This is a genomic window from Agrobacterium sp. 22-223-1 (assembly GCF_053522385.1).
In genome coordinates, this window is record NZ_JBNWCN010000001.1 from 281,972 (window position 1) to 736,444 (window position 454,473).

A 454,473-nucleotide genomic window follows, 5' to 3' on the forward strand; every position below is an offset into this window, starting at 1 on the left:
AATGCATTCGCCTCTCCAAATCCGACATGACGATCCGCACCGCCATTCTGGAAGTGCGGGCGATTTGCGGCAAAAAATCCCTGACCGATGATCTCGAAAAACGCTTCGAGTCGGAAGTCGTCACCGGCACCGGCCCGGAATTCATCGCCGCAAAGCTCGCCGAGCGCGACCAGCGCCACCGCAAGGCGGGCGACACGCGTTATCTGGTGGAGCCGAACGTCAAGGAAGGTAAGGGCGGGTTGCGCGACCTGCACACGCTGTTCTGGATCGCCAAATATTATTATCACGTCCGCGATACGGCCGATCTGGTGAAGCTCGGTGTCCTGTCGCGGCGCGAACTCAGGCTGTTCGAAAAGGCCGATGATTTTCTCTGGGCCGTTCGTTGCCAGATGCATTTCATCACCAACAAGGCCGAAGAGCGCCTTTCCTTCGACATTCAGCGCGAAATCGCCGATGCGCTGGGGTATCAGCCGCGCCCCGGCCTTTCCGCCGTCGAACGCTTCATGAAGCATTATTTCCTCGTGGCGAAGGATGTCGGCGATCTGACCCGCATCGTCTGTGCTGCACTGGAGGACCGGCAGGCGAAGGACGTGCCGGGCCTTTCCGGCGTTCTCAGCCGCTTCGCCCACCGTGTACGCAAGATTCCCGGCTCGGTGGAATTCGTTGAGGATCGCGGCCGCATCGCTCTGGCCAAGCCGGATGTCTTCAAGAACGACCCGGTCAATCTGATCCGGCTGTTCCACATAGCCGATATCAACAATCTCGAACTGCATCCCGATGCGCTGCGCGTCGTCACCCGCTCGCTCTCGCTCATCAATGACGAGCTTCGCGAAAACGAGGAGGCAAACCGGCTCTTCCTGTCAATCCTGACGTCGCGGCGCGATCCGGCGCTGACGCTGCGCCGCATGAACGAGGCCGGCGTGCTCGGCAAGTTCATTCCCGAATTCGGCAAGATCGTCGCGATGATGCAGTTCAACATGTATCATCACTATACGGTGGATGAGCATCTGATCCGCTCCGTCGGCGTTCTGTCGGAAGTGGACAAGGGAACGGCTGTCGATGCCCATCCGCTCGCCAACCAGCTGATGCCGAGCGTCGAGGAACGCGAGGCGCTCTATGTCGCCGTGCTGTTGCACGATGTGGCAAAGGGCCGGCAGGAGGATCACTCGATTGCCGGCGCGCGCGTGGCCCGCAAGCTTTGCCAGCGTTTTCGCCTCACCGGCAAGCAGACCGAAACGGTGGTCTGGCTGATCGAGCAGCATCTCTTGATGTCCATGGTCGCCCAGACGCGCGATCTGCATGACCGCAAGACCATCACCGATTTTGCCGACAAGGTGCAGTCCATGGAGCGGCTGAAGATGCTGCTCATCCTGACGGTCTGCGATATCCGCGCCGTTGGGCCGGGTGTCTGGAACGGCTGGAAGGGACAGCTGCTGCGTTCGCTTTATTACGAAACGGAACTTCTGCTGTCAGGCGGCTTCTCGGAGGTCTCCCGCAAGGAGCGCGCGCAGATCGCCCGGCAGGCGCTCTACGACGCACTCGACGACTGGGGCCAGAAGGCGCGGCGCAAATATACCAAGCTGCATTATGAGCCCTATCTGCTGACGGTAGCGCTCGAAGACCAGGTGCGCCACACCCGCTTCATCCGTGAAGCCGACAAGCAGGAAAAAGCGCTGTCGACCATGGTGCGCACCCATTCCTTCCATGCCATCACCGAAATCACCGTGCTGGCGCCGGACCATCCGCGTCTGCTGTCCATCATCACCGGCGCCTGTGCTGCCGCCGGCGCCAATATCGCCGATGCGCAAATCTTCACGACGTCCGACGGGCGGGCGCTGGATACGATCCTCATCAACCGCGAATTTCCGATCGATGAGGACGAGACGCGGCGCGGCAACAATGTCGGCAAGCTCATCGAGGAGGTTCTGTCCGGCAAGCAGCGCCTGCCGGAGATGATCGCCACGCGCACCAAAAGCCGCAAGAAGAAAAGCGCCTTCACCATTCCGCCCTCCGTCATCATTTCCAACGGGCTGTCGAACAAGTTCACCGTCATCGAAGTGGAATGCCTCGACCGGCCGGGGCTTCTGGCGGATATGACGGCTGTGATCGCCGACCTGTCGCTCGATATTCACTCCGCCCGCATCACCACCTTCGGCGAAAAGGTCATCGATACCTTCTATGTGACGGATCTCTTCGGCCAGAAGGTGACGAATGACAATCGGCAGGCCAGCATCGCCACGCGCCTGAAAGCCGTGATGAGCGAGCAGGAAGACGAATTGCGAGACCGTATGCCCAACGGCATCATCGCCCATCCAGACGTGGCGGCCCTGCCGGCCGCGCGCACGGCAAAGGCTTGAGATTATGAGCCTGATCGGCAAGTTCGCCACCGTCGGCACCGCCACGCTCGGCAGCCGCATCTTCGGCTTCCTGCGCGAAACCCTGATGGCAGCCGCCGTCGGCACCGGCCCGGTGGCGGATGCCTTCAATGCCGCTTTCCGTTTCCCCAATACCTTTCGGCGGCTGTTTGCCGAAGGTGCGTTCAACTCGGCTTTCGTGCCGCTCTTCGCCAAGGAAATCGAGGCGAACGGCATGGAAGGGGCAAGGCGCTTTTCCGAGGAAGTCTTCGGCGTCCTGTTCACCGTGCTTCTGGCTTTGACGATCCTGATGGAACTGTCGATGCCGTTCATCGTGCGCACGGTGATCGCGCCGGGCTTTCTGGAAGACCCGGTGAAATTCGACAACACCGTCCATCTCGCAACCATCATGTTTCCCTATCTCGCCTGCATGTCTCTGGCGGCAATGATGGGCGGCATGCTGAACTCGCTGCATCGTTATTTCGCAGCGGCAATTGCTCCCGTTTTCCTCAACATCATCCTCATCGGCGTGCTCGCTTTGGCATGGTGGAAGAATTACGATCCGCTTCAGGTGGGTTATGCGCTCTCCTGGGGCGTGATGGCGGCGGGCCTGGTGCAGCTTGCCATCGTCTGGATTGCCGTGCGCAATGCCGGCATGCGCATCGGTTTCCGCAGGCCGCGGCTGACGAAGAACGTGCAGCGCCTTCTGGTTCTTGCCCTGCCGGCAGCCATCACCGGCGGCATCACCCAGATCAATCTGCTGATCAACACCAATATCGCCTCTGCCGGCGAAGGCGTGATCTCCTCGCTTGCCTATGCGGACCGGATCTACCAGCTGCCGCTCGGCGTGGTCGGCATTGCGGTGGCCACCGTGCTCTTGCCGGAGCTGGCACGGGCGTTGCGCGGCGGGCATATGGTCGAGGCCGGAAGCCTGCAGAACCGCTCGGTCGAATTCGTACTGTTCCTGACATTGCCCGCTGCCGCAGCACTTCTCGTCATGGCGGAGCCTATCGTTCGTTTTCTTTATGAACGCGGCAATTTCTCGCCTTTGGCCACCGTCACCGTTGCGCAAATCCTCGGCATCTATGGTCTTGGCCTGCCGGCTTTCGTGCTGATCAAGGCCTTCATTCCGGGCTTCTTCGCCCGCGAGGATACGCGTACGCCAATGATCTTCGCAGCGATTTCCGTGGTAGTGAACGTTTCGCTGGCGCTGACGCTCTTTCCGCGTCTTGGAGGCCCGGGCATCGCCATTGCCGAAATCACCGCCGGCTGGGTCAATGCCGCCCTGCTGTTCGGCATGCTTTTATGGCGCGGTCACTGGCAGGTGGATATTCCGCTGCTCACCCGCATTCCGCGTTTGCTGCTGGCTGCGGCCTTGATGGCCGGTTTCGTGCATTATGCGCTGACCTGGCTGACTTTCGAACTGTCTTCCGCCTCGTCCATTTTCGTGCGTGCGGGCACCATCATGGCTCTCGTCTTCGCGGCCATGCTGGTCTATTTCGTGTTGGCCTTTGTTTCGGGTGGAGCCGATATCGCCATGGTCAAACGAGCCATCCGCAAGCGCGGCAAAAAGAACGTCGAAACGGAGGCGGGCTGATGTCCTTTGCCGAAAACCGCCGCATCGCGCTCGTCACGCTTGTCGTGGACGATTACGATCGGGCGAAGGCGTTTTATTGCGACATTCTCGGGTTCGAATGCCTTTCCGATCAGCCGCTTGGCGACGGCAAGCGGTGGCTGGTGGTGAAACCGCGAGGCACCGAGGGCGGCGCCCTGCTGCTTGCCGAGGCGGACGGTGAACCGCAGAGGCTTGCCATCGGCAACCAGACCGGCGGCCGTGTCGGATTTTTCCTGCATACCGATAATTTCCAGCGCGATTATGAGACGATGCTGGCTCGCGGCGTGCGCTTTCTGGAAGAACCGCGCCACGAGGTTTACGGCTCCGTTGCGGTCTTTGTAGACCCTTATGGCAATCGCTGGGATCTTCTGGAGCCGCGCGGCTGACATGCCCTGAAACCGCTTGATTGCTGGGGGCTGCGGGTGCATAAGCGCGCGTGCAATTCCAACCATGGGGCGGGGCCCTCCACAAGCCTTTTCGAGGACGACAATGAACGCATTCAAGCCGCTGGTTTTCTCGGGCGTCCAGCCGACCGGCAATCTGCATCTCGGCAATTATCTCGGCGCCATCCGCAAATTCGTGGCGCTGCAGGAAGATAACGATTGCATCTATTGCGTCGTCGACATGCATGCCATCACCGCCCAGCTCGTTCACTCGGACCTGAAGGCGCAGACCCGCTCGATTGCGGCCGCCTTCATCGCCGCGGGCATCGATCCCGTAAAACATATCGTCTTCAACCAGTCTGCCGTGCCGCAGCATGCGGAATTGGCATGGGTGTTCAACTGCGTGGCGCGCATCGGCTGGATGGAGCGCATGACGCAGTTCAAGGACAAGTCCGGTAAGAACGCCGAGCAGGTCTCGCTCGGCCTGCTGGCCTATCCGAGCCTGATGGCCGCCGACATTCTGGTCTATCGCGCCACGCACGTTCCCGTCGGTGACGACCAGAAGCAGCATCTGGAACTTGCCCGCGATATCGCCCAGAAATTCAATATCGATTTCGGCGATCATATCCGCAAGGCCGGCCTCGGCCTCGACATCACCGTGGGCGATGAGCCGGTGCATGCCTATTTCCCGATGGTGGAGCCGTTGATCGGCGGCCCGGCGCCGCGCGTGATGTCGCTCAAGGACGGCACCAAGAAAATGTCGAAGTCCGACCCTTCCGATCTGTCGCGCATCAACCTGATGGATGATGTCGACGCGATCTCGAAGAAGATCAAGAAGGCGAAGACCGACCCGGACGCGCTGCCGAGCGAAGTGGAAGGCCTGAAGGGTCGCCCCGAGGCCGAAAACCTCGTCGGCATCTATGCCGCGCTGTCCGACAGGACCAAGGCTGATGTTCTTTCCGAATTCGGCGGACAGCAGTTCTCGGCCTTCAAGCCGGCCCTCGTCGAGCTTGCCGTCAATGTTCTGGCCCCCGTCAACAACGAGATGCGCCGCCTTCTCGATGACCCGACCCATATCGACGCCATCCTCAAACAGGGCGGCGAGCGGGCGCGCACCATTGCCGAAAAGACGATGAACGAAGTGCGCGACATTATCGGCTTCCTGCGCTGACAGGTCGCTGCTGCGCGAATGCGGCGGGCGGTTTGCGCCTGCCGTGATTTGATATAATCTCCGCCCGAACCGTCGGGCGGTTTCTCGGATCACGGCGGACCTAAGGGAGTGCGGAATGGTTTCAAAACGGCTGTCGCGTCTGGAAGGGCATCGTCGCAAATTTCTCGCTGTTATCGATGACACACCGGAATGCGAAAGGGCCGTGCACTATGCCGGTCGTCGCGCCAAGAACTCCAATGGCGGACTGGTGCTGCTCTACATGATCCCGGAAGGCGATTTTCAGCAATGGCTGGGTGTCGAACAGATCATGCGGGCCGAGGCGCGTGAGGAGGCGGAAGCCACGCTTGCCAAGATCGCCCAGAAGGTGCGCGAGACCATCGGCATCGAGCCGGAAGCGGTGATCCGCGAAGGCAGCGCCACCGAGCAGATTCATGGGCTGATCGAGGAAGACCGCGATATAGCCATTCTGGTGCTCGCGGCTGGCTCGACGAAGGAAGGGCCGGGACCGCTCGTCTCCTCCATCGCCGGGCGAGGGGCGGCTTTCCCCATTCCTGTCACCGTGCTGCCGGATACATTGTCGGATGAGGAAATCGACGCTCTCTGCTGATCCGGGTCCCGGACAAGATTTAGGGGCTGACGATTTCTTGAATGTAATTATCATGTCAGGGCTTGAAGTGAAGCTTCGCCGGGCGTATTTTTTGGAAAAGTTCTAAATTGCGGGGCGTGAACGGCGACCTCGAAGGAGAAGACGATGTTCATTCAGACGGAAGCCACGCCGAACCCGACGACGCTGAAGTTCCTGCCGGGCAAAGTGGTGTTGGAAAGCGGTACGGCTGAGTTTCTCAACCCGTCGCAGGCGCAGGCTTCGCCGCTGGCGGAACGCCTCTTCACCATTCCAGGCGTGACCGGCGTTTATTTCGGTTTCGATTTCATCACCGTCACCAAGGACGGCGCGGAATGGCAGCACCTGAAGCCTGCTATTCTGGGCTCGATCATGGAGCACTTCATGTCTGGCCGCCCGATCATGGGCACGGCTGTTGCGGCCGAAGTGTCGGATGAGGAGGGCGAATTCTTCGAAGAGGGTGACGAAACCATCGTCGCCACCATCAAGGAGTTGCTGGATACCCGCGTCCGCCCCGCCGTGGCGCAGGATGGCGGCGACATCACCTTCCGCGGTTTCCGCGATGGTACCGTGTTCCTGAACATGAAGGGCGCCTGCTCGGGTTGCCCGTCCTCCACCGCCACGCTGAAGCATGGCGTTCAGAATCTGCTTCGCCATTTCGTGCCGGAAGTGCGCGAAGTCGAAGCGGTATAAAAGCGCAAGCCAGGCCACCATGATTGTTCTCGCACTCGACACCTCAGGTGTGGATTGTTCCGCCTGCGTTTATGACAGCGCCTCCGACAGGGTGCTCGGCGAGGTATGCGAAACGATTGGCAAGGGCCATGCCGAAAGGTTGATGGCGGTGATCGACGGTGCTCTGGAGCAGGCGCAACTCTCGCTCCAGAATGTCGGGCGTATCGCCGTGACCATCGGGCCGGGGTCTTTCACCGGTATCCGCGTCGGGGTCGCCGCCGCGCGCGGCTTTGCCCTGTCGCTCGGCGTCGAGGCCGTGGGCGTCACCACGCTTGAAACGCTGGCGCTTCATCATCTGCTTGCAAATCCCGGCCGGCCCGTGGCCGTCGCGCTGGATGCCAAACGCGGCGAAGCCTATCTGCAGACATTCGGTGCGGATGGATCGCCGCTGCGCGATGCCGCGCTTCTGTCTCTGGACGACGCCAAAACGGTCACGACCGGTTTCGACGGCGCCGTTATCGGTTCAGCCGCGCCGCTTTTGGCGGGGCTGGAGGCGGGTTCGGGACCGGATCACTTCCCGATTGCCTCGGTCGCGCGTGCTGCTGCGCGCAAGCCGGCTGGCCAGCCGAAACCCGCGCCGCTCTATCTGCGCGGGCCGGATGCCCGGCCACAGACCGGTTTTGCGCTGGCACGTCAGGGCGTTGCCTGATAGGGCATTCGTCAGCCTGTGCGAATGATTCCTGTGATGCCCGATTCCTGTTATGTTTGACGACTATCTGACCTGGAAGCCCTATTTCGAGATCGTGCCGATGCAGCATGAGGATTGCGCCGCGGTGGCGGAGCTGCATGCGCTGCGCTTTCCGCGCCCTTGGAACGACGGGGAGTTTTCCGGACTGCTGACGCAAGGGTCGGTTTTCGGTGCTGTCGCACGCCAGACCAACGCCTTTTTCAGCAAGCCGCTCGGCGGTTTCGTGCTGGCGCGGGAAGTGGCGGGCGAGGCGGAAATCCTGACCGTTGCCGTGGCCGACAAGTTTGCACGCGCCGGTCTCGGCTGGCGTCTGATGCAGTCGGCCATCCGCGAGGCGATGATGCGCGGCGCCGAAACCATGTTTCTTGAGGTGGATAATAATAATGCCTCTGCGCTGGGGCTTTACAGGAAGCTCGGCTTCAAAACCGTCGCGGAACGCAAGGCCTATTACACCGCAAAGGATGGAACGAAGTCGACGGCGCTTGTCATGCGCCGCGATCTTCGCTAGTTCCCTGCGACAGGCATTTTTTCGGCGAAAGCCGCAAACCGGAATTCTCAAAAGGCCAGAAGACGTGACAGACCTTTCGAAAACGCTGGAGGAGCTTTGTGCCGAACGCGGCATGCGGATGACGGATCAACGCCGTGTCATCGCCCGCGTCCTTCAGGAGTCAGCCGACCATCCCGATGTCGAGGAGCTTTACCGCCGTTCCTCCGCCGTGGATCCGCGCATCTCGATTTCCACCGTCTACAGAACGGTGAAGCTGTTCGAGGATGCCGGCATCATCGAGCGTCACGATTTTCGCGACGGCCGTTCGCGCTACGAAACCGTGCCCGAGGAACATCACGATCACCTGATCGACCTGAAGAACGGCGTGGTCATCGAATTTCATTCGGCCGAGATCGAGGCCCTTCAGGAAAAGATCGCCCGGGAACACGGCTTCAAGCTCGTGGATCACCGGCTGGAACTTTACGGCGTGCCGTTGAAGCCCGGCGAACACTGAGACGCCGGTGAGCAAGCGGGCGTTTTTCTCATGATGTGGCTGCGGACAGCCTATATTGCGGTCGTTCTCCTGATCGTCACGCTTGTCTTGCTGCCGCTTCAACTGCTGGGCCTTGCCTTCGACTGGCGGCTTCGCCGTCGCATTCCGCGTCTCTGGCATCGTATCACCTGCCATGTTCTCGGCATCCGCGTGCATGTGCACGGCGATGTGGAGCGGGCGAAACCGCTGATGCTGGCGGTCAATCACGCCTCGTGGAAGGACATTCTCGTTTTGGGCAGCATTGCTGATGTGGTGTTCATCGCCAAGACGGAAGTGCGGGACTGGCCGGTATTCGGCTGGCTCGCCCGCTTGCAGAAAAGCATCTTCGTTCAGCGTGAGCAGAAACGCAGCACCGGCGCGCAGGTGAGCGAGATCGCCAGTCGCATGGCCGATGGCGAGATCGTCGTTTTGTTTCCCGAAGGCACCACCTCGGACGGCAACCGCATGCTTGCCGTCAAATCCTCGCTGTTCGGCGCGGCCTCCACCGCCGCTGAACAGGTGCCGGGCAAGCTGGTTTATGTGCAACCGGTCGCCATCGCCTATACTAGGGTGCAGGGCATGGCCATGGGGCGTTACCATCGCGTCATCGCCGCCTGGCCGGGCAGCATCACGCTCGTGCCGCATCTGCTCGGCATCATCAGGGCCGGCGCCATCGATGTCGACGTGACATTCGGTGACAGCGTTCCGTTTCACAGCACGGATAACCGCAAGCGCCTGGCGACCGATATCGCCGCCTCCATCCGCTCCATGCTGGCCTTCAGCCTGCGCGGCGGGTGGCGGAATTAGCGAGATCGTAGCTTTTCCGGCATTTTTCTGTTTAATCTGGCCGTGAAAAACACTAGATAGCCGCCATGACCCAGGAAACGCTTGGCCTTGACGCCCCACACATGATCGCCCGCGAGGGTTCGAACAGCCGAAAGGTCTTCATCAAGACCTACGGCTGTCAGATGAACGTCTACGATTCCGTTCGCATGAGCGATGCGCTGGCGAAGGACGGTTACGTTCAGACGGAGGATATGGGCGAGGCGGATCTGGTTCTGCTGAACACCTGTCATATCCGCGAAAAGGCGGCTGAAAAGGTCTATTCGGCGCTCGGCCGCCTGCGCGATATGAAAAAATCGCGCGAAGAACAGGGCCGCGAATTCATGATCGGCGTTGCCGGCTGCGTGGCGCAGGCGGAAGGCGAGGAAATCCTTCGCCGTGCGCCCGCCGTCGATGTCGTCATCGGCCCGCAGACCTATCATCGCCTGCCGGATGCCCTGAAGCGGGTGCGCGGCGGCGAGCGTGTCATCGAAACCGAATATGCGGTTGAGGACAAGTTCGAGCACCTGCCTGTCGCCGAAAAGGCGACGCTGCGCACGCGCGGCGTAACAGCGTTTCTGACGGTGCAGGAAGGTTGCGACAAGTTCTGTACCTTCTGTGTCGTGCCCTATACGCGCGGTTCGGAAGTCTCCCGCCCCGTGCGCCAGATCGTCGATGAGGCGATGAAGCTCGTCGATGCCGGCGTGCGCGAAATCACACTGCTCGGCCAGAATGTGAATGCCTGGCAGGGCGAAGGTCCGAAGGGCGAGAAATGGGGTCTGGCCGAACTGCTTTACCGGCTGGCGGAAATTCCGGGCCTCGCCCGGCTTCGTTACACCACCAGCCATCCGCGCGACATGGACGAGCGCCTGATCGGCGCGCATCGCGATCTGCGCATCCTGATGCCCTATCTGCATCTGCCGGTGCAGTCCGGTTCGGACCGCATTCTGAAAGCGATGAACCGTCGCCATACGGGTGAGGAATATATCCAGCTTATCGAAAAAATCCGCGCCGCCCGCCCTGATATTGCCATGTCGGGAGACTTTATTGTCGGTTTCCCCGGTGAGACGGATCGCGATTTCGAAGATACGATGGCGATGGTCGAGACGGTGAAATATGCGCAGGCCTTCTCGTTCAAATATTCCACCCGCCCCGGCACGCCGGGAGCCGATCTCACCGATCAGGTTGCGGAAGAGGTGAAGGCTGAGCGATTGGAAAGATTGCAGGCCCTGTTGCTGCGGCAGCAGAAGGAATTTGCGGAATCGCTGGTCGGAAAAACCATGGATGTGCTGCTGGAAAAGCCCGGCCGCATGCCTGAGCAGTTGATAGGTCGCTCTCCATGGCTGCAATCCGTGAATCTTGATGCAAAGACTTTGAAAATCGGTGACATTGTTAATGTACGAATCACCGCAACGGGTCCAAACAGCTTGTTTGCCGAGGTGGCAGGGAGTTAGAGTGAGGAGCCGACACTGATTGGGACAGGAGCCTGACCGCTTGAACGCACACGAATTGGTATCAAATTCATCGCGCCAGCCACGCCAAGCCGCGACCGACGCCAATCACTTCGTCCTCACGTTCGAGAATAACAGGATAGCGGGAGAGCTATTCGGTCAGTTCGATCAGAACCTGAAGCTTCTGGAACAGCGCCTCAATATCGACGCGCGCCCGCGCGGCAATTCCGTTGCCATCACTGGCGATGTCGTTGCCACCAATCAGGCCCGTCGGGCGCTGGATTTCCTTTATGAACGGCTGCTCAAGGGCGGAACCGCCGAGGTTTCCGACGTGGAGGGCGCGATCCGCATGGCCATGGCCGCAGACGACCAGCTGACCTTGCCGACGATGGAGCGCAAGGCGAAGATTTCCATGGCGCAGATTTCCACCCGCAAGAAGACCATCGCTGCCCGCACACCGACGCAGGATGTCTATATGCGGGCGCTGGAACAGTCCGAACTGGTTTTTGGCGTCGGCCCCGCCGGTACCGGCAAGACCTATCTTGCCGTCGCTCATGCGGCGCAGCTTCTGGAACGTGGAGCGGTTGACCGCATCATCCTGTCGCGCCCCGCCGTCGAAGCGGGTGAGCGTCTGGGCTTCCTGCCGGGCGACATGAAGGAAAAGGTCGATCCTTATCTGCGTCCGCTTTATGACGCGCTTTATGACATGATGCCGGGCGACAAGGTGGAGCGCGCCATTCAGGCGGGCGTCATCGAAATCGCGCCGCTGGCCTTCATGCGCGGTCGCACGCTGGCCAATGCCGCCGTCATTCTGGACGAAGCCCAGAATACCACGACCATGCAGATGAAGATGTTCCTGACCCGCCTTGGCGAGAACGGCCGCATGATCGTGACCGGCGACCCGAGCCAGGTGGATTTGCCGCGCGGCGTGAAATCCGGTCTTGTCGAGGCCCTGCAAATCCTCACCGATGTCGAAGGCGTGTCCGTTGTCCGCTTCAAGGATGTCGATGTCGTACGTCATCCGATGGTGGCGCGCATCGTCCGGGCCTATGAGTCCCACACGGCCGTGCCGGATGAAAGCCTCGTGAAGGGCAGCTGACGTAAAGCAATGACAGCTCTGGATATTCAAATCAGCGTCGAGGCCGAAGGCTGGTCCTCGGAAGAGGACTTGGCTGCCTTTGCCACCAGGGTGCTGGATGCGGCGGTCGATTTCCTGAAGCGGGAAGAGGACCAACCCTTCCCGAAAATGCCGGTGGAACTGTCGCTGGTCTTCACTGACGACGAAAATATTCGCGAAATCAACGCTGAGTGGCGCGACAAGGACAAGGCAACCAATGTCCTGTCTTTCCCCGCTTTTCCGCTGGAGCCGGGCGGAATGCCAGGCCCCATGCTGGGCGATATCGTCATCGCGCGCGAGACGGTTGAACGCGAGGCCCTTGAACTTGAGAAGAGTTTCGGGGATCATCTGACCCATCTGCTCGTTCATGGGTTCCTGCATTTGTTTGGTTACGACCACATGGACGAGGAAGAAGCGGAAGAAATGGAGTCGCTTGAGACTCGCATTTTGGCGGTGCTTGGCCTATCTGATCCTTACGCGGGTCAGGAACCGCTTTAAATATTGTCTGGAGCCATGAACGAACATTCTGCACGACCTGCCAATGAGAGCAGAGAAAACGGCGAGCAGTCCTCTTCGGAGGAGGGCAGTAGTCACTTACGTCAAGACTTCACTGCAAAGCCGAGATCGACGATCTGGTCGCGTATCGCGCGGTTGCTGAAACCGTCACAGGGCGAGCGCCTGCGCGAGGATTTGACCGACGCGCTGATGGACGACACCGAAATCGGTGCGGCCTTTTCGCCCGAAGAACGGGCGATGCTGAACAATATCCTGCGTTTCCGCGAGGTTCGGGTCGAAGATATCATGATCCCGCGTGTGGATATCGACGGTCTCGATGAGAATATGACGATTGGCGATGCGCTGATCCTCTTCGAGGAAACCGGGCGTTCCCGCATGCCGGTCTATGACGAGACGCTGGATAACCCGAAGGGCATGATCCACATTCGCGATCTGCTGGCCTATGTCGCCAAGCAGGCCCGCAACAAACGCCGGGCCGGTTCGCGAAGCGTCGCTTACGGTGAGGTGAAGGCGCCGCGTTCACCGCGACCGAACTTCGACCTGGCACGTGTCGATCTGGAGCAGACGGTCGCCGCTGCCGGGTTGGTACGCAAAATTCTTTTCGCACCGCCCTCCATGCTGGCCTCCGACCTTTTGAAAACGATGCAGGCCCAGAGAACCCAGCTTGCGCTGGTGATCGATGAATATGGCGGCACCGACGGTCTCGTCAGCCATGAGGATATCGTCGAGATGGTCGTGGGTGACATCGATGACGAGCACGACAAGGACGAGGCGATGTTCTCCCGTCTTTCCGCCGATGTGCTTGTCGCGGATGCACGCGCGGAACTCACCGAACTTGCCGAGGCGATCGGGCCGGAATTCGATGTGCGGGAACATCTGGAGGAAATCGATACGCTCGGCGGTCTCATCTTCTTCGCGCTCGGCCGCATTCCGGCCAAGGGCGAGGTGGTCCGGGCCGTGCCCGGTTTCGAGTTCCAGATCCTCGATGCGGATAGCAGGCGCATCAAGGGCGTTCGTATTGTCCGGGATCACGGCTCCGAAGGTGAGGATGATCGCGCTCCGGGCGAAGCGGGCGCCAATGAGGTGATTGCGCTGCCTGCGCCGGATGTTCGCCTTATCACGCACCAGCAGAACGCCGATTAAGAAAGGGCGACGGGGTTTTTCCCCGTCGCTTCCACCTTTCGACATATCAATCCGACAGGTATGAATGCCCGTGTTCGGCGTCGAAAAGAACACATGGCGCTTCGGTCGCCACGCCTCCTGTGGACTGCGAATCTTTTTTCCTTTACGTCGGGTCTGAGGGGAAATTCCGTGGCGCGGCCTTGTCGGCTGCGGGCTTTTTCGGACGCGCATAAACGGAGATGGCATGGAGCGTCTTGCAGGCAGGGTAATGCTGGCCGGCGGCATGAGCCGCGCAGTTATGGCGATTGCCGCAGGTGCGGTCGGGGCGCTCGCTTTGCCTCCATTCGGCTTTTTCGCGGCGCTGTTTTTCTCTTTCACTCTGCTTGTCTGGCTCGTGGATGGCTGCACCGGAAAACCGGGCGGCGGCCTCTTCAGCCGCATCCTGCCGGCCTTCGGCATCGGCTGGTGTTTCGGGCTCGGTTACTTCGTAGCGGGCCTGTGGTGGCTCGGCAATGCTCTCCTGCTGGAGGCTGATGAATTCGCTTGGGCGCTGCCGCTCGCCATTCTTGGTCTTCCTGCTTTTCTGGCGTTGTTTTACGGTTTTGCGGTTGCCGCAGCCAATCTCCTCTGGTCGGAGGGCCTCGGCCGTATCGCTGCACTTGCTGCCGCGTTCGGCTTTTCGGAATGGCTGCGCAGCTTCCTGGCCACCGGCTTTCCCTGGAACGCCATCGGCTACGGCATCATGCCTATCCCGATCATGATGCAGTCGGCACATCTGCTTGGCCTTTTCAGTATAACGACGCTTGCGGTTTTCATCTTCGCCTCGCCCGCGCTGATAGGCACGAAAAAAGGCATGTGGCCGGGTCTCGCCTTGGCGGGGCTGCTGCTGGCCGGCCATTTCGGTTATGGCTTCTACCGTCTCCAGACGCCGGCGGAAGTGCCCGCAGACGCACTGACCGTTCGGATCGTGCAGCCTTCCATCGATCAGTCACGCAAGATGCTGAACGCGGACAGGGCGGAGATTTTTGGTGAGCATCTGCGGCTCTCTGCTTTGCCGCCCGGCGAAGGGAAAAAGCGCCCTGATATCATCGTCTGGCCGGAAACCTCGGTGCCGTTCATTCTGACGCAAAACCCGGATGCTCTGGCGGAAATCGCCAAAACGCTCGAGGATGGACAGGTGCTGTTCACCGGCGCCGTCAGAATGGAAGATCAGGGGGCAGGCCGCCCGCCGCGTTATTACAATTCGGTCTATGCAATCGACAGCCAGGGCGAAATCATCGGCGCGACCGACAAGGTGCATCTGACCCCCTTTGGCGAATATGTTCCCTTTGAAGGCATCCTGCGGGAATTCGGCATCGACAATGTCATCGCCCTGCCGGGGGGCTTTTCCGCCGCTTCCTCGCGCACGCCGCTCACGCTTCCTTCGGGCAAGACCTTCTATCCTCTCATCTGTTACGAGATCATTTTCCCGGGTGAGATGACGCCGGGGCTGGCCGGATCGGCCGCCATCCTGAATGTGACCAATGATGGCTGGTTCGGCGACACGCCTGGCCCCTATCAGCATTTTCTGCAGGCGAGAGTCCGGGCCGTTGAGACGGGCGTGCCGGTGATTCGCGGTGCCAATACCGGAATTTCCGCCGTCATAGACCCTTATGGCCGCATTATTGCGGGGCTCGACTACGGTCGGGTGGGAATTGTTGACGCCACTTTGAGTGGTGGGTCAAACGACGCATTTACTTACGACACACATCGGACGTATTTCTGGTTGATTTTTTCTATCTTGATGATCGTTGCGGTATTTCCCGCCTTGAGTTTCGCTCGGCGCCAGAATTGACCGGGAACCCCTGTAATTGCATAGTGAATACGTCAGTCGTAAAACAAGTTTAGACGCTGTCGAATTGCCGACTCATTTCTTCGAATAGTAATGAAGCGAGATATCAACCCTTTCCGAGTGTCAGGACCGCATGATGACCGAGAATAAGAAAAAGCCTAACCCCATCGACATTCATGTCGGAAGCCGAATTCGCCTTCGCAGAACCATGCTCGGAATGAGCCAGGAGAAGCTGGGTGAAAGTCTCGGAATTACCTTTCAGCAAATCCAGAAATATGAAAAAGGCACGAACCGCGTTGGCGCCAGTCGCCTCCAGAATATTTCCGCGATCCTCAATGTGCCCGTTTCCTTTTTTTTCGAAGATGCACCCGGCGATCAGGCTGGCGGCACACCCGGCATGGCGGAGGCGTCGAGCTCCAATTACGTGGTCGACTTTCTGTCCTCGGCTGAAGGTCTGCAGCTGAACCGCGCCTTCGTGAAGATCGCCGATCCGAAGGTTCGCCGCCGTCTCGTCGATCTCGTCAAGGCGCTCGCCGCCGAAGGTGACGCCGAGTAAGCGCAGCCCGCGCGACGCAGAAAATTTCCGGCACGGGATGCCGGGCACTCAACGGTCCGCAAGGACCGTTTTTTTGTGCCCGATTAGAAAGGAATTCTCACATAAAGATATATTTATGTGGTTGTGTCCTTGTTTTTCACGGCCGAAATGACTAACAAACTCCAAGACCGTTCTTTGAGGGGAATCCCGCATGCGTGCCAATTACCTGTTCACCAGCGAGTCCGTGGCCGAGGGTCATCCGGACAAGGTTTGTGATCGTATTTCCGATGAAATCGTGGATCTCATCTATCGTGAAGCGTCCAAGACGGGCGTTGATCCCTGGACCGTGCGCATCGCATGCGAAACGCTTGCGACGACCAACCGCGTCGTTATCGCCGGTGAGGTTCGGGTTCCCGATACGCTTCTGAAGAAGGACAAGGACGGCAAGGTCCTCAAGGACGCCGCTGGCCATCCGGTCATCAACCCCTCGAAGTTCAAGTCCGCCGCCCGCAAGGCGATCCGCGACATCGGCTACGAGCAGGATGGTTTCCACTGGAAGACCGCCAAGATCGACGTTCTCCTGCATCCGCAGTCGGCTGACATCGCGCAGGGCGTGGACAACGCCTCCGACAAGCAGGGCGACGAGGGCGCCGGCGACCAGGGTATCATGTTCGGTTACGCCTGCAAGGAAACGCCGGACCTGATGCCGGCTCCGATCTATTATTCCCACCGTATCCTGCAGCTGCTCGCCACGGCCCGTAAAAGCGGCGAAGGCGAAGCGGCCAAGCTCGGCCCCGACGCCAAGAGCCAGGTCACGGTTCGTTACGTCGACGGCAAGGCGGCGGAAGCCGTATCCATCGTTCTGTCCACGCAGCATCTCGATGCAAGCTGGGATTCGAAGAAGGTTCGCGCTGTTGTCGAGCCCTATATCCGCGAAGCTCTGGGCGACCTGAAGATCGCTGACGATTGCCAGTGGTATATCAACCCGACCGGCAAGTTCGTCATCGGCGGTCCCGATGGTGACGCCGGCCTGACGGGCCGCAAGATCATCGTCGACACCTATGGCGGCGCTGCGCCCCATGGCGGCGGTGCATTCTCCGGCAAGGACACGACCAAGGTCGACCGTTCCGCCGCCTATGCCGCCCGTTATCTCGCCAAGAACGTCGTGGCCGCCGGTCTTGCCGAGCGCTGCACGATCCAGATTTCCTACGCAATCGGCATCGCCCAGCCGCTGTCGATCTATGTCGATCTGCATGGTACCGGCAAGGTCAGCGAAGATCAGGTCGAGGCCGCGATCCGCAAGGTCATGGATCTTTCGCCGTCGGGCATTCGCCGTCATCTCGATCTCAACAAGCCGATCTACGCCAAGACGTCTTCCTACGGCCATTTCGGCCGCAAGGCCGGCCGTGACGGCTCCTTCTCTTGGGAGAAGCTCGACCTGGTGAAGCCGCTCAAGGAAGCTTTGAGCGCTTGAAGCATTTCCAGTAAAATTGCGTAGCGGTTTTACGTCCGGAAAATGCGTCAACCAGATATCGCGCTTGTTATTTGACGGCGATTGAGAGATACCGTCACCAACTTTTGTAACCCGCACAGTGCCTCATCTGGCGCTGTGCGGGTTAAGTCTATTTGTTCTTGAGAGTATGAGATGACGGAAGAACGGCGTTCGCGCGCGACGGAAGCTTTTTTTGGCAGACGCAAGGGCAAGCCCCTGCGCAATCAGCAAGTCGATACAATCGAGAACCTGCTGCCTTTGCTGAAAATCGATCTGGAAAGCGCCCCGCCGCAAAATCTCGCCGCTCTTTTCCCCGCGGATGTGCGGTCGATCCGTCTGGAGATAGGCTTTGGCGGCGGCGAGCATCTCGCCCACCGCGCGGTTGAAAACCCGGAGACGGGTTTCATCGGCGTGGAACCCTTCGTCAATTCCATGGCCAAGCTGCTCGCCGCCGTGCGCGAACGCGAGTTGATGAATATCCGCCTTTACGACGATGATGCGACGCAATTGCTGGACTGGCTGCCTGAGGGATCGATCGATCATATCGATCTTCTCTATCCTGACCCGTGGCCGAAGAAGAAGCACTGGAAGCGTCGTTTCGTTTCAGACGTCAACCTTGCCCGCTTCCATCGTGTGCTGAAACCCGGCGGAAAGTTCTGCTTCGCTTCCGATATCGATACCTACGTCAACTGGACGCTACAGCATTGCGCCCGCCATGGCGGCTTCGAATGGACGGCGACGAGTGCTGATGACTGGCGCACGCCCTACGCCAACTGGCCGGGCACGCGTTACGAGAACAAGGCGAAAAGAGAAGGCCGCAGCTCGGCCTATCTCACCTTCATTCGTCGTTGAGCGACTGATCCCTTAGAGTGCCGCATCCACTTCCGCGGCAAGCGGAATGGAAGGCTGGGCGCCGGCGCGGGTGCAGGCGAGCGAACCTGCGACGGCGGCGCGCTTCAGCGCCTTCTCGAAATCCATTCCCTGATCGAGGCTCGCGGCGAGATAACCGCAGAAGGTGTCGCCGGCACCGACCGTATCGACCGGTTCGATCTTGAGGCCGGAAGCCCGGAAAACCTTGCCGTTGCGCATGGCGATCACGCCATCGGCACCGAGTGTCACGATCAATGTTTGGCCGGTCCTGTCATGCAGGGCTTTCAGTTCGTTTTCCCGCTCAGAACCGGAAAGGCCGTTCTTTCCGATCAACAATTCGAACTCGGTTTCGTTGGCGATGACGATATCGGCAAGGCCCGCAAGGCGCGGCCCATCGGCGGTCAGTGGCGCAGTATTGATGACGGTGGTGACGCGCTTTGCCTTCGCAGCCGTCAGCGCCGCTTCGATAGCGGATGCGGGTATCTCGAACTGCAGCATCAAAATATCGCCTGCCGACATTTCCGCCAGGGCTTTCGCGGCGTCGGATGCGGAGACTTCACCATTGGCGGCGGGAATGACCGAGATCATGTTTTCCCCGCCTTCGCCGATAAGGATCACTGCCGTCCCCGTAGGGCCGGGCGTGGTCTTCACCAGTGAGAGATCGGTGCCGGCGTCGCGCAGCAATGTCAGCGCCGGCGCGGCAAAGGTGTCATCGCCCGCAGCCCCTGCCATCTTGACCGTGGCGCCCGCACGCCGTGCGGCCAGCGCCTGGTTGGCTCCCTTGCCGCCGGCGGCCGTGGAGAAGGTCTCGCCCGTCACGGTTTCACCGGGCTTTGGCAGGCGTTTGGCGGTGGCGACGAGGTCCATGTTGATGGAGCCGAAAACAGTAATCATGGAGGGCGTATCCGTATAGAATTCAAGCAAGGCGGCGACTTTGCCCGAGCGGATCACTCGTCGTCAACCACCCGCAACTTTGTCGTTCCCGCCCTGTTCTCGGCAAAGCGTCGGGCCTGCTCGATTTCCCCGTGCGAAGTCTCTTTTTCCGTCGGTGAAAAATCGAGACCCTCGATTTTCTGGCCGCGCGCCAGCACCTTGTCGGAGGAGATCAGCATCATGTCGATGTCTTTTTGAGCCAATCCGAAATGAGCCTGCAGCTTGCGCGTCCGGTCGTCCAGCCGCCGCACATCGTCCATGAGAAGTGCGACTTCACCCTGGATGAGATGTGCCTGCTCGCGCATGCGCTGATCCTTGAGCACGGACTGGATGACCTGTACCGACAGCATCAGAAGCGACGGGGAAACGATGACGACGCGGGCACGGTGGGCGCGCTGCACCAGATATTCGAAATGCTGGTGGATATCGGCGAAGATCGATTCGGACGGCACGAAGATGAAGGCCGTATCCTGCGTCTCGCCGCGGATGAGGTATTTCTCGGCCACATCGCGAATATGCACTTCCATATCGCGGCGAAACTGCTGCACGGCGGCGCGTTTGGTTTCGGGCGTCTCGTCCGCCTTGATGGCGTTCCATGCCTCCAGCGGAAACTTGGCGTCGATGACGAGCGGCGGAGCATTGTTGGGCATTTTGATGGTGCAGTCCGGCCGGTAGCCGTTCGAAAGCGTCGGCTGCAACTGGAAGGCTCCGGCCGGAAGCGCATCGGCAATCAACGTCTCCATGCGGGCCTGTCCAAAGGCGCCGCGTGTCTGCTTGTTGGAAAGGATGGCCTGAAGCCCGACTACGTCCTTCGCCAGATCCTGAATATTGCCCTGCGCGGCGTCGATGACCGCGAGGCGCTCCTGCAGGCGGCTCAGATTCTCATGCGTCGACCGGGTCTGCTCCGTCAGTGTTTCGCCAAGGCGCTGCGACATGCCGTCGAGGCGCTGGTTCAGCGTCTGGCTCATCTCGGTCTGGCGGGTGCCGAGCGTTTCCGCCATGGCGGCGATGCGGCCATGCAGTTCGGACTGTGTTTTGAGGAGGTCGGAGATTTCGCCATCCGCACCCGCTTTTTTCGCGCGGCTCGCCGTCACCAGCCAGGTGGTGACCAGACCGAAAACCAGAGCCGCGAGCAGCGCGCCGAAGCTGATGTCGACGGAGCCGGCCCGCAGCGCGGGATCGAGGAGAACGGAGAAATCTATGCTCATGATTAAATCTAGCAGGTTTCTTGTGATTCGGAAGATCAAAACAAGAACATTCCTACGGCGGAAATGAGTCGGGCGGGGCGGATGCCGGAGGCGGTTTGAACCTCGTGTTTTTTATTTCCTCCGCGCAAGAGATACGTTATGGGAAGCCATGACCATCAAACCGCTTATCATTTTGCCCGATCCCGTGCTGCGCCAGCAATCGAAGCCCATCGAAAAGGTGGATGCCGAGGTGCTGCGTCTTGCCGACGACATGCTGGAAACCATGTACGATGCGCCGGGTATCGGCCTCGCCGCCATTCAGATCGGCGTGGCGCGCCGCATGCTGGTGATCGATGTTGCGCGTGAAGGCGAGGAAAAGACCCCGATCGTTTTCATCAATCCGGAAATCCTCAAGGTGTCGGACGATGTCTCGACCTATGAGGAGGGCTGCCTCTCCATCCCCGATTATTACGCTGAGGTGGAGCGTCCCGCGTCGCTCACGGTGCAATATGTCGGCCGTGACGGCAAGCAGCAGACGGTCGAGGCGGATGGCCTGCTCGCCACCTGCCTGCAGCACGAGATCGATCACCTGAACGGCGTTCTCTTCATCGACCATATTTCGCGGCTGAAACGCGACATGGTCATCAAGAAATTCACGAAAGCGGCCCGCGCAAAGATCTGATCCGTCCTCTCTGGACCGGAATGGACGACAGGGCAGGGGGCGACGATGGCTCTTCGCATCATTTTTATGGGTACGCCGGAATTTTCCGTTCCCACCCTGCGTGCACTGGTGGAGGCCGGCCACGAGATCGTTGCGGTCTACACCCAGCCGCCGCGTCCCGGCGGCCGTCGTGGCCTCGATCTGCAGAAGTCACCGGTGCATCAGGCCGCCGAACTGCTGGGCCTGCCCGTGCTGACGCCGGTGAACTTCAAGGCAGAGGAAGACCGCCAGCAGTTCCGGGATTTCAATGCCGATGTCGCGGTCGTCGTGGCTTACGGGCTGCTGCTGCCGGAAGCGATCCTCAGCGGCACGCGCCTTGGCTGTTATAACGGTCACGCCTCGCTGCTGCCGCGCTGGCGCGGCGCTGCCCCCATCCAGCGGGCGATCATGGCCGGCGATGCCGAAACGGGCATGATGGTCATGAAAATGGAAAAGGGGCTCGATACCGGCCCCGTCGCGCTGACCGCCAAGGTCGCGATCGACGAGAACATGACCGCCGGAGAACTGCACGACAGCCTGATGCTGGCCGGCGCGCGGCTGATGCGGCAGGCTATGGACAAGCTGGAATCCGGCGACCTGCCGCTTGTCACGCAGGCGGAAGAAGGCGTTCTCTACGCCGCGAAGATCGACAAGGGCGAGACCCGCATCGATTTTTCGAGGCCGGCGCAGGACGTGCATAATCACATTCGCGGCCTTTCGCCGTTTCCCGGCGCATGGCTGGAAATGGACATCGGCGTCAAGGCGGAGCGCGTAAAGGTTCTGGCCTCTGAACTGGCAAGCGGCATGGGAGAAGCGGGCGCGGCGCTCGATGACGCCCTTACCATTGCCTGCGGCAGCGGCGCCGTGCGGCTCACCCGTCTGCAGAAGGCGGGCGGCAAGCCGATGTCGGCGGCCGATTTCGTGCGCGGCACACCGGTTCCGACCACAACGAGGCTCGGCTGATGCCACGTTTCCGCATGACCGTCGAATATGACGGCACGCCTTATTATGGCTGGCAGAGACAGGATAACGGCCCCTCGGTTCAAGGTGCGCTGGAGGCTGCGGTTCGCTCGTTGACGGGAGAGAGCGTCTCCATTCGCGGCGCCGGCCGCACCGATTCCGGCGTGCATGCCGTCGGGCAGGTCGTCCACGTCGATCTTTCCCGAGACTGGGAGCCCTACAAGCTTCGCAACGCCCTCAATGCGCATCTCGCCATGGCGGGCGAAGCCGTGGCTGTCCTCGATGCCGCCTCCGTGACCGAGGATTTCGACGCCCGGTTTTCCGCCCTTCGTCGGCACTACCTTTACCGCATCATCTGCCGCAAGGCCCGGCTGGCGCTGGAGCAAAAGCGGGCATGGTGGGTGTCGAAGGACATGGACCATGAGCGCATGCATGAAGCCGCCCAGATGCTCGTCGGCCGGCATGATTTCACGACCTTCCGCTCCGTGCATTGTCAGGCGAACAGCCCGGTGCGCACGCTCGACCGGCTGGATGTGACGCGCACCGGCGATCTCATCGAGATACGTGCGACGGCGCAGAGCTTCCTGCATAACCAGATCCGCTCTTTCGCGGGCACGCTGAAACTGGCGGGCGAAGGCACGATGACGCCGGAGGATGTGCGTGCCGCACTGGAGGCGCGGGATCGCAAGGCCTGCGGCCCGGTCGCACCGCCGGACGGTCTTTATTTCATGCAGGTCGATTATCCCGACGTCATTCCGCCGCGTCGCAGGTACCCTGAAGCCGATATGGCTGAGGACGCGGACTGACCGCTAAAACCCATACCGGTTCTCAGGCTGGGTAAACGCCGAGAAAACGTTGCAGCGCTTCCGACAGAAGCATGCCGGGCACCAGCAGCGTCATGACGATGGCCGAGACGAGCAGCGACTGGTCGCGGATGAAGAACCGCACAATTCGCGAGAAGGCGAAGACCAGCGACAGAAGCAGCGCCAGCCAGAGAATGGCGATCAGCCCCTGCAAGGGCGGCAGGAAGAATGCGATCAGGATCAGAACCGCATAGGCATAGGAAAAAGGCAGCGACAGCCAGTTCATGGTGGTGACGAGCGGCGCGAATTTTTCCCGTGCGCCGAAGGCAAACAGCAGCATGCCGATCAACAGCAGCGGCACGATCCAGCAGATGGCCTCGACCATCGCCAGACGGAAGAAGAAGATGAAGCCCGTTCCGGTGCCGGGCGGATAGCTGGCGAGGAAGGCGGCGCGCAGCCACAGCCATGAAACCAGCATGGCGGGCAGGCACCAGAGAGCAGAATAAAAGGACCGCCACATGCCGCGCTCTGAAAGGTCCAGATAGCGTGCGCCGTTATGGTCGCCGAGCAGCAGAAGCCACAGGCCCGTCAGATAGAGCCTTATTTCACTTGCCGTCGGCATGGGCGAACCAGCGTTCGATAAAGGTCTCGTAAATGCGCGTCAGCGTCTCGAGATCGGCAACCGCCACACGCTCGTCGACCATATGCATGGTCTGCCCGACGAGGCCGAATTCCACCACCGGGCAATAATCCTTGATGAAGCGCGCATCCGAGGTGCCGCCGGTGGTCGAAAGCTTGGGTTCCTTGCCCGTCACGGCCTCCACCGCGCCGGAAAGCGACGAGATGAGGGCATTGTTCCGGGTAAGAAAGACATGGGCCGGGCGGTCGGCCCAAACGATATCGTATTTCACCGGTGCACGGTCGGGGCGAAGCTCGCCTTCTGCTGCAGCGGCATCGAGGCGGCGGACGATTTCCGCGCGCAGGCTCTCCGCAGTCCACGTATCGTTGAAACGGATGTTGAAGGAGGCTGTCGCCCGTGCCGGGATTACATTGGTGGCGGCATTGCCGGTATCGACTGTCGTTACTTCCAGGTTGGAGGGCTGGAAATTGTCGGTGCCATGATCGAAGGGCGGATGCATCAGCGCGTGGGTCAGTTGCAGCAGACCGCGAATGGGATTGTCGGCGAGATGCGGATAGGCGGCATGGCCCTGCACGCCATGGACCGTGATGCGGCCGGAAAGCGATCCCCGGCGGCCGATCTTGATCATGTCGCCAAGCTGGTCGGGATTGGTCGGCTCGCCAACCACGCAGGCATCCCATGTCTCGCCCTTGGCGGCTGCCCATTCCAGCAGCTTGGAGGTGCCGTTGATCGACGGGCCTTCCTCATCGCCTGTAATCAGGAAAGAAACGGAGCCCTGCGGCTTGCCATGTTTTTCGATATGGCGGGCAATGGCGGCAACGAAACAGGCGATGCCGCCCTTCATGTCCACTGCGCCGCGACCGAACATTTCGCCGCCGGCGATTTCGGCCGCAAAGGGCGGATGGCTCCATGCGGCCTCATCGCCCACCGGAACGACATCCGTATGGCCCGCAAACATCAGATGCGGACCCTCGGTGCCGAGTCGGGCGTAAAGGTTCTCCACGTCAGGCGTTCCCGCCTCGCTCGCCACCATCCTGTCCACCTGGAAACCAAGCGGCGAAAGCAGGGTATCGAGCAGGGAAAGCGCGCCGCCTTCCGCAGGCGTCACCGAAGGGCAACGGATGAGGGCGGCGAGATTGGCAACGGGATCGGTCGTGGTCATGGCAGTCGCTTTATATCAGTCGCGCAGAAGCTCGTTGATGCCGGTCTTGGAGCGGGTCTTTTCATCGACGCGCTTGACGATGACGGCGCAATAAAGGCTCGGGCCCGGCTCGCCGTTCGGGAAAGGCTTGCCCGGCATGGTGCCGGCAACGACGACGGAATAGGGCGGCACTTCGCCATAGGTGATCTCGCCGGTGGCGCGGTCGACGATCTTGGTGGACTTGCCGATGAAGACGCCCATGCCGAGAACCGCACCTTCACGCACGATGCAGCCTTCGACGACTTCCGAACGGGCGCCGATGAAGCAATTGTCCTCGATGATCGTTGGGCCCGCCTGCAAGGGCTCCAGAACGCCGCCGATGCCGACGCCGCCGGAGAGGTGCACATTCTTGCCGATCTGCGCGCAGGAGCCGACGGTTGCCCAGGTGTCGACCATCGTGCCTTCATCGACATAGGCACCGAGATTGACGAAGGAGGGCATCAGCACCACGTTCTTGGCGACATAGGCGGAGCGGCGCACGACGGCGTTTGGCACGGCACGGAAACCGGCGGCGCGGAACTGGTTTTCGCCCCAGTTTTCGAATTTCGACGGCACCTTGTCCCACCAGGTGGATTCGCCCGGTCCGCCGGTCACGATTTCCATGTCGTTCAGGCGGAAGGAGAGAAGCACGGCCTTTTTCAGCCACTGGTTCACCTTCCAGCTTCCGTCAGCCTGCTTTTCGGCCACGCGTGCCTTGCCGCTATCGAGAAGTTGAAGAGATGTGTCCACGGCGTCGCGAACCTCGCCCTTCGTCGATACGTTCACACCATCGCGGTTGTCGAAGGCGGTTTCGATGATGGTTTCGAGGGAGGTGAGATCCGTAAGGCTCATGGAAAATTCCTTAAAGTCGCGTGGTGTTCGTGGTCACGGATGGTCCCGCGCCGCTGGAAGGCTTTGGTCATTTGATCTAAGGGAGTGTTGGAAAGGCGTCAATGTGATTTGGGTGATTTGGCGCGTCAGACGAAAGGCATGGAAATGACACGACTGAAAAACGGCAAGTTGCGGCGCAAGGACGGGGTATGGGACCCGTTGAAGCGCAGTGCCGTGGACAAGCAGCAGGCCGAGGTCGTTCAAAAAACACCGCAGTCGGATTCCCCGTCCTATCGCCTCGCCTATGTGGACATGGATTTTCTCTGCCGCGAGGAATTGCGCCCCGTCAGGCTTCAATTGGAACTGCTGAAGACGGAAATGGCGCTGACCGAGCGCGGGATCAAATCCACCGTCGTCATGTTCGGCGGCGCCCGCATTCCCGAACCCGGCGGCGAGGCCTGGGCGGCGCGCAACGAGACGCAGAAGCGCAATCTGGAGCAATCCTCGGTCTATTATGACGAGGCGCGCAAGTTCGCGCGGCTTTGCACCGACTATGCCGCGAAATCCGACCACCTCGAATATGTCGTGGTCACCGGCGGCGGTCCCGGTGTCATGGAAGCGGGCAATCGCGGCGCTGCCGATGCCGGCGGCCCGTCCATCGGCCTCAACATCGTCCTGCCGCACGAGCAGGCGCCGAACCCCTATGTGACGCCGGAGTTGAGCTTCAACTTCCACTATTTCGCCATTCGCAAGATGCATTTCCTGATGCGGGCGAAGGCGGTGGTGATCTTCCCCGGCGGTTTCGGCACGCTGGACGAATTGTTCGAGGCCTTGACGCTCATCCAGACGAAACGCATGGAGCCCATTCCGCTCATCCTGTTCGGCGAGAAATTCTGGCGATCGGTGATCAATTTCGAATTCCTGGCGGATTTCGGCACCATCGCGCCTGAAGATATGAATCTTCTGCATTTCGCCGAAACGGCCGACGATGCATGGAAAATCATCTCGGCCCACTACGAACACTGATTATGCTTGGCGCGACGAAGTAATTTTAGGGCTTAATTAGCAATCTTCTTCTAATTTTGCCCCGTCGCGCTGCAGCGCACTGTCCCCTGCGGACGGGCCTCCATGACGGAGATTTATCATCCGTTGACGTCAGCCTTTTCGGGCGGGCGATTTGATCGAGGCCAAAATGTTCAATTTCCAAGTGAAGTCGCTTGCGACCAAGCTGATCCTCGTAACCGGCTGCGCCATCACCACGGTTCTCGTTGCATCGAATTCCTTCCTCATTTCCCAGACGAGTGAGCGCGTGCACGCGCTGACCATGGATCAGGCCAATACCGAAGCGCGCGCCATCGCCAATGTCATCGCCGCCGATGTCGGTGAACTCGGCAGCGCCGCGCGCTCCATGGCCGGCGTCATCGGCCGTGCGCATCAGGCGAAATCGATGGATCGCCCCGGCATCGTCAACATCCTCAAGGCCAATGTCGAGCAGAATGCCTTTGCTTTCGGAAGCTGGTTCTGCGAGCAGCTCGGTCTCTTTGACGGGCAGAGCAAGGAGATTGCGGGCAGGCTCGATCTCGGCACCAATGAAAACGGCGCGTTTGCGCCCTATTGGTCGAAGACCCAGAAGGGCGACATCCAGTTCTCGACCTTCAAGAATGATTATGCGGCGGAATGGTATGCGCTCGCCTCCAAATCCGGCAAGGGCGCTATCACTCAGCCCTATCTCGCCGAAGGCACGGAAGTACCCACAACCATGACCTCGCTTGCCTATCCGGTCATGTCGGACGGCAAGATGATCGGCGTGGCGGGTGTGGATATCTCGCTGGCCTCGCTGTCGCAGAAGCTACAGGCGCTGCACCCTTTCGAGACCGGCCGCGTAACGCTCGTTTCGCAGGGCGGCCAGTGGCTGGTGCCGCCGACGCCCGCGCAGAATATGAAAGCCTATGACGGAGACGGTGCGAGCACCGTTCAGGCGGCAATCACCTCCGGCAAGCAGGGCCTCATCGAAAATCTCGGCCTCGATACGGACGCGCCCTATAACCGTCTGGTCTATCCCTTCGCCGTTCCGGGCCTCAACGCGACCTGGGTGGTGCTAGTGGATATTCCCCATCAGGCCCTGAACGCACCGGTTCAGGAACAGACCTACATGATGATCATCGGCGCGATCGTCATTCTCGCCGCCGTCATCACCGCGCTTTATTTCGCCGTGCGTTATTTTGTCCGCAATCCGCTCGCCTCGCTGGTTTCCGACGTCAGGACGCTGAGTGATGGGCGCTACGATGTGCCGGTCTCCGGACAGGAGCGCCGGGATGAGACGGGTGCCGTGGCTACTGCACTTGAAGGTTTCCGCGCGAAGCTTGCCGGCATCCGCGAGATGGAGGCCGAAGCCGAGGCCCAGCGTGGTCACGCGGAAACTGCGCGCCAGCGCTCGGAATCCGAGCGTACTGAAAACAGTCGCATGCAGCAGCACATTGTCGGCGTGCTGGGTGCTGGCCTCAATGCGCTTTCGCAGGGCAATCTCACCTACCGTATCGAGGACGAGTTCCCCGGCGAATATGCGAAGCTGCGCGAGGACTTCAACTCGGCGCTTGCCAGCCTCGAGGAAACGGTTTCCACGGTCAACGCAACCGTCGTCAGCATCGGTAACGGCACGGGCGAGATCACCCGCGCCGCCAGCGATCTTTCGCACCGCACGGAACAGCAGGCCGCAAGCCTGGAAGAAACCGCTGCCGCCCTCAATGAGCTGACCGCGCAGGTTAATTCCAGCGCGGAAAACGCCGCAGAGGCGGCCGGAGCCGTCAGCCATGCCTGCGACGATGCGGGCAAGTCGGGTGAGGTCGTGCAGCAGGCCGTAAACTCCATGGAAGGCATCGCGCAATCCTCGGCCGAAATCTCCCGCATCATCGGCGTTATCGACGAGATCGCCTTCCAGACCAACCTTCTGGCGCTGAATGCGGGCGTGGAAGCCGCCCGCGCCGGTGATGCCGGCAAGGGCTTTGCCGTCGTCGCACAGGAAGTCCGCGAACTGGCGCAGCGGTCTGCCACCGCCGCCAAGGAGATCAAGGGCCTCATCAACACCTCGGCCATGCAGGTGGGCGAGGGCGTCCAGCTGGTCGGCAAGGCCGGTGAGACGATGAAAAAGATCGCCGATCAGGTTCTGCAGATCAACCAGTTGATACGGCAGATTTCCGCTTCCGCCAGCGAGCAGGCAGTCGGCCTCAAGGAGATCAACTCCGCCGTCACCCAGATGGATCAGGTGACCCAGCAGAATGCGGCGATGGTGGAAGAAACTACCGCTGCGAGCGTAACACTGAACAGCGAGGCCGAAACGCTGAAGTCGCTCGTTGCCGGTTTCTCCGTTTCCGGCGGCCATTCCAGCCAGCAGTTGCGCGCCACGGCGGCGGCAATGCGCGCACCCGCCGCTCCGGCGCAGGCGTCGGGCCGCCCGACCGCGCCCCGCGCCCGTCCGAGAACCAGCGGCGCAAACGCGCTGGCGCAGGATGACTGGACGGAGTTCTGACGCGCCATTTCCGCCTCAAATAAAAAGGGCCGCTGGTATCGCCAGCGGCCCTTTTTCATGTCCGCTTCCGTCACAGACGGGCGAAACGTTCCGTCAGCAACTCGAAGAAGCCGTCGGCATCCACATTTCGCATCACGCGGGCATTGGCGGGTCGTTCGGTAACATGCCACCAGTCCACCACGGTCATGCCCATGGTGAGTTCCGAATGGACCTCGATTTCGACATTGCACTCGCGACCCTGAAACAGTTCGGGTTTGACGAGATAGGCAATGACGGTCGGATCATGCAGCGGGCCGCCGTCCGAGCCGTATTTTTCGATATCGAAACGCTCGAAGAATTCCAGCATTTCCGCCATGGCGATGGCCGGCCGCGTGCCAATGTCGCGAATGCGGCTGACCCGAGCCTTGGTTGTCAGCAACTTATGGGTGACGTCGAGCGGCATCATGACGATCGGCATGCCGGAGCGGAAGACGATATCGGCGGCCTGCGGGTCGACATAGATGTTGAATTCCGCCGCCGGCGTGATGTTGCCGCCCTCGAAGAAGCCGCCGCCCATCATCACCAGTTCTTTGACGCGGTCGGCGATTTCCGGCGCCTTCAGGAGCGCCAGCGCCACATTGGTCAGCGCCCCGAGCGTGCAGAGCGTTACGGTGCCGGCGGGTTCCCGCATCAGCGTTTCGATGATGAAATCGACCGCGTGCTGCTTTTGCGCTTCCATTGTCGGCTCATCGAGAACCGGGCCGTCGAGGCCGGTGCTGCCGTGAACGTGCTCGGCGGTGATGGGCTTGCGCACCAGCGGCTTCTCGGCGCCCTCATAGACGGGAATATCGGTGCGGCCGCACAATTCGCTGATGATGCGGATGTTGCGGCTGGTGAGCTTCAGCGGAACGTTGCCGGCGACGGCGCACAATCCGAGAATGTCGATTTCCTCCGGGCTTGCGAAGGCGAGCATGATTGCCGCTGCGTCGTCCTGGCCCGGATCGGTGTCGATAATGATTTTTCTGCGTTCTGCCATGTCTTGCCCGCCGTTGAGATGAGCGCTTTTTTCGAGCGGCGGGTGCTCACTTGTCAAGCCTCATTCCCCAGTGTCCCCTTTGCTCGTCGCCGCGTCTTGCGTATTGCGGTTGTGCTTCCCATATTGCAGGGGCCGGTGCGATTGACCGGCGAGGTTGCCGGAAGCGGGACCGCGAAACGTCGCTTGGTTGCAAGGACAAAAGAGACATGAGCCACATGACGCCATTCACCCACCCGCTTTTGCTGGGTTTTGATGCCATGGAAAAAACGCTGGAGCGCATGGCGAAGGCCAATGACGGCTATCCTCCCTATAATATCGAGCGCCTGCCGGGCAGCGGCGATGTGCCGGAACGCCTGCGCATCACCATCGCGGTTGCCGGTTTTTCGCAGGACGATCTGGATGTGACGACGGCCGATAACCAGCTCGTCATTCGCGGACGCCAGCAGGAACAGGAGAAGCGCGATTTTCTCTATCGCGGCATCGCGGCCCGCCAGTTCCAGCGGGTTTTCGTGCTTGCCGATGGCATGCAGGTCAGGGAAGCGCGCTTGCGCAACGGCCTTCTTTCCATCGATCTGGTCCGGCCGGAAATTTCAAACGTGGTGAAGAAAATTAATATTTCCGTCTCAGAGTAGAACGTGAACGCCGGAATCCGACACGAATCGCTCGGCGTGAAGAAGGAGGCTGAAATATGCTGTTGAAAGAAGCGCATGCGCGTCTCACCCAATCCCAGCTCGCCCATATCGGCGAAGGAGAAGTGGGATATATCCGCAAGATCCGCGCGGAAGACGTCAGCCGCTGTTTCCCGGAAGCGCCCGATCTCGATCCGCAATTGGACCTTTGGGCGCTGTTCGGTGCAGATGGTACGCCGATCCTCCTGACGGACAACCGGTCCAGTACGTTTTTCAAGGCTGCCGAAGACGATCTCCAGACCGTCAGCCTGCATTGAAGAAAAAAGCCCGCTTTTGAGCGGGCTTTTTCTTTAGCGGGTTAAAGGAACGGGCGGTCCGGCATGTCGTCGATGGAGATGACGCCGTCCTTGTTCTTGTCCAGCCGTTCGAACATCTTTTCGCCGGCGGCGGTGAATTCGGCCTTGCTGACCTGACCGTTCTCGTCGGTATCGGCCCAGCGGATCAGCGCGAAACCTGCGCCCTTGCCGCCATGCTTACCCCAGCCCTGATGGCCGAAACGGCCGCCATGTTCGCGCTCGGCATGTCTTTCGGCGCGCTTGCCCTCGGGGCCCTTGCCGTCTTCGGCTTTGGCGTCCTCACGCTCGGGGCGCGGATTGGCGGCGCGGAAAGCTTCCATTTTCGCCTGGCGATACTCACGCATTTCCTTCGGCGTGATCGAGCCGTCCTTGTCCTTGTCGATCTCTGTGAAGAGCGCGTCCTGACGGGCGGCGAATTCCTCCTTGGAAATCTTGCCGTCCTTGTTGCTGTCAGCCACCTTCAGCAGGTGAACGAAGGCCGCTTCCTGGCGGATCGGCATGCGCTCGCCATGGCCTTTGCCCGGAGCGGGTGGGGCGGCAAAGCTTGCCGTCGCGGCCGTGCCGATCAAAAGGGCTGCGCCAAGAGCAGACAGGGCGATTTTTCGTGTGGTCATCGTCATTACCTTTCTTTGGTGTCCCTGAAGAGAAGATAGTGACGTCCAATGCGCCTCACCACTTAAACATCCGTAAGGTGGATGAAGCTTCGGTAATGTTCGCTGCTCAGCCTGCGATGGTTTTCGTCAGGAAACCGGTCAGGTCGTCGGTGATGTAGTCGATATGCGCATCCGTGACGGCGGGGATTTCCCAGCGTTCCATGATGATGCCCTCGAGATTGGCGGGGACGAGCAGAACGGTCTTCATGCCGAGCGCTTTGGGCGCCGCGAGATTGCGGGGTAAATCCTCGAACATGGCGGCTTTTTGCGTGTCGAGTTTCGCAAGCGCCGCGAACTTCTCATAGGTCGCGCTGGCCGGTTTCGGCAGATAGCCCGCAGCGACGATATCGAAAATATCCTCGAAATGATCGAGAATGCCGAGCGCACCGGCGGCGGCCTGCGCATGTTTGACGCTGCCATTGGTAAGAATGAATTTGCGGCCCGGCAAAGCCTTGATTGCCTCGCCGAGTTCCGGATGCGGCTTCAGCGCCGAATAATCGATGGCATGGGCGCGTTCCAGAAACTCGTCCGGGCTGATGCCGTAGTGGATCATCAGGCCCTGAAGCGTCGTGCCGTGGTCATGATAATAGCGTTTCTGCAGCGCCCGGGCCTCGTCGGGATCGAGCTTCAGAAGCTCCGCCACATAGGCCGTCATGTTACGGTCGATCTGCGAAAACAGATTGATGTGATGCGGATAGAGCGTGTTGTCGAGATCGAAGACCCATTCGCTCACATGGTCGAAATCGGCGGCTTCGGGCAGGTTTTTCGGCTTTGTGTCCATGGCCTGCTTTATGCCCGTTTCGAAAGCCGAAGAAAATCGAAAAGACGACGATTGATCAGAAAATCGGGCTTGGCTGCGGCCTCCGGCCCATGATACCGCCAAGGCCATGGAACTCTGGATAGGCATCACTTTCGCAAGCGCGTTCTTGCAGAACCTGCGCTCGACCCTGCAGAAGCACCTCAAGGGCATGATGGGCACCACGGGCGCGACCTTCGTGCGCTTCGTGTTCGGCATGCCTTTCGCTCTCGCCTATCTTGCTTTCCTGCATTTCGGGCTCGGTCGCCCTCTGCCGGTGCCCAACACGTCCTTTGCCGTGTGGGCGACGGTCGGCGCCATGGCGCAGATCGCCGCCACCTTCCTGCTGGTGCACCTGTTCTCGTTCCGCAACTTCGCGGTTGGAACGGCCTATTCCCGCACAGAACCGGCGCAGGCAGCGCTGTTCGCGCTTATTTTCATCGGGGAAAGCGTCAATGGCGGCACATTGGCGGCCATCGCCATCTCGGTCGCCGGCGTCATGCTGATTTCGGTGGCACGCACGGAAGTCACGCCCGCTTCCTTCTTCACGTCGATCTTCAGCCGGACGGCGGGTATCGGCCTTGCCTCGGGGGCTTTCTTCGGCCTGTCATCGGTCGCCTACCGATCGGCGTCGCTTGCGCTTGCGCCGAGCCTTCCCGCTCCGGACGCGATGATGCAGGCGGGCTTTACCCTCGTTGTCGTCATCGTCATGCAGACGGTTTCGATGTTCCTGTGGATCGTCTGGCGCGAACGGGAAGAGTTGCGGCGCATCGCCAGGGTGTGGAAACCGTCGCTTGCGGTCGGTTTCGTGGGCGCTACGGCCTCGTTCGGCTGGTTTACGGCGATGACCCTGCAGCAGGCCGCCGTGGTGAAGGCATTGGCGCAGGTGGAGATGCTCTTCGCCTTCGCCTCGACCGTGCTTTTCTTCAAGGAGAAGATCAACCGGCTCGAACTGTCCGGCTGCCTGCTGATTGTCGTGGGTGTGCTGTCGCTGCTGGCATTCGGCTGAATGCCAGTTGTTGTGGCGGACAGGCTTGCCGTCCGCCACCTGAAGCACATCAGGGCACGATGAGCGTGCCGGCGCCTTCCGTGAAGATTTCCAGAAGCACGGAATGCGGCGTCTTGCCGTTGAGGATCACCACGCCCTGAACACCGGCCTTGATGGCGTCGATGCAGGTCTCGACCTTCGGGATCATACCGCCGGAAATCGTGCCGTCCTTGATGAGCGCACGCGCCTGCGAGACGGTGAGTTCCTTGATGAGTTCCTTGTTCTTGTCGAGAACGCCGGGAACGTCGGTGAGAAACAGCAGACGCGAGGCGTGAAGCGCACCCGCAATCGCGCCGGCGAAGGTATCGGCGTTGATATTGTAGGTGGCGCCATCGCGGCCTGGCGCGACCGGGGCGATGACCGGGATCATTTCCGACTTGGCGAGCAGGTCGAGCAGGGTGCGGTCGACTTCGGTGACTTCCCCGACAAAGCCGAGATCGAGCACACGTTCGATATTGCTGTCAGGATCGATGACGGTCTTTTTCGCCTTTTCGGCGAAGACCATGTTGCCGTCCTTGCCGCACAGGCCGATCGCCCATTCACCCGTCTGGTTGATAAGGGCGACGATTTCCTTGTTGATCGAGCCGGCCAGAACCATTTCGACGATCTCGACCGTCTTGGCGTCGGTGACGCGCAGGCCGCCCTCGAATTTCGATTCGATGCCCATCTTGGTCAGCATCGCGCCGATCTGCGGGCCGCCGCCATGTACGACGATGGGGTTAATGCCGGATTGCTTCAAAAGGGCGATGTCTTCCGCGAAAGCCTTGCCGAGCGTGGAATCCCCCATGGCGTGACCGCCATATTTCACCACGATGGTCTTGTTCTCGTATTTCTGCATGAAAGGCAGAGCCTGTGCGAGCAGCCGCGCCTGAGTTTCGCTTTCGGAAGACGTCATCTAAAAACCTCGGTCTGTGGTTGCGGCCGTTGAAAGCCTGTCACCGCTCTAAAGCAAGTCTTTGACGGATGAAATAACCTCCTGGCCTTATTGTGTCGGCAGCGGTCAAATTTCTTTTTTTTGGCTGTCCCGGCCCCGTAATGAGATTGACATAAAGGCCCAATGGGACCAGCCTTGCAGGGGAAAGGGGAGGGGTTAATTCAGGGCGATATGGGATATCGCGCGCCGCGGGAGCGATGCTGACCTGAACGACCGAGGAGCGAGAGACCACATGACGGCACCCGATCGAGACAAGCAAAGCGGTTTGCGGGATGAAGTCCTTGCGGGCGAATATGTGCTGGGTGCCCTGCCGCCGGAAAGCATGGCGGAGCTTGCCAAGCGCGTCAAACGCGACCGCCAGTTCGCGGCCATGGTCAGGCGCTGGCGGGACAATCTGGCGGAAACCGAATATCGCGAAAACGCGACCGTCGCCGCGCTGCTTGAACGGGACCCAGGCCGCTCCGGCCTGCCATTCAGGGGCCAGCCGCTACGGGGTGGCAGCATGTTCGCAGCCATGCTTTCGGAGGTCTGGCATTCCGTGCGCTTCTGGCGCCTTCTGGCGTTGACGGCGACGCTCTGGACCGCCGTTCTGCTTTTCACCATCGCCTGAGAGGTGTGTCTCTCAAAGAGAGATCGTTCTGACGATCTCGGCCCGCAGGCTATCCAGCCCGAATGATTTTTCCGAGGATGTGGCGAGAACTTCCGGATAGGCGGCGGGACGCTTGCGGATTTTCTCCAGCGTTTCGCCGATCAGCCGCGGAACGCCGGCATCTTTGATCTTGTCGGTCTTCGTCAGCACGATCTGATAGGAAACGGCCGCCTTGTCGAGCAGGGTCAGAACCTCCTCGTCGTTCTTTTTCACGCCGTGGCGGGAATCGATCAGCACGTAAACGCGCTTCAGCGTCGCACGGCCGCGCAGATAATCGAAGACGAGCTTGGTCCAGGCATCGACCTGATCCTTCGGGGCCTGCGCATAACCGTAACCGGGCATGTCGACCAGCGCCATCGGCGGCAGATCGCCCGCTTCGCCGGAATAACCATCCGGAACGAAGTAGTTCAGTTCCTGCGTGCGTCCGGGCGTATTGGACGTGCGGGCAAGCCCCTTGTGGCCCACCAGCGCATTGATGAGCGAGGACTTGCCGACATTCGAACGACCGGCGAAGGCAATCTCCGGCGGGCCTTCGGGCGGCAGGAATTTCATTGCGGGAACGCCGCGAATGAAAATCCAGGGTCGCCCGAACAGGGGCTTTTCGGTTGCCGTGCCGGTCTCACTCATTTCGATTGCACCGGCTTTCGCTTGAACAGCCCCTTGATGTTATCGAACAGCTCGATCTTGGCGCCCTGGCGCTTCATGATGACGGCCTGCTGGGTGATGGAGAGCGTATTGTTCCATGCCCAGTAGATGACCAGACCTGCCGGGAAGGAGGCCAGCATGAAGGTGAAGATCAGCGGCATCCAGTTGAAGATCATCGCCTGCGTCGGATCGGGCGGCGTCGGGTTCATGCGCATCTGCAGGAACATGGTGATGCCCATGACCAGCGGCCAGACACCGATCATCAGGAAGTGCGGCACATCATAGGGCAGAAGGCCGAAGAGGTTGAACAGCGACGTCGGATCCGGCGCGGAAAGGTCGTGAATCCAGCCGAAGAACGGCGCATGCCGCATTTCGATGGTGACGTAGATGACCTTGTAGAGCGCGAAGAAGACCGGGATCTGCAAAAGCATCGGCCAGCAGCCGGCAACAGGATTGATCTTCTCTTCCTTGTAGAGCTGCATCATTGCCTGCTGCATGGCCATGCGGTCATCGCCATGCTTGGCCTTCAACTCTTCCATCTTCGGCTGCACGCGCTTCATGTTCGCCATGGAAGCATATTGCTTGCTGGCGAGCGGGAAGAAGAGCGCCTTGACGACGATGGTGGTGAGCAGGATCGCCACACCGAAATTACCAAAATAACGGAAGAAGAAATCCATCAGTTTGAACATCGGCTTGGTGATGAAGTAGAACCAGCCCCAGTCGATCAGAAGGTCGAACTTCGGAATGGCGTAAGTCGTCTCGTAACGATCGACCAGCGGCACTTCCTTGGCGCCAGCGAAAACGAGGCTCTTCAGCTCGATCGACTGGCCGGGCTCGACCGTCAGCGGGTCGCTCTTGAAATCGGCCTGATAGCTCGGCTGATTGCCGGTGATGTGCGAATAACGGGTTTCGAACGGCGTCGTCTGCGGCGGAACGATGGCCGCGGCCCAATATTTGTCGGTGATGCCGAGCCAGCCGCCGGTCGCCTTGGCAACCGTTACCGGTGCTTCTTCGACGTCCTTGTACTTTTCTTCCGTCAGGCTGCCGTCTTTGCCCGAAACGCCGAGGAAACCTTCATGGATGACGAAGACCGGGGGAACTGCGGGCTTGTTGTTGCGCGTCACGCGGCCATAGGTGGCAAAGGAGATCGCCGCCTGTCCGGGGTTCTCCACCTTGTCGGCGACGGAGATCATGTAATGCTCGTCGATCGAAACCGTGCGGGAGAAAATCACACCCTTGGAATTGGTGTAGGTGAGGGTGACCGGAGTGGTTTCCGTCAGCTTGTCGCCGCTTGCCAGCGTCCACACGGTGGTCGGGCCGGGAACGCCGCCGACTTCCTGTGCCGCAACGTAACCGAGTTCGGTGAAGTAGCCGTCCTTGGTGTCGGAGGGCGAGAACAGCGTGATGATCGGGCTCGAGTCATCGACGGTCTCATGGTAGTCCTTGAGCCGGATGTCATCGAAGCGGGCGCCGGTCAGGTTGATCGAGCCGGCGATGGCGTTGGTCTCGATGGCGACGCGCTGGGTTCTCGCAATCGACTCTTCGCGGGTCGCCGTGGCGGCAGTCTGCGGTGAGGAGGCGGGCGGTGCGCCTTCAACGGCAGCACCTGGTGCGGCGCCCGGCGCCGGCTGCTGTTGCTGCGTCGTCTGCTGCTGCGCCTGGCGGGCCTCTTCGGCGCGGCGCTGCTGCTCGATACGCGGATTCATGTAAAGGAATTGCCAGGCGAGGACGATGACAACCGAAAGGGCTATCGCGATGAAGTAATTACGGTTCTTTTCCATCATTCTTTCCTGGAGCGGGTCTCCTGGGACCGTTTCGGTTTCGCCGTTCCTTCAATTCGCTCGTTAAGGAGAGACTGAAGTTTCGGGAAGGCCGTATCGAGCACGTCCCTGCGGGCGACAATCACATAGTCATGACCGGGCTTCATTGCGAATCCGGCAGAAAGCCTGACGGCTTCCTTGAGACGGCGGCGCATGCGATTTCGCTCGACCGCGTTGCCTTGTCTTTTCGTTACGGTAAAACCGACGCGAGGCTCGGTTTCCGGGGCTTTCCGGTCAAGCACTTCCAGAAGAAAGGTGCCTCCCCGCCGTTTTTCTCCTGCCTGAACGGCAAGGAAATCCGACCGGTTTTTAAGCCGGCCGGGCAGTTTTCCTGTCTTACTCATGTGCCCGCGACTTTCACCGGGTCACAGAGGCGGCAATTAAGCCGAAAGACGAGCGCGGCCGCGCGCACGGCGGGCTGCGAGAACCTTGCGGCCGCCGGCGGTAGCCATACGGGCGCGGAAGCCATGGCGACGCTTGCGGACAAGCTTGGACGGTTGGTAAGTACGCTTCGACATTTATTTAATACCGCGGTGTGCGGCCCTTCTTGAATTTGCAATAATTTGCAAGAGCGTTTCGTTTTTTGCACGGCTAACCCCGCCTGGGCGAGCTTTCAATGGCCGAGCGTGCGCGGCTTATAAGGGCATAGGCCGAACAAAGTCAATTGCCGAAGGGGTTTTCGCGCTTCACCTTTTGCGGAAAACGCACCGCCATCTCCTTCGCCGACTGCCGATAGAGGCCGATTCCGGCGCGCAATCGATAAAATCTGAAATTCTTTCTTAACGCAGCATTGATAAATCTTGTGACGCGAAAAGTTATGCCAGCTTCCCATTTTCATCGCGCGGCTGGTTTTTGTTGGGGGAACGAAGTTGAGAATTCGCGGTCGTATCAATCTTCTTGTCGGGCTGATGAGCCTTGTGGCCTGTACCATTGGCGGGCTGTCCATCTATGCGATCAACGAATTCCGGGTTCGGTCGCATCATTTCGAGGAAACCGCCGAGAGGGCTTACAAGGGCGAGGCACTCAACCGTCTGGTAACGGCAGTCGTCATGGAGGCACGCGGTGTCTACGCGGCAGCCGATGTGGCGGCAGCCACCCCCTTTGCCGACGGCATGGTCAAAAACCTCGATGCCATGGAAAAGCTCATTGCCAGCTGGGCGCCGCTCGTGCCGGCGGAACAGCAGGCGAGTTTCGACAAGCTTGTCGGCCGGTCCAAGGAGTTCCGCACCTTCCGTCTGGAGACCGTGCGACTGGCGAAGGAAAACGGGCCGCAGGCGGCCAGCCAGCAGGGCAATAACGAGGCGAACCGCGCCAACCGCAAGGCCTATCAGGCGGAGATCGACAGCGTCGTGAAAAACGACCTTGCCGAGCTCGAAGTCGTGAAGGCGGGAGTCGATTCTTTCAGCACCGCCATATTCTGGGTGATCGTCGCGGTGACGGTTGCAGGTGTCGGCGCGGGAGCCGCCTTCGGCCTCTACATCGGAACGCGGCAGCTCAGCGCGCCGATCCGCAGGGTTTCGCAGGTGATGAATGCCGTGGCCGATGGAAATCTCGACGCGGACGTCCCCTATCTCGGCCGCAACGACGAAATCGGCGAAATGGCTGCGGCCGTCGAGGTCTTCAAGAAAAACGGCAGCGAAGTGCGCCGCATGAATGCGCAGGAAGCCGCCATGCGCGCCAAGAGCGACGATCTGCAGGCCGGCATGGCCATCGTCGTCGACGCTGCGGCCCAGGGCGATTTCAGCCGCCGCATCAACAAGGATTATGGCGACGACAACCTCAATCGTTTCGCCGCGACGATCAATTCGCTCCTCACCGGCGTCCATAATGGCGTATCCGAGACCAGCCGCGTCATCGAAGGCCTTGCGCGGGGCGATCTGACGGAGAGAATGGATGGCGAGTTCCGCGGCGTCTTCGCTGAACTCCAGGGGAACGTCAATCAGACGCTGACGAAGCTGCGCGAGACGATGCGCGAAGTGCGCGGTAGCACGGAAGGCATCAGCGGCAACGCGAACGAATTGCGCTCGGCGGCCGACGACCTGTCTAAGCGGACCGAACAGCAGGCGGCGGCGCTGGAGGAAACCTCCGCTGCTCTGGATGAAATTACCGCCGTCGTCCGCAATTCGACCGATCGTGCGCAGGAAGCCAGCGCCATGGTTGCCGAAACGAAGCAGAAGACGGAAGAGTCCGCCAATGTCGTGCGCGATGCCGTGTCCGCCATGGATCGCATCGAGCACGCCTCGCGCGAAATCAGCCAGATCATCAACGTCATTGACGAAATCGCCTTCCAGACCAACCTGCTGGCGCTGAATGCCGGCGTGGAAGCCGCCCGTGCGGGTGAAGCGGGCAAGGGCTTTGCCGTCGTCGCTCAGGAAGTGCGAGAACTTGCGCAACGGTCCGCAACGGCTGCGAAGGACATCAAGGCGCTGATCACCAAATCCGGCGAGGAGGTCGGGCGTGGCGTATCGCTGGTGCAGAGAACCGGCGGCGCACTGAGCGAGATCGAGACCCGCGTTCTGGCAATCAACGAGCACATCCATTCGATCGCCACGGCCGCCAGGGAACAGTCCACCGGCCTGCATGAGGTGAATACCGCCATTAACCAGATGGACCAGGTAACGCAGCGCAACGCCGCCATGGTGGAGGAGACTTCGGCCGCAACCCACAAGCTGAGCAGCGAGGCCGACCATCTCGTGACGCTCGTGGCGCGCTTCAACGTCGGCGCGGAGAATGTGCAGCGCGCGCCCCGCATCGAGCAGCCCGCGAGGCCGATGACGGTCTCCGCCGGACCGGTGGCAGTCTCCGGCAGGACGCCGGCGGTGGCGTCTCCGGCCCGAAAGTTGATGAACAGCGTCAGTCGCGCGCTCAATGCCCAGCCTGCGGCAGCACCCGCGCATGGCGACTGGCAGGAGTTCTAGACGACCAGCGGTCCGCTTCAAACCGGCTTACCTTCGAACGCCGCCCTTGCCGGGCGGCGTTTGTTTTTCCGGCAATGAAAACCTTTATTTTGCAGCGCATTGGAAAAATATCCATTAGGTCCTATTATCATCGCTGCATATAAACCGAGCCGTTCCACGCAAGCAGCGGCGCGCATACAGGATCATGGCCCGGTGTTTTCTAAAGGCGTAGACAGCTTGGACCGCACGCAAGACGATCCGGTGCATTGCATGCCGGGATTGACCGCCGGTCTTTCGGGACGGCTGCTGCTGCTCACGGTCATCTTCGTGATGATCGCCGAAGTGCTGATCTTCGTGCCTTCCGTCGCCAATATGCGTCTTTCATGGTTGCGCGACCGTCTGAACACGGCTGCGGCCGCCGGCGCTGTTATCGACGGCCTGCAGGCCGAACTGCCGCGAAGCGTGCAGAACGACACGCTGATGGCAACCGGGGCGAAGCTTATCGCGCTGCGCAAGGACGGCACCTCACGCCTGCTCGCCGTGGCGGAAACGCCGCCTGGCGTCGATGAGCAATATGATCTTTCCGACGTTTCGCAGGTGGCGGCGGTGCGGGACGCCTTTTCCACCCTGCTGTTCGGCGGCAACCGCGTCATCCGGGTTTTCGATGTCGTCGGCGACAGCGACACGATCATCGAACTGGTGCTCGGCGAAAACAAGCTGCGGGCGGCAATGCTTGCCTATGCCCGCAACGTTTTCCTGATTTCCATTGTCCTGTCGCTGATCACCGCAGGCCTGATCTTCATCTCCATCAACCGCATCATGATCCGGCCCATACGCCGGCTGACGCTCGGCATGCAGAACTTCTCGGAGGATCCGGGCAATCCCGAGCGGATTTTCGTGCCCGAGCAGGGGGCCGACGAACTGGCGGTTGCGGGCCGCCACCTCGCCGACATGCAGACCGAACTGCAGAAGACCCTGCGCCAGCAGAAGAACCTCGTGGATCTCGGCCTCGCGGTCTCCAAGATCAATCACGACATGCGCAACATCCTGTCTTCCGCGCAGCTCATGTCGGACCGTCTGGTGGATGCCAAGGATCCGATGGTCAGGAGCTTCGCGCCGAAACTGCTGCGCACCATCGACCGCGCCGTGGCCTATACCGGCGAGGTGCTTGCTTATGGCCAGGCGACCGAAGGCGCACCGAAACGCAAGATGGTGCAGTTGAGCCTCTTGGTGCGGGATGTACGCGATATTCTGGCGCTCGATCCGGATAGCGGCATCGAGTTTCAGGACAGCGTGCCATCCGACCTCACGGTCGATGCGGATTCCGAGCAGCTTTTCCGGGTCATCCACAATCTCTGTCGCAATGCCGTTCAGGCCCTGCAATCGGATACCGCGAATGCCGCGCTTCGGCATCTCTCCATCTCGGCCCAGAGGGCCGGCAGCGTCGTCAGCATCGTCATCGACGACAATGGGCCGGGCATGCCGCGCAAGGCCAAGGAGAACCTGTTTTCCGCTTTCAGGGGTTCGGCCCGCTCCGGCGGCACGGGCCTCGGGCTGGTCATTGCCCGCGAACTTGTGCTTGCCCATGGCGGCACGATCGCGCTCGTCGAAAAGCCCGGTCCCGGCACGCAGTTCCGTATCGAGATCGCCGACCGCGCCGCCTCCGTACAGGCGGCCAGAACCGCCTGAAAAACCTGCTTTGCAGCCGGTTCGTGCAATCATTCTCCCCGCCCAAACGGACAGGGTATCTGGCTCGTGGAAAATGATCCTCATGGAATTTCAAATATAATCAATGAGATACATGAATTGCTGCGGAAAAATGACAATTTCGAAGCGAAATCGCTTGCATTCGGAATGAGGACGTTTTAGAGGATCGCCACGCCACCGGAAACGACCGGAACGGCACGCACCCGTAGCTCAGCTGGATAGAGCACCAGACTACGAATCTGGGGGTCAGGAGTTCGAATCTCTTCGGGTGCGCCATTTCTCTTCCCATAAAATTAAGTCCCGAGACAATCGCCGTCACGCGCGATATAGATGATATCGGCAAGTCCGTTCAGGCGGATCTTCGACGCTCCGCAGGACCGCGTGAATTCCGAACGTCCCGAATATGTGCTAAAGTCACCCCGTCATCAGATGTCCCTAGGGTGGAAGCCATGTTGGAAGCGGACAAGGTGTTTGCGGGTTCGATTCCGGAAAATTACGACCGCTATATGGTGCCGCTGATTTTTGCGCCATTCGCCGCCGATCTGGCGCGCCGGGCGGCGGCCTTGATGCCGATTGATATTCTGGAAATCGCCGCAGGCACCGGCGCCGTCACGCGCGAATTGGCCCCCCGATTATTGCCCGCGGCAAACTATGTGGTAACCGACCTCAACCAGCCGATGCTCGATTTTGCGGCGTCGCAACAGGCGCCGGATCGCCGCATAAAATGGCAGCAGGTGGATGCCCAGATGCTGCCTTTTGAAAGCGCCGTTTTCGATCTCGTCTTCTGCCAGTTCGGCGCTATGTTCTTTAATGATCGCTTGTCGGCTTATCGCGAGGCAAAGCGGGTATTGAAGCCCGGCGGACATTATTTATTCAATGTATGGGACCGCATCGAGGAAAATCACTTCGCGGATGATGTGACGAACGCCCTGGCGCGCCTGTTCCCCGATGATCCGCCGCGTTTCATGGCCCGTACCCCGCACGGTTATCATGACACGGCACTCATTCGCCGCGAGCTGGAGGCGGCCGGTTTTTCCCGCGTGACGATTGAGACGGTGACCGCGCAGAGCCGCGCCTCTTCACCGCGCATTCCGGCCGTGGCTTATTGTCAGGGAACCGTTCTTCGGACGGAAATTGAGGCGAGAGCACCGGGAGGGCTCGACACCGCGACAGATTGCGCCGCCGCCGCCATTGAAGCGCGGCATGGCGGTGGCGCGGTTGCCGCGAAAATTCAGGCGCATGTGATTCTCGCCGCCGTTTAAACCGGCGCTGCCGACCCGGTTCTCAGTCTATAAATGCGCGCGGAGAATATTTGAGCAATACCCCCTAAATATTAGTGGTTTTGGGTGGAGGCCTATACCAAAGGGTTTTCCGATAGTCCAAGATTACCGGGCTTTCGAGTGTCATCGAACTTTCCGCAAACCTTCGTCATATTGTCATACAATATAAGCATATGCGCTCCAGAAAAGGAGCGCAGAATGACGCCACAATCACTTGAACTTTCGGGCATCGGCAAAGGCTTCGGGGCTGACGATGTTCTGAAAGAGATCGATCTCTCCATCCGTCCCGGAGAGTTTTTGTCTCTCGTCGGCATGTCGGGCTGCGGCAAGTCCACGCTTCTGCGTATCATTGCGGGGCTGGAAACACCGGATCGCGGTTCGGTCTCCATCGGCGATCAGGATGTGACGGAGGTTGATCCGAGCGATCGTAATCTGGCGATGGTTTTCCAGTCCTATGCCCTTTATCCGCATATGAGCGTGCGCCAGAACATTGCCACGCCGCTCAGGATGCGGCGTCTGCCCTTTGCCGCACGCCTGCCGTTGGTCGGACGGTTTGCGGCCCCGGCGGAAACGCTGAGCCAGATCGACGCCGCCGTCGAACAGGCGGCCGAGACGCTACAGATCGCGCATCTGCTGGATCGCAAGCCGGCGCAGCTTTCCGGCGGCCAGCGTCAGCGTGTGGCGCTTGCCCGGGCGCTGGTGCGTTCGCCCGCCGCCTTCCTGATGGACGAGCCGCTCTCCAACCTCGATGCGAAGCTTCGCGCCCACATGCGTGAGGAACTGGCCGGCCTGCATCGCCGGCTGGGGGCGACCTTCATCTATGTCACCCATGACCAGATCGAAGCCATGACCATGTCCGACCGCATCGCATTGATGTCGGAAGGCCGCATTGAGCAGCTTGGTACGCCGGACGAGCTTTACCGCAGGCCCGCGACGCTGACGGTCGCGCGTTTCATCGGCACGCCATCGATCAACCTGCTGCCGGTCGAAATCGACGCGCAGGGTAAAGTCACGGCCTTTGGGCGCGATCTCGGAATCGAGGGTGTGGGCCGCGATGCCGGCCCGGCGACGCTCGGCCTTCGTGCCGAAGATTTGCGCCCGGGCGAAGAAGGTTTTGCCGTGCGCGTGGTGCGTAGCGAAACCCACGGGGCCGACCGCTTCGTGAGCTGCCGCCTGCTGAGCGACGAGACGGTCGCCATCACACTGCGTCAGGGCGCCGGCGATGCCGTGGGCGCGGATATGAATGGCGTGATGAATCTTGGCTTTGCGCCGGAACGCGCGCATCTTTTCGCGGCCGATGGCCTGCGTCGCAAGGTGACGGTGCGCGAACGGGTGCCGGCATGACGGCGGTCGATTTTTCCACGGCCGCGCGCGTGAAGGCTCGCCCGCGGCTGTCAAAGGCGGACCGGCGGATGATCTGGCGCGGCCTGATGTTCGCGGCCCCCGCAAGCCTGCTGCTTCTGGCAATCTATATCGTCCCGATGCTCGTTCTGGCCGGTTTTTCCGTCACCGATTACCAGCTCGGTTCGCTCTCCACCCGCTTTGTCGGCCTCGGAAACTTCGTCAAGGCGTTTCAGGATCCGGTCTTCCTGCGCTCTTTGGCCAATACCGCCATCTATGCGCTCATCGTCATTCCCTTCGGTGTGTTTCTGGCGCTCGGCGTGGCTTTGCTCGTTTATAACCGCAAGCGCAGCCGGGCTTTCTGGGAGGTGGCTTATTTCCTCCCCGTCACCGCAACCCTAGTTGCCATGGCAACCGTGTGGCAGTTCCTGCTGCATCCTTCGCTCGGTCCGGTGAATGCGGCGATCAAATGGCTGGGCTTCGAGCCGGTCGCCTTCCTCTCCAATCCCGTCCTCCTCATTCCCACCATGGCGCTGATGGGCGTCTGGCAGATCCTGGGTTTCAACATGGTGCTGTTCCTCGCGGGCCTCACCGCCATTTCGAAGGATCTGCACGAGGCGGCGCGGCTGGATGGGGCCAAGAACCCGATCGACCGCTTCCTGACCGTGACTTGGCCGATGCTTGGCCCGACGACCATGTTCGTGGTGGTCACCACCTCCATCTCGGCCTTCAAGGTGTTCGAGACGGTGGCTGTGCTCACCAAGGGTCGCTTCGGATCGGAAACCCTGCTGTTCGATCTCTATCTCGAAGGTTTCGAATATTCGAACACCGGTTATGCCGCCGCGCTGACGATTATCTTCCTCGCGATCGTGCTGGTCCTGTCTATCGGCCAGACGCTGCACATGGACCGGAAGGTGCATTACTGATGGCCGCACTCCGCAAATATCTCCCACATCTCGTGCTTGCCCTTGGCGCTTTCGTGATGCTCCTGCCGTTCTACTGGATGGTGTTGACCTCGATCCGCTCACCGGCAGAGATTTTCGATGTCTCGCTTTGGCCGATCCCGCAGAAATTCGACGCTGTGGATAATTATGCCCGGGCGGCGGGTCAGGTGCCGATGGCGCGTTTCATGCTCAACGGCGTCATCGTCTGCGTCGGCATTCTCGTCGTGCAGATCCTGACGTCGGTTCCGGCTGCCTATGCGCTGGCGAAGCTCCGGTTCCCGGGCCGCAAGCTGCTGCTGGGCCTCGTCATTGCGGCGCTCTGCGTTCCCATTCAGGCGCTCGCCCTCCCGCTTTTTGTCGGTCTCGCCAAGACGGAGCTTCTGAACACCTATTTCGCGATGATGATGCCGTTCTTCCTTTCGGTCTTCGCCATCTTCCTGTTCAACCAGTCCTTCCGCAGCTATCCGAATGAAATCATCGAGGCTGCCCGCATGGATGGGTTCTCGGAAATGGAGATTTGCTGGGGGCTGGTCCTTCGCGGATCGCTGCCTTCGCTCGCCGCTTTCTCGATCTTTTCGCTCGTTGCCCACTGGAACGACCTTTATTGGCCGATGATCGTGGTCTCCGACACCAATCTCGCCCCGCCGCCGCTTGGAATGATGCTCTTCGCCGATGTCGAATCCGGCGCGAATTACGGTGCGCTGATGGCGGGCGCCACACTGATTACCGCGCCGATGGTGCTGTGCTTCCTCCTCGCACGGCGGCACTTCATCGCCGGTATTACCATGACCGGCGTCAAGTGACGCCGTTCAGATTTCCTCCTCCCAACCTCTCTGGAGACTGACATGAAACTCAACCGACGCGCTGTGATGGGCGGTCTGGCTCTCGGCATGGCTTTTGCGGGCCTCGCTCAGCCGGTTCTGGCCAATGAAATCACGCTCAACGTTCTTTACAACCTGCCGGGCTTCACCAAGTTCCATCAGCCGCTGGCCGATGAATTCATGAAGAAGAACCCGGATGTGAAGATCAACTTCCTCGCTCCGGCCGCCGGTTATAATGAAGGCCAGCAGCAGGTTCTGCGTTCCGCCGTAACGGGCAATCTGCCGGATGTTTATTTCTCGGGTTACAACCTGACGGCGGAACTCGTTCACACGCTTGCACCGCGCAACCAGATCACCGATCTCGGCCCGTTCATTCAGGCTGAAGGCGGACAGGCCTTCCTCGACAAGAACTACAGCCCGAAGATGGCCGCCCTCGGCCAGATCGACGGCAAGCAGTATGGCCTGCCGGTCAACGCCTCCTCGCCGATCATCTACATCAACTCCGACCTCGTCACCAAGGCTGGCGGCGATCCGGACAAGATGCCGACGACCTTTGCGGAACTCATTGCTCTCGCAAAGAAGATCAAGGCTCTCGACCCCAAGTTCGCCGGCATGAGCTACGACATCAACGGCTGGCCGGATGACTGGTTGTGGCAGGCGCTCATCGTCGAACAGGGCGGCAAGCTCGTTGACGAGAAGGCTAAGACCGTTGGCTTCGACAACGAGATCGGCCTCAACGCCCTGAAGATGACCCGTCAGTTCGTCACCGAAGGCGGCCAGAACCTGCTCGACTGGGATCAGTCGCGCCAGCAGTTCGGTGCAGGCCTCACTGGTTTCATCTTCTCGACGCCTGCCCATGTTCAGACGATCCAGGGTCTGGTCGGCGACCGCTTCAAGCTGAAGACCGCGACCTTCCCGCTCGACAACAAGGAAAAGGGCGGCGTTCCGACCGGCGGTAACTCGGCTGTTATCCTGACCCAGGAAAAGGCCAAGCAGGACGCCGCCTGGAAGTACCTGAAGTGGATTACCGGTCCGGAAGCGCAGAACACCATCGTTCGCATCACCGGTTACCTGCCGACCAACAAGCTGGCCACCGGCCCGGACTTCCTCGCTCCCTACTATGTCGAGAACCCGAATGTGAAGACCGCTTCGCTTCAGGCTGACCGTTCTCTGCCCTGGGCCGGTTATCCGGGTGGCGATTCCGTCCGCATCTGGCGCACCCAGCGCGACATCATCGGCACCGTCATGCGCGGTGAGGTGACGCCGGAAGCCGGCCTCAAGCAGATCGTCGAGCAGACCAACGCCCTGCTGAAATAAGCAAAACCATCGAAAAGGCTGCGGGGAAATTCGTTCCCGCAGCCATTTTGCGCAGAGAGACCGACGATGAAGATCATCCAGATCACCGACACCCATCTCGTACCCCCCGGCATTGCTGTAAACGGCGTCGACCCGGAAAAGCAGCTGCGCGCGGCGGTGGCCGATATTGTCGAAAAACACGCCGACGCCGATCTTCTTGTGATGACGGGTGATCTCTGCAATTACGGCGAGCCGGAAGCCTATGAGCTGCTTCGCGATATTCTCGCGCCCGTTTCGATCCCCGTGCAGTTGATGCTCGGCAATCACGACCGCCGCCCGGAATTCGTGGCCGCCTTTCCGGAACAGCCGCGTGACGATAACGGCTACATCCAGTCATTCATCGATACCGAATTCGGTCGGCTGCTGTTTCTCGACAGCCACGAGGCCGATGTGATCGGCGGCATGTATGGTGCGGATCGTCTGGCATGGCTGGAGAGTGCGCTGGAAAGCGCGGGTGACTTGCCGGTGACGGTGTTCATTCATCACCCGCCGATGGATTGCGGCATCCGCCATTTCGAACATATCGGCATGCATGATGACGGTGCTGTCATGCGCCGTCTCGCCGCTCATCCGGCCGGTATACGTCATATCATTTTTGGCCATATCCATGTGCCGATGGCAGGCACGACCGCCGAAGGCATCGCCTACAGTTCCGGTCAGGCCTGCGCGCACCGTTTCATCACCGATATCGATGTTGTCGATCCGCTGTGGACGGGCGGCAATCCCTGCTACCGGGTCATAAGCCTGGGCGCATTCGGTCTGCGTGCCTATGATGCGGAAGTGGGGCAGGTCGTGCTCGGTCAGGCGCCTGTCTGCGAAGGCCCCTGACACCGGACGTTTCCGTGTTGCACGGAGATGACCTTCGCCTCGTCGCCTGTTGGCGGTGGTGAGGGAGAGATTTTTGACGATTGCAAGGCTGCGGTGGTGAGAAGACCCCGTGGCCTGTCGCGCCGATGCGCCACTTCTGGTTTGTTGAACGGGATGTGATGCATCGGAACCATGGTTCCGTGCGCACCCTTGATCTATGTCAGTTTCATCGATGAAACTGCACGCCATAGTCGCCGAAAGGTGGCCAGCCGAATGCGGTGCCATCGTGATGACAGATCATGGAGAATTGCATGCTTGAAAAGCGTATCCGCAACGCGTCCCTCTTGAACAGGATCGTCAGCGCCGAAGAGGCCGCCAGTCTCATTCGGGACGGCATGACGGTGGGCATGAGCGGCTTTACGCGCGCCGGCGAAGCGAAGGCGGTGCCGCTGGCGCTGGCCGAGCGCGCCAAGACGAACCCCATGAAAATCACCCTGATGACCGGCGCCTCACTCGGCAACGATCTCGATAAGACCATGGTGGAGGCGGGCATGCTGGCGCGCCGCATGCCGTTCCAGTCCGATCCGGCTTTGCGCAGGGCGATCAATGACGGCAAGGTGATGTTCATCGATCAGCACCTTTCCGAAACGGTCGAGCAATTGCGCGGCGGCCAGATCCACGGGGTCGATATCGCCATTGTCGAGGCGGTAGCGATCACGGCGGAAGGCGGCATCGTGCCCACCACTTCCGTCGGCAATTCCGCGAGCTTCGCCATTCTGGCTGACAAGGTGATCGTTGAAATCAACCTGTCGCAGCCCGAGGTGCTGGAGGGGTTGCACGACATCTTCATTCCCGCCAGGCGCCCGACCCGCATGCCCATTCCGGTTGTGGCGACGGATAGCCGTGTTGGCCTGCCGTTCATTCCGGTGCCCCCGGAAAAGATCGCCGCCATCGTGCTGAGTGATAAGAGCGACAGTTTTTCAACCGTGCTGCCGCCGGATGACGAGACGAAGGCCATTGCCGGCCATCTCACCGAGTTCCTGTTGAACGAGGTGCGTCACGGCCGCATGACCCATGAGCTCCAGCCGCTCCAGGCCGGCATCGGCACCATTGCCAATGCCGTGATGCACGGTTTCATCGATACGCCGTTTCACGATCTCAAAATGTATTCGGAGGTCCTGCAGGATTCGACTTTCGAACTGTTTGATGCGGGCAAGCTGACTTTCGCCTCCGGGTCGTCGATCACGCTGTCTTCTGCCATGAACGAGCAGGTGATGCCGCGACTGGCGGAGTATAAGAGCAGGCTTATCCTGCGGCCGCAGGAGGTCAGCAATCATCCGGAAGTCATCCGCCGCCTTGGCATTATCGGCATCAACACGGCGCTGGAATTCGATATCTACGGAAACGTCAATTCCACCCATGTCGGCGGAACGCACATGATGAACGGCATCGGCGGCTCGGGGGATTTCGCCCGCAACGCCTATATGTCCATCTTCGTCACCAAATCGATCGCCAAGGGCGGGGCCATTTCAAGCGTCGTGCCGATGGTCAGCCATGTCGATCATACCGAACATGATGTCGATATTCTCGTCACCGAAATCGGGCTTGCCGATCTGCGTGGGCTGGCGCCTCGTGAGCGCGCGGCGGTCATCATCGCGAACTGCGTGCATCCTGATTATCGCGATGCGCTGATGGACTATTACCAGCGGGCGGCGGCGCGGGGCGCACATACGCCGCATCTCATCGAAGAAGCGCTATCCTGGCATGCGGCTCTGCGCGAAAGGGGCACGATGCTGCCGCAGAAATAGGCCTGCATTTTACGAGGCGCCCCGTTGCCGGTGTGACAGCAGTGCAATTGGGTCCGTTTGGACACACCGGGGCGGAAATTGTCCGCTCCTGCGCTGTGGTTGCTGGCGCGTCTGTTCCGCCTCCGGTAGAAAATCCTCTCCCCCGGCTGCTGTCCGGCTGCCTCTGGGTTGTAGGAGAGTAAAGTGATGCCCATTCGCTTCGTGGCCATGATCGCCATTGTCGCCCTGCTCGCCGGCTGCGGGGGGCGTCCGATCGGGGTCATGACGCCGACGGGGCAGACCGTGGCGGGAACCACACCGGTCAATCTTCTGGTCGCCACCACCCGCGCGCCATCGGAAAACGCCGCCGTGCTTTTTGGCGGCGAGCGTGGAACGGGTCTGAAGGTGGATGCGGTGACGGTCTCCATTCCGCCCAATGCCAACCGCAAGGTCGGGCAGGTGCAATGGCCGAAGAAACTGCCGCCGAACCCGCTGAAGGATTTTACAACGGTGGCGGTGGAGCCCATTCGCTCCGAAGCCGAGACACGAAGCTGGATCGGCAAACATATCCAGAAGGACCGCCGCGTGCTGATCTTCGTGCATGGTTTCAATAACCGTTACGAAGAATCCGTCTATCGTTTCGCCCAGATCGTTCATGATTCCGGCACGGATGTCGTGCCGGTGGTCTTCACCTGGCCGTCGCGGGCGAGCATTTTCGACTATAATTACGACAAGGAAAGCACCAACTACTCGCGCGATGCGCTGGAAGAGATGCTGACCCGCCTTGCGAAGGACAAGTCCATCGGCGAGGTCACCGTCATGGCCCATTCCATGGGCACCTGGCTTGCGGTGGAGGCGCTGCGCCAGATGGCTATCCGCAATGGCCGGGTCGACCCGAAGATCAGCAATGTCATTCTGGCCGCACCCGATCTCGATGTCGACGTGTTCAGCCGGCAGTTCGCAAGCCTCGGCAAAACCCCGCCGAAATTCACCCTGTTCGTTTCGCAGGATGATCGCGCTCTCAGCCTGTCACGCCGTATTTCCGGCAATGTCGATCGTCTCGGCCAGATCGACCCATCCGTCGAGCCCTATCGCAGCGAGCTTGAAAAAGCCGGCATCACCGTTCTGGATTTGACCAAGCTGCAATCCGGCGACCGCCTGAATCATGGCAAGTTTGCCGAAAGCCCCGAGGTTGTCCGGCTTATCGGCGACCGCCTTATCGCCGGGCAGACGGTAACGGATTCAGATGTCGGTCTGGGTGAGGCGCTGGGTGCCGTCAGCATCGGCGCTGCGCAAACGGTTGGGACGGCGGCCAGCGTCGTGGTCAGCGCGCCGATTGCGGTCTTCGATCCGCGCACGCGTGAAAATTACGGCAGGCAGGTGGAACGGCTCGGCCGTTCCGTGGAAAATACCGTCGGATCGGTGGGCGATACCGCCGGTTCCGTGGTGGACGATCAGGCTGTTCAGTCATCGAGAGTCAATTGCGAGGCTGCCGCCAATCGAAACCGGGCAGAGTGCCGTAATCGATAGATCAAAAATCAAGAACGAGATGGTGAAACCGTAAGCGATTTTCACCATCTCGCCTTCGCAGATTTGTATACAGCTTGTATTTTTATCTATATGGTCCGGTCAGCAGCTTAACTTCCGGAGTAGACCCCCATGCGTTGGAAACGCACCCTCCAGCTTCTCGATGTTCATTGCGAAGGCGAAATCGGCCGTGTCGTCACCGGCGGCGCGCCGAAAATTCCCGGCAACACGGTGGCCGAACAGCTTCACTGGATGAATACCGATCCGCAGGGTGAGGCGCTTCGTCGCTTTCTGACACTGGAGCCGCGCGGCACGCCGATGGGGTCGGTCAATCTTCTCCTGCCACCGAAGCACCCGGATGCGCACGCCGCCTTCGTCATTCTCCAGCCGGATCAGGCGCATGCCAGCTCCGGTTCCAATTCCATCTGCGCGACGACGGCGCTTCTGGAAAGCGGCATGGTGGAAATGCAGGAGCCGGAAACCGTTATCATCCTCGAAACGGCCGCCGGTCTGGTCAAGGCCACGGCCACCTGCCGCGACGGTCGTTGCGAAAAGGTCAAGCTGACCATGGTGCCGTCCTTCGTGCATGAGCTGGATATCAGCATCGACACGCCCGAATGGGGCAGGGTGATCATGGATATCTCCTATGGCGGCATCTTTTATGCGCTGGTCGATGTCCGCCAGATCGGCCTGACGATCGAAAAGGCCAATGCGGCAAAACTGGTCTCGGCGGGCATGATCCTGAAAGATCTGGTCAACCGAGAAATGACCGTCGTTCATCCGGAAATTCCGGCCATTTCCGGTGTCGCCTATGTCATGTTCCGCGATGTGGATGCGGATGGCTCCATCCGCACCTGCACCACCATGTGGCCGGGTCGGGCGGATCGCTCGCCCTGCGGCACCGGCAATTCCGCCAATCTCGCCACGCTTTATGCGCGCGGCAGGGTGAAGGTGGGAGACGAGTATAAATCCCGCTCGATCATCGGTTCGGAATTCGATGTCGGCCTTTCCGCCGTTACCGAGGTGGCGGGCCGCCCGGCTGTCATTCCCACCATTGCCGGGCGCGGCTTCACCTTCGGACTGCATCAGGTGGGTCTCGATCCGTTCGATCCACTGGCCGATGGTTTCGCCATGACGGACGTATGGGGGCCGGAAGCGGGCAACATCTGAGGCATGCTTTAAAAAAATGACATTTACAGCCGCCGGATGGACTTTGGCGGCTGTTTTCCCGCGGCAAAAGATGCTAAGCGGGCGCCAATTCCGTCATGCTCCGAGGTATCCCGATGAAGTCGCTCACCCTGCGCCGCCCTGATGACTGGCACCTGCACCTGCGTGATGGGGCAATGCTGGAAGGGGTGATCGGGGATACGAGCCGCCATTTCGCCCGTGCCATCATCATGCCGAACCTGGTGCCGCCGGTCGTCACCACGGCCGATGCCCGCGCCTATCGCGAACGCATCGTCAAGGCAATTCCCGCGGGTGACCGTTTCGAGCCGCTGATGACCCTCTATCTGACCGAGGACACGCAGGCCGACGATGTGGAAGAGGGCAAAAAAAGCGGCCTCATCACTGCCGTAAAGCTCTATCCGGCGGGTGCGACCACCAATTCCCATGGCGGTGTGCGCGATTTCAACAAGGCCATGCCGGTTCTGGAGCGCATGGCGAAGATCGGTCTGCCGCTTTGCGTGCATGGTGAGGTGACGACGCCGGAAGTCGATATTTTCGACCGTGAGAAGGTGTTCATCGATACGGTTCTGGAGCCTCTGCGCCAGCGCCTGCCGGAACTCAAGGTGACGATGGAGCACATCACCACCCGTGACGGCGTGGACTATATCAAGTCGTCCAAAGCCAACCTCGCCGGTTCGATCACCACCCACCATCTCATCATCAACCGTAACGCCATTCTCGTTGGCGGTATCAAGCCGCATTATTATTGCCTGCCCGTCGCCAAGCGCGAAGAGCACCGGCTGGCGCTGCGGGCTGCCGCGACTTCGGGCGATGCACGCTTCTTCCTCGGCACGGATTCCGCTCCGCATGTGGACCCGCTGAAGGAATGCGCCTGCGGCTGCGCCGGCATCTATACCTCGATCAACACCATGAGCTGCCTTGCCCATGTCTTCGAGGATGAAAACGCCCTCGATAAACTGGAAGCCTTCGCATCGCTCAACGGCCCGGCCTGGTATGGTCTTGCGCCGAACGAGGAAACCGTCACGCTGGTCAAGCGCGAGGAAGCGGTGGCCTTTCCTGAAAAAATCGAGACGGGCGCCGGGCCGGTTACCGTGTTCGATCCGATGTTCCCGCTCCATTGGGATGTGAGTTGATTTTTTAGTAACCGCCGGCACTGCCGGCGGTTTTGTTATGGTCCCCAGGCATTCGCCCTTCTGTGCCGCCTGCGGATACCTGCAATGCTGAACCGAGATGTTGTGCTTTCCGAAAACCGATCCGGGTTTTCGGAGCGATAAACCAAGGCCGAAAAAGGAGAACGCCTATGAACCATTTCACATTCACTGACCGCGCCGTCGTTGCGGAACTGGTTGCGAAGATGTTGTGGGAAATCAAGGCGGTCCACTTCAATTCCGAAAGCCCCTACACCTTCGCTTCGGGCATGAAGAGCCCGGTTTACATCGATATGCGCAAGCTCATCTCCTTCCCGCGCATCCGCTCGGCGGCGATGGATTTTGCGGCGGCGGCGGTGATGCGCGAGGCCGGTTTCGAGAAGTTTGACTGTGTGGCAGGCGGCGAGACGGCGGGCATTCCCTTCGCCGCTTTCCTTGCCGAGCGCCTCGGCCTGCCGATGATCTATTGCCGCAAGAAGCCGAAAGGCCATGGCCGCAACGCCCAGATCGAAGGCCATATGCCGGAAGGCGCACGCGTTCTCGTCATCGAGGATCTGACGACGGCCGGCGGCTCGATGTTCACCTTCATCGATGCCATCCGTGCGGCGGGCGGCATTGTCGATCACGGCATCGCGCTGTTTTATTACGGCATCTTCGAAGAGGCTGAAGCGCGCTTCGCCAACGGCAATGTCAAGCTGCATTACCTGACCACCTGGCGCGATGTTCTGGCGGTTGCCCGGGCTGAAAAACTGTTCGACGAAAAGACCCTCTCCGAGGTCGAAGCCTTCCTCGATAACCCGCTGCCGTGGTCGGCAAAACGCGGTGGTGTCAGCGAATTGCCGCAATCTTAATTTCGGATGCGGCCAGCCCGGTTTTGCGGCTGGCCTTCCGATCGATCTTCGTCTAAATCGATTTAAGTCCATTTGATTTGCTGTTTTGAGGAGGACCGTAATGATCCTGTGTTGTGGTGAAGCCCTGATCGACATGCTGCCCCGGCAGACGACGCTGGGTGAGGCGGGTTTTGCCCCCTATGCAGGCGGAGCGGTCTTCAACACGGCGATTGCGCTTGGGCGTCTCGGCGTTCCATCCGCCTTCTTCACTGGTCTTTCCGATGACATGATGGGCGATATCCTGCGGGAAACCCTGCGCGCCAGCAATGTCGACTTCAGCTATTGCGCCACCCTTTCGCGGCCGACCACCATCGCCTTCGTGAAGCTGGTGGATGGCCATGCGACCTATGCCTTCTACGACGAAAACACCGCCGGCCGGATGATTACCGAGGCGGAGCTTCCGGCACTGGGCGCCGATTGCGAGGCGCTGCATTTCGGCGCGATCAGCCTCATCCCGGAGCCCTGCGGCAGCACCTATGAGGCGCTGATGACGCGCGAGCACGAAAGCCGCGTCATCTCGCTCGATCCGAATATTCGCCCCGGCTTCATCAAGGACAAGCAGTCCCACATGGCCCGCATTCGCCGCATGGCGGCCATGTCGGATATCGTGAAATTCTCGGATGAAGACCTTGCCTGGTTCGGGCTGGAAGGCGATGAGGACACGCTTGCCCGCCACTGGCTGCACCATGGTGCGAAACTGGTCGTCGTCACCCGTGGCGCCAAGGGCGCGGTGGGGTATAGCGCCAATCTGAAGGTTGAAGTGGCCTCCGAGCGGGTGGAAGTGGTCGACACTGTCGGCGCAGGCGATACCTTCGATGCCGGCATTCTCGCCTCACTGAAAATGCAGGGCCTTCTGACCAAGGCGCAGGTTGCCTCGTTGACGGAAGAGCAGATCAGGAAGGCTCTGGCGCTGGGCGCGAAAGCTGCTGCTGTGACGGTTTCGCGGGCGGGCGCGAATCCGCCCTTTGCGCATGAAATCGGTTTGTGATGAGCGCGGTTGAACCATTTTGAAAAGGTGGTTCAACACTCTTCCCGGCTTTAGAACCGTAAAAAACCGTTATTTCGATATTATGAAGCTTGTGTCCGCTGTTTTTTCACGAAACAAGCATCGCATGAGCGTTCCCAAGTCCCATCCTTTCGATTTCGACCCGACCTATGGCATGCAGCGCGAGCAGCTGCTGGCTATTACCCCGCCCGAAGCGCCGCCGGGCTTCGATGATTTCTGGAAAAAGCGCTATCGCCGCGCGCTCGCCACGGATCCCCGGCCGGTGCTGCGAAAAAGCAGGCTCAGCGACCCGCGCTGGCATGTTCTCGATATGACCTACACCTCCACCGGCGGTTTTCGCATCGGCGGGTGGCTGCTTTTACCGCGCGAAGGGCAGGTGCGTCGCGGCCTCGTTGTCGGCCATGGTTATGGTGGGCGAGGGGAACCCGATTTCGACGTACCGGTGGAAGAAACGGCCGTGCTGTTTCCCTGTTTTCGCGGGCTTTCGCTGAGCGCCTGTCCGCCGATCTCGTCCGATCCCGCCCTTCATGTTCTCTATAATATCGACAGGAAAGACGACTACATCATCGGCGGCTGCGTCGACGATCTGTGGGTTGCGGTTTCCACGCTCATCAGCCTTTATCCGTGGCTGGAAGGGCAAGTGGGCTATAGCGGCATCAGTTTCGGCGGCGGCATCGGTGCCCTGGCCATTCCTTTCGACGAGCGCCTAGACCGCGGCCATCTTGTCGTGCCGACATTCGGACACCGGCCGTTCTGGCTGACGCTGCCCACCGTCGGCAGCGCGGATTCGGTTCAGACCTACCAGAAGACCCACGCCAACCTGCTTGAGACGCTGCGCCTGTTCGATGCCGCCTGTGCCGCCACCCGCATAAAAGTGCCGATGCTGGTTGCGCCCGCGCTTTTCGACCCGGCGGTCGCGCCGCCCTGCCAGTTCGCAGTGGCCAATGCGCTGCCAAAATCAAAATTTAATGAAATATTCATCCTCGACGCCGGGCATTTCGATTACCCTGACAGCGCATCGCAAGATGCGGTCCATAAGGACAAGGTCAGACGGTTTTTCAAGGTGCCATGAAACGCGAATATCTCCGTTGGTATAGTCAAAGGCTCCATCGCGACATGGAGCTGTTAATATTCGGACATTCCGGCGCCAAGGTGCTGATGTTTCCCACCCGCGACGGGCGTTTCTTCGAATATGAGGAACTTGGTCTTGTCGGCAGTTTGGCCGACAAGCTGGAGGCGGGCCACCTTCAGCTCTATTGTATAGAGGGGCTGGCCAGAGAGACCTTCTATGCGGCCGGGCATCATCCCGCCGATCGCATTCGCCGGCATGCCGCCTTCGAAGACTATATTCTGAACGAAGTGCTGCCGCTGATGGCCGAGAAAAACCCGAATAGCGATACGATCGTGCAGGGTTGCAGTCTGGGTGCGTTTCAGGCCGCCAGCCTCGTTTTTCGCCACCCGCATCTTTTTCGCAAGCTCGTGGCCTTTTCCGGCCGTTATGACCTGACGATGAAGGTGGAATCCTTCGGCGATCTGTTCGATGGCTATTACGACGACGACATCTATTTCCACATGCCGAGCCATTTCCTGCCGGGCCTCGCCTGCCCGTGGCGGCTTGATCACCTGCGCCGCATCGACATGGTCTTCACCATCGGCGATGCCGACCCGTTTCTGGACAACAATCATCATCTGAGCCGTGTTCTGTCGGAAAAACAGGTGGGGCATCGGATGCACGTCTGGGATGGCCGCGCCCACCGGGCGGGCGCGTGGCGCAAGATGGCGGCGCTTTATATTTGAGCCGCCAAATTAAAAAAAGCCGGAGGTGTCTCCGGCTTTTTAGATGACGGTCGTAACGTCCCTCAGCTCGCCAGTCCCGCCAGCGCTTTCACCAGCCCCTGCGTCGAGCTGTCATGGCCGGCTGCACTTTCCTTGCCTTCCACGACGGGAAGCAGGCCGGTCGCCAGTTCCTTGCCAAGCTCCACGCCCCACTGGTCGAAGGAGTTGATACGGAACAGCACGCCTTCGACGAAAACGCGATGCTCGTAAAGCGCGATCAGGCGGCCAAGGGCGAACGGCGTCAGCTTGTCGTAGACGAAGGTGATGGAGGGGCGGTTGCCGGTGAAGACGCGATGCGGCGCGATGAAATCGGCAAGTTTGTCTTCCATGCCCTTGGAGGTGAGCTGGGCTTTCGCTTCGGCAAGCGTGCGGCCCTTCATCAGCGCTTCCGATTGCGCCAGGCAATTGGCGATGAGAAGCTGGTGCTGGTGGCGCAGTTCGGGCTCGAAACCGTTGGCCGCGATCATGAATTCCGCCGGAATGACGCTCGTGCCCTGGTGGATGAGCTGGTAGAAGGCGTGCTGGCCATTGGTGCCGGGCTCGCCCCAGACGACCGGGCCGGACTGGCCTTCGACGGGCGTGCCGTCGATGGTCACACCCTTGCCGTTCGACTCCATGTCGAGCTGCTGCAAATAAGCCGGGAAACGCGACAGCCGCTGATCATAGGGCAGGATCGCGCGCGTCGGATAATTCAACACGTTGCGGTTATAAAAGCCGATGAGGCCGAGCAGCATCGGCAGGTTTTCGCGGATCGGCGCTTCGCGGAAGTGCCTGTCCATGGCATGCGCACCATCCAGGAACTTGCCAAAATTATCCGGCCCGATGGCGATCATCAGCGGCAGGCCAATGGCCGACCAGATCGAGTAGCGTCCACCAACCCAGTCCCAGAAACCGAAGATGCGGTCGCTTTCGATGCCGAAGGCGGCAACCTTTTCCAGCGCGGTGGAAACGGCGGCGAAGTGATGCTTGACAGCTGCCTCACCCAGTTTCTCAGCGATGAAGCGGCGCGCGGTGGCGGCATTCGTCATGGTTTCGATGGTGGTGAAGGTCTTCGACGCGACGATGAACAGCGAGGTTTCCGGGTCGACAAGCTTCAGCGTGTCGGCGATATGAGCGCCATCGATGTTCGAGACGAAATGCGCGCGCGGGCCGTCATGGAAAGGCGCAAGCGCCAGCGTCGCCATCACGGGGCCGAGATCGGAACCGCCAATGCCGATATTGATGACGTCGGTAATCTTCTTGCCGGTCGCACCCTTCAGCGAACCGGAGCGGATCGCATCGGCAAATTTGCCCATCGCGGTGAGAACGGCGTTCACGTCAGGCATCACGTCCTTGCCATCGACGAGAACGGGCGTGTTGGAACGGTTGCGCAGCGCGGTATGCAGCACGGCGCGGTCCTCGGTGAAGTTGATGGCCTTGCCGGAGAACATCTCCTCGCGCTTGGCCTCGACGCCGCCCTCGCGGGCCAGCGTCTCGAGGAGCGTCACGATTTCTTCATTCACCGCGCATTTGGAATAGTCCATCAGCAGGTCATCGAATTTCGCGCTGAAACGGCTGAATCGTTGGTCATCGGCCGCAAACGCGGCGCGAAGATCGGTTGCGGCTGTGCTGCTCGCCGTTACTTTCAGTTTTTCGATGGTGGCCTGCATCTTGTGCTCCTCGGCTTCCGTGGAAGGATGAGGAAACTATTCTTTTTCAGGCGGCCAAATCAAGGCGACTTTGATAAAAGAAAAGGGCCGCGATAAAAGAAAAGAGCCGGTTTCCCGGCTCTCGTCATTGGCTTCGAAGCGCTCAGTTCAGATTGCGCAATTCGCGTCGCAAAATCTTGCCGACATTGGATTTCGGCAGTTCGGTGCGGAACTCGATGATTTTCGGCCGCTTGTAATTTGTCAGGTTCTTGGCGCAGAAGGCCTTGAGTTCCGCTTCCGTCAGCGACTGGTCCTTCTTGACGACGAAAAGCTTGACGGTTTCGCCGGAATGTTCGTCGGGAACGCCGATGGCGGCGCATTCCAGCACGCCCGGGTGGCTGGCGGCCACTTCCTCGACCTCGTTCGGATAGACGTTGAAACCGGAAACGAGGATCATATCCTTCTTGCGGTCGACGATCTTGGTATAACCGCGATCGTCCATGAACCCCATGTCGCCGGAGCGGAAGAAGCCGTCTGCCGTCATGGCTTTGGCGGTTTCATCCGGCCTCTGCCAGTAGCCGGCCATGACCTGCGGTCCGCGAATGCAGATCTCGCCGACTTCGCCTGTCGGCAGGCTGTTACCGTCCTCGTCGCGAATATCGATTTCGGTCGAGGAAATCGGCAGACCGATGGTGCCACTGAATTCCGTCGAATCGAGACGATTGACCGTTGCAACGGGCGATGTCTCGGAAAGACCGTAACCTTCGGCAATCGGGCAGCCGACGATCGAAAGCCAGCGCTCCGCAACGGGCCTTTGCACTGCCATGCCGCCACCGAGAACCAGAATAAGCGACGACAGATCGAGCTTGCGGAAATCCTCATTATTCATCAGCGCGTTGAAAAGCGTGTTGATGCCGGGGAAAATATGCGGCTGATAATGCGTCAGCTCCTTTACGAAGCCGGGAATGTCGCGCGGATTGGCGATGAGCAGATTATGACCGCCGAGCGCAATGCCCATCAGCGAATTCACCGTCAATGCGAAGATGTGGCAGAGCGGCAGCGCGCAGATGAAGTTGAGAACTTCCGGGCGGTCCTTTCGGCCGTTGAAGGCGGCGTCCAGCCACAGGCTGATCTGAAGCTTGTTGGCCAGAAGATTGGCATGGGTGAGAACCGCACCCTTGGATACACCGGTTGTGCCGCCGGTATATTGCAGGAAGGCGATGTCCTGCGCCGTAAGGCTGACCGGCTTCAGCGAAAATCCCTGACCTTCCTTCAGCATCGCCTTGAAGCTAATGGAACCGGGAATGGTGTAGGCGGGCACCAGTTTCTTGACCTTGCGAACCACCAGATTGACGATATGTCCCTTCAGGCCGAGGAGATCGCCCATCGCCGCGACGACCACATGCCGAACCGCGGTTTTCGGCACCGCCTGCTGGGCCACATGGGCGAAGTTTTCCAGAACAAAGATCGCCTTTGCGCCGGAATCCTTGAGCTGATGTTCCAGCTCGCGCGGTGTGTAGAGCGGATTGACATTGACCACGATCATCCCCGCCCGCAGGATCCCGTATACCGCGACGGGATTTTGCAGGATATTCGGCATCATCACGGCAACCCGGTCGCCTTTTTCCAGCCCTCTGGATTGCAGCCAGGCAGCGACCGCGCGGGTTTCAGCGTCCAGTTCCCGATAGGTCAGGGACTTTCCCATGCTGGAAAAGGCCTTGCGGTCGGCAAATTGCGCACAGCTCTTTTCGAGAAGTTCGACAAGGGAGGCATGGGCGGATGCGGGGATTTCGGAAGGTACGCCCGGCGGATAGGATGCCAGCCAGCGCTTCTCTGCGCTGACATTTTCCGGGTGTCCCAAGGACAGTTCACTCATGCTTCTCCTCCCAGAGTCTTTGTCGCGCCGCGCATTCCTTGAAACGCGTGAAGGGCGCTTTCGGCTGCCTGATGTTCACGAAGCTCCCGCATTCAGCCGGCTCAATCGGCCGGGTTGAGGGAACTCCCTGTGGCGTCACCGGATCGACCGCTCCTCTCGCTCCCCGGTGACGAATGATAGACGCGTAATCCCTTGACGTCCATCTCGTCGGCAAAGCCTATTTAACTCTAACGTAAACGTCAATATTGCTGCCGCACATCTCGCCAACTCGTGAAGGGAAAAGCATTTTGCCCGGCTTTTTTGACTTTAATCCTGATTTGAGCGATCAACATAATTCGCAAAGCAGGGCAGGATTGGAAATGGCAGGCAGGGCAGCGCTTGAACTGAAATCGGTCGGGAAGAGATTCGGCGATACGGAAGTGCTGTCCGATATCGATCTTTCCGTCGAACGCGGCGAAATCATTTGTCTGGTGGGACGCTCCGGCTGTGGAAAATCGACCTTGCTGCGCATCGTGGCGGGCGTGGAGACGCCGGACCATGGCAGCGTTTCCCTGAACGGCGCTGCCGTTGCCGGCCCCGCTGTTTTCGTCGAGCCGGAAAAGCGCAATATCGGTTTTGTCTTTCAGGATTATGCGCTGTTTCCGCATCTGACCGTCGAGCAGAATGTGATGTTCGGTCTTCGGTCTTTGCCGAAGGTGGAAGCCCGCCGCCGCGCCGCAGAGATGATCGAACATGTTCACCTGCAGGAACTGGCGAAACGTTATCCGCATACGCTTTCGGGCGGCGAGCAACAGCGTGTGGCGCTCGCCCGCGCGCTTGCCCCGCAGCCCGGCCTGCTTCTGATGGACGAACCCTTTTCCAATCTGGACAGGGGATTGCGCGACAGCGTGCGCGAGGAAACGCTCGGCCTGTTGCGGCAACTGGGCACGACGGCGATCATGGTGACGCATGATCCGGAAGAGGCGCTTTCCGCAGGCGACCGTGTGGTTCTGATGCAGCGCGGGCGCATCGTGCAGAGCGGCACGGGTTACGAAATCCACGATCATCCCAAAACCCGTTATGCCGCCGATTTTTTCTGCGCCTTCAACAAGATCGAAGGCCGGGTAAGACAGGGTCGCGTCGAAACGCCGCTCGGGCTTCTGGGCGACGCGTCCGATCTGCCTGACGGTCTCGCCGCCATTGCCTATGTTCGCCCAAATGCGATTTCGATCATCGAGGACGGTGCGGCGAAAGAAGGAATTGCCGGCGAAATATCGAGCCGTGTCTTCCTGGGGGAGATCGAGCAGCTTGGCATAGCCGTGCCCGGACTGTCGGCCGATCTGCGTGTCAGGACAATGCAGCGCACACCCGCCAGGACGACAGCGGTGCGTTTCGGTATCGATCCCAAGGGAGTGCTGATATTTACTGCAAGTTGAGTGAGCGGATTTGTATGTTTATTTCCGCTCCATTTTCAACTCTTGGTGATCGAATCCGCGCGAAAAACAGAGAAATAAAACTTGATTTGGGTCATCAGGTATGATGTCTGCTCCCTCTATATTGCCGCTATCGGAGAGGGAGACAAAACATGACGAAATTTACCAGATTTGCCCTGCTTGCCAGCACGGTTGCCTTTGCAGCCGGAACGGCCAGCGCTGCGGAACTCAACATCTACACCACCCGCGAACCGGGCCTGATCCAGCCGCTTCTGGAATCCTTCACCGCCTCGAGCGGCGTCAAGGTCAACACCGTGTTCCTGAAGGACGGTCTTGCCGAGCGCGTTCTGAGCGAGGGCGCAAGCTCGCCTGCCGACGTTCTGATGACGGTGGATGCCGGCAACCTCGTCGATCTCGCTGAAAAGGGTGTCACCCAGGCGGTCGAATCCGAAACCTTGACCAAGGCTATCCCGGCTGAACTTCGTGATGCCAAGGGCCATTGGTTCGCGCTCTCCATGCGCGCCCGCGTTCTTTATGCGGCGAAGGATGTCGATCTCGCCTCCTTCAACTATGAAGATCTGGCGGATGCGAAGTGGAAGGGCAAGGTCTGCATTCGCGCCGGCCAGCACCCCTATAACACGGCGCTCTTTGCCGACTACATCGCCCATTACGGCGCTGCGGACACCGAGAAGTGGCTTGCCGGCGTCAAGGAAAACCTGGCCCGCAAGGCAGGCGGCGGCGACCGCGATGTCGCCAAGGACATCCTCGGCGGCATTTGCGATATCGGCATCGCCAACTCCTATTATGTCGGCCTGATGCGCTCGGGCAAGGGCGGCGAGGAGCAGGTGAAGTGGGGCGACGCCATCAAGGTCGTTCTGCCGACCTTCAAGAATGGCGGCACGCAGGTCAATATCAGCGGCGCTGCCGTGGCCAAGAATGCACCGAACAAGGCGGAAGCCGTCAAGCTGCTGGAATATCTCGTCTCCGACGAAGCCCAGAAGATCTATGCTGAAGCCAACTACGAATATCCGGTCAAGCAGGGTGCGGCTCTCAACGAGATCATCGCTTCCTTCGGCACGCTGAAGATCGATAACAAGCCGCTGACGGAAATCGTCTCGCACCGCAAGCAGGCGAGCGAGCTGGTCGACAAGGTCGGTTTCGACAAGTAAAGGCCAATCAGCGATAACTTGGTGGAAGGCGTTCGCATCTGCGGGCGCCTTTCCGCGTATTTTCTGAAAGCACATGAATCCAGACGCCATCCAGCCACTGACACCTCGTGCCCGAGCCAGGTTTTCATCCTCCTTCTGGTGGCTGTGCCTCTCCGTGCTGGCGGTCTGCGGCGCTATGGTGCCGGTTCTGGCGCTTGTATCGCAGGCGTTGCAGGGTTCTGAAGGCCTGTGGGCGCATCTCGGCTCGACCGTGCTCTGGACGGCGCTTCCGGATACGGCGATCCTTCTCGCCGGGGTCGGGCTGCTGGCCGGTGTCGTCGGAACCTATGCCGCCTGGTTGGTCACCGCCTATGATTTTCCCGGCCGCAAAATATTGGAATGGGCGCTGCTGCTGCCGCTGGCCATGCCCACCTATATCGTCGCTTACGCCTATCTGGATATTCTGCATCCCATCGGACCGGTGCAGGGCGCGATCCGCTGGCTGCTCGGTTATTCCAGCCCGCGCGAATTTCGTCTGCCGGACATAAGGTCCATGACGGGCTGCATCGTCCTTCTCGGCTTCGTGCTGTTTCCCTATGTCTATATTCCCGTGCGCGCCATGTTCCTGACGCAGGCGGGCAACCTGCTGGAAGCGGCACGAACGCTCGGCGTTTCCAGACGCGCGGCCTTCTTCAAGGTGGCGGTGCCGCTGGCGCGCCCGGCGATTGCGGTCGGCATCAGCCTTGCCCTGATGGAAGCGCTGAATGATATAGGCGCATCGGAGTTTCTGGGCGTCCGCACGCTCACCGTTTCCGTCTACACCACCTGGGTCACGAAATCCGACCTGCCGGGTGCGGCGCAGATCGCGCTTTCCATGCTGTTCATCGTTGTCGCCCTCGTGGCGCTTGAGCGCTGGGCGCGGCGCAAGCAGCGTTATGCGGTTTCGGCGCAGAAAAGCAGGGAACTGGAGCCGCTGCGACTCAACGGCCTGAAGGGCTGGGCCGCTTTCGTACTCGGCGGCCTGCCGGTCCTGATCGGCTTTGTGGCGCCGGCCAGCTATCTCGTCATCGAGGCATGGAAACGGTTCCGTTTCAGCGGCCTCTCCGCCCGCTTTGCCGATGAAGCTCTGAACACCATCGTCTTTGCCGGCCTGGCGACGGTTATCACCCTGATCCTCGGCCTTGCGGTTGCCTACGCCATGCGTCTTGCACCGGGGCGTCTCTCGCTCTGGTCCTACCGGCTTTCGACGGTCGGATATGCGGCCCCCGGCACGGTCATCGCCATCGGCGTGCTGATCGCGCTTGGCGGCTTCGACCGGTTTGTCGACCAGACCATGCGTGACTGGTTCGGCATCTCTACCGGCCTCATCTTCATCGGCAGCGGTGCGGCGCTGATCTATGCCTATTCGGCGCGTTTCCTCACCATTGCGGCGGGCGGTGTGGATGCCGGCCTCAGCCGCATACCGCAATCCTTCGATCACGCCTCGCGAACGCTCGGACGATCCGCGACGCAGACATTCCGCCAGATTCATCTGCCGCTATCCAAGGCGTCGCTTGCGGCAGCGGCGCTGCTGATCTTTGTCGATTGCGTCAAGGAGCTTCCCGCCACGCTTCTGTTGAGGCCGCTGAATTTCGAAACCTTCGCTACCCATCTTTATGGCGAAGCGGCGCGCGGCACCTATGAGGAGGCGGCAATCGCAGCGCTGGCAATCGTCGTCATCGGCATGCTTCCGGTCATGCAGCTTGCAAGGATCGGCCGGCGCAAGGGCTGATATCGAAGCCCTGTCCGATAAATGACGGGCGCAAAACTGTGCGAGAGGCCAATAAGCTTCAAATCCCGCCAGAAAACGACAAGCATCCTGCCTTAATCCTGATGTAAATACTCAGCTTAATTGAGGTGCCGCGGCCTGTCGAATTTGGACATCGGCTGCGATCTGTTTCGGGGCATATCTTGAAAAATTTGCATGGGATGTTTTTGAGCCGTCTGGCTTTGGGCACGGCCGCCGTTGTTTTGCTGGCGCCAGCGATGGGCCACGCGCAGGACACGACCGTTCTGCAGCAGATTACCGTTGAAGGGCAGGGCGCGGAAAACGCGACAGGTCCGGTCCGGGGTTATGTCGCGAAGAAAAGTGCGACCGGTTCGAAAACCGAGACGGAAACCAGGGATATTCCGCAATCCGTATCGGTCGTCGGCCGCCAGGAAATGGATGACCGCGGCGCAGTGACGAAAATCGACGAGGTACTGCGTTATACCCCCGGTGTGACGGCGGAGCCCTTCGGCACCGACCCGGATACGGACTGGATTTATATTCGCGGTTTTCAGGCCACCCAGACCGGCGTGTTTCTGGATGGTCTGAACCTGTTCAGCTACGGTTTCGGCGGTTTCCAGATGGATGCCTACGGTCTGGAGCGCGTGGAAGTTCTGAAAGGCCCTGCCTCGGTGCTTTATGGCGGCGCCAATCCCGGCGGTATTGTGCAGATGGTCCGCAAGCGCACGCAGGATGAGCCGGTGCGCGAAACGGAAATCGGCATCAATAATTTCGGCAATGCCTTCTTCGGTTTCGATCTCGGCGACAAGGTCGATGGTGAAGGCGTGTGGAAATACCGCGTCACCGGCAAGGTCTCCGGCGGCGACAATTACACCGATTATTCCGAGGATTTGCGCGGCTTCATCATGCCGCAGATCACCTTCGAGCCGGACGCGCAGACAAGTGCCACGCTTTACGGTTATTTCTCGGCGCTCGATCAGGTTCATATCGGCAACGGCTTCCTGCCTTATGTCGGCACCGTGGTCGACGCGCCCTTCGGCAAGCTCGACCGCAAGGCCTTTTATGGCGAGCCGGATATCGACAATGGCCGCGTCTACCAGTCCATGGTGGGTTACGAGGTCAGCCATGAATTCGACAATGGCTGGAAGATCAGCCAGAACGCCCGCTATGGCCACCTCTACAAGCATGAGACCGGACCCTATGCCGGCGGCTGGGCCAATACAGATGCAAACGGCCAGCCGATCCTCGATGCCACCACCAACGACTATATGTTGACTCGCTTCGGTTACGATGGCGTGTCGAAAGTCGACAGTTTCGGCGTGGATAACCGGGTCGAAGGCCAGTTCGATACCGGCGCGGTCAATCACTCTCTGCTCTTCGGTCTCGACTATAAATATTACCGGCTGGACCAGGTGCAGGCCTGCTGCGGATCGAATGCAATCGGTGCGCTCAACCCGGTCTATGGCTCGACGCAGGGAACGAATTTCGTCTATGCCGACAATATCGTGACCCAGCAGCAGATCGGCATCTACGCGCAGGACCAGCTGCGCTTCGGCGATGGCTGGCTGGTCACGCTGAACGGCCGTTACGACTATGTCGACACCGAGCTGAACAATAGGCTCCCTGCGGGTCTCTCCCGCCGCTCCAATGACGATGCGCTGAGCGGCCGCGCCGGTCTCGCCTATGAATTCGACAATGGCCTGACACCCTATGTCTCGGCGGCCACTTTCTTCAATCCGCTCATCGATACGCTTGCGGATGGCACTCCCGCTTCGCCGGAAGAGGGACACCAGTTCGAGGCCGGTATCAAATATGAGCCGACCTTCTTCGACGGCAGCATCACCGCCTCCGTCTTCAAGCTGGTCAAGGACAATGCCATCGTTTCCTATACGGCCGGCGGCGTGACCACGAGCGGTCAGTTCGGGCAGGTGGAATCCACCGGCTTCGAGCTGGAGGCCAAGGCCAATCTCACCGACAACTGGAAGGCGCTCGCCTCTTATTCCTATACGGATCTGGAGATTACCCGCGACGCCAATCCTAACCTTATCGGCAAATCGCCATGGATCGTGCCTGCCCACACCGCCTCGCTGTGGCTGGACTATGCCTTTACCACAGACGCGCTGGAAGGTCTCAGCCTCGGCGGCGGCGTTAGGTATCAGGGCAAATCCTGGGCGGATGAGGCAAATACGCTGCGTGTTCCGGATGCCGCCGTCTTCGACGCTGCAATCCGCTACGAGAAGAACGACTGGACCGCATCGATCAACGTCGCCAATGTCTTCGACAAGGAATATGTGAAGAGCTGCGCCGGCGTCTCCGTCTGCGGCTGGGGCGATAGCCGCACCATCACCTTCAAGCTTTCCAAGAAGTGGTAAGGCTTGGCCGAAGGCCGGCAGTTGCGGGGAAAGCAGTTTGCCACTATAAACATGAATAGATTTATCATGTTTATAGTGGCGCCATGGCGCCCTGCGGGATCGAGAGGCCATGGCTTTCCGCGTGCGGATGGAAAATGAGATCGAGGGCTTTGCCGTCATCGGCGGCCCGCGCTCGCGGGTGTGGAACGGCATCGTCGCCGATCTCTGGGATGTGCGTTGCGCCCCGAAGGCGGGCGGCCGTTATGTCGGCAAGGATCCGCGTTTCGTTTTCCTGCTGGACATGGACGGGACGGATGACGGCCGGTTCATGATGAACCGCTGCCGCCGCGACAATTACGGTTCGTCCAAGGCGAACCGTATTTCCTTCGTGCCTGCCGATCTGGATGTGCATGCCGAACTGAGCAACGTCTCCTTCGTGCGCCACCTCGATCTGCATTTCGATGCGGGATTGCTGGGCGCGCGGCTGGTGCAGGGCTTCGATCCGCACAGCCTGCTCGATCCGCATCTGATGTTCGAGGATGAGCGCCTGCTGGCGCTGGCGCGATTGATTGCCGCCGAATGTGATAATCCCGATCCGCTGCATGACCTTTATGGCGAAAGCCTCGTGCTGGCGCTATTAACGGATTTCCTGAAAGTGAAGCGGGAGCCGGTCAAAAAACGCAGCAAGCTCGCCGCCTGGCAGTTGAGGGCGGCGACGGATTACATCCGCGAACATTGCCTGCGGTCGATCCGGCTGGAGGAACTTGCGGAACTCACCAACCTGTCGCAATCGCATTTCAGCCATGCCTTCAAGGCCTCCACCGGCGTGCCGCCCCACCAATGGCAGATGCAGGCGCGCATCGATCGCGTCAAGGAACTGATGATGCGGACCGACATGGCGCTGACCGACATCGCCATTGCCGCCGGTTTTTCGGATCAGGCGCATTTCTCTCGCGTCTTTCGCAAGATGGTCGGTGTTTCTCCCTCCGTCTGGCAGAAAATCCGCCAATAAAGACGCGTTTTCGTTCCATTCTCCTTCAAAAAAATTCCCGCCGAAGCACCTGAAACGCCGCGGAACGAATTGTCCGTCGAGGGGTTTACCAGACGTGACACAAACGAGGAAAATCAAGGAGGAAAGGCACATGATGCATCAGGAACCCCGCGCCGGACAGGACCCCTATGTCAAGGATACGCCGAGCCTGATCGCCAGCGACAAGGTGGAAGGCACGCGCGTCTACGGCGCCGACAGCAAGCATATCGGCTCGATCCAGCGCATCATTCTGGAAAAGCGCGGCGGGCGCGTGGCCTATGCGGTCTTGAGCTTTGGCGGCTTCCTCGGCATCGGTGACGACTATTATCCGCTGCCCTGGGAAAAGCTGCATTACGACGAAGAACTCGACGGCTACCGCATCGATCTCACCAAGGAAGAGATCGAAAACGCGCCGCACTTCGCCAATCTCGATGATAACGACCTGCTGAACGCCAAGGACCGCAAGGTCTACGATTATTACGGCGTCGCACCCTATTGGATGTAAGGCCAAGGAAAAGCGCTTCCGGCTGTTTGATCACCGAAAGCGTCGCAAATAAAAGAACGGCTCCTTTTCAGGAGCCGTTTTCTTTTGGGTGCGTCAATGCGGGTTTTTCTGCATCTCGGAAACCGCATCTGTGAAGCACTTTCGTGCTTCTTCGGGCGATTTACGTCCGTCAAGGGCGGCACGGCAGGCGCTTCTCGCTCTCACGAAGCTCAATCCGCGAATTTTGGGCCAGCCTTCGGTCAATAATGTCAACGCTTCGAAGGGGCCGGCGATGACACTCTTGCCATTCGCCTCGAGATTGACCTCGACAGGCTCTGTCCATCTCTCGTTCTTCATCGTGCACCTCCCAGAGCAACGCGATCCCGAAATACACCCGACAGCGAAGCAACCCATGAACGCAGTCGTGTGTCACTGCTGCTTAGGATATGCGCAAGCGATCGAATTGACAACGGGGATCAGCGGAAGCCGAAAAACGACAGGATCGCCAGAACGATGACGACGAGGCCGACGATGTAGATGATCTGGTTCATGATTTTCTCCTTGGCTGGTGTCATCACCATAACGTGAGGGAGAAGATGAGGTTCCAGCAGCCAATGAGAATTTAATCACGTACTAAAATGTTGCGGGCGTCCCATCGCCGGTGAGAGCGGATGTCACCTCCGCAGGATCACCCAGATCGCGTGGATAATGCCGGGAACATAACCGCACAGCGTCAGGAGAATATTCAGCCAGAAATGCAGGCCAAGCCCGACCTGAAGAAACACGCCGACGGGCGGAAGGATGATGGCGATCAGGATACGAATGACGTCCACGATGACAGGCTTTCCAGTTGTTTATGACCTGCCGGAGAACGTGTGGTGGGCGGTTTGGTTTCAAAGGTTCCGGTGATCGCGGGAACTGGGTGAAGACTCATCCAGCAACAGCATTGCCGACTCTCGGATTATCTCTGGTCGGTGCCTGATAATCTGCAGATGACCATCAGGCCGACGATCAATGGGAAAGACGAACTCATCGACAAGCTTCGCCTTGAGTTGCTTGCTGGCGAGGCGATAACGCACCAAAATTCTTATCAATGCCAGCAGGAAGCAGGGAGGAATCAATAGCCATAACGCCTTGATCCAGTCCGGCGATGATTGGAATGTATCCAGAAGGTCCGCCCAAAAGTTGTAATCATTCATGATCTTGCGCCATAGGTGGCAGGTGGCTCGAAATCAAATATGTATTAAAATACATGGAGAAATTTTTCGCGCAACGGCCTTGTGCCGTTCATGGAGATAAAGAAACGCTTCGGATTGGCTGTAAAGGAAAAGCGGGTTGCGCTCGGCATTTCGCAGGAAGAGCTTGCGATGCGCATCGAGGCCGATCAGGCCTATGTAAGCCGGGTTGAAGCGGGGCAGATAAATGTAACGCTCGAAACCATGCAGCAGATTGCCTCCGCTTTAAAAACGGATGCGGCAGAGTTGCTGATATTGCGGCAAATTTAGTCGAGCGGACGAAGACGATTACTTTGCCGCCAAAAAAGACGGGCAGCGACCGTAATGCAGCAATTAAAGCATCCCACATCGTCCGCCATCTCCGGCAAATTTAATGTAGTATATAGTCAACATTTTGAAAATGACAACCAAAAATGAGACTCATAGTACGTGGGCATATCGTCGTCATTCGCACTTATTGCCTTCATGGAAGATGTACGCGCGATCCTGGCCCGAAATATCAAATCGGCCCGCAAACGGCTGAATATCTCGCAGGAAGAACTTGCCTCGCGAACACAAATCGATCGAACTTATGTATCGGGTATTGAGCGGCAGGTAAGAAACCCCACCATCACCGTGGTCGCAAAATTTGCTGAAGCGCTGAACACGACGACCGCCGACTTGTTGTGCAACAACGGTGAATAAAAACCCATCATCGATCGACGTAGATCACCATTCTAAGCGGCGTAGCCGATCATTATTTGCCGCTTGCGTTCGACATCTCGTGTTTAGCTGCACGCGCAAGAAACCCGGATCGTGTTAGCCCTCTCGATTCAGCGAAGGCGTCAATCTCCTTCAGGACATCTTCCGGAAGCGTGATGTTGAGGCGAACGGATTTTTTGCTCTCTGTCCTGAGAGCGACGAGAATGGCGACGCCATCCCTGTTTTCAGGGGCAGCCATCACCGTATCGAGAGACGACGGTTCGGGAATCGCTTCCCCATCCTCGATCATCCCCTCAACATGGAGCGCCAGGGCTTCTTCCGCCATGCGGCGGGCATCGTCAAGATCGGTGCCGGCAGTCACGACACCGGGAAAATCAGGGAAGGAAACACCGTAATCGCTATCAGCGTCCTTGTGGATCAGCCCGATATAGTTACGCATTGTTTTCACCTCAATTTCAGTCCGGATTGTTTTTCAATGCTTTTGAGCGTGCCTATCGGCAAATCCCGTTTCGGATGGGGAACGGTCACACGGCCCTGTTTCGTAGGGTGTTTGAATTGAACGTGGCTACCTTTGGTGTTCACCTCGTACCAGCCGTCCGCCTTCAATACCGAAATGATATCGCCGCTCTTCATATGTGTATAAATACACATAATTATGTGAAAAGTCAACAATTGGCGGACTGCGAAAATAAACCTTTCTGCCCTCTAACGCGCGTAAAGACGGATAGAGACAAGGCTTGGCAACCCAGCGCTTTGAAATGGATTTGTTATTTGGAAATGGTGCCGCTTACGTGACTCGAACACGTGACCCCGTCATTACGAATGACGTGCTCTACCAACTGAGCTAAAGCGGCCCGATTGTGACCCGTTTGGTGCGGATCAGCTTCATGGCGGGCTGATACAGGCAATGCTGACGGATTTCAAGCCTTGAATGTGCTGGTTTTGAAATTTCCGCAAAAAGCTTTGCCTGTCCATTGTTTACCGGAGCCTTCAGCCTTTCCCGCAGATGCGCTTTTTGGCCGTTTCATATTCATTTGCCAGACGATCGACGAGCGCCGCCACCGGTTCCACCGCCTTGACGGCGCCGATGCCTTGCCCCGCGCCCCAGATGTCTTTCCAGGCCTTGGCGCCGCCGGAGACCGTTTCGAAGTCCATTTTCGAAGGATCGGCTTCGGGCAGATTGTCGGGGTCCATGCCGGAGGCGACGATCGAGCTTTTCAGGTAGTTGCCGTGTACGCCCGTGAAATAGTTCGAATAGACGATATCCTTGGCCTGCGCGTCCACAATCGCCTGCTTGTAGCCTTCGGAAGCGCGCGCTTCCTCGGTGGCGATGAAGGGGGAGCCGATATAGGCCATATCCGCGCCCATAGCCTGCGCCGCGAGAATGGAGCCGCCATTGGCGATGGCGCCGGCCAGCAGCAGCGGGCCGTCGAACCATTCGCGGATTTCCTGAACGAGGGCGAAGGGCGAAAGCGTGCCCGCATGTCCGCCGGCACCCGTCGCCACCGCGATGAGCCCATCCGCGCCCTTGCGAATGGCGGAGCGGGCATGGCGGTCGTTGATGACGTCATGCAGCACGATGCCGCCATAGGAATGCACGGCCGCATTGACCTCGGGCACCGCGCCAAGCGAAGAAATCACCACCGGCACCTTGTATTTCACGCAAAGGCCGAGGTCATGCTCCAGCCGTCGGTTGGACATGTGCACGATCTGGTTGACCGCGAAGGGCGCCGCCGGGCGCTCGGGATTGGCCCGGTTGTGAGCGTCAAGCTCCTCGGTGATCATTGCCAGCCACTCGTCGAGCTGGCTTTCGGGCCGCGCATTGAGCGCCGGGAAAGCACCGATGACGCCGGCCTTGCACTGCGCCAGCGTCAGCTGCGGATGTGAAATGATGAATAGCGGTGATGCTATGACCGGAAGACGCAGATTGTCTTTCAGCACGGACGGTAGCATGTCTCCTCCCACGAATTACGTTTACGCGCACGTAAGTCAATATCGCGTTCAGCAGCAGATTGAAAGCGAAAACAGCGTGGCATTCGCCTCTCGAATCTGCGTTCGTAGCGCCACAATGAATTGATTTTCCCCAAGGCAATCCGGTCTTTATCACAAACGATGCTTGCGGAGGGGCGGTATAGCCGTTACCGAATCGTGAACCCATGGCGCAGCGCCGCATATTTTTTGCAAAGCGCAATAGAACAAGGATCGGTCGTGAGCGGACTGGAAACGGCAATCAGAAATGCTCTGGAAAAATCGGACAGATCGAACGCCGAAGTTCGTGCACGGATTTACCAATCCTCCCGCCAGGCACTGGAAGCGGGCCTGCGCAAGCAGGGCATAGACGATCCGCAGGTTGTCTCCCAGCAGCGCCAGCGGCTTGAAGGCCTGATCCACCAGATCGAGAATGAAGAGCGCAACCGGCTTCTGGACAGGGTGGAGCAGCAATTGCGCCCGCCCGCACCGGAAAGTCCGGCGCAGGACGATCACTCGGTCGACCCCGTTTCGCAGTCGCCCCACCACGACGATATGGGTGTTGAGCCGGAGCTGCGTGGCGAAACGCGCGATGTGCGGCCGGGGGCCGCCGCTGCTCCGGAGCCGCTGAGTGCGGGACAGCGCAATGGCAAGCCGCCGAAGAGAGGTTCCCGCGCGGGCGCCTCCTCGCTTGCCTTCCGTCCGGAGGGCGCGGTTGGCCGCCGCAAGCGCCGGGGTCTTTTCGCCCGGCTTTTCATCTACGTGACGCTTCTGGCCTTTATCGGTTTCGGGGCCTGGTGGGTCTATTCCTCAGGCCTCCTGCTCTCTCCGGAGCAGCGCGATACCAGCGTGCCCAATCCGCCGGCGCAGGTGCAGGCAGAGGATTTCAACGGGACGGAGCCTGCGCCGAGCCTTTCCGCCGGCCGTGGTTTTTCCGATGACTGGGTGGAAGTCTTCAATGCGGAGCGTGGCAGTTCCGGTGTTTCGGCCGGCCCGCGCGCCAGTGTCGAAAACATCGCCACACCCGCCGGCAAGGCTATAAAGGTGACCTCGAGAAGCGTTTCGCAGGATGGCGCGGTCAGCGTCGAGGTTCCGGTGGAGGTGATGCGGGATATGGCGGGCAAGTCCTCGACCATTTCGATCACGCTGCAATCCTCCAGCGACCGGCAGACCCAGGTGTCCGTCGCCTGCGATTTCGCGACATTGGGCGATTGCTCCCGCCACCGCTTCACCGCCACGGCCGAGCGCGCGGACATGCTGCTGAACACGACATTCGAACGATCTCTCGCTCCCAATGCGCCGGGCAGGATCTTCATCAACAGCGATATCGATGGCAGCGGCCGCCCGGTCAATCTTTATTCCGTGCGCATTCTGCCGGGCCAGTAAGGGAAAACAGGCGTCTCGAATGGAGGCGCCTGTCAGCGTCTTCCGGTCCTATTTGAGAAAATCCGGCCCAGATCCCAAAATCTTGTCGTCGATTTCGCCGATTGCCTTTTTGTCCTTGCCCTCATAGTCGAGCGCAAGAAGAATGTGGCGGATGAGGTTCACCCGCGCGCGGCGCTTGTCGTTGGCGCGCACCACCGTCCAGGGGGCGGCATCGGTGTGGGTCTTTTCCAGCATTTCGTCGCGCTTCTGCGTATAGTCGTCCCATTTCGTCAGCGCGGCTATGTCCATATCCGAAAGCTTCCAGCATTTCAGCGGGCTGTGGCGGCGGTCATGGAAGCGTTCGATCTGCGTTTCGCGGCCGATGTCGAGCCAGAATTTGAAAAGATTGATGTCTTCATGGGCTAGCATCTTTTCCAGACGCGGCGTTTCCTTGAGGAAGCGCTTGTGTTCCTCCGGCGTGCAGAAACCCATGACCGGCTCTACGCCTGCGCGGTTATACCAGGAGCGGTCGAAGAGAACGAATTCGCCGGCGGTCGGAAAATGCGAGATATAGCGCTGGAAATACCATTGGCCGCGTTCGGTTTCCGTCGGTTTGGTCAGCGCCACCACGCGGGCATAGCGTGGGTTGAGATAGGCCCGGGTCGCGAAGATCGCCCCGCCCTTGCCCGCCGCATCGCGGCCCTCGAAAACCGCCATGACCCTTTTGCCGGTAGCCTGCAGCCAGAACTGCACCTTGACCAGCTCCACCTGCAGCGCCTCGAGGGCAGTGTCATAGTCTTCCCGCTTCATCTTCTTGTCGTAGGGAAAATTGCCGGCGGAAAGTTTCTTTTCCTCAACCCATTCAGGAAGAACCGGATTGTCGATGTCGAAGCTGCGCAGTTTGCCGCCAATGGTGATCTCGACCGTCCGCTTCTTCGTTTCTTCGCCCATGGGTTCCTCCAGATGTTGTTGTGTAAAGGCAACTCGCCGCCAATGAGTTCACATCCATTGCCAGAATTCAAGTGAAACAGGACCGGTTGACCGGGATGCGGCGGCGGGAGCGATTGCCGCGTTGATTTTGCGCATATACGTTGTGGAAAATGCGCGATGATGAATCTCTGTCATGAAGCTGGCCTATGAGATTTCGATGCGCTGTCAGATGAAAGTGGAAAGAGCAGGCTGAAATGGCAGTCATGGAAGGCGATGGTGGATTAAGGCGTTTGGGAAGGAAGCTCGGCCGAAACTGGTTGCCCGTTCTCATCGTCAGCATGCTCGCCATCGTGGCCGTTGCCGAGCTCAACACGCCCTATATGCCCGCCGCCCTGTGGCTTTGCGCCGTCATTGCCATCCTCGCCGCTCGGGAGGGGCCGGCGGCGGCTTCCGCAAAGGACGGGAGCCCGGTTGCGGAGGCAGATGAGCAGGAAATGCCCGGCGAAAGCGTCATTTCCGGCGTAAGGGCGGGCCTCGCGGTTCTGGATACCCCCGTTTTCATTCTCGACAGGAACGCCAGCGTGCTGTTTCAGAACGGCGCGGCGGAGCGCGCCTTCGGCCAGTTGCCCGCCGGGGCGCATATTTCCGCCCGGCTGCGCTCTCCCGGCCTCTTGGATGTCATTCGCGAAACCATCGCCACCGGCCAGCCCAATCAGGTCGAACATTCGGAGCGCTTCCCTTCCGAACGGGTCTTCATCGTTCGTATCGCCCGTGCGGATGTGGGAGAGGGGGCAGGCCCGCCATTCTACATCCTGTCGTTCCGCGACGTCTCGGAGCTTCGCCGCATCGACCGCATGCGCAGCGACTTCGTCGCCAATGCCAGCCATGAATTGCGCACACCGCTCGCCTCGCTGCGCGGTTTCATCGAAACCATGCAGGGGCCGGCGCGCAACGACCCGAAGGCGCAGGAACGTTTCCTTGCCATCATGCTGGATCAGGCAACCCGCATGAGCAGGCTGGTGGACGATCTCATGTCCCTGTCGCGGCTGGAATTGCGGGCCAACATCGCGCCCGACCAGAAGGTCGATCTCGTTCCCGTCATCGGCCATGTGCGCGATACCCTGCTGCCGCTTGCCGACGAGCTGGATGTGACCATCACGCTGCATCTGCCCGACCGGCCGGCAGAGGTGCAGGGGGACCGCGACGAGCTGGTGCAGGTGTTCCAGAACCTCGTTGAAAATGCTTGCAAATACGGCCAGGAAGGCAAGGTCGTGGATGTCTGGCTGCGGGCCGAACCCGGCAAGCCGGTGGAGGTGAGCGTCATCGACAAGGGGCCGGGCATTCCCGCCGAACATGTGCCGCGCCTGACGGAGCGTTTTTATCGTGTCAGCGTCGCCGACAGCCGCTCGAAAAAGGGCACGGGTCTCGGGCTTGCCATCGTCAAGCACATCCTCACCCGCCACCGCGCCCGCCTCATCATTAAATCGGAATTGGGCAGCGGCACGGACTTCACTGTGAGATTCTGACATAAAATATGCATCTGTTTTTAATGTCGTGGATATTTGTAAATAAAATCAATTATTTAGATTGTCACAAATCTTTCGTCAAAGTGACATAAAAGGATGGGGCTACGGTGGTTAAGAAAAGGTCGCCGAGCGCAAGCTAAGAGCGAGTGTCGCTATTGGCTGCGTCCACAACAAAGCCCACGACGGGAGAGACAAATGAACATCGTTAAATTTTCCGCAGCAGCTCTGGTGGCTTCTGTCGCCTTCGCTGGCGCCGCCGCTGCTCGCGACCAGATCCAGGTTGCCGGTTCCTCCACGGTTCTGCCCTACGCCAAGATCGTTGCCGAGACCTTTGCCGAAACCTTCCCGAACTTCAAGGCTCCGGTTGTTGAGTCCGGCGGCACGGGCGGCGGTCTGAAGGCGTTTTGCTCGGGCGTCGGCGAAGGCACCATCGACATTGCCAACGCTTCGCGCAAGATCAAGAGCGATGAACTGGCCGCCTGTAAGGCTGCTGGCGTTGCCGACGTTCAGGAAGTGAAGATCGGCTACGACGGTATCGTCTTCGCGATGGACTCGTCCAACAAGGACATCAAACTCGAGCCGAAGGACCTTTACCTCGCTCTCGCCGCTGAAATCGTCAAGGACGGCAAGCTCGTTGCCAACCCCTATAAGAAGTGGTCGGAAATCAACAAGGAACTGCCGGACGTCGCTATCGCCGCTTACATCCCGGGCTCCAAGCACGGCACGCGCGAAGTCTTCGAAGAGAAGATCATGGCTGACGGCTGCAAGGAAGCCGGCGCCACCGACGCCATCAAGAAGATCGTCACCGACGCCAAGCAGGCTGCTGCCAAGTGCGTTGCAGTCCGCAAGGACGGCGCTGCAGTCGACATCGACGGCGACTACACCGAAACGCTCGCCCGTATCGACGCCAACAAGACCGGCCTCGGCGTTTTCGGCCTCGCTTTCTATGAAAACAACGCTGACCGTCTGAAGGTCGCGACCGTTTCGGGCGTCGTTCCGTCCACCGAAACCGTTGCCAGCGGCAAGTACCCGGTTTCCCGCCCGCTGTTCTTCTACGTGAAGAAGGCTCACCTGGGCGTTATCCCGGGCCTTAAGGAATATGTCGAGTTCTTCGTTTCCGACGAGATGATCGGCCCGGATTCCCCGCTCGCCAACTACGGCCTGGTTGCTGCTCCGGACGCGGAGCGCGAAGAAATCCGCTCGAAGTTCTCGGCCGGCTCCACGATGTAATGAAGAAAGAGGGGTGCGGCTTTGCCGTGCCCCTCATTCGGCTTCGCTTGGGCCGTCGTCCGCGGTTGACAGTTCCTACTCATCGCCATCCACATGATTGTCGATGGATTACAGATGGATAGGATGTATCAACCTTGACGCTTGCCGGACTATGATACAGTCAGGCGGCAGGCATCATGGGATGGTCCAGCGGTCTCGTTTTGATGACTTTTTGATTTGCCCGATATCGCACCGTGCTCTTGAGGCACGCCGAGGGAACTCTAATGAACACATCGATCCTTTTGCTGATACTGGCGCTCATCGGCATCGGCAGCTATCTGCTCGGCAGCCGCCGTGCCGTTTCCCTGTCTGGCGGTCGCCCCTCCAGCATGCATTCCCGTGCCGGTTATCACGGTTCCTACGCGGTCGTCTGGGCGGTGCTGCCCGCGGCGTTCATTCTCTGTGCCTGGCTCATTGTCAGCCCATTGCTCGTCACCTCGGCGGTGCGCGGTAGTTTCCCCGAGGATGTCCGGGCGCAATCCGAAGCGCAGCAGAGCCTGACCTACGGTATGGTGACCTCCATCGCCCGTGGCCTCCAGCGGCTGACGCCGGAGGAAACCGCGCAGGTCGAGGCGGACACGGCTGCGGTCCGGCCGCTTCTGGCATCGAAGGGTGTTGCAATCGCCGGCGATCCCGAGCGGTTCATGGTCGATGCCGCCCACACGCTCAACAGCATGACCTCCACCAGCCGTACCGCGATGATCGCCGTCGTGCTGCTGGCCGCGCTCGGCGGCGGCGCCTATGCGCTGCGCGCGATTGCGCCGCGTTTCCGGGCGCGCAACCAGGTCGAGAAAGTCATTCTCGCGGCCCTGCTCGTCGCCTCGTCCATCGCCATCCTCACGACCATCGGCATCGTCCTTTCGATGCTGACCGAGGCGATCCAGTTCTTCACCATGGTCCCGGCGCACCAGTTCTTCTTCGGAACGGTCTGGGATCCGCGTTTTGCGGCGGCAGGCGCCACCGACTCCTCCGGCCAGTTCGGCCTGATCCCGCTGCTCGCCGGCACGCTTTATATCGGCCTGGTCGCCATGCTGGTTGCGGTTCCGGTCGGTCTCTTCTCGGCGATCTACATGGCGGAATATGCCTCGCCGCGCTTCCGCTCCATGGCAAAGCCGCTGCTTGAAGTGCTCGCCGGCATTCCCACCATCGTCTACGGCTTCTTCGCGCTCACGACGGTCGGTCCTTTCCTCAGAGACATTTCCACGCAGATCAACGGCCTGGCGACGGGCAACTACGCCAACTTCATCCAGGCGCAGAGCGTCATCACCGCCGGCTTCGTCATGGGCATCATGCTGATCCCCTATGTGTCGTCGCTGTCGGATGACATCATCACCGCCGTGCCGCGCTCGCTGCGTGACGGTTCGCTCGGCCTTGGCGCCACGCGCTCCGAGACGATCAAGAGGGTCATTATTCCGGCCGCTCTTCCGGGTATCGTCGGCGCCGTGCTGATGACGGCTTCGCGCGCCATCGGCGAAACCATGATCGTGGTTCTTGCTGCCGGTGTTGCTGCCCGCCTGCAGCTCAATCCCTTCGAGCCCATGACCACGGTGACGGTCAAGATCGTCAGCCAGCTCACCGGCGACCTTGAATTCACATCGCCGCAGACGCTGGTTGCCTTTGCACTCGGCATCACGCTTTTCGCCATCACGCTTTGCCTGAATATCTACGCGCTTTACATCGTGCGCAAATACCGGGAGCAATATGAATGACCGACATCGTTTCTCCCGCAGCCGGCGCGAGCGCCGTCAACAAGGCCACGCGCCGTGATATCGGCATCAAGCGCCGCTATGCCGCCGAACGCCGCTTCCGTGCCTACGGCATGGCAGCGATTTCCTTCGGCCTCATCTTCCTCTTCCTGCTGCTTTTCTCGGTGGTTTCCAAGGGTTACACCGCTTTCCAGCAGACGATGATCACCGTTCCGGTCGAGTTCTCCGAACAGATCATCGATCCGAAAAATGAGCGCGCCACCAATCCCACAAAGCTGATGACGGCCAATTATCCCGTCATCGCCCGAGATGCGGTCGCTAAGGTCCTTGGCGTTGCACCGACTGACCGCGCCGGTCTTCGCGCCGTCAATCTCCTGATTTCCGACAGCGTGCGCACGCAGCTTCGCGACATCGTCGTCGCCGATCCCGTCGTCATCGGCACCACGCGCACCGTCACGCTTCTGGCGTCGGGCGATGTCGACAGCGCCTTCAAGGGCCAGGTCGACCTGACGGCGGATGAGGCCAATCGCCGTATCTCGAACCAGCAGCTCGGCTGGATGAACCAGCTTGCCGAAAGCGGCCAGCTCGGCAAACATTTCAATACCGGCATCTTCGTCAACGGCGCGTCGAGCCGTCCGGAAGCGGCAGGTGTGGGTGTGGCGCTGATCGGCTCCTTCTACATGATGCTGATCGTGCTGGTGCTGTCATTGCCGATTGGCGTCGCGGCCTCCATCTATCTCGAGGAATTCGCCCCGAAGAACCGTCTGACGGATCTTATTGAGGTGAATATCAACAATCTCGCGGCCGTTCCCTCGATCGTTTACGGTCTGCTCGGCCTCTCGGTCTTCATCAACTTCATGGGCTTTCCGCGCTCGGCCTCGCTGGTCGGCGGCCTCGTCCTGACGCTGATGACCCTGCCGACGATCATCATCGCGACGCGCGCTGCCCTGAAAGCCGTGCCGCCGTCTATCCGCGCCGCCGCCCTCGGTCTCGGCGCTTCCAAGATGCAGACGATCTTCCACCATGTGCTGCCGCTCGCCATGCCCGGCATTCTGACCGGTACCATCATCGGCCTCGCCCACGCGCTGGGTGAAACGGCGCCGCTGCTCTTGATCGGCATGGTGGCATTCGTTGCGAATTATCCGACAACGCCGATGGATCCGTCCACGGCCCTGCCGGTGCAGATTTACATGTGGGCGAACGAAGCCGAGCGCGCCTTTGTCGAAAGGACATCCGGCGCTATCATCATCCTGCTTCTGTTCCTCATCGTCATGAATGTTGGCGCAATCCTGTTGCGTCGCCGCTTCGAACGGCGCTGGTAGAGGGAGCTTGAGCAATGAACATGTTGTCGGAAGCAGCAGTTGAAAAGGCGCTGGACAAGAAAATGAATGAAGTCTCATACAAGATGATCGGCAAGGACGTTTCGGTTTATTACGGCGAAAAGCGCGCGCTTTACGACGTGAACCTCAACGTTCGGGAAAATACAGTGACGGCGCTTATCGGCCCGTCCGGCTGCGGCAAATCCACCTTCCTGCGTACCCTGAACCGTATGAACGACACGATCGACGGTTGCCGGGTCACCGGCAAGATCACGCTCGACACCGACGATATCTACGATCAGGCGATTGACGTCGTGGAATTGCGCGCCCGTGTCGGCATGGTGTTCCAGAAGCCGAACCCCTTCCCGAAGTCGATCTACGAAAACATTTCCTACGGTCCGCGCATCCATGGTCTCGCCCGCAACAAGGCGGATATGGACCAGATCGTTGAGCAGAGCCTGCAGAAAGCGGGTCTCTGGAACGAGGTCAAGGATCGTCTGCACGAATCCGGCACCGGTCTTTCCGGCGGTCAGCAGCAGCGTCTGTGCATCGCACGCGCAGTTGCCGTCAGCCCGGAAGTGATCCTGATGGACGAGCCCTGCTCGGCTCTCGACCCGATTGCGACCGCAAAGGTCGAAGAATTGATCCACGAGCTGCGCACCAATTACACCATCGTCATCGTCACGCACTCCATGCAGCAGGCGGCGCGTGTTTCCCAACGCACGGCCATGTTCCATCTTGGTCATCTTGTCGAGGAAAACGAAACCGACAAGATGTTCACCAATCCGGACGACCAGCGCACGCAGGATTACATCATGGGCCGCTTCGGCTGATCCCGGCCGGCGCTTTATCGAAACCGAACAAGACTGGTGCTTCTGCCGTGCCCGCTTCCGGGTACGCGCATGCAGGCCAAGCCGGAGGACTAGACCATGACACAGACAACGACCCATTCGCACATCGTTTCCGTTTATGACGATGAATTGAAGTTTCTGACGCGCCGCATCGCCGAAATGGGCGGTCTTGCGGAGCAGATGTGCGCCGACGCCGTGCGTGCGCTCGTCAATTCCGATGCCGCGCTCGCCCAGAAGGTCATTTCCGACGATGCGATCCTCGACCACGCCGAGCGCGAGATCGGCGACAAGGCCATCGTCACCATCGCCAAACGCCAGCCGATGGCGGCAGACCTTCGCGAGATCATCGGCACCCTGCGTATTGCAGCTGACCTTGAGCGCGTCGGCGACCTTGGCAAGAACACCGCCAAGCGCGTCATCGCGGTTGCCGGCACCGGCGTGCCGCGCAAGCTCGCCCGTGGCATCGAGCACCTGTCGGAACTGGCGCTGGTACAGCTCAAGGAAGTGCTGGACGTCTATTCCACGCGTTCCGCCGAGAAGGCCAATGCCATTCGCGAGCGCGACGAGGAAATCGACGCCATGTACACGTCGCTCTTCCGTGAGCTTTTGACCTACATGATGGAAGATCCGCGCAACATCACCACCTGCACGCATCTTCTGTTCTGCGCCAAGAACATCGAGCGTATCGGCGACCACGCCACCAATATTGCCGAGACGATCTATTACATGACCACCGGCAGCCAGCCGGAAGGCGAGCGTCCGAAGGACGACAGTTCCAACACCCTCGGTTCGGTGACCGAGTAACAGACAGGCAGCGGCTTGCGGAGTTAGTATATGGTGCCCAAGATTGCAGTTGTGGAAGACGAGGAAGCGCTGAGCGTCCTGCTTCGTTACAATCTCGAGGCTGAGGGATATGATGTCGACACGATACCCCGTGGAGACGAGGCAGAAATCAGGCTGCAGGAACGTATTCCGGACCTTCTGATCCTGGATTGGATGCTTCCCGGCGTTTCCGGTATCGAACTGTGCCGTCGGCTCAGGATGCGGCCGGAAACCGAGCGCCTGCCCATCATCATGCTGACGGCGCGCGGCGAGGAAAGCGAGCGGGTTCGCGGTCTTGCCACCGGCGCCGACGATTATGTCGTCAAGCCGTTCTCGACACCGGAACTCATGGCCCGCGTCAAGGCGATGCTGCGCCGCGCCCGCCCCGAGGTTTTGTCTTCGGTGCTGAAATGCGGCGATATCGAACTGGATCGCGAGACCCATCGCGTTCACCGCAAGAGCCGCGAAGTGCGCCTCGGCCCGACGGAGTTCCGCCTGCTGGAATTCCTGATGACCTCTCCCGGCCGGGTGTTTTCCCGCTCGCAATTGCTGGATGGCGTCTGGGGTCACGATATCTATGTGGATGAGCGCACCGTCGACGTGCATGTCGGACGCCTGCGCAAGGCGCTCAATTTTTCGCATATGCAGGATGTCATCCGCACCGTGCGCGGCGCCGGATATTCAATGGAAGCCTGAGAAAACCGAAACCGATGGTTTCACTTGGGATAAACTCCCAAAAAATCAGAAGGCCCGATACCGGAATGGTGTCGGGCCTTTCGATTTTGAACCTTCCGCAAACGCGTATCCTTGTTCTTTTGAAGGTGACAGACGGTCTGCTGAAAGCCGGATTGCGCGGTGAAACCCTGACAGGAGAAAGGGCGCGGCACGTCGCCGACAAATTCAGAGCACTTGCCGCAAGGGCGCATCGCGGTTTTACATCCGGAGAATGCGCGAGAACAGGGATTGGGAGCGCCTCTTAGACAGCGTGCGCTCTATTCCGGAACCACCTTGAGTTTTGCCATAAAAAAACGGGCCCGAAGGCCCGTAGTTTTTGAGTGTCGAATGCGTGCCGCAACACTCAAGCCTTGCGACGCTCGCTTACCGGCTGGTAGGCGAGCTTTGCATGGAACTTGCAATAGGGCGAAGATTCCAGTGCTTCACAACCGCAGAAATGGAAATCATCCTTCAGCGGATCGCCGACCGGCCACTTGCAGGTGCGCTCCGTCAGTTCCGTCAGCGTCAGGCGGCGGGAAATCGGTGTAACGACATTTTTGGAGGGAACGTAATCGAGAACTTCGGCGGTCTCGATATCGATCTCCTCGTGCAGCGCGGTTGCCGCGCTCGAGCGGTTCAAGGCGCGTGCAGGTGCTGCGCTGACGCGGGTCGCGAAATTCGTCGCGCGCGGGGCAGGGGCGGCGGTGCGCTTGGGCGCGGAACGCGCCGACGTGACCGGGCCGCCGGCCTTCACGCGTCCCGGCAGGTTGAGGCGATGGACCTTGCCGATGACGGCATTGCGGCTGACACCGCCCAGCTGTGCTGCTATCTGGCTGGCGCTAAGCCCCTCGGACCACAATTTCTTGAGTTTTTCGACCCGTTCGTCTGTCCAGTTCATGCCGCTTCTCCGCTTGTCGCGTATAATGTCGGCAGAATCCTTCTCCGCCTCGCGGGCGTGCCGCGAGCGTGGTTTCTGCCTGATTTTTGGTGACTAGTTCCGCCGCAATGCAGTCTAGTAATTAGCGATTAACCTAGTGCCACGCAGACTCCGTGGCAAGAGTCGCGGGAATCATCTCGAATCGATTTTCCGGTTTTCCCCAACTTGCTGGCGAGTTGAGTCTGAAAGGCAACACCTTGGGCCTCGTCCGTCGCTACCTACTAGGGCTTGAGAAGCCCGGGAAACGCGGACTTTTGTTGACATCGGCAGGCGAAGTGACAATAGTGCCCCTGCCGCCGCGAGGCGGCATTTTTGATTTTCAGGCAAGGGATAACCCCGGAAGCCTATTGACAACCGTCTGACAGCGCATCCGCGCAAGGAGTGATACAGCCATGGCCGAAGCCGCCGCGCCATTGTTCGATACGTTTGCAAGAGCCCCCCTGCGCTTCGAGCGAGGCGAGGGCGTCTGGCTGTTCACGGAAAGCGGCGAACGATATCTGGATTTTGCAGCCGGCGTCGCGGTCAACTCGCTGGGCCACGCCCATCCGCACCTCGTGGAGGCGATCAAGACCCAGGCCGAGAAGGTCTGGCACGTCTCGAACCTTTATGAAGTGCCGGGCCAGGAAAAGCTCGCAAAGCGCCTGACGGAAGCGACATTCGCAGACAAGGTCTTCTTCACCAATTCCGGCGCGGAAGCGCTTGAATGCGCGATCAAGACCGCGCGCCGTTATCATTATTCCAAGGGGCATCCGGAAAAATTCCGTATCATCACCTTTGAAGGCGCCTTCCATGGCCGCACGCTGGCGACGATTGCTGCCGGCGGCCAGCAGAAATATCTCGAAGGTTTCGGTCCCAAGGTCGAAGGTTTCGACCAGGTGCCCTTCGGTGACGTCGATGCGCTGAAAGCCGCCATCACGGCCGAGACGGCCGCGCTTCTGATCGAGCCCATTCAGGGTGAGGGCGGCATTCGCGCACCAGCCAAGGAATTCCTGCAGCTGCTGCGGTCGCTCTGCGACGAGCATGGCATGTTGCTGATTTTCGACGAGGTCCAGACCGGCGTTGGCCGTACGGGCAAACTCTTTGCCTATGAGCAGACGGGCGTTGCACCGGATATCATGGCGGTTGCCAAGGGTATCGGCGGCGGTTTCCCGCTCGGCGCCTGCCTTGCGACGGCGGATGCCGCTTCCGGCATGACGGCGGGCGTGCACGGCACCACCTATGGCGGCAACCCGCTGGCCATGGCTGTCGGCAATGCCGTGCTCGATGTCGTCCTCTCCGAGGGCTTTCTGGAAAAGGTCCGTGATGTCGCGCTGGTCTTCCGCCAGGGCCTTGCTTCGCTGAAGGATCGTTATCCTGACGTTATCGAGGAAATCCGTGGCGAAGGCCTGCTTCTCGGCATCAAGGCCAAGGTTCCATCGGGCGAGCTGTTGCAGGCCATGCGCGCCGAGCATCTGCTGGGTGTGCCGGCGGGCGACAACGTCATCCGTCTTCTGCCGCCGCTCGTCACCACGGCGGAAGAGGCCCGCGAGGGTCTGTCACGCGTGGAAGCGGCCGCCGCTTCCCTGACAGCGAAACAGGCAAAAATCGCCTGAGGAAACAATAAAGGGCGGGCCTCTTCCCCGAGGCTCGCGAGCATGGGACAGTTTGAAATGGCTTCACCTAAACATTTTCTCGACCTGTCGGCCGTCAGCTCGCAGGACCTGCGGGCAATTCTCGACGATGCCCGCGCACGCAAGGCCGCCACCAAGGCCGGAACGGCGGAAAAGCCGCTTGCCGGCAAGATGCTGGCAATGATCTTCGAAAAGCCTTCCACCCGCACCCGCGTCTCCTTCGATGTCGGCATGCGCCAGCTCGGTGGCGAGACGCTTTTCCTCTCCGGTACGGAAATGCAGCTCGGCCGCGCCGAAACGATCGGCGACACGGCCAAGGTGCTGTCGCGTTATGTCGACGCCATCATGATCCGCACGACGGATCATTCGCGCCTGCTGGAGCTTGCCGAACACGCGACCGTGCCGGTCATCAACGCCCTGACGGATGACACGCATCCCTGCCAGATCATGGCGGATATCATGACCTTCGAGGAACATCGCGGCCCGGTCAAAGGCAAGACCATTGCCTGGACGGGTGACGGCAATAACGTCCTGCATTCCTTCGTGGAGGGTTCGGCGCGCTTCGGCTACCGCATGACGATGGCCGTGCCGATGGGCTCTGAACCGCATGACAAGTTCCTGAACTGGGCGCGCAACAATGGCGGCGAGATCATGCTGTGCCACGACGCCGACAAGGCCGTTGCGGGTGCGGACTGCGTCGTCACCGATACCTGGGTGTCCATGAACCAGGAACACAAGGCGCGCGGCCACAACATATTCCAGCCCTATCAGGTGAATGAAGCCCTGATGGCCAAGGCGGAAAAAGACGCGCTGTTCATGCATTGCCTGCCGGCCCATCGCGGTGAGGAAGTGACGGATGCCGTGATCGACGGCCCGCAATCCGTCGTCTTCGACGAGGCGGAAAACCGCCTCCACGCGCAGAAGTCCATCATCGCCTGGTGCATGGGCGTCATCTGATGAGCAATCGCCCGGCCTGACACGCGTCACGCCGGGTGCTTGAACTTGACCGCATAGATTACCATCTGTGGGACTTCGAAGAGGCTCGTCGGTTTTGCTGGCGGGCCATCATCACGATTTGCACGTTTTTCCCCGGAAGCGGTTTCTCTTCCCGGGTCTCTGTGCGACAAGCGAAAAAAGCACATTTTAAAAGCCGGACTTTTGGACGGTAGCGGCGCCACGGCTGCGCCAGGGAGTATGACATGGCAGATGTAACGGTTGAACTGGACGATCTCGATTTTGCTGGCGACGACAAGGTTGTGCCCTTTCAGGTCGAAGGTCTGGATGTGCGCGGCCGCGCCGTGCAGGTGGGTCCGCTGCTGAATGCCATTCTCGAACGGCACGACTATCCCCCGGCGGTCGCCCGCCTGCTGGCGGAAGCGACCGTTCTGACGGCGCTGATCGGCACGTCGCTCAAGTTTTCCGGCAAGCTGACTGTCCAGACCAAGGGTGACGGCCCGGTCGACCTGCTGGTTGCGGATTTCACCGCGCCGGAAAGCATGCGCGCTTATGCCCGTTTCGATGAGGAGCGGCTGGCGGAGGCAATTGCGGCCGGGGCGACGTCGCCGGAGCAATTGCTCGGCAACGGCATTCTGGCCTTCACGATCGATCAGGGGGCGGGCATGCAGCCTTATCAGGGTATCGTGCCGCTCGATGGCTCGTCGCTGGAAGACATTGCCGGGGTCTATTTCCGTCAGTCGGAACAGCTTCCCACCCGCGTGCGGCTGGGCGTTGCCGAATTCTTCGACCGTGATGGCGAAGGCAAGCCGCGTCATGGCTGGCGTGCGGGCGGCGTTATCGCGCAGTTCCTGCCGCAGGCGCCTGAGCGGCTGCGCATGCGCGACCTGCATGGCGGCGATGGCGACGAAGGCGGTCACGAGGTGCTGGAAGACGATGCCTGGACCGAGGCGGTGACGCTGCTGAACACGGTGGATACCGACGAGCTGACCGATCCGCAGGTGCCGGTGGAACGCCTTCTCTTCCGGCTTTTCCATGAGAGCGGTGTGCGCATCTATGATCCGCAGGCGGTTTTCGACCGTTGCAGCTGCTCGCGGGACAAGATCAAGGGCGTGCTGTCCGGCTTCACCGCCGAGGAGATCGAGGCAAGCGAGGAAGACGGCGCCATTGCCGTGACCTGCGAGTTCTGCTCCACCACCTATCGCTACGATGTCAGCGAATTTGAGAATGCCTGAATGAAAGCCGCGTCCTGAAGGGCGCGGCTTTTTCATTGCCGGGTGAATGTCAGTTCAGGACCCGCATCAGGCCGGGTGAATCCAGCGAAAAGGCGGGTATGGTGACGTTGAACACCTCGCCATTTTCCGTTTCCATTTCATAATGGCCGAACATCAGGCCGGAAGGTGTATCCAGCGGGCAGCCGGAAGAATATTCGTAGCTGTCGCCCGGTTTCAGATGCGGTTTCTCACCCACAACGCCCGGCCCATAGACCTCATCCACCTGTCCGTTCTGATCGGTGATATGCCAATAGCGATTGACGAGGGTAACCGGAATATCGGAATTGTTCGCGATCACGACTTTGTAGCCCCAGACGTAACGATCGTCATCCGGGTCGGATTGTTCCTCGAGATAATACGGATCGACCGTTACCTCGATATCCCTTGTCAGAGCACGATACATACGCGCCACACCTCGATATTATGCCTGCCGCCGCATCCTACACTATAGGCTCTGGCTATCGTCAAGAAAATGAATGACTTGACGGGCAGGAGGCGTCTCCTGTTGCGCTGTTTTCCACCGTTAGGGATAACGGGAAAGGTAAATATTGGTTGCCTGAAGCGGTCTTTTTGGACCATGCAGGCGAACCATGGCCCGACACGCGGTCAGGCCATGGCAATTTGCAGATTGAATTTTCAGGCCGAAACGGCCGCCAGACCCTTCGCCAGATCCTCCAGCAGATCGTCGGTATCCTCGATGCCGCAGGAAAGGCGCAGGGTGCCGCCGGAAATGCCGAGTTCGGCACGCGCCTCATCGGTGAGGTTCTTGTGCGTCGTCGTGCCGGGGTGGGTGATGAGGCTCTTGGCGTCGCCGAGATTGTTTGAAATCTTCACGATCTCAAGCGCGTTCTGCAGCTTGAAGGCCGCTTCCTTGCCGCCCTTCAGTTCGAAAGCCACAAGCGTCGAGCCGCCGGACATCTGCCGCGCGATGATATCGGCCTGCGGGTGATCGGCGCGGCCGGGATAGATGACCTTGGCGACCTTGCCACTATCGGCGAGAAAATCGGCGATTTTGCCGGCATTGGCCGTCTGCTGTTTGACGCGCAGCGGCAGGGTCTCGATGCCTTTCAGAAGCGTCCAGGCATTGAAAGGCGACATGGCCGGGCCGGTATGGCGGAAATAATCCTGCAGTTCTTCTTCGATCCACTTCTTGTCGGAAAGGATCACGCCGCCAAGGCAGCGGCCCTGGCCGTCAATATGCTTGGTGGCCGAATAAACGACGATATGGGCGCCGAGTTCGAGCGGCTTCTGGAAAAGCGGTGTGGCGAAGACGTTGTCGACCACCACCTTCGCACCGATCTGGTTAGCGAGCTTCGCCACGCCGGCAATATCGATGATTTCAAGCGTCGGATTGGTCGGGCTTTCGAGGAAGAACAGCTTGGTGTTCGGCTGGATCGCCTTTTCCCAGTTTCCGAGATCGCGACCGTCGATCAGCGTGCATTCGATGCCGTATTTCGGCGCAAGCGTTTCGACCACCCAGCGGCAGGAGCCGAAGAGGGCGCGGGCCGCAACGATATGGTCGCCGGCGCGCAGCTGGCACATGATGGCGGCGGTGACGGCGGCCATGCCGGAGGCAAGTGCGCGGGCGTCTTCAGCGCCTTCCAGCAGGCACATGCGCTTTTCGAACATGTCGTTGGTCGGGCTCGCATAGCGGGCGTAGATGAACCCATCCGTTTCACCCTTGAAGCGCGCTTCGGCGGCTTCGGAGTTTTCATAGACGAAACCCTGGGTCAGATAGATTGCTTCCGACGTTTCACCGTAAGGGGAGCGTAGCGTACCGCCGTGAACGAGCTGGGTTGCCGGGCGCCATTTATTGCTCATGTGATCACCTTCAAAACAAAAAAACCGGCCGCAAAAGCAGACCGGTTCCTAGCACCCGGTCTTTTTAGCCACTTGTTTAACGTGGCTGCAAGCCGACCGGCCAAATCACCACGGGATAAGCTTGCCATACTGCCGTTACCGGCTTGCGTCAATGCTTTCCTTTTGGTTTTGTCGCCGTAAAAAGGAATGATGACCATGACCAGAACCACGGGCATTTTGGCGGATGGCGCAATCAAGGCGCTGTTTGCGGGCGGCAAGCTGAAGAGCGAGGCCGATCTCGATGCTGATCAGGTGCAGCCCGCCAGCCTCGATCTCAGGCTCGGCTCGAAGGCCTATCGCGTCCGCGCCAGTTTCATGCCCGGCCCCGGAAACCGCGTCATCGACAAGCTCAATCGTCTCAGCCTGCACGAGATCGACCTTACCCAGGGCGCGGTGCTGGAAACCGGTTGTGTCTATATCGTTCCCTTGATGGAAAGCCTTGCGCTGCCGGCGGACATGTCGGCCTCGGCAAATCCGAAAAGCTCGACCGGCCGTCTCGATATCTTCACCCGCGTCATGACTGACAGCGCGCAGGAATTCGACAAGATACCGGCGGGTTATGCCGGCCCGCTCTATCTGGAAATCAGCCCGCGCACCTTCCCAATCGTGGTGCGACGCGGCTCGCGCCTGTCGCAGATCCGCTTCCGCATTGGCCATTCGCTGCTCAACGAAAGTGAACTGCTGAAGCTGCACGAGACGGAAACGCTGGTTGCCAGCGACACGCCCAACGTGACCGGCGGCGGCATCGCGCTCTCGATCGACCTCAAGGGTTTCGGTGAAAACGGACTGATCGGTTATCGCGGCAAACATCACACGGCGGTGGTGGATGTCGACAAGAAGGCCCAGCACGACGTTCTCGATTTCTGGGAGCCGCTCTATGCCCGCGGCCGCGCCGAACTGATCCTCGATCCGGATGAATTCTATATTCTCGTCTCGCGCGAAGCAGTCCACGTTCCGCCGCTCTATGCGGCCGAAATGACACCCTTCGATCCATTGGTGGGCGAATTCCGCGTGCACTACGCCGGCTTCTTCGATCCCGGCTTCGGCCATGCGCAGGCCGGCGGCACAGGCAGCCGCGCCGTGCTCGAAGTGCGCAGCCACGAGGTTCCCTTCATCCTCGAACACGGCCAGATCGTCGGCCGGCTGGTTTACGAGCACATGTTGCAGAAACCGGAAGGCCTCTATGGCACCGGCCTCGGCTCCAATTATCAGGCGCAGGGGCTGAAGCTCTCCAAGCACTTTCGCGCCTAATAACGACCCCGGCGGGTGCTTGACACCCGCTGCGAACTATCCGATGTCTTATGCGCGGTGCGGGTGTAGCTCAATGGTAGAGCAGCAGCTTCCCAAGCTGAATACGAGGGTTCGATTCCCTTCACCCGCTCCAGCGACCTTTCCAACAAGATCAATGACGTCCAACAAGCGCTGATTTTCCAGCGTTTTTGCCTCGCGCGCGCGTAAGGTCGTGCAACGGTATGCAGTGACATCCAGCAATTTTGTCGGTAAAAATCACGGTATTCGTCATCGTGGTGGGAAGCCGATACCGTAAAATGGCACTGACAGATATTCAGGTTAAGAACGCTAAAGCCGACAGCAAACCGCGCAAGCTGTCTGATGAGAAGGGGCTTTACCTCTACATATCGGTTGCCGGTGGCAAGTCCTGGCGCTTCGATTACGATTTTTTCGGAAAGCGAAAAACTCTTACGATTGGGGCGTACCCAACAGTGGGGCTGGCGGACGCTCGTCGATTGCGCGACGAGGCCAAGAAGAAGCTCTCTGAGGGCTTAGACCCGTCACTCGTGAAAAAACGCGATCAGCTTGCCGCCAAGGCAGCTGCTGGAAACACCTTCGGCGTCATTGCGGATGAGTTCATTGAAAAGCTGAAACGTGACAAGCGTGCAGAGCCGACTATCACGAAAAACAAATGGATGTTGAAGGATCTCGCGGCAAAGCTTGGACCTTATCCGGTCACCCAGATTACCGCGCGTGATGTCCTTGCGGTGTTGACCACTATCGAAAAGAGCGGTCGTGTGGAGAGCGCACTGGCTACTCGCGCTGCCATCGGTCGCGTGTTTAGATATGCCATCGCCACGGCAAGGGCGGAGAATGACCCGACGTCGGCACTACGGGGGGCTCTCCAGCGCCATGTACCGGTCAACCATGCCGCCTTAACGACCAAGGCTGAGATGGGCGGCCTGATGCGGGCCATCTACGGTTACGAAGGCTGGCCGTCGTTGGTAGCTGCCTTGAAAATCCAAGCCTTGTGTTTTGCCCGTCCCGGTGAGACGCGCTCGATGGAGTGGACTGAACTCGATTTTGATAAGTTAGTTTGGACCATACCTGCAGAGAAAACCAAAATGCGCAGAGAGCATCATGTGCCGCTTTCGACACAAGCAGTGGAAGTTCTCACGGAGATGAAGGAGCTGTTTGGCGAAAAGCCCTATGTCTTCCCTTCAATGATGTCCGGCAAGAAGATTCTATCCGAGAACTCCATGAATTCAGCTCTCCGGCGCATGGGGGTGGCTGAGACGGAACATACGGCACATGGCTTTCGTTCTTCCGCCAGCAGCATTTTGAACGAGTCTGGAGAGTTCAGCGTTGATGCTATTGAGGCTCAGCTTGCACATCTCGACACCCGGGCTGTTAGACGTATCTACAATCGGGCCACATATTGGGACGAGCGAGTGCGGATGATGCAATGGTGGGCAGACTTACTCCAGGAGGAATGCGTCAAAAATGCGCGCCAATAGTAGAAGGATTGCTCATATATTTAGGGCGTCGGCGAGAAATTTATGGTTTAAGTGAAGTTTTTGCCGAATTTGGAATATGTGGATTGTAGAAATGCAAGATTATATAGTTGCAATACGCCTATCTGCGGCGAAAAACCAAAGCATCTCCTCATAAAATCCGTCGAAAGATTGTTTCCACGAAGGGGTTTTTACATGCGTGGCTAACTCGGCCATTGCGAGGCCACTGTCTAAAAACTGTCGTAGGATATTAGGCCCGAAGCCACTTAAGGTTACGTCCGTGATTTCTTTCCCTTGTTCGGCGTAAGTAGATTCTATCCAGTCTCGAGTCGCTTTGCTGTATCCCTTAGAATCAAGGTCGCTTCCGCGAAATCCGCATTTTATATCGAAGTATAGCCAAATTTCACTTCTGTATTCGGCCTCCAAATTATACATTAATTTACTAAGTTTTTCGTATTCTGCATAAGATGGGCAGAGATTGTTAGCCTGAATAATCTCTGCTGGCAGATGATTTTCCACCTCGCGGCACCTTGTTACGAATATTCCGCCAACGTACGATCCAAGGTTTGCAACTTGTCTTAATCCCTTAACTGTAGCGGATTCAGGGTGAGAAGGAGCGACCTTATCACTATCCACTAAACACACTGCTATTCGTTTATTGTTCAATTCTTGATTGAAACAGTTGACTACGGTTGATCCGCCGCCGTGTCTCGTATCGAATGAAAAATGCTTCACTGGGTGTTTATTTTTCAGAATCTGAAAGATGGAACGGGCAAAATCACCGTCATTTTCAGCATTTTCAACCAGCAGAACCGCCTGTTCCAGATATCTACCTCGCAATAGCGCTCGATGGCCTATTTCATATCCTCCGCCTGTTAGAGATTGGAGCCCAGATGATCCGATTCCGACCTTTAACACGTTTTTAGCTTGCCCGAGAATAGAGGCCTTCGTAGTAAAATCTTGCTTAATGGAATTTAGATGAGCCTTATACTTCCGGCCAAGATCTAAGTTGTCACTGGCCCATCCGCAGGCATCGCGTGTAATTATCACGTAATGACTTGCAAAAATACTCGCTCTAACCAACTCTGAAAAAAGTTGTTCTACTTCTTCTATCGGTGCAGAAACAAGTTCGTCCAACGACGTCTCAAAGCTTATGATCATGATGCTTCAGTAATTAAAAAAGCCGAATGGCCAATTTTTTAGCGTGCCGTCTGGAGCGAAGGTCGCAATTCGTACTTGGTCCGGACTCTCATTGTCGTCCTCTCCAAATATCGCAATTTGCACATTCTCGGGTGGAATCACCCCTTGTGCGATAATCTCACCAAGGCGGTTTATTAGGCTTTCGCTATGTGTCTCAACGACGAATGAAACGGGAGATACGTTATCCTTCAAAGCCTCTACGAAAACGTCTGCTAGAAGCGCTTGGTGGGCAGGATGCAAGTGAAGTTCAGGCTGCTCGATTAGGAGAGTTTTGGTGTTGAAGCCATTGGGCCTTACGCGACCTCTGCCGTAGCGCTGGCTTTGCTGCATCCACCATATCTGGGTAAGCACGGGGAGTACTTGGGATACTCCATATCCCGTGTCCAATACGTTTACTGATTTTCCGCCGAACTCGAGATTTATGCTCAAGTGTCCTTCGGTTTTATGGACACTCACGCCATAGCCAAAAATTTTTTCTACCCAACTTGAAAATTTTTCCAACCTTTGAGAGGGGAGAGATGCTAAAAACATCGGCAAGTTACGGCCATCAGGCGATATTTCAGATACCTCAAGTTCCTGCTGCCGATAAAATCTTTCGCTTCTGGCGCGTGCTGGCCCGATATATTCGACAGATCGAAACAATGAAGTTAAGCTGCTGCTTAAAGCATCAAGTACGTTAAATGCATGATGTGTCCGACATAGTTCATCTATACGGAGGCGGCGTTGTGGATCCCAACCATTTAGAAGTTGTTTGTAATACTGCATAAACGTTTGCGTGTCAGTCTTGGATAACTCCTCTAGGGAATCATCCGTCAAGCTGCGTTTTTCAAGGATTCGGTTTGCTTCCGTTGAAATGCGTTGTCGGCCTACTCGCCCGTCATAATTACTGATTTCGCGCTCAATAAGACGCCTGAATATATCGCGTCTGCTCTCAGCCGTGAGCCTTCCATCCTTGCCACGCGAGAAGAAGATAAACGGGCTAAAAAGTTGTTCATCTTGGAAGTAGATGACATTATTTTCAGTTATTCCCTTAACTTCATTTCCATTCAAAAATATCTGGTGCGAAAGCTCTTGCCCTTTGAGGAAGCCTACCGATAGTGATGTTGTAATTTCTGGTAATTCAATTACGATTTTGTCGCGATACGTACCGTCTCCATCTCCGGCGACAATATAGCGTACCTTAACATTGCCGTAGTTGACCTCCTTAGTAGCAGAACGCGGATGCTTGAGTGTGAATATTTCTGGTGCTGCTGCGGATCTTGAAAATTCATCAATGCTGAAACTAAAGGTTATTTTCCGATCAAAGTCATTATCTGATACGGCGCTTCTATAGTTTCCAAAATCCACATAATCACCATACCATAGTATTGGAGCGCTTGAGTTCGTCTCAATTGATTGACGTAGCAAAGGCAAAGACCGAAGGAATGTACTTTTTCCGGCGCTGTTCCGGCCGAGAAGGATCGTCAGAGGCCGGATTTCTATCATCGGCATTGACGAAATTCTTCGCAGATTGTCCACGGAATAACTGATTTTCATAGGTCTCACGGCGTAAATACTGGAATGACAGACGTCAGTTGGCAAACTATTTCGGTTTAGATTAATTTTAGGTTGCTGTCTGCTTGAATAACATCTCACGTTGAAATTATGTGGAATTAGCTTCGTTCTTGACGTACCTGCTAGCGATCCGATAAATCTGCATACGAGAGCAATTCATAGCTCTGGCGACTTCAGATACTTTCATCCCGGCCGCCAATTTCTGCAGCACCTCTTCCCGAGCGATACGACGCTTCCCGCCCTTGTACGTATTCGATAACTTTGCGCGTTCAATCCCTTCGCGTTGGCGCTCTTTGATCAAACGCTTTTCCATTTGAGCCACCATGCCCAGCACCGTTAATATGATGTGCCCTATTTCTCCTCGCGTTGTAACGTGGGGATCGAGAATAGTTACGAATGCACCACGCTGCTGACAATCGTGAACGATGTTTAGTACATCACGGGTATCGCGCCCCAACCTGTCAAGGCGCGTCACCAACAGTTCGTCGCCTTCTCGTAAAAATTCGATAACGGTTGCGAGTTCAGTTCGGCCGTCGCGTGTACCACCAGATACTTTTTCGGAACGTACAATCTCGCAGCCTTCGCTTCGAAGACGATCAAGCTGAACCTGCAAATCCTGATCGAGCGTGCTAACGCGCGCGTAGCCTATTCGAGCCATGTGTCACCTCAAGCTTTAGGCTTGACGATAACCTGTCACAAATAGTTGATGTCAACCCAGATGTTACATCGGTGGCTGTAACCGCTAGTTCGTCACGCGGGGGTATACCCTGACGCGACCCGTCATTGTCGTATTTTGTGGACAGTCAGGTTCTCTTATCAAGCGACGGTTTGCGCCCCATTCCGGACGTTAGCATAGCAATTACACGCTCCCTAAAGCAGTCTTTCGCTTATCGGCCTTCAATGATGTTAAGGGATGGGAAATTGACTGGCAGGTTTCGGACGACGGCGGCGGGAAAGCTGCATCCCACCGAGCCAGCGAGCTTTGGGCGGCAGTGCACTTTACATCGCCACTCCTTCATTCCTGCCGCTCCTCAGGAGTGAGCATCGCGTGTATCGATGGAGGGTCAAATTAGCCCTCGTTCTTTGATATTAACGGTTTTACAGAACGGCAAATATCTGTGCGGGTTGGCTTCGAAGCTATCCCGCCCCCAAATGACCTTAATTGAAGGATTGCTAAACAGACGAGCGGGCCTCATCATCGTGACCTCGGCAGCAATTACACCGGGCGCTGCCGCCGGGGGCTTTAATGCCGCGCCCGCAATCTGAAAGGAGGACACCATGTCTTCCAGCGTCCACGCCGTCGATTTCGATCCCGGCAGCAATCGAATTCTCAACCAGATGCTTCATAAGGCCGGATATGTAACGGCGAGGATGAAACCGCTGTCAGGAGTGCTTTCAAGTCAATCGCGCACTGTGTTGCTCCGGTTCATGTCCGGAGTTATACTCCAGCGAGACGGTGGTTTTCCGTCGGGACCGGAGTCCATTTCTGCTTTCGGACGACCGTGATTCCATAGGTGAACCTAGTGTCGGGTTACGCTCCCAGCTCCGTTTCCGCAGTCTAGGCTGTGAAACGGCCTCGGAAATTACAACTAAATGCTGAGAGTATTGGTGAGAAAAAACTAAAAGTTGACAATCGCATATGAGCGACCTATATGTTGATTGTCGATATTTGCTTGCTTAGCTTTGGTTATCGCGCGTCTGGCACCGTGCCCTGAACGAGCCTTTTCTCTCAAAAATCGCTATCGCATCTGCAGCGCCGCAGGCGTTGTGGTCCTCTTATTGCTATGAAAGGGTTCATCATGACCACTGGCACAGTTAAATGGTTCAATTCCACGAAGGGCTTTGGCTTCATCCAGCCTGACAATGGCGGCACCGACGCGTTCGTGCATATCTCGGCCGTCGAGCGCGCCGGAATGCGCGAACTCATTGAAGGCCAGAAGATCGGCTACGACCTTGAGCGCGATAACAAGTCGGGCAAGATGTCGGCTTGCAACCTTCAGGCCGCTTAATCATCCCGGTATCCGCTCTCCGTTGACCACGGATGTACTGGCACTGGCGAGAGCATGATACCAGCAAGGTCAGGCAGATTGCCTGACCTTTTTTGTTGCCACGGCGGCGTTCAATCTGGAAAAGCCATGTCACAGACACACAGCAAATCCCGGCAGAAGGCGGAGATTGCCTTCGCCAATACTCAATCGCAATTCTTCGCGCGTAACAGCGCCGTCGAGGAACTCGACTCCCTCGTTCTGGCCCGCGAGGAAAAGACGAGGCGGCTTCGTGAAGCGCGACTTGTGAAAGAATTGAAGGACCGTGAGGCGACGACCGCCTCTCTTCTCACGAAACGACGGACCAAGACGGTCTGATCTGCCCAGGAAGAGTGGGGCGCGGACGGATAAAACACGACGAGGCCGCCCGCAAGGCCGAGCACGATCGGCGGTACGCCAATCGCAAGGCAAGGCGGTTATAGCAAATGGCTTGGTCACGTGAGATCATCAATCAGGCTCTGTCCGCAGTTTCTTTCAAACCGTTGCACTCCGCAACCGAAAGGGATACCTATGACAGACAGTATCGGCGAACTTCAGGCACTCAACACGGCATGGCAGATCGCAATCCAGGAAATCCTGCGGATGGTGATCCGAGACATGTATCATGCGGCCGGAGAGGAAGCCTTTCTGGCGAACATCAAGCGGATCGAAGAGGCCGCCGTCGACAGCATTTATGCAGACCTGCGGCTACGCGGGACGAATGAATGGACGGAAGCGCTTGTCAAGGATAATGCGAGTAACTTTGTAACCACGCTGCTGACATCGTTCACATATGATCGAATCTAGTGGAAGATCGGGCCGTGAGCCGCATCGCTGCTGTTTCGTATGAGCATGTTGATAAGTTCGGCTTTGCGCGCGGCAAGTCGCTGGCGAGCGTCTGCTTTCAGGAACTATATGGGAGGCTCACAGCCCTAATGTCCGGACGGACGCTATGGCGGCAAGATGGAAAACCGCGCGCGTCTTATACTCGAAGTCACGGCCACGGTGGTGCAGGAAATCGGCGGCGAGCGCACGGGTGTGCCGGATTTCGCCAGTTTCGCCTACAAATAGTATTTCCTGTAGCGATCCCCAGACGCGATACGAGTATATCATCAATCGACTTGACGTTCTCGGCATCACCTGCATTCACGTCGTTGAGGGCGCGACGGGTCGCCCGCGCGAGGTCGCACCCTTCGAATACGGATCGCTCGCCGTCGCTTCAGCAGGACATATATCGCCAATAATGGCTGTGACCTCGACCTTGCAACGCCACATCTGGCCGATGGCAAGGCAGATCTGATCGCCTTCGGACGCCCGTTCGTCGCCAATCCGAATCTCGTCGAACGACTGCAAAGCGACCCCGGCTGAGATCGGGTCACGCTGTATGGCGGCGGCGCTGCGGGTTATATCGATTATCCCGCTTCATCGGGACTTCCGGCAGTGAGCCATCAGGGGGCGTACTTCGGGGGGCTCCTGCGATATCGATCATCATCAATCCCCGATAATTCCCAAGGCTGCGTAGCCGGATGCCGCGCCATATCAAAAAATCTCTGGCCACCGTCGCCTCAAAGGACACCTGTCCGCACCCATGATCCATAGCACAGAGTGAAAACAGAGAGCATCAAGTTTTGTGATGGGGTTGATGAAATCAGGGGCGGAGTCCGCAGGCTATCTTTCGTCGGGGAAAAATCTTATGAGCTGTGTCTTCCTAAGCCTATCTCGACTCGCTGTATCAGAGGAGATGCAATATTCAATATGTGCGCGTAAATCCGCTGGCACTTCTGGTCCGCCGGCTTTCAAGAGCTTGTCGCCCATCGCGAGAAGAGTCGCCAGTTCTACACCGCATCGGGACGCAGACATAACTACTCCTCCGGCCGGACCGGATCGTATTTCTTCAAGGTCTTTGCTGGCGGTATAAAGCGTCAACAAATACCAGATCAGAAAGAAAGCGGACCAAAGCATCATGCTTCCAAGAACATATGCGCGCACAGGTGTTTCCCCGCTATCTGCCGAACCCCGGAAGACCTTGGATTGCATACCTCGGGAGTGGTCTGCGGGAGGGCACACGTTCCCGTTTCTGTACCCCGAACAGGAACAGCATTTCTCCTTTGAGTTTGGAAGGGTCGGTCATTCCATCCTGAAAAAGATCGATTATCTTGCGGGTGGCCTTGTTGAATGACCGGTCGTCATCCGAGCGCGTGTCGATTTCAAAGCCGGCATCTGACAACAGGGACAGCAACATATTCAGATCGTGAGACGAAATCGGGCCGTATTCTTGTGTGGAAGACATCGTGTCCTCCTTTCGTTGGGGCCAAGGGATTTCACCTTGAAGCGGTAACGCCCTTTAAAAAAGCTACCGAAGGAACGAGCCTGCGCGTTTTGAGGTTCATTAGCAAGGGAATTCCAATGTGCTAGAACGCAGCCGCCGCTCAATAATGACCAGCGAATGGCTGGTGAACTTCGCTGGAGCTTTCCAAAACCGTATTCGCTTGCGTCTTAAGCTATTCAGGCGCACTGTAAGGCGTCGGTAGCGATGTCACGGGCACTACTGGTTGAGGGTCGGTTACCCTAGCCCCAACGAGAGGAGGACATTATGTCTTCCCACCCCAGTTTTGCAGCCATCTCCCCCAAAGAGATGGAGATGATCCAGTCAGTTTTGAAGAGTGCGGGCTATAACGCCACATTGCTGGGCAATGACCAGCGACAATTCAACACGGCCGCGTTTCTTGTAATGAGACTGTTTCTTGCGGGAGAAACATCTGCCGATGCTCTCGCAGCACAATTGAAACGCCGTCTTGGGAATGCGGACTCACTCAATCAATCCTACCAATCACGGCCTGTCCTTGAGACCATCAGAAGTGTCCCGCGCAACACGATATACGTCCTCAGCTTTTTCAGGAAGGCCAGTGGTCGATCAATTGGGGCTAATGAATAGCCCTGGAAGAGCGAAGCCGGCGCGCTATAGGCAATCTCTTTGTTAATCCTTCTCAGGGGTCGAAATCCACTTAGTGGAGAGCGATGACGGTCAAGGATAAACGTTGCGCCGCGGTGTGAATGACGTGTCAGGAAAGAGTGTAAGGGTATGAAAGAAAGAACGACATACAAAGAAATCACCTTCGCGAATCCGTTCGTATTGGATGGATTAGTAGTACCTTTGGAAGCTGGAACATATCGTCTGGTCGTTGATGAACAGCTCATTGAAGGTCTCAGTTTTCCTTCGTATCAACCTGTCGCAACACACCTTGAGATACCTGCTATCTCCGCCCAATTAGTGAAGCGCCAGTTTTTGCAGGTGTCCGCGGAGGAAATAGAAGTGGCGCTACAAAAAGATACCGAATTGCAATGCGGCGAGTCGGACCAGTGATCAACGTTTCACAAGTTGGCCGGCGAGTGCGCTGGTCAGTTATGGGCAAGCGGTAATACAACGCCACTTGCGCTGCTTAGTTTTCTCCAGCAGAAATCTATCTCTGGCGTAGCACGGGCGAGCGCAGAACGAATAAGGATATTCCTGTGTTACGCGCCTTCAGAGGCAAGAAGCTGATAGTGGTAGAGCGGCGTCCGTCGTTGACGGCGGCGTGCCATGCGCAACTTACTGCCGCCGGAGCCACCGTTGCAGGCCCTGTTTCTTCTGTCGAGCAAGTCTTGAACCTGTTGGAAGCCGGCGATGTCGACGGGGCAATTATTGACGTCAAAGTTGACGTAGAAATGATGTTACGCGTAGCCATGCTACTGGAATCAATGGCGACGCCGTTCGTTTTCGCATCTTTCATCGATGTGAACTCGGAAGGCTACGCTTTTAGCGGTGAAAGGAAGCATCTCCGCAAGATAGCTGACGTTCTTTTTGGCTCGCCTGGACCGGCGTCAACCCTCCATTAAAGTGGTCCCCTTGAATAGATGGTGTGGTTGATGGTCCACCCACCCAGCACGTTTTTTGTCAGAGGATGGCCGGATTAAACCCAACGGGTGAAAGGACGGCGGCATGACATCCAATACTATGAGTGGGATCGATTTCGCGAAGAACGTTTTCCAAGATTCATGGAGCTTCGCTTTCCGAAGAGGTCAAGTTTCGGCGGAAGCTATCCCGGCAGCATTTCCTAGATTTGTAGCCGGGCAGGGCGTTTCGATAGTCTTAATGGAGGCTTGCGGGATGGCTCGTTACTGGTCACACGAACTGACGAAACTCGGCCATGAAGTACGGCTGATAACATCACAGTATGTGTGTCCATTCGTAAAGCGTGAGAAGAACGATGCTGTGGATCGCACTATGACCTCTATGACAAACCGGAGCCGGTCGAAAAAGCGTTGGCGAAACTGATCCCTTTCTACACGGAAAACCTCTGAGCATGGCTAAATTGCCGCCATGTTACAATGGCGGCCCCTCTGCATGCGCAAACGAGCAGCATCAAACGTCTGTTTGGAGGTCTGGTAACTGAACGACAGCTATCCGATAAATGCCTCCACCACCGGACAGTCCGCTCCCGGCCTTATTCAATACATGTTGAGATTTTAGCGCACCTGCTCAAGTGGCGGACGACAGCACGGCTTCGGAGCGTCTGCATTCGTCGCATCTTTCTCAGGTAGACATGCACGGTGGCGTGGAAATACCTGATGACCTTATCTATCCGTATCTTCCAAGCAGGCATTCAGCTGCCAAAACGCGCCTAACGCTCTGTCTAGATCGGTGGTAATGACTGTGCCCTTGTCATCGGTAATAGTAAGCGTTTTTTGACCCGATATCATCTGGTCCACAAACGCCGTTTTGAAACCGGAAAAACTGTGCCAACCGAAATAGTCGTTAAGGTCGCCTTCGGAATTGACGGGCGGTTCATTATCCACCTTCCATGAGGTTTTGACGCTTCCGTTGAAGCCACCGTTCTCGATAAAACCTTCTAGATCATGTCCGCGCGCCTTCATGAACCCGATGGTGATAGCGCCATTCTTCTTCTCCGCGTAACAGGTCTGGCCCCAATCCTCTTCGCGCCTGCTGAACTCCCAGGGTTTCGGTGTCGAAGACGCTGAAGCGTCGGTTTTGGGTGGGGCCGCGAACGGTGACGTCGCTTCGTCTTCCGATGAGAACAGTTTAGGCCCCAGCTGCTTCAATGCGACGTCGCAGTCATTCAGTCCCTCGTTCAGCGCGTAATAGTCCCGCTTATTAATGGCTGGAATAATCCAAGGCTGCTCGTTGCCTTCGAACTTAAGTGCCATTGCTGAGGGCAGTTTAGGAGAGAACGCGAAGCTTGTTGCCAGAGCAATGCCAATGGCGCCGTCTTCATCCTCAGGATAGCTAACATATAACTCCTCTGGGGAAATCACATCCAGTTCATGTGGCGCCGGGCTAAGAAAGTTTACGCCAACCTTTACCTGTGTGGTTTTACCGACCGGCAGGTTCCAGCCGGTTTTTCGAATGCGAAGGCCGCGAGCGATCTTATCAACGCCAATCAGGCGCGTTTCAATCGACAAAGACCGGCTAGGCCACGCCGTCGTGCGCAGTACGCACGCCGGTTTTGCATCAGCCCCCTCAGGCTGAGTGAGCAGCAACTCCCAAGGAGTGCCCTGAAAGTAATAGGTTTCCTCCGCAGCCGCGGCCGGGTTTAGCAACCCAGCGCCGAGCAGTCCGACAGCGGTCAGCGTCGTTAGTGTTTTAATGTGGCTCATGGCGCAACCTTCTTTCGCTTTTCTGAGCGCCACGTGAAGAATCCCATGACAGCAAGCACGAGAGCAATCACTCCCCAAACCGACATATCGCCGAAGGTACCTTGCGAAGACGCGATAATGGCCATCAAGGCCGACACGAAGAAGATGATGGCACCCACCAGCGGCAGGCCGAAGGAGAACGCGCCACCGATCACCAGCAGCACGCCTGTGAGCATGCCGACCGCGCCGGCGCTGCCGGTTGCATGATCGTTCAGCAGACCGCTTCCCGCCGTCACCGCGCAGGATTGCAGCAGCACCAATATGCCGAGGAAGAGTCCAATAATTCCAACTGCGATTTTCATAGTACCCCCAATTTGAAGCCGAGTAGGCAACCGTAAGTCGTTAACAAGAAATATGTCGTATATATTCTATGGATTAATGCCCGGCAAGATGGTCGCCATGCCGGTATGGAACATCGCGAACGCATTGGATGGAATCTCAGGAAGGTCAGGACCGCTAAGCGCGTTACGCAAGAGAATCTTGCTGTTGACGCAGGGGTAGACCGAACCACCATCAGCGGCATCGAGAGAGGCGATTTTAATGCCTCGGTCGATTTGCTCGCGCGGCTTGCCGACGCGCTCGCCATCGATATCTCCTTGTTCTTTGAAGTACCTGCTGAGGCTACCCCGCCTGAACCGCTGAAGGCGGGTCGCAAGCGGGGGCGCTGATCGCCGGTCAAGCTGAAAAGGTGCTTGACGATGAAAAGATGGAGCGCACTGGTCAGTACTCATCTGCCCGCATGACCGTGAGCACTCGGCAGGTTACATCGTCATCTGCCGGATCGGATGATCCGAATTGCAGGTCGAGATCGTAGTAGTCGATCTTCCAAAAGAACACGGCGTCTTCGAGTGTGACCGCGCCAAAATCGTGCTCGCCGTAAGGGTCGTTGTCTGGCGAGAAATCATCGAACGTCTGCACCGCCACTATGACCGCTCGCCGTTGTTCGTCGCTAAGGTTTGTGACGCCCGGTGTCAGCAGCACTCGTCCGCCGGAGAAGCTTTTTCGAAAAGCGTCGTTTTTATCGCGGATGGCTGCGACCCGAACGGCCGCATCCTCGCTGATGTTCTGTTTCAAAGCGCAGCCCATGCGATCACTTCTCGACATAGGCAGGGTGAATAAGGGCCACCTGATCGACGCGGCGGGTGAAAGGCAGCATATCGAGATAATCGCGCCACTTGAGCCGAAGTCCTGTGTCGCCCTCGATCTTGATGACGGTGGCTTCATACCAGCCCTCCAAGGGGCCCTCAGTCGCCAGCACGAGGCTACCCACGGTCAACTGATCCCAGCTTTCGGGCATATTTTTGGGCGGAACAGGGTACTCGATTTCGGGCGCGGGCTTATCCGGTACCGCACGCGGTTGCTCCAGCCGTTCGCGCTCCTCATCGGCTAGGTGGGCGGCAATCGCCTGATAAAGCTCTTGCTTCACGAACGGCACGAATGCCTTGCCGCTATCGAACAGCTTGCCCTGCGGCAACCTGCCGAGAAACGCCCTGAGTTCGTCGCCTTCCACTTTGAGCGCCACCATGCCCATCAGTTCGGCAGCCTTCTCAGCTGCGCGGGTATCGGTGGCAGGGAAGAATGACGCGTGGGGCCTGCCGTTGTCGTCACGGCCGAGGATGATGACGGGGCAGGGCAGGGTGACGGCGGGTGCGGTGGTGAGGGCGGTCGCCGTGGGTGTAGCGGTTGAAACGTTCATGATCGTAGCTCTCCAAAACAAGAAGAGGGGCCAAACGGCCCCTCGCGCCGGCAGCAGCACCGGCGTGTTATGGTATAGCATTACAATCACAGATTGTCAAACTGTATGGTTGCAACCGTCACCACGGAGGCGGTTTCGGCGTGCTGAGAACATTTCCAGCGCGACCCACGCCGAACCTGATTAACGTTCTCTAGCTGCAAAAATCACAGCCGGTAATTGAGATTGAACGCCATGCATGGTTCCATGCCGGACGCGTAGCTGATTCCTCCCCGTCGATGCCAAACTGCGATCCGAGAGGTCCATGTCGATTTCAGATACGATTTTCCGCCCCTTCGAGACGCTGATACGGCCGCTCGACATTCCCTTTCGGCCGTTGCCGTCGAAAGGCCCTGTCGCGGTGCTGCTGCATTTCATCGGGATGTTTCGCGGCGTCCTTATTGCTCTTGCCCTGTCGTCCATGGCGGTTGAGGCTATCAACCTGTCGATCATCTGGGGACTGTCCGTTATCGTTGATGGCGTGACGGCGCAGGGAGCAGACGCTTTTCTGCGCAATGAGTGGCCACTGCTGACCGTGCTTGGGCTGTTGATTTTCCCCGCGATGCCGATAGCGTCGTTTCTTCTCAACACACTCACCTCGCACACGCTTGGCATCGCGATGCCGGCGGCCATCCAGTGGCAGGGTCACAAGGCGGTGGAGCGGCAGGATCTGGCGTTTTTCCATGAGCTTTATGCGGGGCAGGTCGCCTCGCGTCTTTCGCAGGTCTCGTCAGCCGTTCAGCAGCAGATCATCAACGCGTTTCAGACCGGACCGCGTTTCCTGTTGCAAATGACAGGCTCTCTTGCGCTTCTTGCCGCCTTGTCCTGGCAGCTGGCGCTGCCGGTGTTCATCTGGATCGTGCTGAATGTGGTTCTCGCCGTCAAACTTGCCCCCGTTTTCACGGAGCGGTCACGCCGGTCGGCGAAACAAAAGAGCCTTGTCTCAGGGGCGATCACCGATCTCTACAGCAATATGCAGATGATCAAGCAATTCGCTGCGGAAGATAGCGAGGCGGGCGCGATCCGCCGTATCCTGATGAAGGCCGTGCAGACGCAGCATCGGGAACAGCGTGTCTATCGCGCGTCCGAACTGGTCGTCGTGGCGCTCAACATGGCGCTGTGGCTGGCAATTCTGTCGGTGGGATTTTCCGGTCTGGTGAAGGGCTTTATCACGGTCGGAGAATTCGTCGGCGCCGTCTATATATTGCAGCGGCTATCAGGGCACACATTTACCTTCCTGCAGATGGGCCAGCAAATATTTCAGGCGATTGGCACCATCAAGGATGCCATGCCTGTCATGACGACGCCGCCGACCATTACCGACACGGCCGGTGCGGCGGAACTCAGCGTTCCTCATGGGAACATTGATTTCGACCATATCCGTTTTGCCTACAAGTCTGGCAGACCGGTGATCGATGGTCTGTCGCTCAAGGTCCGCGCGGGAGAGAGGGTTGGGCTGGTGGGCCTGTCGGGTGCGGGAAAAACGACGTTGGTCAATCTGCTTCTGCGCTTCTACGACATTCAGGAGGGCGCCATTCGCATCGACGGTCAGGATATTCGCGAGATCACGCAGATGAGCCTGCGCCGCAATATAGGGGTGATTGCGCAGGATGTGGCGTTGCTGCACCGGTCGGTTGGCGACAATATTCGTTACGGGCGACCAGAAGCGACGCAGGAGGAGGTGGAGCAGGCGGCGAAAGTGGCGAAGGCTGATGTGTTTATTAATGATCTCGCCGATAGTGAAGGACGAAATGGGTATCTCGCTTTTGTCGGAGACCGTGGCATCAAGCTTTCCGGCGGGCAGCGACAGCGGGTCGCCATTGCGCGCGTGCTGTTGAAAGACGCGCCTATCCTGATCCTCGATGAAGCCACCTCCGCGCTTGATAGCGAGTCCGAAGCCGCCATTCAGGAAAAGCTCAATCTGGTGATGGAGGGCAAGACGGTGATCGCCATCGCGCACCGCCTGTCTACCATCGCCAGCATGGATCGGATTATAGTTCTTGACCACGGTCGCATCGTCGAAGAAGGGCGGCCGGGAGAGTTGATCGAGCGCGATGGATTGTTCGCGCGTCTCTGGAAACGTCAGATCGGGGGCTTCATTCCTGAAGACGAGTGGGTGGAGCCGTAAGTTGCAGCGGGTCGATGCTGTGGGCGGAGAAATTCGTAACGCGTGAAGAGGGTATGATGAGAACCGACTGGAATTCGATCAGAGGCATGCTGAATGCAGCTGTCGATGCCTGCGAACGCATAGAAGCGTTGCAGTATGCCGAGGCTGACCGCGAAGCCACGACCGATATCGGTGACCAGAAGGTCAGCGTTCATGATTTTCTGGTGAGCGCGTGGACATACCCGGAGAAGCTTCGCTATCAGATCATACGCGAACGCCACGACACTGGCCTCGATATGCCATACGTGCCGGAGACAGCACGCATTCTGTTGGCAATGTCCCAAGCTGCGATTGAATTGGTAAACGCGGGTGAAGTGAGCCCTGCCAAACATGATATTCAGAAAATGATCAACTGGTTTGAGGAAGATTTAGTGCGCGGGATTGAACGTGCAATCGCCACTCGTCGATAGAAAGACCGCTATCGACAGAATTGCGTAACACGCCAACGACGGGTCAGATAGCCGCCAGACTTTCCACATTGGAATGTTCCTGACCCCGCAGCTTTGCCAAGTCCTCATCCATTTCGCTGAGCCGCATCATATGTGCAGTGATCTGCAATGAAATGATGTGCCGGTCGTCAATGGAGAAACGTTCCCACCTCTTGAGATTGTCGATGACCTCAATGAGGTCGAGACGTTCTTGTTCGAGCTTCCCCAAATTCCAGATCATCGCAGCCGGGCTCCTGTCTCGACTAGCATGAAACGTGGCATGCCGGGATCGGTTCAAACCGAGAAGAATTAGCGTAAATTTTATCTAAATCGCCGTTTGGGCTTTTAGAGACGAACCGCAGGTCACCGCCGATACGCGTGTCCCTGTCCCCTGCGCCCCATAAATCTCTCTGAGATGTCGCCGTAAATAACTGTCGGCGTAAAGCCAATTAAATTTGCAAGCCAAAACGCTAGTGCGGGGAATCTCCACGCATGGCAGGTCTTGCTCCATCTGGAGACATCAATGCCGCGCTCGCGAGGGTACAGGCATATGGGGAAGCTGTACCCAAATTACCTACAGATACACACTCACACACAATCAACCTCGCAATAACCAAACGAAGGAACAAACACTATGAGTACCCAACAGATACTCGATGGCTATACGCAAATGGTTGAAGAGAGAACAGCAGGCGGTTGGGAAAGTTATATGCTCACGCTGATGTTCAATGCGCTAAGCGGCAATGAAAAAGCCAAGAAGGCCCAGATGCGTTACACGGTGGAGCAGCTTTATGTTCGCGTACTGACCCGCCTCATCAAACGGCCCTATAAGACCCCGAGTATTCAGATGCCATTCTGGCTCGCCAGTTACGACTGGCCAGTGCGGAAGCTGTCTGGCTGGTCCACATCGGACAGCGCAATCAACGACGGGATGCATATTCACGTACTGGCAATGGTGCCGCCGAATGCGCGTACCGGACGCCGAGTAACGGACCTTATCGCGAACGCACCAACTAGTTTCCTGATCGGCAAGACTGCGCCACTTTCCCGCATTCATGTCACGCCCATCGAAAAGACGCTGGCACGGGCCGCGGCATATACTCTGAAGTCAGTAGATAGAAAGAGAGCGACCCCGGAAGAGGTTATTGTTCTTCCGAAGTCGAAGCGCGAATTGACTAGTTGGCGTACGTGATTGGTGGACCGTCTGGAGGCGGTTACGCTTTCTTGTGCTTGATCGAGCGTACAAGAATGCTCGTGGCGGGGCCAATCGTGATGATCTCACATTTCATCTTGAACAGCTCGCCCTGCGGCAGACGCCTGAAGGCCTTCGCTGATTTTTTGATCAGTAAGTCCGCATGTACGATGGTCAAATCGTTCTCTGCTGCCAATGCTTTGTCTTTATCGGAAACAGGAGACCGCTCTAGGTTTTTTGCCTTCTCGGAGACAACGCCCTGATCGGTCGCGTTCGAAGAACTAGCAGGCAACGCCTGCGTTTTGGAGCGCTTATTGGACTTCTCTTCACGCGCAGTCTTGTTTTTGTTTGCGTGTTTGTCTGCCAGTGCCTTCAGGCCCTTATTATTGAGTTTGACTGCTAGGTCGTTCCCCGAAAAACCTTTTTCGACCAAAGGTCCAGCGGCGCGAAAGTAGAAGCTTGCCCTTTTTTGCGCATCCTCCCCCGGGCCCACCATGTACTTCAGAACCCACCGGACAGCGTCGTCCTGCTCGGTTTCTTTTGGCTTCCCGATGCTGTTCGGGAAACGATTGCAGAAGGCTTTCCAGAGCTCGGCGTTCTTTTCCAACTTCAAGCCAAGATCGCAAGCCGTGGCAATATCTTCGCATACCCCTAGCCTATAGCCCTTTTCCCGATTGAAGTGCCGGAATTGCAATTTCGAAACAGCACTGTTCATATCAAATACCGACAGTTCTTTCGATTTCGGATTATCCGATTTTCCCTTCAACTTAGCTGCAGGCGCTGCGCCGCGATTTTTTGAGGAAGAAGTGGACATGTTATTTGCCTCCCCGCTCGATTTCACGCAGGAGGTCATGGATATCCTCGGCTTTCCATACGGTCACCCTTGGAGAGATTTTGAGCGGTTTTGGAAATTTGCCGTTTTTGACGCCCGCCCAGAAACCTGACTTGCTGATTGGCAGCGGGCCGCTGGGGCCAACAATCTGGTTGAGGCGTACAAATCCCGTTTGCGGGAAGGTCGGCGGTACACTGCGTTCGTGCAGTTTGTCGTTTTGAAAAGGTATGTGCTTCATGTCTTTCGTCCTTTCGATCTTGAAGACGGAGAAAGATTGACGCGAAATTTATCGATTTAAAATTCTGTGCATGTCCATGGACATAGCAGCCAAAAATGGACAATATTTTTGTGTTTAGTCTTTGATTATCTTTTGAAAAATTTCATTGAAGGATGCGGCCTCTATATCGTTAAGCTTGGCAGGTGCAAAAGCGGTGGCTGGCCCGTCGCCAACGAGGCGCATCGTCTTCCGTTCGAGGTCAGTGTCGGTCATCCGTCCAAAGATGTGAGCGGCAACATAGCGAGTGCGGCGCATCCAAATGTCGAGGTAAGGCTGGTGGTTTTGATAAGAGAAGAAGCCATCTAGAATGAGTTGCAGCAACGTTTTTCGGTTTATGCGGATTGTTGAGGCCGCATACAGCAGCGCCAATGTTTGCTTGTTCTGGCTCCATCGTTGATGAAGCAACGACCGCGAGACGTATTTTTCTTTGTAAGGGAAGGAGGGGTTTTTATCTTTCAGCACATCCAACATGAGGACAGCTTTGCTGAGGCTCGGAAGAAACGGGCGGCCTCTTGCACTGGATCGATCAATAGCATGATGAAGAAAACGCATGGCGAGCACGCACGTATTTATCGATTTTTCATCCCGCTCAAATGTTATCCAGAGTAGCTCGAAAGACGGATTTTGTACGAAAGCGTGATAGCCACCCAAGCAGTCATAGATTTCGACCAAAAAGTCCATGCTTGTGAGAATGTAACGGGCCGTTATGTCTCTCTCTAAGCTCAACTCAGCGTCGCCCAATTTCCATTCGGCATCACGCATGTGATCAAGAGCTGCGTGTACCATGAGAACTTCTCGCACCCGACGCTCTCGAGGTGTAATCAGCCAGCCGCCGAAACTCGCGGCCAGAACCTCTTTGTAGCCGGGGTAATACTCACGGCTGTCGAGCAGCACCTGCAAGATTTCAGTGGCTTTGTATTTGCCGACAAGCGCAAGGACAGTTGGGCGGACGTGGTCGGTTGCTTGGTGTTCGGGAGCCCAACGCTGTTTCAGCGCGTTGAGAGCCGCGACGACATCCTGCATTTCCTTTGATTCAATCACATCTTTGATGTCGACCATGCTATCTCGCCTACTTTGATGAACGAGGAAAGCGTATCTGATTCATGGAGTTTTATGCAGTACGCGTGCGGTGTCCTGCTTTTCGACACAGCTTTAAGGGCAGCTGTTAAGATCGAACGAGCTCCAGTTCGTCCAGCAACATCCAATAAATTTACGGTATATTGCGCGGTAAAATGACTTAGATAGAGAAATTATACACAAGTTTTCAGTTGCTTATACTAGCGTTTTGATTCCCTTCACCCGCTCCAACGATGCCGCGATCCACGTGCCGGATATTGCGTCACAAGCCGAATGTGATCGGCATTGAGCTTGACGCTGAAGGGTGGGTAAATATCGAGGACCTGCTAGCAAGGCCCATATTCCCCTGATACCCGAACTTCTGCTTGAAGTTGTTGAGACCAGCGACAAGAAGCGCTTCGCCATTTCCGCGGATGGGCAATTCATCATCTGAGAGTCAACTGACGCAAAAATGGTAATAATTTAGATAATTTATTATAAAGAGAATTTCTATCCTCAAAATATTGATGTTCAAAAAATATTCGAAATAACGAAGTATTGTTCATAGTAATGAGTTTAATATTAGATTTTTTCTAGTGTATGGATCGATATTATGGTCGAGAATATTGTTTTAGGAATATTTTATATATCTGTGACGGCGTATTTTTTGGTGTCTATGACAATATCAGAAGTTCGAGATATTATGTTTTATAAAAACAACAACTGGAACTTTGAACTTGATAGTCACCCGAAATGGAAGTCGTATGAAGGGGATTCAGATAAGCAGATTTCAAACAAATCAAGAGTAATATTTTGCATGCCAACTGCGATTCTATTTTTGTCTTTGCAGATGGTTGCGATAGTTTACGCAATTATACTTAAAATATTCTTAAATTAGAATTTAAGTCTGAATTTTTACTTAGAGTTATCGGTTTGATGGCGTGATATGCGACCTTTGAAGGAGCGACGCGGCAGAACGCCGCGTTGGGCTATTTGAAGTGTAATATCTGCAAAAATCTCGGTTCGACGGACATCCGATGTCGTTCGGGTTGTGGATGGCATCACGCTTCGGAAGAAAGAGCGTTACCATAAAAGAATAGTACACAATTTAGCTTGACTACGATTAAATTGCACGTAATAGTTGATGCAGTCGTAACATAGGGGAAGTGTTATGAGTCGCAAACTTCTTTCGGAATTTCTGGGAACCTTTTGGCTCGTGTTCGGAGGATGCGGCAGTGCGGTTTTTGCCGCCGGCTTTCCTGAACTCGGTATCGGCTTCCTTGGTGTCGCTTTCGCTTTTGGTCTGACGGTTCTGACCATGGCCTATGCGGTTGGCGGCATTTCGGGCGGTCATTTCAATCCGGCCGTTTCAGTCGGCCTCACCGTTGCCGGTAAATTCCCGGCGGCGAACCTCGTGCCCTACATTGTGGCGCAGGTTCTGGGGGCGATCGTCGCGGCTGCGGCGCTTTATGTCATCTTCACCGGCAAGGCGGGAGCCGACATTGGCGGTTTTGCCGCCAATGGTTATGGTGAACATTCGCCGGGCGGATATTCTCTCGTATCGGCGCTGCTGATCGAAGTCATCCTGACGGCGTTTTTTCTGATCGTCATTCTGGGCTCAACGCATGGCAGGGTTCCTGCCGGTTTCGCGCCGATCGCCATCGGTCTTGCCCTTACCCTTATTCATCTGATTTCCATCCCGGTCACCAACACATCCGTCAATCCGGCCCGCTCCACGGGACAGGCATTGTTCGTTGGCGGATGGGCGCTGCAGCAGCTCTGGCTGTTCTGGCTCGCTCCGATCCTCGGCGGCGCCATCGGGGCCGTGATCTGGAAAATCTTCGGCGAGGAAGAGAAGGCCGGCCATGCCGGTTCGGTTCAACCTGCGCAGACATGAATAAGAGGCTTTGTTTCCTCGAATGGTCGGGGAAACGACTGAGGAGGATGACATGGATCTTGCTTCGATATTGGCCCAGATCGTCGGCGGTGCGGTAGGCGGCACGGCAGGCGGAAAGATAGTGAAGGACTCCGATCTTGGTTCGCTCGGTAATCTGATTGCCGGCGCCATCGGCGGTCTCGGCGGCGGAACCGTGCTCGGTTCGCTGCTCGGCGCGGCGGGCGATGCGGCAGCCGGCGGCGTGGATATCGGCGCTCTCGCGGGCCAGCTCGTTGGCGGCGGCGTCGGCGGTCTGATCGTGCAGATCATCGTCGGCCTGATCAAGAACAAGCTCGTTACCAAGTAGAGCGGTTCGGTCGCCTTCAGGATGAAATGACGGACCTTGCCGAAGGAGGAGCTTCGTTCGGCAAGGCGCTGGCTCCCGTTATCGATGACGGCGGTAGTGGAAAGTGTGAAGTGGCTTTGCTGGCAGCAGCAATGTGACTGAAGCCATGAGCCACTGCCGCGGCTGGTCGAAAGAAGTATCAGGACTGTTTTGGCTCTGCCGAAGATGCCGGATCATGAGGTATTTTTGGCGACCGGCGCGTGTGGCGTCTTGTTCCATGCGAAGGGTTTGGTTTTGAGTTCCACCACGGCCCGCCAGGCCGCGATGGAGAGCATCAGCCAATATGCGGGCATTGCCAGCCACCGCCTTCCGACATGCCTTCTTTCATAGGCAATCATTCTTCTGCGGCCCATCAGCACGAAGATCGTGTAGCTTCCGACGATATTCAGCACATCGATAAAAAACAGAAGACCCTGCCAGGTGAGCAGCAGGTCAGCGCCATTTTCCCGGAGGGCGATGGTCATGAATGCCAGCGAAACGAAGAGCAGGGGGTGCGCCAGCGACGACAGAAGCATACCGCCGATCAGCAGTTGAAAGACCACATAGGCAAGCCATCCCATGTCACGCGCGGTCGCAAAGGGGGCGCGAGTCATCACCAGCCAGCTTTGCAGCCAGCCCTTGTACCAGCGTGTTCGCTGGTTCAGCCACACGGGTAGCGAGGTCGGCGCATCCTCCAGCGTCTGTCGCCGGATAACGCCGCAACGATAACCCAGCCGATGCAGCCGGAGGCCGAGATCGGCATCCTCAGTTACATTATAGGGGTCCCAGGCACCGGCCTTCCGCAGCACGGCGGTCCGGAAATGATTCGAGGTGCCGCCAAGCGGCAGCGGCAGGCCGTGTGCGGCAAGGGCAGGTAACATGCAGCGGAAGAGACCGGAATATTCCAATGCGAAACAGGCACTGAGCCAGGAGGAAGAGGCATTGCTGATGATAAGCGGCGCCTGCAGGCAGGCCACCTCGTCCGGTTCGTTGCGGAAGGTGGCATAGGCTTCGCGCAATTGCTGCGGATGGGGCCGGTCCTCGGCATCATAGACCGCAACGAATGCGCCGCGCGCGCCGGAAAGTGCGTAAGTGAGGGCTTTGGGTTTCGTGCGCGGCAGGGAGGGCGGCACTCTGACGACCTCCATATGCGGGCCGGGATTCATCCGCTGGATCGCCTCGATCGTCGCGCCGTCGTCCGCCTCGCAGACAAGCTTGATGTCCAGCCGGGATTTGGGCCAGTCGAGACGTTCCAATGCGCCGATGAGCTGTCCGACGACGGCCTCTTCCCGGTAAAGCGCCACCAGAACGGTATAGACAGGTAATTCGTTTTCCTGCCGAAGAGGTAAGATGGCGTCCTTTTCCATGGGTAGATGGAAGAGCGCGAACAGCCTGAAAAGCAGGGTCAAAAGGTACAGCATCGTCAGGGTGACATGCAGATACGTAAATGCCGCTTCCGTGTAAAACAGCAGCGACAGAATGAGCAGGGTAAGGAGAACGCCGCTACAAAAACCCTGCTGGCCGTGCAGCGTGATCCTGGCGGAATGGTGCGGTGCCGTGTTGAAAAGTCGCTGTTGGGTCTCAGCCGAGCGGCGGGCCTCGCCCGCTTTCCAGATTGCGCTGCGCATGGCCTGCGGAGTTGTCACGGCAAATTCGTCGAGAAGACTCGGACGCTGATCCAGCATGCTTTTCAGCGACGCCATCCGCGCCAGTTCCGGCACGATCAGCAGCGTTGGCGTGCCGTTCAGCGGTGTCAGCCGCAGGAACCTCGGTTCGGAGAGCTGAGTGTCCAGCTTATTCAAGTCCGTCACACGATCCGGATCGATTTCCGGGAGAAACGGCAACCGCAGGAATCTGGCGAAAGCGCCGAAATAGGCATCCGTCGTGACGAGACCGCTTGCCAGCAATTCGTCCTCCAAAGTCGAGCCATTTTCCAGAGCCTGCTGTTCGAATGCCTCGATATAGGGCCTGCCAAATCCCAGCGAAGAGAGAAAGCGGGCTTGTCCGGCCTGGTCCTGTTCGGAAACGGTTGGGAGTAGATTTTCACTGACATGGGAAAATGCAATTTTTCGTGTCGCCGGCGTCGTGCGAAACGAATCTCGTGTATATTGCCTAAAATAATCCATGCATCGCCGCCGCCGTCATGGTAACGCCCCACTTCCTGTAACGGATAGTATATATGAGAATGACGAATGTAACGCGGAATATAAGTCTCGGATTTACTTTAGCTTTCGCTTTACAATTTACTGGTTTTTTTAGCGATGTACGTGCGGAAGGCCTGTCGGACGGGAACCGGATGCCGGTGCTGTTCGATGCGCAGGAGCGGTTTCCAGGCGGCGATCTTTCTTCCGTTCCCCGCATCAGATTTCTGATGTCGGTCGATTTCCCGCCCTTCAATTTTACCGATCAGGAAGGCCGGCTTGCGGGTTTCCATGTCGATCTGGTGCGTGAAATCTGCGCCCAGTTGAAGGTCGAAAGCAAATGCCAGGTGCAGGCGCTGCCGTTTGACGAGCTGGAGGCGGCTTTGGAAATGGGTGAGGGCGAAGCGGTGATTTCCGGCCTCGCCACCACCGCCGACCTGCGCAAGAGTTTTACCTTCTCGCGGCCCTATCTCTTGATGCCCGCCCGTCTTGCGGTGAACAAGGCGGCGAAATTCACCGGCTCCGGTGCCGATGCGCTTTCGGGAAAGAAGGTGGGTGTGGTTGCCGGCTCGCGGCACGAACAGATGCTGAAGGCGTTCTTCCCAAAGGCCGCGGCCGAGGGCTTCGATGGCTACGAGCCGATGTATGACGCGCTGAAGAAAGGCAAGGTGGATGCCATCTTCGCCGATGGTCTGCGCCTGCCTTTCTGGGTTTCGGGAAGCGCTTCCGAAGGCTGCTGCGCACTCTTCGGCGGTCCCTATATGTCCGACAGGTTTCTCGGTGAAGGCCTATCCATCATGACCGTCGATCCCGACAACGTGCTTGTTCCGGCTTTCGATCAGGCGCTGGCGGCCCTTTCCCGCAACGGCCGGCTGGAAGAAATCTACCGGCGTTATTTCCCTTATGGGCTCTATTAGGGAGAGCCGGCCACCAGATCGGTTCTTATGCCAGCTTCTATTTTGCTGGCGCGAAAACCTCTTCATTGCGGCGCAGGCGCAGCAGCGCGATCCATACGGCGGCGGCGATGGCGGTTTCCACCATGAAATAGCTGCCGATCGTTCCCGAAATACTGAATGACCAGGTGAAGAAGGCAACGACGACGGAGCCGATGAGGTTGCCGCTGTTCCAGATCTTCGCGCGAATATCCTGCCGCCCGGATGCGCCGAGCGCCTCGAGCGCGGTGGCGGCAACGGCCATGGGGAGAACCGCCCAGCAAAGCACGCGGGTGATGATGGGCAGTGAAACATATTCATCGCCGAACAAAAGCGGCAGGAAGGGCGCGATGATGAAAATGACGAGCGCACTGCCGGTCGCGATGAAAAGTGCGGCCTTCAGCACGTTATAGGCGCGTTCTATGGTCTTGCTGATGCCCTGCAGGGCGGCGGAAGCCGAGCCGGGATAGATCAGCCGGTTGAGGGCCTCGACGGAGAGATAGGAACTGTCGAGAATGCGCCGGGCGATGGAATAGCTGCCCAGCACCTCGGCGCTGGCAATGGCGCCGAGAACGAGAATATCGGCATTGCCGCGCACGGCCTTGAACAGGAACTGGGTGGAAAACAGGACGCCGATGCGGATTTCCTCACGCACGATGCGGAACACCGGGCTGCCGAGTCTCGCTATCGCCTTGACCGAGATCATGGCCGCAATGGTGTGGGCGGCAAGGTTCCACAGCGCCCAGGCCTCCACCGTTTCCACCTTGAAGATGAGGCAGGCGACCACCGCGGCAATAGTGCGGGCGACGGCAAACATCACTTCCAGTTTGTTGGCGGAGGCGAAGTCGGAATGGGCGATAAAGCTCTGCGTGGAAAGCGAGATGACTTTCAGGAGGACGAGGTTCGTGAACAGGATCAGGAAGGTGGTGATCAGCGTGTGCAGCAATGTTTCCGAGGTCGGGAAAAATACCGGGATCGTCACCATGCCGATGATGGTCAGCACCACGCCTGTCGCGGCGCTCAAGAGATAGCTGTGGCCGAGCATGACGGGAAACATGCTGCGATCCTGCGCGACACGGCGGATCAGCGATTCCTGCGAACCGATGCCGCAGATCTGGACGCCAAGATTGGTGACAGCCGTGATGGAGGCGTAAAGCGCGAATTGTTCGACACCGAGATGGCGGGCAAGCAGCGCGAAGGTCAGAAGCTGGGCGGCGCTGGACATGAGGAGCGCTCCGCCGGATGCCATGTAGGTCAATCCCAGTCTCACTAGATGGCCGAGCCGCGGCGTATTGAACGACACCTCATTCTCCATGTTTTCCGGCATTGCCGGGCGAATTCAAAAATGACTGCGCTGCTTTTTAAAATCTGGCGAACTGAAAAAGCCGCAACCGGCCAATAAAGTGAAAGTCCGCGACCCGAATGAATGGCAGTTTATTCTGTCTTATCCCTCTTGAGGTAAGAGAGGGTTAAAGCAATTGCATAATAATGATGATAATGACTGTTTATGGTTATTTGGACATGGCCCTGTTTCAGAAGGGTTTCGTTGTTCGTCACAAGGCAGGCCAATGATCCGACTATCCATTTTCGATGCAGGCGACCATGCCGCGTTTGGCTGATACGCAGCCCGTCTCTGCGCAAGGCAGCGCCATTTCCCTTGCCGGCAGCCGGCGCGACGCGTTTTTTTTCGTCGCCACCATGCTCTATATCTGGATTTCCGTCGCGCCTTTCGAAAATCTCGCAGCACCGCCCGTGCCGCACGCCGCCGCAAACCAGCTGACCGGCCTCGTGATCGCATTGATCCTCGGCGTTTTTGCGCTGCGCCACCGGCTGACGGGGCTTCTGCTGCGGCCGCGGCTGCCCATTCTGCTGCTGTTCTTCTGGCTGGCGATATGCTCGGTGGTTGGAACCCAGCCCGGCACGTCGCTGCAACGTTTGATCTTCACGGCGCTCCTGTGCTTCATCACCAGCGTCCTTGTCGTCATGCCGCGCGACCGGCGACAGTTCGACCGGATGATGGCCATCTTCGCCATCATTCTCTTGGCGCTGTGTTATCTGGGGGTGATATTCCTCAGCTCGCGCTCGATTCATCAGCCCTATGATCTCGATGAAAAAGCGCTGGCGGGTGACTGGCGCGGTATCTTCAATCACAAGAATGCCGCCGCGCCGGCGATGATCATTCTCTTCATGATCGGGCTTTACCTGCGCAATGCCTGGTCGACGCTGGGCGGCCTCGCCATCACGCTGCTGGCAGGGTTCTTCCTGTGGAAGACCAACGGAAAAACTGCGGCCATGCTGTTGCCCGTCACCGTGGCGCTGATCTGGATCATGGAAAGGCATGCCAACCGTACTTTGTTGATGATCGGCGGCCTTCTGGCCTTCATCAACATATCCGCGGTCGGCTCCACTTATTTTCCAAGCATACAGAATTTTGTCGAAGGCCTGGGCATCGATTCCACCTTCACCGGGCGGACGGACATATGGCGGCTATCCTTCGACACTTTCGCGCAATCGCCGATCTTCGGGCAGGGGTTCCAGGCATTCTGGACGAGCGACCGGCTTCTGTCGCAGGCCGATATTGCCGGCACCTGGGCGGTCACAGCCTTCCATGCCCATAATGGCTATATCGAAAGCCTGCTGAATGGCGGCCTGCCGGCCTTCATTCTCACTGTCATCTGGCTGGTCATCATACCCGCGAACGATTTCCGCACGGCGGTGGATAAGGGCACGGATCCGGGCCTGACCCGACTTTTTGCGAGAATCTGGGTGTATGCGTTACTTTCTTCGTGTTTAGAGAGTAATTTCTTTACCGGAACCGGGCCTATCTGGTCTTCTCTTCTAATCGCAATCTATTGTTTGAGGCATCAGGCTTACGACATACTCGAAGAGGGACAGTAATTTGCAGACAGGCCGGGGGGCTTTGTATGACGCAAAAAATCGGGACTTTTACAGACCGGATCAATAACCGGCTGGTGCGCTATTTCCCGGGACCGGCGGTGCGGATCGAAACGTCCGAACCGATCGTGTCCTTCACATTCGACGATGTGCCGGCAAGCGCCTGGACGGCGGGTGCGCGCATTCTGGAAAGCGAGGGCGTTTGCGGCACGTTTTACATCGCCGGCGTGTTTATCGACCAATACGATGAACAGCAGCAGATGATTTCCGCGAAAGGCTGCTCGGAACTGGCGGCAGCCGGCCATGAGCTTGCCTGCCATACCTTTTCCCATCGCAAACTCTCGAGCTTTTCCCGACGGGGGCTGGAGGAGGATCTCGATCGCAATGACCGCGTGCTCGGCTCATTCGATGCAAGCCGCCATGGGCGCAATTTCTCCGTTCCCTTCGGCATGGCTTCACCGGTCATGCAGCCGCTGCTGCGACGCCGGTTCAGGACGGCGCGCGGCATCATGCCAGGGATCAACCGGGGCAGTGTCGACCCGCATAATCTTGCCGCGGTCGAGTTGCGTTCGGATCAAAACTATCTCGACGCCGCCGATGGCTGGCTGGAGGATGTTCTGCAAAAAGGCGGCTGGCTCATCATCTTCACCCATGATGTTTCGCAGACGCCGAGCTTTTACGGTTGTCCGGAAGGCAGATTTCAGGGTCTCGTCCGCAGGGCGGTGTCGGGCGGTGCGAAGATCATGACGGTCGATGCCGCCGCAAGGACACTCGGTCTTTAAAGGAATATTCTCAGCGCATGTGCCCGGTCGATACCGCGGAAAACGCAGTTGCGGGTTATTGGCTGGCCCAGATGATGCGGGCGATCCATTCCACATCGGCCATGTCGAAGCTGCGGTTCGGATGTTCCGGGTTGAGCGAAAGAAGCTCGATGTTTTTCGGGCTTTGCCGCGCCAGCACCTTGGCCATCACTTCGCCGTCGCGGCTTTTCAGCACCACGCGGTCGCCGCGCCGCACCTGTGCGCCGGGCTCAACGATGAGGATGTCGCCGTCACGGTAGAGCGGCATCATGCTCTCGCCCTGCACCTCCAGCGCATAGACGCCCTGCCTGCGCTCGGGAGAGGAGGGGAATTCCACCACATCCCAGCCCTGACCCGCCGGAAAGCCGCCATCGTCGAAAAAACCGCCGGAGCCCGCCTGCGCGAAACCGAGCAGGGGAATGGCGTTGTCGGCGCCGGAAGGCTGCATGGTCTGCGCCCTGCCGAAAGCATAACCGAAAAACTGGTCGACGCTTGCCCCCGTCGCCTCCAGCACCTTGGAGACGGATTCCGTCGAAGGCCAGCGTTTGCGGCCATCCGGGCCGAAACGTTTCGATTTATTGAACGAGGTGGGATCGAGGCCGGCGCGCTTCGCCAATGCCGAAGGCGTTAGCTGGTGGCGTTCGGCAAGCGTATCGATGGCGCTCCAGATCGTCTCGTGTGACAGCATGATAGAAAGCCCGCAAGTGGAGCCGATAGCGGAAAAGCTCCTGTCGTTTACTGACCGGAATCTAGACCATATCCGGTCAGGAGTAAAGCAAGGAAAGGAATAAAATCCTTTTCTAGGCCACCATGGCCGATGTATTTATCTTGGCGAGCTGGATCACCGCCTGGGTGCGGCTGTCGACCTTGAGCTTCAGCAGGATCGCGGAGACATGCGCCTTGATGGTGGCTTCGGAAACATTGAGCTCATAGGCGATCTGCTTGTTCAGCAGCCCTTCGGCCAGCATGCCCAGAACCCGGCTTTGCTGCGGCGTCAGCGTTCTGAGCCTGCCGATGAGATCGGCCACGTCAGGATCCTGTTCCTTGTCGCCCTGGTGGCCTGCGGGTATCCAGACATCGCCTTCCAGAACCGCACGGATGCCGTCCCTGATATCGTCGATACCGGAGGATTTGGAAATGAAACCGGAAGCACCGAGTTCGATGGAGCGGCGCACGGTGGTCGCATCGTCCGTTGCCGAAACGATGACGATCGGCAGGCTGGAGAATTCCGCCCGGAGCGCCATCAGGCCTGAAAATCCGCTCACCCCCGGCATGGCGAGGTCGAGAAGCATGAGATCGGCGTCGTTGCGCGCTGCGGCTGCACTTCGGGCGGCCTCGAAATCCCCGGCTTCAATAATGCTCTGTTGCCCGTCGAGGCCGGATACGGCCTGTTTCAGGGCGCCGCGAAAAAGCGGGTGGTCATCTGCTATGATAATGACAAGTTCCGACATTCTGGCCCCCTCCCAAGGGCGTTATGCGGTTCTTTTTCTGATACTGGCTCACTCCCATTTGCCGGTGGTCGAAACACGTCCGGCTCCTCCGCCAAAGGTTGCGCCAATCGGTCCCGCATTACAAGGAAAAGCTTGTGGACAGGCGGTCTTTCAGGCTCTCCGCAATAAAAATGCCGTGGAAACTGTGGACAATCTTCGAGCTTTGCGGCAAATCCCGCTGAGTGGAAAGCCTTGGAGAGCCCTATGCAGGAAACGCCCGCGGTCATCTATAAAATCGTGCCGGAGACGTTATGGAGCGCGGCAAAGGCGAAGGGCGTCTTCGAAGGTGCGGCCATCGACCTGACCGACGGCTTCATTCATTTTTCAACGGCAAAACAGGCGGCAGAGACCGCCGCGCGGCATTTTTCCGGCCAGGTCGATCTGCTTCTGATCGCGGTCGACGGCGCGGCCCTCGGCGACAAGCTGGTTTATGAACCCTCCAGAGGCGGCGATCTTTTCCCGCATCTTTATGCGCCTCTTCCCCTGACCGCCGTGCTTTGGGAAACGCCGCTTTCGCTCGGTCACGACGGCCAGCACCAGTTCCCGGAGATTTTGTGATGAGCGGATTATTTTCCTCTATCGGCCGCAAGGGCCTGTTTCTGGTCGATCCGGAAAAGGCGCATGGCCTGTCCATTGCGGCGCTGAAAAGCGGTTTCCTGCCCACCTGCATGGTGCCGCACGATCCGCATCTGCAACAGACGGTGGCTGGCCTCGTCTTCCCCAATCCGCTCGGCATGGCGGCGGGTTACGACAAGAATGCGGAAGTGCCAGGGCCGCTTCTGAGGCTCGGTTTCGGCTTTACCGAAATCGGCACCGTCACGCCCAAGGCGCAATCCGGCAATCCCAGGCCGCGTATCTTCCGTTTGGTCGAGGATGAGGGTGTCATCAATCGCCTCGGCTTCAACAATGAAGGCCATGCGGCTGCGCTGGAACGTCTGAAGCAGACAAAGCTGCGCGGCATCGTCGGCGTCAATATCGGCGCCAACAAGGATAGCGAAGACCGCATCGCCGACTATGTGCAAGGCATCGAGGCATTTTATTCGGTCGCATCCTATTTCACCGTCAATATTTCCTCGCCCAACACGCCCGGCCTGCGCGATCTTCAGGCGCGCGAAAGCCTTGCCGCGCTTCTCGCCGCCGTGCTGGAGCGCCGGAAAGTGGAAGCCGAACGCTTCGGCAAACGCATCCCGATCTTCCTCAAGATCGCGCCCGATCTGACCGAAGAGGGGCTGGACGACGTTGCCGAAGAGGCGCTCGCCCATGATCTCGATGGCCTGATCGTTTCGAACACCACGCTTTCCCGCGAAGGTCTGAGGCCAGGCCCGCACAAGGGCGAGGCAGGCGGTCTCTCGGGCAAGCCGCTCTTCGAGCTTTCCACCACGGTTCTCGCCAAGATGCGCCGCCGCGTCGGCGGCAATCTGCCCATCATCGGCGTCGGCGGTGTGTCATCCGCAGAGACAGCTTTGGAAAAGGTGAGGGCAGGGGCCGATCTCGTGCAGCTCTATTCCTGCATGGTCTATGAAGGCCCCGGCCTGCCCTCGGCCATCGTCAAGGGCCTGTCGAAGCTGGTCGCCCGCGAGGGCGTACAGTCCATTCGCGACCTGCGCGACAGCGCGGTGGACCGCTGGGCGGATCGCAAGCTCGGCTGAGCGCACGATTTACCGAAAAGGCGCTCAAACCTCTCATCCGTCATCCTCGGCCCCGTGCCGAGGATCTAGTCACGTCGAATAAAATCAATCGGTTGCAGATTCTCGGGACAGGCCCGAGAATGACGTCGGGATGTATGTCGACGTTTGCTATTCATCGGACGACGCAGGCGTGTCTGGCAGGTATGAGGCCGCTTTCAGTCGGTGAGCACGCTCAGCATCCTGTCGGCACGGACCAACTGGTCCTCGTTCAGGCGCGAGAGCTTGGTCTGAATCTTTGAAAGAATGCGGGTCCTCTCGCTATCCGTCGTCACAACCAGCCCGACGCCGAAAAAAACGACCTCCGGCACATCCAATATTTCGGACAACTTTTCGATCGTCATGAAAGATGGCGAGGTGTTGCCGCGCTCGATCCTGCTGATCATCTCGGTCGATAGTGAAGCCTTTTCGGCAAGCTCCGCCTGCGTCAGGTGTTTCGCCTTACGCAGATTACGCAGATTTGTTCCGAATATGATTGCAAGCGACAAGCTGTACCTCCGCTATGACATTCGGAGGTGAAGCGCGCCAAAAGAAGGAAACGATGTTGCGATTGTCAAATAATTCGTAATATAAGTACGAATTATGGATTTATACGCCGTTGGTTACGAATTATGTCGGATTTCCTTCTGCTCATTTGGAAATGGCTGGCAATCGCTGCGGCGGCATCGCCAATCCTCGTTGCCATCTGCTGGACCCTGTGGGCGGCCGTGTTCCTGCCGCGATTCACTCCCCGTGCAGAAATCGAAGGGATTGCCGAGCAGGTGATGCGGGATCACCCCAATGACCCAGAAGAATGGGCGCTGATGGAAGAATATGCGGCCTGGCACCGCAGCCAGAGTTTTGAACAGGGGAAATGGCGGCTTGTCCGCAAGGCGATCAATCGGAGACTAAGGGCTGGCGACGGGCTGTCCGCTGGCTGAAGAGGCGTGTCTATATAATCCAAGCGCTGGCGGCTGTTAAAAAGGGGGGCTCAAACCTCTCCTCCGTCATCCTCGGGCTTGTCCCGAGGATCTGCAACCGATTGATTTTATTGGACGTGATTAGATCCTCGGCACAGGGCCGAGGATGACGTCGAGTGTGGAGGGAGCCGGCGGAATGGCGAAAAATATGAGTGTTTTCCGCCCAAAACCCCACCACTATCTCAGGCGCAGAGCACCATCGCCCAATAGGGCCGGTTGCGGCTGGCCGCGTCATAAGCGACCGCGACGCCGAGGCCGTTATAGGGCCCGAGCATGTTTTCGAGGTGATGTTGTGAGCCGATCCAGGCCTTCACCACCCGCTCGACGCTGTCCTGCCCGGCGGCCACGTTTTCCGCTGCCGGAAGCGGCACATTGCCGTCTTTCATGCGGATCAGGAAACTGTCGGTCAGGCCGATCAGATGCGCCATCTTCTGCGCCTTGACCATGCGGCCGGCCTGATAGGCGGCAGCACCGCTTGCCGCGCCATTGATGGCAAGCGGCGAAAGCCCCTTGGAGCGGCGCAGATCGTTGACCATGGGAAGCGCCGCCGCCGTCTCGTCGCGGGTGCCGGAGGGCATGCCCTTGTTGGTGGGCATGGAAACGCAGGCGGAAAGAACGGAGCCGGCGGAAAGCAGCACGAAGCCGCGCCGTGAAAGCGTTTGAAACGTGGAGTGGGTCATGTCAGCGGCGGTAGCTCAGGAGGCGCAGGATGATGAAAACCGGAATGACGATCGTTGCCCCGAGGATTAGATAGTCGCCGATTGCGCCCAGCGCATGGAAACCGCTGCGCCACAGGTCGACCACGAAATCGCGCGCGCCGTAGATGATGTTCCATGGCGTCAATCCGAAGATCGCCATCAGAAAGCCGACGAGCAATGAAACCACCAGCAGCTTCACCACGGTACGGGCCACCGTGTCACCCAGCATTTTGTTGACCTCACCGGCCATCAGCACGTCTCCTGTTTTGTCCTGACATATGAAGCACGACGCTTCGATGCAAGTTTCGCCGCACTATATCGCGTCAAATTCGCCAATTCCACGAGGCCGCCATGAAATAGGACTTGAGTTTTTTTATGGCTTGATAAATGACAGCCGACATCTTCTCAGGAATCTTGAATGGCCCCAAACCAGTTTTCTTCCGGTGACGTCATTGCCGACCGCCGGGCGGACTATGCCCGCATGCTGGCGGAGAGCGGTGACTTTCCCGCTGCCGCCGAACTCATGGAACAGGCGCTGGAGCTTGCGCCGCGGTGGACGGCGGGCTGGTTTCGCTTCGGGGAATATCACGAAAAAGCGGGCGAAACGGAAAAAGCCGTGGCGGCCTACGGGAAAGTCGCCGAACTGGACACCGAAGGACTGTTTGCAGCCGAGCTGAAACTCGCGGTTCTCGGCGCCGCCGAAACGCCCGAGCAACCGCCGAGCCGCTATGTGGAAGGGCTCTTCGACGATTATGCCGACCGTTTCGAAACCTCGCTTTTGGAAAAGCTGGATTACAGCGTGCCGCAAAAGCTGGCGGAACTGATCGGCAAGGCGGCGGGAAGCGGCGTGTTCGACACCATTGTCGATATTGGCTGCGGCACCGGTCTCCTTGGCGTTGAAATCCGCACCTTCGCAAACCGGCTGGAAGGTTTCGATATTTCCCAGAACATGCTGGCCAAGGCGGAGGAAAAGGGGCTTTACGATCATCTCGACCAGGCCGATCTTTCGCTGGAGCCGGAAGCCTCGGGGCTCTTCACCTCCACGCTTGCGCAGCACCGCGCCGGCCTTGTGGCCGCCGCCGATGTGATGATGTATCTCGGCAGTCTCGAAACCGTCATGCCGCTCGTTTCCGCCCTGCTTTCGCCTTCAGGCTTTTTCGCCTTTTCGGTGGAGGATGCGGGGGATGAAGACGGTTTCGTGCTTCGGGAATCCCTTCGTTACGCCCATTCGAAGAGCTATGTGACCGAGCTTCTTGAGCGGACGGGCTTTTCTCTCATCGAAATTAGCAAAACCACCATTCGCAAGGATGCCGGAAAACCCCTTTCCGGCATTCTTTTTCTTGCCCGTGCCAAAGCCTGAACATTCCGTTTCTTGCCATTTTCGCGATAGGTCAGGCTTCCTTACGTATCCATCTTGCTCAGATGTTTTTTGCAGTGCAAAATATGCCTGAAGCTGAGGAAAAAAGCGTGAGCAGAACGAGAAGCGTTTACGGCATGTGGAGTTCCGATCCGGCCAAACATGCGCCGGTCGAAGACGTGCAGGGCATCGTCACCGGTGCCATCGTCTCGGCGCTCGGCTTTTATCTTCTGAACAAGGTCGGCCTTCTGACCGGCGGCACCGCCGGCGTCGCCTTTCTCCTGCATTATGCTTTCGGCATCAGCTTCGGCCTCCTGTTCTTCCTCGTCAATCTGCCGTTTTATTACCTGTCCTTCCGCCGCCTCGGTCTTGCCTTTTCCTTCAAGACCTTCATCGCCATCGGCCTTGTTTCGGTGCTGACGGAAGTGGAAGCGCGCTGGATGGTGATCGACAGCATCAACCCGCTCTGGGCGGCGCTGCTTGGCGGTCTGCTTCTGGGTTACGGCTTGCTGGCTCTTTATCGCCACCGCGCCAGCCTTGGCGGCATCGGCATTCTCGCCATTTATATTCAGGATCGCTTCGGCATCCGCGCCGGTCTCATCCAGCTCGCCTTCGATGCCTTCGTGATGCTCTGCGCCTTCCTCGTTATCGATCCGGCGACCGTCGTTTATTCGATTGTCGGCGCCTTTGTCCTCAACATGTTTCTGGCCATCAATCACCGCTCGGACAGATATATCGTCGTGCGCTGAGCGACAGCGGTTGAAATCCGTCGCGCTTTTGCGCAATAGCTCGACAGAGGCCGGAAAATCAGGGGAACAGGCATGGTCGATACGACTGCACGCAAGCGCTTGAATATCTGGGCTTCCGCGCCCGATCGTCATTCGCTGCTGGAGGATGCTCAGGGCGTTCTGGCCGGCAGCATGCTCGTCTCGCTCGGTGTGACACTGCTTTCTGCCGCGGGCCTGCTCACCGGTGGCACCGTCGGCCTTGCCTTTCTGGCGCATTATTCCACCGGCTTCAGCTTCGGCGCGGTGTTCTTCCTCGTCAATCTGCCGTTTTATTATCTCGCCTTCCGTCGCCTCGGCCTTGCCTTCACGGTCAAGACCTTCTGCGCCATCGCCATGACGGCGCTGCTGTCGGAATATATGCCTGGTTTCTTCGCCTTTCAGAGCATCAATCCGGTTGCTGCGGCTCTCTTTGGCGGATTAACCGTCGCGGCCGGCATGCTGGCGCTGTTCCGTCATCGCACCAGTCTCGGCGGTTTTGGTATCCTCGCGCTTTATCTTCAGGATCGTTTCGGCTGGCGTGCAGGCCTCGTGCAACTCGCCTTTGATGGCATGGTGCTGGCCTGCTCGTTCTTCGTGGCCACACCTTTCGTCATCGTCTGCTCCGTCCTCGGCGCGCTGGTCATGAACCTCACGCTTGCCATCAATCACAGGAACGACCGCTACATCGCCATGTAGCGGCCGCCCATTTTGGGTTTAAGAGGTCACGCCGCCTTCGCAGCCGCATCGACCGGATGCTGCGAGCGGAAGCCGACGGCGATGCGGTTCCAGGTGTTGATCGCGCCGATGGCGACGGTGATCTTCACGATATCCTCATCGGAAAAATGCGCCTTCAGCGCCTCGAAGGCGTCATCCGGGGCGCCGGTTTTGGCAATCTTCGTCACCGCGTCCACCCAGCCGAGCAGCGCCCGTTCCTGCTGGGTATAAACGGGGGATTCCCGCCACACGCTCATCAGGTTGATCCATTGTTCGGAAAGCCCGTCATGGCGGCTCTCCTTCACATGCATGTCCACACAGAAAGCGCAGCCGTTGATGATCGAGGCACGCAGCTTGATGAGGTGAACGAAACGGCGCTCCAGCCCGCTGCCCTGAACGTAATTCTCCAGAGCCATGACGGCCTTGAAGGCTTCGGGGGATGCTTTGGCATAGTTGATACGGGTTTTCATAGGTCTCTCCATTGGTTGGGGTCTGTTTGAGGACATGCGTTATCGATCCGGAAAGCCGTGAGGCTTCCGGTATTTCGGTGATCCTGTCTTTTCGGGTCTCAGCGCGTTGCTGTTTTGCGCTCGTTCAGCTCCAGAAAGGCGCAGCCACGCGCGGCAATCCCGCCATCGTCATTGGCGGCAAGGTCGCCCAGAATGTCGGCGATGGTGGTTTTGGCGAGTTCGGCCCGATAGGCCTTCTCCGCTTTCAGCATCGCGGCATTGATGCCGCAGGGCTTGGTGAAATAACGCCCCGGCAAGGGGTTTGGCCCGCGCTGGCGGATTTCCGCGCAGCGGAAGGCAGGTTGCGGCCCTTCGACAGCCAGCACGATATCGAGCAGGGTGATCCTGTCGGTCGCCCGGGCCAGACGGTAACCTCCCTTCGGCCCCGGCACGGTGGCGACAATCCCGGCATTGGACAGCGACTGGAGATGCTTCAGCAGATAGCTGGTGGAAACGCCGTGAAATTCGGCCAGCGCCGCTGCAGACAGCACGCCGCCTTCGGAAAGCCCCGCCAGCATGCCCACGCTGTGAATGGCCTGTTCCACGCCGTCGCCGAGTTTCATCCGACTTGTCCCTGTGCGGTTTGTTTCAGTATCGTGGATAAAATTTATCCGTGATTATGCTTTCTGTCAAGCGGTCCCGTTCCGCCCTTCTTTTTTGCAGCTTTTTCACTACTTTGAAGTTGTGAAACACACCGAGTCTCCCATTTCCGGCACGCATGTCGGCGCTTTGCCCCTTCCATTCCAGAAATGGTTTGCCGAAAAGGGGTGGTCTCCGCGCGCGCATCAATTGGAGTTGATGGCGCGCGCACGCGGCGGTGAAAACATGCTGCTGATCGCGCCGACGGGCGCCGGCAAGACGCTGGGCGGCTTCATGGCCTCGCTCACCGATCTGGCGGAACGCGGCAAGGTGCCGGCAGGCTCGGGCTTCGTCGGCGTGCACACGCTCTATATCTCGCCGCTCAAGGCGCTGGCGGTGGATATCGAACGCAACCTCACCAGACCCGTCTCCGAAATGGGCCTGCCGATTTCCATCGAGACGCGCACCGGCGATACGCCGCAGGGCAAACGTCAGCGCCAGAAGGTCAAGCCGCCGGATATTCTACTGACGACGCCGGAGCAGGTCTCTCTTCTGCTCGCCAACAAGGAGGCCGAGCGCTTTTTCCGTGACCTGAAATATGTGGTGCTCGACGAGCTGCATTCGCTCGTCACCTCCAAACGCGGCCATCTGCTGGCACTGGCGCTCGCCCGTGTGCGCCGGCATGCGCCCGATGTGCGCTTCATCGGCCTTTCGGCCACGGTGGCGGAGCCGACGGATTTGCGCCGTTATCTCGCGCCGCAGGGGCAGGATGAGCCGCCCGCCGGTCTCATCACCGTCGAGGGTGGGGCAAAGCCGGATATCTCCATCCTGAGTACGGAAGAGCGCATCCCATGGTCCGGCCATTCGGCGCGTTACGCCATGAAGGATCTATATGCCGCGCTGAAGGACCATCAGACGACGCTGATCTTCGTCAACACCCGCTCGCAGGCGGAGCTGATCTTCCAGGAACTCTGGACCATCAATGACGACAATCTGCCGATTGCGCTGCATCACGGTTCGCTGGATGCCGGCCAGCGCCGCAGGGTGGAAGCGGCCATGGCGGAAAACAAATTGCGCGCCGTCGTCGCCACCTCCACGCTCGATCTCGGCATAGACTGGGGCGATGTCGACCTCGTCGTGCATGTCGGCGCGCCGAAGGGCGCAAGCCGCCTGGCCCAGCGCATCGGCCGCGCCAATCATCGTATGGACGAGCCGTCAAAGGCGATCCTCGTTCCCGCCAACCGCTTCGAGGTGATGGAGTGCCGCGCCGCACTGGATGCCAACTACATCGGCGCGCAGGACACGCCGCCGATTGCCGAGGGCGCGCTCGATGTTCTCGCCCAGCACATACTTGGCATGGCCTGCGCCGAGCCCTTCGATGCGGATGATCTCTATCGCGAAGTAACCAGCGCCTCGCCCTATGCCGACCTGCCGCGCGCCACCTTCGACCGGGTGGTGGATTTCACCGCCACCGGCGGTTACGCGCTGCGCACCTATGAGCGTTACGCCCGCATCCGCCAGATGAAGGACGGCCGCTGGCGCGTCTCCAATCCGGCGGTCGCGCAACAATATCGCCTGAACCTCGGCACCATCGTCGAGGCGGCGGAACTCAATGTCCGCATGGTCAAGCGCAATGCCAAAGGCACGGTCGGGCGCGGCGGCATGTCGCTCGGCAAGGTCGAGGAATATTTCCTCGAGCAGCTGGTGCAGGGCGATACCTTCCTCTTCGCCGGCAAGGTGCTGCGTTTCGAAGGTATACGCGAGAATGAATGCCTGGTCTCGCAGGCCTTCTCCATGGACCCGAAAATTCCCTCCTATGCTGGCGGCAAGTTCCCGCTCTCCACCTACCTAGCGGATCAGGTGCGCTCCATGCTGGCAGACCCGACGCGCTGGCATGCCCTGCCGGATCAGGTGCGCGACTGGCTGGCGATCCAGAAGGAAAAGTCGATCATTCCCAAGCGCGACGAACTGCTGGTGGAGACCTTCCCCTTCCGCAAGCGCTTCTTCATGGTCATGTATCCCTTCGAGGGGCGCTTGGCGCACCAGACGCTCGGCATGCTTTTGACGCGCCGGCTGGAGCGGGTGGGCGCAAAGCCCATGGGCTTTGTCGCCACCGATTATTCGCTTGCCATCTGGGCCATGGAAGATATCGGCAGACGGCTGAAATCCCGCCGCCTGTCGCTTGCAGACCTGCTGGACGAGGACATGCTCGGCGACGATCTGGAGGCGTGGCTGGACGAATCCTTCATGCTGAAGCGCACCTTCCGCAATTGCGCCGTCATTTCCGGGCTGATCGAACGCCGCCATCCCGGCAAGGAAAAGACTGGTCGTCAGGTCACGGTCTCCGCCGATCTTATTTATGACGTTCTTCGCAGCCATGAGCCGGATCATATCCTGATGGAAGCGACGCGGCGCGATGCCGCGGCGGGACTTTTGGACATTGGCCGTCTTGGCGATATGCTGAGGCGAATCAAGGGTCACACCACCCATTGCGCGTTGGAACATGTCTCGCCGCTCGCCGTTCCGGTCATGTTGGAAATTGGTCGCGAGACGGTGGCGGGTGAGGCGATGGACGATGTGCTGGCCGAGGCCGCCGACGAGCTGATCGCCGAGGCCATGTCCTGAAACATCTGGGCGGAATGAAGGAACAAAGGCAAAAGTGCTGAGCCGGCTGACATTGAGCGACAGGTTTTCCAATGGCTTCGAATGCCTCGGCAGCGAAACCGTCGTGAACGGCGTCGCCGCCTGGTGCGATCCTTTGGGCGGGCTTTACCTCCCGGACCTGTCGCTGCTCGTCGTTTCCGATCTGCATCTGGAAAAGGGCGCGGCTTTTGCAAGGCGCGGACGCATGCTGCCGCCTTACGACACCATCGCCACGCTTAAAATCCTCTCCTCCCTCGTCAGCCGTTACGATCCGAAGATCGTCGTCAGCCTTGGCGACAATTTCCACGACCGCGTCGGTTCCGAGCATCTGCCGCTGCCGTTGCGCGAGCTCATCCGCGACATGGCCCGTGGCCGCGAATGGATATGGATCAACGGCAATCACGATCCCGACGGAACGGTCGATCTGCCGGGCTCTTCGGTAGACGAGATGTTTTACAGCACTCTCGTCTTCCGCCACGAGCCGAAGCCGGGCGATGCCGCCGGCGAAATCGCCGGGCATCTGCATCCCTCCGCCACGGTCCGCCGCCGCGAAAAGACGGTGCGGCGGCCCTGTTTCGCCACCGACGGTTCACGTCTGTTGATGCCGGCTTTCGGTGTCATGAGCGGCGGGCTGGATTTGCGGCACAAGGCCATGCGCGGCCTGTTCGATCATGCCGCTCTCGTCGCGCATCTGATGGGGAGGGACCGCATCTATTCGGTGCGGTTTTCAAATCTTCTCGGCTGAGCGTCTCTTCCGGACGTAAAACCGCAACGCAGCTTTACTGGAAATGCCCTATTGCCGGTAGACCAGCACCGGTATCTTCGAATTCTTCAGCACCTTGGCCGTGACACTGCCGAGCAGCATCTCCACGAAGCTCCTGCGTCGGTGCGAGGCCATGGCGATGAGATCGCAGCCGCTCCTGTTGGCGGCTTCGATGATCGCCTCGTCGGGCCTTCCCGCTCGCGCCAGCAGCGCTTCGCAATTCAGCCCCATGGAAGTGGCCTGCGCCTGCGTATCCCTCAGCAGATGTTCCGCTTCCTCGCAGCGGTGGAATTCTTCTTCGGCAATGGCGGCAATGTCCTCGACATCGCTGGCAATCACGTGAAAGGGTTCCGATACCGTCACGACGGTCACCTTTGCGCCTGCCTCCTTGGCGAGAGCGAACCCTTGGTCGATTGCGATCTGCGCCAGCGGCGAGCCATCGGTGGGAATGAGAATGTGCTTGAACATGACATTTCTCCTTTTCATCCCGGTCACAACCACACATGCTCGCCTGGAGCTGCACGTATGATTGTAAGGCCTTGAATTTTACTGCAAACCGATGACGGAAGCGAATGCTATCTTTGCCGACAGGGGCGGCAGACGCTCTCTTTTGCGGGATGAAAACCAATCAGTCCTTGCGGAAGATGATGCTGGCGCCCCAGCCGGTCACGACGGCGAGCAGAACGCAGAGCGCACCATAGGCAAGCGGCGTCTGATGCGCGGCGTCGGTGATCGCCTGTTCCATGCCGGTCTTGACGACGCGTAGTTTCAGTTCGCGCTGGGCGATGAATTTGCCGCTCTTGAAGAGATAGGCGCGGGCGGTGTGCACGCCGTTCGGCACGTTGGCCGGCAGGCGCAAAGTCGCCCAGAACAGGCCGGTGCGTTCCAGCCGCACCCCGGTCGTGTCGTTGCGATAGATGCCGCTGGAAAGCTTCAGACGCCGATAGGCTTCCTGAAAATCGAAGACGTTGTCGGGCACGCCGGAAAAGACCGCGCTTTTCAGTGACAGATGGTCGACGCCAAGCCCCATGGCGCGGAGCGTTCCGGGCGAGGCGACATCGCTGATATTGCGCGTGCTGGCCATGGAATAGGATTCCGGCAGCGGCGTGAAGGTGATGGCGCTGGTATTGATCCAAATGCCCGCCACGCGTTCCTTCTTGCGCACGGTCATATAGTCGCTCGGACCCTCGAGCGTCACGACAATGTCGTATTGCCCGATGGCGAGCAGCAACTGGTCGGTATTGTTCAGCGCGCCGAAAAGCGTGAAATCCGCGCCGCGAAAATCGGAAGCAATTGGAATTTCGGTCGTCGATGCGCCGATTTCGATATTTTCCAGCAGGGATCGCTGCTGCGGGCCGGGCGGCAGGGCAAGCGGCGGCGTCTGGGCCGAAGCGGTCTGCCCGAAAGTGAGACATGAGGCCAGTGCAAGGGCGGCAAGCAGCAAATGGCGGGTCAATAACCTAACCCCCCGACGGCAACCGAAAACAGGTCTTCGGGTCGCACCACCAGCGATACGGCAAGGCGAAGCGCAACAGCGAGAACGAGAAGCGCAAGCAGGGCGCGCAGCTGTTCGCCGCGCAGTTTCTGGCCGACGCGCACGCCGTATTGCGCGCCGATGACGCCCGCCACCATCAGGATGAAGGCCAGCACCACATCGACGGAATAGTTGGTCGCCGCCTGAACCACGGTCGTATAGGCGGTTACGAAAATGATCTGGAAAAGCGAGGTGCCGACAACCACGCTGGTGGGTATGCGTAAGAGATAGATCATCGCCGGCACCATGATGAAGCCGCCGCCCACACCCATGATCGAGGTGAGGATGCCGATGCCGAAACCCAGCGTGACGATGGGAATGATGCTGAGATAGATCTTCGATTTCTTGAACCGCATTTTCAGCGGCAGGCGGTGCACCCAGTTGTGATGGCCCGGCCGGCGCAGCGTCACGGTTTCGTTGCGGGCCGCGCGGCGAAGCGCCGAAATGCTTTCCTTCAGCATCAGCCCGCCGACGGTGCCGAGCAGGATGACGTAGAGCAGCGACACGATGAGATCGAGCTGGCCGATGCTGCGCAGGAAGGAGAATATCCATACGCCGACCGTCGCCCCCACCAGGCCGCCCACAAGCAGCACGCTGCCGAGCTTGACGTCGAGCGTGCCGCGCCGGAAATGCGTGATCGAGCCTGATACGGAGGAGGCGACCACCTGGTTTGCACCCGTCGCCACGGCCACCACAGGCGGAATATTGTAGAAAATCAGAAGCGGTGTAATCAGAAAGCCGCCGCCCACGCCGAACATGCCGGAAAGAAAACCGACGGCCGCGCCCATGCCGAGAATGATGAAAATATTCACCGACAGTTCTGCGATCGGCAGATAGACAGTCACGGCTCGGACCTCGGGCAAATGGTTCCGGGCGGCAGGGCTTGTCCGGGTGAGGGGGCCGCGCCGCGATTTACACTTTCTGTCTGAAAAGACCGGGCATGCCCGGCCTTCATTCGTCATGCCCGCGAGGGCCTGACCTGTCAACATTCAACGGTAAATACGTTGATAATTTGGAAAGATAGCGGCCGTGTGTCGGCAGCCGGCCACATTCCTGCGCCGGGCTGAGCGAAAGCGGCCTAGGGGCCGCTTCGCCGGTTCTCGAATGTTTATTTGTTGCGGGCGAGAAGCGCGGTCACCAGCTCGTTGGTAATGCGGCCGTCCGGCGTCTGGCCCACGGACTTCTGGAAGTCCTTTATCGCCGTCACGGTGTTCTTGCCGAGCTTGCCGTCAGGCTGACCGGCATCGAAACCGTTCTTGTTCAGGATCGCCTGAATGTTGCGGATCGCCTTTTCCATGTCCACGGAAGCAGTTTTCACGCCTTCCTTGCCGGCCCATTCCTCGGGCGGGTTGACGCTGTTGGCATCTTCCGAAAGCGGCTTGACCTTCCAGGCGTCCACCTTGGCCTTGGCGCTCTGAAGTTGCTGCGGGTTCAAGGCTCCTGCCACTTCGTCGCGCTTCTGGGCGGCGTCGGCGTCGCCATCCCTGGCTGCGATGGCGAACCACTTGTAGGATTCCTCGATATCCTGCTTCACGCCGCTGCCGCGCGCATAGAGAATGGCGAGGTTGAACTGGCTGTCACGAACGCCGAGGTCGGAAGCCTTGATGAACCATTGTGCGGCGGCGGCGAAATCCGGCTGACCGGCCGCATCGGAAGCAAGCAGGACGGCGAGATTGTGCATGGCGCCGGCATTGCCCTGTTCCGCGGCCAGCGTGTAATAGCGCTTGGCTTCGGGAAGGTTGCGTTCGACGCCGTTCGCCTTCTCGTAGAGATTGGCGAGACGATATTGCGCGGGTGCAAGGCCGCGATCAGCGGCGAGCTTGTACCATTTTGCCGCCTCGGTGCGGTCGGCGGCAACGCCGCGGCCATCGGTGTAGCGGGCTGCGATCTCGAACAGCGCCTGCGTGTCGCCCTTGGCGGCCGCTTCGGCAAGCGATGCCGGCTCGATGCCGGCGGGAACGGCGATGGCGTCCTGGGCGGGAGCAGCCGTGGCGGCGACCTGTGCCGGAGCCGAAGGTTCGTTCTGCGCGACGGTGCCGGAATTTGCCGCATCCACGGCGGGAACGTCGGCAACCGGCGGCTCGTCAGGCAGCGGTGCGCCGCCAACGGTGCGGGGATCGATGATGTTTTCCGCCGGTGCGGTGTTTTCGATGCTGTCGGCGGATGCGGCCTGTTCCGGATCGATGGCGAGATCGGACGGAATGGTCACGGCCTTGTCGCCCGCTTCGGGAAGCGCGGAGACCGGGCCATTGTCCTGCTTCTGCTCAATGACCGGAGCCGGAGCTTCCGCGCCGCCGATCAGCGTCTTAACGAGCGGCATGGCCATCATCGCCAGAAGAATGGCGCCGATGCCGAGCAGCAGCGGGCGGCGATAGCGCGAGAGCCCCGATGCCTCGGCCTTGCGGCCCTTCTTGCCGGTATCGAGCTTCTCCGGCGATGTTTCCATGGCGGCGGCCTGCGCCGCACGACGGGCGGCGGCAATGAAATCCGTCCGTCCTTCGGCGTCTGCGGCCTTGCCGCTGGCGGCCACCTGGCTGGCGCGCACGCGCTCGAGGATTTTCTTGATATCGGGCGCACCCGAACCCGGCTCCAGAAGTTCGTTCTCCTGACCCGCCGGCAGAACGTCGATCGGATCGAGCGACGGGGCGGGCTCGACCTGCGTGCGGGCGGAGGAGGAGGCCGATACGGGTTCTTCTTCGGCTTTGACGGTCTTTGCAGTACCCGTCTTGAAACGCTTCGTCAGGCCGGCAAGCAGGCTCTTTTTTTCCGCCTTCGCGGGCTTCGCCGCAGCGGGAGGCACGATGGCATCCCCATCTTTCCCGTCGGCGTCGAGAATGGCCTGTTCTTCGGCGATATAACCCTCTTCCGGGAAGATGGCGGCCGGCATGGACACATCTTCGTGCGCGGGGGCCGACACAGGCTTCGCGACGTTGCGGGGCGCGGCCTCTTCGCGGTAGACGGGGGCATTGTCGAGGTTATCCAGCCGGCCGGCGATCTGCACCAGCGTCTCATGCAGCGCTTCGAATGTGCGGTGCGTGCGTTCTTCGGTGTTGCGGCTCAAGGCTTCGAGATTGCGCAGATCGGTCGCAAGATCGGTCAGCATGGTCATGTCGGCAAGGTTTGCGCCGGCCGAGAGATTGTTACGGGTATAGGCGTCCAGAACGGCCTCGGCCGCCTGCCGGGCTGCTTCGATGATATATTCGTCGTTGGACGCCATGTAGTCTTCGATGGCCGCCATGCGGGCATCGAGTTCAGGCGGCATGCCCGCGGCCTGCATCTGCACCGGCTGGCTGATCAGCGTCGAGAGATGGGCGATCTGGTTTTCGAGGCTTGCCAGCGCGTGGCTGTCGGCGGGCGCGGCATGGGCGGTCTCATCGAGACGGGCTGCAATATTGCCGAGCCGCTCTTCCAGACGCGAGAAGGCGCTTTCGCTGAGGCCCGATGCCGGTTGCGGCTGGCTGTAACGATAGTCGAGGTCCTCGATCCGCCGCGAGAGCAGGTCGAGCCGCTCTGCCAGACCGTCATTGACGGCGCCGTGATCCAGCGCATCGATCTTGCGGGAAATGTCGCTGAGGAAAGACGTCAGTTCCGCCTGTTGCGAGGGGCGCTGCGAACGCTCCAGAAGCAGGGAAAGCTGGTCCAGCCGCTCATGCAACTGGGCGGCGTCGCGGGCGGTGCTGAGTTCGTCGATCTTGCCGGCCAGCGCTTCAAGACGGGCGGTCAGGTCCAGCGCCGGTTCAGGTTTTGTGGCGGCAAGGCGGTTGATGTCGCCGAGCTGTTCGGCAAGGCCGTTCAGCCGGGTTTCCAGACGCTGCGCCAGCGCATTGTCCGTTGCCTGTGCATTGGCGCGCGTGCCGGTTGCGGCAATGGCGCGGCTGATTTCGTCCAGCCGCTGGTCGAGACCGGAAAACTGTTCGGTAAAGGCCGCTTCGTTCGGCTGCATGTGCTTGCCGAGCTGCTCCACGGCGCTGGCAATGGTGATCAGCTTGTCTTCGAGCACGCGCACGGCCGGATTGTTGCTCATGCCGCCGAGCTGCGTCTTGATGTCATCGAGACGATAGGCGAGCGAAACGATCTCATCCTGCAACGCGCCGGCGTCGAAACCGCGCAGCGTGTCTTCCACATTGTTCCAGCGGCTTTCGATCCGGTGCACGCTGTCTTCGCGCGCAAGCTGGTCGATCGTCAGGCGCAGGTCCTCGAATTCGTTGCGCAGCCCGTAGGCATCGGGAGATGCCAGATTGCCGAGCTGGTCGATGCTGCCGGCCAGCCGCGCGATATCGTCGCGCAGATCGCCGATGAACTGCTGGTCTTCCGCCACCGCGCGAATATTGCGGATCTCGGTGCGCAGTCCCTGCGCTTCGCGGGCAACGCCCTCGGCAATGTCGTGCTTCAGCTCATGCCGCAGATTGACGAGCGCCTGTGCGATTTCCTGCAAGGCTGCATCATTGCGCTGCGGCTCCTGATAGGGCGGGATGGAACGCGCGCGCGGTGCGGGAGCGGCTGTTGCCTGCTGCGCGTCCCTCGGCCGGTATTCCGGTGCAAGCGGGCGGGTAATCGTCCGCTCCGGACGGGCAACGGGTTCCTGCGGGCGCTGGAAGCTCGCCTCGAGGAGGCGTTGGCGCTGGCGGATTTCGTTGACGGGATCGAGCTGCGGTGGCGTGACGGCGGCGCGCGCGGCATAAGCCTCGCTTTTCGCTTCGGGCTGAGCGCTCGCGGCCCGGGGGTCGCGCGGGAACTTCTGGCTCATCAGCCCTTCGATACGGGCTTCGAGGCCTTCGATGGTGCGATTGAGCGCATCAAGAGACGATCTGTCGCTTGGCTGTTGGGTTTTCGATCGCAATCCGTTCATCTTTTCGCTCGCTTCGCTTCCGCCCGCCGTGCCCGGTTATCTGTCGCGACGTTGCCTGCCTGGACACGCCGTCGCCGCAACATGCAGCAATCCTAAAGCCGGTATTCGCCCCCGTTGAGGAAAATGCGCCGGAGTACGAAGCAGTTACCTCTGTCGGGAGAATTCACGAAACGTGGTAAAGAAGTGGTTAACTATGGTCGGAATTTTTTAACTTTTGCGGCACGCGGCAGCCCTGCGCCGGGCCGGACGTCCATTCCGCGAAAAAGGAGAAGGGATATTCCGCTGAAATTTATTTGACGTTTACGCGCACGTCAAATATTGTCATCCCATATCGGCCGGATTATCGCCGGCGCCCACGATGCGGAGGAACATCGGTAATGCCTGTTTACAAGGCCCCAGTTAAAGACACGCTTTTTATCCTGAACGACGTTCTCGGCCTGGAGCGGTATAACAACCTGCCCGGCTTCGAGGATGCAACCCCCGACATGATCGAGGCCATTACCGGTGAAGCCGCAAAGCTTGCCGAAGAGCGGCTTTTCCCGCTCAACCTTTCCGGCGACCAACAGGGTTGCAAGCGCGCCGATGACGGTTCGGTTTCTGTGCCGGATGGTTTCAAGGATGCCTATGACGCCTATTGCGAAGGCGGCTGGATCGGCCTTGCCGTTCCGCCGGAATTCGGCGGGCAGGGCCTGCCCTATACGCTGCATGCCGCCATTGGCGAATATATGTCGTCGGCCAACCTGTCGCTGATGATGTATCCCGGCCTGACGCAGGGTGCGATTGCCGCCATTCTAGTGCATGGCACGCAGGAGCAGAAGGACACCTACCTGCCGAAGATGGTGGATGGCACATGGTCCGGCACCATGAACCTCACCGAACCCCATTGTGGCACCGATCTCGGCATGCTGCGCACCAAGGCCGTGCCGCAGGCTGATGGCAGCTACAAAATTTCCGGCCAGAAGATCTTCATCTCCGCCGGCGAACATTCCATGACGAACAATATCGTCCATCTGGTGATCGCCCGCATCGAAGGCGCGCCTGAGGGCACCAAGGGTATTTCGCTCTTCATCGTACCGAAGTTCCTGGTGAAGGAAGACGGCACGCCGGGCGAGCGAAACGGCGTCACCTGCGGCGCCATCGAACACAAGATGGGCATTCACGGCAACGCCACCTGCGTCATGAACTACGATGACGCGACCGGTTATCTGCTGGGCGCTGAGAACAAGGGCCTTTCGGCCATGTTCGTGATGATGAACGAAGCCCGCCTTGGCGTTGGCCTGCAGGGTCTTTCCGTCGGTGAGATCGCCTATCAGAACGCGGTTGAATATGCCCGTGAGCGCATTCAGGGCCGCTCGCTTTCGGGTGCGAAATTCCCCGACAGGAAGGCCGATCCGATCATCGTGCATCCCGATATCCGTCGCACGCTGATGACCATCAAGGCCTATAACGAGGCCGGCCGCGCCTTCCTGCTTTGGACCGCGCTGCAATCCGACATCGCCCACCGCGCCGCCGATGAAAAGCAGCGCCAGGCGGCGGACGACCTGCTTGGCCTCGTCACGCCGATTCTGAAAGGTGTGCTGACCGATAAGGGCTTCGACCATGCGGTGATGGCGCAGCAGGTCTTCGGCGGTCACGGCTACATCGAGGAACATGGCATGAGCCAATATGTCCGCGATGCGCGTATCACCATGATCTATGAGGGCGCCAACGGCATTCAGGCGCTCGATCTGGTTGGCCGCAAGCTCGGCATGAATGGCGGCCGCGCCGTCATGGCGCTGTTCAAGGAAATCGGCGATTTCTGCGAGGAAAACCGCGCCGATGAAAAGCTGAGCCTCTACACCAAGGGCTTGAAGAAGGGCTTGAACGACCTGCAGGCCGCAACCATGTGGTTCATGCAGAACGCCATGGCGAAACCCGACAATGCCGGTGCCGGCTCGACCGACTATATGCATCTCTTCGGCATCGTGGTGCTGGGCTACATGCAGGCGCGCATGGCGAAAGCCGCCAGCGAAGCGCTTGCAGCCGGCAGCGCTTCGGACGAGGATTACCTCAAGACCAAGCTTGTCACGGCGAAGTTTTACATGGAGCGCATCATGCCGGAAACGGCGCTGCGCAAGGCCCGCATCGAAACCGGCGCGGACACCATGATGGAACTGGCTGCGGAAGCATTCTGAGAAATCTGGCGTTCATAACGCCACAGGGAGAGAGTTATGACCGACGTATTTATCTACGACCATGTCCGCACCCCGCGCGGACGCGGCAAGAAGGATGGCAGCCTGCATGAGGTGCCTTCCGTTCGCCTTGCCGCCAAGACACTGGAAGCCCTCCGCGACCGCAACGGGCTGGACACTTCTGCCGTCGACGACATCATCATGGGCTGCGTCGATCCCGTCATGGATGCCGGTGCGGTGATCCCGAAGGCCGCCGCCTTCGAGGCCGGTTATTCCAACAGGGCGCCGGGCATGCAGATCTCGCGCTTTTGCGCCTCGGGTCTCGATGCCATCAATTTCGCAGCCGGCAAGGTCAAAGCGGGGTCGGACGATATCGTCATCGCCGGCGGCGTCGAAAGCATGTCGCGCGTCGGCATGGGCATGTCCGGCGGCGCCTGGTACATGGACCCTTCGGTCAACTTCCCGGCCTTCTTCATGCCGCAGGGCGTGTCGGCCGATCTCATCGCCACGAAATACGGTTTTTCCCGTGACGATGTCGATGCCTATGCCGTCGAAAGCCAGAAGCGCGCGGCGCATGCCTGGGACAAGGGCTATTTCAACAAGTCGGTCATTCCGGTGAAGGACTCAAACGGCCTGACGATCCTCGACCGTGACGAGCATATGCGCCCCGGCACGGACATGCAGGCGCTGGCCTCGCTCAACCCATCCTTCCAGATGCCGGGTGAAATGGGTGGTTTCGAAGCCGTCGGCATCATGGCGCATCCGGAAGTGGAGCGGATCAATTACGTGCACCACGCCGGCAATTCGTCCGGCATCGTTGACGGTGCTGCGGCCGTGCTGGTTGGCTCGAAGGCGGGCGGCGAGGCGATGGGCATTAAGCCCCGCGCCCGCATCAAGGCTTTCGCCAATATCGGCTCCGATCCGGCGCTGATGCTGACCGGCCCGGTGGATGTGACCGAAAAGCTCCTGAAAAAGACCGGCATGTCGCTTGCCGATATCGATCTTTTCGAACTCAACGAAGCCTTTGCCGCGGTGGTCCTGCGTTACATGCAGGCCTTCGACATCGACCACGACCGGATGAACGTCAATGGCGGCGCCATCGCCATGGGCCATCCGCTCGGTGCAACCGGCGCGATGATCCTCGGCACGGTGCTGGATGAGCTGGAGCGGCGCGATCTGAACACCGCGCTCGTCACGCTCTGCATCGGCGCTGGCATGGGCACGGCGACGGTTATCGAGCGGGTTTAAGGCTGGTCATGAGGCGCGAGGTTTACGAGCGGCCCAAGAATGAGATCGAACAGCAGCTGGCTCGGCACAATCTGGGAAAGGATATGGCACAGGATCACAGGGCGTCCATCCGCCCCGTTTCCCCTGTCCACATCCGGCGGCTCCGGGCAGAGCGCTGGGGTTTGATCGTGTTTCTCGTTCTTGTGGTCGGTTGTATCGGCCTCGCAATCGGACTGTCGTAACCGCAGGGAAATTTGAGGGAAGAGGAATCCCAAATGAGCACTTACACCAATTTCACCATCGAGACGGACGCAGACGGCATCGCCCTCGTCACCTGGGACATGCCGGAAAAATCCATGAACGTCTTCACGTCAGAGGTGATGGACGAGCTGAACGCCATTGTTGACGCGACTGTCGCCGATAGCGCCGTCAAGGGCGTCGTTTTCACGTCAGGCAAGAGCACCTTTTCCGGCGGCGCCGATCTTTCCATGATCAAGTCGATGTTCTCCTTCTACAATGATGAGAAGACGAAGAACCCGGATCAGGCCGCTGCAAGGCTGTTCGAACTGGTTGGCCGCATGACGGGCCTGTTCCGCAAGATCGAGACCAACGGCAAGCCCTGGGTTTCCGCCATCAACGGCACCTGCATGGGCGGTGCGTTTGAGCTGTCGCTTGCCTGCCACGGCCGGGTCGCCTCCAGCGCCAAGAACCTCAAGATCGCCCTTCCGGAAGTCAAGGTCGGCATCTTCCCCGGCGCCGGCGGCACCCAGCGTGTGCCGCGCCTGACGGACGCGCAATCGGCATTGCAGATGATGACCACCGGCCAGTCGCTGACCGGCGCGCGCGCCAAGGCCATGGGTCTGGTGCATCAGGTGGTGGAGCCGGATCAGCTGGTCTCCACTGCAAAGCAGATGATCAAGGACGGCCTGAAACCGGTCGCCCCCTGGGATGAAAAGGGCTTCAAGGCCCCCGGCGGCGGTATCTGGACGCCTGCCGCAGCCCAGCTCTGGCCCGCCGCTCCGGCAATCCTGCGCCGCGAAAGCGCCGGCAACTATCCGGCCGCGCTCGCCATCCTCAAATGCGTCTATGAAGGCCTGCAATTGCCCTTCGATACGGCGCTGAAGGTGGAGCAGCGTTATTTCACCGAAATCCTTCGCTCGAAGGAAGCCTTCGGCATGATCCGCTCGCTGTTCATTTCCATGCAGGAACTGGGCAAGGGCGCGCGCCGCCCGGCCGGCCAGCCGAAGACCGAGTTCAAGAAGGTCGGCGTTGTCGGCGCGGGCTTCATGGGCGCTGCCGTCGCTTATGTCACGGCTGCCGCCGGCATCCCCGTTGTGCTGGTGGACCGCGATCAGGAAGCTGCCGACAAGGGCAAGGGCCATTGCGAGGAAAGCGTCAAGGCCGCCATCGGCAAGGGCAGGCTGACCCAGGATGAGGCCAAGGCACTGCTCGACCTCGTCACCCCGACAGCGGATTACAAGGCGCTCTCCGATGCCGATCTCGTCATCGAGGCCGTCTTCGAAGACCGCGACGTGAAGAAGGCCGTCATCGAGGCCGTGGAAGCCGTCTTGCCGCAGGGCGCGATCTTCGCCTCCAACACCTCCACTTTGCCGATCACCGGCCTTGCGAAGAACGCGAAGCGCCCGGCGGATTTCATCGGCATCCACTTCTTCTCGCCGGTCGAGAAGATGATGCTAACGGAAGTGATCCTCGGCAAGGAAACCGGCGACAAGGCGCTCGCCGTCGCGCTGGATTATGTGGCGAAGATCAAGAAGACCCCGATTGTGGTGAACGATACGCGCGGCTTCTTCGTCAATCGCTGCGTGCTGCGTTACATGGCGGAAAGCTACGACATGCTGATCGAAGGCGTGCCCGCTGCCATGATCGAAAATGCCGCGAAATTCGCTGGCATGCCGGTCGGCCCGCTGGCGCTGAATGATGAGGTGGCTATCGATCTTTCCTACAAGATCCTGAAAGCCACCGTCGCCGATCTCGGCGAAAAGGCCGTCGACCCGCGCCATATGGAGCTGGTGAAGACGCTGGTGGAAGGCGAGGGCCGTTTTGGCCGCAAGAACGCCAAGGGCTTTTACGACTATCCGCAAAAGCCCGCCAAGAAATCCCTCTGGCCCGGGCTGAAGGACCTTTATCCGCAGCAGAAGCCTGAAGCGGTGGATATGGAGGTGCTGAAACAGCGCTTCCTCGTCACCGTGGCGCTGGAAGCCGCCCGCACAGTGGAAGAAGGCATCGTCACCGATCCACGTGAGGCGGATGTCGGCTCCATCCTCGGTTTCGGTTTCGCGCCCTATACCGGCGGTGCGCTGTCCTACATCGACGGCATGGGCGTGAAGAACTTCGTGGCACTCGCCGAGAAGCTCAGCGAGACCTATGGCCCGCGCTTCAAGCCGACACCGCTGCTGAAGGATATGGCCGCCAAGGGCGAGACCTTCTACGGTCGCTTCGATCCCTATGCCAGCGCCGCCAAGGCGGCCTGAGGCTTTAAGCGAGACATTGAACAGGCCCTTCGGGGCCTGTTTTATTATGCCTGTCTCCCCGCTTTCCGTGCATCCTTTGCCCGGCTGAGGCGTTGAAAAGGCTGAGCGGGCAAAAGCGCCCGCCGCCGTAATTCAGCACGCCTCAGGAGACAGCGATGAAAGCACCACTGCGATCCCACGGTTTCGACAAGCCCTCTGACCTTGACGAGCATCTGGCCGAACTGGACGAAGAGGCCGTGGAGAAGAAGGCTGCTAAACCCGCTGCTGCCCGAAGGGCGCGTGCCGCCGCCCCGGCGGAATCATCCTTGCGCGCGGAACTGGATGATCTGCGCAAACAGCCCGAAAAAATTCGCCGCGACGTCAAACGGCTGGAAGCCGCCGCCAACACGCCGCATCATAAATCCACCAATGCCCGGCATGAGCGCGACCGCGAGAATTCGCGCCTGATGACGGTGGTGCGCTCCGTTGCCGTCACCTCGCTGGCAAGCCGCATCTTCGCCTCCTCGCCCGTCATGGCGGCGCTGGTGGCCGTTGTGCCAATCGCACTTGGCCTTGCCGCACGGCGCAATGAGGGGGCGTAAGCCGCCCCCTGCCGCGCCACCGCCCGCTGGTCCGGCGGATGCCCAGGAGCGGGTTTTCCGCCGCAATCCGGCCTTCGCCGGGCAGACTTTCCAGCCATCCACAGGCGCCGTGAAAAAACTGTCAAAAAACTTCGCGATGGCGCTTGCCATGTCCGAACAAGATGTTATAACCCCGCTCACTTTCGGGGCACCAAACAGCCCCGCCCGCCAAAAGCGGAGGTTCTTCAAGGACCTGAAGTGCCCGGATAGCTCAGTTGGTAGAGCAGCGGATTGAAAATCCGCGTGTCGGTGGTTCAAATCCGCCTCCGGGCACCATTTCTTATTCAAAATTAAACTTTTCCGCTTGCCCTTTCTTGGAATAAATTAGTTTCCAGACAAACAGCACTTTTTATATTTTATGCCGCTCCCGCAGGGGCAAGGATCGTTTCTTCCGGTTTTTTGTTTACGAATTCGTTTTGAAAGGCTCTCTATAGGTATCATGGACTTACGAGGCCATGTGGCAAGAACCTTATCCATTTCTGCGTCGGATTTCCATTTACTCTGAACGACTAATGCGCTCTTAATTTTACCAGTTCCAGGTGTCAGTAAAATTCCATACCAAGCGTCTGATTGGGTTTCGTATTTTCTCACTTGGCAATGAGTACTAAGACGTTCTCGCGCCTCATCGTCTGGCTTCGGGCTCACATGAATGGTGAACCCTGCTCTTTCCGCCTCTGCTGGAACAGACATGTCATGAACTTGGCCCCCTAGCATAGCGGACCGAACCAATTGTTCTATACCGTTATTAATATGTGTTGCCGAATTAGAACCGAACTGTAGGAGTAGCATTCCCAATCCAACGAGTTCCGGCGTCTTGCTTGCTTCGATTTCTGCTAACAAGTCGCCAATTGGCGTGTTGTTGAAGCGTGTCAGTATGCCTTTAGGGGTTCTCTCCCCGGGAACTCCCATTCTACGTGCTGACATCGCAATATCGAGCGCGCTTGTGAAATCATCTCCTAAGTTTACAATGTTGTATTGTTCTTCGAGCCAAAGATTGTGCTTAAGATGATAGCCTAGTGTCGTAATTTCTTGAGAAATTAAGAGTTGTTTATCAAATTTGGATCGTAGTGCCAGATAGTTAAGAAGGTTAAGTGGCGTATCCAGCATCTCTGTCAGAACGTCAACGAAGAATACGTCGGTAACCATCGGGGGATGGATGGTGTTATTTGTGGTTAATTTTAAGAATTGTCGCGCTTGGGCGGACAATGCTGGATAATGGTCGGAAACTGTGCATAATGGTAGTATCGTTTTTGGTTTTATTGGCAATATTATTTCTTCGCCGGAACTTACAGTAAAGCGGTACCCGTCACCAAGGATGGCTTGGGCACAAAGCAAAGCTTGATCGTACGCATCGTGAATTGCTTTCTTGAAATCATCCTTGAGTTGTAGATCGTTTCCTTTGCGCGCTTCGATTGTTAGTCGTTTTGACTTAGCTTGAACAACGATCGCACGATCACCATACAGAACAAGTACATCAGCCTCGGCAAATCTGTTTTTTCCTTTGTAGATATCAACGTTTCGAAAGACGTTTGAATGCCCAAATACATGTGTAAGTCTGTCGAATAGAAATTGTTCGGCAAACTCGCCGCGATGTTTTGAAGCTGCTGCGGAATATGATTTATCTAATAACATCCAAAAGTATGGTGCTTCGTATAGCGCTTCTAAAAGGCTATAGTGTTGCAATAGTATGAAAGAGTTTTCGGAAATTTTGAATATAGGTGCAGCATTCGTTTCATTGAAAGAACTTAGGCTGGAAAATGGGGAGTTAGCACCTTCTGTATTGAAGCAAAACGCCTTAAGTATTTGTTCTATCTTGGCAATAGCCATTCCTGTGGGAGTTTCCAATTCCTCCGCACTGAAGACGAACCCGGGTACGAAACTCCACTGCTCTGGCGGTAACTTCAATATTGTTTTGCGAAGGCGGACGATTTTCTCTAGTTGTAACTGGCCCAGCGCTCGTACAAGCTCATATGCCTCATCAATTGTAAAGCCGACGTGAGCATTGAGCCAATCGTTGTCAGCGTGGTACTTCAGTCGAGCAAGTTCTTGATACTGGAAATTATAGGCAGATTCTCCCGCGTAGAAGATTGGCTCCCGTAGCCCTTCGGCATTATCAAACGGATTAATGGGCTTTGCTTTTTCTTGATTCTTTACCATTGCCTGAAAGGCCGACAGCCAAGGCTTTTGAAGACTCATATGCATTTCATATAAAAGAGCTTCTGAAGTGTCGATGTAGTGCTGAATTGTTGCAGGTGACGGATGGTCGAGGTCAATTTTTCCCTTTGCCATGAGGCCAATTAGCGTGGAGATTTCCGTTCTTAACAATTTGTCGTGGGAATATTGGTGTTCGACATCCGCCTCGGTCACCTGATCACCGGAGAATTTTATTAAATTGTCTCGCCAGCAAAAGTAGGCGATGGCGTGGATGAACCCTGGCGATGTGCAGAGTTTTTCCAATTCTGCAAAAATTTCGGCTTCATTTCTTGCGTTTTGCGGGGTTATTTCTTTCTTGTCCATTGATAGAAGCCGCCAGCCACGTTTGAGTGAATTGGCACTAAGCTAGCACGCTTTTAAATGCAAAAGTTCCGGCAGCGATCTGTTTTCAAATAATTCCTAAAAAGTAGCCTAGCATCTTGCCTGCTTTTTGCTGGCTTGATCAATTCTTCCCATGGGTATTTGGAATATCCTCATATTATCTGCGGATAAAAGCCTCCAGCATACGTGTAACCCGCACAAGGTCATCCTCATTCATATTCGCAAGTGCCGCATTCACACGGTGAAGCAGACGACCCCTCTCGCCTTCGGGAGCAATAACAGTACCGGAGCCAAAGAACGCGATGGCGGGAAGGCCGAGGGCTTTTGCGATACTCTCGATGGTTTCAAATGAGGGCGAGGCGTCGCCCCGTTCCAGACGTCCCATCATCTCAATCGAAAGATCGGCTTTTTCCGCAAGGGTTTCCTGCGTCAGACCCAACGCTTTTCGGTGATGGCGAATATTGCTGCCGAAAATCTTTCTAAGTTCCAATCGCTACCCTCCGAACTGAAGGGACAGTCGTCTTTGCAACTGCGCGACTTAAGGCATTCCTATTGCTGAAAATAAAAAATATGTAATAATGATGCAGTATGTGGAATTTCTGTCGTGAGATTGCATATGTCCTCTATTCACGCGGAGCATCTTTCGCTCATCGCATTCGGCGTGTTCGTGCTGATCGTCTTCCTGTGGGTGAAGTGGGAAAGTTGTGGACGGTCAACGTTCATTTCCGACGCGGAAATAACAAGAATGACCGACGAGCTGGTTCAGGAACATGGCCAACGTGCCGAAGAAATAGCTTTCATCGAAGAAGACAGGTCGTGGCGATATTCCCAAAATTTCGAGCAGGGCAAATGGCGGCGGGTGCGCGCGGAGCTTCGCCGCCGTAAAGAGCCTTAGCCTAAAGATGCTCCCGATTATCCGTATTCTGCTCCGCCCGGTCCCGATAAAGCGCGGCGCGTCCCAGCAGCATCAGGGAAACCGGGGTCGTCACCGTCATGAAGATGCCGATGAAGATTTCGTGGAAGGCGAAGCGGTCGCCGGAGACGGAGAAATAGATGATCGAGGCCATGACGATGCCGCCGGTGCCCCAGCTGGTGCCGAGTGTGGGTGCGTGCAGGCGTTCATAAAAGCTGTTGAGCCTGGCAAAGCCGATGGTGCCGATCAGCGTCAGCGAGGCGCCCAGCAGCACGAAGAAGGCCACGGCAATGGCGGCCCAGAGGGGAAATTCGTGCGCCTCGCTCATTCGATCACCTCGCCGCGCATCAGGAATTTGGAAAGGGCGACGGTGGAGACGAAGCCGAGGATGGCGATCAGCAGCGATGCCTCGAAATAAATGTCGTTGCCGGTGCGCAGACCGAAGGTCAAAAGAAGCAGCATGGCGTTGACATAGAGCGTATCCACGCCCAGCACGCGGTCCTGCGCGCGCGGGCCGATGGCGATGCGATAGACCGAGATCGCCATGGCGATGGCCAGCATGAACTGCGCCAGCGAAAAGGACCAGAAAAGGATAATCGAACTCATTCGAATATCTCCATCAGCAGTTTTTCATAACGGTTCTTGATGAGGCTTATCCAGGCCGCCTCATCCACATCGTCGAGAACGTGAAGCAGCAGCGTGCCCTGGCTGGAATTATATTCGAGCCATGCGCTTCCCGGCGTCGAGGTCAGAATCGTCGCCAGAACCGCAAGCGCCATCGGGTCGCGAATATCGAGCGGCACGGCCAGGAAGCCGGATTTGCGGTCCCTCTCGCGCTTGAACAGGATGATCTTCACGACCGAGAGATTGGACCTGACAATATCGTAAAGCACGATCAGGATCAGCTGCACCAGCCTGTGCCAGTTGCGGATGCGCGGCTTGGCGGGCCTGAGCGACGCCATCGCCCAGGAGGCGACAAGCGCAACCCCGGTGCCGAGCAGCAGATGTCCCGGCGAAAAGCTGTTGATCGTCATCCAGAAGAAGATCAGCGAGATTGTCAGCAGCGGGTAGGGCAGGACACGGCTTATCATGGCTCTGCCTCCGGGTTGCTTCCCGCTCGGGGTGCGGAAATGACGCCCTGAATATAGCTTGCCGGCAGGTCGAGAATACGCGCCGTTTCCTGCATGTAACGCATCACCGGCCCCGCCTGCACGGTCATGGCGAGCGTCAGGCCGAGCAGCAGCATCACGGGGGCGATTTCTATGACGAGCACGCGTGGCACGGTGCCTTCGATGGAAGCCCAGAAGGTGCGGATGCCGGCGCGCGTCATGGAAATCAGCGAGGCGAAACCGGCAAAGACGATCAGGAAAACCAGCCACCAGGACAGTGTGGAAACGCTGTCATTGGCGCCGAGCCCGGAAGGATTGAGAATGGCGGTCAGCATCGAGAATTTGGCGATGAAGCCCGAAAGCGGTGGCAGGCCGGCCAGAAGAATGCCGCAGGCGGCAAAACAGGCGCCGAGCACCGCCATGGTGGCGGGCATGGTCACGCCGACTTCCTCTTCCTCCTCTTCCTCGTCGCCCTCGCCATAGGCCTCCATGGTCACGGCAAGAACGTTCGCGCCGGCATCCTGCCCGCGCTCGACGAGTTCGATCAGCATGAAGAAGGCGCTGATGGTGAGAGTGGAGCTGACCATGTAATAAAGCGCGCCGGCCGCAACCGTCGGATTGCCGGTGCCCATGGCGGCAAGCAGCGTTCCCGACGAGACGAGAACCGAAAAGCCGGCCAGCCGCCCCAGCGCCTGCGACGCCAGAACGCCGATGGCGCCGAAGATGATGGTGGCGATGCCGCCGACCAGCAGCGCATCATGGCCGAAACCGGCCGATTCCCCGGCCGTCTGCCCAAAAAGCAGGAAGGACAGGCGGGCGATGACATAAATCCCGACCTTGCTCATGATGGCGAAGAGCCCGCCCACCGGGGCCGATGCCGCACCATAAGCGGAAGGCAGCCAGAAATTCAGCGGCCACATGCCGGCCTTGACCAGAAAGGCGATGCCGAGGATGGCCGAGCCGGTTTCCAAGAGCATGCGCTGATCGGGGTTGAGCCCCTCGATGCGATGGGCGAGATCGCCCATGTTCAGCGTGCCGGTAACGCCATAGATGAGGCTGACGCCGATCAGGAAGAACAGGGCCGCCACGAGGTTGATGGCGATATAATGCAGCCCGGCCTTGACGCGCTGCTGGCCGGAGCCATGCAGCAACAGACCGTAGGACGCGGCCAGCATCACTTCGAAGAAAACGAAGAGGTTGAAGAGGTCCCCGGTCAGGAATGCGCCGTTGACGCCCATCAGCATCATCTGGAACAGCGAATGGAAATGCGCGCCCGACCTGTGCCACTTCGCCATCGAATAGATCAAGGACGGAATGGCAAGCAGCGCCGTCAACAGCACCATCAGGCCCGAAAGACGGTCGGCGACGAGCACGATGCCGAAGGGCGCCGGCCAGTTGCCGAGCAGATAGACGCCGCTCGACACCACGGCGGCGATCTCGGTATTGACCGTCGAGTTCACTTCGCGGAACAGCAATATGGCGACCACCAGCAACAGCACGGTCGAGGTGAGGCTGATGGCGGCTTTCGCCACGCGCTGGCGCTCGTCGAAGAACAGCAGCAGCGCGGCGGTAATCAGCGGCAAAAGAATCGGCGCGATGACGATGTGGAAGGGGAAAGACATCATTTCGACTCCCTCCCGTCCACATGGTCGGTGCCGGTGAGGCCGCGGGCGGCAAGCAGCACGACGAGGAACAATGCGGTGGTCGCAAAGCCGATGACGATGGCCGTCAGCACCAGCGCCTGCGGCACGGGGTCGGCGAGCGTCGAACTGTCGACGCCATTGACCAGCACCGGCGGCGCATTGGTCTTGATGCCGCCGACACCGAAGATGAAGAGGTTGACGGCGTAAGACAGCAGCGAAAGCCCGACGATGACCTGATAGGTGCGCGGGCGCAGCACCAGCCAAACGCCGGAGCCGGTCATGATGCCGATACCGATTGCAAGAATGAGTTCCATTACACGTCCTCCGCTTTTGCGGCTTCAGGCGTGCGAACGCGGTAGTTACGCAACGATTGGTGTGCCAGTGCTATCAGGATAAGAACGACGGAGCCGACGACCAGCGAGAAGACGCCGAGGTCGAACAGCAGGGCGGATGCCGTCGGCATTTTGCCGATATAGGGTATCTCCGTATATTGAAAATAGGAGGTCAGGAACGGGTAGCCGAAATACCAGGAGCCGATACCCGTCGCCGCCGCCATCAAAAGGCCGAAACCCATCCAGCGCAGCGGCAGGATGCGGATGCGGTCCTCCGCCCAGCGTGCGCCGCCGGCGAGATATTGCAGCAGGAAGCCGATGGCCATGGTGATGCCGGCCGCAAAGCCGCCGCCCGGCAGGTCGTGGCCGCGCATGAACAGGAAGATCGAGAAGGTGATGATGACCGGGAACATCCACTGCATCACGATCGACGGCACATAGAGATAGTCGCGAACCGTATCGCCCTTGCTGCGGTCCGGCCGTTCGGCATCGAAGGCGTTCTGCATCTGCTGCTGTTCCGGCACCCCGATGCTTTCATGGGCGGGGCGGAAACGGCGAAGCAGCGCAAAGACGGTGAGCGCCACGATGGCCAGCACCGCGATTTCGCCGAAGGTGTCGAAGCCACGGAAGTCGACGAGGATGACGTTGACGACATTGGTGCCGCCGCCTTCGGTATAGGCGCGTTCGAGGAAATAGGTCGCAATCGCGTTCGGCACCGGCAGCGTCATCACGGCATAGGCGATGACGGACATGCCGATACCGCTGCCTGCGGCGAGCAGGAAGTCGCGGGCGCGGCGAAGCTGCGCCGGCAGTTCATCGCTGCTGTCGACCTTCTCGACGCGTTTCGGCAGCCATCTGAGGCCGAGCAGGATGAGAACCGTGGTGACGATTTCCACCAGCAGCTGGGTGATCGCCAGATCCGGCGCGGAAAGCCAGACGAAGGTAAGGCAGGTGACGAGGCCAGAGACGCCGAGCATGACGAGCGCGGCGAGGCGATGATATTTCGCCTGCCAGGCCGCACCCATGGCCGCGATCATGCCGATCAGCCAGAGAATGGCGAAGATCGGATCGAAGGTCGTGACGCGCGGCAGCGACAGGGAGAATTCCGAAAGGAAGAGAGGCGAGAAACCGGCAAGAAGCGCCACGAGGATAAGAAGCCTCAGCTGCGGCTGCAGACGCCGCGTGCCGAGCGTGCTTTCCAGCCACCGCGCCCATTTCCAGGACACGGTGACGAGAATGCGCTCGAAGATGCGCTGTCCCCGCAAATGCCGGAAAACCGGCGGGCCATCGTCGCAGCGCGAGAAATAACCGCCGAGCAGGGCATAGATCGTAACCCCGCCGATAAGCGCCGCGATACTCATGATCAGCGGCAGGTTGAAACCGTGCCAGATCGACAGGCTGTAGACCGGCGTTTGCGCACCAAGTACGGAAAGCACGGCCGAATGCAGGAAGGGGCCGATGGAGAGGCTCGGAACGATGCCGACGATCAGGCAGGCGAAGACGAGGAATTCGATGGGGAAACGCATCCAGCGCGGCGGCTCGTGCGGATGTGGGTTCGGCAGATCGACGGGCTTGGGGCCGAAGAAGACCGTATGGATGAAGCGCAGCGAATAAGCGACGGCGAAGGCGCCCGACAGCGTCGCGACATAGGGCAGCGCCCGGTCCAGCAGCGAGTCTGCATGGGTTTCGACGGCCTCGGCAAAGAACATTTCCTTGGAAAGGAAGCCGTTGAACAGGGGCACCCCGGCCATGGCCGCACTCGCCGCCATGGCGAGCGTCGCGGTTGCGGGCATATAGGTATAAAGCCCGCTTAAGCGCCGCATGTCGCGCGTGCCCGTCTCATGGTCGATGATGCCGGCCGCCATGAAGAGCGAGGCCTTGAAGGTGGCGTGGTTGACCATGTGGAAAATGGCCGCCACTGCTGCAAGCGGGCTGCCGAGGCTGAGAAGCGTGGTGATGAGGCCGAGATGGCTGATGGTGGAATAGGCGAGCAGCCCCTTCAAATCCTGCTGGAACATGGCGAAATAGGCGCCGAGCAGCAGGGTTATGATGCCGGCCGCGCCCACCAGCCAGAACCATTCCGGCGTGCCCGCCAGCACCGGCCAGAAGCGCGCGAGCAGGAAAACCCCCGCCTTCACCATGGTCGCCGAATGCAGATAGGCGGAGACCGGTGTGGGCGCCGCCATGGCGTTGGGCAGCCAGAAGTGAAACGGAAACTGCGCGCTCTTGGTCAGCGCGCCGCCGAGAATGAGGATGAGCGCCGGTACATAGAGGGAATGGGCGCGGATGGCCGCACCGGCCTCGATGATCTTGTCGAGGTCATAGCTTCCCGCCATATGGCCGAGGATCAGCAGGCCCGCCAGCAGGCTGAAGCCGCCGATGCCGGTGACGGTCAGCGCCATGCGGGCGCCGTCGCGCGCACCGGCGTTCTGATGCCAGTAGCCGATCAGCAGGAACGAAAAGATGCTGGTCATTTCCCAGAAGATCGACAGCAGGATGACGTTGCCGGAGAGCACCACGCCAAGCATCGAACCCATGAAGGCGAGAAGGAAGGCGAAGAAACGGGGGATCGGGTCTTCGGCCGACATATAATAACGCGCGTAGAGCACCACCAGCAGGCCGATGCCGGTAATGAGCATCGTGAAAATCCAGGCGAATCCGTCCAGCCGCAGGGTAAAGTTCAGGCCGAGCTGGGGCAGCCATTCCACATCATACTTGAGAACCGCGCCGCCGCTGACGCTCGTATAAAGAAAAATGCTGCTGACAAGGCCGAAAAGGGCGACTCCGCCCGCAACGGAGGCGGGACCGGCGGCCGCACCCTCGCGCGGCATGAAGGCCGTCAGAAGCGCGCCAACGAAGGGCAATGCGACAATGAATGGAAGAATGGTTGCAAGTGTCATATGCGGCGGCGGTTTTCTCTCTGGAATGGGAGCCTACGGCGGGTTTCCGACGACTCCGATCCCTCAAGGTTCGCAATGAACCGAATGATGAGGACCGCCGGAATGACTAATACATAATATGCGGAGGCGCGCGTGGAACCACGCTGGCAAAGTCTCGGAAAGCTTGTGGCACGATGGCAACAGCAACGAGCGAGACGTCGGCATTATCCCTGAGGCTCGGGGCGGGTGAGGCAAACGCGTCCAGGCGAAAGCCTGAGCCGGCATCGCCGGCCCTGCAGCCGAAATCATTGCCGCTATTGCAATCCTTTTCGCGAAGAGAAAGGGAACGGCCGGGATCGACGCTCTGCAATCGTTCGAGGCGGCTGGTTTTGGAAAGGGGCTTGACGCCGGCCGGTGCCTGAAAGCCGATCATGACCAGCAGGCTCGCGACCACGAGACCGATCAGCACTTGCGGATGGCGCCTTGAACTGCGGCCTTTCTCCATCCATGGCAAGTTGGCATCTCCTTGATCGTAAAGGTCTCTTTAAAGCATCACCGTTGAGCGAATATCCTGTTGATTTGTTTTAGGGGAAGCCGGACATGCTTGTCCAGCGCGCATGCGGGAAAAACCGCCCGCGGCGTCCGATTCCTTTTCGTTTTTGCCCGTTTGCGGCAAAGTGAGGGCGGCATTGGCTAAAAGCTTTTACAAATTTTACCGTTTGACGCCGACGCCTGTGTTTCTTAACTTTCAAGCAAGGAATTAACCATAAAGATTGATGGTATTTCCACGGCGGAATGGGGTTCTCTCCCCTTCCAGGCATGACGCCGCACTGCCGTACCGGTGCCGATCCGGTATTTTCGTTTCTTGGTTCAAGAAGGTCTGGCAGGCGTCGATGCCGCATCGTCCGCGATGGGTATGTTCGTTCAAAAATCCCCTCAGGGTGCTGGCGTTCTGAACCTTGGCCAATTTGGCCGGGTTTTACCGGCCGTCATGTTGTTGGGGACGTCGGTTGGGGCAGGATTTGCCATCAGATCAAGCGCGTAGATCGGCAGGCGGAAGTCTGGCGGGACGGTTGCGTTTTGCCGGCCTCGACGAGACGCAATCCGATTTCCTGCGCAGCTATCGCAGCATGCTGGAGCCTTACGTCAAGGCCGGCCTGCGGGACGTGATGACCCGTTTCCAGTCCATGCCGGACTGTTCTCCGTCTTTCGAAAGCGAAAACCAGCTCGACCGCCTGCACGATCTGCAATCCTCGCACTGGAGCGTTCTGACCGATGCGCGTTTCGATGCGCTTTATGCCGAGCGGGTGAAGGTTCTTTCCGACAATGCCAGCCGCATGGGGCTCGATCCGCGCTGGCAGATCGCCAGCCACGCGGTGGTTCTGGAACATCTCGTCGGCGGGCTGGTGGCCGAACATGCGCCACGCTCCATCCTGCCCGGCAACCGCAAGAAAACCCGTGAACTGGCGGAAGCCGTCAAGAATGTCGTCCGTCTGGTGATGGTTGATACCGAAATCGCCGTCTCGTTGCGCTTCAACGAATTGCGTCTGCGCCATGGCCGCGAACTGGCGGAACAGCGCGACAATGACCGCTCCGAAGCGGCGAAGTTGCTGGGCACGGCATTGACGGCCTTTGCCGCAGGCGATCTGCAGGCCCGCATCGGCGGCGAAGTGCCGGAAGCCTATCGAGATGTTGCGGCTTCCTTCAACACGGCTTTGGAAACGATCGGCGCATCGCTGATCGCGGCGCAAAACAGCATCGGCGAGGCCGAGGCGCTCGGTGCGCGGTTTGCCGATATGGGCCGCTCCATGGCCGAGCGCTCCCGCCAGCAGGCCGAAGCGCTTGCCGAAACCTCCCGCGCCATCCAGACGATGATCGGGAACGTTGCTGAAAACGGCGCCCGCATATCGGCCACGGAAACGGCTGTTTCCCGCGCCCGTGAGGCGGCGGTCGAAAGCGGCAAGGCTATCGGCGAGGCGATCGACGCCATGTCTGACATCGAACAATCCGCCGAACAGATCGGCAGGATCATCGGCACGATTGACGAGATTGCTTTTCAGACCAACCTTCTCGCCCTCAATGCCGGCATCGAGGCGGCGCGCGCGGGTGAAAGCGGACGTGGTTTCGCTGTCGTCGCGCAGGAGGTCCGGGCGCTCGCCCAGCGTTCCGCCGACGCTGCAAGGGAGATCAAGAGCCTTGTCGGCACCACCAAGACGCAGGTCGAGGGCGGTGTGCGCATGGTCAACCGCACGCAGGACGCAATCGGCGGCGTCGTCCGGCAGGTCTCTGGCATCAACGACATGATCGCGGAAGTCTCCCGGCATACGGCCGAGCAGGCCGGCGAACTGCAATCGGTTGCCGCCGATATCGGCGAGCAGCAAAGGCCGGCCGGCCGGAACGCCGTCGATATCAGCGCGAGCGCTTCCGAGGCCGACGCGCTTCAAACCGTCATTCTGGAACTCGGCCGCACCATCCGCGAATTCTGCATCGCCCGTCAGGGGCAGGCGAGAGCGGCGTCCGGTGCGGACCGGCAGGACATTTCATTTATGGCCCGTGCGGATAATCGCACGGATTACGGCCAGGATTACCAACAATTCAGACGTCAGGGAGTCATGTAATGGCAGCCAGAAAAGCAGCTGAGGCGACGCTGAAACTGTCACCGGTGCTGGATCTCAACGAAGCATCGGCCCTGCACGGCAAGCTGATGACGCTGAGGGGAGCACCTTTGTCGGTAGACGCGTCCGAGGTGGAGCGTATCGGTGCGCTTTGCGCCCAGGTCCTCATGGCCGGCGCGAAATCCTGGGAAGAGGATGGCAAGCCCTTCGGTTTTGCCAGGGTGTCCGATGCATTCGACAAGACGATGAAACTGATAGGCGTCGATATTGACCATTTGCTCCCCAAGGAGATGCAAAAGTGAAGAAAAAAGTTCTTACCGTGGATGATTCCCGGACGATCAGGAACATGCTCCTGGTCACGCTCAACAATGCCGGTTTCGAAACCATTCAGGCTGAAGACGGCATCGAGGGCCTCGAAGTGCTCGAACAGAGCAACCCCGATGTTATCGTGACGGACATCAACATGCCCCGTCTCGATGGTTTCGGCTTCATCGAGGGTGTACGGCGCAACGAAAAGTATCGTGCGATCCCGATCCTCGTTCTGACGACCGAAAGCGACGCAGAGAAGAAGAACCGCGCCCGTCAGGCCGGTGCGACGGGCTGGATCGTCAAGCCGTTCGACCCTGCGAAACTCATCGATGCCATTGAACGCGTAACCGCCTGATACGGGACATTTCACGATGGATATGAACGAAATCAAGGAAATCTTTTTCCAGGAATGCGAGGAGCAGCTCGCCGAACTGGAATCGGGGCTTCTTAAATTGAATGACGGCGACCGCGATCCGGAAACCGTCAACGCCGTTTTCCGTGCCGTTCATTCCATCAAGGGTGGGGCGGGTGCCTTCGGTCTCGATGATCTCGTGGCCTTCGCCCACGTTTTTGAAACGACCCTCGACTGCGTCCGCTCCAACAAGCTGGAGCCGACACAGGATGTTCTGAAAGTCATGCTGCGCTCCGCCGACGTGCTGGCGGACCTGACCAATGCGGCAAGAGACGGCGGCAGCGTCGATGAAAGCCGCACCCGTGGCCTCGTCAAGGAACTGGAAGCGCTGGCAAACGGCGAAACCGTGCAGGTTTCCGCGCCCGTGGCAGCGCCGGCCGCCGTCAAGGCGCCGCAACCCGTTGCGCCCAAGCCAACGGATGAGAGCGGCTTCGAGCCGATCCCGTTCTCCTTCACGGACTTTGCCGACGAAACCACGCCGCTGATGGAAGCGCCGTCCTTCCAGATCACCTTCAAGCCGCATGCGTCGCTTTATTCGAAGGGCAACGAGGCAGCACTTCTCCTGCGCGATCTTTCGCGCATCGGCGATATGAGCATTAATTGCGACATGTCGGAACTGCCTTCTCTGGACAAGCTCGATCCTGAAGCATCCTATCTTTCCTGGACGGTTTCGATTGCGACCGACAAGGGCGAAGAGGGCATCCGCAGCGTCTTCGAATTTGCCGAATGGGATTGCGATCTGGAAATCGTGCCGGTTGTTTCGGATGCCGCAGACGACGTGGAAGAGCTTCCGATGATCCCGGTGCCGTTCGATCTTTCGGCCCTCGATAGCGGACCGGAAGAGCAACCCGCTGTTGAAATCGCCACGGCGGAAGCGTCCTACGTTGCCGCAGCCGTCGAAACGGCCGTCGCGACGACGCAGATCGCCCAGAGCGTCAATGCCGCCATCGAAAAGCGTGAAGCGGCAGCAGCGCCTGCCGCGGCCCAGGCGAATGCCAATGCAGCGGCCAATGCCAGCGCCGGCCAGACCATCCGCGTCGACCTCGACCGTGTCGACCGCCTGATCAACCTCGTCGGCGAACTCGTCATCAATCAGGCGATGCTGTCGCAGAGCGTCATTGAAAACGATGCGAGCGGCACGTCTGCCGTCAATATGGGCCTCGACGAGCTGCAGCAGCTGACGCGCGAAATTCAGGACAGCGTCATGGCGATCCGCGCGCAGCCGGTGAAGCCGGTGTTCCAGCGCATGTCCCGTATCGTCCGCGAAGTCGCCGATATGATCGGCAAGCAGATCCGCCTTGTCACCGAAGGCGAGAACACGGAAGTCGACAAGACGGTCATCGACAAGCTGGCCGAGCCTTTGACGCATATGATCCGCAATGCCGTCGACCACGGCATCGAAACGCCGGAAAAGCGCGAAGCGGCGGGCAAGAACCCGGAAGGCACCATCAAGCTTTCGGCCAAGCACCGTTCGGGCCGCATCCTGATCGAGCTTCAGGACGATGGCGCGGGCATCAACCGCGAGCGCGTTCGCCAGAAGGCAATCGACAACGACCTCATCGCCGCCGATGCGAACCTGACGGATGAAGAAATCGACAATCTGATCTTCGCGCCGGGCTTCTCTACCGCTGACAAGATTTCCGACATTTCCGGCCGCGGCGTCGGCATGGATGTGGTCAAACGCTCCATTCAGGCGCTGGGCGGCCGCATCAGCATCTCCTCGCGCCCCGGCCATGGCTCGACCTTCACCATGAGCCTGCCGCTGACGCTCGCCGTTCTCGACGGCATGGTGGTGACCGTTGCCGGCCAGACGCTGGTGGTTCCGCTGACGGCAATCGTCGAAACCCTGCAGCCGGAGGCGAAGAACATTCACTCCTTCGGCGCGAACCAGCGGCTGATCTCCATCCGCAACTCCTTCTGCCCGCTGGTCGATGTCGGCCGCGTGCTGAACTTCCGCCCGACCCAGGCCGATCCGGTCGAAGGTGTCGCTCTTCTGGTGGAATCGGAAGGCGGCGGCCAGCGTGCCCTGATGGTGGATGCGATTCAGGGCCAGCGTCAGGTTGTCATCAAGTCGTTGGAAGCCAACTATACCCATGTTCAGGGCATCGCCGCCGCCACTATTCTGGGTGACGGCCGTGTCGCGCTTATTCTGGATGTCGATGCCATCGTCAGCGCCTCGCGCGGACAGCCCCTGAAGCAGGAAATGTCGCTTGCGGCGACAGGTTGAAAGCGGATCGTTCATGGCAGCACTTAATTTCAGCGATCAGCGCCAGTCTCCCGACGAGGTTCTTGCCAGCGGCGAATACCCGCTGACGAGACGCGACCTGTCGGAAATCGCGGCGATGATCTATGCCGATGCGGGCATCTACCTCAACGACACCAAGGCGTCGCTGGTTTATTCCCGCCTGTCGAAGCATATCCGCAATCTCGGCCTGTCGGGTTTTCGCGAATATTGCGCATTGGTGTCCTCGCCGGATGGCGCGCAGGCGCGGCGCGAAATGCTGTCGCATCTGACGACGAATTTCACCCGCTTCTTCCGCGAAAACCATCATTTCGAACATCTGCGTGACGAGGTCCTGCCGGGCCTCATCGCCCGGGCAAAGAGCGGCGGACGTGTCCGCATCTGGTCGGCCGCCTGTTCGGATGGGCAGGAGCCCTATTCCATCGCGCTCACCGTGCTCGCCATGTTTCCGAATGCGGCGGATTACGATTTCAAGATTCTCGCGACGGATATCGACCCGAAGATTTTGGCGCAGGCCCGGGCAGGGGTCTATGACGATAATGCGCTCGAAACCGTGTCTCCCGCCATGCGCAAGCAATGGTTCACGGAAGTCGATGCCGGCGGTCGCCGCAAGTTCCGCATCGACGACAAGGTCAAGCGTCTCATCACCTTCAACGAATTGAACCTGATGACGCAATGGCCCTTCAAGGGCAATTTCGACGTGATCTTCTGCCGCAACGTCGTCATTTATTTCGACGAGCCGACGCAGATGCGCATCTGGTCGCGTTTTGCCGGGCTGCTGCCGGAAGGCGGTCATCTTTATATCGGGCATTCCGAACGCGTCTCCGGTGACGCCAAGAACCTGTTCGACAATACGGGCATCACCACCTACCGCTTCACTGGCCACGCTTCGGGGAGGAAGGCATGAGCGCACTCGCACGGGTACTCGTCGTCGATGATTCGCCCACCATGCGCGGCCTGATTTCGGCTGTCCTCAAGGCCGATCCGGAAGTCGAGGTGGTCGGGCAGGCCGGCAACGCCATGGAAGCACGCGCGGCCATCAAGCAGCTCAATCCCGATGTCGTGACGCTCGATATCGAGATGCCGGAAATGAACGGGCTGGAATTTCTCGAAAAGATCATGCGCCTGCGGCCCATGCCGGTCATCATGGTCTCGTCGCTGACCCATCGCGGCGCGGATGCTTCGCTGGCCGCGCTTGAAATCGGCGCCTTCGACTGTGTCGGCAAGCCGGCGCCGGGCGATGCACGCCCCTTCGGCGATTTGGCCGACAAGGTGAAGGCCGCCGCCCGCTCGCAACACGCCGCCTACCGCGCGGCGCGCCCGGAAGCGGCGGCCGCGCCGCAGCCGGTCCCGGTCAGTGAATATCGGGCTGGGCGCAAGGTCGTGGCCATCGGTTCCTCCACGGGCGGTGTCGAAGCGCTGATCGCCGTGCTGCAGAAATTCCCGGCCAATTGCCCGCCGACCGTCATCACCCAGCACATGCCGCCGACCTTCACCAAGAGTTTCGCCGAACGGCTGAACCGCATCTGCGCGCCCGTGGTGGAAGAGGCGACGGACGGTGCGCGTCTGCAGACCGGCAAGATCTATCTTGCGCCGGGCGGCGAGCGCCATTTGCAGATCGCCAACAGGTCCGCACCCTGCTGCCGGCTTGTCGAGCGCGATCCCGTCAACGGCCACCGACCCTCCGTCGATGTGCTGTTCGACTCGGTAGCCGAGCTTGCCGGCCGTAACGCCGTCGGCGTCATTCTCACCGGCATGGGCCGCGATGGCGCAGCCGGGCTGTTGAAAATGCGTCATGCCGGTGCGCGCACCGTCGGACAGAACGAAAAAACATGTGTCGTCTACGGCATGCCCCGCGTGGCCTATGAACTTGGCGCCGTGGAACAGCAACTCCCGCTGGCCTCCATCGGCGAAGAAATCCTGAAACTAACCACTGCCCGCAAAGAAGGTGCTGACTAATGTCTCTCGCAGAAAAGATCAAAGTTCTGATCGTCGACGATCAGGTGACCAGCCGGCTGCTCCTCAGCGATGCGCTGACACAGCTCGGCTTCAAGCAGATCACCGCCGCCGGTGACGGCGAGCAGGGAATGAAGATCATGGAGCAGCAGCCCCATCATCTCGTCATTTCCGACTTCAACATGCCGAAGATGGACGGTCTCGGTTTCCTGCACGCCGTCAGGGCCAACCCGACCACCAAGAAGGCCGCCTTCATCATCCTCACCGCGCAGGGCGACCGCGCGCTGGTACAGAAGGCAGCTCAGCTCGGCGCCAACAACGTGCTGGCCAAGCCCTTCACGATCGACAAGATGCGCGCTGCCATCGAGGCGGTTTTCGGATCGCTGAAATGATTGAAGCTGCGGCCAAGCGCGTACATATCATTCAGGGCGAGTATAAGGTCGTCAGCGATCCCGATGTGGTGCTGACGACGATACTCGGTTCGTGCGTGGCTGCCTGTCTGAGAGACCCCGTTGCCGGCTTGGGAGGCATGAATCACTTCCTGCTGCCGGGAACGGGAAATGTGACCGGCGGAGATGCGACGCGTTACGGCGTGCATCTCATGGAGCTCCTGATCAACGGCCTCCTGAAGCAGGGGGCGCGGCGCGACCGGCTGGAAGCCAAGGTTTTCGGCGGCGCCAAGACGATTGCCAGCTTCTCCAATGTCGGCGAGCAGAATGCCATCTTCGCCATGCAGTTTCTCAAGGATGAAGGTATTCCGGTCTTAAGCTCCTCCACGGGCGGGGACCACGGCCGAAAGATCGAATTCTGGCCGGTCTCCGGGCGTGCGCGTCAGCATCCGCTCAGCGGCGCGGAAACCCAGAAGACGGTTGCCATGGAAACGCGTCCGGTGCCGGCCCCCAAGCCAGTCGCCAACGACATCGAATTTTTCTAGTCACGGAGTTTCCAATGCAGCTTGCAGAGCACACCGCCGCCACTCCGTTCGAAGAAGCCCTGCCGGACGTTCTGATGCGCGTGGTATCGGAACTGCACGACGTCGCCTATCTCATCGAGCGCATCGAGCCGCAATTGCTTGAGGTGACCAGCGGTCAATTGTCCAGTGAAGGCGTCAAGCTGCTGCAGGGCATCGACCTTGCCGTCCAGAAAACCCGCGGCCTTGCGGAATTCATCGATACCATCACCGGTTCCATCCCCGGAGACTGGATCGTGGATGTCTCCACCGCCCTCAGCCTCGTCAAGCTGGCCGAAATGCAGAAGGCGCTCGGCGCGGCCTTCCGCCATGGCCATTCCCAGCCGCTCGACAAGGCCTCGGGCGACTTCGACCTCTTCTAGAACTATTTCGGCCAGCGTTGCCGTCCTTCGCGGAATGCGGAGAAAGGCAACGCTCGCGCAAGCTTCGCACCCTATTGTCACGACGGGGCCAAAAGGTCTCGGACTCTATGAATGACGGTGCGGAACAGAATGAATCTGTTAAATCAAATCCCTCAGGTCTTGAAGAATGTCGCGGCGCTGGGGCAGACACGGCTGCTGATGCTGGGCGGCGTGGGCGTTGTGTCCATGGCCATCATCCTTGCCGCAGCTCTTTACGTGAACCGTCCCGCTTACGAGACCCTCTATGTGGGGCTTGAAAAAAGCGACCTTAACAAGATCAGCATTGCGCTCGCCGAATCGGGTCTGGACTTTCAGGTGGGGACCGATGGTTCCAGCCTTCAGGTTCCCGTCGGCCTCACCAGCAAGGCACGACTGCTTCTGGCCGAGCGCGGCCTGCCCGACAGCGCCAATGCCGGCTATGAGCTTTTCGACAATGTCGGCTCTCTCGGCCTGACCTCCTTCATGCAGGAAGTGACGCGCGTTCGCGCCCTTGAGGGCGAGATCGGCCGCTCCATCCAGCAGATCGACGGTATTGCGGCCGCACGCGTCCATATCGTCATGCCTGACGTCGGCAATTTCCGCCGTGGCGAACAGAAGCCCACCGCATCGGTCATGATTCGCGCCAGTGCTTCGGCCGGCCGCAAGGCGTCCGCCTCCATCCGTCACCTCGTCGCCTCGGCCGTTCCCGGCCTTGAAGTCGACGATGTGACCCTGCTTGATTCGACCGGCCAGCTTCTCGCTTCCGGCGACGATGTCACCAATGCTGCCATGAACCGCTCGCTGACGCTAGCGCAGAACGTGCAGCAGGAAATCGAAACCAATATCGACAAGGCGCTGGCGCCTTTCCTCGGCATGGACAATTTCCGCTCCAGCGTCACGGCGCAGCTCAATACCGACAGCCGCCAGATCCAGGAAACCGTCTACGATCCGGAATCGCGCGTCGAGCGCTCCGTGCGCACGGTAAAGGAAGACCAGAAATCCCAGGAAACGCAGCCGGATACGGCCGCGACCGTGGAGCAGAACGTACCGCAGGCCGCACCCCAGGGCGGTGGCGGCGGTCCGCAGTCCTCCGACCAGTCGGCCAAGAAGGAAGAGCAGACCAATTACGAGATCAATTCCAAGACGGTAGCCACGGTCAAGAACGGCTACACCGTAGAGAAGATTTCGGTCGCGGTCGTCGTCAACAAGGGCCGGATCGCCAAAATGGTCGGCGAGCCCGCCGATCAGGCGAAGATCGACGCCTATCTTGCCGAAATGCAGAAGATCGTCACTTCGGCGGCGGGCATTTCCTCCGACCGTGGCGACATCGTCTCGCTGACGGCGATGGACTTCCTCGAAACGCAATTGCTGGATGAGGCCGCAACCGGACCGGGCATCATGGAAGTGCTGAGCCGCAATTCCGCCGGCATCATCAACTCGCTTGCCTTTGTCGCGGTCGCCTTCCTTGTCGTCTGGCTCGGTGTACGCCCTCTGGTCCGCACGGTGACCGGCAACGGTGCCGCCGCAGGTCAGCTCAGCCAGGAGGCCGCCGGTCTCGAACTGCCGGATTTCTCTCCCGGCATGGATGCGGGCGCAGGCGGTCTCATGGAAGGTTTCGGGGCGGATTTCGGCTTCGACAGCACCGACGACCTTCTGGCGGGCGGCGATGGCGAGGGCACATTCAACCGCCGGGTTCGCGAAGGACCGGAACGCAGGCTCTCCCGTATGGTGGAAATCAGCGAGGAAAGAGCCGCCAAAATCCTGCGCAAATGGGCGGTGGAAAAAGCAGCATAATATCGAAAAGGCCGGTTTTACCCGGCCTTTTTTCCGTTTTTGGGCTTTTCGCTATGCTTGGCGGGCGAGCCGTGGCAATCTCGTTTCAGGACAGTGTTTACAAAAAATTCAGCAACGATACAGTTTGCTGGGAATTGGCTGAGAATGCCGTTTATGGATTGAACAGCTTTTCAGTATGTTTTTTTAGTAATAGACGAGCAGGGAAATACGTGGAAAGGCTGGTGTCAGGTAATGGCAAATCCCAGTCCGTTCCATAAAATGAAGTGATTCGGTCTCCGGGGGCTTGCCGTCCCATTTTGGTAAGCTTCTCGAATGGAATGATTCCATCCCGAGGTATAATCTCCCACTGGGAGCAAGAGGGCGTAGGCGATTGAAAGTCGATGTTGATATCCGCAGGCTGTCTGCCAAGCCTATGGAGGGCATGGGTAAGCCCTTGCCGCGCGATCAGCTTGCTAAAAACGTCGCAGCCACGGCTGCTGCCGGTAACGTTGCAGGCGCACTGGATCTGCTCGTAACCTACGCTGGCGCCTCGCATTATTTGCTGGCGCGGGATGATCTTCTCGAAGAAACCGGACTGAAATTCATCGTCACCTCCGACTGGCCTTTCGATCTGGTCCGCAGGCTTGGTATCGAACTGGCCAACAGCCAGAACAGATCGAGCGAAATGGAGAAATGCCTTTCGCTTCTGCAGCCGCGGCTGCTCTTCCTTCCCGACGATGTTTCAGTTCCCTACGGCATAGATCGGCAATATTCGGCGCTGTCTTTCTGTGTGGGACGCATCCGGCTTTCGCTGCTGCTGCTGTTTCCCGAAGAAGCGGTGCCTTCGCCGGAACGGCTGCGCGAAATCGCCCTGCTGACGGGCTATTGCGTCAGCTTCGGCATTGCCAGCGAAGCAAAGACCGTGCGCGATATCGATCTCACGGAGCGCGAACTGGAATGCCTGTTCTGGATCGCGGAAGGCAAGACGAGCGATGAAATTGCGATGATCCTTGGCATTTCGCGCAATACGATCAATAATTACATTACAAGCGTGATGCGTAAAACCGCGACGAAAACCCGCTCGGAGGCAATTGCCTACGCCGTGCGCAACAACCTCGTATAATGGTCGGACGGATGGTACAGACGAAAGACAATGAGGGTTCAGGTCAGACGGGCATGTTTTACCGCAGCCCTGTCGTGACGAGCCGGTCGGATCTTTTTCCGAAGCTCGTCGCCATGCAGAAGCTGGTCGGCGCGCGCAATTTCGTGGTGACGAAGGCTGCCGCTTCCGGTTTCCCCAACAAGAAGAAGCTGACCTGCGAGCTGGAAAACTGGGGCATGAATGCCGCAGAGCAGAGCGCGCAGTTCATCCGCGCCGTTGGCGACATTCTTCTCGATCATATCGAGACATCGCTTTTGCCGGTCATCTGGCGCAACAAGAATGCCGGCGGCTTTGCCGACCTTCCCGATGTGCCTGCACTTCTGCGCCGCATCGAGAATGACACATTGCCCTATGCGGGGCTGGCGCTCCCGGTGCGGCTCGGCACCATCGGCAACGGTTACATCGTCTTCTGCGGCACCAACCTCGTTCTCGACAATGAGGTCGTGATCGAACAGCACATCAAGTGCTGCGAGATCATGGTGGACATGCTGGCGCTGGACGAGCGCAAGGCGGCGCCTTCCGAGGCGCTGAGCGAGAGGGAAATCGCCTGCCTGCAACTGGCGGGGGACGGCCGTATCAGCGAAGAAATCGCGGTCAAGCTCGGGCTTTCCGTGCACACCGTCAACGCCTATCTCGGTTCGGCGACGATCAAGCTCGATTCCGTCAACCGCATCCAGGCGATCGCCAAGGCCATCCGGCTCGGCTATATCCACTGATGGCGGACGGGTTTTCCCGTCCCTCATAAGCCGGCAGGCGCCGGCCCGGCTTGTGCCCCGCTAAAAGGCGCTATAGACACTTCGCGTTTTTTTAACAGTTGCCTACTAGAACTTTTATAAGTTTGGCTTTGGGGAACTGTTTCATGCACAACCGGCTCTTTAAGTCCGTTGCCGGCAAGGTCGTCGCGTTGACGATCGGCCTGATCACGCTCAGCGTGGCGGCAGTTGGTTTTTCGACCTACATTCGCTTGAAGGACAACATCATCACCACCGCGCTGCGTGATACGCACAGCGCAATGCGCGGCATGGCCATCCTCTATGAGATGAAGGTCGGCGGCGTTGCCCTCGAAATGGTGGATGGCGAGTTGAAGAGCGTCGGTCGCGCCAGCATCGGAACGATGCGTGACAATGATCTCGTCGATCGCACGGCAGCCGGCAACGGCGGTATCTCTACTGTTTTTGAAGCCAAGGCCGGCGAGTTCATTCGCCTGACCACCAATCTGAAGAACGAAAAGGGTGAAAGAGCAGCAGGCACCAAGCTTGCTACCGATCATCCCGCTTTCCCGAAAGTTTCCAAGGGCGAGGCCTATTTTGGCACCGCCACGCTGTTCGGCACCAGCTACATGACCGGTTATATGCCGGTTACGAACAAGACCGGCGCAACCGTCGGCATCCTGTTCGTGGGCGTTCCCATGGATGTATACGATGCGCAGATATACAGCCTGCGCGACATGATGCTGATCTGCGGCGCGCTCGCCATGCTTGGCGTCGGATTGCTCGCCTATTTCGTTATCAAGCGCACGCTTCAGCCGCTTGGCAAGCTGACCGATGCGGTGAAGTCCCTTTCGGACGGCAATCTCGACACGCCGATCCCCTACGCCACCAACACCAATGAATTCGGCAACATCGCCCGCGCGCTGGTGATTTTCCGCGAGAATGCGATCGAGAAACTGGCGATTGAGGGCAAAAGCGCCGAGGAACGCTCCGCAGCCGAGTCCGAACGTCACCGCAACGACGCCGAGAAACAGGAGCTCGACGGCCAGATCGAATTTGCGGTCAGCGAGATTGCTTCAGGCCTCGGCAGGCTGTCGCGTGGCGATCTGAGCCGCACGATCGAGACGCCTTTCGCTGGCCGTCTCGACCGTCTGCGCACGGATTTCAACGAATCCCTTCTCAATCTGCGCGATGCGCTGGGGCAGATCCGCGAGCGCACGCTCATCATCCAGCATAGCGGTTTTGAAATCGAGCAATCGTCGGTCGATCTGTCAAAGCGTACCGAAAATCAGGCCGCCTCGCTGGAAGAGACTGCCGCCGCCGTGGACGAAATCACGGTTACCGTCAGATCCTCGGCCGAGCGGGCGCGGGAGGCCAATGAGGCCGTGCGCATCACCAAGCAGAGCGCCGACAGTTCCGGTTCGGTCGTCAGCAACGCCGTCGACGCCATGGGCCGCATCGAAGACGCCTCGCGCAAGATCGAGCAGATCATCGAGGTCATCGACGACATCGCCTTCCAGACCAATCTCCTTGCGCTCAATGCCGGCATCGAGGCCGCGCGTGCGGGTGAGGCGGGCAAGGGTTTTGCGGTGGTGGCGCAGGAAGTGCGCGAGCTTGCCCAGCGCTCCGCCGACGCGGCCCGCGAGATCAAGCAGCTCATCAACCAGTCGACGCATGAGGTCAGCTCCGGTTCGAAGCTGGTGCAGGAGGCGGGCACGGTTCTTTCCGCCATCAGCCAGCAGATCGTTACCGTCAGCCAGCATGTCGAAACCATCGCGACGGCGACGCAGGACCAGTCCTCCGCGCTTCATAACGTCAACAGCTCCGTCAACCAGATGGACCAGATGACGCAGCAGAATGCGGCGCTTGCCGAACAGTCGAGCGCGGCCAGCCGGGTACTGTCAGGCGAGGTGGAAGCGCTGCTCGATCTGGTGCAGCGGTTCCAGATGGAGCAGGGTTCGGCGACCGGCAGGGATCGCTACAATCAGGCGGCCTGATAGGTCTGTTTTTTGAAGGTCAAAACCGCTCCCGGATCGCAAGGTCCGGGAGTTTTTATTCGGCCGCTGCCCGCACCGTACTGGATATCTGGTTGATATAGGCCCGCAGCGCCGCCGGTTTGACCGGTTTGTGCTGAACCGAAATCCCGTATTTTTCGGCATCGCTGCGCACTTCCGGGCTGCGGTCCGCCGTCACCAGCAGGGCAGGGATCGTCTTGCCGTAAAATGTCCTGATGAGACGGATGGCGCTGATGCCGTCGCCATCGTCCAGATGGTAATCGGCGACGATGACGTCGGGAGCTTCGGTCAAAGTGAGGAAGGGCTCCTCAAGCGTCGCCACGGAACCTGCGGGTAAAACCTCACAGCCCCATCCCGTCAAGAGCAGCGTCATGCCCTCGAGGATTTTCGGCTCGTTGTCGATGCACAGGACCCGGACGCCCTGAAGGCGGTCGCTGGCCGCGGGACTGATTGTCCCGCCATCGGCTTTGGTCGGTACGAGGCGATCCGCCTCGCGCGGCAGGTGGATGCGGAAGGTTGTGCCTTTTCCGGGGGTGGAAATCAGCTGGACCGGATGGTGCAGCATGCGCGACAGCCGGTCGACGATAGAAAGACCGAGCCCGAGGCCGGACGCCGTTCTCGCACCCTCGTCCAACCGGGCGAATTCCTTGAAGACGGTGCGAAACTTGGATGAAGGAATGCCGATACCGGAATCCGTCACCTGAATGACCACTTCGCCGCCCCGGCGGCGCGCGCCGACGACCACCTTGCCCTTCAGCGTGTATTTGATGGCGTTGGAAACCAGGTTCTGTATCAGACGCCGCAGGAGATTGGGGTCCGAGCGGACCGTGAGCGAGGTCGGCATGACCACGAGGTCGAGGTTCTTCTCCTGCGCCATCGGCGCGAAATCGGTTTCGATGCGTTTCAGCAGCTCATTCAGCGGCACGGATGTCATGCGCGCCTTCATCGAGCCGGTGTCGAGACGGGAAATATCGAGAACCGCGCCGAGAATGGTTTCGACCGATTCCAGCGCCGAATCGATATTGTGGACGAGATCGCTTTCTCCCGATGCGCCAAGCCGTTCGACCAGCGAGGAAGAATAGAGGCGGGCGGCATTCAGCGGCTGGAGAATATCGTGGCCGGCGGCGGCGAAAAACCGCGTCTTGCCGATATTCGCCTCGTCGGCGGATGCCCTCGCTTCCGCCAGTTCGCGGTTGACGCGGGTAAGCTCCACTGTTCGCTCCGCCACGCGCTGCTCCAGCGTCTCGTTTGCCTGTTTCAGCGCCTGATCGCTCGCAACACGCTGGGTGATATCGGTGAAGGTGGCGACGATGCCCTTGTCCGGCATGGTGTTGGAGCGCACTTCGATGATGCGCTCGCCGCCCGCCAGCACCAGCGAGAAGGGCAGGTCCATTGTCAGGAAGCTGGTAATCAGCTCGTTCGTGTCGCCGTCAGGCATGTCGCCGCGTTCCTGCAGCATCGAAACGATATCCGTGAGCGGTACGCCGACCTGCCCGAATTGCTCGGGCAAATCCAGCAGCGTGCGGAAGCGCCGGTTCCAGATGGTGAGCTGCTGCGAACTGTCGAAAACCGCAATGCCCTGATCCATCTGGGCGAGCGCGGTCTGCAGCATGTCCTGATTATATTGCAGGGCCTCGCTTGCCTGATCGAGCAGCCATGCCGTGTCCGCGCTGGTATCTTCCGCCTTCTGAAGAATGATCGAAAGCACCAGGCGGGCGGAGGAGGAGCCGATGGCGCTGCCCAGCAACTGTTCGGAGAAATGGATCAGCGCCATGTCCGCCGGCTGATCGTCATTGAGCTTCCTGCCCGCTGTCTTTTCATAGGTCGCGAGTGACCGCAGCATGCGCTCCTCGCCGAGATAACGGGCGACCGCGCTTTTGAGGTCGCCGACGCTGACACGGGTTTTCCAGCCGCGCGTGGCGAATTGCGATTTCGAGTGGCGCTTGACGAAGATGCCGGACTGGATGCGCTCCACCGGCCTCGGATTGCGCGAAAGCGAGCCGAGCACGAAGGCAAGGCTGTTGACGAGCAGGCTGAGAATGACCGCATTCACGAACGGGTCGGCTTCAGGTCCGTTGAACACCGTGCTGCCGGAAAACAGGAAGCCGAGAATATTCGCCGCTACCTCGGAATTATCAGGCCCACCGAAGCTTGGCAGGAACAGCAGATAGGCCCAGACGAAAAAACCGGAACTCAGCCCGGCGATCGCGCCGCGCGCATTGGCGCGCCGCCAGAACAGCCCGCCGAACAAGGCAGGAGCCATCTGAGCGATGGCGGCGAATGCCAGAAGGCCGATGGAGGCGAGGCCCGTGGCGCTGTCGGCGGCGCGATAATAGCCATAGCCCAGAAGCAGCACCGCAAAGATTGCCGTCCTGCGGATGTTGAGCAGCGTCTTGGCGAAGTCGTCCCGGTGCGGAGAACGGTTCAGCAGCTTCTGCCGCAGAAAGATCGGCATGACGATATCGTTGGAAATCATGATCGATAGCGCCACCGAAGCGACGATCACCATCGCGGTCGCCGCCGAAAATCCGCCGATGAAGGTGATCAGCGACACGACCGGCATTTGGTGATTGAGCGGCAATTGCAGCACGTAGAGGTCGGCATCGCCATTGGCGCCGAGCGTCAGAATGCCGGCCAGCGCAATCGGCAGCACGAAGATGTTGATCGCGATGAGATAAAGCGGCAGCAGGAACCCCGCCATGCGCAGCTCTTGCGGGGTGCGGTTTTCAACCACAGTGACGTGGAACTGGCGCGGCAGCAGGATGATGGCGAAGCAGGAAAGCAGCGTCATCACGATCCAGCGGCTGACGGGCGTGTGATAGGATATGGCCCGCATGGCCTGTTCGTTCTCGGAGGCGAGTTGCCATAGGTGCACGGGACCGTCGAAGAGCACGAAGAGCACGTAAAAGCCGACGGTGCACATCGCGACCAGCTTGACCAGCGATTCCATCGAGATCGCCAGAATGAGCCCGTCCTGATGTTCGGTGGCATCGGTGTGCCGGGTGCCGAACATGACGGCAAACCCCGCCATGACGATGGTGACGACCAGCGGCAGATCGAGGAAATAAAGATTGCCGCTGCCAATGCCATAATCGCCGGGATCGACCATCGTCGCCACCGAGCTGGAAACGGCTTTCAGCTGCAGCGCGATATAGGGAATGGCGCCGACGAGCGCGATGATGGCGACGATCATCGCCACGGTGGAGTTCTTGCCGTAACGGGCGGCAATGAAATCCGCAACGGACGTCAGCTTTTCCGTTTTCGCCAGTTCGACGATGCGGCGGATGATCGGCATGCCGATGGTGAAGGCAAGGATCGGACCGGTATAGATGCCGAGGAATTCCAGCCCCCTGTCTGCCGCGAGCCCCACGCCGCCGAAATAGGTCCAGGAGGTGCAATAGATCGCCAGGCTGAGCGCATAGACGAACGGACGCCCCTTGTTCGGAGCGTTTCTTTTGCGGCTCTTCCTGTCCCCATAGCTTGCAACCGCAAACAGCAGCAGGACATAAGCGAAGGCCGAACCGAATATGATCCACCCAGGAAGCACGCATCCTCCCCATGCAAGAATTCCCTGATATCAAGCATAGGCGAATTCCACGCCGTTGAGAATGAGCGCGGTCTGAGCATAAAGTTCAAGGTGAGCGTGCAAAAAAGCTAATAAATGCAATCCCGCGGATTCCAAATGACGCCCGGACCCTATATGGTTCGACCCGTAGGGACAGTCACATAGCTTCAGCTCGCGAAGCAGGAGAGAGGGACAATCTGAATGCTTAACGAATTTAAAACCTTCATTGCCCGCGGCAATGTCATGGATCTGGCCGTGGGTGTTATTATCGGTGCGGCTTTCAGCAAGATCGTCGACTCCGTCGTCAACGATCTCATCATGCCGATTGTCGGCGCGATCTTCGGCGGGTTCGATTTTTCGAACTACTTCCTGCCGCTGAGCTCCAGCGTCAACGCCACGTCGCTCGCCGCCGCCCGCGATCAGGGCGCCGTCTTCGCCTACGGCAACTTTCTGACGGTTCTCATCAACTTCCTTATCCTGGCCTGGATCATTTTCCTGATGGTCAAGGGCGTCAACAAGCTTCGTGATTCCGTTGAGCGCAAGAAGGTCGAGGAAAAGCCGGAAGCAGCACCGCCGCCGGAAGACGTCAAGCTCCTCACCGAAATCCGCGATCTGCTGAAGACGCGTTGATTGCCGCTATCGTCCCCGGCCTGATGTGCCGGCCCATGAGGCCGGCGATCTCCTGCCGGGGATGACCCATAAAGAAAATCCATGATCGCCTCACGGAATATCATGCACATGGCTGGTTCGATGCGATAAGAAGGCACCAAACGGAGTGTCTTTAATGTCCATTTTGAACAGTCTGAGTGCGCGCTCTCTGGCGGCTCCCGAGAGCGGCATCGTTGAAGTCGTGAATTATGCGAGGGGGCGGGACAATCTCCTGCCGCTGTGGGTCGGCGAAGGCGATCTGCCGAGCCCGGACTTCATCAATCGGGCCGCCATCGATGGGCTGAACAACGGCGAAACCTTCTATACCTGGCAGCGCGGCATTCCCGAATTGCGCCAGGCGCTGAGCCGCTATTATCAACGTCATTTCGCAGCGTCGCTGCCGCCGGAGCATTTTTACGCGACCGGTTCCGGCATGCAGGCCATCGTGCTTGCCGTGCAGGCGCTGACCTCGCCCGGCGACGAAATGATCTATCTGTCTCCGACATGGCCGAATATCGTGGCTGCCATCGGCGTGGCGGGTGCGAAGGCGGTTCCGGTCGGCATCGATTTCCGCGACGGCCGCTGGGATCTCGATATCAACAGGCTGGAAAGCGCGATCACCGGCAAGACGAAGGCGCTTTTCATCAATACGCCCTCCAACCCGACCGGTTGGACGGCGACGCTCGACAATCTCCGCGACGTTCTGGCTCTCGCCCGCAAACACGATCTGTGGATCGTCGCCGACGAGATTTATGCGCTTTATCATTATTCCGGCAGCCGTGCGCCGTCCTTCCTTGATGTCATGGAGCCGGATGACAAGATCGTCTTCGCCAATTCCTTCTCGAAGAACTGGTCCATGACCGGCTGGCGCGTCGGCTGGCTTGTCGCCCCGCCGGCCATCGGTCAGGTGATCGAGAATCTCATTCAATATTCCACCTCAGGCGTGGCGCAATTCATGCAGCGCGGCGCTGTTGCCGCCCTCGATCACGGCGATGGTTTCGTCCGCGAAAATTACGAACGCGCTTTGACGTCCCGCGATATTCTCTGCGATGCGCTCATCGCGACGAACCGTGTGGAAACCCTGAAGCCGGACGGCGCCCTTTACGCCTTCCTCAAGATTGACGGCGTGACGGACAGCCGGGCGACGGCGCTCGATATTGTCGACAAGACCGGGGTTGGTCTTGCGCCCGGCACGGCCTTTGGCCCGGGAGGGGAACTGTTTCTCCGGGCCTGTTTCCTGCGCAACCCCAGGCAGATAGAAGACGCGGCCGAGCGGCTGGCATCCTATATCCTCGGCAGGTAAGCGTCGGCTTTCCGTGCAATGGTTTCCCCTGCCGTGCCGGGATCGCGCTGCGGTAGGGAAATCGACAACAAAATCACAGCGAAGACCTAAAACTGCAACCCCACGGCGCAACCATCGACGTGGGGCATTTTCTGTGATATGCGCTCCTAGTTCCATTTATGAGAACATTTTCACTAATAGATAAAAAGCACTTCATTGCGCTAACCAATCGTAAGCCACCTTTTTAATGGGGTGGTGGATTGGCTGCGTATTCGCTGTGCAAGTAATCAATGATGAAGAATTATTGGCTTTGATGAGCTCAAGAAAAGCAAACAGGGAAGTAGTGTCATGGCTGTTCTGGTCACGGGTGGGGCCGGTTATATAGGAAGCCACATGGTGTGGGCTTTGCTCGATGCCGGGGAAGAGGTCGTTGTCGTCGACCGGCTTTCGACGGGGTCGCGCTGGGCTGTTGCGCCGGCGGCGCGTTTTTATCTGGGCGATGCGGCGGACCGCGCCCTGCTGGACCAGATTTTCGAAGAAAACCAGATCGAGACCATTTTCCATTTCGCAGGCTCTGTCAGCGTTCCTGAATCGATCAGCCAGCCGCTCGAATATTACGAAAACAATACGGGCACGACCCGCGCCCTCGTCGCTGCGGCGGTCGCCCATGGCATCCGCAATTTCATCTTCTCCTCGACGGCCGCCGTCTATGGAAACCAGCCCTTTGATGGCCCGGTTCCTGAAACCGCGATCCTCAGCCCGGAAAACCCCTACGGCCTGTCGAAACTCGCCTCTGAAATCATGCTGCGCGATGTCGTGCAGGCGCATGATTTCAACTATGTGGCGCTGCGTTATTTCAACGTCGCCGGAGCCGACCCGCAGGGCCGCGCCGGGCCTTCGCCCACGGGCGTGGCAAACCTCATCAAAGTCGCCTGCGAAGCCGCAACCGGTCGCCGCGACCGGGTGGAAGTTTACGGAACGGACTACCCGACCGCCGATGGCACCGGCGTCCGCGACTATATTCATGTCAGCGACCTGATCGACGCCCATATGCTGGCCATGGCGCATCTGCGCGCCGGCGGCGGCACCCGCACGCTCAATTGCGGTTATGGCGTCGGTTATTCGGTTCTGGACGTCCTGCAGGCCGTGCAGCGGGAATCGGAACGCGATTTCCCGATCATCCATTGTCCGCGCCGCCCTGGCGATATTGCGACCATGGTGGCGGATTCATCGCGTATCCAGTCGGAACTGGGCTGGCGTCCCCGCTTCAACGATCTGGCGACAATCGTTCGCACCGCGCTTCAGTGGGAGGCCAAACGTCAGGCCCAGCAAAGCGACAGGATTCCGCCGGTGCGGCGCAAGCTGGCTGCAATAGGCTGAGCGGCCTACGCCTCACCGGACACGGTCTTTCTTGACGGACGCATAGAGCGCCGGCCGATCCGGTGGAGCGGCTGGGCTAAGCCAGCGATCCCGGTCGAAGAAACTGCGTGTCAGCTTCAACCCCGGCGATTGTTCGTTTGCGAGCAAAATCACGTTCAGGCGATGCGGCGCCGTCGGTTCCGGTTTTATGGAAACCGAAATACCGAAATGTTGTGCCTGATAGGGCTGCATCCGGCGTGCCGGCTCAAGCATGTCCGCCAGATCGGCCCAGCGTGTCTGTCCGATAATCATGGCGAGCGCTTCATCGAGCTTCGTCAGAACGGCCGCGCCGTCCGGTGTCTTGGGCGCAACGGCCTTCATCCGGATGGAGCGAATTTCTCCCGAGGCTTCCCCCCTGATTTCAAGAAAGAGCGATGCCCGCTCGGCCGGGTCCGATGCGTTTCCTGCCGCAAGATCGGCCATGCATTCGAAATTGCGGATGTTGACCGGGCTCGCGTGCCAGCCTCGCGGGTTGGAGAAACCTGCGGCGGTAAAGCGGTCGCAGAGCTCCTTGCCGGAAACAACGAAATCGCGGGCGAAAGATGCTCTGTCGCCCACTTGCTCGAACTTCAGCAGATGCGGCGGCAGAGAGACTTTTTGGACGGCGAGTTTCTGCCGCTTGACGGGCTTCATCTTCGGTGGCGTGGCGGATTGTATGGCGGGCGCCAGATTGAGATAGGCCAGCAGGCTTTTGAGGTGCTTCTTGTCATTGGCCAGCAGCACCGTCGCGCCTATGGCAAGGCAAACGGCCAGCACCGCAAACAGCAGCGCGCCATGGCTCACTCTCTTTTGCAAGCCTGCGTCCATCGCAAGACCTTAAGGGGCTGGCGGAAAAAGGCGTCAGCCGGTTCTGATATGGTTTTTCGGGCTGTCGGCAACCCGGTGAATATGTGGTGTGAGCGGTGGCTCTGAAAATCTTATGCAATTCACCGCCGAGGTTTCCGGCGGTGCACGGTCTCATTCGGCGTTATTTTTAGCGCCGTCCTGTCCGCCGGCGCTGCTCTCATCGTCCGCAACCGGAATGGCGTAGGAGCCGTTCAGCCAGCGGGCGAGATCGAGCGAGCGGCAGCGATCCGAACAGAAAGGATAGTCTTCGCGCGTCGAGGGCCGCCCGCATTCCGGGCATGGCTGGGATTTGCGAAGCGGGGTGACGTTTCCAGTGCCTTCGGTGGGGGACTTTGCCATGGCCTATCCTTCGAGCCAGCCCGAAGTCACCTCAAATCCTTCTCCGGAAAGAAGCGACATGGTTTCATAAAGCGGCAGGCCGACGACATTGGTATAGGAGCCGGTCAGTTTCTGCACGAAGGCGCCGGCAATGCCCTGGATGCCATAGGCTCCCGCTTTGCCGCGCCACTGGCCCGACGCGATGTAAGCCTCGATCTCCCGCGTGGAGAGGCGCTTGAAGCGCACCTTGGTCTCCGCCACCTTCTGGCGGATCTTGCCGCCGGGGGTCACGAGGCAGATGCCGGTATAGACCCAATGGCTGCGTCCCGAGAGAAGATGCAGCGCCGCCGAGGCCTCTTCCGTATATTCGGCCTTGCCGACGATGCGGCGACCGACGGCGACCACCGTATCGGATCCCAGAACATAGGCGTCTTTCCACGCCTGTTCGTTCTTCAGCGCCGCCTGCGCGGCTTCCGCCTTCTGCAGTGACAGACGGCGGCAGAGCGTGCGCGGATGCTCGAGCTTGGCCGGCGTCTCGTCGATATCCATCGGCATCAGACGTGCCGGTTCGATACCGATCTGATGCAGCAGCTCCAGACGCCGCGGCGAGCCGGATGCCAGAACGAGCTTTTGTTTTGAATTGGTCATTGCGCTGCCCGGGCGTCCGATGCGGAAGGTGGATTACTTGAAGCGATAGGTGATGCGGCCCTTGGTGAGGTCGTAAGGCGTCATTTCGACCAGCACCTTGTCGCCGGCCAGAACGCGGATACGGTTCTTGCGCATGCGGCCCGCCGTGTGGGCGATGATTTCGTGGTCGTTCTCAAGCTTCACGCGGAATGTTGCGTTCGGCAGCAATTCGGTTACGATGCCCGGGAATTCAAGGACTTCTTCTTTTGTCATGTAAGGGTTTTCTTCCTGTTGATAGTGCCGGACATATCGAGTCCGGGAAAATTGCGCGGAAACTACACAATCCCGGCACATTTGTGAACCTCTAAAGCATCGGCTTGAAAATCGCGATTGATTTTAACAGGCCGAGGCAGTTTTCAGTCTTTTGAAAGCGTATCCGCCACCGGCTGCTGCCGCCTCGGCAGTCGTTCCGAGATCAGCTTTGCCAGATGGTCCCGCACCTCGCGATAGGCGTCAAGAATCTGCTCGCGCGTGCCTGTGATCACCGTCGGGTCCATGGTCGGCCAATAGACCACGTCGAGCGAATTCGAGCGCGTCAGTTCCAGTGCGGCGTGATGGGCTTCCGGCGTCAATGTAATGATCAGATCGAAAAAATCATCCTCGATCTCGTCCAGAGTGCGCGGTTTGTGCTTGCCGAGCGAAAAACCCTGTTCTTCCAGCACCGCATCCACGAATGGATCGCGCTCGCCGGCTCGCACGCCGGCGGACTGGATGTAGATGCCGGGCGCCACCAGCCGTTTGGCGATGACCTCCGCCATGGGGGAACGGATGGAGTTCATGCCGCACATGAAGAGGACCGATTTGGGCGCTCGTCCCTCGTTTGGCGCTGCGGCAGGATCGATCATCTCTAACCCCGCCAATAAAGCACGCAGACAAGGGTGAAGAGGCGGCGCGCCGTGTCGAAATCTATCCTGATCTTGCCCGAAAGCCGGTCCATCAGCGTCTGCGAGCCATCATTGTGAATGCCGCGCCGGCCCATGTCGATCGCCTCGATCTGGCTCGGCGTAGAGGAGCGGATCGCTTCGTAATAGCTTTCGCAGATCAGGAAATAATCCTTGATGATGCGGCGGAACGGCGTCAGCGACAGAATGTGGGTCGCGACATCCTTCTCGTCTTCGGTGCGGATCGAAAAAACCAGCTTGGCATCGACCAGCGATATATGCAGCCGATAGGGGCCGCCATCATGGCCGAAAGGTTCGAAGCTGTTTTCTTCGATCAGGTCGAAAATGGCGACGGCGCGTTCATGCTCAACGTCGGGCGTGGACCGGCCGATGCTGTCGTCCAGTACCACGTCGCAAAGCCGGAAATCGCCTGAAGCCATCGCTTAACTTTCCGGATTGAGGCGAATGGAGACGGAACGCGCATGCGCGTCCAGTCCCTCGGACCGGGCAAGGGTGATGGCCGCGGGTGCAAGCTGTCGCAACTGCTCCGGCCCAAGCCGCAGGATCGAGGTGCGCTTGACGAAATCCAGCACCGAGAGGCCAGAGGAGAAGCGCGCCGACCGGGCCGTCGGAAGCACGTGGTTGGAGCCGCCGACATAATCGCCGATCACTTCCGGCGTATGGCGTCCGACGAAGATCGCGCCCGCATTGCGGATATGCGCCATCAGGGCATCCGGGTCATCGACGGCAAGTTCCAGATGCTCGGCGGCGATGCGGTTGGCGAGCGGAATGGCGTCGGTGAGCTTTTCGACCAGAATGACCGCGCCGAAATCGGCCCAGCTTGCCGCCGCCGTCTCGGAGCGTGACAGGCGCTTCAACTGTCGCTCGACAGCGGCTTCAACGGCCTTGCCGAGTTCGGCATTGTCGGTGATGAGGATGGATTGCGCGCCGCGATCATGCTCCGCCTGCGCCAGAAGATCGGCGGCAAGCCAGTCGGGATCATTGTCCCTGTCGGCAATGACAAGCACTTCGGAGGGACCGGCGATCATGTCGATGCCGACGGTGCCGAAGACCTGGCGTTTTGCGGCCGCCACATAGGCATTGCCGGGACCGACGATCTTGGCGACCGGTGCGATGGTTTCCGTGCCATAGGCAAGTGCGGCGACGGCCTGTGCGCCGCCGATGCGATAGATTTCTTCGACGCCCGCAATACGCGCCGCAGCCAGCACCGCCGGATTGACCGCGCCGCCATTGGCCGGCACGACCATGACGATGCGCTCCACACCGGCGACCCTGGCAGGCACGGCGTTCATCAGCACCGAGCTTGGATAGCTCGCCGTGCCGCCGGGCACATAAAGGCCCACAGCTTCGATGGCGGTCCAGCGCGAGCCGAGGCCCACGCCGATATCGTCCTCGTAAATATCATCCTTCGGCATCTGCCGCGCATGGTGTTTTTCGATACGCCGGGCAGCAAGTTCAAGCGCCTCGATGACGCTCTTGTCGACGGCGGCAAAGGCCGCATCGATCTCGTCCGCCGTGACACGCATCGAGACCTTGGTGAAATCGATACCGTCGAATTTCTGGGAATAATGGGCAAGGGCCGCATCGCCGCGATGTCGGACATCGTTGATGATGTCGCGAACGGTTGCGTTGACGTCTTCGGAAACTTCTCTCTTGGTTGTCAGGAAGGCCGCGAATTTCTGTTCGAAATCCGCCGACGCCTGCTCCAGCCAGATTGCCACGCCACTACCCTTTCATTGTCCCCGCGGGCGATCCCGCGAGGTGCACGAACTTACCGCAGAAAAATTGCGGCTCTGGTATGTGGCATAAATCGAAACGGTGACGAAAGGCAACCGTTGCAATGGCGCGGTGTGCTTATTCGCTGTCTGGATGATGCGGTTTGGCAGCCGTTTCCCATGCGCCGCTCACATCGGTCAATTGCGCTTCGATGCATTCGACATCGAGCGCGATGGCGCCGCCGCCCGAAAGCGTCAATTCCACGGCTCCATCTGGTCCTTCGCCGTTCTGCACGAAGCGGATGGCAAGAAGCGACAGCACCTGTTCCCTGTCGGCGCGGTTGATGCCGTGCGAGCGGACGGCCGAGACGCGTTTCAGGAAAACGACGCTTCGGCAGCGTTCCGGCGGCAGGTTCTTTTTGTCAGTGCTTTCCCAGACGAAACGGTTGGCGGAAAGCGTGAACTGGCCGTGCTTCGGCTCGAAGGCAACATCCTTCAGCTTGAAGACACTGTCCTGCATATGCGTCGAGATGACGGAGAGATCTTCAGTATCCAGCGCGAGCAATTTCAGGCCGCTCATCTTTTTCTTCCTTCTTCTGCGGTGCGGACCGCTATTTCCATGACTTACATTGGAAATAGGCAGTCCGGGCCCACTCTGCAACGGGTAGAAAACGGATGAGCGGCGAAGACAGGATCAATCGCTGACGCGTTCGACCAGCGCACCGCAGCGGGTGAGCTTTTCCTCAAGGCGTTCGAAGCCGCGATCGAGGTGGTAGACGCGCGAAACCATGGTCTCGCCTTCCGCCACGAGGCCGGCAATGACCAGCGATACGGAAGCGCGCAGGTCGGTCGCCATGACAGGCGCGCCCTTCAGGCGGGAGACGCCCTCGATGCGGGCCATCTGGCCGGAAAGCGAAATCTTCGCACCGAGACGGGCGAGTTCCTGCACATGCATGAAGCGGTTTTCAAAGATGGTTTCGGTGATATGCGAAACACCCTGCGAGCGGGTCATCAGCGCCATGAACTGCGCCTGCAGGTCGGTGGGGAAGCCGGGGAAGGGCTCGGTGACGATATCGACCGGCTGGATGCCGTTGCCGTTGCGCACGACGCGAAGGCCTGTCTCCGTCTCGCTGATCGTGGCGCCTGCAAGCCTCAGCGTGTCGAGCGCGTTGTCGAGCAGCGCTGCGCGCGTGCCTTCCAGCACCACGTCACCGCCGGTCATTGCCACTGCCATGGCATAGGTGCCGGTTTCGATACGATCCGGCAGAACGCGGTGACGTGCTCCAGAGAGCGAGGTGACGCCTTCGATGGTGATGGTAGAGGTGCCGGCGCCTTCGATCTTCGCGCCCATGGCGATCAGGCATTGCGCAAGATCTACCACTTCCGGCTCGCGGGCGGCGTTGTGGATGACGGTGGTGCCGCGGGCAAGGCTTGCGGCCATCAGCATCACATGCGTCGCGCCGACGGAAACTTTCGGGAAGGTGTAAACCGCGCCGATCAGACCGCCCTTGGGCGCCGTGGCGTTGATGTAGCCGCCATCGATCTCCATCGTTGCGCCAAGCGCCTCGAGGCCCTCGATGAACAGGTCGACCGGGCGCGTGCCGATGGCGCAGCCGCCGGGCAGGGAAACGCGGGCGCGGCCCTCACGCGCCAGAAGCGGGCCGATGACCCAGAAGCTTGCGCGCATCTTGGACACCAGCTCGTAAGGTGCGGTGGTATCGACAATGGTGCGGCAGGTGAAGTGCACGGTGCGGGAATAGGCTTCGCCCTGGCTTTCGCGGCGACCGTTGACGGAAATATCGACGCCGTGATTGCCGAGAATGCGGATGAGCTGCTCCACGTCCGCCAGATGCGGCACGTTTTCGAGCGTCAGCGTGTCGCTGGTCAGAAGCGATGCGATCATCAACGGCAAGGCGGCGTTTTTGGCGCCGGAGATGGGAATGATGCCGTTTAGCTTGTTGCCACCCGTAATTCTGATGCGATCCATGCGTCCCTACGGGCCTGTGCCCGCCTTTCTTTATCGTGCCTTGCGGAAAGGCGCGTCCTTAGACGAATTTCCGCGGCGTTTCAATTTATGCTTGGTGAATTCTCTATGAGGATGATTCGTCCGTTTTTGCGGCAGGCAGGCCAATCGTCTCGTCCTCTTCGCCGGCACGGCGCGCGCGAACCTGCTGTTTGCGCTTTAAAAGATTTTCACGAAGCTTCTTGGCCGCCCGCGCCTTGCGTTCCGCCTCGCGCTGCCGCGCCTTTTCGCCGGGCCCCGCCTGCGGCTTGCCATCGGCCACCGGGGCGGATGCTTCCGCGGAAGCGACGGCGGAAACCGATGCCTTTGCCTGTTTGTCATGATGTTCGTTCATAGATTCAGCAATATCTGAAAAATGTATTTTTCAACAGGGGGCACGCTTTTTTGCCCCGCTTGGTGAAGAATATCGTTTTGCGACTTGCGCTCGTCAAAAACCTATGGCAATAGGCCGCCACGCTTGATGCTGAAGCAAACGCTTCGGCACCGGATGCTGCTATAGCTCAGGGGTAGAGCACTCCCTTGGTAAGGGAGAGGCCGAGAGTTCAAATCTCTCTAGCAGCACCATTTCTCTCCGAAATTTCAAATGTTTACGCGGTTGTTGAACCGATCGCCTGCGGCGGTTGATGCATGCGCGCGCCGCGCAGTTAGCGGCAAATGGAAAACCGCGCCCCTTGCGAAGCGCGGTTTCCATATCCGAATATTCTGTTGCTGCCAGAGCGGGACGAAACCGCCCGTAGCCATCGGGCGCCGCTTACTGACGGAATAGCGACAGGATATTTTCGGAACTGGTATTGGCGATGGAAAGCGACTGGATGCCCAGCTGCTGCTGTGTCTGCAATGCCTTGAGGCGCGTTGATTCTTCGTTCATGTCCGCATCCACCAGGCGGCCGATGCCGCTGTCGATGGAGTCGGTGAGCTTGGAGATGAAGTCTTCCTGCAGGCCGATGCGCATCTTGATGGAGCCGAGGGCGGAAGATGCGCTGCTGAGCGACTGAAACGCGGTTTCGACATCGGTGAGAAGATTGCCGATCGTGTAGGTCGGGGGCGTTGCACTATCGAAAAGTTTGAGATCGATATCCCATACGGAAATGCCCGAGGCTACTCCGGCCTCTCCGATGATGCCTTTTGTGGTGTCGAGCGTTGCGGGCGTGCCGGTCAGGCCAAAAATCACATTGGGTGTTTCTGTCGCGGTCGTCGTATCGATAAGCGTATAGTCGGTTTTCGTCACGTTGACGGAACCGCTGCCGTCACGGACAAAGCCGGAAACGACGGTCTTTGCGCCGGTGCCCAGCAACCAGTTTTCACCGCTGAAAGATGCGCCCTGCGCAATCGATTCCAGCTGCTTTTTCAGCTGGTCGATTTCTTCCTGGATCTTTGTCTTGTCGACGCCCTCTTCGGTTGCCGCGACGATTTTCGATTTGATTTCCTTCACGACTTCGACGGCGCTTTCCATTGCGGAATAAGCGACATCGATCTTCGCGGCACCCAGTCCCAGTGCATCCTGAACCGCGGAAAGGGCCATGTTGTCCGAACGCATGGTGGTCGCGATCGACCAGTAAGCGGCGTTGTCGGAAGCCGTTTTAACGCGCAGCCCGGAAGAAACTCTGGATTGCGTGTCTTCGAGCTGGCCGCTGATTGCACGCAGTGTCTGAAGCGCCGACATGGCGGCGGTGTTTGTCAGAATACTTGTCATAATTGCCCCTCTGAGCTGGCTAAATGGGAAGGGACATTCCGGGATCGCCGGAAACGACAACGCGGCGTGATGCCTGTTAACCTCTTTTTCGTCTTGGTTAACGAGTCGTTTCGATGGCTTGATTTAGCGGTGATTTGGTTAATGAAGTCTTAATCAAGAAATTAATGAATTTTGCAGTCAATTGCACAAACAAAAACCGCGCCTTTCGGCGCGGTTGATTTTTTCGCTTTCGGTCTTCGATTAACGGAAGAGCGACAGGATGCTTTCGGAGTTGCTGTTGGCGATCGAGAGAGCCTGAACGCCGAGCTGCTGCTGGGTCTGCAGGGCCTTGAGGCGGGTGGACTCTTCGTTCATGTCAGCGTCCACGAGGCGGCCGATGCCCTTGTCGATGGAGTCGGACAGCTTGGAAGCGAAGTCTTCCTGCAGGCCGATACGCATGGAGAGCGAGCCGAGCTTGGCTGCGGCGCTCGTCATTGCCTTGAGAGCGTTTTCAACCAGCGTCAGTGCTTCGGCCATGTTGGTGGCGCGGTCTGCGGCTGCATACTGGGTGATGTCCAGTGTGTAGACGGACTGAGCGGTGACAGTCGTGAACGTTCCGGTCGTGCCGAGAATACCGCTCGTGTCGGGGGCGCCCGTGGCGTCAACCGAACCGAAAAGAGTGTTGCCGGTTGCGGTGTTGTCGAGGGCGTATTTCGTGGTCGTGACGTTAACGGCACCGCCGGTGGAGCGAACGAAGCCAGCGACGACCGACTTGTCCGGGTCCGTGCCGGGCGTGGTAGCGCCGAGGGTCGAAGTGCCTACGAGCCAGTTTTCGCCGTAGAAGGATGCGCCCTGTGCGATCGATACGAGCTGGTTCTGCAGCTGATCGATTTCTTCCTGAACCTTGGTGCGGTCGACGCCTTCTTCCGTTGCCGTGACCAGCTTTGCCTTGATTTCCTTAACGACTTCGATTGCCGATTCCATACCGGCAGAAGCGGTGTCTACCTTGGCGGCGCCGAGGCCGAGAGCGTCGGAAACCGAGGAAAGCGCCATGTTGTCGGAGCGCATGGTGGTCGCGATCGACCAGTAGGCAGCATTGTCAGCAGCTTCGCCAACGCGGAGGCCGGAGGAAACGCGTGCCTGGGTGGATTCCATGTTCTGGCCGATGGTGCGCAGAGTCTGGAGCGCAGACATTGCTGCGACATTGGTAATAATGCTCGTCATAGTAGTGTGCCCCTTGAATGGCTGATTAAAGAAGGGACATTCCGGTTTCACCGGGAACGGCGCACAGCATCATGCCTGCTAACTGGCTGATTTTTAACGTTAGCTCGCCGTTTCGATGAGCTTAGGTAACGCCAGTTTGGTTAATGAATTGATAAGCGGGAAAAGAAAATCAGCATTATGAAAATTCAAAATTACAACTCTCGCGCGTGCGCGCGCGTATCCCGAAATATTTAAAAAAAAGATAAGGCCGCATCCTTATTCGGGATGCGGCCTGTCTGGTGCATTCGGTTCGATTCAGCCTATCGAACCTTTATGCTTTCTGCCCGGATATGCATTTGGTCAGCCCCCGAATGCATGTGGGAAGAAAATGGGTCCCCCAGCCCCGAAGGGCTATGAGAAGTTCAGCTCTTAGCGGAAGAGCGACAGGATGTTCTGCGAGTCGCTGTTGGCGATCGACAGAGCCTGGATTGCCAGCTGCTGCTGCGTCTGCAGAGCCTTCAGCTTGGTAGACTCTTCGTTCATGTCGGCGTCGACGAGGCGGCCAACACCCTTTTCGATGGAGTCGGACAGCTTGTCGGCGAAGTCGGTCTGCAGGTCGATACGTGCAGACAGCGAGCCGAGCTTGGCGCCGGCGCTGGTCATCTTCGTCAGGGCCGTTTCAACGGAGTAAAGAGCGTTGTCCAGGTCATCGGTGCCGACGTTGAGGTCGAGAACGGAGATCTGGGTGTAGGTCTTGGCGCCGACGGTGGTGGTTGCACCGGTAGCGTTCAGGATACCGGAGTTGGCATCGATCGTGCCCGGCGTCGCTTCGGTGTAGAGCATGGACGATGCATCCAGCGCGTAGTCCGTCGTCTTGACGCTGACATTGCCGTTGTCGTCGCGGACGAAGCCGGATACGACCGTCTTGGTGGCGTTGGCGGTGGAAACGAGCCAGTTTTCACCGTTGAACGAAGCGCCCGTGCCGATCGACTTCAGCTGATCGAGAAGCTGGGTAACTTCTTCCTGAATCTTGGTCTTGTCGACGCCTTCTTCCTTTGCGGCAACGACCTTGGCCTTGATCTGGGTGACAACATCGATAGCGGCTTCCATACCGGCAGATGCGGTGTCAACCTTGGCAGCGCCCATGCCCAGTGCGTCAGATACTGCACCGAGAGCCTTGTTGTCGGAACGCATGGTGGTCGCGATCGACCAGTAAGCAGCGTTGTCCGAAGCCGAACCAACCTTCAGGCCGGAAGAAATGCGGTCCTGCGTGGTCGACAGGTCGGAAGCGATGGAACGCAGGGTCGAGAGAGCGGCCATTGCGTTGGTGTTGGTGAGAATGCTTGCCATAATAAATGTGTCCCTTGTTTTTACGAGATACTGGAGTGGGGACATACCGGGTTTGGTATTACCGGTCGCAACGTTTCGGCTTCATGCCACTCGGTTCGGAAATGCTTAGTTTCAGAAACCAAACCCGCTGCGTGTAGAAAGAAATTCGCAGCGAAAAATTGCCCAATTATTAATTTGGTGGCCAAGAAATATTGGAAAATACTTATGGTTACTTTTTGATTTAGTTAAATGGTAATTTTTTTATTTAAAAAGATAGTTACCAAGTCGCCAGAAAAACTGGTAACCAAAGCGTAAAAACGCGCAAAACCCGCGTACCTGGGCACGCGGGGTTAAAAAACAGGGTTAACGGGTGTCAATCAGGCACAGAGGCCGTCAGTTGAACGATCTGACGAGACTGCCGACCAGCAGGTTCCAGCCGTCGATCAGCACGAAGAACAGGATCTTGAACGGCAGCGAAATCGAGGTCGGCGGCAGCATCATCATGCCCATCGCCATCGTGATGGTGGCGACGATCAGATCGATGACCAGAAACGGCAGGATGATGAGAAAACCGATCTCGAAACCGCGCCGGATTTCCGACAGCATGAAGGCCGGAACCAGCACGCGATAATCGACGACATTGTCGGTCATCACTTCCTGGCCTCGCTCGCGGGCGATATCCACGAAAAGCTTCAGATCCTTGTCACGCGTATTGGCGTTCATGAAGGTGCGGAAGGGCTCGGCGATGCGCTGCACGGCCTGCTGTTCGTTGATCTGGTTCTGCAGAAGCGGCTGCACGCCGTCGGTCCAGGCTTTGTCGAAGGTCGGCGACATGACGTAGAAGGTCATGAACATCGCCATCGACAGCAGGATCATGTTGGACGGGGTCGAAGCCAGTCCCATGCCGGATCTGAGGATCGAAAAGGCGATCACGAAGCGCGGAAAGCTCGTGACCATGATCAGGATGCCCGGCGCGACCGAGAGAACCGTCAGCAGGCCGAAGGTGCGGATGATCCATGCCGCAACGGAGCCGTCTATCTGCGTGTTGAACAGATCGGACGGAAATTGCTGGGCACTGGCAAGACCCGGCAAGGCAAGGAGGACGGCGATGGTTACAAGAAATCGAATCATTCGATGACAAAGGTCCGGAACATGACCTTGGATACGCGCCCTTGAGAGCGCAGGTCAACTCGTTCCTGAATGTCATCCTTAAGATATTGAAAGCCGCGCGGCCCTTCCAGCTGCTGAAGGGAAACGGTGCGGACATAGGCCATGATGTCCTGGTGGATATCTTCCGCCAGACCCACCTCGACCGGCCCCTTGAACATCAGCGCCACTTCCAGCCGCACCCAGTTCGTCGAGGGATAGGCGAGGTTGGTGGTGATGGGATCGAGCTGGACGATGCCGTTCGCTTCGGCCGAGATTTTCTCGATCCCTTCTTCCTTTTTCTCGCCGTGTCCGCCGGCGGCAGCCGGGGCATGCGCCTCCGCGCCGGCGATCTTCGGCGCGATCATGCCGCCCACCAGCCAGCCGCCGCCCGCGCCGAGCAGCGTGAGGATCACAACGCCTGCGATGGTCATGACCAGAGGGGAGGATTTTTTCTTGCCCTCAGCCTGTTCGTTTTCCATGGGTCAGTCCCGTTCCCGTGTGCCGAGGTCAGAGCGGCGAGAACAGGTCGACGACCTGTTGCCCGACCGGGGGCTGCTGCACTTCCGTCAGACGTCCGCGACCGCCATAGGAGATGCGCGCTTCGGCGATGCGCTCGTAGGAGATCATGTTCTGTGCATCCACATCCTGCGGCCTGACGATACCGCCGACATTGAGGATGCGGATTTCGTGGTTCACGCGCACTTCCTGCGAACCGCTGATGATGAGGTTGCCGTTTTCCAGAATGCCGGTCACCACGGCGGCCACCAGCAGCGTCAGCTTTTCAGACCGCTTGGTCTTGCCCTTTGCCTGGGTGTCGGTGTCGGAACCGTAATTGATGCTGGAATCGGCCTTCGGGTTCCAGCCGAACACCTGCGCATCCGCCTTCCAGTTCAAACCGCTGGAATTGGTGCGGTTGCGCTCGGTCTCGTTGTCGAAATCGGCCTTGTCGTTGATCTGGATGTTGACGGTCAGGATGTCGCCGATGTTGAGCGCGCGCAGATCCTTGAACAGGGCGCCCTGGCTGTCGCTCCACAGCGAGTAGCCGCTCGCCATATGTTTCGGCTGCTTCGGATACATGCCCATTTGCGGCGTCTGGCTGAATTGCAGGCCGCTGCCGATCGGGCTCATCGCGGGTGCGTTGCCGATTTCCTTCAGGGTCTGGTTGTTCTGGCAGCCGGCAAGCAAGGCGAGCGGCAGGAGGAGGGCCGGAAGACGACGCGTGCTCATGAAGGATCCTTCGAAGTGTTTTTATCGGTTGCCTGCGACATGATGCCGGCGACGACAGCGGCCTTCTGCGCATCCATCTCGCTGAGGATGAGGCCCGATTGGCGCGGGGGCAGCTGCATGATGATGGCGGCCGCTATTTCCACATGCATCTTTTCGAGCTGGGGTGCGGCGGCATCGGCCTTCATCGTCTTGTAGATATCGACGAGATTGCTTTTCGCCTGATTGAGGAAGTGTTCGCGGCGGGCCAGCCAATCCTCATATTCCGCCTTGCGGTCTTCCAGCACGGCAATGCGCTCGTTGACGTCGGACTGCAGCTTTTCCAGCTCCTGCTTTTGCAGCAGATAGCGCTGGTCGCGGGCCGCATCGGCGATGTTGGTGCAGAATTTCTGGATTTCATCCTGCGTGCTGAGTTCCGAAACCACGTTCTGCTGGCTTTCGGCGCCAGCGGCGGGAAGCAGGAAAAGCAGCGAGGCGACGGCCGCGAAGCGGACAAGGCCATTCGGGAAAGCGTTGTTCTTCCGAGTTTCCATCATTGCAGCACAAGCTCCGCCTGAAGGGCGCCGGCGGATTTGATGCCTTGCAGAATGGCGATGATACCGTCCGCCTTGAGCCCGATGCTGTTGAGACCGGCAACCAGCGTGCGAAGGTCAGGCCCTTCGACGATGGCGACCTTGCTGCCTTCCTGCAATGCCATGATATCCGTCTGCGGCTGCACGGCCGTCTGGCCGCGCGAGAAGGGCGCCGGCTGGATGACCTGCGGCGATTCCGTCACCTGCACGGTCAGCGTTCCGTAGCTGACGGCGACGCGGGAAATGCGCACATCCGCGCCGATGACGATCGTGCCGGTGCGCTCGTTGATGACGACCTTGGCCGGCGTATCCGTTTCCACGGTCAGGTTTTCGATTTCCGCCATCAGCCGGGTGAGATCCGCGACACGGGGCTTCTGCACCGCGATTTCCTGCGAATCGCGCGGTTCGGCAATGGGATCGCCATAACGGGCGCGGGCAAAGGCGTTGACGACATCGGCGACGCGCACCGCCGTCGAAAAATCCGGATTGCGCAGCTGAAGGACCAGATTGACCGAATCCTTGAACTTGGACGGCAGCTCCCGCTCGATGATCGCGCCGTTCGGCACGCGGGCGGAGGTGGTGACGCCTTGCGTCAGCGTCGCGGCATCCCCCTGTGCGGAAAAGCCGTTGACGATCAGCGCACCTTGGGCGACCGCGTAAATCTGCCCGTCCGCGCCGGAAAGCGAGGTCATGATGAGCGTGCCGCCGCGCAGCGACGAGGCGTCGCCCAGTGAGCTGACCGTCACGTCGACACGGCTGCCGGGGCTGGCGAAGGGCGGGAGATTGGTCGTCACCATCACGGCGGCGATGTTCTTGGCGTTCGACTGACCGCCCTGCGTGGTGATGCCGAGATTTTGCAGCATCGCGCGCATGGATTGTTCGGTAAACGGCGAGGAGCGCAGGCTGTCGCCCGTGCCCTGCAGGCCGACCACGAGACCGTAACCGATCAGCTGGTTGTCACGCCCCGCCTGCAGCGATGCGATATCCTTGATGCGGGATGTATCCGCGTGGGCTGCCGGAACGGGAAGGAAGGGCTGGGCCGAAAACAGAATGGCCGCGGCCAGGATACGAAGCACTCTCATTTCGCCATCACCTGAATGGTTCCGTCCTTCATGACCGTGCCGTTGACGATGACGCCGGAATCGATGTTGCGCACCCGCACGATTTCGCCGAGCGAGCCGTCGGTCATCGGCGTTCCCGAAGCCATCAGCGTCATATTGCCGATGGTGAAGACGAGTTTGACGCTGGTGCCGCGCACCACCAGCGAGGGTTCGCGCAGGGCGGCAACGGGGATCGTGCGTCCGGGAAGCAGGGTCTGCTTGGAGATCATGCCTTCCACTTCGCTGATATCGCTCGCATAACCCGAGGAAATATTGGGATTGGTCACTTCCACCGGCTTCACCTGTTCGGGCGTGATCGTTTCGCCCGGATAGATCGTGCGGGTGGGAACCAGCGCCATCGGCGCCTGGGCAAGAGCGGGCGTCAGGGCGCCCAGTGAAAAGGCAGACGCAAGGCATATACGGACGAGCGCCGTTCTGCTGCTGCTATGTTTCCGGCCAAACCTCATGTTCGCCTGCCTTTCCGTTCTTACTTCAGGTTCTTGCTGACAATCGAAGCCATTTCGTCAGCGGTGGTGATGACCTTGGAATTCATCTCGTAGGCGCGCTGCGCCGTGATCAGGTCGGTGATTTCCTTGACGGCGTCGACGTTCGAGCCTTCGAGATAGGACTGCTTGATGTAGCCGTAGCTCGGATCGTCAGGCACGCCGATCACCGCGTCGCCGGAGGCCGGCGTCTGGGCGAAGAGGTTGTCGCCGAGCGGCTTCAGGCCGGCTTCGTTGGCAAAGTTGGCGATGGTGAGCTGGCCGAGTTCGGTGAATTCCGTGGCATTGCCGATACGGGCGGTCACCTGTCCCGTGCGGGTAACGGTGATGTCCTGCGCATCGGTCGGGATATTGATGTTCGGAATGACGTTATAGCCATCGATCGTCACCAGATTGCCGTCGGCATTCTTGTTGAAGGCGCCGGCGCGGCTGTAGAGCGTCGAACCGTCCGCCGCCTCGATCTGGAACCAGCCCTGGCCGATGATCGCGACGTCCAGCTTGTTGCCGGTCTCGATCAGGTTGCCCTGGGTGTGGATGTTGCGCACGGCCGAGGTCTGCACGCCGAGGCCGATATTGGCGCCTTCGGGCACGATCGCCTGGTTGGCCCGGTTCGGCACGCCCTGCATGCGCTCGGTCTGGTAAAGAAGATCGGTGAACTCCGCACGCGCGCGCTTGTAACCGGTGGTGTTGATATTGGCGATGTTGTTGGCGATGACTTCCAGATTGGTCTGCTGGGCGTCCATACCGGTGGCAGCGATGGCAAGAGCTCTCATGTCAATATTCCTGCTGGGCTAGATCTGCATCTTGGTAATGTCGAGATAGGCCGACACGATCTTGTCTCGGAGCGCGATGGCGGTCTGCAGCGACTGTTCGGCCGAAAGCATGGCATCGACCACTTCACGTGTATTCGCCTTGCCCTGAATGCCTTCGAAGGAAGCGACTTCCGCCTTCTTCAGATTGTTCATCGCATCCACCGACATATTGCCGAGAACGCTGGCGAAGCTTGCGCCCGTCTGCTGGGCGGGCGTCGTCTGCTCGCTGCCGAAAACGCTTTCCGTCAGTGAGGAAATGCCGCTTGCACCGCGGGTGAGCGAAAGGGAACTGACTTGCTTGATACCGTCGATCATTGCGATGCCTTCAGAAGGTCGATTGTGGAGGCGACGAGGTCGCGTGTCTGGCGGATGACCTGAAGATTGGCGTCGTAGCTGCGGTTTGCTTCGCGCATGTCCGCCATTTCGATCAGGATGTTGACGTTCGGCATCTTCACCATGCCGTTGCTGTCGGCGGCCGGATTGCCGGGATCGTATTCGTTGATGAAATCGCCACGGTCGACGCCGAGCTTCTTCACCGTCACGCGCTCCACGCCGCTGACACGGTCGAGCTCGGAACCGAAAGTGATGGTCTTGCGGCGATAGGGGTCGGCGCCGGGGGTGTCGCCGGTCGATCTGGCGTTGGCGATGTTTTCGGAGACGATGCGCAGTCGTGTGGACTGCACTTCCAGGCCGCTGCCGGCAATCTTGCTCGCCGCACTCAAGGGATCCATGGCTTACCTCTTAACCGTCATCAGCATCATGCGATGGAAGGATTTGACGAGATTGGCGTTCAGCTCGTACTGCCGCTTGATCTCGCCGGTCTTGGTCATTTCTTCCGCAAGCGCGACCGAATTGCCCGATTCCTGCATGCCGATCTCGTTATTGACCGGGTTGTCGCGCACCGCGATATTGTCGCTGAGGGTGCTCTCGCCGAAGTGGGCAGGGTTGGTCCTCGCCATGCCGACCTGCTGGCTGGTGGCCTGCATGACCGCTTCGAAAGGGCTGACATCCTTGGCGCGGAACTTGGGTGTGTTGGCGTTGGCGATGTTGGTCGCCACGACTTCCTGCCGCACGCTCAGCCATTCCGCTTGGCGGGATGCCAGATCGAACAGTTGAATCGGTTGCATAGACTTCTCCATCTCGTATGGCCCGAACCTACGGGGCTAATCTTGCGTCAGACTTGCGGGGAGGGGAGAAGGCGCGGAACGGCGCAAGACGCGGATATGGATGCGGCCTGCCCAAACAAAAAAAGGCGCGCCGGCAGATGCGGCGCGCCTTTCGAACCAGAGAAAAATATTCTATTTTTCAGGACGATAGGTTTTCCCGGAAGACGTCTCTATCAGCCACTCGCCATTGCGCTGTTCGATCTTCGTCAGCAACGCATTGTCCGGCAGGGTAGAGCCGACCCTCACCATATACATGCCCGAACCGTCCTCGATCAGGGCGCGCCCGTTGGAAACATGCAGCAGACGGAAGGAGGTCTGGCCGGGGAAGGGCTGGTCCTCGATCCCGGCTGCCAGATTGTTCTGTTTTTCCTTGCCGCCTGCGTTCACGGTCGCCGTCGTCAGCATGTCGGGCAGATCCGCCGGCGGCGGGGTATCTTCCTTGTTGCGGTTGGTCATGGCCATCGGCGAAACGCTGAAGACCTCCCGCGGGCCGGTATGGGGCAGATCGCGGGTGCGGTCGCCGCCCGCCACCTTCATGCCGAATTTTTCTTCGTTGAAAAATACGTACCAGGGGAAAAAGGCTGCTGCAGCCGCAAGCCCGATGCCCGTCCATGCGAGAATACGGTCAGGCGTAAAGAAAACGGGCCTAGGCAGCACGTCTTCATCGTGGCTAGTGTCGTTCCGCTTCTTGTTCACGGGTCAGCCTCTCATTCTCGGGTTTACCTGGGGCTGGCCATTCTGTGCTCCCCCGCGCAATGCGGTCGCCAGATCGGCATAGGCATCCTGCGCCGCCGGTTCGCTCGGCAGCTGTTTCAGCGTTTCATAGATGATCGGAACCTGCTTCACCGCCATGTCGAGATCAGGATCGGTGCCGGGCCGATAACCGCCGATGAGGCGAAGATCGCGCGTTTCCTCGAAGCGATGCACCAGCGCCTTGAGGCGCGACACCAGCTTTTCCTGATCCGGTGTCCAGGCCTTCTTGGCGAGACGCGAGATCGAGGCGAGCGGGTTGATCGGCGGGTAACGGCCTTCTTCGGCAAGGCTGCGGTCCAGCACGATATGGCCATCGAGAATACCGCGCGTCGAATCGGCAATCGGGTCGTTGTGATTGTCGCCATCCACCAGAATGGAGACGATGGCGGTGATGGTGCCGGTGCCTTCCGCGCCCGGTCCCGCCCGCTCCAGAAGGCGCGGCAGTTCGGTGAAGACCGAGGCCGGATAGCCGCGCGCCACCGGAGGCTCTCCCGAAGCGACCGCCACTTCGCGGATCGCATGGGCAAAGCGCGTCACGCTGTCGATGATGAGAAGGACATTGTCGCCCTGATCGCGAAAATGTTCGGCGATGGTGACGGCGGAAAGCGGGGCCATCTTGCGCAGCATCGGGCTTTCATCGCTCGTCGCGACGACGGCGATGGACTTGCTCATATTCTCGCCCATCGTGTCTTCGATGAATTCGCGCACTTCACGACCGCGTTCGCCGACAAGAGCAATCACCACCTTGTCGAAGGCGTCTGCCTTGGCGAGCATCGACAGCAGCGTGGATTTGCCCACACCGGAACCGGCAAAAATGCCGAGGCGCTGGCCGAGGCAAAGCGGCGAGAAGATATCGATTGCCCGCACACCGGTCTTGAAAGGCGTTTCCACCCTTTTGCGCGTCATCGAGGGCGGCGCATTGTTGGAAATCGAACGGCGCTCGATGCCGGAGGCCAGAGGGCCTTGGCCGTCGATGGGTTCGCCGAGCGCGTTGATGGTGCGTCCGCACCAGCTGTCGTCGGGCGAGACGCGGAAGGCGCCCTTGCGGATGACGGTGTCGTGAATGCCGATCGGCTCGCCGGGCTCGATGGGGCAGACATAGCAGATGTCCGGTTCCACGCGCACGACTTCGCCGAGATGAATGCCGGTCGCGCTGCGATGGGCGACGAACTCTCCGAGCCGCACATGCCGTGACAGGCCGGAAACCGTATAGTGCCCGGCGGCGATGGTGCGGACATGCCCGCCATGCGCCACCGAAAACTCCGGATCGGCATAATGCCCGGCAAGGCTGGCCAGCTGTGCGAGCTTCGGTGAAATGGCGTCAGCCGAGAGCATGGATTCCGGCATTGTCATTACTCAGTTCCTCAACGCGCGCCGCCAAGCGTCTTGATGCCTTCGCCGAAGGTCGATTCGGTATCGCGCATCAGCGAGGAGATGCTTTCAAAGGCGCGGTTGACCTGGATGAGCTGGGTCATCTGGGAAATGCCGTTGACGTTGGACTGTTCGAGATAACCCTGAACGACGCCGACTTCATGATTGTTGACCACCGGAACCGGCTGGGCCACCGGCTTCACACCGCTATTGGGATGACGCAGGAACCCTTGCGAGAAATCCGCCTGGAAGATGCCGAGGGTAGCGACGATGTTTTCGTTCTGCCGGATGGCGCCGTCGAGGCCGACGGTGATCGGGCCGCCATTCGGATTGAGCTGGATCGGACCGCCGCCGGCATCGAGAACGGGATAACCGTTCGAGGAGATGAGCGCGCCGTCCGGACGCATGGTGAAACGGCCGTCGCGGGTCAGAATCTGGCCGTCGGGCGTATCCAGCGAAAACCAGGCGTCGCCCTTGATGGCGAAATCGAAGGAATTGCCGGTCTGCTCGAAAGCGCCCTGACGGGTGGAAAGATAGTCGTTGCCCTGCGAAACGAAGGCCACCCGGGCATTCATGTCATTGTGGTTCTTGGCGACCATTTCGTCGAATTTCACTTCGGAGCCGCGGAAGCCGACCGTGTTCACATTCGCCATATTGTCGGAAATGGTGGTGAGACGGCGCTCCAGCGCGATCTGCGAGGACAGGGCGACGTATAGTCCGGATTGCATATCATTTGCCTCCGAGTTTCAGGGAGTTGATGGAGATCAGCAGGTCGGGGGAAATGCCGTAGCCGCTGGAGGAGCCGAAAACGGCGAGAGGGTCATAGGTCGTCGAGGGGTTTTGCATTTCCCACATGATGGTGAAACGCTCGAGCAGCTTGCCGACCTTTTCGGGATCCTGCAGATCCTTGATATCGATGGTTTTTTCGATGAGCGCCGCCTGTTTGTCGACATCGGCGGCGGCAAATTCGTCGGGAAGGTTGTAGGCCGTGCGAAACACCTGCGCGAGCGCATCGTCCGCCAGAAAGTCGAGGCCGGATGTAATGGTTGACGCCTTGCGTTCGAAATAAAGGGCAAGCCGGACGCCGTTATTGTCGTCGCCCGCTTCCTGTTCCAGCGTCTGGCGGGTGTATTTGCCGATGACGCCCGATTTGGCGGCGTCGGTGGCGGTCGCCGCCGCCCCCAGGCCGGCAAAATCCAGCGACTTCGCAAAATCCGCATAGCGGCTGTCGGAGAGCTTGTTGGCGAAGGCGTCCTTGTCCGAGGTGCCTTCCGTCAGCACCTTGCGGATGAAGGCCTTCGCATAGGCCATGTCCTCGAGCCCGTGGGCTTTCAGCGCGTAATTGTAAAGGCGCGTATCGGCCATGAAGTCGTCGATGGATTTCACATCGCCGATCTTCGCGCGATAATATTCGGTCTCGCGCGCCACGTCGGGCTGCTCCGACACCCGCTCAAGCGATTTGCCGATATCCTGACTGATCAGTCTGTAGCTGGTGTAGGTGGAAGTCACTGAACCGCCGCTCTCGTTTGATCCCGATCTCAAGGCGCACGTCCGCCTTTGCCGGCATAGTGCCGTGGCTTGCTTGTGCGAAACTGGCTGGAGGCGGCAGCGCGGGAGAGGCTTTGCGGACAGGTTCACGCAAGCCACATTTTTTAGACATGGCGGCATGGAACACTGTTCGGGCGTGGTCGATCAATGAATATTGTAATTGGACTTATAATCACCTTCGGCTGCATCATCGGCGGCTATATGGCGATGGGCGGTCATCTGGACGTGCTGATTCAGCCGTTCGAATTGATGATCATCGGCGGCGCCGGTCTCGGCGGCTTCATCATGGCGAACCCCATGAAGGTCGTGAAGGACTCGGGCAAGGCGCTCGGCGAGGCCTTCAAGCATTCGGTCCCGAAGGAGCGAAACTATCTCGACGTGCTCGGCGTGCTTTATTCGCTGATGCGCGATCTGCGCACGAAATCGCGCAACGAGATCGAGGCCCATATCGACAATCCGGAAGAATCCTCGATCTTCCAGAGCGCGCCCTCGGTTCTGAAAAACAAGGAACTGACCTCGTTCATCTGTGACTATGTCCGCCTCATCATCATCGGCAACGCCCGCAGCCACGAAATCGAGGCGCTGATGGATGAGGAAATCGAGACCATCCTGAACGACAAGCTGAAACCCTATCACGCGATCACCACCATGGGCGATTCTTTCCCCGCCATCGGTATCGTCGCGGCGGTTCTCGGCGTCATCAAGGCCATGGGCAAGATCAACGAATCGCCGGAAGTGCTGGGCGGCCTGATCGGCGCCGCACTCGTCGGCACCATGCTCGGCATCATCCTGTCCTATTCGATCTGCAACCCGCTGGCGTCGCAGGTCAAGATCGTCCGCACCAAGCAGCACCGCCTCTACATCATCGTCAAGCAGACGCTGATCGCCTACATGAACGGCTCGGTGCCGCAGGTCGCGCTCGAATATGGCCGCAAGACCATCTCCAACTACGAGCGGCCGTCGATTGACGCCGTCGAACAGGAGATGATGAACCCCGGCGGCGAAAACAAGGCGGCATGACGATGGCAAAAGCTGCAGCGCAACAAGCACCCGCCATCGACACCGCCCTGCTTGCAAAATTGACGGGAGGGTTGTCAGACCGCAAGACGATCGCCAAGATCGGTTCCGATATCGGCCATCTCTACAGCGAATTCCTGCCTGATATCTTCCACAGCGAGACCGGCATCGCGATCGACGTCGAATATGTGGGTTCCGAATCGGGACTGATGACCGACCTGATCGCCAATGTCGGGCGCAATGTCGCGGTTGCCGATTGTTCCCTGCGCAACTGGTGCCCCAATTTCATGATGACGGTCGGCAACGGCTTCGTCATCGCGCTCATGGAGCGCATGCTGGGCGCGTCGCCGGACATGATCGGCGAACCGGACGAGCGCAGCCTGTCCCATATCGAGCTCGACCTCGCGGCCATGGTTCTTGGCCGCATCGCGGGTGTCCTGCGCTCCGGTGTCAATGCGCCGGGCGGTTTTGAGGCGGCCATCGATCCGCCTTTCAATTCCAACGGTAAAAGCGCCTTCGACGAGATGATCGCCGGCCTTTACGGCGTGACCATCCGCCTGAAGATCGATATCGGCAAGGTATCGTCGGAATTCTCGCTGATCGTGCCGCAGCGACCCCTGCTCAAGACTTCCATCGTTGCCCCCAAGGCTTCAGCCCAGGCGCTGAAGAAGCAGGAGGAATGGATGGAGATGATTTCAGAGCAGGTGAAGCGATCGCAGGTAACGCTCGAGGCGCGCATCAAGCTCGAAACGCTGACGCTGCGGACGATCTCGAAGCTGGTGGCCGGCGATGTCATTCCGTTCCAGTCTCTGAAGCAGGACGATATCGGTGTCGAGGTCAGCGCCAACGGTTCCAAGCTCTATAATTGCGAATTCGGCAAGTCCGGCGACCGCTACATGGTTCGGGTGAAGAACAATGTCAGCACGGACGACGAGATCTTACGACATTTGATGGGTTAAAATCCTGCCCGGCCTTCGGGGATTTGGGCAGGCTGACGCAAGTTTCAAAGGGAATAATCAGCGCATGGCTACGAAGAAAACACCTGTGACCGATGATGCGGCGCTGCCGTCGTTTGAAGACGGCGGCGACCTCGACCAGGCTATCGGCGATCTGCGTGGCGTCCTCAAGACGGATGCGGAAGGTTCGCTCTCCGATTTCGGCGACTTCGGCGATTTCGGAAGCACGGACGAGGTTTCGACGGATACCGACCTTTCCGCTTTCGGTGGCGGAACGGCCGATTTTGGGATGGATGATTTTGCTGCCGCCCCGCAGGTTGCGGGCGTGAAGGCGCCGCTTGGCAGCGGATTGTCCGAAAACATGGAAATGATCATGGACATCCCGATCGATGTCCAGATCGTTCTCGGCACCAGCAGAATGCTCGTTTCGGGGCTGATGAGCCTTGAAGAAGGAGCGACGATCGCACTCGACCGCAAGATCGGCGAGCCGGTCGAAATCATGGTGAATGGCCGCCGTATTGCGCGCGGTGAAATAACGGTTCTGGAAGACGACGATACGCGCTTCGGCGTAAAATTGATTGAAGTACTGAGTACGCGAAAAGCCTGATCCCTGTGGGGACGGAGAGGAAAGACCATGATGGACTTCGAGGATTTCGGTAACCCCCTGGCAGGGAAACCGTTGTCTCAGGCCGACAAGGCGGCCGCGGTGCTTCTTGCCATGGGCAAGGGCGTCGCCGGCAAGCTGCTCAAATTTTTCACGCAGCACGAATTGCAGATGATCATTTCCTCGGCCCAGACCCTGCGCGTCATTCCTCCCGATGAGCTTGCCCAGATCGTAGCCGAGTTCGAGGACCTGTTCACCGAAGGAACGGGTCTGATGGACAATGCCAAGGCAATCGAGAGCATTCTCGAAGAGGGCCTCACCCCTGAAGAGGTGGACAGCCTTCTCGGCCGCCGCGCCGCCTTCCAGGCCTATGAAGCATCGATCTGGGACCGCCTGCAGGAAGCCGAGCCGGAATTCGTCGGCAAGTTCCTGCTGCGCGAACATCCGCAGACCATCGCTTATATTCTCTCCATGCTGCCCTCGTCCTTCGGTGCGAAGGTTCTCCTGACCATTCCGGAAGAGCAGCGCGCCGATATCATGAACCGCACCGTCAACATGAAGGAAGTCAGCCCCACGGCTGCCCAGATCATCGAGAAGCGTGTGGTCAACCTCATCAACGAAATCGAAGCCGAGCGCAATGCCGGCGGTTCCACGAAGGTTGCCGATCTGATGAACGAACTGGACAAGCCGCAGGTCGATACGCTGCTCAGCTCGCTCGAGACGCTCAGCAAGGAAGCCGCAAACAAGGTCAAGCCGAAGATCTTCCTCTTCGACGACCTCATGTTCATGCCGCAGCGCAGCCGCGTCCTGCTGCTCAACGATGTTTCGGCCGATGTTCTGACGATGGCGCTGCGCGGCGCCACGATGGAAATCAAGGAATGCGTGCTCTCCAGCATCAGCCCGCGCCAGCGCCGCATGATCGAATCGGACCTTGCGGTGCCGCAGGCCTCGATCAACACCCGCGAAGTGGCGATCGCACGCCGCGCCGTCGCGCAGGAAGCGATCCGGCTCGCCAATTCCGGCCAGATCCAGCTGAAGGAAGCCTCCGCGGAGGAACAACCGGCCGCCGCTTGAGCGGAAGCCGGTTGATAACCCGCCCTTACGGCGGAAGCGGCCATTGCGATGGCCGGTCACGGACGCTAGTTTCGGGAATGACGGCCTGCCGGGATCGGCGGGCCTTTTTTTGATCCCGGGGACGTGCCTTGGCAGACGATCAGGACAAGGACAGTAAAACAGAAGCCCCGACGGAGAAAAAACTCCGCGATGCGGCGGAAAAGGGCAATCTTCCCTTTTCCCGCGAAGTGCCGATCTTTGCCTCGTCGCTTGCCTTTTATTGTTACCTGGTTTTCTTCCTGCCCGATGGCGCCGGTCGTCTTGGCGTCACATTGAAGGACCTGTTCGGCCAGCCGGAACAGTGGGACCTCAGCACCCGGCCGGATGCCCTGTCGCTATTGTATTTTCTCGGCACCTCGATGGCCTATCTGCTCATGCCGGCGATGATCATGTTCATCGTCTTCGGGCTTGCCTCGTCGTTTTTCCAGAACCTGCCGTCGCCGGTGCTTGAGCGGGTGCGTCCGCAATGGTCGCGCGTCTCGCCGGCGAAGGGCTTCACGCGCATCTACAGCAAGCAGGGTTTCGTTGAATTCGGCAAATCCGTATTCAAGATCATGATCGTCTCGGTCATCATGTTCCTTGCCCTGCGTGGCGATTTTTACAGCCTCATCGATCTGATGTTTTCCGATCCGCAGGTGATTTTCGTCCGGGTGGTCGAGATCGTCAAAAAGATGATGGTCGTGATTCTGCTTTCGACCGCGCTGCTTGCCGCCGTCGACGTTTTGTGGACGCGCCATCACTGGTTCAGCCAGCTGAAAATGACGAAGCATGAGGTGAAGGAAGAATACAAGCAGTCGCAGGGCGACCCCGTGGTCAAATCCCGCCAGCGCTCCATCGCCCGCGACCGTGCCCGCCGCCGCATGATCAACAATGTGCCGCGCGCCACACTTGTCATCGCCAACCCGACACACTTTGCGGTGGCGCTGCGTTATGTTCGCGAAGAAGGCGACGCACCTGTTGTCGTCGCCAAGGGTCAGGACCTTATCGCATTGAAAATCCGCGAAATTGCGGAAGAAAACAATATCCCCGTTTTTGAAGACCCGCCGCTTGCACGCTCCATGTTTGCGCAAGTCTCGGTAGATAGTGTGATTCCACCAGTCTTTTACAAGGCTGTGGCTGAGCTCGTTCACCGGGTTTACGCCATGAAGTCATCGAAAATACGGGTTCAATAAAACCAATGAAAAAATCCGCCTATTCCGAACAGCGGGAAATGATCGTCGCAGAGGCGATCAACCCGATCGCCACCGAACTTCGATTGTTAGACCCGGCCGACCTGATTTCGCTGCTCCGATTCGAGTGCTACGGCAGTATCGCTGACCTCGTTTCGTCGGCTGCGGAGCTTTATTATCATCCCGGAACGATCAATTTCGGCGCCGGCGGCGAATATAAGCTCGAATGGGAAGGCGCGCCGGAGATCGTCCTCGATCTCGAACTGAAGCCGAAGGGCGCCACGGTCTATGCGCGATTGACGCTCGCCAACGAACATGCGGCGATCGAGATCAATCACGTCTCGTTTCAGAACCCTTCCGAAAATCCGGACGAGAACACCGAGTTTCTTCGTCAAAGCCTGACGGCTGCCCGATTCGTGCCCACCCGTCAGGGCGAAGCGGCTTAACCGGATCACCCGCTCCCCATTTCCGTCATGTCCGTTGCGCGCGCCGAAATCGCGGGCGCAACGGCCTCGTTCCGGTGCGTTTTAACCCGAGCTTGCCTGAAGCCTGCCGGTTTATGCGAAACCCGGCTGCGAAAGCGAGGAACGCCTTGCAAATCAGTCTCGTTGTTTGTTACCTATCGCATTAACGATTTGTTAACGAACGGCAGGTCGCGGTGGTCGGTTCAGGCCATTGCCGATGCGCATGATGCCCCTGCTCGTTGTCGGCACAGCGCCGGATTTTTTCTTAAATTTTGAGTTGGGTGGACCCCATGACCAGCATTTTGACCAATGCGGCGGCAATGGCCGCGCTGCAAACCCTGCGGATGATCGACAAGAATCTGGAAACGACGCAGGCGCGCGTGTCCTCCGGCTATCGTGTCGAGACTGCGGCGGACAACGCGGCCTACTGGTCCATTGCAACGACGATGCGCTCCGACAATAATGCGCTTTCGGCCGTGCAGGATGCTTTGGGTTTGGGTGCGGCCAAGGTCGATACCGCCTATGACGCGCTTGAAAGCACGATCGAGGTCGTCAAGCAGATCAAGGCCAAGCTCGTCGCCGCCTATGGCGTGGGCGCCGACCGCAGCAAGATTCAGGATGAAATCAAGCAGCTTCAGGAACAGCTGAAGAGCATCTCCGAATCGGCCTCCTTCTCGGGTGAAAACTGGTTGCAGGCCAGTATCAGCAACGGTGGCACGCCGCCGGTTGAAGAATCGATCACCAAAAAGGTCGTTGCATCCTTCACCCGCACTGGCTCGGGCAATGTCGGGGTCACCACCGTTGACTACACGCTCGACAGCAGCACTGTGCTTTTCGACCTCAGTGGCGGAAAGCTCGGTATTCTCGACAAGAACGCCGTTTTCGTCAGCAAGACGGAATATGAAGTCACCCAGACGTCGACGACCGCCGGCACGGCGACGGAGGCGGGTTTTGTCGTACCGAAGCTCACCGACGCAGAAATCGGCGCGCTGAATGCCGCGACGACGGATACGAATACGGATCCGAATGTCTATAGCGACGGCACCGCCAATTATCTCCGCCTTGCCGAAAATGTGTGGGTCAAGGTGACGGGGACGGATCCGTCGAGCGGCGGCACCACCGTTTCTCCCGCCTATCGCGACACCAGCAGCAATGACTGGTTTTACGATACCAGCAGCGGAGCGGCTTCCGCCGATCGTTCCCTCGGCTTTTCCGTCTCCACCCTCGATCTCGGCAATCTCGATATCGTTGCCGCGGCCATGGGCGGTTTTGCCGGCGGCGGCACGACCTATACCGACGCAGACGCCATCGACATGATGATGTCCTTCGTCGACGGGCAGCTTGAGGCGATGACCAGCACGGCTTCCAGCCTGGGTTCGCTGCAGAGCCGCATCAGCATGCAGGACAACTTCGTTTCCAGCCTGATGGATGTGATCGACAAGGGCATCGGCCGTCTCGTCGATGCCGACATGAACGAGGAATCGACCAGGCTGAAGGCGCTGCAAACGCAGCAGCAGCTCGGCATCCAGGCGCTCTCCATCGCCAACGCCAATGCGGAAAATATCCTCCAGCTCTTCAAGTAACGGGTCTGGCCGGCGTGGGCGCGCGGGGATGAATGGGCGCAGGCTTCCTGATCGAGCCCGCCTTCATCCTCGCACAAGTTTGAACACCTAACGTCGGGTCAATATGGGGCGGATCGCATGGCGTGATCCGGCCGGGAAACGTGGAAGAGACGGGCAGGGTAGCAAGGATGACGGTGGTGCCGCCAAACGGCTTAGAGCATTTCCAGGAAAAGTGGACCCCGGTTTTCCGTCCGGAAATGCGGCGAGGCTTTTGCGATTCGCGCGGGCAACGAAACATGTCTGGCCCCTTTCTCCTGTTTTGCCGGGGGCAGGCATGAGCGCGTCCATTGCACGGTTTCTCAAGGACTTCGGTGAAGCGCAACCGCAACCGGCGGCGCAGGCCTTCGGCGACCCGTTGGCCGATACAGATTTCCTGTCCGGTTTTGCCGATGGCGCTTCCGGTTTCGACGAATTTGCTCCCGTCGATGTGGAGAGCGAGAAACAGGCGGCCTATGACCGCGGCCGCGAAGATGCTACCCGCGAGATCACCGAGAAGATGCAGGCGGAGCGGGAAGAGCTGATCGCTGCCCATGCGGCCGAGCTGGAGACCCTGCGTTCGGGGCACCTCGAAGAAATCGCGGCTTCCCTGTCCCATGGTCTGCGCGAGGGTATCGACGCGATTGCGGCCAATCTCAGCGAACAGACCGCCAATATCCTTGCTCCGCTCCTGACGGAAAAGCTGTCGCTCAAGGCGGTCTCGGCGCTGGCGGATGTGGTGCGTAGCGCCATGCCGGATGGCGAAGGGGTCACGCTTGTCGTGAAAGGCCCGAAAGATTTGTTCGAGCGGCTGAAGACGCAGCCGGGCTTTGAAGAAGAAACGATGAAATTTACCGAGACCACCGATATCGATCTTTCCGTCGAGTTGGGTGAAAGCGTGTTCGTGACGCGCATGTCCGCCTGGGCGTCCAGTCTTCGCAAGGTGATGAAATGAGTGAAGGCGAAAATCACCACCACGGTAAAAACGAGATCATCATCGTCAAGCGCCACAAGGGCGGTCATGACGGCGCCCATGGCGGTGCGTGGAAAATCGCCTATGCCGACTTCATGACGGCGATGATGGCGTTCTTCCTCGTCATGTGGCTGGTCAATGCCGCCAATGAGGAAACCAAGGCCTCGGTCGCCAGCTATTTCAACCCGATCAAGCTGTCCGATGAGAAACCCTCGTCCAAGGGGCTGGAAAAGCCGGTGGACAAGGAAGAGGGCGTCCAGAAGAAGGACCAGTCCAACATCCAGGCGGAAAAGGTCACCAAAGGCTCGGCCGCGGCGACAGGCGAAGACCTGACCTCGCAGACCGGTGAACAGTCGAACTTCTCCGAAGCGGACTTTTTCGAAAATCCCTATTCCGTGCTGGCGGAAATCGCCCAGCAGGTGGGCCAGCAGGCCAATGTCAGCGCCAAGGGCGAGGGCGGCGCCGCCGATTCCGGCCCGGCGACGGGCGCAAGCGGCGGTGAAGCCTATCGCGATCCGTTCGATCCCGATTTCTGGACCCAGCAGGTGAAAATCACCCGCGCCGATCAGCCGCAGAAACCGGTTGAACAGCAGCAAGTCGCCGAGAGCAAGCAGGAGGATGCGGCCGAAAACGCTCAGGCGGTCGCGCTCAAGTCGTCCGAGACACCGGCCGACAAGGCGGAAGACGGCAAACCGATGGAAGTCGCCGCCGTTGTGCCGCAGCAGCGTCCGGATGCCGCTGAGCAGGCAGCGCTCGCACAGCCAAAGCCGGACGAGCCGCGCCAGGCGAGCGATGCGCAGCAAAAGGCCAGCGACGCCGATTGGGAAAAGGCCGACACGCTGCGCGAGGAGATCGAGAAGCAGATATCGGGCATTACCGGCAAGCTTTCCGAAGGTCTGGTGGTGACGCCGGCCGAAGGCGGATTGCTGCTCACCATTTCCGACCAGACGGAAACGCCGATGTTCAACATCGGATCGGCCGTTCCCCGGCGTGAAATGGTTCTGGCCATGGAAAAAATCGGCAAACTGCTTCAGGAGCGCGGTGGTAGCGTGGTGATACGCGGCCATACCGACGGACGGCAGTTCAAGGGCGAGGCCAATGACAACTGGCGGCTTTCCATGGATCGCGCTCACAGCGCCTATTACATGCTGGTGCGCGGCGGCCTGTCGGAAGAGCGGGTAAAGCAGGTCTCGGGTTTTGCGGACCGCAGATTGCAGGTGCCGGCGGACCCTCTGGCGGACGCCAACCGCCGCATCGAAATTCTGCTTGAGGCCGATCGGGGGTGAGTGTGACGAAGACCTCGAAACGCTGGCTTCTTCTTGTGGCGACGCTTTGCGGTCTCGGCTCCGAGCCGGGCAGGGCATTTTCGCAGTCGCAAGACAATCTCATGCCCTATGCCATGCTGCGCTCCCTGCAATTCGTGCAGGATTCGGTCGCCATGGGCGACCATTCCGCCTCGGAAATGCAGCGATTTCTACTCCAGACCATCGACGAGAGGCTGAAGAGCGCGCCTTCGGCGATCTTCAAGGATCCGCGCAATGTCGATGCGGCGCTTATCTATGCGATGAGCGGCGGCAATCCGGCCACGCTGGAATTGCTGGTCGCGCGCGATGTGGATGGCAATTTCGACAGCCGCGTTGCCGATATCCTGCGCAAATACCTCTCCGGCAAGGGAACGCTGGTCGCGCAGAGCATTGCGGCCATGGTGCCGGAATATCGCGGCAAGCGGATTGGCGCATATCTTGCGCTGATCGGCGGCAATGTGACGATCCCGCGCGATCCGCTGGCGGCGCTTGGTTTTTACGATATCGCCCGGCTCGAAGCGCCGGGCACCATCGTCGAGGAGGCGGCATTGCGCCGTTCGCTCGCCATCGCGGTCGAGGATGGCGATGCGGCACGCGGCGTCGATTATGCGCAGCGTTATGCGCGGCGGTTCCTGCATTCGCCCTATGCCAGCCAGTTTGCGGACCTTCTGGTCTCGCTGGTGGTCAAGCGCGCCGATTCCATCGGGGAGGAGGCGATACAGGAAACCTTCGCCATGATGGATACCGAGAGGCAGAAGGAAGCCTATCTGCGGCTTTCCCGCCTCGCGGCGATCAGCGGCAAGGATTCGCTGGCGCGCATGGCGGCTTTGAAGGCGAAGGCGCTGTCTCCTGCGCTGCCGGGTGAGCCGGAAGTACAGGCAAATCTCTATGAAAGCCTTTCCAACATCGGCACGCCCGATGTGGTGAGCGCGATCGAAACAATAGGGCAGATTCCCGAAGCGCAGCTTTCGGATCGGGACAGGGCCTTGCGGGAGGCGGCAAGGGCGATTGCCGAGCAGGTGGTTCGTCCTCCTTCCCCGCAGTCCGGTGTCGAGGCCGACACTGCGGCCACGAAGGACACCGGGCGGAATGCGCCCGAACACGAAGCGAACGCTGCCGATGCAAGGAGCATATGGCGGGTCGAAACCCAGAAGGCTGACGATGAGGGCGACAACGTGCGGCAACTCGTGACGAGCGGTCGCAGCAAGCTCGATGAAATCGACAGCCTGTTGAAGAAAGGCGAGGGGGCACCATGATCGACGCAACCATCAACGCGATAGTGAATGCGCCGCCATCCGATCCGCGCGCCGGCAGCGCCAATGCCAGGGACGACGCCAAGGGCGGCAGTTTCGGCGATGCCCTTTCCACGGTTCGGGACGAGCGCCCGCCGCAGGCGCTGCATTCGCGGCATCAGCAGGACGAGAACCCGGCTGAAGAACAGCAGGCGCAGCCCGATGGCGAGGCGGAAAAGATGGATGTCCCGGTCAAGCGGCCCGCAACATTTCTCAATGTGATCGTCAACGAGCATGCCGGCGAAGGTCGTGCCCAGGAGACGGTGGCCGAGTTTCAGAGCGCCGTGAAAACGGCCCGCACCACGCCGGAAAACGGCAAGACCGGCAAAAAGCTCAAGGACGACGCCGACAAGGACGCCGAGGTGACGGACGATACGATCGATCCGAAGCTGGCGGAACTGCAGCTGGTGACGGCCAATGCCGCCGATATGGCGACGGCCAAGACACCGCTTGAGGAAATTGCACAGGCGATTGCCGGCAAGGCCGACCCGGTGAAATCAGACCGTCCTGAACCTGTCCGGGGCAAGGTCGAGCATTCGGATAAGGACATGCCGACAGGGATCGCACCAGCCGGTAATGAGGCGGGCTCGGCTTCGGAAAACGAGGGGGATGCCTCGGCATTCCGTTTTTCGTCTCCGCGCTCAGGCGCGGCGCGGGCTCTGGATATGAGCACCGTTCAGCGTGAAGGCCGTGTCGAGTTCGATGCACGCGAAAGCACCGGCAAGGCGGCCGACACCATAACGGTTCTCGATTCGCGGCGGTTCATCGGCCTGGCGCCCTCGACCAACGCTTCGGCCCTGACCGGCCTGATCGTCAACGATCCGGAATGGGTGAGCGCCATGCAGCCCGGTTCGTCGCTCTCCAATGCGGCGGCCCAGAGCAGCACCGGCAAGGTCGTCCATACGCTGAAGCTGCACATGACGCCGATTGAGCTTGGATCGGTGACAATGTCGCTGCGTCTTGCCGGTGACGAGCTTGCCGTTCACATGACGGTGGAGAGTGTTGCGGCCTATAAAAAGCTCCAGGAAGACAGCAAGAGCATCCTCGATGGTCTCAAGGCGCAGGGTCTGACGGTCGATAACATCACCATCAGCATCGCTTCTTCCGACAAGAGTGACCAAACGGGCACACAAGGCAACAATCAGCAAAATCAGCAGGCGCAGCAGCAGGGTCAGCAGGCCGCCGCCGGGCGCAACCGTGACGAGTCCGGAGCACGGGGCGGCCGGCAAGGCAATGGCGATAATTTGGGGGTGCATAATGAAGGCATGGATGGCGTTTCTGGCTCTGCCCGCTCTTCTGCTGACAATGGCGTCTACCTCTGAGAATGCGTCCGCTTCGGCAACGTCAGGTGTCTGTGAAAGAGAGATCCAGTCGGCGGCACGCAAATATGGCGTGCCGGAGGGAATTCTCTATTCGGTGGGGCTGACCGAAACGGGCCGCAAGGGGCGTCTCGACCCCAACGCCATGAATATCGAGGGAAAACCGGTATTTGCCTCCTCCACGGAGGAGGCTTTGACCACTTTTGACGCGGCGAAGCGCAACGGCGCCAAGCTGATCGACCTCGGATGCATGCAGATAAATCATTATTTCCATGGCGAAAACTTCGCATCCGCGCGGGAAATGTTCGATCCGCGCCGCAATGTGGAATATGCCGCCATGTTTCTGCGCAACCTTCACAACAGGCATGAAACTTGGACCATGGCGGTCGCCCGCTATCATGCCGGCCCCAACAATGACCCGGCGCAGAAGAAATATGTCTGCCGTGTCATCGCCAATCTGGTGGCGACGGGCTACGGGAAATGGACCGCCAACGCGAAAAATTTCTGCGACGGTTGACAACCTGAAATTGCTTTCAGGCGCCGCAGGACTCGTATTTTGAAATGTGGCGATAGATTGATCGAAAAAAGGCATTTCAAGCGGTTTTTTCGGAATTTTGAAATTTCTACACAAAAATTTTGTGCCATATATGGTTAATACCCACTATATATAGATCAAATCGGCACAAAATGGTTAATCAATTATTAATATCTATCGATGATTTCCTACAGTTGTCCCTGAATCGCCCGATTCGTACCAATGCCACATTGGAAAACACCACACTGATTCGGAGGCGGACGAATGATCGTAGTGGTTGATGAGCGCGAGCTCGTTAAAGACGGCTATACATCTCTATTTGGGCGTGAGGGCATTCCCTCGACCGGGTTCGATCCGGTCGAATTCGGTGAGTGGGTCTCGACGGCGGCGGAAAGCGATCTTGCGGCTGTGGAAGCCTTCCTGATCGGCCAGGGCGACCGGAGCTTTTCTTTGCCGAAGGCGATCAGGGATCGCACGACGGCCCCGGTGATCGCGGTCAGCGACCAGCCCTCGCTGGAATCGACGCTGGCGCTTTTTGACAGCGGCGTCGACGACGTCGTGCGCAAGCCGGTACACCCCCGTGAAATCCTTGCACGTGCGGCGGCGATCCGTCGCCGATTGCAGGTTATCTCGAACTTCACCGATGCTGGACCGATCCGGGTTTTCTCCGATGGCCGCGACCCGGAAGTGGGTGGTGAAGTGTTCCCCCTGCCGCGCCGTGAGCGCCGCATCCTCGAATATTTGATCGCCAATCGCGGACGCCGCGTTTCCAAGGCGCAGATTTTCAATGCCATCTACGGCATCTTCGATGACGACGTCGAAGAAAACGTCGTTGAAAGCCACATCAGCAAGCTGCGCAAGAAGCTGCGCAAGAAGCTTGGCTACGATCCGGTCGATTCCAAACGTTTCCTCGGCTACAGCATTGATTGGCAATGATTTTCATTGACCCGCGTGGTCTTTTTCAAACGCGGTATTTCCGACAGCTTCACGCAAGCCAAACGCTTTACCTTCTCCCTGAAAGATGACCACGAGGGTTTTTGAATGAGTATTTTCGGCACTATGCGAACCGGTGTGTCCGGCATGAATGCACAGGCGAACAAGCTGGGGACCGTGGGCGACAACATCGCCAACGCAAGCACCACCGGCTACAAGCGCGCATCGACGTCGTTCTCCTCGCTCGTTCTGCCCTCCTCGTCGGGCAGCTATGCGTCCGGCGGCGTACAGTCCAACGTTCGCTACAGCATTTCGGAGCAGGGCAACCTCTCCTACACCACCTCGAGCACCGACCTTGCCATTCAGGGCAACGGCTTCTTCGTGGTTCAGGACGGCGCAGGCACGCCCTACCTCACCCGCGCCGGCTCCTTCCAGAAGAATTCGGAAGGTTATCTGGAGAATGCGGCAGGCTTCATGCTGATGGGTTACCCTTACGGCGCCAACCCGCCGGCTGCGGTCGTCAACGGCTTTACCGGCCTCGAGGCCATCAATATCAATGACTTCGGTCTGACGGCGTCTCCCTCCACGCAGGGCAGCTTCCCGGCCAACCTCAACCGTGATGAGGCAATCGTTGCTGCGGGATCGCGCCCGAGTGACAACCTCGCAACGTCGACGGTTGGCAGCAAGACGTCGCTCACGGCGTTCGACAGCGGCGGTGCCAAGGTTCTTTACGACTTCTATTACACGCGCATTGACAACGATGCGTCCGGCAATCCGCAGTGGGAAGTGTCGGTTTATCGTCAGGATCAGTCGACGGATGGCGGCTTCCCCTATACGGCAACCGCGCCGGCTACGCTCGTCAAGGAAACGGTCACCCTGACCTTCGATCCCGCCACCAACAAGCTCACCAGCGGATCGGATAGCTCGATCACGATTAACGACAGCAACAGCGGCGTGGCGCAGGCGATCGAGATCGACCTGTCGCAGATGACGCAGTTCTCCTCGAAGTTCACGCCTGGCACCGCTGTTCTGAACGGTAACGGCCCAAGCCAGATCAAGGATGTCGAAATCGGCAAGGATGGCCTGGTGACGGCGGTCTATCAGGATGGCGGTCGCCGCAATATTTACCAGCTGGCGTTGGCCACGGTGCCGAGCGTCGACAATCTCAGCCCGCAGAACGGTAACGTCTATCTGCCGAGCAACGAGTCGGGTGTCGTCACCATCGGCTTCGCGCAGACCGGCAGCTTCGGTTACATCCAGAAGGGTGCGCTGGAAGGCTCGAACGTCGATATCGCCAGCGAACTCACCGACATGATTGAATCCCAGCGTATCTACACAGCGAATTCGAAAGTCTTCCAGACTGGATCGGATTTGATGGACGTCCTGATCAATCTGAAGAGATAATACTTCTCACGAGGACAGATGAATGTCGCTCACGTCAGCAATGAATACTGCGCAGTCGATTTTCAATAATACAGGTAAGCAGACGGACGTTACCTCCAAGAACATTGCCAATGTCGGCAATGCTAACTACGTCAAGCGAACCGCCATTCTCGGCACGACCATGGCTGGAGCGAGTATCGTCTCCAACGGCCGTGCCCAGAATGAAAGTCTTCTCAGGCAGACGATTTCCAGCTCTTCCCTTGCTTCCGGCCAGAGCACGGTTCTGACCGGTCTTGAGGAAATGAAGAGCATTTTCGGCGGCAACGATTATGAGAGTTCGCCGGCCACCTATATGAAGGAACTGCTGAAGAGCCTGGACGCTTACGCCGCCAAGCCGAGCGATGCCGCTCTGGCCGCAACGGCCGTCACCTCGGCTACCGATGTCGCCAGTTCCCTGAACAAGGCCTCGAGTGAATTGCAGGCGATGCGTCTGCGCGCCGACAAGGAAATCGCCCTTCAGGTCGACAAGCTGAACGGGCTGCTTGCGAAGTTCGAGGAAGCCAATAACGAGGTCAAGGCGCAGACGGCGATCGGCGGCGATCCAAGCGACGCTCTCGATCAGCGCGAGACGCTTCTGAAGGATATTTCCTCCATCATCGGCATCAATGTCGTCAATCGTCCCAACAACGATGTGGCGCTTTATACGACGGATGGCGCGACGCTGTTCGAAGTCGTGCCGCGCAGCGTCACCTTCAAGACGCAGCCGGGCTTTGATGCGACGACCACGGGCAACGCAATCTATGTCGATGGCGTAGCGCTGAAGGCAGGAAGCGGCAGCAACACGACGTCTGAGGGGTCGCTTCAGGGCCTGATGCAGGTTCGTGACGATCTGGCGCCGACGATGCAGAGCCAGCTCGACGAAATCGCCCGCGGCCTCATCACCATGTTTGCGGAAAAGCCGGCCGACGCGACCAGCGGCCTGCCGGATATGCCGGGTCTCTTCACCTACGGCTCGCCGGCGGCGACGACCATTCCGGCAGACGGGATTGTCTCTCCCGGGCTCGCTGCCAGCATTACCGTCAACCCGGCGTTAATTATCTCCAAAGGTGGCAATCCGGAATTGTTGCGTGACGGCGGTATCAACGGTACCGATTACGTGATCAATACCGCAGCGTCGGGGGGAACCGGTTTCTCCGAGCTGATCCGCAGCTATGTTACTGCTTTTGACGCGCCCATGAATTTTGCCGCGTCGACACGTATCGATACGAATACCAGCATCCTGAAATACGGCACCAACTCGATGGGGTGGCTCGAACAGGAACGTTCCGGCGCGACTTCTGCGAACGAAGCGAAAAGCGCGCTTTATGAGCGCTCCGCCACGTCCTATTCGAACAATACGGCGGTCAGCCTGGACGAGGAACTGTCGCTGCTCATGGATATCGAGCAATCCTACAAGGCCGCGACCAAACTGGTGACGACCGTTGACGAAATGCTCAAGTCCCTGATGGACATGGTGAGGTAAACGATGAAAACGTCATTCATTTCATCGCTGGCGATGCAGAACAGCATGCGCAGCACCATCCTCAAGGCTCAGCTCGAGATGACCAATCTCAATACCGAGCTGACGACGGGCAAGCATGCCGATCTCGGCGTGACGCTGGGCGCCAACACCGCCCGCAGCCTCGATCTCAATCGCGATATCGACCGCATTACCTCGTTGGTCAGCGTCAATTCGATTGCAACGCAACGTCTCAAATCCTCGCAGACGGCGCTGGACGGCATGGCGCAGGCCGCACAGGAAATTCAGAAGGTTCTTGTCCCCAATACCAGCAGCGAAGCGCCGACGCTGACGACGGTGGCCAAAACCATCTCGAATGCCTTCAACAATTTCACCAGCTTCGCCAATACGGCGGTCAATGGCGAGTTTCTGTTCTCCGGCATCAATACGGATGTGAAGCCCGTCGATGACTATTTCGCTGAAGGGTCTACCCTGAAGGAAGCCTATGAGACCGAGCTGAACGCATTCATGGCGGCGCAGACGCCGGCGGTTGGTGACATCACCGGCCTGTCCAAGACCCAGGCCGAAGCCTTCATGACCCATATCGAAGGTGTCTTCAACGGCACCACGACGGTAACGAACCCGCCCCATAGCAGCCTGACGGCCGGCCAGAACTACGATTTCTGGACGACTTTCGGCTCCAAGGCGAGCGACACCAACATGACGAGCCGCATCAGCCAGAATGAGGTCGTGGAAACCTCCAGCAACAGCAATTCACAGGGCATGCGTTATTTTGCACTGACGGCGATGACGGCGATGACCTTCCTCGACGAAAAGGTGGATAGCGGCGTTCGCGAAATGGTGGCGACCAAGTCGGTGACCAATATCGGCACCGCCATCAGTGGCCTGAACCAGCAGCAAAGCCAGCTCGGCCTTTCCGAAAGCCGCGTTTCGAAGGCCAATGATTCGCTGGCAGCCCAGAAGAAGATCATCGAAACGCATCTGCTGGATATTGAGGGGATCGATACCTACGAGGCGAAGACCCGCCTCGATCTGCTGCAGCAGCAGATTGAAATCGCATACAGCCTCACGTCGCGTCTGCAAAAAATGAGTCTGGTGAACTACCTCTGATGAACAGGGGTGGCGGCAGATAAAGGATACATGAATGTACCAGTTTTCCTACGCCGAAATCATGGAGGATGGTGTCGCCAACGCGAAGGATCGCGAGCGGCAGGCGTTGACAAAATCGATCGACCTTCTGGTGGAAGCAAGGGATTCCTCTTCGCAGCGCCACACGATCGAAGCGCTTTTTTACACTCGACGGGTCTGGATCCGCTTCATTGAGGATCTCAAGCAACCCGACAACCAGCTTGCCATGGAGCTCAGGGCGAATCTGATTTCCATCGCGATCTGGATATTGAAAGAGTGCGAACTGATCCGGAAACGTCAGTCGACGAATTTCCAGGGCATAATTGACGTGACAACCATCATCAGGGATGGACTGAAATGAAAAGTACACTTCGGATTTCGCTGAAATCGGGCGAAAAGATTTTTATCAACGGCGCGGTTCTGCGTGTGGATCGCAAGGTGGCGCTCGAATTCCTGAACGATGTCACGTTCCTGCTTGAAAACCACGTTCTGCAGCCCGATCAGGCGACGACGCCGCTCAGACAGCTTTATTTCATCGCGCAGATGATCCTCATCAACCCGGAAGGGCGCGAACAGTCCACCAACATGTTCCGCAAGTCGGTCAGCATGCTGCTGAACTGCTTCCAGCATGACGAGGTTCTGGCGGAACTCAAGCGGATCGACGGGCTGGTTGCCTCGGGCAAGGCTTTCGAAGCGCTGAAGGCCATTCGCGGTCTCTACCCGATCGAGGAAAAAATCCTCAACAATCAGGAAATGACCCCCGCAACGATCGAACAGATTCGCAAGGAGATCGCACCATGGCGGTAGATGCAGTCACTTCGGCAGCGTCAAATCCCTGGGCCAATGCCGGGGCGAGCAGCTCCGACAGCAGCGCGGCGTCGCTGAACTACGACAGCTTCCTGAAGCTCCTCATCGCCCAGATGAAGAACCAGGATCCGACCAGTCCGATGGATGCCGGCGAGCAGATGTCGCAGCTCGCAAGCTTCTCGCAGGTCGAGCAGACCATCAAGACCAACACCCATCTGAAGAGCATGCTGCAGGCGGAAGCCCTGACGCGCGCCTCCGATCTGGTCGGAAAGACGGTCAAGAGCGCCGACGACACCGTCACCGGCGTGGTGAAGGAAGTCGAGGTCTATTCGGACGGCGTTGTCGCCATCACCGAAGCTGGTGACAAGGTGCTGCTGCAGGCCGGCGTGACCTTCTCCAACGGCCCGATTACGAGTACATCTGATAGCGGAACCGATTCGGATAGCGCGACCGGTTCCTGACATTGAAGAGGCGGCATGACGCCGCCTTTCCGGATTGAGGATGCGACGATGAACGAGGCCGATGCGCTTGACATCATGCAGGCGGCTGTCTGGACGGTTCTCGTCGCGGCCGGTCCCGCGGTTCTCGCCGCCATGATCGTCGGTGTCGTCATCGCCTTCATTCAGGCCCTGACCCAGGTTCAGGAAATGACACTGACCTTCGTTCCCAAGATCGTCACGATCATGCTCGTGCTCGGCGTTGCCGCCCCCTTCGTGGGCGCGCAGATATCGCTCTTTTCCAATCTCGTCTTTTCCCGCATCCAGTCCGGCTTCTGACGCCGTCCGCTGCGGATGCCACCTTCGCGCAAGCTTCAGCCGCTAGGGATAGGCGGAAAGCATCGGGACGAATTGCGTGCGCTTTTCGAAAACCGGTGCCGTGGAACCGTGCGGCGACTTTTCCGTCGCCCTTCTCATGAAGAGACAGGACGAATTTATGGCGCAACCACCAGTCATCTCCTTGCCCAAGGTCAGTCCGAGCACGCGTGACATCGGTTTCGCACTGGGCATCGTGGCGATCCTCTGCGTTCTCTTCCTGCCAATTCCGGTCATGCTGGTGGATATCGGTCTGGCCTTTTCGATTGCGCTTTCGGTCCTCATCCTCATGGTTGCGCTCTGGATTCAGCGACCGCTGGATTTCTCGTCCTTCCCGACCGTGCTGCTGATCGCGACGATGATTCGCCTGTCGCTGAACATCGCGACGACGCGCGTTATTCTCTCCCACGGCAATGAAGGGCCGACGGCGGCGGGCGGCGTGATTGCGGGCTTCTCCAGCCTCGTCATGTCCGGCGATTTCGTGATCGGTCTGATCGTCTTCCTGATCCTGATCACCGTCAACTTCATTGTCATCACCAAGGGTGCGACGCGTATCGCCGAAGTCGGCGCCCGCTTCACCCTGGACGCCATTCCCGGCAAGCAGATGTCGATCGATGCGGATTTGTCCGCCGGCATCATCGACGAAAAGGAAGCGCAGCGCCGCCGCCGCGAGCTGGAAGAGGAAAGCTCCTTCTTCGGTTCGATGGACGGTGCCTCGAAATTCGTGCGCGGCGATGCCATTGCCGGTCTCATCATTACGGCGATCAATATTTTCGGCGGCATCATCATCGGTTATTTCCGCCATGGCATGCCCATTGGCGAAGCGGCCGACGTTTTCGTCAAGCTTTCGGTCGGTGACGGTATCGTCTCGCAGATCCCGGCACTGATCGTATCGCTGGCCGCCGGCCTTCTGGTCTCGCGCGGCGGCACCGCCGGTTCGACGGACCAGGCGGTCGTCAACCAGCTCAGCGGCTATCCGCGCGCGCTGATGGTTTCGGCCATGCTGATGGGACTGCTCGCTATCATTCCGGGCCTTCCCTTCCTGCCCTTCATCTTCCTCGGCGGCATCATGGCCTTCGGCAGCTGGTATATTCCCCGCCAGGCGGAGGCCGAAAGCGCGCTGCGGCGTCAGGAAGAGGAGAACAAGGTTCTCCAGACCACCGAGGCGGAAAAGGATTCGGTCAAGCAGGTGCTGAAGACGGCCGAGATCGAACTGGCGCTCGGCAAGCAGGTTTCGACCCGCCTTCTCGGGGCGCATCAGGAACTGGCCTTCCGGGTCGGCAAGATGCGCAAGAAATTCGCGACCCAATACGGTTTCGTCGTGCCGGAGATCAAGGTTTCCGACGACATCATGATCCCGGAAAAGGCCTATCAGATCCGCGTTCACGGCACGACCATCGCATCCAGCAACCTGCGCGTCGGCGACGTTCTTGTCGTGACCGGGGCAGGGCGCAAGCCGAGCATTCCCGGCGACGAAATCCGCGAACCCGCTTTCGGCATGCCCGCCGTCTCGATTCTCGAAACCTTCACCGAGGATCTGAAGCGCGAAGGCTTCCATCCGATCGACAACGTCTCCGTGGTGCTGACGCATCTGAGCGAAGTCATCCGCAACAACCTGCCGCAGCTCCTGTCCTACAAGGACGTCAAAATCCTCATCGACAGGCTCGATCCCGAATACAAGAAGCTGGCCGACGAGATTTGCTCGTCGCACATGTCCTATTCCGGCCTGCAGGCGGTGCTGAAACTGCTGCTTGCCGAACGCGTATCGATCCGCAACCTGCATCTCATTCTCGAAGCGGTTGCCGAACTTGCGCCGCATGTGCGCAAGACGGAACAGATCGTCGAACATGTGCGGGTGCGCATGTCGCAGCAGCTCTGCGGCGATCTGGCTGACAATGGTGTGTTGCGCGTCCTGCGCCTCGGCAACAAGTGGGACATGGTCTTCCATCAGGCGCTGAAGCGCGACCAGAAGGGCGAAATCGTCGAATTCGACATCGATCCCCGCCATCTCGAGGAGTTTTCCGAACAGGCATCCAAAGTTATCCGTGAATTCATGGATCGCGGCCTGCCCTTTGTCCTTGTAACCTCGCCGGAAACGCGGTCCTATGTGCGCATGATTATCGAGCGACTCTTTGCGACCCTGCCGGTTCTTTCGCATGTGGAACTGGCCAAGGGTCTCGAGATCAAGATTCTGGGCGCCATTTCATGATAACCGACCCGCAGGGGACAATCATTGCATTGTTCCTTGCCATCTGCCGTATCGGCGCATGCTTCATGACCATGCCGGGCTTTTCAAGCTCGCGCATTTCGCCGCAGATTCGCATGCTTCTGTGCGTCGCTGTGTCCATGGCGCTTCTGCCCGTGCTGTGGGACACGATCTATCCGAAAGTTTCCGGTGCAAGCCAGGGCACGGTCGTCGGTCTCATCTTTACCGAGGTCGTTATCGGTTCGATGTATGGCCTGATCGCCCGGTTCTACACGCTCGGTTTCCAGTTCACCGGTGCGCTCATCGGCGCTTCCATCGGTCTCAGTGCGCCGGGCGGTGCCGATGTCATCGAAGACGTGCAGGAAAACCAGATATCCAACTTCATCACCTTCGGCGGCCTGCTGGTGCTGTTCATATTCGATTTCCACCACATTGTCCTCAAGGCGCTGGTGGATTCCTACACCGCCACGCCGGTCGGTGCGCTGATCAGCGGCCAGAAGATGCTGATTACGCTGACCGACACGCTCAGGGCCTCCTTTTCGATCATGCTGCGTCTTGCCAGCCCCTTCGTGATTTACGGCCTGATGTTCAACGTCGCGGTCGGCCTCATCAACAAGCTCGCGCCGCAGATTCCGGTCTTCTTTATCTCGACACCCTTCGTTCTCGCGGGTGGTCTTTTCATGCTCTATTTGTCGATTGCGGCCCTCATCCGCCAATTCGTGGATGGTTTCGGCCCGGTCTTCATCGGCTTTTGATCGGGGGAAATGCGATGGCTTCGGACAAGCGCTCGGCCAAACTCAAGCGTCTGGTAACTGTCCAGCGGCACATGGAAAAAATGGCCGAGGTGGAACTGGCCGATACCACCCGCACACGGGCGGAAGTTGCGCAATCCATGGAGAACGTGCTGGAGGCCATGAGTTCCATGGAACCGGTACATCAGACATTTTCCCGGCACTATTCGGACCGCTACGGCCGTCTCGTCGTCCAGGACCGCCAGCTTGAAGGCGTTCAGCAATTTCAGGAAAACAAGGTCCTGAAGGAAAAGACCAAGGCTGACCGGCTGGAGGACAGGATGCACCTTGCGCGCGATCTTGAGGACCGCGAGGCCGACGATAATGCAATCTATGATTTGTTAGAAATTACGAATGTTTCCCACACACCAGCCTCCAGCAAGGTTGGCGATCCATAGTCTGTCCCATTGTTGCATCGCGGGCGTTTTTGAGGACGTCTCCGGCGATGTTTCTTGATTGAGCGGATGCGCCGGCTTTCTGTGCCGCCCATTCGTCAGCTCGGGAGATCTGGACGTGGCGATATCGGTGATAAGTGATCTGGTGATGGATGTGGTTCGCGCTGCGGACCCCCAGGAAGTTCAGGTCGCCCAGGAAAAACTCAAGGCGAACAAGGCGGCTTTTGCCGCAACCAGCCTTGCCGATGCCGGCAAGGGTTTTGGCGCCGCGGTCGAGATGCTGGATGGCGCTTCCTCGAAGGCTGGTCTCGGCGACACCAATATTCGCGCGGCCCGCACCGAAATCCCGGAAACATACCGCAAATATGAAGCCTCGGTGCTCCAGACCTTCGTGGCCAACATGCTGCCGAAAGACAGCGAGGAAGTTTACGGCAAGGGCAATGCCGGCGAGATATGGAAGAGCATGATGGCCGAACAGTTTGCCGACACGATTTCCAGAAATGGCGGCGTCGGCATCGCGGAACAGGCTTACAAGGATGCGCTTCGGAAGGCTGAAAGCAAAGGCATTACCGACGTATCGATGAATGAAAAAGACAATAATGCTGCAATTCGGATGGTGGCGGAGTTCGAGCGGCAGGTCCTCGGCGTTTCCAATGAGAAAACGGACGAGGCTTGAGAATGAAAAACCCAAACGAGGAGACAAGCATGGACCTTATGTCGAACGACCACCGTATCCAATCCGTTCTCGGCCGCCTTGAGATGATCATCGACAACGAGAACGACAATATCGGTAAGGACCCCAAGTTCGACTTCAAGGTCTCCAACGCCCACAAGAGCCGTTGCCTCTATGAGCTGACGATGCTGTTCCGCGATACGCCGCGCGAGGAAATCGCCGCCGGTTACATGGAGCAGGTCAAGGGCATCAAGTCCAAGCTCGCCACCAATGCCAGCCGCGTCGAGGCGCATCTGAATGCGGTTCGCGCGGTCGCGGACCTCTTGAAGAACGCGATCCAGGAAGCCGATACGGACGGCACCTATTCGCAGGAACAGTTCATGTACGGCGCAGCCTCCTGATGTTGAAGCTTCTTCTCACCGGCGTCTGGGTTTGCGCCGTCACGCTCGGCGCGGTGTATTTCTCCGTCCAGTTGGCGACGGCGCCCGCGCCGGATGAGGCGGGGGCAAAAAAGGCCAATCTGCAACTGGTCAAGGGCGAAAGCATCACCATCCCCGTCATCAATGATGGCGGTGTGAACGGCTATTTCCTCAGCCGTATTTCGCTGCGCGTCGACAAGACCAAGATGGCGAAGATCGAGCTGCCGGCAACGCAGTTGATGACTGACGAACTGTTCACGCTGCTCGCGGGTTCTTCCATGGTCAATATCGCCAATATTTCCACCTTCGATCCCGAAGCCTTCAAGCAGCGCATCCGCGAGGGGCTGAACAAGAGGCTCGATGACGAGGTGGTCGAGGACGTGCTGATCGAACAGCTCGATTATCTGTCGAAAGCCGACATCCGCGAGCAGAACGGCAATGGCACGCCCCGTTCGGTCAAGCTCGTCGAGGGCGAGAAGGCCGAAGCCGGCAAAGAAGCGGCGCCAAGCCACTGACTATCAGGAGGCGAGGGGCGCCGGCCGGATAGGGGATGCGAGCATCCTTCTGGTTAATTGTCTCTTGCCGCATCCCCAGGCATTCTAGAGATTGCTTTCAAGCTAAATTCAACCTGCACCTGTATAACAAACCCATGAACCACCATCCCGCAGGCCATGCATTGGATCGGTGGCGATGGGTTTGGCATTTGGGGGTTGGTAATGAGTTTCGCGTCAGGTTTTGCGCGGTCGGAATCGCAACGGAATATCCACGGACTGCGCGTCTGTGGTCTCGACTGGAATGGGGCGCTGGAATTGGTCAGCGGCAGGGCGTCTGCCTGTGAAGGGCACACGATGCTGTCCTTTCTCACCATCGAGAAGGCGAAGCTTTCGCTCAAGGACAACGCCTACCGGCAGATTCTGGAAAGCTGCCTGCTTCTGCCGCAGGGCAAGGCAATGAGGGCCGCCGCGCGCAGCGATAATGGTGAGCCTCTGCCTGCGCCCATCGATGGCGTCGCCTTTGTGATGGCGCTTCTCACCTATATGGCCGTGCCGAAGCGCATCGGTGTGGCGGGAGATGATGCGGCGCAGATCGGCGAGGTTCTTGCCAGGTTGCGGGCGCACGCGCCCTGGCACGATTTCGTCATGCTGAACCGCGATGCATCGGGCGTTAAGGTGGATGTTCTGCTGGCGGGAATGTTGAAGGAAAACCAGGAGACATGGCTGCACCGCACCGTCAGCCGTGAGAATGCACGGGTCACCATCGCGGTTGGCCCGCTGTTCAAGGTCCTGTCGTCGGAAGTGGCCGGCATGCCGGAAATTTTCCGTAAGCTTCACATGAGCTGGCTTTACAGCCTTTGTGCCGAACCCTGGCACATCGCGCTCGGCAAGAGTTGAGGCCGTTCCCGCAGGCGTTGCGTTAACCATTTGTTTGCCACGATCCTTTAACCTCTCGTAAGGTTTTGACAGTCGCCCGTTGCGGGCGGCACCGAGGGCGGCAGACGGCTTCAGATGGTTGATGACAATCCGGACATGATGGCGATCCGCCCTGACGAGGATGATGTCGCTGCGCCCGTATCGCAATGGCGCAGACATTGTCGGCGGCTCCTGACGTCCGGCTGCATCGCCGCCGCCACCGTTGCCGGGGCTGCCCTTCCGCTTCTGCTCGTCGATTCGGGCTTTCGCGGTTATGTTTCGCAGGCCCGGATCGAGGTCTCCCAGACCGCTTACGATGCTCCCGACGCGGCGCGTTTTCTCGCGATGGCGCGTCGTACCCTGCTTTCACCCTCCGGGCTCGACCGCATAACCGCCGATCTCAAGCTGAAGTCCGCCGATATGGTCGGCGTTCGCAATCAGGGCGAGCTTGGCCTGCTTTTCGACCTTCTGACCGGTGCGGATGCGCGTCCGCTGTCCGAGCGGGAGGCGCTGAACGGTGCGGTGGGTGAAGCGATCCGGCTGGAACTGACCCCGGATGAAAATACGCTGATCGTGACCGGCAAGGCCGCAACGCCGGAAACCGCCATGCGGCTGACCGATTATCTTTCGATGCGCGTGATCGCGGATGGCAAGGCCGGCACCATGACGCCCGCCATGCGCGAGACGGAGAGGGCGCGGACAAGGCTCGATGAGGCGGAAGCGGCGCTGAACGGTTTCCAGATGCGCCACGGTGACACCGTGATGGCCGAGGCGCAGCAACTCGAACAGCAGCTGCGCGACGTAAACGACAATCTGGCGCGAACCACCCGGCAGCAATTGTCCATTCAGGCCGATCTGACGGCGGCTTCGGCGCTGAAGCCCAATGATGTCTTTGCGAAGCCTTTGCCGGCCGGCGTGGGTTTTTCGGCGCTTGAGGATATCAGGCAGAAGCATTCGACCGCCAGCATGGCGCTTGCTGCGGTTTCGGTCGATTACGGCCCGAAACACCCCCGCCGCATCGCCGCCCAGAATGCGGTGGATGCCGCACAGGCGCTTGCCGCCCCCGCATTGCGGCAATTGCTGGAAGGCCTGCGGGCGGATGAAAAGCGCATCTCTCAGGAGATCGCGACCGCCAATGGCGAGCACAAGAAATACCTCGACCGCCTGAGCGAACTCGGTGTCGCCCCCGGCGAGTTCTCCAGGTTGCAGGGCGAACTGGAAACGGCGCGAAATGCCTATCTCGAGGCAAGCGAACGCCGCGACCTGTCCGCATCCGCCACGCCCGCAGTCGAAACCCGTTTGGCGAAGAAGGCCGCACCCGGCGAGTTGACCCGCGATCTGACGCAGGCCGCCATGCTGGCGGGCGGCGGTGCATTGATCGGCCTGCTGGGCAGTCTTTATCTCCTGAGCTACCGTCGCCATGACGAGGAAGAGGAGGGCGCATTGCGCATCGAAGAGGACGCGCAACTTCCGTCCTCCGTCGAGCCGCCGATCCAGTCTCTTCAGATTTCCGAGTTTGAACCGATCGAGCCGGCGGTGTTCGACGATCTGCAGGATCTTGCCGCAGAGGACAACATCGAGCCGGAAGAAGACGGCTTTGCCGATTATTACGGCGAGGCCGTCAATGACGACGACGACATGCCGCTGGACGAGCGCGTGCGGCAGGTCCTGATGGGCAACCGCACGGTCAGGAGTGCTGATCCGGCCTCTTCCGGACTTCCACCGCTTCTGGCCGAAGCCCTCGCCGGGAACTTCGACCATGCCCAGGCCGAAGCTGAGGAACTGATGGAATTGCGACGCGAACTGGCGTTCCTGAGAGAGCGTCTTGCCGATTACGCCGATCGCCGCGAAGACTACCGCAAAACAGCCTGAAAACGCCGCATTTTCGCTTGCATTCCTGCGAAGGGGGCACCATACGGAGCCTACGTAACCCAGCAGGAGCAGGACGCATGGCAGTTGTGATTGACGGGAAGGCGAAGGCGGCTTCGGTAACGGAGGCGGTCCGCAAATCGGCAGAAGCGCTTGAGGCGGAAAAGGGCGTAAAGCCCGGTCTCGCGGTTGTCATCGTCGGCAACGATCCGGCCAGCCACGCTTACGTGAACTCCAAGAGCAAGATGGCCAAGCAATGCGGTTTCAACTCCATCCAGCACACGCTGCCGGAGGAAACCACGCAGGCCGCACTCCTCAAGCTGGTCGGCGAACTGAACGCCGACGCTTCCATTCACGGCATTCTGGTGCAGCTGCCGCTGCCGAAGCACTTCAATTCCGATGAGATCATCCAGTCGATCCTGCCCGAAAAGGATGTGGATGGCTTGAGCGTACTCAATGCCGGCAAGCTCGCGACCGGCGATCTCGCAACCGGTCTCATCTCCTGCACGCCTGCCGGCGCCATGCTTCTGGTACGCGGCATTCATGGCGAAGACCTTTCCGGCCTCAACGCCGTGGTCATCGGCCGCTCCAACCTGTTCGGCAAGCCGATGGGCCAGCTTCTGCTGAATGCAAATGCCACGGTGACCATGGCGCATTCCCGCACCAAGGATCTGGCCGGTATCTGCAAGACGGCGGATATTCTGGTCGCGGCGGTCGGTCGCGCCGCAATGGTGAAAGGCGACTGGGTGAAATCCGGCGCGACCGTCATCGATGTCGGCATCAACCGCATCCCCGCTCCGGAAAAGGGCGAAGGCAAGTCGAAGCTGGTCGGCGATGTCGCCTATGACGAGGCGAGCGCCGTTGCCGCCGCCATTACGCCCGTTCCGGGTGGTGTCGGCCCGATGACGATCGCCATGCTGATGGCCAACACCGTCATCGCCGCCCATCGCGCGCAGGGACAGGCCGCGCCGAAGTTTTAAGCCTGTCGCGTTCAATCGAACTACACGGCACAGGAATTTTTGTGCGCTGCCCCCTCACTTCCGTCATTCCGGCCTTGAGCCGGAATCCAGCCGACGCGCGTCTGCGCGGCGAGACGACTCTTTTCAGCCCAAGGACTTGGGCTGGCTGGATACCGGCTCAAGGCCGGTATGACGGCCGGGGGATGGAGGCCAGCCTTTAAGTTTTCGGAGCCGGCCCCGTCGAGGCGCGCACCACAAGTTCCGCCTTCCAGAGTTCCTGATGCGGTTCCGTCTGGTTAAGCTTGATCCGGTTGATCAGGCGTTGGCCCACGCGCACGCCCGCCGCCCGGAGTGACGAGCGGGTGGTGGTGAGCGGCACGGAGAAATTATCCGGCTTCAAAAGCGGCAGCACGTCGTCATGGGCGATCAGCGAAATATCCTTACCGGGTTTCAGGCCGCGCTGGTTGAGCGAGCGGATCGCGCCGAGCGCAAGCGCGGTACTGGCGCAGAGAATGGCGGTCGGTTTTTCCGGGCGTGACAGCAGCGCTTCCATGCCGAGATAACCTTCCTCGTCGGTCATGCTGCTGTGCCGCTTGTTGTTCGCATGCAATGTCAGGCCATTTGCCGAAAGCGCCTTTTCCACCCCGAGACAGCGCCGATAGGTGAAATCATAACCCTCCGGACCGTTCAGAAGTCCGATCCGCGTGTGGCCAAGCTGGAGGAGAAGCTGGGTCGCATCGCGGAAGGCGCCCTCGTTGTCCACGTCGAGATAGGGATAATCCTCCTCCACGCCGACAGAGCGGCCATGCACGAGGAAGGGCAGGGAGAGCGATTGCATCATGGCGATGCGCGGGTCGTTCTTCTTCATATAGGCGAGATAGATGCCATCGACGCTGCCGCTTGCGGCGAGCCCCCGCAGGGCTTCGCGTTCCTTTTCAGGCTCCGTTGGCATGATCACGAGATGAAAGCCGCTGCGCGATGCTTCCTCACCGAGACCGCTCAGGAATTCGCCGAAATGCACGTCGGAACGGTGATGCTCGCCAATCGGCATGACAAGCCCGATGGAGCCGACCTTGCCCGTCGCCAGCCGTTGCGCTGCCGCATTCGGGCGGTATCCCGTCTTTTCGGCAGCCTCCATGACGCGGCGGCGCGTTTCGGCGCTGACCTCGGGATAGCCGTTGAGCGCCCTGCTGATGGTCGTCTGCGAAATGCCCAGCAGTTGCGACAACTGTTTCAGGTTCATGTCTCTCATTTCCTCCATGCGCGCGCCCGAGAATACGGCAAAGCCTCTCCTCAATTCCCAAAGCGCTTTAGATTTTTACCAGCCTCCACCGTATTTCTCAATCGAAAAGGATAGCCGCCTTCCGAATTAAATATGATTATTCATAAGGCACTGCAACGTTTCCGCAGAAAGAGCCTCTTGACTCCGTCTTGATGACAATGAGATGAATAGGCAGCCAAAGCGCTTTGATTGGAGAGGACGCTTTGAGCCTTTTATGTGATGGGAGGTAAATCACATGCAGAAGACTCTTTTGGCGACGGCTGCCGTCATGGCTTTGCTGTCCGGTGCGGCCTTTGCCGCCGACCTGAAGTTTGCACCCGGCGGCGACGCCAAGTTCAACTGGAAAAGCTACGAGGACTTCAAGGCGGCCCATGCCGATCTGAAAGGCCAGACGCTGACGATTTTCGGCCCCTGGCGCGGTGAAGACGAGGCCCTGTTCCAGTCGGTGCTCGCCTATTTCGCCGATGCGACCGGCGTGAATGTCCGTTATTCCTCGTCGGAAAATTACGAGCAGCAGATCGTCATCGATACGCAGGCGGGTTCGCCGCCCAATATCGCCATTCTGCCGCAGCCCGGCCTTCTGGCCGATCTGGCCGCCAAGGGCTTCCTCGTGCCGCTCGGCGACAAGACCGCCGACTGGGTCAAGGAAAACTACGGCGCCGGCCAGTCCTGGGTCGATCTCGGCAGCTACAAGGGCAAGGACGGCAACAAGGCCTATTTCGCCTTCCCCTTCAAGGCGGATGTGAAATCTCTCGTCTGGTACGTGCCTGAGAACTTCGAAGAAGCGGGCTACAAGGTGCCCGAGAGCATGGAAGACCTGTTCAAGCTGACGGACCAGATCGTTGCCGATGGCGGCACCCCCTGGTGCATCGGCCTCGGCTCCGGCGGCGCCACCGGCTGGCCGGCAACGGACTGGGTGGAAGACCTGATGCTGCGCACGCAGCCGCTCGACGTCTACCAGAAATGGACGACCAACGAGGTCAAATTCACCGATCCGGCCGTGGTCGAGGCGATCAACGAATTCGGGAAATTCGCCAAGAACGAAAAATATGTGAGCGGCGGCGTCGCGGCCGTGGCCTCCACCGACTTCCGCGACAGCCCCAAGGGCCTCTTCGACATTCCGCCGAAGTGCTACCTGCACCATCAGGCGTCGTTCATTCCGTCCTTCTTCCCGGAAGGCACCAAAGTGGGAACGGATGCGGATTTCTTCTACATGCCGACTTACGCGTCCAAGCCTGACCTCGGCAAGCCGGTTCTCGGCGCTGGCACGCTGGTCACCATCACCAAGGAAGCGCCGGCTGCCAAGGCTTTTGTCGAATTCCTGCAAACGCCGATCGCCCATGAAGTCTGGATGGCTCAGTCCAGCTTCCTGACACCCTATAAGGGTGTGAATGTCGATGCCTATGCCAATGAGCAGATGAAGCGACAGGGCGAAATCCTGACGACCGCGACAAGCTTCGGTTTCGACGGTTCCGACCTCATGCCCGGCAAGATCGGCGCCGGCGCATTCTGGACCGGCATGATCGATTTCGTCGGCGGCAAGTCCGCCGATCAGGTCGCGAGCGATATCCAGAAGGCTTGGGACGGCCTGAAGTAAAGATATCGGATCAGGCCCGGCGGTTTGCTGCCGGGCCCTTACCAACGGCGCTGCCCCGACGACTACATAAATCAGCGCGGCGCGGAGAGGATCAAGGGAGGGAACATGGCTCAACAACTCGTTTCGGCCATCGGCGTGATGGTGGCGGGGGTCTTTGCCTGCGCTGCCTATTACTGGCTATCCGACAAGGTGCTTCAGGCGATCTTTCCGGTCCGCTCGGGAGACGTGCTGCAGGCATCCCGCAACCTCAATCGCCGCGCGGCGGTCCGGCCCTGGCTGTTCATCGGCCCGGCTTTGATCCTCCTGCTGGTCTATCTGGTCTACCCCGTCATCGCCACGCTGATCCTGTCTTTCTATGACCGGACCGGTAGCGAATTCGTCGGTCTCGCCAATTATCGCTGGGCGTTTTTCGATGCCGGTTTCCGCCAGTCGATCTTCAACAATATTCTCTGGCTGGCCGTCGTGCCGGCCGCCTGCACCTTCTTCGGTCTCGTCATCGCCGTCATGACCGATCGCATCTGGTGGGGCAACATCGCCAAATCCATTGTCTTCATGCCGATGGCGATCTCCTTCGTCGGCGCCTCCGTCATCTGGAAATTCATCTATGAATACCGCGCCGAAGGTCAGGTGCAGATCGGCCTCTTGAACGCCATCGTCGAGTTTTTCGGCGGCAATCCCGAAGTCTGGATTTCCATGCCCTTCTGGAACAATTTCTTCCTGATGATCATCCTCATCTGGATCCAGACCGGTTTTGCCATGGTCATCCTGTCGGCAGCGCTGCGCGGCATCCCGGAAGAAACCATCGAGGCGGCCGTCATCGACGGGGCCAATGGCTGGCAGATCTTCTGGAAGATCATGGTTCCGCAGATCTGGGGCACCATCGCCGTCGTCTGGACGACGATCACCATTCTCGTGCTCAAGGTCTTCGATATCGTGCTGACCATGACCAACGGCCAATGGAACACCATGGTTCTCGCCAATCTCATGTTCGACTGGATGTTCCGCGGCGGCGGCGACAGCGGCCGAAGTGCGGTCATCGCGCTCATCATCATGGCGGCCGTCACCCCGATCATGGTCTGGAACATCCGCCAGGCGAACCGCGAGATGGAGGGCCGCTGAGATGAATATTTTCAAACGCCTTCGCCGCGTCGGCCTGCCGCGCCTCATCGTCCATGCCAGCGTTCTGGTCGTCGTGCTGCTCTGGCTCCTGCCAACGCTCGGCATTCTCGTCAGCTCGCTGCGCGACAAGGACCAGATCACGGTCTCCGGCTGGTGGACGGCCTTCTCCAGCTCCGAACAGACCTCGGCAGTGCGCCTCGCCGATGCTTCGGTGCAGAAGCAGGACGGCAACCGCTACGTGATATCGGGCAATGTTTTCGAAAGCGGACAGGGCGGCAAGGTTGCAGCCTTCGGCGTTCGCGTACAGGAACCCACGGCGTTCAAAGCCGGCGAGGCGGCCGATATCGGTGACGGCGAAACACTGCTCGTTAATACGGACGGCAGCTACGAATATAGCAAGGCCTCGAGCTTTGAAGGCTCTCGCGGCAAGCGCGTCTATATCTCCGTCGCGACGCCGCCCGTCTTCACGCTCGACAATTACCGGACGGTCCTGACCTCGGAAGGCATCGGCCAGTCCTTCGTCAACTCTCTGACCGTAGCCGTGCCGGCAACCGTCATCCCGATCCTCATTGCCGCCTTCGCCGCCTATGCGCTGTCATGGATGAGCTTCTCCGGCCGCAATCTGCTGATTGCCATGGTGGTGGGCCTCATCGTCGTGCCGCTGCAAATGTCGCTGATCCCGCTTCTCAGGCTCTATAATGAAATCGGCACCATCTTCGGCGTGCCGTCCAAGACCTATGCCGGCATCTGGCTGGCGCATACCGCCTTCGGCCTGCCGCTCGCTATCTATCTGCTGCGCAACTATATTTCCGGCCTGCCGAAGGAGATTATCGAAAGCGCCCGTGTGGATGGTGCGAGCGATTTTGAAATCTTCGTCAAGATCATCCTGCCGCTCTCCTTCCCGGCGCTCGCCTCCTTCGCCATCTTCCAGTTCCTGTGGACCTGGAACGACCTGCTCGTCGCCATGGTCTTCCTCGGCACGCAGAAGGACGAGCTGGTGCTGACCGGCGCCTTGAACGCGCTGCTCGGTTCGCGCGGCGGAAATTGGGAAATCCTCACCGCCTCGGCCTTCGTCACCATCGTTGTGCCGCTCTGCGTTTTCTTCGCCCTTCAACGTTATCTCGTGCGTGGCCTGCTCGCAGGCTCCGTCAAGGGAGGCTGATTATTCCATGAACGCCCATACCAGACAGGACACTTCCATGACCGCTTCGGTGACTTCCGCTTTGACGCCCAACAAGGACTGGTGGCGCGGCGCTGTTATCTATCAGATCTATCCGCGCTCCTATCAGGACTCCAATGGCGACGGCATTGGCGACCTCAAGGGCATCACCGACCGTCTGGCGCATATCGCCAATCTGGGTGCCGACGCGATCTGGATCTCGCCCTTCTTCACCTCGCCGATGAAGGATTTCGGTTACGACGTCTCGAACTATGTCGATGTCGATCCGATGTTCGGCACGCTTGCCGATTTCGACGGCCTGATCGCCGAGGCCCATCGCCTCGGCATCCGCGTCATGATCGACCTTGTGATGTCGCACACCTCGGACCAGCACCCGTGGTTCGTGGAAAGCCGCGCCAGCCGCAGCAATTCGAAATCGAACTGGTATGTCTGGTCGGACAGCAAGCCGGACGGAACACCGCCCAATAACTGGCTGTCGATCTTCGGCGGTTCCGCCTGGCAGTGGGATCCGACCCGCATGCAATATTACATGCATAACTTCCTGACCTCGCAGCCGGACCTCAACCTGCATAATCCGGAAGTGCAGGAAGAACTGTTGAACATCACCCGCTTCTGGCTGAAGCGCGGCGTCGATGGTTTCCGCCTCGACACCATCAATTTCTATTTCCATGACCTTGAGCTGCGCGACAACCCGGCGCTGGCGCCGGAGCGCCGCAATGCCTCCACCGCCCCGGCGGTCAATCCCTATAACTTCCAGGAACATCTCTACGACAAGAACCGCCCGGAAAATATCGCCTTCCTGAAGCGCTTCCGCGCGGTGCTGGACGAGTTTCCTGATATCGCCGCCGTCGGCGAAGTGGGTGACAGCCAGCGCGGCCTCGAAATCGTCGGCGAATATACATCCGGCGATGACAAGATGCAGATGTGCTACGCCTTCGAATTCCTGGCGCCCGACGCGCTCACCCCGCAGCGCGTCGCCGATGTGCAGGCGGATTTTGCGAGAGCCGCACCGGAAGGCTGGGCCTGCTGGGCCTTCTCCAACCACGATGTCGTGCGCCATGTCAGCCGCTGGGGTGAGCATGTCGAGGACAAGGACGCCTTTGCCAAGGTGCTCTCGGCACTGCTGATGACACAGCGCGGTTCCGTCTGCATCTATGAGGGCGAAGAACTCGGCCTCACCGAAGCGGACATTGCTTTCGAAGATTTGCAGGATCCCTACGGCATCCAGTTCTGGCCGGAATTCAAGGGCCGCGACGGTTGCCGCACGCCAATGGTGTGGGATGCCGGTCATGCCCAGGCGGGCTTCTCGACGTCGGAAAAGACGTGGCTGCCCATTCCGGCCGAGCACAAGCAGCGCGCCGTCAGCGCCCAGCAGGGCAACGAGGCTTCGGTGCTGGAACACTACCGCCGTTTCCTGACCTTCCGCAAAAAGCACCCCGCTTTTGCAAAGGGCGGCATCGAATTCCAGCCAGTTGAGGGTGAAGTGCTGAGCTACACCCGCACACTCGGCAACGAAACCGTGCTTTGCCTCTTCAATCTGTCCGCAACGCCGGCAAAGGCCACGCTGCCGGAAGGGAACTGGGAGGTTCTCGAAGGCCACGGCTTTGCAGGCGGTCTTGAAGGCAGAAGCTTAGAACTTCCGGCATGGGGCGCATTCTTCGCCCGTTACGCCTGACAGAATAGGGAGGAACACCCATGACAAGTCTCGTTCTCAAGGATATCCGCAAATCATACGGGCAGGTGAAGGTCCTGCACGGCATCGATCTTCAGATCGAACAGGGCGAATTCATCGTTTTCGTCGGTCCCTCGGGCTGCGGAAAATCGACGCTGCTGCGCATGATCGCCGGTCTGGAGGAAATCACCGGTGGCGAGATGTATATTGACGGCCAGCTCGTCAATGAAATCCCGCCCTCGCGGCGGGGTATTGCCATGGTGTTCCAGTCCTATGCGCTTTATCCGCATATGACGGTTTACGACAACATGGCCTTCGGCATGAAGATCGCGAAAGAGAACAAACAGGAGATCGACCGCCGCGTTCGCGCCGCCGCCGAAATCCTGCAACTGACGCAATATCTGGAGCGTCTGCCCAAGGCGCTCTCCGGCGGCCAGCGCCAGCGTGTCGCCATCGGCCGCGCCATATGCCGCAACCCGAAAGTCTTCCTGTTCGATGAGCCCTTGTCGAACCTCGATGCGGCGCTGCGTGTCGCCACCCGCATCGAGATCGCCAAGCTCAACGAGCAGATGGCCGATACCACGATGATCTACGTCACCCACGACCAGGTGGAGGCGATGACGCTGGCGGACCGTATCGTCGTTCTGAATGCCGGTCGTGTGGAACAGGTGGGTGCGCCGCTCGAACTTTACGAAAGGCCGGCCAATCTCTTCGTGGCGCGCTTCATCGGCTCGCCGGCCATGAACATCATTGCTGCAAAGATCACCGGAACCGGCGAAAAGACCTCCATCGAACTTGCGGGCGGCAAGACGCTCGCCGTTTATGTTCCCACGCCCGCAACCGAAAAGGGCAAGGCGGCGAGCTTCGGTGTGCGGCCGGAAGATTTGAGCATCGTCACCGGGGACGATTATCTTTTCGAGGGAAAAGTCGCGATCGTCGAGGCGCTCGGTGAAGTGACGCTGCTTTATCTCGAAGCGCCCAAGGGGCAGGAGCCGATCATCGTCAAGGTGCCGGGCATCGTTTCCGTCGGCAAGGGCGAAACCCTGCGTTTTGCCGCACCGCAGGAAAAGCTCCACCTCTTCGACGCCGAGGGCAAGACCTATCGCAACTAATTGCCGTCGATACCGAAACCGTGCCCCGGAACCTCCTCGTTCCGGGGTTTTTTCCTGATCGTTTGCCGCTGTGGAAAAATGTCGGAAATGTCCCGCTTCCGGTCTGTTTAAGCCTGCGCTGATATGAATTGTTAAAGACTATGACCTAGTCTCAATCCATTGATCGAGCATGGGAGTCTGGGCGTGCAGAGCGGTACGGGTGTCATCAGGAACCATTACCTGAGCAAGGAAGAATCCTTCATGTATGACCGCGAAAGCCGGTTTCGCATGGAAGATACCATGAACGCCGCGCGCATCGAATATACCGAAAAGGCCGTGATGCACATGGCGGCGCGCCGCTGCGATGTCATCCGCATCTCCCAGACCGAAGCGGTGCTGGCGCTGCTGACGAAATATAACCTGCCGAACCAGTTCTATCTCGATATTCCCGACGCCCGCATCACCAAGATCGGCTGCGTGATGTTGCGCGTCAACGCCAACAACACCATCCACGTCCGTTTCCTGCGCATGCTGACGCAGAAGGAACTGGACCGCATTTTTGTGTTCAGCACGCATCCGGCGCATAGAGACCGGAAGCTCGATATCCGGTCGTTCTGAAGTCCTCTCGACCATTGGCAAAAATGGTCTGGCCGGTTGTTTTAACGGTTTGCGTTGTTGTGGCCGTCTCCTGTCGTTGCTAACTATTATCATCGGATGGTATAGGTGAAGGCAGAGAGGATATCGGCATGGCAAGCAGTGCAAATCTCGGCCGTCACCTTGAAGGCTATGTTTCCGATCTTGTGAAGTCGGGACGCTACAACTCGCGCAGTGAAGTACTGCGGGAGGGCGTTCGGCTGGTTGAAGAGCGTGAAAAAAGGCTGGCGGCTCTCGATTTGGCGATTGCGCGCGGTATCGCCGATGCAGATGCCGGACGGACTACACCAGTAGACGATGTTGCCTCTCAACTCAGCGCCAAATACCGGAAGATGGCGGAAGAACGCGGACTGTGATCGTTGTTCTCACCAACGAAGCCAAGGCAGACCTGGAGCGTATCGGCGATTTTATCGCGGCCGATAATCCGCGACGGGCGGAAACATTCATCGCCGAACTGCTGGACCGCTGTCTGAGACTGGCGGAAATGCCGCAAGCCTATCCTCTGATACCCCGTTATGAGCAAAGCGGCATTCGCCGTCGTCCCTATGAAAACTATCTTGTTTTCTATCGCGTCACCCAAACGCGTGTGGAGATTTTGCACATTCTGAATGGTGCCCAGGATTACGAATCCATTCTCTTCCCACAGTCCTAATTCGTGCCGTACCACTCAAATCGTGGCACAACCGCGCGGCAATGAATCAGTCGTCTGTGGAACAGTGAGGAGGACTGTCACCACCTGCGGCATATGCGACCTTAAGAAAGCCCGCCCAGAACCGTCTGCTTCAGCTTCACATCCGGCACTTCGGTAAAGGTGAGATCGCTGCGGCCGAAATAGGATTTCTGGTTGGTGGCGGACCAGTCGTTGCAGACCAGCTTGTAGCGCTCTTTGTTTTCCGGCTTTTCCGGCATGGCGTAGAGATAGTCGCCGGTGCGTGCGGCGAGCGGAATGTCGCCATCCTGATTGCAGCGCTTGAGGATTTGGGCGAGAGCCTCGCCATCGACTTCCGCCACCATCAGCTTGCCGTCGAAACGCACCGAGGCGTTGAAATCGTAGCGGCGAATATCGCCCTCGGGCAGGCCCGCGCCGAAGGAGGTGTGGCCGATGAAGCCGACGTCCGCACCGGTTTTTGCGGCGATGAGTTGCGCCACACGGCGGCCCGCCTCATCGACGGTCATTGCCTTCGCGGATTTGCCGACGATTGCCCGTTCTTCTGCGGTCAGGTGCTTTTCGAGTGTCTGTTCGATCAGGGTCTTGAGAGCCGATGAGCTGGGAGCGCTGCGATCGATCGTAACGGTCTCGATGGCCGAAGCCTTGCCGGGAGCCGCAATCGTCGCCACCGTCATGGAGGTGCACCATGAGCCGGTATGGACATAACGGGTGGCGCCCTGTTCGTGTACGAAGTTCAGATGGTCATGACCGCCGACCAAGAGGGTGCCATCCGGCAGCAGCGGCAGTATATCGCGGTCGGCGACGACGCCGGCATGGCTGAGAACGATGTTGATCGCATCCGCTTTGACGATCCCCGGCAAATTGGCCTTCGCCCATTCGACCGGCTGCGGAATATCGAGCATCTCGCGCGTGGCCTTCGGATAGGTGTTGATCGCATTGGTGGCGAGACCCGCCACAACGATCTTCCGTCCGCCGACGCTTACTTCGGCGCTGGCCGCCGCATAGGGTTTTCCGCTGCGCTTGTCGATGATGTTGGAAAGCACGGTGATGCCGAGGGCCTGCGCGCGGGTGACGAAATTGGAAAGGTCGTTGTCGATATCGGACTCATGATTGCCGATATTGATGACGGTGGGGGCGAGCTTTGCGAGCGCCGCCAGGAAGGTCCATTCGATTTCGCCGGCCGAACGGGCGGCCACCGCATTGCCGATCTCGAAAAGATCGCCGTTCAGCAAGATGATATGAGGCGCCTTGTCGGCGGCGATGCGCGTTTCGATGGCCGCGAGAAGCTGGCCGATACGCTCATAGGCCGAATGCAGGTCGGAGATGACGATTGCACGCAGCGCCACGTCCTGCGCCATAGCCGGCTTTGCCGCCACCATCAGCGGCAGCAGGGCGGTGCCCGCCATAAGCTTCAGCACATCGCGGCGTTTGCTCGAGAAAATCGTCATATCAGGTCCCATCATCCGAAACTGCACCGCCGTCCCGCGGCCGGCTGAGAAGGCCCTAAAGGGCGATCATCACAGCCGCATGACAAGTCTGACGTTTAAGACGTGGGAAATAAAGCGGTTTCTGCGTCAGCTCTCCGCGATGAGGCGTGCATTCAGGCGATGCCGCAAAGTGGGGTTGAAAGGCGAAAGCCGCATCCGGCCTTCGCCCATCAAAAATCAATGGAACAGAACGCTGGCGCCCTGATCGGCCGGACCGGCATTGCGGCGGAAGGGGGCGAAAAGCTCGCGGCCCATGCCCCATTCATTGCCGGAAAGATCGGCGCGCGCCGGTTCGCGTTTCGCGAGTTCAGCGGCCGAAACGAGCACTTCCAGCGTTCCTGAAATGGCGTCGAGACGGATGATGTCGCCATCGCGGATAAGCGAGATCGGGCCGCAATCGGAAGCTTCCGGCGTGACATGGATGGCGGCCGGCACCTTGCCGGAAGCGCCGGACATGCGCCCGTCGGTCACCAGCGCCACCTTGAAACCGCGATCCTGCAGCACGCCGAGCGGCGGTGTCAGACGGTGCAGCTCGGGCATGCCATTGGCCTTCGGTCCCTGGAAGCGGACGACAGCGATGAAGTCGCGGTTGAGCTTGCCGTCCTTGAACGCGTCCTGAAGCTCCTGCTGATCGTGGAACACGATTGCCGGCGCTTCGATGATGTGGCGTTCCGGCTTGACGGCGGAAATCTTGATGACCGATTTGCCGAGATTGCCGGTCAGCATCTTCAGACCGCCGGTCGGCTGGAACGGGGTCTCGATGCTGGAAAGCACCTTCGGGTCGTGGCTTTGCTCGGGCGAGGGCTGGCGGGTGACGGCGCCCTTTTCATCGAGCTTCGCATCCACGGTATAAGCTGAGAGCCCCTGTCCGAAGACGGTGCGCACATCGTCATGCACGAAGCCCTGTTTCAAAAGCTGCTTGATGAGGAAGCCCATGCCACCGGCGGCGTGGAAGTGGTTCACATCGGCAAGACCGTTGGGGTAAACGCGGGCGAGCAGCGGCACGATGTCGGAAAGATCGGAAATATCCTGCCAGGTGAGGATGATGCCGGCGGCGCGCGCCATGGCGATCAGATGCATGGTGTGGTTGGTGGAGCCGCCCGTCGCATGCAGGCCGACGACGCCGTTGACGACGGATCTTTCGTCGATCATCTCGCCTGCCGGCGTGAATTCGTTGCCCTGCGCGGTAATCGCCAACGCCCGCTTCGTTGCCTCGCGCGTCAGCGCATCGCGCAGCGGCGTGCCGGGATTGATGAAGGAGGAACCGGGCATATGGAAGCCCATGATTTCCATAAGCATCTGGTTGGAATTGGCGGTGCCGTAGAAGGTGCAGGTGCCGGGGCCGTGATAGGATTTCGATTCCGCTTCCAGAAGCTCGGCGCGGCCGACCTTGCCTTCGGCATAAAGCTGGCGGATGCGGGATTTCTCGTCATTCGGCAGGCCGGATGTCATCGGGCCGGCGGGAACGAAGACGGCGGGCAGATGGCCGAAGGCGAGGGCTGCGATGACGAGGCCGGGCACGATCTTGTCGCAGACACCGAGATAGACGGCGGCGTCGAACATGTTGTGGGAGAGGCCGATGCCAGCCGCCATGGCGATGGCGTCGCGGGAAAACAGCGAAAGTTCCATGCCGGGCTGGCCCTGGGTCACGCCGTCGCACATGGCGGGAACCGCGCCTGCCACCTGGGCTATACCGCCCGCTTCTTTGGCCGCATCGCGGATGATCGCCGGGAAGGTCTCATAGGGCTGGTGCGCCGAGAGCATGTCGTTATAGGCGGTGATGATGCCGAGATTGGGAACCCGGTCGCCGGCAAGGATGTCCTTGTCGGCGGGGGAACAGACCGCAAATCCATGCGCGAGATTGCCACAGGAAAGTACGGAACGGTGAACGCCTTTTGAGACCTGCAGCCGCAGCCGCTCGAGATAGGTCTCGCGGTAGGGCTTGGAACGTTCGACGATGCGGGCGGTGATGGCCTGAATGCGGGAATCGGCGGACATGGGCGTTCATCCTGTTCGTTGGTCGGCAACCGGCGTTCCGGGAGGTGAACGGCCGGTTGTCGTGTTTCAGTCTTCATGTCTTCGGGGCGCTTTTCGCGGGCCGCAGAGGCGGCAACCGCGTTGGCTTATGGCGCCCAGTATATATCCACGGGCGTTTCAGCGCGGTTCAGCACGGCGCGGATCGGCATTTCATCCTCATCCTCGCCCGACTGTGCTTTTTCCAGCGTCGCCTTCTTGGCAGCACCTTCGATATGCAGCACCAGAAACTCGGCATCGTGCAGGCTGGAGAAGTTGAAGGTTAACCGCTCCTCTCCCGCATTCTCCGCCGCCATGGTCAAAACGCCGCGCGGTTCATCGAGGTCCAGCGCTTCGTAGAGATTGTCTCCACCGGGGAAGAACGATGCCGTGTGGCCATCCGTTCCCATGCCGAGAATGACGACATCGAACGGGTCGCAGATCGCCTCGGTCTTGACGGTCGCAAGCGTCGCGGCATCTTCCGGTGAGGCCGCCGGCTGGAACAGCGGCACGAAATAGGCCGACTTCGCCTTGTCCTGCAAAAGGTTCTCGGCGACGAGGCGGTGGTTCGAACGGTCGCTTTCCGGCGGCACGAAACGTTCGTCCACCAGCGTCACGCTGATATTGGGCCAATCCAGATCGTGTTTGGAAAGCGCCTGAAAGAACAGCTTGGGCGTCGAACCGCCGGAGACGGCAATGCTTGCCGCACCGCGATCCTTCGTTGCTGCATCGAGGCGCTTGGCAACCTCCGCCGAAAGAGCGGTTGCCAGTTCGGCGGCGGTGTCGAAGACGTGGATCGTTTCGCTCATCGCCAGGCCCTCAATCGGCATCGTGCCAGGTGCGGCCGTCGCGCTCGATCAGTGCGATCGAGCCGCTCGGACCCCAGGTGCCGGCGGTATAACCCTGCACGCCCTGTCCCAGATCTTCCCAACTCTTGAGAATGGGGTCGATCCAGTCCCACGCGGCCTCGACCTCGTCGCGGCGCATGAACAGCGTCTGGTTGGAGCGAATGGTGTCCATCAACAGCCGCTCATAGGCATCGGGGCTGCGCACGTTGAAGGCTTCGGCAAAGCTCATGTCCAGCGAGACCTGACGCAGGCGCATACCGCCCGGGCCGGGGTCCTTGATAAGCAGGGACTGCTTGACGCCTTCATCCGGCTGCAGGCGAATGACCAGCTTGTTGGCTTCGATCTTGCCGGCTGCATCGTCGAAGATCGAATGCGGGATCTGCTTGAAGGTGACGACGATTTCCGAAACGCGGGTCGCGAGGCGTTTTCCTGTGCGGATGTAGAAAGGAACGCCGGCCCAGCGCCAGTTGGCGATTTCAGCCTTGATGGCGACGAAGGTTTCGGTGTTGGAAACGCCGCCTTCCAGCTCTTCCAGATAGCCCTTGACCGGGCCGCCTGCGGAAGCGCCGGCGCGATACTGGCCGCGAACCGTCTGCTTTTCGACATTGCTGGTGTCGATCGGCTTCAGCGAGCGCAGAACCTTGAGCTTTTCATCACGCACGGCTTCCGCATTCATGGATGCGGGCGGCTCCATGGCGACAAGGCAAAGCAGCTGCAGGATATGGTTCTGCACCATGTCGCGCAGCGCGCCGGCCTTGTCGTAATAACCGGCGCGGCCTTCAAGGCCGACCGCTTCGGCAACGGTGATCTGCACATGGTCGATATGGGCGGAATTCCACAGCGGCTCATAAAGCGCATTGGCGAAACGCAGCGCCATCAGGTTCTGCACCGTCTCCTTGCCGAGATAGTGGTCGATACGGAAGATCTGCTCTTCCTTGAAGACGTGGCCGATGGTGTCGTTCAGTTCCTGCGCGGAAGCCAGATCGCGGCCAATCGGCTTTTCAACGACGATACGGGTCGAGCGGGTGATGAGCTTGTGCTCGCGGATCTTGTCGGCAATATCGCCGAAAATGCCGGGCGCAACAGCCAGATAGAAGGCGCGCACGCGCTCCTTGCCTTCGTCCAGCAGCTTCTTCAGCACGTCCCAGCCATTATTGCCCTTGGCATCGACTGGCACGTAGAAAAGCCTGTTCAGGAAGATGGCGACCTGCGCATCGTCATATTCGCCGGCCTTCAGGTGCTCCTTCAGCGCGTCCTGCGCGAATTTGCGATATTCCTCATGGGTCATGACCGAGCGCGACGCGCCGATGATGCGGGTCGGCTCCGTGAACTGGCCTTCGACCTGCCGGTGATAAAGGGCCGGCAGAAGCTTGCGCTCGGCAAGATCGCCCGTGCCGCCGAAAACGACACAATCAAAAGGTTCAACAGGAATGATCTGACTGCTCATATCGATTCTCTCGATCTTCAAAGGTTGGGGCATCAATAATCTAATCGATTTAAAAATGCCAGACTCAGTTATGTGAAATTATGAATTTTGCTTCCGGCAACTCGTCCGCCGCCGGCAACAGTCTGTAAACATTGGCCTAAAACCTGTCTCGCAACGCGTACCAGGAGAGCGCGAGGAAAAGCAGCGGCGCGCGCAGCGACGCCCCGCCGGGAAAAGAGGGCACCTTCAGCTGCGCGAAGGGCGCCAGCATGTCCTTTTTGCCGAGAACGAGATCGGCATAGAGCTTGCCGCAATAGTTCGACAGCATCACCCCATGGCCGGAATAACCGCCGATGGAGGTGACGCCGGGCATGACGTCGCGCACGAAGACTTTGCGTGGCAGGGTAATGCCGACGGAGCCGCCCCAGGAATGGCTAATCTCAATATCTTTCAGCGCAGGATAGATTTCCGCGATCTGCCGGCGGATGTGGCTGGAAATATCGCGCGGCGTATCGGCCGTATAGGCTTCGCGCCCGCCGAACAGCAGCCGGTTATCGGCCGTCTTGCGGAAATAGCGCACCACGAACCGCGAATCCGCCACGGCCTCCCGGTCGGGAATGATGTCGGGAAACGCATCCAGCGGCACGGTGGCGCCGATGAAGGAACGGATCGGCATGATATGGGCGGCCGTGACCGGTTCCAGATTGCCGATATAGGCATTGGTGGCGATCAGCACCCGCGGCGCGGTGATCGTACCGAAAGGCGTTTCGATGATGGTCTTGCCGCCCGTTTGGCGGATTGATTTAGCCGGCGTCATTTCATAAATGCCGGCACCGGCGGCTTTCGCCGCCTTCGCCAGCCCGACCAGCAGCTTCAACGGGTGGATATGGCCGGTGCCGGTATCGCGCGTGCCGCCGAAATAATGGGTGGAGCCGACGCGTTTGCGTGCTTCTGCGCGTTCCATGTAGGAAATATGCGGATAGCCATAACGGTTGTTCATCGCATCGACACTGCGGCGATAGTCGTCCTCGTAAGCGGCCTTGTGCGCCACATAGAGCTGCCCGGGAAGATATTCCATGTCGATGCCGCGGCTGACGGCGAAGCCGCGCAGGTAGTTTTTGGCGTCCTCGGCAATGTCGAACAGCAGCTTCGATTGCTCGAAACCGATCTCTTCTTCCATCTCGTCGGGGAAGGAACGCTGGCCGGTGCCGAATTGCCCGCCATTGCGGCCGGAAGCGCCATCGCCGAAGCGATGCGCTTCGATGAGGGCGACGGAGACGCCGTTTTCGGCGAGGTTACAGGCGGCCTGAAGACCGGTATAACCGCCGCCGATGATGGCCACGTCCACCTCTTTCGACCCGTCGAGAGCGGGATAGTCCGGCCGCTCGCCAACGGTTGCCTGATACCAGGAAATTCCCGGCGCAATCGGGCTTTGCCATGTCATGCTCGGGGTTCCTCACACGTTGAGAAGCAGGAATTCCCGCTCCCAGGGGCTGATGACCTGCATGAAGGTCTCGAACTCCCCACGTTTCAGACCGGCATAGAGGCCGACGAATTCATGGCCGAACACCCGGTCGAACTGCTCTTCGCCTTCCAGCAGCGCCACGGCTTCCAGAAGACCGCGCGGCAATTCGATGGAGCCTTCATTGGCCGTATCGGCGGTAGGTTCGGTCGGCTCGATATTGTTGACGATGCCGAGCCAGCCGCAGCCGAGCGAGGCGGCAAGCGCGAGATAGGGATTGGCGTCCGAACTCGGCAGGCGGTTTTCGACGCGCCGCGCCTGCGGGCCGGAAATCGGCACGCGGAAGGCGGTCGTGCGGTTGTCGTAGCCCCAGGCATTGTTGACCGGGCAGGCCATGTCGGGCGTCAGGCGGCGATAGGAATTCACATAGGGCGCCAGCATGACGAGCGCGTTCGGAACATAACGCTGCATGCCGCCCACGAAGGAGAAGAATTCTTTCGAAGGGCTGCCATCGGCATTGGAGAAGATATTGCGGCCGCTGTCGATCTCCACCACCGACTGGTGGATGTGCATGGCCGAACCCGGCTGGCCCTGCATGGGCTTGGCCATGAAGGTGGCGTAGATGCCATGCTTCAGCGCCGCCTCGCGAATGGTGCGCTTGAACAGGAACACCTGGTCGGCAAGCTCGATGGGATCGCCATGGCGCAGGTTGATTTCCAGCTGCGCCGGGCCTTCCTCGTGGATCAGCGTATCGATCTCGAGGCCCTGTTTTTCGGAGAAATGATAGATGTCGTCGATCAGCTCGTCGAATTCGTTGATGCCGGCGATGGAATAGCTCTGCCCGCCGACGATGGAGCGGCCGGACCGGCCCTTCGGCGGATGCAGCGGATAATCCGGATCGTCATTCATGGCGACGAGGTAGAACTCGATTTCCGGCGCCACGACCGGCTTCCAGCCCTTTTCGGTATAGAGCGAAAGCACATTCTTCAGCACGTTGCGCGGCGTGTAGGGCACGAAATTGCCCTCGGCATCCACCACGTCGCAGATCACCTGCGCGGTCGGGTCGGTTTCCCAGGGCACCACGGAGAGGGTGGAAAGATCGGGCACCAGCTTCAGGTCGCTGTCGCGCGGCTCGTAACGGAAATTGGCGGTCTCATCAGGATATTCGCCGGAGATCGTATGGCGGTAGAGCGCGGATGGCAGGGCAAGCGAGGTGTCGCCCGTGAATTTCGCCGTCGGCATCATCTTGCCGCGCGGAACCCCGGCAAGGTCGGGCGTGATGCATTCTATGTCTTCGATCCCGCGCGCCCGCAGCCATTGCGCGGCTTCGCGCCAGGAGGAAACGCCACGGGGGGAGGAAAGGTCGAGGGGAGGTGTCTTTGCCATGGTTGCCTGTTTCTTCGGGCGGAGCATGGTTTTCTTGGCGGGCATGTATCACCGGGTCTGTGTTTCGACTGGCGCCATCATAACCGTAGTTTGGCAATTGGCGAGGGGGAAAGCGCCATTGACAAGCGGCGGCACTTCGAAAAGAGGAAAGGAAACGGATCGGATGGAATGATGACAGAGAAATGTGACGTGCTGATTTTGGGGGCGGGCGCCGCCGGCATGATGTGCGCCATCCGCGCCGGCCAGCGCGGCCGCTCCGTCGTCATTCTCGACCATGCCAAGGCGCCGGGCGAAAAGATCCGCATCTCCGGCGGCGGCCGCTGCAACTTCACCAATATCCATGCCGGGCCGAAGAATTATCTCTCCGCCAACCCGCATTTCGCCAAATCCGCGCTCGCCCGTTACACACCGCGCGATTTCATCGCCCTTGTCGAAAAACACCGCATCGGCTGGCATGAAAAAACGCTCGGTCAGCTCTTTTGCGATGACAGCGCCAAGGACATCATTCGCATGTTGCTTGGCGAAATGCAGGCGGTGAATGCGAAGCTGCGGCTCGAAACGTCAGTTTCGGCCGTCACCCATGATGGCGCCCGTTTCCGCGTCACGACATCCGCCGGCGTCATCGAGGCGGAAAGCCTCATTGTGGCGACGGGCGCCAAGTCCATCCCGAAAATGGGCGCGACCGGTTTTGCCTACCAGATCGCCGAACAGTTCGGCCTCAAGCTCATCGAGACTCGTCCGGGTCTCGTGCCGCTGACACTCGATCCCGCCTTGCTGGAAAAGCTGAGCCCGCTTGCCGGCGTCGCTGTTCCGGCCGAGGTTTTCCACGGCAAGACCTCGTTTGAGGAAGCGCTGCTCTTCACCCATCGCGGCTTGAGCGGCCCTTCCATCCTGCAAATCTCATCCTACTGGCGCGAGGGTGACGTGGTCCGCCTGAAGCTCGAGCCGCATCGCGATATAGCCGCGCTGCTGAAGCAGGCAAAGCAGAAGAACGGCCGCCAGTCGCCCCAGACGGCTCTGTCGGAAATTCTGCCGAAGCGTCTTGCCCAGCACGTCGTCGAACAATCCGGCCTCACCGGCCATCTGGCGGATATGTCCGACAAGGCTCTGGCAAAGCTGGCGGGCGAGGTGCAGGACTGGCAGATCAAGCCCGCCGGTTCTGAAGGTTATCGCACGGCGGAAGTCACGCTCGGCGGCGTGGACACGACCGGCCTCGATTCCCGCAGCATGGCTGCGAAATCCGTGCCCGGCCTCTATTTCATCGGCGAATGTGTCGATGTGACCGGCTGGCTCGGCGGTTATAATTTCCAGTGGGCCTGGGCGTCTGGACAGGCGGCTGGTGAATTTGCGTGAAACCTTGCCCGTTAAGACCTTGTTAACGGGCGCGGAGTCATCCTGACCAAATGCCAGCAAAGCGGATCGCTCGATGATCCCGCTGCACATGAAGTCATGCTGGAGGCCTTAACAGGGCATGGGTCGGTTGAGTTTTTCGTCAGGAACCCGCGCATGAACAGATCCGCACATCGCCGCCCTCGGGCCATTGCCATCGCCCGCACTGACAACGAGAGCCGTCATCTGGCCTTTCGCCTGAGCCTCATCGCAGCCGGTGCCCTCGCGGCCCTGATCGCCCTCTTTCACTGATCTGCGGCGCTTCGCCTTCATCAAGCGGATGAGCGCGCTGAAAAACCGTGACGGGCGCGATGCCTCGGCCATGTCAGTATAAAACTTCTCTTCCTGCAGAATGGCTTCGCGCCGTGTGCGAGGCTGCTGGTTTTCGATGATGACCCGTGCTGCAAAAATCGCATGCATGTCGCTCTCCTTCTAAGTGCGGAGGGCCATGATGCACGCCGTTTTTTGATTTATCTGCGTAAGAAAATGCGCTACGTTTTTCACCCATGAAAAACGTCACCTGGGATTCCTATCAGCTTTTCCTCGATGTGTCACGCAGCGGTGGCCTGACGGGTGCTGCGGCGCTGACGGGCTTGAGCCCCGCGACGGTGGGGCGGCGCATGGTCGAGCTGGAGGAGCGTATCGGCAAGGCGCTGTTCCAGCGCAGCCAGACGGGATACGCCCTGACCGCGGACGGTCGTACGCTGTTCGACCGGCTTCAGGCGATGGAGAATGCGGCAAGGGACATCGAGGGATGGCAGAAGGCGTCGTCGGCCTCGTCTGTCGTGCGCATTGCCGTCGGCACCTGGAACGCCTGGCTGCTGACCGGAAATTTCTCCGCCATCTGCACCGATCGCGACGATTTCCGCATCGATCTTTTCATTGCCGAACAGAGGGCGTCTCTGGCCCATCGCGAAAACGATATCGGCATCCGCGCTTTCGAGCCGCAGGAAAAGAACCTTGCCGCCGTCAGGACGGGGGAGGTGGCCTATGCGCCCTACAGGCTGCGCAACGCGGCCGTTTCCGTCGCCGACCGCTGGCTGGCGGTGGCGGAGGAAAACGCCATTTCAACCTATCTGCGCTGGCCGCATGAAAATCGTAACAACGAGATCGTGGTGACGGTGAACCGGCCGACGGCGCTTCTCGATCTGGTGCTGGCCGGGGCGGGGGTCGCGGTGCTTCCCTGTTTCGTGGGCGATGCGGATGCGCGGCTCGCTCGGGAAGGCGAAGAGCTGGAGAGCCTTCGCCACAATCAATGGATCGTCATGAACAATGACGATCGCCACCGCCGCGATATCAGGGCGGTGGCGGATCGGATGACCCGTCTGATCAAGAGCCATTCCGATCTATATGCCGGGCGCAAGAGCCGCCCCGCATAGGTAAAATTACTTTTAGTTGTATAAATAACTTTAAATAATTTATAGTTGCGTGTGCGTCAAAATATCCATAGGTTGCCTTTTGTAAGTTTAACCCCTTTAGGTTGAGGCCACCATGATAGTTTCAGCATCATATGTAAATGCGATGTCCGCAGCGGGAACGCCGGAAGAAGCAGCAAAGCTCTTTTATGCAGCAGTCAGCAAGGGTCTCGCGGCAGTCGTTGCCGATGCTCTTTCGCAATCTGTCACGGCAATTGCGCCGGCAGCCGCAGGCACCAAGATCGCAGGCTGGGAAAAGCTCGTGGGCGGTGTAGCGATGCATCTGGCGTGGGAATCGCCGGCCGTTCTGAACCCGATTCCCCTGACGCAGCTTGCCTGCTTCGCTCCCTATGCGCCTCAACTCCAGGGTAACGTCGAGGCGATGGGCGTCAATGTAAGCATCGGCGTTTCCGTATCGGCGAGCTTCTGAGGCGGCCACTTCTGACGTTTGCATTGAAGACCGGAGCATCGATTATGATGTTCCGGTCTTTCGTTTCAGGCGGCGTCACGCCCCTGCGCGACGATGACGGGGATAAGCAGATCCCCCCAGTTGCCGCCGCCGCCATGGTGGCGGGCCGAGCGGACCAGCTCGACGGAAACGCCGGCCTCGACGGCTTTCATGACGGCCTGGTTGAGGCGGTGCAGATCGTTGGCCAGCATGCGGATGGCGGCTTGCTGATCCTGCGTCATGGCGGAGGACTGTTCCTCGGCGCGTTCCTTGACGTGGGTCTTGATGGGGTTATGGGCATTCATGGCATTTCTCCTCTCATTATTGGTTGGGGTTCTTGATCCGGTTTGCAAGCCCTTCCCGTCGCCGGGAAGGGCAGTTTTTCGATTTTATTCGGCCGCCGGGCGGAACTGGTCGTGCTCGGTGGATTCCTTCATGGCGGTGGTCGAGGACGTGCCGCCAGAGATCGCCAGAGACACCGCGTCGAAATAGCCGGTGCCGACTTCGCGCTGGTGCTTGGTGGCGGTGTAACCATTGGCCTCGGCTGCGAATTCCGCTTCCTGAAGCTCGGAATAGGCCGCCATCTGCCGGTCCTTGTAACCGCGCGCCAGTTCGAACATGCCGAAATTCAGCTGGTGGAAACCGGCGAGCGTGATGAACTGGAACTTGTAGCCCATCGCGCCGAGTTCTCGCTGGAACTTGGCAATCGTCGCGTCGTCGAGGTTCTTTTTCCAGTTGAACGACGGCGAGCAATTGTAGGCGAGCTTCTTGCCCGGATGCACCTTGTGCACGCCTTCGGCAAACCTGCGCGCCTGCTCGAGATCCGGCTTGGATGTCTCGCACCAGATCAGGTCGCAATAAGGCGCATAGGCCACCGCGCGGGCAATGCAGGGCTCAAGACCGTTCTTGACCTGATAGAAGCCCTCAACGGTGCGGCCGGCATCGTAATCCACGAAGGGACGGTCGCGCTCGTCGATGTCGGAGGTCAGGAGCTTGGCGGCCTCCGCATCCGTGCGGGCGATAACCAGAGTCGGCACACCCATGACATCTGCCGCAAGCCGTGCCGCCGTCAGGTTGCGGATATGCGCCGCCGTCGGTATCAGAACCTTGCCGCCGAGATGGCCGCATTTCTTTTCCGATGCCAGCTGGTCTTCATAATGAACACCGGCAGCACCTGCCTCGATAAAGGCCTTCATGATTTCGAAGGCGTTGAGCGGCCCGCCGAAGCCGGCCTCCGCATCGGCAACGATCGGCGCGAACCAGGTGTCGACCGAAAGACCCTTGCCTTCCGCCGTCTCGATCTGGTCGGCGCGCTGCAGGGTGCGGTTGATGCGCTTTGCAAGCTCCGGTGCGGCATTGGCCGGATAAAGCGACTGGTCCGGATACATGGCCGACGCCGTATTGGCATCCGCGGCAACCTGCCAGCCGGAAAGATAGATCGCCTTCAGCCCGGCGCGAACCATCTGCATGGCCTGGTTACCGGAAAGCGCGCCAAGCGCGTTGACGAAGTTTTCCTCGTTGATCAGCTTCCACAGCCGGTTCGCGCCCATCTCGGCCAGTGAATGGCGGATGTCGACGGAGCCGCGCAGCCGTTCCACGTCGGCGGCGGTGTAGGTGCGCTCGATGCCATCGAAACGTCCCTGCGGTGCGCCCGGAACAAGTTTGTAAAAATCCGTCATATTTCTCTCTCCCATGATAAATGCGGTTTCCGTAACGGGCCCTCTTCAACATCATATGGCGCCGTTTGATGTGACTACATTTACATTTTTCGATATTTGAGCGCCAGAATAAACATAAAAACAGTGACTTGAAAGAGGTTATCCTGTAGAGTACGTGACAGGGTGGAGGTGTAAAATTGTAAATTTTGTAAAAGTCCTTCACCCCGCGAATTTGTAACAGATTTGTATGAGTCGCAGGCACGGGGAGGCGAGGCGGTGTCGGAAAACAAGATTTTTGCAGGCCCGCGCGTGCGCCGCATTCGCAATGGTCTCGCGCTGACGCAGACGGCAATGGCCGAGGCGCTGGCGATTTCGCCGTCCTATCTCAATCTCATCGAGCGCAACCAGCGGCCGCTGACGGTGCAGCTGCTTTTGAAGCTTGCCTCCGTCTACAAGGTCGATCTGGACGATCTGCAGGGTGAAAGCGCCGGTTCCGCCGGGCAGCTGCGCGAGGTCTTCGCCGATCCGTTGCTTTCGGGTGAAGTGCCGTCGCCACAGGAGCTGATCGAGGTCGCCGATGCCGCGCCCAATGCGGCAAGCGGTGTCCTCAAGCTTTATCGCGCCTATAGGGAACAGGCGCAGCGCCTTTCCGATCTCTCCGATCTTCTGGCGCGGGAGGGGCACGAGACGGCGCTCTCCTCCACCCGCCTGCCGATCGACGAGGTGCGGCATGTCTTTGAAAACCGACCGGTCTATTTCCATGCCATCGACGCGACGGCGGAAGAACTCCACAAACACCTGTCGGCGGGCGACGATCTCGCCTCCGGCCTTCGTGCATGGCTTCAGAAAAACCACGGCATCGTGGTCCGCACCCTGCCGGTTCATGCCATGCCGAATCTCAGGCGGCGTTATGACCGCCATTCCATGCGGCTGTTTTTATCCGAACGACTGTCGCAGCCGGACCAATTGCGGGAAATGGCCATGGAGACCTGTCTTCTGGCGCTTCGCGAAGAAATCGGCACGGAGCTTGAAGGGCTCGGTCTGAAAGGGGAGGAGGCAAGGCGCATCGCCCGCTTCGAGCTGGCGCGTTACGCCGCCCATGCGTTGATGATGCCCTATGGCGCATTCCTCAGCGCCGCCCAGCGGGCAAAATACGATCTCGAGGTTTTGCGGTCGCGCTTCAACGTTTCTTTCGAACAGGCGGCCAACCGCCTCGTCAGCCTGCAACGGCCGTCAGCCGCGGCGATCCCGTTTTTCCTGATGGAGATCGACAATGCCGGCAACCGTTTCCGCCTTGCGGGGGCCGGCGGTTTTCCAAGGGCGCGTTTTGGCGGCCTCTGTCCGCGTCTCAACATCCATGCCGCTTTCGCCCAGCCGGGACAGGTGCTGGTGGAGGCGGTGGAGATGCCGGATGGCGACGCTTTCCTCACGGTGTCGCGCACGCTGGAAGGCCCGCAGGCGGGTTTCGGCGAAAGGGTGCGGCGAACGGCCGTGCTTCTCGGCTGCGATCTCGCCCAGGCCGGAGACACCGTCTATGGCCCGGCCGCCTCGGGTGCTGCGCCCGTCGCCGTCGGGCCTTCGTGCCGGCTGTGCGAAAGGCAGGGCTGTCTGTCGCGGGCCGAAGCGCCGCTGACGCGGCCGCTGGGGCTCGATGAAATGGTTACCGGTCTCAGTGTTTTCGACTTCCAGTAGGTGTTTCCATTCGCTTTTTCCCGTCCGGAACACATTTGGTTGAAAATGCTGTGCTGCACATTTCCCGCTTGCTCCCTTTTGTTTTCCTTTCTAGTCTCTCCCAAAAAAGGGGATCACGCTCCCATCGTGAGGATGCGTTAACAGGAGACATCATGAAAAACCGTTCTCTCCGCCTGACCTTGGCTCTCACCACCGCGCTCGTTGCAGCAGGCTCGGCAATGGCCCAGGAGAAGGTCGTCCACGTCTATAACTGGTCGGATTATATCGACGAATCGATCCTTGCCGATTTCACCAAGGAAACCGGCATCAAGGTCGTCTATGACGTTTTCGACAGCAACGAACTCGTGGAAACCAAGCTTCTGGCCGGCAGCTCCGGTTATGATGTCGTGGTGCCGACCGGGCCCTTCCTCGCCCGCCAGATCAATGCCGGCGTGTTCCAGAAACTCGACAAGTCCAAGTTGCCGAATCTGAAGAACATGTGGCCCGAGGTTTCCGAGCGTCTGGCCAAATACGATCCCGGCAACGAATATGCCGTGAACTACATGTGGGGCACCACCGGCATCGGCTATAATGTCGCCAAGGTGAAGGCCGCTCTCGGCGATGTTCCGGTCGACAGCTGGGATATTCTCTTCAAGCCGGAAAATGCCGAAAAGCTGAAATCCTGCGGCATCAATATTCTCGATGCGTCGGACGAGACCTTCGCCATCGCCATGAACTATCTCGGCAAGAATCCGGATAGCAAGGAAACCGCCGATCTCGAGGCGGGCGGCGACGTCTACATGAAGATCCGCCCCTATGTGAAGACCTTCAACTCCTCCGCCTATATCGATGAACTGGCGAATGGCGACAGCTGCATCACCATCGGCTGGTCGGGCGATATCCTGCAGGCGAAAAGCCGCGCCGAGGAAGCCAAGAACGGCGTCGAAGTGAACTACGTCATTCCGAAGGAAGGCACCTATATGTGGTTCGACAACCTTGCCATCCCGGCGGATGCCAAGAATGTCGAGGAAGCCCACGCCTTCATCAATTATCTGATGCGGCCGGAAGTCATCGCCAAGGCCTCCAACTATGTTCAGTATGCGAATGGCAACCTCGCCTCGCAGGCGCTGATGGATGAGTCCGTCGCCAAGAACCCGGCGGTCTATCCCGATGCCGAGACGCTGAAGAAGCTCTTCACCATCTCGCCTTACGGACCGAAGGAACAGCGCGTCCTGAACCGCGTCTGGACGCAGATAAAGACCGGCAGCTGACACTTCCGCCCGCTGGTTGAGGAACGGCCGGCGGGCCTGTTTCTCTGATCCTTTGCCGGCAGGTTCCGTTACCTGCCGGCGTCGCCCGCCTCAAAGCATCGGACCGAAAGTCGGAAAATCCGATGCTCAAATCTACAAGACCAACGGGATTTGAGGGTAGGGTGAATGGCGAAAACTCTGGGGCCGGTCAAACGCAAATTTAGCCCTTGGGACAATCCCGATGCGGTGCCCTTCATCCGCTTTGAAAACGTCACCAAACGTTTTGGCGATTTCGTCGCCGTCAACAATCTGACGCTCGATATCTATGAACGCGAGTTCTTCTCGCTGCTCGGCCCCTCCGGCTGCGGCAAGACAACGCTGATGCGCATGCTGGCCGGTTTCGAAGAACCGACCGAGGGCCGCATCCTGCTGCAGGGCAAGGATATTTCCGGCGTGCCGCCCTACAAGCGCCCCACCAACATGATGTTCCAGTCCTACGCGCTTTTCCCGCATATGTCGGTGGAAAAGAACGTCGCTTTCGGTCTGGAGCAGGACGGTCTGCCCAAGGCGGATATCGCCGCCCGCGTCGAAGAAATGCTGCGGCTCGTCAAGCTCACGGAATTCGCAAGGCGTAAGCCAAGCCAGCTTTCAGGCGGCCAGCGGCAGCGCGTGGCGCTTGCCCGCTCGCTTGCCAAGCGGCCCAAGGTGCTTTTGCTGGATGAACCGCTCGGCGCGCTCGACAAGAAGCTGCGCGAGGAAACGCAATTCGAACTGATGGACATCCAGACCAATCTCGGTCTCACCTTCCTCATCGTCACCCACGATCAGGAAGAAGCGATGACGGTCTCGGACCGCATCGCTGTCATGGACAAGGGCAATGTCGTGCAGGTGGCGACGCCGGCCGAGATCTATGAAGCGCCGAACAGCCGCTACGTGGCGGACTTCATCGGCGATATCAATATTTTCGACGCCAATGTCGTCGCCAATGCTTCCGATATCGGCAAACCGGGTCTGGTGACGCTGGATTGCGAAGGGCTGAAGGTGGCGGTGGAGCAGGAATGCGCCGCTGCGACCGGCAGCCAGGTGGCTTTCGCCATCCGCCCGGAAAAGGTCCGCATCTCGCTCGACCAGCCCGCCGATAGCAGCATCAATTCCGCCTATGGCGAGGTCTGGGATATCGGCTATCTCGGCGACTTCTCCGTCTTCATCGTCAAGCTTGCCGATGGCCGCGTCATTCGCGCCGCGCAGGCGAATGTTTCGCGTCTCGTCGATCGCCCGATCACCTTCGGCGATATGGTGTGGCTAAACTGGAAGCCGGATTCCGGCCTCGTCCTGACGCGCTGAGGGAGGCTTCGATGGCGATCACCACTCCTGAAAACCGGCAAAGCCCCTGGCGCTGGCTGGTCGTCGCGGTTCCCTATTTCTGGCTGCTGCTATTCTTCGCAGCACCGTTTTTCATCATCTTCAAAATCTCGCTGTCGGATACGGCGATCTCCATGCCGCCCTATACGCCGGTCTTCGAAGGATTTTCGAAACTCGGCGCGTTCTTCTCCGAACTGGATTTCGAGAACTACCTCTTCCTGACGGAAGACCCGCTCTACATCGACGCCTATCTGTCGTCGCTGCGCATCGCCTTCATCTCTACCTTTCTGCTTTTGCTGATCGGTTATCCCATGGCGCTGGCCATGGCGCGCGCGCCGTCTTCCATTCGCCCGACGCTGGTGATGCTGGTGATCCTGCCGTTCTGGACCTCGTTCCTGATCCGCGTTTACGCCTGGATCGGCATTCTGAAGCCGGAAGGCCTGCTGACGGTGCTGTTTCAGTGGCTCGGTTTTCTCGGGCCGGACCAGCAGGTCAATATTTTCCGCACCGAGACGGCGATCTTCATCGGCATCGTTTATTCCTATCTGCCCTTCATGGTGCTGCCGCTCTATTCGGCGCTGGAAAAGCTCGACAATACGCTGCTTGAAGCGGCGGCCGATCTCGGCTGCCCGCCATGGAAAGCCTTCTGGAAGATCACCTTCCCGCTGTCGCTGCCGGGCGTCGTTGCCGGCTCGATGATCTGCTTCATTCCGATAACAGGGGAATTCGTCATCCCTGATCTCTTGGGCGGCGCCCAGACGCTGATGATCGGCAAGACGCTGTGGACGGAATTCTTCGGCAACCGCGACTGGCCCTTGGCATCCGCCGTCGCCGTGTTGCTGCTGCTGTTGCTGGTGGTGCCCATCGCCATCTTCCAGAACCAGCAGAAGAAGGTGGGGTGAGGCCATGAAGCGCGGAAAATTCGACATCACCGTCCTCACCCTCGGTTTTGCCTTTCTTTATATCCCGATCATCATCCTGATCGTTTATTCCTTCAACGCCTCGAAGCTCGTCACCGTCTGGGGCGGTTTCTCGCTGCAATGGTACCGCTCCATGTGGTCGAACCAGGGGCTGATGGATGCGGCCTGGGTAACGCTGCGTGTTGGTATCCTCAGCGCCACCATCGGCACCATTCTCGGAACGCTGGCGGCGCTGTCGCTGACGCGATTTGCCCGTTTCCCGGGCCGGGTGCTGTTTTCGGGCATGATCTATGCGCCGCTCGTCATGCCGGAGGTCATCACCGGCCTGTCGCTGCTGCTGCTCTTCGTGGCCGTCGGCGTGGATCGCGGTTTCTGGACGGTGGTTATTGCCCATACGACTTTCACCATGTGTTACGTGGCGATCGTCGTGCAGTCGCGGCTCCTGACCTTCGATCGCAGTCTAGAGGAAGCCGCGCTCGATCTCGGCTGCCCGCCGGTCAAGACCTTCTTCCGCATCACCCTGCCGCTCATCTTCCCCGCCGTCATTGCCGGCTGGATGCTGGCCTTCACCCTGTCGCTTGATGATCTGGTGATCGCCAGCTTCGCCACCGGCCCCGGCGCAACCACGTTGCCGATCAAGATTTATTCGCAGGTTCGCCTCGGTGTGACGCCGGAAATCAACGCCATCTGCACGATCCTGATCGGGCTTGTCACCATCGGCGTGATTGTCGCCTCCATCGCTTCCAAACGCACCGAATTGCAGCGGATGCGGGACGAACATGCGGCGGCGCGAAACTGATCGAATATCCTGCGTCGATTTTTACGCGTTACTGTTGAAATCGCGAGAAAAGTAGAAACTGTTAATTTAGTTTCGGCGCTTTACGGTCTCAGAATAGGAATTTTCGTCGGTAATTGATCGATTTTGGTTTTAACCGCTTGTTAATAGGAGTTGGCGGAAAGTAAACCCAACGCAGGGCCGTCAAATTTTTGATAGCCGGGACTGATAATTTCCATCTGGCGAGATTGTCCCCCTTTCTCTCGTTGAAAAGCACAACTCATCCAGGCGGCCGCAAGGCCGCCTTTCTTTTTGCCGCAAAGGCCCGTGCCACTCAGCGGTTTTCCGGATGATCCATCGATTTCGAGACGAGAAGCACGGGAATAAGCCCGGCAATGATGATGATGATCGCCGGCACGGCCGCATCCTGCACCCTTGAGCGGGACGCATCCTCATAAACCAGCGTGGCCAGCGTGTTGAAACCGAAAGGCCGGAGCAGGATGGTGGCCGGAAGTTCCTTCATGGATTCGATCAGGACGAGCAGAAAAGCCGTCAGCGCCGCTGGCCGCATGTTGGGCAACAGCACCTTGAACAGCGTCTGCGCCCGGTTGCGTCCAAGCGTCCGCGAGGCCATGTCGATATGAGGCGAAAGCTTCTGGAAACCGGCATCGAGCGTGCCTTCCGCCATGGTCATGAAGCGCACGGCATGGGCGTAGATGATGGCGAAGGCGGTGCCGGAGAGCAGCAGCCCGGTGGAAAAGCCGAAATGTGCGCGGATGAAGCCATCGACGCCATTGTCGAGACTGGCCAGCGGAATAAGCACCCCGATGGCGAGCACGGTTCCCGGCACGCCATATCCCATGGAACCGAAGCGGGCGGCCGCCTTCGAGGTGCGCGAGCGCTCGGTGCGGATGGCATAGGAAAACACGAAAGCGGCTATCAGCGTCACGAAGGCGGCGGAAAGCGAGACTTCGAGACTGTGTCCGAGCGCTTTCAGAAGCTTCGGCGCAAACAGCGCATCGAGCCTCCTGGCGGCGTAACCGCCCAGCACGATGACGGGAATGAAAAAGCCGCTCGCCACGGGAACGAAACAGAAAAGGCTCGCACCCCAGCGCCGCCAGCCGTTGAGCGCTTTCAGCCGGTGACGCTGCGCCATGCTTGTCGCTTTCGGCGCACCGAAGCGCTGTTTTTCACGGGCATTGCGTTCGATGACGATCAGCGCACCGACGATGACGAGGATGACGGCGGCGATCTGCGTCGCATTGGCGAGATTGCCGCGATTGAGCCAGGTTTCGTAAATGGTGAAGGTCAGCGTCTGGACGCCGAGATACTCGACCGCGCCGATATCGTTCAGCGTTTCCATCAGGACCAGAGAGAGCCCGATGGCGATGGCCGGCCGGGCCATCGGCAATTGCACGGAGAAGAACACGTTCAGCGGTTTTGCGCCGAGCGTGCGGGCCGCTTCGGCCGCAAACCGCCCCTGCATGGAGAAGGCGGCGCGGGCCGAGAGATAAACGTAAGGATAGAGGACCGAACTTAGAACGATCACCGCACCGCCGAGCGAGCGTATGTCCGGAAACCAGTAATCGCGGATGCTGTGATAACCGAAAGCGGCGCGCAACGCGCTTTGCACCGGGCCGGTAAAGTCGAGAAACTCGCCGAACGCATAGGCGGCGAGATAGGAGGGGATGGCGAGCGGCAGGACAAGCGCCGCGGACAATAACCGCCGCAGCGGAAATTCGAATGTGGTGACAAGCCAGGCGCAGACGATGCCGAAGAAAGCCGTCGTTGCGGCCGTCATCCCCAAGAGCAGGAAGGTACGAAACCCGGCGCGCGGCAGGACATTGGCGAGAAGATGCTGCCATCCTTCCGTGCTGCCGGTCAGCGCCAGCCAGAAAATTGCCAGAATGGGCATGGCGGCAATGGCCGCGACGATGACCGCCGTGATGGGCAACACCGAGAAGCGTCTTGTTGCCGGAAGGGAAACCGTCATGGACATGCCAGTCTACTGTCGTGCAAAGGCCTCAACCGGCGATCATTGTGCCGGCGGCTTTCGCATTGCTACGCCCGCATGACCTCAGTTGGCAAGAACCCGCTGCGACGGAAAGGTGATTTCCACCAGCGTGCCCTCATTCGGCGTTGAGGTGATGGAGAAATTCGCACGGTTGGCGTCCACCATGGCCTTGGTCAGCGGCAGGCCGAGTCCGGTGCCGTCGCCCCGCACACGTTTGCCGGAAGAGGCCACCTGCCGGAACGGCTTCATGGCCTGCTCCAGTTCTGCGCGCGTCATGCCGATGCCGGTATCGCGGATACGCAGCGACACGCTGCCATTGGCTTCATAGGCTGTGGAAACGACGATCTGGCCGCCTGATGGCGTGAAACGGATGGCGTTCGACAGGATGTTCAGCACGATCTGCTTGATCGAGCGCAGGTCGGCGACGATCTGCGGCACAGATTGCGCAAGGGCCGTGCGGATAATGACACGCTGGTTATTGGCTTGCGGCTGCACCAGCGACACCGCCTCGGCCACCGTCTCGTTCAGCGGCACGGCGATGAAATCCACATCCATCTGCCCGGCCTCGATCTTCGAAATATCGAGGAGATCATTGACGATATCGAGCACATGCCGGCCGGAGCGGCCGATATCATTGGAATATTCCACATAGCGCGAATGGCCGATAGGCCCGAAGCGTTCAGTCGCCATCATGTCGGCAAAGCCGATGATGGCGTTGAGCGGCGTGCGGATTTCATGGCTGACGCGCGCGAGGAAATCGGTCTTGTGGGCATTGGCGGTTTCCGCCGCGCGCTTGGCGTTGCGCAGTTCCTCTTCCGTGCGCTTCCACTGGGTGATGTCACGAATGACAACGCAATAGCCATGCGAGGATTTAAGCCGGCCAATGGTCATGAACAGCGGCAGGAAGCCGCCGGATGCCTCGCGGCCGATCACTTCGCGGCCATCATTCAGCACGCTCGCGACACCGTTATTGGCAAGGCCGGAAAGATAATCCAGCACGGCGCGCTGGCTCTCATGGGCAAAGAGGGTGACGAAAGGTTTGCCGGCGATTTCACCATTATCATAATTGAACAGCGCGCTGGCGGAACGGTTGAGCGAGCGGATTTCGCCTTCGTCTCCCAGAAGCACCACGCCATCGGTGGCGGTTTCCAGAATGGAGTGCAGTTCCTCCACTTCGCCCTGCAGGAGGGAGAGGCTGCCTGCTTCCGCATTTTCGATGTCGCCGGCCGCAATATTTTCGTTGGCGGCCGCAACCGGCGCCTGCTTTTCTTCGAGCGGCACCAGCGACAGCATCAGCGCCTTGGTTTCTTCCCAGCGGATGGATTGCAGCCGCGCCTTGACCGGAATGATGTCGTTTTCGGCGCTGACGACGACCATGCCGCCCTCATTGTCCGGCATGTCCTCCAGATCCTGCCGCTGCAGCAGCGCTTCCAGCCCGCCAACATCTTGCAGTTCGGCGAGAGACCCATAGCCCGTCAAGCGCAGGAAATCCGGATTGGCGTGGATCAGCCTGTCGCCGGCATGCACCAGAAGCGCAACCGGCATCTGGTCCAGCGTTTCGGCCGTCAACGCATTTGCGGGGCGAACGGACGGGCTGACCATGGAGGCGGCAATATCGGCAGTCGGCTGCTCGTCAATTGCAGTCTCCTGCTTTTCTTCAGAGCCGCTTTCACCCGCCGCTGCGCGAATAGCCGCGGGCTGCTCGCCACGAACGTAGTCCGCAAAAAGATCGTCTTCTTCCGCCGGTTCGTTCGTCTTTTCGTCATTTTTCGTATCGAAGGGTGCGCTTTCCGGCGCATCCGCAACGATATCCTGCTGGATATCTTGCCCTGCCGGCTCGGCGGAAATGGTCTCCGCATCTGTGCCCGGGTTTTCCTCCGAAGCAGTATCCGCCGGCGCCAGGGCCCGGCCGATTTCGCGGAAGGCAGCCTGCTCGCCTGCGGTCAGGCCCTCGCGGGAGCGGGAACGGCGCTCCTCCAGATGGACGACCTTGCCGGAATAGGTTGGCTCCAGCGCCGGCGCCACAACAGGTGCCTCGAATTCCGGCGGAGTATAGTCAGCGTGCGGTTCTTCGACAGAGACCGCATCCGATGCGTCGTCTGACGCATCGACGTCCGTTGCCGGGTCCTCATCCTCACCAGAATCGCCGCCTTCGTCGTCATCCTCATTGATAAAGGCCAGCAATTCGTGGCTTTCATCCTCGATAGACGGCTGCGGCAGTGCTTCTGCCGGATCGGCCTCTTCGCCATCAAGGAAGGTAAGGCCCGTGGCATGCGGGTCTTCGGTGGCATCGGCAAGCCGCACGATACCGAAACCGCGGAAACCGTCGAATTCGCGTGAGCGCGTATAGGTGGGCAGGGCGGCGAGATCGATCGGCACCATCAGCGATGTGCCTTCCACCGGCCAATAGATCGTCTTGCCCGACCAGGTGTCGCGACGGCCGAGAAGCTCGCGGATCTTGCCGTCGGGATCGAGATTGAACAGGGCCGCGACATCGGCAAAGCCCATGCCTTCCACGGCAGCAGCCTTCGCGCCCACGGCTTCCGCAAACTCATGCGAGATCGAGCTGAAGCGTCCTTCGGCGTCGATTTTCCAGACGAAACGGGAGGCGCGCGCCCCGGCATTGAAAACAAAAGGTTGCGCTTCTGCGCCAGCGCCGAAGTCCGTCTCCTCGGTCTCCGTTGTTATCTCCTCATCCGCCGCAGGAGCAGCTTCTGACGGCGCGGTTTCGACGATTTCATCGTCCGCGGCTGCATTGTCTTCGGCCCGGGCCTCTTCGGCAGGGACGTCGGCGGCGGCGATTGCTCGCTCCGTTAAGGGAGCCTCTGCTTCATCCTCATCAAGTTCGAAAAGATCGGCGATGTCGTCAGTCATCGCCATATCAGCAGCGGCGTCGGCCTCCTGCGCGGAAAGCTCCGCCGGGGTCTCCGCTCCGATTTCCGGCAACGTCAGAAGGCTGTTCTCATCCTGCTGTGCTGCCACTTCCTCTTCGGGATCGGCCGGCAGTTCCTGCACCTCTTCCACATCTTCGATGCCAGCGACGGCATCGAGCACGGAATCGAAGGAGGCGGCTGTTGCGACAGCAGGCGCGGCCTCCGCAACCGGCAAGGCGGGTTCGGCGGCGGTGGGCGTTTCCTGCGGCTTGTCTTCCGCAAAACCATTAACGGGGTCGAGTGTGCCCAGCGCGGTTTCGACCACGAACATCAGGTTCAGTTCGGGCGACGCGGCGATCTGGCCGGTGGCGGCGGGCAGATAGCCCTTGCCGGTTGGCACCGGCCGCTTGACGAGATGGCCGGACTGGCCGGCTGCCATTTTAACCAGCGTCCGCGCCGTGTGCGGCGTAATACCGAGCGACGAAAAGCCGGGCGAGGCGGCGATAATCTCGTTCTCGCCGTTCAGAACCGCCATATGGATATCAGGGTCGTCAAAACCTTCGATCATGCGCTGGGCGCATTCTGCCGTGTCGGGTGCGGCCTGATCGGTAAGGGCCGAAAACAGGATGGCCGGCTGGCCGGGCTCGGCCTCGATGATTTCCGCGTGCGCGGTGACGGCAAGGCTGCGGAAACCCGATGTGATGCGAATGGTAAACGGCAGGCTGTCGCCCGCTTTGGAAAGCCGCGCCGCCGTGGCCGCCAATTGCCGGAAGGTCACGTCCTGTGGCTTCGGGCCCTGTTCCAGAAAATCATAGACCATCGGCGTGCCGAACAGCGCCGCACCCCGGCCATTGGCCCAAAGGGCGTTTTTAAGGTCAAGCGAGAACAACGCCATGGCCGCGCCGCGCCCGAAACCTTCACGCACCCGTTCATGCACTGCGATATCGATAAAGGGATACTGGACGGCGGGCATGTCGAAACCTATTCTGGCACTACCGGACCTTGCGGGCTTTTCGGCTTCCTCATGAAGCTCTAAACGTAAACCCGCCGAGGCATCACGTTAACAGAATTTTAAATAACTTCACAGCGCGGTCCGGTCCACCATCCGCCGGATGAATCGCCAAATAGAGTTAACATCAACAGGCCGCTGCGGCCTCTTTATGTCAGCCCGGCCCATTGAAAAGCACTTGCCTTTCTCAGCCTTTTTTCGCAAAATTCGAAGAGGCACTTGCAAATGGGGAAAACACCTTTTATGTCACCCCCCGTGACGCCGCTTCGGCGTTTCATGTGCGGTTGTAGCTCAGTTGGTTAGAGCGCAGGTTTGTGGCACCTGAGGTCGGTGGTTCGACCCCACTCAACCGTACCATTCCCCTCTCCCGATAAGTCTATATGTCACAGTGACTTACCGGGAGAGGGGAGTTTTCCCTATAGATCTGCTGTCCATGAGCTTTGTTGGGCTCGTCGCGAAGCGAGCAGAAATGCCGTTCCCGCATTGCCTCGCTGATCGGGTCCGTCACAACGGCAGTGAATTCATCTCCGTCAACGCAACAGGTCCAAACGGCGCATCTGGCGTTCGATCAGCGTCTCGACTTCCTTCACGGCGAGCGTGCTCAGCGGTGCGCCTGGGCGGCGCTGGGTCGCGCTGGCGATGGCGCCGCGTTTTGCCAGAACATGTTTTCGCACGGCAAGGCCGAGACCGGGCTGCTGTTCATAGCGCATCAGCGGCAGATAGGCATCGAACAAGTCCTGCGCGGCTTCGTATCTGCCCTCATTGCTGAGACGGACGACATCCACCATCATTTCCGGATAGGCGAAACCGGTCATGGCGCCGTCGGCGCCGCGCTGCATTTCCTCCGTCAGGAAAACACCGGCATTGCCGCACAGGATAGAGGTGCGGCGACGGCCTTTGGCCTCCGCTTCGCGCAGGTCGGTGATCTTCTGCAGGCCCGGCCAATCCTCATGCTTGAGCATGACGATGCTCGGATGGGCCTCGAAAATGACGCCCAGCGTTTTTGCGCTTATCTGAACGCCGGTGGAAAGCGGGAAGTCCTGCAGCACCACAGGCACGTCGGCGCCGACAGTCTCGACGACGTTGCGGTAATAGGCGACGATCTGCTCATCGGTCCGCAGCGCGGGTGGCGGAGCGACCATGACGCCGGCAGCCCCCAGATCCATGGCTGCCTTGGTCAGTTCCCCGATGGCGGCAAGGCCGGGTGCGGAGACGCCGACCACCACGGGTTTTCCTTCGGAACGTTTCAGCGTCAGCTTCGTGACTTCGATCGATTCCGCCTGGGTGAGCTTGGGTGCTTCCCCCATCATGCCGAGGATTGTCAGCCCGTCCGCGCCTTTTTCATAATAGAAGTCGACCATGCGGCCGATGCTTTCGCCATCGAGCGAACCGTCTTCGGCAAACGGTGTGCAGGCAATGACGAACACACCCTTGGTACTGGAATTTATGAGCGACATGACATGTTCCTATTTGAGCCGCCTGTGTTGCAAGGGTTCTGTTCCAACCCGTGGAATTGACCGCAGCGGAGCCGGGTCTGGTGGATGCCGGCCCTGCGCATGGGAGCGCTTTAGCCGGCAAACCGTTTGCGTCAGTTACTCGCCAGCATATCCGGAACGATCGAAACGATTTCCGGGAAGACGGCGATGAGCAGGACGAAGGCGCACATGATGAAGAAGAACGGCATGGTCGCCCGGGTAATGCGGGCCATGCTGTCGCCGGTCAGGCGCTGGATGACGGTGAGGTTGAAACCGACGGGCGGCGAGACCTGCGCCATCTCCACCACGATGACGATGAATATGCCGAACCAGACCTTGCTGTAACCGGCCGCCATGACCAGCGGCAGGGTGATTGGCAGCGTCATGACGATGCAGCCCAGCCCTTCCATCACAGTGCCGAGGATGATGTAGAAGATCAGGAGCACGATGATGAGCATGAATGGCGAAAGGCCCCAGCCCTCGATGATGCCGGCGATATAGCGCGGCATGCCGAGATAACCGATGACGGTCGACAGGAACATCGCGCCGACCATGATGAGGCCGATCATGGCGCAGGAATCGGCCGCCTGTTTCGCCGCCTGCATGAGGTTCGAAAGGTTCAGCGTCTTCTGGAAAGCGCCGATAAGGATTGCGCCGCCGACGCCGACTGCGGCTGCTTCCGTCGGTGACGCGATCCCGCCATACATCGAGCCGACCACGCCGATGATGAGCAGCAGCAGCGGTCCCAGATCCTTCAACGCCACCAGCTTTTCGATGAAGGTGGTGGGCGCGAGGGCCTCCCCGACAAGGGCCGGATTCATCAGCGCCCGGATGCCGATATAGCCCATATAGGATGCGGCCATCAGCAGGCCCGGCAGGATGCCCGCCATGAACAGCTTCAGGATCGATTCCTCCGCCATGACCCCATAGATGATCATGATCGTCGATGGCGGGATGAGAAAGCCCAGCGTTCCCGCCCCCGCAAGGCTGCCGGTGATGAGGTCGCGGTTATAACCGCGCGAAATAAGTTCCTTTGCGGTGATGCGCCCGACCGTTGCCGTGGTGGCCGCGGATGAGCCGCAGACGGATGCAAAGAGCGTGCAGCCGAGAACGGTGATATGGGCAAGCCGGCCGGGTACATGCCGAAGCCAGGGGGCGAGGCCGGAGAACAGCGCCTCTGAAATCTTCGTTCGGAACAGGATTTCCGCCATGAAGATGAAGAGCGGCAGGGCCAGCATTTCCGGCGAAACCAGCGTGTTCCAGGTTTGCTGGGCCAGCAGCTTGAAAAGCGGCAAAGCGGGGCGATAGAGTGCGGCCAGCGCCGCCCCCGTGCCGACGAGGCCAAGGCCGATCCAGACCCCCGTACCCAGAATGAGCGTCATCAGGCCGAGCAGGCTGAAGGTGATCTTTCCCATGATTTATTCCAGTCCCGGGCCGGTTGAAAGTGTTTCGCCACGAAGAAGCCGCAGGAACTGCGCCAGCATCTGCAAATTCAGGATGATCGCGCCGATTGCGAGCGTGCTCTGCGGATAGACGAGCGGAATGCGGATGACCGACGAGGAGGTCGAACCGCGCAGCGCGGACAGAACGGCCATGTCCGTCAATGCGACCGAAAGCGCAACGCAGATAACAAGGCCGACAAGGCACGCCACCATATCCAGCCGCCTTGCGCCGGTTGAAGAAAGCGTCTCGCCTATTGCGGTGACGCGGACATGCGAACCGGATTTCAGCGCGCTGGCGCCGGCGAGCATGAAGCTCGTGGCCATCAGGTAAGCGGCGACATCCCAGGCGAATGGCAGCGAGTAGCCGGCAAGGTTTCTGAGAAGGATTTCGCAGGCGATGAGAATGAAAATGCCGAGGAGAGACAGGGCTGCAAGCAGGTTTGCAGCCTCCGTCAACCGGTCGATCGGCGTTATGATGGCAGCGAATGCGGGACTGGCTGGATTTCTCATGATGTTTCTCCGGAGTGCGCAGAAGGAGGCGGACAGCCGGCCGGGATTGCCGGCTGCCCTTTCATTTCCGACGGGAGAAAGTCAGTTGCGCGCCTTCAGATAGGCTTCGACATAGGGCGCGGCATCGGGCACGCGCTTGAGAAAATCGTCCCACAACGGTTTGGCGCGCTCGATGAGGGCGGCCTTGAGTTCGGGAGAAGGCGAGGTGACGGTAATGCCCTTTTCCTTCAGGGTGGCGAGCTTGGTTTCGTCCTCGGCCCGGCTGACCAGCCAGAATTCGCCTTCGAGTTTCTTCGATGCCTGTTCGATCGCCGCCTGATTTTCAGGCGACAGGGCATTCCAGGCATCGAGATTGACGGTGACGATGTTGGAAGATGCCTGCCAGTTGAAGGTGCTCATGTTTTTCATGAACTCCCAGAAAGCGCCGTCGACACCGGACGAAGAGGAGGTCGTGACACCGTTGATGGTGCCGGCGGCCAGCGACGGCACGACTTCGCCCCACGGCATCTGAACGGGAAGAGCGCCAAGGGCGTGGAAGAAATTATGGCCGTTGGCATCGACGACGCGGATTTTGAGGCCGTTGAGGTCTTCAATTTTTTCGATCGGTTTCGGCGCATAGACGGCCTGTCCCGGCCACGGCACCATGTAAAGCAGCTTCTGGTTCATCGAGGTTGCGACTTCCTCGATCTTGGGGCGGAAGAATTTGTGCAGCAGCGCGAGGTCAGGCATCGTCGGGGCCAGATATGGCAGCGTCTCGACACCCAGTACCGGTGCTTCACCCACCTGCTGGCTCATCAGAATATCGGCGATGGGAACGATGCCGTCGCGCACGGCGGTCATGCCTTCCGGGCCCTTGATGCCAAGTGACCCGCCGGAATGCACGGTGATGGCAACCTCGCCATTCGTGACGGTCTTTACGGTTTCAGCGAATTTTACCGCGTTCTTGGTGTGAAAATTACCTTCCGGCCAAACGACCGACATGTCCCAGGCCGTTTCGGCGGTGGCGGAGGTTGCAAAGCCGGCAATCGTCAAAGCCAGCCCGGCGAGAATTGCGTTTTTCATGGTTGTGATCCCCTCACTTATTGTTTCCGGCTCGCCCTGTCCCTTGGCGACAGGACGGCGCGGTTATTTTCGGTATACAGCACGTACTCCGAATGAAGGGGACTATATGGGCGTTTTTTGAGCGGCGCAATAAGGTGATTAATCTTTGTTCGATTTCGAGCGGATTCCCTTGCCGCCAGCCTTTGCGGTGCTGGCGTCAGTGGATTGCATTTCAGGGAAATTACCGAAAAGGCGCGGATCGGCAGGCAAGGAGTTGCCGCTGTGTGCCGAATAAGGGAGCCAGGCGTGCGGAGCCGTCGGGGGTGCGGCGGCTCGCTGAATGCGGGCTGAAAATCAGATCGCCGATGCGAGGCGGGTCTTTATGTAAAGCTCACGCAGTGTCTTCGAGACCGGGCCGGGCTTGCCGTCACCGATGATGGCTTCGTCGATCTTGACGACCGGCATGGCAAAATTTGTCGCCGATGTGATGAAGGCTTCGGCTGCGTCCTTAGCCTCGTCCACCGTAAAGGCGCGCTGTTCGACGGCAATCCCGGCGCCCTGCGCAAGATCGAGAATGCTTCCGCGGGTGATGCCGTGCAGAAGTGCGTTGGAAAGTTCGCGCGTGACCAGCGTGCCGTCCTTTTTGACGATATGCGCATTGGCGGCGCTGCCTTCGGTCACGAAACCATCCTCCACCAGCCATGCATCGTCTGCACCGCGTTTCAGCGCCTCCATCTTGGCCATCGAGGGGTAGAGAAGCTGTACCGTCTTGATGTCGCGTCGCTCCCAGCGCCAGTCCGGCATGGTGGCGATGGCAATGCCGGTTTCCGTGCGCGGATTGTCCAGCACGGGTTTTGCCTGGGTGAACAGGGTTATCGTCGGCGTGGCATTGGCGGGAAAAGCGAAATCGCGATCCGCCACACCGCGGGAGATCTGCAGATAGATCAGGCCTTCGTCCATGTGGTTGAGGCGGACGATTTCACGGTGAACGGCCAGAAGTTCCTCCGCTTCGAGCGGGCAGGTCAAGTCGAGTTCGGCGAGCGAGCGCTGAAGGCGGGCGCTGTGGCCGGCATAATCGATCAGCTTTCCGCCGATCACGGCGGTGACTTCATAAATGGCGTCCGCGAACAGAAAGCCGCGGTCGAAAACGGAAACCTTGGCGTCGGCTTCGGCAAGCCAGTCGCCGTTCAGATATACAATGCGTGTCAATGGAACGTCCCCGGATCAGGTGTTTGGTGTGGCGAAAGGAGCAAATTGCAGCCCGTGTCGGGCGAGCGATGAACGAAGGGCGCGCGCCATATCCACGGCGCCCCGCGTATCGCCGTGAACGCAGATGGTGGCGGCTTCCACCGGCAGTTTTTTTCCGCCCGTTGTCGGGATTGCGCCGTCGCAGACCATGGACAGAACCTGATCCACACTCTGGTTGGGATCGTGGATCACTGCACCCTGCATCTGCCGGGAGGTGAGCATTCCCGCATCGTCATAGGTGCGGTCGGCATAGACTTCGCAGGCAACGCGCAGCCCCGCTTTTTCGGCGGCCTTCATGGTTTCCGAATAGGGCAGCGTAATAAAGACCAGCGACGGATCCACCGCCTTGATGGCCCGGATGCAGACCTGCGCGAGATCTTGATCGACGGCAGCCATGTTGCCCAGCGCCCCATGGGTTTTGACATGGGTGATGGGCCAGGAAAGCGCAGCCGCCATGCCCTGCATCGCGGCGATCTGGTAGATCAGCTGGGCCTCCACATCCTCGGGACGTTCGCCGGATATACGGCGGCGGCCGAAGCCGTAAATATCCATGAAAGACGGGTGGGCGCCAACAGCGATGCCCCTTGCCTTGGCAGCGAGAATGGTGTCGCGCATGACAACCGGATCGCCGGCATGAAAACCGCAGGCGATGTTTGCCGTGGTAATCAGCTCCATCATCGCTTCGTCTTCGCCCATGGTCCAGGCCCCGAAGCTTTCTCCCATATCGCAGTTCAGATCGATCGTCGCCATAGCCCCTCTTTCCGGGCGAGATATTGCCCGGCCTCGTCCAGTTTATACGCGTGATATCAGGCAGCACGCATTCATTGCATCTTTTCATTGACATACAATTGGTATACTGAAATAGCAAGGAAGGATTGGCGGGAGAATCGAATTCGCATGCGTGGACGTGAGGGAGTGTAATCGATGGGCGGCAAATTTCCGCGCATTCTTGCTTGTGGTGACAGCGCCCTGTCCGTTGAACTCGCCGATACCATCGATGAAACGGTGAGCGAGCGCATCATCGCGCTTGCGGCAGATCTTGCTGCAACGCCCGTGGAAGGCATCGAGGAACTGGTGCCGACCTACCGGTCCCTCATGGTCATCTATGACCCATCCGTCATTCGCGGCCATGCGCTTGACCGGGAGTTGCACCGGCGCCTGATGACGCTGACGGTGAACAGCGTTCCGGCCAGACGTTTCGATGTTCCTGTGGTTTATGGCGGATCGGTCGGGCTTGACCTGCAGGAACTGGCGGACATGAAGGAAATGACGCCTGCCGCCCTGATCGAGCTGCACGCATCCGCCGAATATCGTGTCTATATGATCGGTTTCGCGCCGGGTTTTGCCTATCTCGGCGGCCTGCCAGAACAATTGCATACGCCGCGTCTTGCCACGCCGCGCCAGCGGATCGAGGCAAGTGCGATTGGAATTGGCGGCAAGCAGGCAAGCATCAATTCCGTGCCGGGACCAAGCGGATGGCGCTTCATCGGCCGCACGCCGCTTCGGCTTTTCGACCCGCATCGTCCGGAGCCGTTTCTGTTGCAGGCGGGAGACCGGGTCCGTTTTCGGCCGGTGAGCGAAGACGAGGCCGCAGAGCTTGACCGGGCGGTCGCCGCCGGCCAGCCCGTCATGGAGGCGCAGCTTTCATGAGTTTTCTCGTCATCCAGCAGATAGGGCCGATGGCCACCGTTCAGGATCTCGGCCGCAGGGGATTGAGCCATGCCGGCGTTTCCGGTTCAGGCCCGATGGATATGCCTTCTTTCCGAATTGCGAACGCGCTGGTCGGCAATGTCGAAAACAGCGCGGCAATAGAATTTGGCGGCACCGGAGGCAGCTTTTCCGTTTTGCGGCCGGCACGCATCGCCGTGACCGGAGGCGCGGTCGATATCCGCCTCGGCAAACGAAAGCTGTCGCCATGGGAGAGCTATACTCTTTTGCCCGATGAGGTGCTTTCGATCGGCGCCCTGCGCGATTGCGTCTGGGGCTATCTCGCCGTCTCCGGCGGCGTGGATACCGTGCCTGTGCTCGGTTCGCGTGCCACCCATGTGCGAACGGGTCTCGGCGGTTACGAAGGGCGTCGTTTGCAGGCGGGTGACCGCCTGCCGCTCGGCCGGGATAATCCCGGCGTCAATTTGGCGCTCCGGCAACTCTGGCGGCGGTCCGGCGGTCCTGTCCGTATTGTTCCAGGCCCACAGGACGACTATTTCTCTGCCGAAACCCAGCGGGCTTTCCTGAAAGCCTCTTTCATCGTTTCTCCGGCCCGGGATCGCATGGCGCAGATGCTGGACGGACACGCCGTTCATGCCGAAGGCGGGCACGATATCGTCTCCGACGGAACCTGCGCGGGATCGATACAGGTCCCGGCGTCGGGACGGCCCATCGTGCTGATGGCGGAGCGCCAGACGACAGGCGGCTATCCGAAAATCGCAACGGTCGCCACCGTCGATCTGCCCCGGCTTGCGCAGGTTCCGAGCGGCCGACATGTCTCTTTCGCGGCCATTTCACGGGAAAAAGCCGAAGAGCTTCTGATTGCGGAGCGCACGGCCTTGCGCGAACGCCTGGCAAATCTGGTAGAAAAGCCGGAAACGGATGATGTTTCAGGAGGTATGCCATCATGAATCAGCCACTTGCCAAGCAGGCTTATGGGAAGATCATCGAAATGATCCTGTCCGGTGCGCTGACGCCGGGTGACGCTTTGCAGGAAGCGAAACTGGGTGATCTGCTGGACATGTCCCGGACGCCCGTGCGTGAGGCGATCAAGCGGATCGAGGCCGAAGGTCTCGCCACGCAGGAAGGACGATTTCTCAAGATCCGCCGGCTGAAGGCGGAAGAGGTCGAAGAGATTTTCTTCCTTCGTCAGGTGCTGGAGACCCATTGCGCCAGACAGGCGGCGATGGCCCGGCCGGAGCTTGGCGAGCTGGAAGCCCGGATACGGCATTTGCAACAGCATGGCCCCGGCGAGGACGATGAACAGCGCCGCGTGGACGATGCTTTCCACCGGACGCTTGCCCTTTCCACGGGCAGCGAGATGATGGTGAGCACGATCGAGGATTTGCGCCGCCGTACCTGCATGTTCGACCATGCCCAGGTGCCGGATCGTTTTCTGAAAAGCTGCGACGAACATCTGGAGATGATTGCCGCCCTGCGCGCCGGCGACGGGGAACGGGCAGGCTCGCTCATGGCCCGCCATATCGCTCACGCCCGCGACGCCATTCTTGAGAAACTGGAACAATTTCCCGAAAGGAACAGGGACGCATGAAATGCCTTATTGTCCAGCCTATTCATGCCGACGGCCTCGCCCTTCTGCGTGAGGCGGGGGTTGAACCGGTTTTGTGTCCAAAACCGGACATGGCGACCGTGGCCGCAATGATCAAGGGTTGCGATGCCGTCATCACGCGTGATGCTGGCCTGTCCGCATCGGCCATCGAGGCCGGCGACAGGCTGCGGGTCATCGCCGTTCACGGCACGGGCCATGATGCTGTCGACAAGGAAGCGGCGACGGCGAAGGGCGTTCTGGTCTGCAACACCCCCGGCGCCAATGCCCGCTCGGTTTCCGAGCTGGCGCTCGGTCTGGCGCTGGCCGCCGCAAGACGTATTCCCGCTGCCGACCACAGCGAAAGGGCCGGGGTTCATGGCTTTCGCGAGACGGAGAGTTTTTCCGAATTGTCCGGCAAGACGGCGCTTATCGTCGGCTGGGGGGCGATTGGCGCCGGGCTCGGCCGGATGCTGAAGGCCGCTCTGGATATGCGGGTGCTGGTCTATTCGCCGCGGGTGGCCGATCTCGATGGCTTCGAACGGGCTGACAGTCTTGAAGACGGGCTGAGGCAGGCCGATCTGATTTCCCTGCATACGCCGCTCCGCGCGGAAACACGCGGCCTGTTCGGAGAACAGGCCATTTCAGCGGTGAAACCGGGCGCGATACTAATCAACACGGCACGGGCGGGACTGGTGGATGAGGCGGCCCTTGCCCGCGCCATCGAAACCGGCCGCATAGCCGCAGCCGGGCTGGATGTTTATTCGCCTGGCGCGCCGACAGGCCCTCTGGCCGCCGGCGGCCGGGTGATTTTCACACCGCATCTCGGCGGCACGACGCTGGAAGCGCTTCGCCGCGTGGCTCTCGGCTCCGCAAGGCATGTTTTGACGGCGCTTGCGGGCGAACGCCCGGTCACTGCGCTCAATGCGCCGCAGGAGATGATGGCATGACGCAAGCCGTGATCGCAGAGACGGTCGACCGTCTGCTGGACCGCATCAATGCCATTTCAGCGGAAGGCCCCGGTTTTACCCGGCCTTCCTACAGTGCGCTGGAAAGCGAAGCGCATCAGGTGATTGCCGAAGAATGTGAAGCCCTTGGCCTCACTGTTACGCAAGATGCCGCACTGAACCTGTTTGCCCGGCTGCCCGGCAGAGACCGGCAGGCCACGCCGCTTTATATCGGCTCGCATCTCGATACGGTGCCGATGGGCGGCGCTTATGATGGCACGGCAGGTGTGGTGGGCGCCATGGCACTCGTCACCGCATTCGTGAAAAGCGGACAGGCACCGCCGGCAGATATTGTCGTGACGGTGACGAGAGCGGAGGAGAGCGTCTGGTTTCCAGTCTCCTATATTGGGTCACGTGCGGCGCTGGGCCGGCTCACGGCGCCGGAAATGCAGGCGCGTCGCGCCGACAGCGGCAGAACACTCGCCGAGCACATGAAGGAACTTGGGGGCGACCCGGACGCCGTCCTGCGCGGGCCGGGATTGCCGCCGGCGCGTTTCGTGGAATTGCATATCGAGCAGGGGCCGGTGCTTGACAATGCCGGTGAGGCTTTCGGCGTCGTCGATGGCGTGCGCGGCGGCCTGCGTTACCGTGAAGCGCGGATTGAAGGGGTGTGGGCCCATTCCGGCGGCGCGCCGCGTGATGCCCGCTCGGATGCCGTTTTTGCCCTTGCGGATATCATCGTCGCCATGGACAGGGCCTGGGAAGGAATTCTGGCGGAAGGGCACGATCTTGCCGTTACCTTCGGCCGTGTGGATGCGGCAAGCAGTGAACATGCTTTCGCCAAGGTTCCGGGCCGGGTGGATTTCTGCATCGATATCCGCAGCGCCGACGACGCGGTGCTGGACCGGGTGGATGGAATTTTCCGACAGGAAATCGCGAAGATCGAAAAACGAAGAGGCGTGCGCGTCGTCACCGGCGTCCAGTCCCGCAGCAAGCCCACCCGTCTGTCCTCCGCGCTTGGCCGGCAGATAGTCGCTGCGGCCGAACGGACCGGCATCTCGCCCCGGCAGATGTTATCGGGCGGCGGGCATGATGCGGCGGCATTTGCCCAGGCGGGATGGGAATCGGTGATGGTCTTTCTGCGGAACTGGAACGGCAGCCATAACCCGGATGAGGCCATGGATCCGGCCGATCTGGCGCATGCCGTTGATATTCTGCAACAGACCTGGTCGGCTCGGTAAAGGGGAGAGAGCATGAGCGAAAAGGAAACTTTGACCCAGCAGGCCTATACGGATGTCAAACAACGCATTCTGGAGGGCAAGTTCAAAGCCGGTGACGTTCTGACGGAGAGAGCCCTGGCGCTCGAATCCGGCATTTCCCGCACGCCGCTGAGGGCGGCAATCTCCCGGCTTGAAAAAGAGGGCGTGATTTCGCGGCTGGCCAATGGCGCATTGATGGTTCGGCCCGTCACGGTGGAGCAGCTGCTGGAAATCGTGCAGATACGGCGCTTGCTGGAGAGCGCTGCGGCGGCACGCGCCGCTGAGCGTCCCTTTCCCGAGGCGCTCGAACATTCGCGGCAAATCATGCAGGCTTATGCGGATGGCAGGAACGTGGCCTTCGATCAGTTCTGGCTGGACGACGACCAGTTTCACGAGGCCGTGGCCGCTGCCGCCGGGCTTGAGCTTTTGCCTGCCATGCTGACCGAAATGCGCAGTATCGCCCGACGCTGCACCATCACCCGCACGCATGACCGTTTTGCCGAGCAGGCGCGCGAACATATTGCGGTTATCGACGCCATCGAGGCGCAGGATCCGCAGAAGGCTTCCGCCGCCATGGAGGCGCATTTCGAAAGCGTGAAAAGCCGTTTTCTGGGGTGGCTGAGCCGCCCCTGAAACCGGCACCCGCCAGCGCTTTTTCTTTCTTCATTCCGGTCTTGAGACGCTTTTGGAGGCTTCTCATGCAAAAGCCGAGCACGACGATATGGACAGTTTCATGCAGGAATTCGCCGATTTGCAGGGGTGTGACGCCTCTTTCCCCAGGGAGGAGTTCGCCGCGAGGCAAGATCGTGCGCGCGCCGCCATCCGCAATGCGGGTCATGAAGCGCTCGTCGTCACCGGTCCTGAAAACATCTACTGGCTGACCGGGCGGCAGACGGCCGGATATTTTGCTTTCCAGGCGCTGATCATGCCTGTGAATGGTCCGCCGACGCTTCTCGTCCGGCAACTTGAACTGGCAGGATCCATCGCCAATACCTGGCTGGACGACGTCGTCGCCTATCAGGATGGCGGAAACCCGGCGGTGGCCCTGGTCGATCTCTTGAAAAAGCGGCATATCGAGCGGCCGGCCATCGAACTGGACGGCTGGTTTGTTTCTCCGGTACTTGCCGCAAAAATCGCGGAGCAGATGGGTGTTGCGTCCATCCCGGACGGTTCCTCCATTCTTTCGCCGCTGCGGACGATAAAGTCCGCAGCCGAGCTGGAGGCCATTCGGCTGGCGGCGAGTTACACCGAGGCGGGGCTTTCGGCCGGTATTGCCGCCTGCGCCGCCGGAACCGACGAAAACGCGATAGCCGCCGCCATGCTGGACGCCGCCACAAGGGCGGGCTCGGAAGTCATGGCCATGGAACCGCTCGTATCTTCCGGGCCGCGCAGCGGTTTGCCCCACATGACCTGGAGACGCCGCAAGCTTGAGAATGGCGATGCGGTTTTTCTGGAACTCGCCGCCTGCCATGCGCGCTATCACGCCGCGCTGATGCGTACCGTGTGGATCGGTTCTCCGCCCGCCGAAGCCCGGCGAATGATGGATTGCGCTTTGAAAGCCCTCGATGCGGCGCTGGCCGCCATTCGGCCCGGTGTTTCATGTGCCGAACCCCATGAGGCCGCGCAACGTGTGATCGACGCGGCAGGTTACAATGCCGCCTTCCGCAAACGCATCGGTTATTCCATGGGAACCGCTTTCGCGCCGGACTGGGGCGAAGGCGCGCTGTTGAGCCTGTTTACCGGCGTCGACAGGATAATCGAACCCGGCATGGTGTTCCACCTGCCAGCCACCCTGCGCAGCTATGGCGTGTGGACGGTTGGCGCATCCGAAACGGTCATCGTGACAGAGACGGGGGCGGAACCTCTCTCCAGCCTGCCGCGTGACCTGACCATCCGCTGATGGCCCGATAGCGGCCATTTCCCTTTAAAAATTGAAAGGAGTCCGAAATGCGTTCACTTTTTCACCTTGCCTATCACGTCACCGACCTCGACGAAACGCGTCGCTTCTATGGTGGCGTTCTCGGGTGCGAGGAAGGCCGTTCCACCGATACCTGGGTGGATTTCGACTTTTTCGGCCACCAGATATCGATGCATCTGGGCAAACCGTTCGAGGTTACCCGGACCGGCAAGGTCGGCAATCACATGGTGATGATGCCGCATCTCGGTGTGGTCCTGCCTCTCGATGACTGGTTCGCACTTTCGAAGCGTCTGGAAGATGCCGGCGTGGCCTTCGATATCCCGCCGGTCGTCCGCTTTGAAGGCGAGCCGGGGGAACAGCGCACCATGTTCTTCTTCGATCCGAGCGGCAATCCGATCGAGGTGAAGGGCTTCAAGGATTTCGACGGCGTTTTCGCCCACTAAAATAAAAAAACAAGGGCGGCGGCTATTGGCCGCCCCCCAATGGACTCTGTGCCCGCATACCGGCGGTCGCCTTGCCGGAAACACTACCACCAGTGGCTGGGCGAACGGGTCAGAAGCTCGTTGCCGTCGCGCCCGACGATGATGATATCCTCATAAAAAGCGGCGCCGACACCGTCGAGCGAAAGGAAGGATTCGATACCGAACACCATGTTTTCCTCGGCGATATCTTCAGGCTGCGACATGCTGGTTGAAATTCTCGGCTGTTCGAAGCCGAGGCCGATGCTGTGACCATAAAACGGGAAGTTCTTCATGATGGCGGATACCGAGCCGCCGAAGGCCTGCGTCAGACGGTCGCCCTCAGCGGCAATATCGATGAGCTTCACGCCCGGCCGCATCATGTCGGAAAGACGATGAACGATATTGGCCGCAGCTTCGATCAGCCGTCGCTGGTCCGCTGTCGGTTTGCCGCATATGCCGGTGCGGCCGGGGTCGAGATAATAGCCCTGAAAAAATGCCGCATGGATGGTGCCCGTGACGATGTCGCCGGGCTTTGGTGTGTCCGCGCTATAGCCGGTCAGGGGAAAACGCTGGTCGAAACCCAGCGTTTCGCCATGGTTGCAGCCGATCATCTGCAGCCGGCCGCCGCGCCGCACCACTTCACGGGCCGCCCCTCCCGCCGCTTCCTGCTCGGAAAGGCCGCCGGTCAGGCCTTCCATCAACCTGTTCAGGCCGGCAGTCGCGCCTTCGCCGGCAACGCGATAGCAATCCAGTTCCTTCAGGCTTTTGATGCGCCGGACGGAGCGGATCAGATCGTCCTCGGCTACCCACTCAATGTCTGGAGCGTCCTGAAGCAATTGCTGGTAATATTTGACGGGGATGAACTGCGTGCCGACGATTGCGACACGCCCTTTGATGCCCCTTTCGACCAGGGCTTTCGCCACGCTTCGGAAAGGATGGTTGGAACAATGCGTATCGCGGATCGAGACGAGATCGGTGCGCACTTCCGGCTCATCGATATGAAGCTGCGGCTCGCGGCCCTGCTGTAGAATGATCCCGGAAAAGGACCGGGCGGTCCATATCAGGGAATCCATGCCGCCGCTGATGGCGTAGTGGTTGGAAAGATAGAGTATGTCGCCGCAATTGTCCGTGGTGCCGCCACCGCGGCCGAAGACGACCGCTGTTTCATAGCCACGGCGCTGCATTTCCCGCAAAACCCGCTGCCAGCGGCTTTCATATTCCTCGATCGCAAAATACCGGATCACGCGTTCCACTCCATTCAATCTACTGTTCTGCCGGGCGGTCTTCGCGCGCCGATCCACCGGGACCTGCGGCAAACTCGGACAGCATTTCCATCAATGCGCGGTCCTCCCGGAGAAGCCCGCATTTGCGGATTGCGACCGGAAGATCGCCGGGCCGGATTTTTAGGTACACCAAACGTATCCCGTGATTGATGGCAGTGCAAGCGAATGATGCGGGAGGCATAAATGATGCAATTTTGTGCATTTTATTGCTCGTTTTATGGCTGTTTAGCCTAATATATTTGCTATAAATAGTTGAAAATCTTTATTGAATTCCGTTGGTATACTGAATATAAATTGTTTCGACCGAGCGGTATCGATCCGGGTCTATTGCCTGCTTGCCGCCGTCTCACCGGTTTCAGCATTCCTTCCAACGGTGTCCGATGACTGAAAATGTGCAGAATTTATTGGCAGGTCATGGCGCAGCCTATCGCATGCTGGCCGGCGAGGTCGCCATCGTTACGAATTCCCACGGAAACCAGGTCGTGGATGCGTGGGCTGTTGCGGCAGGCGATCCATCCGAGATCAGCTCGATGGACCATACGCGCTCGGTAAACAGCAATATCTTCATCGAGCGCGGCATGGGTATCTTCAGTAACCGCAGAAGAGCCATGATGACGCTGGTGAGCGACAGTGCCGCCCTGCGGCATGATACGCTGCTCTGCCCATGCAATGCGGATCTTTACCGGCAACTGGGATGCGAGGGTTTTCATCGCAGCTGCTCCGGAAATTTCCATGAGGCGCTGGCGGAGAAGGGTATTGCCGTCGCCCAGACGCCCGCATCTCTCAACCTTTTCATGAATGTGGCGGTGAACGCCGATGGCAGTCTCGACCGACGCCCGCCGGCGTCCGCGGCGGGTGACCATGTGGCGTTGAGGGCCGAGATGGATCTCCTGCTCGTGCTGTCCGCCTGTCCCCAGGACATTACCGAGATCAACGGCGTGGACCGCACACCGAGGGATGTCGCGGTGCAGATCGTCGATGAATACAAGGAGACGACCCCATGACCGAACCGGTTTTGAACCTGCGGGATATTCGCAAGAGCTTCGGGGAAAACGAGGTTCTGAAAGGTGTCTCGCTCAGTGTCGAACCGGGTGAGGTGGTATCCATCATCGGCGCGAGCGGTTCGGGCAAGAGCACCTTCCTGCGTTCGATAAACGGTCTGGAAATGCCGCAGTCGGGTTATCTCGAATTCGAGAACCTGTCTTTCGATTTTCGGCCGGAATCGCGATTTTTCCCGACGCCCTCGCAGCTGCAGACCCTGCGCGCCCGCGTCGGCATGGTGTTTCAGAGTTACAATCTCTGGCCGCATATGACGGTTCTGGAAAATGTCATCCATGCTCCGGTCCGGCTGCTGAAACGACCCAAAAGCCAGGCTGTCGAAGAGGCGGAGGCCCTGCTTTCCCGCATCGGCCTTTATGAGAAACGCCACAGCTATCCGGCACGCCTGTCCGGCGGCCAGCAGCAGCGCGTCGCCATCGCCCGGGCGCTGGCCATGAAGCCGCGCCTGATGCTTTTCGATGAGGTGACCTCCGCGCTCGATCCCGAACTTGTCCATGAGGTGCTGGTGCTGATGGCTTCGCTGGCGGCGGACGGCATGACCATGCTGCTGGTGACCCATGAAATCGCCTTTGCCCGCGACGTTTCATCGCGTGTGCTCTTTTTCGACAAGGGTGTCATCGCTGAAACCGGCGCGCCCGACATTCTTCGCAATCCGCAGAGCGATCGCCTGCGGCAATTTCTTCACCGCATTTTGCATGACCAGCTTGCCCCCAGCGGCGCAGCAGATGGCGCCGGGGGAGCGTGACGACGATGGCGAATTTTATCGACGAAGTGCAGCTTTACGGTCCGGGCTTTCTGCTGGCTGCCTGGACGGTGTTCTGGCTGACGATCCTGACCATTATCGTCAGCTGGGGCTGCGGCCTGCTTGCGGCGCTCAGCCATCGTTCGCCCTGGCGCGCGGTGCGTGCCGCCTCCGCCTTCTATGTCTGGTTCGTTCGCGGCACGCCAACCCTGATCCAGGTCTTCATCATCTATTTCGGCCTGCCGCAATTCGGCGTGAAGCTCTCGCCCTTCACTGCCGGCGTGCTGGCGCTCGGCGTCAATAGCGGCGCCTATGTCGCGGAAATCATCCGGGGAGGCCTGTCCGCCATCCCGCGCGGGCAGACGGAATCGGCTCTGGCGCTGGGGTTCAGCCCGGCCGAAACCATGTGCAGCATTATCCTGCCGCAGGTATTCCGCATCATCCTGCCTTCGGTCACGAATGAAGCCATTTCGACGTTGAAGAATACATCGCTGCTGTCGACGATCACCGTCGTGGAACTGACGCTTTATGCCCAGACGCTGATTGCCGCAACATTCAGGCCTTTCGAGTTCTACATCGCCGTGGCCGTCATCTATCTCCTGCTTACGACGGTGCTGACACAGCTCGCAGCCTTGCTGGAACGCCGTTATGCCCTTTCAAGCTGAGGCCCCGACGGTTCTCAGCGATGCCTGAAATATCCGGCGGAGCGATCCGCAGGATCGACTGCGGGTGACGCCAATGCCGCCTGACGAACAGGAAAATGCAAAAAATCAATAAGGGAACGAGTCATGAAATTCAAATCTATCGCATTTGCCGTCGCCGCACTCGCTGCGACCATCACCAATGCTCCGGTCTTTGCCGCAGAGCTTGAATTGCTGGAGCCCGGGAAGCTGCAGGTTGCAACGGAAGGGACCTTTTCGCCCTTCAGCATGCGTGCCCCGGATGGAACGCTCGACGGTCTGGAAATCCGCGTGATGAAGGAAGTGGCAAAGCGCCTCGACCTTACCTACACGCCGGTTCTGATCAAATGGGACTCCCTGCTGGTCGGTCTTCAGGCGGATCAGTACGATATCATCAGCGCTTCGATGGATATAACCGAAGAGCGGCAGAAGCGCGTTACCTTTGCCAATGGCTGGCTGGAATCGGGCGGTCGCATCGTCGTCCAGAAAGGCTCGGCCATCAAAAGTGCCGCTGATCTCAAGGGCAAGACCGTCGGTGCGCTCGTCTCTTCCACCTTCGCAAAAATCGCCGAGGAAAAGGGTGCGGTCGTCAAAGGATACAAGGCTGAATCGGACGCGATGCAGGACCTCGTCAACGGCAATATCGACGCGACCATTACCGATGCGATCGCCGGTGCATGGGCGATCAAGAACTCCGGCCTTCCCCTCGAAATGACGCCGGATTTCGTCAGCCACGTCCAGAAAGGTTTCGCCATCAAGAAGGGCAAGCCCGAGCTGGTGAAGGCGGTAAACAAGGCGCTCGCCGACATCGTGGCCGACGGCACCTATGCGAAGCTGACCGTGGAACTCGTGGGTTTCGATCCGGCACCGAAAGACCCGATCAAGAGCCTCGAATAAGCGCCCGGTCGCTGCTTTTTTAGTCCCGTGCCGCTTCAGCCCTTCAAGCTGAGGCGGTGCTTTTCCCGATCATCTATCCGAAGACGGGAGATAATCGCGCCTGGGCCTTCAGCATTCCACCTGCTGGACGGCAAATTCCCTGAACCGTTCGGCAAGCGACGTCGAGACCGTTCCGTCGGTGACCACGATGTCGATGTCCCGCCATTCCGCGTAGCGTGCGGGAAATATCCTGTCGTGTTTGGAATGGTCGGCGACCACCATCGAGCGTGCCGACCGCGAAAGCATGGTCCGGTAAACCAACCCGCATTCAAGAAGCGCGTCGGTGGGACCGTCGGGGCCGAGGCCGGAGGCGCCCAGTATCGCGAAATCGGCATTGAATTCCTGAAGATACGATACCGCATGCGCGCCGATGGTGGCGCCTTCTGTCGGATGATATTTGCCCGGCAGCATCACGACGTCGATGGTGGGATTGATGGCGAGGACCGTGGCAACACCAAAGGCATGGGTAATGACGGTGATGTTCTTCATTTCCGTGGCAATACGCCGGGCGACATGAACGGTGGTCGCTCCCGAGCCGATCATCAGCACCCGTGCGTCCTTGAGCAGCGGCACGGCGGCGCGGGCAATGCGTTCACGCTCGGAAACAAACAGTGCATGTCGTTCCGTGACGGAGGGTTCGGTGCCGAGGGAGCGCACCGCCCCGCCATAGGTGCGGTTCAGCAGGCCCTGATCGGTCATCTCGTCGAGATCGCGACGGATGGTTTCGGTTGAAACCGCCAGCATCTGGGCAAGTTCGGCGACGCGCAGGCTGGGCGACTGGTCGAGTTCGCTGAGAATCCTGTTCTGCCGCGTCGATTTCGGTTTCTTCATCTATGCCTCGTCTCATCCCGCTTTGCTCAACTGCTTTTTGGCAGCATAGCGGGTGGCCTGCAAGTCCGGCAGCGGAGCGCAGGCTGTTTCAGCCGTAGCCGCTTTTGATTCAGGCCGCCATGCGCCTGCGTCGCAAGAGAGTGCCGATCAGCCCGCCACCGATCAGGAGCGCCGCCGCCGAAAGCGTGCTCATCGTGCCGAGCGCCGGCACCATCGGCGTGTAACCGGCAACCATCTTGGAATAGAGCCATTTCGGAACGGTGGAATCGACGCCGGCCGTATAGAGCGACAGCGGAAAATTGCCCCACGAGAGCAGGAAGGCGAAGAGCGCGCCGGACCATATGCCGGGCCAGAGGATCGGTAACGTCACCTCACGCAGAATGAACCAGCGGGAGGCGCCGAGGTCGCGGGCGGCTTCCTCCAGCGTCGTGTCGAAACCATAGACCTGAATGGCGATGACCAGCGTTACCACCGGCACAATCCAGACCAGATGGGCAATGACGGCGGTGATCCAGCTCGGATTGACGCCGAGCGCGTTGAACCACAGGAGCAGCGCCAGACCCAATACCGGCTGCGGAAAGAATACGGGCAGGAGAATGACCTTCTGGTAGAGTTTGCGGCCTTTCCAGTCGTAGCGGGCAAAGGCGAGCGCGCCGAAAAAGGCGAAAACGATCGAAACGAAGGTGACGATGGTTGCGATCAGCAGCGAGTTCGAAACCAGTGTCTGTATTTCGAGAGAATCGAGAGTTTTTCCCCACCACTCGCCGGAGAATATTTTCACCGGGAAAACAAAATATCGTCCCTTGGCCAAGCCTGCGAGTGCGCCGCAGAGTATCGGCAGATAAACGACGATCAGAACAAAGGCCGTCCAGAGGCGAATAGCCAGACCGGTTTGGATTTGCGCACGGGTTTCCATGGGTTACCTCCGGCCGAGAATGCGGTCGAGATCGAGCTTCGACAGCACGAAAAGCGACAGGCCGCTGACGATGACGACGAGGATGAGAGCGAGCGCCGACCCGAGCGGCCAGTTCTGCGCATAGGTGAAGGCCACCTCGATATCCTGGGCGATGGTGATGACGGATTGCCCGCCGAGGATTTTCGATTCCGCCACCGCACCCGCGCCCAGCACGAAGGTCAACAGCATGCCGATCAATATGCCGGGCATGGCGAGCGGCAGCTCGACCTCGCGCCAGATCATGAAACGGCGCGCGCCGAGATCGCGGGCGGCATCGACCAGATCTTTCGGCACCATGGCGATGCCCAGTGTCATGGGAAAGAGCATGAAGGGCAGGTAGACATAGAGCATGCCGAACAGGATGGCGCCCTGCGTGTAGAGCAGTTCCGGGCCGCCGGAAAAGCCAAGATATTTCATCAGCCCGTCGAAAACGCCATTCTTGATGAAGAACAGCACCCAGCCATAGAGCCGCACATTTTCCGACACGAAGAGCGGGAAGACGAAAAGCACGGAAACGAGACCCGCCCATTTGCCGAACAGGCGGTTGAGACCATAGGCGATGGGATAAGCGACGATGGCAAGCCCGATGACGGTGGCCAGGGCATAGGCCAGCGACCACGCGAACGAAATCCAGACGGTGTTGGCCGGATTGAAGATCGTGGTGAAATTTTCAAGGGTGAAGGAGCGGAAGGCATCGAAGCTCTTCGGTGTGGCAAAGGCATAGGCAGCAACGGCCAGAAGCGGCGCAAGAAAACCGAGGCAAAGCAAGGCGAGCACCGGAGCGGCGGCCAGAAGGCCCGGCTCCACCTTGATACGTTGCGCCGGCGTTTCCGCAAGATTGCTGCTGCCTTGTCCAACTGCGATGGCCATGGTCAGCCTCCCACCACGATCGCATCTGCCGCATCCCAGCCGATCGTCACCCTGTCGCCAGCCGCAACCGCTGCGCCGCGTGCCGCCTCGACCAGGTAGATGTGCTCGCCGGCATGGATCTGATATTGGATGCGCGAACCCAGCGAATATTCATTGTAAATGGTGCCGGCAATGGTGTTGTCGGCCGAGGCGCCGGGCGACACGAAGCGCATGGTTTCCGGCCGCACGATGACGGTTGCCTTTTCGGCCACACCCTCGGGAATGCCGGATACGGCCAGCACCTTGCCGCCGGCGGTCATCCAGCCGGTCGCGGTGCGGGTGATGTCGAAACTGTTCACCTCGCCGAAGAATTCCGCCACGAAACGGTTGGCGGGGCGGGTGTAGATTTCCTCCGGCGCGCCGATCTGCACCAGCTTGCCGCGGTTCATCACGCCGACGCGGTCGGACATCACCATCGCTTCTTCCAGCGAATGGGTAATATAGACGAAAGTTTTGCCGCTGACGCGATGCAGGTCCTTGAGTTCTTTTTCCAGCGCCTTTTTCAGCTTGTAATCGAGGGCCGACAGCGGCTCGTCGAAAAACAGAACATCGGGATCATAGGCGAAGGCGCGCGCGAGAGCCACGCGCTGCTTTTCACCGCCCGAACAGCGCATGACGTTCTTGCCATAGTAATTTTCCGGCAGCCGCACCATGCGCATCAGCGCCAGCGCACGGGTCTTGCGCTCGGCGGCGGGCATCTTGCGCACCTTGAGCGAAAACTCGATATTTTCCCCCACCGTCTTGTGCGGGAAAAGCGCCAGAGACTGGAAGACGAGGCACGTCGGACGTCTGTCCGCCGGCACGTCGTTGATGAGGTTGCCGCGCAGCGTGATGTAACCCTCACTTGGCCGCTCCATACCGGCCAGCATTCGCAGAAGCGTCGTCTTGCCGGATCCGGACGGGCCGACGATGGAGACGAATTCGCCTTCCTTAAAATCGACGTCGATGCCATCCACGGCAGCGAAATCGCCAAAAACCTTGCGAACGCCGACGAGCTGCAGCACCGGTCGCGATTTCGCTGCCGTATCGAAGGACGGAATGTCGGGGGAGGTCAATGCGAAAGCCATGTCCATACTCCGGACGGAGGCGCGCCTTCCGCTCTGGAAAACACGCTTTCCTGTTTCATTGAGAATTCAAATATCCAGTCAGCCGCGCAGGCGCTTGGCCGCGGTCATCAGTTCCAGCGCCTTGTCGTAATCCGGTACGATGTCGTATTCGACCGACCTGGCCATTTCCTCTTCCAGGCTGTCCCACTGGATGGCTTCCAGCTCATCCTTGGTGAAAAGGTCGAAGCACTTCTTGTTGCCCATCTGCGAGACCGGGTTGAACGTACCCTCGGCAAAGGCGACCGCATGTGCCACTTCCGGGTGCTGCACATATTTCAGAAAATCGCTGGCGAGCGGTGAAATGTCGGGATTGTTGACGATCGAGGTGATCTCGATCCAGGCGATGCCGCCCTTGCCCTCGATCGGCCCCTTCAGCGGCGTGACGGCGCGCAGGTTGAGATAGCCATCGGCCCGGGCCGGCGAAACGGAATAGGTGCCGCCCGTCAGGTGCAGGTCGATCTCGCCGGAAACCAGCGCCTGGTTCAATGCCGCACCGTCTCCGACCATTTTCGCACCCTTGAACACCTTCTCCGCCGTTTGCGCGAACAGTTTCATTTCCTCTTCGGTGTGGGTCTTGAACGGATTGATGCCGGCGACCATGAAGATGCCGAACACGTTCCAGTCGTCGGATTCGAGAATGCCGTAACTGCCGGCAAGGCCTTCGTCATTGAACAGGTTCCAGCCCTGTTCCTCCGCCGTGACGCGGCTGATCTTGTCGGTGTTGACGACGAAGGAATAGGGCCCGAAGCGTTGCGCCATGCCCAGCAGTTCCTTGCCGTCCTCGCTCATCGCCCAGGGATATGGCGCCTTGAATTGCGGCAGCATCTCATCGAAAAACGGCTCGAATTCCGCTTTTGGCAAAGGCTTGATCAGGCCGGCCGGCGCCATGACCTTGCGCGCCCAGGGATTGTTGACGTTGATGAGGTCCCAGATTCTGGTTTCGCCGGCGCGAAGCCGGTTGATCATCGTCGGATCGTTGGTCAGCGACTCCGCCTTGACCGTCGCGCCCTTGGCCGAACGGTAGGGGTCGAGCACCTGGGCGGAATTGTACCCCTCCCAACACAGGATATTGAGTTCCTTGTCCCGCGTGGCGGCGAAAGCGCTGCCGGCGTTCGCGAAGGGGGCGGTCAATGTCGCCGCACCCATGGCCTGCATGAAATTGCGTCTCGTCAGTTCCATTTCGCTTCCCCTTTTATTGCGCTGTCGGCACCAACTTTTGATGTTGGAAGTGTGTCGTAAAAATGTGTTATTTACAACATTTATTTTTTCCTTCATTTTGTTTTCGAAGATGTGGCGCTCATGAGAATAGGCGGATATGTGCCGGGTATCCGAGAATGACAGGGACATAAAAGCCATGTTTTTCAGGGAATTTCCGGGGGTTTGAATTGACTGACGAGGTTTTGTGCAAACGCGGCATTGTCGCAAAGGCAAATGCTGCAAATATTGGCAACTGCCACAGGAAGGTACATAAAAATGTTGAAGTCTCTACAGGGCAAAACCGTTATTGTCACCGGCGCCAGCCGCGGCATCGGCAAGGGAATTGCCAGACGTTTCGGTGAAGCCGGGCTCAATGTGCTGGTCGTCTCGCGCAGCCAGGCGGATGCAGACGGGGTGGCTGCGGAAATCGGTCCGAACTGCGCCGGTTTCGCCGCGGATGTGTCGACGCCGGAAGGGGCCGAGGCGATGGTGCGGGCGGCGGTCGAGCGCTTTGGCGGCGTCGATATTCTTTGCGCCAATGCCGGTATTTTTCCAGCCGCAAAGCTTGGAGAGATGACGCCTGCCGATTTCGATCACGTCATTTCCACCAATCTGAAGAGTACGTTCCTTTCGGTCTCGGCGGTGCTGCCGGAAATGACAAGGAAGGGAGAAGGCCGGATCGTCATCACCTCATCAATCACCGGGCCGGTTACGGGTTATCCCGGCTGGTCGCATTACGGCGCCTCGAAGGCCGGCCAGCTTGGTTTCATGCGCACCGCCGCCATCGAACTCGCGCCGAAAGGCATCACGGTCAACGCCGTCCTTCCCGGCAACATCTTCACCGAAGGGCTGGAGGGCATGGGCGCGGATTATATCGCCTCGATGGAAAGCTCGATCCCTTTGAAGCGGCTGGGCACGGCGGCCGATATCGCCAATGCGGCGCTATTCTTCGCCTCTCAGGAGGCGGCCTATATTACCGGCCAAACGATCACCGTCGACGGGGGCCAGATCCTGCCGGAATCGCCCGGCGCTCTGGCAGCCATGTAAAAACGAAAACCCCGCAAAACCTTTGCGGGGTTTTCCTGTCGATCCCATCACGGCACGTTCAGCGGTTGCCGAGAATCTCTGACAATACCTCTGAAAAATAATCGGCATCTGCTTTCGAGAAGCAGAGCGGCGGGCGGATTTTCAGCGTTGCGCCGTGCTTGCCGGCCGCGCCGATCAGGATGCCCCTTTTCTTCATTTCGTTGATGACGTGGATGGCAAGCGCCGTATCTGGCTCGCCATTATCGTTGCTGACAAAATCGAGGCCGATGAACAGCCCGGCGCCCCGTATATCGCCGATTGCCGCATGGCGGGACTTGAGGTCGCCGAGACTGCCGGCGAAATACGAACCGACACTATCGGCATTGCCCATCAGTCCCTCATCCGCGATCACGTCGAGAACCGCAAGACCCGCTGCGGCGGCAACAGGATTGCCCCCGAATGTATTGAAGTAACCGGTCTCCTCGCAAAAGCGTTGGAGCAGATCAGGGCGAGTGACGACGCCGCCCATCGGGAAACCATTGCCCATGGGTTTGCCCATGGTGACGATATCAGGGGTTATGCCGTGGCGCAGGAACCCCCAGAGCCCGAAACCGGTGCGGCCGAAACCGGGCTGAACCTCGTCGGCGATGAACAGCCCGCCGGCATTGCGCACCGCCTCCACGGCGGGTTTCAGAAAACCGGCCGGATCTGCATAGATGCCGTCGCTCGAGAAGATGGAGTCGACGATCAGCGCCGCCACACCGTAACCCGCTTTCTTCAGGTCGGCGATGGCTGCTTCGACATTTGCCGCAAAGGTCGCTGCGACCGTGGACGGGTCCCCGCCCGATGGGGCCGGAACGGTGCGCACGAAAGGCGCGGGCTGGCGTTTCCTCAACGCTGAAGGCGAGATTTCCGTCACCAGCGCCGTGTTGCCATGATAGGCGGTCTCGGTGACGATGAAGCCTTCGGCGCCTGAGCCGATGCGTGCGATACGCAGGGCGAGATCGTTGCTTTCCGATCCGGTGCAGGTCATCACCAGATTGGAAAGATCCTCGGGATAGGTCGCAAGCAGCCGCTCCGAATAGGTCTCGACAATACGGGTAAGATAACGGGTGTGAATATTGATCCTGGCCGCCTGTTCGGCAATGGCGGCGACGACGCGCGGATGACAATGCCCGACCGAAGGAACATTGTTGTAGACATCGAGATATCTACGTCCGCTGGCATCATACATATAGGTGCCTTCCGCCCGCACCATCTCGATAGGCTGTTCGTAGAACAGCACGGAAGATGCGCCGAATGTGGCGGAGCGGCGTCGGACCCGTTCGGAAAGATCTTCAGGAAAGCCATCCATGCGGCCGGCGTCGAACCTGTTCAGCGCCAGGATTTCTTTGAAGGGAGCGGCGGTCATGGGGATCCTTTCACAGCGATGCGAGATAACGGTCGGCGAGCGCAACGGTGCCATCCGTATAGGCGGCGCCCAGCGATTGCGCCGTCGGCGTTTCCGAATGTGAGGCGATCCACGCCGTCAGTTGCATGCGCCTCAGCATGATGAACATGGGTAAGGCCGCCACCTGTTCCGCAGCCAGCGGTGCGACTTGGCGATAACCCTCCAGCCAGGCATCCATCAGTTCGGGAATGTAAGGCTCGTGCTCCATGAAGCTGATGGCTGCGGCGAAGTCGTAGGCGAACCACGAAAGTCCGCAATCGTCGAAATCGATGACGCCGAGCCTTTCCCCTTCGACGAGCAGGTTCGCTGCCCGCATGTCGCAATGAACGAGGCCGAAACGATCGACACCGTAGCCAAAGGCCGCCGTGCCCCTTTCCAGTTCGAGATAGGTCCGTTCAAGTGTCGCGCTGCCATCCGCCGTCAGGCCGAGGGCTGCGCGCCAGTCCCCCCACCAGGCGGATGGGCCGATAATATGTTCGAAGTCCCACAATTTTCGAACGAAACCTTCGGGCCTTTTCCAGCGGCGGCTATGGTCGTGGAGGCGGGCATTTATCCCGCCCAGCACGCCATACCATTTCACGAGATCGGTTTCCGCATCCGGTTCCCTGCCGGACATGAAATCGAAGGCGACGGCAAAACGACGGGTCTCGCCGTCGGAAAAAGATTGCAGAAGCCTGCCGTTACGGGACGCCATGACTTTCGGCGTCTTCACCACCCCGTCGCTGCGCAGGGCCTCGGTCCAGGCGAGTTCGGAAAGGATCTCCGCCTCGCTGTGATAGTCGGGCCGATGGACCCGCACGATCACATGACGTCCCGCCGGATCGGTGACCCGGAATGTTGCGTTTTCCGATATGGTCAGCAGCTCGACCCGCGCATCGGGATCAATATCCCAACTCGGTATAAGGCTGGCGACCCCGTCAGCCAGACGCGTCAGGAATTGATCATCATACAACATATGCGTGATTCCAAGCTTCGTTAATGTGGAAATCCAACACTAAAAATGTGGAACATGCAACATAATTTATAATCTGAAAAAGTCCGCCTCCCGGTTTGCCAGGGCAAGGAGCGTTCAGGGTCGAACAGGCGAAGATAATATCGCCTGTTCGATCTGGCGTCTCCGATGCCCGGAACGGCGATTGCGATGAAACCGGACTTAGCCGTTTCGACGTCCTCGGCCCCAATACATTCCGGCTCGTGCAGTCAAAAGCATCACCGTTGCTCGCCGGAGGATGCCCATATATTTTGAGAAAATGTCACGCATGGCTTTTCCTTTCTTCTTGTTTGATCGACCGGATATAGGCGCGCCACCCTCCAAGGCCTGTCACTTCCACAGCACCCTTGAGCGCATAGGGTTCGCACAGGAAGCCGGAGATTTGTGATCCGTCGTCCAGCGTCACCTTGCCGATGCCAAGGGGAGCGGGAATGTTCTGCACGAAACGTCCGAAGGCTTCGGGCGTCACCCTCCAGACCTCCACCTCCAGCCCCGCGCCTTCGAAGCCGGGCTCCCGCAGCAGGCCGGGTTTCGGTGGAACGGTATTCGGCAAGACGAACAGCCGGTAGTCGCCGGCCGTGCGGCAGGATTTCATCAGCCGGCCGCCGGGGCCTGTGAGTTCGTGATTGAGCGGCATGCCGGTGAGATGGGCGCCGACAACGACAATCGGCACCAGCCCGTCATCGGTATCCGCCACTTTCGAAGCTTCCGGCAGGGCAGCCCTGCGGTCCCTGCCCATGCCCGGCTGCAATGCGCGGTGCAGCATATCGGCAAATGGCGCCAGCGCATCGTCGGAAAAGGCCGGGCCGAACAGGGTGACACCCGCCGGCAAATGATCCGCGGCATCGAAGCCCGCGGGAACAGCGATGGCCGCATAACCGAACAGATTGGCGAAATTGGTATATCGTCCGAAATGGCCGTTCTTCGCGATCGGATCTGCGCGCATCTCCTCCACCGTGTAGGTGGTGGGCGATGTCGGCAACATCAACACGTCGGCTTTCGCCCATTCCGCCGATGTCTTCTGGCGAAGCGCCTCGAGCCCGTATAGTCCCTCGAAGGCGTCGACGGCATCGTATCGCCTTGCCCCCTCGATGATTGCCCTTACGGCGGGATCGAAATCGCCGGCATTGGTCGCCAGGAAATGCTTCACCGCCGCCAGACGCTCGGCCACCCACGGGCCGTTATAGAGCAGCTCAGCGGCCTGACGGAACGGCGCATAGTCGAAGGGGACGATGTCTGCGCCGAGCATTTTCGCTTTTTCGATAGCCGCGTCATAAAGCGCCTCGAAAGCGGCATTGCCGAAAAATTCCCGTTCCCCACGCTCAAGCACACCAATGCGCAGCCCGGCAGCCGGCAGGGCGGCCGGCTTTGCCCTGCGCGAGAAGGGATCGCCGGGATCATAACCCTCCATGACCCTGCGCACAGCCGCACCGTCGCCCACCGTGGCGGAAAAAACGGTCACGACGTCCACCGAGCGGCATGCGGGTACGACGCCGACATTCGGCACCAGTCCGGGTGTTGGTTTGATGCCGACAATATTGTTGAAGGCCGCGGGCACGCGGCCGGAACCGGCCGTATCCGTGCCGAGCGCGAAACTGGCAAGGCCGGACGACACCGCCACGGCGGAGCCGGAGGACGAGCCTCCCGACACATAGGCCCTGTCGAACACCGATCGCGGTGCGCCGTGCGGCGAGCGTGTGCCGTTCAGCCCGGTGGCGAACTGGTCGAGATTGGTCTTGCCGATGACGATTGCGCCTGCGGCCTTCAGCCGGGCGATGACGGTTGCATCCTGTTGTGGCCGGTAGGCAAAGGCAGGGCAGGCGGCCGTCGTCGGCAGGTCGGCCACGTCGATATTGTCCTTGACGGCAAAAGGCACACCCCACAGCGGCAGGCTGTTGGCTCCGGGCGCGCGGGCCAGCAGGTCGCGGGCGGCGGCGCGCAGATCCTCGTCCGGCGTCTTCGTTATGAAGATCGCCGGATCGTCCGACGCCTCGATGCGAAGAATTATCTCCTCGACGAGATCGAGCGGGCTCAGCCCCTTTGCATAGGCATCTTTCAGCGACGCGATATCGAGAATGATCGGCAACATTACATGGCCTCCAGAACGACCAGCACGTCGCCGGCCCTGACATTGCGGCCCGGCCCGGCGCGGAGATCGCGCACCTTGCCCGCGGCGTGCGCGTTGACTGTGATTTCCATCTTCATGGATTCGATGATGGCGAGCGTTTCTCCTGCCGCCACCTTCTGCCCTTTTTCCACCAGCACCTTCCAGACATTGCCCGGCACGGCACTTTCAATGCCGAAGCAGCCGTCGGGAATATCGCCCCCGAGGCCGGGGCCGACGCCTTCATCGACAACGAAACTATCGAGCCCCTCATCCTTCCAGCGTTGGCGTTCCGCCTCGAAGGCGGCCTGCTGGCCCGCCTTGAATGCGCCGATTGCGGCGGCATTCTTCTGAAGCTCCGCCTCGTAATCCGCATAGGAAAACTCGCCCTCTTCGATACGGACGGGATAACCCCCATGGGGAAAGGCGGCGCGGGCTTCGGTCAATTCGCCGTGGCTGACGGGAAAGAAACGGACCTGATCGAAGAAATCGAGCAGCCAGGGTTTGTCCTTGCCGAAGACCGGGGTTTGCCGCCACGTATTCCACATCTGGATGGTGCGCCCGAAGAGCTGATAACCGCCCGGTCCCTCCATGCCGTAGATGCACATATAAGCGCCGCCGATGCCGACGGCGTTTTCCGGCGTCCAGGTGCGCGCCGGATTATATTTCGTCGTGACGAGGCGATGGCGCGGGTCGAGAGGCGTGGCAACCGGGGCGCCGAGATAGACATCGCCAAGCCCCATGACGAGATAGGAGGCGTCGAAGATTTTGTCTTTTACCGCCTGTTCGTCATCCAGACCGTTGATGCGGCGGATGAATTCAATGTTCGAGGGGCACCAGGGCGCATTGGGGCGCACCAGCTCCTGATATTTACGCATCGCCAGCGCCGCATCCGGATCGTCCCACGACAGCGGCAGCCAGACGGTGCGGCTCGGCACCTTCACCGAGTGAACGGAAGGCATGCCGCTTTCGATTTCGGAAAGAAGGCCGAGCAACCGGCCACGCGTCACATGCGATCCATCGTAGTGAATTTGCAGCGAGCGGATGCCGGGGGTCAGGTCTATCAGGCCGGGAACGCCGGCTTCCCGCACCGCCTGCATTAAAAGATGGCTGCGCAGGCGCAGGCTGATATCGAGTTGCATCGGCCCATATTCGACCAGCAGGTTGTCATCGCCCTGCCGGCGATAAACGACCGGAACCTCGCCGTCATCGCGACGGCCGAGAATGGGAGAGCCGGCATTGTCGCCAATGCGTTTGACGATGGGACCGGCAATGGGATCTTTCGCCCGCGCAACCGGATGAAAGCGGATTTTGTCGCCCGGTTTGAACTGTCCCATCTTCCATTGCTCATCCGCGGCGATCACCGCCGGGCAAACGAAGCCGCCGAGGGACGGGCCATCCGGCCCGAGAATGATCGGCATGTCGCCCGTAAAATCGATGGCGCCGATGGCATAGGCATTGTCATGGAGGTTCGAGGGGTGAAGTCCGGCTTCCCCGCCGTCCTCGCGCGCCCATTTCGGCGCGGGGCCGATGAGGCGTACACCCGTGCGGGCGGAATTGAAATGCACCTCATATTCGGTCGCAAACAGGGTCTCGATATCGTCCTCAAGGAAAAAATCCGGCGCGCCATGGGGCCCGTAGAGCACGCCCACCGACCATTCGCGGGTCAGGTCGGCAGGTTCGGAGGCGGCTTTCGCATCGGCCTGGGGGACGCGGGCGAGGCGAAGAACGTGGCCGGCGCGCAAGGTGCCGGTGGCGTTGCCGCCGAACTGACCAAGCCCGAATGTGGCGCGCGAGCCGAGCACGACCGGCGCGTCAAAACCGCCGGCCACCGCCAGATAGGCCCGCTGCCCCGCCCCGCCGATCTGGCCGATGGTAAGCGTCTGCCCGGCCTTGACCGTGATCGGGGTGTTATGCGGAACGGGTTCGCCGTCGCACTTCATCGGCATTTCCGCGCCGGCAAGCGCCACCGTCACATCCGCAAAGAACTTGAGCACGGGACCGGAAACGGTGATTTCCAGAGCCGCGGTGTGGTCGTGATTGCCGACCAGCCGGTTCGCATGACGGAAGGAACGTTCGTCCATCGGTCCGCTCGGCGGCACCCCGACATGCCACAGGCCGAGACGGCCGGGCAGTTCCTGAAGGCTCGATTGCGCTCCCGGTGCAATGACCTCGACGACATCTGGCACGAAGGGAAAATCCTTCAGCGCCGTGGTCGCGACATTGCCGGTCCGGAAAAGGCTGGAGCCGGCAATCGCCCTGAGATAGTCGAGGTTGGTCTCGATGCCTGAAATCGCGGTGTGCGACAGGGCGTCGTCGAGACTGGCGATCGCCGCGTTGCGATCCGCCCCCGTGACGATGATCTTGGCCAGCATGGGATCGTAAGAAGGCGTTACCTCCGTGCCGGTCTCTATCCAGCCGTCGACCCGGACATCTTCGGGAAAAACCACCTCGGTCAGAAGACCGGCGCTCGGGCGAAAATCGGCATGCGGCATTTCCGCATAGACACGCGCCTCGATGGCCGCCCCCTTGGGTATCAGCTCCTCTGCGCCGGTCAGGACATCGTCGCCGGCGGCCTGACGGATCATCCATTCCACCAGATCGATGCCGAAGACGGCTTCGGTCACCGGGTGCTCCACCTGCAGCCTCGTATTGACCTCCAGGAAATAGAATTCCTCGCGGGCCGGATCGTAAATGAACTCGACCGTGCCGGCGGAGCGATAATTCACCTGTTTTCCCAGCGAGACGGCGGCCGCGTGCAGGCGCGCCCGAACCTCATCGGAAAGCCCGGGGGCGGGTGTCTCCTCGATGACCTTCTGGTTGCGGCGCTGAAGCGAGCAGTCGCGTTCGCCAAGTGCGATCACCCGTCCCTTGCCGTCGCCGAATATCTGCACTTCGACATGGCGAGCCTTCGCCACGAACCGTTCCAGATAGACGCGGGCGTCGCCAAAGCTCGCTTTCGCCGTGCGCTGCACGCTCTCGAAGGCCGCTTTCAGCGCGGCATCGTCGGCGCAGAGCTGCATGCCGATGCCGCCGCCGCCGGCGGTGGATTTCAGCATGACCGGATAACCGACGGCTTCCGCGGCGGCGAGCGCGTCTTTGACCGAGCCAAGCAGCCCGGAACCCGGAAGCAGCGGCACACCGCTTTTCTGCGCCAGTTCCCGGGCGGTGTGCTTCAGGCCGAAATCGGCGATGTTTTCCGGTGTCGGGCCGATGAAGACGATGCCTTCGGCCGCCAGCCTTTCGGCAAAGCCGATATTTTCGGAAAGAAAGCCATAACCGGGATGGACTGCTTCCGCCCCCGTCTTTTTGCAGGCGGCAATCACCGCTTCGACATCGAGATAACTTTCTGCGGAGGGCGCGGGCCCGAGGCGTATCGCTTCGTCGGCCGTCAATGCCGCCCTGGCGAAGCGGTCGGCATCGGAATAGACCGCCACAGAGGCAATACCCATGTCCCGGAGCGTCCTGATGATGCGGACAGCGATTTCGCCACGATTGGCGATGAGAACTTTCTTGAACATCGGCTCAATCCTCCCCGTTCCAAACGAGCACCCGGATCGGCGTCGGATCGAAACCATTGCAGGGATTGTTGATCTGCGGGCAGTTGGAAATGACCAGCAGCACATCCATCTCGGCCACCAGTTCGACGTAGTCGCCGGGCGAGGAAATGCCGTCCACGATGGTCATGCCGCCATTGGGCGAGATGGGCACATTCATGAAAAGGTTGATATTGGAAACGACATCGCGTTTGCCCATGCCGTATCTGGCGACCTCGGCGACGAAATTGTCCCGGCAGGCATGGAGATATTTCGTTCCATGGCCGAAACGCACCGTGTTGCTTTCGCAGGAGCAGGCGCCGGCGGAGGTGTCGTGACGGCCGCAGCTGTCGGCGGTCACGGTCAGCATCACTCGGCCCTCGCTCGACATGATTTTCGTGCCGGTCGAAATATAGGCCGCGCCCTGCGCCCGCACCGTATCCTGACTGGAGTAGCGTTCGGAAAAGTCCCCAGCGTTGTAAAACAGCGTATCGATGGCCTGCTGGCCGTAGGTGTCTTCGATACGAACCGTGGCGCCCTTGCGGATGAAGGTGGAGAAGGGTTTTTCAGCCGGGACGTAGTGGTTTTGCGCTGCATTTTCAGATGTGCGCAACGAAACGGTTTCAATGAAATCGGTCATGTTCATTTCTCCCGGCTCAAAGGTTGGAAAGCGCGTTGTTCTCGAAACCGCGCACGGCCTCGGCGGTGGCGGTCCGGCACAGGTCGTCGGCGGCAACCGGAGCGGCCGCAAGGCGGGTGACCGTCACCGGGTTCGGCGCATAGGCCGGGTTGGGATCGAGCGGATGCGGGCAATTGGAAAAACCGACCAGCATGTCCATTTCCGCACGCAGTTCCACATAATCCCCGCCATTGAGGAGGGCCGGGTTCCAGAAAAACCGGCCTTCGGCATCAACACGCACGGGCGCGAAAAGCGTCAGCGCGGCGGGAATGTCACGGCGCTCGAGGCCGAGCTTCATCGCCAGCTTGATGAAGTTATCGCGTGTGTCGCGCAGATGTTCGCCCTCATAACGGGCGTTGCTCTGCGCGTTCGAGCCGCCGACAAGGCAATCATGCGCGCCGGAACTGTCCTCGGTAATCGAAAACATCACACGCCCCATGTCGGAAAAGATGACGCGACCTTTGGAAAGCCCCGTCGTCCACTGCACCTTGATCGTGTCGGGCAGATTGATGCGTTCCGAGGTATCGGCGGCATTCCAGGCGATGAGCGCAATCGAAGAGAAGCCGTGGCTGAGGCTGATGCGCAGCACCTCTTCCCTGCGCAGCCTGGTCGTCCAGTACCAGCCGCCGGGAATGATTTCGCGGTGAAGGATTTTCGTTTCGTCGAGCGTGGGTTCGGGCAGGAGGCTGAAGCCGGGCAGCGCCTTGGGCGCGAATTCCAGCCCCTTTTTCTGGTGATCTTCATAACGGGCGCGGTTGGCGGCGATTTCTTCGGGCGAACGTCTTTGGTGCATAAGGTGCTCCATGGCGGTTGAGTTCGGGTCGTCCCGGTGTCTGCCCTTGTTTGCCGGGTCGTCCCGGCGGGCCGTCGGAAGCAATTCCGGCAGGGGTGTTGAGCCGCCCCTCTATCCGCAACTGCGCAGTCGACATCAGGGCTTGGCCCTGATGCATATCGTTTCAGGCGGCGACGCCGCCGGCCCGGCGCGGCGGCCAGATCGAAATGTCGCGGGTGACCGTTGCGCCATAGCGCAGTTTTTCCTCCGGGCGGTCGCGTGGGCGCTCGAAAGCGATGACGCGGGTGGCAAGCGTGAAGGCCTCGCGCATGTCGTGCGTCACCATCACCACCGTCATCTGCGCTTCGTTCCACAGCCGTTTCATCAGCTGATGGATTTCGGCGCGAATGCCGGGATCAAGTGCGCCGAAGGGCTCGTCGAGCAGCAGGATTTTCGGCCGCATCAGCAGCGTCTGGGCAAGCGCCAGGCGCTGCTGCATGCCGCCGGAAAGCTGGGCAGGATATTTGTCTTCAGACCCTGAAAGGCCGACATCGGCGATCATGGTGCGGGCCTCGTCGATCGCGGCCCGGCGGGCGGCGCCGAACAACCTGCCGCTGACGGGCGAGGCGGCAAGTTCCTTGCCGATCAGGACGTTACCGAGCACGGTCAGGTGCGGAAACACCGAATATTTCTGAAACACGACGCCGCGGTCCGGTCCCGGTTCGTCGGGCAGCGGTTTGCCGTCGAGAAGGATCGTGCCGCGGCTCGGCCGCTCCTGGCCGAGGATCATGCGCAGGAAGGTGGTCTTGCCGCAGCCGGACGGACCGACAAGCGCGACAAATGCGCGGGATTCGATCTCGAGCGAAACATTCTCGAGCACGATCTGGTCGCCATATTCCTTCCAGACATTGTCGATGGTGAGCGTGCTCATGCCTTGTTCTCCGTTGCCGACCAGGGAAAGACGGCGAGGCGCAGCCGGTCCAGCAGCCAGTCGGTCAGCACGGCGATAAGCGTGATCCAGATGACATAGGGAAAAATCACATCCATCGCGAGATAGCGACGAACGAGGAAGATGCGATAACCGAGCCCCGCATCGGACGAAATCGCTTCCGCCGCGATCAGGAAAAGCCAGGCCGGTCCGAGCTGGAGACGCAGACAGGTGATGAGCCGCGGCAGGACCTGCGGCAGCACTACGCGCAGCGCGATCTGCCATGAGTTTGCCCCGAGCGTCTCGGCCTTGATGATCTGCTCGCGCGGCAGTTCGATGGCCCTGAGCGCCAGATCGCGGATCATCACGGGCGCCACACCGATGATGATGAGTGCGATCTTGGAAATTTCGCCAAGGCCGAGCAGGATGAAAAGGATGGGCAAAAGCGCCAGCGGCGGCACCATGGAAATGGCGCCGACGAAGGGCGAAAGCAGCGATCGTGCGTAAGGCAGCATGCCGATCAGCATGCCGATGGCCAACGCCATCGCGGTCGCTATCCCCAGTCCCGAAAACAGGCGGACGAGGCTTGCGGCCGTATCCGTCCATAGAAGAATGTCACCCGTGCGGGCATCGGGGATGACGGCCAGCCGGTTGATGGCGTCGGCAAGGCCGGCAAAGCCCGGCAGAAGCTTGTCATTGGCGTTTTCGGCAAGCCGTGCCGCCGAGCCGACCGTGTAAGCGATCAGCACGGCCGCAAAGGGCAGGACGGCAAGTCCAAGACGGGCGCCGTTCGAAGGACGCGAATTGATCCAGCGCATGGGAAACTCCGGGGTGATGGCAGGGTGGAAGACCGCGCCGGGGCGCGGTGCGGCTGGTCCTCAGAGCATTCCCTTGGCCGCTTCGGCCATGTAGTCCGTCGTGAAGCGGAACTTGACGTTGGACGTGTCGCCGCGGACGGCCCCATCCGGAAACGCGATGCCGATTGCGTCCGCCGATGACGCGCCGTTGCCAAGCAGGCCCTTGTCGAACAGGAAGTGCCGCACCCGGTCCATGGTCTTCGGCAGGTCCGGCGAAGCCGTGAAGGCGACCGCGTCCGCCGGCTTGTCGAACAGCTTGGTGGCCGCCATCTGGGCTTCGAAACCGGCAAGATCCGTGCCGGATGCCTTGCCCATCGCCTCGCGCGCCGCCTTGCCTTCCGCGCTCTCGGCGGTCATCACCTTCATCGTATCGTACCAGATGCCCGCGAGCGCCTTGCCGAAATCGGGATTATCCTTCAGCACATCGGTATGGGCGACCATCAGATCGATGATCTCGCCGGGGACTTTGGAACTGTCGAAAACCTTGTTGGCCGAGGAATTCTGGAGAATGGTCGAAACCAGCGGATTCCACGTCACGACAGCGGAAACCTCCGGTGTCTGATAAGCGGCGACCATGTCCGCGTCGGACGTATTGACGACTTTCACATCGCGTTCGGATGAGCCGATGGTTTCGAGCGCCCGTGCAAGCAGATAATGCGACACGGAGAACTCCACGAGATTGATGTTCTGGCTCTTGATCTCGGCAAGGTCTTTTTTGTCCTTGAGGATGACGGCATCGTTTCCATTGGAGAAATCGCCGACGATGACGGCGGTTGTATCGACGCCGCCGGCAGCGGGAATGGAGAGGCCGTCCATGTTGGTCAGCGTCACGGCGTCATAGGCGCCCGCCGTATACTGGTTCATCGATTCCACATAGTCGTTGAACTGCGTGACCTCGATATTGATGCCGTATTTGTCGGCCCATTTCTTGACGATGCCATGGTCGGCGGCATAACCCCAGGGCATCCAGCCGACATAGATCGACCAGGCGACCTTGAAATCCTTTTTGGGCGCAGCATCCGCTGTGGAAACCAGCGGGAGCGCAAGAAGGCCCCCCAGCGCGGAAATGGAAATGATTGTTCTGAAAGTCTGCATTGGTATTCCCCTTTTGCTTGTTCTCAAAAAGGGATCGGCATAGACCAACGCCGCCAATCCCTTGGCTAACGAGGTCTCCCGGGCTTTTGTCCCGCCGTGCATCCGTGCGAGATTTCTCCTCGCACAGTGGCTGCTCTCGGACCAATCGTGCAAACCTGCACCGGAACCCTAGCGGCCAACTCGGAATAAACGAAGCAAACCGCGTGCCAGATTGGATTTCGGGCTTTTACGCGCAATTTCGTCAAAATGCGAAGAAGAGTGCCCGATTTGTGTTCTTGTCGATGGGCTTCCAAGCATATTTTTTAGGCGCAGCTTCGGCGAGCCGCCGTGTCGTGGCTTTCACCAGGCCATTCAGTCACCATCGTCACTTCAGAATTGCTGGCGGGCAACAACGCAAAATAACAGCGTTGACTTTCGTGAAATATCACAACATTCTAGTTCGTGGATGAGGAAGCATGTCCGGCGGTGGAGGAAAAGTCCGTCGGATATGTATAAGGATGGAGGATCCAAATGGCTTATCTGCATTCAAGACGTGGAATTGTTCGCGGCGCCCTAGCGTCCGTGCTGCTGGTCTCGGCGTTATCGGGCACGGCCTTTGCGCAGCAGGCGAAAGAGAAGATCACATTTGCTGCGGCGATGTTCTCCGAGGCAGGCCGCGGTGACCGCGCCAAGGCGTGGGTTCAGAAATTCAATGAAAGTCAGGACAAGATCGAGGTCGAGCCGATCGCGATCCCGTTCTCCAGCTTCGCCAACACCGTCTTCACGCAGATGGGCGGGGGCGGCGGCCCGGATTTGGTCCGTTTCGACCAGATCGACTATTTCGCAGCCGTGCCATCGGGGCGCGTTCTTTCCCTCGAAGGCCTTATCGATCCGTCGCAGTATAAATTCATCGGCCCCGACAAATATCTCGCGGTGAACGGCAAGCGTTATGGCGTGATCTTCGATTCCACCGGTTACGGGCTTCTTTACAACAAGGATATCGTCAAGGGCGCACCGCCCACGACATTTGAGGATTTCCTCAAGGTTGCCAAGGAAACAACGGGTGACGGCAAATATGGTTACGCCTATCGCGCCACGATGGCAGAACGGGCCGGTTTCTGGCAGGACGTCTGCAATTTCGTCTACGGATTTGGTGGCCGCTGGAGCGACGCTTCCGGCAATCTGACGGTAAACAGCCCCGAGGTCATCAAGGGTATCGAGGCCTATAAGGCGGTCTACGATCTCGATGTCATTCCGAAAGGCGCCGATGCCGCCACCTACCGGCGCATGTTCTGGGAAGGCAAGATTGCCATGAATGTCGACAATGGCGGCGTTGCGGCGATCTTCCACCAGAATTCCCCGAACCTTCCCTTTGCCGCCGCACCTTCTCCTTTCCCGACGCCCGCCCAGGGCCTGATCATGACCATGCTGTCGATCAACGCCAATACCAAGCACAAGGATGCGGCCGTCACCTTCCTGAAATGGGCGCTGGAACCGGAAAATCAGCAGGGCCTGCAAAAGGCCATGGGAACCATCGTCGGCACGGTGACGCAATATTCCGCCGAGGACCTGGCGGCGCAGCCCTGGCTCACCGTATACGACAAGCAGGTCGAAACGGCGGTCCCGCAACTGGTCATGGGGCTTGAGACGAAGACGCCGGAAATCCAGCAGATCGTGCTCGAGAGCGTGCTGAAGGTTCTTCAGGGCGGGGAAAACCCCAAGGACGCCATGGATGCCGCGCAGCGGCTGATCGAGCGACGGGTGCTGCGCCGCTGATGCGGCGCAGACTTTACCTGCAATTTTCACAAAGCGAGTAATGTCGATGCGATCATCCGACTCACGCAGCGGGATCGAGGGCAGCCGGTGGACACCTTATTGGTTCGCCGCGCCTGTCGCCCTTTATCTTCTGCTGTTTCAAATCTACCCCTTGCTGCAGGAGTTGAAGCTCAGCTTCACATCGACTTCGCTGCTGTCTCCCGACGACCAGCTCTTTGTCGGTTTCGAAAACTATCTCTACATCTTCGAAACCAGCGATTTCGCGCAGGTTCTCTGGGTCACGCTGATCTATACGATCCTCTGCGTCGTGCTGGCGATCGGTTTCGGTCTCGGTACGGCGCTGCTTCTCAACAACCCCTTTACCGGACGCGGCATTGCCCGCGCCCTGGTAACGGTGCCATGGGCGGCGCCGCCGGTTGCCGTTGCACTGATCTTCACCTGGATGCTCAACTCCCAATATGGCGTGTTCAATTATGCGCTGCGGGTGCTGGGCCTGCCGTTTTCCAGTGAAAACTGGCTGGACAATCCCTCGCTTGCCCTGCCTGCCATCATGATCACGACCATCTGGCAGATCTTTCCGTTTTCTTCGGTCGTCATTCTGGCGGCTCTGCAGGGCGTTCCATCGGAAGTGCGCGAAGCTGCGATTATCGATGGAGCCGACCGGTTCAACGTCTTCAAGACGGCTGTATGGCCTACCATCCAGCCGACCGTGCTGTTGCTCGCCCTCTTCGTCACCATCTGGTCGCTGCGCCGTTTCGATCTGATCTGGCTGATGACGCAGGGAGGTCCGATCGGCGCGACCAATACGCTGGTGATCGAGCTCTACCGCCAGGGCTTCGTCTATCGCGAGCTCGGCAGTGCTGCCTCCATCGGCATGGTGGGCCTCGCCATCGCGCTTGTCGTGACAATGATCTACTTCAAGATATCGCAGCGTGCCGAACGTGCGCAGGGGAGACGCGCATGAAAACCTCTCCCTGGCAGCACAGCCTGCGCATGATCAGCGTCCTTGCCCTTCTCGGTGTTGCTGTCTTCCCGATCTATTGGATGTTGGTGACATCGCTCACCACGTCTTCGGAGCTTTTTGCCGCAACTCCGCAGTTCCTGCCGTCGTTTTCGGAATTGAATGTCTATCAGGACGTGTTCAAGACCATACCGGTTGCGACATGGCTGAAAAACAGCGTGATCGTTGCTTCCGGCACGACGGTGCTGAGCATTGTGCTGGCGATCTTGCCTGCCTATGCGCTCTCCCGTTTCCGGTTCGCCGGTCTCGCTCTTCTCGGCTTCGTGCTGTTTGCCACCCAGATGCTGCCCGAAGCCATGCTGGTCGTGCCGCTCTACGCCATCTTCGGCGATCTCGGGCTGCTCAATACTCTGACCGGCCTGATCCTCGCCAACACCGCCTTTACGGTGCCGGTCATCGCCTGGATTCTCAAAGGGGCCATCGATGCGGTGCCGATCGAGGTTGAAGAGGCCGCCCGTATGGAGGGGTGCTCCAAACTCGACGTGGTGCTTCTGATCGTGGTGCCGCTGATTGGGCCGACGCTCGCCGCCGCCTCGGTCATCGCATTCTTCAACGGCTGGAACGAGTATGTTTTCGCCCAGACGCTCATCAGCAGCGAAAGTCTGCGCACCGCCTCGGTGGGGCTCGCCGGTTTCGTCGGCGAATTGTCGACGCCCGTGCATTCCGTCATGGCCGTCGGCTTCATCTACACGCTGCCTGCTGTCCTGTTTTACCTTCTTGTCCAGCGTTATGTCGTGGCCGGTATGACGGCCGGCAGCGTCAAGGGCTGATAAAGGATCTTTGAAATGGCATCCATTACCCTGAAAAGCGTCAGCAAGAGTTTCGGCGCAAAGGACGTTATCCGCAATATCGATATTGCCGTTTCGGACGGCGAGTTTCTGGTGCTGCTCGGCCCTTCGGGCTGTGGAAAATCGACGCTTCTGCGCATGCTGGCCGGTCTTGAAAGCATTTCCGGCGGAGAAATACTGATCGGCAGCCGCCGCGTCGACAATCTGCCGCCAAGCGACCGCGACATGGCCTTCGTTTTCCAGTCCTATGCGCTCTATCCGCATCTGACCGTGCGCAGGAACATGACGTTTCCGCTGGTGATGAAACAGTTCCGCTGGTGGCATCACCTGCCAATCATCGGAGGCCTTGTCAGGCGGCGGATCGAGAATTCGCCGCAGGTGAAGGAAATGGTGCAGCGCAATGCGAAGATACTGGGCCTGACCGAGATGCTGGACCGGTTTCCGCGCACCCTGTCGGGCGGGCAACGGCAGCGTGTCGCGCTAGGCCGGGCGATGGTGCGGCAGCCCGAAGTCTTCCTGATGGATGAGCCGCTCTCCAATCTGGATGCCAAGCTCAGGACGTCGATGCGGGCGGAAATTTCCAAGCTGCATGCCGATATCGGCGGTACATTCGTTTATGTGACCCACGATCAGGTCGAGGCCATGACGATGGGAACCAAGATCGCGCTGATGCGCGACGGTGTCGTTCAGCAATTCGGTTCGTCCCGCGAAATCTATAGCGATCCGGCCAATACCTATGTCGCGCGCTTTATCGGCACGCCGCCGATGAACCTCATCGAAGCCGATGCGGCAAGCGGTGTCGTCAGCGTCGGTGGCATTGCGCTGGCATTGCCGCAGGGCCTGTCGGCAGCGGTCAGGGAGGACGGCAAGGTTCTGTTCGGCATCCGCCCGAATGCGATCCGGCTGACGCCCGAACGTCAACCCGGCAGCGTCGAAGGCACGGTGACGCTGGTGGAGCATATCGGCGCCGAATCCGTCATCGCGGTCACGCTCAGCAATGCCCGCACGGCGCATCGCGAAGAAGGTGAACTGGACGCCGTCATGGTCACCGAACAGGGGTACACCGGGCTTAAAGTCGGTGATCCGGTTTCGCTGGCGTTCAACCTCGATGACGCCGTTCTGTTTTCCGCCGAAACCGGCCTGCGGCTACGCGCATAATCTTCAGCACCGGAGCCGGATCATGCAGGACGCAAGAGGCGATACTTCACAGCGAGATCAGCGATTCCAGGCTGGAATCGAGGATGGATGGATCGATGTCCCTCTCGAGGGCATCGAACATCCGGTCGACATAGTCGATCAGCTGGTCGGACGCCTCGACGGCCAGCGCGACATTCCGCTTGGCGATTGCCTCGAGTATGCCGATATGGCTCTGGATACTTCCGGCCAGGCTTTCCGCGCCGCCGATATTGCGGTGATGGATCAGGCCGATGCGCCGGAACAGGGTGTGGAGCGGCCGCAGCGTATGCTCGAGGAACGGCTCTCCCGCCGCCAGCAGGATCAGCTTGTCGATGCGGCGGTCGAAAATATTGAAATCGCCGATCGCCATCGTGTCGCGCTGGTCTTTCAGAATGCGGGTGATGTGCAGCATCTGCGAACGGTGCGTGGACGTGGAGTGCTCGGCTGCCAGCGACACGACGAAACGCTCGAGGTCGCGCCGCAAACGCAGAAGCATTCGCTCGCGGGCGAGGTCGATGGGCGCGATCTGCAGGCCATGACGGGGCTGAATGATCACGAGCGTATCGGCGGCCAGCCGGCTGACCGCCTGATGCACGGGCGTGCGGCTCAATCCGGTCTCTCTCTGCAGGTCTTGAATGGAAAGAAAGCGGCCCGGCTTGAGTTCACAGGTAATGATCAGGTGCTCGATGCGCTCATAGGCAAGCTCCGTCAGGTTGACGCTGTTGCGTCTCTTCTTCTCCTGCGGATTGCCGTCCTCATCTTTCGTCCCGTTCTTGTCTTCACCGGTCATGCTTCATTCCTCGAGATTCTGCCTGACGTTACCGTTCCGTCTCGTCAGTTGCAAAATGCAATAACAGGAAATTTCTCAATATTTCAGATTTCCAGAATTTTCAAAGGAAGCACCGTCGCGGCGAGAAAGCTTTTCGCCAGCGTGCGGCACCATCAAACCAAAAATTGTCTCGCTTGAAGGCTGCTCAGGCACCGTCACAGCGAAATCAGGAAGGAAAATTCGATGTTAGGCGTTATCATTCACGCTCAGAAGGATCTGCGGATCGAACCCGTGGCCAGCATCGCCCCGGCTGCCGGTCAGGTTCGGATTGCCGTCAAGGCCGGAGGCATTTGCGGTTCCGATCTTCATTATTACCTGCATGGCGGTTCCGGCAGCATCCGCGTGCGTGAGCCGATGGCGCTCGGCCACGAGATGGCCGGCGTTATCGAGGAATGCGGCGCCGGTGTTTCGCATCTGGTGCCGGGCATGCGGGTGTCGGTCAATCCGAGTTCTCCCTGTTACGAATGTGAATATTGCCGGGAGGGCGCCCATAACCAGTGCATGAACATGCAGTTCATGGGCAGCGCCATGCGCCTGCCGCATGCGCAGGGCGGTTTCCGCCAGAGCATCACCGTCAGCGCCGCCCAGGCAATTCCGATTGCCGAGACGGTTACCATGGCGGAAGCGGCCATGGCCGAGCCGCTCGCCGTTGTTCTGCACGCCATGAAACAGGCGGGGCCGCTTCTGGGCAAGCGTGTGCTGGTTACGGGCTGCGGTCCGATAGGGGCGTTGTGCGTGCTGGTGGCGCGGAATGCGGGCGCTGCGGAGATCATCGCGACGGATGTGGGCGAATTCCCGCTGCAGGTCGCGCGTAAACTCGGCGCGACAGCGGCTCTCAACATGGCGACGACGCCGGAAGCGCTTGCGCCCTACGCCACGGGCAAGGGTACGGTCGACATCTTGTTCGAGGCCTCGGGCAATCAGGCTGCGCTCAACGGCGCACTCGCAGCCATCCGCGCCGGCGGCATCATCGTCCAGCTCGGGCTTGGCGGCGATGTTACATTGCCGATCAACGCCATCGTCACCAAGGAATTGCAACTGCGCGGCACCTTCCGTTTCGACAGTGAGTTCCAGCAGGCCGTCGATTTGATGAACTCCGGCCGCATCGATCTGACACCGCTCGTAACCCATACTTTGCCGTTTCAGGAGGCGAATGACGCGTTCATGCTCGCCACTGACAGGTCGCGGGCGATGAAGGTGCAATTATCGTTCTGAGAGACATCGCGGGTGCGGCGATCCGCTTCGATGGCGGAGATGAAGGCAACTATCATGAAGATCACAAAACTCACCACCTATATCGTTCCGCCACGCTGGCTGTTCCTCAAGATCGAGACGGATGAGGGCATCACCGGCTGGGGCGAGCCCGTGGTCGAAGGCAGGGCTCTGACGGTTCAGGCTGCCGTGCATGAGCTGGAGGATTACCTCATCGGCAAGGATACGTTCCTGATCGAGGATCACTGGACGGTCATGTATCGCGGCGGGTTTTATCGTGGCGGTGCGGTCCATATGAGCGCGATTGCCGGGATCGACCAGGCGCTCTGGGATATCAAGGGCAAGGCGCTCGGCCAGCCGATCCACGCGCTGCTCGGAGGCCAGTGCCGCGACCGGATCAAGGTCTATTCGTGGATCGGCGGCGACCGTCCGAGCGACGTGGCGAACAATGCGCGGGCCGTCGTTGCCGCGGGCTTCAAGGCGATCAAGCTGAATGGCGCCGAAGAGCTGCAGATCGTCGACGGCAACGACAAGATCGACGCCATCGTCGCGACCATAGGCGCCGTGCGCGATGCGGTGGGGCCGCATATCGGCATAGGCGCCGATTTCCACGGCCGGGTTCACAGGCCGATGGCCAAGGTGCTGGCGAGGGAACTCGAGCAGTTCAAACTGATGTTCATCGAAGAGCCGGTACTTTCGGAAAATCTAGAGGCGCTGAAGGAAATCGCCAATCATTGCTCGGCTCCGATCGCGCTCGGCGAGCGGCTTTATTCACGTTGGGATTTCAAATCCGTCCTCTCCGGCGGCTATGTCGATATTATCCAGCCGGATCTTTCGCATGCGGGCGGAATTACCGAATGCCGCAAGATTGCGACGATGGCGGAGGCCTATGACGTCGCCCTTGCGCCGCATTGCCCGCTTGGGCCGATTGCTCTGGCTGCCTGCCTGCAAATCGATGCTGTCAGCTACAACGCATTTATCCAGGAGCAGAGCCTTGGCATTCACTACAATCGGGGCAGCGACCTTCTGGACTACATCACCAACAAGGATGTCTTCCGTTACGAGGACGGGTTTGTCGAAATACCGCAGGGTCCCGGTCTGGGTATCGAGGTTGATGAGGCGCATGTGATCGAAATGGCGAGGCAAGGCCATCGCTGGCGCAATCCGCTCTGGCGTCATCAGGATGGCAGTCTCGCCGAATGGTAAGCGCAGCGATGAGGCAGGCTTTTCGGACTGACGATTCTCTCCGTTGGAACCAGTGCATCGGAGAGCTGACGAGAACCGCCTTTGGGACTGGAGCATGTTTTCTTGTGAGAGATAAGTAGATGGTCCTGTCCATGCAATTTGGAAACGAAACGACGGGCAGACAGAAATGGAAGCAATGATGAAAATAACTGCGATCAAGACTTTTCGAGCAGAAGAGTTCTCCAATGTTCTCTGGGTGCATGTGGAGACCGATCAGGGCGTTACCGGCCTCGGCGAAACCTTTTATGGGGCGGCGGCCGTCGAGGCCCACATCCACGATACGCTGGCAAGCCGGCTGGTGGGCCGTAACCCGCTTCATATAGAAGCCCTTCACCGGGAAATGCTCAACCTGCCGATGGCCCATGCCTCGACGGGGGCGGAACATCGGGCGGCTTCCGCAGTCGACATCGCGCTGTGGGATATTTTCGGCAAGGTATGCGGGCAGCCTGTCCACCAGATGCTGGGCGGGCTCTGCGTGGAGAAGATGCGTGTCTACAATACCTGCGCCGGAAGCCGCTATGTGCGGACGAAGAAGATCAAGCCGGTCGATACATGGAATTTGGGGGAAGAAGCCGGCCCTTACGAAGACCTCGACGGTTTCATGAACCGGGCGGGCGAACTGGCGGAAGACCTCCTGTCGAACGGCATTACGGCCATGAAGATCTGGCCGTTCGATCCTCCGGCGATGGAAAACCGCGGCCTGTTCATCACCGCGGAACAGATGAAGACGGCGATCAAGCCGTTCGAGCTGATCCGCAAGGCGGTCGGCGACAAGATGGATATCATGGTCGAGTTCCACTCGCTGTGGAACCTGCCGGTTGCCAAGCAGATCGCGCGGGCGCTCGAACCGTTCAAGCCCACATGGTACGAAGATCCGATACGGATGAATTCGCCGCAGGCGCTTGCCGAATACGCGCATTCCACCGATGTGTGGACCTGCGCTTCCGAAACGCTCGGCACCCGTTTTGCCTATAAGGACTATCTCGACCGCGACGCCGCCCATGTCGTCATGGCCGACCTGTGCTGGACGGGCGGCCTGACCGAGGGCCGCAAGATCGCGGCCATGGCGGAAACCTATCACCGGCCTTTTGCCCCGCATGACTGCATCGGCCCGGTCGGCTTCGCCGCCGCGATCCACATGAGCTTTTCGCAGCCCAACACGCTTATCCAGGAAAGCGTGCGCGCTTTTTACAAGGGCTGGTATCGCGAACTGGTGACGGAGGTTCCGCGTATCGAGGGCGGCTTCGTTTATCCGATGGAAGGCCCCGGTCTCGGCACTGAACTGCAACCGTCCTTCTTCGAGCGCTCGGATCTGTCCGTCCGCGTCTCTGAACTCTGAGGGGAATCGTCATGAGCGTTTCACTATTCGATCTCAGCGGCAAGACGGCGCTGATCACCGGTTCGTCCCGCGGTTTGGGGCGGGCCTTCGCCGAGGGGCTGGCGAATGCCGGCGCCCGGGTGATCCTCAATGGCGTCGACGCCACCCGACTGGAAGAGGCGGCTGCGGCGATGCGCTCGACAGGTCGTGAGGTGCTGACCGCGGCGTTCGACGTGACCGACGAAGCCGCTGTCATCGCAGCCTTCGAGCGGTTCGACCGGGACGGTATCCGGGTGGATATCCTCGTCAACAATGCCGGCATCCAGTTCCGCAAGCCTATGCTGGAGCTGGAGAGCGCCGACTGGCGAAGGGTGATCGACACCAATCTGACGTCGGCCTTCCTCGTCGGCCGGGAGGCGGCCAGGCGAATGGCGGAGCGCGGTTCCGGCAAGATCATCAATATCGGATCGCTGACCTCCGAACTCGCCCGGGCAACGGTTGCGCCTTATACCGTGGCGAAAGGCGGCATCAAGATGCTGACCAAGGCCATGGCGGCCGAGTGGGCCGAAAAGGGCATTCAGGCCAATGCGATCGGCCCCGGCTACATGATCACCGATATGAACGAGGCCCTGCTCGCCAACCCGGAATTCGACGCCTGGGTCAAGGCGCGTACGCCGGCGCGGCGCTGGGGGCGTCCGGAAGAACTGGCGGGAACCGTCATCTATTTTGCGTCCGCCGCATCCGATTACGTCAATGGCCAGATCGTCTATGCCGATGGCGGCATGATCTCCGTGTTGTAGGCGAGCGCCCGCAATTGGTTTCGTCACGCTTGGGGAGAGCGTGACGGGTTCCAGCAAAACCAGCGGAGGAGCAGCATGAAACTCCTATCGATAAAGCGTGCATTCCGCGCGGGCGTCACGCAACCTTGGTGACGTGTGAGCCTTTGCCACACGCCGCCCGGCAAAAACCATTTGGCTAAAATCGCTTGCGCTGGTATTGTCCGCCCAACGAAACCTTATGAAAGCCAGCAGCATAGCGTCTACGCTTGTGCGCGGCGAAATGGACAAGACAGTGATCGACCCCGGAAACGGCCCAAAGCCGTCGGAACAAGGGGCGTCGGTGGCGAACAAAGGGAAAGCGAAGCGATCCCGTCGTGGCAAGAAACACAAGCGTGACGGTCAGCCCCGTGACGCTGCTGTGCTGTCGCATGATGTTGCCGCGGATGTTCCGGCCGGTTCCTCCTATGTATCGGCTCTCGAGCCGGATGCCGAGCCGCGCAAGAGAAAGCGCCGCAGGCGCTCTCGCGGCAAGGGTACGTCTCAGCAGGCTGCCCCAGCTTCCACCGTGCAGACGCAGGCTCCAGCCGCAACAGATGCTGCCAATCCATCCTCCGTGCCGCCGGGCGCAGGGCGAAAGTCGCGCCACCGCAAGCGTGGTCACCGCGATCCGCGCGGCCGCGATCCACAGGGCCGTCCGCTGGTTCCCACCCATGCGCCGAAACATGTCGGCAAGCAGAATGGCCGCGCCAATGGGGCCGGGCAGGAACCGCATCGGCAATCTGAGATATCCGCGCGCCATGCAGGCCGCCAGCATGAGCATGGCCAGGAGCCGCCGGCGGATATGTATGCCGCGCTCGATCTCGGCACCAATAATTGCCGCCTATTGATTGCGCAGCCGACGCGGCCCGGCCAGTTCCGGGTCGTCGATGCCTTTTCGCGCATCGTTCGGTTGGGCGAGGGGCTGGTGTCGAGCGGCCGGCTTTCTGACGACGCCATGGATCGAGCTGTCGAGGCGCTGAAAGTCTGCTCCGCGAAACTCTCCGGTCGTCCGATCAGGCGCATGCGGCTCATCGCCACCGAGGCCTGCCGCGCTGCGTCGAATGGCGAGGAATTTCTGGCGCGGGTTACGCGGGAAACGGGACTGAAGCTCGAAATCATCAGCCGCGAGACGGAAGCCCGCCTTGCGGTGTCTGGCTGCGCCTCCCTCGTCGGGCGCGAGGCGCGTTCGGTCGTGCTGTTCGATATCGGTGGCGGATCGTCGGAAATCGCCGTCATCAAGGTCGGGGAAAACCGCTCGAACCGGCTCGCCAATCACATCACCCACTGGACCTCGTTGCCGGTCGGTGTCGTCACGCTCTCGGAACGCCATGGCGGGCGCGATGTGACGCCGGACGTCTTCGCCGCCATGGTGCGGGAAGTCGAAGGGCTGCTCGATGCCTTCCATTGCCCGCCTCTCGCGCCGCAGACCCATCACGAGGATTTTCATCTGATCGGAACCTCGGGCACGGTGACGACGCTTGCCGGCGTCCATCTCGATCTGCCGCGATACGATCGCCGCAAGGTGGACGGTTTGTGGCTTTCCGATGCCGAAGTGACGGCCATGCAGGACAAGCTGCTCGCATGGGATTTCGCCGGCCGCGCCGCCAATGCCTGCATCGGGCCTGACAGGGCCGATCTGGTCCTGGCCGGCTGCGCCATTCTCGAGGCCATTCGCCGCCGCTGGCCGGCACGCCGTATGCGCGTGGCGGATCGCGGCCTTCGCGAAGGCCTTTTGACGGATATGATGGCGGATGACGGCGCATGGCGGCGCAACCGCATTAGGCGCATGCAGATGACACGGCAGGACAGGACGGAAGGTTTGACATGAGCAAGGCGCCGACAAGCAACAACCGTACCGGCCGCAAGATCGGCCAGAAGGTCAAGAAGACCAAGCTCAAGGCCTCGTCGCGCCGCTGGCTGGAACGTCATATCAATGACCCCTATGTGCAGCGCGCCAGGCTTGAAGGCTATCGCGCCCGCGCGGCCTTCAAGCTCTTGGAAATCAACGACAAGCACCAGATCCTCAAAGGCGCGCGCCGCATCATCGACCTTGGCGCCGCCCCCGGCAGCTGGTCGCAGATCGCTTCCAAGGTGACGGATTCCACCGAGGACGATATCCGCGTCGCGGCTATCGATTTCCTCGAGATCGATCCCATTCCCGGTGTGAAAATTCTGCAGCTCGACTTCCTCGATCCGAGCGCGCCGGAAAAGCTGATGGAGGCCGTTGGCGGCACGCCCGATCTGGTGCTGTCGGACATGGCCGCGCCCACCACCGGGCACCAGAAGACCGATCATATCCGCACCATGCATCTGTGCGAAGTCGCGGCCGATTTCGCCGTTCAGGTGCTGGCGGAAGGCGGTCACTTCCTTGCCAAGACCTTCCAGGGCGGCACGGAAAAGGCATTGCTGGATATGCTGAAGAAGAACTTCAAGCAGGTTCTGCACATCAAGCCGGCGTCCTCACGCTCGGAATCGGTGGAAATGTTCCTGCTTGCCAAGCACTTCAAGGGCCGCAAGAGCGAGCCGCACGTCGATGCGGAAGCCGAAGAGGCTTCCGAAGACTGATCATTCCGCCGGTTGCGAGACCTTGCCGCGGTGGCCGGAGACGGCCGCCCCGGCATTGCCGTCCATGCGGATGATCGGCACGATGGCGAACAGCGATACCAGCGCGACGATGGTGAAGGCGATGTGGAAATCGGCGAGCTGCAGATGCGTGCCGGACATCATGCTGCTGACTTCCAGAATGGAGGCGGCGAAAGCCACGCCCAGCGCCAGGCTGATCTGCTGCAGCACCGACGCCATCGAGGTCGCCTGGCTGGCCTGACTGTCCTCGATATCGGAATAGCTGAGCGCGTTCGATCCGGTGAAGAAGAAGGACCGGGCAAATCCCGCTGTCACAAGGAAGATCATGATCAGCGGATAGGGTGTTTCCGGTGTGAAGAAGCTGTTGGCGAGCGTCGTGCAGGCGCCGACGATGCCGGCTCCGATCAGTGTCGAGCGGAAGCCGGTTGCCGCAAACACCCGCTTGGCCATGAATTTCGTGGTGATCGCGCCGATTGCGCCGGCAAAGGTGATCATGCCCGACTGGAACGGATTAAGCCCGAAACCGATCTGCAGCATCAGCGGCATCAGGAAGGGTATGGCGCCCGTGGAAATGCGGAAAACGGTGCCGCCGACGGACGCCGCCCGGAAGGTCGCGTTCTGGAAAATGCGGAAATCCAGAATGGGGGCAGGGTGGCGCGCGGCGTGGCGCAGATAAAGAAAACCGCAGATGAAACCGATGATCGTCGAGGCGATGCCGATGGCCGGTGGCAGCGCGGGCAGGCTGACGACGGAGAGGCCGAACACCACGCCGGAGGCGGCGATGCCTGACAGCACGAAGCCCTTGCCATCCATCGGCGGCGGGTTGGTGGTTTCGATTTCCGGCAGGAAGATCGTCGAGAGCCAGATGCCGATGACGCCGATCGGCACATTGATCAGGAAAATCCAGTGCCATGAAAAATAGGTGGTGATGAAGCCGCCGATGGGCGGGCCGGTGAGCGGCCCCACCAGCCCCGGAATTGTCAACAGCGCCATGGCGGAGACGAGTTCGCTGCGCTTGGTCGTGCGCAAAAGCACGAGGCGGCCAACGGGCGTCATCATCGCCCCGCCCATGCCCTGCAGGAAACGCGAAAGCACGAATTCGAACACCGAGGACGATACCGCGCAGCAGATCGACCCCACCACGAAGACGCCGATGGCGAAACGGAAGATTTTCTTCGCGCCGTATTTGTCGGCCATCCAGCCGCTGATCGGAATGAAGATCGCCAGCGCCACCATATAGGCTGTCAATGCGAGCTTGAGCGTGATCGGGCCGACATGAAGGTCGGCGGCAATTGCCGGCAGCGAGGTGGCGATGACGGTGGAGTCCATCTGCTCCATGAAGAGAGCGACTGCCAGGATGAGGGGAATGATGCGGTTCATGAGGCTGCCTGCGGCTTTCCGCTGCGACAAAGGATATCGCCGTTCCTCCTACGCCTGATAAGCGGGCTTGCCAACACGTTAATTATCAATTTCTCAAGTTCCGATCAAACCTGCGTGAGGCCGGTTTTCTTGCAACTTTATCGCTCTATTGTCCGTTGGCTTGGTTCAGTTGGCGATCACGGCCAGTTGGCGATATCGGAGACAAGATAATGACCCAATCCTTGAGCATGAGCAGACGCGGCCTCATCGGTGCGGCGGGCGCAAGCGTTCTCGGTGCGCCGCTGTTGATGGCGCGCACGGCAACGGCCCAGACCAACCAGCCGCAAACCTCCATGGAGATAGAACACGCGATGCCGCCTGAAACCAACCGCTTCAAGCTCGGCAATTTCGAAGTGCTGGTGGTGAAGGATGGCGCACGCGCGGCCCCCAATCCCGGCGAGACCTTCGGCACCGACCAGTCGGCGGAGACGGTCGGAAAATTGCTGGAAGACAATTTTCTGCCGAAGGAGCAATTCGTCAATTCCTTCTCGCCGGTCCTCGTCAATACCGGCACCGATCTCGTGCTGTTCGATACCGGTTTCGGTGAGGCCGGGCGCGGTGCGGGCAATGGCCGGTTGATCGAGGGCATGGCGGCCGCCGGTTATACGCCGGAAGATGTGACCGTGGTGGTGCTGACCCACATGCATGGCGACCATATCGGTGGGCTGATGGAAAAGGGCGCTCCGGCTTTTTCCAAGGCGCGCTACGTGTTCGGCCAGGCGGAATATGATTTCTGGACGGATGAGAAGCGCGTGGGCACGCCTGCCGAGGGCGGTCACAAGGGCGTTCTCACGAACGTCAAGCCGCTGGCGGAAAAGGCGACCTTCATTGGCGACGGCGCCAGTGTCGTATCCGGGATCACCGGCGTGGCGGCCTTCGGTCATTCGCCGGGTCACATGATCTTTCGTGTCGAATCGGAAGGTAAACAACTCATCCTGACGGCGGATACGGCCAACCATTTCGTCCTTTCCCTGCAGAAGCCAGACTGGGAGGTGAAGTTCGACATGGACAAGGCGGCAGCCGCCGCGACCCGCAAGAAGGTCTACGACATGATCGCCACCGACCGTTTGCCTTTCCTTGGGTATCACATGCCTTTCCCGGCGGTCGGTTACGCGGAAAAGCTGGATACCGGCTATCGTTTCGTGCCGAAATCCTATCAGTTCGACATCTGATGCATGTCGCGCAAAAGTGTTAAGCGGTTTTTGCGATAACGACATGCATAAAAACAAGCAGTTAGAGCGCGTCGTGTGGAACAGGAATCCACACGACGCGCTCTAACGTCTGCTGCAACGCAGCAACAAAGAAAGCCCGGAAGGCAATTCCGGGTTTTTTCTATTCCCTTCCTGTCATGAACGTGTTACCAGCCCTCGCCAACTTCCAAGCAATCCTTGCAGGGCGCCGGGGTGAACTTTTCGTTCCGGAACGGCCACGCATTTTCAGTATGAAGGAATTTGGTCATGGCACGCATCATTCAAACACCCACTGGTTTGGACGCTCTCACATTTGACGATGTGTTGCTGCAACCCGGACATTCCGAAGTCATGCCGGGACAGACGAATATCGCCACCCGCATCGCCCGCGATATCGATCTCAACCTGCCGATCCTGTCTTCCGCCATGGATACGGTTACCGAAGGCCGTCTCGCCATCGCCATGGCCCAGGCCGGCGGCATCGGCGTCATCCATCGCAACCTGACCCCCATCGAACAGGCCGAAGAAGTACGGCAGGTGAAGAAGTTCGAAAGCGGCATGGTCGTCAACCCGGTTACCATCGGCCCGGATGCGACGCTTGCTGAAGCACAGGCCTTGATGAAGGCGCATGGCATTTCCGGTATTCCGGTCGTGGAAAACGGCGGTTCCGGCGGCCACAAGAACGGCCGTCTCGTTGGCATTCTGACCAACCGCGACGTGCGCTTCGCCTCCGATCCGCAGCAGAAAATCTACGAACTGATGACCCGCGAAAACCTGGTCACGGTCAAGGAAAGCAGCGTCGATCAGCAGGAAGCGCGCCGCCTGCTGCACAAGCACCGCATCGAAAAGCTGTTGGTGGTGGATGGAAAGGGCAATTGCGTCGGCCTCATCACCGTCAAGGATATCGAGAAGTCGCAGCTGAACCCCAACGCCACCAAGGATGCGCAGGGCCGCCTTCGCGCCGCTGCCGCCATCAGCGTCGGCGCTGACGCCATCGAGCGCGCCGAGCGCCTCATCGATGCCGGCGTCGACCTTCTGGTCGTCGATACCGCGCATGGCCACTCGCAGCGAGTGCTGGATGCCGTCTCGCAGGTCAAGAAGATGTCGAACTCGGTTCGCATCATCGCCGGCAATGTCGCCACCGCCGACGGCACCAAGGCGCTGATCGATGCCGGCGCCGATGGCGTCAAGGTCGGTATCGGCCCCGGCTCCATCTGCACCACCCGCATCGTCGCCGGCGTCGGCGTTCCGCAGCTCGCGGCGATCATGTCGTCGGTTGAAGTCGCCAATGCGGCTGACATCCCCGTCATCGCCGATGGTGGTATCAAGTTCTCGGGCGATCTGGCCAAGGCAATCGCCGCCGGCGCTTCCGCCGTCATGATCGGCTCGCTCTTGGCCGGCACGGATGAAAGCCCGGGCGAAGTGTTCCTCTACCAGGGCCGCTCCTTCAAGGCCTATCGCGGCATGGGCTCCGTTGGCGCCATGGCGCGCGGTTCCGCCGACCGTTATTTCCAGGCCGAAGTGCGCGACACGCTGAAGCTCGTTCCGGAAGGCATCGAAGGTCAGGTTCCCTATAAGGGTCCGGTTTCCGGCGTCCTGCACCAGCTGGCAGGTGGCCTGAAGGCTGCCATGGGTTATGTCGGTGGCGGCAATATCAAGGAATTCCAGGAGCGCGCCACCTTCGTTCGCATCTCCAGCGCGGGCCTGCGCGAAAGCCACGCCCATGACGTGACGATCACCCGCGAAAGCCCGAACTACCCAGGCGCGGTTTGATCTTTCGAGGCGAATCCGTAAAAGGATACTGAGTATTTGGCGCTCCCCGATTCATGCCGGATCGGGGAGCGTTTTCATGATTGGAGAAGAAAGCATGTCACCCACGACCGCAATGTTCTGGCCGATGATCGCCCATGTCTTTCTGGTCTTCTGGCTTTACGGGCTTCTGATCGTCCGGCGCAACAAATACACCTTCAAGGATCGCGAATCGGCGATCAAGCTGCGTGACCGGGGCGAGGAGGCGCGCGAAAGCCATCTGGTGAACCGCAACATCGCCAATCAGTTCGAACTGCCGGTGCTGTTTCACATCGCCTGCCTGCTGCTCTACATCACGGATGCGGACAATATCGTCACCGTCGTTCTGGCATGGCTGTTCGTGCTCTCGCGTTATGCCCATTCCTATGTCCACGTCACCAGCAACCGCCTGCGTCAGCGTGGCGCATTGTTCGGCATCGGCTTTGCGCTGGTCGTCTGCCTGTGGGCATGGCTCGCCATATGGTTGGCGCTGGAGTAAATCAGCACCGTGAGGTTGCCTCATAAGTGAGACAATCCCGCCTTGCAAAATGCTCCGATTTGCGATGGGTCAATTCCATGACGCCCCATCCCCGTTAATCTCTGCCTGCCGTCGAGGATTTCAGGCGAACAGAGATTAGGGAGTATGTCATGGCTAAGACAATGAAGGCAGCCGTCGTCCGCGCGTTTGGAAAACCGCTGACCATCGAGGAAGTGGCGATACCGGATCCCGGCCCCGGTGAAATTCTCATCAACTACAAGGCGACGGGCATTTGCCACACCGACCTGCACGCCGCAACCGGCGACTGGCCGGTCAAGCCCAATCCGCCTTTCATCCCCGGCCACGAGGGCGTGGGTTATGTCGCCAAGATCGGCGCTGGCGTCACCGGCATCAAGGAAGGCGACCGCGCCGGCACGCCTTGGCTCTACACCGCCTGCGGATGCTGCATTCCGTGCCGCACGGGCTGGGAAACGCTTTGCCCGAGCCAGAAGAATTCCGGCTATTCCGTCAATGGCAGCTTTGCCGAATATGGCCTCGCCGATCCGAAATTCGTTGGCCGCCTGCCGGATAATCTCGATTTCGGCCCGGCCGCACCGGTGCTCTGCGCCGGCGTCACCGTCTATAAGGGGCTGAAGGAAACCGAGGTCAGGCCCGGTGAGTGGGTGGTCATTTCAGGCATTGGCGGGCTTGGCCACATGGCCGTGCAATATGCCAAGGCCATGGGCATGCATGTCGTTGCCGCCGATATTTTCGACGACAAGCTGGCGCTTGCGAAAAAACTCGGAGCCGATGTCGTCGTCAATGGTCGCGCGCCTGACGCGGTGGAGCAGGTGCAGAAAGCGACCGGCGGCGTCCATGGCGCGCTGGTGACGGCGGTGTCGCCCAAGGCCATGGAGCAGGCTTACGGCTTCCTGCGCTCCAAGGGCACCATGGCGCTTGTCGGCCTGCCGCCGGGCTTCATCTCCATTCCGGTGTTCGATACGGTGCTGAAGCGCATCACGGTGCGCGGCTCCATCGTTGGCACGCGGCAGGATCTGGAGGAGGCGCTGACCTTCGCCGGCGAAGGCAAGGTGGCGGCCCACTTCTCCTGGGACAAGCTCGAAAACATCAACGATATCTTCCACCGCATGGAAGAGGGCAAGATCGACGGCCGTATCGTCGTGGACCTCGCCGCCTGATGTGAAAACTGGCTGGCGGCGCTCACGCAAATGTGTGACGCCGCTTGCCCCCGCCTCGTTCCCCGCGGGGCGATCTGCGCTATCCTTCCGCATCCGTGCGTTCAAGGAGGATAGAGCGATGGACAAGCCCAAGATCACGCAGGCCATGATCGACGCTTACGATGAATATACCCATCTCAGCCTCGATCGCCGCAAATTCATGGAAAAGCTCACCGTACTGGCCGGGTCTGGTGCAGCGGCGGCGGCCATCGCCCCGCTTCTTTCGGCCAACAGCGCCCGTGCGGCGGTCATCGCGGCCGATGACGACAGGATCGTCGCCGAGGAGGTGACCTATCCCGCCCCCGGCGGCGAGATGAAGGGTTACCTCGTCACGCCGAAATCCGTTTCCGGCCCCATCGGCTCCGTCATCGTCATCCACGAGAACCGTGGCCTGAACGACCATATCCGCGATGTGGCAAGGCGTGTGGCGCTCGCCGGTTTCAGGGCGCTTGCCGTCGATTTCCTCTCACCGCAGGGCGGCACGCCCGCCGATGAGGAGAAGGCGCGGCAGATGTTCAGCGGTCTCGACATGGACGCGACCGTCGCCAATGCCGAAGCGGGCCGGGTATGGCTTGCGGCGCGGCAGGGGGCAAATGGCAAGGTCGGTGCTGTCGGTTTCTGCTGGGGCGGCGGGCTGGTCAACCGTTTCGCCACCAAATCGGCAGGTTTGAATGCCGGCGTCGCCTATTACGGCCAGCAGGCCCCGGCGGCCGATGTGCCTGCCATCAAGGCGCCGCTGCTTTTGCACTATGCGGGTCTCGACGAGCGCATCAATGCCGGCATCGATGCCTATAAGAAGGCGCTGGAGGAAAACGGCAAGACCTTTGAAATCTTCGTCTATGACGGCGTCAACCACGCCTTCAACAATGACACGTCCTCGGCGCGCTACGACAAGGCGGCTGCCGATCTCGCCTGGAGCCGGACGACGGAGTTCTTCAAGAAATATCTGGCGTGATGGGGGTTTTGGGCGCGCATTGTCTGCGAACCGGAGGTGCGTGGGGCTTCACCCCCCTCTGCCCTGCCGGGCATCTCCCCCTCAAGGGGGGAGATCGATCTGCCGCGATGTTTCGTCCATCTTGAAGATTGAGAATGAAGTGACAAGGGGGCCTCTTGCCGATCTCCCCCCTTGAGGGGGAGATGCCCGGCAGGGCAGAGGGGGGGTAAGCTCCACGCGCCCTCAATCCGCTAATCTAAACGCCCCCAGCCCCACGCTTCAAATGCTCGTCAAGCCTCGGCATGATCTCCACGAAATTGCAGGGCAAGTGGCGATAATCGAGCTGGGCTTTCAGAATACCGTCCCACGCATCCTTGCACGCACCCGGCGAGCCGGGCAGCACGAAGATGAAGGTCGCGTTCGCCACGCCGCCGGTTGCCCGCGACTGGATGGTGGCGGTGCCGATCTTGTCATAGGAGATGCGGTGGAAGAGGGCGGAAAACCCATCCATGCGCTTTTCGAACAGCGGCTCCAGCGCTTCGGGCGTCACATCGCGGCCGGTAAAGCCGGTGCCGCCGGTGGTGATTACCACATCCACGCCTTCAGAGAGCGTCCAGTCGCGCACCGTGCCGGCAATCGCTGCCTTGTCATCAGGCACGATGGCGCGGGCCGCGAGCCTGTGGCCCGCTTCCTCCAGCCTTGCGACGAGCGTATCGCCGGATTTGTCGTTCTCCAGCGTGCGGCTGTCCGAAACGGTCAAAACCGCAATGCCAAGGGGAATGAAGGGTCTTTCGCCTGCCATGGCCTTATCCTCGAAGTGTCTGATTTTCAAATGGTCCGCGTCGCCTGAAAATACCAGCCGGGGCGCCTCTTCCGAAGCGATGTTTCCGCTTTCCTGGCCGCTTCAAGGGAATGAAAAATCCCGAAACAGGTTGCCCCCGAACCGGACATGCGCACAAGCGCAGCACCTTCCTGCGACAGCAACCCAATGATTTCCCCGATCTCTGGCAGAAGCGCCTGAGCCGGCGGTTGCAGATCGTTACGGCTTTGGGCGAGAAAATCCATCCAGCCGATTGTCGCAGAGGCGGGCAGGGGTGGATTGGTCTTGTTCTGCAATCGCCGGAAAATCTCCGGCGTCGAGACGGCCTTCAGCGGATTGGCCAGAACCATGGACAGTTCCGGTAGATCGGTAACCGGTTCGATGTCCTCGCCGATGCCGCGCGCGATCAGGGATCGGCTCTCAAGGCACATCGGCACATCCGCCCCGAGCGTCAGCGCCATGGATGCAAGCGTATCCGGTGCGATCCCGGCACGCCAGTGCCGCAAAAGCCCCCGCAGTGTCGCTGCCGCATCCGCCGAGCCGCCGCCGATACCGGAAGCCACCGGCAGGTTCTTTTCAAGATGAATGGCGACCGGGGGTGCCGGTTGACCTGTCGATGCGAGCGCATCGCGCAACAGGTCCCTGGTGCGGGTGACGAGGTTATCGCCGCCATTGCCCGCGCGCAAAAGATCGCCGAAAGGGCCGGAGATGGAGAAACTGTCGGCATCGGCGTCGCGAATACGGATCGTGTCGCCGGCTTCGGTAAAGGTCACCAGCGTTTCGAGCAGGTGATACCCATCCGCTCGCTGGCCGGTCACATGCAGCGCCAGATTGATCTTGGCCGGGGCCGCCTCGATGGTCTCGGTGGCCCCGGAAATCTCATGCCCGCGCATGCGGCGTCAGGATTTCTTGTCCGGAGTGGCAGCCGGTGCCGGTGCCGGAGGAGCCGGCGGCGCCGGCGCGACGTCCTTCTTGGCGGTATTTTCGGCATCTTTTTCCACCGGCGGCAGGCCGCTGGCGATCTTTTCCTTCACCTTGGCCTTGTCCACGTCGTCGCTGTCGCCGATCAATGCGCGGTTCCACTGATAGACCGCCTCGATCTTGCGGCCGACCCGCCAATAAGCGTCGCCCAGATGGTCGTTGATGGTCGGATCGCCGGCTTTCAGCTCGATCGCCCGCTCCAGTTCGGTCACGGCTTCATCGAAAGCGCCGAGGCGATAATGCGCCCAGCCGAGCGAATCGACGATATAGCCGTCATTCGGCCGAAGCTCGACGGCGCGGCTGATCATCTTCATGCCTTCATCGAGATTGATGCCCTTGTCCACCCAGGAATAGCCCAGATAGTTCAGAACCTGCGGCTGCTCCGGGTTCAGCTCCAGCGCCCGCTTGAAATTCGGTTCGGCCTTGTCCCATTCCTTCAGCCGCTCATAGGCGATGCCGCGCTGGAAGAAGACGGACCAGTCGGATTTCTGCGGCACAGAGCCGATTACCTCGATGGCCTTGTCGTAGTTCTCGGCCATCGCCTTATAGTCCTTGGCGTCCGAAAGCACGCTGCCATAGGCGAGATAGGAACGGATATCCTTCGGATCGGATTCAAGCAGGGACTGGAGATGCTTGCGCGCCTCGTCCACCTTGCCGGTCTGCGCAAGCGTCAATCCGAGCTGCAGCTCGGAAATGCGATACATCGGCGAATCCTTCGGCACCTCGCGGTAGAAGGCGATGGCGCGGTCAGGCTGTTTCAGCGCTTCGGAGAGGCCGCCGAGAAGGATGAGCGTATCCGGGCTCTTCGGATCGAGCGCGCGCGATGTCTGCAGATAAAGCGTGACGATTTCTTCCGCACCTTCGCGGTTCAACGCACCGGCGATGGAGAACATGACGCTGGCAGCGCCCTCCACGGCATTGGTAATCTGCTGCTCGGGCTTGTCACCACTCTCGATGGCCTGTCGAAGCGCCTTGAGCGGTGCGTAATTCGGCGCGAAAGTATCACCAACCGCAATCGCGTCCAGCGCCTTCTGCTTGTTGCCGGCGGAAGCTTCGAGCCGGGCAAGCGCCATCACGGCGCGCATATAGGTGTCGGAGGCGGTTGCCCCGCCTTCGCGGTCCGTCACCGCTTCGTTCAGGCTCTTGCGGGCGGCCTCGTTATTACCGGAAACAAGGGCGATGGCCGCCGCATTGTATTTCTGGAAGATCGAAATCCAGCCCGGGCCCTTCATGTTGTTGACGAGCGCCAGCGCTTCCTTCGGCTTGCCGGAGCCGGCACGCGCCCATGCCGTCAAAAGCGTGTTGACCATGCGGTCGAGATCGTTCGGGCCGGTATATTTCAGGATCTTCTCGGCCTTGGCGAATTCCTTGTCCTTGATGGCGTCGAGACCGCGCACGATGGTCGTCACGCGCTCCACCGAGGTATCGTCCTTCATCGAATCGGCGATCTTGGCGCCGGCCTCGAAATTGCCGCTCAGAAGTTCGGCGATCATCAGCCGCTGGCGGATTTCCGTATTGGCCGGGTCGAATTCCAGCGCCTTTTTGTAAAGCGAAATCGCGGTGGGATAATCCTGATCGACATCGGCATTGCGCCCGGCGAGGAAGGCGCCGGAAAAGGTGTTCACCTTGCCGGGATCGAACGTGACGGCCTTGTCTTCCGGTGTCGCCTTCGTCTCCGCAAAGCCGGGGCTTGCACCCGCGCCGATTGCGAGAGCAGCGGCAAGAGCCGCGCTGCAGAGAAGACGGAGTGCTGGTTTACGCCGCATGAGGGAACCTTTGCCTTTGTGCAGAAGCACGGAAAAATCAGTTTCCATTGTTGGTCACGATAGAATGGCTTTTTTGAAGCAACGCCGCAAGAAATTATGGCCCCGGCCACAATCACGCCTTGCGGAGAAGCTGGCCCGAAACATTGGGCGGATGGTTTTTTCCATCCGCCGTTCGCCCGGCCTGCGGCGTCAGTTCAGACGCTCGATGCAGAAGTCGATCACTTCCAGAAGCGCATCTTTCCAGGGGCTCTGCGGCAGCGGTGCGAGCGCATCGCGGGCGATGGTGCCGTAGTGCGTGGCGCGGCCGATCGTATCGCCAAGACCGTTGTATTTGGTGATCAGGCCCAGCGCCTTTTCAAGGTTCTCGTCGCTGCTTTCACCCTTTTCGATGGCATTGCGCCAGAAGGCGCGCTCATCCTGCGTGCCGCGACGATAGGAGAGGATGACCGGCAGGGTGATTTTGCCCTCGCGGAAATCGTCGCCGGTATTCTTGCCGAGATCGGCGGATTTGCCGCCGTAGTCCAGCACATCGTCGACAAGCTGGAAGGCGAGGCCGAGATTCATGCCGTAGGATTTCAGCGCGCTGCGGGTCGCCTTGTCGGTCTTGGCGACGATGGGGCCGACTTCCGCCGCCGCCGCAAAAAGGGCGGCGGTCTTGGCGCGAATCACCTGCAGATAATCGTCTTCCGTCGTTTCCATGTTCTTGGCGACCGAAAGCTGCAGCACCTCGCCTTCGGCGATCACCGAGGCGGCGGTGGACAGCACGTCGAGCGCATCGAGAGAGCCCACATCCACCATCATGCGGAAGGCCTGGCCGAGCAGGAAGTCGCCGACGAGAACGCTCGCCTGGTTGCCCCAGATGGTGCGGGCGGTGGATTTGCCGCGGCGCAGATCGCTTTCATCCACCACATCGTCATGCAGAAGCGTTGCCGTGTGCATGAATTCGACGCTGGTGGCGAGCTTGATGTGGTTGTCGCCCTCGTAACCGAACATCGAGGCGGAGGCGAGCGTCAGCATCGGCCGCAGGCGCTTGCCGCCGGAAGAGATGAGGTGGTTGGCCACCTCGGGTATCATCTGGACATCGGAACCGGCCTTGGAAAGGATAAGCTGGTTCACCCGTTCCATGTCGGGGCGGGTCAGGTCGACAAGCGGCTTGACGGATGCGAGTTTGTTTTTGCTTTCTTCAAGCGGTATGACGACGCCCAAGGGACAGGACTCCAGTTCGAATTTGAATTCGACAATAAAAACTGACGCCTTGCGCGGCAAGGGGCGAATTGCCGCTAGCCATTCAAAAAGATGGGAATTTAAGGTCTATCCATGCGTGAACTGATCCGTACCAACGATGCCGTGCTGCTCTCCTTCGCCGAAAGCCTGATGAGGGATGCCGGCATCCATTGCCTCATCGCCGATCAGGCGATGAGCATTCTGGAAGGATCGCTCGGTCTTTTGCCGCGAAGGTTTCTGGTGGAGGAAGATCGGGCCGATCAGGCCCGCCGCATTCTCATCGATGCCGGGCTCGGCGACGAGTTACGCAACGAAGAGGCTTGAGCGGCGGTGGGCGACGGCATTTCCGAAACGATCGACGCCTTTCACCGGGGCCGGTTTCACATCATCCAGCCGAAGGGCAGGGGACACCGGGCCGGCATGGACGCCATGCTCCTGGCCTCGCTGGTGGCGGATGAGCGTGCCTGCCGGATAGCCGATCTCGGCGCGGGCGCGGGAGCTGCGGGCATGGCGGTTGCGGCGCGGCTCGAAAAGGCCGAGGTGACGCTGTACGAACGCTCGTCGGAAATGGCGAAATTTGCCCGCCGCAGCCTCGAACTGCCCGAGAATGCTGCTTTTTCTGCCCGCGTCAGCGTGCGCGAAGCCGATGTGACCCTGCGGGCGAAAGCACGCGCCGAAGCGGGGTTGCCCGACGATCATTTCCATCACGTCATCATGAACCCGCCCTATAACGATGCGGGCGACCGCCGCACGCCGGACGCCCTGAAGGCCGAAGCGCATGCCATGACGGATGGCCTGTTCGAAGACTGGATCAGGACCGCAGGCGCGATCATGGTGCCGGGCGGGCAGCTTTCTCTGATTTCAAGGCCGCAATCGGTGGCGGAAATCATCGCCGCCTGCGGCAGTCGTTTCGGCGGCCTCGAAATCACCCTCATTCATCCGCGCCCTGGCGAGGACGCGGTGCGCATGCTCCTCACCGCCATCAAGGGTTCACGGGCGCGGCTGTCCTTCCGCGCGCCGCTCATCATGCATGAGACCGGTAGCCATGCCTTCACCCCCTTCGTGGATGACCTGAACAATGGCCGCGCCGCCTATTCGCGTAATGTAAGGGCAATCCGGCCCGCGTCATAAATATCGCCGTTCCGCCGGCCGTAAACCATTGTGTTTTCCGGGGCGATACATACATCCCTGACGAACGGATAAATGCTGCGAGGATTGAGTAGTGGGTTTTCTGAAGTATCTGGTGCCGAAACGCTTTCGTAAAAAAGAGCTCGTCATCCCGGTGGTGCGCATGCACGGCGCGATCATGGCCGGCGGCAACCAGTTCCGCCCCGCCCTCAATCTCGCTTCTTATGCGCCGCTTCTGGAAAAGGCCTTCGCCGTCAAGGATGCCCCGGCTGTCGCCATTTCGCTCAACTCGCCCGGCGGTTCGCCGGTGCAGGCGCGGATGATCTATAACCGCATCCGCCAGCTCGCCGAGGAAAAGGAAAAGAAAGTCCTGATCTTCGTGGAGGACGTTGCAGCCTCCGGCGGCTACATGATCGCGCTTGCCGGCGACGAGATCATCGCCGATCCCACCTCCATCGTCGGTTCGATCGGCGTCGTTTCCGGCGGTTTCGGTTTTCCGGAAATGCTGAAGAAGATCGGCGTGGAGCGCCGTGTCTATACGGCCGGCGAGAACAAGGTCATCCTCGATCCCTTCCAGCCGGAAAAGGAAGGCGATATCGATTACCTGAAGTCGCTTCAGGTCGAAATCCACAATGTTTTCATCGATATGGTCAAGATGCGTCGCGGCTCGAAACTGAAGGGCGACGAGGCGATCTTCTCCGGCCTGTTCTGGACCGGCATGCGCGGTCTCGACCTCGGCCTGATCGACGGGCTGGGCGACATGCGCGAGGTTCTTCGCCGCCGTTACGGTGAGAAGGTCAAGCTCCAGCTCGTCAGCGGCGGGCGCACTTTGTTCGGTAAAAAGGTGCCGGGCGTGAATGCTGCTCTGGACGTAAATGCCGAAAGGCTGGCCGCCGGTGCGGTATCGGGGCTTGCGGAAGTTGCCGAAGAAAAGGCATTGTGGTCGCGTTTCGGTCTATGATGTCTCGGGAATAAAGCCTTATGGCGCAGCTCATTACAATTCTTCTTCTGGTGGTGGGATCCGTCATCCTTTACCGCCGCTTCGTCCGAGACGCGGAAAAGCTCTCGGCGAAATCGAAACAGCGCGAGAAGGAACGCGAGACCGGCGCCATCGGCACGCTGATCAAGGACCCGGAAACCGGCGAATACCGCGTGAAGCGCGAGGATGAGACGTAATTTTCCTGTAACGCAGAATTTGCTATAGTCGCTTTCAAGTAAGGAGACCGTCATGCGTGTCACGAAATGGGGCGATAGTCTTGCGGTCCGCATTCCGGCGGATGTCGCGGAAGCCTTGCACATCAAGGAAGGCGATGAGGTGGATGTTTCTGTACCGACACAGGAACCGTCTGCTTCTATTTCGCAGGAAGAGCGCGAAAAGATACTGTCTTATATTCGCGCTCAGCGTTGGCAGCTACCGCCCGGGTGGAAATTCGACCGCGAAGAGGCAAATGAGCGTTGAGCCATTTGCCCTTTCTCGACACGAATATCTTCATTTACGCCTTTCTGGATGACGAACGTTCATCCAAGGCCCAAGAGATCGTTTCGAAACCTTATGTGACGAGCGTTCAGGCATTCAATGAATTTGCCAGTGTAGTCCGGCGGAAGTGGCCTCAAAAATGGGGCGAAATCCGCAGATCGCTGGATGGTCTCCGTCGAATGGCTGTGACAGTCGTTGAACTCGATGTGCAGTTAAATGCGAGCGCCGTGGATCTTGTCGATAAATATAACTTCGCCTTCTATGATGCATTGATGGTAGCAGCAGCCCTGGAGGCTGAAAGCACCGTATTCCTCTCGGAAGACATGCATGACGGTCTTACCGTTGACGGGCGAATGAAGATCGTCAACCCGTTCACCGCCCGTCTCCACGCATAAAACCTTGACCCTCACGCCATGCCGTGGCACCAGTCCGCATCCGAAGTAAGTCAATGCTTACTTGTCCTCCTAACGCCGCGATGACTGCAATGACCGATGTTCCCGACCATATGAACCCGAAGCGTTCCTTTCAGGCGCTTATCCTGACGCTGCACAATTACTGGGCCGACAAGGGCTGCGCGGTGCTGCAGCCCTACGATATGGAAGTGGGCGCGGGTACGTTCCATCCGGCGACGACGCTGCGCGCGCTTGGGCCCAAGCCATGGAAGGCCGCTTACGTGCAGCCGTCGCGCCGCCCGTCTGACGGTCGTTACGGCGAAAACCCCAACCGCCTGCAGCATTATTACCAGTATCAGGTCATCCTGAAGCCCAACCCTTCCAACCTGCAGGAACTCTATCTCGGCTCGCTGAAGGCGATCGGCCTCGATCCGCTGCTGCATGACGTGCGCTTCGTCGAAGACGACTGGGAAAGCCCGACGCTCGGCGCCTGGGGTCTTGGCTGGGAATGCTGGTGCGATGGCATGGAAGTGTCGCAGTTCACCTACTTCCAGCAGGTCTGCGGCATCGAGTGCTCGCCGGTCGCGGGTGAGCTTACCTATGGTCTGGAGCGTCTCGCCATGTATGTTCAGGGCGTCGACAATGTCTATGACCTGAACTTCAACGGCCGCGAAGGCGAAGAGAAGATTTCCTATGGCGACGTCTTCCTGCAGGCCGAGCAGGAATATTCCCGCCATAATTTCGAATTTGCCGACACCGCCATGCTGCATCGCCATTTCATCGACGCCGAAAAGGAATGCCAGGCGCTTCTCGCTGCCGGTGCGCCCGGCGATAACGACAATCAGCGCCTGCACAAATGCGTGTTCCCGGCCTATGACCAGTGCATCAAGGCCAGCCACGTCTTCAACCTTCTGGATGCACGCGGCGTAATTTCGGTCACGGAACGCCAGAGCTACATCCTGCGCGTGCGCACGCTGGCGAAAGCCTGCGGCGAAGCTTTCCTGCTGACGGATGCGGGCGGGCTGAACTGGAACAGGGCCGCCTGAACGTTTATGTAAGGCGGGGAAACAGTCTAACGTGCGGACGCCATTACGGTGTTCGCGCCTCTTGAGGAGGGGTCGGGAATGTTCATCACGCTGGCAATCATCGCGGCAATCGCGCTTTATGTCGTCTTCATCTATAACGGCCTCGTCAAGGCGCGGCAGATGAAGGAAGAGGCGTGGTCGGGCATCGACGTGCAGCTGAAGCGCCGCGCCGATCTCATTCCCAACCTCATCGAGACCGTGAAGGGTTACGCGGCGCATGAAAAGAGCACCTTCGAGGAGGTGATCGCCATGCGTAACCGGGCGCAGGCCGTGCCGGCGGGCGATGTCGAGGGCCGCGCTCAGGCGGAAGGCCTGCTGTCGCAGGCGCTTGGCAAGCTCTTTGCGCTTGCCGAAGCTTATCCCGATCTCAAGGCCAATACGAATTTTCTGGAATTGCAGCGTTCGCTGGAAACCATCGAAAGCGAAATCCAGATGTCGCGCCGTTATTATAATGGCGCCGCCCGCGATCTCAACGTCAAGGTGGAAAGCTTTCCATCCAATCTGGTTGCAGGCCAGTTCGGCTTTGCCAAGGCGCCCTATTTCGAGATCGAGAACCCGGCCGACCGCGCCGTGCCGACAGTGAAATTCTAAGCGCACTGTTCCCCCGGCGGCTTAAGACCTCCCGTTCAAATTCCGATAATCCGGCCCCGCGCCGCATTCTTTGACAAGACGACAATCATGATCGAACTGACCATCACCCCGCCCGACCACCCGCTTTCCGGCAAGGTCGAGCCGCCCGGCTCCAAGTCCATCACCAATCGTGCGCTTCTCCTGGCCGGTCTTGCCAAGGGCAAAAGCCGGTTGACCGGCGCACTGAAAAGCGATGACACCCTTTATATGGCCGAAGCCCTGCGCGAGATGGGCGTCAAGGTCACCGAGCCTGATGCCACCACCTTCGTGGTGGAAGGCACGGGTGTACTGCAGCAGCCGGAAAAGCCGCTTTTCCTCGGCAATGCCGGCACTGCCACGCGCTTCCTCACCGCTGCTGCCGCACTTGTGGATGGCGCCGTCATCATCGATGGCGACGAGCACATGCGCAAACGCCCGATCATGCCGCTGGTGGAGGCCCTGCGCTCCCTCGGTGTCGAGGCGGAAGCGCCGACCGGCTGCCCGCCCGTCACCGTCTGCGGCAAGGGCACAGGGTTCCCGAAGGGCAGCGTCACCATCGACGCCAATCTTTCCAGCCAATATGTGTCGGCACTTCTGATGGCCGCCGCCTGCGGCGACAAGCCTGTCGATATCATCCTCAAGGGCGAGGAAATCGGCGCCAAGGGCTATATCGATCTCACGACCTCGGCCATGGAAGCCTTCGGCGCTAAGGTGGAGCGGGTCAGCAACGCGATCTGGCGCGTGCATCCGACGGGTTATACGGCCACCGATTTCCACATTGAGCCGGATGCCTCCGCCGCCACCTATCTCTGGGGTGCCGAGCTTCTGACCGGCGGCGCAATCGATATCGGCACGCCGGCCGATAAATTCACCCAGCCGGATGCCAAGGCCTATGAGGTCATGGCGAAGTTTCCGCATCTGCCCGCCGAAATCGACGGTTCGCAGATGCAGGACGCCATTCCGACCATCGCGGTTCTCGCCGCCTTCAACGAGACACCGGTGCGTTTCGTCGGCATCGCCAATCTGCGCGTCAAGGAATGCGACCGTATCCGCGCCGTCTCGCTCGGCCTCAATGAAATCCGTAACGGTCTGGCGCATGAGGAGGGCGACGACCTGATCGTGCATTCCGATCCGGCTCTTGCGGGCCAGACGGTCAAGGCCTCCATCGACACTTTTGCCGACCACCGCATCGCCATGAGCTTTGCGCTGGCGGCGCTGAAGATCGGCGGCATTGCCATCCAGAATCCGGCCTGCGTCGGCAAGACCTATCCGGGTTACTGGAAAGCACTCGCCTCGCTGGGCGTCGACTATACCGAAAAGGAAAGCGCTGCCGAGCCGCAGCATTAGAAGAACGGTATTGGTTTTCCGTCATTCCGGCCTTGAGCCGGAATCCAGCGCGATCAAGTCCTTGATCGCGAAAGACTCTTCAAGCCGCGCAGACGCGCGGCTGCTGGATACCGGGTCTAGCCCGGTATGACGGAATGACCGCGCTGCGCATCATCACTTGAAACCGGAAACGCTCCATTCCCTTAAGGAGAACCGCCCGTGAAGACCATCGCCGCAAGACTTCTCGCGCTGTTCGTCTTCCTGGGCGCGGCCTTCCCGGCTTTCGCGGAGGAATTCATCCGCTCCTACCATTCCGTTGTCGAGGTGGCGGCGGATGGCAAGCTGACGGTGACGGAAACCATCACCGCCCGTGCCGAGGGCCAGAACATCAAACGCGGCATCTTCCGCGATTTCCCGCTTTATGCGCTGGATGCGAATAACCGCCGCACCAAGGTGGATTTCAACGTCGTTTCGGTGGAGCGCGATGGCGCGCCGGAAAACTGGCGCACCGAAACTATCGATGGCGGCATCCGCATCTATACCGGCAGCGCCGAGCGTTTTCTGCCGACCGGCGAACATATCTTCCAGATCACCTACACCACCGCCCGGCAGATCCGCTATTTCAGCGATTATGACGAGCTGACCTGGAATGTCACCGGCAATGGCTGGCAATTCCCGATGGGCGAGATTTCCGCCACCATCACTCTGCCGCAGGGCGTCAGGGCCACGGATACGGCCGTCTTCACCGGTCCGCTTGGCGCGAAGGGCAAGGATGCGCGCATTCTGAACGAAGGCAACGAGGTGTTCTTTGCCTCCACCCGCCCGTTTACGGTTGGCGAGGGCATGACGGTCGCCGTCAAGCTGCCCAAGGGCGCGATTGCCGCACCCGACACCTCACAGGAGGCGGGCTGGTGGCTGCGGGACAATCTCGCCATCCTGCTTTCAGGCGGCGGGCTTTTCGCCGTGCTGCTTTATTACCTGCGGGCGTGGTTCGCCGTCGGCCGCGATCCGGCGAAGGGCGTGGTCGTGCCGCGCTGGGATGCGCCGGAGGGGCTTTCGCCGGCTCTGGTCAATTACGTCGATAACAGGGGCTTTTCGGGTGCCGGCTGGACGGCGCTCTCTGCCTCGGCCCTTGATCTCGCGGTGAAGGGTTATGTCGTTCTGGAGGATTTGAAGAACGCCATCGTCATTCGCCGTACCGAAAAGACAACCGTCACTGATCTGCCCACCGGCCAGAAGACGCTGCTGTCCTCCATCGGCGGTCCGGGCGAGACTTTGACCATCGACAAGGCCCATGGGGCGGAGGTGGAAAAGGTCGGAAAACAGTTCCGCGCGGCGATAGAGAAAGAACATCGCGGCAAATATTACCGCAGCAATGTCGGTTACACTGTCTTCGGCATCTTCCTCAGCATCGCCCTCATCGTCGCAACGCTGATCTTCGGCGATCTGGATGAAAGCGCCATTGCCGCCGTGCTGGTCTTCGGCTTTTTCGCCTTCTTCTTCAGCATCCTGTCGATCGGCATCGGCCGGCAGTTTTCGCGCGGCGCACCGCTGCGCAAGCGGATCGGCGGCATCGTCATGCTGGCCTTTGCCGGTTTTGTGGCCTTTTCCGCCATTGGCGGCATCGCCACGCAAATCCTGCTGGATGTGACGCATGACACCAAGTCGCTGGCGCTGGCTGCCATCGGCGGCATCGTGCTCACCAATGCGCTGTTCCTGTTCCTGATGGGCGCGCCGACGCCGCTCGGCCGCAAGCTGATGGACGGCATCGAAGGCCTCAGAACCTATCTGACGCTGGCGGAAAAAGACCGGATGAACATGGCTGGTGCGCCCGCCATGTCGCCGCAGCATTTCGAGACATTGCTGCCCTATGCCGTGGCGCTCGGCGTCGAAAAACCGTGGAGCCGTACCTTCGAGGCCTGGCTCGCAACGGCCGCTGCCGGTGCCGCAGCGGCAAGTTATGCGCCCGGCTGGTATGCGGGCAGCAATTACGGAACCTTTGGCGACAGGATCGGCGGCTTTTCCACCTCCATGGCCAATACCATCGCCTCCACCATTCCCCAGCCCGTCAGCTCCTCCGGCTCCAGCTTTTCGGGCGGTGGCGGCGGCGGTTTTTCCGGCTCCGGCGGTGGTGGTGGCGGCGGCGGCGGCTGGTAACGCCCGCCGGCGGTTATTTAACCGATAGCTGGTGACTTTTGCCGCTGGTCTTGCTAAGTCCGCGACACTCTTTTGCAACAGATTAAAGTCCTTATCCCATGCCCGATCTTCTGCTTGAACTTCGCTCCGAAGAAATCCCCGCCCGCATGCAGCGCAAGGCGGCGGGCGATCTGAAGAAACTCGTCACCGATGCCTTGGTGGAGAGAGGGCTGACCTATGAGGGTGCGCGCGAATATTGGACGCCGCGCCGCCTGACGCTGGATATTCGCGGCCTCAACGCCCGCTCCGCCGATGTGCGTGAAGAAAAGAAGGGCCCGCGCACCGACGCCAATGAAAAGGCCATCGAAGGCTTTCTGCGCGGCGCCGGCCTCAACGATATCTCGGAAGCGCAGGTCGTTTCCGACCCGAAGAAGGGCGATTTCTACATCGCCATCATCAACAAGCCCGGCCGCCCGGCGGAAGAAATCATCGCGGAAGTGATGCCCGGCATCATCCGTTCCTTCCCCTGGCCGAAATCCATGCGCTCCGGCCCGGCCTCCATGCCGAAGGGATCGAGCTATGCCGGTATCGAAGGCAAGGGCTCGGAAAGCCTGCGCTGGGTGCGGCCGCTGCAATCCATCGTCTGCCTGTTCGGCCCCGAACATGACGAAACCCAGGTCATTCCTTTCGTGATCGACGGCATCGTCGCCGGCAACGTTACCTATGGCCATCGTTTCCATGCGCCGGGCCCGATCACCGTGCGCCGTTTCGAAGATTATGTCTCGAGCCTCGAAAAGGCGAAGGTCATTCTCGATGCCGAACGCCGCAAGGATATCATCCTGCACGACGCCAAGGATCTCGCTTTCGCCAACGGTCTGGAACTGGTGGAAGATGAAGGCCTGCTGGAAGAAGTCTCCGGTCTCGTCGAATGGCCGCAGGTGCTGATGGGCACCTTCGAGGAGGATTATCTGCAAATCCCGGCGGAAATCATCCGGCTGACCATCAAGACCAACCAGAAGTGTTTCGTCACCCGCAATCAGGGTGCGGAAGAGGGTCTTTCCAACCGTTTCATTCTGATCTCGAACATCGAGGCGAGTGATGGCGGCAAGGAAATCATCCACGGCAATGGCAAGGTCGTGCGCGCCCGCCTGTCGGACGCCCGCCATTTCTGGAACCGCGACCAGGGCGATCTGCCCGATCTGGAAACGCTGAAAGATTCGGCTGCAAAATTCGGCCTTGATCTCAAGAAGCCGCTCGATCAGCGCATGGCGAAGCTCGATGCGCTGAACGTTACCTTCCATGCCAAGCTCGGCACGCAGGGTGAGCGCGTGGCCCGTATCCGCGAACTGGCGAAGGTGTTGGCCCCGGTTGTCGGCGCCGATGCCGATCTGGTGGACCGCGCCGTTGTTCTGGCGAAAGCCGACCTGCGCACCGAAGCCGTCGGTGAATTCCCCGAGCTTCAGGGCCTGATGGGCCGCAAATATGCGACGCTGCAGGGCGAAAACGAAAGCGTTGCCGCCGCCATCGAAGACCACTACAAGCCGCAGGGGCCCTCCGACCGTCTGCCAGCCGATAAGGTGGCGATCACGGTCGCTCTGGCCGATAAGCTCGATACGCTCGTTGGTTTCTGGGCCATCGACGAGAAGCCGACCGGCTCGAAGGACCCCTTCGCATTGCGTCGCGCGGCGTTGGGTGTTGTCCGTATTCTGCTGGAGCGGAATGTGCGCCTGTCAGTGTTGGAAATCCTTAGAGATTCGCAATCGGCTCTCTTTAAACAGATAAAAGAAACTTACCTAACCTTCGCACCTGATGATGACTTGCGAAAGGCACTTAAGAGCGAGATTGATTTAAACTCTGCGTTATCCGCTACTTTTGAAGTACTTGAGAGCCAGCTCGCCGAGACGGTGGCCCCCCTAAGTGGAAACAAAATATCATTTGATCTCGACAGAGCCGATCTTATCTCCTTCTTCCATGATCGCCTGAAAGTCTATCTCCGCGACCTCGGCGCGCGTTACGATCTGATCGACGCCGTTTTGACGCCGGAATCCGACGATCTCCTGATGATCGCCCGCCGTGTCGAGGCGCTCACCGCCTTCATCACCGGCGAGGATGGCCGCAACCTACTGGCAGGCGCCAAGCGTGCAACCCAGCTTCTGGCCGCCGAGGAAAAGAAGGGCACCGTGGTGGCGAACAGCGTTTCGGAAGAGCTGTTGAAGCTCGATGCCGAAAAGGCGCTTTATGCGGCGATCAAGACCGCATCTGCCGACGCTGCGAAGGCCGTTGCGGGCGAGGATTTCCGCTCCGCCATGCAGGCGCTTTCGACGCTTCGCGCACCGGTCGACAGGTTCTTTGAGGATGTGCTCGTTAATGACGAGGATGCGGCCATCCGCGCCAACCGTCTGGCGCTGCTGAAGGCTATTCGCGAAGCGACCGGAACGGTTGCGGATTTCTCGAAGATTACGGGGTGAGGGGTTTCGGGGTAGCCAGGTATGTCAGCGTGCTTGGTTCACCCCCCTCTGCCCTGCCGGGCATCTCCTCCTCAAGGGGGGAGATCGGCAAGACGGTCGCTCCCCGCTAAAATTTGCAACGTCGAAGATGATCGACACGTTGCCACGATTCGATCTCCCCCCTTGAGGGGGAGATGCCCGGCAGGGCAGAGGGGGGTAAGCTGCGACCGCGACCTTGCAGGATGACCCCATTGACCCACACCACCCCCAAAATCCTCATCAGCGCCTGCCTCCTCGGCCAACCTGTCCGTTACGACGGCAGAGGCAAACCCTTCTCCCACCCGGCGATAGACCGCTGGCGGCAGGACGGCAGGCTGGTGATGATCTGTCCGGAGATGGCGGGTGGCATGTCCGTGCCGCGCCCGCCGGCGGAAATCGAAAATGGTGCCTCCGGTGTCGATGTGCTGGAGGGCCGCGCCCGCGTGCTGGAAGTGACCGGCGGCGATGTCACGGCGCAATTTATCGCCGGCGCGGAAAGGGCGCTGGCCTTCGCCAGGGCCAATGGCTGCACATACGCGCTTCTGATCGACGGCAGCCCGTCCTGCGGGTCGGTTGCAATCTATGACGGTTCGTTCTCGGGCGTCAAACACGCGGGCAATGGGGTGACGGCGGCACTGCTCGAAAAAGCCGGTATTGCCGTATTTTCACCTGCCGATATCGACCGGCTGGATGTGCTGACCCGCTGAAATGAGGCGCTGCAAATACGGCATCGCCTGCTTCCCGAGGAGGTAAATACTCCCTGCCGTCATCCTCGCCCTTGAGGCGAGGATCCATAATGCAATCTGGCCATGGGTCCTCGGGTCGAGCCCGAGGACGACGCCGAATATGTAGGGAACGTTTTGGAGAGCACATAAAAATGCCGGGTTTGTGCCCGGCATTTTTGTTTCAATCGCCGAGACCGTTCGTGGTCACCCCGCCATACGCATCTGCTCTGCCATACCATGAAGCTGGTGGCCGGAAGAGACGCGGAAGCCGCGGATGAGGTTCAGCAGTTCCTCGGTGTCGACGGCCAGCGCTTCCGCCGAAGCCGTGGTTTCTTCCGCCATCGCCGCATTGTGCTGGGTGGCGACATCGAGCTGGTTGAGCGACGAGGAGATTGAGCGCAGCGTCGTATCCTGTTCGGCCGCCGAATGGGCGATCTTGCTGACGATTTCGTTTGCCGATTTGATCTGGTCCGAAATCCGTTTCAGTGCGTCGCCGGCCTCACCGACAAGCCGCACCCCGTTTTCCACCTGGGCGGAAGAGCGGGCGATCTGGTCCTTGATCTCCTTGGCGGCGGCGGCGGATTTCTGCGCCAGTTCGCGCACTTCCTGCGCCACCACGGCAAAGCCCTTGCCGGCCTCACCCGCACGCGCCGCTTCCACACCGGCATTCAGCGCCAGAAGGTTGGTCTGGAAGGCGATGTCGTCGATCACGCCGATGATGTTGGAAATCTGGTCGGAGGATTGCTCGATACCGCTCATCGCGGTGATCGCCTCTTCCACCACCCGGTCGCTGCGCATGGCCTCCGAGCTGACGGTGGTGACGCGCTTGGCGGCGTCGGCGGCCCCTTCCGCCGTCTGGCGCACCGCAACCGTCAATTCATCGAGAGCGGCCGAGGTCTCTTCCAGATTTGCTGCCTGCCGTTCGGTGCGCTGCGAAAGCTCGTTGGAGGCCTTGCGGATTTCTTCCTTGGAGCCGCCGATGTCGATGCTCTTGGAATTCACCTTGGCCATGGCGGCGTCGAGATGGATCAGGGCCTCGTTGAAATTGTCGCGCAGCGCCGCGTAGCGGTTGCCGAGATCGCCGCAACGTACGGTCAGATCGCCGCCCGCCAGCTTTTCCAGCGCCTCGCCGATGGTGGTGACGACACGCGCCTGCAATTCCGCCTCGTCGCGCTGCATGTCGAGATTGTTCTGGCGCTCCGCATTGAGCTGTCGCTGCTGTTCTTCCTCACGGCGCTGCATGGCATGGCGCTCACGCACCTTGTCCTGAAGCGAGGCAGTGGCCTTCGCCATCATACCCACTTCGTTGGTCAGGCCGGTATGGGGAATGGCGAGCGAGACGTTCTCATTGGCCACTTCACCGAGCGCACGGTGAATATCGCCGAGCGGCTTCGAAATGCCACGGATGACGTAAAAGGCGGCGGCAAGCGCCAGTACGAAGATGGCGGCACCGATGGACAGCGCCTTCATCACCTCGCCGCGAACCTGCGCGTTCAGATCGTCGATATAAACGCCGGTCACGACCACCACCTGCCACGGCTCGAAGGCAAGCGCATAGGAGCTTTTGGCGTAGTCATTGCCTTCCATGCCGGGCTTCGGACCATAAAAATCCGTCTGGCCGCCGCCATTGCGGCCAAGCCGCACCAGCTCGTCGCGATAGGCGAAACCCTTGCTGTCCGGCTTGCCCTTGAAGCTTTCGCCGACGCGCTTGGCATCGGGGTGGAACTTCATCGTCACGTCGTAGTCGTAACCGAACAGATAGCCGTCCGGCGTGAAGCGCATGGCGCTGACAGTCGCGTAAGCCTGTTTCATGGCCTCGTCGCGCGAAAGCGTTCCGGCCTTTTCCTTGTCGTGGAAGGATTGCAGGATGGAGATCGCCGATTGCACCTGCGTTCGCAGCATGCCGTAGCGTTCCTCATAGATAGCATCGGTGGCGGATTTCAGCTGGTAAAACGTCGCCACGGCGAAGGCGGCCATCAGGGCCACCACGAGAACGATCAACTGACGGGAAATGGAAAGGTTCTTCATGGGCGCTCACAAGCGTTTGGGATCGCGCGCCTGAAAACGCCGCGCGGTACCGATGTTTCGGAGAAGGGAGAGGCGCATGATGCGCGATAAAAGGGCCAAAAAGCGCGTGTCCGCGCCGTGGCCTCATCCTGTGCTGCATCGCACTATAGACGCACTTAGCGGCTAAAAATTTGAATAAATATTTAATTAGCGAAAGCTTTATCAGGCCCGACAGGCAGAATAAGCGGAGATGAAAGCAATATTCCCCGAATGGTTGCGGCCCCATTTCGGGAATGCAGCGATGACGCGATTATTTGACCTTCGTCATGAAAGGCGTCATCGGCCGGTCAATTGCCGCGCAATTTGAAATCCGGGAACTGGGGGGCACCGATCACCGAGGCGCTGGCCGGTTCGGCTGCGTTTTCGGGGGAAATTTCCTTGACGGCTGCCGTGGTCGTCGTCACGTCGATGCCGGCCGGTGTCGAAACCGTCTCAGCGGGATGCGACGCCGGTTCTGCGTCGTCATAGGTCGCGATGGCGGTGCTGGAGGTTTCCGCCATCCATGCGGGATTGGTGCTGACGAAGGTGACGGGCGCGCCGCCAAGCCAGGCTTCTGTGCGCAGCAGGGTGCGCTTGCCGTCGACTTCGCGCATTTCCGTGTGCTGCGTGCCCGGCTCAATGGAGGGAACGGCATAACCCTGCGCCACGGCTTTGCCCTTCATGGGCTTGCAGCCCGCGCAATCGCGACGAATGAAGCTGCCATTGGCCACATGCACGCCGTTTATATATTCGATGGAAGACGCCATCGCCGACCCGCCGGTCAGCGCGACAATCGCTGTCAGAAAAAGACGACGCATCGAAAAACCCCCGAAATGACGGCGCGGCCTCGTGATCGAGACACAATGCGCCATTCAATGTTCCGGCAAGTATTACCGATGTTTCGTTTCCATCGGGTCAGCAAACTTGGTAAAAATTGAACGAAATATTCGCGTCCAATCCCATTTGCCTTAAGGATCAGGCCTTTTCACGCGCGACGGCCTGCCAGCCGATGTCGCGGCGGCAGAAGCCGTTTTCCCATTCCACCTTGTCCGCCAGCGCATAGGCGCGGGCCTGCGCTTCCGTCACTGTCTTTCCAAGGGCGGTGACGTTCAGCACGCGTCCGCCCGTGGCCACCAGTCCGCCGTCCTTCAGCGCGGTTCCGGCATGGAACACCTTCGCCTCTTCGCGGGCCTCGGGAATATGGGCGATCGGCGTGTTCTTGTCGTAAGCGCCGGGATAACCCTTCGAAGCGAGAACGACGGTCAGCGCCGCATCGTCGCGCCATTCCGCCTCAACCTTGTCCAGCGTGCCGGTGGCGGTGGCATAGAGGATCGGCAGCAGATCGCTTTTCAGGCGCATCATCAGCACCTGGCATTCGGGATCGCCGAAACGGACGTTGTATTCGATGAGTTCCGGGCCCTTGGCGGTGATCATCAATCCCGCGAAAAAGACGCCGGAGAAGGGATTGCCATCCTTGGCCATGCCCGAGATCGTCGGCTCGATGATCTCCTTCATGGTGCGCTCCACCATGGCAGATGTCATGACAGGGGCGGGGGAATAGGCACCCATGCCGCCGGTATTCGGGCCGGTATCGCCATCGCCGACGCGCTTGTGATCCTGCGCGGTGGCGAGCGCCAGCGCGGTCTTGCCATCCGAAAGGCAGAAGAAGCTGGCTTCCTCGCCATCGAGGAAGGCCTCCACCACCACTTCGGCTCCGGCCGCGCCGAAAGCGCCGTCGAAACAGTCGTCGATGGCGGCAAGCGCTTCCGCTTCCGTCATGGCCACGGTCACGCCCTTGCCGGCGGCAAGCCCGTCCGCCTTGATGACGATCGGCGCGCCCTGTTGACGAACATAGTCCTTGGCCGGCTCGGCGGTCTTGAAACGCTGGTAAGCGCCGGTCGGAATATCGTAGCGCGTGCAGAGATCCTTGGTGAAGCCCTTGGAGCCCTCAAGCTGGGCGGCGGCTTTCGAGGGTCCGAAAGTGGCAATGCCGGCGGCACGCAGGTCATCCGCAAGACCGGCAACCAGCGGCGCTTCCGGCCCGACGACGACGAAGTCGATTGCCTTTTCCTTCGCAAAGGCGATGACGGCCGCGTGGTCTTCCACATTCAGCGCCACCAGCGTCGCGTGATCGGCAATGCCGGGATTGCCGGGGGCGGCATAAAGCTCATCGAGCAGGGGAGACTGGGCGATTTTCCACGCCAGCGCATGTTCGCGTCCGCCGGAACCGATCAACAGAACTTTCATGGTCAATACCCCTGCAAATTCGCCAGTAACCTTGTGGGACGGGCGTTAAGGGCAGGGGGGCGAAAGGTCAAGGAGAAAGCGCCGCAAATGCCCGTCTTTCCCTTGAACGCCGCCTTTCCTGTGGAATCGTTGCCGCCTCTTGTTGTCACGCCACAATCAGACATTATGTTCGCCGCTCCAGATGTGACATCAGAGAACCCCCAAGAGTCCCCTATGACCGCAGACAATGCCCGCCTCGCCTCGCTCATCGCCTCCGAAATCAACGCCCGCCCCGATCAGGTAAAGGCGGCGGTGGCGCTGCTGGACGAGGGCGCGACCGTTCCCTTCATCGCCCGTTACCGCAAGGAAGTGACGGGAGGGCTGGACGACACCCAGCTTCGCACGCTTTCGGAACGTCTTGTCTATCTGCGCGAACTCAATGCGCGCCGCGCTTCCATCGTCGATTCCATCACCGGCCAGGGCAAGATGAACGATGAACTGATGGTCAAGATCATGCAGGCGGGCACCAAGGCGGAGCTGGAAGACCTCTATCTGCCCTATAAGCCGAAACGCCGCACCCGTGCCGAAATCGCCCGCGAACGCGGTCTCGGCCCGCTGGCAGAAGCCATCTGGGAAAACCGCGCCGCCGATCCGGCAAAGCTTGCGGAAGCTTATGTTCAGGGTGAGGTGGCCGATGTGAAGGCCGCACTCGAGGGCGCGCGCGACATCGTGGCGGAAACCATGACGGAAAATGCCGATCTTCTCGGCCGCCTGCGCGATTACATGCGCCAGAACGCCACCTTCCGGGCCAAGGTGGTGGATGGCAAGCAGGCGTCGGGTGAGAAATTCTCCGACTATTTCGATCATTTCGAGCGCTGGGCGACGGTGCCGGGCCACCGGGCGCTGGCCATGCTGCGCGGCTGGAACGAGGAAATTCTGACATTGACCATAGACGTCGATGCGGATGATCCTTCGCCGGTCAAGCCCGCACAGCGCACCATCGCCGCCGCCTTCGATATCCGCAATGCCGGCCCCGCCGATCAATGGCTGATGGAAGTGGCTGGCTGGACGTGGCGGGTGAAGCTTTCCATGTCGCTCTCGCTCGATCTGATGCGCGAATTGCGCGAGCGCGCCGAAGAAGAGGCGATCCATGTTTTCGCCCGCAATCTCAAGGATCTGCTGCTGGCCGCACCGGCCGGTTCCCGCGCCACCATGGGTCTCGATCCGGGCATCCGCACCGGCGTCAAAGTGGCGGTGGTGGATGGCACCGGCAAGTTGCTTGATACCACGACGGTCTATCCCTTCCCGCCGAAGAACGATGTGCGCGGCACGCAGGCGGAACTTGCTGTCCTCATCCGCAAGCACAATATCGAGCTGATCGCCATCGGTAATGGCACTGGCAGCCGCGAAACGGAAAAGCTGGTCGCCGATCTTCTGGCGCAGATGCCGGCTTCGGGCGCAAAGCCCACCAAGGTCATCGTCTCGGAGGCGGGCGCTTCGGTCTATTCCGCTTCGGAGCGGGCGGCGGCGGAATTCCCCAATCTCGATGTTTCGCTCCGGGGCGCCGTCTCCATCGCCCGCCGCCTTCAGGATCCGCTGGCTGAACTGGTGAAGATCGAGCCGAAATCCATCGGCGTCGGCCAGTACCAGCATGACGTCGATCAGGGCCGCCTCAGCCGTTCGCTCGATGCCGTGGTGGAAGATGCGGTGAACGCCGTCGGTGTCGATCTCAATACCGCTTCTTCACCGCTTCTGGCGCGGGTGTCCGGCCTTGGCAGCTCGATTGCCGATGCCATCGTCGCCCATCGCGACCAGACCGGCCCCTTCGCCAGCCGCAGGGAACTGCTGAAGGTGCCGCGCCTTGGCCAGCGCACCTTCGAGCAATGCGCCGGCTTCCTGCGCATCCCGAACGGCAAGGAACCGCTGGATGCTTCCTCGGTGCACCCGGAAGCCTATGGCGTGGCAAAAAAGATCGTCGCCGCCTGCGGCCGCGATCTGCGCTCGCTGATGGGCGACAGCGCCGCGTTGAAGGCGCTCGATCCGAAGAAATTCATCGACGAGCAATTCGGTCTGCCGACCGTGAAAGACATCATCGCCGAACTGGAAAAGCCCGGCCGCGACCCGCGCCCGAGCTTCAAGACCGCGACCTTTGCCGAGGGTGTGGACGAGATCACCGATCTGAAACCGGGCATGCTGCTGGAAGGCACCGTCACCAATGTCGCCGCCTTCGGCGCTTTCGTGGATATTGGCGTGCATCAGGACGGGCTGGTGCATGTCTCGCAACTCGCCGACCGTTTCGTGAAGGACCCGCATGAGGTCGTCAAGGCGGGCGATGTCGTCAAGGTGCGGGTCGTGGAAGTGGATGTGAAGCGCAAGCGCATCGGCCTCACCATGCGCAAGGATGGCGGCGAGGCTGCGCCGCAGCCGATGCGCGAGAAGGGCAATGCCAGCGCCATGCGACACGCCACATCCAAGCCGAAAGAGCGCAACGAGGGGTCGCAAACCGGTGGTGCGCTTGCCGCCGCTCTGGCTGAAGCCATGAAGCGACGCTGACCTCCGGTTGAAATGTTTTTTTAGCAAAAAGCCCCGCCGCACACTCTGGCGGGGCTTTTTGCTTGATGAAATCGTTCAATTTTTTTGAAATAAGACTATCTTGAAACTTGTGCCGAAAGGAATACGGTCAGCGAAATTGATAAGTGAGACTTAGCAATTGGGGGTGCCATGGCGTCGTCTCTGCATGTTCTTCTCGAAAAGATAATCAAGACCGGTGATCTCACCGTCAACAGCCCGGGCGGCAGCCGCACATTCGGCAACGGCGCGGGAAAAAAGGTGGTTCTGAACTTCACCGACGAAGCCGCCATGCAGGAGATCGCCGCCGATCCGGCGCTGAAGCTGGCTGAAATGTATATGGAAGGCCGGGCGAAGGTCGCGGAAGGCGACATCTACGATTTTCTGGCGCTGGTCAAAGGCAATACGCTGAGCGAGGCGCTGTCCTTCGGCATGATCTGGCGTGGCATGGCGCGCATCATCGCCGCCCGCATCAAGATGCATCTGCCGGTCAACCACAACAAGAGCAACGTCGCCCATCATTACGATCTGAGCGCCAAGCTGTTCTATCTCTTCCTCGATGAGGACTGGCAATATTCCTGCGCCTATTTCAATCCGCCGGGCATCAGTCTCTACGAGGCGCAGGTTGCCAAAAAACGGCACATCGCCGCCAAGCTGATGACCGAGCCGGGCCAGAGCGTGCTGGAAATCGGCTCCGGCTGGGGCGGCATGGCGATGTATATTGCCGAAAGCGCCGGTGCGGATGTGACCGGCATCACGCTCAGCGAAGAACAGCTGCGCGTTTCCCGCGACCGCGCCGCCAAACGCGGCCTTGCGGCAAATGTCCGTTTCGAATTGCAGGATTACCGTTATCTGCCGGCCTCGAAGAAATATGACCGCATCGTCTCTGTCGGCATGTTCGAACATGTCGGGCCGACCCATTATCGCGATTATTTCGACAAGGTGGCGGAGGTGCTGGACGACAAGGGCGTGATGGTGCTGCATTCCATCGGCCAGCCCTATCCGGCGCTGGCGACCAACCCCTTCATCGAAAAATATATTTTCCCCGGCGGGTATATTCCCTCGCTTGCCGAGGTGCTGCCGGCCATCGAAAAGTCGCGGCTGCTGGTGAAGGATATTGAAATCCTGCCCATGCATTACGCCCATACGCTTCGCCATTGGCGCGAGCGTTTCGTGGCGCGCAGGGCCGAAGCGGTAGCGCTTTATGACGAACGCTTCTTCCGCATGTGGGAGTTTTATCTGGCGGGCTCGGAAATGGCCTTTACCCACGAAAACTTCCACATTTTCCAGATCCAGATCGCCAAGGATCGCGATGCCGTGCCGCATAGTCGCGACTACATTGCGCAGAACGAGGCGAAGCTGCTGGAATTCGAGAAGACGCGCGCGCCGCTGGAGAAGGTGACGTTCTGACGAGGGCGTGGGTAGCGGGCGACCGAATTGTGGTGATTGTTGACAAACGTCTCCGCAATCTCGGCGTCATCCTCGGGCTTGTCCCGAGGATCTATCCACGTTGCGTAAAGTCCGTCGGTCGCAGATGCTCGGGACAGGCCCGAGCATGACGGAGGTGGGGTTTTGAGGCCTTGTCGCCACCCTCCGCAGGAGGCGAATTTCATCCCGCGCTGGTTAATGGAATGGAAAGACAATCCCTCTAAGTCTACGGACACCTGTCTGTATTGCGTTTCTGGGGTGCTTTCATGTTCAAGCCATCAGCGGCTGCCGCCGCCTGTGTTCTGTCGCTTTTTGCCGTGGGCAATGCCCATGCGGAAGGCTGGTTTTCCGGCGACTGGTATCTGAAGCTCGGCGGTGCGGGTTTCACCGCACCGAAATATCAGGGCGACAACAAGAATGAATTCGGCTTCTCGCCCATCATTTCGCTCGGCCGCCAGGGCCAGGGCGCGCGTTTCACCTCGCGTAACGACAGCGCCTCGATTTCGCTTCTGGATAACGGCCCGATCAGCATGGGTCTTGCCGGAAAGCTGGTGTCCCCGCGCGACGAGGGCGACTCGTCCGATCTGAAGGGCATGACCCGCATCAAGCGCGGCGGCGAGCTTGGCGGTTTCGCCGAGGCCTATCCGACTGACTGGCTGCGCGTTCGCGGCGAAGTCCGTCAGGGCATTCGCAGCCATAGCGGCGTGGTCGGCGATGTTGCCGTCGATGCCTTCACCGATATCGCCCCCGGCATCCAGATTTCCGCCGGTCCGCGCGCGACATGGGTGAGCAGCAAATACAATGAGCGTTACTACGGTGTAAGTGCCGCACAGACGGCTGCCGGCGCGCCATCGCCCTATAGCCCGGGCGGCGGCCTGCATTCCGCCGGCATCGGCGCCGCCATCACCTGGAAAGTCACCGAAAACGCCGAAGTCGGCTCGTTTGCGGAATATCGCCGCCTGACCGGCGACGCCGCGGATAGTTCGCTGGTGCGCGAGCGCGGCTCGAAGAACCAGTTCATCATCGGCGTTCAGGCGAGCTACAAGTTCAATTTCTCGCTGCCCTGACAAATAGCCGAGATATCGTCCTGCAAAGCCCCGTCGCGAAACCGCTGCGGGGCTTTTCTACATGTGCGGCCAACTGCTGAAATCCATTCCGATTTTCCCGCCGATGCTGTAGAACCATCCCATGGTTCACCACAGCGATTTGTCAGATCGCGTCTCCGACGCGCCATCCAATAACTGGGTCTATCGGATTTTGCCGAGACCCCTCTGGCCCTATGCGCAGCTGGCCCGGTGGGATCGCCCCATCGGCTGGCAATTGCTGATGTGGCCGTGTTTCTGGTCCGCAGCCCTTGCGGCAAATGTCGCGATGGCGAGCGGCGGCTTTTCCTGGGCGACGCTGATCTGGCATCTGGTGCTGTTCTTCATCGGATCGGTGGCGATGCGCGGCGCGGGCTGCACCTATAATGACCTCGCCGACCACAAGATCGACATGGCCGTGGCGCGCACCCGTTCGCGGCCGCTGCCTTCCGGCCGCGTGAGCCGGTCGCAGGCCAAGCTCTTCATCGTCCTGCAGGCGCTTGCGGGGCTTGTCGTGCTCCTGCAGTTCAACAGTTTCGCAATCGCGACTGGTATATTCTCGCTGATCTTCGTGGCAATCTATCCCTTCGCCAAGCGCTTCACCAACTGGCCGCAATTTTTCCTCGGCCTTGCCTTTTCCTGGGGTGCGCCGATGGGCTGGGCGGGACAGTTCGGATCGATCGCCTGGCCGGCTGTCCTGCTTTATGTCGGCTCCATCGCCTGGACGATCGGTTATGATACAATCTACGCCCATCAGGACAAGGAAGACGACACCGCCGTGGGCATCGGTTCAACCGCCCTGCTGTTTGGCGAGAACACACATCGCTGGCTGGTTTTCCTTTATGGCACAGCCCTTGTCATGATGTTCCTGTCGTTCTGGGTCGCGGGTGTTAACGTCATTGCCTATAGCGGCCTTGCCGCCGCGGCCATCATGCTGTTCCGGCAGGTCTGGGTGCTTAATATCGATGACGTCGATCAGTGCCTCGTGCTGTTCAAATCCAACAACCGCGTCGGCGTGTTGATTTTCGCGGGCCTCATCCTGCCGCTCCTGCTGGCGTAAGCCTGTGAAAATACGGAATGAAAAAGCCCGGCCGCGTCATCCGCGCCGGGCTTTTTGATTTGTCTGGCTGAAGATTATCAGCTGCGGGCGATGATTTCCTTGCCCTCGATCTTCATGCTCATGCCCAGCGAACCGGTGGAGCGGCGAACGAGGAAGCGGGGGCGGCGTTCCGCGAAATAGGAATGGCGGCGGCGCGGGCGGGTATTCTGGGTGCGCACCTTGCCTAGATGTTCTTCCAGCGGACGGGCGACGCCATCGGCTTCCACCATCAGCATGGGAATACGGTAGGCTTCGGACCAGCTGCGCCAGTCGGCGGCGATATCGCAGAGATCATGGGCGACGAGAAGCGGAACGCAGAGATCCGGATCGTCGTGGTGCAGCTCCAGCGTCACCGTTACCTGTCCATCGCCATGGTCGATGGCGCGGGCGGCAACGCCCTTGAAGGCGCGGGCTGGCAGAGCGAAGGACAAAGGCAGGCCGGAAGAGGACAGAACCTTTCTCAGAACGGCGCCCCGTTCATCGAGAGTGACGGCGACATCGGTCGCGCCATTGCCTTTTCCATAAGTGACCTGTTGCGGAAAACGTGCCGGGTCGAGTCTGAGAGTGGCGACGGCCCAGTCGGGCTTCAGAACGGTCTTGGTCATGTTTATTCTACCCTTGTTTTACCTGAGAGCCGGTTTCCGGTCTTCTCATCGGGACTTTTCGTCCTCTGATGTCGGGAGAATATCCGCCGCATGTTCGAGACTGCTTAAAAATCGCGGTTAAGAAAACTTTGCATTCCCAAATGGTTAGCAAAACACACTGTGGCATGGTTTCGCTTAGGTAAAAGAGATCGGGACAATGCGGTTTTTATCCCGGCCGAAATTGTGCTCTTTCAAGCTCCGGGCAAGGCGTCTCCCGCATAGTCAGGCAAAGGCTTGCCGTGCGTCCCGATGGAGGCGCGATGAGTGGATTGAAAACCGGAGCATTCGGCGTCTGAAGCGGCGCGCGGATCTCCAGGGGGCATTCGGATGGTATCGACTTATCTCAGCTACGACCTCATCAACCGCGATATGAAGGCAAGCCTGTCGCGCGTGTCGCAGCAGGGGCTCATCGAGCGGCAGACGACATATTACAAGGAAAACATCGGCAACGTGAAAAGCGTCGATGAGTTCCTCGACAACTACCAGCTCTATTCCTATGCCATGGATGCCTTCGGTCTCGGCGAGATGACCTATGCCAAAGCCTTCATGAAAAAGGTGCTGGAAAGCGATCTGAACGACCAGAACAGCTTCGCCAACAAGCTCACCGACGAGCGCTATCGGGAATTTGCCGCAGCCTTCAACTTCACCACATCGACAAAGACCGTTCAGACGGAAGCGCAGCTCGACAAGATGATCGGGCTTTACGATACGTCGATAACCGATCTCGATGACAGCCTTGCGGAAGAGACCCGTTATTACAAGGCGATTGTCGGCACGGTAACCAATGTCGACCAGCTGCTGCGCAACGACCGCACCCGCGCCTATATCTTTCAGGTCTTCGGCATCGATGAGAAGACCTATTCCTATGCCCATATCAAGGGATTGATGACGAGCGACATCAACGATCCCGACAGCTACATCAACCAGAAATACGGCACGGCCTATAATGACGCAGTCGAAAAACTGACGATGAAGGGCAATATCGAACTGCACGCGCAGGTCACCGCCCGGATTACCGCAATCGACACCGAACTCGCCGACACCGGTTTGACGGCTGAGGAGCGCACGGAGCTGGAGGCGGAAAAGGTGACGCGCCAGGACCAGCTGACCCAGCTTGAGGCGGTGTTGCCGCCGCAGGATGAGTGGGAAACGAAGCTCGCCGCCATCAAGGCCGAGCAGACGACGCTCACCAGCACCGTCACGCAATATAACAAGATGGCGCAGCTCGCCACCGCCTTCGAGTTCAAGAACGACGGCACGGTCACCGCCGGTCAGGCGCAGACGGCGGATAATCTAAAGGCCCTGACGGATGCCTATATCGGCAGCGCGCCGCGCGTGACGCCGACCGTCGCCACGCTGAACCGGGATTATTTCGAATCGAAGATCGGTTCGATCAAGACGGTAACCGAACTGACGTCGGATACCCGGCTTCTCAACTATATTAGGACCGCCTTCGACCTTGACGACCTCACAGTCGTCACGGCAACGATCCAGAATATCCTGACCAGCGATCTGAGCGATCCGAGCAACTACATCGCGACCGTCGGCAAGAACGACAAGCGTTATATCGCCCTGAGGAATGCCTTCAATTTCCAGACCGACGGAACGCTGGCAGACGGCACGACACCCCAGACGACGGCACAGACCGCAACCACCACCAGCGGTTATATGACCTATTATAACGACAAGGATGACGCCGCCGACGAGAAGGCGCTGAAGCTGTTCAAGAGCGATATAGCCAGCGTCACATCCGTCAAGGATTTCATCGACAGCAGCGCGGTCTATACCTATGCGCTGAAAGCCGTGGGCCTCGATCCGACCAAGGTGAATTCCGCCGATATTCGCAAGGTCCTCACCAGCGATCTGCAGGATAAAAAGAGCTTCGTCTACACGCTGAAAGACGAGCGTTATGTCAAGCTGGCGGAGCTGTTCAACTTCGCCTCCGATGGCAGCGTCGGAACACCGGTTCTGGCGCAGTCGGAAATCGAGATGCAGACTATGTCGGCCGACTACATCAAGAAAAAATCGGCTTTCGGCACGGAAAAGGACAAGGAAACGGCGACGAAGGAATCGGAATATTTCACGGCCGAGATGCAGAAGATCAAGACGCTCAAGGAATTCCTGAGCAATGATCGCCTGACCAAATTCGCGATGGAGTCGCTCGGCATCGATCCCGAAAGCGTGACGAAGGAACAGCTCGAAAAGGCCTTCACCTCGAAGCTCGATGACAAGGACAGCTACGTCAACAAGGAGATGGACCCGGTCTTCCGCCGCCTCGTCACCGCCTTCAACTTCAATACCGACGGTACGCTTCTTCATGAGGACCGCAGCCTGATCCAGACCCGGCGCGGCCTTTACGAGACGCTGGACAACTACCTCACCCAGACGCTGGAAACGCAGGCGGGCGAAGAAAATGCCGGCGTGCGCCTGGCGCTCTATTTCCAGCGCATGGCGGCCGGAACGACGTCCTATTACTCGATCCTCGCCGACACGGCGCTCCAGAGCTTCATCAACACCACTTTCGGGATTCCGGACGAGCTCGCCAATGCCGAGGTCGATACGCAGGTGACGATGATGAAGAAATATTTCGACATCGAGGATTTTCAGGATCCGGAAAAGGTCAAGAAGCTGGTCGCCCGTTTCACCATCATGTACGACAATCAGCAGAACACCACCGATCCGATCATGACGCTTTTCAACGGCAGCGGTTCGGTGGGCATCAGCGCCGATACGCTGCTGGCGGTGGCGACGCTGCGGGCGCGGTAGCACAGAAAACGCGGACGAGCGACGGGAGGAGCGGGGTTAGCCGGCTTGCGGCTGATGACAAAGCCTCCCGCATAGGCGACGTCATCCCCGGAATTTGTTCTATCCTCTTACCATCCCGGCAGCATGTGTCCGGCGCGCAGGCGGGGCATCTTGGGGTAGGTCTTCACATCGCTGTCCATTTCGTCGGCAACGCTCATCGGCGAAATATTGTCGAGGCAGGCGGTGATGTGGTCGGTGATGGCGTTCACCAGCGAAGGGGAGAGGCCCGGCCGTTTCATCAGGCCGATCTGCACCGGCGGCAGGGGCGGGAACCCGTCCGCGGCGGTCAGAACCTTCATGCCGGTGCGCAGCGCCGATTCCGGCAGCACCGAGACGGCCATGCCCGCCAGAACGGCGGCGGCGACGACGGTGGAAGACCAGCTCGTGAACAGGACCTGATAATCCCGCCCATCGGCATCGAGCGCCGAACAGGCAAGCTGGCGCCAGTGGCAATCGCGTCGCCCGACGGCGAGCGGCACGGGTGCATCGTCCTTCAGCGGGTGGTTGGCGGAAGCGACCCAGCAGAGCGGCTCGGTCCGCACCACATCGGAGGAGCGGGCACGGGGGTTGTGGGTGACGAGCGCGATATCCAGCTCGCCGCGCGCCATTTTTTCGGCAAGGCTGACCGAAGGTTCGCAGACGATATAAAGCTCGACATTGGGATGGGTCTTGGCGAAGCGCCCGATGATTTCGGGCATATAGCGGTCGGCATAGTCATCGGGCGTGCCGATGCGCAGCATGCCTTCCAACCGGTTGTCGTCGAAGGCGGCGATCGCCTCATTATTGAGGCGGATGATGCGGCGGGCGTAATTCATCAGCTTTTCGCCCTCCGCCGTCAGGCGGTTGCCGCGCCCGTCCTTGGCGAAAAGCTGCTTGCCGATCCGTTCTTCCAGCCGTCGCATCTGCATGGAAACGGCGGATTGCGTCTTGAAAACGCGGTCTGCGGCCTTGGTGAAGCTGCCCGTATCGACGATGGCGATGAAGGTATGCAGCTGGTCTATGTCGAGAGGTGCGGACATGGATGGCCATCCATCAGAATGATTGATGCCTCACATTAGAAACATTCGTTGGACTGATCAATAGTCTTGCGACATTTTGACACCCAGCAAATCAATATCAACCCCGGGCCGGCGAAATGTCAGGCCCCCAACCCGAGGCAGCTTCTCGCGCGTGGTGCGCCGGGGGCGGTGCCGCATCGTGCCGTTACGAAAGGATAAGTGTCATGCGCACGGCAGAACGGAGAATGGAACTGGAACTCGCAACCTCCCGGCAGAACGATACGCTTCGTCGTGTCGCTGGCCTCTTTGCTTTCCGCGTCAAAACGTTCTTGCAGCGCATCTACAATCGTATCGTGGCCAATGGCCTCACGGAACTCGATGACCGCCTTCTGGCCGATATCGGTCTGGCGCGCTCGGATGTGAGGGATGCGCTCAATACCGGCCTGCTCGAGGATCCGACCGCCCATCTGACCCGCGCCGCACGCAACCGCGCGGTGACCCGGTTCAAGACCGTTTAAAGCATTTCCGGGAAAGGCGAGCCCCGGTTTTCCGTCCGGAAATGCACCAAAACGTTCCAGAACGTCCAGGCAATTCCGGCAGACCTCCAGCCGCCGGAATTGCTTTCGAACGGAAAAGTTTTCCCCGCAGGGTGATTTGCCAATAGCCCTGCCTTTGCCCGGTGTCAGGCCCCTCGGCCGCGCCGGGCTTTTTTAATGGCGGGGCAATTTTCTCAATACTGATATTCTTCGAATACCGGCAGCACGGAGCCGCCCCAGCGACCGTTGTAAAGCGCAAGCAGGTCTTCGGCGAGCGTGGTCTTCTTGGCAAGAACTTCATCCAGCGACGACAGGAACACGGTCTCGTCCTGGCCTTCGCCGTTCAGGCGCTTGCGGTTTTTGAGGCCGGTGTGGGAAATGTCGAGCACCTCGCGGGCGAGACCGAGAAGCGGCTTGCCGGCGATCTCGGCGGAGAGACCCTTGGCCGGAACGGCGTCGCGAAGGGCGATGACCTCATCGAAGCTCCAGCCGGCGGTCAGCGCATCGGCAGCGGTCAGCGCCTCGTCATCGTAGAGAAGGCCGACCCAGAAAGCGGGAAGGGCGCAGATGCGTCTCCACGGGCCGCCATCCGCACCGCGCATTTCCAGAAAGCGCTTCAGGCGCACATCCGGGAACAGGGTGGAAAGATGGTTCGTCCAGTCGCCCATGGTCGGCTGCCAGTCGGCGATTTCGCCCTTCAGCGCCCCGTTCATGAACTGACGGAAGGTGACATGGGTGCAATCGTGATATTTGCCGTCGCGCACGATGAAATACATCGGCACGTCAAGCGCCCATTCCACATAGTCCTTGAAGCCGAAGTCATCGCTGAAGGTGAAGGGCAGCACGCCCGAGCGGCGGTTGTCGGTGTCGCGCCAGATATCGCCGCGCCAGGAAAGAAGACCGTTCGGCTTGCCTTCGGTGAAGGGCGAGGAGGCGAAGAGCGCTGTCGCCAGCGACTGCAGCTTCATGGAAACGCGCATCTTCCGGCGCATGTCCGCTTCGGAGGAGAAATCGAGATTAACCTGAATGGTGCAGGTGCGGTACATCATGTCGAGACCCTTGGTCCCGACCTTCGGCATATAGCGCGTCATGATCGCGTAACGCGATTTCGGCATGCGCGGCGTTTCGTCGTAGCTCCACAGCGGGCTGCCGCCGATGCCGAGGAAACGGATGCCCATCGGCTCGGCCACTTCGCGCAGCGTCGCCAGATGCTGGTTGGATTCCTTGCAGGTCTGGTGCAGGTTTTCGAGAGGCGCGCCCGACAGCTCGAACTGGCCGCCCGGCTCGATGGAGATGGCGCCCATGCCGTGCTGCTCGCCAAGGCCGATGATGTTTCCGCCGTCCATGATCGGCTCCCAGCCGAGCTTTTCCTGCATGCCCTTCAAAAGTGCTGAAATGCTGGCTTCGCCGAAATAGGGAACGGGACTGTTATCCTCGCGGAAAAACGCGAATTTTTCATGTTCGGTGCCGATGCGGAAGTCGGCTTCAGCTTTGCAACCGCCCGCCAGATAATCTGTAAGCTCCGTGACGGAGGAGAGGGGGGTCTGGTCGGTCGTGTCGCGTGCCATGGCTTACCTTGTTATGACGTCTCTGTTGCGGCGAGGCATATGATTGGCAGATAGGGCCGGATCGTATCCGGAGGCAAATGAATTTCTTTTAAAGATGCATGAAGCGCAATGGGGCCATTCAATTCCAGTCGCCGATCGCCGCCTGAATGACCGCGAGCGCGGCGACGGCGGCCGTATCGGCCCTCAGGATACGCGGCCCGAGCGGAATGGGGGTAACGAAGGCAAGGCCGCGCAGAAGCTCCCTTTCTTCCTCGGAAAATCCGCCTTCCGGGCCGACCAGCAGGGCAAGTTTGCGCTCCGTGACGGCTTGCAGGATCGGCAGCGGATTTTGCCCCGCATCACCTTCGTCGCAATAGATGATGCGCCGGTCGTGGGGCCAGCTCTCGAGCATGTCCTTCAGTTTCACCGGCTCAGTCACCTCGGGCAGGGACAGTATGCCGCACTGCTCGGCGGCTTCGATGGCGTTGGCGCGCAGTTTTTCGGTATTGTGGATCTTGCCCTGAACATGCTGCGTCATCACCGGCTGCAACAGGCCGGCGCCCATCTCCACCGCCTTCTGCACCAGATAATCCATGCGCCCGACTTTCAGCGGCGCGAAAAGATAATGCAGGTCCGGGGCGTTCGGCTGGGGCCGTGTCTGCTCGAGGGGGACGAGTACGATCTTCTTGCGGCTCGGAAAGGCAAGTTTCGCTTTCCATTCCCCGTCGCGACCGTTGAACAGCAGGATTTCCGCACCGTCGGTCATGCGCAGCACGTTGGCGAGATAATTGAACTGTTCGCCCGTCGCCTCCTGCGCGACGCCCTCGGCAAGGCTGGCTTCGATATACAGGCGTTGCATCCGGAAATTGGCGCGCATGGGATTCTGTTTCGGGTTCAGAGAAAGAGGGAGGACATGAGCCAGTAGAGCAGCGCCGCAAGCGCTGCACTGGAGGGAACGGTGACCAGCCAGGCGGCGATGATCGTCATGAAGTGGGAGCGGCGGACGAGATAACGGCGGCGTATCTCGGAAGGATTGTCGGCATATCTTTCGGACCGGCGGGGCCTGCCGTCACCTGCCTGAACGAGCTCCTGCCGCCGCCGCGACGATTGCGTGTACCATTCGCGGAAGAAACCGACGCCGAACACCGCGCCGATTGCCGTGTGGGTGGTGCTGACCGGCAGGCCGAAGCGTGAGGCAACGAGCACGGTGAGCGCCGTGGCCACGGAAACGCAGAAGGCGCGCATCGGATTGAGCTTGGTGATCTGCTCACCGACGAGGCGGATAAGGCGCGGGCCATAAAGAAGAATACCGCAGGAAAGCCCGAAGGCGCCGACCAGCATCACCCACATCGGTGCGCGGGCGGACGTGCTCACCGCCTCGTCATGCAGGGCCCGCACGATGGCAACGACTGGCCCGATGGCGTTCGAAACGTCATTCGCCCCATGGGCGAAGGACATCAGGCCGGCGGCGAGAACCAGCGGCCACTGGAACAGGATTCGAAGCGACTGGTTGCGGTTTTCCAGTCCTTCCGATTGTTTGCGGATGATCGGCACGCAGAGCCGCCAGACCACGAGCCCGGTCACCAGCCCTGTGAGGCTGGCATGGCCAAGCGACACATGCATGAGCTGCCGCAATCCGACCCAGATGAGATAGGCCGTGAAGACGCCCGCCATCAAACCGATAAGAACCGGAACCCACAGCCGAGCGGAGGTGAGCTTGTCCTCGCGGTAGATGATGAATTCCTTGATGAAAGCAAGGATGGCGACGGCGATGATGGCGCTGATGAAGGGCGCCAGAACCCATGCGAAGGCAATGCTGCCGAGCGAAAGCCAGTCGACCGCCTTCGCCCCATAGGCGGCCATTCCCGCGCCCGCAACCCCGCCCACCACCGTATGGGTGGTGGAAATCGGCGCCTTGGTCCATGTTGAGATATTGACGAGAAGGCCGGCGGCGAGAAGCGCCGACAGCATTGCCCATGAAAAGGCGGTCCTGTCGGGAATTGTTTCGATGTTAATGATGCCGCTGGAAATGGTCTCGACGACGTTGCCGCCGGTGATCAGCGCGCCGGCAATCTCGCAGATGGCGGCGATGATGAGGGCGGCGGCAAGCGGCATGGCCTTCGCCCCAACCGCTGGGCCGACATTGTTCGTAACGTCGTTCGCGCCGATATTGATAGCCATATAGGCGCCGATGGCGACGGCGGCGATGATGATGACCGAACCCGCGGTGCCGGTGACGAAGACGCCGGCGAAGATGGCCGCCAGGACAACGAACATGAACCCCGCGCCAAGGCCGGCAAGCTGCTGCGTGACATGCAGCGTCGCCTCTTCGACACGGGTAATCTTGTCGAGATCCTTGTCGAGCGTCGGTTTCATATTCGATGGCGGCTTGATTGCCATTCAGACCTCGTTTGCCAGCATTCCCTTTCGTCCGGCAGTGTCGCAGGTTGAAGGCAATTTTACAGAAAGACTGTTACATCTCGCACATCTTTCCAAAAGGAAAGACGATAAAAGCCATGTTGGAAAAACAAACTGCACATTGCCACGTTCGAGGCGGGCGCGCTATTTCGAATGCGTCATCCGCTTGTCGAAAGCGAGCATCAGCGCTTTCAATTCCGGCTCGTTGACGCGTTTTCCCGCCTCCTGGGGGCTGACCCATTCCAGACGTCTGGATTGCTTTTCGGGAAAGCTTTCCTGCATCTCCGAAACTTCGAGCAGATGCACCTGAACCCTGCACGGCACGTTGACGCCGCTGTTCAGCTTTTTCTCATATTCGTAATAACCGAAGGGCGCCTTTTCCACCGTGCCTCTGACACCGGCTTCCTCATAGGCTTCCTGCTCGGCCACCGCATGGGCTTTCTTGTTGGCCATGGGCCAGCCCTTGGGAATGACCCAGCGTCCCGTATCCCGGCTGGTCAGCAGCAACACTTCCGGCTCCGGATTCTTCTTGGACAATCGATAGCACAGCGCCGCATATTGCTGTCGCGGCGGTCTGCGCAACATCAAGCCAACATCTGTCGCCAATCGATTCAAAATCTTCAATCCGAATAGGTCCTTCTTTGCCCGCTAATGATAATTGCTAATATAGATATCCCGTAAATTCCGCCAATCCCTCATGACCCATAACCCACTACTGTCTTCATGCGGATGAAGCCTGTAAGCCCGGAAAATGCGGAAGATGTGCGAACATGGCTTCGACCGGGCGGCTTCCCGGCCAAACAGCCGATTGCGGCAATACCGTCTCTGTCTGCTTTCAAGTCCTGAAACGCAAAACCGCTATGAATAATCGCCGGTATTGCGCTTGTCGGGATTTAATCCCCAATGCCGGAGGCCTTCGATAACGCCGTCGGCTTCCGTCGCACGCGCCTGGAAAAAGCGATTGTCGAGACCCGCCAGTGAGACAAGCTCCGGCAATGCATTGCCCACGATCACGCCGCGAATATCATTCAATTCGAACATCGCCCGATCGTTGCCAGTATCGCCCGCGACCGCTGATTCGTCGAGGCCGATGCGCAATTGTCCACATAACCATGCAAGCGCGGCACCCTTGTCAGCGGCCTTCGGCAATATGTCGAGATCGCGGTCGCTGGAATAGACGATGCGGGCATCGATATCGGCGGCCAGAAGCGCTGTTTCGATCTCGCCAAGTGCCGCATCATCAGCGCCATGCAGGAACCAGCTGGATTTCAGGCCGTGCTGATAGCGCTCCTCCTGCATCGTCACGCCCGGCACGCCGGCCATCACGTCGACGATCCGTTGCGGATCGAAACCGGTGCCGAGAGAAGCTTTATAGGCGCTTTCAAGTTCGCTGCGCTCTTTCGCGTGCAGCATGGTGCCGACCCCGCCGATGATGTAGTCGGGCTGCGGCAGCGGCACCTCTTCGAGAAGCGCAAGCTGGTCGTCGATCAGCCTGCCGCTGTTGAAAACAAGAAGGGGACGTTGACCCTCCGGCAACGAATGCCAGAAATCGCGGAACCGGCGCGTGGCGTCGTTATCGCCGACGACGGTTCCGTCGAGATCGGTGGAAAAAAGACGAAGCGGTCTCAATCGCCGTCGTTCCATGGTTCGGCCCAATCGGCTTCTTCCAGAACCGGCATCATGGTCCTGCCTTCCACAAGGGCGAGAAGCTGCTGGGCAATGCCGGTCCATGTGAACAGGCTGCGCGCCTTGTGCGCCCCCATGCGGGAAAGCCGCCCGTAAAGCCGCTCATGCTTGAACGGCTTCATCATGGTGATGCCGAGGTCTTCCTTGTCGAAAGGATCGGCAAACAGCGCATGGCGGCCATAGCTGATGGCCCGGAACAACCCGCCATGGGTGGTGACGACGGTGGGCGTACCGCTCGCCATCGCCTCGATCGCGGTCATACCGAAGGGTTCATAGCGGCTTGAGAGCACGAAGAGATCGGCGGCGCGATAGATGTCCGGCAGGTCCTCATCCGTGACGTAACCGGAAAAGGCCACCTTGTCTTCGAGACCGAGCGCTTTCACCCGCTCCTTCAGCTGGTTGAGGATCGTGGTTTCCTGCTCGTCCATATTCTCGCCGCCGACCGCCAGATGCAGTCGGGCTTCCGGTTCGCGCTCGGCAAGAACGGAGAAACCGTCGATCAGCAGGTCATAACCCTTGTTGGTGGCAAGGCGTCCGAGCGCCAGCACCGTCTTGCCCTCGAAACCGAAACGCTGCCGGATCATCTGCCGCGTCGCATCGGAAACAGGGAAGAAACGGTTGTCGTCATAACCCGGCGGGATCATGTGGATGTGCTTGCGCTTCAGACCGTAATCCTCGATCAGAACGTCCAGCTGTACCGGTGTCGTGGCGATCACCATATCGCAGCTGCGATAGATGATAAGCTCGTGCTGGATACGTTCCCTGAAGTTGAATTCCAGTTCGAACGTATCGGCCTTTTCCGGATAGTCGGTCTCCATCTGGCGCTTTTTCCAGATGCCGAGCGAATGCGGCGTGTGCAGATGCGGGATTTTCAGCGCTTCGGAAAGCCGCTGCCCGGCGACGCCCGCATCCCAATAATGGCTGTTGATGAAAGAATAATTCAGGTCGTTTTTCTTGATGAAACGCAGTGCATTTTCGCACCATTCCATCAGGTGCCGGTGCAGATATTCCTTGGGAATGAAATCCCGCCCGCCGCAGGGAATGCGCACCACGCGGACGCGCTCATCGACCTCATCGAATTCCGGCTGGTCTTCGAAACGGCGGGTATAAAGATCGACAGTATAACCGAGCTGGCCGAGTTTGCGTGCAAGCTCAAGCACATAAACCACCTGTCCACCGGTGTCCGCAGCACCCAGCGGCGGGTGCGCGGCGACATAGCCATGCGTCGATATGAGAGCTATCCGCGGATAGCGTTCAGTTTCGCTCGTGGTCGTCATGGGTCCCATCTTGGTAAATTTTTCCAATTAACCCGATAAAAAGACCAAAGAGCACAAAAGGTTCCATCAAAACCTGAAAAAACAGGGTGCCGCATTTCGCCGGATGGCGTTTTCAGCTGCTGCGCTGCTGCTGCCTCAGACGCGAAATCCGGTCCCATTCCCGCGCCTGGTGGGCCTTGGATGTCGTCTCCACGATGAAGTCGATATGGGCCTCCGCCGCCGCCCTTGCCGCGGCCGGATCGCCGGCGGCAATCGCATCGTGGATGGCGATATGTTGCCTCAGCACCTCGTCATGGGCGCCCGCGATAGTGAAGATGAGATGGCGATTGTAGAAGATGTCGTCGCTCAGAAGCCGATAGCAGGACCGCAACGTGTGCATCAGCACGATATTATGCGCCGCCTCGCCAATGGCGTTGTGAAACTCCACATCGCCCGCAAGCTCCTCTTCGAAACGGCCCGCCTCATGCGCTTCCCGCATTCTGTCCACGATGGCGGCGAGGTTGCGCCTGTCGGGTTCCGTCGCCCGCTGTGCAGCAAGTTCGGCGGTCATGCCTTCGATATAGCGGCGATATTCGAGGAAATCCCGCGTCGCCCGGCTGTGGCGGGTAATCAGCGCGCTCAAGGGATCGGAAAAGACCGGGCCGACAATATCGGCGACATAGGTGCCGCCGCCATGCCGGCTGGTAAGGAGGCCACGGTTTTCAAGCTCCTTCAGCGCTTCCCGCAGGATAGGCCGGGAGACATCGAGGCGTTGCGCCAGTTCGCGCTCGCCGGGCAGCCTGTCGCCATCCCGCAATATGCCGTCGAGGATCAGTTCCTCGAAACGTAAGATCACCTCCTGCGATGTGCGGCTGTGCTCGATGCGCGCAAAAAGCGTTTCGTCCATCGCAGAAGTCTCCGGCGAAATCCCGCCCCGTATTTCGATGGGGGGCAAATTATCAGCGAAGCATCGCACTGGTCAAATATTCTATCCAGTTCCGCGCCTCATCCGTGCCATGCCTGCGGCAACACGGCATCTGCCTTTTCGAATTGGCTTTTGTTAAAGCAGCAGCAGGACAGGGTGACGATGGCGGATTTTTCCGCCAGGTGGATCAAAACAATGACAGCGGCTTCGATTGCGGTGTTTTCATCGTGATCGATGTTTTAGAGTTTTTTCGCTTTTCTTCGAATCGCGAAAACACTCTAACTCTTTATTTTAGCGCATTTCCGGACGGAAAACCGGGGTCCACTTTTCCTGGAAATGCTCTGATGAAACCGGCGCAACAGGCGGGGACGATATCGCAATGGCCAAGGGTAGATTTGCTTTCGCAAGCGCGCCGGAAAGATCGCTGGCGCTCGGGGAGGTTCATGCGCGGCCGACGGTGCTTCTCGCACCCTCGCGCATCATCGTCCAGCTCGCCTTCATGATGGATGGCGGTTCGGCCGTGCATCACTCGGTCATCGCGGAAATGTCGCGCAGCCGCGGTGTTGCGCCGCCGGAGCGCGATGCCCGTCACCATGCCATGCCCTGGGGGCAGGGGACCTTGCGCTGGGAGCGGCATACCGAATTTTCGACCTGGTTCTGGGATGGCCCCGCGCCGGAAAAATTCGGCGGAGAGATTGCCGGCGATCCCTTCGGCGACGGCTTTTCGCCACCCGGCTCGCTGATCTCGGGCGTGCGGCTGGAAATCCGCCCGGAAAATGGCGTGGCGTCTCAGGCGGAGACGATCTTCGAGCCGACCAGCCTCTGTCACAGCGACGTGCGCGACGGTCAGGCGGCGATCCTCACCGATTTCCGGCAGGATCGCGACGGGCTGACGCAGATATTGGTGATCGACCGGGGCTTGAGCGATTACAGCCGCGGCGCACTGGTGCAGCGGCTGTTGGATATCGAGACCTATCGCACCCTTGCCATGCTCGGCCTGCCGATGGCGCAGACGCTTTCGCCGGAAATCCGTCGCATCGAAGATGGCCTGACCGGCATCACCCAGCGCATGAAAAACGGCGCGCGCGACGAGGCCGATGCGCTGCTGGCGGAAATGACCCGGCTTGCGGCCGAACTGGAAGCCAATGCCGCGCTCAGCCTCTATCGTTTCGGCGCCAGCCGCGCTTATGACGGCATCGTGCGCGAACGCATCCGGGCGCTTGCGGAAACCCCGGTGCAGGGCCACGAGACCATGGGCAGCTTTCTGGAACGGCGCATGGCGCCGGCCATGCGGACCTGTCAGTCGGTGGAGGAGCGGCAGGCCAACCTGTCGCGCAAGCTCTATCGCGCCACGGCGCTCGTCCGAAGCTGGATCGACGTGGAACTGGAACGGCAGAATACGGTGCTGCTCAACACCATGAACAAGCGCGCCGCCATGCAGCTTCGCCTGCAGCAGACGGTCGAAGGCCTCTCGGTCGCCGCCATTTCCTATTATGTCGTCGGCCTCATTGGTTATCTCACCAAGGCGATCAGCCATGATGTGCTGCCGCTCGACCCTGCCGTCGTCACCGGCATCTCCGTTCCCTTCGCGGTTCTCGGCGTCTGGTGGGTGGTGCGCCGCATCCGCCGCTCCCATGCCGAGGGCGGGCACTGAGGGGTAAGTTTCCCTCATTCCTGTGCTTGTCACAGGAATCCAGCCGACGCGCGTCTGCGCGGCGAAAGGACTCTTCTCAGCCCAAGGACTTGGGCTGGCTGGATCCCTGTGACGAGCACAGGGATGAGGGAGTGGACCCGTTTCAGCCCTGCTCCCAATAGGGTGAAGGCCCATAGAGCCCGGCCAGATAATCGATGAACAGCCGAACCTTCGCAGGCAGGAACTGCCGGCTCGGATAAACCGCCGAGAGCGTCACGTTTCGCGATCCCTCATAACCCGGCAGAACCTGCACCAGCTTGCCGCTGCGCAATTCATGGCCGATATCCCAGGTGGAGCGCAGCGCAATGCCGAGCCCCGATATCACTGCCTCGCGGATCACCTCGCTGGAATTGGTGATGAGCATCCCTTCCGGGCGAATGCTCATCGCGCCGCCCGGTCCTTCCAGCCGCCAGACATCGTTATTATGGGCCGGCAGGCAGCGGTGCTTTTTCAAATCCTCGATTGTCGCCGGCATACCATGGGCCGCAACGTATTCCGCAGAAGCGCAGAGTACGCGGCGCACTGGCGCCAGCCTGCGGGCCACAAGGCTGGAGGAATTGAGATCGGCGATACGGATGGCCAGATCGTAACCACCCTCGATGATGTCGATGAATTCGTCGCTCAGCACCAGATTGACCGAAAGATCAGGATGCCGCTCCATGAAACCTTTCAGATGCGGCGCGATATGCATGCGCCCGAAGGAGGTCGGCGCGGAAACCTTCAGCGTGCCGTTGACCGTATTGGCGCGGCCGGACACGAAATCCTCGGCCTCCTCCAGCCCTTCCAGCACGGCAAGCACCCGCTCGTAAAAGCCCTGTCCCGCCTCGGTCAGCGAGATTTGCCGTGTGGTGCGCTGGAAAAGCCGCGCGCCGAGTTTTTCTTCCAGCCGCTTGATGCGCTTGGAAATGACGGCGGGCGAATAACCAAGCTCCCTTGCGGCCAGCGACATGCTGCCGGAGGCGGCAACGCTTGCGAAGACTTCCAGATCGCCCAGATTCGTCATAGTTGCCCTCGATTGTTTCCGGAATGGAAAAAATCCATAACATTTGATTGCGTCGTTTCAAAGTGGTAAAGAAAGAATACCAGTTGGTGAGATGGCATGGAGGAGGGGCGGTGACGCAGCCGATCAAGTTTCTGGAGCCGCGCGCGAAAGTCGTCGCAGGCCGCGACCGCATCATAGCGGACCTCAAGGATATTTTGCCGGCGGACTGTCTTGTGCACGAACCGCGCGAACTTGTGCCTTTCGAAACCGATGCCTTCGTTTCCTATCGCCGCCTGCCGCTGGCCGTGGCGTTGCCGAAAACGACGGAAGAAGTGGCGGCGGTGATGAAATATTGCCACCGTTACGGCATTCCCGTCGTGCCACGCGGGGCCGGCACCTCGCTCTCCGGCGGCGCGATCCCGCAGGAGGATGCGGTGGTGATCGGCCTTTCGAAGATGGCCTCGATCCTCGAACTGGATTTTTATAACCGTACGGCGCGGGTGCAGGCGGGCGTCACCAATCTTTCCATTTCCGATGCGGCCGGCGCGGAAGGTTTCTTTTATGCACCGGATCCCAGCTCGCAGCTTGCCTGTACCATCGGCGGCAATATCGGCATGAATTCCGGCGGCGCGCATTGCCTGAAATATGGCGTCACCACCAATAATCTGCTCGGTGTGAAAATGGTGCTTGTCGATGGCACAGTGCTGGAATTGGGCGGCAAGCACCTCGATGCTGCCGGCTACGATCTGCTCGCCCTCGTCTGCGGCTCGGAAGGCCAGCTCGGTATCGTGACGGAAGCGACGGTGCGGCTGATCGCCAGGCCGGAAGGCGCGCGACCGGTGCTGTTCGGCTTCGAGACGTCGGAGGAGGCCGGCTCCTGCGTGGCCGATATTATCGGCGCGGGCATCATCCCGGTCGCCATCGAATTCATGGACAAGCCGGCCATCGAAATTTGCGAGGCCTTCGCCAAAGCGGGCTATCCGCTGGATGTCGGCGCGCTGCTGATCGTCGAGGTCGAAGGCTCCGAGGCGGAAATGGACGCCATGCTGGCCGACATCGTGGCGATTGCCCGAAAACATGGCGTGAAGACGGTGAAGGAATGCCAGTCGGCCATGGAGGCGGCGGCGATCTGGAAAGGCCGCAAATCCGCCTTCGGCGCAACCGGCCGCATCGCGGATTATATCTGCATGGATGGCACCGTGCCACTCTCCCAGCTTTCCTATGTGCTGAAAAAGACGAGCGAAATCACCGACCGCCTCGGCCTGCGCGTCGCCAATGTCTTCCATGCCGGCGATGGCAACATGCACCCGCTTATCCTGTTCAACGCCAACGATCCGGAGGATGCGGCCCGCGCGGAAGAGGCAGGCAATGAAATATTGAAGCTCTGCGTCGATGCCGGCGGATGTTTGACCGGCGAACATGGTGTGGGCATCGAAAAACGTGATTTGATGCGCCACCAGTATGGCGAGGCCGATCTTGCCCAGCAGATGGCGGTGCGCGCGGCTTTCGATGAGGGCTGGCTGATGAACCCTTCCAAGGTGTTTCCGCTGGAGGGGAGGGGATGATGGGTGTGAGTTTTGTGATCTCTGTGGGTGTGGCTTACCCCCCTCTGCCCTGCCGGGCATCTCCCCCTCAAGGGGAGAGATCGACTCGCGGCGACCTCCCGCTCAATTCTCGAACGGTGCGATTGAAACGATGCGCCAGCCTCTTGCCGATCTCCGGGGAGAGGCCCGGCAGGGCAGAGGGGGATATCCCTCGCGCAAACGTCGCTGTCCGATGCCCGGAGCTCGCCGCCCCATGCTGACCCCCTACGCAGAAACCCAGGTCGCCGACATCATCCGCGACCACGCCGCGCGTAAAAGCCCGCTGAAAATCATCGGCGGCAACACCCGCTCCGGTTTCGGCAATGCTGTCGCAGCAGATGAAGCACTCTCTTCCCGCGCGATGAACGGCATCGTCTCCTATCTGCCCGCCGAAATGGTCATGACCGTCAAGGCCGGAACCCCGCTCGCCACCGTCGAAGCCGCCCTTGCAGAAAACCGCCAGATGATGGCCTTCGAGCCTATGGATCACCGCCCGATCATGGGCACCGAAGGTGAGCCGACCATTGGCGGTGTCTTCGCCGCCAATGTTTCCGGCCCGCGCCGTTATGTGGCCGGTGCGGCCCGTGACAGCCTGCTCGGCATCCGTTTCGTCAATGGCAGCGGTGAGGTCATCAAGGCCGGCGGCCGGGTGATGAAGAATGTCACCGGGCTCGATCTGTCGAAGTTCCTGGCCGGGTCTTTCGGCACGCTCGGTTTCCTCACAGAAGTCACCTTCCGCGTGCTGCCGAAACCGCCTGCGGAAAAAACCGTGGTCGTTTCCGGTCTCGACGATGAAGCGGCGACGCGCATCATGGCGGCGGCAATGGCGATGAGCGTCGAGGTTTCGGGCGCGGCGCATCTGCCGGAAAGCGTTCGTTCCCGTTTCATCGATGGCGGATTGCCGGACGGACCGGCGACCATCCTGCGGCTGGAAGGGCTCTCCGCCTCGGTGGAGGCGCGCACGGCCAAACTCCTTTCCGTCATGGACCGGGTCGGGCCGTGGGCGCTGCTGGAGGGTAAGGAGAGCGGACTTTTGTGGCGTCAGGTGCGCGATGTCGCGCCCTATGCCGGACAGGCGGCGAAGCCCTTGTGGAAAGTATCGGTCGCGCCTTCGGTGGGTCATCAGCTTGTCGCGGCGCTGCGCATGGAAGCGGGCATCGACGCCTTTTACGACTGGCAGGGCGGCCTCGTCTGGATGCAGATGGAGGCGGACCCCGAGGCGAATTTGCTGCGCGGCGCGATCCGGGCGCTCGGCGGCGGCCATGCAACTTTGGTGAGGGCAAGCGATGCGGTGCGCGCCACGGTCGCTGCCTTCGAACCGCGCCAGGCGGCGGAGGCGCTGCTTTCTGCGCGTATCGGGGAGAAGCTCGATCCGGCGGGCATCTTCAATCCCGGCAAGATGGCCGTAACGATGGAAGGGGCCGTCTGAACCATGCAAACATCCTTCACGCCCGAACAACTGGCCGATCCGCATGTGGCGGAATCCGAAAAAATCCTGCGCAAATGTGTGCATTGCGGCTTTTGCACCGCCACCTGTCCCACCTATGTCACGCTCGGCAACGAGCTGGACAGCCCGCGCGGCCGCATCTACCTCATCAAGGACATGCTGGAAAACAGCCGCCCGGCAGACCGCGAGGTCGTCACCCATATCGACCGCTGTCTTTCCTGCCTTGCCTGCACCACCACCTGTCCCTCCGGCGTGGATTACATGCATCTGGTCGATCATGCCCGCGCCCATATCGAACAGACATACAAGCGTCCCTTCATGGATAGGCTGATCCGCAATCTTCTGGTTGCCGTCCTGCCCCATCCCGCCCGTTTCCGGCTGGCCCTGCATCTGGCCCGGCTGGCGCGGCCTTTCTCCGGTCTGCTTGCCAGGGTTCCGGCGCTGAAGCCGCTGCAATCCATGCTCGCTCTCGCCCCCGCCGCCGTGCCTGCGGCCTCCGCATCAACCCGTCCGGGAGAGCGGCCGGCCGAGGGCGAGAAGCGTGGACGCGTTGCGATCCTCACCGGCTGCGCCCAGCCGGTGCTCGATCCCGGCATCAACGAGGCGACGTTGCGCCTGCTTGCGCGGCTCGGCATTGAGGTCGTGGTGCCGAAGGGGGAGGGCTGCTGCGGTTCTCTGGTGCATCATATGGGGCGCGAGGAAGAGGCGCTCGCCTCGGCAAGGCGCAATGTCGATGTCTGGACGCGCGAGATGGAGAGTGGTGGTCTCGACGCCATCATCATCACCGCTTCCGGCTGCGGCACCACCATCAAGGATTACGGTCACATGCTGCGGCTCGATCCAGCTTACGCCGAAAAAGCCGCGCGGGTCTCGGCTTTGACGAAAGACATCACCGAATATCTCGCCACCCTCGATCTGCCGCAAGGGCAAAGCCAGGGTCTCACGGTCGCCTATCATTCTGCCTGCTCCATGCAGCATGGCCAGAAGATCACGCTTGCGCCGAAACAACTCCTGAAGGCGGCGGGTTTTACCGTGCGCGATCCGGCGGAAGGGCATCTCTGCTGCGGTTCGGCCGGTACCTACAACATCCTGCAGCCGGAGATTTCCGCCAGGCTCAAGGCGCGCAAGGTGAAGAATATCGAGGCCACCCGGGCGGATGTCATCGCCACCGGCAATATAGGCTGCATCACGCAGATCGGAACCGGCACGGATATGCCTATCCTGCACACGGTGGAGCTACTGGACTGGGCCTATGGCGGGCCGAAACCGGCGAGGCTTTCGGTTTAGATCGTGGTGCGCTCATAGGGCAGTGATCCAGCGCGCCATAACATGTGGCGCAAAGATTGGGTCGTAAGGGCTTTCTTTGTCCCCTCCTCATCCCTGTGCTTGTCACAGGGATCCAGCCAGCCCAAGTCCTTGGGCTGAAGAGACTCTACCCGCCGCGCAGACGCGCGTCGGCTGGATTCCTGTGACAAGCACAGGAATGAGGGAAGAGAGCTAGAACTTATACGCCACGCCGAAATTCACCGCATTGGTAATGATATCGGTCTTCAACGAGCCGCCATTGTCGATATCGACGTCGACGAAGGAATAGGTGCCCTTATATTCCACGAAAGTCGACCAGTTGTCGGTGATGCGGTAGCTGAGGCCGGCCTGCGCCTGCAGGGTTGCGCCGCCGAACTGGTATTCGAAGGTCTTGCCTGACGGGCGATATACTTCCACATGCGGCACGTTGATGCCGACGCCGGCGCCCACGTAAGGCGTGATCGGCAGCGATTCCAGCGGAAAACGGTAGAGCGCGTTGAGCGTCAGAAGGTTCAGGCCGTCGGTGAATTCGAAATGCGACCAGCCGGAGCGGGCAAGCGTCTGGTCGTCGGCATAGACCTTGTCATGGGTAAAATCGAGTGAGATGCCGAAATTCCGCAGCTGGCCCTCATCGAACCAGTAGGTGCCGCGCACGCCCCAATAGGGCGGATTGGAAAACGACTTGCCTTCCCATCCGGCCCGGAAATCCGGCCCGTCGGAAACCTTCACATCGCTATGCGGCGCGCTTTGCCAGCCGCCATAACCGGAAATTTCAAATTCGCCCGCGATTGCGGTAGAGAAGGAAACGCCGCTGAACAGCAGGGCGCAAACAAATAAACTATGGCGCGGCATGAAGTGAATCCAGATTGATATCAGTAATTCACCAAACCGTTTTTTGATAACATTTGAATGACAGAAACGAAAAACGGGCGGCCGATTGACCACCCGTTTTAAGACCGTTCCATCATCCCCCTGAGAGAGGTCCGGCTCCTGGCGTCCCCCGCCAAGTTTCATTCCAATGAAGTGAGCCGGATTGTACCGCCGCAAGGCGGCAATTCAAGCGGATACGCCGCCACACCGGCCCTGAAGCGGCCGGAAAGGCTGAACCGTTGCCGTCATATCACAATGACCTTCGTTCCGACGTTGACGCGCTCGTAAAGATCCGTGACATCCTCGTTGCGCATGCGGATGCAGCCGGAGGAATTGTTGCTGCCGATCGTCCAAGGCTGGTTGGTGCCGTGGATGCGATAAAGCGTGGAGCCGAGATACATGGCGCGCGCGCCCATCGGGTTGGCCGGGCCGCCTTCCATGAAGGCCGGCAGATAGTGTCCCTTCGTCGCCTCGCGGCTGATCATTTCCTTCGGCGGGGTCCAGCTCGGCCATTCCGCCTTGCGGGTTACCTTGTGGGTGCCGGCCCATTCGAAACCGGGCTTTCCGACGCCGACGCCGTACCGCCGGGCCTTGCCATCGGCGAGCACGAGATAGAGGAAACGGTTCGGCGTATCGATGACGATGGTGCCGGTTTTTTCATTGGTCGGGTAGGTGACGATCTGCGGCAGGAATTGCGGCGCGATCTGGGTGCGCACCGGCGCATTGGGTCGGACGGCGGCATTCTGCACCCGTGCCGGGCGCTGCGATGTGACGCCGGAGCTGGGGCGCTGCGGCATGGCGGCCTGGCGCTGCTGGAAGAACGGCTGGCGTGCGGCAGGCGCGCGCGGATAAACCACGGGGCGCACATTGCCGCGACCGCCGAGCTGGGTGACCCAGGGGGCGGAAAGATCCGGGCTGACGACGACGGGCGGGCGCTCGCGATAACGCTCATTGGCCATGGCGGCCGGGGCGGCAAAGGTGGAAACGAGGCTCAGCGCCAGAAAAACGGACTTCATCGTCATCGGGTGGACTCTCTCTGCGGGATGTCGCAACTATGGATTTGCGGGACTGTTTGCCCGCTTTGCCGGACACGTTCGCACCTCGACGCCAGCGAATCGTAAATGGCTGTTCATTAAAAAGCGCTTGATTATGGAAAGCTGGATTTAAGGTTAGCACCCGGTTTTGAAACGTGGTGAATGAGTGGTAAGTGCGCGGTCTGAACCGGTCACGGGCGGGAGCGGAAAAGGGTGGTTGCGGAATGAATGAAGCGGGACTTGAAACGGGCGCGGATGGCCTTGTGCGGTGTTTCTGGCAGCAGGGGCTTGCGGATTACAGCCGTTACCACGACGAGGAATGGGGTTATCCCGTTACCGATGATCGCCGCCTTTTCGAGAAGATCTGTCTGGAAGGTTTCCAGTCCGGCCTCTCCTGGCTGACGGTTCTGCGCAAGCGCGAGGCGTTCCGTCTCGCTTTCGCCAATTTCGAATTCGAAAAAGTGGCGGAATTCGGTGAGGCCGATATCGAGCGTTGCCTCGCCGACAAGGGCATCATCCGCCATCGCGGCAAGATCGTCTCGACCATCAACAATGCCCGCCGCGCCATGGAGTTGCGCGATGAATTCGGTTCGCTCGCCCGTTATTTCTGGGGTTTCGAACCGGCCGCCGCAGAAAGGCCGCAAAGGCTGGACTATGCGACGTTAAGGGCTAACCCCACCAGCGCCGCCTCCATCCGCCTTTCGAAGGACCTGAAGAAGCGGGGCTGGAGTTTCGTCGGCCCGACGACCGTCTATGCATTCATGCAGGCCATGGGTATGGTCAACGACCATATCGAAGGCTGTCATTGCCGCCAGCCGATAGAGGCCATGCGGCGGGAGTTTGTACGTCCATGAAGGTAACCTCCCTTCTTCTGGCTCTCACCATGGCCGTGGCCGCCGTGCCGCATGCCTCCTTCGCGGAAGGCCGCAATGTCGACGGTATCTGGCTCGATGACGGCGAAAGGCTGAAGCAGGTGGCGCTGCCGCCAGCCGGGCCGCTGAAGCTTGACGGCTGGACGCGGCGCGGGCGCGGCGATGTCTATCGCCTGAAGGTGAAGGCCGGGCAAACGGTGAAGATCGAGCTTGCCGCCTCCAGCGAATTCGTGCTGATGGCGGTCTTCGATTTTTCGACGCCGGATGAGGACGCGATCTTCTTCAGCGATTCCGAAGGCAAGGTCGCAACGCTGACGCCGAAGGTGGATACGGAGTGGCTGATCCGCCCGACGCTCATCCTGGGATCGCCACGCCGCGGTCTCGGCGCGCATTACACGCTGACGGTCAGCACCGGGAAATAACAGCCCGCCTTTTGCTTAGGCCGCCTGGGTCAGCACAATCAGGCCCAAACTCAAGACACCAAGCAACACAAGCGACAGGCTGGCGGCGACGATGACCTTGCCGCCGGCATGGCGAAGGCTGCGAATATCGACCGAAAGGCCCAGCGCCGCCATCGACATGATGGTGAGGATGTTGGAGAGCGAGGCGACAGGGCCGATCAGAGCCTCGGGAATGAGGCCGAAGGACCGGGCCATGATCATCAGCACGAAGGCGATGATGAACCATGGAACCATCTGCTGTAATCTCAGGCGTTCCGCGCCGGACTGGCCATGGATGACGGAGAGGGCGGCGATCACAGGTCCCAGCATCAGCACGCGGATGAGCTTGACGATGGTGCCGGTCTGAACGGCGATTGCGCCGAGCGGGGCTGTGGCAGCCAGAACCTGCGGCACGGCATAGACCGTCAGCCCGGCGAAAATGCCATATTGGGTGGCGTCGAGACCCAGAAGCTGTGGCAGAAACGGCATCAGCAGCACGGCGACGACACCGAGAACGGCGGTGAAGGCAATCGAGGCGGCGACATCTTCCGGCTTGGCGCCGATGGCGGGCGCGGCGGCGGCAATGGCGGAGTTGCCGCAGATGGAATTGCCGCAGGCAATCAGCGTTGCAAGCTTGGGCGGCAGACCGAGCATCCGCCCGGCGGCATAGCTGACGATCAGCGATAGCGCGACGATCAGCGCAATGCCGCCGATCAGCAAACCGCCGGCACCTCTGAGGATGGAAAGGCTCAAGGATGCGCCGAGAAGCGCCACCGCGATTTCGAGCAGGGTCTTGGCGCTGAATTTGATGCCGGCCGAAGCGACGGCGGGCAGCGATACCACCGAACGCAGCAGCGTACCGATCAGAATGGCGAGCACCAGATCGCCGAGCCATGCATGGCCTGCAAGCCGCACCTGAAAGCGCTCCGCCAGAATGGCGGCGCAGCTGACCGCCGCGCAGAGGAGAATGCCCGGCAGAAGCGGGGTGAGCCAGCGAAGCGAAAACTGAAAGGGATGAGCGAGGGTGCGATGTTGTGCCATGGCCAGACAATGCCGTAGCGGCCTGTTTTATTCTATCAAATAATATGGCATATATTATTCGATAAAATCGAATGAAAAGCCATGACCTTCGAACAACTCCGCATCTTCATCGCCGTTGCCGAACGCGAGCACCTTACAAGGGCCGCCGAAGCCATCGGTTTGACCGCCTCCGCCGTCAGCTCCGCCATCAAGAATCTCGAGGCCTTTTATAATGTCGAGCTGTTCCATCGCGTCGGCCGCAACATCGAACTGACGGAAAGCGGCCGGGCGTTTCTGGGCGAAGCGAAGGCGACGCTGGCGCGTGTGCGCAATGCGGAATTGATTCTCTCTGAAATGGGTGGGCTGACGCGCGGCGAAATCACCGTCTGCGCCAGCCAGACGATTGCAAGCTACTGGCTGCCGCCGATCCTGATGCAGTTCAAGAAGCTTTATCCGGGCGTGACCGTGCGGCTCGATATCGGCAATACCAAGACGGTTACACAGGCCGTGCTCGACGGTCTGGCAGAGGTCGGTTTCATCGAAGGCAGGATCGATGAGCCGGCCTTGATGGTGCAGCCGGTCGTCTCCGACAAGCTGCTGGTGGTCACCGGTTCGGCCCATCCCTTCGCGGATGGCCGTTATCTCACCGCGCTCGATATGCTCTACGGCACCTCATGGGTTCTGCGCGAACAGGGCTCTGGCACCCGCTCCGCCTTCGAGGCGGCGGTGCGGCAGATGGGGGTGGACCCCGCTGAACTGTCCGTCATGCTGGAACTGCCGTCCAATGAGGCGGTGGTAATGGCGGCACGCTCCGGCGGCGCGGCCACGGCAGTTTCTGCCTCCGTCGCCTCGCTATTTCTGCGGCAGGGGCTGCTGGTCCGAGCCGGCATCGATTTGCCTGCCCGCAACTTTGCTTTGCTGCGCCACAAGGAACGCCATACCAGCCGGGCGGCCATGGAGCTGGAGCGCCTCAGCCGTGCGGCCTCGGAGGACTACAAGGCCGGTCTTGCGGGGTTGTAACCTTGGGGGGAGGGAGCGCCAGCCGGCGCTCCCCGTTTGACACTAGCGGTCGTCACTTGCCCTTGGACTTCAGCCAGGCCTTCATCATGGCGATCTCGCCTTCCTGCGCCTTGATGACCTCTTCGGCCAGCTTGCGGATTTCCGGGTCCTTGCCGTATTCGAGCTGGACCTTGGCCATGTCGATTGCGCCCTGATGGTGCGGGATCATGCCGCGCACGAAATCGACATCGGCATCGCCGCTATAATCGATGGCCATATCGCCATGCATCTTCTTGCTGGCTTCCATGAAGGCCTTGGTGGAAGCGCTGTCGCTCATACTGCCTTTTGACATGTCATGTCCGGCATGGCCGCCCGCTTCCTGTGCGAGAACGGGCATGGCGAGAGAGGCCGCAAAAGCGGCGGCGAGCGTAATGGTCTTGATAGACATGGATTATCCTTCCTGTGTCTGACGGATTTTTCGAAGACGGGTCTGAAAAAATCTGGGGTCAGGCGCGGGGAGGCGGTAGCGGCGGCGCGGAAGCCTTGCCGTGAAAGACGATGCCGCGCTGCGGCTTGGGATAGTCAAAGGTCACCCGGCCACTATCGGCGAAGATAGTTCGCGGAACCACGATCAGGCAGGCGGCGCAGGAACCGGGATGTGCGGCATCTTCACCATGCGGGCACCAACCGCCCGTGCCCCCTCCGTGAGCCCCATTCTCCGCATGCGCCCGAGACACTTGGTCCCGATCCGGGGCTCGATGCGAATGGGCACCGTCATGTTTCATTGGCGACTGCGAGGATGCTGCCATGCCCGAGGCCATCGGCATGCTCATCGCCATCTGCGCCGGCATTGCGCCGTATAGCAGGAAGGCGAGGAACATCAATGTGCGGACCACCTGGGACATGGCGTGAATTTACTGCTGGAATTATGGAATAAGCATGACGATCAGGTCAGTTCACGCGCGATGACGTGATGCACGATGCGATAATCCCTGCTTTCCTCGCCAAACGGGGCAAGCGGCCATTCCCATGCGGCGGCGGGGGCGGGAAGCTCGATGCCATGCAGCAGGTCTTCATGCTGGTGCAGGTTGCCGTCTTTGCCGATCACGTCGAAGGAGGTGTCCGTTATCAGGCAGGCCTTGCAGGGCAGGCCAGCCAGCGCTTCCAGATGGGTGTGAATGAGCTTCGGCAGAAGATCGTCCGGGGCATCTGCGATCTTTTCCCGCTCCAGCCGGTGGCGTGCGCCGGTGCCGATCTGTGACAGGAGATTGGCCGATACCACGAGATCGAGATAGGGCACCCGCCGCAGGAAATCGAGCGGTTCCGCCGGCCGACCGGCGAGAACATCGTCAAAGCCGGAAAGATCGCGGTTGGCGATGCGGACATTCTTTTTGGCATTGAGGCGCAGCTTCGCCTGCACGCTGGCGAGATGCACCAGATCGACCAGCACGACCGTATCGAACATCGCCACCAGCGCATCATAGGGCACATCGCGTAACAGGCCAGACCCCAGCACGACGGCCGTTCGCCGCTGCTTCAGCTTTCTGGCCGATTGCAGCACGAATTGCCGGCTGTTGTTTTCATGCTCCGCCCAGGCTTTGGCGCAGCGGTTGGCGCGCGCCCAGAGGTTGACGGAATAGCGGATATGCGGCCGGAATTCTTTCGGCGTGACCGCGCGCGTGGCGGCATATTGCAGGGCTTCGAGGATCATGAATGCCTAACGGTAGATTTCACGGCGATGGCCGATTTCGACCACCAGCACGACGAGCTTGTGATCCTGTATATCGCAGATGATGCGGTAATCGCCCACCCGGTAGCGCCAGAAATTTCCGAGTTCGGAGCCTTGCAGGGCGGCGCCGGTCTGGCGTGGATCATCCAGTGCCGCCAATCGTTCATGCAGAAAACTCCGGATTCGCTGGCGCATTTCCGGATTTATCTTGCGCATCTCTTTCTGGACAAGCGTGTGATATTCAATTGTCCAGATCACGCCAGAACTCCTCGGCGCTTACAATCTTCGATTCTCCACGCTGGATGCGCCGCGTCGCCTCCTCCGCAAGATAGAGATCCTCCATATCTTCGATATGTTTCTCGATTGCCTCGCGGATGTAATAGGCGGATGTGCGGCCGGTGCGCTCGGACAGCGCTTTCAGCCGCTCATAGGTCTCGTCCGGCAGGCGTATGGCCGTCTGTTTGCTCATGGGTCGCGTCCTTCCCGATCCGAATTGGGATACATGTATCCCATATAGCACCGCTTGGCCGCAGCGGCCAGTAAAACCGGAGCCTTTGCGGCTTGCCGCACCGGGCTTCATCCTCTAATACACCGGCATAATTTCAGGAAAATATCGGATCGGCATCATGAGCGAAAAAGCAAAAAAGCCTCAGAAACTGAAAGCCCGCCTGCCGCGCGGCTTCGTGGATCGCTCGGTTGCCGATATTCATGCCACCAACGAGATGATCGAGAAGATCCGCAGGGTCTATGAGCTTTATGGCTTCGATCCGGTGGAAACCCCGCTGTTTGAATACACCGATGCGCTCGGCAAGTTCCTGCCGGATAGCGATCGCCCGAACGAAGGCGTGTTTTCGCTGCAGGACGATGACGACCAGTGGATGAGCCTGCGCTACGATCTGACCGCGCCGCTCGCCCGTCATGTTGCGGAAAATTTCAACGAAATCCAGCTGCCCTACCGCACCTATCGCGCCGGTTATGTCTTCCGCAATGAAAAGCCCGGCCCCGGCCGCTTCCGGCAGTTCATGCAGTTCGATGCCGATACCGTTGGCGCCGCCGGTGTGCAGGCCGATGCCGAAATGTGCATGATGATGGCCGATACACTGGAAGCGCTCGGAATTCAGCGCGGCGACTATGTCATCCGCGTCAACAACCGCAAGGTGCTCGACGGCGTCATGGAAGCCATCGGCCTCGGCGGCGAGGACAATGCCGGTCGACGTCTCAATGTGCTGCGCGCCATCGACAAGCTCGACAAGTTCGGTCCCGAAGGTGTGAAGCTGCTGCTCGGCCCCGGCCGCAAGGATGAATCCGGCGACTTCACCAAGGGCGCTGGTCTTGGCGAGGAGCAGATCGAAAAGGTGCTGTTTTTCGTCGGCATCAAGGACTATGCGGCAAGCGCCGATGATCTGGCGAAATTGGTCGCGGGCACCTCGAAAGGTGAGGAAGGCGTTGAGGAACTGAACATCATCGGCGCTCTGGTCACCAGTGCCGGTTACGATGCGACGCGCATCAAGATCGACCCCTCGGTCGTTCGCGGCCTCGAATATTACACCGGCCCCGTCTATGAGGCCGAGCTGACATTCGACGTCACCAATGAGAAGGGCGAAAAGGTCGTGTTCGGCTCCGTTGGCGGCGGCGGCCGTTATGACGGCCTCGTTTCGCGCTTCATGGGCCAGCCGGTTCCGGCCACGGGCTTCTCCATCGGCGTTTCGCGCCTGATGACGGCGCTCAAGAACCTCGGCAAGCTCGGTCAGGTCAAGCCGCTTGCACCGGTTCTGATCACCGTCATGGACGGTGATGTGGAGAGTATGGGTCGTTACCAGCGCTTCACGCAGGCGCTGCGCGCCGAGGGCATCCGCGCTGAAATGTATCAGGGCAACTGGAAGAAATTCGGCAACCAGCTGAAATATGCCGACCGCCTCGGTTCCCCCATCGCCATCATTCAGGGTGGTGATGAGCGCGCCGAAGGTGTGGTGCAGATCAAGGATCTGATCGAAGGCAAGCGCCTCTCCGGCGAGATCGAGGACAATGCCAGCTGGCGCGAGGCGCGCGTGGCGCAGGTCAGCGTGCCGGAAGCCGAGCTGGTGGCGAAGGTCCGCGAGATTCTGGAGCATCAGGCAGAGGACGTTCGCCGCGCCGCCGAAGGGCGCTGAAGCCATGGCGATCCTTGCGCTCGACCATGTTCAACTGGCGATGCCGGCGGACCGCGAAGATGAGGCGCGCGCTTTCTATGGCGGCCTGCTCGGCTTTGCGGAGCAGGCAAAGCCCGCCAATCTGGCCACGCGTGGCGGGTGCTGGTTCAGCCGGGGTTCGATAAAACTGCATCTCGGCGTCGAGCAGGATTTCCGCCCGGCGAAGAAATCCCATCCGGCCTTTCTGGTCGATGATATGGCAACCTTGCGAAAAACACTTGAAACAGCAGGCTGCCATGTGGTTGAGGATGAGCCGCTTGAAGGGTATCACCGGTTTTATGTCCATGATCCCTTCGGAAACCGCATCGAAATGATGCAGCCGCTCGAACCGTGACGAAAAGTACCGTTCCATGCCCCTGATCGACATGCCGGAATTTTCCGGAGAGCTACTGGAAGAATTCGCCGCGCGCCGCACGAGCCGTGTGAACACGCCCGTCATCCAGCCCGCCGAACCGTTTCTGGATATGGCCGGCGAGGATTTGCGCCGCCGTATCTTCATGACGGAGAGCGAAACGGGTGAGAGCCTCTGCCTGCGCCCCGAATTCACCATCCCGGTCTGCCTGCGCCACATCGAAACGGCGACCGGCACGCCGAAGCGTTATTCCTATCTTGGTGAAGTCTTCCGTCAGCGCCGCGAAGGTGCCAATGAGTTTTATCAGGCCGGTATCGAGGATCTCGGCGATACCGATATCGCCGCCGCCGATGCCCGTGCCGTCATTGACGCCACCGGCATTCTGCAGCGCCTGCTGCCGGGCCGGGCGCTTGCCGTCACGCTGGGCGACCAGCAGGTGTTCGAGGCGGTGGTTGCAGCGCTTGGCCTGCCGCTTGGCTGGCAGAAGCGGCTGGTGCAGGCATTCGGCGATATGGCGCAGCTCGACGCGCTGCTGGAAAGCCTTGTGCATCCCAAGCCGATGACCGGCCTCGATGCCCGGGTCGCCGGCCTTCTGGCAACGGGCGACGAGACGGTGCTGGTCGATTATCTCGATACGGTGATGCAGGAAACCGGCTATTCCACCAATGCCAGCCGCGCGCCGCAGGAAATCGCCCGCCGCCTGCGGGAAAAACTGGCGCTTGCCGCCACGCGTCTGCCGGATGAAAGCTTCGCGCTGCTCAAGCAGTTCCTGGCCCTGAAGGCGCCGTTGCCGCAGGCATCGCAGGTTCTGGCGGATTTTGCCGCAAAGGCGAAGCTGAAACTGGATGGCGCGCTTTCCGCTTTCGACAAACGCGTCGCAGCGCTTGCCAATGCCGGTGTCGATCTCGAAACCGTCACTTATGGCGCGGCCTTCGGTCGTCCGCTCGACTATTATACCGGCCTCGTTTTCGAGGTGGTGGAAGCGGGCGCAGACAGCGTGCTGGCCGGTGGCGGCCGTTTCGACCGGCTGCTGACCCTGCTCGGCGCACAGGAAAAAATCCCGGCCGTGGGCTTCTCGCTCTGGCTGGATCGCATCGAAGCGGTGCGCGGGAGCGACAAGCCATGATCACCATCGCATTGCCCTCCAAGGGCCGGATGAAGGAAGACGCCTCCGCCGTTCTGGAGCGCGCCGGGCTGAAAGTCGCGGCTGTCGGCAATGACCGCTCCTATCGCGGTCGCATCGAAGGGCGCGACGATATCGAGATCGCCTATCTCTCGGCTTCCGAGATCGCCCGCGAGATCGGCGCCGGCACCGTGGATTTCGGGGTGACGGGTGAGGACCTCGTGCGTGAGGGGCTGACCAATGCCGATGCGCAGGTGGAGTTCTGCGCCCGCCTCGGTTTCGGCCATGCGGATGTCGTGGTCGCCGTGCCGGAAATCTGGCTGGATGTGGACAGCATGGCCGATCTCGGCGATGTCGCTTCGGAATTCCGCGCCCGTCATGGCCGCAGGCTCGCCATCGCCACCAAATATTGGCGGCTGACACAGCAGTTCTTTTCGCGCCAGCACGGCATTCAGCTTTATCGCATCGTCGAAAGCCTTGGCGCGACCGAGGGTGCGCCCGCAGCGGGGCAGGCGGATATCATCGTCGATATCACCTCAACCGGCTCGACGCTGAAGGCCAACCACCTGAAAATCCTCTCGGACGGCATCATCGTCCGTTCGGAAGCCTGCTTCGTGCGTGCCCGCAAGCCGGAACATGAGGGCGATGCGGCGGTTCAGGAAATCGCCTCGCGCATCAGGGCTGCGGTCTGACGACGTAAAACAAAAAAGCCGCCGGAGCGATCCGGCGGCTTTTTTATTGGTCAATCTGTCTGGCTCAGGCGTGAGCCACAGCCGCGCCACGCTTAGCGTCGACGGAATAGGCGCCGGGGCCGAAGGCGGCAAGCAGTATGTAAGCGCCGGCAAGGGTGATGTTCTTCACCATCATGATGCCGTTCAGCGTGTTGATCCAGCCAAGAGCCGGCTCAGGCCAGCCGGGAACGGCAACGGTGCCGCTGTGGAACACCAGACCGGTGAATACGCAGAAGACGGCAAGCGCCCAGGCAGCGATTTTGGTCTGGAAACCAGCGAGAATGGCAAGACCGGCAACGAGTTCGAACAGGCCTGCAATATAGGCAAGCGCGGTTGCGGCGGGCAGGCCGGCGCCCGTGATCATGCCGGCCGTACCGGCCGGATCGACGAGCTTGCTGAAGCCCGACGTGATGAAGATGAAGGAAAGCAGAATACGGGCGATGAGAACGAGAACGTTCTGGCTGCTGGACATGGATATCTCCGGTAAATAGTCGGCGTGTCGCCGGTTGAACTGCAATGTCTGGAGATATCAATGACCGAAAATCATCCGCCCATAAAGATGAACAATAGAAGACAAATCGTCTTCATTTTGTGAACGGCGCTGAGCGTCTGTCCCGCTATGTTCAGGCGGCGAAGCGAATATCCTCAAAGCGCGGAAACAGGAAAAGCCCTGATATGCGCCCTTGCTGGCCGTCTTCGAAGCCGGAAGATTCACCCATGCAGATGACCGGCTGCCGCATCGCCGGCAAGATGGAGAGGCCGGTTGAAAAACAGAAACGTGAGGGTGCGGTGGAAACCTGCTCGAAAAGTTCCAGAACGCGGGCGTGGTCAGCGCGGTCGTAACAGCGGACGAGGCTGAGCAATCCGCACTCGCCCGGCGGCAGGCCGTGCATGAATGATGCGTGTTCGCCGAGCCGGATGACGCCACTGGAAAGATCGCTGCTCCACTCCTCCGACATGAAGAAATGCGACAGGGTCCGGGGATCGGGCGTGGTCGTTACCGCCGCAGGCAGAGCATCGTTGCGTCTTGATATTTCAAACAAATCGCGCCCCCGCATGAACACGTGCCAGCGCCGCCACTTCAAGCGCCACTGCCAGGTTGAACCTTTACCGCCACCCGCAGTCGAACGTGTTTGCCACGCATCGAAACCCCTTCAATGCTGGCCGCCCCGTCGCGGAACCCTTACGGGGGGTGACTTATAGTTTATTTTCCCCTACCTACAACAACCAGCCAGTGAGAAAATCAAAAATATTATGTATTTCTTCTTCAATATCGCGAGATATGCGAAAAAGCACAACTAAATAGCGCACTTATAAGCCGGTCCGAGTGGAAATCGGCCCCGTATGGGGTGGTGATTCGCTCTTGAATGTGCCCTATTATTGCATAGGGCTGCAAAAAATAGCCGGATAAAATCACGCCTGTTCCAAAACGGGACAATACACGAACCTTTCCGCTTTTGGCCTTCAGAATTGTGCAACCTGTTGATTTTCATGAAGCATCTCTCGCGAGAACGCTGACGTCATCCTTGGGCCTGTCCCCCACTGCCGTCCGATTTAAATTCCGGACGGGCGGCAGCCTTTTCGTAATGGAGGGTCAACATTCCCTCGACGTCATCCTCGGCCCTGTGCCGAGGATCTAATCACGTCGAATAAAATCAATCGGTTGCAGATCCTCGGGACAGGCCCGAGGATGACGTCGGCATGATTGGCTTCGGCACGGCATGCCCGAAAATAATAGAACCAATGACACCTGACTTCTTCGAGAAATTTAAACGGGACGGCAGTGGCCTATCCCAAGGATGAGGCCGATAAAATGCGCCGCCTTCCATCATCACGCATGGGCGGCAAAGAAAAAGGGCGGTCCGAAGACCGCCCTTTCTTAATCCGGTGACAGGACTGATTAGAAGTCCATGCCGCCCATGCCGCCGCCCGGCATTGCCGGCATTGCAGCTTCCTTCTTCGGAAGCTCGGCGATCATGGCTTCGGTGGTGATCAGCAGCGAAGCAACCGAAGCTGCGTTCTGCAGAGCCGTACGAACAACCTTGACCGGGTCGACGATGCCGAGCTGGATCAGGTCGCCATATTCGCCGGTCTGGGCGTTGTAGCCGTAGTTGTCTTCGTTCTTCTCGAGGATCTTGCCGACAACGATGGAAGCTTCGTCACCTGCGTTGTCTGCGATCTGGCGAACCAGAGCCTGCAGGGCGCGGCGGATGATGTTGATACCGGCTTCCTGGTCGTCGTTTTCACCCTTTGCGGTGATCTTCGTGGACGAACGCAGCAGGGCAACGCCGCCGCCCGGTACGATGCCTTCCTGAACGGCAGCGCGCGTCGCGTTGAGAGCGTCGTCGATGCGGTCCTTCTTTTCCTTCACTTCGACTTCCGTCGAACCGCCGACGCGGATAACGGCAACGCCGCCAGCGAGCTTGGCAAGACGTTCCTGCAGCTTTTCGCGGTCGTAGTCGGAGGTGGTTTCTTCGATCTGGGCCTTGATCTGGGCAACACGGCCTTCGATGTCGGACTTCTGGCCGGCGCCGTCAACGATCGTGGTGTTTTCCTTGGAGATCGAAACCTTCTTCGACTTGCCGAGCATGTCGAGGGTAACGCTTTCGAGCTTGATGCCGAGGTCTTCGGAAATGACGGTACCACCGGTCAGGATGGCGATGTCTTCCAGCATGGCCTTGCGGCGGTCGCCGAAGCCCGGAGCCTTGACGGCAGCGATCTTGAGGCCGCCACGCAGCTTGTTGACGACGAGCGTTGCAAGAGCTTCGCCTTCTACGTCTTCAGCGATGATGACGAGCGGCTTGCCGGTCTGAACGACAGCTTCGAGAACCGGCAGCATAGCCTGGAGGTTCGAAAGCTTCTTTTCGTGCAGAAGGATGTATGCGTCTTCGAGGTCAGCAACCATCTTTTCCGGGTTGGTCACGAAGTAAGGCGACAGGTAGCCGCGGTCGAACTGCATGCCTTCGACGACTTCGAGTTCGGTTTCAGCGGTCTTGGCTTCTTCAACAGTGATGACGCCTTCGTTGCCGACGCGCTGCATTGCTTCAGCGATGTCGAGACCGATCTGACGCTCGCCGTTTGCGGAGATCGTGCCGACCTGTGCAACTTCTTCCGAAGTGTTGATCTTCTTGGCCTTGGCCTGAAGGTCCTTGACGACTTCTGCAACAGCAAGATCGATGCCGCGCTTGAGGTCCATCGGGTTCATGCCGGCAGCAACTGCCTTTGCACCTTCGCGAACGATGGCCTGGGCCAGAACCGTTGCGGTGGTGGTGCCGTCACCGGCGATGTCGTTGGTCTTGGAGGCAACTTCGCGAACGAGCTGTGCGCCCATGTTCTCGAACTTGTCTTCCAGTTCGATTTCCTTGGCGACCGAAACGCCGTCCTTGGTGATGCGCGGAGCGCCGAAGGACTTGTCGATAACGACGTTACGACCCTTCGGGCCGAGGGTTACCTTCACTGCATCAGCGAGAATGTCGACGCCCTTGAGCATCTTTTCGCGCGCTGAGCGGCCGAATTTGACTTCTTTGGCTGCCATTTTCAAAACTCCTGGTTTCGAACGGCCGGAATGGATCCGGCTTGAAATTTAAGGAAACGATGGGTTCGGCGAAATCAGCCGATGATACCCATGATGTCGGCTTCCTTCATGATCAGAAGGTCTTCGCCGTCGAGCTTGACTTCGGTGCCCGACCACTTGCCGAACAGAACACGGTCACCAGCCTTGACGTCGAGAGCGACGACCTTGCCGGACTCATCGCGTGCGCCGGAACCGACGGCGACGATTTCGCCTTCCTGCGGCTTTTCCTTGGCGGTATCGGGAATGATGATGCCGCCCTTGGTCTTGGCTTCGGATTCAACGCGACGAACGACGACGCGATCGTGAAGCGGGCGGAAATTGGTGCTTGTCATTGCCTAATCCCTCGATCAAATGACTTCATGAACCTTCGCAGGCTCGCGTGATGGGTGTTAGCACTCTTCTTGTTTGAGTGCCAGCGGAACCGAGATAAGGAGGGCTTCTTCCGGAGTCAAGAACGCCCTGTCTGAAAAATTTCATGGCTTATGGTTATCAGCGTTCCATGACAGAAATTTCCCATGCGCGGACGGGCGCGGCGACGTCGTTCTTTTCGCGCGTTGCGGCCGCATCGCATCTAAGGGGCATTTGTGTTCATGCTGCGTCAGGCGGGCCAAAGACCGGTCTGGCAGCGCTTTTTTCCTTGCCATCGGCGTCCCGCTTTGCGATGTGACGCTCACCTTCTTCTCGCATCCGGAAAGCATCTCATGGCCCATCGCATTCTCACTCTCGGCGAAATCACGGCTGGGTTCGACGTTATTCTTTCGGATGTCTGGGGCGTGCTGCACAATGGCGTCAGCGCCTTTCCGGATGCGGCAGTTGCCCTGCGGGAAGCGCGCAAGGCCGGCAAGACGGTGGTGCTCATCACCAATTCGCCGCGTCCCGCTCCCGGCGTCATCGCCCAGCTTCGCGTTCTCGGCGTGCCGGATGAGGCCTATGACCGTATCATCACCTCCGGTGACGTCACCCGCGGCCTGATCGCGGAAGGCCCGAAAAAAGTCTTCCTGCTCGGCCCGGAACGCGATCTGCCGCTGCTGGACGGTCTCGATGTCGAGCGCGTCGGCGAGCCGGAAGCGCAGTCCGTGGTCTGCACCGGCTTTTTCGATGACGAGACGGAAACGCCTGAGGATTATACCGAAATGCTCAAGGGCTTCATTGCCCGCAACGTGCCGATGATCTGCGCCAATCCCGATCTGGTGGTGGAGCGCGGCGAGCGCATCATTCCCTGCGCCGGCGCCATGGCCGCTTACTATGAACAGCTCGGCGGCGAGGTCCGCATTGCCGGCAAGCCGCATGCGCCGATCTATGAAGCCTGCCTTGCGGCGGCCAAAGAAGTGCGCGGTGCCTTCGCCAAGGATCGCGTGCTTGCCATCGGGGACGGCATGCCGACGGATGTGAAGGGCGCGATTGCGAGCGGTCTCAACCTTCTTTATATCAGCGGCGGCATTCACGCCGCCGAATATACGCTGAACGGCCAGACGGACGAGGCGCTTCTCAACGCCTATCTCAAGGGGCAGGGTGCTGCTCCCGGCTGGTGGATGCCCCGTCTCGCCTGAGGACATCTTGCCTCAAGGAATAGCTGGCGCAGGAATGGATCGATTGCCATGACCGTCTTTCACCGCAATGAAAAAAAGGAGCCGCTGCCGGAAGCTCTTCGCGGCGGCGTCATCGCCATCGGCAATTTCGACGGCGTGCATCGCGGCCACCGGGCTGTGCTGGATCGTGCCCTGGAACTGGCGGAAGCCCGTGGCGTTCCCGCGTTGGTGCTGACCTTCGAGCCGCATCCCCGTTCCGTCTTCCGTCCCGATACGCCGGTCTTCCGTCTCACGCCCGCGCCGCTGAAGGCGCGCATCCTTGAGGCCATCGGTTTCCGCTCCGTCATCGAATATCCCTTCGACCGGGAATTTTCGCAGCGCTCGGCGGAGGAATTCGTCCAGTCCATTCTGGTCGACTGGCTTCACGCCAGCGCTGTCGTCACCGGCTTCGATTTTCATTTCGGCAAAGGCCGCGAAGGCGGTCCGGCATTTCTGATGGAGGCCGGCAAACGCCATGGCTTCGACGTGACGCTGGTGGACGCCTTCCGCGACGAGGGCGCGGATGTCGTCTCCTCCAGCCGGATTCGCTCGCTTCTGTGCGAAGGCGATGTGGCGGGCGCCGCAGGCCTGCTCGGTTATCGCTTCACGGTGGAAAGCGAAGTCATTGGCGGCCAGAAACTGGGGCGCACGCTGGGTTACCCCACCGCCAACATGGCGCTGGCGCCGGAAACGGAACTGAAGGCCGGCATCTATGCCGTGCGGTTCCGCCGCCCGGACGGTTCGATCCGCGATGGCGTGGCAAGCTTCGGTTACCGCCCGACCGTTACCGAAAACGGTGCGGCGCTGCTTGAAACATTCGTCTTCGATTTTTCCGGCGATCTTTATGGTGAGGTCTGTTCGGTCTCCTTCTTCGGGCACCTGCGCGACGAGCTGAAATTCGACGGTCTCGATCCGCTCGTCGCCCAGATCAGGCGCGATGAAGAAGAGGCGAGGGCGATGTTATCGGGCGTGCGCCCGCTCAGCGAACTGGACGCCAGGATCGCGTTCTGACCGGGTAAGGCCGGTCAGCCTCTGTTCCGGCCGATATTGCCGTCGCTTTTCTCTTCCTTTTTGCCGGAAAACCGCATAAACAACCGGCCATGTCCCAATACCGGTTGATGTTCAAAACTCAGATTGGCCGAATTATTGGCCCGGCCTTCCGCCCGCTCTGACGAGCCGGAAGGTCCGGGATTTTGGCGCTTGTCATGACTTTGGTCATGGCGCTTTCCGTATTTGCCCTCTTTGAAATTGAGACGGCGCGACCGACACGGCGCGCAACAACGGTACGATTATGAGCGACACCGCAGAAAAACTGGATTACTCCTCCACCCTCTATCTGCCGCAGACGGATTTTCCGATGCGCGCCGGCCTGCCGCAGAAGGAACCGGAAACGGTCAAGCGCTGGCAGGAAATGGGCCTCTACAAACGCCTGCGCGCCTCCGCCGCCGGCCGCGAAAAATTCGTGCTGCATGACGGCCCGCCCTATGCCAACGGCAATATCCACATCGGCCATGCGCTGAACAAGATCCTGAAAGACGTCATCACCCGCTCTTTCCAGATGCGCGGTTACGACGCCAATTACGTTCCGGGCTGGGATTGCCACGGCCTGCCGATCGAATGGAAGATCGAGGAAGCCTATCGCGCCAGAGGCAAGAACAAGGACGAGGTTCCGGTCAACGAATTCCGCAAGGAATGCCGTGACTTCGCGGCCGGCTGGATCAAGGTTCAGTCGGAGGAGTTCAAACGCCTCGGTATCGAGGGCGACTTTGAAAACCCCTATACGACGATGAACTTCCACGCCGAAGCCCGCATCGCCGGCGAACTGCTGAAGATCGCCCGCACCGGCCAGCTTTATCGCGGCTCGAAGCCCATCATGTGGTCGGTCGTCGAGCGCACCGCGTTGGCGGAAGCCGAAGTCGAATATGCCGATGTCGAGAGCGACATGATCTGGGTGAAGTTCCCGGTTGTGCAGGCATCTCCTGTTCTTTCCGGTGCTTCCGTCGTCATCTGGACGACCACGCCGTGGACCATCCCCGGTAACCGCGCCATCGCGTTTTCGTCGCGGGTCGAATATGGCCTCTACGAAGTCGAAAGCGCGCAGAACGATTTCGGTCCGCAGCCGGGCGAAAAGCTGATCTTTGCCAAGAAGCTCGCCGATGAGGCCGCAGCCAAGGCGAAGCTGACCTTCAAGCTCGTTCGCGACGTGAAAACCGAAGAACTGGCCGCCATCACCTGCGCTCATCCTTTGGCGTCGCTTGGCTACGATTTCCCGGTTCCGCTTCTCGAAGGCGATCACGTCACCGACGATGCCGGTACGGGCTTCGTGCACACCGCGCCGAGCCACGGCCGCGAAGACTTTGACGTCTGGACCGCGCATCAGCGTGAGCTGGAAGCGCGCGGCGTTTCGTCGGCCATCCCGTTCCCGGTTGGCGATGACGGTTTCTACACCGAAGACGCCCCCGGTTTCGGCCCGTCCGCCGAAGGCGGCGCTGCCCGCGTCATGGACGATAACGGCAAGAAGGGCGATGCCAATGACCGCGTCATCAAGGCGCTGATCGCGGAAAACAACCTGTTTGCCCGTGGCCGTCTGAAGCACAGCTATCCGCATAGCTGGCGCTCCAAGAAGCCGGTCATCTTTCGCAACACGCCGCAATGGTTCGTCTATATGGACAAGGAACTGGGCGACGGCACGACGCTGCGTTCGCGCTCGCTGAGCGCTATCGACGACACCCGCTTCGTTCCGGCCTCCGGCCAGAACCGCCTGCGCGCCATGATCGAAGGCCGGCCCGACTGGGTTCTGTCGCGCCAGCGCAGCTGGGGCGTGCCGATCGCCGTCTTCGCCGATGAGAAGGGTGAAGTTCTGATCGATGAGGCCGTCAACGCCCGCATCCTCGAGGCCTTCGAGGCCGAAGGTGCGGACGCCTGGTTCGCTGAAGGCGCCAAGCAACGGTTCCTCGGCGATGACCACGACCATGCCCGTTGGCAGCAGGTCATGGACATTCTCGACGTCTGGTTCGACAGCGGCTGCACCCACACCTTCACGCTGGAAGACCGCCCGGACATGAAGTGGCCGGCGGATGTCTATCTGGAAGGTTCCGACCAGCATCGCGGCTGGTTCCACTCGTCGCTGCTTGAAAGCTGCGCGACGCGCGGTCGTGCGCCCTATAACGCCGTTGTCACCCATGGTTTCACCATGGATGAGAAGGGCGAGAAGATGTCGAAGTCCAAGGGCAACGTGGTTTCGCCCCAGGAAGTCATGAAGGACGCCGGCGCGGATATCCTGCGCCTGTGGGTCATGACCACGGATTATTGGGAAGACCAGCGCCTCGGCAAGGCCATCATCCAGACCAATGTCGATGCCTATCGCAAGCTGCGCAATACCATCCGCTGGATGCTCGGCACGCTCGCCCATTACAAGGGCGAGGAGATCGCCTATGCCGATCTGCCGGAGCTGGAAAAGCTGGTGCTGCACCGCCTGTCCGAACTGGATGGTGTCGTGCGCGAAGGTTATGACGGCTTCGAGTTCAAGAAGATCGCCCGCGCGCTGGTGGATTTCGCCAATGTCGAGCTTTCGGCCTTCTATTTCGATATCCGCAAGGACACGCTCTATTGCGACGCGCCGTCGTCGCTGAAGCGCCGGGCGGCCCTGTCGGTCATTGCGAAGCTGTTCGATTGCCTCGTCTCGTGGCTGGCACCCATGCTGCCCTTCACGACGGAAGAGGCCTGGCTGTCGCGTTATCCGGATGCGGAATCGGTGCATCTCGTCCAGTTCCCGGAAATCCCGGCGGAATGGAAAAACGATGCGCTGGAAGCGAAGTGGGAAAAAATCCGCAAGGTCCGCACGGTCGTCACCGGCGCGCTGGAAGTGGAACGCCGTGAAAAGCGTATCGGCTCTTCGCTGGAAGCCGCTCCGGTCGTGCACATCGCCGACGCCGATCTTCTGGCGGCGCTGAAGGGGCAGGATTTCGCCGAAATCTGCATCACCTCGGCCATCTCGGTGGTGGGCGATGAAGGCCCGGCCGATGGCTTCCGCCTGCCGGAAGTGGCAAAGGTCGTGGTCGAGCAGAAGCTGGCGGAAGGCGCAAAATGCGCCCGTTCCTGGCGCATCACCACCGATGTCGGTTCCGATCCGGCCTATCCGGAGGTTTCCGCTCGCGATGCGGCCGCGCTGCGAGAGCTTGCAGCCCTCGGATGATCCGAGGCTGCGCATCGTTCCTGTTGAAACCCGATTCCGGGTTTGGGGCCGATGCGCGATGAAAATGACCGGATGAATTGCGCTTTGCCTCTTCATCCGGTACACCTGCCTGAAAATGGCCGGATTTGCACGGCAATGCGGGCTGCCGCCTGCCGAAAGACGATGTCTGGCGAAGTGGGACGGACGGCTGGAAGGGTTTCAATGAAGACGATGCAGGGTAATGCGCAGGGTTTGGGCATGTTTCGCACGGTTGTTGGCATCACGACGATAGGCGTGTTGCTCGGCGCGTGCACGAGCCCGACCTACGGCACGGGCAAGACGGCGGCGGAACAGCTTGTCGACGATCTTGGCAACGCGACCTCGATCACCGGCAATGACCAGGAAAAGCGCAACCTGAAATATAGCCCCCGCCCGGGCCTCGTCGTTCCCGCCCAGACCCGTGCCGAACAGCTGGCCGAGCCGCAGCAGAACATGGCAAGCCGCGAAAACAATCCGCAATGGGTCGAATCGCCGGAAGAAACCCGCGAACGCCTGCGCGAAGAGGCGGACGCCAACAAGAACAACCCGCATTATCGTTCGCCGCTGCTCGCCGGCAACGGCACGGCCGGCCAGATGACCGAAACCCAGAAATGGGAAGCCTTCCGCAAGGCCAAGGCCGATGCCCAGGGCGGCTCCGTCGTCAACGCCCAGCGCAAGTTCCTCACCGATCCGCCGGCTGAATATCGCAGCGTTCCGCAGGATCAGCTGACCGATCTCGGCGAACCGGAGCAGAAGAAGGAAAAGCGCCGCAAGAAAGAAGCGGCCGTGGCAAATACCGGCAAGAGCTGGTGGAACCCCTTCCAGTAATAACGAATGGCTGATGGCCCGCGGGAAAGCTTGCGCCTCCCGCCGGTCGCTCAATCGTCGAGACGTTTCTCGCGGAAAAATTGCCGCAGGATTTCCGCACTTTCGCTTTCCGCCAGTCCCGAATAGACATCCGGCGCATGGTGACATGTCGGCTGGCTGAAGAAACGCACGCCACTCTCCACTGCGCCGCCCTTCGGGTCTCGCGCGCCGTAATAGAGCCGGCGGATACGGGCGAATGAAATCGCCGCCGCGCACATGGTGCAGGGCTCCAGTGTCACGTAGAGATCGGCGCCGGGCAGGCGTTCCTGCTCCAGCGCTTCGCAGGCCATGCGGATCACGGCGATTTCGGCGTGAGCCGTCACATCGTTCAATTCACGGGTGCGGTTGCCGGAACGGGCGATGACGCGGCCGTCCATAACCAGTACCGCGCCGATCGGAACCTCCTGCCGCTTAGCCGCGGCACGGGCTTCCGAAAGCGCCAGCTCCATGAAATGCGTCCTTTCGGCCATTGCGTTTCAATTTCCTCTTAACCCTTGTGCTTGGACCTGATAGGACAGCCCAAACAACAGGCAAACAGCAAATGACTTTTAAAGACAAGCCGAAGCGTGACGGCGGCAAGACATTTAGCCGCGACAGGAAGCCGAAAGGCCCCGGCAAGCCCGCCGCAGAGCGCGAAAAGAAACCTACCGAGGCAAAGGCCGCCCCGGTGCCGGAAACCGTTGGCGCTTCCAAGCCCGAGCGCATTTCCAAGATCATGGCACGCGCAGGCGTCGCCTCGCGCCGCGATGTCGAGCGCATGATCATGGAAGGCCGCGTGTCGCTGAACGGCGTCAAGCTGGATACGCCGGTGGTGAACGCCACGCTGTCCGACAAGATCGAAGTCGACGGCATGCCGATTCGCGGCGCCGAGCGCACGCGCCTGTGGCTTTACCACAAGCCCGCCGGTCTGGTGACGACCAACTCCGACCCGGAAGGCCGCCCGACCGTTTTCGACAATCTGCCCGGTGAACTGCCGCGCGTCCTGTCCATCGGCCGCCTCGATATCAATACCGAAGGCCTGCTGCTGCTCACAAACGATGGCGGACTTTCCCGCGTGCTGGAACTGCCGACCACCGGCTGGCTGCGCCGCTACCGCGTGCGCGCCCATGGCGAGGTCGATCAGGCCGCACTCGACAAGCTGAAGGAAGGCATTGCCGTCGACGGCGTGCTCTACGGCGCAATCGATGCCACGCTCGACCGCACCCAGGGCCACAATGTCTGGATCAGCATGGGCCTGCGTGAAGGCAAGAACCGTGAGATCAAGAACGTGCTCGGCGCGCTCGGTCTCGAGGTCAACCGCCTGATCCGCGTTTCCTACGGTCCGTTCCAGCTCGGCGATCTCGCTGAAGGCAAGGTGCTGGAAGTGCGCGGCCGTATGCTGCGCGACCAGCTCGGCCCGCGTCTGATCGAACAGGCCGGCGCCAATTTCGACGCGCCGATCTACAATGCGCCCGTTGAGGATGAAGAAGACGACGCGCCGAAGCGGCCCGTAAAATCCGAATGGGCAAAGAGCGATGCCCCGGAAGGCAAGCCGCGCTTTGAAAAGAGCGGCAAGTCCGAGGACCGTCGTGAAAAGGCGCTCGGCCGTCTCGACACCAAGCGCGGCGACAAGCCGGCCGGCAAGTTCGGCTCCAAGCCCGCCGGGAAATTTGGCGCCAAGGGCCGCAGCGAGGATGAAGGCGACGACCGCCGCCCACGCCAGGCCGCCGGCACCAGCCGCACGGCCAATGTCTGGATGGCGCCCGGTGCAAGGCCCACCCGTGACGGCAAGGAACGCAAGTCCTCCGCCCGCGCGGAAGCCGAAAACCTCTTCAAAAAGCCTTCCGCCCAGGACGAAGCGCGGCGCAACGTCGTCCGGCATGCGGATGCCGAGGGCGAGTGGATCCGTTCGGATTCCCCCCGCGAAGAAGAAGGTGGTCGCGGACGCGGCGACCGCCCGCGTGGCGAAAAGAGCTTCGGTGATCGTGGTGGACGCGGTGGAAAGCCGTTCGGCGACCGGCCATTCCGCGACAAGCCGCGTGAAGAAGGTGATCGCCCGCGTGGCGACCGTCCGCGCGGTGAAAAGAGCTTCGGTGACCGCCCGGCACGCGGCGGCAAACCTTTCGGCGACCGGCCGTTCCGTGACAAGCCGCGCGAAGAGGGTGACCGCCCACGTGGCGAAAAACCTTTCGGTGATCGTCCGTTCCGCGACAGGCCCCGTGAAGACGGTGACCGCCCACGCGGCGAGCGCCCGGCGGGAGACAAGCCCCGTGGCGGCAAGCCGGCCGGTAAACCCGGATTCGGCAAGCCATCTTTCGGAAAATCGGGCGAGCGTGGTGAACGTTCGGGTTTCTCGGGCAAGAGCAAAGGCCCCGGTGGTCCCGGCGGCGGCAAGCCGGGCGGCAAAGGCCCGGGTGGCAAACCTTCTGGAGGCAGGGGAATGACACGTAATGCGGATCGTAGGCGGTGAGTTCCGCGGCCGGAGTCTGGCCGCGCCGAAATCGAATTCCATTCGTCCGACCATCGACAGGACGCGGGAAAGCCTCTTCAATATTCTGAGCCATGCCTATCCGGAAAGTCTGGATGGCACGCGCGTTCTGGACGTTTTCGCCGGAACCGGTGCGGTCGGTCTGGAGGCGCTTTCGCGCGGCTGTCGCGTGGCGCTCTTCGTCGAAAACGGCGTGGAGGGCAGGGGGCTGCTCTGGGAAAATATCGATGCGCTGGGTCTGCATGGCCGCGCCCGTATCCTGCGGCGTGACGCCACCAAGCTCGGCGGCGTCAACAATATCGAGCCCTTCGATCTTCTCTTCGCCGATCCGCCCTATGGCTATGGCCATGGCGAGAAGGCTTTCGCGGCCGCCCATGGCGGCGGCTGGCTGAACCCCGGCGCGCTTGCCATTCTCGAAGAGCGCGGCGATGTGACGGTCAAGGTCGATCCGGTTTTCAAACCGCTCGAAAGCCGCATCTTCGGCGATACGAAAATGCATTTCTACCGTTACGAGCCCTAAAGCATTTCCAGCAAAAGTGGAGCCCGGTTTTCCGTCCGGAAATGCGACATAACAAAGAGTTAGAGTGTTTTCGCGATTCGAAGAAAAGCGAAAATGCTCTAACAGCAGCGTTTCCCGTCACGCCACGGTCTTGTCTTGTTTGCGCAATAGGCAGAGTCTTTGCCGTGGAAAGAATTTGGGTATTCGCATGGAGCAGGGTGTAAACGAGAGCATAACGATCGTCCGCGCCGGGGAAGAGGTTCTCGAAGGTGACGGCGCGGGCGGCCATGAGCCGACTTTCGGACTGGCGCTCGGCGGCGGCGGCGCACGCGGCATCTGCCACATCAACGTCATCGAGGCGCTGGACGAACTCGGCATCCGGCCCGTGGCGATTTCCGGTTCGTCCATCGGCTCCATCATCGGCGCGGGCAGGGCGGCCGGCATGACCGGCCGGGAAATCCGTGAATACACGCTTGAACTGATGGGACGAAAAGGCTCGGTCGCCAACCGGCTCTGGAGCCTCGGCCCGGCATCGATGCGCCATGCGGTGGACGGTTTTCGCCTTGGGCAGTTCAACCTCGAACTCATCCTGCACGCCCTGATGCCGCAGGCTCTGCCGAAGGATTTTTCCGAGCTTGCCATTCCGCTCAAAGTGATAGCCACGGATTATTACGCCCAGACCGAAGTGGTGGTGGAACGCGGCGAGATCATCCAGGCGCTGGCCGCATCTGCCGCCATTCCCGCATTGTTCATGCCGGTGCGTATAGATGGCCGCATCATGATCGACGGCGGCATTTTTAATCCGGTGCCCTATGAGCATCTGCTGGACCGCGCCGATATCGTCATCGGCGTCGATGTCGTCGGCGGCCCGGAAGGCGACGGAACCACCATGCCGAACCGGCTGGACAGCCTGTTCGGCGCCAGCCAGCTGATGATGCAGGCGGCGATTGCCCTGAAACTGCGGCTACGCCCGCCGCATATTTTCCTGCGCCCGCCCGTGCACCGTTTCGGTGTGCTGGATTTCCTGAAGTCCGAAGAGGTGCTGAACGCATCGGCCGGCATCAAGGACGATCTGAAACGGCAGATCGACATGCAGGTGGAACTGTTTCACCGCGGGCAGGGTGTGGAGGCGTGACAAGTGAGGCGAGTTTTCTTCTCCCCGAGGGGGAGAAGGTGGCCCGAAGGGCCGGATGAGGGGGTACCCTCTCCGAATATCGCTACCCTTGCCCCCTCATCCGCTGCCACGGACTTCTCCCCGGCGGGGAGAAGAAACAAGTGGCGCTCGCCCAGTCACTAAGTTGAACTCAATTCACAGCGAAACTTCCGTCTCGCTGTCCTCCGCATCCTCTTCTTCTTCCCACTTTTCCGCCTTGGTCTTCGGCTTCATCAGCGGTTCGGGCTTCACCTCGCGCACCGGCTTGTTGTGCAGCATCTGCCGGCCGGCGGCGAGGCCTTCCACGGCCTGTAGCTGAAGCCGCTCCTCGTCGCGTTCGCGAATGTCGTCGGCAATCGCCAGCGCCCTTTCGCCGTCCATATCCAGCCCCTCCAGAATGCGCCTGCCGAACAGGAGGCCCGATTCCAGCGTCTCGCGGATTTCATATTCCACGCCCTTTTTCCTGAGGTCGAGGGAATGCACGCGGTCATAGGAGCGGGCATAGATGCGCACGCTCGGAAATTCCGACTGGATCATATCGATGATACGGTCGGTCACCTCCTTCTTGTGGGTGCAGACCGCAACGAGATCGGCCCGCTCGATGCCGGCGGCGATCAGCACGTCCTTGCGGGTGCCATCGCCGAAAAAGATGCGGAAGCCGAAACGGGCGGCCTGGCGCACGCGGTCGGCCGAGCTGTCGATGACGGTTACGTCGCGCCCGCCGGCGAGCAGGATCTGCGAGGCGATCTGGCCGAAGCGGGAAAAACCGATCATCAGCACATCCGCGCCCGCGCCGTCGAAATCCTCTTCCAGCTTGTCCTCGTCCGCATCCTCCGCCGTCAGCCGGCGTGAAATAACCGCCAGAAGCGGCGTCAGCGCCATGGAAAGCGTGACGACGGCAACGAGGATCGAGGCCGTCGCCTGCGGAAACAGCCCGGAGGCGGCAGCCGTAGTGAAGAGCACGAAGCCGAATTCCCCGCCCTGCGCCAGAAGCAGCGCGATGCGGCTCGATGCATAACGCGACGAGCCGGCGATGCGGCAAAGGCCATAGATCAGGGCTGCCTTCACCGCCATCATCGCCGGTACGGCGATCAGGATGAGCAAAATATGCTCATAGACGATATGGATATGCAGCGACATGCCGACCGCCATGAAGAATAGCGCCAGAAACAGGCCGCGAAACGGCTCGATATCGGCTTCCAGCTCATGCCGGTAGGAGGATTCCGACAGCATCAGCCCCGCCAGCAGCGCGCCCATGCCCATCGACAAGCCCACCGCCTCCATGATGGCGGCGGCGCCGATGACGACGAAGAGGGCGGCGGCGATCATCACTTCCCTCGCACCGGTGCGGGCGATGATCTGGAACATCGGCGTCAGAAGATAACGCCCGGCCAGCACCATGCCCGCCACCGCAAGGACGGAGGCGATGAGATCGGACACCATCGAATCCGTCGGCACATCCGGCCGGTTGGAAAGAATAGTGACGAGGGCAAGAAGCGGCACGATGGCGAGGTCCTGAAACAGCAGGATGGAGAAGGAGCGATTGCCGTGCCGCGTATTCATGTCGCCGTCATCGGCAAGGATTTGCAGCGCAAAGGCGGTGGAGGAAAGCGCAAGGCCGAAACCGGCGACGAGGCTGCCGCGCCAGTCGATCAGCCCTGCCCACCAGGCAATGGCCGCCAGCACGCTGCCCGTCACCAGCACCTGCGCCATTCCCAGCCCTAAAATATCGCGCCGCATCTGCCAGATGCGCGACGGCTTCAGTTCCAGCCCGATGATGAAGAGCAGGAAAACCACGCCCAGTTCCGAGACGTTGAAAATGTCCTTCGCATCCGTGACCAGATGCAGGAACGGCCCGATGATGATGCCCGCCACCAGATAACCGAGCACGGTGCCAAGCCCGAGCTTGCGGAAAACCGAGGCCGCGATGACCGCGCCGGCCAGAAGCAGCAGGGGTTCGGAAAAGAGAGCGTCGTGCTCGGTCATGCGGGCGGACTTTCGAATAGGGTGGCGACAATACCGTCCGAATGGAGAAAGCGGCGTTTCGCCCTTGATGCGGGGTTGCTGGCACAATAAATGGAACAGGAATGAAAGGCCAACTCATGTCCTCAGAAATAGATTCTTCCAAACTTCTCGATCGCGCCAGCCAGCTTGTCGATCTTGCCCGCGCCGCCGGTGCGGATGAGGCGGATGCCGTTGTCGTCCGCTCCCGCTCGCAATCGGTCGGCGTGCGGCTCGGCAAGGTGGAAAGCACCGAATCCTCCGAAAGCGACGATTTTTCCCTGCGCGTCTTCGTTGGCCGACGGGTGGCGAGCGTTTCGGCCAATCCGGGCTTCGACCTGAAGACCTTGGCGGAGCGGGCCGTGGCCATGGCGAAGGTTTCGCCGGAAGACCCCTTTGCCTGCCTTGCGGACAAGGAACGGTTGGCCACTTCCTATGACGATCTTCAGCTTTTCGATGCGACGGAAGTGTCGGCGGATCAGCTGCGTGAGGCAGCCCTTGCTTCGGAAGAGGCGGCGCTGGCCGTCAAGGGCGTCAGCAATTCCTCGGGCGCCGGTGCATCGAGCGGCATGGGCGGCCTCGTTCTCGCCACCTCGCACGGTTTTTCCGGCAGCTATATGGGCAGCCGCTTCAGCCGTTCCGTCAGCGTCATTGCCGGCGAAGGCACGAAGATGGAGCGCGACTACGATTTCGACAGCCGCCTTTATTATGCCGATCTCGATGCCGCCGAAGAAATCGGCCGCCGCGCCGGTGAAAAAGTGGTGCGCCGTGTCGGCCCGCGTCAGGTCGATACCGGCAGCAACATCACTGTGGTTTTCGATCCGCGCATCGCCCGCGGTTTCGTCGGTGCGATTGCCGGCGCCATCAACGGCGCGTCCGTTGCCCGCAAGACCAGCTTCCTGCGCGATAAGATGGGCCAGCAGGTTCTGAAAAAGGGTCTTTATCTTACCGACGATCCGCAGATCGTGCGCGGCCCGTCCTCGCGTCCCTTCGATGGCGAGGGCGTGCGCGGCGAGAAGATGACGATGATCGAGGACGGTGTTCTCAAGCACTGGTTCCTGTCCACTTCGGCCGCGCGGGAACTCGGCCTTGAAACCAACGGTCGCGGCGTGCGCGGCGGCACGGCGGTTTCGCCGGCCTCCACCAATCTGGCGCTGGAGCCGGGGGATCTCTCGCCGGATGACCTGCTGAGACAGGTCGGAACCGGCTTTTACGTCACCGAGCTGATCGGCCACGGCGCCAATATGATCACGGGTGAATATAGCTGCGGGGCGAGCGGTTTCTGGATCGAGAACGGCGAAAAGACCTTTGCGGTTTCCGAGGTCACCATCGCCTCGAACCTGAAGGACATGTTCATGCGGGTCACGCCGGCTAACGATATCGACCGCAAATACGGCGTCGCCGCCCCGACGCTCGCCATCGAAGGCATGACGATCGCGGGCAAGTGAGACGGCCTGCGGGTTGTTTTCGCCGGCACTTTGTGTGCAAGTGCGAAGAGAAAAACGGGCGCGCCGTTTGAGGCGCGCGGAAAAGACGGCAAAATGAACGATATGGCTGAGGCCCGCTGGGCCTCCGATCTGAGGCTGGTCCTCGAAGCCGCCCGCAAGGCGGGCGAGACGGCCCTCGGTTTCTTCCGCAAGGATCCCGAGGTCTGGTGGAAGAATGGCGGGCTTTCGCCGGTCAGTGCGGCCGACTACGCCGCCAATGAAATCCTCGAAACCATCCTGCGCTCTGCCCGGCCGGATTACGGCTGGCTTTCCGAAGAGACGGATGACGATACGGACAGGCTTTCCCGTTCCACCGTCTTCGTCGTCGACCCCATCGATGGCACCCGCGCCTTCATCGGCGGCCGGGACACCTGGTGCGTCAGCGTTGCGGTGGTGCATGAGGGGCGGCCGGTGGTCGCGGCCCTTGTCGCCCCGGCGCTTGCCGAGGAGTTCACGGCATTTGAAGGCGGCGAAGCGCTGAAAAACGGGGCGCCCGTTTTTGCCGCGCGCGAAAACGCCGGTATCTTCCATCTGGCGGCGCCCGAAGACGTGATCGCGCATCTGCCGGAAGAGGTGCGGGGCGGCGTCAAGCGCATTCCGCACGTGCCCTCGCTCGCCTACCGGCTGGCCATGGTGGCGGATGGCCGTATCGACGGAACGCTGGTCAAGGCGAACTCGCACGAGTGGGATCTCGCCGCCGCCGACCTCATTCTGGAGAAGGCCGGCGGCCGGCTGGTCGGGCTGGATGGAAAACCTCTGATGTATAATCGCCGGCAGGTGAACCACCCCGCATTGTGCGCCGCAGCAGATTATGCGCTGCCTGCACTTTTGAAAGCGTTTTCACATCTGTCTGACAGTTGACGTTTGCCGGGAAATCCCGCAGATGAATGCCTCTCTCAGAGTTTAAGAAAGAGACAAAGACATGACGGAATCTGGCAAACAGAAACAGCTGCTGCACCTCGTATTCGGCGGCGAACTGGAAAACCTTCAGGATGTTCAGTTCCGGGATTTGAAGGCGCTCGATATCGTCGGTATCTATCCGGACTATGCTTCCGCGCTCACCGCATGGAAGTCCAAGGCGCAGATGACTGTCGATAACGCTCATATGCGTTATTTTATCGTGCATATGCATCGTCTTCTCAATCCGGACGACAAAATTTGAGTCCTTTTGCCCTTGCGTTGTAATACTATTGGGTGAAAGCGAGTTTTCCCGTGATTCCTGCGCGAGCGGCGCAGGCCGGGAATACCGGGGCGAGAAAATGTGATCGCGCTTTCGTTTCCGATGACAAAAAATGACGCAATTTGAGAAGAAGTAGGCGGCGATAACAACAAGAACAGGGGAAGGGCATTGCGCGGAATGATCAAGGGCAGAATGTCATGAGCAGCCGTATCGCACGTTTCGCTCTTTCCGGTTACCGCATTGCCGGTATCGCCGCTTACCCGTTCGCGAAACCCTATCTTTCCTATCGGGCGGCGAAGGGCAAGGAAGACAAGCGCCGTCGGCTCGAACGCTTCGGTTATGCGAGCGCCGAGCGTCCGCGCGGGCCGCTGGTCTGGTTCCATGCTGCAAGCGTGGGCGAAACGCTGGCGCTTATTCCGCTGATCCGCGAAATTCGCAAGCGCGACATCTTCGTGCTTTTGACCACCGGCACCGTCACGTCGGCCGAACTGACCCGCACGCGGCTCGGCGACGATGTGATCCACCAATATGTGCCGCTCGATATCAAGATCGCGGTCAACCGTTTCCTGACCTACTGGGCGCCGGATGCCGCCATCACCGCTGAATCGGAAATCTGGCCGGTGACGATGATGGAGCTGGAACGCCGGCACATTCCGCAAATCCGGGTCAATGCGCGCCTCTCCGACCGTTCCTTCGACCGCTGGAAAGCCCGGCATGACATTGCTGAATCGCTGTTTTCCAAGCTGGCGCTGGTAGTTGCGCAGTCCGATCTCGATGCCGAACGCTTCCGCGATCTCGGCTCCTGGCCGGTGGTGATTTCAGGCAACCTCAAGGGTGACACCGACCCGCCGCCCTGCGACGAGGCGCTGCTGGAGAGCTATCGCGAGCAGGTCGGCAATCGCAAGACATGGGCCGCCATCTCCACTTTCGACGGCGAAGAGAAGGCTGCCGCCACCGTGCATGCGGCGATCAAGTCGCGCAATGGGCAACTGACCATCATCGTGCCGCGCCATCCTGAGCGCGGCGACGATGTCGAGGCGATGCTGAAGGGCATGAATCTTTCGGTCGCCCGCCGCAGCCGCAATGACGTGATCACCCCGGAAACCGATATTTTCCTCGGCGATTCCATCGGCGAAATGGGGCTTTACCTGCGCCTGACCGAGCTTGCCTTCGTCGGCCGCTCCTTGACTGCCGAGGGCGGGCAGAACCCGCTGGAGCCGGCGATGCTCGGCTGCGCCGTCCTGTCTGGCGCGCATGTGCAGAATTTCCGCGAGGCCTATCAGAAACTGATCCGCGCCGGCGGCGGTCGCATCATCCGCGATGTGGAGATGCTGGCCAAGGCGGTGCACTATCTGCTGGTCAACGACAATGAGCGTTACAAGATGATCGATGCGGGCAACCGGGTCATCCAGGATATGCGCGGCGCGCTGTCCTCCACCGTCAAGGCGCTGGAACCCTATATCAATCCGCTCACCGTTTCCGCTAAGCTGCAACCGCGGAGCGCCATCGGTTCATGGTAGCGGATATCGAACTCAACGCGGCGCAATCGATCGCCGCAGTCCTTTTCGACAAGGACGGCACGCTTCTGGGCTATGACGCCAGCTGGGGTCCGGTGAACCGCGAACTTGCGGCGATTGCCGCCAAGGGCGATCCCGTTCTTGCCGACCGGCTTCTTTCCGCCTGCGGCATGGACCCCGTTACCGGTCATGTCGTACCGGACAGCCTTCTGGCCGCCGGCAATACGGCGGAAATCGCCGCTGGTCTGGTTGCCGCCGGTTCGCCCTGCGATGTCGGGGAGCTGACGGCGCGCCTCGACCGGTTGTTCACCGAGGCGGCGGATAAATCCGTACCCGTCACCGATCTCAAGGCGTTTTTCGCAAGGTTGAAGGCGCGCGGCTACAAGCTCGGCATCGCCTCCAGCGACAATGAAAACTCCATCCGCCAGACGGCCATCCGCTTCGGTTTCGAAAAGGATGTCGATTTTGTCGCGGGATATGACAGCGGTTACGGCACCAAGCCGCAGCCCGGCATGGTTCTCGGTTTCTGCGAGGCGATAGGCTTTCCGCCGGAACGCGTGGCGGTGGTCGGCGACAATAATCACGATCTGCACATGGCGAAGAATGCCGGTGCCGGTTTGCGCATCGCCGTTTTGACCGGAACAGGCTCGCGCGAAAGTCTCGGCGCTGACGCCGATTATTGTTTCGACGACATTACCGCGCTTGAAGCGCTTTTACCGGAACGGGCTCTCTGAACCCGGTGGAATTTCCGCCGGGCCGGGTGCGGCTCCATCAAACCCGTTTATTCCATTTTTGCAATTTACGGTTTTTTCTGGCAAACAACCTCCTGACATGTGACGGGCGAACGGAATGCCGTGGGCGACGCGGCCGGGAGCGGGAATAGATGGTTTCTGAAGCGCCGCCGTTCTGGTGGCAGAAAGCGGGATGGCAGGCGTGGCTCCTGTCTCCTTTCTCGCTTCTTTACGGCAAGATCGCCGGCCGGCGGATGCGAACGGCGAAGAGGGCAAGCGTTGCCGTTCCGGTCATCTGCATCGGCAACTTCACCGTGGGCGGCGCCGGCAAGACGCCGACGGCGATGGCAATTGCGAGAGCCGCCGTCGCAAAGGGCCTGAAACCCGGATTTCTCAGCCGCGGTTACGGCGGCACGCTCGACGTCACCACCCTTGTCGATCCCGGACAGCACCGCTCGGCCGATGTCGGCGATGAGCCGCTGCTCCTGGCGCGAGAGGCGGTCACGGTCATTTCCCGCAAGCGGGTGGAAGGCGCACACCGGCTGGTGAAGGAGGGCGTCGATCTCATCATCATGGATGACGGTTTCCAAAGTGCACGCCTGACGCTGGATTACGCGCTCGTCGTCATCGATACGATGCGCGGCATCGGTAATGGCCATCTCGTGCCGGGCGGCCCGGTGAGGGCGCCGCTTGCCGAGCAGATGCGGCACATGACCGGGCTCCTGAAGGTCGGCAGCGGCCATGCGGCCGATGCCCTGGTCCGGCAGGCGGCAAAGGCCGCCAAACCCGTCTTCGTGGCGGCGATCACGCCGCAGGAGCCGCAGGATTTCAGGGGAAGACGCGTGCTGGCCTATGCGGGCATCGCCGACCCCGCCAAGTTTTATCGAACCGTCGAGGCGCTCGGCGGCGACATCGTGCTGCAGCGCGCTTTCCCGGATCATCATCATTTTAGCGACGATGAGATCGCCGATCTTCTACAGGACGCCGGTAAAGAGAACCTGCAACTGGTGACGACGGCCAAGGACGCGGTGCGGCTTAACGGACACCACGGCCGGGCGGAAGAATTGCTGTGGAACAGCCTGGTGATCGAAATCGACATGGTGTTCGACGACCCCAACGCGGCCGCGACGATCATCGATACGGCGGTGAGGAACTGCCGTGCGCGCCTGCTGCGGGACAATGCGCGGACGTCGCTTTAGAGTACCGAAGAAGATAAACCGCCGTGCACCCACTTCTCCTCATTCCTGTGCTTGTCACAGGAATCCAGACGACGCGCGTCCGCGCGGCGGGAAGAGTCCTCTCAGCCCAAGGACTTGGGCTGGCTGGATCCCTGTGACAAGCACAGGGATGAGGGGAGGCACATGCGCTATACTCAACGCGCCGCTTCCCAACTCACGCCGGCAAATTGCCAGCCTTCTTTTCGGCTTCCAGCGAAGCCGCCGCATCCACATAGGCCTCCTGCCGCGCCACGCTCCAGTAGCGCAGCTCATCGAGCGGAATGCTTTTGCCGGTGATGGCGCAGATGACGTGCGAGCCGGTCTGGACGATGCGGAAATCACCGTCGAGATATTCGATGACGGCGAGGCGGTTGCCGCCTCCTTCAAATCTGTTCATCCGTTTTCGTCTCCTGCTCTGTCCCGTCAGGGCACCCAGTCCGAAACGGCGCAGCGTTTTCCTGAACAATTTGGTGCTCCAGTATCTCAAATTTATATAGCCCGGCGCGGCGCAAGGCCAGCCCCGCCTGCTTGCGGCGTCAGCTACGGCCGAAGAGCCGTTCTATATCGGAAAGTTTCAGTTCGATATAGGTCGGACGGCCGTGATTGCACTGACCGGAACCCGGCGTGTTTTCCATCTGCCGCAGAAGCGCGTTCATCTCCTCCGGCCGCATGCGCCGGCCGGAGCGCACGGAACCGTGGCAGGCCATGGTAGCCGCGACATATTCCAGCTTGTTGGCAAGCGTTGAGGCTGCGTCCCATTCGGCAATCTCGTCGGCAAGCTGGCGCACCAGCCCCTGCACATTGACTTCGCCCAGCATGGCCGGCGTTTCCCGGACGGCGACGGCGCCCGGCCCGAAACGCTCGATGACGAGCCCCAGCGCATCGAAACCGGCGGCGTGATCCATCAGCCGGTCGCAATCCTCTTCCGGCAGGTCGATGATCTCGGGGATGAGCAGCACCTGCGAAGGCGGCCGCCTGGAATGCAGCGCATTGCGCATCTGTTCGAACACCAGCCGCTCATGCGCGGCATGCTGGTCGACGATGACGAGGCCGTTTTCCGTCTGCGCGATGATGTAGTTCTCGTGGAGCTGCGCCCGCGCGGCTCCGAGCGGATAAAGCACAGGTTCCGGCGAGGGGCTTGCGGTGGTCTCGTCAGTGTCCCGAGGCTCGGCCCGCGCCGTCGGCATGGTGATGTCGGAAAAGCGTGACTGCACCGCCTCTGCAAATTGCGCTCCGCCTGAAATCGCAAGCGGGCGGGAGGGCGAGGTGGCGGCGGACCACGGCGCGGGGGCTGCCATGGAAGGCGAGGGCCGGAGGCCGGACGGGCTGTAGCCGGGGCGGAAGGCGTTCATCATCTGGCTCGCACCCGTCGTTGCGGCCCTGTCGCCGTCACGCGTCAGCGCCTGCCGGATCGCGCCGACGATCAGCCCGCGAATGAGGCCGGGATCGCGAAAACGCACGTCGGATTTTGCCGGGTGCACGTTCACATCCACAAAGGCGGGGTCGAGCGTGATGGACAGCACCGCGACCGGATATCGCCCATGCGGCACGGTTTCGGCATAGGCGCCGCGAATGGCGGATAAAAGCAGCTTGTCCTGCACCGGGCGGCCATTGACGAAGACATATTGATGCGCCGAGTTGCCGCGATTGAAGGTCGGCACGCCGGCAAAACCGGTCAGCGTCACATCCTCGCGCCCGGCATCGATCTCGATGGCGTTGTCCTTGAACTCGGCACCGAGGATTTGCGCCATGCGGCCAAGATGATCGTCGCCGGTCGAAGGGATTTCGAGCGTCGAGCGGTCGGTGCCGGAGAGCACGAAACGGATATGCGGAAAGGCGATCGCCATCCGTTTGACGACCTCGGTGATGGCGGCGGCCTCCGCCCGTTCCGTTTTCAGGAATTTCAACCGCGCCGGCGTGGCGAAGAACAGGTCGCGCACCTCGACGATGGTGCCGGCATTCGAGGCGGCGGGCCGCACATCGGACACCTTGCCGCCGGTAACGGAAATCACCGAACCCTGTTCCGCGCCCTGTTGGCGGCTGGTAATCGTCAGCTTGGCGACGGAGCCGATGGAGGGCAGCGCCTCGCCGCGAAACCCGAGCGTGCGGATATCGTCCAGCGTATCGGAAATTTTCGAGGTGCAGTGACGCCGGACCGCAAGCTCCAGATCGGCAGGCGACATGCCGGAGCCGTTGTCGGTGATCCGCACCAGCCCCTTGCCGCCGCCCGCCGTGGCGATTTCGATCCGGGTCGCGCCCGCATCGATGGCGTTTTCCACCAGTTCCTTCGTGGCGCTGGAGGGTCTTTCGATGACCTCGCCGGCGGCGATCTGGTTGATGAGGGTTTCTGAAAGCTGCTTGATGGCCATGATCGTCATTTTCGCGGATTCGCCGTGGCTTCGAAAGCAAAAAACTCGAGCTGCGGAAATTTGCACATGTTTTGCGGCCTGTCCGGCATTCGATCATTTCCGTCAACATGGCGTTAAGCGTTAATCCGCCTTTAATCGGCCTTGATTATGGTGAGGCGGCTTGAAATGACCGCAGGAACGGGGCCGCCTTCGCCGGGCGGTGTGTGACGTCGAATATGGGTGAGCGTCATCTTCCCCTCAAGACTGCTTCAAGTTGCAAACCCTGATGTCTCTTTTTCGGAATTTTTCGTTTCATCCCGGCATTTGCCCTGGACGATTCCACTAGAAACATAAGCCTGACCCCTGAAAAACAGGCGGGAGTTTGCAGTTGAGTGATTTGGCGTCCTCTGGCGCGGGCGTTCATACGGTGATGCTTGATGCCCTTTGCGACGCGCTTGGCGCGGCGATCGTCGTTTACGACCGGAACGATCACATTATTTTCGCAAGCCGGAAACTCTTGAGCTTTTTTCCGCTGGAAGAGGCCGTCATCGGCCCGGGCGCGCGGCTGCGCGACTATCTGAGCGCGCTTTACGATTGTTATCTGCTCGAGGCGGAGAGCCTCTCCGCCAATGCCCGCCCGCTCGGCCGGGAGGAATGGATCGGCGAGCGGCTGGCGCTGCACTGGAAGGAAAGATCGGAAAAAACCGAGCGGCTGAAGGGAGAACGCTTCCTGCGCTTCGTCATGAATCGCCTGCCGTCCGGCCTCGGCATCAGCGTGGTTGCGGATATTTCCGAACAGAAGAAACGCGAAGAGCAATGGCGCATCGACCTCGAGCGCGTGCAGCTCATCGAGGATATTCTCGACAATCTGCCGTTTCCCGTCTTCGTCAAGGACCGGAACATGGCCTATGCCGCCGTCAACAAATCCGCCTGCGCTTTGGTCGAAACCAGCCCCGAGAGCATTCTCGGCCGCACCGTTTTCGATCTCCACTCGCGCAAGGTCGCCGGAAGGATCGATATTGCCGATCGTATGGTGCTGGATAGCGGCACGCCGAGCGTCATCCCCGAAAGGGTGCGGCGGCTGAGCGGCGAAGAGGTGCTGACCATCACCCGCAAGCAGCGTGTGGGCAGGCCCGGCCGATATTTCCTGGTGACGACGATGGAGGACGTGACCGCTCTCGCCACCATCGATGCCAACGGCACGCCCGTCATCCCCTCGCTTGAACATGTCCCTTTCGTCGCCTCCACCTATGGCAAGGACGAAGAAACGGACAATCGCGGCGGGGTTTTAAAGAGCAAGGCGGTGCTGATCGTCTCTGAAAACGGACGCTTTGCACAAGCGGCCGGTCGCCGGCTTACGGCGGGCGGCATGGACCATGCGGCGGTGACGAGCGAGGACGAGCAGCGCGCCTTCATCGACGTCGCGACCTCCGCCGGCGTGAGCATCGATGTGGTCGTTGTCGACGCCCAGATGAGCGTCGCCTGCCTCGATATTGCCGCCGAGCATGATCTGCCCGTCGTCACCATCGAGGAAGAGGAGATAGACGCTTCGTTGCTGCATTATCTTGCGGCCGGGCTGCAATCGTCCCCGAAGGAAAAAACCGCCGACGAGGACTGGGAGATCATGACGGAGGACCTGCCTGAAATCCTCAAGACCGGCGGCGTCTGCGATATACTTCTTGTCGAGGATAACAGGGTCAACCAGATCGTCTTTTCGCAGATACTCGAGGGCCTCGGGCTTTCCTGGCGGCTCGCCACCTCGGGCGAGGAAGCGCTGCGTCTCTTTGCCGAACAGCCGCCTTCCGCCGTCCTGCTCGACACGACGCTGGGCGATATCGACGGCTTCGAAGTCGCGCGCCGCATGCGCGGTCTTTGCGGCGAAAAGCACATTCCCATCGTCGGCGTCATCACCCACGCTTTCGAGGGCGATCTCGACAAATGCCGCGCGTCGGGCATGGACGACATGCTGCTGAAACCCGTCAGCCCGGATATGGTCGAGGCGGTTTTCCTGCGGCTTTTCGGCAAGGATGTCCTGCGGCTGCAGGCCTGACATTGCCTTTGTCGGGAGGCTATGGCTTTTTTAATACTTGCCCTGCATTGTGAGCGCGGTTGACACAGGATTCACGAGATGCAGGAATGAAACGGGCAGAGCCGCAAACGTTGCAGGTCAGCCAGAACGAGCTGCAGGCGATGGCCTACAGCGACCCGCTGACGGGGCTCGGCAACCGCTACCGTCTGCGGGACAAGATTCGCATGCTTGCCAGCGAGCGCTCCAGCGATCCGGCGCCTTTCACGGTCGGCATCGCCAATATAGATGGCTTCAAACCTATCAACGATCTGTTCGGCGTGCAGGCGGGCGATGAAATCCTGTGTCAGGTCGCGCACCGGCTGAAGGCCTGCATTCCCGATGGCGCGGTCGTGACGCGCCATGACGGCGACGAATTCGCCTTTGTGCTGCCGCTGGTGTTCGAGCGCACCGGTGCCGAGCGCATCGGCAACATGATCAAGGACGTGCTTTCGGCCCCTTACGATCTCGGCGACCGTAACGTTCGCCTGTCCTCTTCCTTCGGTTTCGCCATCTATCCCTTCGCCGGCGATGAATTCGAGGATTTACTGAAAAGCGCCGAGACGGCGCTCTATCGCTCCAAGAGACGTGGCCGCGGCCAGATCACGGTCTATTCGCGCGAGATCGCGCAGGAGATGAAGCGCGCCACGCAACTGGAACAGGCGCTCAGAAACGCCATCATAACCGATGCCATCGACGTGCATTTCCAGCCAATCGTCAGGCTGGAAGAGGCGAAAGTCATCGGTTTCGAGGCGTTGGCTCGCTGGAACGATCCCGATCTCGGTTTCGTATCGCCCGCCGTTTTCGTGCCGCTTGCCGAAGAGCGCGGTTTCATCGATGCGCTGTCGGAAGCTTTGCTCCGAAAGGCGGCGGAGGCAGCCCTGTTCTGGCCGCGTGAGCTTTTCCTGTCCTTCAACCTCTCTTCCGCGCAATTGATGGACCCCAGCACGGCGGACAATATTCTCTCCATCCTCTCGCGTGTCGGCCTCGACCCGCATCGGCTGGAGCTTGAAATCACCGAAACGGCTGTGATGACTTCCGCCGATACCGCCCAGCGCATCATCAGCGAATTGCAGAGCGCCGGCGTTCGCATTTCTCTGGATGATTTCGGCACCGGCCAGTCGAGCCTCGGCCGCCTGCGGGATTTCACCTTCGACAAGGTGAAGATCGACCGCGCCTTCGTCTCGCGCATCAGCAGCGACCGCCCTTCCGAACACATCATCAAGGCCATCGTCGCCATGTGCGAAGGGCTCGACCTCGAGGTCGTGGCCGAAGGGATCGAAGAACGGGCGGAAGAGGAAAAGCTGCGCGCGCTCGGCTGCGCCATGGGGCAGGGCTATTTCTACGGCCGCCCCGCCGATGCCGCCGCGACCCAGCGCTATCTGCACGAGAATTACCGCGAGATATTGTCGGATATTTCCTGAGGCGGTACGGCTTGGCCGTGACGCTTGTTGGAGAAAACTGCATCTCGGCCAAGCTTGTGTGCGCCGGCGCATCCCCACAACCCTCATTCCTGTGCTTGTCACAGGAATCCAGCCGACGCGCGTCTGCGCGGCGAAACGACTCCTTTCAGCCCAAGGACTTGGGCTGGCTAGATTCCTGTGACAAGCACAGGAATGAGGGAGGTCGTTTCGGGAACAACCCTTGCCAGAAGGCTCTCCACGTTTTGTTGCGTGCGGCCTGCGCCGCGCCTTAGAGCCTGTAAAGCGGCTCGAACCGGCCCTTCACCTCAACCCCCAGCTCGAACGTCAACCCATGCTGCGGATTGGCGGCAATGGCGTCATCATCGAGATGTTCGCGCGCCGAGGTGACGAGAAGGTGCGATGCGTCGGGGCCGATGAAGGCCGGGCAGGTCGTCTGTCCGCCGGGCACCTCATATCGGGCGATGTGATTGCCGTCCGCATCGTAACGATCCACAGCACCCACGCCCCAGCGGGCGTTCCAGATATGCCCTTCGGCATCGCAGACCGACCCGTCGATGCCGCCTTTGATACCGGTGGAATCGATGAAGACTTCAGCCTTGCCTGCGGGAAGGCCGGTCTCCGCATCGAGCGGTACCCGCATCAGCTTGTTCACCTTGGTATCGACGTAATATCCCGTCGCGCCATCGGGCGAAAAGCAGATCGAATTCGGAATGCTGATCTCGGCAAACAGCTTGGTCACGGTGCCCTTCGCGACATGATAGATGCTGCCCGCGCCGGTCTCCGCCTTGCGGCCCATGGTGCCGATCCACAGCGCGCCGGAGGGGTGCATGCGCCCATCATTGGAGCGGTTGCCGGGTAAATCCTTTTCCAGCTCCGCATGCAGCGTCAGCACGCCGGTTGCCGTGTCGCGCAGGAAAAGCCCGTCATCGGAGGCGATCAGCTGCTTGCTGTCGCTGACCTTGGCGAGCGCACTGCCCATGAAGGGCAAAGCGTGCACGGTCTTGCGGCCGGAGGCGAGATGCAGCTCATGCAGTTCCCGCTCGAGAATATTGAACCACCAGGCGGTGCCGGTCGCAGGGTCGAAGGTCGGGCCTTCGCCGAGCAGCATCGGCGTCTCGTCCAGAACACGTCCGGCAAAGGGAAAAACAGTCGCCAAGCTCTTATCCTCCGATGGCTGCATCATAGGCTGAAAGTGTGACAGTGGCGCGTTCGCGCACCTCCGCCGCCGTCATACCCGGCTTGTAAAGGCTGGTGCCAAGACCGAAAGCCACGATACCGGCCGAGGTATATTCAGCGAAATTCTTGTCCGAGACGCCGCCGACGGCGGCGATCACCAGATCCTTCGGCAGGATCGTCCGGATCGCATTGATGCCGGCGGGGCCGATGATGCTGGCGGGAAAGAATTTCAGCCCCGTCGCGCCGGCCTTCGCGGCCACCAGCGCCTCGGTGGGGGTCAGAACACCCGGCATCGTCACCATGCCCTTGACGCGCGCGGCGACGATCACATCGGCGTCGGCATTGGGGCTCACCATCAGCTTGCCGCCGGCCGCATCCAGCGAGGCCACGTCTTCCACGCTGAGCACGGTGCCAGCGCCGATCAGGCAATCGGCGGGCGCCATCTTTGCGGCGATCTCGATGGAGCGGAACGGATCGGGCGAGTTGAGCGGAATTTCAATGGCCCGGAAGCCGGTTTCGATGAGCGCGCCGACGACGCCTTCGGTCTCCTCGGGCTTCAGACCGCGCAGGATGGCGATCAGCGGATATTTGATGGAAGGGAAGGGAATACGCATGGTCGATCTTTCTTCTTATGGCCAGATGGCATTTGCAGCGGCCAGCAATCCGCGCCGCACGGCCTCGTCTGCATCGATGACCGTATAGTGGATATCAAGGGCGGTGAAGGCGCCTTCGTAAAGCGCGCCGAGCGCACCGGAACCGATCAGCACCACCGGTGTCTCGCGCCGCGCTGTCGAATGCGCGCCGGCGATTTCCAGCCCGATCATGATGCCGGAAAGCTTGGCCTTGGCATCGGTGGCGGTGAGGCCGTGCAGCAATTGGCCGGAACGAAGGGTGAAAAAGCGATTGGTCGCAAGCTGCGGATTGGCATAGATGTCGCGCACCGCCGCCGTGAAAGCCTCATGCGCGCCGGTAAAGGCTTCGGCCTCGGCCACCGCATGGGAAAGGATCGTCTGTTTCGAGACGACTTCGAAGAGTTCGCCGGTCATGAAAGTGGCAAAGCCGGTCACGGCGCCATCCTTCACGGTCACCCATTTGGAATGGGTGCCGGGCATGCAGACGAGTTTTTCACCGGCATCCGAGGAGGCGAGAGCGCCGAGCAACTGCGTTTCCTCGCCGCGCATGACGTCGGGCGCGTTTTTGTCCCGCTGCGCCAGCCCCGGCAGAATGCGCACATCCCGCGCCTGGCCCGGCACGCGAACCGCACCGTCGAGAACCGCCGAAAGCGATGTCGGCACGTCGATATAACCCGCCTCGACCCAGCCCTGCCGCGCGCCTGCCATGCCGCAGACGAGAACCGGCAAACCTTCCGGCGCACCGATGGCGTCGAGATGTGATTGCAGCACATCGGCAAAACCGGTCCGCATGGCCGTGGTCATGCCTTCCGTGCTTCTGCGCTCCGCCAGCACCGCGCCCGATCGGCTCATGAGCCAGAGCCGGAAACTGGTCGTGCCCCAGTCGACGGCGATGAAAGCGGGTTCGGACATTATAGAAGGCCTCCGTCTACGATTATGGATTGCGCCGTGATGGCGCCCGATGCCGATGATGCGAGAAACAGGCACGGGCCCGCCAGATCGGCGGCGACGAGCGTGCGTTTCAGACATTGCCGCGCGGTGGTGGCGGCAATGCCCTCATCCGTCAGCCATAGTTCCTTCTGCCGTTCCGTCACGATCATGCCGGGCAGCAGCGTGTTGACGCGGATATTTTCCGGCCCCAGCCGTCCGGCGAGGCTTTTCGTCAGCCCGATGATGCCGGCCTTGGCCGCCGCATAGGAGGGCAGCTCGCCCATGTTGAGCAGAAACGAGATGGACGAGAAATTGACGATGGAGGCGTCCTTCGCCTGCCGCAGATAGGGCAGGGCTGCCTGAACCGTGAAGAACATCTGCTTGAGATTGACCGCCTGATTGGCGTCCCAATAGGCTTCCGTCACCGTGTCTATGTCGTGGCGGTCGTCCCAGGCGGCGTTGTTGACCAGCACCTTGATACCGCCGGTGGCGGAAGCCGAGGCCTCCACCGTCTTTTCGATCGCCGCAATATCGCGAAGGTCGGTCTTGAAGAAGTGGACCGGATACGGCGCCGTCGTTGCAAGCCGCTTGACGAGCGCCAGGCTCGGCTCTTCGGCGATATCGATGAACGAAACCTTCGCGCCCTGCATCGCAAAGGCTTCCACCAGCGATGCCCCGATGCCGGAACCGCCGCCGGTGACGAGCACGCCCGCATCCTTGAGGTCCGGAAATTGGGCTTGCGTCATCGGCGTCATCTCGTCCATGAAAGGCTTGATTGTTCCATTATTTGGAACTAGATTTTACTAAATGGAATTATTCTCTTGGCGTCACGCTTATGTCAAGGCAGATGATGGTGGATGTTGCCATGCCCGATAATAAAAAGCCCAATGGGCAAAAGCCTGATGCGGTTCCGATGGCGCAACGGAAAGCCGGAGTTGAGACGGGCACGCTCGGCAAGGCCGTCTCGCTGCTGGAGTTGATCGCCTTTGCTGAAAAACCGATGCGCTTTACCGATGTGGTCGAAGCATGCGGCCAGCCGCGCGGCACGGTTCATCGCCAGCTCGCCCATCTCGTTGCCGAAGGCCTTGTCGATCACGCTGCCGATCAGACCTATGCCGTGGGGCTGAGGCTGCTGCAACTGGCCGCGAAAGCCTGGAGCGGCAACGACCTGCGCAGCGTCGCGGCCCCCCATCTAGCGGCCTTGCAGGAGGTGACGCAGGAGTCGGTGCATCTCGCCGTTTTGAACGGCAGACAGGTCACCTATCTGGACAAGATGGAGGGGCAGCACACATTGCGCATGCATTCGCAGGTCGGCAAAACCTCGCCAGTATATTGCACCGGCGTGGGCAAGGCGGCGCTGTCGCTGCTGTCAGCCGACGATCTGGCGCAGCTGGCCGCGGAGCTTGATTTTCATCGCTTCACGGAAAGCACGCTCACGACGCCGGAAGCGCTGATGGCGGAGGTGGCGACCATTCGCGACAATGGCTACGGGTTCGACCTTCAGGAGCACGAGATCGGAATTCACTGCGTCGCCGCGCCGGTCCAGGCGCCCGGCCGCAATTTTCGCGCGGCGATTTCCGTCACCGGTCCGGCCTATCGCGTGGATGTGGAACAGCTTCGCAAATGGGCCCCCCTGGTGCGCGAGACCGCCGACAGGATTTCCGACGATCTTGCCTGCAGATTATCCCCGGTTGCGGATGGTTGAAGAAAACAGGGTGCGCAGTCCCTGGATTTTCCCGTGCGGAACCGCCGGCCATGCACCCATTCTTATGCGTTCGATATTATTTTCGACTATTCTGAATTAAGTTTTCAACTTTTGTTTGCATGAATCGTTTTGGTGAGTAACATCCGCAACGATTTCCGGGCAAGGGCGGGCCTTTGCGGCGGCATTTTCTCATTCTCGAAGAACAGCTTTGATGCAGAAAACAGAGACGGCCGCCGTTCAGTCGATTGGTGTTGATTGCGTTCGCGAGATCGCCGATCTCAACACGCAATTCGATATATTCCGGTTTTTGAAACGGCTGACGGAGGCCTGGGAATTCAAGGCTTTCATGGTGCTCGACCTGTCTTCGGAAGTGGCGAGCGAACTGTCGCAATATACGATCATCACCAGCTGGCCGGCTGAGCTTCTGCAGCGTTACGATGAAGAGGGCATGCTCCAGACCAGCCGGGTGATGGCGCAGTTGAAAAAATCGACCGTCCCCTTTTCCGTCTCCATGGATTTTCTGGTCAGAGGCGACGGAGAAATCGCCAAGAAAACCGTGATCAACCTTTTCGAACGGTTCGAGATGATCAATTCGGTCTGGTTTCCCGTTCACGACATCACCATGCGACGGGGCGCGGTATCCTTTTCCGGCAACAAGACGGCTGTGCCCGCCAGCCGGCTTGCGGAGCTTTTTTACATTTCCAGCCATGTCTTTGCCCGGCTGTCTGAAATCCGTCGCCTCGATCTCAGGGTTCCCGAAACCTTGAGCGAGCGGGAGATCGACTGCCTGAACTGGACCGCCGCCGGCAAGACCAGCGCCGAAATCGCTGAAATCATGATGCTGTCGGAACATACCATCAATCATTACCTGAACCGCGCGACGAAAAAACTCGACACGGTCAACCGCACCCAGGCCGTCGCAAAAGCGCTGCGGGTCGGCCTGATAAAATAGCGAAATCTTAATTTTATCATTGTGATAAACCGCTTCCTGGGCGATCCTCTTTTCGAATCACCGGAAAGGAGAAATCGTTTGCCGGAACGGCATAAGGTAAAAGCAGGATTTTCTCCGACTATCGATTGCGCCGTGCTGATAGCCGCTGCCGAAAAAGGCTTTGCTGCCGATGAAGGCATAGAACTCGAACTTTTCCGAAAACAGTCCGCCCGCGCCGTGCTTGCGACGCTTGGCGAGGATGGCGTTCACGTCGCGCATCTGCCCGCCCCGGTTCCCGTCGGCTCCGCTGTCGGCCTCGACGATCTGCCGGCCGATATTGTCGGCGTTTTCACGCTTTCCCTCGGTGGATCGGCGACGACCGTTTCCCACGGATTTTATGACGAACTCTACCGCGAAGGGCTGAAGCTGCCGGATCCGGCGGCTTTTGGACGCGCCATGGCCCGTGTCTGCGCCGCGCGCCGGGCGGCGGGCGGAAATCCGCCGGTCTTTGCGGTCGAAGATATCGTCTCCACGCCGTTTTATGCGCTGCGTTACCTGCTCGGAAGCTGCGGCGTGCTGCTCGGCCGGGATATGGAAATCGTCGAGGCCCTGCCGAAGGCGATGCCGGCGCTCCTGGAAAGCGGCAAGGTCGATGCGCTCTGTACCGCCGAACCGGCGGGCAGCGCCGTGGTGCTCGGCGGCGCCGGCCGGATCGTCACCACCGGGGCGTTGATCTGGCATAATGCGCCGGAAAAGATACTGGCTACGAAGAAGCGCTGGGCGGAGGACAATCCCGCCCTTCTCGAAGGGCTGTTGCGTGCCCTTTACCGTGCCGGCGAATGGTGCGCCAATGCCGCCAATATCGAGGAACTGGCCGGCATCCTCGCCGCCCCTCAATATATGGATGAGAACGGCGAATTCCTGCTGCCGGCGCTGACGGGCTATATTTCCACCTCGCAGCGGGACATGCAGCGTTTTCAGGAGTTTTTCGTGACCAGCGCCAAGGCCGCCAATTTTCCCTGGCAGAGCCAAGCCCTGTGGTTCTTCAGCCAGATGTTGCGCTGGGGCGAGGTTTCCGCCGATTACCGGTTCGATCCCGCCATGGTGGAGGCGGCCCGCAACGCCTACCGGCCGGATATTTTCCGCAAGGCGATGAAGCCGCTTTTCGTGCCGGTGCCGGGCGCTAATCTGAAGCTCGAGGGCACGCTGCGTGAGCCTGTTCATGTCGGCGCATCCCGCACGGGTCTGGTGCTCGGCCCCGACTGTTTTTTCGACGGCCATGTTTTCGATCCGGAAACGCTCGAGATGGACGACGAAATCTGAAACCGCAGCGTTAAATCGTCGCGAATGCCGGACTGTCGCGCTTTGGCATTGGCGAAGCGCTCCGGCTTGTCTATGGATGGCACGCAATACCCGGTCGGATGATGAAGCGGAGCAGGAATATGGCAGAGGTCAGCAGGAGCCAGGTGGAAAAGGCGCTGGAAGCGGTGATCTATCCCGGCAGCGGCAAGAGCATCGTCGCACTCGGCATGGTCTCGGAAATCTTCATCGCCGATGCGAAGGCCTACTTCTCGATCACTGTCCCGGCCGACAAGGCTGCGGAGATGGAGCCGTTGCGGCTTGCCGCCGAACAGGCGGCCAAAAGCGTAGAAGGTATCGTCGGCGCGGTCGTGGCACTGACGGCCGACCGCAAGCCCGGCCAGCAGCAACCCGCACCCGCCGCGCGCCGCGCCGCCGCAACCGGCCGGCCGGCCCAACAGCCCGGCTCGTCGAAGGTGGGCGTTCCGGGTGTGCGGGCAATCATCGCTGTCGCCTCGGGCAAGGGCGGGGTGGGCAAGTCGACCACCGCGGTCAATCTGGCGCTCGGCCTCCAGTCGCTCGGCCTTAAGGTCGGCATGCTCGATGCCGATATTTACGGCCCTTCGCTGCCGCGACTGCTGAAAATTTCCGGCCGCCCGCAGCAGCAGGAAGACCGCATCATCCTTCCCATGGAAAACTACGGGCTGAAGGTCATGTCCATGGGCTTTCTGGTGGATGAGGAAGCCGCGATGATCTGGCGCGGGCCGATGGTGCAGTCCGCCCTGATGCAGATGCTGCGCGAAGTGGCCTGGGGCGAACTGGATGTGCTGGTGCTCGACATGCCGCCCGGCACGGGCGACGCGCAGCTTACCATCGCCCAGCAGGTGCCGCTCGCCGGCGCCGTCATCGTTTCCACGCCGCAGGATCTGGCGCTGATCGACGCACGCAAGGGCATCACCATGTTCCGCAAGGTGGAGGTTCCGCTCCTCGGCGTCATCGAGAATATGAGCTATTTCATCGCGCCCGATACCGGCGCGCGCTACGATATTTTCGGCCATGGCGGCGCGAAGGCGGAGGCTGAAAGGATCGGCGTGCCCTTCCTCGGCGAAGTGCCGCTCACCATCTCCATCCGCGAAATGTCGGACGCCGGAACGCCGGTCGTCGCCGCCGAGCCCGATGGCCCGCAGGCCGCGATCTATCGCGATATTGCCGAAAAAGTCTGGGCGCGCATCGGTGCGGGCGAGAGAAAAGCGGCGCCGAAGATCGTTTTCGAGTAGCGCGGCAATCATGGACGCAAAATCGGGCAGGTGTCTGCCCGCTTTGAATAATCCTTTGAAAACAGAAGATTAATCGCCAGTATCGAGCAGGCTTCCCGGATTTGAACTACAGAGATGCTTCGCCTGCAATGCTGTCGAGAAAAAATATTGCTTGATTGCATCTCGCTTTGGGCGCATACGCCTGCGCCGTTTGGCTCTTGGTCCATCGGGCTGGCGAGATTGTGAAAATCCCGCTCGTTCCGGCGTTCCCTGAAGTGTCGTCCAAGGGTTTGCCGAGCGCAAACAGGATATGTTAAGCAGCATTGCGGCTGAAGCCTGCAATGTGGAGCGGAGAAACGGATTGATAAAAGCCTATCGCGCCAATTGCGAGGCGATCAGCCTGTCGTCAGACGACGGCTCCGGACAGATTCCCGACGACATCGTCTGGATCGATCTCGTCAATCCGGACAGGGCGGAAGAGCAGCATGTGGAAAAGCTGCTGGGGCTCGATCTGCCAACCCGCGAAGATCTGAAGGATATCGAACCCTCCAGCCGGCTTTATATGGAAGACGGCAATGTCTTCATGACCGCCTCCCTGGTGTGGAAGGCGGATTCGGACGATCCCCGTCTCACCGACGTCGCCTTCATCCTTGCCGGCAAGCGTCTGGTGACGATCCGTTACGCCGAGCCGAAATCCTTCCATCTCTTCATTGCCGCCATCACCCGCGTTCCGCACGAGATGCGCAGCGGCGCGGCGCTGCTCCTGAAGCTGCTGGAAACCATCGTCGACCGCACGGCGGAAATTCTCGAAAACTCGGTTACGGGGATCGACAATCTCGCCGCCGACATTCTCGGCAGCCAGGCTCGTTCCAAACGCAAGGCGCCGCGCTATCTCGAAGACCGCCTCGGCAACATCGCCGCCTATCACCGGCTTATATCGAAGGTCCGCGTGAGCCTTGCATCTCTGGCGCGCCTTCAGACCTTTCTGTCCACCAGCGATCAGGTGCGCGAAGACAAGGGCGCGCGGGAGCAGGGCAAGTCGATCGGCCGCGATATTCAATCGCTGAACGAACATGCCTCCTTCGTTTCCGGCAATCTGACCTTCCTGCTGGATGCCTCGCTTGGTATCATCAACATCGAGCAGAACAGCATCATCAAGATTTTCTCCATCGCTTCGGTGGTGTTCCTGCCGCCGACGCTGGTGGCCTCTGTTTATGGAATGAACTTTCAGCTCATGCCGGAGTTGAACTGGACATTCGGTTACCCACTCGCGCTCATCGTCATGCTGATGTCCGCCATCATCCCGTTTCTCTTTTTTCGTTGGAAGGGCTGGCTCTGAGGAGCCAGGATCATCATGTCCCAGATCGCTGACAAGGATGTTGCCGAGAAACCGGATGCGGATGACGAGCACAAGAACAAGGGGCTTTATGCCGCGATCCTTGGTTCCATCGGCGTCGTCTATGGCGATATCGGCACCAGCCCGCTCTACGCCTTCCGCGAGGCCCTGCGGCCCATCGCCTATGACGGCGTGACGCAGGAAGAAGTCATCGGCCTCACATCGCTGATGATCTGGTCTTTGACCATCATCGTCACCTTCAAATACATTACCCTGCTGCTGCGCGCCGACAATGACGGCGAAGGTGGCACGCTGTCGCTGCTGGCGCTGCTGATGAAAACGGCGGGCACCCATCGCGGCGTTCTCATCGTGCTCGGCCTCATCGGCGCGGCGCTGTTTCTGGGCGATGCCATGATTACCCCGGCGCTTTCGGTGCTTTCGGCGGTGGAGGGCCTGAAGCTCGTCACGCCGGAAATGGACGCCTTCATCATCCCGATCTCAGTCGGCATTCTCATCGGCCTTTTTGCCATCCAGTCCCACGGCACGGGCACGGTGGCGAAATTCTTCGGACCGATCACTGCCGTCTGGTTCATCGTCATGGGTCTGGCCGGTCTCCTTCATATCGCCGATGATTTCAGCATCCTCTTCGCCTTCAACCCGTGGCATGCGGTGGAGTTTCTGGCCAGTGAAGGCTTCTACGGCATCGTTGTGCTTGGCGCGGTTTTCCTGACGATCACCGGGGCGGAAGCGCTTTACGCCGATCTCGGCCATTTCGGCCGCCGTCCCATCCAGTGGGCGTGGTTCTGTCTGGTTTTCCCGGCATTGACGCTGAATTATCTCGGGCAGGGCGCGCTGGTGCTGAAAGACCCGGCGGCAATGTCCAATCCCTTCTACCTGATGTTCCCGCAATGGGCGATCCTGCCGGCCGTTATTCTGGCGACCGCCGCCACCATCATCGCCAGCCAGGCGGTCATCACAGGCGCGTTTTCGCTCGTGCGTCAGGCGATCCATCTCGGCTATCTGCCGCGCATGGAAATCCTCTTCACCTCGGAAACCAATACGGGGCAGATTTACCTGCCGGCCGTCAACACCATCCTGCTGTTCGGCGTCGTGGCGCTGGTGCTCACCTTCAAGAGTTCGGATGCGCTGGCCACCGCCTACGGTATTTCCGTCACCGGCGCGATGGTCGTCACCAGCCTGATGTTCTTCGAATTTGTGCGCAAGCGCTGGCAGTGGTCGGTCTGGCTGGCCATTGCCGTTCTGGCCCCGCTTCTGGCGCTGGAGCTGATCTTCCTCGGCGCGAACCTCCTGAAGATTCACGATGGCGGTTATGTGCCGGTGCTGCTGGCAATCGCCTTCACCGTCATCATGACCACCTGGCAGCGCGGTTCGAGAATCCTCTTCGCCAAGACCCGCCGTATCGATGTGCCGCTGAAGGCTTTCATCGCCTCGGTGGAAAAGGAAAGCGCCCATGCGCCGGTGCGTGTGCCCGGCACGGCCATCTTCCTCACCGGCGATCCGGAAGCGGCGCCGGCTGCATTGCTGCACAATCTCAAGCATAACCACGTCCTTCACGACAAGAACGTCATCCTGACGATCCGCACCGAAGACCAGCCCCGCGTTCATCCCGCAGATCGTTATACGCTGACGAAGATGAGCGAGCGCTTTGTCGTGGTCGAACTGCATTTCGGCTTCATGGAAACCCAGAACGTCACCCAGGCGCTGGGCTATCTCCGGCGTACCGGCTACAAGTTCGACATCATGTCGACCTCGTTTTATCTCGGCCGCCGCAAGCTGGTGCCGGATCCGAAATCGGGCATGCCGGGCTGGCAGAACCGCCTGTTCATCGCGCTGGCCGAAACCGCCGCCGATCCGTCCGATTATTTCCGCCTGCCGGCCAACCGCGTGGTGGAACTGGGTTCGCACGTCGTCGTCTGACGAAGTGGGCATGCCCTCAATGTAGCTGGGCGATCTCGTTCTTTCCGTCATACCGGCCTTGAGCCGGTATCCAGCCAGCCCAAGTCCTTGGGCTGAAAGGAGTCTTTACGCCGCGCCGATGCGCGTCGGCTGGATTCCGGCTCGAGGCCGGAATGACGGATGTGGAGATGCCCTGCGGGACAGTTATGATCGGCACATGCGAACTCGACTCCATGCCACGCGCATTAGAAGATGGTTACACATTAACGTGAAGCCGCGTCCGCGCGCGGCGTTAACCAAGCATCAAGGTTAATAAGAGATTCTCGAACACCTGTAGCAAATATGGTTGTCGGTGTTCGGAGTGCTGGTTTTGCGTTCGAAAAGAGTAATGCGTCGTCGGTCCCCCGTGTCCATTCAGGGGTGGGCGTCAAAATGGACCTCGCCCGTCGTCTTCGGCCTTGCCGCCTGGCTTGTTTTTCCCTCCCTCGCTGCGCGCGCGGATCTGGCCTCGCTTCTGGCCGGTCTGGACAATGGCGGCGAGCAATGGCGCATGGTGCTGACGGCCTCTCCGGCGGGCTCGGTGCACAATGCCTCGCTCACCTTCAACGATGCGGCAGGGGAGGCGGCGCTGCAAGGCGGCGGCATGACCCTGCCCAATGGCAGCAAGGTCGCCTTCGTCACCAACAAGAAGGGCGAGGCGACGACGCCCGACAGCGAGCGTGTCAACCGCGCCGCCAAGAAGGGCCGCATCGTCGCCACCGAAATCATGCAGCCGCCCAAGGCCTTCACCGCCGGTTCCGTCCTGCAACGCACCAGTATGCTGGATATCGAGCCGCTGAAGCGCAAGGACCGCACCGCTTTCGTCAAGCCGAAGCGCGGCAAGGATGTGGAACTCGCCTCCTTCTATTTCCGCCGCGAGGAAAAGAAGGCGGACAGAAGCGTCTCGCCGATGCTGGCCGAGCTCATCACCAATCGCACGCCGGATATTCTCGCCACGGCCTATGCGCCGTCCGAACCGGATTTCGCCCGCGAGTCGCCCTTCGACGCCATTCTCAAAAAGCCCGAGGCCGGCCGTTTCGTGCCGCAGATCGCCGAGGACGACCACGCCTGGGCAGCCACCCCGCTGCCCGCCACCGTGTTTTCCGCAGCCGAACAGCAATGCCTCGCCTCCGGCATCTATTTCGAGGCGCGCGGAGAATCGGTGAAGGGGCAGGCGGCGGTGGCGCAGGTCATTCTCAATCGCGTGCGCAATCCCGCCTATCCGAAAACCATCTGCGGCGTCGTCTATCAGAACAAGGACTGGCGTAACCGCTGCCAGTTTTCCTTCGCCTGCGACAATATCAAGGACCGGGTGAATTCCGAACGCCACTGGAAAATGGCGCGCGAAGTGGCCATGGCCACCACCGCCGGCAAAATCTGGATGAAGGAAGTGGGTTCGGCAACCCATTATCACGCCGTTTATGTGCGTCCCGCCTGGGGCCGCACGATGAAGAAGGTCGGCAGAATCGGATTGCACGTCTTTTACCGTACCTATGGTGGCGGCTGGAGCTGATACCACCGCCGATTTGTCGCATTTTGCGTGTCAAAAATGCCGATTCCTTTGCGAAACATCGCGGTCAAACGGCGACTTGAGGTCAAGCTGTTGTTTTTGCATGATTAATTTGTGCTGCAACAACCGTCGCCAGTGCCTTGACTAGAGAAGCCCCTAAAACTATGTTGCGCGCGACTTCAGAGCGGGCTGGAACAGGCTTAATCCGTCACCGTTTACAACTCCAAAGGGTTCTGGCATGGCTGGAACGGAGAAAATGGGTGGGATTTTAAGATGACTGGCAACCGTGACGATAGTCTGGACGAGCGCCGCAAGCGCCTTGCTGACGAGTTGGCGAAGGTGAAGGCGGAGGATGAGGCGGAAGTGAGGGCGGAGACCAACGCTGCGGAAAGCCGGAAGGGCTTTGCGATGGCGGTTAAGCTCTCATCGGAGTTCATTTCGGCCATCGTGGTCGGCGCTATGCTGGGTTATCTTCTGGACTATTTTGCCGGCACGACGCCGTGGGGGATGATCGTTCTTCTTCTTCTCGGTTTCTGCGCAGGCGTATTGAATGTGTTGCGCTCGACCGGCGCGGTGGCCAAGCCGCCGCTGCTGGAGAAGGCGGACAGGCGAGACGAGGGTGGAAAAGGCGGCGTTTAAGCTGTTTTTTCTTGCAGTTGAGATGCCGCGACAGGCGGCGACAGGTAAAGAGGGCAGCCGGTGGCAAACGATCCGACCCATCAGTTCTTGGTGCAGCCGATCATTCCGATCGAAATTGGCGGCGTCGATTTTTCCTTCACCAATGCGTCGCTCTTCATGGTCGCGACCGTGGCTGCGGCTTCCGGTTTCCTTTATTTCGCAACGTCGAACCGCGGTCTGATCCCGACCCGCATGCAGTCCGTCGCTGAAATGTCCTATGAATTCATCGCCTCCATGCTGCGCGAAGGCGCCGGCAAGAAGGGCATGGTGTTCTTCCCATTCGTATTCTCGCTGTTCATGTTCGTGCTGACGGCCAATCTTCTCGGCATGTTCCCGTATTTCTTCACGGTCACCAGCCAGATCATCGTCACCTTCGCGCTCGCCTGCCTCGTCATCGGCACGGTTCTGGTTTACGGTTTCTGGAAGCATGGCCTGCATTTCTTCGGCATCTTCGCCCCCTCGGGCGTGCCCAAGGCGCTTTTGCCGCTTGTGGCGTCGATTGAAATGATCTCGTTCCTGTCGCGCCCGATCAGCCTTTCGGTTCGTCTTTTTGCGAACATGCTGGCCGGCCACATCACGCTCAAGGTTTTCGCAGGCTTCGTCGCCTCCATGAGCGCGCTCGGCGCGCTCGGTGTCGGCGGTGCTGTCCTGCCTCTCATCATGACGGTCGCCATGACCGCTCTCGAATTTCTCGTTGCCTTCCTGCAGGCTTATGTCTTCGCGGTACTGACTTGCATGTACCTGAACGACGCCGTGCATGGTGGTCACTGAGAAGTAAAGTCGCTGGCCCCGGCAACGGGCGTCAAAAACAGCCGCAACAACCAATATCTCAAGGAGTCTCACATGGAAGCGGAAGCAGCAAAGTACATCGGCGCAGGTCTCGCATGCCTCGGCATGGCTGGTACGTCCCTCGCACTCGGCCGTATCTTCGGTGATTACCTGTCCGGCGCACTGCGCAACCCCTCTGCTGCCGACAGCCAGTTCGGCCGTCTGGTATTCGGCTTCGCCGTTACGGAAGCTCTGGGCATCTTCTCGCTGCTCGTTGCTCTCCTTCTCCTGTTCGCTGTTTAATATCGGCATCAGGTCTGGATCACGGCCCGCAACTGGCGTGCCGTGATCCTTCGCATTTGCAGTACCCCTGGAGGTGAGCATGTTCGTGACCGAGGCTTATGCCCAGTCAGCACCGACCGTAGGTGAAACGCATACGGAAACTCCGGCTGTCGGCCAGCCGCAACCGGAAGCCACGCACACGGAAACCGGTGTGGCGCACGGCGCCGAACACGGCGCTTCCGGCGTATTCCCGCCGTTCGACCAGTCTACTTATGCATCGCAGGTTCTCTGGCTGGCGATCACGTTCGGCCTTTTCTACCTGCTCATGCAGAAGGTCATCGTTCCGCGCGTCGGCGGCATTCTCGAAAACCGTCACGGACGCATCGCACAGGATCTCGATGAAGCGGCACGGCTGAAAAGCGAAGCCGACGCTGCCGTCGAAACCTATGAAAAAGAACTCGCGGCAGCCCGCGCCAAGGCGGGCTCCATCGGCGCTGCGGCCCGTGACGCCGCAAAGGCGAAGGCCGATGCCGACCGCGCCGCTATCGAAGCCGGTCTTGCCGAAAAGCTCGCCGCCGCCGAAAAGCGCATTGCGGGCATCAAGGAACAGGCATTCGCCGATGTCGGCGCAATCGCCGAAGAAACCGTGACCGCCATCGTCGACCAGTTGGTCGGCGCCAAGGTCAAGGACACGGACGTCAAGGCAGCGATTGCCGCCGCTTCGAACGTGAAGGGAGCCTGATATGGCATTTGATGCATCATTTTTCGCTCTCGTCGGTCTCGTCCTCTTCTTCGTTCTGGTTGCCTATCTCAAGGTTCCCGGCATGCTCGCCAAGTCTCTGGACGAGCGCGCCCAGAACATTCAGGACGAGCTGGCCGAAGCCAAGCGCCTGCGCGAAGAGGCTCAGCACTTGCTGGCCGAATATCAGCGCAAGCGTAAGGAAGCCGAGGCGGAAGCCGCAGGTATCGTTGCCGCCGCCGAGCGCGAGGCCGCAGCCCTGACGGAAGAAGCCAAGCAGAAGACGGAAGAATTCGTCGCCCGCCGCACGGCCCTTTCGGAACAGAAGATCAAGCAGGCCGAAGACGACGCCATCGGCGCCGTCCGCGCCGCCGCCGTGGATATCGCCATTGCCGCTTCCGAGAAGCTCATTGCCGAAAAGACCACCGCCGCCGCAAAGGCCAAGCTTTTCACCGCCACGATCGGCGAAGTGAAGTCGAAGCTGAACTGAGATTTATCTCGGTATTGTTCAAAGCCCCTCCGGCGAGAGCCGTGAGGGGTTTTTGTTTGAGGTGGTAAGGCTGGTTCCGGATGTGGTGAAGCCTGAACTATGGAAATGCGGCATGCGCTTCAGCAGGCCTCCCTCGGAGGTGGCTGTGATTGGCTTTAGTGTTTTTGTCGCTGAATGTCGGATTGCGTTTCCGCTCTGCGCCAGAAGCGGACGGATGAAGTGTGCGTCGCCTGATTGCCATGGCGCCGAAAGCGAAGGCGGCCATTCCATACCTGGCGGAGCATTTTCCAAGGGTCGACCGTCAGCAGTGTGGGCTAAGCCGCCGTTCGTCTAATCGTTCAGACTCTTTAGAACTTGTTGGTAGAACGCGCCTTGTGCATTCTCAGCGGTAGACCTTACGACCCATTCCCAATCCAAATTCAGTTTTCCTGCCGGGACCATTTGCTGCGCGATTTCAGCCGGTGTGGTTTCGTTGCTGGTTCCGTTCTCCCAGTCGTGAAAGGCCGATGAGTATCGAACGACCGCTCCGCTGATCGGCAAATCGAGCAACCCTCCCTCGGCAAAAAAACTCAACCCGTCGCCCATTTCTTCCCCGATGAGTTTGAGCCTACGTCCCAAACGATGTTTGAGGATGGCTACAAACACTATCGCTGCGGAAAACGTGAATTTGTCGACAAGCACAGCAACCTGCCCGCCTGCGTTTTCAGAGATGGCGTCGATCAAGGGCATCGTTTGAAGGAAGTCGCCACCCGTGTTTCCGCGAACGTCAATCAAGAGTGTTTTGTTCGAGCAGGTGCTTACATGCTCCGCTGCACCAGCGATGGCTTCCGGCAACGCAGTTTCGCCTGGATCGAAGAAACTTGGCAATGATATTGAAAGCCCAAGCCCCTGCCAGTCCTTGATCTCCACAAATCTCTCGGGCTTCCAGGCCGGATCAGCCTTGCCATGCTCGTTTCTCGGGTAGAGCATCGATGCAGGAACCGTATGCCCGTTCTCCACTTTCAAATCGGTTATTCGCCCATTCTCGTCTTTCACGCGATATTCAGTCGTATTCTCTTTTGAAGAAAAACCGAGGTGGGCCAATGCATACGGCCATGCCAGAAGAATCGGCCCGATGACCCGTTTCCTCTGGCGCGTTCCCGCCAGAAATTTCTCTGCGGCGGCTTCAATTTGGCCCAAAGGTGTGCCGTTGACTGCTATCAGCTCTCCTCTTGGCGCAGTTGTTTCCAGTGCCGTGTCAGTTAACTGTACCACCGTCCCGACGCTCACAAACCTCAGCGGGAGTACCGCGATGGAATCGTTCGGGATCAGCCGTGTGTGTCCGTTGTCGGGAAGTGCGAGCAGGCGCATCGCGGAGAACAGAAAGGCCTCTTTGGAGCCCTCCAAAGCGTATCGTCGAGTGTCACAAATGCAGCTGTCTATCGTCGCTTGTTCGATCCGCCGAAAGCTGGGATCGGTTGGCAGGACAGTTTCCAGAATTTTCTCGAGGTCTTGCGTCAGGGACATGATTTACGGTGCGCATAGTTGCTCGTCGATGTCCAGATCGGGTCGATAGCGGAGGTTCTGGTTGGAACTCCATTACTTGTCATCAATCCCGCTTCAGCGGCCTGAAGCTCATCCGGTGCAGCGGGCAGGGCCCGTGGCTTTCAATGGCGCGCAGGTGGGCCGGCGTGCCGTAACCGGCATGGCCTTCAAAACCGTAGGATGTGTGCACCACACCCGCGCGTTCCATCATCCGGTCGCGGGTTACCTTGGCGATGATCGAGGCGGCGGCGATGGAGAGGGAGCGGGAATCGCCCTTGATGACGGCTTTGGCCTCGCAGGCGATGCCGGGCGGGCGGTCGCGGCCGTCGGCCAGCACGAGGGCAGGGGAGATTTCGAGACCGAGCACGGCGCGGCGCATGGCGTCGAGGCTGGCGCGCAGGATATTCATGCTGTCGATCAGGCCGGGGCCGGAAGAGGCGACGGACACGATCGAGGTTTCCATGATCTGTACGAACAGGCTTTCCCGCTTCTGCTTCGTCAGCTTCTTGGAATCGTCCATCCCCTTGGGAATATTGTCCGGATCGAGAATGACCGCTGCCGCAACCACCGGTCCGGCCAGAGGTCCCCGGCCTGCCTCATCCGTGCCGGCCACGGGCCAGAGGCCCTTCTTTTTCGCTTCCAGTTCGAAGGAAAAATCCGGACCGGTATCGGCAAGATCAAAAAGAGCAGGAGAATCGGGTGTGGCCGTGCGTTTCATGCGGCGAAACTGGCACACACACCCGATCTCCTGCAAGCCCCCGGAAGCGGGCGATGACAGGCGCGGTGAGCCGAGGTCAAGGGGCGTGGCTCACCGTGCCCCGAAGGTCATCATGACCTTTGATCCTCCAACGGGGCGGCGGAGGAAAAACGATCGCACGCGAGGCGGCGGTTCCGGGGGCGATGTCCGGCGGGCCAGGGAAAACCCGCCGGGCATTTCGTGGGAGTGTGGCCGGTCCAAAAAAGAGGCCGCCGCTCCCTGTCATATTCTGCCTGATATCGCCGCACGCTCCGTATGGTGCTTCGATCAGGCGGAGTTCTTTTCAGCATCGGTCTTTCAAAGCAGCGACAATTGCACGCCTGCACCGCCCGGCGGCACGAAGAGATCGTCGCGCAGGTGGATGCCGCGACGGATGAGGCCGAGCCTTTTTGTCGCCATCTCGAAACGCCTGCCGATCTGCCAGGCATAGGGGCCGGCGCCCTTCATGCGTTTTCCGAATTCCGCGTCGTAGTCCTTGCCGTCGCGCATGGAGCGCACCAGCGACATGACATGACGATAACGGTCCGGATAGTTGCGCAGCAGCCAGTCGCGGAACAACGGGCTCACCTCCAGCGGCAGACGCAAAAGCACATAAGACGCTTCGGTGGCGCCGGCGGCCTTGCCGGCCTCGAGAATACGCTCGATCTCATGATCGTTGAGCGCCGGAATGACAGGCGCCATCATAACGGCTACGGGAATGCCGGCCTCGGTCAGCGCCTTGACGGCTTCCAGCCGCTTCTCCGGCGTGGCGGCGCGCGGCTCCATGTTGCGTGCGAGCTTCCGGTCCAGCGTGGTGACGGAAATACCGATCTTGGCGAGCCCCTTTTTGGCCATGGGCGCCAGAATATCGATATCCCGCTTGATCAGCGCCGATTTGGTGACGATGGCGACGGGATGATCGGCCTTGGCCAGCACTTCCAGTATCTGCCGCATGATGCGCCATTCGCGCTCGATCGGCTGATAGGGATCGGTATTGGTGCCGATGGCGATCACCCGCGGCTTGTAGCCCGGCTTAGCCAGTTCCCGTTCAAGCAGCTTCGCCGCATCCGGCTTGGCGAAGAGCTTGGCTTCGAAATCCAGCCCGGCGGAAAGCCCCATATAGCTGTGCGTAGGGCGCGCAAAACAATAGATGCAGCCATGTTCGCAGCCGCGATAGGGATTGATGGAGCGGTCGAAGGGGATATCGGGCGATTCATTGCGGGTGATGATGCTGCGCGGCTTTTCCACCTGCACCTCGGTGCGGAATTCCGGCATGTCCTCGAGAGTCTGCCAGCCATCGTCGAAAACCTCGTGCTGAAGGGTCTCGAAGCGTCCATCCGGGTTCAGCCCGGCGCCACGGCCGCGACGGCGGTCGATCTCGATGCGCAGGCCGGATGCATCGGCCAACGCATTGGCAATATCCGGCATATGGCTCGGCTGGAAGGCAGCCTGCCCCGAAAGCGTATGGTTTCTCATCTGGATGCTCCCAGGACGCCGCACGCCTCTCAAGGCACGCTCAACGCCCTAAACCGTTTCCGTCCGGACAGGCTTTCAACCGCCTTCCGAATGATTAAATTCCTACATCAGGAATGAGAACAATACAAGAACAAAATTGCAAATTCGGCTCGTTCTCCAGAGATGGATGCGTGGCCGCGACAGGCACGGCCACGTCCGCAGACTTTGCGGTCGGTGGGCATGGACAGCCTTGGATTTTACAGCGATGAGCATAGTGGCAATTTATTGTGCGATGCGTTAGAGCTATGCAGATGTTGACAGTCATAATGGAATGCCGGGATCACGAGCCGGAACTGGCGCACACATTGTCTGCGCTTGTAACCGGGGCCGTGGAAGGGCTTGTAAGCGATGTTGTGATTCTCGATCACGGTTCGCGCGATGGATCCTCGCGCGTCGCCGATGCCGCCGGTTGCCGTTTTTATGGGCAATGGGACATCGAGGACGTCGTGAAGTCCGCACGCGGCGGCTGGCTGCTTCTGATCGAGCCGGGCGCGCGCCCGCAGGCGGGCTGGATCGACGAGATTCTCGAATATGTGGCGATCTGCGCGCAGCCGGCCCGTTTCTCGCCCTCGCGCTATCACCGGCGGAATGTCTTCAGCCGTATGCTGCGGCGTATTCCGCCATTGGAACACGGGTATCTTCTGCCAAAGAAGCATGCCGTGTCGATTGCGAAATCGGGCATGAGCCTGACGCAATTTGTCGGCGCGCAGAAACCGCGCCGGCTGAATGCGGAAATGGTGCCCGCCTGGGCGCTGCGGGCCTCGGCCTAACCTCGGGGCCGCTTTACCCGGCCAGAACCTTGCCGGGGTTCATGATGCCGGCGGGGTCGAAAGCGTGCTTGATGCGCCGCATCAGTTCCATTTCGATGCCGGGGCGGATGGCGGCCAGTTCGTCGCGCTTTAATTGCCCGATGCCGTGTTCGGCCGAAATGGAACCGCCGAGCGACAGCACGATGCCGTGCACGATCTCGTTCATGTCCCGCCAGCGGCCGATGAATTCGGCCTTGTCAGCACCCACCGGCTGGGAAATATTGTAGTGAATATTGCCGTCGCCCAGATGTCCGAAGGCGCAGACGCGGGCGCCGGGTATGGCGGCAAGAACCGCCTTTTCCGCCGTCGCCATGAATTCCGGTATTTTCGACACCGGAACGGAAACATCGTGCTTGATCGAGCCGCCTTCGGGTTTCTGCGCCTCCGACATGCTTTCGCGCATGTGCCAGAGCGCCTGCCGCTGCGCTTCGGACGCGGCGATCACCGCATCCTGAACCAGCCCGGCCTCAAAACCGCGCTCCAGCAGCGATTGCATCATGCTATCCGCCGTTTCGGCAGAGTCGGAGGTGGAAATATCGATGAGCGCGTACCAGTCATGCGGCTGTTCCAGGGGATCGCGCACGCCGGGAATATGCCGGGCGGTGAATTCGACGCCGATTCGCGGCATGAGTTCGAAACCGGTCAGCGCCGTGCCGCAGAGATTGGAGGCCATCTCGAACAGCTTCAGCGCGTCTTCGGTGGAGCTGAGACCGGCAAAGGCCACCTGATGGCCGAGCGGTTTCGGGAAGAGCTTCAGCACCGCGCCGGTGATGATGCCAAGCGTACCTTCGGAACCGATGAAGAGATCGCGCAGATCGTAACCCGTATTGTCCTTTTTCAGCCGGCGCAGCCCGTTCCAGATTTCGCCGGTCGGCAGCACCACTTCCAGCCCAAGGCAGAGCTGGCGCATATTGCCATAGGCGAGCACCGCCGTGCCGCCGGCATTGGTGGCGAGGTTGCCGCCGATGCGGCAGGAACCCTGCGAGCCGAGCGACAGCGGGAACATCCGCTCCACGGAATCGGCAGCCTTGTGGATGTCATCGAGAATGCAGCCGGCATCGGCGACGATGATGTTGGCAACGGGATCGATATCGCGAACGCGGTTCATGCGCTCCAGCGACAGGATGATGTCCGTTCCTTCGGCGCGCGGTGTCTGGCCGCCCACGAGGCCGGTATTGCCGGTCTGCGGCACGATGGCGGTGCCGGTTTCGCTGGCGAGCTTCAGGATGGCGGCAACCTCTTCGACCGAACCGGGCTTGATGAGCAGCGGCGAGGCGCCGCGATAAAGTCCGCGATTTTCCACCAGACGCGGCGCCATTTCCGCCGGGTCGCGGACCGCGTTCTTTTCGCCGACAATGGCGGCAAAGCGGTCGAGGATGTCGGAGGAGGGGATGGCGGTGGTCGTCATGGGCGGCGTCTCGCTGTCTTTTGAAACATGGGCGAAAGGATTGGGTGCCGTCAGCCTCGCGGCGCGGCGGCGCGGGAAAGGCGGTCGTTGATCGCCTCTCCGAGACCATGGGTGGGAATGGCGGTGATGGCGATCATGTCTGCGCCGCTCGCATCGGCGGCTTTCAGATAATCGAACAGATTGGCGGCGGCCTCGGAAAGATCGCCGGAGGGGCTGAGATCGAGCACGGTGCGCGCCGTCTCTTCGCCGGCGATGGCGATGCCGCCGAAGCGGATCAGCGCTTCGCCCGGCAGAACCGATGTGGCGTGAAGGCGCACGGCCGCACCCGGCGCGTAATGCGAGGCCAGCATTCCCGGCGCCTCAATGGCGGCGGCTGCTTTTTTCGGCCGTTCGAGCCGTTTGCCGGCAATGCGCTCTATGTCCGCGGTGACGATGCCGCCGGGACGAAGCAGCCGCACCCGGCCATCCTCTTCCACCTTGACGATGGTGGATTCGACACCGACGGCGGCCGCACCGCCATCGAGAATGAGATTGATCTTTCTGCCGAGATCCGCCTCCACATGGGAGGCACTTGTCGGGCTGATCTTGCCGGAACTATTGGCGCTGGGGGCGGCGAGCGGCCTGTCGAAGCGGCGGATCAGATCGCCGGCAAAACCCTGCGGCACACGAATGCCGACCGTATCGAGACCGGCTGTCGCCAGCGAATGAATGTCGCTTGCCGGTTTCAGCGGCAGCACCAGCGTCAGCGGGCCGGGCCAGAAGGCTTCTGCCAGCTTCAGCGATATGGGGTCGAAGACGGCGTAACGTTCGGCCATGGCGATATCGGCCATGTGGCAGATCAGGGGGTTGAATTGCGGCCGGCCTTTTGTCTCGTAAATGCGGGTAATCGCCGCCGGATTGGTGGCGTCGGCGGCAAGGCCATAGACCGTTTCTGTCGGCAGGGCGATGGGCTGGCCGGCGGCAAGCTCCGCCACAGATGCCTGCAGGGCCGTTTCCCGCTCTTTGTCTATATCGATATGACGCGCCATGATGCTGCCTTTCAGGGCGGTCAATAGCGTATTTCAGAGGCTTATGGAAAGTTTTATATCGCCTTGATGATCCTGCGCATCTCCTCGGACCGCGCGCCGAGCATGAGCACGTTTTTCAGCGCCACCCGCGGATCGTGGGTCTGGAACAGCAGGCCGCCGCGATGGACGGAGGTATCGACGGCGATCTCCTGATCGGGAAGCGCGTTGATGGCGACGGCGAAATACATCCGCGAATAGCGCGCATCAATATTTTCGAAGAAGTTTTCAGCCCCGCTCAGCTCGGCGAAGAAATTCGCGAAATAGAAGGACCAGAGCACATGGCGCTCGGCATCGAAGCTGGTTTTCGCCGCCGTGACGTGACAATAGCCGAGATGCGGCCGGTCATTGAGCAGATGGTGAAAAACCATCTTCGGAAAACGGATGGACTGGTGAAAGCCGTTCAGACGGCTGTGGGTGGCATCGGCGGCAGCTTCCAGCTTTCGCCCGGTCAGCGCAGCGACGTCGTCATGGCTGTAATAGACGCGTTCTTTCGGCAGCCATCGTTCTTCATAACGGCTGATGCGCCCTGTCCGCAGGAAATCGGAATGCGCGGTCTTCGAGCGTATCGGTGTGAGCGAATGCCTGCTCGCATCGAAATAGCGTATGCGTGTCGCCTTCTCCACCGGGAACACCCTCGTTGCTGTCGATCCGGCAAGATAATTTAGGGCGCGTTAATACTCCGTTGCGCCGCATCCCCTATTTTTTAATGGGTGGGGAGCAGGACGCGCGCCATCATGCGTCATATTGCGACGTCATTTCCGTCATTGAATAGCTGTCGGATTTCCCAGCGGAATGGGCTGAGAGGGCGAATTGCGCATGTCGCAATTTGTCGCCAATGCGGAAGGTAATGTCGCTGTTTGTGCTGCCGCAAATGAGCGCCGGTGTTTAGATGAGTACATGCTTCCGCAACCCCGCAAATGGTGTCGGGCAGGGCGGTTTGATCGAGGATTTGGCCATGGAATTGCGTGATACCGTATTGCGCCAGCTGAAAAACCGCCGCGAAGGCTTCAGCCTGGAACAGCCCTTCTACACGGACCCGGATTATTTCAAGCTGGATATGGAAACCATCTGGTATCGCGACTGGCTGTTTGTCGGCCATGATTGCGAAGTGTCGAAATCCGGCAGCTATTTCACTGTGCAGGTCGGGGCCTATTCCGTGGTCATCGTTCGCGGTCGCGACGGGCAGATCCGCGCCTTCCACAATTCCTGCCGCCATCGCGGCTCGCGCGTCTGCACCACGCAGAAGGGCCAGTCTGCCCGCCTCGTCTGTCCCTATCACCAGTGGACCTACGATCTCGACGGCAAGCTGCTGTTTGCACGTCACATGGGAGAAGAGTTCGACAAGGGCGATTTCGGCCTGAAGCCGGTCGCCTGCGAAACCGTCGCCGGTTACGTCTTCATCTGCCTTGCCGATCAGCCGGCCGATTTCGAGCCCATGCGCAGGGAAGTCGAAAGCTACATGGCGCCGCACCGCATCTGGGAAGCGAAGGTCGCGCATGAGAGCACGATCATCGAAAAGGGCAACTGGAAGCTCGTCTGGGAAAATAACCGCGAGTGCTACCATTGCGCCGCCAACCACCCGGAACTCTGCCGCACCTATCCCGAAAACCCGAGCGTGACGGGAACGGACGGCGGTGCGAGCGATCCCGAGATCGGCGGCCACTGGGCGCGCTGCGAGGCCGCCGGCCTGCCGAGCCGTTTCAAGATCGACCCCAAGGGCCAGTTCCGCGTCGCCCGCATGCCGCTGATCGGCGAGGCGGAAAGCTACACCATGTCCGGTAAGCGCGCCGTGCGCCGGCCGCTGTCTGACGATGTCAGCATCAGCCATATCGGCGCGCTGCTCCTGTTCCATTACCCGACGACCTGGAACCACTTCCTCGGCGACCACACCATTTCCTTCCGGGTGCTGCCGCTCAGCGCCACGGAAACCATGGTCACCACCAAATGGCTGGTGCACAAGGATGCCGTCGAAGGCGTGGACTACGATCTCGAGGACCTCACCCACGTCTGGAACGAGACCAACGATCAGGACCGCCGCATCGTCGAGGAAAATGCCTTCGGCATTCGTTCCCCGGCCTACGAGCCCGGCCCCTATTCCATGGAGGACGAGGGCGGCGTGATGCAGTTCGTCAACTGGTACTCCGATTTCATGGTCGACCGGCTCTCCGGCGATAAGGCCCGGCTTTCGGCTGTAGCGTGATGCGAAGATGAATATGGTTGTGACCTATAAGCATATTGACGAGATGAAGCCATGGAGCGACAAGCTCCAGCTTCTGGAGTGCATCTCGGTGACGCCCGAGACGCCCGATGTGATGACGTTCCTGTTCCGCTCAGAGGATCAGAACTGGTTCCGTTATCTGCCGGGGCAGTTCGTCACCTTGGAATTGCCGGTGGGCAAGGAGCCGCTTTACCGCACCTACACATTGTCCTCCAGCCCGTCGCGGCCCTATGCGCTGTCGGTCACGGTCAAGGCGCAGGCCAACAGCATCGGCACGCGCTGGATGTTCGACAATCTGAAACCCGGCATGAAAATCCGGGCGCTCGGACCGCTCGGCGACTTTTCCTACGTCAAACATCCCGGCGACAAATATCTGTTCATCTCGGCAGGCTCCGGCGTTACGCCGATGATGTCGATGGTGCGCGATATGAGCGACCGCGCCCCGCAGAGCGATATTGCCTTCATCAATTGTTCGCGCACACCCGGCGATATCGTCTTCCGTCACGAGCTGGAATATCTCGCCCGCTTCATGCCGAACCTGTCTCTCGGCTTCATTGTCGAGAAATGCGGCCGCACCGATCTGTGGTCCGGCCTCAAGGGCATGGTGGACAAGGCCAAGATCGCGCTGCTCGCGCATGATTTCATGGAGCGCACCGTCTTCTGCTGCGGGCCGGAGCCGTTCATGGCCGCCGTCCGCTCGATGCTCGATGCCTCCGGCTTCGACATGAGCCGCTATCATCAGGAAAGCTTCGCGCCGGCCGCGCCGGTCACCGTCGGTGAAGCCGTGCTTACCGGTGCGGATGGCGAAGCGCTGTCGATGGTGGGTTTCACCCTTTCCGGCAAAGAAATGCCCTGCCAGCCCGGCCAGACGGTTCTGATGACGGCGCGCGCTGCCGGGGTCCGTATCGGGGCGGCCTGCGAATCGGGGATTTGCGGCACCTGCCGGGTGCTGAAGCTTTCCGGTGAGGTGGAGATGAACCACAATGGCGGCATTCTCGATGAGGAAATCGAGGAAGGCTATATTCTCGCCTGCTGCTCACGCCCGTTGACCGATGTAAAGGTGGAAGCCTGATACGAGCAGGCGTTTCATTTAATACGTCTTTCACCGGATGGTTGTCTTGGAACCAAATTTCTCTAAACTCGTTTGCACGTCATCGAATTCTTTTCGGGCATGAAACGGGGCTGTCCCATATCTCCGACAAGAGCGAGTGGGTGAAAAGGCGCGGGTCCAACGCGCTGAAGCAAACGGAGGAAGATCATGATGAATTTCCGGACAACGAGTGTCGCCACGGCGATGATCGTGTTCCTCACCAGCTTTACGCCGTCGCAGGCGTTCCAGGTCCCTGTTCCGATGCCCAAGCCGGCGGTTTCGACCGACAATGTCGTGCCGGTGCAGTACCGTGAATGGGACCGCCGATACGACCGCAGGCATGGCGACCGCATGTATCGCCCGCGCCCCCCGCGTGACGGCTATTATAACGGTCACCGCGGCTATCGCGATCGTCGTCCGGGTTACCGTTATCACAATGGTTACTGGTTCCCGCTCGCTGCCTTTGCGGCCGGTGCGATCATCGGCGGCGCCATGCAGCAGCCGCGTCCGACCTATGGCGGCAGCCACGTTTCCTGGTGCCAGAACCGCTGGCGGTCCTACCGCGCTTACGACAACAGCTATCAGCCGAGCAGCGGTCCGCGCCGCATATGCGTATCGCCTTACAGCCGCTGACAGGACTTTCGAAAGCCCGGATTTTGATCCGGGCTTTTGTTTTGCCGCTGCCGGATCGGGTAAACGAAGCGTGATGGGATCGTTAATGCTGGGTTCAGGCGAAAACGCCTAGCCTGCAACCTGCAATGTTCCAGCCAGACCGAAAAACTGGCCGAATGAGAATAAAAAAGTGTTATTATTCACGGAGAACGGCCTGTTGACCGTCGTGAATGGAGGAAGTCAGATGAGAAGCTATATGAAGAATATCCTGGCTGTCGGTCTTTCTGCGATTGTGGTTGCGGGAGCGATTGTTCCGGCGGAAGCAGCAATGCCTTTGCCGATCGCGCCGAAGAGCGTTGAGACCGCAGGCAACGATGCCAGCAAGAATATCGTGAACGTGCAATATTGGCGTGATCGCGACGGCTGGGGCGATCGTCGCGGCTGGTATCGCGGCCACCGTGGTTATCGCGATTACCGTCCGGGCTATCGTCACCATGACGGTTACTGGTTCCCGCTCGCAGCCTTTGCGACGGGCGCGATCATCGGCGGCGCACTCTCGCAGCCGCGTGAAGTCTACCGCCCGGTACCGGAATATCGTCCGCGCCCGGTCTATCGCGAATATCGCCCGGTCTATCGTGGCGGCATGAGCCGCGCGCATGTGAACTGGTGCTATGGCCGCTATCGTTCCTACGATGCCTATAGCAACACGTTCCAGCCGTATCACGGCCCGCGCCAGCCCTGCTATTCGCCTTACGGCTGATAGAGCCGCTTCAATCGAGAGAGCCGTCCGGTCGCCACCGGGCGGCTTTTTGCTGTCACAAGATCCGCGCGCGCTTCAGCACGAACCAGGCGAGCGCAACCGAAATCATGATGAAGATGCTGGCCGACAGCGTGCCGCCCGTGCCGACGGTAAACGGCAGCTCATCCGTATTCATGCCGAAGAAACCGGTGACCAGCGAGGGCGGCAGCAGGAATGCCGTCATCAGCGACAGAATATAAAGGTGCCGGTTGGTTTCCGACGAGAGTTTGGAATCGATTTCTTCATGCAGCAGCCTTGCCCGCTCCTGCAGGGCGTAGACATCGTGGTCGACAGCCTCCAGACGGCCCATCAGGCGTGAGGCGACATCCTCGAAACCATTCGGCATCTCGTCATCATCGGCGGCCGAAGCCCGCCGCATCAGGGTCAGCACGGTGCGCAGATGCCGGTGCAGGCGAACCACGGTGCGGCGCAGCGGGGCAAGACGCCGCCGCTCGTCACGGTTCTCGCTGTCATAGACCATATCCTCGATGGCGTTCAGCTCTTCCGTCGTCTCCATCACCAGATTGATGAGCGAGCGCTGGAATTCCGCCACTAGCCCCTCGAACACATGTGATGGCGTGAGGTAACGGTTGGAATTCTTGTCGACCGCCGCTTTCAGCCGGTCCACCGAATGCAGCGGCTGCAGGCGGGTCGTGATGATGAAACGGTCGCTCACCGCAAAATGCAGCCAGCCGAAATCGCGCGTTTCCTTGTCGAATTCCCGCTGGAAATCGACCAGCGTGCCGTAAAGCGATTTTTCATCGACCACGATGGAGGGATGCGTCTCATGGGTCGTAAGGCTTGCCCGCGCCGCCGGATCGAGACCCTCTATGGTCTCGAGAAAACCCGCGACACGCTGATCGGCGAGGTTGAGGTGCAGCCAGAAGAAGCCTTCGCACTCTGCCATTTCGTGAAAGCCGGCATCGGGCGCGAGCCGCCGGCACGGGGCCGTACCGGGATGAAATTGATAGGCCCAGACAAGGCCGGGAATAACGGGCGTTACGAGATCCATCGTGGCAGTCCTGACCGGCTGGATGGGAGGAGGGAGGCGTCCGTCGTTCCGGTGTGGGAGCGGCGGCGGCGAGGCGCCTTTCAGCGCATGCTGAGCAAATTCATATGACAGTTTTATAACAATCCCGCCGAAATGACGGGAATTTTCAAATTGACGTTTACGTAAAAATCATTTAGCCCGAAGGCAGTAGCAAGATGCCAGAGCTTCGGGAGGAGGCAGCATGTATAGCGCGCCGGTGGACGATATCGCCTTTACACTCAAACATGTAGCGGGTCTTGAAGACGCGCTGTCGACGGGTGCGCTGGGAGACCTTGGGGAAGATCTGGTCGATGCCATTCTGCACGAAGCCGGCCGTTTCGCCACCGCAGAGGTCGCGCCGCTCGCCGAGATCGGCGACCGCCAGGGCGCAAAGCTTGCCGACGGCAAGGTGACGACACCGGATGGCTGGGCCGATCTTTACCGCCGCTGGGCGGAAGCGGGCTGGAACAGCCTGACGGCGCCGGAAGAATTCGGCGGCCAGAACCTGCCGCATATGCTGAATGTCGCCGCTCTCGAAATGTGGAATTCCGGCTCCATGGCCTTTGCGCTGGCGCCGACGCTGACCATGGGCGCGGTGGAAGCCCTTGTCGCCCACGGCAGCGATGACCTCAAGCGCACCTATCTGCCGAAACTCGTCTCCGGCGAATGGACCGGCACGATGAACCTCACCGAGCCGCATGCGGGTTCTGACCTCGGTGTCCTGAAGACCCGGGCGGAGCGCAATGGTGATGGCACCTACCGCATCTTCGGGCAGAAGATTTTCATCACCTGGGGCGAACACGACGCGGCGGACAATATCATCCACCTCGTTCTCGCCCGCCTGCCGGATGCGCCGGCCGGCACGCGTGGCATCTCGCTGTTTCTCGTGCCGAAATTCCTGCCCGATGACAACGGCGCGCCGGGCAGCCGCAACGATCTGTTCTGCCACTCTCTGGAACACAAGCTCGGCATTCACGGCTCGCCCACCTGCACGATGATCTTCGGCGACGGCAAATTCGGCGAAGGGAAGGGCGCTCTTGGCTGGTTGATCGGCGAGGAGAACAAGGGGCTCGCCTGCATGTTCACCATGATGAACAACGCCCGCCTTGCCGTCGGCATGCAGGGTGTGGCGATCTGCGAAGCGGCGACCCAGAAGGCCATCGAATATGCCAGGGAGCGCACGCAGGGCAAGGCGCCCGGCTGGCAAGGCTCCGGCATGAGCCCGATCATCGAACACCCGGATATCGCCAGAACGCTTCTGACGATGAAGGCGCTCACTCAAGGGTCGCGGGCGATTTCCTTCAGCTGCGCGCACGCCATCGATATGGCGCATGCGACTGAAGACGCCCGGCAGCGCGCTCACTGGCAGGAGCGCGCTGCCCTTTTGACACCCATCGCCAAATCCTTTTCCACCGATGCCGGCGTCGATGTCGCCTCCATGGGCATTCAGGTGCATGGCGGCATGGGCTTCATCGAGGAAACCGGTGCTGCGCGTTATCTGCGTGATGCCCGCATCGCGCCGATCTATGAAGGCACCAACGGCATTCAGGCCATCGATCTGGTGCTGCGCAAGCTGCCGCTCTCCGAAGGCGCGCAGGTGCGCGGTTTCATCGCCGAACTGCGTGAGATCGCCGCCCGCACAGCCGCTTCGAACCGCGACGATCTCGGCGAGACCGGCCGTTATCTCGAAGCGAGCCTTGGCGATCTGGAAACGGCGACCGACTGGCTGCTGGACCGCATCAAGGCAGGCGAAACCGAAACCGCGCTCGCCGGCGCGACGCCCTATCAGCGCCTCTTCGGTCTGGCGCTCACCGGCGCATATCTCGCCAAGGGCGCATTGGCCGCCGTCGATGATGGCAGGGGCGGACATCGCGCAGCCCTTTGCCGTTTCGCTGCAGAAAATCTGCTGGCGGAAACGGCGGCGCTGAAGGACCGCGTTATATCAGGTGCGGCAAGCCTTGCCGCCGCCCGCACCGTATTGGCTTGAGGAGCTTCAGATGTCGGACGAACACATTCTCGTCGAGCGCGTCGGCCATGCGCCTGATGTCTTGACCATCCGCTTCAACCGGCCGGACAAGAAAAACGCCATCACCGATGCCATGTATCTGCGCATGGCAGACGCCCTGCACGCCGCCAATGCGGACCCGGAAATTCGCGTCGTCGCCTTTCTCGGCACGGAAGGCTGCTTCTCCGCCGGCAATGACATGGCTGATTTTCTCGCCTTCGCCATGTCGGGCGGAAAGGGCAAACTCGCCGCATTGGAACTCCTGAAAGCGCTCGTCGCTTTCGAAAAGCCCATGGTATCCGGCGTCGACGGGCTCGCCATCGGCATCGGCACGACGCTGAACCTGCATTGTGACCTGACGGTCGCCTCCAGCCGCAGCCTGTTCAAGACCCCTTTCGTGGATTTGGCGCTCGTGCCGGAAGCCGCCTCCAGCCTGCTCGTGCCAAAACTCATCGGCCACCAGCGCGCCTTTGCGCTGCTTGCCATGGGCGAAGGTTTTACTGCTGAACAGGCGTTACAGGCCGGAATGATCTGGAAAGTCGTCGCCCCTGAACATGTGGAGAGCGAAACGCTGGCGCTTGCCACCCGGCTTGCAGCCAAACCGCAGCAGGCGCTGAAGATCGCCCGCGATCTGGTTCGCGGCAACCCGGACGCTCTTCTCGCCCGCATCGAAGAGGAAGGCCGTCATTTCATCGCGCAGCTGCAAAGCGCCGAAGCGCGCGCCGCCTTCGAGGCATTCATGCGTCGTTAAGCGTTCCGGCAGGAATTCCTTGCGGTTAAGCAACCGGGCAATATGGGTTGGGTTAAATAATGCAACGTCATCGCCCGAAAGCCACCCGCATGCGTCACGTCGTTTTCGCCCTGTCCGTCTTCCTCTGCGCCGCCACTGTCACCGAAGCGGCGGCGATAACGCGCCCTCCGGCGGCTTCCGCCGGCAATGTCATTCTGGCGCAATCCGTCATTACCGAAGACGATGGCTCGGATTATTATTCCGGCCGCAATCGCGACCGCCAGCGCCGCGCCCGTTTCGTCTGCGTCATCACCCCGCCGGAGAGCGCCAATCGCCGCCGGCCCTATGTATGCCCCATCGAGCGGGGCCGCGTGGGCGGCGCCTGCCGCTGCTCGGGCGTGGTCGGTAACGGCACGGTCGATACGGCCTGGTGATTATTTCTCCAGCGTCGCCACCGCTTCCACATGCGGCGACCACAGGAACTGGTCGACCGGCGTGACGCGGGTGATGCGATAGCCGCCTTCCGTGAGGATGGTAAGATCGCGCGCAAGCGTCAGCGGATTGCAGCTCACCGCAACGATCTTCTTCACCGTGCTGCGGGCCAGTTCCTTGCACTGGAATTCCGCACCGGCGCGCGGCGGATCGAACACGACAGCATCGTAATTCTTCAGTTCGCTTGTCATCAGCGGCCGGCGGAAGAGGTCGCGTTTCTCGACGCTCACCGGCTTCAGGCCCTGTGTGTTGCGGGCGGCGAAGTCCAGTGCCTTCAGCGGCTTGTCTTCCGCTTCCACCGCATGCACCTTGCCGATGCGTGCGAGCCTCAGCGCGAAGGTGCCGGAACCGCAGAAGAGATCGGCAATGCGCTTCGATTTGCCGATATGGCCAAGAACCAGCTCGGCCATGGCGTCTTCCGCCTGTTTCGTCGCCTGCGTGAAACTGCCGGCCGGCGGGGAAACCGCAACGCCGCCGAATTCGATGATCGGCTTTTGCGGTTCGATCAGGATTTCACCTGAGAGCGAAACACGGGCAATGCCGCGCATGGCAAGCACCGTTTCCGTGAGTGTGCGCCGCTGCTTGTCGCTGACCGACTTGATGCCTTCGACCGAAATATCGAGACCCGAGAGCGTTTCCAGAACGGTGATGCGGAACGGTTCGGCATTCGCCACCATGGAAAGGCCGATGGCGCGGATAGCGTCCAGCCGCGAGACGATCCCGGGCGAGGTGACGGGACATTCCTCGATAGCGACGATGTGATGGCTGTTCGCCTGACTGAAACCGAGCAGCAGGCCCTTTTCCGTCTTGCGGGCGGCGAACACCGCGCGGCGGCGCTCGCCGGGGCGACAGATGACGAGATCGTCCACCGGCGGCGTCAGACCTTTCGATTTCAGTGCCGAAACCACCAGCTCCCGCTTGTAGGCATGGTAAGGCTGATCGGCCAGATGCTGCAGCGAACAGCCGCCGCAGGTGCCGTTCTTGCCATCGGGGCCGAAATGGCGGCAGGCCGGTTCACGGCGCTCCGCCGAGGCTTCCGTTATCGACATGACGGTGCCGTGATCTTTCACCTTCGCAATCGCGACCGTTTCTCCAGGCAGCGCGAAGGGCACATAGACCGGGCCGTCGGGACAGTGCGCGATGCCGTCGCCCTGCGCGCCGAGGCTCTTGATGGTGACGGTCTGTGTGCTCATGGCTTTTCGCCTCCGAGAAGAAATTCGATATTGCCGTCGCCGCCGGAAATCGGCGAGGGAATGAGGCCGAGGCTTTTCCAGCCCATGTCCTCGGTCAGCCAGCGTTCCAGCTCGGCAGCCACGGCAGGCGCCGTTTCCGGTTCTTTCAACAGCCCGGCCTTGCTGATGGCGTCGCGCCCCGCCTCGAATTGCGGCTTCACCAGCAGAACCGCCAGCGCGCCGGCTTCCGCAAGCTCGAGTGCAGGCGCAAGCGCGAGCTTTAGCGAAATGAAGGACACGTCGGAGACGATGAAGCCGATGGGCCGGTCATCGATGTCTTCCGCCGTCAGGAAACGCGCATTCAGCCCTTCCAGATTGGTCACGCGCGGATCGTTCTCGATTCTGGCATGCATCTGCCCGTGGCCAACATCGATGGCGGTGACGTGTTTGGCACCGCGCTCCAGCAGCACCTCGGTGAAACCGCCGGTCGAAGCGCCGACATCGAGGCAGTCATGGCCCGAGGGGTCGAGCCGGAAATGATCGAGCGCGGCCACGAGCTTCAGCGCTGCGCGGGAAACATAGGCCTGCGCCGGATCGCTGATGGCGATTTCGGCATCGCCGGCGACGGTCTGGCTTGGTTTGGTGACGATCTTGCCGTTGACGCTCACGGTGCCGCGCGCAACCGCGTCGCGCGCACGCGAGCGGCTGGCGAAGTGGCCGAGCGACACGAGAAGCTGGTCAAGCCGTTCATTTTCAGATGTTTTGGACATGGTCCCGTGTCAATGACCGCCAAACCCCGCCGATGCAAGCGATTTATCGCTGAAAGGGGCCAGCGATGCCCGCTGTCGCCCATTGATGTTGCACCGCAAAGTCAGAATGTTCGATTAATCCAATATAAAGGCTTGTATTGCACTTTGTGCACAAGGCCCGTGCGGCCACCGGAACCTGCCATGACGGCATCTCCTCCCATCCACAAAATTGCGGCCGTTGCAGCGCAGACGCTTGCTTCGAGGCATCGGGTCGCCGAGAGAGTTTGCGATGTCGCTTAAAAACCTCCCCATCAATCTGAAGCTCATAGCCACCTTCTGTGCCTTGATGAGCGTGTGCCTGCTCGCTTCCGCGGTCGTATTCTGGCAGACGCTGGGGAGCGAGCGTGTCACGATCGAAAACAACCGCACCAAGGATATCATCCAGGCCGTGGATGGCGCGACGGCAGCCATGCTGGAACAGGCCGTCAACCAGCGCGGCTTCCTGCTGTTTCGCAGCGACAGCACTTATAACGATGTATTCGCCCAGCGCGACCTGATGCTGAAGAAGCTCGATGAGGCCCGCGCGCTGGCTGTCGGCCGGCCGGACATCCTGACATCCATCGACGACATGCAGAAATCCGCCACCGTATTCTTCAAGGAACTGGCGGAACCGCAGATCGCCGCACGCAAGACGACCGAAGCGCCGATTTCCGAAATCATCGAGATCGGCCGCAACCAGGCCAAGGGCCAGCTCGATGGCTTCCGCGCCTCCGCCGCCAAGATCAAGGAGCAGTTGAACGGCCTGTCCGCCGCTTACGCGGCAGAACAGCAGGCAGCCGCACTGAACCTCAAATATGCGCTTCTGGGTGGCGGCGCTGTCGCCGGTCTTCTGGCCGTTGCCCTCATCTGGGCGCTGTCGCGCTCCATCGTCACGCCCATCGTCGGCATGACGGCGGCGATGAGCAGGCTCGCCGATGGCGATCTGACGACGGAAGTTCCGGCCACGGATCGTGGCGACGAAGTCGGCAAGATGGCGAAGGCCGTTCTGGTCTTCAAGGAAGCCGGGCTGGAAAAATCCCGCCTTGCCGGCGAGACCGACCGCATGCGCTCCGCGACGGAGGCTGAACGCCGCCGCAACGAGGAAGAAAAGGCCAAGGACGAAGCCGCCAGCGCTTTTGCCAGCGCCGAGCTTGGCAAGGGCCTTGCCGCTCTCGCGGATGGCGATCTTTCCTATCGCATCGAGACGCCTTTTGCGCCCGCCATCGATCCGGTTCGCGTGAATTTCAACAGCGCCGTCGAAAAACTCCAGCAGGCGCTGCGCACGGTCGGTGAGAACGCAGCCGCGATCAATGCCGGCGCTTCGGAAATGCTCTCCGCCGCCGACGACCTGTCGCGCCGCACCGAACAGCAGGCGGCTTCCATCGAGGAAACCGCCGCAGCGCTGGAAGAAGTCACCACCACGGTGCGCGATAGCGCCCGCGGCGCGGAAGATGCCGGCAATCTGGTCCAGCGCGCCCGCGCCGGTGCGGAAAAGTCCGGCGTCGTGGTCCGCAAGGCGGTTGCCGCCATGCGCGAAATCGAGAAGTCCTCGGGCGAAATCGGCAATATCATCGGTGTCATCGACGATATTGCCTTCCAGACCAACCTGCTGGCGCTGAACGCCGGCGTCGAAGCCGCCCGCGCCGGTGATGCCGGCAAGGGCTTTGCGGTGGTTGCGCAGGAAGTCCGCGAACTCGCCCAGCGTTCCGCCAATGCCGCCAAGGAAATCAAGACGCTGATCGGCGCTTCCAGCCAGCAGGTGGAAAACGGCGTCAATCTGGTCGACGAGACCGGCAAGGCTCTGGAACTCATCGTTGCGGAAGTCGAGGAGATCAATGCCCATGTCAGCGCCATCGTTGTCGCTGCCCGCGAACAGGCGACCGGCCTGCAGGAAATCAACACGGCCGTGAACACCATGGATCAGGGCACGCAGCAGAATGCCGCCATGGTGGAACAGCAGACCGCCGCCAGCCACTCGCTGGCCCGCGAAGCGGGAGCACTGAACAGCCTGCTCGGCCAGTTCAGAATGGATGGCGCACGCGCTGTCGTTGCCAGTGCCGGCGGATATTCCGCACCGCGCCAGTCTTCCGCCAGGCCCGCCTTCCAGCCCGCGCCGGCCGCACCGGCCCGCAAGGCGCCGGTAAAATCCGCCTCCGCAACCGCAAGGCCTGTCGCCTCGCCGGCCCGTGCGCTTGGCCAGAGCCTCGCCCGCGCCTTCGGCGGTGCTGCCGAAGCGCCGGCTGCCAAGGATCAGGACTGGACGGAGTTCTGAGCCGGGCTTTCAGATTGAACTTATGGATTGGGGGCCGAAAGGCCCCCTTTTTGCGTCGGTCATTTCAGACGGGAAACGCCGCTTAGAGTTTTTTCGCTTTTCTTCGAATCGCGAAAACACTCTAACTCTTTGTTTTGGCGCATTTCCGGACGGAAAAACGGGGCCCACTTTTCCTGGAAATGCTCTATGTGCCCTGTAGCCGGAACATCCGCGCAAAGAACAACTCGTCCGACAGGCGGTGAAGCAGGGCGGCGATGCCGGCGGTCGCGGCAATGGCGAAAACAAGCCGCCCGGCCAGTACGCCATAAACATCCGCGCCAAGCGACATCACCACGAGCGTGTCCTCGATCACGCTATGGGCAAAACCCATGAACACGCAGGAAAGAAACACCTGACGCGGCGAGATCGTGCCCGATTGCGCCTCGCGGATCAGGAAGCCGGCGCCGTAGGAAATCCCGAGAAACAAGCCGATGGCGGTAAGATGTTCGGCCTCGCCGCGAATGCCCGCAAGACGCAGCAGGGGCGAGAGCGCTTTCATCATCAGCGCCAGCAGGCCCGTCAGCCTGAGGATTTCAAGGCAAAGGGAAAGTGCAAGCAGGATGACGAGCATCCAGACCATGGTTTCCCCGAGACCGAGGAAATAGGCGGTCCATTCAGGCGTGGCGCCCATCGCAATCCAGGCGGGGTTTACCGGCGCGGACAGCCATCCCATCGCCTCCAGAACGTGATGCAGCATGAAGGCATAGAGCAATCCGCCGCCGACGCGCAGCGCCGTGGTGACGATCATGCCCGGTCCCGCCTTTTCAATGATCTTCTGTTCGATGGGCAGGCCATGGGCGAACAGGATGAGTGCCGAAAAAACGGTGATATCCGCAACGGTGAGCGACGATGCGGGCACAAGCGTGAAGATGAGCGGCACCGCACCCCATATGCCGACCAGCATTGCGGTCAGCCAGGCAAGACCAAGCTCCGGCGGCAGCCCGATGAGGTTCATAACCGGCGCAAAGGCAGGCGCCACCGCCTCGATCGCGCCCATCCTCGACAACAGCTCGGTCAGAATGGCGATTGGAACCGTGATCCGCACAAGCACCCAGTAGATTGCAAGCGTTTCCCGCGTTTTTTGCCAGACGGGCAGGAAAAGTGACATGTGAGACTCCCTGAAGGTTGTTCCCATTCACTAATCCCGGCGCGTTCGCATTTGCGGTCAAAGATTGCAGTTTCATGCAATTTTATTGCAAATCTAATGGCGAGCGATATGCTGCCGGCATGGATCGGATCGACCGGAAACTACTGAACCTTCTGCAGAACGATGCGTCGCGCACCAATGTGGATATGGCCGATGAAGTCGGGCTGTCTCCATCCAGTTGCCTGCGCCGCCTGCAGCGGCTGCGCAAGTCGGGCGTGATCGACCGCATCGTGGCGATCCTCAACCCCGCAAAGGCGGGACGGGTGATCAAGGCTCTGGTGACGGTGGAGCTGAAATTGCACGGCGAGCAGCATATGCGCCGCTTTCTGGATATTGTGAGCGCCGAAGAGGCCGTGTCGCAGGCCTATGCCGTTACTGGCGCAACCGATGTTGTGCTGATGCTGCGCCTGCGGGATATGGAAGAATTCGACGCCCTGTGCGACAGGCTCTTCCGCGACCAGCACAATGTCGCGCGCTTTGTCACCATGGTCGTCATCAAGACGGCGAAAGAGGAAACGGCCATCAGGCTTTAACCGGAGCCCTTCAATGCGGGACATTCCCTCGTCTAGGAATCCATTTCGCCACGACGTTTTTAGAAGAGGTGCGTTTTGAATAGTGAAATCGAACTGCCGGTACAAAAGCAGCTTGAGGCCTACAATGCCCGTGACATCGATGCCTTTATGCTCTGGTGGGCGGATGATTGCCAGTATTACGCTTTCCCGGCGACGCTTCTGGCAGGAAGCGCGGCAGAGATTCGGGAACGTCACATCGAGCGCTTCAAGGAACCGGATCTCTATGGGAAGCTGCTGAGGCGCATTGTCGTTGGCAATGTCGTCATCGACCATGAAACGGTCACCCGGAACTTTCCAGAAGGAAAGGGAGAGGTCGACGTTGCCTGCATCTATGAAGTTGAGAACGGCAGGATCGCCAGGGCCTGGTTCAAAATCGGCGAACCGCGGATATTGTCGCGAAAATCCTAGCGCGTGCAAAAGGATGCACGCGCGGCTTTCCCATCGTCCACGTCGCTATGCGGCGTGATCCGCCCGCATGGGGTGCCAGACGGAAATATCGCGCGGGGCGTCGAGAAGCTCGGGCAGGGCATCGTGCCATGCCTGCCGATAGGGCCGGTGAATCTGAACGTCGATGACGTCCTGATGGTCGCTCCAGGTCTCATGCAACAGGAAGCGGTTCTCGTTTTCACCATCCCGGTGCAGGGTTGCGTTCACGAAGGTCTTTTCATGCCGCATGGCGTCGAGCAGCGCATTCAGCAATTCGAGAAAGCGCTCGCGCTGGCCGGGGCGGACCTGAAAGCCGATGAGATAGGTGGTGTGCACGGGGTGTTACTCCTTGGTGCCTTGCATCAGTGCTTCGCGGGTTACCGCGTCAGCGGGGTAGAAACATTCCAGCACCAGTTCGGACAGCGTGACGTCTGTGGCCGTTCCGAAAACCGTGGTGGTTGAAATGAAGCTCAATATGCCGCCCGAAGATGGATCGTGAAGCTGGAGCGGTATGGCCAGAGGATCGGCCCCGGCGGCGTGGGGCGAGGCCTTTGGCGCGGGATAGGCCGCAAGCTCCGCATGCAGCCGGGAAAGCACCTCGTCTCCCGTCTCTTCGCCCTGACGGCGCAGGCGTTCCAGCAGGTGATGACGCCATTCGGCAAGATTGACGATGCGCGAACTCAGGCCCTGTGGATGCAGGCTCAGCCTCAAGGCGTTAAGCGGCGGGCGAAGCAGCTCTTCGGAAACGCCAGCCAGAAGCGACGTGATCGCCCCATTGGCGAGAACGACGTTCCAGTGCCGGTCAACGGCAAGGGCGGGGAAGGGCATATGCCCGTGCACCACGGTTTCGACGGCCTGCCGGGCCGCCGCCATATCGGGCGCATCCATCGGCCGTTCGGAATGAACAGGTGCATAACCCGCCGCCAGCATCAGCCGGTTGGCGGCGCGGGCGGGCATGGAAAGCTGCTCCGCCAGTTTCGCGAGCATCTCGCGGCTGGGGGACGAACGCCCGCTTTCCACGAAACTCAGATGGCGCGCGGATATGTCCGCCTCCATCGCCAGATCGAGCTGGCTCAACCTGCGGCGCGCACGCCATTCCTTCAGCACCTGGCCGACATGTTCTCGATGATGTGTCATGCCCCGCAGCCTAGCAGAAGAGAGCGGCAATGCGATTACCTCTGAGGTAATTGTTCCGCTTCCCGACCCTCGGCATGTTTGGGCTGTCAACCAGAAGGAGCGCAATCATGACGCAGCATCTCGCAATCGCCGAAACCTATCTCGCAGCCTGGAACGAGGAGGACAATGAACGCCGCAGGCATCTCGTCGGTAAGGCATGGTCGGAAAACACGCGTTATGTCGATCCGCTGATGCAGGGTGAGGGGCAGCAGGGGATCGCTGCGATGATCGAGGCGGCGCGGCAGAAATTTCCGGGATATCGTTTCGTACTCACAGGCACCCCGGACGGCCACGGCAATTTCACCCGTTTCTCATGGCGTCTGATTTCGCCTGACGGAGACGATGTCGCTGGCGGAACCGATGTCGTCAGCCTGAATGTCGAGGGACGGATCGAAAACGTTGTCGGTTTTCTCGACGGCGCTGCATCCTGAGGCAGAGGCGGGATCGTCCCGCCTCCTGTCCCGGCAATCTTTTCAGCCGGCGAAACCGACGCCGGCCTGACGCTGGCCGAGCGCATTAAACACCGTGGAAACGATGCCGGCCCGGTCGAGGCCGGCATTGGCATACATGGTCTCGGGCTTGGCCTGTTCCACCCACTGGTCGGGCAGGGTCAGCGTCCGGACCTTGGGGCCATGGTCAAGCAGGCCGGCGCTGGCCATGAAATGCAGGACATGCGCGCCGAAACCGCCAACGGAGCCTTCTTCGATGGTCACCAGAACCTCGTGATGGCTGGCCAGCTGGCGGATGAGATCGAGATCGAGCGGCTTGGCGAAGCGCGCATCGGCGACCGTCGTAGAAAGGCCGGCCGCATCGAGATCTTCGGCGGCCGCAAGGCATTCCGCAAGGCGCGTGCCGAAGGAGAGCAGCGCAACCTTGGTGCCCTCCTTGATGATGCGGCCCTTGCCTATCTGAAGAATCTCACCGCGCGCGGGCATCTCGACGCCCACACCTTCGCCGCGCGGGTAACGGAAGGAAATCGGGCCTTCATCATAGGCTGCCGCCGTACGGACCATATGTTTCAGCTCCGCCTCGTCGGCGGCCGCCATCACCACCATGCCGGGCAGGGTGGCGAGGAAGGTCGTGTCGAACGAACCGGCATGGGTCGGTCCATCCGCGCCGACGAAACCGGCGCGGTCGATGGGGAAACGCACCGGCAGGCTCTGGATCGCCACATCATGCACCAGCTGGTCGTAACCGCGTTGCAGGAAAGTGGAATAAAGCGCGCAGAACGGCTTGTAACCATCAGCCGCAAGCCCGGCCGCAAAGGTGACGGCATGCTGCTCGGCAATGCCGACATCGAAGGTGCGGGACGGGAAAAGCTCGGCCATCTTGTCGAGGCCCGTGCCGTTCGGCATGGCGGCGGTGACGCCGATGATCTTGTCGTCGAGGGTCGCTTCCTGGATCAGGGCTTCGGCAAAGACGCTGGTATAGCTCGGCGCATTCGGCTTGGCTTTCGCCTGCGCGCCGGTGATGACATCGAACTTGTTGACGCCGTGATATTTGTCGGCTGCGGCTTCCGCCGGCGCGTAACCCTTGCCCTTCTGCGTCACCACATGGATGAGGACGGGGCCTTTCTGGTTATCGCGCACATTGCGCAGCACCGGCAGCAGGTGATCGAAGGAATGACCGTCGATTGGGCCGATGTGATAGAAGCCAAGCTCCTCGAACAGCGTGCCGCCGGTCACGTAACCGCGCGCATGGGTCACGGCGCGGGTAATGGCGCGGTCGATGGTCTTGCCGAGATAGGCTGTCAGTTTCTTGCCGAAATCGCGAAAGCCCATATAGGTGCGGCCGGAGGCGAGGCGCGCCAGATAGGCGCTCATCGCGCCCGTCGGCGGCGCAATCGACATGTCGTTATCGTTGAGGATGACGATCAGTCGCGCATCGAGCGCGCCGGCATTGTTCAGCGCCTCAAACGCCATGCCCGCAGACATCGAGCCATCGCCGATCACGGCAATCACCTTGCGGTCGCTCTGATCCAGCCCCGCCGCCACCGCCATGCCGAGACCGGCGGAAATGGAGGTGGAGGAGTGGCCGGCGCCGAAATCGTCATAGTCGCTTTCGGCCCGCCGGGTAAAACCGGAAAGCCCGCCTTCCTGACGCAGGGTGCGAATGCGGTCGCGCCGGCCGGTCAGGATTTTATGCGGATAACATTGGTGGCCGACATCGAAGATCAGCCGGTCTTCCGGCGTGTTGAAGACCTTGTGAATGGCAATCGTCAATTCCACCACGCCAAGGCCGGCACCCAGATGGCCACCGGTCTTCGACACCGCGTCGATCATCTCGTCGCGCAGTTCCCGTGCCAGTTCCGGCAGGTCGCGATCGTCGATCTCCTTGAGATCGGAGGGGAAATTCACCCGGTCGAGCAGTGGGGTCTGGGGCATTCCGGTCAATCGTTCGGCCTTTTCTCGTGGTCAGCAGGGGGCACCGGAGCGTCTTTCATGGTGAAAGCCGACGGTCCATTCCTGCATGTCGTACACTTCTATAGAATTTCAACCTTCCGGCAAAGGGACAAACTCTTCTTCGTCGCCGGGAACGATATCGAAGCGTCCGGTTCTCCACTCCTGTTTGGCCTGCTCTATGCGTTCTTTTGATGACGAAACGAAGTTCCACCAGATGTAGCGGCGCTGATTGAGCGCCGCCCCGCCGAAGATCATGATGTGACAGCCATTGCTGCCGGCCTGCAACGTGATGTCGTCGCCCGGCCGGAAGACGAGCAACTGGTCGGCGGCGAAAATATCGCCCGCCACATCGAGCGAACCGGACAGAATATAGATCGCCCGCTCCTCATGATCGGCGGAGAAGGGAAATTTCACCCCCGGCTCCAGCGTCAGGTCGACATAGAGCGTATCGGTAAAGGCCGAAACGGGGGAGGTGAGGCCTTCGAATTCGCCGATCACCACGCGGCCGGTAGCGCCCTTGATATCGATCAGCGGCATGTCTTCCCTGGCCGTATGGGCAAAGGCGGGGTCGATTTCTTCCATATGGTCCGGCAGGGCAAGCCAGGTCTGCAGGCCGGACATGGAAAGCGGGTGGCCACGCAGGTTTTCCGGCGTGCGTTCCGAATGCACGATGCCACGCCCGGCCGTCATCAGGTTGATGTCGCCGGGGCGGATGACAAGCTCGGTGCCGAGACTGTCGCGATGCTTGATTTCGCCGTCGAACAGATAGGTGACGGTGGAAAGCCCGATATGCGGATGCGGTTTGACATCGAGCGCCTCACCGGCCTTCAGGATCGCCGGGCCCATGCGGTCGAAGAAGATGAACGGCCCCACAAGCCGCCGCTGCCGGGTCGGCAGCGCGCGGCGCACGGCAAAGCCGCCAATGTCGCTCGTGCGGGGAATGATGAGGTTCTCGATGGCGTCGCAGGCAAAAGCATCACCCGCGACGGGATCGTTACCGGGGAAGAAGGACATCGCAAGCTCCTCGTATCGTCTGGCGGGAGTTTAGCATAACCGAGGGGGAGGGGAGCATCGCGATATCGAACGCAGCGTCAACGATCCTTGTTAACACGACATTGTGAGAACACCTTGCGGCCGTGGAAAGTTTTCAAACCTCTCCTTCGTCATCCTCGGGCTTGCCCCGAGGGTCTAAAGACGTCAATAAAATCGATGCATTGCAAATCCTCGAGACAAGCCCCAAGGATGACGTCGAGTGTTTGAATCGGCAGGTGGCTACCTTATCGAATCACGTCCAAACGCTCCCGCTAAACGCAGTCATTCCCCGTCCAGCGGCTCCACACCCTGCGGCTTGCCCGCACGATCGAGACGGATTTTCTCGATTCGCTTTTCGGCAGCGTTCAACAGCGTCTCGCAGTGTTTCTTCAGGGCTTCGCCGCGCTCATAGATGGCGATTGATTCGTCCAGCGCCACGTCTCCGCGTTCCAGGCGTGCGACAATGCTTTCCAGCTCGGCGACGGCCTTTTCGAAGGAATAACCGCTGACATCGGCTGTGTTGGCATTTTCCGTCATGTTCAACCCTTCATCATTCTCAAAATATGCATGGCTGCCGATTCCGCCAGCCCTTCCAGATCATAGCCGCCTTCAAGCAGGCTGACGACCCGGTTCGATGCGTATTTGTCGGCCATTTCCAGAAGCCGGCCCGTGGCCCAGTCGAAATCCTCGCCCACCAGATTGATCTGCGCCAAGGGATCGCGGTGATGCGCGTCGAAGCCGGCGGAGATGAGGATGAGATCGGGCGAAAAATCGGCAATCGCCGGCAACACGCGGGATTTGAAGGCCTCGCGGAAATATTCGCTGCCGGTGTTGGGCGAAAGCGGCGCGTTGACGATATTGTTCTTCACGCCGGTTTCGTTTTTGTCGCCGCTCCACGGGTAAAGCGGCATCTGGTGGGTGGAACAGAACAGCACGGAAGTGTCGTTCCAGAAGATATCCTGTGTGCCGTTGCCGTGATGCACGTCCCAGTCGATGATGGCGACGCGCTCTGCGCCGTGCGCCTTCTGCGCATGGCGGGCGGCAATCGCCACATTGTTGAAAAGACAGAAGCCCATGGCCTTTGCGGTTTCCGCATGGTGGCCGGGCGGGCGGGCCGCGACGAAGACGTTGTCGGCCGCACCGGTAAACACGTCGTCCACCGCCGCCATGGCCGCACCGATGCCGGTCAGCGCCGCCTGCAGGCTTTTTTGCGAAACGTAAGTGTCGGCCTCGACGCGGTTGATCTCGCCATCCTCTTCGGGGATTTGCCGCATGATGGCAAGCAGATGCTCCTCCGGATGCGCCAGCAGCACCGCATCCTCATTCGCCTGCGGCGCTTCTTTGCGTTCCAGCCGCTCGAAATTCGGGTGTTCGAGCGCGATGTTCAGCGACCGCAGGCGGTCCGGCCGCTCGGGGTGGCCGGATGGCGTGATATGCTCCAGGAAGATCGGATGTTCGTATAAACGCGTCGCCATTCTTTTCCTCCCGAAGAAAGTCTGTTCAGGCGCGCTGCGGCAGAAGTGGATAACCGGCCATCACGGCGCGGCCGGCAAGTGCGGCAAGCACGGCCTTCAGCGCATCGCCCGGAATGAAGGCGAGCGAACCCATGAAGGCCTTTTCGAAACCGAGCCCGACGACCAGCGCCAGATAGGTGATGCCGAAAGCATAAAGCACGACCACGCCGCCGATCAGGCTGGCGACGAAAAAGCCGATACCCTGTGACAGTGCCGACTGGCCGCGATTGACGAGTTTTTCCGAGAGCGTGCCGGTGACGAAAACCGCCGCGATCCAGCCGATCAGGAAGCCGGTGGTCGGCGTGGTGAAGATGGACAGGCCGCCGCGTCCACCCGAAAGCACCGGCAGGCCGATGGCGGCAATCAGGATCGTCAGGAGAACCGCCAGCGTGCCGCGTTTCGCGCCCAGCACGACACCGGCCAGCATGACGCCGAGCGACTGCGCGGTGATCGGCACGGGGATGAAACCGAGCGTGATCGGCGGCAGAAGCCCGAGTGCGATGATGATGGCGGAAAACAGCGAAATCAGCACAAGGTCGCGGGTCGTCATGGCTCGGAAACTCCGGATGGTTATCTGGCCGTCAGCTTTGGCCTCTGAAACCGCGCGCGTCAATGGCGTCGGCAATGGCATCCGCATCCTTCAACGTCATAATCACCAGCGGCACGATGATGGTGGCCATCCGCACGGGCAGGCCGCGCGCCCGGTGCGCATCGCGCACCGCATGGTAACGATTGACGATCTCGGGCACGAAACGCACGACGAGCCCGACCGAAAGCCCGATGTCGGCGGCCTTCACCAGCCCCAGCCCTTCCAGCGGGGCGGCGGCAAGCGCGATCTCATCCATGAATTGCGAAATGCTGACGGTGATGGTGACGGCGGTGGCAAGCAGCGCCAGCGCCGTCAGCCGCAAAAGATTGACACTGGCATCATGGGCCGGAAGCAGGAGATAGCTGAAGGCGGCGACGAGGAAGATGGTCAGCATCACCGGCCGCAGCCGCAGGCCGATATCCTTGAAGGGCAGCCGGGTAGCGCCCAGAATAAGGGCGGCCAGAACCGTCGCGCCTGCGAGAACCAGCAGATCGCGGGTGAGGAACAATGCGATGCTGAAACCCATGAGCGCCAGGAGTTTGAGGCGCGGTGAAACGCGGTAGAGCCAGCCGGTGCCTTCCACATGCAGCGATTTCATCGCGATGCCACCTCCAGATAACGCGCCACCGCTTCTTCGGGTGCGGCGTCGGCCACCAGTGCGCCCTCATGGAAAACCAGCACCCGGTCGAAACCCGCAACCAGCGGCAGATCGTGGGTGATGACAACAAGCGCCTGCGACAGCGCGGCCATGGTCTTTTCCACGGTGGCTCGGTTTTTGAGATCGAGCTGGTTTGTCGGCTCATCGAGAATGAGGATTTGCGGTTCGGTGACCAGAAGCGCCGCCAGCGCCGCAAGCTGCAATTCGCCGCCCGAGATTTCGTGCGCACGTCGCTCTTCCAGGTGAGCGATGCCGAGCCGGGCAAGGACGGCTTTGACCCTGGCGTCGGTTTCCGCCCTGCCGAGGCCGAGCCGTTTCAGCCCGAAGGCGACATCGTCGCGCACGATCGGCAGGATGATCTGGTTCTGCGGGTTTTGGAAGATGAAGCCGACCGCCTGCAAGACCGTCTTGGCGTCGCTCACGGTGTCGAGACCGTTCACCGAAACCTTGCCCTCGCTCGGTTTGTTCAGCCCGTTGATCAGCCGGGCAAAGGTGGTCTTGCCGGAACCATTGAGGCCGATCACGCCGATGCGCCGTTCCGTCAATGTCACAGACAGCGGCTGCAGGGCCTGCCGGCCCTCGAAAGCGACACCGGCGGCGTCGAAACGGATTTCCAAGCTTACATCCTCGCGCTCTTTTTCCGGTTCTATACCCCGTCATCAACAGAAGTGAAACAAGGAACAAAAAAAGAACATTGCAATCCTGAAAAAGCCGTCATACCTTCTGCACCATGGTGATCAAGGTTTCAAACGAAGCGGCAAGGCGGATTTTTCTGGCGCGGCAGGGGCTCTCCTCTCCGCCCGGCAAGGCGCTTTCAAAGAGCGACCTGCTGCAGCTCATCACCGATATCGGTTTCGTGCAGGTGGACAGCATCGGCACGGTGGAGCGCGCCCACCACCAGATTATTTTCTCCCGCAACCAGACCTACAGGCGCGGCCACCTGACCACGCTTTTGGAAAAGGACCGGGCGCTTTTCGAGCACTGGACGCATGACGCCTCCATCCTGCCGACGGAATTTTATCCCTATTGGAAACATCGTTTCCGCCGCCGCGAGCCGATCATTCAGGAGCGCTGGCGCAAATGGCACGGCGAGGGCTTCGACGCGGCTTTCGGCGAAACGCTGGAGCGCATTGCGGCCACCGGTCCGGTTCTGGCGCGGGAGCTGAAGGAGGAGGGGCACCAGTCCGGCGGCTGGTGGAACTGGCATCCCTCCAAGACCGCGCTCGAATATCTCTGGCACACCGGCAAGCTCGCGATTGCCGGCCGCGTGAATTTCCAGAAGATCTATGATCTCGCCGAACGGGTCATTCCCGGCGAGCATCATGGAACCGAGGTGGAGCATGCCGAATTTGTCGACTGGGCCTGCCGTGAGGCGCTGAAGCGGCTGGGTTTCGCCACCCATGGCGAAATCGCCGCCTTTTTCGATCTCGTCACCCCGCAGGAGGCGAGGGACTGGGTCAAAAGCCATCGCGATGAACTCTGCGAGGTCTCACTTCTTGCAAGTGACGGCGACACTGCCCGCCCGTCTTTTGCCTTTGCCGGTTTCACCGCCGACCTGACCGACGTGCCGGAACCTTCATCCCGCGTCCGCGTCCTCAGCCCCTTCGATCCGCTGTTGCGTGACCGCAACCGCACGGAGCGGCTGTTCGGCTTCTATTACCGCATCGAGGTCTTCGTGCCCGAGCCGAAACGGCAATATGGCTATTATGTCTTCCCGCTTCTGGAAGGTGACAGGCTGATCGGCCGCATCGACATGAAGGCGGATCGCAAGCGCGGCACGCTGGATGTGCGCCGCCTGTGGCTGGAACCCGGCGTGCGCGCATCAGTTGGACGGCTGGAGAAGCTCGACGCGGAACTGGTGAGGCTGGCGAAGTTTACCGGGGTTGAGAGTGTGAACTATCTGGAGGGCTGGCGGGAGGAAAACTGAGGTCTTTCGCTCGGGACACTGTGAGAGTGGCATCCCACCGCGCGATGCCGTCTTCGCCTCTGAGGTAGCACGGCGTCGCCGCTTGTTTCTTCTCCCCGTCGGGGAGAAGGTGGCCCGAAGGGTCGGATGAGGGGTAAGCTCTCCGTATATCGGCAACGTGGCCCCTCAACCCGCTGCCGCGACCTTCTCCCCGGCGGGGAGAAGGCGAGGATGCATCCACTCGCTTCACAATTGCCCTGGAAAACCAAGGCAAACCCCAAAACATCACCCGATATCCGTCGCCGAAATCTTGATGCCGAACCCTTCAAGGCCGACATAATGCCGCTCGCGGGTGGTCATCAGCTTGATGGAGCTGATGCCGAGGTCTTTCAGGATTTGCGCGCCGAGGCCGATTTCCAGCCATTCGTTTTCGCGCGAACGGGCCTGCGCATGCGCCTCGTCGGGATCACGCGCCTTGCGACGTCCAGCCACCTGGCCGACGCCGACGGAGCCTTCACGCAGATAGACGATGACGCCTCGGCCTTCCTCGGCGATCTTCTGCATGTAATGCCGCACCGGCTGGCGGTCGCCGAACACGTCGTCGGCGACATTTTCCGGGTGCAGGCGCACGGGAATATCGATGCCGTCTCTGATATCGCCGAAAATCACCGCCATATGCTGCATCGGGTCCCAGGGCAGGGAATAGGTCTGCGCCTTGGCGGGTCCGAAGGGCGTTTCGATGGTGAAGGAGGATTCCATCTCCACCAGGGTTTCCTTGCGCTGGCGATAGGCGATGAGATCGGCGACCGAAACGTGCTTCATGCCGTGTTTTTCGGCGAAATCCAGCACCTGCGGTCCGCGCATCACCGTGCCGTCGTCATTCACCAGCTCGCTGATGACGCCGATGGGCGGCAGGCCGGCGAGCCGGCAGAGATCGACCGCCGCTTCTGTATGGCCGGAGCGCATCAGCACGCCGCCCTCACGGGAAATCAGCGGGAAGATGTGGCCCGGCCGGGTGAAATCGGAAGCGCCGACATTCGGATTGGCAAGGTTGCGCACCGTCAGGGTGCGGTCATCGGCGGAAATGCCGGTCGTGGTGCCGTGCTTGAAATCGACGCTGACGGTGAAGGCTGTCGTATGCGCGCTGTCATTTTCCGCCACCATGGCGTTGAGGTTCAGCCGCTTGGCTTCCTCGCGCGGCATGGGCGCACAGACGATGCCGGAGGTGTGGCGCACGATCAGCGCCATTTTCTCCGGTGTGCAGTGAACCGCCGAAATGATCAGATCGCCTTCGTTCTCACGGTCGTCATCATCGGTCACGACAACGATTTCACCGGCTTCGAAAGCGCGGATGGCGTCCACGACGCGTTTCTGGTCATAGGCCATGGCGATGCCCCTTATTTGAGAGCAACGGCACGTTGCTCTCCGTTTTTGTTTCGGTATCGGATTTTCCGAAAACCGCTTCGCACTTTTCGGTTCTCTACCGGCGGCCGGTCTGGCCGCGATCCCTCAGATAATGGTCGGCAACGGTGCAGGCGATCATCGCTTCGCCGATCGGCACGGCGCGGATGCCGACGCAGGGGTCGTGGCGGCCCTTGGTGCGCACATCCACATTGTTGCCGTCGGTATCGATGGAAAGACGCTCCGTCAGAATGGAGGAGGTGGGCTTGATGGCGAAGCGGGCGATGACAGGCTCACCGGTCGCGATGCCGCCCAGAATGCCGCCGGCATGGTTGGAGAGGAAGATCGGCTTGCCGTCATTGCCCATACGCATCTGGTCGGCATTTTCCTCGCCGGAAAGCTCGGCCGAGGCGAAACCTTCGCCGATCTCCACGCCCTTGACGGCGTTGATCGACATCAGGCTGGAGGCGATATCCTGATCGAGCTTGGCATAAATGGGTGCGCCGATGCCGGCCGGAACCCCTTCCGCCACCACTTCGACAACGGCGCCGATGGAGGAACCCGCCTTGCGGATGCCGTCGAGATACTCTTCCCACACAGGCACCATGGCGGCGTCAGGGCAAAAGAACGGGTTCTGGTCGACCTGGTTCCAGTCCCAGTTATCGCGATTGATTTTGTGCTTGCCAATCTGCACCAGCGCGCCGCGCACATTGAGGCTCGGCACAACCTTGCGGGCGATCGCACCGGCGGCGACACGCGCCGCCGTCTCACGCGCGGAGGAACGTCCGCCGCCGCGATAGTCGCGAATGCCGTATTTCAGATCGTAGGTGAAATCCGCGTGGCCGGGGCGGAACCGTTTGGCGATCTCGCCGTAATCCTTCGAACGCTGGTCGGTGTTTTCGATCAGCATCGAGATCGGCGTGCCGGTGGTTATCATCGTCTCGCCGTCCTCATCCAGCATCACGCCGGAGAGAACCTTGACGATGTCATCCTCGCGGCGCTGGGTCACGAAGCGGCTCTGGCCCGGCTTGCGCTTGTCCATCCAGTGCTGCACCTCGGCAAGGGTGAAGCGAATGCCGGGTGGGCAGCCATCCACCACGCAGCCGAGTGCAGGCCCGTGGCTTTCTCCCCAGGTGGTAACGCGGAAAAGATGACCGAAACTGTTATGCGACATATTTTCAAAACCGGAAAACAGGGCGCCTGCGGTGAGCGCCGTTTAAAACAAGCGGATTTGTCTTAGTGGAAAATCCGGGCAAGGCAAAAGCCTTTCTTTCGCTGCGGCGGTATAAGTGCAGGACACGGCGTCCTGACTGGAGACGCGCATGTCCGTGCCCTCATTCCTAGGATAGCACGGGGATGAGGGCAACGGGGCGATTCGCGCCCGCCGGAGACGTTTTTCGAAATGACGAAAATGTAAAAGCGCCGTCGTTTTCCACGTTAATCCGGAGTTTTCCAATATTGCCGGGAAATGCGGTGTAAAAATCACTAACGGCTTGAACACGATCCCAAATCCGTTCATCAATTGGGCCGAAAATGTCATGGTTGCGGGCAATTTCCGCCACATTCGAAAGGCAATTCTTCATGCATGTAAGGTTTTCACGCAAATCCACGAAAGCTAGATCGATGCGTATGATGATTGCCGCCCTTCTGGCCACCGCCAACCTCCTGATGCCCATCAACGGCTACGCCCAGAGCGTCGACGTGGAAGGTACGATCAGCAAGATCGATGCGAATGGGCTGAGCATTACGCTCAACGACGGCAAGACCTATCGCGTGCCGGAAGAGTTCAATTTCGAAGGCCTGAAAGCGGGCGTGAAGGTCGTGGTTTTCTACACGGAAGTGGATGGGAAACGCGTGGTCGACGATCTTCAGGTCGTGCAGTAAGCACCAGCCCCTCACGCCAAAACCTCCGTTGTGAAACGAGCGGATGCCTCTTGTTTCTTCTCCCCGTCGGGGAGAAGTCCGCGGCAGCGGGATGAGGGGGCAAGGGTGCGAGTCTATCGCTGGCGTTTCCCCCTCATCCGACCCTTCGGGCCACCTTCTCCCCGGCGGGGAGAAGAAACACGCGGCGTGCGCTCTGCCAATATACAAGTATCTCTAGGAGGACGACGCGGAGGATTGTGCTCCGTGATCCCTCACGAAACCCAGTCCGCACTATTCCTGTCGATCTCGACCTTCAAAATCCGGTCCTGCGGGATTTGCGTTCGCGATGCCTCGTCCTTGTCCATGCCGGAGACCAGCCGGAAGATCGAGCGGATGACGCCGCCGTGGCAGACGCATATCGTCGGAACCTCGACGGAGGAAAGCCATGCGCCGATGCGCCAGGAGAGGATTTCATAGCTTTCGGCATCCTGGCCGGGGGGAATGAAATCCCATTTGTTGGCCTTGCGCGCCTTCACCCGGTCCGGGAACTCTTTTTTCAGCTCCGGCAGGGTTTGCCCTTCCCAGTCGCCGAAGGAAACTTCGATCAGGCGATCGTCGGTACGATAGGCCTTGGGATCGAGGCCCATCGCGCCGCGCATCAGTTCCATGGTCTCGCGCGTGCGCCCGAGCGGGCTCGCCACATAGTCGAAATCCGTGGCCTGTTCTCCCAGCAGATGCGCAAGCAGTTTGCCGTTACCGACCGCCTGCTGGCGGCCGAAATCGTTGAGCGGAATGTCTTTCTGGCCCTGAAGCCGGCGTATCGCATTCCAGTCCGTTTGTCCGTGCCGGATCACATAGACGAGCAAGGCGATACCCCGTTCTTACACTTTTCAGGCTTAGTCCTTCACCACCGAAATGTCAGGCGCATCCACCGCCTTCATGCCGATGGTGTGGTAACCGGAATCGACATGGTGAATTTCGCCGGTCACGCCGGTCGAAAGGTCGGACAGCAGGTACAGCGCCGACTTGCCGACTTCCTCGATGGAAACGGTGCGCTTCAGCGGCGCATTATATTCGTTCCACTTCAGAATATAGCGGAAGTCGCCGATGCCGGAGGCTGCAAGCGTCTTGATCGGGCCGGCGGAAACGGCGTTGACGCGGATGCCGCGATTGCCGAGGTCGACGGCGAGATAACGCACGCTGGCCTCGAGAGCAGCCTTGGCCACG

General features: G+C 59.9%; 431 protein-coding genes, 6 tRNA genes, 4 pseudogenes and 2 riboswitches (2 of these 443 only partly in view). Of the genes and pseudogenes, 259 read left to right on the plus strand and 182 right to left on the minus strand.

What is annotated here, in order from left to right:
* The 18 genes from ACQZ60_RS01400 to trmB form a co-directional block, all read left to right on the plus strand.
* Positions 1-2,357, plus strand: partial view of a [protein-PII] uridylyltransferase gene (locus ACQZ60_RS01400; protein WP_448733061.1) — the 3' portion only. It extends 472 nt beyond the left edge of the window; 2,357 of the gene's 2,829 nt are visible here — the last part of the coding sequence; its start codon lies off the left edge, out of view; its stop codon occupies positions 2,355-2,357.
* Between the two features lie 4 nt (positions 2,358-2,361).
* Positions 2,362-3,951 carry a murein biosynthesis integral membrane protein MurJ gene (murJ, locus tag ACQZ60_RS01405; RefSeq protein WP_448734641.1) on the plus strand — a complete coding sequence of 530 codons (1,590 nt, stop codon included), beginning with the start codon at positions 2,362-2,364 and terminating at the stop codon, positions 3,949-3,951.
* Positions 3,951-4,355 carry a VOC family protein gene (locus ACQZ60_RS01410; RefSeq protein WP_448734642.1) on the plus strand — a complete coding sequence of 135 codons (405 nt, stop codon included), beginning with the start codon at positions 3,951-3,953 and terminating at the stop codon, positions 4,353-4,355. Before murJ ends, ACQZ60_RS01410 begins: the two co-directional genes overlap by 1 nt.
* Positions 4,356-4,458: 103 nt before the next feature.
* Complete coding sequence (trpS, locus tag ACQZ60_RS01415) at positions 4,459-5,523, plus strand: tryptophan--tRNA ligase (protein ID WP_020812435.1); 1,065 nt, start codon at positions 4,459-4,461, stop codon at positions 5,521-5,523.
* A gap of 115 nt (positions 5,524-5,638) precedes the next feature.
* Positions 5,639-6,130: a universal stress protein gene (locus tag ACQZ60_RS01420; protein WP_003503758.1), complete on the plus strand. Its 492-nt coding sequence runs from the start codon at positions 5,639-5,641 to the stop codon at positions 6,128-6,130.
* Positions 6,131-6,274: 144 nt separating this feature from the next.
* On the plus strand, positions 6,275-6,838 hold the full coding sequence (locus tag ACQZ60_RS01425) for a NifU family protein (RefSeq protein ID WP_020812436.1): 564 nt from the start codon (positions 6,275-6,277) through the stop codon (positions 6,836-6,838).
* A 19-nt stretch (positions 6,839-6,857) separates the two neighbouring features.
* Positions 6,858-7,526, plus strand: a complete 669-nt coding sequence (gene tsaB, locus ACQZ60_RS01430; protein WP_020812437.1) for a tRNA (adenosine(37)-N6)-threonylcarbamoyltransferase complex dimerization subunit type 1 TsaB — start codon at positions 6,858-6,860, stop codon at positions 7,524-7,526.
* A 52-nt stretch (positions 7,527-7,578) separates the two neighbouring features.
* Complete coding sequence (locus ACQZ60_RS01435; protein ID WP_020812438.1) at positions 7,579-8,073, plus strand: GNAT family N-acetyltransferase; 495 nt, start codon at positions 7,579-7,581, stop codon at positions 8,071-8,073.
* A gap of 64 nt (positions 8,074-8,137) precedes the next feature.
* Complete coding sequence (locus tag ACQZ60_RS01440) at positions 8,138-8,566, plus strand: Fur family transcriptional regulator (RefSeq protein ID WP_003503749.1); 429 nt, start codon at positions 8,138-8,140, stop codon at positions 8,564-8,566.
* Positions 8,567-8,596: 30 nt separating this feature from the next.
* A complete protein-coding gene (olsA, locus tag ACQZ60_RS01445; protein WP_448734643.1) occupies positions 8,597-9,391 on the plus strand; it encodes a lyso-ornithine lipid O-acyltransferase in 795 nt (264 codons plus the stop codon).
* Positions 9,392-9,456: 65 nt separating this feature from the next.
* On the plus strand, positions 9,457-10,860 hold the full coding sequence (gene miaB, locus ACQZ60_RS01450; protein ID WP_448734644.1) for a tRNA (N6-isopentenyl adenosine(37)-C2)-methylthiotransferase MiaB: 1,404 nt from the start codon (positions 9,457-9,459) through the stop codon (positions 10,858-10,860).
* Between the two features lie 40 nt (positions 10,861-10,900).
* Positions 10,901-11,956, plus strand: coding sequence for a PhoH family protein (locus ACQZ60_RS01455; protein ID WP_078051331.1), 1,056 nt, complete (start codon positions 10,901-10,903; stop codon positions 11,954-11,956).
* Positions 11,957-11,965: 9 nt separating this feature from the next.
* Positions 11,966-12,472, plus strand: coding sequence for an rRNA maturation RNase YbeY (gene ybeY, locus ACQZ60_RS01460; protein ID WP_020812442.1), 507 nt, complete (start codon positions 11,966-11,968; stop codon positions 12,470-12,472).
* Positions 12,473-12,487: 15 nt separating this feature from the next.
* The gene (locus ACQZ60_RS01465) at positions 12,488-13,633 is read left to right on the plus strand and encodes a hemolysin family protein (protein ID WP_448734645.1); all 1,146 of its coding nucleotides are present in this window, start codon (positions 12,488-12,490) and stop codon (positions 13,631-13,633) included.
* A 223-nt stretch (positions 13,634-13,856) separates the two neighbouring features.
* Positions 13,857-15,446 (plus strand): apolipoprotein N-acyltransferase, encoded by a 1,590-nt coding sequence (gene lnt / locus ACQZ60_RS01470; protein ID WP_448734646.1) that lies wholly within the window; start codon positions 13,857-13,859, stop codon positions 15,444-15,446.
* 133 nt (positions 15,447-15,579) lie between these two features.
* Entirely contained in the window at positions 15,580-15,999 is a 420-nt protein-coding gene (locus ACQZ60_RS01475; RefSeq protein WP_003520055.1) for a helix-turn-helix domain-containing protein, read from the plus strand.
* 190 nt (positions 16,000-16,189) lie between these two features.
* Complete coding sequence (gene metK, locus ACQZ60_RS01480) at positions 16,190-17,452, plus strand: methionine adenosyltransferase (RefSeq protein ID WP_003520054.1); 1,263 nt, start codon at positions 16,190-16,192, stop codon at positions 17,450-17,452.
* Between the two features lie 171 nt (positions 17,453-17,623).
* On the plus strand, positions 17,624-18,322 hold the full coding sequence (gene trmB, locus ACQZ60_RS01485; RefSeq protein ID WP_078051327.1) for a tRNA (guanosine(46)-N7)-methyltransferase TrmB: 699 nt from the start codon (positions 17,624-17,626) through the stop codon (positions 18,320-18,322).
* Positions 18,323-18,334: 12 nt separating this feature from the next.
* Here trmB and ACQZ60_RS01490 read toward each other — a convergent pair whose 3' ends face one another.
* The gene (locus tag ACQZ60_RS01490; RefSeq protein WP_448734647.1) at positions 18,335-19,234 is read right to left on the minus strand and encodes a ribokinase; all 900 of its coding nucleotides are present in this window, start codon (positions 19,232-19,234) and stop codon (positions 18,335-18,337) included.
* Between the two features lie 53 nt (positions 19,235-19,287).
* The gene (locus tag ACQZ60_RS01495; protein ID WP_448734648.1) at positions 19,288-20,481 is read right to left on the minus strand and encodes a DNA recombination protein RmuC; all 1,194 of its coding nucleotides are present in this window, start codon (positions 20,479-20,481) and stop codon (positions 19,288-19,290) included.
* A 148-nt stretch (positions 20,482-20,629) separates the two neighbouring features.
* On the opposite strand from ACQZ60_RS01495, the gene def reads away from it, so the two are divergent.
* Genes def through truA form a run of 3 tightly spaced genes read left to right on the plus strand, consistent with a single transcriptional unit; the run spans position 20,630 to position 22,926 of the window.
* A complete protein-coding gene (gene def, locus ACQZ60_RS01500) occupies positions 20,630-21,142 on the plus strand; it encodes a peptide deformylase (protein WP_003503724.1) in 513 nt (170 codons plus the stop codon).
* A gap of 45 nt (positions 21,143-21,187) precedes the next feature.
* Positions 21,188-22,123 (plus strand): methionyl-tRNA formyltransferase, encoded by a 936-nt coding sequence (fmt, locus tag ACQZ60_RS01505; RefSeq protein WP_448734649.1) that lies wholly within the window; start codon positions 21,188-21,190, stop codon positions 22,121-22,123.
* Positions 22,123-22,926: a tRNA pseudouridine(38-40) synthase TruA gene (gene truA, locus ACQZ60_RS01510; protein ID WP_448734650.1), complete on the plus strand. Its 804-nt coding sequence runs from the start codon at positions 22,123-22,125 to the stop codon at positions 22,924-22,926. Before fmt ends, truA begins: the two co-directional genes overlap by 1 nt.
* A 22-nt stretch (positions 22,927-22,948) precedes the next feature.
* Here the strand turns inward: truA and ACQZ60_RS01515 are convergent, their stop codons facing one another.
* From ACQZ60_RS01515 to dapD, 3 genes are read right to left on the minus strand one after another with little or no spacing between them, the layout of a single operon-like run.
* Positions 22,949-23,545 (minus strand): hypothetical protein, encoded by a 597-nt coding sequence (locus ACQZ60_RS01515; protein WP_003520047.1) that lies wholly within the window; start codon positions 23,543-23,545, stop codon positions 22,949-22,951.
* On the minus strand, positions 23,529-24,725 hold the full coding sequence (dapE, locus tag ACQZ60_RS01520) for a succinyl-diaminopimelate desuccinylase (RefSeq protein ID WP_003520046.1): 1,197 nt from the start codon (positions 24,723-24,725) through the stop codon (positions 23,529-23,531). The genes ACQZ60_RS01515 and dapE overlap by 17 nt, the downstream gene beginning before the upstream one ends.
* Before the next feature lie 15 nt (positions 24,726-24,740).
* A complete protein-coding gene (gene dapD, locus ACQZ60_RS01525) occupies positions 24,741-25,595 on the minus strand; it encodes a 2,3,4,5-tetrahydropyridine-2,6-dicarboxylate N-succinyltransferase (protein WP_003520045.1) in 855 nt (284 codons plus the stop codon).
* Positions 25,596-25,733: 138 nt separating this feature from the next.
* On the opposite strand from dapD, the gene ACQZ60_RS01530 reads away from it, so the two are divergent.
* Entirely contained in the window at positions 25,734-26,600 is an 867-nt protein-coding gene (locus ACQZ60_RS01530) for an LOG family protein (RefSeq protein ID WP_031234344.1), read from the plus strand.
* Between the two features lie 166 nt (positions 26,601-26,766).
* On the plus strand, positions 26,767-29,100 hold the full coding sequence (locus ACQZ60_RS01535; protein ID WP_448734651.1) for a methyl-accepting chemotaxis protein: 2,334 nt from the start codon (positions 26,767-26,769) through the stop codon (positions 29,098-29,100).
* 70 nt (positions 29,101-29,170) lie between these two features.
* Here ACQZ60_RS01535 and ACQZ60_RS01540 read toward each other — a convergent pair whose 3' ends face one another.
* Entirely contained in the window at positions 29,171-30,115 is a 945-nt protein-coding gene (locus ACQZ60_RS01540; RefSeq protein ID WP_020812454.1) for a nucleoside hydrolase, read from the minus strand.
* Between the two features lie 206 nt (positions 30,116-30,321).
* Between ACQZ60_RS01540 and ACQZ60_RS01545 the strand changes: the two genes are divergently transcribed.
* Together ACQZ60_RS01545 and ACQZ60_RS01550 are read left to right on the plus strand one after the other, a co-directional pair.
* Complete coding sequence (locus tag ACQZ60_RS01545; protein ID WP_020812455.1) at positions 30,322-30,747, plus strand: Hsp20 family protein; 426 nt, start codon at positions 30,322-30,324, stop codon at positions 30,745-30,747.
* 56 nt (positions 30,748-30,803) lie between these two features.
* On the plus strand, positions 30,804-31,061 hold the full coding sequence (locus ACQZ60_RS01550) for a BQ00720 family protein (protein WP_003520040.1): 258 nt from the start codon (positions 30,804-30,806) through the stop codon (positions 31,059-31,061).
* Positions 31,062-31,102: 41 nt separating this feature from the next.
* On the opposite strand, the gene ACQZ60_RS01555 is transcribed toward ACQZ60_RS01550, so the two are convergent.
* Together ACQZ60_RS01555 and ACQZ60_RS01560 are read right to left on the minus strand one after the other, a co-directional pair.
* Complete coding sequence (locus ACQZ60_RS01555) at positions 31,103-31,720, minus strand: EF-hand domain-containing protein (protein WP_035263941.1); 618 nt, start codon at positions 31,718-31,720, stop codon at positions 31,103-31,105.
* 100 nt (positions 31,721-31,820) lie between these two features.
* Positions 31,821-32,534: a pyrimidine 5'-nucleotidase gene (locus ACQZ60_RS01560; RefSeq protein WP_035263943.1), complete on the minus strand. Its 714-nt coding sequence runs from the start codon at positions 32,532-32,534 to the stop codon at positions 31,821-31,823.
* Positions 32,535-32,640: 106 nt separating this feature from the next.
* On the opposite strand from ACQZ60_RS01560, the gene ACQZ60_RS01565 reads away from it, so the two are divergent.
* On the plus strand, positions 32,641-33,558 hold the full coding sequence (locus ACQZ60_RS01565; protein WP_031234346.1) for a DMT family transporter: 918 nt from the start codon (positions 32,641-32,643) through the stop codon (positions 33,556-33,558).
* Between the two features lie 49 nt (positions 33,559-33,607).
* On the opposite strand, the gene argB is transcribed toward ACQZ60_RS01565, so the two are convergent.
* Positions 33,608-34,492, minus strand: coding sequence for an acetylglutamate kinase (gene argB / locus ACQZ60_RS01570; RefSeq protein WP_003503698.1), 885 nt, complete (start codon positions 34,490-34,492; stop codon positions 33,608-33,610).
* Between the two features lie 271 nt (positions 34,493-34,763).
* On the opposite strand from argB, the gene ACQZ60_RS01575 reads away from it, so the two are divergent.
* On the plus strand, positions 34,764-35,141 hold the full coding sequence (locus ACQZ60_RS01575) for a hypothetical protein (RefSeq protein ID WP_269828265.1): 378 nt from the start codon (positions 34,764-34,766) through the stop codon (positions 35,139-35,141).
* Positions 35,142-35,153: 12 nt separating this feature from the next.
* On the opposite strand, the gene yihA is transcribed toward ACQZ60_RS01575, so the two are convergent.
* The 4 genes from yihA to rpmH are packed head-to-tail and all read right to left on the minus strand — an operon-like array spanning position 35,154 to position 38,163.
* The gene (yihA, locus tag ACQZ60_RS01580; protein WP_035263945.1) at positions 35,154-35,807 is read right to left on the minus strand and encodes a ribosome biogenesis GTP-binding protein YihA/YsxC; all 654 of its coding nucleotides are present in this window, start codon (positions 35,805-35,807) and stop codon (positions 35,154-35,156) included.
* Positions 35,804-37,606: a membrane protein insertase YidC gene (gene yidC, locus ACQZ60_RS01585; protein ID WP_003520032.1), complete on the minus strand. Its 1,803-nt coding sequence runs from the start codon at positions 37,604-37,606 to the stop codon at positions 35,804-35,806. Before yidC ends, yihA begins: the two co-directional genes overlap by 4 nt.
* A complete protein-coding gene (gene rnpA, locus ACQZ60_RS01590) occupies positions 37,606-37,989 on the minus strand; it encodes a ribonuclease P protein component (protein ID WP_003520031.1) in 384 nt (127 codons plus the stop codon). Before rnpA ends, yidC begins: the two co-directional genes overlap by 1 nt.
* A 36-nt stretch (positions 37,990-38,025) precedes the next feature.
* Entirely contained in the window at positions 38,026-38,163 is a 138-nt protein-coding gene (rpmH, locus tag ACQZ60_RS01595; protein WP_003493611.1) for a 50S ribosomal protein L34, read from the minus strand.
* Positions 38,164-38,514: 351 nt separating this feature from the next.
* Between rpmH and ACQZ60_RS01600 the strand changes: the two genes are divergently transcribed.
* The 17 genes from ACQZ60_RS01600 (at position 38,515) to ACQZ60_RS01680 (ending at position 58,141) form a co-directional block, all read left to right on the plus strand.
* Complete coding sequence (locus ACQZ60_RS01600; RefSeq protein WP_448734652.1) at positions 38,515-40,563, plus strand: methyl-accepting chemotaxis protein; 2,049 nt, start codon at positions 38,515-38,517, stop codon at positions 40,561-40,563.
* Between the two features lie 249 nt (positions 40,564-40,812).
* The gene (locus ACQZ60_RS01605; RefSeq protein ID WP_003520029.1) at positions 40,813-42,231 is read left to right on the plus strand and encodes an ATP-binding protein; all 1,419 of its coding nucleotides are present in this window, start codon (positions 40,813-40,815) and stop codon (positions 42,229-42,231) included.
* A gap of 217 nt (positions 42,232-42,448) precedes the next feature.
* Positions 42,449-42,525 (plus strand) — tRNA-Arg (locus ACQZ60_RS01610).
* Between the two features lie 173 nt (positions 42,526-42,698).
* A complete protein-coding gene (locus tag ACQZ60_RS01615) occupies positions 42,699-43,511 on the plus strand; it encodes a class I SAM-dependent methyltransferase (RefSeq protein WP_448734653.1) in 813 nt (270 codons plus the stop codon).
* A gap of 216 nt (positions 43,512-43,727) precedes the next feature.
* Positions 43,728-44,873: an ABC transporter ATP-binding protein gene (locus ACQZ60_RS01620; protein WP_448734654.1), complete on the plus strand. Its 1,146-nt coding sequence runs from the start codon at positions 43,728-43,730 to the stop codon at positions 44,871-44,873.
* Positions 44,870-45,796, plus strand: a complete 927-nt coding sequence (locus tag ACQZ60_RS01625; protein ID WP_448734655.1) for a carbohydrate ABC transporter permease — start codon at positions 44,870-44,872, stop codon at positions 45,794-45,796. Before ACQZ60_RS01620 ends, ACQZ60_RS01625 begins: the two co-directional genes overlap by 4 nt.
* Positions 45,796-46,617, plus strand: coding sequence for a carbohydrate ABC transporter permease (locus ACQZ60_RS01630; RefSeq protein WP_003520023.1), 822 nt, complete (start codon positions 45,796-45,798; stop codon positions 46,615-46,617). Before ACQZ60_RS01625 ends, ACQZ60_RS01630 begins: the two co-directional genes overlap by 1 nt.
* A gap of 42 nt (positions 46,618-46,659) precedes the next feature.
* Positions 46,660-47,952: an ABC transporter substrate-binding protein gene (locus tag ACQZ60_RS01635; RefSeq protein ID WP_003503651.1), complete on the plus strand. Its 1,293-nt coding sequence runs from the start codon at positions 46,660-46,662 to the stop codon at positions 47,950-47,952.
* Positions 47,953-48,018: 66 nt separating this feature from the next.
* A complete protein-coding gene (locus ACQZ60_RS01640) occupies positions 48,019-48,819 on the plus strand; it encodes a phosphodiesterase (protein ID WP_448734656.1) in 801 nt (266 codons plus the stop codon).
* Between the two features lie 290 nt (positions 48,820-49,109).
* Positions 49,110-50,606, plus strand: a complete 1,497-nt coding sequence (locus ACQZ60_RS01645) for an acetyl-CoA hydrolase/transferase family protein (RefSeq protein ID WP_448734657.1) — start codon at positions 49,110-49,112, stop codon at positions 50,604-50,606.
* Between the two features lie 186 nt (positions 50,607-50,792).
* A complete protein-coding gene (locus tag ACQZ60_RS01650) occupies positions 50,793-52,115 on the plus strand; it encodes an alpha/beta hydrolase (RefSeq protein ID WP_448735306.1) in 1,323 nt (440 codons plus the stop codon).
* 129 nt (positions 52,116-52,244) lie between these two features.
* The gene (locus tag ACQZ60_RS01655; protein ID WP_448734658.1) at positions 52,245-53,282 is read left to right on the plus strand and encodes a 4-hydroxyproline epimerase; all 1,038 of its coding nucleotides are present in this window, start codon (positions 52,245-52,247) and stop codon (positions 53,280-53,282) included.
* A 113-nt stretch (positions 53,283-53,395) separates the two neighbouring features.
* A complete protein-coding gene (gene pyrC / locus ACQZ60_RS01660) occupies positions 53,396-54,433 on the plus strand; it encodes a dihydroorotase (protein ID WP_035265162.1) in 1,038 nt (345 codons plus the stop codon).
* Between the two features lie 167 nt (positions 54,434-54,600).
* Entirely contained in the window at positions 54,601-55,299 is a 699-nt protein-coding gene (locus ACQZ60_RS01665; protein WP_003520012.1) for an orotate phosphoribosyltransferase, read from the plus strand.
* A gap of 100 nt (positions 55,300-55,399) precedes the next feature.
* Positions 55,400-56,326, plus strand: a complete 927-nt coding sequence (locus ACQZ60_RS01670) for a carbohydrate kinase family protein (RefSeq protein WP_080852730.1) — start codon at positions 55,400-55,402, stop codon at positions 56,324-56,326.
* Between the two features lie 124 nt (positions 56,327-56,450).
* Complete coding sequence (locus ACQZ60_RS01675) at positions 56,451-57,416, plus strand: acetylxylan esterase (protein WP_448734659.1); 966 nt, start codon at positions 56,451-56,453, stop codon at positions 57,414-57,416.
* The gene (locus tag ACQZ60_RS01680; protein WP_448734660.1) at positions 57,413-58,141 is read left to right on the plus strand and encodes an esterase family protein; all 729 of its coding nucleotides are present in this window, start codon (positions 57,413-57,415) and stop codon (positions 58,139-58,141) included. Before ACQZ60_RS01675 ends, ACQZ60_RS01680 begins: the two co-directional genes overlap by 4 nt.
* 62 nt (positions 58,142-58,203) lie before the next feature.
* Here the strand turns inward: ACQZ60_RS01680 and pgi are convergent, their stop codons facing one another.
* Together pgi and ACQZ60_RS01690 are read right to left on the minus strand one after the other, a co-directional pair.
* Positions 58,204-59,829, minus strand: coding sequence for a glucose-6-phosphate isomerase (pgi, locus tag ACQZ60_RS01685; RefSeq protein ID WP_448734661.1), 1,626 nt, complete (start codon positions 59,827-59,829; stop codon positions 58,204-58,206).
* 142 nt (positions 59,830-59,971) lie between these two features.
* Complete coding sequence (locus ACQZ60_RS01690) at positions 59,972-61,684, minus strand: long-chain fatty acid--CoA ligase (RefSeq protein WP_035265056.1); 1,713 nt, start codon at positions 61,682-61,684, stop codon at positions 59,972-59,974.
* A gap of 359 nt (positions 61,685-62,043) precedes the next feature.
* Here ACQZ60_RS01690 and ACQZ60_RS01695 point away from each other — a divergent pair, with 359 nt between their 5' ends.
* The 6 genes from ACQZ60_RS01695 (at position 62,044) to ACQZ60_RS01720 (ending at position 69,898) form a co-directional block, all read left to right on the plus strand.
* Positions 62,044-63,099, plus strand: a complete 1,056-nt coding sequence (locus tag ACQZ60_RS01695; RefSeq protein WP_020810552.1) for an ABC transporter ATP-binding protein — start codon at positions 62,044-62,046, stop codon at positions 63,097-63,099.
* A 149-nt stretch (positions 63,100-63,248) separates the two neighbouring features.
* Positions 63,249-64,265 (plus strand): extracellular solute-binding protein, encoded by a 1,017-nt coding sequence (locus ACQZ60_RS01700; RefSeq protein WP_003503602.1) that lies wholly within the window; start codon positions 63,249-63,251, stop codon positions 64,263-64,265.
* Positions 64,266-64,338: 73 nt separating this feature from the next.
* Positions 64,339-66,015, plus strand: a complete 1,677-nt coding sequence (locus ACQZ60_RS01705; protein WP_020810553.1) for an ABC transporter permease — start codon at positions 64,339-64,341, stop codon at positions 66,013-66,015.
* A 179-nt stretch (positions 66,016-66,194) separates the two neighbouring features.
* Positions 66,195-68,384: a TonB-dependent siderophore receptor gene (locus ACQZ60_RS01710; RefSeq protein ID WP_020810554.1), complete on the plus strand. Its 2,190-nt coding sequence runs from the start codon at positions 66,195-66,197 to the stop codon at positions 68,382-68,384.
* 109 nt (positions 68,385-68,493) lie between these two features.
* Positions 68,494-69,375, plus strand: a complete 882-nt coding sequence (locus ACQZ60_RS01715; protein ID WP_020810555.1) for a helix-turn-helix transcriptional regulator — start codon at positions 68,494-68,496, stop codon at positions 69,373-69,375.
* Between the two features lie 130 nt (positions 69,376-69,505).
* Complete coding sequence (locus tag ACQZ60_RS01720) at positions 69,506-69,898, plus strand: PRC-barrel domain-containing protein (RefSeq protein WP_020810556.1); 393 nt, start codon at positions 69,506-69,508, stop codon at positions 69,896-69,898.
* A gap of 93 nt (positions 69,899-69,991) precedes the next feature.
* Here the strand turns inward: ACQZ60_RS01720 and ACQZ60_RS01725 are convergent, their stop codons facing one another.
* The 3 genes from ACQZ60_RS01725 to ACQZ60_RS01735 form a co-directional block, all read right to left on the minus strand.
* On the minus strand, positions 69,992-70,234 hold the full coding sequence (locus ACQZ60_RS01725; RefSeq protein ID WP_020810557.1) for a DUF982 domain-containing protein: 243 nt from the start codon (positions 70,232-70,234) through the stop codon (positions 69,992-69,994).
* Between the two features lie 317 nt (positions 70,235-70,551).
* Positions 70,552-70,710 (minus strand): YqaE/Pmp3 family membrane protein, encoded by a 159-nt coding sequence (locus ACQZ60_RS01730; RefSeq protein WP_020811433.1) that lies wholly within the window; start codon positions 70,708-70,710, stop codon positions 70,552-70,554.
* A 60-nt stretch (positions 70,711-70,770) separates the two neighbouring features.
* A complete protein-coding gene (locus ACQZ60_RS01735; RefSeq protein ID WP_020811432.1) occupies positions 70,771-71,076 on the minus strand; it encodes a hypothetical protein in 306 nt (101 codons plus the stop codon).
* Between the two features lie 114 nt (positions 71,077-71,190).
* On the opposite strand from ACQZ60_RS01735, the gene ACQZ60_RS01740 reads away from it, so the two are divergent.
* Positions 71,191-71,382, plus strand: a complete 192-nt coding sequence (locus ACQZ60_RS01740) for a helix-turn-helix domain-containing protein (RefSeq protein ID WP_174055965.1) — start codon at positions 71,191-71,193, stop codon at positions 71,380-71,382.
* Positions 71,383-71,577: 195 nt separating this feature from the next.
* Positions 71,578-71,796 (plus strand): helix-turn-helix domain-containing protein, encoded by a 219-nt coding sequence (locus tag ACQZ60_RS01745; protein ID WP_035265168.1) that lies wholly within the window; start codon positions 71,578-71,580, stop codon positions 71,794-71,796.
* A 52-nt stretch (positions 71,797-71,848) separates the two neighbouring features.
* Here ACQZ60_RS01745 and ACQZ60_RS01750 read toward each other — a convergent pair whose 3' ends face one another.
* From ACQZ60_RS01750 to ACQZ60_RS01765, 4 genes are all read right to left on the minus strand, one after another.
* Positions 71,849-72,253, minus strand: a complete 405-nt coding sequence (locus ACQZ60_RS01750; RefSeq protein WP_020811429.1) for a type II toxin-antitoxin system HicB family antitoxin — start codon at positions 72,251-72,253, stop codon at positions 71,849-71,851.
* Positions 72,254-72,258: 5 nt separating this feature from the next.
* A complete protein-coding gene (locus tag ACQZ60_RS01755) occupies positions 72,259-72,447 on the minus strand; it encodes a type II toxin-antitoxin system HicA family toxin (protein ID WP_031234109.1) in 189 nt (62 codons plus the stop codon).
* Between the two features lie 145 nt (positions 72,448-72,592).
* A tRNA-Thr gene (locus ACQZ60_RS01760) sits at positions 72,593-72,668 on the minus strand.
* Positions 72,669-72,804: 136 nt separating this feature from the next.
* Positions 72,805-73,767, minus strand: a complete 963-nt coding sequence (locus ACQZ60_RS01765) for an NAD(P)H-dependent flavin oxidoreductase (RefSeq protein WP_020811427.1) — start codon at positions 73,765-73,767, stop codon at positions 72,805-72,807.
* 255 nt (positions 73,768-74,022) lie between these two features.
* Here ACQZ60_RS01765 and ACQZ60_RS01770 point away from each other — a divergent pair, with 255 nt between their 5' ends.
* Positions 74,023-75,168 (plus strand): hypothetical protein, encoded by a 1,146-nt coding sequence (locus ACQZ60_RS01770; RefSeq protein WP_020811426.1) that lies wholly within the window; start codon positions 74,023-74,025, stop codon positions 75,166-75,168.
* Between the two features lie 48 nt (positions 75,169-75,216).
* Here ACQZ60_RS01770 and ppk2 read toward each other — a convergent pair whose 3' ends face one another.
* Positions 75,217-76,098 carry a polyphosphate kinase 2 gene (gene ppk2 / locus ACQZ60_RS01775; protein WP_035265061.1) on the minus strand — a complete coding sequence of 294 codons (882 nt, stop codon included), beginning with the start codon at positions 76,096-76,098 and terminating at the stop codon, positions 75,217-75,219.
* 233 nt (positions 76,099-76,331) lie between these two features.
* On the opposite strand from ppk2, the gene phoR reads away from it, so the two are divergent.
* The 7 genes from phoR to phoB all read left to right on the plus strand — a co-directional run bounded on the left by phoR (position 76,332) and on the right by phoB (position 84,266).
* Positions 76,332-77,603, plus strand: coding sequence for a phosphate regulon sensor histidine kinase PhoR (phoR, locus tag ACQZ60_RS01780; RefSeq protein ID WP_142778632.1), 1,272 nt, complete (start codon positions 76,332-76,334; stop codon positions 77,601-77,603).
* 195 nt (positions 77,604-77,798) lie between these two features.
* Complete coding sequence (locus ACQZ60_RS01785; RefSeq protein WP_035265067.1) at positions 77,799-78,833, plus strand: substrate-binding domain-containing protein; 1,035 nt, start codon at positions 77,799-77,801, stop codon at positions 78,831-78,833.
* A gap of 263 nt (positions 78,834-79,096) precedes the next feature.
* The gene (gene pstC, locus ACQZ60_RS01790) at positions 79,097-80,581 is read left to right on the plus strand and encodes a phosphate ABC transporter permease subunit PstC (protein ID WP_448734662.1); all 1,485 of its coding nucleotides are present in this window, start codon (positions 79,097-79,099) and stop codon (positions 80,579-80,581) included.
* Entirely contained in the window at positions 80,578-81,900 is a 1,323-nt protein-coding gene (pstA, locus tag ACQZ60_RS01795) for a phosphate ABC transporter permease PstA (protein ID WP_448734663.1), read from the plus strand. Before pstC ends, pstA begins: the two co-directional genes overlap by 4 nt.
* A gap of 14 nt (positions 81,901-81,914) precedes the next feature.
* A complete protein-coding gene (gene pstB / locus ACQZ60_RS01800; RefSeq protein WP_003519986.1) occupies positions 81,915-82,730 on the plus strand; it encodes a phosphate ABC transporter ATP-binding protein PstB in 816 nt (271 codons plus the stop codon).
* Positions 82,731-82,826: 96 nt separating this feature from the next.
* On the plus strand, positions 82,827-83,552 hold the full coding sequence (gene phoU / locus ACQZ60_RS01805; RefSeq protein WP_003519985.1) for a phosphate signaling complex protein PhoU: 726 nt from the start codon (positions 82,827-82,829) through the stop codon (positions 83,550-83,552).
* A gap of 30 nt (positions 83,553-83,582) precedes the next feature.
* Positions 83,583-84,266, plus strand: a complete 684-nt coding sequence (phoB, locus tag ACQZ60_RS01810) for a phosphate regulon transcriptional regulator PhoB (RefSeq protein ID WP_003493692.1) — start codon at positions 83,583-83,585, stop codon at positions 84,264-84,266.
* Between the two features lie 382 nt (positions 84,267-84,648).
* Here phoB and ACQZ60_RS01815 read toward each other — a convergent pair whose 3' ends face one another.
* Positions 84,649-85,182, minus strand: a complete 534-nt coding sequence (locus ACQZ60_RS01815) for a GcrA family cell cycle regulator (protein ID WP_003519984.1) — start codon at positions 85,180-85,182, stop codon at positions 84,649-84,651.
* A 431-nt stretch (positions 85,183-85,613) separates the two neighbouring features.
* Here ACQZ60_RS01815 and ACQZ60_RS01820 point away from each other — a divergent pair, with 431 nt between their 5' ends.
* The 3 genes from ACQZ60_RS01820 (at position 85,614) to ACQZ60_RS01830 (ending at position 89,020) form a co-directional block, all read left to right on the plus strand.
* A complete protein-coding gene (locus ACQZ60_RS01820; protein ID WP_080852715.1) occupies positions 85,614-86,813 on the plus strand; it encodes an aspartate aminotransferase family protein in 1,200 nt (399 codons plus the stop codon).
* A 57-nt stretch (positions 86,814-86,870) separates the two neighbouring features.
* Complete coding sequence (gene argF, locus ACQZ60_RS01825) at positions 86,871-87,788, plus strand: ornithine carbamoyltransferase (RefSeq protein ID WP_003519982.1); 918 nt, start codon at positions 86,871-86,873, stop codon at positions 87,786-87,788.
* A gap of 242 nt (positions 87,789-88,030) precedes the next feature.
* Positions 88,031-89,020: an Hsp33 family molecular chaperone gene (locus ACQZ60_RS01830; RefSeq protein WP_080852714.1), complete on the plus strand. Its 990-nt coding sequence runs from the start codon at positions 88,031-88,033 to the stop codon at positions 89,018-89,020.
* 49 nt (positions 89,021-89,069) lie between these two features.
* Here ACQZ60_RS01830 and apaG read toward each other — a convergent pair whose 3' ends face one another.
* Positions 89,070-89,462 carry a Co2+/Mg2+ efflux protein ApaG gene (gene apaG / locus ACQZ60_RS01835; protein ID WP_003503545.1) on the minus strand — a complete coding sequence of 131 codons (393 nt, stop codon included), beginning with the start codon at positions 89,460-89,462 and terminating at the stop codon, positions 89,070-89,072.
* Between the two features lie 233 nt (positions 89,463-89,695).
* Positions 89,696-90,880: an O-succinylhomoserine sulfhydrylase gene (locus ACQZ60_RS01840; RefSeq protein ID WP_035265079.1), complete on the minus strand. Its 1,185-nt coding sequence runs from the start codon at positions 90,878-90,880 to the stop codon at positions 89,696-89,698.
* A 43-nt stretch (positions 90,881-90,923) separates the two neighbouring features.
* Positions 90,924-91,002: riboswitch (SAM riboswitch) on the minus strand.
* Positions 91,003-91,075: 73 nt separating this feature from the next.
* Between ACQZ60_RS01840 and ACQZ60_RS01845 the strand changes: the two genes are divergently transcribed.
* The 3 genes from ACQZ60_RS01845 to ACQZ60_RS01855 all read left to right on the plus strand — a co-directional run bounded on the left by ACQZ60_RS01845 (position 91,076) and on the right by ACQZ60_RS01855 (position 93,666).
* Positions 91,076-92,170, plus strand: coding sequence for a 2'-deoxycytidine 5'-triphosphate deaminase (locus ACQZ60_RS01845; protein ID WP_035265171.1), 1,095 nt, complete (start codon positions 91,076-91,078; stop codon positions 92,168-92,170).
* A gap of 59 nt (positions 92,171-92,229) precedes the next feature.
* Positions 92,230-92,303: transfer RNA gene (locus tag ACQZ60_RS01850), tRNA-Gly, on the plus strand.
* Between the two features lie 163 nt (positions 92,304-92,466).
* Positions 92,467-93,666, plus strand: coding sequence for a tyrosine-type recombinase/integrase (locus ACQZ60_RS01855; RefSeq protein WP_448734664.1), 1,200 nt, complete (start codon positions 92,467-92,469; stop codon positions 93,664-93,666).
* Between the two features lie 99 nt (positions 93,667-93,765).
* Here the strand turns inward: ACQZ60_RS01855 and ACQZ60_RS01860 are convergent, their stop codons facing one another.
* The 3 genes from ACQZ60_RS01860 to ACQZ60_RS01870 form a co-directional block, all read right to left on the minus strand.
* The gene (locus ACQZ60_RS01860) at positions 93,766-94,800 is read right to left on the minus strand and encodes a hypothetical protein (RefSeq protein ID WP_448734665.1); all 1,035 of its coding nucleotides are present in this window, start codon (positions 94,798-94,800) and stop codon (positions 93,766-93,768) included.
* Between the two features lie 30 nt (positions 94,801-94,830).
* Positions 94,831-96,399, minus strand: a complete 1,569-nt coding sequence (locus ACQZ60_RS01865; protein WP_448734666.1) for an AAA family ATPase — start codon at positions 96,397-96,399, stop codon at positions 94,831-94,833.
* A 106-nt stretch (positions 96,400-96,505) separates the two neighbouring features.
* Entirely contained in the window at positions 96,506-97,075 is a 570-nt protein-coding gene (locus tag ACQZ60_RS01870) for a recombinase family protein (RefSeq protein WP_448734667.1), read from the minus strand.
* A gap of 1,141 nt (positions 97,076-98,216) precedes the next feature.
* Between ACQZ60_RS01870 and ACQZ60_RS01875 the strand changes: the two genes are divergently transcribed.
* The 4 genes and pseudogenes from ACQZ60_RS01875 to ACQZ60_RS01890 form a co-directional block, all read left to right on the plus strand.
* Positions 98,217-98,426 carry a cold-shock protein gene (locus tag ACQZ60_RS01875; protein ID WP_003519970.1) on the plus strand — a complete coding sequence of 70 codons (210 nt, stop codon included), beginning with the start codon at positions 98,217-98,219 and terminating at the stop codon, positions 98,424-98,426.
* A gap of 126 nt (positions 98,427-98,552) precedes the next feature.
* The gene (locus ACQZ60_RS01880) at positions 98,553-98,780 is read left to right on the plus strand and encodes a hypothetical protein (RefSeq protein ID WP_448734668.1); all 228 of its coding nucleotides are present in this window, start codon (positions 98,553-98,555) and stop codon (positions 98,778-98,780) included.
* Positions 98,781-98,972: 192 nt separating this feature from the next.
* The gene (locus ACQZ60_RS01885) at positions 98,973-99,248 is read left to right on the plus strand and encodes a hypothetical protein (RefSeq protein WP_174055979.1); all 276 of its coding nucleotides are present in this window, start codon (positions 98,973-98,975) and stop codon (positions 99,246-99,248) included.
* Between the two features lie 144 nt (positions 99,249-99,392).
* Positions 99,393-99,806 (plus strand): annotated as a pseudogene (locus ACQZ60_RS01890) (oxidoreductase); the annotation flags it as partial.
* Positions 99,807-100,443: 637 nt separating this feature from the next.
* Here the strand turns inward: ACQZ60_RS01890 and ACQZ60_RS01895 are convergent.
* Positions 100,444-100,731, minus strand: a complete 288-nt coding sequence (locus tag ACQZ60_RS01895) for a hypothetical protein (RefSeq protein WP_059759459.1) — start codon at positions 100,729-100,731, stop codon at positions 100,444-100,446.
* 303 nt (positions 100,732-101,034) lie between these two features.
* Between ACQZ60_RS01895 and ACQZ60_RS01900 the strand changes: the two genes are divergently transcribed.
* From ACQZ60_RS01900 to ACQZ60_RS01915, 4 genes and pseudogenes are all read left to right on the plus strand, one after another.
* Complete coding sequence (locus tag ACQZ60_RS01900) at positions 101,035-101,376, plus strand: hypothetical protein (protein WP_003519959.1); 342 nt, start codon at positions 101,035-101,037, stop codon at positions 101,374-101,376.
* Positions 101,377-101,523: 147 nt separating this feature from the next.
* The gene (locus ACQZ60_RS01905; RefSeq protein ID WP_078053794.1) at positions 101,524-101,805 is read left to right on the plus strand and encodes a hypothetical protein; all 282 of its coding nucleotides are present in this window, start codon (positions 101,524-101,526) and stop codon (positions 101,803-101,805) included.
* A gap of 146 nt (positions 101,806-101,951) precedes the next feature.
* A complete protein-coding gene (locus ACQZ60_RS01910; RefSeq protein WP_448734669.1) occupies positions 101,952-102,317 on the plus strand; it encodes a hypothetical protein in 366 nt (121 codons plus the stop codon).
* Positions 102,318-102,567: 250 nt separating this feature from the next.
* Positions 102,568-102,699, plus strand: a pseudogene (locus ACQZ60_RS01915) (IS110 family transposase); the annotation flags it as partial.
* Between the two features lie 356 nt (positions 102,700-103,055).
* On the opposite strand, the gene ACQZ60_RS01920 reads toward ACQZ60_RS01915, so the two are convergent.
* Together ACQZ60_RS01920 and ACQZ60_RS01925 are read right to left on the minus strand one after the other, a co-directional pair.
* Positions 103,056-104,096 (minus strand): hypothetical protein, encoded by a 1,041-nt coding sequence (locus ACQZ60_RS01920; RefSeq protein ID WP_448734670.1) that lies wholly within the window; start codon positions 104,094-104,096, stop codon positions 103,056-103,058.
* Positions 104,093-104,437 (minus strand): hypothetical protein, encoded by a 345-nt coding sequence (locus ACQZ60_RS01925; RefSeq protein WP_448734671.1) that lies wholly within the window; start codon positions 104,435-104,437, stop codon positions 104,093-104,095. Before ACQZ60_RS01925 ends, ACQZ60_RS01920 begins: the two co-directional genes overlap by 4 nt.
* A 105-nt stretch (positions 104,438-104,542) precedes the next feature.
* On the opposite strand from ACQZ60_RS01925, the gene ACQZ60_RS01930 reads away from it, so the two are divergent.
* Positions 104,543-104,803, plus strand: coding sequence for a helix-turn-helix transcriptional regulator (locus tag ACQZ60_RS01930; protein ID WP_003519954.1), 261 nt, complete (start codon positions 104,543-104,545; stop codon positions 104,801-104,803).
* Between the two features lie 52 nt (positions 104,804-104,855).
* Here ACQZ60_RS01930 and ACQZ60_RS01935 read toward each other — a convergent pair whose 3' ends face one another.
* Positions 104,856-105,221: a DUF3768 domain-containing protein gene (locus ACQZ60_RS01935; protein ID WP_448734672.1), complete on the minus strand. Its 366-nt coding sequence runs from the start codon at positions 105,219-105,221 to the stop codon at positions 104,856-104,858.
* Positions 105,222-105,225: 4 nt separating this feature from the next.
* Positions 105,226-105,831 (minus strand): hypothetical protein, encoded by a 606-nt coding sequence (locus ACQZ60_RS01940; protein WP_003519952.1) that lies wholly within the window; start codon positions 105,829-105,831, stop codon positions 105,226-105,228.
* A 301-nt stretch (positions 105,832-106,132) separates the two neighbouring features.
* Here ACQZ60_RS01940 and ACQZ60_RS01945 point away from each other — a divergent pair, with 301 nt between their 5' ends.
* Both ACQZ60_RS01945 and ACQZ60_RS01950 read left to right on the plus strand, forming a co-directional pair.
* On the plus strand, positions 106,133-107,995 hold the full coding sequence (locus ACQZ60_RS01945; RefSeq protein WP_448734673.1) for an ABC transporter ATP-binding protein: 1,863 nt from the start codon (positions 106,133-106,135) through the stop codon (positions 107,993-107,995).
* 53 nt (positions 107,996-108,048) lie between these two features.
* Positions 108,049-108,444, plus strand: a complete 396-nt coding sequence (locus ACQZ60_RS01950; RefSeq protein WP_448734674.1) for a hypothetical protein — start codon at positions 108,049-108,051, stop codon at positions 108,442-108,444.
* Positions 108,445-108,487: 43 nt separating this feature from the next.
* Here ACQZ60_RS01950 and ACQZ60_RS01955 read toward each other — a convergent pair whose 3' ends face one another.
* Positions 108,488-108,703: a hypothetical protein gene (locus ACQZ60_RS01955; protein WP_003519948.1), complete on the minus strand. Its 216-nt coding sequence runs from the start codon at positions 108,701-108,703 to the stop codon at positions 108,488-108,490.
* Positions 108,704-109,096: 393 nt separating this feature from the next.
* Between ACQZ60_RS01955 and ACQZ60_RS01960 the strand changes: the two genes are divergently transcribed.
* A complete protein-coding gene (locus tag ACQZ60_RS01960) occupies positions 109,097-109,654 on the plus strand; it encodes a hypothetical protein (RefSeq protein WP_003519947.1) in 558 nt (185 codons plus the stop codon).
* 22 nt (positions 109,655-109,676) lie between these two features.
* Here the strand turns inward: ACQZ60_RS01960 and ACQZ60_RS01965 are convergent, their stop codons facing one another.
* The 3 genes from ACQZ60_RS01965 to ACQZ60_RS01975 all read right to left on the minus strand — a co-directional run bounded on the left by ACQZ60_RS01965 (position 109,677) and on the right by ACQZ60_RS01975 (position 111,822).
* Positions 109,677-110,468: a hypothetical protein gene (locus tag ACQZ60_RS01965; protein WP_035236587.1), complete on the minus strand. Its 792-nt coding sequence runs from the start codon at positions 110,466-110,468 to the stop codon at positions 109,677-109,679.
* Position 110,469: 1 nt separating this feature from the next.
* The gene (locus ACQZ60_RS01970; RefSeq protein WP_003519945.1) at positions 110,470-110,724 is read right to left on the minus strand and encodes a helix-turn-helix transcriptional regulator; all 255 of its coding nucleotides are present in this window, start codon (positions 110,722-110,724) and stop codon (positions 110,470-110,472) included.
* 114 nt (positions 110,725-110,838) lie between these two features.
* On the minus strand, positions 110,839-111,822 hold the full coding sequence (locus ACQZ60_RS01975; protein ID WP_448734675.1) for a hypothetical protein: 984 nt from the start codon (positions 111,820-111,822) through the stop codon (positions 110,839-110,841).
* Positions 111,823-112,073: 251 nt separating this feature from the next.
* On the opposite strand from ACQZ60_RS01975, the gene ACQZ60_RS01980 reads away from it, so the two are divergent.
* From ACQZ60_RS01980 to ACQZ60_RS01990, 3 genes are all read left to right on the plus strand, one after another.
* Positions 112,074-112,190 (plus strand): RNA 2'-phosphotransferase, encoded by a 117-nt coding sequence (locus tag ACQZ60_RS01980; protein ID WP_197416735.1) that lies wholly within the window; start codon positions 112,074-112,076, stop codon positions 112,188-112,190.
* 800 nt (positions 112,191-112,990) lie between these two features.
* Positions 112,991-113,716 (plus strand): aquaporin Z, encoded by a 726-nt coding sequence (gene aqpZ, locus ACQZ60_RS01985; RefSeq protein WP_035265115.1) that lies wholly within the window; start codon positions 112,991-112,993, stop codon positions 113,714-113,716.
* A 52-nt stretch (positions 113,717-113,768) separates the two neighbouring features.
* Positions 113,769-114,062, plus strand: coding sequence for a hypothetical protein (locus ACQZ60_RS01990; protein ID WP_003519942.1), 294 nt, complete (start codon positions 113,769-113,771; stop codon positions 114,060-114,062).
* A gap of 212 nt (positions 114,063-114,274) precedes the next feature.
* Here ACQZ60_RS01990 and ACQZ60_RS01995 read toward each other — a convergent pair whose 3' ends face one another.
* Positions 114,275-116,206, minus strand: a complete 1,932-nt coding sequence (locus ACQZ60_RS01995; RefSeq protein ID WP_448734676.1) for a glycosyltransferase family 2 protein — start codon at positions 116,204-116,206, stop codon at positions 114,275-114,277.
* Between the two features lie 170 nt (positions 116,207-116,376).
* On the opposite strand from ACQZ60_RS01995, the gene ACQZ60_RS02000 reads away from it, so the two are divergent.
* A complete protein-coding gene (locus tag ACQZ60_RS02000) occupies positions 116,377-117,138 on the plus strand; it encodes a transporter substrate-binding domain-containing protein (RefSeq protein ID WP_035265120.1) in 762 nt (253 codons plus the stop codon).
* Between the two features lie 37 nt (positions 117,139-117,175).
* Here ACQZ60_RS02000 and uppX read toward each other — a convergent pair whose 3' ends face one another.
* On the minus strand, positions 117,176-118,468 hold the full coding sequence (uppX, locus tag ACQZ60_RS02005) for a Wzx-type polysaccharide biosynthesis protein UppX (RefSeq protein ID WP_035265123.1): 1,293 nt from the start codon (positions 118,466-118,468) through the stop codon (positions 117,176-117,178).
* Positions 118,469-118,755: 287 nt separating this feature from the next.
* Here uppX and uppY point away from each other — a divergent pair, with 287 nt between their 5' ends.
* Together uppY and ACQZ60_RS02015 are read left to right on the plus strand one after the other, a co-directional pair.
* Positions 118,756-120,051 (plus strand): Wzy-type polysaccharide biosynthesis protein UppY, encoded by a 1,296-nt coding sequence (gene uppY / locus ACQZ60_RS02010; RefSeq protein ID WP_035265177.1) that lies wholly within the window; start codon positions 118,756-118,758, stop codon positions 120,049-120,051.
* Positions 120,052-120,077: 26 nt separating this feature from the next.
* The gene (locus tag ACQZ60_RS02015) at positions 120,078-120,830 is read left to right on the plus strand and encodes a polysaccharide deacetylase family protein (protein WP_035265125.1); all 753 of its coding nucleotides are present in this window, start codon (positions 120,078-120,080) and stop codon (positions 120,828-120,830) included.
* Positions 120,831-120,885: 55 nt separating this feature from the next.
* On the opposite strand, the gene ACQZ60_RS02020 is transcribed toward ACQZ60_RS02015, so the two are convergent.
* Together ACQZ60_RS02020 and ACQZ60_RS02025 are read right to left on the minus strand one after the other, a co-directional pair.
* On the minus strand, positions 120,886-121,536 hold the full coding sequence (locus ACQZ60_RS02020) for a S24 family peptidase (RefSeq protein ID WP_003519935.1): 651 nt from the start codon (positions 121,534-121,536) through the stop codon (positions 120,886-120,888).
* A 112-nt stretch (positions 121,537-121,648) separates the two neighbouring features.
* Positions 121,649-122,299 (minus strand): response regulator, encoded by a 651-nt coding sequence (locus tag ACQZ60_RS02025; protein WP_035265127.1) that lies wholly within the window; start codon positions 122,297-122,299, stop codon positions 121,649-121,651.
* A gap of 243 nt (positions 122,300-122,542) precedes the next feature.
* On the opposite strand from ACQZ60_RS02025, the gene ACQZ60_RS02030 reads away from it, so the two are divergent.
* Positions 122,543-122,896 (plus strand): DUF952 domain-containing protein, encoded by a 354-nt coding sequence (locus tag ACQZ60_RS02030; RefSeq protein ID WP_035265130.1) that lies wholly within the window; start codon positions 122,543-122,545, stop codon positions 122,894-122,896.
* Positions 122,896-123,987, plus strand: coding sequence for a quinone-dependent dihydroorotate dehydrogenase (locus ACQZ60_RS02035; RefSeq protein ID WP_035265134.1), 1,092 nt, complete (start codon positions 122,896-122,898; stop codon positions 123,985-123,987). The genes ACQZ60_RS02030 and ACQZ60_RS02035 overlap by 1 nt, the downstream gene beginning before the upstream one ends.
* 194 nt (positions 123,988-124,181) lie before the next feature.
* On the opposite strand, the gene ACQZ60_RS02040 is transcribed toward ACQZ60_RS02035, so the two are convergent.
* Positions 124,182-124,511: a helix-turn-helix domain-containing protein gene (locus tag ACQZ60_RS02040; protein WP_035265137.1), complete on the minus strand. Its 330-nt coding sequence runs from the start codon at positions 124,509-124,511 to the stop codon at positions 124,182-124,184.
* Positions 124,512-124,634: 123 nt separating this feature from the next.
* Here ACQZ60_RS02040 and ACQZ60_RS02045 point away from each other — a divergent pair, with 123 nt between their 5' ends.
* Positions 124,635-124,943, plus strand: coding sequence for a hypothetical protein (locus ACQZ60_RS02045; RefSeq protein ID WP_051671947.1), 309 nt, complete (start codon positions 124,635-124,637; stop codon positions 124,941-124,943).
* A 221-nt stretch (positions 124,944-125,164) separates the two neighbouring features.
* Here ACQZ60_RS02045 and ACQZ60_RS02050 read toward each other — a convergent pair whose 3' ends face one another.
* On the minus strand, positions 125,165-125,662 hold the full coding sequence (locus tag ACQZ60_RS02050; RefSeq protein WP_003519931.1) for a CAP domain-containing protein: 498 nt from the start codon (positions 125,660-125,662) through the stop codon (positions 125,165-125,167).
* Between the two features lies 1 nt (position 125,663).
* A complete protein-coding gene (locus ACQZ60_RS02055) occupies positions 125,664-125,930 on the minus strand; it encodes a DUF6460 domain-containing protein (RefSeq protein ID WP_003493739.1) in 267 nt (88 codons plus the stop codon).
* A gap of 168 nt (positions 125,931-126,098) precedes the next feature.
* On the opposite strand from ACQZ60_RS02055, the gene ACQZ60_RS02060 reads away from it, so the two are divergent.
* The 3 genes from ACQZ60_RS02060 (at position 126,099) to ACQZ60_RS02070 (ending at position 128,500) form a co-directional block, all read left to right on the plus strand.
* Positions 126,099-127,040, plus strand: coding sequence for a class I SAM-dependent DNA methyltransferase (locus ACQZ60_RS02060; protein ID WP_035265140.1), 942 nt, complete (start codon positions 126,099-126,101; stop codon positions 127,038-127,040).
* Between the two features lie 134 nt (positions 127,041-127,174).
* Positions 127,175-127,786 (plus strand): YitT family protein, encoded by a 612-nt coding sequence (locus ACQZ60_RS02065; RefSeq protein ID WP_035236585.1) that lies wholly within the window; start codon positions 127,175-127,177, stop codon positions 127,784-127,786.
* 72 nt (positions 127,787-127,858) lie between these two features.
* Positions 127,859-128,500, plus strand: a complete 642-nt coding sequence (locus tag ACQZ60_RS02070; protein WP_269830489.1) for a YitT family protein — start codon at positions 127,859-127,861, stop codon at positions 128,498-128,500.
* A gap of 26 nt (positions 128,501-128,526) precedes the next feature.
* On the opposite strand, the gene ACQZ60_RS02075 is transcribed toward ACQZ60_RS02070, so the two are convergent.
* Together ACQZ60_RS02075 and ACQZ60_RS02080 are read right to left on the minus strand one after the other, a co-directional pair.
* Positions 128,527-128,988 carry a carboxymuconolactone decarboxylase family protein gene (locus tag ACQZ60_RS02075; RefSeq protein WP_035265145.1) on the minus strand — a complete coding sequence of 154 codons (462 nt, stop codon included), beginning with the start codon at positions 128,986-128,988 and terminating at the stop codon, positions 128,527-128,529.
* 98 nt (positions 128,989-129,086) lie between these two features.
* Complete coding sequence (locus ACQZ60_RS02080) at positions 129,087-129,590, minus strand: RrF2 family transcriptional regulator (RefSeq protein WP_003519926.1); 504 nt, start codon at positions 129,588-129,590, stop codon at positions 129,087-129,089.
* A gap of 121 nt (positions 129,591-129,711) precedes the next feature.
* Here ACQZ60_RS02080 and ACQZ60_RS02085 point away from each other — a divergent pair, with 121 nt between their 5' ends.
* Together ACQZ60_RS02085 and pdeM are read left to right on the plus strand one after the other, a co-directional pair.
* Positions 129,712-132,231: a ligase-associated DNA damage response DEXH box helicase gene (locus ACQZ60_RS02085; RefSeq protein ID WP_051671948.1), complete on the plus strand. Its 2,520-nt coding sequence runs from the start codon at positions 129,712-129,714 to the stop codon at positions 132,229-132,231.
* Positions 132,232-132,265: 34 nt separating this feature from the next.
* Positions 132,266-132,994 carry a ligase-associated DNA damage response endonuclease PdeM gene (pdeM, locus tag ACQZ60_RS02090; RefSeq protein WP_035265147.1) on the plus strand — a complete coding sequence of 243 codons (729 nt, stop codon included), beginning with the start codon at positions 132,266-132,268 and terminating at the stop codon, positions 132,992-132,994.
* Between the two features lie 48 nt (positions 132,995-133,042).
* Here pdeM and ACQZ60_RS02095 read toward each other — a convergent pair whose 3' ends face one another.
* The 4 genes from ACQZ60_RS02095 to podJ form a co-directional block, all read right to left on the minus strand.
* Complete coding sequence (locus tag ACQZ60_RS02095; protein WP_035265148.1) at positions 133,043-133,480, minus strand: universal stress protein; 438 nt, start codon at positions 133,478-133,480, stop codon at positions 133,043-133,045.
* Positions 133,481-133,640: 160 nt separating this feature from the next.
* Entirely contained in the window at positions 133,641-134,468 is an 828-nt protein-coding gene (locus tag ACQZ60_RS02100; protein WP_035265149.1) for a TIGR02186 family protein, read from the minus strand.
* Positions 134,465-135,391, minus strand: coding sequence for a sulfite exporter TauE/SafE family protein (locus ACQZ60_RS02105; protein ID WP_003522786.1), 927 nt, complete (start codon positions 135,389-135,391; stop codon positions 134,465-134,467). The genes ACQZ60_RS02100 and ACQZ60_RS02105 overlap by 4 nt, the downstream gene beginning before the upstream one ends.
* 263 nt (positions 135,392-135,654) lie before the next feature.
* On the minus strand, positions 135,655-139,395 hold the full coding sequence (podJ, locus tag ACQZ60_RS02110; protein ID WP_448734677.1) for a cell division protein PodJ: 3,741 nt from the start codon (positions 139,393-139,395) through the stop codon (positions 135,655-135,657).
* Between the two features lie 377 nt (positions 139,396-139,772).
* On the opposite strand from podJ, the gene ACQZ60_RS02115 reads away from it, so the two are divergent.
* The 5 genes from ACQZ60_RS02115 to ACQZ60_RS02135 all read left to right on the plus strand — a co-directional run bounded on the left by ACQZ60_RS02115 (position 139,773) and on the right by ACQZ60_RS02135 (position 146,181).
* Positions 139,773-141,569: an acyl-CoA dehydrogenase C-terminal domain-containing protein gene (locus ACQZ60_RS02115; protein ID WP_448734678.1), complete on the plus strand. Its 1,797-nt coding sequence runs from the start codon at positions 139,773-139,775 to the stop codon at positions 141,567-141,569.
* A gap of 36 nt (positions 141,570-141,605) precedes the next feature.
* A complete protein-coding gene (locus ACQZ60_RS02120; protein WP_448734679.1) occupies positions 141,606-142,814 on the plus strand; it encodes an acetyl-CoA C-acetyltransferase in 1,209 nt (402 codons plus the stop codon).
* A 254-nt stretch (positions 142,815-143,068) separates the two neighbouring features.
* On the plus strand, positions 143,069-145,285 hold the full coding sequence (locus ACQZ60_RS02125) for a 3-hydroxyacyl-CoA dehydrogenase NAD-binding domain-containing protein (RefSeq protein ID WP_448734680.1): 2,217 nt from the start codon (positions 143,069-143,071) through the stop codon (positions 145,283-145,285).
* Between the two features lie 155 nt (positions 145,286-145,440).
* A complete protein-coding gene (locus tag ACQZ60_RS02130; protein ID WP_448734681.1) occupies positions 145,441-145,866 on the plus strand; it encodes a hypothetical protein in 426 nt (141 codons plus the stop codon).
* A 239-nt stretch (positions 145,867-146,105) separates the two neighbouring features.
* Positions 146,106-146,181, plus strand: a tRNA-Phe gene (locus ACQZ60_RS02135).
* Positions 146,182-146,229: 48 nt separating this feature from the next.
* On the opposite strand, the gene ACQZ60_RS02140 is transcribed toward ACQZ60_RS02135, so the two are convergent.
* Together ACQZ60_RS02140 and ACQZ60_RS02145 are read right to left on the minus strand one after the other, a co-directional pair.
* Positions 146,230-148,422: an SEC-C metal-binding domain-containing protein gene (locus tag ACQZ60_RS02140; protein ID WP_448734682.1), complete on the minus strand. Its 2,193-nt coding sequence runs from the start codon at positions 148,420-148,422 to the stop codon at positions 146,230-146,232.
* A gap of 175 nt (positions 148,423-148,597) precedes the next feature.
* Positions 148,598-148,930 (minus strand): helix-turn-helix domain-containing protein, encoded by a 333-nt coding sequence (locus ACQZ60_RS02145; protein WP_448734683.1) that lies wholly within the window; start codon positions 148,928-148,930, stop codon positions 148,598-148,600.
* 126 nt (positions 148,931-149,056) lie between these two features.
* Between ACQZ60_RS02145 and ACQZ60_RS02150 the strand changes: the two genes are divergently transcribed.
* On the plus strand, positions 149,057-149,335 hold the full coding sequence (locus ACQZ60_RS02150; RefSeq protein ID WP_448734684.1) for a hypothetical protein: 279 nt from the start codon (positions 149,057-149,059) through the stop codon (positions 149,333-149,335).
* 1 nt (position 149,336) lies between these two features.
* On the opposite strand, the gene mnhG is transcribed toward ACQZ60_RS02150, so the two are convergent.
* From mnhG to ACQZ60_RS02185, 7 genes are all read right to left on the minus strand, one after another.
* Entirely contained in the window at positions 149,337-149,681 is a 345-nt protein-coding gene (mnhG, locus tag ACQZ60_RS02155; RefSeq protein ID WP_003522773.1) for a monovalent cation/H(+) antiporter subunit G, read from the minus strand.
* Positions 149,678-149,959 carry a K+/H+ antiporter subunit F gene (locus ACQZ60_RS02160; RefSeq protein ID WP_003522772.1) on the minus strand — a complete coding sequence of 94 codons (282 nt, stop codon included), beginning with the start codon at positions 149,957-149,959 and terminating at the stop codon, positions 149,678-149,680. The genes mnhG and ACQZ60_RS02160 overlap by 4 nt, the downstream gene beginning before the upstream one ends.
* Positions 149,956-150,444, minus strand: coding sequence for a Na+/H+ antiporter subunit E (locus ACQZ60_RS02165; protein ID WP_003522771.1), 489 nt, complete (start codon positions 150,442-150,444; stop codon positions 149,956-149,958). The genes ACQZ60_RS02160 and ACQZ60_RS02165 overlap by 4 nt, the downstream gene beginning before the upstream one ends.
* Positions 150,441-152,087, minus strand: coding sequence for a monovalent cation/H+ antiporter subunit D (locus ACQZ60_RS02170; RefSeq protein ID WP_035239397.1), 1,647 nt, complete (start codon positions 152,085-152,087; stop codon positions 150,441-150,443). Before ACQZ60_RS02170 ends, ACQZ60_RS02165 begins: the two co-directional genes overlap by 4 nt.
* A complete protein-coding gene (locus ACQZ60_RS02175; protein WP_003503487.1) occupies positions 152,084-152,419 on the minus strand; it encodes a Na+/H+ antiporter subunit C in 336 nt (111 codons plus the stop codon). The genes ACQZ60_RS02170 and ACQZ60_RS02175 overlap by 4 nt, the downstream gene beginning before the upstream one ends.
* Positions 152,419-155,337, minus strand: a complete 2,919-nt coding sequence (locus tag ACQZ60_RS02180) for a monovalent cation/H+ antiporter subunit A (RefSeq protein WP_269828204.1) — start codon at positions 155,335-155,337, stop codon at positions 152,419-152,421. Before ACQZ60_RS02180 ends, ACQZ60_RS02175 begins: the two co-directional genes overlap by 1 nt.
* Positions 155,338-155,443: 106 nt before the next feature.
* Positions 155,444-155,821 (minus strand): hypothetical protein, encoded by a 378-nt coding sequence (locus ACQZ60_RS02185; RefSeq protein ID WP_448735307.1) that lies wholly within the window; start codon positions 155,819-155,821, stop codon positions 155,444-155,446.
* A 505-nt stretch (positions 155,822-156,326) separates the two neighbouring features.
* On the opposite strand from ACQZ60_RS02185, the gene ACQZ60_RS02190 reads away from it, so the two are divergent.
* The 13 genes from ACQZ60_RS02190 to ACQZ60_RS02250 all read left to right on the plus strand — a co-directional run bounded on the left by ACQZ60_RS02190 (position 156,327) and on the right by ACQZ60_RS02250 (position 169,842).
* On the plus strand, positions 156,327-157,934 hold the full coding sequence (locus ACQZ60_RS02190; protein ID WP_448734685.1) for a globin-coupled sensor protein: 1,608 nt from the start codon (positions 156,327-156,329) through the stop codon (positions 157,932-157,934).
* Positions 157,934-158,233 carry an STAS domain-containing protein gene (locus ACQZ60_RS02195; protein ID WP_003503483.1) on the plus strand — a complete coding sequence of 100 codons (300 nt, stop codon included), beginning with the start codon at positions 157,934-157,936 and terminating at the stop codon, positions 158,231-158,233. Before ACQZ60_RS02190 ends, ACQZ60_RS02195 begins: the two co-directional genes overlap by 1 nt.
* Positions 158,230-158,595 carry a chemotaxis response regulator CheY1 gene (gene cheY1, locus ACQZ60_RS02200; RefSeq protein WP_003493773.1) on the plus strand — a complete coding sequence of 122 codons (366 nt, stop codon included), beginning with the start codon at positions 158,230-158,232 and terminating at the stop codon, positions 158,593-158,595. The genes ACQZ60_RS02195 and cheY1 overlap by 4 nt, the downstream gene beginning before the upstream one ends.
* Before the next feature lie 16 nt (positions 158,596-158,611).
* Complete coding sequence (locus ACQZ60_RS02205) at positions 158,612-160,879, plus strand: chemotaxis protein CheA (protein ID WP_448734686.1); 2,268 nt, start codon at positions 158,612-158,614, stop codon at positions 160,877-160,879.
* A gap of 13 nt (positions 160,880-160,892) precedes the next feature.
* Entirely contained in the window at positions 160,893-161,801 is a 909-nt protein-coding gene (cheR, locus tag ACQZ60_RS02210) for a protein-glutamate O-methyltransferase CheR (RefSeq protein WP_003522764.1), read from the plus strand.
* Positions 161,798-162,853: a protein-glutamate O-methylesterase CheB gene (gene cheB, locus ACQZ60_RS02215; protein WP_003522763.1), complete on the plus strand. Its 1,056-nt coding sequence runs from the start codon at positions 161,798-161,800 to the stop codon at positions 162,851-162,853. Before cheR ends, cheB begins: the two co-directional genes overlap by 4 nt.
* On the plus strand, positions 162,853-163,242 hold the full coding sequence (gene cheY2 / locus ACQZ60_RS02220; RefSeq protein ID WP_003503467.1) for a chemotaxis response regulator CheY2: 390 nt from the start codon (positions 162,853-162,855) through the stop codon (positions 163,240-163,242). The genes cheB and cheY2 overlap by 1 nt, the downstream gene beginning before the upstream one ends.
* Positions 163,239-163,784 (plus strand): chemoreceptor glutamine deamidase CheD, encoded by a 546-nt coding sequence (gene cheD / locus ACQZ60_RS02225; RefSeq protein WP_003522762.1) that lies wholly within the window; start codon positions 163,239-163,241, stop codon positions 163,782-163,784. The genes cheY2 and cheD overlap by 4 nt, the downstream gene beginning before the upstream one ends.
* Before the next feature lie 14 nt (positions 163,785-163,798).
* Positions 163,799-164,182 carry a chemotaxis protein CheT gene (gene cheT / locus ACQZ60_RS02230; protein WP_035262798.1) on the plus strand — a complete coding sequence of 128 codons (384 nt, stop codon included), beginning with the start codon at positions 163,799-163,801 and terminating at the stop codon, positions 164,180-164,182.
* Between the two features lie 129 nt (positions 164,183-164,311).
* Positions 164,312-165,994 carry a flagellar basal-body MS-ring/collar protein FliF gene (gene fliF / locus ACQZ60_RS02235; RefSeq protein ID WP_035262795.1) on the plus strand — a complete coding sequence of 561 codons (1,683 nt, stop codon included), beginning with the start codon at positions 164,312-164,314 and terminating at the stop codon, positions 165,992-165,994.
* Positions 165,995-166,364: 370 nt separating this feature from the next.
* Positions 166,365-167,096, plus strand: a complete 732-nt coding sequence (visN, locus tag ACQZ60_RS02240; protein WP_035262791.1) for a transcriptional regulator VisN — start codon at positions 166,365-166,367, stop codon at positions 167,094-167,096.
* 53 nt (positions 167,097-167,149) lie between these two features.
* A complete protein-coding gene (gene visR / locus ACQZ60_RS02245; RefSeq protein WP_003522758.1) occupies positions 167,150-167,851 on the plus strand; it encodes a transcriptional regulator VisR in 702 nt (233 codons plus the stop codon).
* Positions 167,852-167,994: 143 nt separating this feature from the next.
* On the plus strand, positions 167,995-169,842 hold the full coding sequence (locus ACQZ60_RS02250; protein WP_080817891.1) for a methyl-accepting chemotaxis protein: 1,848 nt from the start codon (positions 167,995-167,997) through the stop codon (positions 169,840-169,842).
* Between the two features lie 55 nt (positions 169,843-169,897).
* On the opposite strand, the gene ACQZ60_RS02255 is transcribed toward ACQZ60_RS02250, so the two are convergent.
* Positions 169,898-173,407, minus strand: a complete 3,510-nt coding sequence (locus ACQZ60_RS02255) for a PAS domain-containing hybrid sensor histidine kinase/response regulator (RefSeq protein ID WP_448734687.1) — start codon at positions 173,405-173,407, stop codon at positions 169,898-169,900.
* Positions 173,408-173,626: 219 nt separating this feature from the next.
* Between ACQZ60_RS02255 and mscL the strand changes: the two genes are divergently transcribed.
* The 3 genes from mscL to galE all read left to right on the plus strand — a co-directional run bounded on the left by mscL (position 173,627) and on the right by galE (position 176,735).
* A complete protein-coding gene (gene mscL / locus ACQZ60_RS02260) occupies positions 173,627-174,055 on the plus strand; it encodes a large conductance mechanosensitive channel protein MscL (RefSeq protein ID WP_003522754.1) in 429 nt (142 codons plus the stop codon).
* A gap of 154 nt (positions 174,056-174,209) precedes the next feature.
* A complete protein-coding gene (locus ACQZ60_RS02265) occupies positions 174,210-175,376 on the plus strand; it encodes a pyridoxal phosphate-dependent aminotransferase (protein WP_448734688.1) in 1,167 nt (388 codons plus the stop codon).
* A 327-nt stretch (positions 175,377-175,703) separates the two neighbouring features.
* Positions 175,704-176,735, plus strand: coding sequence for a UDP-glucose 4-epimerase GalE (galE, locus tag ACQZ60_RS02270; RefSeq protein ID WP_035262779.1), 1,032 nt, complete (start codon positions 175,704-175,706; stop codon positions 176,733-176,735).
* A gap of 12 nt (positions 176,736-176,747) precedes the next feature.
* Here galE and ACQZ60_RS02275 read toward each other — a convergent pair whose 3' ends face one another.
* The 10 genes from ACQZ60_RS02275 to ACQZ60_RS02320 form a co-directional block, all read right to left on the minus strand.
* Positions 176,748-177,581, minus strand: a complete 834-nt coding sequence (locus tag ACQZ60_RS02275) for a DUF6030 family protein (RefSeq protein ID WP_035262775.1) — start codon at positions 177,579-177,581, stop codon at positions 176,748-176,750.
* 150 nt (positions 177,582-177,731) lie between these two features.
* Positions 177,732-177,959, minus strand: a complete 228-nt coding sequence (gene yacG / locus ACQZ60_RS02280) for a DNA gyrase inhibitor YacG (protein ID WP_448734689.1) — start codon at positions 177,957-177,959, stop codon at positions 177,732-177,734.
* Between the two features lie 3 nt (positions 177,960-177,962).
* Positions 177,963-178,586, minus strand: coding sequence for a Maf-like protein (locus tag ACQZ60_RS02285; protein ID WP_020010410.1), 624 nt, complete (start codon positions 178,584-178,586; stop codon positions 177,963-177,965).
* A gap of 33 nt (positions 178,587-178,619) precedes the next feature.
* Positions 178,620-178,838 carry a translation initiation factor IF-1 gene (infA, locus tag ACQZ60_RS02290; protein WP_003503453.1) on the minus strand — a complete coding sequence of 73 codons (219 nt, stop codon included), beginning with the start codon at positions 178,836-178,838 and terminating at the stop codon, positions 178,620-178,622.
* A gap of 143 nt (positions 178,839-178,981) precedes the next feature.
* Entirely contained in the window at positions 178,982-179,470 is a 489-nt protein-coding gene (locus ACQZ60_RS02295) for an arsenate-mycothiol transferase ArsC (protein ID WP_004432476.1), read from the minus strand.
* A 2-nt stretch (positions 179,471-179,472) separates the two neighbouring features.
* Positions 179,473-179,946, minus strand: a complete 474-nt coding sequence (locus ACQZ60_RS02300; protein WP_004432477.1) for a UPF0262 family protein — start codon at positions 179,944-179,946, stop codon at positions 179,473-179,475.
* Between the two features lie 3 nt (positions 179,947-179,949).
* Positions 179,950-181,248: a histidinol dehydrogenase gene (gene hisD, locus ACQZ60_RS02305; RefSeq protein WP_035262767.1), complete on the minus strand. Its 1,299-nt coding sequence runs from the start codon at positions 181,246-181,248 to the stop codon at positions 179,950-179,952.
* Positions 181,249-181,381: 133 nt separating this feature from the next.
* On the minus strand, positions 181,382-181,822 hold the full coding sequence (locus ACQZ60_RS02310; RefSeq protein WP_004432481.1) for a DUF2948 family protein: 441 nt from the start codon (positions 181,820-181,822) through the stop codon (positions 181,382-181,384).
* A 114-nt stretch (positions 181,823-181,936) separates the two neighbouring features.
* Positions 181,937-183,229 (minus strand): UDP-N-acetylglucosamine 1-carboxyvinyltransferase, encoded by a 1,293-nt coding sequence (gene murA / locus ACQZ60_RS02315; protein WP_004432483.1) that lies wholly within the window; start codon positions 183,227-183,229, stop codon positions 181,937-181,939.
* 103 nt (positions 183,230-183,332) lie between these two features.
* A complete protein-coding gene (locus tag ACQZ60_RS02320; RefSeq protein ID WP_448734690.1) occupies positions 183,333-183,599 on the minus strand; it encodes a hypothetical protein in 267 nt (88 codons plus the stop codon).
* A gap of 155 nt (positions 183,600-183,754) precedes the next feature.
* Between ACQZ60_RS02320 and ACQZ60_RS02325 the strand changes: the two genes are divergently transcribed.
* Positions 183,755-183,829: transfer RNA gene (locus ACQZ60_RS02325), tRNA-Thr, on the plus strand.
* 187 nt (positions 183,830-184,016) lie between these two features.
* On the opposite strand, the gene ACQZ60_RS02330 is transcribed toward ACQZ60_RS02325, so the two are convergent.
* The 17 genes and pseudogenes from ACQZ60_RS02330 to ACQZ60_RS02410 form a co-directional block, all read right to left on the minus strand.
* Entirely contained in the window at positions 184,017-184,958 is a 942-nt protein-coding gene (locus ACQZ60_RS02330; RefSeq protein WP_059760551.1) for a flagellin N-terminal helical domain-containing protein, read from the minus strand.
* Positions 184,959-185,198: 240 nt separating this feature from the next.
* A complete protein-coding gene (locus tag ACQZ60_RS02335; protein WP_142778667.1) occupies positions 185,199-186,161 on the minus strand; it encodes a flagellin N-terminal helical domain-containing protein in 963 nt (320 codons plus the stop codon).
* Positions 186,162-186,569: 408 nt separating this feature from the next.
* The gene (locus ACQZ60_RS02340; protein WP_020810649.1) at positions 186,570-187,490 is read right to left on the minus strand and encodes a flagellin N-terminal helical domain-containing protein; all 921 of its coding nucleotides are present in this window, start codon (positions 187,488-187,490) and stop codon (positions 186,570-186,572) included.
* Positions 187,491-187,862: 372 nt separating this feature from the next.
* The gene (fliP, locus tag ACQZ60_RS02345) at positions 187,863-188,600 is read right to left on the minus strand and encodes a flagellar type III secretion system pore protein FliP (protein ID WP_059760555.1); all 738 of its coding nucleotides are present in this window, start codon (positions 188,598-188,600) and stop codon (positions 187,863-187,865) included.
* Positions 188,597-189,097 (minus strand): flagellar basal body-associated FliL family protein, encoded by a 501-nt coding sequence (locus tag ACQZ60_RS02350; protein ID WP_448734691.1) that lies wholly within the window; start codon positions 189,095-189,097, stop codon positions 188,597-188,599. The genes fliP and ACQZ60_RS02350 overlap by 4 nt, the downstream gene beginning before the upstream one ends.
* 28 nt (positions 189,098-189,125) lie before the next feature.
* Positions 189,126-189,845 carry a flagellar basal body L-ring protein FlgH gene (gene flgH / locus ACQZ60_RS02355; RefSeq protein ID WP_020810646.1) on the minus strand — a complete coding sequence of 240 codons (720 nt, stop codon included), beginning with the start codon at positions 189,843-189,845 and terminating at the stop codon, positions 189,126-189,128.
* Positions 189,842-190,378 carry a MotE family protein gene (locus ACQZ60_RS02360; RefSeq protein WP_004432496.1) on the minus strand — a complete coding sequence of 179 codons (537 nt, stop codon included), beginning with the start codon at positions 190,376-190,378 and terminating at the stop codon, positions 189,842-189,844. Before ACQZ60_RS02360 ends, flgH begins: the two co-directional genes overlap by 4 nt.
* Positions 190,375-191,430: pseudogene (locus ACQZ60_RS02365) on the minus strand (flagellar basal body P-ring protein FlgI); the annotation flags it as partial. The pseudogene ACQZ60_RS02365 and the gene ACQZ60_RS02360, both read right to left, overlap by 4 nt.
* A gap of 62 nt (positions 191,431-191,492) precedes the next feature.
* Entirely contained in the window at positions 191,493-191,981 is a 489-nt protein-coding gene (gene flgA, locus ACQZ60_RS02370; protein WP_059760559.1) for a flagellar basal body P-ring formation chaperone FlgA, read from the minus strand.
* A gap of 20 nt (positions 191,982-192,001) precedes the next feature.
* A complete protein-coding gene (flgG, locus tag ACQZ60_RS02375) occupies positions 192,002-192,790 on the minus strand; it encodes a flagellar basal-body rod protein FlgG (protein WP_004432499.1) in 789 nt (262 codons plus the stop codon).
* An 18-nt stretch (positions 192,791-192,808) separates the two neighbouring features.
* Positions 192,809-193,144 carry a flagellar hook-basal body complex protein FliE gene (locus tag ACQZ60_RS02380; protein ID WP_004432500.1) on the minus strand — a complete coding sequence of 112 codons (336 nt, stop codon included), beginning with the start codon at positions 193,142-193,144 and terminating at the stop codon, positions 192,809-192,811.
* Complete coding sequence (gene flgC, locus ACQZ60_RS02385) at positions 193,141-193,560, minus strand: flagellar basal body rod protein FlgC (protein ID WP_020811275.1); 420 nt, start codon at positions 193,558-193,560, stop codon at positions 193,141-193,143. The genes ACQZ60_RS02380 and flgC overlap by 4 nt, the downstream gene beginning before the upstream one ends.
* Positions 193,561-193,563: 3 nt before the next feature.
* The gene (flgB, locus tag ACQZ60_RS02390; RefSeq protein WP_004432502.1) at positions 193,564-193,956 is read right to left on the minus strand and encodes a flagellar basal body rod protein FlgB; all 393 of its coding nucleotides are present in this window, start codon (positions 193,954-193,956) and stop codon (positions 193,564-193,566) included.
* Between the two features lie 171 nt (positions 193,957-194,127).
* Positions 194,128-194,652 carry a hypothetical protein gene (locus ACQZ60_RS02395; protein ID WP_245289691.1) on the minus strand — a complete coding sequence of 175 codons (525 nt, stop codon included), beginning with the start codon at positions 194,650-194,652 and terminating at the stop codon, positions 194,128-194,130.
* A gap of 42 nt (positions 194,653-194,694) precedes the next feature.
* Positions 194,695-196,101 carry a flagellar protein export ATPase FliI gene (gene fliI, locus ACQZ60_RS02400; RefSeq protein WP_020811273.1) on the minus strand — a complete coding sequence of 469 codons (1,407 nt, stop codon included), beginning with the start codon at positions 196,099-196,101 and terminating at the stop codon, positions 194,695-194,697.
* A gap of 11 nt (positions 196,102-196,112) precedes the next feature.
* Complete coding sequence (flgF, locus tag ACQZ60_RS02405; protein ID WP_004432506.1) at positions 196,113-196,847, minus strand: flagellar basal-body rod protein FlgF; 735 nt, start codon at positions 196,845-196,847, stop codon at positions 196,113-196,115.
* Between the two features lies 1 nt (position 196,848).
* Positions 196,849-197,628 (minus strand): DUF1217 domain-containing protein, encoded by a 780-nt coding sequence (locus ACQZ60_RS02410; protein WP_448735308.1) that lies wholly within the window; start codon positions 197,626-197,628, stop codon positions 196,849-196,851.
* Between the two features lie 186 nt (positions 197,629-197,814).
* Here ACQZ60_RS02410 and motA point away from each other — a divergent pair, with 186 nt between their 5' ends.
* The 29 genes from motA to ACQZ60_RS02555 all read left to right on the plus strand — a co-directional run bounded on the left by motA (position 197,815) and on the right by ACQZ60_RS02555 (position 225,335).
* The gene (gene motA / locus ACQZ60_RS02415) at positions 197,815-198,687 is read left to right on the plus strand and encodes a flagellar motor stator protein MotA (protein ID WP_004432509.1); all 873 of its coding nucleotides are present in this window, start codon (positions 197,815-197,817) and stop codon (positions 198,685-198,687) included.
* The gene (locus ACQZ60_RS02420) at positions 198,684-199,643 is read left to right on the plus strand and encodes a FliM/FliN family flagellar motor switch protein (RefSeq protein ID WP_035263931.1); all 960 of its coding nucleotides are present in this window, start codon (positions 198,684-198,686) and stop codon (positions 199,641-199,643) included. Before motA ends, ACQZ60_RS02420 begins: the two co-directional genes overlap by 4 nt.
* 64 nt (positions 199,644-199,707) lie before the next feature.
* Positions 199,708-200,247 carry a flagellar motor switch protein FliN gene (fliN, locus tag ACQZ60_RS02425; protein ID WP_035263929.1) on the plus strand — a complete coding sequence of 180 codons (540 nt, stop codon included), beginning with the start codon at positions 199,708-199,710 and terminating at the stop codon, positions 200,245-200,247.
* A gap of 27 nt (positions 200,248-200,274) precedes the next feature.
* Positions 200,275-201,318: a flagellar motor switch protein FliG gene (gene fliG / locus ACQZ60_RS02430; protein ID WP_020811423.1), complete on the plus strand. Its 1,044-nt coding sequence runs from the start codon at positions 200,275-200,277 to the stop codon at positions 201,316-201,318.
* 128 nt (positions 201,319-201,446) lie between these two features.
* A complete protein-coding gene (gene flhB, locus ACQZ60_RS02435) occupies positions 201,447-202,529 on the plus strand; it encodes a flagellar biosynthesis protein FlhB (protein ID WP_004432517.1) in 1,083 nt (360 codons plus the stop codon).
* A 5-nt stretch (positions 202,530-202,534) separates the two neighbouring features.
* Complete coding sequence (locus ACQZ60_RS02440) at positions 202,535-202,972, plus strand: hypothetical protein (RefSeq protein ID WP_004432518.1); 438 nt, start codon at positions 202,535-202,537, stop codon at positions 202,970-202,972.
* Between the two features lie 308 nt (positions 202,973-203,280).
* On the plus strand, positions 203,281-204,573 hold the full coding sequence (locus tag ACQZ60_RS02445; protein WP_020811422.1) for a flagellin N-terminal helical domain-containing protein: 1,293 nt from the start codon (positions 203,281-203,283) through the stop codon (positions 204,571-204,573).
* Between the two features lie 313 nt (positions 204,574-204,886).
* Positions 204,887-205,543 carry a hypothetical protein gene (locus ACQZ60_RS02450; RefSeq protein ID WP_035263927.1) on the plus strand — a complete coding sequence of 219 codons (657 nt, stop codon included), beginning with the start codon at positions 204,887-204,889 and terminating at the stop codon, positions 205,541-205,543.
* A complete protein-coding gene (locus ACQZ60_RS02455; protein ID WP_035263925.1) occupies positions 205,540-206,847 on the plus strand; it encodes a MotB family protein in 1,308 nt (435 codons plus the stop codon). The genes ACQZ60_RS02450 and ACQZ60_RS02455 overlap by 4 nt, the downstream gene beginning before the upstream one ends.
* Positions 206,844-208,121, plus strand: coding sequence for a chemotaxis protein MotC (motC, locus tag ACQZ60_RS02460; RefSeq protein ID WP_020811497.1), 1,278 nt, complete (start codon positions 206,844-206,846; stop codon positions 208,119-208,121). The genes ACQZ60_RS02455 and motC overlap by 4 nt, the downstream gene beginning before the upstream one ends.
* Positions 208,118-209,479, plus strand: a complete 1,362-nt coding sequence (gene fliK, locus ACQZ60_RS02465) for a flagellar hook-length control protein FliK (RefSeq protein WP_020811496.1) — start codon at positions 208,118-208,120, stop codon at positions 209,477-209,479. Before motC ends, fliK begins: the two co-directional genes overlap by 4 nt.
* Positions 209,427-209,993, plus strand: coding sequence for a lytic transglycosylase domain-containing protein (locus ACQZ60_RS02470; RefSeq protein WP_031234122.1), 567 nt, complete (start codon positions 209,427-209,429; stop codon positions 209,991-209,993). The genes fliK and ACQZ60_RS02470 overlap by 53 nt, the downstream gene beginning before the upstream one ends.
* A 282-nt stretch (positions 209,994-210,275) precedes the next feature.
* Entirely contained in the window at positions 210,276-210,947 is a 672-nt protein-coding gene (locus tag ACQZ60_RS02475; RefSeq protein ID WP_004432529.1) for a response regulator transcription factor, read from the plus strand.
* Positions 210,948-211,052: 105 nt separating this feature from the next.
* Positions 211,053-212,348, plus strand: a complete 1,296-nt coding sequence (locus tag ACQZ60_RS02480) for a flagellar hook protein FlgE (protein WP_035263923.1) — start codon at positions 211,053-211,055, stop codon at positions 212,346-212,348.
* A gap of 22 nt (positions 212,349-212,370) precedes the next feature.
* Positions 212,371-213,849: a flagellar hook-associated protein FlgK gene (gene flgK, locus ACQZ60_RS02485; protein WP_035263921.1), complete on the plus strand. Its 1,479-nt coding sequence runs from the start codon at positions 212,371-212,373 to the stop codon at positions 213,847-213,849.
* 3 nt (positions 213,850-213,852) lie between these two features.
* A complete protein-coding gene (locus tag ACQZ60_RS02490; protein ID WP_004432535.1) occupies positions 213,853-214,956 on the plus strand; it encodes a flagellar hook-associated family protein in 1,104 nt (367 codons plus the stop codon).
* A 34-nt stretch (positions 214,957-214,990) separates the two neighbouring features.
* Complete coding sequence (flaF, locus tag ACQZ60_RS02495; RefSeq protein ID WP_004432537.1) at positions 214,991-215,335, plus strand: flagellar biosynthesis regulator FlaF; 345 nt, start codon at positions 214,991-214,993, stop codon at positions 215,333-215,335.
* Entirely contained in the window at positions 215,332-215,781 is a 450-nt protein-coding gene (gene flbT, locus ACQZ60_RS02500; RefSeq protein ID WP_004432543.1) for a flagellar biosynthesis repressor FlbT, read from the plus strand. Before flaF ends, flbT begins: the two co-directional genes overlap by 4 nt.
* Complete coding sequence (flgD, locus tag ACQZ60_RS02505; protein ID WP_020812913.1) at positions 215,772-216,242, plus strand: flagellar hook assembly protein FlgD; 471 nt, start codon at positions 215,772-215,774, stop codon at positions 216,240-216,242. Before flbT ends, flgD begins: the two co-directional genes overlap by 10 nt.
* A 48-nt stretch (positions 216,243-216,290) precedes the next feature.
* On the plus strand, positions 216,291-216,557 hold the full coding sequence (gene fliQ, locus ACQZ60_RS02510) for a flagellar biosynthesis protein FliQ (protein WP_003503352.1): 267 nt from the start codon (positions 216,291-216,293) through the stop codon (positions 216,555-216,557).
* Positions 216,558-216,714: 157 nt separating this feature from the next.
* A complete protein-coding gene (gene flhA, locus ACQZ60_RS02515) occupies positions 216,715-218,802 on the plus strand; it encodes a flagellar biosynthesis protein FlhA (protein ID WP_004432552.1) in 2,088 nt (695 codons plus the stop codon).
* Entirely contained in the window at positions 218,799-219,554 is a 756-nt protein-coding gene (fliR, locus tag ACQZ60_RS02520) for a flagellar biosynthetic protein FliR (protein ID WP_004432553.1), read from the plus strand. Before flhA ends, fliR begins: the two co-directional genes overlap by 4 nt.
* A 14-nt stretch (positions 219,555-219,568) precedes the next feature.
* Complete coding sequence (locus ACQZ60_RS02525) at positions 219,569-219,988, plus strand: hypothetical protein (RefSeq protein WP_004432556.1); 420 nt, start codon at positions 219,569-219,571, stop codon at positions 219,986-219,988.
* Positions 219,989-220,103: 115 nt separating this feature from the next.
* Entirely contained in the window at positions 220,104-220,661 is a 558-nt protein-coding gene (locus ACQZ60_RS02530) for a rod-binding protein (protein WP_035236043.1), read from the plus strand.
* A 29-nt stretch (positions 220,662-220,690) separates the two neighbouring features.
* On the plus strand, positions 220,691-221,059 hold the full coding sequence (locus ACQZ60_RS02535; RefSeq protein ID WP_004432559.1) for a hypothetical protein: 369 nt from the start codon (positions 220,691-220,693) through the stop codon (positions 221,057-221,059).
* Positions 221,059-221,592, plus strand: a complete 534-nt coding sequence (locus tag ACQZ60_RS02540) for a flagellar basal body-associated FliL family protein (protein ID WP_004432561.1) — start codon at positions 221,059-221,061, stop codon at positions 221,590-221,592. Before ACQZ60_RS02535 ends, ACQZ60_RS02540 begins: the two co-directional genes overlap by 1 nt.
* A 201-nt stretch (positions 221,593-221,793) precedes the next feature.
* Complete coding sequence (locus tag ACQZ60_RS02545) at positions 221,794-222,468, plus strand: WecB/TagA/CpsF family glycosyltransferase (protein ID WP_448734692.1); 675 nt, start codon at positions 221,794-221,796, stop codon at positions 222,466-222,468.
* A gap of 114 nt (positions 222,469-222,582) precedes the next feature.
* A complete protein-coding gene (locus ACQZ60_RS02550) occupies positions 222,583-224,358 on the plus strand; it encodes a hypothetical protein (protein ID WP_448734693.1) in 1,776 nt (591 codons plus the stop codon).
* A 77-nt stretch (positions 224,359-224,435) separates the two neighbouring features.
* Entirely contained in the window at positions 224,436-225,335 is a 900-nt protein-coding gene (locus ACQZ60_RS02555; protein WP_020812906.1) for a bifunctional methylenetetrahydrofolate dehydrogenase/methenyltetrahydrofolate cyclohydrolase, read from the plus strand.
* Positions 225,336-225,531: 196 nt separating this feature from the next.
* Here the strand turns inward: ACQZ60_RS02555 and ACQZ60_RS02560 are convergent, their stop codons facing one another.
* A complete protein-coding gene (locus ACQZ60_RS02560) occupies positions 225,532-226,557 on the minus strand; it encodes a LacI family DNA-binding transcriptional regulator (protein WP_020812905.1) in 1,026 nt (341 codons plus the stop codon).
* Positions 226,558-226,831: 274 nt separating this feature from the next.
* Here ACQZ60_RS02560 and ACQZ60_RS02565 point away from each other — a divergent pair, with 274 nt between their 5' ends.
* The 8 genes from ACQZ60_RS02565 to ACQZ60_RS02600 all read left to right on the plus strand — a co-directional run bounded on the left by ACQZ60_RS02565 (position 226,832) and on the right by ACQZ60_RS02600 (position 234,561).
* On the plus strand, positions 226,832-228,193 hold the full coding sequence (locus tag ACQZ60_RS02565; RefSeq protein ID WP_020812904.1) for an ABC transporter substrate-binding protein: 1,362 nt from the start codon (positions 226,832-226,834) through the stop codon (positions 228,191-228,193).
* Between the two features lie 105 nt (positions 228,194-228,298).
* Positions 228,299-229,312 (plus strand): carbohydrate ABC transporter permease, encoded by a 1,014-nt coding sequence (locus tag ACQZ60_RS02570; protein ID WP_004432574.1) that lies wholly within the window; start codon positions 228,299-228,301, stop codon positions 229,310-229,312.
* A gap of 1 nt (position 229,313) precedes the next feature.
* Positions 229,314-230,474 (plus strand): carbohydrate ABC transporter permease, encoded by a 1,161-nt coding sequence (locus ACQZ60_RS02575; RefSeq protein ID WP_020812903.1) that lies wholly within the window; start codon positions 229,314-229,316, stop codon positions 230,472-230,474.
* Between the two features lie 37 nt (positions 230,475-230,511).
* Positions 230,512-232,167, plus strand: coding sequence for a beta-galactosidase BglA (gene bglA, locus ACQZ60_RS02580; RefSeq protein WP_448734694.1), 1,656 nt, complete (start codon positions 230,512-230,514; stop codon positions 232,165-232,167).
* Between the two features lie 20 nt (positions 232,168-232,187).
* Positions 232,188-233,276 (plus strand): ABC transporter ATP-binding protein, encoded by a 1,089-nt coding sequence (locus ACQZ60_RS02585; protein WP_020812901.1) that lies wholly within the window; start codon positions 232,188-232,190, stop codon positions 233,274-233,276.
* Positions 233,277-233,516: 240 nt separating this feature from the next.
* Complete coding sequence (locus tag ACQZ60_RS02590; RefSeq protein ID WP_035236048.1) at positions 233,517-233,873, plus strand: hypothetical protein; 357 nt, start codon at positions 233,517-233,519, stop codon at positions 233,871-233,873.
* A gap of 128 nt (positions 233,874-234,001) precedes the next feature.
* A complete protein-coding gene (locus ACQZ60_RS02595; RefSeq protein ID WP_020812900.1) occupies positions 234,002-234,265 on the plus strand; it encodes a type II toxin-antitoxin system ParD family antitoxin in 264 nt (87 codons plus the stop codon).
* A complete protein-coding gene (locus tag ACQZ60_RS02600) occupies positions 234,262-234,561 on the plus strand; it encodes a type II toxin-antitoxin system RelE/ParE family toxin (RefSeq protein ID WP_020812899.1) in 300 nt (99 codons plus the stop codon). Before ACQZ60_RS02595 ends, ACQZ60_RS02600 begins: the two co-directional genes overlap by 4 nt.
* A 101-nt stretch (positions 234,562-234,662) precedes the next feature.
* Here ACQZ60_RS02600 and ACQZ60_RS02605 read toward each other — a convergent pair whose 3' ends face one another.
* From ACQZ60_RS02605 to ACQZ60_RS02630, 6 genes are all read right to left on the minus strand, one after another.
* Positions 234,663-236,027: a metallophosphoesterase gene (locus ACQZ60_RS02605; RefSeq protein WP_448734695.1), complete on the minus strand. Its 1,365-nt coding sequence runs from the start codon at positions 236,025-236,027 to the stop codon at positions 234,663-234,665.
* Between the two features lie 216 nt (positions 236,028-236,243).
* Entirely contained in the window at positions 236,244-238,064 is a 1,821-nt protein-coding gene (gene edd / locus ACQZ60_RS02610) for a phosphogluconate dehydratase (RefSeq protein ID WP_020812897.1), read from the minus strand.
* Between the two features lie 125 nt (positions 238,065-238,189).
* Positions 238,190-238,888 (minus strand): 6-phosphogluconolactonase, encoded by a 699-nt coding sequence (gene pgl, locus ACQZ60_RS02615; RefSeq protein ID WP_020812896.1) that lies wholly within the window; start codon positions 238,886-238,888, stop codon positions 238,190-238,192.
* 10 nt (positions 238,889-238,898) lie between these two features.
* Positions 238,899-240,374, minus strand: coding sequence for a glucose-6-phosphate dehydrogenase (zwf, locus tag ACQZ60_RS02620; protein ID WP_035260679.1), 1,476 nt, complete (start codon positions 240,372-240,374; stop codon positions 238,899-238,901).
* Positions 240,375-240,510: 136 nt separating this feature from the next.
* On the minus strand, positions 240,511-241,797 hold the full coding sequence (locus ACQZ60_RS02625; protein WP_448734696.1) for an NAD(P)/FAD-dependent oxidoreductase: 1,287 nt from the start codon (positions 241,795-241,797) through the stop codon (positions 240,511-240,513).
* Positions 241,798-241,809: 12 nt separating this feature from the next.
* Entirely contained in the window at positions 241,810-243,246 is a 1,437-nt protein-coding gene (locus tag ACQZ60_RS02630) for a glutamine synthetase family protein (RefSeq protein WP_035260676.1), read from the minus strand.
* A gap of 123 nt (positions 243,247-243,369) precedes the next feature.
* Between ACQZ60_RS02630 and ACQZ60_RS02635 the strand changes: the two genes are divergently transcribed.
* On the plus strand, positions 243,370-244,554 hold the full coding sequence (locus ACQZ60_RS02635) for an NAD(P)/FAD-dependent oxidoreductase (RefSeq protein ID WP_448734697.1): 1,185 nt from the start codon (positions 243,370-243,372) through the stop codon (positions 244,552-244,554).
* A gap of 108 nt (positions 244,555-244,662) precedes the next feature.
* Here ACQZ60_RS02635 and ACQZ60_RS02640 read toward each other — a convergent pair whose 3' ends face one another.
* On the minus strand, positions 244,663-245,010 hold the full coding sequence (locus ACQZ60_RS02640) for a hypothetical protein (protein ID WP_448734698.1): 348 nt from the start codon (positions 245,008-245,010) through the stop codon (positions 244,663-244,665).
* Between the two features lie 86 nt (positions 245,011-245,096).
* Here ACQZ60_RS02640 and ACQZ60_RS02645 point away from each other — a divergent pair, with 86 nt between their 5' ends.
* Together ACQZ60_RS02645 and ACQZ60_RS02650 are read left to right on the plus strand one after the other, a co-directional pair.
* Positions 245,097-245,969: a LysR family transcriptional regulator gene (locus ACQZ60_RS02645; RefSeq protein ID WP_448734699.1), complete on the plus strand. Its 873-nt coding sequence runs from the start codon at positions 245,097-245,099 to the stop codon at positions 245,967-245,969.
* A gap of 142 nt (positions 245,970-246,111) precedes the next feature.
* Positions 246,112-246,435: a hypothetical protein gene (locus tag ACQZ60_RS02650; protein ID WP_080852665.1), complete on the plus strand. Its 324-nt coding sequence runs from the start codon at positions 246,112-246,114 to the stop codon at positions 246,433-246,435.
* Positions 246,436-246,500: 65 nt separating this feature from the next.
* Here the strand turns inward: ACQZ60_RS02650 and ACQZ60_RS02655 are convergent, their stop codons facing one another.
* Together ACQZ60_RS02655 and aceA are read right to left on the minus strand one after the other, a co-directional pair.
* Positions 246,501-246,758 carry an SMc00767 family acetate metabolism repressor gene (locus ACQZ60_RS02655; protein ID WP_004432604.1) on the minus strand — a complete coding sequence of 86 codons (258 nt, stop codon included), beginning with the start codon at positions 246,756-246,758 and terminating at the stop codon, positions 246,501-246,503.
* Positions 246,759-246,842: 84 nt separating this feature from the next.
* Positions 246,843-248,132 (minus strand): isocitrate lyase, encoded by a 1,290-nt coding sequence (gene aceA / locus ACQZ60_RS02660; protein WP_004432607.1) that lies wholly within the window; start codon positions 248,130-248,132, stop codon positions 246,843-246,845.
* 255 nt (positions 248,133-248,387) lie between these two features.
* Between aceA and ACQZ60_RS02665 the strand changes: the two genes are divergently transcribed.
* The 5 genes from ACQZ60_RS02665 (at position 248,388) to ACQZ60_RS02685 (ending at position 254,113) form a co-directional block, all read left to right on the plus strand.
* The gene (locus ACQZ60_RS02665) at positions 248,388-249,803 is read left to right on the plus strand and encodes a helix-turn-helix domain-containing protein (RefSeq protein WP_448734700.1); all 1,416 of its coding nucleotides are present in this window, start codon (positions 248,388-248,390) and stop codon (positions 249,801-249,803) included.
* A 152-nt stretch (positions 249,804-249,955) separates the two neighbouring features.
* Positions 249,956-251,053 carry a polyamine ABC transporter substrate-binding protein gene (locus ACQZ60_RS02670; RefSeq protein ID WP_004432613.1) on the plus strand — a complete coding sequence of 366 codons (1,098 nt, stop codon included), beginning with the start codon at positions 249,956-249,958 and terminating at the stop codon, positions 251,051-251,053.
* 165 nt (positions 251,054-251,218) lie between these two features.
* Positions 251,219-252,376 (plus strand): ABC transporter ATP-binding protein, encoded by a 1,158-nt coding sequence (locus ACQZ60_RS02675; RefSeq protein ID WP_080852663.1) that lies wholly within the window; start codon positions 251,219-251,221, stop codon positions 252,374-252,376.
* A gap of 11 nt (positions 252,377-252,387) precedes the next feature.
* Positions 252,388-253,296, plus strand: coding sequence for an ABC transporter permease subunit (locus ACQZ60_RS02680; protein ID WP_004432616.1), 909 nt, complete (start codon positions 252,388-252,390; stop codon positions 253,294-253,296).
* 4 nt (positions 253,297-253,300) lie between these two features.
* Positions 253,301-254,113, plus strand: a complete 813-nt coding sequence (locus ACQZ60_RS02685; protein ID WP_004432617.1) for an ABC transporter permease — start codon at positions 253,301-253,303, stop codon at positions 254,111-254,113.
* A gap of 310 nt (positions 254,114-254,423) precedes the next feature.
* Here the strand turns inward: ACQZ60_RS02685 and ACQZ60_RS02690 are convergent, their stop codons facing one another.
* The gene (locus ACQZ60_RS02690; protein ID WP_448734701.1) at positions 254,424-256,088 is read right to left on the minus strand and encodes an ABC transporter permease; all 1,665 of its coding nucleotides are present in this window, start codon (positions 256,086-256,088) and stop codon (positions 254,424-254,426) included.
* Between the two features lie 78 nt (positions 256,089-256,166).
* On the minus strand, positions 256,167-259,949 hold the full coding sequence (locus ACQZ60_RS02695) for an ATP-binding protein (protein WP_448734702.1): 3,783 nt from the start codon (positions 259,947-259,949) through the stop codon (positions 256,167-256,169).
* Positions 259,950-260,265: 316 nt separating this feature from the next.
* On the opposite strand from ACQZ60_RS02695, the gene ACQZ60_RS02700 reads away from it, so the two are divergent.
* Positions 260,266-260,342: transfer RNA gene (locus tag ACQZ60_RS02700), tRNA-His, on the plus strand.
* Between the two features lie 173 nt (positions 260,343-260,515).
* Here the strand turns inward: ACQZ60_RS02700 and ACQZ60_RS02705 are convergent.
* From ACQZ60_RS02705 to ACQZ60_RS02730, 6 genes and pseudogenes are all read right to left on the minus strand, one after another.
* Positions 260,516-261,442 carry a dihydrodipicolinate synthase family protein gene (locus tag ACQZ60_RS02705; RefSeq protein ID WP_448734703.1) on the minus strand — a complete coding sequence of 309 codons (927 nt, stop codon included), beginning with the start codon at positions 261,440-261,442 and terminating at the stop codon, positions 260,516-260,518.
* Positions 261,443-261,573: 131 nt separating this feature from the next.
* A pseudogene (locus ACQZ60_RS02710) lies at positions 261,574-262,857 on the minus strand (TRAP transporter large permease); the annotation flags it as partial.
* A 21-nt stretch (positions 262,858-262,878) separates the two neighbouring features.
* Complete coding sequence (locus ACQZ60_RS02715) at positions 262,879-263,412, minus strand: TRAP transporter small permease subunit (protein WP_448734704.1); 534 nt, start codon at positions 263,410-263,412, stop codon at positions 262,879-262,881.
* 81 nt (positions 263,413-263,493) lie between these two features.
* The gene (locus tag ACQZ60_RS02720; RefSeq protein WP_448734705.1) at positions 263,494-264,474 is read right to left on the minus strand and encodes a TRAP transporter substrate-binding protein; all 981 of its coding nucleotides are present in this window, start codon (positions 264,472-264,474) and stop codon (positions 263,494-263,496) included.
* 333 nt (positions 264,475-264,807) lie between these two features.
* On the minus strand, positions 264,808-265,662 hold the full coding sequence (locus ACQZ60_RS02725) for a D-amino-acid transaminase (RefSeq protein WP_448734706.1): 855 nt from the start codon (positions 265,660-265,662) through the stop codon (positions 264,808-264,810).
* 15 nt (positions 265,663-265,677) lie between these two features.
* The gene (locus ACQZ60_RS02730) at positions 265,678-266,451 is read right to left on the minus strand and encodes a LamB/YcsF family protein (RefSeq protein WP_448734707.1); all 774 of its coding nucleotides are present in this window, start codon (positions 266,449-266,451) and stop codon (positions 265,678-265,680) included.
* A gap of 174 nt (positions 266,452-266,625) precedes the next feature.
* Between ACQZ60_RS02730 and pxpB the strand changes: the two genes are divergently transcribed.
* From pxpB to ACQZ60_RS02770, 8 genes are all read left to right on the plus strand, one after another.
* A complete protein-coding gene (gene pxpB, locus ACQZ60_RS02735; RefSeq protein ID WP_448734708.1) occupies positions 266,626-267,351 on the plus strand; it encodes a 5-oxoprolinase subunit PxpB in 726 nt (241 codons plus the stop codon).
* Positions 267,348-268,319, plus strand: a complete 972-nt coding sequence (locus ACQZ60_RS02740) for a 5-oxoprolinase subunit C family protein (RefSeq protein WP_269830443.1) — start codon at positions 267,348-267,350, stop codon at positions 268,317-268,319. The genes pxpB and ACQZ60_RS02740 overlap by 4 nt, the downstream gene beginning before the upstream one ends.
* Entirely contained in the window at positions 268,316-268,960 is a 645-nt protein-coding gene (locus ACQZ60_RS02745) for a GntR family transcriptional regulator (RefSeq protein WP_448734709.1), read from the plus strand. The genes ACQZ60_RS02740 and ACQZ60_RS02745 overlap by 4 nt, the downstream gene beginning before the upstream one ends.
* The gene (locus tag ACQZ60_RS02750; protein ID WP_448734710.1) at positions 268,957-269,904 is read left to right on the plus strand and encodes a hydroxyacid dehydrogenase; all 948 of its coding nucleotides are present in this window, start codon (positions 268,957-268,959) and stop codon (positions 269,902-269,904) included. Before ACQZ60_RS02745 ends, ACQZ60_RS02750 begins: the two co-directional genes overlap by 4 nt.
* On the plus strand, positions 269,901-271,142 hold the full coding sequence (locus ACQZ60_RS02755) for a hydantoinase/carbamoylase family amidase (protein WP_448734711.1): 1,242 nt from the start codon (positions 269,901-269,903) through the stop codon (positions 271,140-271,142). Before ACQZ60_RS02750 ends, ACQZ60_RS02755 begins: the two co-directional genes overlap by 4 nt.
* Positions 271,143-271,154: 12 nt before the next feature.
* Positions 271,155-271,793 (plus strand): GntR family transcriptional regulator, encoded by a 639-nt coding sequence (locus tag ACQZ60_RS02760; RefSeq protein WP_059760629.1) that lies wholly within the window; start codon positions 271,155-271,157, stop codon positions 271,791-271,793.
* A 100-nt stretch (positions 271,794-271,893) separates the two neighbouring features.
* On the plus strand, positions 271,894-273,060 hold the full coding sequence (locus tag ACQZ60_RS02765; protein ID WP_448734712.1) for a M24 family metallopeptidase: 1,167 nt from the start codon (positions 271,894-271,896) through the stop codon (positions 273,058-273,060).
* A 47-nt stretch (positions 273,061-273,107) separates the two neighbouring features.
* Positions 273,108-273,521, plus strand: a complete 414-nt coding sequence (locus ACQZ60_RS02770; RefSeq protein ID WP_004432652.1) for a VOC family protein — start codon at positions 273,108-273,110, stop codon at positions 273,519-273,521.
* Positions 273,522-273,604: 83 nt separating this feature from the next.
* On the opposite strand, the gene ACQZ60_RS02775 is transcribed toward ACQZ60_RS02770, so the two are convergent.
* Complete coding sequence (locus ACQZ60_RS02775) at positions 273,605-274,783, minus strand: M24 family metallopeptidase (protein ID WP_448734713.1); 1,179 nt, start codon at positions 274,781-274,783, stop codon at positions 273,605-273,607.
* Positions 274,784-275,202: 419 nt separating this feature from the next.
* Between ACQZ60_RS02775 and ACQZ60_RS02780 the strand changes: the two genes are divergently transcribed.
* The 4 genes from ACQZ60_RS02780 to ACQZ60_RS02795 all read left to right on the plus strand — a co-directional run bounded on the left by ACQZ60_RS02780 (position 275,203) and on the right by ACQZ60_RS02795 (position 278,200).
* Positions 275,203-275,826 (plus strand): DUF1989 domain-containing protein, encoded by a 624-nt coding sequence (locus ACQZ60_RS02780; RefSeq protein WP_448734714.1) that lies wholly within the window; start codon positions 275,203-275,205, stop codon positions 275,824-275,826.
* The gene (locus ACQZ60_RS02785; RefSeq protein ID WP_448734715.1) at positions 275,823-276,626 is read left to right on the plus strand and encodes an amino acid ABC transporter ATP-binding protein; all 804 of its coding nucleotides are present in this window, start codon (positions 275,823-275,825) and stop codon (positions 276,624-276,626) included. The genes ACQZ60_RS02780 and ACQZ60_RS02785 overlap by 4 nt, the downstream gene beginning before the upstream one ends.
* 5 nt (positions 276,627-276,631) lie before the next feature.
* Positions 276,632-277,288 (plus strand): amino acid ABC transporter permease, encoded by a 657-nt coding sequence (locus ACQZ60_RS02790; RefSeq protein ID WP_035260852.1) that lies wholly within the window; start codon positions 276,632-276,634, stop codon positions 277,286-277,288.
* A 123-nt stretch (positions 277,289-277,411) separates the two neighbouring features.
* Positions 277,412-278,200 (plus strand): transporter substrate-binding domain-containing protein, encoded by a 789-nt coding sequence (locus tag ACQZ60_RS02795; protein WP_035260854.1) that lies wholly within the window; start codon positions 277,412-277,414, stop codon positions 278,198-278,200.
* A 108-nt stretch (positions 278,201-278,308) separates the two neighbouring features.
* On the opposite strand, the gene ACQZ60_RS02800 is transcribed toward ACQZ60_RS02795, so the two are convergent.
* The 5 genes from ACQZ60_RS02800 to ACQZ60_RS02820 form a co-directional block, all read right to left on the minus strand.
* A complete protein-coding gene (locus tag ACQZ60_RS02800; protein ID WP_035260856.1) occupies positions 278,309-279,070 on the minus strand; it encodes a DeoR/GlpR family DNA-binding transcription regulator in 762 nt (253 codons plus the stop codon).
* Between the two features lie 109 nt (positions 279,071-279,179).
* Complete coding sequence (locus tag ACQZ60_RS02805) at positions 279,180-279,986, minus strand: ABC transporter permease (protein WP_035260858.1); 807 nt, start codon at positions 279,984-279,986, stop codon at positions 279,180-279,182.
* Positions 279,987-279,989: 3 nt separating this feature from the next.
* On the minus strand, positions 279,990-280,895 hold the full coding sequence (locus tag ACQZ60_RS02810; RefSeq protein ID WP_051671855.1) for an ABC transporter permease: 906 nt from the start codon (positions 280,893-280,895) through the stop codon (positions 279,990-279,992).
* A 2-nt stretch (positions 280,896-280,897) separates the two neighbouring features.
* Positions 280,898-282,001, minus strand: coding sequence for an ABC transporter ATP-binding protein (locus ACQZ60_RS02815; protein ID WP_035260864.1), 1,104 nt, complete (start codon positions 281,999-282,001; stop codon positions 280,898-280,900).
* Positions 282,002-282,079: 78 nt separating this feature from the next.
* On the minus strand, positions 282,080-283,219 hold the full coding sequence (locus tag ACQZ60_RS02820; protein ID WP_082707599.1) for an ABC transporter substrate-binding protein: 1,140 nt from the start codon (positions 283,217-283,219) through the stop codon (positions 282,080-282,082).
* 294 nt (positions 283,220-283,513) lie between these two features.
* Here ACQZ60_RS02820 and fabG point away from each other — a divergent pair, with 294 nt between their 5' ends.
* Positions 283,514-284,284, plus strand: coding sequence for a 3-oxoacyl-ACP reductase FabG (gene fabG, locus ACQZ60_RS02825; protein ID WP_035260135.1), 771 nt, complete (start codon positions 283,514-283,516; stop codon positions 284,282-284,284).
* Positions 284,285-284,342: 58 nt separating this feature from the next.
* Here the strand turns inward: fabG and ACQZ60_RS02830 are convergent, their stop codons facing one another.
* The 9 genes from ACQZ60_RS02830 to ACQZ60_RS02870 all read right to left on the minus strand — a co-directional run bounded on the left by ACQZ60_RS02830 (position 284,343) and on the right by ACQZ60_RS02870 (position 296,675).
* Complete coding sequence (locus tag ACQZ60_RS02830) at positions 284,343-285,674, minus strand: aspartate aminotransferase family protein (RefSeq protein WP_448734716.1); 1,332 nt, start codon at positions 285,672-285,674, stop codon at positions 284,343-284,345.
* 10 nt (positions 285,675-285,684) lie between these two features.
* Complete coding sequence (locus tag ACQZ60_RS02835) at positions 285,685-286,668, minus strand: phosphotransferase enzyme family protein (protein WP_035260131.1); 984 nt, start codon at positions 286,666-286,668, stop codon at positions 285,685-285,687.
* Between the two features lie 298 nt (positions 286,669-286,966).
* Positions 286,967-288,793 carry an allophanate hydrolase gene (atzF, locus tag ACQZ60_RS02840; protein ID WP_448734717.1) on the minus strand — a complete coding sequence of 609 codons (1,827 nt, stop codon included), beginning with the start codon at positions 288,791-288,793 and terminating at the stop codon, positions 286,967-286,969.
* A complete protein-coding gene (gene uca / locus ACQZ60_RS02845) occupies positions 288,793-292,329 on the minus strand; it encodes an urea carboxylase (RefSeq protein WP_448734718.1) in 3,537 nt (1,178 codons plus the stop codon). Before uca ends, atzF begins: the two co-directional genes overlap by 1 nt.
* A 4-nt stretch (positions 292,330-292,333) precedes the next feature.
* Entirely contained in the window at positions 292,334-292,984 is a 651-nt protein-coding gene (locus ACQZ60_RS02850) for an urea amidolyase associated protein UAAP2 (RefSeq protein WP_448734719.1), read from the minus strand.
* Positions 292,985-293,000: 16 nt separating this feature from the next.
* Entirely contained in the window at positions 293,001-293,816 is an 816-nt protein-coding gene (locus ACQZ60_RS02855; RefSeq protein WP_448734720.1) for an urea amidolyase associated protein UAAP1, read from the minus strand.
* A 163-nt stretch (positions 293,817-293,979) separates the two neighbouring features.
* Positions 293,980-294,726 (minus strand): ABC transporter ATP-binding protein, encoded by a 747-nt coding sequence (locus ACQZ60_RS02860; RefSeq protein WP_004432675.1) that lies wholly within the window; start codon positions 294,724-294,726, stop codon positions 293,980-293,982.
* Positions 294,723-295,541, minus strand: coding sequence for an ABC transporter permease (locus ACQZ60_RS02865; RefSeq protein WP_448734721.1), 819 nt, complete (start codon positions 295,539-295,541; stop codon positions 294,723-294,725). Before ACQZ60_RS02865 ends, ACQZ60_RS02860 begins: the two co-directional genes overlap by 4 nt.
* A 60-nt stretch (positions 295,542-295,601) precedes the next feature.
* Positions 295,602-296,675: a putative urea ABC transporter substrate-binding protein gene (locus tag ACQZ60_RS02870; RefSeq protein ID WP_448734722.1), complete on the minus strand. Its 1,074-nt coding sequence runs from the start codon at positions 296,673-296,675 to the stop codon at positions 295,602-295,604.
* A gap of 73 nt (positions 296,676-296,748) precedes the next feature.
* Positions 296,749-296,858, minus strand: a riboswitch (guanidine-I (ykkC/yxkD leader).
* Positions 296,859-297,185: 327 nt separating this feature from the next.
* Between ACQZ60_RS02870 and ACQZ60_RS02875 the strand changes: the two genes are divergently transcribed.
* The 4 genes from ACQZ60_RS02875 to ACQZ60_RS02890 are packed head-to-tail and all read left to right on the plus strand — an operon-like array spanning position 297,186 to position 301,397.
* Positions 297,186-298,430, plus strand: a complete 1,245-nt coding sequence (locus tag ACQZ60_RS02875; protein WP_035263175.1) for an ABC transporter substrate-binding protein — start codon at positions 297,186-297,188, stop codon at positions 298,428-298,430.
* A gap of 46 nt (positions 298,431-298,476) precedes the next feature.
* Positions 298,477-299,394, plus strand: coding sequence for a carbohydrate ABC transporter permease (locus ACQZ60_RS02880; protein WP_059760857.1), 918 nt, complete (start codon positions 298,477-298,479; stop codon positions 299,392-299,394).
* Entirely contained in the window at positions 299,391-300,221 is an 831-nt protein-coding gene (locus ACQZ60_RS02885; protein ID WP_004432685.1) for a carbohydrate ABC transporter permease, read from the plus strand. Before ACQZ60_RS02880 ends, ACQZ60_RS02885 begins: the two co-directional genes overlap by 4 nt.
* A 15-nt stretch (positions 300,222-300,236) precedes the next feature.
* Positions 300,237-301,397, plus strand: coding sequence for an ABC transporter ATP-binding protein (locus ACQZ60_RS02890; RefSeq protein ID WP_035263177.1), 1,161 nt, complete (start codon positions 300,237-300,239; stop codon positions 301,395-301,397).
* A gap of 46 nt (positions 301,398-301,443) precedes the next feature.
* On the opposite strand, the gene ACQZ60_RS02895 is transcribed toward ACQZ60_RS02890, so the two are convergent.
* The gene (locus tag ACQZ60_RS02895; RefSeq protein ID WP_035263179.1) at positions 301,444-302,205 is read right to left on the minus strand and encodes a GntR family transcriptional regulator; all 762 of its coding nucleotides are present in this window, start codon (positions 302,203-302,205) and stop codon (positions 301,444-301,446) included.
* Between the two features lie 222 nt (positions 302,206-302,427).
* On the opposite strand from ACQZ60_RS02895, the gene ACQZ60_RS02900 reads away from it, so the two are divergent.
* From ACQZ60_RS02900 to ACQZ60_RS02925, 6 genes are all read left to right on the plus strand, one after another.
* A complete protein-coding gene (locus ACQZ60_RS02900; RefSeq protein ID WP_448734723.1) occupies positions 302,428-303,459 on the plus strand; it encodes an L-idonate 5-dehydrogenase in 1,032 nt (343 codons plus the stop codon).
* 54 nt (positions 303,460-303,513) lie between these two features.
* Complete coding sequence (dgoD, locus tag ACQZ60_RS02905; RefSeq protein WP_448734724.1) at positions 303,514-304,662, plus strand: galactonate dehydratase; 1,149 nt, start codon at positions 303,514-303,516, stop codon at positions 304,660-304,662.
* 178 nt (positions 304,663-304,840) lie between these two features.
* Positions 304,841-306,040: a mandelate racemase/muconate lactonizing enzyme family protein gene (locus ACQZ60_RS02910; protein WP_035236078.1), complete on the plus strand. Its 1,200-nt coding sequence runs from the start codon at positions 304,841-304,843 to the stop codon at positions 306,038-306,040.
* Between the two features lie 11 nt (positions 306,041-306,051).
* The gene (locus ACQZ60_RS02915) at positions 306,052-306,819 is read left to right on the plus strand and encodes an SDR family oxidoreductase (protein WP_004432705.1); all 768 of its coding nucleotides are present in this window, start codon (positions 306,052-306,054) and stop codon (positions 306,817-306,819) included.
* A gap of 217 nt (positions 306,820-307,036) precedes the next feature.
* Entirely contained in the window at positions 307,037-308,665 is a 1,629-nt protein-coding gene (locus ACQZ60_RS02920; RefSeq protein ID WP_448734725.1) for a Ppx/GppA phosphatase family protein, read from the plus strand.
* Positions 308,662-309,402 carry an RlmE family RNA methyltransferase gene (locus ACQZ60_RS02925; RefSeq protein WP_080852641.1) on the plus strand — a complete coding sequence of 247 codons (741 nt, stop codon included), beginning with the start codon at positions 308,662-308,664 and terminating at the stop codon, positions 309,400-309,402. Before ACQZ60_RS02920 ends, ACQZ60_RS02925 begins: the two co-directional genes overlap by 4 nt.
* Here ACQZ60_RS02925 and ACQZ60_RS02930 read toward each other — a convergent pair whose 3' ends face one another.
* Positions 309,403-310,800 (minus strand): MDR family MFS transporter, encoded by a 1,398-nt coding sequence (locus ACQZ60_RS02930; RefSeq protein ID WP_035236057.1) that lies wholly within the window; start codon positions 310,798-310,800, stop codon positions 309,403-309,405.
* 209 nt (positions 310,801-311,009) lie between these two features.
* On the opposite strand from ACQZ60_RS02930, the gene ACQZ60_RS02935 reads away from it, so the two are divergent.
* The 5 genes from ACQZ60_RS02935 to ACQZ60_RS02955 all read left to right on the plus strand — a co-directional run bounded on the left by ACQZ60_RS02935 (position 311,010) and on the right by ACQZ60_RS02955 (position 316,488).
* On the plus strand, positions 311,010-312,011 hold the full coding sequence (locus ACQZ60_RS02935; RefSeq protein WP_035263186.1) for an MBL fold metallo-hydrolase: 1,002 nt from the start codon (positions 311,010-311,012) through the stop codon (positions 312,009-312,011).
* A 285-nt stretch (positions 312,012-312,296) separates the two neighbouring features.
* Positions 312,297-313,802 (plus strand): IMP dehydrogenase, encoded by a 1,506-nt coding sequence (gene guaB / locus ACQZ60_RS02940; RefSeq protein ID WP_080833526.1) that lies wholly within the window; start codon positions 312,297-312,299, stop codon positions 313,800-313,802.
* A 112-nt stretch (positions 313,803-313,914) separates the two neighbouring features.
* Complete coding sequence (locus tag ACQZ60_RS02945; RefSeq protein WP_035263190.1) at positions 313,915-314,316, plus strand: MAPEG family protein; 402 nt, start codon at positions 313,915-313,917, stop codon at positions 314,314-314,316.
* Positions 314,317-314,465: 149 nt separating this feature from the next.
* Positions 314,466-315,494 (plus strand): alcohol dehydrogenase AdhP, encoded by a 1,029-nt coding sequence (gene adhP / locus ACQZ60_RS02950; RefSeq protein WP_004440101.1) that lies wholly within the window; start codon positions 314,466-314,468, stop codon positions 315,492-315,494.
* A gap of 118 nt (positions 315,495-315,612) precedes the next feature.
* Positions 315,613-316,488 carry a dienelactone hydrolase family protein gene (locus tag ACQZ60_RS02955; RefSeq protein ID WP_035263192.1) on the plus strand — a complete coding sequence of 292 codons (876 nt, stop codon included), beginning with the start codon at positions 315,613-315,615 and terminating at the stop codon, positions 316,486-316,488.
* Positions 316,489-316,723: 235 nt separating this feature from the next.
* On the opposite strand, the gene moaB is transcribed toward ACQZ60_RS02955, so the two are convergent.
* The 4 genes from moaB to ACQZ60_RS02975 all read right to left on the minus strand — a co-directional run bounded on the left by moaB (position 316,724) and on the right by ACQZ60_RS02975 (position 321,240).
* On the minus strand, positions 316,724-317,269 hold the full coding sequence (gene moaB, locus ACQZ60_RS02960; RefSeq protein ID WP_059760674.1) for a molybdenum cofactor biosynthesis protein B: 546 nt from the start codon (positions 317,267-317,269) through the stop codon (positions 316,724-316,726).
* A gap of 26 nt (positions 317,270-317,295) precedes the next feature.
* On the minus strand, positions 317,296-318,180 hold the full coding sequence (locus ACQZ60_RS02965) for a 4-(cytidine 5'-diphospho)-2-C-methyl-D-erythritol kinase (protein WP_035261916.1): 885 nt from the start codon (positions 318,178-318,180) through the stop codon (positions 317,296-317,298).
* Between the two features lie 6 nt (positions 318,181-318,186).
* Positions 318,187-320,034 carry a tetratricopeptide repeat protein gene (locus ACQZ60_RS02970; protein ID WP_080707282.1) on the minus strand — a complete coding sequence of 616 codons (1,848 nt, stop codon included), beginning with the start codon at positions 320,032-320,034 and terminating at the stop codon, positions 318,187-318,189.
* Between the two features lie 189 nt (positions 320,035-320,223).
* Positions 320,224-321,240, minus strand: a complete 1,017-nt coding sequence (locus tag ACQZ60_RS02975) for a polyprenyl synthetase family protein (RefSeq protein WP_035261923.1) — start codon at positions 321,238-321,240, stop codon at positions 320,224-320,226.
* 111 nt (positions 321,241-321,351) lie between these two features.
* Here ACQZ60_RS02975 and ACQZ60_RS02980 point away from each other — a divergent pair, with 111 nt between their 5' ends.
* The 12 genes from ACQZ60_RS02980 to ACQZ60_RS03035 all read left to right on the plus strand — a co-directional run bounded on the left by ACQZ60_RS02980 (position 321,352) and on the right by ACQZ60_RS03035 (position 332,604).
* Positions 321,352-321,582: a putative signal transducing protein gene (locus ACQZ60_RS02980; protein WP_020813603.1), complete on the plus strand. Its 231-nt coding sequence runs from the start codon at positions 321,352-321,354 to the stop codon at positions 321,580-321,582.
* Positions 321,583-321,588: 6 nt separating this feature from the next.
* A complete protein-coding gene (locus ACQZ60_RS02985) occupies positions 321,589-322,389 on the plus strand; it encodes a tRNA1(Val) (adenine(37)-N6)-methyltransferase (RefSeq protein ID WP_020813604.1) in 801 nt (266 codons plus the stop codon).
* 91 nt (positions 322,390-322,480) lie between these two features.
* Positions 322,481-323,347, plus strand: coding sequence for a S49 family peptidase (locus ACQZ60_RS02990; RefSeq protein ID WP_020813605.1), 867 nt, complete (start codon positions 322,481-322,483; stop codon positions 323,345-323,347).
* Between the two features lie 20 nt (positions 323,348-323,367).
* Entirely contained in the window at positions 323,368-323,562 is a 195-nt protein-coding gene (locus ACQZ60_RS02995; protein WP_020813606.1) for an NfeD family protein, read from the plus strand.
* Positions 323,563-323,614: 52 nt separating this feature from the next.
* Entirely contained in the window at positions 323,615-323,845 is a 231-nt protein-coding gene (locus tag ACQZ60_RS03000) for an AbrB/MazE/SpoVT family DNA-binding domain-containing protein (protein ID WP_020813607.1), read from the plus strand.
* Positions 323,842-324,258 (plus strand): PIN domain-containing protein, encoded by a 417-nt coding sequence (locus ACQZ60_RS03005; protein ID WP_020813608.1) that lies wholly within the window; start codon positions 323,842-323,844, stop codon positions 324,256-324,258. Before ACQZ60_RS03000 ends, ACQZ60_RS03005 begins: the two co-directional genes overlap by 4 nt.
* Positions 324,259-324,338: 80 nt before the next feature.
* Positions 324,339-325,301: a glycine--tRNA ligase subunit alpha gene (locus ACQZ60_RS03010; RefSeq protein ID WP_020813609.1), complete on the plus strand. Its 963-nt coding sequence runs from the start codon at positions 324,339-324,341 to the stop codon at positions 325,299-325,301.
* A 78-nt stretch (positions 325,302-325,379) separates the two neighbouring features.
* Entirely contained in the window at positions 325,380-325,931 is a 552-nt protein-coding gene (locus ACQZ60_RS03015) for a LemA family protein (protein ID WP_020813610.1), read from the plus strand.
* 87 nt (positions 325,932-326,018) lie between these two features.
* Positions 326,019-327,296 (plus strand): 3-phosphoshikimate 1-carboxyvinyltransferase, encoded by a 1,278-nt coding sequence (locus ACQZ60_RS03020; RefSeq protein ID WP_448734726.1) that lies wholly within the window; start codon positions 326,019-326,021, stop codon positions 327,294-327,296.
* A gap of 198 nt (positions 327,297-327,494) precedes the next feature.
* Positions 327,495-329,432: a DUF2207 domain-containing protein gene (locus tag ACQZ60_RS03025; RefSeq protein WP_448734727.1), complete on the plus strand. Its 1,938-nt coding sequence runs from the start codon at positions 327,495-327,497 to the stop codon at positions 329,430-329,432.
* A 98-nt stretch (positions 329,433-329,530) separates the two neighbouring features.
* Positions 329,531-331,879, plus strand: coding sequence for a glycine--tRNA ligase subunit beta (gene glyS / locus ACQZ60_RS03030; protein WP_448734728.1), 2,349 nt, complete (start codon positions 329,531-329,533; stop codon positions 331,877-331,879).
* A 230-nt stretch (positions 331,880-332,109) separates the two neighbouring features.
* Positions 332,110-332,604 carry a DUF523 domain-containing protein gene (locus ACQZ60_RS03035; RefSeq protein ID WP_448734729.1) on the plus strand — a complete coding sequence of 165 codons (495 nt, stop codon included), beginning with the start codon at positions 332,110-332,112 and terminating at the stop codon, positions 332,602-332,604.
* 222 nt (positions 332,605-332,826) lie between these two features.
* Here ACQZ60_RS03035 and ACQZ60_RS03040 read toward each other — a convergent pair whose 3' ends face one another.
* The 3 genes from ACQZ60_RS03040 to purD form a co-directional block, all read right to left on the minus strand.
* Positions 332,827-334,650, minus strand: coding sequence for a methyl-accepting chemotaxis protein (locus ACQZ60_RS03040; RefSeq protein WP_020813615.1), 1,824 nt, complete (start codon positions 334,648-334,650; stop codon positions 332,827-332,829).
* Between the two features lie 326 nt (positions 334,651-334,976).
* Positions 334,977-335,486 carry a plant virulence effector HPE1-like domain-containing protein gene (locus tag ACQZ60_RS03045; protein ID WP_448734730.1) on the minus strand — a complete coding sequence of 170 codons (510 nt, stop codon included), beginning with the start codon at positions 335,484-335,486 and terminating at the stop codon, positions 334,977-334,979.
* 157 nt (positions 335,487-335,643) lie between these two features.
* The gene (purD, locus tag ACQZ60_RS03050) at positions 335,644-336,915 is read right to left on the minus strand and encodes a phosphoribosylamine--glycine ligase (protein ID WP_448734731.1); all 1,272 of its coding nucleotides are present in this window, start codon (positions 336,913-336,915) and stop codon (positions 335,644-335,646) included.
* 213 nt (positions 336,916-337,128) lie between these two features.
* Here purD and ACQZ60_RS03055 point away from each other — a divergent pair, with 213 nt between their 5' ends.
* The 4 genes from ACQZ60_RS03055 (at position 337,129) to ubiA (ending at position 343,032) form a co-directional block, all read left to right on the plus strand.
* Positions 337,129-339,447 carry a Tex family protein gene (locus tag ACQZ60_RS03055; protein WP_448734732.1) on the plus strand — a complete coding sequence of 773 codons (2,319 nt, stop codon included), beginning with the start codon at positions 337,129-337,131 and terminating at the stop codon, positions 339,445-339,447.
* 168 nt (positions 339,448-339,615) lie between these two features.
* Positions 339,616-340,872 (plus strand): class I SAM-dependent methyltransferase, encoded by a 1,257-nt coding sequence (locus ACQZ60_RS03060; RefSeq protein WP_448734733.1) that lies wholly within the window; start codon positions 339,616-339,618, stop codon positions 340,870-340,872.
* A gap of 284 nt (positions 340,873-341,156) precedes the next feature.
* Complete coding sequence (locus ACQZ60_RS03065) at positions 341,157-341,957, plus strand: MipA/OmpV family protein (protein ID WP_031234593.1); 801 nt, start codon at positions 341,157-341,159, stop codon at positions 341,955-341,957.
* Positions 341,958-342,078: 121 nt separating this feature from the next.
* Positions 342,079-343,032, plus strand: a complete 954-nt coding sequence (ubiA, locus tag ACQZ60_RS03070) for a 4-hydroxybenzoate octaprenyltransferase (protein ID WP_020813621.1) — start codon at positions 342,079-342,081, stop codon at positions 343,030-343,032.
* 77 nt (positions 343,033-343,109) lie between these two features.
* Here the strand turns inward: ubiA and ACQZ60_RS03075 are convergent, their stop codons facing one another.
* Positions 343,110-343,676 carry a DUF6101 family protein gene (locus ACQZ60_RS03075; protein ID WP_003503226.1) on the minus strand — a complete coding sequence of 189 codons (567 nt, stop codon included), beginning with the start codon at positions 343,674-343,676 and terminating at the stop codon, positions 343,110-343,112.
* Between the two features lie 366 nt (positions 343,677-344,042).
* Between ACQZ60_RS03075 and ACQZ60_RS03080 the strand changes: the two genes are divergently transcribed.
* Entirely contained in the window at positions 344,043-346,481 is a 2,439-nt protein-coding gene (locus ACQZ60_RS03080; protein ID WP_448734734.1) for a DUF1217 domain-containing protein, read from the plus strand.
* Positions 346,482-346,588: 107 nt separating this feature from the next.
* Here the strand turns inward: ACQZ60_RS03080 and ACQZ60_RS03085 are convergent, their stop codons facing one another.
* Entirely contained in the window at positions 346,589-347,539 is a 951-nt protein-coding gene (locus ACQZ60_RS03085) for a LysR substrate-binding domain-containing protein (RefSeq protein ID WP_004432791.1), read from the minus strand.
* Between the two features lie 203 nt (positions 347,540-347,742).
* Between ACQZ60_RS03085 and ACQZ60_RS03090 the strand changes: the two genes are divergently transcribed.
* Positions 347,743-348,036 (plus strand): DUF1127 domain-containing protein, encoded by a 294-nt coding sequence (locus tag ACQZ60_RS03090; RefSeq protein WP_004432794.1) that lies wholly within the window; start codon positions 347,743-347,745, stop codon positions 348,034-348,036.
* A gap of 212 nt (positions 348,037-348,248) precedes the next feature.
* Here ACQZ60_RS03090 and ACQZ60_RS03095 read toward each other — a convergent pair whose 3' ends face one another.
* The 7 genes from ACQZ60_RS03095 to ACQZ60_RS03125 form a co-directional block, all read right to left on the minus strand.
* Entirely contained in the window at positions 348,249-349,622 is a 1,374-nt protein-coding gene (locus tag ACQZ60_RS03095; protein ID WP_448734735.1) for a glutamate--cysteine ligase, read from the minus strand.
* A gap of 118 nt (positions 349,623-349,740) precedes the next feature.
* Positions 349,741-350,478 carry a 16S rRNA (uracil(1498)-N(3))-methyltransferase gene (locus ACQZ60_RS03100; protein WP_448734736.1) on the minus strand — a complete coding sequence of 246 codons (738 nt, stop codon included), beginning with the start codon at positions 350,476-350,478 and terminating at the stop codon, positions 349,741-349,743.
* A gap of 17 nt (positions 350,479-350,495) precedes the next feature.
* Positions 350,496-352,001 carry an inorganic phosphate transporter gene (locus ACQZ60_RS03105; RefSeq protein ID WP_262534840.1) on the minus strand — a complete coding sequence of 502 codons (1,506 nt, stop codon included), beginning with the start codon at positions 351,999-352,001 and terminating at the stop codon, positions 350,496-350,498.
* Positions 352,002-352,163: 162 nt separating this feature from the next.
* Positions 352,164-352,604: an NUDIX hydrolase gene (locus ACQZ60_RS03110; RefSeq protein ID WP_059760707.1), complete on the minus strand. Its 441-nt coding sequence runs from the start codon at positions 352,602-352,604 to the stop codon at positions 352,164-352,166.
* 273 nt (positions 352,605-352,877) lie between these two features.
* Positions 352,878-353,648, minus strand: coding sequence for an HAD family hydrolase (locus ACQZ60_RS03115; protein ID WP_262534841.1), 771 nt, complete (start codon positions 353,646-353,648; stop codon positions 352,878-352,880).
* A complete protein-coding gene (locus ACQZ60_RS03120; RefSeq protein WP_162144093.1) occupies positions 353,645-354,991 on the minus strand; it encodes a glycosyltransferase family 4 protein in 1,347 nt (448 codons plus the stop codon). Before ACQZ60_RS03120 ends, ACQZ60_RS03115 begins: the two co-directional genes overlap by 4 nt.
* Before the next feature lie 103 nt (positions 354,992-355,094).
* A complete protein-coding gene (locus ACQZ60_RS03125; RefSeq protein WP_448734737.1) occupies positions 355,095-355,868 on the minus strand; it encodes a FadR/GntR family transcriptional regulator in 774 nt (257 codons plus the stop codon).
* A 397-nt stretch (positions 355,869-356,265) separates the two neighbouring features.
* Between ACQZ60_RS03125 and ACQZ60_RS03130 the strand changes: the two genes are divergently transcribed.
* A complete protein-coding gene (locus ACQZ60_RS03130; protein WP_020812658.1) occupies positions 356,266-357,540 on the plus strand; it encodes a DUF3422 family protein in 1,275 nt (424 codons plus the stop codon).
* Between the two features lie 142 nt (positions 357,541-357,682).
* Here ACQZ60_RS03130 and ACQZ60_RS03135 read toward each other — a convergent pair whose 3' ends face one another.
* On the minus strand, positions 357,683-358,582 hold the full coding sequence (locus tag ACQZ60_RS03135) for a LysR family transcriptional regulator (RefSeq protein WP_020812657.1): 900 nt from the start codon (positions 358,580-358,582) through the stop codon (positions 357,683-357,685).
* A 110-nt stretch (positions 358,583-358,692) separates the two neighbouring features.
* On the opposite strand from ACQZ60_RS03135, the gene ACQZ60_RS03140 reads away from it, so the two are divergent.
* The 3 genes from ACQZ60_RS03140 to glcF all read left to right on the plus strand — a co-directional run bounded on the left by ACQZ60_RS03140 (position 358,693) and on the right by glcF (position 362,878).
* Complete coding sequence (locus ACQZ60_RS03140; RefSeq protein ID WP_031234401.1) at positions 358,693-360,126, plus strand: FAD-binding oxidoreductase; 1,434 nt, start codon at positions 358,693-358,695, stop codon at positions 360,124-360,126.
* Between the two features lie 232 nt (positions 360,127-360,358).
* The gene (locus tag ACQZ60_RS03145) at positions 360,359-361,573 is read left to right on the plus strand and encodes an FAD-binding protein (protein ID WP_448734738.1); all 1,215 of its coding nucleotides are present in this window, start codon (positions 360,359-360,361) and stop codon (positions 361,571-361,573) included.
* A 3-nt stretch (positions 361,574-361,576) separates the two neighbouring features.
* Entirely contained in the window at positions 361,577-362,878 is a 1,302-nt protein-coding gene (gene glcF / locus ACQZ60_RS03150; RefSeq protein WP_020812654.1) for a glycolate oxidase subunit GlcF, read from the plus strand.
* A gap of 210 nt (positions 362,879-363,088) precedes the next feature.
* On the opposite strand, the gene ACQZ60_RS03155 is transcribed toward glcF, so the two are convergent.
* Both ACQZ60_RS03155 and ACQZ60_RS03160 read right to left on the minus strand, forming a co-directional pair.
* A complete protein-coding gene (locus ACQZ60_RS03155) occupies positions 363,089-363,748 on the minus strand; it encodes an outer membrane beta-barrel protein (RefSeq protein ID WP_031234400.1) in 660 nt (219 codons plus the stop codon).
* 263 nt (positions 363,749-364,011) lie between these two features.
* On the minus strand, positions 364,012-364,788 hold the full coding sequence (locus ACQZ60_RS03160; RefSeq protein WP_448734739.1) for a L,D-transpeptidase: 777 nt from the start codon (positions 364,786-364,788) through the stop codon (positions 364,012-364,014).
* A 236-nt stretch (positions 364,789-365,024) separates the two neighbouring features.
* Here ACQZ60_RS03160 and ACQZ60_RS03165 point away from each other — a divergent pair, with 236 nt between their 5' ends.
* Both ACQZ60_RS03165 and ACQZ60_RS03170 read left to right on the plus strand, forming a co-directional pair.
* Entirely contained in the window at positions 365,025-365,654 is a 630-nt protein-coding gene (locus tag ACQZ60_RS03165) for a DNA-3-methyladenine glycosylase I (protein ID WP_174035670.1), read from the plus strand.
* Complete coding sequence (locus tag ACQZ60_RS03170; protein ID WP_065654380.1) at positions 365,651-366,094, plus strand: hypothetical protein; 444 nt, start codon at positions 365,651-365,653, stop codon at positions 366,092-366,094. Before ACQZ60_RS03165 ends, ACQZ60_RS03170 begins: the two co-directional genes overlap by 4 nt.
* 15 nt (positions 366,095-366,109) lie before the next feature.
* Here ACQZ60_RS03170 and ACQZ60_RS03175 read toward each other — a convergent pair whose 3' ends face one another.
* Positions 366,110-367,153, minus strand: coding sequence for a YeiH family protein (locus ACQZ60_RS03175; protein ID WP_448734740.1), 1,044 nt, complete (start codon positions 367,151-367,153; stop codon positions 366,110-366,112).
* A gap of 81 nt (positions 367,154-367,234) precedes the next feature.
* Here ACQZ60_RS03175 and ACQZ60_RS03180 point away from each other — a divergent pair, with 81 nt between their 5' ends.
* Positions 367,235-368,152, plus strand: coding sequence for a LysR family transcriptional regulator (locus ACQZ60_RS03180; RefSeq protein WP_080855993.1), 918 nt, complete (start codon positions 367,235-367,237; stop codon positions 368,150-368,152).
* A gap of 52 nt (positions 368,153-368,204) precedes the next feature.
* Here the strand turns inward: ACQZ60_RS03180 and copM are convergent, their stop codons facing one another.
* The 4 genes from copM to relB form a co-directional block, all read right to left on the minus strand.
* Entirely contained in the window at positions 368,205-368,579 is a 375-nt protein-coding gene (gene copM, locus ACQZ60_RS03185) for a CopM family metallochaperone (RefSeq protein WP_338810066.1), read from the minus strand.
* A gap of 498 nt (positions 368,580-369,077) precedes the next feature.
* Entirely contained in the window at positions 369,078-369,842 is a 765-nt protein-coding gene (locus ACQZ60_RS03190; protein ID WP_080855994.1) for a hypothetical protein, read from the minus strand.
* 6 nt (positions 369,843-369,848) lie between these two features.
* The gene (locus ACQZ60_RS03195) at positions 369,849-370,118 is read right to left on the minus strand and encodes a type II toxin-antitoxin system RelE family toxin (RefSeq protein ID WP_142843990.1); all 270 of its coding nucleotides are present in this window, start codon (positions 370,116-370,118) and stop codon (positions 369,849-369,851) included.
* On the minus strand, positions 370,102-370,329 hold the full coding sequence (gene relB / locus ACQZ60_RS03200; RefSeq protein WP_142843989.1) for a type II toxin-antitoxin system RelB family antitoxin: 228 nt from the start codon (positions 370,327-370,329) through the stop codon (positions 370,102-370,104). Before relB ends, ACQZ60_RS03195 begins: the two co-directional genes overlap by 17 nt.
* A 157-nt stretch (positions 370,330-370,486) precedes the next feature.
* On the opposite strand from relB, the gene hisS reads away from it, so the two are divergent.
* The 4 genes from hisS to hisG are packed head-to-tail and all read left to right on the plus strand — an operon-like array spanning position 370,487 to position 374,216.
* On the plus strand, positions 370,487-372,010 hold the full coding sequence (gene hisS, locus ACQZ60_RS03205; RefSeq protein ID WP_080855997.1) for a histidine--tRNA ligase: 1,524 nt from the start codon (positions 370,487-370,489) through the stop codon (positions 372,008-372,010).
* A 4-nt stretch (positions 372,011-372,014) separates the two neighbouring features.
* Entirely contained in the window at positions 372,015-372,383 is a 369-nt protein-coding gene (locus ACQZ60_RS03210; protein ID WP_448734741.1) for a VOC family protein, read from the plus strand.
* A gap of 16 nt (positions 372,384-372,399) precedes the next feature.
* Complete coding sequence (locus ACQZ60_RS03215) at positions 372,400-373,527, plus strand: ATP phosphoribosyltransferase regulatory subunit (protein ID WP_448734742.1); 1,128 nt, start codon at positions 372,400-372,402, stop codon at positions 373,525-373,527.
* Entirely contained in the window at positions 373,524-374,216 is a 693-nt protein-coding gene (gene hisG / locus ACQZ60_RS03220) for an ATP phosphoribosyltransferase (RefSeq protein WP_020812640.1), read from the plus strand. Before ACQZ60_RS03215 ends, hisG begins: the two co-directional genes overlap by 4 nt.
* Before the next feature lie 64 nt (positions 374,217-374,280).
* Here the strand turns inward: hisG and ACQZ60_RS03225 are convergent, their stop codons facing one another.
* From ACQZ60_RS03225 to groES, 4 genes are all read right to left on the minus strand, one after another.
* Entirely contained in the window at positions 374,281-374,727 is a 447-nt protein-coding gene (locus tag ACQZ60_RS03225) for a DoxX family protein (protein WP_003519535.1), read from the minus strand.
* A 151-nt stretch (positions 374,728-374,878) separates the two neighbouring features.
* Positions 374,879-375,313, minus strand: a complete 435-nt coding sequence (locus ACQZ60_RS03230) for a hypothetical protein (protein WP_035236127.1) — start codon at positions 375,311-375,313, stop codon at positions 374,879-374,881.
* Positions 375,314-376,155: 842 nt separating this feature from the next.
* Positions 376,156-377,790, minus strand: coding sequence for a chaperonin GroEL (gene groL / locus ACQZ60_RS03235; protein WP_448734743.1), 1,635 nt, complete (start codon positions 377,788-377,790; stop codon positions 376,156-376,158).
* Between the two features lie 74 nt (positions 377,791-377,864).
* Entirely contained in the window at positions 377,865-378,161 is a 297-nt protein-coding gene (groES, locus tag ACQZ60_RS03240) for a co-chaperone GroES (RefSeq protein ID WP_448734744.1), read from the minus strand.
* A 369-nt stretch (positions 378,162-378,530) separates the two neighbouring features.
* Between groES and ACQZ60_RS03245 the strand changes: the two genes are divergently transcribed.
* The 4 genes from ACQZ60_RS03245 (at position 378,531) to ACQZ60_RS03260 (ending at position 384,438) form a co-directional block, all read left to right on the plus strand.
* Positions 378,531-379,379 carry a TIGR01459 family HAD-type hydrolase gene (locus ACQZ60_RS03245; protein ID WP_448734745.1) on the plus strand — a complete coding sequence of 283 codons (849 nt, stop codon included), beginning with the start codon at positions 378,531-378,533 and terminating at the stop codon, positions 379,377-379,379.
* 48 nt (positions 379,380-379,427) lie between these two features.
* On the plus strand, positions 379,428-380,408 hold the full coding sequence (locus tag ACQZ60_RS03250) for a bifunctional riboflavin kinase/FAD synthetase (RefSeq protein WP_080852603.1): 981 nt from the start codon (positions 379,428-379,430) through the stop codon (positions 380,406-380,408).
* 280 nt (positions 380,409-380,688) lie between these two features.
* The gene (ileS, locus tag ACQZ60_RS03255) at positions 380,689-383,592 is read left to right on the plus strand and encodes an isoleucine--tRNA ligase (protein WP_448734746.1); all 2,904 of its coding nucleotides are present in this window, start codon (positions 380,689-380,691) and stop codon (positions 383,590-383,592) included.
* 201 nt (positions 383,593-383,793) lie between these two features.
* Entirely contained in the window at positions 383,794-384,438 is a 645-nt protein-coding gene (locus ACQZ60_RS03260; RefSeq protein WP_448734747.1) for a hypothetical protein, read from the plus strand.
* Between the two features lie 50 nt (positions 384,439-384,488).
* Here the strand turns inward: ACQZ60_RS03260 and ACQZ60_RS03265 are convergent, their stop codons facing one another.
* Complete coding sequence (locus ACQZ60_RS03265; RefSeq protein WP_059760756.1) at positions 384,489-384,947, minus strand: nucleoside deaminase; 459 nt, start codon at positions 384,945-384,947, stop codon at positions 384,489-384,491.
* A gap of 71 nt (positions 384,948-385,018) precedes the next feature.
* On the opposite strand from ACQZ60_RS03265, the gene ACQZ60_RS03270 reads away from it, so the two are divergent.
* The 3 genes from ACQZ60_RS03270 to ACQZ60_RS03280 all read left to right on the plus strand — a co-directional run bounded on the left by ACQZ60_RS03270 (position 385,019) and on the right by ACQZ60_RS03280 (position 388,578).
* Entirely contained in the window at positions 385,019-386,926 is a 1,908-nt protein-coding gene (locus ACQZ60_RS03270; protein ID WP_448734748.1) for a pseudouridine synthase, read from the plus strand.
* A complete protein-coding gene (rsmD, locus tag ACQZ60_RS03275) occupies positions 386,907-387,464 on the plus strand; it encodes a 16S rRNA (guanine(966)-N(2))-methyltransferase RsmD (RefSeq protein WP_035259743.1) in 558 nt (185 codons plus the stop codon). Before ACQZ60_RS03270 ends, rsmD begins: the two co-directional genes overlap by 20 nt.
* A gap of 187 nt (positions 387,465-387,651) precedes the next feature.
* The gene (locus ACQZ60_RS03280; RefSeq protein WP_020809543.1) at positions 387,652-388,578 is read left to right on the plus strand and encodes a patatin-like phospholipase family protein; all 927 of its coding nucleotides are present in this window, start codon (positions 387,652-387,654) and stop codon (positions 388,576-388,578) included.
* A 174-nt stretch (positions 388,579-388,752) separates the two neighbouring features.
* Here the strand turns inward: ACQZ60_RS03280 and ACQZ60_RS03285 are convergent, their stop codons facing one another.
* Positions 388,753-390,582 carry a monovalent cation:proton antiporter-2 (CPA2) family protein gene (locus tag ACQZ60_RS03285; RefSeq protein ID WP_020809542.1) on the minus strand — a complete coding sequence of 610 codons (1,830 nt, stop codon included), beginning with the start codon at positions 390,580-390,582 and terminating at the stop codon, positions 388,753-388,755.
* A gap of 116 nt (positions 390,583-390,698) precedes the next feature.
* On the opposite strand from ACQZ60_RS03285, the gene ACQZ60_RS03290 reads away from it, so the two are divergent.
* The 6 genes from ACQZ60_RS03290 (at position 390,699) to lpxK (ending at position 396,711) form a co-directional block, all read left to right on the plus strand.
* Positions 390,699-392,045, plus strand: a complete 1,347-nt coding sequence (locus tag ACQZ60_RS03290; protein WP_031233645.1) for a TldD/PmbA family protein — start codon at positions 390,699-390,701, stop codon at positions 392,043-392,045.
* A 93-nt stretch (positions 392,046-392,138) separates the two neighbouring features.
* Entirely contained in the window at positions 392,139-392,945 is an 807-nt protein-coding gene (locus ACQZ60_RS03295; RefSeq protein ID WP_020809540.1) for a 3'(2'),5'-bisphosphate nucleotidase CysQ, read from the plus strand.
* A gap of 61 nt (positions 392,946-393,006) precedes the next feature.
* Positions 393,007-393,246: a DUF4170 domain-containing protein gene (locus tag ACQZ60_RS03300; RefSeq protein ID WP_003521023.1), complete on the plus strand. Its 240-nt coding sequence runs from the start codon at positions 393,007-393,009 to the stop codon at positions 393,244-393,246.
* A 215-nt stretch (positions 393,247-393,461) separates the two neighbouring features.
* Positions 393,462-394,784 carry a lipid IV(A) 3-deoxy-D-manno-octulosonic acid transferase gene (waaA, locus tag ACQZ60_RS03305; protein ID WP_020809539.1) on the plus strand — a complete coding sequence of 441 codons (1,323 nt, stop codon included), beginning with the start codon at positions 393,462-393,464 and terminating at the stop codon, positions 394,782-394,784.
* A complete protein-coding gene (locus ACQZ60_RS03310) occupies positions 394,778-395,515 on the plus strand; it encodes an HAD family hydrolase (RefSeq protein WP_020809538.1) in 738 nt (245 codons plus the stop codon). The genes waaA and ACQZ60_RS03310 overlap by 7 nt, the downstream gene beginning before the upstream one ends.
* A 149-nt stretch (positions 395,516-395,664) precedes the next feature.
* Positions 395,665-396,711 carry a tetraacyldisaccharide 4'-kinase gene (gene lpxK / locus ACQZ60_RS03315; RefSeq protein ID WP_020809537.1) on the plus strand — a complete coding sequence of 349 codons (1,047 nt, stop codon included), beginning with the start codon at positions 395,665-395,667 and terminating at the stop codon, positions 396,709-396,711.
* A gap of 193 nt (positions 396,712-396,904) precedes the next feature.
* Here the strand turns inward: lpxK and ACQZ60_RS03320 are convergent, their stop codons facing one another.
* The gene (locus ACQZ60_RS03320) at positions 396,905-397,126 is read right to left on the minus strand and encodes a DUF2093 domain-containing protein (RefSeq protein WP_020809536.1); all 222 of its coding nucleotides are present in this window, start codon (positions 397,124-397,126) and stop codon (positions 396,905-396,907) included.
* A gap of 139 nt (positions 397,127-397,265) precedes the next feature.
* A complete protein-coding gene (gene mutL / locus ACQZ60_RS03325) occupies positions 397,266-399,098 on the minus strand; it encodes a DNA mismatch repair endonuclease MutL (protein ID WP_031233644.1) in 1,833 nt (610 codons plus the stop codon).
* A 409-nt stretch (positions 399,099-399,507) separates the two neighbouring features.
* On the opposite strand from mutL, the gene ACQZ60_RS03330 reads away from it, so the two are divergent.
* Together ACQZ60_RS03330 and ACQZ60_RS03335 are read left to right on the plus strand one after the other, a co-directional pair.
* Complete coding sequence (locus ACQZ60_RS03330; protein ID WP_051671862.1) at positions 399,508-401,127, plus strand: response regulator; 1,620 nt, start codon at positions 399,508-399,510, stop codon at positions 401,125-401,127.
* An 86-nt stretch (positions 401,128-401,213) separates the two neighbouring features.
* Positions 401,214-402,566 carry a putative bifunctional diguanylate cyclase/phosphodiesterase gene (locus ACQZ60_RS03335; protein ID WP_003521030.1) on the plus strand — a complete coding sequence of 451 codons (1,353 nt, stop codon included), beginning with the start codon at positions 401,214-401,216 and terminating at the stop codon, positions 402,564-402,566.
* Between the two features lie 268 nt (positions 402,567-402,834).
* On the opposite strand, the gene ACQZ60_RS03340 is transcribed toward ACQZ60_RS03335, so the two are convergent.
* The 4 genes from ACQZ60_RS03340 to ACQZ60_RS03355 are packed head-to-tail and all read right to left on the minus strand — an operon-like array spanning position 402,835 to position 406,068.
* Entirely contained in the window at positions 402,835-403,722 is an 888-nt protein-coding gene (locus ACQZ60_RS03340; protein ID WP_448734749.1) for an SMP-30/gluconolactonase/LRE family protein, read from the minus strand.
* A 4-nt stretch (positions 403,723-403,726) separates the two neighbouring features.
* Positions 403,727-404,356, minus strand: coding sequence for a 2-dehydro-3-deoxy-6-phosphogalactonate aldolase (locus tag ACQZ60_RS03345; protein WP_003521032.1), 630 nt, complete (start codon positions 404,354-404,356; stop codon positions 403,727-403,729).
* A gap of 15 nt (positions 404,357-404,371) precedes the next feature.
* Positions 404,372-405,286 carry a 2-dehydro-3-deoxygalactonokinase gene (locus ACQZ60_RS03350; RefSeq protein WP_448734750.1) on the minus strand — a complete coding sequence of 305 codons (915 nt, stop codon included), beginning with the start codon at positions 405,284-405,286 and terminating at the stop codon, positions 404,372-404,374.
* Positions 405,286-406,068: an SDR family NAD(P)-dependent oxidoreductase gene (locus ACQZ60_RS03355; RefSeq protein WP_448734751.1), complete on the minus strand. Its 783-nt coding sequence runs from the start codon at positions 406,066-406,068 to the stop codon at positions 405,286-405,288. The genes ACQZ60_RS03350 and ACQZ60_RS03355 overlap by 1 nt, the downstream gene beginning before the upstream one ends.
* Positions 406,069-406,139: 71 nt before the next feature.
* Here ACQZ60_RS03355 and ACQZ60_RS03360 point away from each other — a divergent pair, with 71 nt between their 5' ends.
* From ACQZ60_RS03360 to ACQZ60_RS03415, 12 genes are all read left to right on the plus strand, one after another.
* Positions 406,140-407,009 carry an IclR family transcriptional regulator gene (locus tag ACQZ60_RS03360; protein ID WP_448734752.1) on the plus strand — a complete coding sequence of 290 codons (870 nt, stop codon included), beginning with the start codon at positions 406,140-406,142 and terminating at the stop codon, positions 407,007-407,009.
* 211 nt (positions 407,010-407,220) lie between these two features.
* Positions 407,221-407,961, plus strand: a complete 741-nt coding sequence (locus ACQZ60_RS03365; protein WP_020809269.1) for a helix-turn-helix transcriptional regulator — start codon at positions 407,221-407,223, stop codon at positions 407,959-407,961.
* 78 nt (positions 407,962-408,039) lie between these two features.
* The gene (locus ACQZ60_RS03370; RefSeq protein WP_448734753.1) at positions 408,040-409,263 is read left to right on the plus strand and encodes a CmpA/NrtA family ABC transporter substrate-binding protein; all 1,224 of its coding nucleotides are present in this window, start codon (positions 408,040-408,042) and stop codon (positions 409,261-409,263) included.
* Positions 409,264-409,382: 119 nt separating this feature from the next.
* Positions 409,383-410,516, plus strand: a complete 1,134-nt coding sequence (locus ACQZ60_RS03375; RefSeq protein ID WP_020809267.1) for an Mrp/NBP35 family ATP-binding protein — start codon at positions 409,383-409,385, stop codon at positions 410,514-410,516.
* Positions 410,517-410,856: 340 nt separating this feature from the next.
* Positions 410,857-411,834, plus strand: a complete 978-nt coding sequence (locus tag ACQZ60_RS03380) for a magnesium transporter CorA family protein (protein WP_003521041.1) — start codon at positions 410,857-410,859, stop codon at positions 411,832-411,834.
* A gap of 15 nt (positions 411,835-411,849) precedes the next feature.
* Positions 411,850-413,769, plus strand: a complete 1,920-nt coding sequence (locus ACQZ60_RS03385) for a potassium transporter Kup (protein ID WP_020809266.1) — start codon at positions 411,850-411,852, stop codon at positions 413,767-413,769.
* Positions 413,770-414,136: 367 nt separating this feature from the next.
* Positions 414,137-415,300, plus strand: a complete 1,164-nt coding sequence (locus ACQZ60_RS03390; RefSeq protein ID WP_448734754.1) for a cell wall hydrolase — start codon at positions 414,137-414,139, stop codon at positions 415,298-415,300.
* A gap of 270 nt (positions 415,301-415,570) precedes the next feature.
* Positions 415,571-415,936, plus strand: a complete 366-nt coding sequence (locus ACQZ60_RS03395; protein WP_035261818.1) for an AtpZ/AtpI family protein — start codon at positions 415,571-415,573, stop codon at positions 415,934-415,936.
* 60 nt (positions 415,937-415,996) lie between these two features.
* Positions 415,997-416,746, plus strand: coding sequence for a F0F1 ATP synthase subunit A (locus ACQZ60_RS03400; RefSeq protein WP_003521045.1), 750 nt, complete (start codon positions 415,997-415,999; stop codon positions 416,744-416,746).
* 72 nt (positions 416,747-416,818) lie between these two features.
* Positions 416,819-417,046, plus strand: a complete 228-nt coding sequence (locus tag ACQZ60_RS03405) for a F0F1 ATP synthase subunit C (RefSeq protein ID WP_003494147.1) — start codon at positions 416,819-416,821, stop codon at positions 417,044-417,046.
* 79 nt (positions 417,047-417,125) lie between these two features.
* Complete coding sequence (locus ACQZ60_RS03410; RefSeq protein ID WP_448734755.1) at positions 417,126-417,767, plus strand: F0F1 ATP synthase subunit B; 642 nt, start codon at positions 417,126-417,128, stop codon at positions 417,765-417,767.
* Position 417,768: 1 nt separating this feature from the next.
* Entirely contained in the window at positions 417,769-418,254 is a 486-nt protein-coding gene (locus ACQZ60_RS03415) for a F0F1 ATP synthase subunit B (protein ID WP_020810758.1), read from the plus strand.
* Positions 418,255-418,584: 330 nt separating this feature from the next.
* Here the strand turns inward: ACQZ60_RS03415 and ACQZ60_RS03420 are convergent, their stop codons facing one another.
* The 3 genes from ACQZ60_RS03420 to ACQZ60_RS03430 all read right to left on the minus strand — a co-directional run bounded on the left by ACQZ60_RS03420 (position 418,585) and on the right by ACQZ60_RS03430 (position 421,990).
* On the minus strand, positions 418,585-419,760 hold the full coding sequence (locus ACQZ60_RS03420) for a S41 family peptidase (protein ID WP_020810757.1): 1,176 nt from the start codon (positions 419,758-419,760) through the stop codon (positions 418,585-418,587).
* An 82-nt stretch (positions 419,761-419,842) separates the two neighbouring features.
* Positions 419,843-420,496 (minus strand): ribonuclease HII, encoded by a 654-nt coding sequence (locus ACQZ60_RS03425; RefSeq protein WP_031233992.1) that lies wholly within the window; start codon positions 420,494-420,496, stop codon positions 419,843-419,845.
* Positions 420,497-420,832: 336 nt separating this feature from the next.
* Entirely contained in the window at positions 420,833-421,990 is a 1,158-nt protein-coding gene (locus tag ACQZ60_RS03430) for a PA0069 family radical SAM protein (protein ID WP_448734756.1), read from the minus strand.
* Positions 421,991-422,280: 290 nt separating this feature from the next.
* Between ACQZ60_RS03430 and ACQZ60_RS03435 the strand changes: the two genes are divergently transcribed.
* Complete coding sequence (locus ACQZ60_RS03435; RefSeq protein WP_003521054.1) at positions 422,281-422,799, plus strand: glycosyltransferase family protein; 519 nt, start codon at positions 422,281-422,283, stop codon at positions 422,797-422,799.
* 13 nt (positions 422,800-422,812) lie between these two features.
* Here ACQZ60_RS03435 and ACQZ60_RS03440 read toward each other — a convergent pair whose 3' ends face one another.
* Genes ACQZ60_RS03440 through ACQZ60_RS03450 form a run of 3 tightly spaced genes read right to left on the minus strand, consistent with a single transcriptional unit; the run spans position 422,813 to position 425,936 of the window.
* A complete protein-coding gene (locus ACQZ60_RS03440) occupies positions 422,813-424,246 on the minus strand; it encodes an FAD-binding oxidoreductase (RefSeq protein WP_078051184.1) in 1,434 nt (477 codons plus the stop codon).
* 50 nt (positions 424,247-424,296) lie between these two features.
* Complete coding sequence (locus tag ACQZ60_RS03445; RefSeq protein WP_448735309.1) at positions 424,297-425,274, minus strand: L-threonylcarbamoyladenylate synthase; 978 nt, start codon at positions 425,272-425,274, stop codon at positions 424,297-424,299.
* Between the two features lie 53 nt (positions 425,275-425,327).
* On the minus strand, positions 425,328-425,936 hold the full coding sequence (locus tag ACQZ60_RS03450; RefSeq protein WP_448734757.1) for a DUF6656 family protein: 609 nt from the start codon (positions 425,934-425,936) through the stop codon (positions 425,328-425,330).
* A 332-nt stretch (positions 425,937-426,268) separates the two neighbouring features.
* Here ACQZ60_RS03450 and ACQZ60_RS03455 point away from each other — a divergent pair, with 332 nt between their 5' ends.
* The 4 genes from ACQZ60_RS03455 (at position 426,269) to ACQZ60_RS03470 (ending at position 429,993) form a co-directional block, all read left to right on the plus strand.
* Complete coding sequence (locus ACQZ60_RS03455) at positions 426,269-427,513, plus strand: aromatic ring-hydroxylating oxygenase subunit alpha (protein WP_031233390.1); 1,245 nt, start codon at positions 426,269-426,271, stop codon at positions 427,511-427,513.
* Between the two features lie 7 nt (positions 427,514-427,520).
* Positions 427,521-428,603 carry an FAD-binding oxidoreductase gene (locus ACQZ60_RS03460; RefSeq protein WP_020808792.1) on the plus strand — a complete coding sequence of 361 codons (1,083 nt, stop codon included), beginning with the start codon at positions 427,521-427,523 and terminating at the stop codon, positions 428,601-428,603.
* Between the two features lie 186 nt (positions 428,604-428,789).
* The gene (locus ACQZ60_RS03465; protein ID WP_080852582.1) at positions 428,790-429,254 is read left to right on the plus strand and encodes a BA14K family protein; all 465 of its coding nucleotides are present in this window, start codon (positions 428,790-428,792) and stop codon (positions 429,252-429,254) included.
* A 223-nt stretch (positions 429,255-429,477) separates the two neighbouring features.
* Complete coding sequence (locus ACQZ60_RS03470) at positions 429,478-429,993, plus strand: BA14K family protein (RefSeq protein ID WP_020808794.1); 516 nt, start codon at positions 429,478-429,480, stop codon at positions 429,991-429,993.
* Positions 429,994-430,048: 55 nt separating this feature from the next.
* Here ACQZ60_RS03470 and ACQZ60_RS03475 read toward each other — a convergent pair whose 3' ends face one another.
* Positions 430,049-431,044 carry a transporter gene (locus tag ACQZ60_RS03475; protein ID WP_269828058.1) on the minus strand — a complete coding sequence of 332 codons (996 nt, stop codon included), beginning with the start codon at positions 431,042-431,044 and terminating at the stop codon, positions 430,049-430,051.
* A gap of 220 nt (positions 431,045-431,264) precedes the next feature.
* Between ACQZ60_RS03475 and ACQZ60_RS03480 the strand changes: the two genes are divergently transcribed.
* From ACQZ60_RS03480 to ACQZ60_RS03490, 3 genes are all read left to right on the plus strand, one after another.
* Complete coding sequence (locus ACQZ60_RS03480) at positions 431,265-433,049, plus strand: acyl-CoA dehydrogenase (protein WP_448734758.1); 1,785 nt, start codon at positions 431,265-431,267, stop codon at positions 433,047-433,049.
* A gap of 10 nt (positions 433,050-433,059) precedes the next feature.
* Entirely contained in the window at positions 433,060-433,818 is a 759-nt protein-coding gene (locus ACQZ60_RS03485) for a crotonase/enoyl-CoA hydratase family protein (protein ID WP_448734759.1), read from the plus strand.
* 89 nt (positions 433,819-433,907) lie between these two features.
* Positions 433,908-434,231 (plus strand): hypothetical protein, encoded by a 324-nt coding sequence (locus ACQZ60_RS03490; RefSeq protein ID WP_003521066.1) that lies wholly within the window; start codon positions 433,908-433,910, stop codon positions 434,229-434,231.
* Here the strand turns inward: ACQZ60_RS03490 and ACQZ60_RS03495 are convergent, their stop codons facing one another.
* Together ACQZ60_RS03495 and ACQZ60_RS03500 are read right to left on the minus strand one after the other, a co-directional pair.
* Positions 434,232-435,482 carry a class I SAM-dependent RNA methyltransferase gene (locus ACQZ60_RS03495; protein WP_448734760.1) on the minus strand — a complete coding sequence of 417 codons (1,251 nt, stop codon included), beginning with the start codon at positions 435,480-435,482 and terminating at the stop codon, positions 434,232-434,234.
* Complete coding sequence (locus ACQZ60_RS03500; protein ID WP_137452285.1) at positions 435,479-436,231, minus strand: TlyA family RNA methyltransferase; 753 nt, start codon at positions 436,229-436,231, stop codon at positions 435,479-435,481. Before ACQZ60_RS03500 ends, ACQZ60_RS03495 begins: the two co-directional genes overlap by 4 nt.
* Before the next feature lie 268 nt (positions 436,232-436,499).
* Between ACQZ60_RS03500 and ACQZ60_RS03505 the strand changes: the two genes are divergently transcribed.
* The gene (locus tag ACQZ60_RS03505; protein WP_448734761.1) at positions 436,500-438,521 is read left to right on the plus strand and encodes a methyl-accepting chemotaxis protein; all 2,022 of its coding nucleotides are present in this window, start codon (positions 436,500-436,502) and stop codon (positions 438,519-438,521) included.
* 184 nt (positions 438,522-438,705) lie between these two features.
* Here the strand turns inward: ACQZ60_RS03505 and ACQZ60_RS03510 are convergent, their stop codons facing one another.
* Positions 438,706-439,668 carry a nucleoside recognition domain-containing protein gene (locus tag ACQZ60_RS03510; protein ID WP_448734762.1) on the minus strand — a complete coding sequence of 321 codons (963 nt, stop codon included), beginning with the start codon at positions 439,666-439,668 and terminating at the stop codon, positions 438,706-438,708.
* A 119-nt stretch (positions 439,669-439,787) separates the two neighbouring features.
* Here ACQZ60_RS03510 and ACQZ60_RS03515 point away from each other — a divergent pair, with 119 nt between their 5' ends.
* Positions 439,788-440,240: an Lrp/AsnC family transcriptional regulator gene (locus ACQZ60_RS03515; RefSeq protein WP_078051176.1), complete on the plus strand. Its 453-nt coding sequence runs from the start codon at positions 439,788-439,790 to the stop codon at positions 440,238-440,240.
* A gap of 75 nt (positions 440,241-440,315) precedes the next feature.
* Positions 440,316-440,687, plus strand: a complete 372-nt coding sequence (locus ACQZ60_RS03520) for a nuclear transport factor 2 family protein (protein WP_448734763.1) — start codon at positions 440,316-440,318, stop codon at positions 440,685-440,687.
* A 45-nt stretch (positions 440,688-440,732) separates the two neighbouring features.
* On the opposite strand, the gene ACQZ60_RS03525 is transcribed toward ACQZ60_RS03520, so the two are convergent.
* The gene (locus ACQZ60_RS03525; protein WP_059760809.1) at positions 440,733-441,041 is read right to left on the minus strand and encodes a putative quinol monooxygenase; all 309 of its coding nucleotides are present in this window, start codon (positions 441,039-441,041) and stop codon (positions 440,733-440,735) included.
* A gap of 6 nt (positions 441,042-441,047) precedes the next feature.
* Positions 441,048-441,842 carry a helix-turn-helix domain-containing protein gene (locus ACQZ60_RS03530; protein WP_448734764.1) on the minus strand — a complete coding sequence of 265 codons (795 nt, stop codon included), beginning with the start codon at positions 441,840-441,842 and terminating at the stop codon, positions 441,048-441,050.
* Positions 441,843-441,949: 107 nt separating this feature from the next.
* Between ACQZ60_RS03530 and ACQZ60_RS03535 the strand changes: the two genes are divergently transcribed.
* Positions 441,950-442,312, plus strand: a complete 363-nt coding sequence (locus ACQZ60_RS03535; protein ID WP_448734765.1) for a nuclear transport factor 2 family protein — start codon at positions 441,950-441,952, stop codon at positions 442,310-442,312.
* 42 nt (positions 442,313-442,354) lie between these two features.
* On the opposite strand, the gene dxs is transcribed toward ACQZ60_RS03535, so the two are convergent.
* The 7 genes from dxs to ACQZ60_RS03570 form a co-directional block, all read right to left on the minus strand.
* On the minus strand, positions 442,355-444,274 hold the full coding sequence (gene dxs / locus ACQZ60_RS03540; RefSeq protein ID WP_448734766.1) for a 1-deoxy-D-xylulose-5-phosphate synthase: 1,920 nt from the start codon (positions 444,272-444,274) through the stop codon (positions 442,355-442,357).
* A gap of 99 nt (positions 444,275-444,373) precedes the next feature.
* Positions 444,374-445,297 (minus strand): pirin family protein, encoded by a 924-nt coding sequence (locus tag ACQZ60_RS03545; RefSeq protein ID WP_065654322.1) that lies wholly within the window; start codon positions 445,295-445,297, stop codon positions 444,374-444,376.
* 300 nt (positions 445,298-445,597) lie between these two features.
* Entirely contained in the window at positions 445,598-445,852 is a 255-nt protein-coding gene (locus ACQZ60_RS03550; RefSeq protein ID WP_003503059.1) for an exodeoxyribonuclease VII small subunit, read from the minus strand.
* Positions 445,853-445,854: 2 nt separating this feature from the next.
* Positions 445,855-446,790, minus strand: coding sequence for a histone deacetylase family protein (locus tag ACQZ60_RS03555; protein ID WP_448734767.1), 936 nt, complete (start codon positions 446,788-446,790; stop codon positions 445,855-445,857).
* Positions 446,791-446,815: 25 nt separating this feature from the next.
* Positions 446,816-447,379, minus strand: coding sequence for a biotin transporter BioY (locus ACQZ60_RS03560; RefSeq protein ID WP_448734768.1), 564 nt, complete (start codon positions 447,377-447,379; stop codon positions 446,816-446,818).
* A 31-nt stretch (positions 447,380-447,410) separates the two neighbouring features.
* Positions 447,411-448,016 carry an energy-coupling factor transporter transmembrane component T family protein gene (locus ACQZ60_RS03565; RefSeq protein ID WP_448734769.1) on the minus strand — a complete coding sequence of 202 codons (606 nt, stop codon included), beginning with the start codon at positions 448,014-448,016 and terminating at the stop codon, positions 447,411-447,413.
* Positions 448,013-448,693 (minus strand): energy-coupling factor ABC transporter ATP-binding protein, encoded by a 681-nt coding sequence (locus ACQZ60_RS03570; RefSeq protein WP_448734770.1) that lies wholly within the window; start codon positions 448,691-448,693, stop codon positions 448,013-448,015. The genes ACQZ60_RS03565 and ACQZ60_RS03570 overlap by 4 nt, the downstream gene beginning before the upstream one ends.
* A 113-nt stretch (positions 448,694-448,806) precedes the next feature.
* Between ACQZ60_RS03570 and ACQZ60_RS03575 the strand changes: the two genes are divergently transcribed.
* Positions 448,807-450,003 (plus strand): winged helix-turn-helix domain-containing protein, encoded by a 1,197-nt coding sequence (locus ACQZ60_RS03575; protein WP_448734771.1) that lies wholly within the window; start codon positions 448,807-448,809, stop codon positions 450,001-450,003.
* Positions 450,004-450,267: 264 nt separating this feature from the next.
* On the opposite strand, the gene ribB is transcribed toward ACQZ60_RS03575, so the two are convergent.
* The gene (ribB, locus tag ACQZ60_RS03580) at positions 450,268-451,368 is read right to left on the minus strand and encodes a 3,4-dihydroxy-2-butanone-4-phosphate synthase (RefSeq protein ID WP_003521085.1); all 1,101 of its coding nucleotides are present in this window, start codon (positions 451,366-451,368) and stop codon (positions 450,268-450,270) included.
* 94 nt (positions 451,369-451,462) lie between these two features.
* Positions 451,463-452,557 (minus strand): chorismate synthase, encoded by a 1,095-nt coding sequence (gene aroC / locus ACQZ60_RS03585; protein WP_448734772.1) that lies wholly within the window; start codon positions 452,555-452,557, stop codon positions 451,463-451,465.
* Between the two features lie 449 nt (positions 452,558-453,006).
* Here aroC and ACQZ60_RS03590 point away from each other — a divergent pair, with 449 nt between their 5' ends.
* Complete coding sequence (locus ACQZ60_RS03590; RefSeq protein ID WP_003521088.1) at positions 453,007-453,267, plus strand: DUF1344 domain-containing protein; 261 nt, start codon at positions 453,007-453,009, stop codon at positions 453,265-453,267.
* A gap of 251 nt (positions 453,268-453,518) precedes the next feature.
* Here the strand turns inward: ACQZ60_RS03590 and ACQZ60_RS03595 are convergent, their stop codons facing one another.
* The gene (locus ACQZ60_RS03595) at positions 453,519-454,112 is read right to left on the minus strand and encodes a histidine phosphatase family protein (protein WP_196379527.1); all 594 of its coding nucleotides are present in this window, start codon (positions 454,110-454,112) and stop codon (positions 453,519-453,521) included.
* Positions 454,113-454,142: 30 nt separating this feature from the next.
* A protein-coding gene (gene fabI, locus ACQZ60_RS03600) for an enoyl-ACP reductase FabI (RefSeq protein ID WP_003521090.1) crosses the window boundary here: on the minus strand, positions 454,143-454,473 show its 3' portion. The gene runs 488 nt beyond the window's last position; 331 of the gene's 819 nt are visible here — the last part of the coding sequence; the start codon falls outside the window, past its right edge; it ends in the stop codon at positions 454,143-454,145.

Coding starts and splice junctions, on each gene's coding strand:
- ACQZ60_RS02000 (WP_035265120.1), top strand. CDS start 116,377: ATGCCGGTGCTGTTCGATGCGCAGGAGCGGTTTCCAGGCGGCGATCTT.
- ACQZ60_RS03290 (WP_031233645.1), top strand. CDS start 390,699: ATGTCCTCAGAAATAGATTCTTCCAAACTTCTCGATCGCGCCAGCCAG.
- truA (WP_448734650.1), top strand. CDS start 22,123: ATGCCACGTTTCCGCATGACCGTCGAATATGACGGCACGCCTTATTAT.
- lnt (WP_448734646.1), top strand. CDS start 13,857: ATGGAGCGTCTTGCAGGCAGGGTAATGCTGGCCGGCGGCATGAGCCGC.
- ACQZ60_RS03375 (WP_020809267.1), top strand. CDS start 409,383: ATGGCAGAGGTCAGCAGGAGCCAGGTGGAAAAGGCGCTGGAAGCGGTG.
- ACQZ60_RS01650 (WP_448735306.1), top strand. CDS start 50,793: ATGCCCATTCGCTTCGTGGCCATGATCGCCATTGTCGCCCTGCTCGCC.
- ACQZ60_RS01875 (WP_003519970.1), top strand. CDS start 98,217: ATGACCACTGGCACAGTTAAATGGTTCAATTCCACGAAGGGCTTTGGC.
- ACQZ60_RS01565 (WP_031234346.1), top strand. CDS start 32,641: ATGGAACTCTGGATAGGCATCACTTTCGCAAGCGCGTTCTTGCAGAAC.
- ACQZ60_RS03095 (WP_448734735.1), bottom strand. CDS start 349,622: ATGGCACGCGACACGACCGACCAGACCCCCCTCTCCTCCGTCACGGAG.
- ACQZ60_RS03550 (WP_003503059.1), bottom strand. CDS start 445,852: ATGACGGAAAATGCCAACACAGCCGATGTCAGCGGTTATTCCTTCGAA.
- ACQZ60_RS01545 (WP_020812455.1), top strand. CDS start 30,322: ATGAGCCACATGACGCCATTCACCCACCCGCTTTTGCTGGGTTTTGAT.
- ACQZ60_RS02550 (WP_448734693.1), top strand. CDS start 222,583: ATGGTTGATGACAATCCGGACATGATGGCGATCCGCCCTGACGAGGAT.
- ACQZ60_RS02640 (WP_448734698.1), bottom strand. CDS start 245,010: ATGCATGCGATTTTTGCAGCACGGGTCATCATCGAAAACCAGCAGCCT.
- atzF (WP_448734717.1), bottom strand. CDS start 288,793: ATGTTGCCGATCATTCTCGATATCGCGTCGCTGAAAGATGCCTATGCA.
- ppk2 (WP_035265061.1), bottom strand. CDS start 76,098: ATGGGCGAAGAAACGAAGAAGCGGACGGTCGAGATCACCATTGGCGGC.
- ACQZ60_RS02545 (WP_448734692.1), top strand. CDS start 221,794: ATGAGTTTCGCGTCAGGTTTTGCGCGGTCGGAATCGCAACGGAATATC.
- ACQZ60_RS02820 (WP_082707599.1), bottom strand. CDS start 283,219: ATGGAACTGACGAGACGCAATTTCATGCAGGCCATGGGTGCGGCGACA.
- ACQZ60_RS01475 (WP_003520055.1), top strand. CDS start 15,580: ATGACCGAGAATAAGAAAAAGCCTAACCCCATCGACATTCATGTCGGA.
- ACQZ60_RS02065 (WP_035236585.1), top strand. CDS start 127,175: ATGTGGAGTTCCGATCCGGCCAAACATGCGCCGGTCGAAGACGTGCAG.
- ACQZ60_RS02130 (WP_448734681.1), top strand. CDS start 145,441: ATGAAAGCACCACTGCGATCCCACGGTTTCGACAAGCCCTCTGACCTT.
- ACQZ60_RS03345 (WP_003521032.1), bottom strand. CDS start 404,356: ATGCGTATTCCCTTCCCTTCCATCAAATATCCGCTGATCGCCATCCTG.
- ACQZ60_RS01950 (WP_448734674.1), top strand. CDS start 108,049: ATGATGAGAACCGACTGGAATTCGATCAGAGGCATGCTGAATGCAGCT.
- ACQZ60_RS03335 (WP_003521030.1), top strand. CDS start 401,214: ATGAAACGGGCAGAGCCGCAAACGTTGCAGGTCAGCCAGAACGAGCTG.
- ACQZ60_RS01515 (WP_003520047.1), bottom strand. CDS start 23,545: ATGCCGACGGCAAGTGAAATAAGGCTCTATCTGACGGGCCTGTGGCTT.
- ACQZ60_RS02475 (WP_004432529.1), top strand. CDS start 210,276: ATGATCGTAGTGGTTGATGAGCGCGAGCTCGTTAAAGACGGCTATACA.
- ACQZ60_RS02555 (WP_020812906.1), top strand. CDS start 224,436: ATGGCAGTTGTGATTGACGGGAAGGCGAAGGCGGCTTCGGTAACGGAG.
- ACQZ60_RS02880 (WP_059760857.1), top strand. CDS start 298,477: ATGCGATCATCCGACTCACGCAGCGGGATCGAGGGCAGCCGGTGGACA.
- ACQZ60_RS02885 (WP_004432685.1), top strand. CDS start 299,391: ATGAAAACCTCTCCCTGGCAGCACAGCCTGCGCATGATCAGCGTCCTT.
- argB (WP_003503698.1), bottom strand. CDS start 34,492: ATGACGTCTTCCGAAAGCGAAACTCAGGCGCGGCTGCTCGCACAGGCT.
- ACQZ60_RS03145 (WP_448734738.1), top strand. CDS start 360,359: ATGCTGACCCCCTACGCAGAAACCCAGGTCGCCGACATCATCCGCGAC.
- ACQZ60_RS03085 (WP_004432791.1), bottom strand. CDS start 347,539: ATGTCCGCACCTCTCGACATAGACCAGCTGCATACCTTCATCGCCATC.
- ACQZ60_RS02525 (WP_004432556.1), top strand. CDS start 219,569: ATGGCTTCGGACAAGCGCTCGGCCAAACTCAAGCGTCTGGTAACTGTC.
- ACQZ60_RS01870 (WP_448734667.1), bottom strand. CDS start 97,075: ATGGCTCGAATAGGCTACGCGCGCGTTAGCACGCTCGATCAGGATTTG.
- ACQZ60_RS02900 (WP_448734723.1), top strand. CDS start 302,428: ATGTTAGGCGTTATCATTCACGCTCAGAAGGATCTGCGGATCGAACCC.
- ACQZ60_RS02655 (WP_004432604.1), bottom strand. CDS start 246,758: ATGAATGCCCATAACCCCATCAAGACCCACGTCAAGGAACGCGCCGAG.
- ACQZ60_RS02455 (WP_035263925.1), top strand. CDS start 205,540: ATGAGTGAAGGCGAAAATCACCACCACGGTAAAAACGAGATCATCATC.
- flgK (WP_035263921.1), top strand. CDS start 212,371: ATGTCGCTCACGTCAGCAATGAATACTGCGCAGTCGATTTTCAATAAT.
- ACQZ60_RS01695 (WP_020810552.1), top strand. CDS start 62,044: ATGGCAGGCAGGGCAGCGCTTGAACTGAAATCGGTCGGGAAGAGATTC.
- lpxK (WP_020809537.1), top strand. CDS start 395,665: ATGGTTTCTGAAGCGCCGCCGTTCTGGTGGCAGAAAGCGGGATGGCAG.
- ACQZ60_RS02335 (WP_142778667.1), bottom strand. CDS start 186,161: ATGACGAGCATTATTACCAATGTCGCAGCAATGTCTGCGCTCCAGACT.
- ACQZ60_RS03565 (WP_448734769.1), bottom strand. CDS start 448,016: ATGAAATCGCTGCATGTGGAAGGCACCGGCTGGCTCTACCGCGTTTCA.
- ACQZ60_RS02180 (WP_269828204.1), bottom strand. CDS start 155,337: ATGACACTTGCAACCATTCTTCCATTCATTGTCGCATTGCCCTTCGTT.
- ACQZ60_RS03495 (WP_448734760.1), bottom strand. CDS start 435,482: ATGAGCACACAGACCGTCACCATCAAGAGCCTCGGCGCGCAGGGCGAC.
- ACQZ60_RS02115 (WP_448734678.1), top strand. CDS start 139,773: ATGCCTGTTTACAAGGCCCCAGTTAAAGACACGCTTTTTATCCTGAAC.
- ACQZ60_RS01960 (WP_003519947.1), top strand. CDS start 109,097: ATGAGTACCCAACAGATACTCGATGGCTATACGCAAATGGTTGAAGAG.
- ACQZ60_RS03470 (WP_020808794.1), top strand. CDS start 429,478: ATGAGAAGCTATATGAAGAATATCCTGGCTGTCGGTCTTTCTGCGATT.
- ACQZ60_RS02965 (WP_035261916.1), bottom strand. CDS start 318,180: ATGCGCGGGCATGAGATTTCCGGGGCCACCGAGACCATCGAGGCGGCC.
- ACQZ60_RS01535 (WP_448734651.1), top strand. CDS start 26,767: ATGTTCAATTTCCAAGTGAAGTCGCTTGCGACCAAGCTGATCCTCGTA.
- aqpZ (WP_035265115.1), top strand. CDS start 112,991: ATGAGTCGCAAACTTCTTTCGGAATTTCTGGGAACCTTTTGGCTCGTG.
- hisS (WP_080855997.1), top strand. CDS start 370,487: ATGAGCGAAAAAGCAAAAAAGCCTCAGAAACTGAAAGCCCGCCTGCCG.
- ACQZ60_RS02630 (WP_035260676.1), bottom strand. CDS start 243,246: ATGCCCGCCAAGAAAACCATGCTCCGCCCGAAGAAACAGGCAACCATG.
- ACQZ60_RS03395 (WP_035261818.1), top strand. CDS start 415,571: ATGACTGGCAACCGTGACGATAGTCTGGACGAGCGCCGCAAGCGCCTT.
- ACQZ60_RS02120 (WP_448734679.1), top strand. CDS start 141,606: ATGACCGACGTATTTATCTACGACCATGTCCGCACCCCGCGCGGACGC.
- fabG (WP_035260135.1), top strand. CDS start 283,514: ATGTTGAAGTCTCTACAGGGCAAAACCGTTATTGTCACCGGCGCCAGC.
- ACQZ60_RS02480 (WP_035263923.1), top strand. CDS start 211,053: ATGAGTATTTTCGGCACTATGCGAACCGGTGTGTCCGGCATGAATGCA.
- ACQZ60_RS03490 (WP_003521066.1), top strand. CDS start 433,908: ATGCGTCACGTCGTTTTCGCCCTGTCCGTCTTCCTCTGCGCCGCCACT.
- ACQZ60_RS01700 (WP_003503602.1), top strand. CDS start 63,249: ATGACGAAATTTACCAGATTTGCCCTGCTTGCCAGCACGGTTGCCTTT.
- ACQZ60_RS01840 (WP_035265079.1), bottom strand. CDS start 90,880: ATGAGCAATAAATGGCGCCCGGCAACCCAGCTCGTTCACGGCGGTACG.
- ACQZ60_RS03530 (WP_448734764.1), bottom strand. CDS start 441,842: ATGACACATCATCGAGAACATGTCGGCCAGGTGCTGAAGGAATGGCGT.
- ACQZ60_RS02075 (WP_035265145.1), bottom strand. CDS start 128,988: ATGAAAACCCGTATCAACTATGCCAAAGCATCCCCCGAAGCCTTCAAG.
- pyrC (WP_035265162.1), top strand. CDS start 53,396: ATGAAGTCGCTCACCCTGCGCCGCCCTGATGACTGGCACCTGCACCTG.
- fliF (WP_035262795.1), top strand. CDS start 164,312: ATGAATCTGTTAAATCAAATCCCTCAGGTCTTGAAGAATGTCGCGGCG.
- ACQZ60_RS01900 (WP_003519959.1), top strand. CDS start 101,035: ATGTCTTCCCACCCCAGTTTTGCAGCCATCTCCCCCAAAGAGATGGAG.
- ACQZ60_RS03430 (WP_448734756.1), bottom strand. CDS start 421,990: ATGAGAAACCATACGCTTTCGGGGCAGGCTGCCTTCCAGCCGAGCCAT.
- ACQZ60_RS02540 (WP_004432561.1), top strand. CDS start 221,059: ATGTTGAAGCTTCTTCTCACCGGCGTCTGGGTTTGCGCCGTCACGCTC.
- ACQZ60_RS01530 (WP_031234344.1), top strand. CDS start 25,734: ATGGAAATGACACGACTGAAAAACGGCAAGTTGCGGCGCAAGGACGGG.
- flgC (WP_020811275.1), bottom strand. CDS start 193,560: ATGGATCCCTTGAGTGCGGCGAGCAAGATTGCCGGCAGCGGCCTGGAA.
- ACQZ60_RS02955 (WP_035263192.1), top strand. CDS start 315,613: ATGGACAAGCCCAAGATCACGCAGGCCATGATCGACGCTTACGATGAA.
- ACQZ60_RS03210 (WP_448734741.1), top strand. CDS start 372,015: ATGGCGATCCTTGCGCTCGACCATGTTCAACTGGCGATGCCGGCGGAC.
- ACQZ60_RS02675 (WP_080852663.1), top strand. CDS start 251,219: ATGGCGAAAACTCTGGGGCCGGTCAAACGCAAATTTAGCCCTTGGGAC.
- ACQZ60_RS02865 (WP_448734721.1), bottom strand. CDS start 295,541: ATGCGCTGGATCAATTCGCGTCCTTCGAACGGCGCCCGTCTTGGACTT.
- ACQZ60_RS02350 (WP_448734691.1), bottom strand. CDS start 189,097: ATGGAAAACGAACAGGCTGAGGGCAAGAAAAAATCCTCCCCTCTGGTC.
- ACQZ60_RS02720 (WP_448734705.1), bottom strand. CDS start 264,474: ATGAAAAACGCAATTCTCGCCGGGCTGGCTTTGACGATTGCCGGCTTT.
- ACQZ60_RS02625 (WP_448734696.1), bottom strand. CDS start 241,797: ATGACATGGCAAAGCCCGATTGCGCCGGGAATTTCCTGGTATCAGGCA.
- ACQZ60_RS03360 (WP_448734752.1), top strand. CDS start 406,140: ATGTCAAGGCAGATGATGGTGGATGTTGCCATGCCCGATAATAAAAAG.
- ACQZ60_RS01885 (WP_174055979.1), top strand. CDS start 98,973: ATGACAGACAGTATCGGCGAACTTCAGGCACTCAACACGGCATGGCAG.
- ACQZ60_RS02150 (WP_448734684.1), top strand. CDS start 149,057: ATGTCCTCTATTCACGCGGAGCATCTTTCGCTCATCGCATTCGGCGTG.
- ACQZ60_RS01425 (WP_020812436.1), top strand. CDS start 6,275: ATGTTCATTCAGACGGAAGCCACGCCGAACCCGACGACGCTGAAGTTC.
- ACQZ60_RS01995 (WP_448734676.1), bottom strand. CDS start 116,206: ATGGATTATTTTAGGCAATATACACGAGATTCGTTTCGCACGACGCCG.
- ACQZ60_RS02750 (WP_448734710.1), top strand. CDS start 268,957: ATGAAATGCCTTATTGTCCAGCCTATTCATGCCGACGGCCTCGCCCTT.
- ACQZ60_RS01755 (WP_031234109.1), bottom strand. CDS start 72,447: ATGAAGAGCGGCGATATCATTTCGGTATTGAAGGCGGACGGCTGGTAC.
- ACQZ60_RS02705 (WP_448734703.1), bottom strand. CDS start 261,442: ATGTCGCTCATAAATTCCAGTACCAAGGGTGTGTTCGTCATTGCCTGC.
- ACQZ60_RS03465 (WP_080852582.1), top strand. CDS start 428,790: ATGATGAATTTCCGGACAACGAGTGTCGCCACGGCGATGATCGTGTTC.
- ACQZ60_RS01605 (WP_003520029.1), top strand. CDS start 40,813: ATGCCGGGATTGACCGCCGGTCTTTCGGGACGGCTGCTGCTGCTCACG.
- ACQZ60_RS02560 (WP_020812905.1), bottom strand. CDS start 226,557: ATGAACCTGAAACAGTTGTCGCAACTGCTGGGCATTTCGCAGACGACC.
- motA (WP_004432509.1), top strand. CDS start 197,815: ATGAATATTGTAATTGGACTTATAATCACCTTCGGCTGCATCATCGGC.
- ACQZ60_RS03280 (WP_020809543.1), top strand. CDS start 387,652: ATGGAGCAGGGTGTAAACGAGAGCATAACGATCGTCCGCGCCGGGGAA.
- phoU (WP_003519985.1), top strand. CDS start 82,827: ATGACACAGACAACGACCCATTCGCACATCGTTTCCGTTTATGACGAT.
- ACQZ60_RS02165 (WP_003522771.1), bottom strand. CDS start 150,444: ATGATAAGCCGTGTCCTGCCCTACCCGCTGCTGACAATCTCGCTGATC.
- ACQZ60_RS01490 (WP_448734647.1), bottom strand. CDS start 19,234: ATGATTACTGTTTTCGGCTCCATCAACATGGACCTCGTCGCCACCGCC.
- flgB (WP_004432502.1), bottom strand. CDS start 193,956: ATGCAACCGATTCAACTGTTCGATCTGGCATCCCGCCAAGCGGAATGG.
- ACQZ60_RS02605 (WP_448734695.1), bottom strand. CDS start 236,027: ATGACGATTTTCTCGAGCAAACGCCGCGATGTGCTGAAGCTTATGGCG.
- ACQZ60_RS01965 (WP_035236587.1), bottom strand. CDS start 110,468: ATGTCCACTTCTTCCTCAAAAAATCGCGGCGCAGCGCCTGCAGCTAAG.
- ubiA (WP_020813621.1), top strand. CDS start 342,079: ATGGTTCACCACAGCGATTTGTCAGATCGCGTCTCCGACGCGCCATCC.
- ACQZ60_RS03040 (WP_020813615.1), bottom strand. CDS start 334,650: ATGAAGAACCTTTCCATTTCCCGTCAGTTGATCGTTCTCGTGGTGGCC.
- ACQZ60_RS03535 (WP_448734765.1), top strand. CDS start 441,950: ATGACGCAGCATCTCGCAATCGCCGAAACCTATCTCGCAGCCTGGAAC.
- ACQZ60_RS01955 (WP_003519948.1), bottom strand. CDS start 108,703: ATGATCTGGAATTTGGGGAAGCTCGAACAAGAACGTCTCGACCTCATT.
- ACQZ60_RS02140 (WP_448734682.1), bottom strand. CDS start 148,422: ATGGACAAGAAAGAAATAACCCCGCAAAACGCAAGAAATGAAGCCGAA.
- ACQZ60_RS02295 (WP_004432476.1), bottom strand. CDS start 179,470: ATGATCGATCCTGCCGCAGCGCCAAACGAGGGACGAGCGCCCAAATCG.
- ACQZ60_RS01555 (WP_035263941.1), bottom strand. CDS start 31,720: ATGACGATGACCACACGAAAAATCGCCCTGTCTGCTCTTGGCGCAGCC.
- ACQZ60_RS03250 (WP_080852603.1), top strand. CDS start 379,428: ATGACCGTCTTTCACCGCAATGAAAAAAAGGAGCCGCTGCCGGAAGCT.
- podJ (WP_448734677.1), bottom strand. CDS start 139,395: ATGAACGGATTGCGATCGAAAACCCAACAGCCAAGCGACAGATCGTCT.
- ACQZ60_RS02340 (WP_020810649.1), bottom strand. CDS start 187,490: ATGGCAAGCATTCTCACCAACACCAACGCAATGGCCGCTCTCTCGACC.
- pxpB (WP_448734708.1), top strand. CDS start 266,626: ATGGGCGGCAAATTTCCGCGCATTCTTGCTTGTGGTGACAGCGCCCTG.
- galE (WP_035262779.1), top strand. CDS start 175,704: ATGGCTGTTCTGGTCACGGGTGGGGCCGGTTATATAGGAAGCCACATG.
- ACQZ60_RS01855 (WP_448734664.1), top strand. CDS start 92,467: ATGGCACTGACAGATATTCAGGTTAAGAACGCTAAAGCCGACAGCAAA.
- ACQZ60_RS02690 (WP_448734701.1), bottom strand. CDS start 256,088: ATGTCCATGACGGTTTCCCTTCCGGCAACAAGACGCTTCTCGGTGTTG.
- ACQZ60_RS03155 (WP_031234400.1), bottom strand. CDS start 363,748: ATGCCGCGCCATAGTTTATTTGTTTGCGCCCTGCTGTTCAGCGGCGTT.
- ACQZ60_RS02060 (WP_035265140.1), top strand. CDS start 126,099: ATGGCCCCAAACCAGTTTTCTTCCGGTGACGTCATTGCCGACCGCCGG.
- ACQZ60_RS01980 (WP_197416735.1), top strand. CDS start 112,074: ATGCCGCGATCCACGTGCCGGATATTGCGTCACAAGCCGAATGTGATC.
- ACQZ60_RS02570 (WP_004432574.1), top strand. CDS start 228,299: ATGGCTCAACAACTCGTTTCGGCCATCGGCGTGATGGTGGCGGGGGTC.
- ACQZ60_RS02635 (WP_448734697.1), top strand. CDS start 243,370: ATGATGACAGAGAAATGTGACGTGCTGATTTTGGGGGCGGGCGCCGCC.
- ACQZ60_RS03560 (WP_448734768.1), bottom strand. CDS start 447,379: ATGACGACCCGCGACCTTGTGCTGATTTCGCTGTTTTCCGCCATCATC.
- bglA (WP_448734694.1), top strand. CDS start 230,512: ATGACCGCTTCGGTGACTTCCGCTTTGACGCCCAACAAGGACTGGTGG.
- ACQZ60_RS01675 (WP_448734659.1), top strand. CDS start 56,451: ATGAGCGTTCCCAAGTCCCATCCTTTCGATTTCGACCCGACCTATGGC.
- ACQZ60_RS02025 (WP_035265127.1), bottom strand. CDS start 122,299: ATGTCGGAACTTGTCATTATCATAGCAGATGACCACCCGCTTTTTCGC.
- ACQZ60_RS03320 (WP_020809536.1), bottom strand. CDS start 397,126: ATGAACAGATTTGAAGGAGGCGGCAACCGCCTCGCCGTCATCGAATAT.
- ACQZ60_RS02285 (WP_020010410.1), bottom strand. CDS start 178,586: ATGACCAATTCAAAACAAAAGCTCGTTCTGGCATCCGGCTCGCCGCGG.
- pgl (WP_020812896.1), bottom strand. CDS start 238,888: ATGAGCGAAACGATCCACGTCTTCGACACCGCCGCCGAACTGGCAACC.
- ACQZ60_RS03295 (WP_020809540.1), top strand. CDS start 392,139: ATGAACGATATGGCTGAGGCCCGCTGGGCCTCCGATCTGAGGCTGGTC.
- guaB (WP_080833526.1), top strand. CDS start 312,297: ATGGCACGCATCATTCAAACACCCACTGGTTTGGACGCTCTCACATTT.
- groES (WP_448734744.1), bottom strand. CDS start 378,161: ATGACAAGCACCAATTTCCGCCCGCTTCACGATCGCGTCGTCGTTCGT.
- infA (WP_003503453.1), bottom strand. CDS start 178,838: ATGACAAAAGAAGAAGTCCTTGAATTCCCGGGCATCGTAACCGAATTG.
- ACQZ60_RS02925 (WP_080852641.1), top strand. CDS start 308,662: ATGAGCAAGGCGCCGACAAGCAACAACCGTACCGGCCGCAAGATCGGC.
- ACQZ60_RS02445 (WP_020811422.1), top strand. CDS start 203,281: ATGACCAGCATTTTGACCAATGCGGCGGCAATGGCCGCGCTGCAAACC.
- ACQZ60_RS01940 (WP_003519952.1), bottom strand. CDS start 105,831: ATGAACGTTTCAACCGCTACACCCACGGCGACCGCCCTCACCACCGCA.
- ACQZ60_RS02860 (WP_004432675.1), bottom strand. CDS start 294,726: ATGAGCACGCTCACCATCGACAATGTCTGGAAGGAATATGGCGACCAG.
- cheR (WP_003522764.1), top strand. CDS start 160,893: ATGGCAGCACTTAATTTCAGCGATCAGCGCCAGTCTCCCGACGAGGTT.
- ACQZ60_RS02030 (WP_035265130.1), top strand. CDS start 122,543: ATGCAGGAAACGCCCGCGGTCATCTATAAAATCGTGCCGGAGACGTTA.
- olsA (WP_448734643.1), top strand. CDS start 8,597: ATGATGTGGCTGCGGACAGCCTATATTGCGGTCGTTCTCCTGATCGTC.
- ACQZ60_RS03505 (WP_448734761.1), top strand. CDS start 436,500: ATGTCGCTTAAAAACCTCCCCATCAATCTGAAGCTCATAGCCACCTTC.
- uppX (WP_035265123.1), bottom strand. CDS start 118,468: ATGGAGAATGAGGTGTCGTTCAATACGCCGCGGCTCGGCCATCTAGTG.
- ACQZ60_RS02050 (WP_003519931.1), bottom strand. CDS start 125,662: ATGACCCACTCCACGTTTCAAACGCTTTCACGGCGCGGCTTCGTGCTG.
- trpS (WP_020812435.1), top strand. CDS start 4,459: ATGAACGCATTCAAGCCGCTGGTTTTCTCGGGCGTCCAGCCGACCGGC.
- ACQZ60_RS02670 (WP_004432613.1), top strand. CDS start 249,956: ATGAAAAACCGTTCTCTCCGCCTGACCTTGGCTCTCACCACCGCGCTC.
- flhA (WP_004432552.1), top strand. CDS start 216,715: ATGGCGCAACCACCAGTCATCTCCTTGCCCAAGGTCAGTCCGAGCACG.
- ACQZ60_RS01750 (WP_020811429.1), bottom strand. CDS start 72,253: ATGCGTAACTATATCGGGCTGATCCACAAGGACGCTGATAGCGATTAC.
- relB (WP_142843989.1), bottom strand. CDS start 370,329: ATGAGCAAACAGACGGCCATACGCCTGCCGGACGAGACCTATGAGCGG.
- cheY2 (WP_003503467.1), top strand. CDS start 162,853: ATGTCTCTCGCAGAAAAGATCAAAGTTCTGATCGTCGACGATCAGGTG.
- ACQZ60_RS02730 (WP_448734707.1), bottom strand. CDS start 266,451: ATGGCGACGATCGATCTGAACTGCGATATGGGAGAAAGCTTCGGGGCC.
- zwf (WP_035260679.1), bottom strand. CDS start 240,374: ATGAGCAGTCAGATCATTCCTGTTGAACCTTTTGATTGTGTCGTTTTC.
- ACQZ60_RS02695 (WP_448734702.1), bottom strand. CDS start 259,949: ATGCCCGCCGTCCAGTATCCCTTTATCGATATCGCAGTGCATGAACGG.
- ACQZ60_RS02890 (WP_035263177.1), top strand. CDS start 300,237: ATGGCATCCATTACCCTGAAAAGCGTCAGCAAGAGTTTCGGCGCAAAG.
- ACQZ60_RS01680 (WP_448734660.1), top strand. CDS start 57,413: ATGAAACGCGAATATCTCCGTTGGTATAGTCAAAGGCTCCATCGCGAC.
- ACQZ60_RS02815 (WP_035260864.1), bottom strand. CDS start 282,001: ATGGCTTTCGCATTGACCTCCCCCGACATTCCGTCCTTCGATACGGCA.
- ACQZ60_RS02015 (WP_035265125.1), top strand. CDS start 120,078: ATGACGCAAAAAATCGGGACTTTTACAGACCGGATCAATAACCGGCTG.
- ACQZ60_RS01745 (WP_035265168.1), top strand. CDS start 71,578: ATGGAAGATGTACGCGCGATCCTGGCCCGAAATATCAAATCGGCCCGC.
- ACQZ60_RS02380 (WP_004432500.1), bottom strand. CDS start 193,144: ATGATCGACGGTATCAAGCAAGTCAGTTCCCTTTCGCTCACCCGCGGT.
- phoR (WP_142778632.1), top strand. CDS start 76,332: ATGGCAGTCATGGAAGGCGATGGTGGATTAAGGCGTTTGGGAAGGAAG.
- argF (WP_003519982.1), top strand. CDS start 86,871: ATGGCTTCACCTAAACATTTTCTCGACCTGTCGGCCGTCAGCTCGCAG.
- ACQZ60_RS02450 (WP_035263927.1), top strand. CDS start 204,887: ATGAGCGCGTCCATTGCACGGTTTCTCAAGGACTTCGGTGAAGCGCAA.
- ACQZ60_RS03000 (WP_020813607.1), top strand. CDS start 323,615: ATGCGTGTCACGAAATGGGGCGATAGTCTTGCGGTCCGCATTCCGGCG.
- ACQZ60_RS03310 (WP_020809538.1), top strand. CDS start 394,778: ATGGTAGCGGATATCGAACTCAACGCGGCGCAATCGATCGCCGCAGTC.
- def (WP_003503724.1), top strand. CDS start 20,630: ATGACCATCAAACCGCTTATCATTTTGCCCGATCCCGTGCTGCGCCAG.
- glyS (WP_448734728.1), top strand. CDS start 329,531: ATGCCCGATCTTCTGCTTGAACTTCGCTCCGAAGAAATCCCCGCCCGC.
- rsmD (WP_035259743.1), top strand. CDS start 386,907: ATGCGGATCGTAGGCGGTGAGTTCCGCGGCCGGAGTCTGGCCGCGCCG.
- ACQZ60_RS01560 (WP_035263943.1), bottom strand. CDS start 32,534: ATGGACACAAAGCCGAAAAACCTGCCCGAAGCCGCCGATTTCGACCAT.
- pgi (WP_448734661.1), bottom strand. CDS start 59,829: ATGCAGGCCACCATCGAAAAACTGAAAGTAACGGCGAGCAGCACAGCC.
- ACQZ60_RS02330 (WP_059760551.1), bottom strand. CDS start 184,958: ATGACAAGTATTCTGACAAACACCGCCGCCATGTCGGCGCTTCAGACA.
- fliK (WP_020811496.1), top strand. CDS start 208,118: ATGATCGACGCAACCATCAACGCGATAGTGAATGCGCCGCCATCCGAT.
- ACQZ60_RS03410 (WP_448734755.1), top strand. CDS start 417,126: ATGTTCGTGACCGAGGCTTATGCCCAGTCAGCACCGACCGTAGGTGAA.
- ACQZ60_RS03270 (WP_448734748.1), top strand. CDS start 385,019: ATGACTTTTAAAGACAAGCCGAAGCGTGACGGCGGCAAGACATTTAGC.
- ACQZ60_RS02835 (WP_035260131.1), bottom strand. CDS start 286,668: ATGTTGTATGATGATCAATTCCTGACGCGTCTGGCTGACGGGGTCGCC.
- cheB (WP_003522763.1), top strand. CDS start 161,798: ATGAGCGCACTCGCACGGGTACTCGTCGTCGATGATTCGCCCACCATG.
- ACQZ60_RS03160 (WP_448734739.1), bottom strand. CDS start 364,788: ATGACGATGAAGTCCGTTTTTCTGGCGCTGAGCCTCGTTTCCACCTTT.
- ACQZ60_RS03060 (WP_448734733.1), top strand. CDS start 339,616: ATGGCGTCGTCTCTGCATGTTCTTCTCGAAAAGATAATCAAGACCGGT.
- ACQZ60_RS01925 (WP_448734671.1), bottom strand. CDS start 104,437: ATGAAAATCGCAGTTGGAATTATTGGACTCTTCCTCGGCATATTGGTG.
- ACQZ60_RS02575 (WP_020812903.1), top strand. CDS start 229,314: ATGAATATTTTCAAACGCCTTCGCCGCGTCGGCCTGCCGCGCCTCATC.
- ACQZ60_RS03385 (WP_020809266.1), top strand. CDS start 411,850: ATGTCCCAGATCGCTGACAAGGATGTTGCCGAGAAACCGGATGCGGAT.
- ybeY (WP_020812442.1), top strand. CDS start 11,966: ATGACAGCTCTGGATATTCAAATCAGCGTCGAGGCCGAAGGCTGGTCC.
- ACQZ60_RS03215 (WP_448734742.1), top strand. CDS start 372,400: ATGCCCCTGATCGACATGCCGGAATTTTCCGGAGAGCTACTGGAAGAA.
- miaB (WP_448734644.1), top strand. CDS start 9,457: ATGACCCAGGAAACGCTTGGCCTTGACGCCCCACACATGATCGCCCGC.
- metK (WP_003520054.1), top strand. CDS start 16,190: ATGCGTGCCAATTACCTGTTCACCAGCGAGTCCGTGGCCGAGGGTCAT.
- ACQZ60_RS02760 (WP_059760629.1), top strand. CDS start 271,155: ATGAGCGAAAAGGAAACTTTGACCCAGCAGGCCTATACGGATGTCAAA.
- purD (WP_448734731.1), bottom strand. CDS start 336,915: ATGAAAGTTCTGTTGATCGGTTCCGGCGGACGCGAACATGCGCTGGCG.
- ACQZ60_RS03365 (WP_020809269.1), top strand. CDS start 407,221: ATGCAGAAAACAGAGACGGCCGCCGTTCAGTCGATTGGTGTTGATTGC.
- ACQZ60_RS03425 (WP_031233992.1), bottom strand. CDS start 420,496: ATGAAACGCACGGCCACACCCGATTCTCCTGCTCTTTTTGATCTTGCC.
- murA (WP_004432483.1), bottom strand. CDS start 183,229: ATGGATCGCATCAGAATTACGGGTGGCAACAAGCTAAACGGCATCATT.
- ACQZ60_RS03500 (WP_137452285.1), bottom strand. CDS start 436,231: ATGTCCAAAACATCTGAAAATGAACGGCTTGACCAGCTTCTCGTGTCG.
- ACQZ60_RS03045 (WP_448734730.1), bottom strand. CDS start 335,486: ATGCGTCGTCTTTTTCTGACAGCGATTGTCGCGCTGACCGGCGGGTCG.
- dgoD (WP_448734724.1), top strand. CDS start 303,514: ATGAAGATCACAAAACTCACCACCTATATCGTTCCGCCACGCTGGCTG.
- ACQZ60_RS01665 (WP_003520012.1), top strand. CDS start 54,601: ATGAACCATTTCACATTCACTGACCGCGCCGTCGTTGCGGAACTGGTT.
- ACQZ60_RS02785 (WP_448734715.1), top strand. CDS start 275,823: ATGACCGAACCGGTTTTGAACCTGCGGGATATTCGCAAGAGCTTCGGG.
- ACQZ60_RS02770 (WP_004432652.1), top strand. CDS start 273,108: ATGCGTTCACTTTTTCACCTTGCCTATCACGTCACCGACCTCGACGAA.
- ACQZ60_RS02205 (WP_448734686.1), top strand. CDS start 158,612: ATGGATATGAACGAAATCAAGGAAATCTTTTTCCAGGAATGCGAGGAG.
- ACQZ60_RS02095 (WP_035265148.1), bottom strand. CDS start 133,480: ATGTTCAAGCACATTCTCATTCCCACCGATGGCTCGCCGCTGGCGCAG.
- ACQZ60_RS03355 (WP_448734751.1), bottom strand. CDS start 406,068: ATGGACGAGATGACGCCGATGACGCAAGCCCAATTTCCGGACCTCAAG.
- ACQZ60_RS02160 (WP_003522772.1), bottom strand. CDS start 149,959: ATGAGTTCGATTATCCTTTTCTGGTCCTTTTCGCTGGCGCAGTTCATG.
- murJ (WP_448734641.1), top strand. CDS start 2,362: ATGAGCCTGATCGGCAAGTTCGCCACCGTCGGCACCGCCACGCTCGGC.
- ACQZ60_RS03165 (WP_174035670.1), top strand. CDS start 365,025: ATGAATGAAGCGGGACTTGAAACGGGCGCGGATGGCCTTGTGCGGTGT.
- yihA (WP_035263945.1), bottom strand. CDS start 35,807: ATGAGTGAGACCGGCACGGCAACCGAAAAGCCCCTGTTCGGGCGACCC.
- ACQZ60_RS01575 (WP_269828265.1), top strand. CDS start 34,764: ATGACGGCACCCGATCGAGACAAGCAAAGCGGTTTGCGGGATGAAGTC.
- fliR (WP_004432553.1), top strand. CDS start 218,799: ATGATAACCGACCCGCAGGGGACAATCATTGCATTGTTCCTTGCCATC.
- ACQZ60_RS02935 (WP_035263186.1), top strand. CDS start 311,010: ATGACCCAATCCTTGAGCATGAGCAGACGCGGCCTCATCGGTGCGGCG.
- visR (WP_003522758.1), top strand. CDS start 167,150: ATGTTTTACCGCAGCCCTGTCGTGACGAGCCGGTCGGATCTTTTTCCG.
- ACQZ60_RS03575 (WP_448734771.1), top strand. CDS start 448,807: ATGGTGATCAAGGTTTCAAACGAAGCGGCAAGGCGGATTTTTCTGGCG.
- yidC (WP_003520032.1), bottom strand. CDS start 37,606: ATGGAAAAGAACCGTAATTACTTCATCGCGATAGCCCTTTCGGTTGTC.
- ACQZ60_RS02170 (WP_035239397.1), bottom strand. CDS start 152,087: ATGATGTCTTTCCCCTTCCACATCGTCATCGCGCCGATTCTTTTGCCG.
- ACQZ60_RS03080 (WP_448734734.1), top strand. CDS start 344,043: ATGGTATCGACTTATCTCAGCTACGACCTCATCAACCGCGATATGAAG.
- ACQZ60_RS02595 (WP_020812900.1), top strand. CDS start 234,002: ATGGCAAGCAGTGCAAATCTCGGCCGTCACCTTGAAGGCTATGTTTCC.
- ACQZ60_RS02585 (WP_020812901.1), top strand. CDS start 232,188: ATGACAAGTCTCGTTCTCAAGGATATCCGCAAATCATACGGGCAGGTG.
- ACQZ60_RS03485 (WP_448734759.1), top strand. CDS start 433,060: ATGTCGGACGAACACATTCTCGTCGAGCGCGTCGGCCATGCGCCTGAT.
- pstC (WP_448734662.1), top strand. CDS start 79,097: ATGAACACATCGATCCTTTTGCTGATACTGGCGCTCATCGGCATCGGC.
- ACQZ60_RS03330 (WP_051671862.1), top strand. CDS start 399,508: ATGCTTGATGCCCTTTGCGACGCGCTTGGCGCGGCGATCGTCGTTTAC.
- ACQZ60_RS02535 (WP_004432559.1), top strand. CDS start 220,691: ATGGACCTTATGTCGAACGACCACCGTATCCAATCCGTTCTCGGCCGC.
- rpmH (WP_003493611.1), bottom strand. CDS start 38,163: ATGTCGAAGCGTACTTACCAACCGTCCAAGCTTGTCCGCAAGCGTCGC.
- ACQZ60_RS01845 (WP_035265171.1), top strand. CDS start 91,076: ATGACCAGAACCACGGGCATTTTGGCGGATGGCGCAATCAAGGCGCTG.
- ACQZ60_RS03135 (WP_020812657.1), bottom strand. CDS start 358,582: ATGACGAATCTGGGCGATCTGGAAGTCTTCGCAAGCGTTGCCGCCTCC.
- ACQZ60_RS02070 (WP_269830489.1), top strand. CDS start 127,859: ATGGTCGATACGACTGCACGCAAGCGCTTGAATATCTGGGCTTCCGCG.
- ACQZ60_RS01945 (WP_448734673.1), top strand. CDS start 106,133: ATGTCGATTTCAGATACGATTTTCCGCCCCTTCGAGACGCTGATACGG.
- ACQZ60_RS02420 (WP_035263931.1), top strand. CDS start 198,684: ATGACGATGGCAAAAGCTGCAGCGCAACAAGCACCCGCCATCGACACC.
- ACQZ60_RS01765 (WP_020811427.1), bottom strand. CDS start 73,767: ATGCTACCGTCCGTGCTGAAAGACAATCTGCGTCTTCCGGTCATAGCA.
- ACQZ60_RS01785 (WP_035265067.1), top strand. CDS start 77,799: ATGAACATCGTTAAATTTTCCGCAGCAGCTCTGGTGGCTTCTGTCGCC.
- uppY (WP_035265177.1), top strand. CDS start 118,756: ATGCCGCGTTTGGCTGATACGCAGCCCGTCTCTGCGCAAGGCAGCGCC.
- ACQZ60_RS02055 (WP_003493739.1), bottom strand. CDS start 125,930: ATGGCCGGTGAGGTCAACAAAATGCTGGGTGACACGGTGGCCCGTACC.
- ACQZ60_RS03265 (WP_059760756.1), bottom strand. CDS start 384,947: ATGGCCGAAAGGACGCATTTCATGGAGCTGGCGCTTTCGGAAGCCCGT.
- ACQZ60_RS01815 (WP_003519984.1), bottom strand. CDS start 85,182: ATGAACTGGACAGACGAACGGGTCGAAAAACTCAAGAAATTGTGGTCC.
- tsaB (WP_020812437.1), top strand. CDS start 6,858: ATGATTGTTCTCGCACTCGACACCTCAGGTGTGGATTGTTCCGCCTGC.
- ACQZ60_RS02045 (WP_051671947.1), top strand. CDS start 124,635: ATGTCGGATTTCCTTCTGCTCATTTGGAAATGGCTGGCAATCGCTGCG.
- ACQZ60_RS01720 (WP_020810556.1), top strand. CDS start 69,506: ATGATGCATCAGGAACCCCGCGCCGGACAGGACCCCTATGTCAAGGAT.
- ACQZ60_RS02740 (WP_269830443.1), top strand. CDS start 267,348: ATGAGTTTTCTCGTCATCCAGCAGATAGGGCCGATGGCCACCGTTCAG.
- ACQZ60_RS01735 (WP_020811432.1), bottom strand. CDS start 71,076: ATGAATGATTACAACTTTTGGGCGGACCTTCTGGATACATTCCAATCA.
- ACQZ60_RS03100 (WP_448734736.1), bottom strand. CDS start 350,478: ATGCGCGCCAATTTCCGGATGCAACGCCTGTATATCGAAGCCAGCCTT.
- ACQZ60_RS03405 (WP_003494147.1), top strand. CDS start 416,819: ATGGAAGCGGAAGCAGCAAAGTACATCGGCGCAGGTCTCGCATGCCTC.
- ACQZ60_RS02855 (WP_448734720.1), bottom strand. CDS start 293,816: ATGCACCAAAGACGTTCGCCCGAAGAAATCGCCGCCAACCGCGCCCGT.
- ACQZ60_RS02080 (WP_003519926.1), bottom strand. CDS start 129,590: ATGAAACTCGGCGACGGCGTGGAACAGGCCATTCACAGCGTGGGCATG.
- ACQZ60_RS03415 (WP_020810758.1), top strand. CDS start 417,769: ATGGCATTTGATGCATCATTTTTCGCTCTCGTCGGTCTCGTCCTCTTC.
- ACQZ60_RS02810 (WP_051671855.1), bottom strand. CDS start 280,895: ATGGCCATCGCAGTTGGACAAGGCAGCAGCAATCTTGCGGAAACGCCG.
- ACQZ60_RS02020 (WP_003519935.1), bottom strand. CDS start 121,536: ATGCTGTCACACGAGACGATCTGGAGCGCCATCGATACGCTTGCCGAA.
- ACQZ60_RS03125 (WP_448734737.1), bottom strand. CDS start 355,868: ATGGACGAAACGCTTTTTGCGCGCATCGAGCACAGCCGCACATCGCAG.
- adhP (WP_004440101.1), top strand. CDS start 314,466: ATGGCTAAGACAATGAAGGCAGCCGTCGTCCGCGCGTTTGGAAAACCG.
- ACQZ60_RS02490 (WP_004432535.1), top strand. CDS start 213,853: ATGAAAACGTCATTCATTTCATCGCTGGCGATGCAGAACAGCATGCGC.
- ACQZ60_RS02265 (WP_448734688.1), top strand. CDS start 174,210: ATGTCCATTTTGAACAGTCTGAGTGCGCGCTCTCTGGCGGCTCCCGAG.
- hisG (WP_020812640.1), top strand. CDS start 373,524: ATGATCACCATCGCATTGCCCTCCAAGGGCCGGATGAAGGAAGACGCC.
- ACQZ60_RS01625 (WP_448734655.1), top strand. CDS start 44,870: ATGACGGCGGTCGATTTTTCCACGGCCGCGCGCGTGAAGGCTCGCCCG.
- ACQZ60_RS01970 (WP_003519945.1), bottom strand. CDS start 110,724: ATGAAGCACATACCTTTTCAAAACGACAAACTGCACGAACGCAGTGTA.
- pstA (WP_448734663.1), top strand. CDS start 80,578: ATGACCGACATCGTTTCTCCCGCAGCCGGCGCGAGCGCCGTCAACAAG.
- ACQZ60_RS02125 (WP_448734680.1), top strand. CDS start 143,069: ATGAGCACTTACACCAATTTCACCATCGAGACGGACGCAGACGGCATC.
- ACQZ60_RS03055 (WP_448734732.1), top strand. CDS start 337,129: ATGACCGCAGACAATGCCCGCCTCGCCTCGCTCATCGCCTCCGAAATC.
- ACQZ60_RS01550 (WP_003520040.1), top strand. CDS start 30,804: ATGCTGTTGAAAGAAGCGCATGCGCGTCTCACCCAATCCCAGCTCGCC.
- flaF (WP_004432537.1), top strand. CDS start 214,991: ATGTACCAGTTTTCCTACGCCGAAATCATGGAGGATGGTGTCGCCAAC.
- ACQZ60_RS01705 (WP_020810553.1), top strand. CDS start 64,339: ATGAATCCAGACGCCATCCAGCCACTGACACCTCGTGCCCGAGCCAGG.
- ACQZ60_RS02790 (WP_035260852.1), top strand. CDS start 276,632: ATGGCGAATTTTATCGACGAAGTGCAGCTTTACGGTCCGGGCTTTCTG.
- ACQZ60_RS03510 (WP_448734762.1), bottom strand. CDS start 439,668: ATGTCACTTTTCCTGCCCGTCTGGCAAAAAACGCGGGAAACGCTTGCA.
- fliQ (WP_003503352.1), top strand. CDS start 216,291: ATGAACGAGGCCGATGCGCTTGACATCATGCAGGCGGCTGTCTGGACG.
- pstB (WP_003519986.1), top strand. CDS start 81,915: ATGAACATGTTGTCGGAAGCAGCAGTTGAAAAGGCGCTGGACAAGAAA.
- phoB (WP_003493692.1), top strand. CDS start 83,583: ATGGTGCCCAAGATTGCAGTTGTGGAAGACGAGGAAGCGCTGAGCGTC.
- ACQZ60_RS01630 (WP_003520023.1), top strand. CDS start 45,796: ATGGCCGCACTCCGCAAATATCTCCCACATCTCGTGCTTGCCCTTGGC.
- ACQZ60_RS03435 (WP_003521054.1), top strand. CDS start 422,281: ATGTTGACAGTCATAATGGAATGCCGGGATCACGAGCCGGAACTGGCG.
- ACQZ60_RS02920 (WP_448734725.1), top strand. CDS start 307,037: ATGAAAGCCAGCAGCATAGCGTCTACGCTTGTGCGCGGCGAAATGGAC.
- ACQZ60_RS03590 (WP_003521088.1), top strand. CDS start 453,007: ATGCGTATGATGATTGCCGCCCTTCTGGCCACCGCCAACCTCCTGATG.
- ACQZ60_RS02915 (WP_004432705.1), top strand. CDS start 306,052: ATGAGCGTTTCACTATTCGATCTCAGCGGCAAGACGGCGCTGATCACC.
- ACQZ60_RS03545 (WP_065654322.1), bottom strand. CDS start 445,297: ATGTCCTTCTTCCCCGGTAACGATCCCGTCGCGGGTGATGCTTTTGCC.
- edd (WP_020812897.1), bottom strand. CDS start 238,064: ATGTCCGCCGATTCCCGCATTCAGGCCATCACCGCCCGCATCGTCGAA.
- ACQZ60_RS03285 (WP_020809542.1), bottom strand. CDS start 390,582: ATGACCGAGCACGACGCTCTCTTTTCCGAACCCCTGCTGCTTCTGGCC.
- ACQZ60_RS02895 (WP_035263179.1), bottom strand. CDS start 302,205: ATGACCGGTGAAGACAAGAACGGGACGAAAGATGAGGACGGCAATCCG.
- ACQZ60_RS03110 (WP_059760707.1), bottom strand. CDS start 352,604: ATGTTGCGCAGACCGCCGCGACAGCAATATGCGGCGCTGTGCTATCGA.
- ACQZ60_RS03075 (WP_003503226.1), bottom strand. CDS start 343,676: ATGACCAAGACCGTTCTGAAGCCCGACTGGGCCGTCGCCACTCTCAGA.
- ACQZ60_RS02780 (WP_448734714.1), top strand. CDS start 275,203: ATGACTGAAAATGTGCAGAATTTATTGGCAGGTCATGGCGCAGCCTAT.
- ACQZ60_RS01930 (WP_003519954.1), top strand. CDS start 104,543: ATGGAACATCGCGAACGCATTGGATGGAATCTCAGGAAGGTCAGGACC.
- ACQZ60_RS01865 (WP_448734666.1), bottom strand. CDS start 96,399: ATGAAAATCAGTTATTCCGTGGACAATCTGCGAAGAATTTCGTCAATG.
- ACQZ60_RS03350 (WP_448734750.1), bottom strand. CDS start 405,286: ATGTCCGAACCCGCTTTCATCGCCGTCGACTGGGGCACGACCAGTTTC.
- ACQZ60_RS03175 (WP_448734740.1), bottom strand. CDS start 367,153: ATGGCACAACATCGCACCCTCGCTCATCCCTTTCAGTTTTCGCTTCGC.
- flgA (WP_059760559.1), bottom strand. CDS start 191,981: ATGAGGTTTGGCCGGAAACATAGCAGCAGCAGAACGGCGCTCGTCCGT.
- ACQZ60_RS02805 (WP_035260858.1), bottom strand. CDS start 279,986: ATGGAAACCCGTGCGCAAATCCAAACCGGTCTGGCTATTCGCCTCTGG.
- ACQZ60_RS01465 (WP_448734645.1), top strand. CDS start 12,488: ATGAACGAACATTCTGCACGACCTGCCAATGAGAGCAGAGAAAACGGC.
- ACQZ60_RS02850 (WP_448734719.1), bottom strand. CDS start 292,984: ATGACCGATTTCATTGAAACCGTTTCGTTGCGCACATCTGAAAATGCA.
- ACQZ60_RS03445 (WP_448735309.1), bottom strand. CDS start 425,274: ATGGCGCGTCATATCGATATAGACAAAGAGCGGGAAACGGCCCTGCAG.
- ACQZ60_RS03420 (WP_020810757.1), bottom strand. CDS start 419,760: ATGTCCCTGACGCAAGACCTCGAGAAAATTCTGGAAACTGTCCTGCCA.
- ACQZ60_RS02765 (WP_448734712.1), top strand. CDS start 271,894: ATGCAGGAATTCGCCGATTTGCAGGGGTGTGACGCCTCTTTCCCCAGG.
- yacG (WP_448734689.1), bottom strand. CDS start 177,959: ATGGCAAAGTCCCCCACCGAAGGCACTGGAAACGTCACCCCGCTTCGC.
- ACQZ60_RS01725 (WP_020810557.1), bottom strand. CDS start 70,234: ATGAAGAACGAGAGATGGACAGAGCCTGTCGAGGTCAATCTCGAGGCG.
- fliP (WP_059760555.1), bottom strand. CDS start 188,600: ATGATTCGATTTCTTGTAACCATCGCCGTCCTCCTTGCCTTGCCGGGT.
- ACQZ60_RS03180 (WP_080855993.1), top strand. CDS start 367,235: ATGACCTTCGAACAACTCCGCATCTTCATCGCCGTTGCCGAACGCGAG.
- flgH (WP_020810646.1), bottom strand. CDS start 189,845: ATGAGCACGCGTCGTCTTCCGGCCCTCCTCCTGCCGCTCGCCTTGCTT.
- ACQZ60_RS01495 (WP_448734648.1), bottom strand. CDS start 20,481: ATGAGCATAGATTTCTCCGTTCTCCTCGATCCCGCGCTGCGGGCCGGC.
- ACQZ60_RS02875 (WP_035263175.1), top strand. CDS start 297,186: ATGGCTTATCTGCATTCAAGACGTGGAATTGTTCGCGGCGCCCTAGCG.
- mutL (WP_031233644.1), bottom strand. CDS start 399,098: ATGGCCATCAAGCAGCTTTCAGAAACCCTCATCAACCAGATCGCCGCC.
- aroC (WP_448734772.1), bottom strand. CDS start 452,557: ATGTCGCATAACAGTTTCGGTCATCTTTTCCGCGTTACCACCTGGGGA.
- ACQZ60_RS01435 (WP_020812438.1), top strand. CDS start 7,579: ATGTTTGACGACTATCTGACCTGGAAGCCCTATTTCGAGATCGTGCCG.
- ACQZ60_RS01975 (WP_448734675.1), bottom strand. CDS start 111,822: ATGGTCGACATCAAAGATGTGATTGAATCAAAGGAAATGCAGGATGTC.
- ACQZ60_RS02250 (WP_080817891.1), top strand. CDS start 167,995: ATGCACAACCGGCTCTTTAAGTCCGTTGCCGGCAAGGTCGTCGCGTTG.
- ACQZ60_RS02970 (WP_080707282.1), bottom strand. CDS start 320,034: ATGCGGCGTAAACCAGCACTCCGTCTTCTCTGCAGCGCGGCTCTTGCC.
- ACQZ60_RS02440 (WP_004432518.1), top strand. CDS start 202,535: ATGAAAAAATCCGCCTATTCCGAACAGCGGGAAATGATCGTCGCAGAG.
- ACQZ60_RS01715 (WP_020810555.1), top strand. CDS start 68,494: ATGGCTTTCCGCGTGCGGATGGAAAATGAGATCGAGGGCTTTGCCGTC.
- ACQZ60_RS03245 (WP_448734745.1), top strand. CDS start 378,531: ATGGCCCATCGCATTCTCACTCTCGGCGAAATCACGGCTGGGTTCGAC.
- ACQZ60_RS01830 (WP_080852714.1), top strand. CDS start 88,031: ATGGCAGATGTAACGGTTGAACTGGACGATCTCGATTTTGCTGGCGAC.
- ACQZ60_RS03480 (WP_448734758.1), top strand. CDS start 431,265: ATGTATAGCGCGCCGGTGGACGATATCGCCTTTACACTCAAACATGTA.
- ACQZ60_RS02745 (WP_448734709.1), top strand. CDS start 268,316: ATGAATCAGCCACTTGCCAAGCAGGCTTATGGGAAGATCATCGAAATG.
- ACQZ60_RS02275 (WP_035262775.1), bottom strand. CDS start 177,581: ATGGACGCAGGCTTGCAAAAGAGAGTGAGCCATGGCGCGCTGCTGTTT.
- ACQZ60_RS02175 (WP_003503487.1), bottom strand. CDS start 152,419: ATGGAACTCATTCTTGCAATCGGTATCGGCATCATGACCGGCTCCGGC.
- fliN (WP_035263929.1), top strand. CDS start 199,708: ATGGCTACGAAGAAAACACCTGTGACCGATGATGCGGCGCTGCCGTCG.
- ACQZ60_RS03515 (WP_078051176.1), top strand. CDS start 439,788: ATGGATCGGATCGACCGGAAACTACTGAACCTTCTGCAGAACGATGCG.
- ACQZ60_RS02715 (WP_448734704.1), bottom strand. CDS start 263,412: ATGAGAAATCCAGCCAGTCCCGCATTCGCTGCCATCATAACGCCGATC.
- ACQZ60_RS03105 (WP_262534840.1), bottom strand. CDS start 352,001: ATGGCAATCAAGCCGCCATCGAATATGAAACCGACGCTCGACAAGGAT.
- ACQZ60_RS02300 (WP_004432477.1), bottom strand. CDS start 179,946: ATGGCTTCAGGCGATTTCCGGCTTTGCGACGTGGTACTGGACGACAGC.
- mnhG (WP_003522773.1), bottom strand. CDS start 149,681: ATGAGCGAGGCGCACGAATTTCCCCTCTGGGCCGCCATTGCCGTGGCC.
- ACQZ60_RS01670 (WP_080852730.1), top strand. CDS start 55,400: ATGATCCTGTGTTGTGGTGAAGCCCTGATCGACATGCTGCCCCGGCAG.
- ACQZ60_RS03130 (WP_020812658.1), top strand. CDS start 356,266: ATGGCCAAGGGTAGATTTGCTTTCGCAAGCGCGCCGGAAAGATCGCTG.
- ACQZ60_RS02870 (WP_448734722.1), bottom strand. CDS start 296,675: ATGCAGACTTTCAGAACAATCATTTCCATTTCCGCGCTGGGGGGCCTT.
- ACQZ60_RS02035 (WP_035265134.1), top strand. CDS start 122,896: ATGAGCGGATTATTTTCCTCTATCGGCCGCAAGGGCCTGTTTCTGGTC.
- ACQZ60_RS02310 (WP_004432481.1), bottom strand. CDS start 181,822: ATGAGCGGCCTGAAATTGCTCGCGCTGGATACTGAAGATCTCTCCGTC.
- mscL (WP_003522754.1), top strand. CDS start 173,627: ATGCTTAACGAATTTAAAACCTTCATTGCCCGCGGCAATGTCATGGAT.
- cheD (WP_003522762.1), top strand. CDS start 163,239: ATGATTGAAGCTGCGGCCAAGCGCGTACATATCATTCAGGGCGAGTAT.
- ACQZ60_RS02945 (WP_035263190.1), top strand. CDS start 313,915: ATGTTCTGGCCGATGATCGCCCATGTCTTTCTGGTCTTCTGGCTTTAC.
- ACQZ60_RS01820 (WP_080852715.1), top strand. CDS start 85,614: ATGGCCGAAGCCGCCGCGCCATTGTTCGATACGTTTGCAAGAGCCCCC.
- ACQZ60_RS01420 (WP_003503758.1), top strand. CDS start 5,639: ATGGTTTCAAAACGGCTGTCGCGTCTGGAAGGGCATCGTCGCAAATTT.
- ACQZ60_RS02470 (WP_031234122.1), top strand. CDS start 209,427: ATGGCGTTTCTGGCTCTGCCCGCTCTTCTGCTGACAATGGCGTCTACC.
- fliI (WP_020811273.1), bottom strand. CDS start 196,101: ATGACAATGCCGGAATCCATGCTCTCGGCTGACGCCATTTCACCGAAG.
- ACQZ60_RS03390 (WP_448734754.1), top strand. CDS start 414,137: ATGCGTCGTCGGTCCCCCGTGTCCATTCAGGGGTGGGCGTCAAAATGG.
- flbT (WP_004432543.1), top strand. CDS start 215,332: ATGAAAAGTACACTTCGGATTTCGCTGAAATCGGGCGAAAAGATTTTT.
- ACQZ60_RS03230 (WP_035236127.1), bottom strand. CDS start 375,313: ATGCGGGGGCGCGATTTGTTTGAAATATCAAGACGCAACGATGCTCTG.
- flgD (WP_020812913.1), top strand. CDS start 215,772: ATGGCGGTAGATGCAGTCACTTCGGCAGCGTCAAATCCCTGGGCCAAT.
- ileS (WP_448734746.1), top strand. CDS start 380,689: ATGAGCGACACCGCAGAAAAACTGGATTACTCCTCCACCCTCTATCTG.
- ACQZ60_RS03440 (WP_078051184.1), bottom strand. CDS start 424,246: ATGACGACCACCGCCATCCCCTCCTCCGACATCCTCGACCGCTTTGCC.
- moaB (WP_059760674.1), bottom strand. CDS start 317,269: ATGGCAGGCGAAAGACCCTTCATTCCCCTTGGCATTGCGGTTTTGACC.
- waaA (WP_020809539.1), top strand. CDS start 393,462: ATGAGCAGCCGTATCGCACGTTTCGCTCTTTCCGGTTACCGCATTGCC.
- ACQZ60_RS03455 (WP_031233390.1), top strand. CDS start 426,269: ATGGAATTGCGTGATACCGTATTGCGCCAGCTGAAAAACCGCCGCGAA.
- ACQZ60_RS01905 (WP_078053794.1), top strand. CDS start 101,524: ATGAAAGAAAGAACGACATACAAAGAAATCACCTTCGCGAATCCGTTC.
- ACQZ60_RS03120 (WP_162144093.1), bottom strand. CDS start 354,991: ATGGGACCCATGACGACCACGAGCGAAACTGAACGCTATCCGCGGATA.
- ACQZ60_RS03260 (WP_448734747.1), top strand. CDS start 383,794: ATGAAGACGATGCAGGGTAATGCGCAGGGTTTGGGCATGTTTCGCACG.
- ribB (WP_003521085.1), bottom strand. CDS start 451,368: ATGGCCTATGACCAGAAACGCGTCGTGGACGCCATCCGCGCTTTCGAA.
- ACQZ60_RS02830 (WP_448734716.1), bottom strand. CDS start 285,674: ATGACCGCCGCTCCCTTCAAAGAAATCCTGGCGCTGAACAGGTTCGAC.
- ACQZ60_RS01615 (WP_448734653.1), top strand. CDS start 42,699: ATGTTGGAAGCGGACAAGGTGTTTGCGGGTTCGATTCCGGAAAATTAC.
- ACQZ60_RS01645 (WP_448734657.1), top strand. CDS start 49,110: ATGCTTGAAAAGCGTATCCGCAACGCGTCCCTCTTGAACAGGATCGTC.
- ACQZ60_RS03475 (WP_269828058.1), bottom strand. CDS start 431,044: ATGGATCTCGTAACGCCCGTTATTCCCGGCCTTGTCTGGGCCTATCAA.
- ACQZ60_RS02980 (WP_020813603.1), top strand. CDS start 321,352: ATGCGTGAACTGATCCGTACCAACGATGCCGTGCTGCTCTCCTTCGCC.
- ACQZ60_RS01920 (WP_448734670.1), bottom strand. CDS start 104,096: ATGAGCCACATTAAAACACTAACGACGCTGACCGCTGTCGGACTGCTC.
- aceA (WP_004432607.1), bottom strand. CDS start 248,132: ATGACGGATTTTTACAAACTTGTTCCGGGCGCACCGCAGGGACGTTTC.
- uca (WP_448734718.1), bottom strand. CDS start 292,329: ATGTTCAAGAAAGTTCTCATCGCCAATCGTGGCGAAATCGCTGTCCGC.
- ACQZ60_RS02650 (WP_080852665.1), top strand. CDS start 246,112: ATGTCCGCAGCGGGAACGCCGGAAGAAGCAGCAAAGCTCTTTTATGCA.
- ACQZ60_RS03225 (WP_003519535.1), bottom strand. CDS start 374,727: ATGTCCAGCAGCCAGAACGTTCTCGTTCTCATCGCCCGTATTCTGCTT.
- ACQZ60_RS03065 (WP_031234593.1), top strand. CDS start 341,157: ATGTTCAAGCCATCAGCGGCTGCCGCCGCCTGTGTTCTGTCGCTTTTT.
- ACQZ60_RS01640 (WP_448734656.1), top strand. CDS start 48,019: ATGAAGATCATCCAGATCACCGACACCCATCTCGTACCCCCCGGCATT.
- rnpA (WP_003520031.1), bottom strand. CDS start 37,989: ATGAGTAAGACAGGAAAACTGCCCGGCCGGCTTAAAAACCGGTCGGAT.
- ACQZ60_RS01540 (WP_020812454.1), bottom strand. CDS start 30,115: ATGGCAGAACGCAGAAAAATCATTATCGACACCGATCCGGGCCAGGAC.
- ACQZ60_RS02320 (WP_448734690.1), bottom strand. CDS start 183,599: ATGAACGAACATCATGACAAACAGGCAAAGGCATCGGTTTCCGCCGTC.
- ACQZ60_RS01635 (WP_003503651.1), top strand. CDS start 46,660: ATGAAACTCAACCGACGCGCTGTGATGGGCGGTCTGGCTCTCGGCATG.
- apaG (WP_003503545.1), bottom strand. CDS start 89,462: ATGTATCGTGCTCTGACAAGGGATATCGAGGTAACGGTCGATCCGTAT.
- ACQZ60_RS02755 (WP_448734711.1), top strand. CDS start 269,901: ATGACGCAAGCCGTGATCGCAGAGACGGTCGACCGTCTGCTGGACCGC.
- ACQZ60_RS02800 (WP_035260856.1), bottom strand. CDS start 279,070: ATGAAGAAACCGAAATCGACGCGGCAGAACAGGATTCTCAGCGAACTC.
- cheT (WP_035262798.1), top strand. CDS start 163,799: ATGCAGCTTGCAGAGCACACCGCCGCCACTCCGTTCGAAGAAGCCCTG.
- ACQZ60_RS02185 (WP_448735307.1), bottom strand. CDS start 155,821: ATGGAGAAAGGCCGCAGTTCAAGGCGCCATCCGCAAGTGCTGATCGGT.
- ACQZ60_RS02685 (WP_004432617.1), top strand. CDS start 253,301: ATGAAGCGCGGAAAATTCGACATCACCGTCCTCACCCTCGGTTTTGCC.
- glcF (WP_020812654.1), top strand. CDS start 361,577: ATGCAAACATCCTTCACGCCCGAACAACTGGCCGATCCGCATGTGGCG.
- ACQZ60_RS03170 (WP_065654380.1), top strand. CDS start 365,651: ATGAAGGTAACCTCCCTTCTTCTGGCTCTCACCATGGCCGTGGCCGCC.
- ACQZ60_RS02910 (WP_035236078.1), top strand. CDS start 304,841: ATGAAAATAACTGCGATCAAGACTTTTCGAGCAGAAGAGTTCTCCAAT.
- ACQZ60_RS03020 (WP_448734726.1), top strand. CDS start 326,019: ATGATCGAACTGACCATCACCCCGCCCGACCACCCGCTTTCCGGCAAG.
- ACQZ60_RS01655 (WP_448734658.1), top strand. CDS start 52,245: ATGCGTTGGAAACGCACCCTCCAGCTTCTCGATGTTCATTGCGAAGGC.
- flgG (WP_004432499.1), bottom strand. CDS start 192,790: ATGAGAGCTCTTGCCATCGCTGCCACCGGTATGGACGCCCAGCAGACC.
- ACQZ60_RS01935 (WP_448734672.1), bottom strand. CDS start 105,221: ATGGGCTGCGCTTTGAAACAGAACATCAGCGAGGATGCGGCCGTTCGG.
- dapE (WP_003520046.1), bottom strand. CDS start 24,725: ATGACCACGACCGATCCCGTTGCCAATCTCGCCGCCCTCATCCGTTGC.
- ACQZ60_RS01880 (WP_448734668.1), top strand. CDS start 98,553: ATGTCACAGACACACAGCAAATCCCGGCAGAAGGCGGAGATTGCCTTC.
- dapD (WP_003520045.1), bottom strand. CDS start 25,595: ATGAGCCTTACGGATCTCACCTCCCTCGAAACCATCATCGAAACCGCC.
- ACQZ60_RS02645 (WP_448734699.1), top strand. CDS start 245,097: ATGAAAAACGTCACCTGGGATTCCTATCAGCTTTTCCTCGATGTGTCA.
- fmt (WP_448734649.1), top strand. CDS start 21,188: ATGGCTCTTCGCATCATTTTTATGGGTACGCCGGAATTTTCCGTTCCC.
- fliG (WP_020811423.1), top strand. CDS start 200,275: ATGATGGACTTCGAGGATTTCGGTAACCCCCTGGCAGGGAAACCGTTG.
- ACQZ60_RS01690 (WP_035265056.1), bottom strand. CDS start 61,684: ATGAGTGAACTGTCCTTGGGACACCCGGAAAATGTCAGCGCAGAGAAG.
- ACQZ60_RS02995 (WP_020813606.1), top strand. CDS start 323,368: ATGGCGCAGCTCATTACAATTCTTCTTCTGGTGGTGGGATCCGTCATC.
- ACQZ60_RS02195 (WP_003503483.1), top strand. CDS start 157,934: ATGGCAGCCAGAAAAGCAGCTGAGGCGACGCTGAAACTGTCACCGGTG.
- ACQZ60_RS01895 (WP_059759459.1), bottom strand. CDS start 100,731: ATGTCTTCCACACAAGAATACGGCCCGATTTCGTCTCACGATCTGAAT.
- ACQZ60_RS02565 (WP_020812904.1), top strand. CDS start 226,832: ATGCAGAAGACTCTTTTGGCGACGGCTGCCGTCATGGCTTTGCTGTCC.
- ACQZ60_RS01410 (WP_448734642.1), top strand. CDS start 3,951: ATGTCCTTTGCCGAAAACCGCCGCATCGCGCTCGTCACGCTTGTCGTG.
- trmB (WP_078051327.1), top strand. CDS start 17,624: ATGACGGAAGAACGGCGTTCGCGCGCGACGGAAGCTTTTTTTGGCAGA.
- copM (WP_338810066.1), bottom strand. CDS start 368,579: ATGTCTATCAAGACCATTACGCTCGCCGCCGCTTTTGCGGCCTCTCTC.
- ACQZ60_RS03090 (WP_004432794.1), top strand. CDS start 347,743: ATGCGCACGGCAGAACGGAGAATGGAACTGGAACTCGCAACCTCCCGG.
- ACQZ60_RS03190 (WP_080855994.1), bottom strand. CDS start 369,842: ATGATCCTCGAAGCCCTGCAATATGCCGCCACGCGCGCGGTCACGCCG.
- ACQZ60_RS03300 (WP_003521023.1), top strand. CDS start 393,007: ATGACGGAATCTGGCAAACAGAAACAGCTGCTGCACCTCGTATTCGGC.
- ACQZ60_RS03460 (WP_020808792.1), top strand. CDS start 427,521: ATGAATATGGTTGTGACCTATAAGCATATTGACGAGATGAAGCCATGG.
- ACQZ60_RS02360 (WP_004432496.1), bottom strand. CDS start 190,378: ATGATGGAAACTCGGAAGAACAACGCTTTCCCGAATGGCCTTGTCCGC.
- ACQZ60_RS02795 (WP_035260854.1), top strand. CDS start 277,412: ATGAAATTCAAATCTATCGCATTTGCCGTCGCCGCACTCGCTGCGACC.
- ACQZ60_RS02590 (WP_035236048.1), top strand. CDS start 233,517: ATGTATGACCGCGAAAGCCGGTTTCGCATGGAAGATACCATGAACGCC.
- ACQZ60_RS01620 (WP_448734654.1), top strand. CDS start 43,728: ATGACGCCACAATCACTTGAACTTTCGGGCATCGGCAAAGGCTTCGGG.
- groL (WP_448734743.1), bottom strand. CDS start 377,790: ATGGCAGCCAAAGAAGTCAAATTCGGCCGCTCAGCGCGCGAAAAGATG.
- ACQZ60_RS01990 (WP_003519942.1), top strand. CDS start 113,769: ATGGATCTTGCTTCGATATTGGCCCAGATCGTCGGCGGTGCGGTAGGC.
- ACQZ60_RS03555 (WP_448734767.1), bottom strand. CDS start 446,790: ATGGCGACGCGTTTATACGAACATCCGATCTTCCTGGAGCATATCACG.
- ACQZ60_RS02930 (WP_035236057.1), bottom strand. CDS start 310,800: ATGAACCGCATCATTCCCCTCATCCTGGCAGTCGCTCTCTTCATGGAG.
- flgF (WP_004432506.1), bottom strand. CDS start 196,847: ATGCAATCCGGACTATACGTCGCCCTGTCCTCGCAGATCGCGCTGGAG.
- ACQZ60_RS03015 (WP_020813610.1), top strand. CDS start 325,380: ATGTTCATCACGCTGGCAATCATCGCGGCAATCGCGCTTTATGTCGTC.
- ACQZ60_RS02680 (WP_004432616.1), top strand. CDS start 252,388: ATGGCGATCACCACTCCTGAAAACCGGCAAAGCCCCTGGCGCTGGCTG.
- ACQZ60_RS03010 (WP_020813609.1), top strand. CDS start 324,339: ATGACTGCAATGACCGATGTTCCCGACCATATGAACCCGAAGCGTTCC.